This is a genomic window from Pseudomonas sp. 3MAES_34.3B, from assembly GCF_058145875.1.
In genome coordinates, this window is sequence record NZ_CM176960.1 from 692,501 (window position 1) to 1,143,140 (window position 450,640).

The window sequence follows — 450,640 nt, forward strand, 5'->3', positions numbered from 1 at the left end:
AGATCTAACTGGGTCTGTAGCTCAGTTGGTTAGAGCGCACCCCTGATAAGGGTGAGGTCGGCAGTTCGAATCTGCCCAGACCCACCAGTTGTTTGGGGCCATAGCTCAGCTGGGAGAGCGCCTGCCTTGCACGCAGGAGGTCAGCGGTTCGATCCCGCTTGGCTCCACCACCTTCATCGGTCAAAGCTTAGAAATGAGCATTCCCTCGGTCCGAGGCCTGAATGTTGATTTCTGATCTTTTTCAGAATCGTTCTTTAAAAATTTGGGTATGTGATAGAAAGATAGACTGGACAGCACTTTCACTGGTGTGTGTTCAGGCTAAGGTAAAATTTGTGAGTTGAATCGCGAATTTTCGGCGAATGTTGTCTTCACCACCGTACGATCCCGAGATTGCTTGGGGTTATATGGTCAAGTGAATAAGCGCATACGGTGGATGCCTTGGCAGTCAGAGGCGATGAAAGACGTGGTAGCCTGCGATAAGCTTCGGGGAGTCGGCAAACAGACTTTGATCCGGAGATCTCTGAATGGGGGAACCCACTCAGCACAAGCTGAGTATCTTGTACTGAATCCATAGGTGCAAGAGGCGAACCAGGGGAACTGAAACATCTAAGTACCCTGAGGAAAAGAAATCAACCGAGATTCCCTTAGTAGTGGCGAGCGAACGGGGACCAGCCCTTAAGTTGATTTGAGATTAGCGGAACGCTCTGGAAAGTGCGGCCATAGTGGGTGATAGCCCTGTACGCGAAAATCTCTTGTCAATGAAATCGAGTAGGACGGAGCACGAGAAACTTTGTCTGAACATGGGGGGACCATCCTCCAAGGCTAAATACTACTGACTGACCGATAGTGAACCAGTACCGTGAGGGAAAGGCGAAAAGAACCCCGGAGAGGGGAGTGAAATAGATCCTGAAACCGTATGCGTACAAGCAGTGGGAGCAGACTTGTTCTGTGACTGCGTACCTTTTGTATAATGGGTCAGCGACTTATATTCAGTGGCGAGCTTAACCGAATAGGGGAGGCGTAGCGAAAGCGAGTCTTAATAGGGCGTTTAGTCGCTGGGTATAGACCCGAAACCGGGCGATCTATCCATGGGCAGGTTGAAGGTTAGGTAACACTGACTGGAGGACCGAACCGACTACCGTTGAAAAGTTAGCGGATGACCTGTGGATCGGAGTGAAAGGCTAATCAAGCTCGGAGATAGCTGGTTCTCCTCGAAAGCTATTTAGGTAGCGCCTCATGTATCACTGTAGGGGGTAGAGCACTGTTTCGGCTAGGGGGTCATCCCGACTTACCAAACCGATGCAAACTCCGAATACCTACAAGTGCCGAGCATGGGAGACACACGGCGGGTGCTAACGTCCGTCGTGAAAAGGGAAACAACCCAGACCGTCAGCTAAGGTCCCAAAGTTATGGTTAAGTGGGAAACGATGTGGGAAGGCTTAGACAGCTAGGAGGTTGGCTTAGAAGCAGCCACCCTTTAAAGAAAGCGTAATAGCTCACTAGTCGAGTCGGCCTGCGCGGAAGATGTAACGGGGCTCAAACCATACACCGAAGCTACGGGTGTCACGCAAGTGACGCGGTAGAGGAGCGTTCTGTAAGCCTGTGAAGGTCAGTTGAGAAGCTGGCTGGAGGTATCAGAAGTGCGAATGCTGACATGAGTAACGACAATGCGAGTGAAAAACTCGCACGCCGAAAAACCAAGGTTTCCTGCGCAACGTTAATCGACGCAGGGTTAGTCGGTCCCTAAGGCGAGGCTGAAAAGCGTAGTCGATGGAAAACAGGTTAATATTCCTGTACTTCTGGTTACTGCGATGGAGGGACGGAGAAGGCTAGGCCAGCCTGGCGTTGGTTGTCCAGGTTTAAGGTGGTAGGCTGGGATCTTAGGTAAATCCGGGATCCCTAGGCCGAGAGCTGATGACGAGTGCCTTCGGGCATGAAGTGGTCGATGCCATGCTTCCAGGAAAAGCTTCTAAGCTTCAGGTAACCAGGAACCGTACCCCAAACCGACACAGGTGGTTGGGTAGAGAATACCAAGGCGCTTGAGAGAACTCGGGTGAAGGAACTAGGCAAAATGGCACCGTAACTTCGGGAGAAGGTGCGCCGGCGAAGGTGAAGGGCTTGCCCCGTAAGCTTTTGCCGGTCGAAGATACCAGGCCGCTGCGACTGTTTATTAAAAACACAGCACTCTGCAAACACGAAAGTGGACGTATAGGGTGTGACGCCTGCCCGGTGCCGGAAGGTTAATTGATGGGGTTAGCGCAAGCGAAGCTCTTGATCGAAGCCCCGGTAAACGGCGGCCGTAACTATAACGGTCCTAAGGTAGCGAAATTCCTTGTCGGGTAAGTTCCGACCTGCACGAATGGCGTAACGATGGCGGCGCTGTCTCCACCCGAGACTCAGTGAAATTGAAATCGCTGTGAAGATGCAGTGTATCCGCGGCTAGACGGAAAGACCCCGTGAACCTTTACTATAGCTTTGCACTGGACTTTGAGCTTGCTTGTGTAGGATAGGTGGGAGGCTATGAAGCGTGGACGCCAGTCTGCGTGGAGCCATCCTTGAAATACCACCCTGGCAACCTTGAGGTTCTAACTCAGGTCCGTTATCCGGATCGAGGACAGTGTATGGTGGGTAGTTTGACTGGGGCGGTCTCCTCCCAAAGAGTAACGGAGGAGTACGAAGGTGCGCTCAGACCGGTCGGAAATCGGTCGTAGAGTATAAAGGCAAAAGCGCGCTTGACTGCGAGACAGACACGTCGAGCAGGTACGAAAGTAGGTCTTAGTGATCCGGTGGTTCTGTATGGAAGGGCCATCGCTCAACGGATAAAAGGTACTCCGGGGATAACAGGCTGATACCGCCCAAGAGTTCATATCGACGGCGGTGTTTGGCACCTCGATGTCGGCTCATCACATCCTGGGGCTGAAGCCGGTCCCAAGGGTATGGCTGTTCGCCATTTAAAGTGGTACGCGAGCTGGGTTTAGAACGTCGTGAGACAGTTCGGTCCCTATCTGCCGTGGACGTTTGAGATTTGAGAGGGGCTGCTCCTAGTACGAGAGGACCGGAGTGGACGAACCTCTGGTGTTCCGGTTGTCACGCCAGTGGCATTGCCGGGTAGCTATGTTCGGAAGAGATAACCGCTGAAAGCATCTAAGCGGGAAACTTGCCTCAAGATGAGATCTCACTGGAGCCTTGAGCTCCCTGAAGGGCCGTCGAAGACTACGACGTTGATAGGTGGGGTGTGTAAGCGCTGTGAGGCGTTGAGCTAACCCATACTAATTGCCCGTGAGGCTTGACCATATAACACCCAAGCAATCTGTGTAAGCACAGAGCGCGGCGGTGAAGACACACCGAAAATTGGCGACATCACAAACATCACATACCCAGATTCGCGACCGCGTGCAAACGGGGCCGCTACCGAATTTCTTGACGACCATAGAGCATTGGAACCACCTGATCCCATCCCGAACTCAGCAGTGAAACGATGCATCGCCGATGGTAGTGTGGGGTTTCCCCATGTGAGAGTAGGTCATCGTCAAGATTCAAACCCAGAACCCCTGATCGCCCTGCGATCGGGGGTTTTGTCTTTTCAGGGCCCCTAAAAACATCACCCCCCCTTCCAGCCCCGAATCGCACGCAAAAAAAAGCCCCGCACACGGCGGGGCATATGAGCGGTCAGCGCTTCAAGCCGTTACCTCTGCCGCCTTCAGTAACTCTGCAGCCGGGTGCTCGTCATGGCGGCGAATGATCTTCCAGTCCGCCTCGTCGATATAAATCCCATTGGGCCCGCTGCCTCCTTCCAGATCGATCGCCACCCGTGCCGAAACCTGTGGTTTGACGGAGGCGAGGATAGGCGTGAACCCCAACTGCTGACTCGTCTCGAGCAATGCCATCTGGTTGCGTTCGTCGATGTCCGCCGCTTCATCCAGGTAATAAGGCAGCCGGATCTTACCGGCCCGCTCCCGATCCATAAGGTGCAGCAACAGGTACATATTGGTGAGCGCCTTGATAGTCATCGTGGTGCCGTTTGATGCGGCCCCGTCAATGTCCGTATGTAATACCGGCTGCCCGTGCACCTTGGTGATCTCGAAAGCCAGTTCGAACAGGTCTTTCAGCCCCAGCTGGTTATGGTTTGCCGCTACAAGCCTGGCCAGATACTCCTTCGCTTCCTCGTTCTTGCTGTCTTGCTCAGCGCTTTGGCTGAGGTCGAACACAGAAAGCGTCTCGCCCTCTTCATACTGCCCGGCGCTGTAGATGATCTGGTCGATGTGCTTGAGCGCTTCCTTGTTCGGCGCAAGCACGATACGGAAGCTTTCCAGGTTCGAAACCTGCCGGCGGTTGATCTCACGGTTGAACAAGCCCAGTTGGTGTTCAAGGCTGTCGTAGTCGCTACGGATGTTGCGCAAGGTGCGTGCGATATCCGTGACCGCGGCGCGGCGTGCCTTGCCCAAAGTAAGGGCTTCGTCCTGGCGGTGGGCATACGCATTGATCAACAGCTGCAGGCGTCGCTCGGTGTCCTCTTCACTATCGAACTTGGCGACACCCTTGAGCCGGACCTGCGCATACAGCGCTTCGATCTGCCCATCCACCCGCAGCAATGCCTGCCAGCTGTCTTGATAGTCGTTAAGCAGGGGCAAGAGATTGTCCATGCCGTCATCTACCGGCTCCATGAACGGTGTCCCGAACGGCAAGGTGGCAGGCAGCAACTGACGGCGGCGCAACGTATCGTCAAGGGTGCGCTGCTGGGATTCGAGGTCACCCAGTTGGCGGCTCACCAGCTGAAGCTTGGCCGCCAGCTGGTGTACGCGCTCGGCGAACGCATCGCTGGAACGCTTCAAGTCGTCCTGCGCAGCCTCCATCTGTGCCAATTGTTCCAGCTTGGCGGGCTCCTCGGCTGCGAGCGTCTGCGCCCGGCGGAAATCTTCCAGGGCTTTCTGCGCGTCCAGCACTTGCTGATACAACCCATCTGCCTGAGCCTTGCTCGCGGCCCTGTCCGAGGTGACAGTTTGCTGGGTTTTCAGCTGACGCAGTTCCTTGTCGAGGCGGTCTTTCTGATCCCTCAATGCCGCGCGATCTGCCAAGGCTTGCAGGGCCGGAGCTTCGATCGAGGAAAGATCGATTGAAAGGCCTGGCACTTCAAAGCGATCGCCCTTGAACTGATCCAGTACTGCCTCGAGCGTTTTGACCCAAGCTTCACTGCCTTGAAGGTCAATCCCGTTCTCGCCCAAGGGCAGGCTGAACAGCGCGCCGTTGAACACACGCATCAGCCGCTCCACGTCCTGCTGCGAGAATTCTTCACGCAGGCGCGCATAGCTGTTGTTGTCCGCATGATCCAGCTGCTGTTTCACCGACTTCAACCGGGTTTCCAGTTCGCGCACCCGCGCTTCCAGGTCGTCGCTGCTGAATTGCCTGGCATGGGCCAATGCCCCTGCCAGCTCGTCGTGGGCATCCTTGGCGACCAGCAATTGCTGCTCAAGTACGCGGGCATCGTCTACCAAGGCGAAGCGATGGCGCAGCACGGACAGCTCACCCAGCCACCGCTGCACGCCAGTGATTTCCCGCTCCAGGCGCATCAGCTCCTGGGTGGTTCCGCGCTGGTCGTTCTGCAATACGTCCTGCTGGCCACGATAATGCTCCGCCTGAACCAGCAGCTCTTCCTTGCGATCCTGGGCGTAGGCTTGCCAGGTCCCGAGCAGACCGTCGAGAACCGGTGAAAGCCGATGCAGTTTGCCCCGCAGCTGATCACGCTGGCGCACCCCGTTGGCCAAAGCTTCAACCAGAGGGCCGGCAGCAACCAGTGCATGGTAGTCCTGCTCCATGCGCCGGACATCGCGGAAGGCTTCTTCGCAGGCCGCAATGTAGTCCACGCTCCCGGAGCGAAGGCTGTGCTCGAAAGCGTCAAGGAACAGCTGCTTGAGCTTGGCCGCGGTAATTTCTCGCATGTGCAGCAAGTTGATGAACAGCGCACGGAACGTCTTCAGGCTTTGCTCACTGGTGGAGCGCAGCGGGATGAGCGTGAGGTCCAGCGCAATGGACGTATGGCCACCCACCAGCAGGCGGCGCAGCTCGTCGGGCTTTACTTCATAGGCTTTGATGCCATGACGGTCCAGGTTGGCGAACAGCTCTTTCTGGCGCAGGCAGGTATCGTCTTTCTGGTAATGGGCAAGGTCCAGCGCGCCGGCATAGGCGAAGAACTGATGGCCGAAGCCACCGCCCGGGCCGCGGCCTACTACGCCGATTACATGGGGCCCGTGAGGGAGTAGAACCTCACAAAGGATGTAGCTGGTATCGCTGGCGAAGTAGAACTTGCGGGACTGCTCCAGGCTGTATTTGCCAAAGCTCATGTCCGACATGCGTGCCAGGATCGGGAACTGTAGTGCGTTGATCGAGGCGCTCTTGCCGAGGTTGTTCGCGCCATACACCGACAGCGGGTGCTCAAGCGGGAACAGCCCGAGGCTATAACCTGCGGTGTTCAACAAGGCGAAGCGCCGAATGCCGTAGCGTTCCTGGCTCATGCTTGTAGCTCCTCCTGCTCATCGGCTATCGCGGCGGCAAGCGCCTGTTCCTCGTCCTCATCGAAGCTACCTTCCAGAGTGTCATCCACCAGGACGGGCGTTGGGAGCGGCAAGGCGCTGTGCAGGCTGGCGGCAAGGTCGCGGTCCTGCTGGACCGACAGGCACACATCAAGGAACCGATGCATGGGTGCAAGGAAACGGTAAATGCCGTTTTCTTCGTGGGTGAAGCCGAGCTGGGCCATGCGGCGCATGATCTTCTCCTCCAGCTCTTCAGCGGTTTGCACTTCCGCCTGACCGAACAGGTCCCGGTATTTCTCCAGCAACCCGGGCAGTTCGTCGCGGCCCAGGCTTCCGCCGTCGAGCACACTGATCGGGTCGCGGCCTTGGTCGGCCAAATGCTCCACCAGGATGAAGGTGAACAGCGAAAGCCGCTGTGCGGTCTTGTTTACCTGCGCCGCGGCCTGTTCGGGAACGAAGTAATAAAAGCCACGGGTATCGCACACCAGCTCAAAGCCCAGGGCGCGAAACAGCCCCCGATAGGCATCCTGAAAGTTCGACAGCTGCGCATACAGTTCCGGATCGCGCCGGCTGATATGAAAGCCTTTGAACAGCTCCCGGAATATCGGCGCCAGTTGGGTAAGTTCACTCAGGTCAAGATTCATCGGCAAGGCTCACGGGGGTCGCGCCGGCGGGTAAATCGGCGGGTGAAAACAGGGCGAAGGAGCGTAGGCTCACAAGGTGTTCATGGGTGGCATAGTCCTGCCGTTCCAGGCGCTGGCGAGCGAAGCGCTTGTCTCTCGACAGGCGCGAAAACCAGTACAGCAGTTCATCGGTCTCGCCCTCGGGCTCTTGGTCCAGCAGCCATTGCATGAGGTCTGGCAATGGAAGGGCTTGTTCGCAACGGTCGAGCATCTCTCGCACCGTGCGTGGGGCACGCGGTGTGTCCGGGCGGTCCTTATCTTTTTCCGAACGGGGGAAGCGCGCCGGGCGGGATTCGAAACGGGCCAGGGCATAGACGTAGGCTTCCACCTGGCTTGCGGTGCCCAGGAAGTTGCTTTGCGGGCGGGTGAAGAGGGGGAGGGCTGCCTGGGGCACCGCATCCAGCCCCTTGCGACGCATGGCGGCCAGCGCCAGCGCAGCGCCCCGGGTCACAGCGTTGTGCCGACGGGCTTCCTCTCGCAATGGCAGCAGCAATTCCCGGGCATGGCGAAGCGTGAGCTGGGCACTGGTCTGCATTTCCAGAATGCGCGCATGGGTACGCAACAACATGTCGTCATCAATCAGATGGCCCAAGCGCTGCTGCTCGCCCAACAGGCGCAGCAATACGTTTTCCACCTTGCGCACGCCTTGCTCGAAGGCGCCGTCGGCGTTCACCAGCTGGATCATCGGTTCTACATATTCGTCCCAGGTGGCCAGCACCTCGGCATAGCGCTGACGGAGCGGGATCTGCCGGTCACTGGTCTTGGCCCGTTCGGCCACCGCCACCAGCGCCTGCTCGTCGTTGGCAAGCTTTTTAAGCACGTCACGTACCCGCATGTCCAACAACCGCAGTTGGCGCGCCAGGTCATTGCTGTCGCGGATGTCGAACGCATCTTGAATGTGCCCGGCAAGCCGTTCGAGGTGCCGCAGGTACGCCTCGATCTCCAGGCACAGCCCCAGCCGGTGCTCGCGCCGCAGATAGGCCAGAAAATCGTGGATCTGGGCGTTGAGCTCGAAGCGATTGGGGCTTTTGGCGACCGGAACGAGGATGTCCAGCCGAATCCACACGTCCAGCAAGGCCGTAATGTCCTGAGGCGTGCTGTCTCGCAGTTGCGCGGCCAATTGCACGCGCAGCTCTGCGAGGCTCAAGGTGCCTTGGTCGAAACGCTCGCATAAGGGTTCGAGCAGGGCCCAGTGCTCGGCGAGGGCGCGTAGCACCCGCTTGGGTTCGATCATGGGATGGCCGCCTGGTTGCCAGAAAAAGGCCGGATTGTAGCGCATCATCAAGCCTGCGGCGGGTTCGCTGATGGCCGGGTGAGCTTGTCGCGTAGCGGTCGTGAATTATCCTCGCTCGCGGTAGAATCGCTGCCTTTCCGGATCAACGATGAGCTGCCTGTGCTGAACGAACCCCGCCGCCGCGCCTACCTGGATGCCATGCAAGTGGTCCAGTGGTTGCCCCGTGCCGAGTTGCCGTTCGCCGCGCCATCACGGGCCGAGCTGCTGGCCTGGGAAGCCCCGGCAGAACCCGAGGCGCATGCCCTGCAGAGCGTGCCCCCGGCCGTTGCCAAGGGAACCGCCGCGCTGCACCCGTCGCCAACCGAGCGCCTGCGGCCCGAACTGCCGCGCCCGGCAGCGGTGGCCAAACCCGCCGAGGCCGCGCCTGCTCCTGCAGCCAAGGCATCCAAGCCGGCTGTGGCGGCGCCTCGCTTCGCATTGCAGCTGCTGCGGGCCGGCGCCTGCCTGGTGCTGGTGGAGCTGCCCACCGGCGAGGCTTTCCAATCCCGGGACCCCGGCTACCTTTTGCTCAAGGACATGCTGCGCGCCGCCGGCCTGCCCGACAGCCCCCGGCTGATCGGCGAGCCGGTGCGCTGGCCGCTGTTGGCTCGGGGCAGCCTTGACCAGGGGCCGGAAGCGGCGCGAGATTTCGTGCAAGGCTTCATCTCCGTGCAACTGGAAACCGAACCCTGCGATTGCATCTGGCTGGTCGGCCCGCCGGCGTTGCGCTTCGCCGCCGATGCGGGTGAGCCCGCGTTCTATAGCGTGGTGCCCATAGACAACCTTTGTGAGGGCTGGGCCTTGCCCGGCCTTGAAACCCTGATGGACGAACCGATGCGAAAAGCGGACGTCTGGCATGCGATGCGCCCGCTGATGGCGCGCTGGAAACCCGTGGAATGAATGACGCAGTAACGTTTCGCCCCATGACCGAGGCGGACCTGGACGCCGTACTCAAGATCGAATACGCCGCTTACACGCATCCCTGGACCCGAGGCATCTTCCTCGACGGGCTGAAAAGCTACGAAATCTGGCTGATGTTCGAAGGCCAACAGCTGGTAGGGCACGGGGTAATCCACGTGATCATCGACGAGGCGCACCTGCTTAATCTTACGGTGAAGCCGGAGAATCAGGGCCGGGGCCTGGGCCTCAAGTTGCTCGAACACCTGATGGATCGGGCACTGGCGCTCAATGGCCGGGAGTGCTTCCTGGAGGTTCGCGCGAGCAATCAGTCGGCGTATCGCCTGTATGACCGCTACGGTTTCAACGAAGTGGGCCGGCGACGGGATTACTACCCCGCCGCCGGTGGGCGTGAGGATGCACTGGTCATGGCCTGCACCCTGATGTAACCGGCGGGGGGATTACTCCTCTTCGCCATCCCACGCCTTCCCGTCCAGGGGGTCCAGGCGGGCCAGCTCCGCTTCGTCCAGGCCATCACCGCCGCCGATGTCGTCCTCGTCCACGGGGTTAAGCTGCAAGTCTGCCGGGGCGCCGCTCAGTTCGGCTTCCTCGAGGGATTCCGAGCCGTCTTCACGAATGAGCGTTTCAGGGCTCATGTCATCCATGGTCTGGTGGTGGTCGTCGGTCGATGCCCCAGTCAGGCCAGCTTCGTTGACACGTTGTGGCGACGCCAGCGCTTCGTCTTCAAGGGCATCGCCCGTAAAGCCTGCCGGGCCGTCGCCGTTCGGGTCGTTGAAGTCCAGCGGGTGTACCGAGCCGATCCGGTCTTCGGTGGTGTCGATTTCGGAAGGTTCCGGCGCACCGTAGGGGCGTTGTGTGGGTTCCATGATTTTCCTCCGGTTATGGGCCTTGTAGGGTGGACTCGCCGCGCTTGCCAAGATTCAATCGAGCCGCCTTGTGCAACGTGACCCGGGCTGCCGAAGCGGAGTCATACTGGCGCATCACTCTCGAGGCCTGACCATGAACGACCTGCAAGAACTGATCGACAACAATGCCCGCTGGGCCGACGCCATCACTCAGCGCGACCCTGACTTTTTCGCCAAGTTGGCGCGCCAGCAAACGCCGGAATTCCTCTGGATCGGCTGTTCCGATGCGCGTGTGCCGGCCAACGAGATCGTGGGCATGCTGCCGGGTGACCTTTTCGTCCACCGCAATGTGGCCAACGTGGTGCTGCACACCGACCTCAACTGCCTGTCGGTGATTCAGTACGCCGTGGACGTGCTCAAGGTCAAACACATCCTGGTGACTGGCCATTACGGCTGCGGTGGCGTGCGTGCGTCCATGCAGGACCGCCAGCTGGGGCTGATCGACGGTTGGCTGCGCTCGATTCGTGACCTTTACTACGAGCACCGCCATACCCTGGCCTCGCTGCCGACCGAAGAGGCGCAAGTAGACCGGATGTGCGAGCTGAACGTGATCCAGCAAGTGGCCAACGTCGCCCATACCAGCATCGTTCAAAATGCCTGGCATCGGGGGCAAAGCCTCTCGATTCATGGCTGCATCTATGGCATCAAGGACGGCCGCTGGAAGAGCCTCGACACCACCATCAGTGGCTTCGAGCAGTTGCCGCCTCAGTACCGGCTGCGCCCGCTGACATAATTTGCCATCAACCCGGGGCGAACCTTTTGGCGAAAACTCCACTAACGTGGACAAGACGCTCATGACAGGTAGCCCCGGAGGCACGATGAAAGCATATGGATGGTTCGCAGCCCTGCTGATTGCTGGCAGCGTAGGCGCGCAAGCAGCAAGCAAAGTAGTTACCCTTGACCTCGCCGGCCCGGAAGGGGCGCTGCAGTCGATCGGCGAGGTGAGCGTCGAGGAGACGTCCTACGGGTTATTGTTCACCCCCCACCTCAAAGGCTTGCCGCCGGGGGTACATGGGTTTCATGTACACCAGAACGGTAGCTGCGCCCCGGCCATGAAGGACGGCAAGATGTCTCCGGCCGAAGCCGCCGGCGGGCACATGGACCCTGCCAAGGCCGGCAAGCACCTGGGCCCCTATGCCGAAGGCCACCTGGGCGACCTGCCGGCCATTTACGTCAATGCCGACGGCACCGCTACGTACCCTGTACTGGCGCCACGTTTGAAAACCTTGAGCCAGGTCGAAGGGCATGCGTTGATGATCCATGCAGGGGGTGACAACCATGCCGACATGCCGCAACCGCTCGGTGGTGGCGGTGCTCGGGTAGCCTGCGGCGTATTGTGAAAACGGTGATCACCCTGGGGGTGGCGCTGATGTTCGCCACCGCTGCCCAGGCTGATACCACGAAGGATCCCGATCGGGGCCCTGCTCGTTTCAATGAGTGGGCTACCTCCCATTCCGAGGGCATAAGTGCGTTACAGCGTTATCTGCAACGCCGAGGCGTGGGCGAGGTATTGCCCATTTGGCAGTTGCTGAGAACGGCCAGTGATTGGAAGCGTTGCGGTGCCGAACCCTTTGGCATAGTGCCCGAGCCCCAATGGCCTGCGGTTGCCGATACCCTCGATTTGCTCAAGGCTCTGAAAACGCAACGCGTGCTGGGTGACTTCGAAGTGGCTTCGGCTTGGCGGGACGAAGCGCTGAACCGTTGCGCGGGAGGATCGACCCGCAGCGCTCATGTCCGCACCTTTGCGGTCGACTTGCTGCCCGGCGGCCCGGTAGACGGTTTGTGCACGTTCTGGAAGGAGCAAGGCCAGGCCTGGCGAATGGGCCTGAGCCGCTACCCATCGGGCCGGGTACACCTGGACACCGCTGGCTACCGCACCTGGGGTGAGGACTACAGCCAGCGCACCTCCTTCTGCCGTTGACCCCTTCGCAAGCTTCGCCTGCGGCTGCGCTTGCTCCAACAGTAGCCGTTTAGCCCAGCGGCACCGGCGTAAGCACCGGGCGCCCGGAAAAGTGCGCCAGCAGGTTCTGTGTGACCAGTTCAACGGTGGCTTTCACGGCATCGGGTGACAGGCCCGCCACATGGGGCGTAAGCACCACATTCGGCAACGCCCTCAGCGATTCCGGCACGTTGGGCTCATCGTCGAATACGTCCAGGCCGGCACCCGCCAGGCGCCCATTGCCCAACGCCTCCACCAGCGCGGCGGTATCGATCACGCTGCCGCGAGCAACGTTTACCAGAAAGCCTTGCGGCCCCAGTGCTTCGATCACACCGGCATCGACCAACTGGCGGGTACCCTCACCGCCGGGCGTGGCGATCATCAGCACGTCGCTGCTCTGCGCCAGGCTCCGGGCGTCAGCGAACCAGGTGTAATCCACTTCGCCGCGCGGGCGACGGCTGTGGTAGCCCACCGGCATGCCGAAACCCACCGAGGCGCGTCGGGCAATAGCCATGCCCACTGCGCCAAGGCCGAGAATGCCCAGGCGCTTGCCAGCCAGCGACGGGCGCATCACCTTGCTCCATTCGCCACGGCGAACCGAAGCATCCGCGCGCGGAATATCGCGCACCAGCGCCAGCAACAGGGCCATGGCATGGTCTGCCACTGCCGAGGCATTCACTCCAGCGCCATTGGTAACCACGATTCCACGCGCCCGGGCAGCGGGCAGGTCGACGCGTTCGTAGCCCGCGCCGATCACCGTAATGATCTGCAGCTTGGGGAGTGCATCGATTTCGAGCGCCGTAAGCCCCAGTGGGCCACGCGTCAGTACGGCATTAATGGTCGCGCCGTGGGTTTCAATGGCGGCCTGGCGGCCCGACGGGGTGGTTGCCACGATCAATTCGAAGCCTGCGTTTTCCAGCATCGGCAGATATTCGCCAATGGTTTCTACCAGTACCAATACGGTCGCGCTCATTCGCGGCTCTCCCTGCGTTCAATGTGCGCACTGTACCGCGCAGTGCCAGGCGGGGGGAGAAAATCCCCGTGCAGGCGGGTCACAGTTGCTCGGGCTTACGAGCCCATCGGGTAACCGCTGACTGGAGGCAAGCATGGCGTGGATCGAAGATCCCGCGGTATGGACATCCCTGCTGCAGATATTGGTGCTGGACTTGCTGCTGGGCGGTGATAACGCCGTGGTGATCGCCATGGCGTGCCGCCGCCTGCCCGCCGAGCGCAGGCGGCAGGCGATCTGGGCAGGTATGGCCGGCGCGGTAGCCCTTCGTGTGCTGCTGTTGTTCTTCGCCATGCACCTTCTGGCGCTCTCCTGGCTGAAGCTGGGCGCGGGGTTGTTGCTGCTGTGGATAGGCATCCGCCTGATCGCCTCGCCCGAAGAGGACCCTCACGCCGTTGACGGCAGTACCCACCTGTTAGCCGCGATCAAGACAATTATCGTAGCGGATGCAGTGATGTCGCTGGATAACGTCCTGGCCGTGGCGGCGGCCGGGCGGGGGAACCTCTACCTGGTGGCTGCTGGCGTGTTGCTGAGCATCCCTTTGATCATTTTCGGCAGCCGCGTGGTGCTGGCCTTGATGGAGCGTTTCCCGGTCATCGTCACCTTGGGAGGAGGGTTGATCGGCTGGATCGCGCTCAGCCTGGCGCTCTCCGATCCCGTGCTGGAGCCTTGGGCGCCCGCGCATGGGTCGGGCTTGCAATACCTCGCCAGTGCCGCCGGTGCGGTGTTGGTGATGCTGGTGGGGATGGGCCTGTCCCGCTACCGCGCCCGGCAGCGGGTGAGCTCCACCTGATCAGCGATTGAAGGTCAGGGCGTTGGTGAGGTCGCCCATCAAAGGCTGACCGCGCGCTGCCATGGCCTTGTCCCGCTCGGTCAGGCCGTCCAGTTTCTCCAGATCGAATACGCGGGTAATCAACCGCAAAATCGATGCGGTGTCGTAAACGGTATGGTCCACCGTGCCTTTGCGCGCAAAGGGCGATATCACCAGCGCCGGGATGCGCGAACCCGGGCCCCAGCGGTCACCTTCGGGCGGCGCGACGTGGTCCCACCAGCCGCCGTTTTCATCTACCGTGACCACTACCACCATGTTCTTCCACTGGGGGCTTTCGCGCAGGGTTTTCACGATGCGCACGATGTGCCGGTCCCCAGACGTTACATCGGCATACCCGGCATGCATGTTGAGGTTGCCCTGGGGCTTGTAGAAGGTGACTGCGGGCAACTTGCCCGCCGCTGCGTCGGCCAGGAAGTGGTTGCTGGACGGGTCGTCGCCCAGGCCGCCATCGCGCAGCCGCCGCTGACGCTCCTCGGGGCGCTCCGGGCCTTGTTGTACGAAATAGTTGAAGGGCTGGTGGTGGTACTGGAAGTTGGGGATCTTCGGAATGCCCGGCGAGTCCTTGAACTGGTCCAGGGTGGCCTGCCAGCCGCCGGCGTACCAGGCCCAGTCCACGCCCTTGCGCGACAGCTTGTCGCCGATATGGTCGTGGCGCTGAGGTACCAGCACGTTAGGAAGGTCGGGCTTGGAGTAATCCGGCCGGTCCGGGTCGCGAATCCAGGTGGGCCAGTAGGGCGGGGCCAGGGTATTGACCGCGTACCCATCCGGGGTGATCGCACTGGGGCCGAACTGCGGCGGGCCTTGCATTGCGCTGGCGGGGGAGGCCGGCAAGGGTTTGAGCCGGGTGTCTGCCGGGTCGTCGCTCATCAGCGTTGCGATCTGTGACTTGGCTGCCGAGGTGTTGGCGTTGGGGTAAACAGGGGCGGTCGCGCTGATCAGGTACTGGTGGTTGAGGAAGGATCCGCCGAAAGCGCCTTGGAAGAAGTTGTCACACAGCACGAATTCCTCGGCCAAGTCCCACAGCCGCAAGGCGTAGCGGCTTTGAGGGTAATAGCCCATGGTCAGGCCACCTGAATCCGCCCAGGCCACGAACTGATCGTTGCGCCCGCCATTGATCTGCATCTGGTTCTGGTAGAACACATGCCACAAGTCCCGAGTGACCAGCCCCATGGGCAGGTCTTCCCCTTGCGGGCCCTTGAGTGGGAACGGCGCATTGGGCAGGTTTTCCTGATACTGCACGCCGCTCGGATAGGTTACGCCTTCCAGCGTTTGGGGGCCCAGCTGCAACACGCCACCCCATACGGGCGGCAGGTTCGTCAGCAAGCTGCCGTCGCGGTCCCGCTGCTGGTAGTGGCCGGGCATTAGCTTCGACAAAGGTGTTTCAGTGCCCGGGAAGTTTGCGAACAGGTTATTGAAGCTGCGGTTCTCCGCGTAGATCACCACCACCGTTTTAACGTTGTCCCGCAGGGCATGGTCCAGCTCGGCTGGGGTTAGCGGGGCAGGTTGCGCAGGGGTGGCGCTGGAGGGTGCGCAGCCGGCGAGGGCGCCCCCGGCACCGATCGCGGCCAGGCCACCCAGAAACCGGCGGCGGGTGGACGAAAGGGCAGGTTTCTCGCTATCGAACGGGTCTTCAGGCTGATCGCTCATTGGGCTTCCGTAGGCGTATCCAGATGTGGCCCGGAACCTAGCAACGGAAGATGACGCTCAAATGACAGCCGGAAGGGGGACGGGGAAGTTTCATGTAGCCTTCAGGATCAGGCGAAGAATAGTTTTCGAGCGTGTCTAGTCCTGAAATAGGTTTACACCTGTTTCAGTCTCAAAACGCCCGATGCACCGCATCGGGCGTTTTGTATTTCAGGGACAGGTGTGGCCGTTCCGCGTTGTAGATCAGCACCGATTCATCCACCATTTTCACTGCTTCCGCCAGATTTTTAGGCCGCCATAGCAAAAGCTCGGTCTTCAAGATCCCGTTTACCCTCTCTGCCAGAGCATTCTGGTAGCAGTCATAGCCGTCGGTCATTGAGCATCTGACGTCATGGCTAGCGTGTAAGCCCTGGTAAAGCTCAGAGCAGTATTGGGCTCCACGGTCTGAGTGATGGATCAGTGGCAGCCTGCTTCGGCGTTCGCTAACTGCTTTTTCCATCGCTTTGATCACCGACTCGGTATGCAAGCTCTCATGCACATGATGTCCCACGATCTTGCGCGAGTAAGCGTCTGTCACGAGGCTCACGTAGGCGACGCTTTCCTGTGTCGGTAGGTAGGTTATATCTGCGACCCAGACCTGCTCGGGCCTGCTGGCAACGATTTGCCCTAGGCCCGCTTTGAGCAAGTTCGGATGGCGGCGAAAGCGGTGATGGCTGTCCGTCGTTTTATGGTAAGCCCGTTTGCGCACCACCAGTTCTCGAGCGTTGCGCAAGATGCTAAATAGGCGGTCTCTACCGACCTGCACTGGCGCGCCGACTTCGACGCTCATCAGGTAATGCAGCTTACGCGTGCCTATCCTGGGCTGGCGGCGGCGCTTTTCAAGAACAAAGTCCATGACCTCTTGATCTTGACGAGCCCTCGCGTCAAAAGCTCGATTACGTTGGTAATACGCTTGGCGCGAAATGCCCATGAACAGGCAAGCCCTGGTGATGCTCAGGCCTTGGATTTGCCCTTGCGAGAGGACTTGCCGGGTCGCTTTTTTACGACGGAAACACCATAGTCATTCTTCAGAACATTCACGACGGCTTCGAAGAATTGCGCCTTCTGATTGCTTAGCGCCAGCTGCTCTTCGAGCTCTTTGATCCGCTGCTCGGGTGTCAGCGGGAGAGTTGGCTCGGTCACGGACCTGCTCCTCGGCTCTCGAATTGAGGCGCCTTGGCTCCAGTCCTGCCGGCCATGCTTGCGTAGCCAGACCAGTACCGTGGACCGGCCCTGAATGCCGTAGCGCCGTTGAGCCTCTTTATAACTCAACTCGCCCTTTTCGACCTGGTCTACGACCGATAATTTAAAGGCTAGCGTGTAGTCACGCTGGCTCCGCCTTTTGCCCGAATCCATTGGCTCCTCCTGAAGATAGGTCAGAAGGTGTAAACCTTATTCAGGACGGGACAGCGTGCACAAAAAAGCCCGCACGGGTGCGAGCTTCTCTGATGTTTCGATGACCATTACAACAGTGACCGAAACAGTGTTTGGTGGCTACACAGGGACTTGAACCCCGGACCCCAGCATTATGAATGCTATGCTCTAACCAACTGAGCTATGTAGCCAAGTGGCGCGCATTATTCGCGGAAGCCGGGGGGCTGTCAAGCATTCGGTTTCATTTTTTTTCCGTACGTGCGCTCGTAAGCGCTTGATCTCCAAGGCGCACGGGCAGCCGCCAGGTGGAAGCGTGCGCGGGTGTGATTCTTGCACTGTTTTGGGCTTACCCCGGCTTGCCCGGGCGCGTCGTTTGTCCAGGAGCGTAGTCGGACATGGCCACTCTGCTTTCCCCCGGAACCCACCTGCTGGGTCGGTTTACCTTCGCCGGTAAATTCCTGCTGTTGTTTTTCCTGTTCATGCTGCCGCTCACTGTAAGCCTGGTGATGCTGGGCAATGGCTATCGCGAACGCTTGCGGGTGATCGATGCCGAGCGCAAAGGCACGGCGCAGCTGGCCGCGCTGGAGCCAGTGGACCATCTGCTGAGCGAACAGCGCGCGTTGGCCGCCCGTTGGAAGGCAGTCGACATTCTTCATGACCCCACGGCCGCAGCCAAAGCGGCCATCAGCGCCCTGGAAGCCAATGGCCCGCAATTGCAGCAAGCGATGCTACAGCTGGGCCAACTGCTGAGTGATACCGGTGCAAGCGAAGAAGCGCGCCGCCGTTACCAGACGCTACAGCAGGCTGCAGCCGGGGTGGACTTGCAAACTTTGCGCAGCGTGGGCTGGTGGCCAGACGGCTTCGATAAATTCACCGTTGCCATCAGCGCCTTGCAATTGCTGCGCGAACAGGTCGCGATGGACAGCGGGCTGATTCTTGACCCCTGGATGGAAACCTACCTGCTGATGGAAATCGCAACCCAGCGTGCGCCTGATATTTACGAGCGGGCTGGCCGGCTGGCGGCAGCGGGTGAAAGCTCGGTAGTGGCCGGGCAGTTCAGCCTGCAAAGCCGCTTGCAGATGCGCGATCTGCGCGCACGCATCGGCGATGCCCGCGAGCAGTTGCTCAAAAGTGGGGCAGCGTTGAGCGGGCGCTTGCCTGAAGACCTCGGCTGGGCGCGGCAATACCAGCAGAGCACGGAGCAACTCGACAGCACCCTGAAGTTGCTCGACGAAAAACTCTTCGGCGGCTCGGTGAACCTCTCGGCAGCGGAATTCGACAGTACCGTGGATGCCCTGCTCGGGAGCATTTTGGCCATGCGCCAGCAGGCGCTCGCTTCGCTGGAGCAGCGCCTTGCCTATTACCATGGGCAAGCCATGGCCGAGATGGTACCTGTGGCCATAGGCTTCGGCATTCTGCTGCTGGCCGCGGTTTACCTGTTCGTGTGCTTGCAGGCGTCCATTCGGCGCAGTGCTGCCGGTATTACCAAGTTGGCCGAGTCCCTGCGCGACGGTGACCTGCGGGTTCAGGTGCCGGTGACAGGGCGCGATGAACTGGCGGCGATCTCGCTTGCCCTTAACGCTGCGGTAAACCAGCTCCGTGGCAGCCTGGCGGCAGTCGATCGGGAGAGCATTACCTTGGGGGGCGCGGTAGACACACTGACCAGCCAGGCCAGCGGCACCTTGCGCGATGTCGAAAGCCAGCAGATGCAGATCAGCCAGATCGCCACCGCCGCTACCCAGCTGGCCGCAACCTCGCAAGAGGTGGCCAAGCGGTGTGAGGAAGCCTCGGAAAGCGCGCGGCACACCCGGCAGATCGCGGTGAGCAGCAGCCGCCAGAGCGAACTGACCACACGCAATATCCAGCAACTCAACCAGCGCCTGAGTGCCAGCGCCCAAGCCTTGGGACGGGTGAGTGAGCAAGGCCAACAGATCCAGTCCGTCGTAGATGTCATCGGTAGTATCGCTGGGCAAACCAACCTGCTCGCCCTGAACGCCGCCATCGAGGCTGCCCGCGCCGGTGAACAGGGAAGGGGCTTTGCGGTGGTGGCCGATGAGGTGCGCAGTTTGTCTCAGCGTACTCAGGCATCGACCGCGCAGATCGCCGCGACCGTGGACAGCCTGCGCGCAACCGTCCAGCAGGCGGTGGAATTGATGCAGGCCGCCTGCGCCCAGGCGGAAGGGGATGCCGCTGCGGTCACCGGCCTGGGTGCCAGCCTGGGTGAGATCGCGGGGGCCGTGCAAGCCGTCAACGACACCTTGGCCCATATTGCAACGGCCGTGGAGCAGCAAGCGGCCACGGCCGATGAAGTGAGCGGCAATATCCAGCAGGTGGATCAGGCTGCGTTGCGCCTGCTCGACGGTGCCCGTGAGGTCAATGGCGCCGCCGACCGGCTGAACCGAGGCAGCACGGCGCTGCGCGCGACCACCGCTAACTTTGCTACCGCGTAGGGCCGGTGACTGGAAGAATGTGTTGCAAGATGTCAAAGTGGCGCACCTGAACAATGCGCCCCTTTGACCTCAGGTGATCCATGGCTCTCGCGTCTACCAGTGCTAGTGCGGTAACCCCCTCTCCCGCAACACCGGCCACCAGCCCACTGGTGATGAAAGTCATCGCCGCCTGTGCGCTGGCTCATTTGATCAACGACCTGATCCAGGCGGTGCTGCCGTCGATCTATCCCATGCTCAAAGCCAACTATGACTTGAGCTTTACCCAGGTAGGGTTGATTACGCTCACGTTCCAGATCACGGCTTCGCTGCTGCAGCCCTGGATCGGCTTCTATACCGACCGCCACCCCAAGCCGTTCCTGCTGCCTGCCGGCATGGTCTGTACGTTGATTGGCGTGTTGATGCTGTCCATGGTGGGCAGTTTCGAGATGATCCTCCTGGCCTCCGCGTTGATCGGGATCGGCTCTTCGACCTTTCACCCGGAAACCTCCCGCGTGGCAAGGCTGGCGTCCGGCGGGCGCTTCGGGCTGGCACAGTCCACGTTCCAGGTCGGTGGCAATACCGGCTCTGCGTTTGGCCCCCTGCTCGCGGCGGCCATTGTCATTCCCTTCGGCCAAGGCAATGTGGCGTGGTTCGCCGTGTTTGCGGTGGCGGCCATTGGCGTGCTGTACGGGCTCAGCCGCTGGTATCGAGGCCATCTCAATACCTTCGCAGCCAAACGCAGCAAGGTCGCAACACATGGCCTGTCCCGCGGGCGCATCAATGGGGCGCTGGCCGTGCTGGCGCTGCTGGTGTTCTCCAAGTACTTCTACATGGCAAGCTTTACCAGCTATTTCACCTTTTACCTGATCGAAAAGTTCGACCTGTCGGTGGCCAGTTCGCAGCTGCACCTGTTCCTGTTCCTCGGCGCGGTGGCGGCGGGCACCTTCTTTGGCGGGCCGATCGGCGACCGCATCGGGCGCAAGACGGTGATCTGGTTCTCCATTCTGGGCGCGGCCCCTTTCACGCTGATGCTGCCCTATGTGGACCTGTTCTGGACCAGCGTGCTGAGCGTGGTGATCGGCTTCATCCTGGCGTCTGCATTTTCCGCCATCGTGGTGTACGCCCAAGAATTGCTCCCTGGCAACGTTGGCATGATCGCAGGGGTGTTCTTTGGCCTGATGTTTGGTTTCGGCGGTATCGGCGCTGCCTTGCTGGGCCAGCTGGCCGACGTGCATGGCATTGAATACGTGTACACGCTGTGTTCGTACCTGCCGCTGTTGGGCATCCTCACCGTATTGCTGCCGTCCACCCAAGCCAGAAGCTGAGGCTCAGATCTGCCCTAGCAACCACTGCCGGAACGCGCGCAGCGAGGGCAACGCCTCGTTGCGCTGCGGGTACACCAGGTAGTAACTGCGTTTGCTGGCCACTGGCTCGCCAACGCTTGTGAGCTCGCCCTTCGCCAGTTCTTCTTCCACCAGCACACGCGGCACCAGGCCTACGCCGATGCCGGCGCGTACGGCCTGGATCAGGTGCGAGGTCAACTCAAAGCTCGGCCCCAGGCGCATGCTTCGGTGTGGCAGGCCGTGGTGGCTGAACCATTCCGCCCAGGCGTGCGGGTTGGTGGCCACGGTCAACAAGGCCTGGCCGCTGATGCGCTCAGGCGTCAGCTCACCTAGCGCCTGCGCGCCTTCCACCCCCAGAATCACCACCAGTTGTTCGGCCTGCAGCCGGTGGCTGATCAGGCCCGGCAGCTCACCCGTACCCACACTGATCGCTGCGTCGATTTCGCTGGTAGCGAAGTCGATGGCTTCGATGCGTGAGTGAATGTGCACCATCATGCCCGGATGGGCCCGGTAAAAATCCTGAAGGCGTGGCAGTAACCATTTGGAGCCGAACGTAGGTAGTGTGGCCAGGCGCAGCGTGCCGGTGCCGGACTGAAAGGCCAGTGCCTGCAAGGTCGCGCTGCGAATCTGCCCCAAGGCCTCGCTCAACTCGCGCTGATACAACCGGCCGACGTCGGTGAGCTGCACCTGGCGCCCTTCGCGGCGGAACAAGGTAAGCCCGAGCAACTGCTCCAGGGCCTGTACCTGTCGGCTGACCGCGCTTTGCGTCAGGGACAACTCCTGGGCAGCGCGGGTGTAGCTTTCGTGTCGGGCAGCGGCTTCGAAGGCCAGCAGCAAGGACATGGAGGGGGTGAGGCGGCGGTGATTCATTCGCAAAAGTCATCGATAGGTGCAGGATTATCCGTTTGTGCTTCGCGCCCGGCCCGGCGAACATGGCACAACTCCGTACCCCTAGGCTTGCGCATCCATTCAATAAGCGCAAGCCAGCTTATAACGAGGCAGCGACCATGATCGCCCAGCTGCACCCGGCCACCGCGAAGGCCGACTACCGTGATTTTCTCGAAGCCCTGCGCGCCAGCGGCTTTAAAGGCGAAATCAGCGCCGACTACGCCAGCCGTACCGTACTGGCCACCGACAACTCGATTTATCAGCGGCTGCCCCAGGCCGCTGTATTCCCCCGCGACGCCGACGATGTGGCGCGGGTTGCCCGGCTGATGGCCGAGCCGGCCTATCGGCAGATCAAGCTCACCCCGCGCGGTGGCGGTACCGGTACCAACGGGCAGTCACTCACCGACGGCATCGTGGTCGACCTTTCACGGCATATGAACCGTATTCTGGAAATCGACGTCGAGAACCGTTGGGTGCGCGTAGAGGCAGGTGTGGTAAAGGACCAGCTCAACGCGGCGCTCAAGCCCCATGGGCTGTTCTTCGCACCCGAGCTGTCCACCTCCAACCGCGCCACCATCGGCGGCATGATCAACACCGATGCCAGCGGCCAGGGCAGTTGCACGTACGGCAAAACCCGCGACCACGTGCTGGAGTTGCATTCGCGCCTGCTGGGTGGCGAAGCAGTACACAGCCTGCCCATCGACGAGGCCGAACTGGAGCGCCAGTGCGCCCGCGAAGGTCGGGTAGGGGAGGTTTACCGCACCGCCCGCGAGATCAACGCCACCAAGGCGGCGCTTATCGAAGCGGTGTTCCCCAAGCTCAACCGCTGCCTCACCGGCTACGACCTGGCGCACCTGCGCGAAGCCGACGGCCGCTTCAACCTCAACAGCGTACTGTGCGGCGCCGAGGGCTCACTGGGCTTTGTAGTGGAAGCCAAGCTCAATGTGCTGCCCATTCCCAAATACTCGGTGCTGGTGAACGTACGCTACGGCAGCTTCATGGACGCCCTGCGTGATGCCCGTGCGCTCATCAAGCACAAGCCGCTGTCGATCGAAACCGTGGATTCGCGCGTATTGCTGCTGGCGATGAAAGACATCGTGTGGCACAGCGTGGCGGAGTACTTCCCGGCCGACCCGGACCGCCCCACGCTGGGTATCAACCTGGTGGAATTCAGTGGCGACGAGCCTGCGGAAGTCGAGGCGCGGGTAGCGGCGTTCGTGGCGCACCTGCAGGCGGACCTTAGCGTAGAGCGGCTTGGCCATACGCTGGCCGCCGGCAACGAAGCGGTAAACCGCGTGTACACCATGCGCAAGCGCTCGGTGGGCCTGCTGGGGAACGTGGACGGTGAGATCCGCCCGCAGCCCTTCGTGGAAGATACCGCCGTGCCTCCGGAGCAGTTGGCGGATTACATCGCCGAATTCCGCGCCCTTCTGGATGGCTATGGCCTGACCTACGGCATGTTTGGCCATGTGGATGCTGGTGTACTGCACGTTCGCCCTGCGCTGGACATGAAGGACCCAGCCCAGGCCGCGCTGGTGCGGCCTATTTCCGATGCAGTCGCCGCGCTTACGCAAAAATATGGCGGGCTGCTTTGGGGCGAACACGGCAAAGGCGTGCGCTCGGAATACGTGCCAGCGTTCTTTGGCGAGCTTTACCCTTCGTTACAGGCCCTGAAAACAGCCTTCGATCCATACAATCAGCTGAACCCGGGGAAAATCTGCACGCCGCTCGACAGCGCCGAACCCTTGTTGAAAGTGGATGAGGTGACGCTGCGGGGCGATCTGGACCGCACTATCGACGAGCGGGTATGGCAAAGCTACGGCACCGCCATGCATTGCAATGGTAACGGCGCCTGCTACAACTACGACCCCAACGACGCCATGTGCCCCTCCTGGAAAGCCACTCGCCAGCGGTCCCAGTCCCCGAAGGGCAGGGCGTCGCTGGTGCGCGAATGGCTACGGCTGCAAGGCGAGGCCGGGGTGGACGTATTGTCACCGGCCCGTCGCCAGCCAGGCTTCTGGCAAACCCTGCCGCAGCGCTGGCGCAACAGCCGGGACAGCAAGGCCGGCCAGCAGGACTTCTCCCACCAGGTATACGACGCCATGGCCGGCTGCCTGGCGTGCAAATCCTGTGCAGGGCAGTGCCCGGTAAAAGTGAACGTGCCGGAATTCCGCTCGCGCTTCCTTGAGCTCTATCACACCCGCTACCTGCGCCCGGCGCGGGATTACCTGATCGGTTCGCTGGAGTTCACCATTCCATACCTGGCCCGAGTGCCGGGGCTGTACAACGGCCTGATGAACGCACCCGTGATCAAGGGGGTGCTGGCGCGCCGAGTGGGCATGGTCGACAGCCCGTTGCTCAGCCGCTTCAACTTCCACGCCAGCCTGCGCCGCTGGGACGTACAGCCGGCTACCCCTGCGAAACTGATCGGGCTGACCGAGGCGCAGCGGGCGCGCAGTGTGATCCTGGTGCAGGATGCGTTCACCCGGTATTTCGAAACCCCATTGCTGGCCAACCTGATCGAGCTGGTCTCGCGCCTGGGCTATCAGGTGTATCTGGCGCCGTTCTTCGCCAACGGCAAGCCACTGCATGTGCAGGGCTTCCTCGGTGCCTTCAACAAGGCGGCCATTCGCAACGCCAGCCAGTTGCAGGCACTGAGCGCGTTCGGCGTGCGCATGGTCGGGCTGGACCCGGCCATGACGCTGGTCTATCGCCAGGAATACGCCAAGGTGCCCGGGATCGCACAGCTGCCGAAAGTGGACCTCCCCCAGGAGTGGCTGCTCGACGCGCTGCCAGAAACGCTCAAGGCGAGTGCCGCCAAGCCTTATAGGCTGCTCGCCCACTGCACGGAAAAAACCAACGCGCCGGCGAGCACCAGGCAGTGGGAAATGCTGTTCAGCCGCGTTGGCCTTACCTTGGCAACTCAGGCCACCGGTTGCTGCGGCATGTCCGGCACCTATGGGCATGAAGCGCGTAACCAGGAGACGTCGCGGACCATCTTCGACCAGTCCTGGGCGGGGCAGGTGGCACCTGCGGCCGATGACAAGGGCGAGGCGCTGGCCACCGGGTATTCCTGCCGCAGCCAGACCAAACGCTTGGCCGGGCGTGAACTGCGCCACCCGCTGGAGATCCTGCTGGAGCTGCAACGGGCGGCGGGTTGATTGATAGGCTGCGGCGTTCTGCTGTCCACACGTAATCACCCGTGACAGGAGAACGCCATGGCCCTTCCCCATCAGGCCTTCATACATGTGCTGGACGTTCCACTCACCGTGGGCAACCTGCCCATGCTCGCCGATGGCAAGCTGGCTGCGGTAGACGCAGTGCGGCTGGAGCGTAATGACTGGGTGCCCAATAATCCGCGCCTGCCAGTGATCGTCTGCCGGCAGGTGCTGTCCCAGATCAGCGATCCCGCAGCGGCCTTCGAGCAACTGTTCGAGGTCAATCACTGGCCCGCGCAATGGCGCGACGGTGTGTTCACCTACCATCACTACCACTCCACCGCCCATGAGGTGCTTGGCGTCGCCTGTGGCGAAGCGCGGTTGGTGCTGGGTGGGCCAGATGGTTATGAAACCGAGGTGCGGGCGGGAGACGTAGTGTTGTTGCCCGCTGGCACCGGGCACTGCCAGCTCAGCGCCAGCAGGGATTTTCTTGTAGTGGGCGCCTACCCGGCGGGGGCTACCTTCGACATTTGTCGTGAAGCCCCAACCCCTGAGCAACAACGCAGTATCGCCGACGCTACCTATCCCGCGTCAGACCCTGTGTTCGGTGCGCAAGGGCCGTTTCATCCGCTGTGGTGGGGTGACTCATGAGCGAGGCACGGCTGGGCTTTGCCTGTATGTATCGCCACTCGCACCGCAGCCTGGCGATAAAGGAACTGGAAGCGATCGAGAAGGCGTTCAACCCTCGTACCACCACAGTGCGCTGGATCAGCAGCGCTACGGTAGAGGCCGCCGCGGAAAAACTGCGCCAGCTGATCGAGCACAACCTCGATGCCCAACTTCGGCTGCTGGCCTACGTGGCGGAATTACCGCCGGCCCTGCGTATGTTGCGCCTGAGTAGCGACCTGTTGCCGTTGTACAGCCACCCCAGCGTGACGGCGTTTTATCAGGACCCAACCCTGCAAGCGCATTTGCAGCAGCGCTTTATGGAGATTGGCGACTACGCGCGCGGCGCGGACATCAGGCTGTCCTTCCACCCCGGGCAATATTGCGTGCTGGGTTCGGACCGGCCCGAGGTTGTGGAAAACAGCTTGGCAGAGTTCGAGTACCACGCCGACATGATCCGCATGATGGGCTATGGCCAGCGCTTTCAGGACTTCAAGTGCAACGTGCACATTGCCGGCCGCCTGGGTGTGCAAGGGGTGCGGGCGGTGTGGCCACGGCTGTCAGAGGTTGCACGCAATACCATCACCTTCGAAAACGAAGAGAGAACCTATGGCGTGGACGACTGCCTTGCCATCGCTGACCTGGCACCGGTGGTGCTCGACATCCATCACTGCTGGATCAACGAAGAGGCGTATATCCCTCCCGATGACCGCAGGGTAGGCCGCATCATCGACAGCTGGCGTGGCGTGCGCCCGGCCATGCATTACTCGCAACCGCCTGAGCACCTGCAGGCGCTAGGGTTCGGGCCAGATGACCCGCTGGAAATACCCGCCTTGCTGGAGAAGGTCAACAAGCGCGACCTGTATGCGCACAGCGCCCGCATGTGGAACCACAAAACCAACGAGTACGCGCTGCAGTTCCTCGACCGTTTCGACATCATGTTCGAAGCCAAGGAAAAGAACCTTGCAACGCTGGAATTCTATCAGCGGTATTTATTGCACACCTGATCAGGCAAAGCGAAGGGCCGTGGCGGTGGAAAACTGGCGGGGAAAGGCTTATCCACTAGCCGCCGACCACCGTCCTTGCCCACTTCCCACCGTTGGGCTATACGGTTGGCCAGGACATTTCAGGCGTAAGCCTTCAGCTGTGGCGCGTCGCGAATTCGAGGGTCCGGTTGTTCAACCGACTCAACAAGGAAGCTGGCTCATGGCTACTACTCGCCGTACCCTTCTCAAACTTTCCCTTGGCGCCGGCGCAGTGTGCGTGTTCGGTGGCATCGTGCCCGGCATGCGCCAATTGGCGGCAGCCACCGTGCGGGTACGCCGCAACGTGAACAGCCTGGCGCCGAACGACCCCGACCTGGCGTGCTATCGCGACTTCGTGGGCATAATGAAAGCCAGGCCCGAGAGTAACCGGGTGAGCTGGATTGCCTTTGCCAACCAGCATGGCAACAACAACGCCTTCAACCTCTGCCCTCATGGCAGCTGGTATTTCCTGCCATGGCACCGGGGTTATCTGGAAATGTACGAACTGGCGGCGGCCTCGCTCACCGGCAACGCCAACTTCGCCATGCCCTACTGGGACTGGACAGCCTTGCGAACCCTCCCGGCTGCCTTCACCGACCCGCTCTACAACGGCCAGCCCAACCCGCTGTATGTGCCCACTCGCAACACATTGACCGGCCCCTATGCACTGACCGACTCGCTCACCGGCCCGGGCGTGATGCAGAGCATTTATGCCGAAACCGTGTTCGAGGCCTTCGGCACCAGCCGCAACCCGGCGCAAAACAGTACCGACCCGTCCTGGGTGCCGGCCGGTGGCGGCGTGCAGGGCATTCTGGAAAGCACGCCCCACAACAACGTGCACGACAACATCGGGGGCTACATGCCCAACCCCAATTCGCCATTGGACCCATTGTTCATGATGCACCACGGCAATATCGACCGGATCTGGCTGTGGTGGAACACGCTCGGCCGACAAAACAGCACCGACCCGCTGTGGCTGAATATGAATTTCCTCAAGCATTACATCAGCCCGCAGGGCAAGTTTTACAGCCGGGTAGTGAAGAACATGCGCTCCACCACCAGCATGGGCTACACCTACGACAGCCTGCCTACCAAGGCAAAGAGCGCCGTTGCCAACGCCGTTACCAGCGAAGCGACTGCCGCTGCGGCCTTGTCGAGCATCCGCGACCGCAACGTGGCGGCACTGCTGGACCCCAGCCAGCCCTCGAATCTAAAGCGTGTAAAGAAAACCAAACCCGGGATAGCGAAGCTGACCGACCCATTGGATGTGCCCTTGACCGCGCCGGGTTCCACACTGGATGCGGTGATCGCCGGCACTGACGCCCCGCCTAATAACCGCGAGGTGTTCGCGGTGCTGCGCGATATTGTGATGGGCGAGAACGTGAACACCTTCCGCGTGTTCATCAACCTGATGGAAGCCAGCTTGGACGTGCCGGACAGCGACCCGCACTTCGTGCGGACGGTGTCGTTCCTGCGTCATACGATGGCTGGCCATGCCGGCCATGGCGGGGCGCTGTCGACGCAGGTCAACCTCACGGCAACGGTGCGCCGGTTGGCCCAGGCTGGCCTGCTGACCGGGGACCAGGTCACGGTACAGATCGTGCCCGTGCCCGCACCGGGGGTGGCCGCCTCGCAAGTGGGCACGGTAACGCCGGGGTCGGTGGAAATTGTTTTCGTTTAGCCGGGCATTGCTGTTGCTGGCCGGCCTGGGCGGTGCTTCAGCCCAGGCCGCCACAGCCACACTCGCAGCACCTGGGTTGATTTGCCGGCGCTATCCGGTAGAAACCTTGCAAAGCCTGCGCAACGGCGATACACGGTTGGTTGTGGTGGTGCAGGCATTCACCCCGCCTACCACCGGGCCGGCAGGCCTGGCGGTGTGGCTGGCCCCGCCGGGCGGAATCGAGGTGGAACTTGCCCGCCTGGCCATCCATCCTCGCCAGGCTTATCAAGCCTACGAACGTGCACGCTGGCAGCGCTTTCTCGTATCGCTCGCGGCCCACGCCGGGCAACTGCATGACGATAACCCGCTGTGCATCAAGGTAGGGTTTGCGCTGAGCGCTGCGCAAGGGCAAGGCGGGGTGGTGTTTGATCTGGAGGTGATAGGCGCGGGCGATGGTCGGTGAGCGAAACGGCACGTGGACTGTAGGACCGGTCGGAGCCGGGCATCCGGCAAAGCCCGGGAACAGGCATGACCCGGGCCTGAGTCGAAACCGATTCGGAGGTCCCGCTCCCCACCGGGGGCTCGCTAACCATGTCCACCTCGTAACCTATCCTGAGTTTTTTGACACAATCCAATCCCCTGCCTATACCTTCGCTTCCATACCTCAGCAGGCAGGGTAGCCCCATGGATAGCCGCAGCCCTGGTCAGTCTCAGCAGTCGACCTCCTCTCGCAAAGCCGTTTTCCACTCGTCCGCGTTTCAACCCCATCGCCTCAGCCTCGCTATCGTTGCCGCGCTGAGTTTCATGGCTGCCGATGGCGCCGTCGCTGCCGCAGGCAGTTGCAGCGGTGCCAGCACCACCTTGAGTACGCGTGTAACCGAGCCGTGCAATCTCGGCCGCAACGAGTCGCTTACGGTGACCGCCGACGGCGGCATCAAGGTGGCCGATGTGGCGGCGGTGGTCGTGCAACACGCGGCGGCCGGGCGTAACCAGATTTTCAACAGCGGCACGCTGGCTGGGGAAGAGGGCATCGTCATCTTCAATACGGTGTTTTCCGGAAAGCTCCAGAACACCGCAACGGGGGTGATCGAGGGCATGAACGAGGGCATCATCCTGTCGGGAAGCACCTTCACGGGTAATGTGCTGAACGCCGGCGCCGTCACCTCCACCCAGGCCGCCGCGTTGAGCCTGGTGAACAGTACGGTGACCGGCAACCTCAGCAACAGCGGGCTGCTGGCGGGGGAGCGTAACGATGCCTACGGGCGTAACGGCCTGCTGATCAGCAGCAGCGAAATCACCGGCGACCTGCGCAACAGCGGCAGTATTGCCAGTGGCTCTGCGGCCGTTCGCATCGAAAACAGCAGGCTGGGCGGCAGCCTGATCAATGCCGGTTCAATCGAAGGCAGCAACGGGCTGGTGCTTACTGATGTACGCATCGGCGCAAGCCTGATCAACAGCGGTAGCCTGCAGGCCGACCAGGACGCGATTTACATCTCCGACACCATCATAGTTGGCAGCCTGACCAACGCGGGCAATATCAAAGGTGAGAACGGGGCCTATATCCAGTTCGCTACCATCGGCGGCGATGTTCAAACCTGGGGCAGCATCGCAGGTAGCGATCGTGGCCTGGTATTGGTCAATGCCACCGTCGAGGGCCGGGTTGTCAACGATGGTGACATTTCCGGCAGCGTTGATCCCTTCACTCTGCTGACTGTCACGGTGGGTGACGATGTGGTGAACCGGGGCAGCATCGTGGGCGGCTCCGGCGCTGCGATCAGTGGCAGCACCATTGGCGGCGACGTGATCAACCAGGGCAGCATCCTGACGTACCTCTCGCAAACCAGCATTAATGACAGCACCATCAAGGGCCGCTTCGCCAACTACGGCACCATTGGCACACAGGGCGGCGACACGGCTTGGAGCGGCTTGAGTGTCAGCGGGAGCACGGTAGGCGGTGAGTTCGTCAACGCCGGCAAGATCATCGGCGCGGGCACCAGCTACGCGCTGGACATCAGCAGCTCTACGCTCAGCGGCCGGTTGGTCAACCGTGGCAGTATCACCGGTGCCCGGGCACTGAATATCACGGACAGCACGCTGGCAAGCGTGACCAACACTGGCACCCTCAAGGGCAGCGAGCGCGGCGTGTCGGTACAGGGAGAAAGCGAGCTTACCGGCGGCCTGGTGAATGCCGGCCTGATCTCCGGTAGCGAGTATTCCCTTTACGTTGACCCAGCCAGTACGTTGAACAACCTGTACATCGCAGGCAACGACACCGCGCGGTTTGCCGGCGATGTATACGCGCCAAACACCACCGCCACCGTCTACAGCGACGCCACCTATAGTGTCCGCGCCCGGGATCGCTGGACAGTGGACAGCTTCATCAACCGCGGCACCCTGGTACTGACCGCGTCCACCAGCCGCAGCGCCACGCCGGCGACCATCACCGGGGACTACAGCCAGCGCAATGGGGCGATGTTGCGCACCGAAGTGCTGGACCAGACACACTACGGCAAACTGGTGGTGACCGGCACCGCTACGTTGCCGAGCCAGGCCCTTATCGACGTGGACGTTGCCAATGCCAGCCAGCCCTTCCGTGTAAGCAGGCTTCAGGATGTGCTCAGCGCCGGTACGTTGAAGTCCGATGGCACCTTTGCGGTAACCGGCAACTCGGCGCTGTTTAACTTCGGCGCTGTGAAGGATGGCAACACGGTGGACCTTACCCTCGCGGCCAAGTCTGCCACCGGGGCCCGCGCGGCAGTCGCCAGCAGTGGCCTTGCTTCCGCTGCCGGAGTAGCGGGCGTATTGGATGCCGAGTTTGCCAAGGGTTCGTCCAGTAGCCTGGCGCCGTATTTCGTTTCGGCGACCAGCACGGCCCAGGTGGCCAATGCGTTGAGCCAGACCCTACCGTTGGGCAATGCCAGCCTGCGGGCGAGCCAGGCCGCGTTGGGCGAAATATCCCAGGCATTGCAGGACCGACTGGTGCCTGTGACCTCGGAGCTGCCAAGCCTGAGAATGGCCCCGACACTCTGGTCAAAACCCTTCACTTCGCTGGCCAGCGGCGCCCGCGGCAGCAGTAGCGGAAGCGGCCAGGTGATCGGCATGGATACCCGTACCTCCAGTACGCAGCGGGTAGGCCTTGCGTTCGCCTACGCCGATGGCGACACCCAAGGCGATGCGCTTGGCAATGGCCAGAACAGCCGGCTCGACCTCTGGCAGTTCACAGGGTACAGCGCCTATACGCTTGCCCCGGATACGGAATTCATGGTTTACGCCGGCGCGGGTCACAATCGCGTTGCGGGCGAACGCAGCCTGGCGCTCTCGGGTGTGAGCGGCAAAGCGAAGGGCGAATACGACAGCCTGTTCGCCACAGTGGGCGCCAGCCTGGGCCATGCCTACAGGTTAAGCGAGGCAACCCGTTTCGTGCCGTCGGCGCGCCTGGACTACAACCACATTCGAGACGAGGGCTATCGCGAGCAAGGCTCCAGCAGCATCGCGCCGCTGTTGCTTTCCGTGGAAGGGCGCCACACGGACCAGCTGATCGCCGGGCTGGATGGTCGGCTGGAGCATGAGTTCAGCCCGGGTGGCAGCCGGCTGCAGCTGAATCTCGGCGTGGGGGTAGACCTCATCAACGACGCCAACGGTGTGACCGCAAGCTTTGCCGGCGCGCCGGGGCAGCGGTTCGAAACCCGCGGCAGCGAAGCCAGCCCTTGGCTGGTACGTGGTGGCTTGAGCCTGGTCACACCGCTCACTGCGAACGGGGCCGAGCTCACGGTCAACTACTCCGGGCAAGGCCGTAGCGATTACGGCGATTCGGCCGCGACCGTGGCTGTGAAAGTGCCGTTCTAAGCCAAGCGATTGAACTGAACTTCCGTTCCCGCAGGGGGCTCAGGTGAAAGGTATCGATCAATCAGCGAGGAGACAGTGAATGCCCGATTCACACGGCAAGATCCGCTACGGCGTGGTAGCGGGAGGTTCGATTTCTCAGGGCGCGTTCATGCCCGGCGTCGGCCAGACCGACAACTCGGTAATGACCGCCCTGGTCACCGGCGACCCGGTAAAAGCCGACCGCCTGGCCAAACAGTATTCGCTCAAAAGCTACAGCTATGACGAATACCCCGCACTGTTGGCCTCTGGCGAAGTGGACGCGGTGTACGTTGCCACCCCGAACTTCCGCCACCGCGAATTCGTAGTTCCGGCGCTGGAGGCGGGTATTCATGTGTTGCTCGAAAAACCCATGGCGACCAACGAGGAAGACTGCAAAGCGATGATTGCCGCCGCGCAACAGTCGGGGGCCAGGTTGATGATCGCCTACCGCCTGCATTGCGAGCCCGGAACCCTGGAGATGATCGAGCGGGTACACGCTGGCGAGTTCGGCGAACCCCGCTTGTTCACCTCCACCTTCACGCAGACGGTCAAGCGCAGCAACCACCGGCTGCACAATGGCTTCGCCGCCGGGCCGGTGTTCGACATGGGGCCTTATCCGCTCAACATGGTGCGTCAGCTGTTCGGGGCGGAGCCCATCGAGGTCAGCGCGGTGGGCGTAAAAACGCCGGGTGATGAAATAAATACCTGGGATACGGTAACAGTATCGCTGCGTTTTCCCGAGGAACGGCTTGCGCAGTTCACCGTCAGCTGCAACCTTCCCAGCGCGGAGCGTTTTCAGTTCCTGGGCAGCAAGGGCGAGATCGAGGCCTCTCCCTGTTTCGGCTACGGCGAAGGCGTAAGCATCCGCTATCGCGCCTCCCTCAATGGCAATACGCAGGAACACGTACATCCGGTCGTGGACCAGTTTGCCGGCGAGACGGCGTATTTCTCCGACTGCATTCTCAAAGGGCAAATGCCAGAGCCGGATGGAGATGAAGGCTGGCGCGACGTGCGAGTAGTGGAGGCTATCGAGCGGGCGCTGACTACGGGCCAGCCCCAGAAGCTTGAGCCCTTGGCCCCGAAACGCGCCGCCACCCGTGACCAACAACGGCAGTTCCCATTGGCCGAAGCACCGGCGTACATAAACACCGAATCGCCGACGGAGTGACCGCCGGCACAGGCGCGGGCGCGGCTCAACGGTCCGGGACGATACCGCCGAGCGCTCGCGCCGCTGCAAGCAGGGCCAGGTGGGTCAGGCCCTGAGGCAGGTTGCCAAGGTAGGCCCGCGAGTGGGGGTCGACCATCTCTGAGTAGATCCCCACACCATGGTCCAACCCTTTTACGGCCTCGGTAAACATCTGTGTCGCCTGCTCAAGGCGCCCTTGTGTCGCATGGGCTTCGACCATCCAGAACGTGCAGGCCAGAAAACAGCCTTCTTCCTGTTCCACCCCACTGTAGCGGTAGTGGAAGCCCTTGCAGCCCAGCTCGTTATCAATGGCCTGCAAGGTGCTTTGCAGTCGCTCGGGGGAAGAGAACCCAAAGCGCACCGCCAAGGCCAGGGAGGCATCCAGCCGCCCGCTGCCTGGATAGAACTCATAGGCCTGCCGGGCTGCGCACCAACAGTGCTCATCGATCCAGGCATGAATGCGCTGCCGCTCTCTGTCCCAGCGGTCTCGACAGGTTGTTGGCAGGTGGCCGCTGTCCGCCAACTCCACGGCACGGCTGAGGGCCTGCCAGCAGCTGACCTTGGACATGGTGTAATGCTGCGGTTCGGGCAACTCCCAGATGCCGCAGTCCTTGCGTCGCCAGCTATCTGCACACTGGTCCGCGAGCCCCGAGAGCAGCATGGCACTGGGCGAGTCCAGAACATTGCCGCAATCGATAAAGCAGCGCGCGGTTTCGAAGATATCGCCGAATATCCCGTGTTGGTGCTGATCGGTCGCGTTGTTACCTACAACGGGAGGTGAGTGTTTATAGCCGGGCAAGTCCACAGGCCGAGTGGTATCTCCCAGTGCGCCGTCCAAGGTGTAACACACACGTGGGCCGTGCTCGCTCAGCCGCCTTAACAGCCAGGCGAATGCCGCTTGTGCTTCGGGCTGTGCGCCGATACTGAGAAAGGCTTCGATGGTGTAGCCCGCGTCGCGAACCCAGGCAAAGCGGTAATCGTAGTTCTTGTCACCGCCGAGGCGTTCCGGCAGCGAAGTGGTAGCGGCTGCCATGATCGACCCGCTGGCTGAGGACAGCAGCAGCTTGAGCGCCAGCGCGCTGCGGGTTACCAGGCCTTTATAGTCGCCTTCATAGCACAGCCCTTTGGCCCATTGCCGCCATTCGCGATCCGAGCCGTCGATACGTGCATCGATCAAGTGCAGTGAGGGTATGACGAGGGGTTCGTCCCGCCCGGCCACGATCGCCAATACCTCCTTCTGCCCCTCTTTCACCTTCAGGGTGGCACGTACACCCAGGTCGTCTTCCCGCTCCACCTTCAGTGCGTTGCCGTGCAAGAACATGCCCAATATCTTGCCGGCGTGGAAAACGCTGCCGTTGCCAGTAGGGGAGAGGTACGGGCATACCTTATCGGCCTGGGTCCCGAAGTCGATCTCCACCTTGAACGTCACGTGGCCCTCAAGCCCCTCGACCCGCCGCGCCAACTCGGCCCACGGCAGCCGCCCGCCTGGCCCGCTGTTCAATGACTCCGTGAGGCGCGCCCGGCCCGTGTCGGTGGTAACCACGGTTTCGAGCACGTTACTGTCCGGCAAATAACGCCGTTCGACTCGATACGGAGCATCGGGCGCGATCATGAAATACCCGCCGGTTTCTGGTGCCATCAAGCGATCGAACAAGGGCGGCGAATCCATATGGGGTACGCACCACCAGTCCACTGAACCGTCCCAGCCTACCAGCCCCACAGACCGGCCATCGCCAAGGGCGCCATAGCCTTCTAGCGGTAAATAGCCGTCGGCGTCACGCACAGGCTCGACCTGCTGTTTGGAGAGACGTAGCGGTTTGTTCATGAACGGTGCCTTGGCGAGTGGACGGAGCAGCCATCGAGGCGCTGCTTGCAAGGGTTCCGACTGCCACGGGTGTGCAGGGTTCGTTCGAGGTGTCTGGGGCCGCTATCAAGGGCAAGCAGCCGGACGCTAACTGTGATGGCGAAGCCTTACCCAGCCGCCACTCGATAGCTTTGCGCTACCTGTCACTTTGTTAGCTAGCCGATGTGAAAAGTGAGCGTTAACTTGGCTACGGGTAATTGATATACCGCGCCGGAGGCACAGTGCCCTCGGCGCCATGTACGGTACTCATGTAAATTAAGTCGGCATAGCACTGCACCATTAGAAGCATGGCGCGGTGTGCAATAAAGAGGATAAAGGTCATGACAACCGATCAATCCGAATCCCCGGTACACGTAGCAGGGAAGATGACGGCCAGTTTCGTGGTTGCCGATAGTCCACCGCAGCCATTCAAAACCGCCACCCACGCCTATCTTGATGATACGCGGCTGCATGTTTACGGGATCTCGGAGGAAAACGGGCAGGTAAATGTAATCTATTTGTGGATCCCGCGTGAAATTAAGAACGGCACTTACCCCATTGAAAGCGTTGATAAAGACACGGCAGTTTTTGCGGCAATATCCTATGAAGGGGTTAGCCCCCGCGTGCAGGGTGGGAAAATCTCCATTGAATGGGACCGCACAAGGAATCGGTTCAAGGCTGGTTTCAAATTGGAAGCAGCGTCGGAAGGCAAAACCTATAACGTGAATGATGGTTACGTTGAAGCAGGTGTCTGGCCTTCAACGAAGGGCTCAGATGGTGTTACCGCAACCATTTCACCTCCTTTGTTGGACGGCGATGGCTCGTTCACGGCCGATGAATGCCGCTTCGAGACTGGTGGCGACAATTGGCTGTTGCTAGCCACTCAACGGGTGGGGGAATCCACCCAAGGTGTTCTATTGCGAATACCAGGCAATTACCAGCCCGGAGACCCGACGGACAATTGGGTCGGCTTCCTTGTCTACGCTCATGGCTTTCATACGGGAAGAAATCTTGCTTTTTCAGACTTCACTTGGGATCAGGCGCAGAAACGCCTCAAGGCAGGCTTCACCTTCGAAGCTACGATCGCCGGCAGGTTGCATAAAGTGGAGAACGGGCACATCGCACTTACGTACTGAGGGTTTCGCTCTAGAGATCTGACGAATTACTCAGCAGCGAAATTTTCGTTCCAATATTTTCTTTGTGGTCAGCTTCATCTGTAACGCCCTTTGGAAAACCTGTCAGTTCTGCCAGCTATCGCTTTGAACTGAAACTTATTAACTTGATTGCTGCGCCCGGCACGATACGTTGCTCTGCTGGGCTTTCGGTAAGTTGGCAAGTGTCTAACCAGCGGGAAAGAGGAAAATAAACATGAGCACTGAACATGCAATCAAAGGCGGAAATGGTCTGTTAAGCAGGGCTTCAGCGTCTTTCGTTCCAGCAATCGTCGGCCTTGATAAGGACAAGCTGTTTGTCGAAAAGGTTCTTTATCATTATTCGGAGGTGCAGGGTCATACCTTTGAAGCGTACGAAGAAGTTGACGTCATTGTGCAGGGGAAGAAACAGCTCGTACCCCTGGGGATCTGGTTGCGATTCGCGGGAGACTCGATAAGCAAACATCTGTCGTTCTTCAGATTGGGAGAGATATTTGTCGACCTGGATATCGAGTTGGCACCTGACTTCATCTTCAACCCCCAGGAAGGTCAGCTAAAAGGAAACTTCAATGGCGTGTTTACGCTCTACCAACACCGCTATGAGATTCGCTCAGGGACGATCGAGCGTCAGTTTATCCCCACAGAAGAGCTGAAAAAACGCAACCCATATGCGCTAAGCCGCGGTTAATCAAACGGCTGCTGAATTGTTGCAGATGGGATGAGGCAGCCCCGGCCGCCTCCATAAAAAAACCCTCGAAGCCAGGCTTTGAGGGTTTTTTATGTTCGAATGCCTGTTTAGACGTTAAACCGGAAGTGCATCACATCGCCGTCTTTGACAATGTATTCCTTGCCTTCCAAACGCCATTTGCCTGCGTCCTTCGCGCCGTTCTCACCCTTGTATTGAATGAAGTCGTCATAGGCGACCACTTCGGCACGGATAAAGCCTTTCTCGAAGTCGGTGTGGATCACCGCTGCGGCCTGTGGAGCGGTAGCGCCGATGCGAACAGTCCAGGCACGAACTTCCTTTACGCCAGCGGTGAAGTAGGTTTGCAGGTTGAGCAGCGAGTAACCGGCGCGGATCACGCGATTCAGGCCAGGCTCTTCCAGGCCAAGAGATTCGAGGAACATGTCCTTTTCTTCGCCGTCGTCCAGCTCGGCGATTTCCGCTTCGATCTTGTTGCACACGGGTACCACCAGCGCACCTTCTTCCTCGGCGATGGCCTTCACCACGTCCAGATGCGGGTTGTTCTCGAAGCCGTCTTCAGCCACGTTGGCGATGTACATCACCGGCTTGCTGGTGAGCAAATGGAAGCCGCGGATCAACTGCTTCTCTTCGGTGCTCAAGCTCTTCATAAGGCTGCGTGCGGGCTTGCCTTCGGTGAAGTGGGGGATCAGCCGTTCCAGCACAGCCTTCTGTGCCAGCGCGTCCTTGTCACCGCCCTTGGCGTTGCGTGCAACCTTCTGCAGCTGCTTCTCGCAGCTGTCGAGGTCGGCGAAGATCAGCTCGAGGTCGATGATTTCGATGTCACGCTTTGGGTCCACGCTGTTCGAAACGTGGATGACGTTCTCGTCTTCGAAGCAGCGAACCACGTGGGCGATGGCGTCGGTTTCACGGATGTTGGCCAGGAACTTGTTGCCCAGGCCTTCACCCTTGGATGCGCCGGCCACCAGGCCCGCGATGTCCACGAATTCCATGGTGGTCGGGATCACGCGCTCGGGCTTGACGATGGCCGCCAACGCATCGAGACGAGCGTCAGGCATCGGCACGATGCCGCTGTTCGGTTCGATGGTGCAGAACGGGAAGTTTTCCGCGGCAATACCGGATTTGGTCAGCGCGTTGAACAGGGTCGATTTGCCGACGTTAGGCAGGCCGACGATGCCGCAATTGAAACCCATGGTGCAACCCTCTTCGTGGAGTCAGGCCTTTTGGCTGTGCAGTTCTCTCATCGCCCGGGGCCAATCCCCGGCGAGAATGTCCGGCAACACGCCGAGGGCGAAATCGATACTGGCGTCGAGCTTTTCCTGCTCCGCGCGCGGTGCGCGGCCGAGCACGAAGCCCGACACCTTGCTGGCGTCGCCCGGGTGGCCGATGCCAAGCCGCAGGCGATGAAAGCCGTTCTGGTTACCCAACTGCGCGATGATGTCGCGCAAGCCGTTATGCCCACCGTGGCCGCCACCCTGTTTGAGTTTGGCCACGCCGGGAGGAATGTCGAGTTCATCATGCGCCACCAGTATCGCGTCCGGCGGGATGCGATAGAAGCCTGCCAGCGCGGCAACAGCTTGCCCGCTACGGTTCATGTAGGTGGTGGGGATCAGCAGACGAACATCCTGGCCCTTGTGGCTGAAACGCCCGGCAAGGCCAAAGAACTTGCGGTCGGGGGCCAGGGTTACATTCTGGTCACGCGCAACGCGCTCAACGAAAAAAGCCCCTGCGTTATGCCGGGTCTGTTCGTATTCGGCCCCGGGGTTTCCAAGGCCGACGATCAACTGGATGGCGGTCACGTAGAGGCTTCCATATTTCGTCAGAGCGCCGCGATATCAGCTATCACAGCGCCCCGGCAAAGGCGACTGATTACTCAGCCGAACCTTCACCTGCATCTTCAACCGGTACACGTGGCGCGTGAACGTTGGCGACAGCCAGGTCGTTACCGTGGGCCAGTGCAACGAACTCAACGCCAGCAGGCGCTTTGAGGTCGGACAGGTGAATGATGGTGCCGACTTCGGCGTTGGCCATGTCGACTTCGATGAACTCAGGCAGGTCTTTCGGCAGGCAGGTGATTTCCAGTTCGGAAACAACGTGCGAGATTTCGCCGCCTTTCTTGACTGCAGCTTCCTGGTTCATGAAGTGAACCGGTACGGTAGCGGTCAGCTTCTGGCCTGCAACCACGCGAACGAAGTCGGCGTGCAGTACGTGGCCTTTGGCTGGGTGACGCTGCAGGGCCTTGATGATGACGTTCTGCTTGGTGCCATCAACGGTCAGCTCGATCACGTGAGCGTAGGCCGCTTCGTTTTCCAGCAGCTTGGCAACTTCCTTGGCCAGCAGGCTGATGGACTCAGGTGCTTGTTCGCCACCGTACACTACGGCTGGAACCAGCGAGGCGAGACGACGCAGGCGGCGGCTCGCACCTTTCCCCAGGTCGGAACGCGATTCGGCGTTAAGAGTGAATTCGGTCATCTTGTTTCTCCAGTTGGCTCTCATCCTGCCCGGCGCTTGCGACCAGCGCGGGGTGGTGAGGGCAAAAAAGCCCCGCTTCGACAGGTGCCGGAGCGGGGCATGTTCGTCAGTTCGACATCCGCCGGCCGAAGCCTCAGCGGAACATCGCGCTGATCGATTCTTCGTTGCTGATGCGACGCATCGCTTCGGCAACAACAGGCGCTATATCCAGTTGGCGGATACGCGAGCAAGCCTGTGCCGCGGCGGACAACGGGATGGTGTTGGTCACCACCAGTTCGTCCAGGACAGAGTTTTCGATGTTCTCGATGGCGCGGCCAGACAGTACCGGGTGGGTGCTGTAGGCATAGACCATGGCGGCACCGTGGTCCTTCAGGGCCTTGGCCGCATGGCACAGGGTGCCAGCGGTATCGACCATGTCATCGACCAGGATGCAGGTACGGCCTTCCACGTCACCGATGATGTGCATCACCTCGGAGTGGTTGGCTTTCTCGCGACGCTTGTCGATGATGCCCAGGTCCACGCCCAGCGACTTGGCAACTGCGCGAGCACGCACAACGCCGCCGATGTCCGGGGACACGATCATCAGGTTTTCGAAACGTTGATCTTCGATGTCATCAACCAGTACGGGCGAACCGTAGATGTTGTCGACGGGGATATCGAAGAAGCCCTGGATCTGGTCGGCGTGAAGGTCGACAGTGAGCACGCGGTCGATCCCGACCACGGTCAGCATGTCGGCGACCACCTTGGCACTGATCGCTACCCGGGCCGAGCGAGGACGACGGTCCTGGCGGGCATAGCCGAAGTAGGGGATCACCGCAGTGATACGCGACGCAGAAGAACGGCGGAAGGCATCTGCCATCACGACCAGTTCCATCAGGTTATCGTTGGTTGGGGCACAGGTTGGCTGAATGATGAAGACGTCTTTACCGCGAACGTTTTCATTGATTTCAGCGCTGATTTCGCCGTCGGAGAATTTCCCGACAGAAACATCACCCAGTGGAATATGCAGCTGACGTACAACACGCCGAGCCAGATCGGGGTTAGCATTCCCCGTAAAGACCATCATCTTGGACACGCGCAGTACCTGCCGGCTGGGGTATACCTGGATGAGTATAGAAAATGGCAGGGGCGGCTGGATTCGAACCAACGCATGGCAGGATCAAAACCTGCTGCCTTACCGCTTGGCGACGCCCCTGTAGCGGATCATTCGAGTGCCGAGCACTCGATTCTCTAGAGCAGAATTTTTAGCTTGCGATGCAACATCGAAACGTTGCTTCCCTTTGCTACAAACCCTGTGAGGTTACCTGTCAGAAGGGCCGAGACTTTATCAGCTTCAGCTTTGTTTGGGAAGGCCCCAAACACACAACTTCCAGTTCCGGTGAGTTTAGCCTGAGTAAATTTACTTAGCAAACTCAAAGCGTTACGAACATCTGGGTAACGCCTCTCGACCACCGGTTGGCAGTCATTTCGACTGTTTCCCTCGAGAACGGAGCGCACTTTAATGGCGGGAGAGTCACGTGTCAACAGTGGATCTGAAAAAATTTCTGCTGTACTTACAGATACTTGCGGAACGAGCACCAGATACCAGGGTTCCGGGGGTTCCACGGGGGTGAGTTTTTCGCCTACCCCCTCTGCAAATGCGGCGCGGCCCCGCACGAATACGGGCACATCCGCGCCCAGCCCGAGGCCCAGCGCCGCCAGGCGATCCTCGCCCCAGCGCAATTGCCACAAGTGATCGAGCGCGAGCAGGGTGGTAGCGGCGTCCGAGCTGCCGCCCCCGATACCGCCGCCCATGGGAAGCACCTTGCGCAGCCAGATGTCTGCCCCCAGGCGGGTTCCGGATTCGGCCTGCAGCCGCCTGGCTGCTTTCACGATCAGGTTGCTGTCGTGCGGCACGCCAGCGAGGCCACCGTGCAACGCGATGATGCCGTCGTCACGTAGGGCGAAATCCAGCTCGTCACCATGGTCGAGAAACTGAAACAGGGTTTGCAGCTCGTGATAACCATCGGCGCGGCGCCCCAGGATGTGCAGCATCAGGTTGAGCTTGGCGGGCGCGGGGAGGGTGAGGCGCGGCCGATCCATTTCAGTGGCCCAGCTGGCGCGGTTGCCAGTCCTTGATCACCAGGGTCACATCCAGGTCCTGCCCATGCAGCTTCAGCCGTTCTGGCAGCCAATAGGCGCCTTGCTGGCTGTAGCGGGTGTATTCCACCGTCCAGCCAGCCTGTTCAAGCCTGGCGAGCCGGCTGTCACCGTCGAGCACCACGGTGCTCTTGCCTTCGGGAGCAGGCAGCCCGCGTACCCAGTACACAAGGTTGCCCACCGGCAGGCGCCAGCCCAGTTGCTGTTGCAGCAGGTCTTCGGGGGAGGCGGCCAGATAGCGGCCCTGATTGGCGACCTCAAGGCTTACATCGCCCGGGTGCCCGGTAAGCCGCGCCGCGCCGCGCCCCAGCGGGCCGGACAGCCGGATATCGTAGTAGTCGTTGCGCTGCAGCCAGTAGAGCGTGCCGCTGCCGGAGTCACTTGGCGCGCGGATACCCACTTTGCCGTTGATTTCCCAGCCGTCCACGGTGGCGATCTGTGCTTTGTGGTCTTTCCAGGTTTGCGCGTTACCCTCGCCCTGCACGGCTTCTTTGGGGCCAAGGCCGGCACAGCCGGCGAGGAGGGCGAGGAGAACGAAGGCAAAAATATGGCGCAACAGCATGGGTCAAAGCTTCTCGGAACCGGTGAGGCGCAGCAGTGTGCTGCGCAGGATAGGGCTGTCAGGCTGATCTTTCAGGGCGTTGCCCCACACCTGGCGCGCCTCGCGTTGCTTTCCGCGTGCCCACAGTACTTCGCCCAGGTGCGCGGCCACTTCGTGATCGGGGTACCGTTCGAGGGCCTGGCGCAGAAGGCGCTCCGCCTCGTCGAGGTTGCCCAGCCGGTAATTGATCCAGCCCAGGCTGTCGAGCACGGCCGGATCGTCCGGGTTCAGCTGGTGGGCCTTCTCGATCAGGGCCTTGGCTTCAGCAAAGCGGTCGGTGCGGTCGGACAAGGTATAGCCCAGCGCGTTGAGCGCCATGGCGTTGTCTGGCTCGCGCTGCAGGATGCTCCGCAGGTCGCGTTCCAGCTGGCCCAGGTCGCCGCGTTTTTCCGCCAGCATCGCTCGCGTGTATAACAGGCTGGAGTCGCCGGGGAATTGCGCGAGCGCGCGCTCGAGCACCGTCCAGGCAGGCTCCACCTTGTCGTTGTCGGCCAGGGTCTCGGCTTCTATCAGGTACAACTGCGCCGCGTAGTCAGGGTTGGCGGCACGGGCGGCGGCCAGCCGGCGCGAGGCTTCGGGAGCCTGGCCGTTGGCAATGAGGATGTCCGCCTGGCGCAGCTGCGCAGGAAGGTAGTCAGTACCTGTGCCTACCAGCGCGTATTGAGTGAGCGCCTGCTGCGGATCATTGCGCTCCTCGGCCACCCGGCCCAGGTTCAAGTGAGCAGAGTCCACATGGGCGCCGCGCTCTACCAGATCGTTGAGGTAACCCTCGGCCTCATCCCAGGCCTTGGCTTCCAGGCACACGAGGGCCAGGGAATAGCGCAACTCGTCATCGTCCGGATTTTGCTGCAGCAGTACCTGGAATTGCACCTTCGCGTCATCGATACGGTTCTGCTCGACCAGCGTGCGTGCCAGTGCCAGCCGCAGGCGTTTATCTTCCGGTGCCTTTCGCACGGCTTTGTCCAGCAGCGGAACAGCTTCGTCGCCGCGGTCCAGGTTCTGCAGCAACCTGGCCCGGAGCAGCAGTGGCGCGATCTCGTCATCCTTCGCCGGGCTTTTCTCCAGCAGGCTCAGGGCCTCTTCGGCCTTGCCGTCCTGTTGCAGCAGCAGTGCCTTGCCGAAGATCAACTGGCCATTGCCGGGGTATTTCGCCAGCAGCCGCTCGAACCCGTGCAGCAAGCCATCACGGGTGGCGGGGTCGGTTTCCGCGGCAGACAGCGCCAGAAAATCGAAATGAGTGTCGCCTTTGCCCTGAAGCACTTTTTCCATGTAAGCCATGGACTCGTCGTAACGCCCCGCGCGGGCCAGTGCAATGGCCGCGGCCCGCTGGGCATCGAGATCGTCCGGGGCCGTGCGGGCCCAGATCAGCGAGGTTTGCAGGGCGGATTGGTCTGCGCCCATGTACTCCGCGATGCGGAAGGCTCGCTCGGCCACGCCGGGGTCCTGGGTCTTGTTCGCCTGACTGACGTAGTTGTCCAGGGCAATGTCGAAGCGATTGCGCTGGCCGGCAAGCTCGGCCGTGAGCAGGCTATAAAGCGTGTCTTCGGTGAACGAGCCATACACCACGGGTGGCGCCGGCGCCGGAGGGGGCGTAGGCGCCTGGGCGGCGGCGGGGGCCTCGGCGTCGCGAGTCGCTGCCCAATTCTGACAGCCTCCGAGCAAGGCGAGGGCGAGAAGCAACGCGGGGGATTTTTTCATAAAGGAGAAATCGAGCGGCTAACCTGCGGTGGAGGGCATGATGACACAAGCCGGACGGCAAAACCCACCTGGGCGGGTTTATCTCGTCCGTCTATTGGGACAATAGAGTGCGGTGGTTGTTCTGAGCCTGATGAAGTAGGACAATTGCCGGCTCAGAATCTCCTTCAGCGACAGTGCATGGCCTTCCTCGCCCTCGGTATCAACCACAAGACCGCCTCGGTAGACGTGCGCGAACGCGTGGCGTTCACCCCCGAGCAATTGGTGGAGGCGTTACAGCAGTTGTGCCAGCGCACCGGTACCCGCGAAGCGGCAATCCTTTCCACCTGCAACCGCAGCGAGCTCTATATAGAGCAATCGAGCGCGCAGGCCGAAGCCGTGCTCGAATGGCTGGCGGACTATCACCAGCTGAGCGCCGCTGATCTACGCGCCTGCGCCTACGTCCATGAAGACGCCGACGCCGTGCGCCACATGATGCGCGTGGCCGCCGGGCTGGATTCGCTGGTGCTGGGCGAGCCGCAGATTCTCGGGCAGATGAAATCCGCCTACGCGGTGGCCCGTGAAGCCGGCACCGTCGGCCCGCTGCTGGGGCGGTTGTTCCAGGCCACCTTCAGCGCGGCCAAACAGGTACGCACCGATACCGCCATTGGCGAGAACCCTGTGTCGGTAGCGTTTGCCGCCGTCAGCCTGGCGCGGCAGATATTCTCCGACCTGCAGCGCAGCCAGGCCCTGCTGATCGGCGCCGGCGAAACCATCACGCTGGTAGCCCGGCACCTTCACGAGCAAGGGGTCAAGCGCATCGTGGTGGCCAACCGCACGCTTGAACGTGCCAAGGTGCTGGCCGAGGAGTTCGGTGCCCATGCGGTGCTGCTGGCCGATATCCCGCAAGAGCTGGTCAACAGCGACATCGTTATCAGTTCCACGGCCAGCCAGTTGCCCATCCTGGGCAAGGGCGCGGTCGAAAGCGCCTTGAAACAGCGCCGGCACAAGCCCATCTTCATGGTAGACATCGCCGTACCTCGGGACATCGAACCCGAAGTGGGCGAGCTGGACGACGTGTACCTCTACACCGTCGACGATTTGCATGAAGTGGTCGCCGAAAACCTAAAGAGCCGCCAGGGCGCGGCGCAGGCTGCCGAAGAAATGGTCGCCGGTGGGGTCAATGACTTCATGGCGCGCCTGCGCGAGCTGGCGGCAGTCGACGTGCTGCGGGCCTATCGGCAACAGGGCGAGCGGCTACGTGACGAGGAGCTGCAAAAGGCTCAGCGCTTGCTGGCCAATGGCGGCAATGCCGAGGACGTGCTGATGCAGCTGGCGCGTGGCCTTACCAACAAGCTGTTGCACGCGCCCAGCGTGCAGCTCAAGAAACTCTCCGCCGAAGGCCGCCTCGATGCGTTGGCCATGGCTCAAGAACTGTTTGCCCTCAACGAGGGCGCCACGGATAAACCCCCGCAATGAAAGCGTCTCTGCTGAACAAACTGGACACCCTACAAGAGCGCTACGAGGAAGTGACCGCGCTGCTTGGCGACGCCGAGATCATTTCCGATCAGGGCCGTTTCCGCGCGTTTTCCCGCGAATACGCTGAACTGGAGCCGGTGGTCGCGGCCTTCCGCGAATGGCGCAAGGTTCAGGATGACCTCGAGGGCGCCCAGGCACTGCTCAAGGACAGCGACCCGGACCTGCGCGAAATGGCCGCCGAAGAAGTGCGCGAGGGCAAGCAGCGCCTGGCTGAACTCGAGTTGGGCCTGCAGCGCATGCTGTTGCCCAAGGACCCGAACGACGGCCGCAACGTGTTCCTGGAAATCCGCGCGGGCACGGGCGGCGACGAGGCTGCGATCTTCGCCGGCGACCTGTTCCGGATGTATTCGCGCTATGCCGAGAAGCGTGGCTGGCGCGTGGAGGTGCTGTCCGAGAACGAAGGCGAGCACGGCGGCTATAAAGAGGTGATCGCCCGGGTCGAGGGCGACAATGTTTACGCCAAGCTCAAGTTCGAGTCCGGCGCTCACCGCGTTCAACGCGTGCCAGAGACCGAATCCCAGGGGCGCATCCATACCTCAGCGTGCACGGTGGCGGTACTGGCTGAGCCAGACGAGCAGGTGGCGATCGAGATCAACCCGGCAGACCTGCGGGTAGACACCTACCGGGCGTCTGGCGCCGGTGGGCAGCACATCAACAAGACCGACTCGGCCATCCGTATCACCCACTTGCCTACCGGCATCGTGGTCGAGTGCCAGGAAGAGCGCTCGCAACACAAGAACCGCGCCCGCGCCATGGGCTGGCTGTCGGCCAAGCTCAACGACATACAAACCAGCGCGGCGCAAAACGCCATTGCCAGCGAGCGCAAGCTGCTGGTGGGCTCGGGCGACCGCTCCGAGCGCATCCGTACCTACAACTTCCCGCAGGGGCGGGTGACTGACCATCGGGTCAACCTCACCTTGTATTCGCTGGACGAAATCCTCGCCGGCGGGGTAGAGGCTGTTATCGAGCCCCTGCTTGCCGAATACCAGGCCGACCAACTTGCGGCCTTGGGTGACTGAATGACCATCATTGCCAGCCTGCTGCGTGAAGCGCAGCTCCCGGAATCACCCACCGCCCGCCTGGACATCGAATTGTTGCTGGCGGCCGCCCTGGGGAAAACTCGCAGTTACCTGCGCACCTGGCCAGAGCGCATCGTAGGCACCGAAGCCGCACAGGTATTCGCCAGCTACCTGGAGCGGCGCCGGCAGGGTGAACCGGTGGCCTATATCCTGGGCCAGCAAGGCTTCTGGTCATTGGACCTGGAGGTGGCGCCCCATACCCTGATCCCACGGCCGGAAACCGAGCTGCTGGTAGAACTGGCGCTCCAGTGCCTGCCTGCCGAGCAGGCGCGAGCGCTGGATCTGGGCACCGGTACCGGGGCCATCGCGCTGGCGTTGGGGCGTGAGCGCAGCAGCTGGCAAGTGGTAGCGGTGGATCGCGTGCCGGAGGCAGTCGCCCTGGCGGAGCGCAACCGGGCGCGGCTCGGGCTGGCCAATGTCAGCGTGCGCGCCAGCCACTGGTTCAGCGCGCTGGAGGGTGAGCGTTTCGATATTATCGTCAGCAACCCCCCTTATATCTGTTCCGAGGATCCGCACCTGAGCGCGGGCGATGTGCGCTTCGAGCCTTCAAGCGCGCTGGTGTCCGGCCGCGACGGGCTGGATGACATCCGTCACATCATTGCCAATGCCCCGGCCCACCTGGCCGCGGCGGGCTGGCTGCTGCTCGAGCATGGCTACGATCAGGCCCCCCGCGTGCGTGAGCTGATGGCCCAGCAAGGCTTCGAGCAGATCGAAAGCCGCGAAGACCTGGGTGGCCATGAACGGGTCACGTTCGGGCGGCTGCCGTGCTGAGTGACGACGAGCTGCTGCGTTACAGCCGGCAGGTGCTGTTGAGCCAAGTGGATGTGGCCGGCCAGCTCAAGCTCAAGGCTGGCCGGGTGTTGATCGTAGGCCTGGGTGGCCTAGGGTCGCCGGTCGCGTTGTACCTGGCGGCGGCGGGCGTGGGCGAGCTGCACCTGGCGGACTTCGACCGGGTGGACCTTACCAACCTGCAACGTCAGGTGGTGCATGACACCCACAGCGTCGGCCAATTGAAGGTTGAATCGGCCGCTGCGCGCCTTCGCGCCATCAACCCTTCCGTTGCGCTGGTCAGCCACACGCAAGCCCTGGATGCCGACACCCTGTCGGCCGCTGTAGCTGCCGTGGACCTCGTACTCGATTGCTCGGACAACTTCGCAACCCGCGAAGCCGTCAATGCCGCGTGTTTTGCCCAGGGTCGGCCGCTGGTGAGCGGTGCGGCCATCCGCCTCGAAGGCCAGCTGTCGGTATTCGATCCGCGCCAGGAAAACAGCCCGTGCTACCACTGCCTTTATGGCCATGGCAGTGACGCCGAACTCACCTGCAGCGAGGCCGGTGTACTTGGCCCGGTGGTTGGGCTGGTGGGTAGCCTGCAGGCACTGGAGGCGCTCAAATTGCTGGCTGGTTTCGGCGAACCCCTGGTCGGCCGCGTGCTATTGATCGACGCGCTTGCCACGCGCTTTCGCGAATTGAAGCTCAAGCGCGATCCGAACTGCCCGGTATGCCAGGTGCGCCATGGATGAGCCGGCGAGCGCGCCAGTAGGCGTGTTCGATTCCGGCATTGGCGGCCTCTCGGTGCTGGCGGAAATACAACAGCTTCTACCAAGTGAAACGCTGCTGTATGCCGGGGACTGCGGCCATACACCCTATGGAGAGAAATCTGCGGCCTATATTCGCGAGCGCTGCGTGGCCATTGCCGAGTTCTTCCGCAGGCAGGGCGCCAAGGCGTTGGTGATCGCCTGTAACACCGCTACCGCAGCGGCGGCCGCGGACCTGCGCGCGCGCTACCCGGGTTGGCCGATCATCGGCATGGAGCCTGCCGTCAAACCGGCCGCCATGGCCACTCGCAGCGGCACCGTAGGCGTACTTGCTACCACCGGTACGCTGCAAAGCGCACGCTTCGCCGCCTTGCTCGACCGCTTCGCCGCCGACGTCACCGTGGTCACTCAGCCCTGCCCGGGCCTGGTGGAACTGATTGAAGTGGGCGACCTTCATAGCCCGCAGCTGAGGGCGTTATTGAGCCATTACCTGCGGCCCATGCTCGACGCCGGTTGCGACACCCTCATCCTCGGTTGCACGCATTATCCCTTTCTCAAACCGCTGCTGCGTGAGCTGCTGCCAACAGACGTTGCATTGGTGGACACCGGCGCCGCGGTAGCCCGGCAGTTGCAGCGGCTATTGACGCAAGGGGGGCTGCTGCACCCTGGCCAAGCGGGCGCGGTGCAGTATTGGACGTCTGGATCTGTCGAGCATTTCCGAAATGTCCTACGTGCCTTTGGAATGCATTCTGATGTTGTGGAATCTCTCGGAACGTGAAAAAGTTGTGAAATTGCGTGTGTAAGCCTGAACTTACAAAGCACGCATGATTTCTAACGCCAGCGTTTCGCTAACCGCACAACTAATGAAAACAAAGGACGTCCTCATGAAGAGAATGTTGGGTCTGGCCGCAGTAGCAGCCGTGGTTCTGGGGCATAGCCTGTCCGCTCAGGCAGCTGGTGTTTCGTTTTCTGTAGGCCAGACTGGCGAGTCCACCATGGTGTATCGCCTGGGTGTGCAGTCGGACTGGGACAAGTCCTGGTTCCAGACCAACGTCGGCCGCCTGACCGGCTACTGGGATGGCGCCTACACCTACTGGGAAGGTGATGAGCACTCCGGCAACAACAGCCTGTCGTTCGCGCCTGTATTCGTGTACGAGTTCGGCAACGGCTCGGTGAAGCCGTTCGTTGAAGCTGGCGTCGGTGTGTCGGTGTTCTCGCAAACCCAGATCGAAAACCACAAGCTGGGCTCGGCCTTCAACTTCGAAGACCGCCTGGGCCTTGGCGTTCGCTTCGCCGGTGGTCACGAGGTGAGCGTTCGCGCCATTCACTACTCCAACGCCGGCATCAAAGAGCCCAACGACGGTATCGAGGCGTACTCCCTCAACTACCGTATGCCTATCTGATTCACCCCATTATTCCCGCCGCGGCAGATTCTTGAATGCAGCAAGGGCGCGAGTTCGGCTTTCGCTCAAATCCACCAGCGGCGGTGGATAATCCAGTGACCCAAACAGGTCTCGCCCACGTGCGGGATTGTGAATATCCTTCGGGCCCAGGTGGCTGAGTTCAGGCACCCAGTGCTTGATAAACACGCCTTGAGCATCGAAGCGTGCCGATTGGCTCACTGGGTTGAACACCCGGAAATAGGGCACCGAATCCGTCCCGGTCGAAGCGCTCCACTGCCAACCCCCGTTATTGGCGGCCAGTTCGCCATCAATCAGGTGGCGCATGAAATGCTTCTCCCCCAGCCGCCAGTCGATCAGCAGGTTCTTGCTTAAAAACATGGCCGTGATCATGCGCAGTCGATTGTGCATCCAGCCTAGTGCCTTGAGCTGTCGCATCGCGGCATCAATGATCGGAATACCAGTGCGGCCCTCCTGCCAGGCGGCGAAATCCTCGGGCGCATTGCGCCACGGCAGCGCCTCGGTATGCGGGCGGAACGCGCGGTTGCGGGACACTCGCGGATACCCCGCCAGGATGTGTTTGTAGAATTCGCGCCACAGCAACTCGCCAATCCACGTAGTGGCGCCGACGCTACCGCTGTCCAGCTCCCCTTGATTGCTTACGAGCGCGGCGTGCAGGCACTGGCGCACTGAAATCACCCCAGCATTGAGGTAGGCGGACAGCTCGCTGGTTCCCGGCCGTGAAGGCAGGTCCCGGGCAACGTGATAGTCGTGGATGGCTTCATCGGTGAAAAGATCGAGGCGGCGGCGTGCTTCAGTGGCGCCAGCGGGCCAGTGTTGCCGAATGAGCTCGGCCGGCGCTTCAAAGCCCTTCACCCTCTCCGGTATTGCATCGCCTTTGATGTTCAAGGCTGGTTGTTTCCGGGGTGCGCCGCCGGGCGAAGGCATGCCCAGGCGAAGCTGCTCCAGGCACGCACGGCGGAACTGGCCGAACACCTGGTAGTAACCGCCCGTGCGGGTCATCACGGTGCCAGGGGCAAACAGGCTCTGGTCCAGATAACTGTTGAAGCTTACCCCACAGGCTTCCAGGCACTCGCGGGTGGCACGGTCCCGCTGCCGTTCGTTCACCCCATATTCTTCGTTGCAGTGAACGCCACTTACGTCGTGCTCCTGGCAAAGTGCCCGCAGGGTGTGCGGGACGTCTGCCCAGCGAGGCGCCTCGCGCACCAGCAAGGGAATATTGAGATCAGCCAGTTGTTGCTGCAGTGCGGTCAGCGAGCGGAGCCAGAAGTCCACCTTGCAATCGGCTTCGTCGTGCTCGGCCCATTGCCCGGGGCTGCAGATGAAAACTGCCAGGGTAGGGCCCCAGGTGCAGGCCGCAAGCAATGCAGGGTTGTCTTCGGTCCGCAGGTCGGTGCGCAGCCACACGAGCTGGCGCGGGGAAGGGTGAGGCATGGAAATCCTTGGATGAAGGCCTAGATCAGGCGGTTCTGGCGCAGGGCCGATTGCGCGGCTACCGGGTTACCGGCCAGCAGCAGCCGGGCGAGGTCTGTGCGCTCGCGCAAGGCTTCGCCGTGGATCACCGCCGCAGGGCCGGCCAACATGATCGGGCAGGGGCAGTTCGCCAATTGACGGGCCAGCGCATCCAGGTGCACCGGGCGGCTTGCATACAGCACCAGCCCCCGCGCAGAAAAGCGTTCCACGGCGAGCAACAGTTCGCTGGCCGGCAGGGACCAATCCAGCACTTCGACCGGGCAATCTGCACTGCTGGCAAGCCAGGCGGTCAGCCACAACTCCGGGTCGAACGGGATGTCGCTGTGCTTGACCAGCAACAGCGGCGGGCCCTGCAGCTGGCGATTATTGTGGTACAACCGAGTGCCCAGCTTGCTGCGCAACCAGCCATGAAAAAAGGCACGCTCCAGGTGTGCCCCGAACTGCTGCTGCCAACGTACGTGAAGGTCGCCAAGCAGTGGCAACAGCAGGCGTTCGCACACGGTTGAAGGCGGGTAAAGCGCCATGGCCTGGTTCACCTGATCATCGAGGCGACGCTCCGCCAGCTCGGCGATGGCCTGGGCCAGGCTTTCGCGCAGGGGCAACCAGTCGCTCAGCGCCGGCGCCTGTAACCGCTGTTCCGGCGCATCTAGCAGCGCTTTGACCTGGCTTACCGAAACCCCGCGGTTCAGCCAGGTAATGACCTTCTGAATGCGCTCCAGATGCTCGGGGGAATACAGCCGATGCCCCTTGGGGGTTCGCTGCGGCACGATCAAGCCATAGCGGCGCTCCCAGGCACGCAGGGTGACGGGGTTCACGCCGGTTCGGCGGGCGACTTCGCGAATGGGCAACCAACCCTGGGCGGCTGCGTTTTCTGGCAGTGGTTCGTCGAGCGGGTCATCGCCGTGGTGCGGTTCCGGAAGCGCGTTCATAGGTCAGATCGCATTGCGCAGGCTCAACTTTTCAGGGTGTGGTTGCAGGTAAACCTGCTCGGCAATATAGGGGTGCGGATGAAGCCGGAACAGATGCTTTAGCAGCGTGAGCGGTACCACCAGGGGAACGACACCTTCACGGTACTGATCGATCAGTGCTTGCACTTCCTGCCGGCCAGCGCCATCAAGTGATGTACGCAAGTAACCGGCGATATGCTGAAGCACGTTGGTATGCGTGCCTCGGGTTGCACACCGCCGCAGGGCCATCATCAACTGGCTGAAGTAGCGCCCCGCGATCTCGTCAACGTCAGTACGGCCCATGCTACCCAGCAAGTGCCCAAGGGCCTTGTACTGTTGAGGATGGTTCGCCATCAACTGGTACTTGTAACGGGCATGGAAGGCGAGCAGCCGGCCCTTGTTCAAACCCTGGGCGAGCAGGTATTGCCAATGAGCATAGGCGTATACCCGTACAAGAAAATTTTCCCGCAATACCGGATCGCACAGGCGGCCGTCTTCTTCCACGGGTAAATCGGGGCGCTTCGCGCAAAACGCCTGAGCGTAAAGGCCGCGCCCGCCTTCCGGTACCGGCACGCCGCTCTCTGCGTACACCTTTACGCGCTCCAGCCCACAGGAAGGGGACTTGTGCATGAAGATATAGCCGCAAATTTCTCCAAGGGTATCGGCCATCTGTTCGCCGTACCGGGCAAGCGGCTCGGTTACGTCCAGTTCGGAATGAACAGTGCCGACGGCCCTGGGTTCGGCAGCGCTGCCTACCAGGCGGATGGGTTCGCGAGGGGTGCCCAGCCCTACGGCAACCTCGGGGCAGACAGGGATGAAATCAACATACTCGCCGAGCACTTGGGTGCAGTAGCGCGACAGCTTGTGACCACCGTTGTAGCGGACTTCTTCGCCGAGCAGGCACGCGCTGATTCCAAGCTTGGGGCGAAAGCCCTCAGGCAAGTCTGGAAAATCAGTGGAGGTGGATCCCCGCATGGCACCCTCGAAATAAGTTATACAGGCTACTGACTTTGTACAGTAGCCTGATCATAGGTTCCCCGGGAAGGATGTCAATGAAAGGCGCCTTTCACATAGCAGTGGGCAAGGTTATTCAAGGTGCTCCAGCAAACGCCTGGCGGCCTCCTGCCCGCTGAGCCATGCGCCCTCCACCCGCCCGGAAAGGCACCAGTCGCCGCAGATATACAGGCCTAGGTCGGCATCGGCGAGCGCGCCCCATTCATGGCTGCTTGCTGGGCGTGCGTACAGCCACCGATGCGCCAACGAGAAACTCGGCGCCGGCACCGCACAGCCGATGAGCTCGGCAAATGCACCGTGCAGGTGCTCTACCACCGCTTCGCGACTCAAGTCGATGTGTTGCCGGCTCCACTCACTGGTGGCATGCAATACCCAGGTGTCTAGGTCGCTCTCACGGCCTGGTTTGCTGCGATCACGGGCCAGCCAGTCCAAGGGGCTGTCCTGCACGAAGCACCCCTGGAGCCGGGTGTCCAGAGGCGTGTCAAAGCCCAGCGCCACAGCCCAGGTGGGGTCCATTTTCACGCCCGCTGCAACGGCGGCCAGCTTGGGCGCCGCAGACAGCAGGGCCGCCGCCTGTGGCGCAGGAACCGCGCAGACCACATGGCTGAACGGCCCGTGGCTGGCGCCTTCTGCATCAAGCAAATGCCAGTAATGCTTGCCGCGGAAGACCTCGGTCACTCGGCAGCTGTAAACAGCAGGGAAGTCGTCGATCATCGCGCGGGTCAGGGCACTCATGCGCGGCACTCCCACCCAGCGAGTCTGCTCATCGGGCGACGGGCTCAACTGGCCGCCGCGGGATTGATACAGCGTAGGCGCCCATTCAGCTACGCAGCCCTGAGCCTGCCATTGTTGAAGCTGTGCAACGAAGCGCCGATCGCGCGCGGTGAAATACTGGGCGCCCATGTCCAGCGAGCCGGCATCGCTGCGCTTGCTCGCCATGCGCCCGCCCGGGCCTTTGCTTTTTTCGAAGAGGTGAACGCGCTGTCCGGCCGCCACCAGTGCCCCGGCCGCGGAAAGCCCGGCGATGCCAGCGCCGATGATTGCGATTGGTACGGTCATAGTGCCCTCTGTACTGGTTTCCGATTGCCAGGCTCTGCAGGTCAAAGCCTGTACAATCGCCAAAACGAGTATAAGTACTAGTCGATAGTCTTCTCTCTGGTCGTCCTATGGTTATTCTGAGATCAACCTGGGTAATTAGTGCCTTGCTCGAACAAAAATAGACCAGCTGCAGCTGGGGTAGGCCTCAAGGAGAAACGCGCCATGCATATCTTGCTGACCGGCGGTACCGGCTTGATCGGGTCCCGCCTGTGCCGCCATTGGGCTGGCCAAGGGCACCGCATCACAGTGTGGAGCCGCCATCCGGAGCGTGTTCCCCAACAGTGTGGGCCCGGCGTGAGGGGTGTGGGGGCGCTGGAAGAGCTGCGCAGCGAGCCGGTGGACGCAGTGATCAACCTCGCGGGCGCGCCCATTGCGCAGCGTCCCTGGACCCGCCACCGTCGCAGCGTATTGTGGGCCAGCCGCATCGCACTCACCGAGCAATTGCTGGCGTGGATTGATGTGCAGCCGCAGCGGCCCAACGTATTGATTTCAGGATCTGCGGTGGGATGGTATGGCGACGGTGGTGAGCGCCAGCTGGACGAGTTCTCGCCCCCTGTAAACGAAGATTTTGCCAGCCAGCTGTGCATCGCATGGGAAGAAACCGCCCAGCGCGCCGAAGCCCTGGGCTTGCGCGTGGTGCTGCTGCGTACAGGGTTGGTATTGAGCGCGGAGGGCGGCATGCTCGCTCACTTGCTCAAACCGTTCCGCCTTGGCCTCGGCGGGCCGGTAGGCAGCGGGCGCCAGTGGATGCCCTGGGTGCACATCGCCGACCAAATCGCGCTCATTGATTTTTTGTTGAACAACGAAGCGGCCAGCGGTCCTTATAATGCCTGCGCCCCACGGCCGGTGCGCAATCGGGAATTCGCGCGGCGGCTGGGCAAAGCCCTGCACCGCCCCGCTGTATTGCCTCTGCCGGCGGTAGTGCTGCGAGCCTGCCTTGGCGAGCTGTCCGGGTTACTGCTGGGCGGGCAACGGGCCAGGCCGTTGCGGCTGGAAGAAGCCGGTTTCACGTTTGCTTTCCATGATGTGCAAAGCGCGCTGGATGATCTGCTCCATCGCCCATGAACCAGGACCTTGCATGACCAATCACGCCTTGCTGCTTATCAACCTGGGCTCGCCCGACTCGCCGGATGTGGAAGCGGTGCGACGCTACCTCAACCAGTTTCTGATGGACCCCTACGTGATCGATATACCCTGGCCCCTGCGTCGGTTGCTGGTGTCGCTTATCCTGATCAAGCGGCCGGAACAGTCCGCGCACGCCTATGGGTCAATCTGGTGGGATCAGGGCTCGCCGCTGGTAGAGCTGACCCGTCGATTGCAGGCACAGGTGGCTACCCGCTGGGCGCACGGCCCGGTGGAAATCGCGATGCGCTACGGCCAGCCGTCAATCGATGGCATGCTCAGAAACCTGGCGCAGCGTGGCATCGAAACCGTAACCCTCGCACCGCTTTATCCGCAATTTGCCGACAGCACCATCACCACGGCCGTAGAGCGTGCCCGCGAAGTGGTGAAAGGGGAGGGCTTGAACCTCAAGCTCAAGGTGCTACCGCCGTTCTACGATCAGGCCAGTTACATCGAAGCCCTGGCGGCCAGCGCCCAGCCGTGGCTGGAGCATGATTTCGACCACCTGCTGCTCAGTTTCCATGGGCTACCGGAAAGCCATATCCGCAAGCTATTGCCCAAGGGCAGCAAGCACTCGTTGCGGGATGCCGACTGCTGCCGCAATGCATCGGCGGCCGAGCGGGCCGTGTGCTATCGCGGGCAGTGCATTCGCACCGCACAGGCCTTTGCTGAACGAATGGGCCTGCCCGACGACAAGTGGTCGGTGTCGTTCCAGTCCCGCCTGGGCAAGAACAAATGGATCGAGCCCTACACCGAAGCACGCCTTGACGCACTGGCGGCTAAAGGCGTCAAGCGGTTGCTGGTGATGTGCCCCGCGTTCGTGGCTGATTGCATCGAAACACTGGAGGAAATCGGCATACGTGGCGCGGAGCAGTTCCGCGAGGCGGGAGGTGAAGAGCTGGTATTGGTGCCGTGCCTGAACGACAACCCCCAGTGGGCCGATGCGCTTACCGCCCTGTGTGAAACCTTGGCGGTGTGACCCTGTTCCCCGGGCAGCCCCCGCAGCTGCCCGGTTGGTTTACACCACGCTCAATGGCGGCCTTACTGCCGTTTGGGCAGCAACAGGTTCAGGGCCATTGCCACCAGTGCGCACAGGGCGATGCCCTTGAGGCCGAAGTCGCTCGGGCCAGGGCCGGTGCCGATCAGCACACCGCCAATGCCGAACACCAGCGTGACCGACACGATCACCAGGTTGCGGGCCTCGCTCAGGTCCACCTGGTGGCGAATCAGCGTGTTCATGCCCACGGCAGCAATGGAACCGAACAGCAAGCACAGAATGCCGCCCATTACCGGCACCGGAATGCTTTCCAGCAGTGCGCCGAACTTACCCACAAATGCCAGGCTGATCGCAAAGACCGCCGCCCAGGTCATGATCTTGGGGTTGTAGTTCTTCGTCAGCATCACCGCGCCGGTAACTTCCGCATACGTGGTATTGGGTGGGCCGCCGAACAGGCCGGCCGCCGTAGTGGCAATACCGTCACCCAGCAAGGTGCGGTGCAGCCCCGGCGTGCGCAGGTAGTCACGGCCCGTCACGCTGCCTACTGCGATCACCCCGCCGATGTGCTCGATCGCTGGCGCCAGCGCGACCGGTACGATGAACAGAATCGCCTGCAGGTTGAATTCCGGCGCGGTGAAGTGAGGCAGGCCGAACCACGGCGCGGCCGCGATGCGCGCGGTATCCACCACACCGAACCAGAAGGCCAGCGCGAAGCCCACCAGTACACCGGCGATGATCGGCACCAGGCGGAAGATGCCTTTGCCGAAGACCGCCACCACCAAGGTGGTAAGCAAGGCCGGCATCGAAATCCACATTGCAGTGCCATAGGGGATCAGTTCGGTGCCATCGCCGGCCTTGCCCATCGCCATGTTCGCCGCGATCGGTGCCATGGCCAGGCCGATCGCGATGATCACCGGGCCGATCACCACGGGTGGCAACAGGCGGTCGATGAAGCCCGTGCCTTTGATCTTCACCGCCAGGCCAAGGAAGGTGTACACAAAGCCTGCAGCCATCACCCCACCCATGGTCGCGGCCAGGCCGAATTGCCCCTTGGCGAGAATGATCGGGGTAATGAAAGCAAAGCTCGACGCCAGGAACACGGGTACCTGGCGGCCGGTCACCATTTGGAACAGCAGGGTGCCCATGCCAGCGGTAAACAGTGCCACGTTAGGGTCCAGGCCTGTAATGAGCGGCATCAGCACCAGCGCGCCAAAGGCGACGAACAGCATCTGAGCGCCCGACAGCACCTGCCGCCATAGCGGATCGTTGAACTCGTCCTGCATGTTCAAGCGTCCTTTTGCTTGGTGCCGAAGATCTTGTCACCGGCATCGCCCAGGCCCGGAATGATGTAACCGTGCTCGTTCAGCTTCTGGTCGATCGAGGCGGTGTAGATCTGCACATCGGGGTGCGCTTTTTCCACAGCGGCGATGCCTTCAGGCGCAGCCACCAGCACCATGGCGCGGATATCCCGGCAACCTGCTTTCTTCAACAGGTCGATGGTGGCGACCATCGAACTGCCGGTGGCCAGCATCGGGTCGATGATCATCGCCAGGCGGGACTCGATACCGGTAACCAGTTTCTCGAGGTAGGTATGGGCTTGCAGTGTTTCCTCATTGCGTGCCACGCCCACTGCGCTCACCTTGGCGCCGGGGATCAGGCTGAGCACGCCGTCGAGCATGCCGATGCCGGCACGGAGGATTGGCACGACGGTGATTTTCTTGCCGGCGATCTTTTCAACCTGCACCGGGCCGCACCAGCCTTCGATTTCGTAGCTCTCCAAAGGCAGGTCCTTCGTGGCTTCATAGGTCAGCAGCGCGCCTACTTCCTGTGCGAGTTCGCGAAAATTCTTGGTGCTGATATCGGCACGGCGCATCAGGCCTAGCTTGTGGCGGATCAACGGATGGCGGATTTCGCGGATGGGCATAGGAAAACATCTCCGGGGGCAGACAGAAAAAATGCGCGGTAGATTAATCTATCCACAGCGCGATGTCTGGACGTTAGTCCAGAAACGCTTGATTCGTTCCGGCTGGATGCGTACCTTTGCCGCCTTTTACCTGGACCCCCCTGGAGAGCGCCATGTCCGCTGATCTCGAGCACATCCGTCAAGTCATGCGCGAGGCCGATTGCCTGTACACCGATGCCGAGGTGGAGGCTGCGATCGCCCGCGTCGGCGAGCAGATCTGCGCACAGCTGGCCGACCGCAACCCGGTCGTGTTCTGCGTGATGAACGGCGGTCTGATCTTCGCCGGCAAACTGCTCACGCACCTGAACTTCCCCCTGGAAGCCAGCTACCTGCATGCCACCCGCTACCGCAACGAAACCCGCGGGGGCGATCTGTTCTGGAAAGCCAAGCCGGAAATCTCGTTCATCGACCGCGACGTGTTGATCATCGACGACATCCTCGACGAAGGGCACACCCTGAGCGCGATCATGGACTTCTGCCGCCACGCCGGTGCCACGGCTGTCCACACCGCCGTATTGATCGACAAGCAGCACGACCGCAAAGCCAGCCCAGACCTGAAGGCCGACTTTGTCGGGCTGCCGTGCATCGACCGTTTCATCTTTGGTTATGGCATGGACTACAAGGGTTACTGGCGCAATGCGGCGGGCATCTACGCGGTGAAGGGCCTGTAAGCCTGACGCCCGCACGCCGCTGGCAAGTGATGGTGTTACAGTGGCAGGCCCGTTCTGGAGCCTGCCATGCGCCTTGCCCTCCCAGCCCTCATACTGCTTGCCTGCTCGCTGCCCCTCGCGGCGGCACCTCAGCACAGTCAATACCTTCCCCCCGATGAGCCAGGCTTGCGCGACGGCGATCCCGAGCAGCAGCAACTGCTTCAGGTCACCGAGTATTCATTGGTAGCGGGCAATCAGCGCCTGTCCAACCAGCAGCCCATCCCGGTAACCGCCCCTGTCACCCTCCGGCTCAAGGGCAAGCCCTTGAACAAGGGCGCCTCGCTGAACCAGGTGATCATCAGCTTCGATGCCGAGAGCAAAAGCCTCAAGCGGCCTGTGTTCGATGAAGAGAACACTACCCTTACCCTGACGTACCCGCTCAATCAGTACCGCGTGCTGATGGACATGCTGCGCAACGATCAGGTGTACGTGCAGTTTCTCACCTACCCCAACGGGCATGTGTGGGCGGATGTGCATACGGGGAGCGTGAAGGCGCGTTGAGTGGTGGCAAGCCCGCGGAGTAGACTGGCGCCCCTCGGGTTATCCACAAGGTGAACAGGCAATGCGTAAAGACAAGAAGCAGGTGATTGGCGACGAGATCGGTGATGAGCAGATCAAGTTGTTCCTCGGTGTAGAGCCTGCCGACGATACCCCGCCTTCGTTGCACAAGCTGGTGAAAGCCTACCGCGGGCTGCGCGTCGATGACTTCGAGCGGTTTGTGGGCTTTTTCGTGGAAGCCGGTTACGACCTGCACGCCCGGGATGCCAATGGCCAGGATTTCGTGGCGCAGATCGCCGACCAGCGCAACGCGCAGGAATACATCGAGATCATTCAGAAAGCCGCCAACGCCTGAACAAGCGTGGGGTCAGCCTGCACCGCCCGGCTTGAAGCCCGGGCGGTACGGCTAGGTCATGCGGCGATCAGGCGTAGCGCTCGCCGCTCGCCGTACTGGCCGACACCAGTTCCAGCTTCGCGTTGTTGTGGTCGAACACTTCGCGATACAGCTCGGCGTTGCTGGCGAGTTCCTTTTCCCGAGCCGGGAAAATTTCCTTGAGCTTTGTAGTCCAGGCTTCGGAACGGTACTGCTCCGGGAAGCAGCGCTCGATCAACTCCAGCATGATCGATACCGTGACCGAGGCGCCAGGCGAAGCACCCAGCAATGCGGCCAGTGAGCCATCCTTCGCCGAAACCAGTTCGGTGCCGAACTGCAGCACGCCGCCTTTTTTCGGGTCTTTCTTGATGATCTGTACCCGCTGGCCCGCGACCTCAAGCCGCCAGTCCTCGGCACGCGCTTCAGGATAGAAGCGGCGCAGGGATTCCAGACGCTGCTCCATCGACTGCATCACTTCGCTTACCAGGTAGCGGGTAAGGTCCATGTTGTCGCGGGCGACGGCCAGCATCGGGCCGATGTTGCCCATGCGCACCGACAGGGGCAGGTCCATCAACGAGCCGTGCTTCAGGAACTTAGTGGTGAAGCCCGCATAAGGCCCGAACAGCAGCGACTTCTTGCCATCCACTACACGCGTATCGAGGTGGGGAACCGACATCGGCGGCGAACCCACCGCGGCCTGGCTGTACACCTTGGCCTGATGGCGGTTGACGATCTCCGGGTTATCGCAGCGCAACCACTGACCGCTCACCGGGAAGCCGCCAAAGCCCTTGCTTTCCTCGATGCCCGACAACTGCAACAGAGGCAGCGCGGCGCCGCCGGCACCCAGGAACACGAAGCGGGCGTCGATCTGGCGCGTGTGGCCGCTGTGTACATCCTTCACGTCCACCGTCCAGCCACCATTGCGACGGCTCAGGCCGGTGACCTTCTTGGAATACTTCACCTGAGCATCGGCGGAGTTGGCCAGGTGCCCCAGCAGCAAGTTGGTCAGGGCGCCGAAGTTTACGTCGGTGCCCTTGGCCACGCGGGTAGCCGCCAGCCGCTCGGTAGCGGGGCGACCATCCATCATCAATGGCATCCACTCCACCAGCTTGGCGTGGTCTTCGGTGTATTCCATTTCGGCGAAGGCGTGGTGCGGCTTCAGGCTCTCGAAGCGCTTCTTCAGGAATGGAATGCCGCTTTCCGCGACATAGCTAAGGTGCGGGACCGGGCTGATGAACGCCCGGGGAGCGCTGATCGCACCCTTGCCGGCGAGGTAGGCCCAGAACTGCTTGGACACCTCGAACTGGGTGTTGATCTGCACCGCTTTCTTGATGTCGATCGAGCCATCTGCGGCCTGCGGGGTGTAATTGAGCTCACAGAGCCCCGCATGCCCGGTGCCGGCGTTGTTCCAGGGGTTGGAACTCTCGGCCGCGCCCGAGTCCATTGCCTCGACCACTTCCAGCCGGAGCGTGGGGTCGAGCTCCTTGAGCAATACCGCCAAGGTAGCACTCATGATGCCGGCCCCGACCAGGACCACGTCGACTGCTTCGTTCTGCGCCATTAACGCATCTCCAAAATCTTCTGCATCAAATAGACAGCCAGGCACCCCGGTTGCTCCGCTGCGGCCGCCAATTGGCAAAAGCAGGGGCATGAAGGCGACGCCATGGCCGATTTTTCTGCGCTCGCGCCGACGCATACCTGCCGACGATGGTAGCTCCATGAACGCACGGGTGCGGCTCAGGGGCAATAGACCAATGGTCGAGGTTGCGACGACGGGAGAGGATCACCGGTAAGTACTACCCCGGTACGAGGACTGGAACGGGAACGTTAAGGCTTTGCTTGCTGACGCACTGTTATTCATTCTTTTGCTCGCCACACTCTCGTGAAGTTGTGAAAACCGTTGTTTTTCACGCTCTTTTGGAGTCGTAAACCTCAAAGCGAGGTTCGCCGCGAAGCCAGATTGGCGAAGCCCCGGAGCCGGGCGACGGGGTGCAGGCACACCGCGCCGCTGGCCTGGTGGAGGCCTCTCCGTCGGCGCGGCCAGGGCACGACACGGTAGGTCGGCAAGGCTGCAGGGCCCGATCAGGAGACGTCCTTATAATCGGGGCCAGATTATAGCGGCCTAACTGGGAAAAAAGCGCCTGGAACCGGCAATTCTTGCGCGATGTCCGAACAACATTCGCCCAGGGCGGCTTTTATGAAGTGTTTGATCAGGCGCGCTGCATGCTGGGTGAGTAGCTATTGGGGTTCCGTTATACTGCCGCTTCGTCTTTATTTCTGGAGAACACGAATGTTGCCACGCCTGTTGTTCGGTTTGATCGCCGCGTCCGCTCTGGCGCTGGCTGGCTGTGCCAACAGCCCTCAGCAACTCAACCCGCAACCCAAGCTCACCGAGCAACTGGCCCCGGTAGGGCAGGGGCAGGCTGTGGTGGTGCGGGTGGTGGACGGCCGTCCTTCGCCCACGCTGGGCACCCGGGGTGGGCTGTATCCGGAAACCAGCGCGGTGTCGGTCAATGGCGCCGATGTGTTGCCCAAGCTCCAGGCTCAGGCCGAAGCGGCCGTACGCCTGCTGGGCTTCACGCCTAACGCCAGTGCCTACAATGCACCGCAGCTGACCGTGACCCTGGCGGACCTGAAGTACCAGTCGCCCAAGGACAACATGTACGTCACCGAGGCGACCATCAGCGCAACCTTCCGCGCCGACGTGCAAAACGCCAGTGGCCGCTATACCGGTCGCTACAGCGCCTCACTGAATCAGCGCTTCGGCATGGCGCCGAACCAGGAAACCAATACCAAGCTGGTGAGCGACGTGCTCAGCGATGCCCTGACCCGCCTGTTCAAGGACCCGACCATCGGCCAGAAGCTGTCGCAGTAAGCGGTAGCGTTCCCCCTGTAGGAAGCGGCGAGTTGGTTCTACAAAGCCGCAGACGGATGCGGGCATCAAGCCGCTTCGATGTGCCAATCCAGCATGCTGATCCCGGTGGCCGGGTCAATATCCGGCCAGTGGGCGTGCTGGTGCCCACCCAGCGCGCAATACACCAGCCAGCCCTGATCCTGAACGTTGACGGCCAGCCCGTCGATCAGGGCTTCCTGTTCGTCGCTCGGAGTGATGAGGTAAAGGCGATCCTGATTGTTCGCGTGCAGCATGAGGGCTCCGTCGAGCTGTGCGGGGGAATGTGGGCGCACAGCCTGACGTAGCGGTATGACGGGGTGATGACAGGTCAGGCGTCGAGCGGCAGGCCGGCCTTCACGCGGTACTGGTTGCGCACGGGGCAGGCGTACTGGGCGACCAGCCATGGCCGGTGCTCGGCAGGGCAGGCTTCCAACCGGCGCTGCCATTCAGCACGTGCCTTTTCCAGCTCCTCTCCCGCGAACAGGCTGGCAGCAGTTGGCACGGCCAGGGCTGGATCGGCGCCTTCCCATTGCGCATAGGCGAGATAATGCACGGGGAACAGGCGGTAGCCCGCCAGCACGCAGCGGTCGATTTCAGTCGCCAGCTGCCTCGCATCCGCGAAGAGCTCGGTGATGGGTGCAGAGAAATTGATGTGCACGCGGCCCTTGTAGCCGGTAATTCCCATCGCGATGCTGACGTCATCCTCGCCCGGTGCCTTTACGTAGCCACCGGTGGTTGCGCGGATATACAGCTCCCGCGCCTTGGCCAGGTCGCACGGGTCATATTCGTAGCTGATCGACACGGGTGTAAGGTTGAGCGAGCGAACCACGTCCGCAAACGGCTCGTCCTTGCGGCTCATGTGGAACATCTTCAGGATGGCCGAATCCGTACGGTCATCACCATCCTTCGCGCGGCCCTCGGCCTGGGCGATCCACACGGATTGGCAATCGGTGCGGATGGAATGGTTGATATACGCTGACAGCAGCTGATAAGCCGCGAGCTTTTCACGGCGCCCACTGATCGAGCGGTGCACGATGAAGCTCTTGTTCAGGCGCATGAGGTCGCTGACAAACGGCTTTTGCAGCAGGTTGTCACCGATGGCGATGCGCGGCGTGGGCAACCCGGCGTGGTACACCGCATAGTTGACGAAGGCTGGGTCCATCACGATGTCGCGGTGGTTGGCCAGCAACAGGTAGGCGCTGCCGCGCTTGAGCTGCTCGACCCCGGTATAGGTCACGCCATCGGTAGCGCGCTCGATGGTGTGATCGACATACACCTCCACCTTGTCCTGCAAGGCGGCAACGCTCTCGATACCGGCGAACTCGTTGCGCAACTTGCGAGCGATCAGCGGTCGCAGTGCCCACCCGAGCGACCCCGCGAAGCGCGGGAAGCGAAAACGGGTAAGGATGTCGAGAAAGGCCGGGTCCGCCAGCAGGCGTTTGAGAACGGCCTTCACCTCGGAATCATCGTAGGGCCGGATGGTATCGAATTCGCCCATATGCTCTCTTGTTGGAAACGGCTAGGGTTATAAACAGACGCTGCATTATACGCATAACTTGCAGAGGTGGCCCGATGCTGGAAACCGAGCGTTATCAATGCCCTTGCTGCGGGGAGCCGGTAGAAGCCGTGCTCGACCTGTCCGGTGGCGACCAACACTATATCGAGGACTGCCCCGCATGCTGCCGGCCGCTGAACTTCAGCGTTTACACCGACGGCGTGGACTGGTCGCTCGAAGTACACGGCGAGAATGAATGATGCGGCGGATCTACGAACCTGAAAGCCTGCTGGAGGCGGAGATGCTGTTGAGCATGCTCGCCAGTGAGGGTATAGACGCCTATCTGAGCGGCCGCCATCTGGTGGGGGGTGTAGGTGAGTTGCCCGCCCTTGGGCTGTTGGCACTGTTGGTCGAGGACCCGCAGGCCGAGCAGGCACGAGCGCTGATCGGTGCGTACAATGCAGCCCTCGTGCTACCGGCTGAAGAGCCGGACAGTTACCCGGGTAGTTTGTTGTGCTGAGCCGGAGTTATCCATGTGTGGTCGTTATGCGTTGTTTCGTTGGGGCTCGGCCTTTGCCGCGTTGCCAGGCTTTCCTTCGGAACAAAGGGCGCAGTGGAATATTTCGCCCGGCCAGCGGGTGCTGATCGAGCGCCAGGGCGATGCCGGTCGAGTGCTTGCCACCGCACGCTGGGGCCTTACGCCGCCATGGCTTACCGACATGTCTCGCACGCCTAACCATGCCCGGGCGGAAACGCTCACCGAACAGCCGATGTTTCGTGAGGCCTTCGCGGCACGCCGTTGCCTGATCCCCGCCAATGGCTTTTACGAGTGGCGCGGCGATGTGCGCAAGCGGCCCTACTGGCTTACACCCGCGCAGGGTTCGTTCCTGTATTTCGCAGCCATCTGGGAAGCTTTCCCGGTGCAGGAACAGGTGTGGCTAAGTATGGCCATTGTGACTCAGGCGGCTGCCAACCAGCGCAGGCCGTTGATCCTCGATGCCGCGGGCCAGGCGGCCTGGCTCGACCTTGATACGCCGTTGCCCCTGCTTCACTCGCTATTGGCCCAGCCGCCCGCAGCCCTGATGGAGCGGCCACTGGCCAACCTGGTGAACGACCCTGCGCTCAATGCGCCTGAATGCCTTACGCCCGCTTGATCGTGTCAGGGTTGATACATAGCTGATAGCATTGCTCGCCTGCAACAATCACAGGGGAGCCTTCGATGCGCCATCCGATCGGCAAGCCATACGGCAAGCCATTAGCTACCTTGGCCCTGAGCAGCAGTTTGTTGCTCACCGCCTGCCAGGCCGTCAATACCACCAGCGGCGATGCCGTGGGTGTAGAGCGCAAGCAGTACATGTTCAGCATGCTGTCCACGGCGCAGGTCAACCAGATGTACGCCCAGTCGTACCAGCAAACGCTGAGCGAAGCGTCCAGCAAAGGTGTACTGGAAAAGGGCAGCGCCGAAGCGAAGCGGGTGCAGGCCATCGCTGACCGGTTGATCGCCCAGGCGCCGAAGCTGCGGCCGGATTCGGCCCAGTGGAGCTGGGAAGTGAACGTGATCAAAAGCGACGAGCTGAACGCCAACTGCGGCCCGGGCGGCAAGATCATCGTATACACCGGGATCATCGACACGCTGAAGCTTACCGATGATGAGCTGGCGGCAGTGATGGGCCATGAAATTGCCCATGCCCTTCGCGAGCATGGCCGCGAAGCCATGTCCAAGGCCTACGGGATCGAAATGGCCAGGACCGGCGCAGGTGCCTTGCTGGGCCTGGGCCAGGACAGCCTGGCGCTGGCCGACACCGTGGTGCAATACAGCCTCACCTTGCCCAACAGCCGCGCCAATGAAAACGAAGCGGACCTGCTGGGCCTCGAACTGGCCGCCAGGGCAGGCTTCGATCCAAACGCGGCCATTTCGCTATGGAAGAAGATGACCGCAGCCGAGGCGGGGAGCGCACCGCCGGAATTCACCAGCACCCACCCCTCCAGCGCCAACCGTATCGCGGCCCTGGAAGCGGCCATCCCCAAGGTACAGCCGCTGTACCAGGCAGCGAAGAAGGGCTAAGCCCAGTAAGTGGCGGGGCGGCTTAGCCCACCCAGCCACTCACCTTCATGGCCTCGTACACAGCGAAGGCCGCCAGCACGAAGAACGACAGCGCCGCCAGGCGGCGAATCAGGGTAAGGGGCAGCTTGTCGGCGGCGAAGTTGCCCGCCAGTACCACCGGCACGTTCGCCGCCAGCATGCCCAGGGTGGTGCCCACGATAACCAGCAGCAAGTGAGGATACTGGGCGGCCAGCATGACTGTGGCTACTTGGGTCTTGTCGCCGATTTCCGCGATAAAGAACGCGATAAGCGTGGTCACGAACGCCCCATGGGCCTTGCCGGTGCGGGTTTCGTCGTCATCGATCTTGTCGGGTACCAGCGTCCAGAGCGCCGTGGCCGTGAAGCTGGCCGCGAGAATCCAGTGCAGCATGGTTTCGGAAAGGTAACTGCTGACCAGGGCACCTACCGCACCGGCAGCGGCATGGTTGGCAAGGGTGGCGGCAACGATACCGGCGATGATTGGCCAGGGTTTGCGGAAACGTGCGGCGAGGATAAGCGCCAGCAGTTGGGTCTTGTCACCGATTTCGGCGAGTGCCACTACACCGGTGGGGACAAGCAGGGATTCGAGCATCAGGCTTCCTACAGGGGCGGGTCAACACGGCTATGACACGTACTACCTTCCCGCCCCGGGTGAGGTGAACGTGTCATAGGTCTTGTCAAACCGGCCGGTGCCGCAGGTGGGCACGGGGGTCGCAGCGCCATGGCCTGAGGGCCAAGTATGTTGACGCATGCCTGTGAGCTGAGCTCGCGGAGACTACTCCCCTAGGACGGAGCGGATTCTGCCTACGCTGGCCGGCAAGCGCAAGCGCGGAATCACCGTATTGCGTGGTAAACCTTGAACCCGTCGCCTTCGGCCAAGATGGTGCACTCGCGCAAGTGGGCCTCGATCAACGGCTGGTAACGCAAGAAACTGTTGGCCACAAGCCGGATTTCGCCACCGGACGACAAATGCCGGGCCGCGCGTTGCAACAAGGCCTCGCTGGCGCGGTAGTCGGTGTGCACACCGGTATGGAAGGGCGGGTTGCTGATGATCGCGCTCAGCCCTGACGGGGCGGCGTCGATACCGTCCGCGCAGATCAGCTGCCCCTCAAGGCCATTGGCGGCCAGGGTCAGGCGGGCACTCTCGATGGCAAAGGCGTCCACGTCCAGCAGCGTGACCGTCGCCTGTGGGTAGCGGCGCTTGAGCACGGCGCCGAGCACGCCAGCGCCACACCCGAAGTCCAGCAGGTGCGCAGGGTTGAGCCCCTCCAGATGGCCAAGCAGCAGGCGTGTGCCGCGGTCGAGCCGACCATGGCTGAACACCCCGGGCAGGCTGACCACTTCCAGTGGGCGCGCGCCTTCCACGTCCAGGCTGAAGCGCTGGCCAAGGCTGTGCAGGTCTGGCTTGGCGGGCGCGTGCTCGATATCCACCTGCCACAGCTGGCAATGGCGGGCGCTGTCCAGTTTGCGGGCCCGGCCAAATGTGCTGAGCTGCCGTGCGGCACCCTCGATACCACCGCGTTTTTCGCCCACCAGGAACAGGCTACGGCCGTGCAGCCCGCTGGCCAGCGCCTCGAGGGCGTAAGCGGCCAGGTCCCGGGCCTTGGGCAAGAACAGCACCGCTGCCTCGAAGTTACCATCGGGCGGGGCCACACCGAAGCTCATCCGGTCACTGTGGCGTGCTGCCAAGGCGGTGTGATCGGCGGCGTTCCAGCTCCAGCCACAGGCGTTCGGCAACTCACCTAGCAGCCCATCGGCAGGCAAACCGGCCAACAATAACCGGCCCTCGAACAGATGGGCCTGGCGAAGCAACACTTCACTGCGCGGGTCCATGGCGAACTCCTGGCAAAAAACGCGGAGTTTACCAGACCCGTCGGTTTAGCCGACTACCCGCAGGGGTTGGCCGGCAAAGTAACCAAGTGCGTTTTCGCTCATCTGCCCGATGATCCGCTGGCGAGCCTCACGGCTGCCCCACGCGCTGTGAGGTGTAACGATCAACCGTGGTATGTCCTGTGCCAGCAACGGGTTGCCCTGTACCGGCGGCTCCACCGTAAGCACATCAGTGGCAGCACCGCCCAGGTGGCCGCTGCGTAATGCCTCGGCCAGTGCTTCCTCGTTCACGATACCCCCGCGTGCCGTGTTCACCAGCAGCGCGCCTCGCTTGAGCAGGGCAAGCTGCGGCGCGCCGATCAGGTTACGGGTGTGTTCAGTGAGCGGGCAATGCAGGGTGAGGGCATCCACCTGGGGCAGCAGCTCCTCCAGTGGCAACCGGCCAGGCTGCTCGGGGCGGCCTGGCAACTGCCCGAGCAGCACGCGCATGCCGAACGCCTCCGCAAGGCGCGCTACGGCACTGCCCAGCTCACCGTGGCCCAGCAATCCCAGGGTTTTGCCCTCCAGCTCCATGATCGGATAATCGAGCAGGCAAAACTGCGCTGAGCGCTGCCAGCGCCCCTCGGCCACGGCCCGCTGGTAATCCGCCAGCCGCGTGGCCAAGGCGAGCAGCAGCATGATCGTGTGCTGGGCCACTGAGGGTGTGCCGTAGCCTTGGCAGTTGCACACTGTGATACCGCGCTGGGCCGCAGCGGCCAGGTCCACGTTGTTGGTGCCAGTGGCCGATACCAGAATCAGCTTAAGATTCGCGCATTGGGCTATCACTGCGGCGTCGATCACAACCTTGTTGGTAATGGCCACCTCCGCCAGCGCCAACCGCCTGGCCACTTCATCCGGGGCGGTGCGCTCATGCAGTTCCAGGCTCTCGAAGGCGTCGCGCAGGGGCGTTGCGTCCAGGTCGCCCAGGTCCAGTGAGCTGTAATCCAGAAAAACGGCGCGGCGGGATGTGGTCATGTGGCCCTCTTGTTCGCGGTCAACTGTATCTGTCGGGGTAGCATTCGAAGGGGTAAGGTACCTGCTGTACCGGTTTGTTACATCTCTTAGAGGTTGGATATGTATTGGAGTGAGTTTCTGGCGGTGGCGGCCATTCACCTGTTGGCGGTGGCGAGCCCCGGCCCGGACTTCGCCGTGGTGGTGCGTGAAAGCGTCACCCATGGGCGCCGTGCGGGTACCTGGACAGCCTTGGGCGTGGGCTCGGCGATCTTCCTTCACGTGGGGTATTCGTTGCTGGGTATCGGGCTGATCGTTTCGCAGTCGATCATGCTGTTCAACGTGCTGAAATGGCTGGCCGCGGCGTACCTGCTGTACATCGGCTTCAAGGCGTTGCGGGCCAAGCCAGCCAGCGAAAGCCCCAATGACCTGCACAGAAAACAGCAAGTACGTTCGCCACGGGATGCCTATGTGGCCGGCTTCATGACCAATGGGCTGAACCCCAAGGCCACGCTGTTCTTCCTGTCGCTGTTCACGGTGGTGATCAACCCGCATACGCCCCTGCTTGTGCAGGCCGGCTACGGGGTTTACCTGGCCATCGCAACGGCAGTGTGGTTCTGCCTGGTTGCCAAGCTGTTCAGCAACGAGCGGGTACGCGCCGGCTTCGCCCGCATCGGCCACTGGTTCGACCGTGCCATGGGCGCGGTGCTGATCGCCCTGGGGGTGAAGATTGCCTTCACTCAGATGAAGTAAGCCCCTTCGCGGCGCCGGTTCTGCAAAGCGAACCGGCAGGCCGCGAGCTTGCTGCTAGGCTTCTTGCTGGCCACTCCGCTTGCCAAGAAGGAACCCGATGATGCAGACCCGGATCATTCCCCCCGCTTCAGGCGCCTACGCGTTCCCCTTGCTGATCAAGCGCTTGTTGATGTCGGGCAGCCGCTACGAACAGGCTCGAGAAATCGTGTACCGCGACCAGCTGCGCTACAGCTACAAAACCTTGAACGAGCGCATCGCGCGGCTGGCCAATGTGCTCACGAACGCAGGCGTGAAGCCCGGCGATACCGTGGCCGTGATGGATTGGGACAGCCACCGCTACCTGGAGTGCATGTTCGCCATCCCCATGATCGGGGCCGTGGTGCATACCATCAACGTACGGCTGTCCCCCGAACAGATCCTCTACACCATGAACCATGCCGAGGATCGCTACGTGCTGGTGAACGCGGACTTCGCACCGCTTTATCAAGCCTTGGCGGGGCAGTTGACCACCGTTGCGCATACCGTGCTGCTGACCGATACCCCCGAACAGCAGCCGGAACTTCCCGCATCGTTGGGCGAATACGAAACACTGCTCGCTGCGGCCAGCCCTGTGTATGACTTCCCCGACTTCGACGAAAACTCGGTTGCCACCACCTTCTACACCACCGGTACAACGGGTAACCCCAAGGGCGTTTACTTCACCCACCGGCAGTTGGTACTGCACACGCTGTCGATGTCCACCTTGCTGGGCAGCGTGGATTGCGTGCGGCTGATGGGCACCGATGATGTGTACATGCCTATCACCCCGATGTTCCATGTGCACGCCTGGGGGGTTCCTTATGTGGCGACCATGCTCGGCATCAAGCAGGTGTACCCGGGGCGGTATGAGCCGGACATGCTGGTGCGGCTGTGGGAAACGGAAAAGGTAACCTTTTCCCACTGCGTGCCCACCATCCTGCAGATGCTGCTCAACTGTGAGCGTGGCCGGGAGAAGGATTTTGCCGGTTGGCGCATCATCATCGGTGGCAGCGCGCTGAACCGCGCGCTGTATGACGCCGCCTTGGCCCGGGGCATCCAGCTGACCGCGGCCTACGGCATGTCAGAAACCTGCCCGATGATTTCCTGTGCCTATTTCGACCAGGAACTGATGGCCGCCGACGACGACGCGCGGGCCAACTTCCGGCTCAAGGCGGGCGTGCCCGTTCCCTTGGTCGAAGCCGCGGTGGTGGACAGCCAAGGCGCCTTTTTGCCTGCCGACGGCGAAAGCCAGGGCGAACTGGTGCTCCGGGCGCCCTGGTTGAGCATGGGCTACCTGAACGAACCGGAGCGCGGCGCGGAGCTGTGGGAAGGGGGCTGGCTGCATACCGGGGACGTTGCCACCCTGGACCATCACGGCATCATCGATATCCGCGACCGCATCAAGGACGTGATCAAGACCGGTGGCGAGTGGATTTCTTCCCTTGAGCTCGAAGCGCTCATTGCCCTGCACCCCGGGGTGCGAGAGGTGGCGGTGGTGGGCATGCCGGATGCGCAGTGGGGGGAGCGCCCCTTCGCGCTTCTGGTAGCGCGGGCTGACCATTCACAGGGCAGCCCCGGCCTGGCGGCCGACCTGAAAGGCCACCTGTTGCCGTTCGTCACCCAGGGGCATATCAACAAATGGGCGATTCCCGGCCACTTGGCAGTGGTCGCGGAAATTCCCAAAACCAGCGTCGGTAAACTCGACAAGAAGCGTATCCGCGCTGACATCAAGCAATGGCAGCAAGACGGCGCCGTGGCCATTATTCCGCTCTAGCCGTCACCTCTCCGATGCCCGCCCCAGAGCGCTTCAGCGCACAGGCGGGCTTGCGTATTGCACCGTTTGCGCCATGCTTGGAAGCGCCGCTACCTGCTGCGCGACACGCCGGTTGCCACCCATTTCGCCATCACTGGTAAATATTGTGATACATCACCGCAAGAGCACCCTCGCTGGGCTGGCTATAGTCGACTTCGGGCCATGCCCTTGCGATTCGATGAACCGGTCGCTGCTGCCTGGCTTTGAGGCCGTGTGTCATGCGCACGGCCGCCAGCGCTCACGCGTTTGGCCGCTCCCAATAACAAGAATGTAAATGGAGTAGTGTCGATGAACCCGATCCGTTCCCTCTGGCAACGGGGCAGGCTGCCACTGGCTGTCAGCCTTGCCTCTACCTTCGCCACCCCGGTGCTTGCGGTAAGTTTCAACATTGGTGAAATCGAAGGCCAGTTCGATTCGTCGCTGTCCATTGGCTCGAGCTGGTCCACGGCCAGCCCGAACAAGAACCTCATCGGCGTGAATAACGGCGGCCATGGCTTGTCGCAAACTTCGGACGATGGCCACTTGAACTTCAAGCGCGGCGAAACCTTCTCGAAGATTTTCAAGGGCATCCACGACCTGGAACTCAAGTACGGCGACACTGGGGTGTTCCTGCGTGGCAAGTACTGGTACGACTTCGAACTGAAGGACGAGGATCGGCGCTTCAAGGACATCAGCGATTCGGGCCGCAAGGAGGGCGCGAAGTCCTCCGGGGCCCAGCTGCTGGATGCGTTCATCTACCACAATTACAGTATTGGCGACTTGCCAGGCAGCGTGCGCTTCGGCAAACAGGTCGTTAACTGGGGCGAGAGCACCTTCATCGGCAACTCCATCAACAGCATCAACCCGGTGGATGTGTCCGCCTTCCGCCGGCCGGGTTCCGAAATCAAGGAAGGCCTGATCCCGGTCAACATGTTCTACCTGTCCCAGAACCTTACCGACAACCTTTCTGCCGAAGGCTTTTACCAGCTGGAGTGGGACCAGACCGTGGTCGACAACTGCGGCACGTTCTTCTCCCAGCCTGATGTAATCGCCGACGGTTGCAACAACAACCTGGCGGTGTTGCGCACCAGCAGCGGGCTCAGTGGCGCACTGGCCGGCAGGGGCCTGCCAGCCGCAGCACGGTCGGCCATACTGAACAGCTTGAGCAACCAAGGAGTAACCTTCAGCAACGAAGGTGTAGTGGTAAGCCGGGACCCCGATCGCGATGCGCGCGACAGCGGCCAGTTCGGCGTGGCGATGCATTACAACTTCGAACCGCTGGACACCGAATTCGGCGCCTACTACATGAATTACCACAGCCGCTTGCCTGTGTTCAGTGGCCGCGGCGGATCGGCCAGTGCCTACAGTCGCACCAACCTGTTGGGCTCATTGACCAACTCGGGTATTCCCGGGGCAGTTGCTGACCAGCTGGTTTCAACATTACTGCCCGTGGTGGCGGCGGGCAACGGCAGTTATTACGTGGAGTATCCCGAGGACATCCACCTCTATGGCCTCAGCTTCTCTACCACGTTACCCACCGGCACTACCTGGAGCGGCGAACTGAGTTACCGGCCGAACGCACCAGTACAGATCAACACCACGGACATCCTCTATTCGGGGCTGTCGCCGCTCAACCCCAACGTTTCACAGCTGCAGGGCTCGCCAGGCACCGACCAGCCCGGCTACCGGCGCAAGGAGATCACCCAGTTCCAGACCACCTTCACCCACTTCTTCGACCAAGTGATGTGGGCCGACCGGCTTACGGTGGTAGGGGAGGTGGGTTGGACCCATGTGGGCGGCCTGGAAAGTACCTCCAAGTTGCGCTATGGCCGCGACCCCAGCTATGGCCCTGGGCCGCTGCCCAACGGGCAATGCCAAGCGCTCAATGCCAGCACCCTGGCGGGCGCCGCGCAGAACAACGTGAGCCGCTATTGCGAGAACGACGGTTTCACCACCACCGATTCCTGGGGCTACCGCATGCGGGCTATCTGGGACTTCAACAACGCCATCGCCGGGGTAAACCTCAAGCCCAGCGTGGCCTGGTCCCATGACGTGGACGGTTACTCGCCCGGCCCGGGTGGCAACTTCGAGGAAGGCCGCAAGGCCATCAGCATTGGCGTCGATGCGGACTACCTCAATACCTACACGGCCAGCCTGTACTACACCAACTTCTTCGACGGCAAGTACAGCACCGTGGATGACCGTGACTTCGTGGCCATGAGCTTCGGCGTGAATTTCTGACCGGGACACTACACATATGAACAATATCAAGAACGCGGTTTGGGGGTCGGCAATCGGGCTGCTGCTGGGTGCCAGCCATGGCTGGGCGGCCGTGTCGCCGGCCGAGGCGGCGAAGCTGGGCACAACATTGACGCCCATGGGGGCAGAGAAGGCCGCAAACGCGGACGGGTCCATTCCGGCCTGGGCGGCGATGCCGAAAAATGCCGGCGCGGTGGACGCCAAAGGCTTCCTGGCCGACCCTTACGGCAGTGAAAAGCCGCTGTTCGTGATCGACAGCAAGAACGTGGATAAATACGCCAGCAAACTCGCGCCCGGCCAAGTGGCCATGATCAAGCGCTACCCGGATACGTACCGCTTGCCGGTATACCCGGGCCACCGCAACGCCACTGTGCCGGACGCAGTATTTGCCGCCATCAAGGACAACGCTACCCAGACCAAACTGGTAAGCGACGGCAATGGCCTGGAAAACTTCAAGACCGCCATTCCGTTCCCGGTCCCGCAAAGCGGGCTGGAAGTGGTGTGGAACCACATTACCCGCTACCGCGGCGGGGCTGTAAGCCGCACCATCACCCAGGCCACACCGCAGCAGAACGGCGACTACAGCCTGGTGTACTTCCAGGATTCCTTCGTGTTCCGGGACCGGATGAAGGACTTTGACCCCAACAACCCCGGCAACATCCTGTTCTACTTCAAGCAGGCCGTGACCGCGCCAGCGCGCCTTGCCGGTACGGTGTTGCTGGTGCACGAGCCGCTGGACCAGATCAAGGAACCTCGCGAGGCGTGGATCTACAACGCCGGCCAACGCCGGGTACGCAAGGCGCCCCAGGTGGCCTACGACGGCCCGGGCACCGCAGCGGACGGCATGCGCACCTCCGACAACCTAGACATGTTCAACGGCGCACCCGACCGCTACGACTGGAAACTGGAGGGCAAGCAGGAGATGTACATACCGGTGAACAGCTACAAGCTGGATTCGCCTTCGCTGAAGTACGCCGACATCATCAAGCCAGGCCACATCAACCAGGACCTTACCCGCTATGAGTTGCGCAGGGTGTGGCATGTGGTAGCCACGCTCAAGCAAGGGCAGCGCCATATTTACGCCAAGCGCGACTTCTACTTCGATGAAGACACCTGGCAGGCTGCGGTGATCGACCACTATGACGGCCGTGGCCAACTGTGGCGGGTCGCTGAAGCCCACGCGCAGACCTACTACAACTATCAGGTGCCATGGACCACGCTCGAAACCCTCTACGACCTGCAGAGCGGCCGGTACCTGGCACTCGGTATGAAGAACGAGGAAAAACGCGCTTACAACTTCGAATACACCGCTAATTCATCCGACTACACCCCTGCCGCCCTGCGCCAGGACGGCATTCGCTGATCCTGCCCATTTTGCCCGGCCACGCCCTCGTGGCTGGGCAATGTCCTAGTGCCATGTTTTAAACAGACTGTCATCAAAAGGTCACATTCAAAGCATTAAATCAGCACGGCCAACTTCCATGGAATGAATCCATGGAGCCCAACTGAGGTGTTGCCGTGAAACTGCTGACCAAAAATCGCCTATCGATTTTGCTGGCTTCGCTGTGCCTTTCTGGTGTTGCCCATGCGACCGACGTTACCGGCGCGGGCTCGAGCTTCGTTTTTCCCGTACTTTCCAAATGGAGCCAGGAATACCAAAAGAACAGCGGGGACCGCATCAACTACCAGTCGATCGGTTCGGGCGGTGGCATCGCGCAGATCAAGGCGGCAACCGTTGACTTCGGCGCCTCCGACGCTCCCCTCAGCGCTGACGACCTGAAAGCCGGTGGCCTGGGCCAATTCCCGGTCGTGATCGGCGGTATCGTACCGGTCGTCAACGTTGCAGGCATCGAACCTGGCAAGTTGAAACTGGACGGCGAAACCCTGGCCAAGATCTTCCAGGGCACCATCACCACCTGGAACGACCCGGCCATCGCGGCGCTGAACAGCGGCGTGAACCTGCCAGGTGACAAGATCACCGTGGTACACCGTTCGGACGGCTCGGGTACTTCCTTCAACTTCACCAACTACCTGCAAAAGGCCAGCCCTGAGTGGAAAGCCGGCGCGGGCAGCACGGTGCAATGGCCGGTGGGCGTGGGCGGCAAGGGCAACGAAGGCGTCGCGGCTTATGTGAAGCAGATCAAGGGCTCCATTGGCTACGTGGAATACGCCTACGCCAAGACCAACAACATGGCTCACACCCAGCTGAAGAACGCTGCCGGCAAGTTCGTGTCGCCTGACATGAAAACCTTCCAGGCTGCTGCCGATACCGCCGACTGGGCCAATGCCAAGGACTTCAACCTGCTGATGGTCAACGCCCCGGGCGACAACGCCTGGCCGATCGCAGCCACCACCTGGGTGATCATGTACAAGCAGCCGAAAAACGCCGAGCAGAGCAAGGCCGCTTTCGACTTCTTCAAGTGGAGCCTGGACAAAGGCCAGGCCCAGGCGGCCGAGCTGGATTACGTAGCACTGCCGGACGGCCTGGTGAAACGCATCGAAGGCTACTGGCAGTCCGAGTTCGCCAAGTAACCGCAACCTGAAGCCATCCCTCAGCCGGCATCATGCGGGCTGGGGGATTTGCCATGAGTGGCCCTACCGATGACCGACAATTCTCAAGTGCTGACCAACATGACCGCCGACCGCCAAAGCGAAAGCGAAGCCCGCGCGGCCAGGGATCAACGCCACGACTTATGGTTCCGCCGCACCGTGTGTGGCGCCGCCATGCTGGTGCTGTTCCTGTTGGCCTGCATCGCCGGCTCGACCCTGTGGGGCGGCAGTGAAGCTTTCCGAACCTTTGGCCTGGATTTCCTGACCACCACCGACTGGGATGCCGTTGCCGGCAAGTTCGGCGCCGTGGTGCCTGTGTACGGAACCTTGGTGACTTCTTTTCTCGCGCTGCTGATCGCCGTCCCGGTGAGCTTCGGCATCGCGATCTTTCTGACCGAAGTTGCGCCGCCATGGCTGCGCATGCCGATCGCTTCTGCCATCGAGCTGTTGGCGGGGATCCCTTCGATCATCTACGGCATGTGGGGGCTGTTCGTGTTCGCCCCGTTCATGGCCGAACACCTCAGCCCGTGGATCAACGACAACCTGGGCGCCATTCCCGGCATCGGGGCGCTGTTCCAAGGCCCGCCGCTGGGCATCGGTACGCTGACCGCTGGCATCGTGCTGGCCATCATGATCATCCCATTCATTACCTCGGTGATGAACGAAGTGTTCCGTACTGTCCCGGTGGCCCTGAAGGAATCCGCCTACGCCCTGGGTGGCACAACCTGGGAAGTGGTATGGGACATCGTGCTGCCCTACACCCGCACGGCGGTGGTAGGCGGGATTTTCCTGGGCCTGGGCCGGGCGTTGGGTGAAACCATGGCGGTGACCTTCGTGCTGGGCAACGCGCATCAGTTGTCCGCCTCGCTGCTCATGCCCAGCAGCTCCATCGCCTCGGTGATCGCCAACGAATTCAGCGAGGCCTACACCGACCTGCATCGCTCCTCGCTGATCGGCCTGGGCTTCCTGTTGTTCGTCGTCACTTTCATCGTGCTGGCCTGTGCCCGCCTGATGCTGATGCGCCTGTCGCGCAAGGAGGGCCTGTGAGTTCTGCCAACGAAAACCTCTACCGGATGCGCAGCTTCAAAAACAAGCTGGCGATGGTATTGAGCTGCAGTGCCACACTGTTTGGCTTGGGATGGCTGGTGTGGATTCTCGCCACTACCCTGATCAACGGGTTCAGTGCACTGGGCACCGCACTCTTCACGCAAATGACGCCTTCGCCAGGGAGCCCGGGTGGCTTGGCCAACGCATTCTACGGCAGCGCCCTGATGTCGCTGATTGCCCTGGCCATCGGCACGCCGATCGGCCTGATGGCTGGGGTTTGGCTGGCTGAATTCGCCCGCCACACCAAGCTGGGCACCGTCGTACGCTTTATCAACGACATTCTGCTGTCGGCGCCATCGATCGTGCTGGGTTTGTTCGTTTATACGGCGTTCATCCTCCCGGTTAGCGCCATGACCAATCACCAGGTGGGCTTCTCCGCGCTGGCCGGTGCGCTCACCTTGGCACTGCTGGTTATCCCCGTGGTGGTGCGCACAACCGACGAGATGCTTCAGTTGCAGCCTTCAACCATGCGTGAAGCCGCGCTGGCCCTGGGTGTGCCGCAATGGAAGCTGACCCTGCAGATCGTATTGCGTGCCGCTCGTGCGGGCGTGGTCACCGGTGTGTTGCTGGCCTTGGCTCGAATTACCGGTGAAACCGCGCCGCTGCTGTTCACCGCGTTCGGTAACCAGTTCTGGAGCAGCGATATCCTCAAGCCCATGGCCAGCGTGCCAGTGGTTATTTTCCAATTCGCGATGAGCCCCTTCGATGACTGGCATGCGTTGGCCTGGGCCGGTGCCCTGGTGCTGACCATGTTCGTACTCACGCTCAGCTTGCTCTCCCGCCTCATTCTTTTGCGCGACAGGTCCAACTGATGAATAACCTCGCCCCGAAACGAACCAAGATCCAGGTGCGCGACCTTGAGTTTTTCTACGACAGCCATCGCTCGCTGAAGTCCATCAACATGGACATTCCGGAAAAACACGTCACGGCTATCATCGGGCCGTCCGGTTGCGGCAAGTCCACCCTGTTGCGGGTGTTCAACCGCATTTATTCGATGTACCCCAAGCAAGAGGCAAAGGGGGAAGTACTACTCAATGGCGAGAACATTCTCGCGCCCGGGTACTCGATGAACCGCCTGCGCAGCCATGTAGGGATGGTGTTCCAGAAGCCCGTGCCCTTCCCGATGTCGATCTTCGACAACGTCGCCTATGCCGTGCGCCACCATGAGCGGTTGAACCGTCGGGAAATGGAAGAGCGGGTAGAGCAGGCACTGCGCGGGGCAGCCCTGTGGGATGAGGTGAAAGACAAGCTGAAGCAGAGCGCGCAAAGCCTGTCCGGTGGGCAGCAGCAGCGCCTGTGCATCGCTCGCACCATCGCGCTGCGGCCACAGGTGCTGCTGCTCGACGAGCCCACGTCCGCGCTGGACCCGATCTCTACCGGCCGGATCGAGCAGCTGATCACCGAACTGAAAGAGCAGTTCACCGTGATCATCGTGACCCACAACATGCAACAGGCCGCGCGCTGCTCCGATTACACCGCGTTCATGTTCCTGGGTGAACTGATCGAACACGGCGACACCGACACCATCTTCACCAAGCCCAACAAAACCCAGACCGAAGACTACATCACCGGCCGGTTTGGTTGAGTAACGGCTTTTACAAGTGGCTTACTTCCAGCCGGGTGTAGGTCACTTTCCCGCCTTCGGTGGCATAGCCCACGTTATCCAGCGTATACACACCTGCCTTGAAGTAGAACGCATACCCGTACCACGACGGCGCCAGCTGAATCTGCGGGCCGGCGTTGTTGATCAGTACGGTGAGTTTGCCTTGCTTGTTCATCTGGATAGCGTAGGCAAAGGCCTTGTTCAGCGGCACGTTCGGCACGGTGTAGGCCACCGGGCTTTTCACGTCCGAAGGATTGACCCGGTACTCCAGGTCGATATTGCCGGTGCCATTGGCGTAGCGGTACACCACCTTGAGCAGCGGCGCTGTAGCGTTCTTGGCGTGGATCTGCGCAACCACCACGCGGCCAGTGGACGGCACCTGGTTCACGCTGAGCGTACCCTTGAGGGTGTTCTGGCCGCTGCTGTACAGCCAATTGCGTGCCTTGCCGTCCGCCGAGGTTTCGCGCAGCTCGCTGCGCGGGTAGTCGCTGCTACCGGAATGCGAGCCCGTCACCGGCGCCCAGAAAACGATCTTCTCGCCGGTATTGGTGAAGTAGGAAGTTTGCAGGCCCGGCAGCGCGGCAGTGGCCACGGTCAGCGCAGGCGTTTCAATCGGAAGGGTCAGGTTCCAGGGAGCGAGGTCGATCATGCGTAGGAAGCTCGGGTGGGCTGTGCCTCACTCTGGAGGTGTTCAGCCGGGCGATACGTAGCACTATTCCGCCGTCCGTGGCGCTACTTCGCTGTTAACGGCACGGCAGGGCCAGGCTTGATGGCATTCTGACAAGCGGTACGGGAAACCCCTCTGGTACAGCGGTTGGGGCGCTGGGAAAGACCGTGAAACAAATATCATTGGAATTCACGCCCATCGCCGCGCTCAAATTGCCCTTACGCAGTATTTGCTGCCTGCTACTTGAATGTGTAACCCAGGAGTTCGCCATGCTCACCCCAAGCCGCCTGATCATCGCCGCCACCGCCGCCGCCATCCTGTCCGGGTGCGCCGGGCAAAACCCCTACGCCGATCAGGGGCAGGGCAGCCAGGGTAGTGGCGTCAGCAATACCGCCAAATACGGTGGCCTTGGCGCGCTTGCCGGTGCGGTCGCGGGCGCCGCCATCGGTCACGATAACCGCGGCAAGGGTGCGCTGATCGGGGCGGCCGTGGTGGGCGCGGCGTCCGCCGGTTATGGCTATTACGCGGACCGTCAGGAAAAAGCCTTGCGCGAGAGCATGGCCAATACGGGTGTGGAAGTGCAGCGGCAGGGCGACCAGATCAAACTGATCATGCCGGGTAACATCACCTTCGCCACGGACTCGTCCGCCATCGCGCCAAGCTTCTATGCCCCGCTCAACAACTTGGCGGGCTCGTTCAAGCAATTCAACGAAAACACCATCGAGATCGTGGGCTACACCGACAGCACCGGCAGCCGCCAGCACAACATGGACCTGTCCCTCCAGCGTGCCCAGGCCGTTAGCACCTACCTGAGCTCCCAGGGCGTGGATGCCGCACGCCTGTCGGTGCGTGGCGCCGGCCCCGACCAACCCATCGCCAGCAATGCCGACGCCAACGGCCGCGCGCAGAACCGCCGCGTAGAGGTCAACCTCAAGCCCATTCCGGGCCAGCAGTACCAGCAGCCGGCCCAGCAGTAACCGCGCGCCTTTCCCCTAGCCTTCCAGGCCGCGGCTGGCCTGGATAGCGGTAAGGGCAATGGTGTACACGATGTCATCGACCTGCGCGCCACGCGGCAGGTCGTTCACCGGCTTGCGCAGCCCTTGCAGCATTGGCCCCAGGCTCACACAGTCGGCGCTGCGCTGAACAGCCTTGTGGGTGGTGTTGCCGCTGTTCAGGTCCGGGAACACGAACACCGTGGCGCGGCCCGCCACGTCACTGTCAGGCGCCAGCTGCCGCGCCACCGCCTCGTTCGCTGCCGCGTCATATTGCAACGGGCCATCAATCAGCAGCCCACGCTGTTGTTCCCGTGCCAGCAAGGTGGCTTCGCGCACCTTTTCCACTTCCTCGCCCCTGGCCGACTGCTCGCTGGAATAGCTGAGCATGGCGACCCGTGGTGCAATGCCCAGTGCCTGGGCGGAATCGGCGCTTTGCAGAGCGATCTCGGCCAGCTCGGCGGCATCCGGGTGAGGGTTCATCACGCAGTCCCCGTACATCACCACCTGATCCGGGAACAGCATGAAAAATACCGACGAAACCAGGCTCCAGCCCGGGGCGGTCTTGATCAGTTGCAGGGCAGGGCGGATGGTATTGGCGGTGGAATGCACCAGCCCGGATACCAGCCCGTCCACTTCATCCAGGGCCAGCATCATGGTGCCGATCACAACCGGGTCTTCAAGCTGCTGTTCGGCCATGGGCGCATTCAGGTTCTTGCTTTTGCGCAACTCGACCATAGGCGCCACGTAGCGCGAACGGATAGCATCCGGGTCGAGAATTTCCAGCCCCGGTGGCAGCTCCAGCCCCTGTGCACGGGCTACCGCCTCCACGTCCGCCGGCCGCGCCAGCAACACGCAGCGTGCGATGCCGCGGGCCTGACAAATTGCAGCCGCCTGCACCATGAGGGGCTCGCTGCCCTCCGGTAGCACGATGCGCTTGTTGGCATGTTGCGCGCGCTGAATCAGCTGATAACGGAACACAGCGGGAGACAGCCGCAACTCACGGGGGGTGCCGCAGCGCTGATGCAGCCAGGCAGCGTCCAGGTGGCTGGCCACGAAATCCGTGATGTGCTCCGCCCGTTCCCGGTCGTCCACCGGGATTTCATTGTTCAGCTGATTGAGCCGTGTGGCCGTGTCGTAGGAACCGGTACTCACCGACAACACCGGCAGGCCCGCCTGCAACGCGCCCTGGCACAGCTCCATCACACGCGGGTCGGGGCGGGTATCGCTGGTGAGCAGCACGCCTGCCAGGGGCACGCCGTTGAGCGAAGCCAGGGCGGCGGCCAACAGAATGTCGTCGCGGTCCCCGGGGGTCACCACCAGCACGCCCGGTTTGAGCAACTGCAGGGTATTGAGCACGGTGCGCGCGCAGATGATGATGCGCGACATGCGCCGCTGTTCGTAGTCCCCGGCGTTCAATACCTGCGCGCCAAGCAGTTCGGCAACGTCCCGCGTACGTGGCGCGTTGAGCTCGGGCTGGTAGGGGATGCAGCCCAGCAGGCGGAAATCTCCGCCGCGGAACAACGGTGAGTGTTCTCGCAGCCGCACGGCGAACTGCTCGATGCTTTCTTCGGTGCGCACCTTGTTGAGGATGACCCCGATAAGCTTGGGGTCGCTCGCACCGCCGAACAGCCGCGCCTGCAGGTCGACCCGCCCGGACAGCTCCGCCATGGCTTCGTTTTCCGGGGCGGACACCAGGATCACGTCGGCATCCATGCTTTTGGCCAGGTGCTGGTTCACCCTCGCCGCATAGCTGGCCTGCCGCGTGGGCACCATCCCTTCTACCACCAGCACGTCCTTGCCGACGGCCGCGGCCTGGTAAAGGGTGATGATTTCTTCCAGTAGCTCATCGAGCTGGCCGTCGCCGAGCATGCGTTCCACATGGCCAAGCGCAAGCGGGGCGGGCGGCTTGAGCCCATGGGTACGGGCAACCAGCTCACTGGAACGCTCCGGGCCGGTGTCGCCCGGATGATGCTGCGCCACGGGCTTGAAGAACCCCACCTTGAGGCCGGCGCGTTCGAGGGTGCGTATCAGCCCCAGGCTGATGGAGGTCAGGCCTACGCCGAAATCGGTCGGCGCGATGAAAAAGGTTTGCATGATATGTCTCGGTCAGCGAAACAGGCGGCGGCGTATCTTCGCCGCGATGGCCGGATCAGCCAAGGTTACCGTCAAAGCCGCCCCGCGCGCACCAGCCACAGGCGAAGGGGGTGCCGATACGGCGCTTGCGCTCGTCGGGGTCCACTACCCACGGGCGGGACTGCCAGGGGGGCGCATGGCGAAGGTGTTGGGTGTGGCCGCAGCTCAGGCGCGCGAACCAGTCACCCTGTGCGTCCTGGTCAAACCCGAGGATCACGCAGTCGTCAGCGGACGGCCCGTCACATTCGCATTCGTCCCCGTGCTTGTTTACACTGAGGTCTTCCAATCTCTTGTGCAAAGGTCTTACCCCATGCTCATTGCCGCCAAAAAGGCTGTGTCCATCGACTATACCCTTACCAATGATGCTGGTGAGGTCATCGACAGCTCGGCCGGCGGTGCGCCGCTGGTTTACCTGCATGGCGCTGGCAACATCATCCCCGGCCTGGAAAAAGCCCTGGAAGGCAAGCAGCCCCAGGATGAAGTGGACGTGACCATCGAGCCGGAAGACGCCTACGGCGAATATTCCGCAGAGCTGGTGAGCACTCTCAGCCGCAGCATGTTCGAAGGCGTCGACGAACTGGAAGTGGGCATGCAATTCCATGCTTCCGCGCCGGATGGCCAGATGCAGATCGTGACCATTCGCGACCTGGACGGCGATGAGGTCACCGTCGACGGCAACCATCCGTTGGCCGGCCAGCGCCTGAACTTCAAGGTCAAGGTCATCGACGTACGTGACGCCAGCGAAGAAGAAGTCGCGCACGGCCACGTTCACGGCGAAGGCGGTCACCACCACTGATCCAAACGGGGGGAAGGCAAATGGGCGCGTTTCACGAGCTACAGGCTACGGCCATTGATGGCGCACCACTGCCGCTGGGCGGCTTCGCCGGTCAGGTGGTGCTAGTGGTGAATGTTGCCTCACAGTGTGGCCTTACCCCCCAATACGAAGGTTTGGAGCGCTTGCAGCAGCGCTTCGGCCCTCGTGGCTTCACGGTGCTGGGTGTGCCTTGCAACCAGTTCGCCGGGCAGGAGCCGGGTACCGAGGCCGATATCCAGGCCTTTTGCACCACCCGCTATAACGCAAGCTTTCCCCTCACCAGCAAGGTGGAGGTGAACGGCGCTCAGCGTCACCCGCTCTATACGCTACTGGCCGGCGAGGCAGCGGCGCATCCTGGTGACATCACCTGGAACTTCGAAAAATTCCTCATTGGCAAAAACGGGCAGGTGCTGGCGCGGTTTTCGCCACGAACCTTACCGGAAGATCCCGTCGTGCTCGAGGCCATCGAACAGGCCCTCGGCTGAACCCCGACCGGGGAAATCAAGCCCATCAATAGTGCTGTGCCCCCCGATGCGTTGCCCCTAAGCTGTGGCGCTGAACTTCACGGAGGCGCGCAGATGTCAGTACAGGCATTGTTCCAACCATTCGTTTCTGGGCCACTCAAGCTGGCGTCGCGTATCGTAATGGCGCCCATGACCCGGTCCTTTTCCCCCGGCGGCGTGCCGAACGAACAAGTGGTGGAATACTACCGCCGCCGCGCCGCAGGTGGCGTAGGGCTTATCATCACCGAAGGCACCACTGTCGATCACCCGGCTGCCAATGGCTACCCCAACGTTCCCCGCTTCCACGGTGAAGACGCCCTGGCCGGCTGGCGCAAGGTGGTCGAGGCGGTTCATCAGGCCGGTGGCAAGATTGCTCCGCAGTTGTGGCACGTAGGTAACGTGCGGCGCCTGGGTACGGAGCCCGACGGCACGGTCCCAGGTTATGGCCCCATGGAGAAGCGCAAGGATGACCGTGTGGTTATCCATGGCATGACCCAAGAGGACATCGACGCGGTGATCTCTGCTTTCGCCCATGCCGCTGCGGCCGCCAAAGACATTGGCATGGATGCTATCGAGATTCATGGCGCACACGGCTACCTGATCGACCAGTTCTTCTGGGCTTCCAGCAACCAGCGTGAGGACGCCTACGGGGGTTCGGAGGAGAACCGCTCCCGCTTCGCCATCGAGCTCGTGCGTGCGGTTCGCGAGGCCGTGGGGCCGGAATTCCCGATCATCTTCAGGTTTTCCCAATGGAAACAGCAGGATTACAGCGCTCGACTAGCAACCTCGCCCCAGGCGCTGGAGGCGTTCCTGCAACCATTGGTACAGGCGGGCGTGGATATCTTCCATTGCTCCACGCGCCGTTTCTGGGAACCGGAATTCCCTGAAGCCGAAGGCGAGGGTGCGGCACTCAACCTCGCGGGCTGGACGCGCAAGCTCAGCGGCAAGCCGGTGATTACCGTGGGCAGCGTTGGGCTGGACGATGAATTTCTGAAGTTCATGGTGCACACCGACGAGGTGGCAAAGCCTGCCAGCCTGGATGACCTTGTAACGCGCCTGGCCCAGAACGAGTTCGACCTGGTGGCGGTAGGGCGGGCATTGCTCGTAGACCCGGACTGGGCCACCAAGGTGCGGGACGGGCGTGAGCAGGACATTCTTCCGTTCAGCCGCGAGGCGTTGGGGCAGCTCAACTGAAGCGCAGGGCGTTCCTTGGGGAACGCCCGGTACCACTATACCGCTGGCAGTTTTTCGTCGCGGCGTTCACGCACCCAGAACAAGGTAGCACCAGCGACCGCCGCAGGCATCATCAGGATGTTCACTACCGGTATCAGCAGTACAAGGTACACACTGCCACCGAAGCTGAGGCTGGCCCAGCGCTTGCGGCGAAGCCAGGCCAGCATGTCCTGCCAGCTCAGTTTGTGGTTGTCGGCGGGGTAGTCGATGTACTGGATGGCCATCATCCACACACCAAACATCAGCCACAGGGGCGCCGCGATCACGTTCACCCCCGGTATCAGCGACAGCACAAGCAGCCCGACCGCCCGGGGCAGGTAATAGGCCAGTTTGCGCATTTCACGGCTCAAGGTGCGCGGCACCATGGCCAGTAGCTCGGCCCAGCTGAAGGCAGGAAATTCGTCCTTGCCCGTTACTACTACCTCTACCTTCTCTGCCAGAAACCCATTGAACGGGGCGGCGATGATGTTGGCGACCATGGTGAAGGTGAAGAACACCATCAACACCACCAGTGTCACGAACAGCGGCCAGAGGATGTAGTTGAGGAAGCTCAGCCACGAGGGCAGCTCGGGCATCAGCTGGTTTACCCATAGGCTGAATTCGTGGCCGGCGAAATAGATCAGCCCCACGAACAGCACCAGGTTGATGCCCAACGGCAACAGCACAAAAAGCCGCAGACCTGGGCTGAGAACCAGCTTGAGGCCTTGGCGCAGGTAGTCTGGCCCGGACAATGCGGGTAGTGGCATGAATCGGTTCTCCAATAGAGATGAAGTTGGCGCACGGTACCGACTTTGCCGTCACGGTAAAACCCAGAAATGCCCCGCAGCAACATCATGACACTATGAGCGCACGCAGTAGCCCCTTCGCGCATAGCGCCCCCCTATCAGCAGAATTGCCAAAGGGTATTTCCCTATATGGCCGGTCCTCGTTAAGCTTCACCCACTTCGATTTACCGGGCCGCAACAGTGGCCTGTCATTTTCAGCCGGCTAGGCCGGCACTACGACGCGGCACCCTTTGGCCGGTCGACAGGAGTGTGTCATGTCTGAGCTTCGTCATTCCCGAGTGATCATCCTCGGCTCCGGCCCTGCCGGTTACAGCGCCGCCGTGTATGCGGCACGCGCCAACCTCAAGCCGCTGCTGATCACCGGCATGCAAGCAGGTGGCCAGCTGACGACCACGACCGAAGTCGACAACTGGCCCGGCGACCCCCATGGCCTCACTGGCCCTGCGCTGATGCAGCGGATGCAAGAGCACGCCGAGCGTTTCGAGACCGAAATCGTGTTCGACCACATCAACGCGGTGGATCTGGCCGCCAAGCCGTTCACCCTTACGGGAGACAACGGTACCTATACCTGCGATGCCCTGATCATTGCCACCGGTGCCAGCGCGCGCTACCTGGGCCTGCCTTCCGAAGAAGCGTTCATGGGCAAGGGCGTTTCCGCCTGCGCCACATGCGACGGGTTCTTCTACCGTAACCGCGACGTGGCGGTGGTAGGGGGCGGCAACACCGCGGTGGAAGAAGCACTTTACCTGGCCAATATCGCGAAGAAGGTCACCCTGGTGCATCGTCGGGAAACCTTCCGCGCCGAGAAGATCCTGATCGACAAGCTGCATGCGCGGGTAGCCGAGGGCAAGATCGAGCTCAAGCTCAACGCCGTGCTGGACGAAGTGCTGGGCGACAATATGGGCGTGACCGGCGCGCGTCTGAAGAACAACGATGGCAGCACCTCCGAGCTGAGTGTGGACGGTGTGTTCATCGCGATCGGCCATACCCCCAACACGTCGTTGTTCGAGGGGCAGCTGCAGCTCAAGGATGGTTACCTTGTGGTCAAGGGCGGTCGTGAAGGCAATGCGACCGCCACCAATGTCGAAGGCGTGTTCGCCGCTGGCGACGTGGCCGACCACGTGTACCGCCAGGCCATCACCTCTGCGGGTGCCGGCTGCATGGCCGCACTGGATGTGGAGCGCTACCTCGACGGCCTGCAGAACGCGACGTTCGAATAAGCGCAGCGTGATACGAAGCGCCCGGCAAATGGCCGGGCGTTTTCGTTTCAGGTGGGATCAGGCCACCGGCACCTTGCGCACCAGCGGAGCGGCCTCGAAACGCACAGCGCTCATTCCGTTGGCAATCTGCGCACGAATGTTGGCGTGGTCGCTGCCTTCCGGCGTCGCCACCACGGCACGGTAATGTTCACCGAAGGCCAGTAGGGCTTCCTGGTCGCTGAAGCCCTCCAGTTGGGCCAGCCCCAGGGTTTTGCACGAACCTTCGTTCTGGCCGGCGGCATTGGTCACCGGGCCATTGGTGAAGGCTTGTGGGTTGTAATCGTAATGGTCAGCCACAAAGGCGAGGGTATCGGCGAACAGGTTCTCACCGGTTTCCAGGCTGGCCCGGAACGCATTCAAATCAGTCATGGGGTTTTCCTTGGGCGAAGGCAGCGGCCTGGGCCGGGCTGGCTTCTGTCTGGTAACGCTGTTTCCACTCGTCGTAGGGCATGCCATACACCACCTCGCGGGCGGCGTCCTGGGTGAGTTCCAGCCCGCGTTCGTCTGCGGCGGCCTTGTACCATTTCGACAGGCAGTTGCGGCAGAACCCGGCAAGGTTCATCAGGTCGATGTTCTGCACGTCGGTACGGTTGCCCAGGTGTGCAACCAGGCGGCGAAAGGCCGCGGCCTCGAGCTCCAGGCGCTGTTGCTCGTTCATGTTCGGGCTCCTCCGGTAATAGGGCGGCGATGATAAAAGGCGTACCCGCCGTGAGCAATCACGGCGTCAGCGGCGGCCCGCCAGGGTGATCGACACCGACTCGGCAAAGCGCAGCGCGTGGGGTTTGTCCACTTCCACTTCGCTGTAGTCCACAGCCTTATAGCTCATCACCAGATCCAGGATTTCCTGTGTAAGGCGTTCCAGCAGCGCGAAGCGGTTGCCTTCCACGTGCTGAATGATCGCTTTGGTGATTGTCCTATAATTGAGCGCATGGTCGATGTCGTTGTCGCGCACGGCATCAGTGGCGCGGTACAGTATCGTCACGTTGATGAGCACGTCCTGCTTGTTGAGGATCTCGTCCTCATTGATGCCGATGTAGGTGCGCAGGCGAAGGTCTTTCACCCGGATGCGGGCCATTCCTGGCTCCAGATGTGGCATGGTGCAAACTCCCAAGCGCGTTATTTCAGATGCCGACCGCCGTTCACGGTCAGGGTTGTGCCAGTCACGTAGCTGTTGCCCATCAGGTAGCGCAGGCTCTGGTAGATAACCTCCGCGCCGGGCTCGATGCCCATGGCGGATTTGGCCAGCGCCTTGCGCCGGTAGGCCTCGTCGTCCCCCTCGTTGAACTGGATCAGGGCAGGGGCGATGCCGTTGACTTTTATCGCCGGCGCGAAGCGCGCCGCGAAGGACAACACCAGGCTGTCGAGGCCCGCTTTGGTGGCGCAGTAAGCGATGTGCCTGGCGCTACCCTTGCGGGTGACGTCGTCGCTGATATGAATGATATCTGCAACCGGGCTTGCCTTCAGCAGGCCTTCGCATTCGAGGTTGATCAGGTACGGCGCCAGCATGTGCACATTGAACATGCCCAGGAACGCCTCGGGGTTGGCCACACCGTTATCAGGTAGCCACGCCGAGGCGTTATGCACAATGGCCCGTAGCCCGCCGATGCTGGCCTTGAGCATCCCGATGAAGGCCCGGATACCTGCTTCGTCGGCGAAGTCTGCCGGTAGCGTCATCGCGCCGGCCGCGCGCAGCGATTCGATGCCCGGGTGCTCCCGGCGGTAGGTAGCCACTACTGGAATGCCGTCATCAAGCAGGCGCAGCGCGCAGTGCAAGCCTAGCCGTTGCGCCGCACCGGTAATGAGGACTGGAAAATGTTCAGGCATGTAAGGGTCGCTGTGTGGCCGCCGCGTTCACCACGGCGGCTGAGCAGCGACAGTAGCGTACCCGGGACGCTGCGCCAACCGCCTACCTTGCTTGAGCGCTGGGCTTGGCCACCGCGCTGGCGCGCGGCGGTGCGTTCAACCAGGGCGCCAGCAAGCGGGTTGAAAGCGGTATGAAAATAAACACCATCAGCGGTGTAAGCGCCAGTGTGCTGACGAGGATACGGGGTGCCAGCGTCAGCTCCCCCAGCCACGCCCCAAAAGCGAAGTTGAACAGCAGTGACACCGGGAAGAACGCCAGCCAGATTGCAACGGCTTGTTTCCAGCGAGGCGGGCGCTGCGATTGCGCTGAGCTGGAGGTGGTAGCGAACCAGCCATCCATGCCATGCACGCGATGCTCCGAGGGCTGGGCGAACAGCCCATTGCCACGCGCGAGCCAGGCCTGCCGGGACGCGGAGAACTCCCACGCATGCAGGGTAGTGGGGTCGGCGAAGCGGAAAATCATCTGGAATTCATTATCGCCCACAGGCGGCGCGAGAATGCCCGAGCCCAGGTAACCCGGGAAGTCAGTAGCAAGGTGTTCGCCTTCCTGGAGCCAGGCGATCAATTCAGGGTACCGCCCCTTGGCGGCACGGCGTGCGACCAGCATGGTCACAGGTGGCGTAGACATTGTATATCTCCCGGCTGCAGGCAACCGCCCAGGGTAAGGGCGTCGCAATCGCGCCCCGGGGTGGTGGGGCGCAATGGAATTCAAGCAAGGATTATTCCTTATTCGAACCAAACCGTCTGCTCTCATATGCCACGCCTGTCGGGGGAACCACCGCTGCGGTGCATGTTCCATCGCGCATAAGGTCTCAACAAACAGTTACAATCGTTTAACAGCCTGAAACCGCCGGTTTTCCTCCGTATGAGCGACAACGAACACTATGCGGCCACCAGCCGCGCCCATAGCGAGCAGGAGTTGTTTCCCATTCGTGAGGTGTCGCGCCTCACAGGTGTGAATCCCGTAACGCTGCGTGCCTGGGAGCGCCGCTATGGGCTTATCCAGCCCACCCGCACCGAAAGCGGGCACAGGCTCTATTCCGCGGCCGACGTGGCGGAAGTGCGCGCCGTGCTGGGCTGGCTGGAGCGCGGCGTAGCGGTGAGCAAGGTAGGCACCCTGTTGGCGCGAAGCCAGGAAGGCAGGGTTCCAGCCCCCTCCGAGCCGGCGTCGGCATTCAGCGAATATGGACAGTGGCGTGACCGGATCGCTTCGGTTGTCCACCGCTTCGATGAACTCACCCTCACGCGGCTTTACGGTCAGGTATTCTCGACCTATCCCCTGAACGTGGCTTTCGAGGAGGTGTTCATACCCGTCTGGGAGCAGGCGCGGCTTCGCCAGGAGAGTTTCGGGCTGGCCAGCGAATGGGCATTCCTCGATCACTTTCTGCGCGGGCAGGTACTCAAGCGCTTGCAGTTCGTTCAGCGAGAAGCGGTAGACAGCCATGTGCTGCTTTGCGGCGTGCCAGGCCAGTGCCACGAGCTCGAACTGCTGGTAACGGCAATGCTGCTGGGGAGCGACCAAGTGTGGGTACAGCCGTTGGGCAAGGGGCAACCGCTTGAAGAGCTGGGGCTGGTGACTGAGCGTATCCAACCTCACGCCGTGGTGCTGTTTTCCAACCACGCCCCGGGCACGGACGCCGCCAAGCGGTTCATCAGGCTGGCATTGACGCTTGAATGCCCCTTGTTACTGGCGGGGGAGATGAGCGAGCTGATTCAGGATCAGCTGGTGAATTCGTCGGTGGCCTGCCTGGGCGCTAGCGGGCACCTGATGAAGCGGCGGCTGTTGCAATACATCGCGGGCCATCTGGATACCTGATTCAGGCATGCAGATCAGGGTGCGCCAGCCGATGCTGCTCGAGAATGTAATGGCGCAACCGCTCTGCTTCCTGGGCGTCGTGCGGGATCAACCGGTAAGCCATCAGGCCCTCGGCAATCTCACGCTCCAGGCTGCCGCGCAGGGCAATAGGCGCGTAGCCTTCGGGCGCGAACCACAGGGAGAAAACCTCCGGCGCCTCGATGCCATCCCGAAGCTGCAGCACTACGCCGCTCACCGAAATTTCCACCACCCACAGCGACACGGGCCTGGCGCGCCGGTCCTGTAACGCGATGGCATCGGCCAGGGCGAGGCGCCATGGGCGGATCATCGGGCCGTCCTCGTAGATGGTAGGCGCCCCCAGCTTGATATGCTGCGCGTGAAATTCATCCTCCTCCAGGCGTAACGGGAAGCTCAGCTGCTGGTTTTCATACTGGGCCTGGATGGTGACGTGCTCGTGCGCGACCAGGCGCGTCAGCAGTTCCTGCAGTTGGCTCCCGCCATTCACCATCAGGCCTGTGGAGGCGTCACCGTTGTCGGCCGCCAGGCTGTGATGGATGCCCTGAAGGAAATCAAGTTCGTCCTGGGTGAGCAGAGAGTCAGGTTGCATGATTCGGCCCGGTTAGTGTCGCAAGAGCGAAGTAGTAAACATGGAGCCCTCGGGGTTGCCGTAGCGTTTCACCGTTCAGCGTCTTTGAGGCGGACAATTTCCTGGCGCGCCGCTGCCAGTTCTGCTTCCAGTTGCATTATTCGTTCCTGCCCCGCCACCTGTGCGGTGACGTCTTTTTGGATTCCGATAAAATAACGTCGGCCGTCTCCGTCATTGTGAACGGGCGCAATCGACAGCTCATTCCAGAATTCGCTGCCATCCTTGCGAAAGTTGCGCAAGATTTGCCGGCAGGGCTGGCCGGTATCGATGGCGTCGCGCACCTTCTGCCGGATGGCTTCTTCAGCCTGGCCGTTCTGCAGAAAGCGACAGTCGCGATAGAGAATTTCCTCGGCACTGTAGCCGGTCATTCGTTCGAAGGCAGGATTCACGTAAATCAAAATGTTATCCGAGCCTTCCTGCTCAGCGATAACGATGCCGTCATTGGACGCATCGACCACGAGTTGCAACAAGTTTGGGCCAATCATAGGTGCTCCGGCGGCCGCCTCGGTGAGATGGCATTTTAACTTACCCGATGGGCTCTGGCATGCGGGAACAGCTTTCGTTCCGCTGGTAGACTGCCTGTCTCGTCCAAAAGGAGCCCGGCATGAAGCTTGCCCTGTTTTCCGGTTCTGTCTACGGCGCTGCCGAAGACGTCGCCCGCCATGCGGTTCAGCTGCTCGAAGCCGCTGGGCATCAGTGTTATTACAACCCCCGGGGCGATCTTGCCGCCTTGCTTGCTTCGCAGCCCGAGGCTGTGATCGGTATCACCTCCACCACCGGCATGGGCGAACTTCCAGACAACCTTCTGCCGCTTTACAGCGAACTGCGAGAACAGTTGCCGGCGCCTTTGCGAGGGTTGCCCGGCGGTGTGATCGGCCTGGGCGACTCCAGCTACAGCGACAGTTTTTGCGGGGGCGGCGAACTGCTTGCAGAACTGTTCGACGAGGTAGGGATACGGCAGATAACCCCGATGCTACGGCTGGACGCCAGCGAAAGCGTCACGCCGGAAACCGATGCCGAGCCATGGCTGGCTGAATTCATGCAGCGGCTGGAGCAATAGGCAAAAAAAAGGCCGCTGCGCACACAGCGGCCAAGCAAGACGTTGGTTCAGGAGCTACCAAACAACGTCGGGGGTACGTTGAACACCACTGGAGCAATACTGGCGCCAAAGGCTTAAGCCAGTATTAAGTTGAACGATGTTCGACCCCTCGAAGGATACGGCCCCGCGCCGCCTGGATAAATCGGATTGTTTGACAATCACCGTTGCGGCGAGCGTAACAATGCGGCGAGTAGTCAGTGCAGGCGGTGCACCGCGCCGGGCAGGTTCTGTAAACGCTCCGCCAGGCGCAGGCGCTGCACGGGGTCGTCGGTCAACAGCAGCGCATGCTCCACGTCGAAGCGTTCGGCCTGGGGGCATTCCAGCCGCTGGTACAACCCGGCACGGGCAAGGTAATCGGCCGCCGTCGCCGGGCCGAGTTCGAATACCCGTTCGGCATCTTTCAAGGCGGCCATATATAGGTCCTGACTACTGTGCAACTGGCGCAGGTTGCGCGATAACCGCTGCAGCATCTGGGCTGCCGAAGCCGGGGCCATGTGTTCGGCACGCAGTTCCATGCCCGCGCCAAACTGCCGGGCCAGCAGCTCCCGGCAATCCTGTGGATACAACCGGCGCCCTCCACAAGGGTCGAGCAGGTGGTCGGCACCGGGCACCTGAAGCAGAAAGTGCCCGGGGAAGTTAACCCCCACCAGTGGAATGTCCAGGCGCCTGGCGAGCTCCAGCGCCAGCAGGCCCAGCGCCAGCGGTTGACCACGTTTGCGCGTAAGTACTTTGTGCAGCAAGGCGGCGTCGGGGCGCAGCGGATGGAACTCGTCCTGGGCGTAGCCCAAGGCATTCAACTTTCGCAGCAGCGGCTGCGCAAGCTCTCGAACCGGGAGAAGCGGCAAGCCCGCACTGACGGTCAATTGCAGCGCATGCAGGTCGCTGAGCAACTGGGCGGGTGCAACGCCGGGATCGTGCTCGGCGGCCACCCACAGTGCTGCCTCGAATGGGGCGGCGGGCTGGCGCGCAATGCAATTGAGGCAAGCTTGGCGTGGGTTCATGGATGAACGCTCCGTTCCTCCGACGGCACAGCCAGCGGGTGCCAGCGTACAGTACTTCAGCTTTTGTAGCCCTCGGCGGCGGTTTCGTCCAGTGTCGTGTAGTGGCCGGGCAAGCTGTCGCGGGCCACCTATACTCTTGCCAATACCGCCTATTCGGAAGCATTCCCATGCTCGCGCTGATGCAACGCACCCGCGTGGAAACCGTGCACCTGACCGTCGATCCGGTTACAGGCCTGCGGGCAATCATCGCCGTACACGCCGGGCGGCCGTTGCCAGCCATTGGTGGCTGCCGTTACCTGGCCTATCCCGACGACGAAAGCGCACTCACCGATGCCATTCGCCTGGCCGAAACCATGACCTACAAGGCTGCGCTCGCGGGCTTGCCGTTCAATGGCGGCAAGGCAGTGATACTGCGTGGGCCGCATGTAGAGGACCGTGCGAAGCTGTTCGAAGCCTTCGGACGTTTCGTCGACAGCCTGCAAGGGCGTTACATCACGGCCGTGGACAGCGGCACGAGTACAGCGGACATGGACTGCGTGGCGCAGGCCACGCGTTATGTGACCAGTACCACTGCGGCCGGCGACCCTTCGGCGCACACCGCCCTGGGTGTGTTTGCCGGTATACGCAGCACGGCCATGGCCAGGCTGGGCAGCGATAACCTCGAAGGGCTACGGGTGGCTATCCAGGGCCTTGGGCATGTGGGTTATAGCCTGGCCGAACATCTGTACGCGGCAGGCGCCGAGCTGTTGGTCTGCGACACGGACGCAGGCAAGGTGCAACTGGCGGTAGAGCAGTTCAACGCCCGGCCGATTGCCGGCGATGCGCTGCCTACCACCCCCTGCGACATCTTTGCCCCGTGTGCCAATGGCGGCTTGCTCAGCCCCAAGACCGTTGCCCAACTGCGGTGTGCGGCGGTCGCCGGCTCGGCCAATGCGCAGCTCACGTCGCTTGACGTGGCCGACCAGCTGGAAAGCCGTGGCATTCTGTATGCGCCGGACTACGTCATCAACGCGGGCGGCCTGATCCAGGTAGCGCTGCAATACCAGAGTGCCGATCCCAGCGCGATTACCACTCACCTCAGCCGGATCGGTGCGCGGCTGACTGATATCTTCTCCCAGGCACAGGCTACGCATCGCTCACCTGCCCGGGTAGCGCAGGAGATCGCCGAGCGGCTGGTGTATGGCGGCGAAGGCTAGCGTACCGTCAGCCGAGCATGGGCGTTGCCACTGCCTTGAAGAACGCTCGGGCCCTCGGGTCCGCGCAATAAGCAACGTTCAATCGTAACCAGTCAGTAGGCTGCCCAAACGGTTGGAAAGCCTCGCCCGGGGTGAGCAATATTCCGAGCGCAGCGGCCTTGGCGGTATATGCCAAAGGCGTGGCCCCCGGGTACCTGGCCCACACGAACATGCCTCCTTGAGGTTCGGCGAAGACCTCCCAGCGGTGCTCCGCCAAATATTTAAGCGTATGCGCCATGGCGGTGGCGAGGCGCTGGCGCAGCCGCTCCAGTGACTTGCGCCAGGCGCCGCTGGCCAGCAGGCTCGCTACCACGCTCTCGGCAAAGCGTTGTGTGCCCAGGCCGGTGGCTTGGGCTACTTCCGCCAGCTGTGGCATTACCGCCAGCGGGCCGGCCACATAGCCTACCCGCAACGAACAACTGAGGGTTTTGGAAAAGCTGGCGAGGTAAATCACGCGGTTCAGGCCGTCCAACGCAGCCAACCGGGTGCTTGGGCCGTTCTGAAAGTCTGCATAGATATCGTCCTCGACCAGCAGAAAATCATGTTGCTCGGCCAGCCTCAGCAAGCGATGCGCCACCCGAGGAGACAGGCTTGTTCCGGTGGGGTTCTGGTACATGCTGTTCACGAACATCAGCCGCGGCCGGTGATCGCGCAGGAGGGCCTCCAGCCTGTCCGGGTCAGGGCCCTCTTTTGCGCGAGGAACGGCTAGCACCTGAACCTGCTGCAGCGCCAGCAGGTTGAACAGGTTGTAGTAGCCCGGGTCCTCCACGATCACCGTATCGCCGGGGCGAAGGAGCGTGCGCACGATAAGGTCGAGTGCATGGCTGGCCCCTTGGGTGGTCAGTATTTGCTGCGTTTGGGCATGGATATGAATTTGCGACAGGCGCCGTTGTAACTGTGTGCGTAATGCCGGCAGGCCCATGGGCGAGTTGTAGCTGAACAGGGCGGCTGGCTCTTCACGCGTGACGCGGCGGATGGCGTGGCCCAGGCAGTCGGCGTCCCGCCACTCATCCGGCACCCAACCGCAGCCAAGGCGGAGCAGGGCAGGGGAGGCGTCGAATTGAGCCCAGCGGGGGTCTTCCAGGCCGTCGGGCTGTTCGCTGACAACGCTGGCAGGCGATTCACTGGCGAAAAAACCACTGCCCTGGCGAGGCGCCACTGCACCTAGCGCTACCAGCCGGGCATAGGCTTCCACTACGCTCGAAGGGCTCACCTTATTGTCCGTGGCCAGTTGCCGAATAGAGGGCATGCGCGCGCCAGCGCGTACCTTGCCCTCCATCAGCCAGCGGGCAAGCGCTCGAACGATCTGCTCGACGAGGGGGATGTCAGACTCGCGATCAAGGCCTAGCTGCATGCGTCGTCCACTGTTTGGAAATTTTCGCCATACAGTTAATCACGATCTCGCATCACTGTGCCTTGTTAAAAAACACCCCGGCGCTAGCCTGCAACCCCCTCTACCGGAGAGCTTCGATGAACCGCCTCCCCGCTCGACTGTTGTGCGTAGCGCTGTGCCTGATCACGGCTGCGGTCAACCTCCCGGCGCCCTTGTACCCCGCCTACGCGCAGCTGTCGGGCGCCGGCGCCGGGGCTACGGCCGTTGCATTTGCGGCATACGTTTTAGGCGTGTTGCCGGTGTTGCTCCTGTTGGGCGGGCTAGCGGACCGGGTGGGCCGTAAACCTTTGATCGTGACGGCGCTCGCCCTGTCGATGCTGGCGACATTGTTGTTATTGCGAGCGCCTGGCCTTTACAGCCTGGCCATCGCCCGCGGCTTGCTGGGGCTAGGCACCGCGCTTGCATCGGCCACAGGCATTGCCTATATGACCGAACTGCTGGCGCTGGAACGCCAGGACGCGGCCCGTGCCGCCAGTTGGGTCACGGCCAGCACATCGCTGGGGTTTGGCTTGGGCGCTGCGGCAACCAGCGTATGCCTGTTGCACACGCCGGGGCTGGCACCGGCCAGTTTCTGGATACAGCTGGTGCTCGCCGGCCTGGCCCTGATGCTAATGCTCAAACTGCCCGACCCCGCGCCGCGTCGCGCCTCAGCCATGGTGCGCCTGCCCTGTTACCCGGCGGGATGCGTGGGGTATGGGCTTGCCATTCTGCTGGCCTGGGCGACATCGGGCGTGGTGATCGCCATTCTTCCTTCCGTGTTGCAAGCGGACGGATTGGGAGCGTGGGCGGGCTTTTCGACATTCAGCGTGATCAGCTGCGGGCTGATGTTCCAGCCGCTGGCGCGGCGAATGCCTGCACGCCGTGCTGTAGCGCTTGGCCTGGCCATACTGCCGCCGAGTTACGCGCTGATTGCCTGGGGCGCACTGAATGGCCAGCTGGCGGTGGTGCTGGTGGGTACGGTCGCGGCTAGTAGTGCCTGCTACGGGTTCATTTACCTCGGCGGGTTGGGCGCGATTGCCGCCCAGGCTGGCGCGGAAGTGCCCCGTGCCAGCGCAGGCTTTTTCCTGTTGGCCTATGCAGGCTTCAGCGTGCCCGTGGTGTTCACGGGGCTGATTGCGGACCACTTTACGCCTTCAACCGGGCTCTGGGCGTTCGGTTGCGCCTTGACGCTGGGCACCTTGGCGCTGCTGGCGGCAATCGCCAGGCGCCCACCCTTGCGGGCGAGTGTTGCCAAGGCATGAAGCCCGGGGCTATTTGAGCTCGGCGAGTGCCTCGACATTGCTCTTGAACGCCGCAGCGAAGACGGCGCGGTTTTTCGCAAGGAAAATACCGATTTCCTCGGCCTGGTTCTCGCTCAGGCCTTCGATGTTCTTTTCCAGAACCTGGCCAACCACTTCGGCCAGCTCCAGCATTTGATCGTGAGCGTCTGCGAGTTTCCTATCCAAGAATATGGTCTCCAGGTCACGAGTACTTCGGTACAGGACTTCAACAGCCATGAGGGCCTCTCAAGCGTGTAGGTGCATATGCTGGTTATTTATACAGTGTCATGAGCGCGCAGGCAAGCCTGTGGCCTTGATTCTGCATGCGCCATCTGTTGTAACACCGGTCGGGCACGCTGCCCGGGTCACCGCAGAAGGATGATAGACAGTGAAGATCAATTGGGCCGACGCGTTGCGAGGGCGCGTGCATGATTGCGCGGAGTCGCTGGGGAACCTGCTGGTAGAGGGGTTTCATTACTTGGCGTTGTTCGCCATCGGCGGGGTCACCGCTTGGGCAGCGGTGCTGGCGTTCGTGCAGATGCTCGAAAAGGGCTCGATCAGCGTGGACGACATCCTGCTGCTGTTCATCTACCTGGAGCTGGGCGCCATGGTGGGGATCTATTTCAAGACCAACCATATGCCGGTGCGCTTCCTGATCTACGTGGCGATCACAGCGCTCACGCGCCTGCTGATTTCCGACGTGTCGCACCACGCGCCCGCAGACCTTGGAGTGGTATACCTGTCAGGCGCGATTCTGCTGCTGGCATTCGCGATTCTGGTGGTGCGCTACGCGTCGTCGCGGTTCCCGTCGATCAAGATCGAGGGCCCTCAGCGCAAACGTGCGGGCAAGGTCGAGGTGGTGGAGCTGGAGAAGGGCGAAACCTGAGTCAGCCCTTTGCTAGTGGCTCGCGGGCGGGTTTACAAGCCTGCACCGCGCGCCGTCGCATGTTCGGCGCGCCAGGCGGTGACGCCAGTGCCTTGGGGAAGTAGAGGCTGGCGGCTGCCGTCAGTCATTGCCGTGAGCATCTCCATCGCGCTGCCACCGTGCTCGATGGCGATGCCGAACTTGATGCTTTCGATCAACCGCTGCAAGCGCTTGGGATCGTTGCGCTGGGCAGGGCTGATCATTCGCTTGGCGACCATCCCCGTCTCGTTGGACAAGGTGAGCATGATAGTCCCGTCGAGGCCCTGGATACTCAGGTTCACGCGGTAGTCGGGTTGAAATGCTTCGCTGATGATCTGAAAGGGGTTGTCCATACTTCACCTGACTGGTCGAGACTGCACCTATTGACTGGGGCGGCCAGTGATAGTTCTCGCGATCCTGACCGTCGGTTCAACCCCACGATCAACCCTCAAGCCCTTGCTGCTGGCTTGTATCAGTGGTGTGCAAGGGGCGTGCCGTGGTTTGGCCTATGTCTCCGTCACCTTCAGCAATGGCCGGTCCAACCGGCTTTCAACCCTGAAAAGTGGCGTTAAGCCATTGAGCAGTATGGCTATTTAACATCTATTAGCACGCTACCCTTTGGGCGCGTATTCCCTCCATCGGCAAGGATCCGCACTGCGGCGGTGCGCGCGCATGAGGTTTCTTTGCTTATGAGAATGTTTATCAATAGAATCGCACGCTCCGCCTTTGCCTTGATTGGCTCTCCATGAAAAAGCCCGCCCCCGTTCCCGCCCGCTATCGGCTGGGTGTGTTGTCCCGCTGCCTGGCCGCCAGCCTCGGTGGCTATGCGCTCACCACTGCCGCCAGTGCTTTCGTAGGCGCGGTATGGCCCAGCCCCCCGGCGCAGGCCGCAGCGGGTGCGATGATGCTGGGCCTGGTGATCTATGTGGCCGCAACCCTCTGGGTGTTCGCCTGCCGCAGCGCGGCCAGGGCGTGGTTTGGCATAGGCGCCGGTACGCTGGTACTCGCACTGGCGGACATCGCCTTGTACCGAATGGCAACCGCATGAGGGAAAACTTCCGGCAGGCAATGGCCTGGCTGCATACCTGGCTGGGGCTCACCTTCGGCTGGCTGCTGTTCGCGATGTTTCTCAGCGGTACGCTCAGCTATTTCAAGGACGAAGTTACCCACTGGGCGCAGCCGGAAGTGCCTGTGCGGGCGCTGGACACCCGTGCGGCGCTGGGGTATGCCCAGGCCTTCATGCAACAGGCGGCGCCTGGCGCCTCGAACTGGTACATCATGCCCCCCGACGAACGCCGCCCGGCGCTGGAAGTGATGTGGCAGGCGCCAGCGGAGCAGGGCGGGGCCTTCATCAGCAAATTGCTGGACCCAGCCACAGGGCAGTTACTGGCGGTTCGGGACAGCAAAGGCGGGGACTTTTTCTACCGCTTCCATTACGAACTCGAGCTCGGCTACCCGTTTGGGCGCTGGGTCGCGAGCTTTGCCGCGCTGGCGATGCTCGTTACCTTGGTGAGCGGCATCATTACCCACAAAAAGATCTTCAAGGAATTCTTCACCTTCCGCCCCGGCAAGGGGCAACGCTCCTGGCTTGACGGCCACAACGCCGTGGGCGTGCTGGCCCTCCCGTTTCACCTGATGATCACGTACAGCGGCCTGGTGATCTTCATGACGATGCTGCTGCCCGCCACCCTGTTCACTGTCTATAAAGGGGCGCCTGCCGCGTTTTATCAGGACGTGTTCCCTAACGCCTTCCCGGGGGCCGCATCCGGGCAGCCAGTGTCGGCGGCGCTGCTGCCCCGGCTGTATGACCAGGCGATGGCCGAGTGGCCTGGCGCACGCTTTGCCAGGGTAGAGGTACAAAACCCGGGCGACGGTGCCGCCCGCGTGGTGTTCTATCGACATCCCGGCGACCGCATCGCCTACGTACCGGGCGCCAGCCTGGCATTTGATGGCGTTACGGGGGCCCTGCTGGGCAGCAGCGTTGCCGACCAGGGCGCTTTGTTAGTGGCAGGTGGGTTCTATGGCCTGCACATGGGGCAGTTTGCCAATACGGCAGAGCGCTGGCTGTATTTCAGCTTCGGCCTGGGCAGCACCGCGATGATTGGTACCGGCCTGGTGCTGTGGCTAAGCAAACGGCAGCTCAAATACGCCCGGGAACCGAAGCTGCCGTTCGGCATGCGCTGCGTCGCCACGCTTAATCTGGCAAGCATGGCGGGGCTGGTGCTGGCCGTTGCGGCGTTCTTCTGCGCCAATCGCCTGCTTCCTGTTCAGCTGGGCGACCGTGCGGGCTGGGAGGTTCGGGTGTTCTTCCTTACCTGGCTCCTGACCTTGGCCCATGCTGTTCTGCGTCAGGGGCAGCAGCGGGGCTGGGTCGAACAGCTCAGCGCCGCGGCGGTAATGTTCGCGGCCTTGCCCGTGCTAGGAATTTTCTACACAGGCCGGGGGTTGGCCACTGCCGTTGCCGAGGGTGACTGGGCGACCGCCGGGGTTGACCTCACCTCTGTGCTGGTTGCAGTGCTGCTGGCGTGGCTGGCGCGCAAGGTTGCTCGCCGGGCGGCCGCCCAGGCCTCGCCGGTTCGGCCTGCGAGGGTAATGCCTTGATGCTGCTCGGGGCGTCGCTGTGCTACGCCGGGTTCAGCGCCTTGTGCCTGGCGATGGATCGCCACCATCAGGACCTGCTGGGCGCCAGGCCCCACCGCCGTCGGCAGTGGGTATTCAGAGTGGCCGGCGTGCTGTTGCTCAGCCTTGCACTGGGGCTGATGATTGCGGCCTCCGGCTGGGCCATGGGGCTGGTTCGCGCGCTGGGGCTGGCGATGGCGAGCGCCGGTGTGCTGGTAGCGTTGTTACCTTACTGGCCGCGCATGGCACTAGCGCTTGCCACCGGCGGGGTGCCGGCCGCACTAGTGTTCGGTGCCTATTGAAGCGTGGGCGTGCCCAACGCTGCGCGATAGGCCGCCGGGGCCACGCCAACTGCCTGGCTGAAGCGAGTACTGAAGTGGCTGGAGCTGGCAAAGCCGCACGCAAGGCTGATATCAGCGAGTAACCGGGTTCGGTCGGCCAGCAAGCGTCGGGCCATGGCAATGCGCCGCGCCAGCACGAAGCGATGAGGCGGCACGCCCAGGCTGAGGCGGAACATGCGGGCGAAATGGAATTCGGACAAGCAGCACACCGCGGCCAGCTCACCCAAGCTTAGCGGCGCCGAAAGGTTCGCTTCGATGTACTCGAGCACATGGCGGCGTTGCGCGGGCGCCAAACCCCCCTTGAATTCGAATACCTTGCGTGGCGCGATCTGCGTGTGCAGCGCATGGCCCAGCATTTCATGGGCAAGGCTGCTGGTGAGCAGGCGCTCGGCGGGCTCGTTCCAGTCCAGCGCTACCAGGCGGGCGAAACGGCGAGCCTGTTCGGCGTCATCCACGAAGGTTCGTTCGTTCAACACCAGGGCGCGGGGCTCGCGGTCGAACAAAGCGATGCACCCAAGGGCGAATTGCTCCTCGCTGAAATACAGATGTGCCAGGCGAATGGGCCCATTGATGATCCACGCCGAGTCGTGCCCGGCGGGCAATACGCAGAGCTTGCCGGGGGCGCCGTTACGCTGCGGGCGCTCGCGACGATGCGTGCCGGTGCCGCCGGCCAGGTAGCAAGAGAGCGTATGGTGCCCGGGGCCCTGGTAATGCCGCGCGTCGTTGCGGTTGTTCCACACCGCAGCCACCAGGCCGTCCCCCAGCCCGGCCCGCTGCTCCAGGCGCGCGTGCGGCGACTGGCGCAGTGCTTCGAATACCTCGATCTCGTGCAGGGCTTTCATGGGGCGCTCCTTCCGGGTGGTTCATCCTAACGCGGCTCGGCGTGTTTACCACCGGCGGGCCAATCAAAAGCGCAGGAATCTGAAAGCGCGTCTTCCAGTCACGCCCTCACACTGGCCGCCGGATTATGGAGGTGGTCATGACTATCGCGCTTTATCTGCTTACGGTGCTGATCTGGGGCACCACCTGGATCGCCCTCAAATTGCAACTGGGCGAGGTGGCCATTGCCGCGTCGATCGTTTACCGCTTCGCGCTCGCCGCAGTGGTTTTGTTCATCGTACTGCTGGCCAGCCGGCGATTGCAGCCCATGGGCCGGCGTGGCCACGGTTTGGCCGTTGCTCAAGGGCTATGCCTGTTCTGCCTGAATTTCGTGTGCTTCCTGCACGCCAGCCAATACATCGCCAGCGGGCTGGTGGCTGTAGTGTTTTCCACCTCCACGGTATGGAATGCGCTGAACGCCCGGCTGTGGTTTGGCCAGCGCATCAGCCCTCGTGTGATGGTCGGTGGCGCGCTGGGGCTGGCAGGGCTTGGGTTGCTGTTCTGGCCGGAGGTGGCCGGCCATGGCGCAGGCCAGCAGACACTGATGGGCGTGGGGCTGGCGCTGCTCGGTACGCTGTGTTTTTCGGCGGGCAATCTGCTCTCCACCCTTCATCAGAAGAACGGTATTCGGCCAGCGACCAGCAATGCCTGGGGGATGGGCTACGGGGCAATGATGCTGGCCGCCTGGTGCGTCGCCAGTGGTACGCCCTTTGGCTTCGACCTGGCACCCACGTATGTCGGGGCGTTGCTGTACCTGGCTATTCCCGGCTCGGTCATCGCCTTTACCGCCTACCTCACCTTGGTCGGTCGCCTGGGTGCGGAACGGGCGGCGTACTGCACGGTGCTGTTTCCGATCGTGGCCTTGAACGTATCCGCCGGATATGAAGGCTATACCTGGAGCGCACCGGCCCTGTTCGGGCTGGTGCTGGTGCTGGGTGGGAACGTACTGGTGTTCAGCAAGGGGAGGGTGGCCAAGCCAGCCGCCCCTACTCTTTCATACAGAACCTAGCCCTTGAACGTGTCAGGGTTCACCAGGTCCGTAGGGCGCTGGCCCTTGAGCGCGGCGGTGAGGTTCATCATTGCCCGCTCCGCCATGGCGGCACGGGTTTCGCCGGTGGCCGAGCCGATATGGGGCAGCGTGACAACGTTCTTCAAGGCGAACAATGGCGACTCCGCCAGGGGCTCGCGCTCGTACACGTCCAACCCGGCGCCGCGGATGGTTCCATTCTGCAAGGCTTCGATCAGGGCGGGTTCGTCCACCACCGGGCCGCGGGCGATGTTGATCAAAAAAGCAGTCTTCTTCATCAGCCCCAGTTCGCGATGGCTGATCAGGTGGCGGGTTTTTTCGCTCAACGGCACCACCAGGCACACGAAATCGGCCTTGGCGAGCAGGTCGTCAAGCTCGCAGAAGGTTGCACCCAGTTCCGCTTCCAGGGCGGGCTTGCGGCTGTTGCCGCTGTACAGCACCGGCATGTTGAAGCCCAGGCGGCCCCGCCGTGCGATGGCTGCGCCGATATTGCCCAGGCCGACGATGCCCAGCGTCTTGCCATGCACGTCACTGCCGAATAGGTCGGGGCCAACGGTGGCTTTCCACTGGCCGGCCTTGGTCCAGGCGTCCAGTTCCGCCGTGCGGCGCGCGCTGGCCATGATCAACGAAAAGCCCAGGTCGGCCGTGCTTTCGGTCAGGACGTCGGGGGTATTGGTGAGCTGAATGCCGCGGCCTGTCAGGTACCCCACGTCGTAGTTGTCGTAACCTACCGACACGCTGGAAATCACTTCCAGCTGTGTGGCGTTCTTGAGTTGAGCTTCACCCAACTGCCGGCCCGCACCGATCAGGCCGTGGGCCCTGGGCAGCGCTTCGTTGAACTGTGCCGACACATCACCTTGTTTCGGGTTGGGCACGATCACGTCGAAATCCTGTTCCAGGCGTTCGACCATTTGCGGGGTGATGCGGCTGAAAGCGAGTACGGTCTTTCTCATCGGGCACGGTTTCCGGTTGTCTGGAGGGTGGAAGCTACAAGCTGCACGCCTCAAGCTGCAAGCGGTGCGCGGTGAACCCGCTTGCAGCTTGAAACGTACAGCTTGCGGCTTGTGGCTTACAGCTTGCCGCTCAAGACCTGCTCGTGGTTGCGCAGGTCGGCGTCCTGGGCGGCGAGGATTTCTGGCAGTGAGCCGCGCAAGTATTCGACCCAGGTCTTGATCTTCGCGTCCAGGTACTGGCGCGAGGGGTAGATGGCATACAGGTTGAGTTCTTGCAGGCGGTACTCAGGCATCATCCGCACCAGCGTGCCGTTGCGCAGGCCTTCGATGGCCGCGTAGATCGGCAGCACGCCAACGCCCATGCCGCTGGAAATGGCGGTTTTCATGGCGTCGGCCGAGTTCACCTGGAAGGGCGCATTGGTGATGTTGATCATCTCCTGGCCTTCCGGGCCATCGAAGAACCATCGCTCCAATTGCACCACCGGGCTTACCAGGCGCAGGCAGGCATGGTTGCGCAGGTCGCCGGGGGTGCGCGCTACCCCATGGGTTTTCACATAGTCGGGGGATGCACACACGATGCTGTAGGTAATCCCCAGCCGTTGCGACACGAAGCCCGAGTCCGGCAGCTCGCTGGCCAGCACGATGGACACGTCATAGCCTTCGTCGAGCAGGTCTGGCACGCGGTTGGCCAAGGTGAGGTCGAAGGTCACGTCCGGATGGACCTTGCGGTACCGGGCAATGGCGTCGATCACGAAGTGCTGGCCGATCCCGGTCATGGTATGCACTTTCAATTGCCCGGCCGGGCGGGCGTGCGCATCGCTGGCCTCGGCTTCCGCTTCCTCTACGAAGGCCAGAATCTGCTCGCAACGCAGCAGGTAACGTTTGCCCGCCTCGGTCAGGGCGATACGCCGGGTAGTGCGGTTGAGCAGCCGGGTTTGCAAGTGTGCTTCGAGGTTGGAAATCGCGCGGGAAATGTTGGCAGTGGTGGTGTCCAGTTGCACGGCCGCCGCGGTGAAGCTGCCAGCTTCAGCCACGCAGGTGAAGGCGCGCATGTTTTGCAGGGTGTCCATGGCTCGCTCTCTGAATCAACGGGCAGATTGTCGCATGAAGTTACACAATCGCAACCCTCGCCCGGCTCAGCGAAAGAAGGTTTCATCCATCTTGCCTGCTTATCTTGTGGGATGCGGCGGTGCCGGCCATCCGGCGCTAGCTCGCGAATAAACGACCCTTCGCGCGCTAATGCCCGCTGCCTACAAGGGTCCGCTGCTGCCCTGGATTATCTCCAACCACGTAACAAAGAATCACCGCAAGTGCTGCTTATCGCTCGCTCACGCGCACCCTAGAATGGCCTCGCTCAGTACCCTGCCCAACCCCCTTCTTCGGAACCCGCCGCTGTGCCGCGTCGCTTTTCTCGTGCGCTTGAAGCACTCATCGCCTGTGCGTTTTCAACCTGTATAAGCGGCTGCGTTGGCACCGGTGGCATTGCCCCGAGCGCTACGGCGCCCGCGCCTGATCAGCTGGCTACCGACGAAGCGATACGCGCTGCGGCGACAGAGGCGCGCTGGCCGAGCGCGCAATGGTGGCAGGGCTTCGGTGATCCGCAATTGAATCAGTGGGTGGCGATGGCGGTTGAGGGCAGCCCCAGCCTGGCGGTGGCCTCCGCTCGATTGCGCCAGGCCCGCGCCGCCGCCGGCTTGGCCGAGGCACGCGAGGCGCCGCAGTTGAGTGCCGAGGGTGCCTTGCACCGTCGCAACTGGCCCACCGATGGCTTTTACGGGCCGGGCGACCTGGCCAATCAAACCACTTGGGACAACAACGCCGGGCTGAGCCTTAGCTACGACTTCGACCTGTGGGGCCGCGACCGCAATGCCAGCGAGCGAGCGCTGGACCTCGCCCATCAGGCCGCCGCCGAAGCACGGCAATCCCGCCTGGCGCTGACCCATGATGTTGTACGCGTGTATATCGGCCTGGCGCTGAGCTATGCCAGGCAGGACATTCTGCAGGCGACGTTGGCGCAGCAATCCCAGGTGTTGGACCTGGCTAACAAGCGTTTGCGGGCGGGGATCGGGACTCAGCTCGAAGTGAGCCAGGCGCAAACCGTGATTCCGGAAACTCACCGGCAACTGGACGAACTCGACGAGCAGATCGCCCAGGCCCGCAACCAGCTAGCCGCCTTGGCGGGAAAAGGCCCGGGAGCCGGCGCAAACTTGCAGCGGCCCCGCTTGCAGTTGGCCGCGCCCCTTGGCTTGCCCAGTGGCTTGCCTGCGCAATTGCTGGGGCAACGCCCGGACGTGGTTGCCAGCCGCTGGCAAGTGGCGGCACAGGCGCGCGGGATCGACGTGGCACACGCAGGCTTCTATCCGAACGTGAACCTCAGCGCCAGCCTCGCCTATATGACCACTGGCGGCGGCATGCTGGAATTTCTCACCGGCAACAAGCTGGGTTACAGCGTGGGGCCTGCGTTCAGCTTGCCGATCTTCGATGGCGGGCGCCTGCGCGCCGAGCTGGGCGAAGCGGCGGCGGGCTATGACCTGGCCGTGGCGCAATACAAGCAGGTGCTGGCCGATGCGTTGCGGGACGTTTCTGATCAGCTGATTCGTGGTGAATCACTCACGCATCAGGCGGCGTTCGCCGATGAGTCGGTCAACAATGCCCAGCGCGCCTATGACCTGGCACGGGTGGGCTGGCAGCGCGGGCTTACCGGTTACCTCGACGTGCTCCAGGCGCAAACCGCACTGTTGCGCCAGCGAACCATCCAGCAGCAGGTTCAGGCCGCTCGCCTTGCAGCCCAGGCCGACCTGATCACCGCCTTGGGAGGCGGTTTGGAGGCCGGCCGGGATACTCCCGCCGACGGCCGCCTGAACCCGCCTGCCACGCCCGCCGTGCTTACGCGGCTTGATACCGTGCGTGGTGCGGTGCAGCCATGACCACAGCGCGCATGCCGCTGGGCGAACAGTTGCGCCGCGGTTGGCTGGAATGGGCACGCAGCGATGGCGTGACCTGGGTGTTCATCTTCAAGGTATTGCTGGCGGCGTTTGTCACGCTATGGCTGGCCATGCGCCTGGAATTCCCCCAACCGCGCACGGCCATGATCACGGTGTTTATCGTGATGCAGCCGCAAAGCGGGCAGGTATTCGCCAAAAGCTTTTACCGGCTGCTGGGCACCCTGGCCGGCGCTGTGGTGACCGTAGTGCTGATTGCGTTGTTTCCTCAGAATACCGAGCTATTCCTGCCCAGCCTGGCGCTGTGGGTAGGGCTGTGCTCGGCCGGCGCTGTGCGCCAGCGCAATTTCCGCGGTTATGGCTTTGTATTGGCTGGCTACACCGCCGCGATGATCGGCCTGCCGGTGCTGGCCCATCCCGAGGGGGCATTTTTCGCTGCGGCCTGGCGGGTATTGGAGATCTGCCTCGGTCTGTTGGTGGCTACCAGCGTGAGCGCCGCGGTATTGCCCCAATCGGCCAGTGCGGCCATGCGCAACGCCCTGTATCAACGCTTCGGCGTATTCGCAGCCGTGGTGGTGGACGGTTTGCGCGGGGTGGCCACCGCCCAGGGGCTTGAAGCCAGCAACGTGCGCTTCCTCGCCGAGGCCGTGGGGTTGGAGGGGCTGCGCAGCGCCACGGCGTTCGAAGACCCGCACATGCGCCGGCGCAGCGGCCGCGTGAGCCGGCTCAACAGCGAATTCATGGCCCTGACCACCCGCTTCAATGCGCTGCACCAGCTGCTTGCCCGCACCCGCGATAACGGCCAGGTGCGCCACTTCATCACGCCGGGGCTGGAGCGTTTCGCCGCGTGCCTCGCCCCGTTCAGTGGCCGGCCGCTGACCGTGGACGATGCCAGTCGCTTGGCGGTCGCACTGGAAAACCATCAGGATGGCTTCGCCGAACAGGTACGCACACTGCGCGCGGGCTTTCTTGAAACCAACCCCAGCGAAGCTGACCTGCTGGACTTCCACACCGCGTTCGAATTGCTGTTCCGCTTTGCCGATACCCTTCACGGCTACGCCTTGACCCATGCCTCGCTGGCGTCCCATCGGCATGAGCGCGAACAATGGGACCAGCCCTATGCAACGCACACGTCCTGGCTGGCTTCGCTGGCGGCGGGGTTCCGCGGCGCACTGGTGCTGGTGGGGTTGGGCAGTTACTGGATCGCCACCGCCTGGCCCAGCGGCGGCACCATGACGCTGGTAGCGGCAGCCACGGTAGGCCTGTCGGCGGCTACGCCAAACCCGCGAAGGATGTCGTTTCAGATGGCCTGCGGCACCTTGCTCGGCGCCTGCACAGGCTTTGTCGAGCACTTCTTCATTTACCCGCACATCGATGGGTTCCCGCTGTTGTGCCTGGTGCTGGCCCCGGTATTCGCCTTCGGTGCGTTTCTCGCCTCACGCCCACCCTTGGCAGGGTATGGCCTGGGGCTGCTGATTTTCTTCTCGATCGGCTCGGTGCCCGACAACCTGACCGTGTACAACCCCTACGGCTTTATCAACGACTACATCGCCATGGTGATCGGCATGCTGATCTGCGCCGCCGCGGGCGCGATCATTCTGCCGCCCAATGCCGGCTGGATGTGGCGCCGGCTCGAATCCGAGCTGCGGCGCCTGATGGTGTTTGCGGTCAGTGGCGAGTCGCGGCGGTTGGCGAGCAGCTTCGAAAGCCGCGCGCGGGACATCGTGCACCATGCTTACGGCCTTGCTGCTGCCCAGCCGCGGGTACAGCGCGATCTGATGCGCTGGATGCTGCTGGTGCTGGAAATAGGCCATGCAGTAATCGAGATTCGCCGGGAGCAGGATGACCTGTTCGTGCACCCCGCTTACGCCGAGAGCCAGCCGTGGCGGCAGGCGATCCGCGCCATGGGGCGGGCCTTGATCCGGTTGTTCATCCAGCCGGTGGCCGCGAACCGCGAGCGCGCGCTGGCGGCGGTGGACCAGGCCATCGGTAGCGTGCGCGAGGCAGATGAGCCCTTCGCCCGGCATTTCGATACCTCGGTGCTGCGGCGTGTGCAGAGCTACCTGCACTTCATTCGCAGCAGCCTGCTTGATCCCCGTTCACCGCTGGCCGAGCTGCCAGCTTCGTCAGGAACCGCCCATGCCGCGTGAAATAGCTTTCCATGGCGTGTACATGCCCGTGTTGACCGTGCTGTTGCTGCTGGCGATGGGCCTGGCCTGGGTGCTGGACCGCGTGCTTGCCAGCCTGGACATGTACCGCTGGTTCTGGCACCCCGCATTGCTGCGCCTGAGCCTGTTCTTTTGTATTTTCGGCGCGCTCGCGCTAACCGTTTACCGTTGAGATCGACGTGATGAAAAAGCTGTTCAGCCTGGTTGGCACCTTGGTCGTATTCGGCGTGGCCGTGTTCCTCGGGCGCCTGCTGTGGGTCGACTACATGGACACCCCCTGGACCCGTGACGGCCGCGTACGGGCGGACATCATCAATGTGGCCGCCGATGTGTCCGGCTATGTGGTCGCGGTGCCGGTGAAAGACAACCAGCGTGTGCGCAAGGGCGACCTGCTGATCCAGGTCGACCCGGCGCATTATCAGGTGGCGGTGGACCAGGCCAAGGCATTGGTGGCCGCCCGCAAGGCCACCTGGGACATGCGCAAGCTCAACGCCCGCCGCCGTGCCGACCTTGACGCCATGGTGATTTCCAAGGAGAACCAGGAAGACGCCGGCAGCATCGCCGACGCCGCCCAGGCGCAATACCAGCAAGCCCAGGCCGCGCTGGCGGCGGCCGAGCTGAACCTGGCGCGCACCCGAGTGGTCGCCCAGGTCGATGGTTACGTGACCAACCTGAATGTGCATGCGGGGGATTACGCCCGTGCGGGGGAGGCCAAGATGGCTGTGGTGGATGAGCACTCGTTCTGGGTGTATGGCTTCTTCGAAGAAACCAAGCTGCCCCATGTTCACGTCGGCGACGCCGCCGAGATGCAAATGATGAGCGGCGAAACCCTCAAAGGGCATGTGGAGAGCATTGCCCGCGGGATCTACGACCGCGACAACCCTGAGAGCCGCGAATTGCTCGCCGACGTGAACCCCACCTTCAACTGGGTGCGCCTGGCCCAGCGCGTGCCGGTGCGCATCCACCTGGATGAAGTACCTGACGGCATGCTGCTGGCGGCGGGCACGACCTGTACTGTTCTCATCCATTGATCGCGGTGTTTCGCGAGCTACGCCTGCGGCGGGTTGAGCCTTGTTCGCGGGCTTTGCCCACTCCTGCAGGGGCAGTACAGGTCAAGAGCCTTTTTACAACGGATTGCGCTTCGCCAAGCCGAACGCCCGCCGCAACCCCCATTCCAGCAGCGCCTTGGGCACCAGCGCCGCCAGCAGCGGCAGCGTTCGGCTGCCGCGGCCTACCCTTAACAGGCGCGGTGGGGCAGGGCGGGCCAAGGCATGGGTGATGCGTGCGGCCACTTCGGAGGCCGGGGTAGGATGGTTCTGTGACGCGCGGGCCCGGTGGCGGATGCCGTCACGCATGGGCCACCACGCCGAGCCTTCGGCGATCACTTGTTCCGCCGCCGCGCTGGCGTTATTGGCGAAGCGGGTAGCGATGGCTCCCGGCTGAACCTCCATCACCCGCACCCCGAACGGCGCCAGCTCCATGCGCAATGCATCGCTCAGTGCATGCACCGCCGCCTTGGACGCGCAATAGGCACCGGCGAAGGGCGTAACCATTACGCCAGACACACTGCCGATGTTCACCACCACGCCGCGGCTCTGCCGAAGCAGCGGGAACAGCGCTCGCGTCACGCCCACCAGGCCCACCACATTGGCATCGAACTGGCGCCTCAACAGCGCATCGCCTTGATCGAGCAACGGGCCCATGGCGCCATAGCCCGCATTGTTGACCAGCACATCAAGCCCCTGGCCTTCGGCGGTCAGCAGCGCAGCAAGGGCCTGACATTGTTGTTCGTCCGTCACGTCCAGTACCTGCGCCGAGAAGCCCGCCGCAGCCAGCTGGGCAACATCTGCCGGCTGGCGGGCGGTGGCCCATACGTGATGGCCGGCCGCGCGCAGGGCGTGAGCCAGCGCCAGGCCAATGCCGCTCGAGCAACCGGTGATCAAAGAAACAGGCATGGGCGCCTCCCGTGAATGGAAGCGGCCATGCTAGCCAAGGAAGGGGCCTGGCGAAACCGCCAGGCCGTGCGATTACAGGTGGGATTCGGCGTATTCGGCGAGGATCGAGCGCGGCACGCCTTGCAGGGTGATGTGCACGCCGTGGGGGAAGTCCTTGAAACGTTCGGTCAGGTAGGTCAGGCCCGAACTCGTCGCGGACAGGTATGGGGTGTCGATCTGCGCCAGGTTGCCCAGGCAGACCACCTTGGACCCTGCGCCAGCACGCGTGATGATGGTTTTCATCTGGTGCGGCGTGAGGTTCTGGCATTCGTCGATCAGGATCAGGCTCTGCTGGAAACTGCGGCCGCGGATGTAGTTCAGGGATTTGAACTGCAGCGGCACCTTGCTCAGGATGTAGTCCACGCTGCCATGAGTGTTTTCGTCGTCCATATGCAAGGCTTCAAGGTTGTCGGTGATGGCGCCCAGCCATGGCTCCATCTTCTCGGCTTCGGTGCCCGGCAAAAAGCCGATCTCCTGGTCCAGCCCCTGTACGCTGCGGGTGGCGATGATGCGCCGGTAGCGCTTGCTCACCATGGTCTGCTCGATCGCTGCGGCGAGGGCAAGAATCGTTTTGCCCGAGCCTGCCGCGCCAGAGAGGTTGACCAGGTGAATGTCCGGGTCGAGTAGCGCGAATAGCGCCAGCGCCTGGTGGATGTCCCTGGGCTTGAGGCCCCAGGCTTCCTGGTGCAGCAGCGGCTCCTGATGCATGTCCAGGATCATCAGTTCGTCCTGGCGCACTGCCTTGATCCAGCCAACAAACCCCTGCTCATCGATGATGAACTCGTTGACATGCGCGGAGGGCAATACTTCGGCCAACTGCACCCGGTGCCAGGTACGGCCATGGTCCTGGCGCGTGTCCACTTTCTGAACACGGTCCCAGAAGGAACCCGAAACGGTGTGATAACCCCGTGATAGCAGCGAAACGTCGTCTACCAGCTGATCGGTGCTGTAATCTTCGGCGGCAATTCCGCAGGCGCGGGCCTTGAGCCGCATGTTGATGTCTTTGGTCACCAGCACCACGTCCAGCTGAGGGCGCCGCGCATGCAGGTCGATCAACTGGTTGATGATGACGTTGTCGTTCAAGTGATCCGGCAGCGGGCTCTCCAGTGCGCCGCGTTTGTTCATCAGAATGGACAGATAACCCTTGGGATCGCCTTTTCCGCGCTGGATCGGCACCCCTTGCTCGACATCCTGCGGCGAGGCCTCGCCCAGCACCTTGTCGATCAAGCGGATAGCCTGCCGGCATTCGGCGGCCACCGAGTGCTTGCCATCCTTGAGCTTGTCCAGCTCCTCGAGCACGGTCATCGGGATGGCTACGTGGTGTTCCTGGAAATTGAGCAGTGCGTTGGGATCGTGGATCAGGACGTTGGTGTCCAGCACATACAGGATGGGCTGGTGGGTGGAGAGAGTGCGTCCTTGTTCATCCATACTCGGTCACCTTTCGTGGGAGCCAGTCGACGCAATACCCATGCGGTGCTGCGCCTCGAACGGCCGCCGTTACTCCAATGGGAGGCCTGGCGACAAAAAGCGGGGCGGGTGTGGACGCCACCTGTGTCGGCAGGGTTCGGCGGTCTGTTTCTTAGTACTCCAAAACCTGTGACCGAACAAAGCCTTTTGAACGATGTTTCATGTTTATTTTTCGGTATGACGAATAGCGCTTGGCGCGCATGAGCCACCCCGTTACAGTCCGAAGTCAACCGGCCTTGGCTGACCCGCCGCTTCGCTTGGGGCTATAAGCTCCAAGCTCCAAGCTCCAAGCTCCAAGACGCCGCCGAACCGCTTTCCCCTAGCAGCTTGCAGCTGCCGCTCAGGGGTAATCCCGACAATCCTCCCACGCAATCCCGCTCTGTGCCGTCGCGGCCAGCAGCGCCGGCACGGCGGTACGCGCTTTGAGCTGGGCATCGTGGAACAGGATGATCCCTTTTCGCCATAGCAGCATCAGGGTCAGCACGCGATCGCCGCTGTCCTCGGCGCTGAGTTGAGTGTTGCTGTCCTGAGAGTCGATGTCCCAGAGCACCACGTCCAGCTGCTGGCTTTCGAAGAATTCGCCACTGTCTGGCCGGCGCTGCCCATAAGGAGGGCGGAATTGCGGTACATAGCTTTCCGGCAGCTGGCTCTGCACCAGCGCCACGCTGCGCAGTACCGAGTCTTGCCAGTCCAGCCATTGGCTATGAGAGCGGTATTGCCAGCCCTCCACCCCCACGCACTGATCGCGGTATAGCGCTTCAAGCTCCTCGGCTGGGGCGCTTTGCCGGCGCAACTGCACACTGTTGCCCAGTACGAAGAAGGTCGCGTTCATTTTCTGCCGGCGCAGGAAGTCTGCAATCCAGTCCGTGTTGCCCTCCGCCGGGCTGGGGCCTCCATCGAACGACAGCAGGAACACCCGGTCTTCCAGTTCATCGCCGTTATGCTCGGCCTTGGAGAACTTCACCACCTCGCTGCTGATTTCCGGCAGCAGCGCCGCCATGTGCAGTTGCTCGTCCAGGTAGGCCCGGCTGAAGGCGCGGCCGGGCTCGGCCCAGGGCGCATAAAAGGAGTCGGACTCCACCTTGAACTGGCCCGCCTGCGCCTTGAGGTCGTCCAGGTTGTCTACGGCGTAACAGAACGAGGCGTCCTCGGCGCAGCTTTGCTGAGCATGGTCGAAGTTGGCCCAAAGCCGCTGCCACCAGCGCTCGCGCAGCGCGTTGATCGCTGCCATGTTGATCTGATGCAACCCAAGGCGGTCAGCCAGCGAGGTTTCATCCAAGGCTTCGCTGGCCAGTAGCTCGCGCGAGAAGCTCAGGATCTGCGCCCGGGATGCCACATCAAACAGCGCAGGCGTACTCAGCGCTTCTGGCCACTGGCTACGGTCCATCAAGGCCACCTCGGCGGGCGCGGCCTGCGCGGCGAAGGGGGTGAACGGCAGGGCAAAGGCGAGCATCAATGGGAGCAGGCGCAACGAAAGTCCTCCATGAGCAGTATGCGCGCATGATAGCCACCCACCTGGCCGCTGGCGAATCAATCACGGAGATAGCCACAACAGTATTGAAGCAAGACCGTTAACGCGCCAAGCTCGCTCCTTTTTTCTGGAGCGCCCTTTATGTTGTTGGTGATCTCGCCTGCAAAGACCCTCGACTACGAAAGCCCCTTGCCAACCCACCGGCATACCCAGCCCGCCTTTATCGAACATTCGAAAGAATTGATCACTGGGCTGCGCGAGCTATCACCCGCCCAGTTAAGTGAGTTGATGGGCATCTCGGACAAGCTCGCAGGCCTCAACGCAGCGCGCTTTGGCAGCTGGTCGCCCACGTTTACCCCTGAAAACGCGCGACCGGCCATGCTCGCTTTTAAAGGTGACGTTTATACAGGCTTGCAGGCCGAGGACTTTTCCGAAGCGGATTTCGACTATGCCCAGCAGCACCTGCGAATGCTCTCGGGCCTCTACGGCCTGTTGCGACCGCTGGACCTCATGCAGCCCTACCGGTTGGAAATGGGTACGGCTTTCAAGAACGCGCGCGGCAAAGACCTCTACGCCTTCTGGGGAGACCGGATCAGCGAATGGCTGAACCTGGCACTCAAAGCGCAGGGTGATGACGTGTTGGTCAACCTCGCGTCGAAGGAGTACTTCTCTGCCGTGAAGCGGCCAGCGTTGAAAGCGCGGGTGATCGACTGCGAGTTTCGAGATTTCAAGAACGGCGAGTACAAGATCATCAGCTTTCACGCCAAGAAAGCGCGGGGCCTGATGGCGCGTTACGTCATCCGCAATCGCCTGGAGCACCCCGAGGCGATGAGAGGGTTCGATGAAGCCGGTTACCGCTATGCGCCCGAACGTTCGAGTGCCAATAATCTGGTTTTCTTGCGTGATAGCTAAACTGTGATCGCAGTCACACTGAGCATTTGCCCTCTTTGGGTGACGTTTTCCGGGCTTGCAGCTCGTGCAAGCTGCAAGTTGACGGAAGTCCGGCGTCAAATACCGGTCAAAGTGCTGGAGTCAAACCGACGCTAGTGTCTCCTACCTTGAAAAAAGTCCAAAAAAGCCAAATTTTTTTTGGGTGCTGGCGCTTTGGGTTTTTGGCATCTCAAGCCCTTGATTTCAAAGGGAAAAGACAGGAATTTGTGGCGTTGTGCCACTACGATTTGTAGGAAAAATCCACTGGAAAATTGTATGAGCGGTGCTAGCGCTCAGGAACTTCCCGGGGTATCTGTAGCTCATACGACGCGTACTGAATCACTCAGCGTGTGAGAGATGACGTACACGGCAGGAGATCGAAGCGGCTGGATGTAGTGATCCAGGCGTGTGACTCGAAGGGAACTGCGAAGGCAGCCCGAAAGTTAATCTCAGGAGAGAACGCACCATAACTACCCTCAGCGCAAGGCCAGTTCCGAGTTTGCATCGCAAACTCATGCATGCGGCTTAATGCTTGATTCGCAAGGCATAACAATACCCCGCGAAGGCAAGTAGCGAAAGTAAGTGAGCCGTTTTGTCATAAAGGCTGGCTACATTCCAGGGCGGACCTGAAAAACAGGGTTCTTTATGCCCTTGTTGAGTGCACATTCTGGGGCACTCGGACTTATTATGCCTGCATTAGGTTGTGCGACAGTCGGAATGACACATTTAGTTGTCACGCATCCGAGTGCCCGAATACTGCTGGTTAATTAACCCCCAGTCTGGCTCCTGAGTGAGCTGGCGTGATAAACACATGAGGTGAAGCGATGCGTATCAGCATCTTTGGTTTGGGCTATGTTGGCGCGGTATGTGCGGGTTGCTTGACAGCTCGTGGTCACGACGTGGTTGGGGTTGACGTTTCGCAAGTCAAGATCGATCTGATCAACGACGGCAAGTCCCCGATCGTCGAGCCTGGCCTGGAAGAACTCCTTGCCAGCGCAGTGAGCAAAGGCAAGTTGAGCGGTACCACAGACTTCGCTAAAGCGGTCCGCGAGACCAATGTTTCGATGCTGTGCGTACCTACGCCAAGCAAAAAGAACGGCGACCTGGAACTCAATTACATTGAAGCCGTGTGCAAGAGCATCGGTGAAGTGCTGAAAGAGAAATCCGAGCGCCACACCGTGGTCGTGCGCAGCACCGTGCTGCCAGGCACCGTGAAGAACGTGGTCATTCCTACTCTGGAACAATACTCTGGCAAAAAAGCTGGCGTAGACTTCGGCGTAGCAGTGAACCCTGAGTTCCTGCGTGAAAGTACCGCTATCAAGGACTACGACCACCCGCCCATGACCGTTATCGGCGAGTTCGATAAACAGTCCGGCGACGTGCTGCAAGGCCTGTACGAAGAGCTCGACGCTCCGATCATCCGCAAGCCGGTCGAAGTGGCCGAAATGATCAAGTACACCTGCAACGTATGGCACGCGGCCAAGGTCACCTTCGCCAACGAAATTGGCAACATTGCCAAGGCGTGCGGCGTAGACGGCCGTGAAGTGATGGACGTGGTCTGCCAGGACCACGTACTGAACCTGTCCGCCTACTACATGCGCCCAGGCTTCGCCTTCGGCGGCTCCTGCCTGCCCAAGGACGTTCGTGCACTGACCTACCGCGCTGGCGCCCTGGACGTGAATACCCCATTGCTGAACTCGCTGATGGCGAGCAACGAGCAACAGGTTCAGAACGCCTTCGACGTGATCAGCGGCTACGGCAAGCGCAAGATTGCCCTGCTGGGCCTGAGCTTCAAGTCCGGCACCGACGACCTGCGTGAAAGCCCGCTGGTAGAGCTGGCCGAGCGCCTGATCGGCAAAGGCTTCGAGCTGAGCATCTACGACAAGAACGTAGAGCACGCTCGCATCCTGGGCGCGAACAAGGAATACATCGAGTCCAAGATCCCTCACGTGTCGTCCCTGCTCCAGTCTGACTTCAACGCCGTTGTGAACGGCGCTGAAGTACTGATCCTGGGTAACGGCGACAAGGCCTTCGGCGAGTTGCTGCAAAACCCGCCAGCTGGCAAGCAAGTATTCGACCTGGTCGGCTTCCTGAAAAAAGAAGCGACCGACTCGAACACGAACTACGAAGGTATCTGCTGGTAACAGCCGTGACCGCGGTGGGCCGCCGGCCCCCGCGGTTCTTTACGCCTGCCTTAACACTTTCGAACGCCGATCCGGGCGGTCGATGAAGAGACGGATGCGGATATGTCGAGGCTAAAGCACGGCCTGCTCCAGGCTGCTGGATGGCTGTTTTACTTGTGTCTGCTGATGGGCCTGGCGCTCGCGCTGCCCCCATCGCTGTTCAATTCTGATTCCAAGGATTTCATTTTCCTGATTGGCGCCGTGGGTATCTGGCGCTATTCGATGGGTGCCATGCACTTCGTGCGCGGCATGCTGTTCCTTTATGTCGTCTACCCCCTGCTGCGCCGCAAGGTGATGAAGCTGGGTACTGACGCGGATCCTTCCCATGTGTTCCTGATGGTCACCAGCTTCCGTATCGACGCCAGCACCACGGCGGCCGTGTACCAGTCGGTGATCCGCGAAGCGATCGACAGCGGCTACCCCACCACCATCGTTGCGTCGCTGGTGGAAATGTCGGACGAGCTGCTGATGAAGTCCCTCTGGGCCAAGATGAACCCACCTGAGCGGGTAAGCCTGGACTTCGTGCGCATCGCCGGTACCGGCAAGCGGGACGGGTTGGCGTATGGCTTCCGCGCGATCTCGCGGCACATGCCTGATGAGCATGCGGTAGTGGCCGTGGTCGATGGCGACACCGTGCTGAACGAAGGCGTGGTGCGCAAGACCGTGCCCTGGTTCGCCCTGTGGCCGAACGTGGGTGGCCTGACCACCAACGAGTTCTGCGAAGTGCGTGGCAGCTACATCATGAGCGAGTGGCACAAGCTGCGGTTCGCCCAGCGCCACATCAACATGTGCTCCATGGCCCTGTCCAAGCGCGTGTTGACCATGACCGGCCGGATGTCCGTCTTCCGCGCCTCGGTGGTAACCGACCCGCTGTTCATCGCCGACGTGGAGAGCGACTCGCTCAAGCACTGGCGTCTGGGCACCTTCCGCTTCCTGACCGGTGACGACAAGTCCAGCTGGTTCAGCCTGATGCGCTTGGGTTACGACACCTTCTACGTGCCGGATGCGACCATCAACACGGTCGAACACCCGCCGGAGAAGAGCTTCGTCAAGGCCAGCCGCAAGCTGATGTACCGCTGGTACGGCAACAACCTGCGGCAGAACTCCCGGGCGCTGGGCCTGGGCATACGCCGCCTCGGGTTGTTCACCATGGTGGTGCTGTTCGACCAGCGTGTGTCCATGTGGACGTCCCTTCTGGGGCTGACTGCGGCCTTGATCGCGACGTTCAAGTACAGCGTCACGTTCCTGCTCGCGTACCTGCTGTGGATCGGCATCACCCGCCTGATCCTCACCATCCTGCTGTCACTCAGCGGGCACTCGGTGGGGCCGGCTTACCCGATCATTCTTTATTACAACCAGATCGTCGGCGCGCTGATGAAGATCTATGTGTTCTTCCGCCTCGACCGCCAGTCCTGGACACGGCAACCCACGTCCACGAAACGCGATCTGGCCAGTTTTCAACAATGGTTCAACACCTGGTCGTCTCGGACCATGACGTTCTCGGCAGGCAGCGTCTTCGTTGCGTTCCTGTTTGCGATCGTCTGACCAGCCCTCAATGGATTAAGTAGGAAAATTAACCATGAATACAGCCGTCAACCCCAATGTGGTCCATGAGTCCGAAGCCCAGCGCCAATTCGCACGGGTTCGCCTGCCAGCGAAGATCCGTTTCATCGGGCCGAACCGCGAAACCCAGGAAGCGAAAGTAGAAGATCTTTCCGCCGGTGGTTTCTCCTTCATGCCTAAAAAGCCGCTGGTCGAGGGCGAGATCTACCGTGGCCGCCTGATGTTCGTCATCGACAACCTGGGCCTGGGCATGGACATCGAGTTCCAGGCCCGTTCGGTCGAGGGCAGCGGCCGTGTCGGCGCACAGTTCCAGAACCTGGAACAGGCCGACATCGCTACCCTGCGTCACCTGATCACCTCTCACCTGAGCGGTGAGTTGGTCACCATGGGCGACGTGCTGGGTACCCTGCAGCGCGACAACTTCACCAAGGCCCGCAAGCGCAAGGCCGCTGGCAACGACATGTCGTTCTTCGGCCGCCTGCGCGCCGTGACCTTCAGCCTGGGGATCTTCGTCGTCGGCCTGGTGGCCTTCGGTTACATCTTCAAGTCGGTCTACAACCTGTACTTCGTCACCCACGCCGAGTCGGGTGTGGTGGCTGCGCCAGGCATGAACATCACCATGCCGCGTGACGGCACTGTATCGAGCCTGGTAGGCGCCAATGGCCTGGCTCCAAAAGGCTCGCCGCTGGCCAGCTTCAGCACCAGCATGCTGGACGTGCTCAAGGGCCACCTGGAAGAACAGGACCTGACCCCACAGAAAGTGACCGAGCTGTTCGGCAAGCAAATGACCGGCACCCTGACCTCGCCATGCGACTGCATCGTGGCTCAGCAACTGGTTGCCAACGGCCAGTACGCCAGCAAGGGTGACGTGATCTTCAACCTGGTGCCACGCAACTCCAGCGCCAACATCGAAGCCCGTTACACCTACCGCCAGATCGACGACATTCGCCCAGGCACCAAGGTTGATTTCCGTGTAGCCGGTGATGACCAGCTGCGTTCGGGCCAGGTAGTGGCTGCCACCAACCTGAAGACCGACGACCTGTCCACCGACATGCGCGTGACCATCAAGCCAGACCAGCCGCTGGACGTGAAATACGCTGGCCGCCCTGTGGATGTTTCCAGCACCCACGGCCCTTCGATCGACTGGCTGATCGACAAAGCCATGGCCCATGGCTTCTAAGTGAGCGCCAGGAGAATGAGCGTGGCTGACACTTTACGACACCTGCATCGGCCTGCCGTACTGGGCCTGGCCGTGGCCTTCGCGCTGGCTGGCTGTGCCGGCCTGCCGGACCAACGCCTTGCCCAGGAAGCCATGAAAAACGGCAACGTGGCTTTGGCGCAGCAGAACTACCAGCAGTTGGCAGACCTGGGCTATGCCGATGCCCAGGTTGGCCTGGCTGACATCTGGGTTGAAAGCGGGGATCCCGCGCAGCTGGCCAAGGCCGAGGCGACCTACCGCGCCGCCGCGCCTACTTCGCCACGCGCCGCCGCTCGCCTGGGCAAGCTTCTGGCTGCCAAGCCCAACAGCACCGAGGCCGAGCGCCACGAGGCTGAAGGGCTGCTCAAGAACTCCTTCGCCAGTGGCGAGGGCGGCACCTTGATGTCCCTGGCGCTGCTGTACATCCAGTATCCGCAAAGCTTCCCGAAGGTGAACGCGCAACAGAAGATCAACGAATGGAAGGCCGCTGGCTATCCTGAAGCGGGCCTGGCCCAGATCATCCTGTATCGCGTGCAGAACACCTACGACCAGAACCTGGCGGAAGTGGAGCGCATCTGCAAGGCTGCGCTCGATACCACCGACCTGTGCTACGTGGAACTGGCGACGGTTTACCAGAAGCAGAACCGCACGGACGACCAGGCCGCGTTGATCAAGCGCCTGCAGGACAACTTCGCCGTTGGCCGTGTGCAGCCTAACCGCGTAGACGCGGTGGCCCGCATCCTGGCCAACCCGGACCTGGGCACGCCTGATCCGAAAACCGCCCAGGCCCTGCTCGAAAGCGCCACGGGTACCTACCCTGGCGCCTACATCAGCCTGGCGCAGCTGCAATACGACTACCCCGACCTGGGCGACGTCGATCAGCTGATGGGCTACATCGACAAGGGCCACGACGCTGACCCGGCGCGTGCCGAGTTGCTGCTGGGCAAGATCTACTACGAAGGCAAGGTGGTATTGCCAGACGCCGCCAAATCCGAGGAGCACCTGAAGAAGGCGCTGCCGGATCAGGTCAGCGCCTACTACTACCTGGGCCAGATCTACCGCCGTGGCTACCTGGGCATGGTCGATCCGCAGAAGGCCGTGGATAACCTCCTGGTCGCTGCCCGCCGTGGTCAGATCAGCGCCGACTTCGCGTTGGCTCAGCTGTATTTCAACGGTCGGGGCACCGTGCCGAACCCTGTCAACGCCTACGTGTTCAGCCAGCTGGCCAAGAACCAGGCGATGCTCCAACCGCAGCCACGCCAGGAAGTACTGGACCTGGCCAAAACAATCGAAGAACAACTACCACCGCAAATGCGGGCTCAAGCCCAGCAACTGCTGCAGCAGGAAACCGCCGCTCGTGGCGCGGTTTCCGGCCAGGACAACGCCGCCGTAGCGCTGCATGCCCTGCCAGAAACAGCAGTCGGTGAGGACCAATCCCTATGATGCTCAACAAATTCATGCTGGCCGGTATCGGCCTTGGCTTTGCGACACTTTGGTCCTGCCCGACCCTGGCGGCGTTGACCGCCACCGATAACTTCGGCCTGGAAGTGAAAGTCACTGGCCAGTCCGAAGACGACCGCGACCTGGGCACCCGCTCCGGTGGCGATGTGGCGGGTGTGGGTATCGACCTGCGCCCCTGGGCCTATGGCGAATGGGGCAACTGGAGCGCGTACTTCATGGGCCAGGCCGTGGCGGCCTCGGACACCATCCAGACCGACCCGCTGTTGCAACCCGACGAGAACGTCAATGGCTCGAGCGGTAGCCGCTACTACAGCAAGGACCGTGAAGCGGACGACAGCTATCTGGCCCTGCGCGAGTTCTGGGTGGGCTACAGCCGCCTGCTCACGCCGTACCCGGGTGAATTGACCAAGTTCGGCCGCCAGCGCCTGCGCCAGGACGACGGCCAGTGGCACGACAACTACATCGAGTCGCTCACCTGGAACCTGGACACCACCCTGCTCAAGGCAGACGTGGGCGTAGGGCAGCGCTTCAGCGACTACCGCACCGACTACTCGCGCCTGTCGCTTACCGACAAGGACCGTACCCACGTGTGGGGTGATGTGTCCTACCAGTGGGCACCGAGCCAGTGGGTGGGCCTGCGCGCGCACCATGTGCATGACGATGGCGACCTGGCCAATGCCGGGGAAGAAATCGACGACCTGGACAAGACCAGCAACGGCGAGCTGACCTGGCTGGGCCTGGAAGCGACCAGCGATGCCTACAACCATCGCAATACCAACCAGATCAACTACTGGGGCAGCCTGACCTGGCTCACCGGCAATCGCGATACGTTCAACCGCACCGATACCAATGGCGTGGTTACCGCGGGCGACACCTACGGCGAGCACGTCAGTGGCTGGGCGACCGACCTGGGCGTGCGCCTGCGTCTGGACCCTCAGTGGCAAGTAGGTGCTGCCTACGCCCGCGCCAGCAAGGACTACGAGCAGAATGGCCTGCAGAGCAACCGCTCCAGCTGGACCGGTACCCGCTCGCGCATCAGCCGCTTCGGCGAAGCCTTCCAGGCTGAGCTGGCCAACGTGCAGACCGCTTCGATCTTTGCCTCCTGGGAAATGCAGGAAGACTACGACGCCAGCCTGATCTACCACCGCTTCTGGCGTGTGGACGGCAGCTCGCCGATCGGCGGCAGCAACATCAACGCGGCGTACGAATCCACGGACGCCACCAGCGGTGACGTATCGCTGTCCACCTTGCCGCTCAACGATGGCGAGAAAGACCTGGGCCAAGAAATGGACCTGGTTGTGACCAAGTACTTCAAGCAGGGCCTGCTGCCCGCCAGCCTGAGCCAGTCGTTCGACGAACCGTCCGCGCTGGTGCGCTTGCGCGCCGGTGTGTTCAAGCCCGGCGATGCCTATGCCGGTGGCGTGGACAATTACATGCATCGCGCCATCGTCGACGTCATCTGGCGTTTCTGATGGGTACCGCCAAGGGAGTGCAATGAGATGAAGCATTCATACAGCAAGGTGCGGCCGCAGGTGCGCAAGCACGCCTGGCCAGTCGCTGTGCTGGCCGGAGCACTGCTGATCGCCGGTGGCTCCGCCCTGGCCGCTACCGCGCCTGCGACCCAGGCGGTGGTGAAAGCCGGTACCACCAAGGAACTGCAGGCCGCGCAGAACTACAGCGTGGCCAGCGCGCCCACCGAGCCCCTGGACCTGGCGCCGCCCAAGCTGCCCGACCTGAGCGGTTATACCGCCCAGGCCGCGCATGCCAAGGTGGACCGCAGCAAAAAGGGCAAGGTGAACATGCGCCGTATGATGCAGGAGCTTCCGCTCAAGGCGTTCATCGGCGGTGACAACAAGATGATGGCGTGGGTTGGCAAGCAGCGCGGTATTCCGCAGGCCATCTTCATCGATGACGGCTACGTCAACTTCGCTGACCTGAGCAAAACCGTACCCAAGCAATACCTGCGCGAAACTTCGCCAGGCGTGTGGCTGGCACGGGTGCCGATCGTGGTCGCTCACAAGGGCACGCTGGAGATCGACGGTCGCGTGAAAGAGCTGCGCCTGTCCCAGGACGGTGGTTCGTTCATCGTCAACGACGGCAAGCTGTTCACCTTCGATACCAAGGTGACCGGCTGGAGCGAAGCGAAGAACGACCAGGCCTGGTTCAAGGAAAAGGATGAGTTCCGTCCGTTCCTGGTGAGCTGGGGCGGCACCGAGACCTACATCGTCAATACCGAAATGAAAAGCTTCGGTTACAACGAGAGTAAGTCTTACGGTGTGAGTATTTCCCAGTACACCCCGAGCATGAAGGCGCAGATGGGCCGTAGCGAACCTACGGGCTGGATCATCGGCTCCACCTTCTCGGACATGTGGTACGGCTACTACTGCTACGAAACCCAGGGCTTCGTGGTGAAGAGCAACACCTACCACGACAACATCATCTACGGCATCGACCCCCACGACCGTTCCCACGGCCTGATCATTGCCGACAACACGGTGTACGGGACGAAGAAGAAGCACGGGATCATCGTTTCCCGCGAGGTGAACGACAGCTTCATCATCAACAACCGCAGCTACGACAACCACCTTTCAGGTGTGGTGCTCGACCGTAACAGCGTGGGCAACCTGGTGGCTTACAACGAGATCTATCAGAACCACACCGACGGCATCACCTTGTACGAAAGCGGGGACAACCTGCTGTGGGGCAACAAGCTGGTGGCCAACAAGCGTCACGGCATCCGCGTGCGCAACAGCACCAACATCCGCCTGTACGAAAACATGGCGATGGGCAACGGGCTGACTGGCGTATACGGCCACATCAAGGACCTCAGCGATACCGACCGCGACATCGCCCTGGACCCGTTCGACGCCGAAGTGTCGATGATCGTGGTTGGCGGCGAGCTGTCCGGTAACGGCACCAACCCGCTGGCGATCGACTCCCCGCTGAGTATCGAGCTGTATCGCGTAGCGATGCTGGCCCCGACCAAGCAGGGTGGCATCAGCCTGACGGGGATCCTGGGTGATCACCAAACCGAAATTCTGGACCTGCTGATTCGCCAGAAAAAAGCAGTGTTGATCGACCCGGTCGAGAAACAGACAGACATGGCGCAGGATTAAGGACCATTTCCATGCATTCACATTTGATCAAGCTGCTCAGCCTGTCGGGCCTGGCCGCCGCCCTGTATGCCGCAGGGAGCGCGCAGGCCGCTGAAGTGCAGCCGCCTACGTTCACCGCGCAGCCGTGCTGCCAGCTGTGCCCTGCCGCAGCGGATGCGAAGAACTACGTAACCCGGTACCAGAAGAACTTCACCACCCTGATCAAGGGGGAGGGCGACTGGCTGTTCCGTACCGTGGAAGACCTGCGCACCGAGTTCAAGACGTCGCCCGAAGGCTACCGTCGCATGAAAGAACTGCACGACGCCTTCAAGGCCCGCGGCGTAGAAGTGGTGATTGTGTACCAGCCCACCCGTGGCCTGGTGGACCGCGCGCACATGCTGCCGGCCGACCGCGAGCGCTTCGACTACAACACGGCGCTGAAGAACTACAAGGACATGCTGGGCCGCTTCCAGGCCATGGGCTACCACGTACCCGACCTGTCGCCGCTCACCAACGAGCAACAGGCGCATGACTTCTACTTCCGCGGCGACCAGCACTGGACGCCGTATGGCGCCGAGCGCACCGCGAAGATCGTGGCCGAAACCATGAAGAAGGTGCCGGGCTACGCCAGCATTCCGAAGAAAGAGTACGAGACCAAGGTCTCCGGGCGCATGGGCAAGACCGGTACCCTGCAGAACATGGCAGGCCAGCTGTGCAACAGCAGCTATGCCATCCAGTACATGGACACCTTCACCACCGAGCCCAAGGGCGAGGCTGGCGACGGCGACCTGTTTGGCGACACCGCCAGCCCGGACGTGACCCTGGTGGGTACCAGCCACAGCGGCAAGAACTACAACTTCGCCGGCTTCCTGCAGCAGTACAGCGGTGCCGACGTGCTGAACGTTGCGTTCCCGGGCGGTGGTTTCGAAGGCTCGATGCTCGAATATCTGGGCAGCGAAGAGTTCCAGAAGAAGCCGCCGAAGATCCTGGTGTGGGAATTCTCCCCGCTGTACCCGCTGGACCAGGAAACCATCTATCGCCAGATGATGGCGCTGATGGGCAACGGTTGCGAAGGCAAGCCGGCAGAGCTCGCCGGCAGTGGCGTGGTCAAGCCCAACCAGACCACCGAACTGCTGGTCAACGGCCAGAACGGTATCAAGGACCTGGAAAACTGGAATCATCAGGTTGACATCAAGTTCGCCGACCCTTCGGTGAAAGACCTCAAGGCAACGCTCTGGTACATGAACGGCCGCCACGAGGACATCAAGATCGAGAAACCGACCACTTCCGATACGGATGGGCGCTTCGCCTTCGAGCTGCGCGATGACACGGACTGGCCGAAGATGAACCTGCTGGCTGTGGAAATCCACGGGCCGGAAGACGCCAAAGTCGGGCCGCAGAAGGTTGAAGCGAAGATCTGCAAACGCAACGTGTTCCCCGGTGTTGCCACGCGCAACGCACAAGCCGGGCTCTGAGGGCTGAATGCATATGTTGACTTCTCGTCTTACCCCCCGGGCCGCTCGCCGCTTGCTGGCGCCGGCCTTGCTGGGCCTTGCCATGTTCGGCTCTGCGGCGCACGCCGCAGGCCTGGTGCCACCTCAGGGATACTACGAGGCCATCGAGAAGCCAGGGAAAGGCGGAGATTTCCAGTGCCCGGCGGTGCCGGCCCCGTTCACCGGCTCGCTGCAGTTCCGCAGCAAGTACGAAGGTTCGGACAAGGCGCGCGCCACCCTGAACAAAGATTCGGAAGAAGCCTTCCGTGATGCCACCAAGCCGATCACCACGCTGGAGCGTGGCATCAGCAAACAAGTGATGCAGTTCATGCGCGACGGCAAGCCGGCCGAGCTGGACTGCACGCTGCAGTGGCTGGGCACTTGGGCGGACGCCAATGCGCTGATGTCGAAAGACTTCAACCACACCGGCAAATCCATGCGCAAATGGGCACTGGGCAGCATGTCGTCCTCGTACCTGCGGCTCAAGTTCTCCGAGTCTCACCCGTTGCAGGGCCACGAGGCGCAAACCCAGAAGATCGAAGCCTGGTTCAGCCGCATGGCCGATCAGGTGGTGAGCGACTGGAGCAACCTGCCGCTGGAACAGATCAACAACCACTCCTACTGGGCCGCGTGGTCGGTGATGGCGACGTCCATCGTCACCAACCGGCGCGACCTGTTCGACTGGTCGGTGAAGGAGTTCAAGGTGGCAGCCAGCCAGGTGGACAACCAGGGCTTCCTGCCAAACGAACTCAAGCGCAAGCAGCGCGCGCTGGCCTATCACAACTACGCCTTGCCGCCGCTGGCCATGATCGCCAGCTTCGCCCAGGCCAATGGTGTGGACCTGCGTCCGGAAAACAACGGCGCCCTCAAGCGCCTGGGTGACCGGGTATTGGAAGGCTCGAAGGCGCCGGAAGAGTTCGCGCAGAAAAACGGCGAAACCCAGGACATGACCGATCTCAAGATCGACAGCAAGTATGCCTGGCTCGAACCCTACTGCACGCTCTACGACTGCACCCCGGACACCATCGCGCGCAAGCGGCAGATGGAACCGTTCAAGACCTTCCGCCTCGGCGGCGACCTGACCCGCACGTTCGACCCTCAACATGAAAAAGGGGAGAAGGGCGGCAAGGGTGACAACGACGACGACGGGCTCTGACAGGCCCGGCTGGTCGCGTGTATGCGGAAGGGGGCAGTTAAGGCGTCTGCCCCCTTCGCACTTTCCCCTTGGCTTCGGCCGGGGGGGTATGGGGGGGCTATAGCGGCTCCCAGTGTAGGAAAAACAAGGAGAGATCGGGATGGTTTTCTCATCCAACGTGTTCCTGTTCCTGTTCATGCCGATCTTCTTCGGCTTGTACTATCTGAGCGGAACGCGCTATCGCAACTTGCTGCTGCTGGTGGCGAGCTATGTGTTCTACGCCTGGTGGCGCGTCGATTTTCTCGCGCTGTTCGCCGCCGTGACCCTGTGGAACTACTTCATTGGCCTTCGCATCGGCGCCAACGGCGTGCGAACGAAAACCTCCCAGCGCTGGCTGCTGCTGGGCGTCGGGGTAGACCTGATCGTTCTGGGCTACTTCAAGTACGCCAACTTCGGCGTGGACAGCCTGAACCAGATCATCACCTCGTTCGGCCTTGAGCCGTTCATCCTCACGCACATCATTTTGCCGATCGGTATTTCGTTCTATACGTTCGAGTCCATCAGCTACATCATCGACGTGTACCGCGGCGACACCCCGGCCACCCGCAACCTGATCGACTTTGCGGCGTTCGTGGCTATTTTCCCGCATTTGATCGCCGGCCCCGTACTGCGTTTCAAGGACCTGGTGGACCAGTTCAACCACCGCACGCACACCCTGGATAAATTCTCCGAAGGCGCGACGCGCTTCATGCAGGGCTTTATCAAGAAGGTATTCATCGCCGACACCATTGCGGTAGTGGCGGACCATTCCTTCGCGCTAACAGACCCCACCACGGGCGACGCCTGGCTGGGGGCACTGGCCTACACCGCGCAGCTGTACTTCGACTTCTCCGGCTACAGCGACATGGCCATCGGCCTGGGCCTGATGATGGGCTTCCGCTTCATGGAGAACTTCAAGCAGCCCTACGTCAGCCAGTCCATCACCGAGTTCTGGCGGCGCTGGCACATCAGCCTGTCCACCTGGCTGCGCGACTACCTCTATATCACCCTGGGCGGTAACCGCGGCGGCACCTTCGCCACGTACCGCAACCTGTTCCTCACCATGCTGCTTGGCGGCCTGTGGCACGGGGCGAACTTCACCTACATCATCTGGGGCATGTGGCATGGCCTGTGGCTGGCCATCGAGCGCGCATTGAATATCGATGCCGCCCCTCGCCGGTTCAACCCGGTCAAGTGGATCTTCACCTTCCTGCTGGTGGTACTGGGCTGGGTGATCTTCCGTTCCGAGAACATGCATGTGGCGATGCGCATGTATCACGCCATGTTCAGCTTCGGTGAGTGGCAGTTGTCCGAGCTCAACAGCGCCAGCCTCACCGGCCTGCAAGTCGCTACCTTGATCGTCGCGTACATCACCATGGCCTTCTTTGGCCTGCGTGACTTCTATTACGCACCGATCAACGCCCGCGCCCAGAAAGCCGCTGCCCAGCAAGCCAGCGTCGAGGCCAATGGCCCCGCCACCGCGCAACCTGGCCAGATCAAGGCCGTACCAGGCGATCAGCCCGCCATCGTGCAGGCGCATTCGGCGGGGCATCAGGTGCAAGCGGCGTACTGGGTCGCTGACTGGCCGCGCTACCTCATGCGTACGCTGGTTCTGCTGTTGTTCGTGGCTTCGATCCTGAAGCTGTCGGCGCAGAGCTTCTCGCCTTTCCTTTACTTCCAGTTCTGAGCGAGCCGCCCATGACACGTTCATTACGCATTCTCTACATCGCGATCTTCTTCGGCATTCTGGTGCTGATGGGGCTCTGGTCTCTGGTGTCGTTTGGCAGCTTCGAGCGAACGGCCCAGATGACCTTCCTTAATGGCAAGCTGACCAAGGCCGTGGAAACCCACTACGACGAAGAGTTTCCGATCAAGCGCCTGGGCACCAACCTGTGGGCGGCGGTGGACTACAAGCTGTTCCATGAAGGCCGCCCTGGGGTAGTGCTGGGCAAGGACCAATGGCTGTTCACCGACGAGGAGTTCAAGCCGGTTGCCAACGGGGATCAGATCGAGAAGGAAAACTTCGAGCTGATCCGCGGCGTGCGCGACCGTTTGCAACAACAAGGCATCAAGCTGGTGATGGCGATCATTCCTGCCAAAGCCCGTTTGTATCCAGAGCACTTTGGCGACACTCAGCCTGCCAGCATGCACAAGGACCTGTATGAACAGTTCCATGCGCAAGCGCAGCAGGCAGGTATCTTTGCTCCGGATCTGATGACCCCACTACAGCAGGCCAAGCAAACCGGTCAAGTGTTCCTGCGCACCGATACGCACTGGACACCCCTGGGCGCGGAAGTTGTAGCACGTAATATTGGCGCCGCTATTTCGGCACATTCGCCAATTAATACCACGCCGGTTCAATATGTAACCGAGGCAGAGCAGCCCAAGCCGTATAAAGGTGACCTCACATCTTTCCTGCCGCTCGACCCACTGTTCACAAATTTGCTTCCGCAGCCAGATAGTTTGCAACAAAAGACAACTCGCGCTGTCGAAGGCGCTGTGGAGAGCGAGGATGCCCTCTTCAGTGACGCCGAAGTTCCGGTGGGCCTGGTAGGTACGAGCTACAGCGCCAACCCGCACTGGAACTTCCTGGGCGCACTGCGCGAGTCGTTGCACAGCGATGTCGTGAACTATGCCGAGGAAGGCCATGGTCCGATCTTGCCGATGCTCAAATACTTGCAGAGCGACGGCTTCAAGAATAACCCACCGCAAGTTCTCGTTTGGGAATTCCCCGAGCGTTACTTGCCGATGAAGAATGATCTCAGCGGCTTCGACCCTGCGTGGGTCGCGGAACTGAAGAAAACTCAAGACAGCAATCAGAATCTGGCCGTTGGCCAGAACAACTGAAATTTTTAAATAAACGGCGCACGTTTCATATCAGCCGAGAGGAACGCACATGACCGCAAAGACTTTGAAGACTGCCCTTCGTACTTCCCGTATCGCCAAGGCCTGTGCACTGGCCGTAGGGTTTGGTCTGCTGTCCACCCAGGCCTTCGCGGCCGGTGACGGCGCGCTGTACGGTCCAACCGCGCCCAAAGGCTCTGCATTTGTACGGGTATATAACGCCAGCAACCAGGAAGTGACTTCCACCATCGGTACTGGCAAGCCTTCGGAAATCGCCCCGCTGGGCAGCAACGATTTCGAGTTCATGCCTGGCGGCCAGTACACCGCCAAGCTGGGTAGCGAAAGCCTGCCGGTAAACCTGGCCGGCGACCATTACTACACCATCGTGAAGAGCGCTTCCGGTACTTCCAAACTGGTTGAAGAAAAAGCGTTCAACAACAAGCAGAAAGCCCTGGTGCGCGTGCAAAACCTGAGCGACAAGCCGCTCGCGCTGAAAACATCCGATGGCAAGGAAGTGATTCCAGCCGTTGCTCCTAACGCCAGTGGCGACCGTGAAATCAACCCGGTCAAAGTTACTTTCGCGCTGTTCGACGGTGCCAACAAGGTCAAGGACCTTCCAGCGGTCACGCTGGAGCGCGGCGACGCCACGGTCCTGTATGTGACCGGCCAAGGCAGCAGCTTGAACCCTGTATGGGTCAAGCGCCCTGTTTCCACCCGCTGATCGCGGGGGTTGCGCGGCCGCCAGCACGGCGGCCGGCATGGAACAACAAGTAGACGAAGCGGTAGAACAACACAGTCATCTCATTACGTAATTCTTGGAGAAACACTATGATTCCGGTGATCTTGTCAGGTGGTAGCGGCTCCCGTCTCTGGCCGCTTTCGCGCAAGCAGTTCCCGAAGCAATTCCTGGCGCTGACGGGTGAGCACACGCTCTTCCAACAAACCCTGGAACGTCTGGTGTTCGAAGGCATGGATAAGCCATTGGTGGTCTGCAACAAGGACCACAAGTTCATCGTCAACGAACAGCTGTCGGCCCTCAAGCTGGAAACCCAAGGCATCCTGCTCGAGCCCTTCGGCCGCAACACCGCCCCCGCCGTAGCGCTGGCCGCGATGAAGCTGGTTAACGAAGGCCGTGACGACCTGATGCTGGTGCTGCCAGCCGACCACGTGATCGAAGACCAGAAAGCCCTGCAACGTGCCCTGGCCCTGGCCACCGTGGCTGCCGAGCGTGGCGAGATGGTGCTGTTCGGTGTGCCGGCAACCCGTCCGGAAACCGGCTACGGCTACATCAAATCCACCAACGACGCCCTGCTGCCAGAAGGCGTGAGCCGCGTGTCCCACTTCGTAGAGAAGCCGGACGAAAAACGCGCCCAGGAGTTCGTCGACGTAGGCGGCTACTTCTGGAACAGCGGTATGTTCCTGTTCCGCGCCAGCCGCTTCCTGGAAGAGCTGAAAAAGCACGATCCGGACATCTACGACAACTGCCTGCTCACCCTCGAGCGCAGCAAGCGTGATGGCGACAACATCGAGATCGAAGAAGCCAGCTTCGCCTGCTGCCCGGACAACTCCATCGACTACGCCGTGATGGAAAAAACCCAGCGCGCCTGCGTGGTGCCGCTGACCGCCGGCTGGAGCGACGTAGGCTGCTGGAACTCCCTGTGGGAAGTTCACGCCAAGGACGCCAATGGCAACGTCACCAAGGGCGACGTAGTCATCCAGGACAGCCGCAACTGCATGATCCACGGCAACGGCAAGCTGGTGTCGGTGATCGGCCTGGAAAATATCGTGGTGGTAGAAACCCGCGACGCCATGATGATTGCGCACAAGGACAAGGTCCAGGGCGTGAAAAACATGGTTGCCACCCTGAACGACATGGGCCGCAGCGAAACCCAGAACCACTGTGAAGTGTACCGCCCATGGGGCTCGTACGACTCCGTGGACCAGGGCGGCCGCTTCCAGGTCAAGCACATCACCGTCAAGCCGGGCGCGTGCCTGTCGCTGCAGATGCACCACCACCGCGCCGAGCACTGGATCGTGGTATCCGGTACCGCTGAAGTGACCTGCGACGAGAACGTGTTCCTGCTGACCGAGAACCAGTCGACCTACATCCCGATCGCCTCGGTTCACCGCCTGCGCAACCCGGGCAAGATCCCGCTCGAGCTGATCGAAGTTCAATCGGGCAGCTACCTGGGCGAAGACGACATCGAGCGCTTCGAAGACATCTACGGCCGCTCCAGCGCTACCCCGGTTGGCGTTTCCGTGAAGTCCATCACTCAGTAACTGCAGGAACCGGGCCGGCCATCCGGCCAGGCCCGGGAACCAGGTCAACAAGAGGCCCCGCGCCAAGCCCCCTGTGGCTTGCCGCGGGGCCTTTTGCGTTACACTGGCGGCCTGTTTTTCGAAGGAGCGGGCGCATGCTCACCCACCTGGATTCCCAAGGCCGCGCCAACATGGTGGACGTCACCGCCAAGGCCGTCACCGAGCGCGAGGCCATCGCCGAGGCCCGCGTGCGCATGCAGCCGGCCACCCTGCAGATGATCGTCGAAGGTGCTCATCCCAAGGGCGACGTGTTCGCCGTAGCCCGCATTGCTGGCATACAGGCGGCGAAGAAAACCAGTGACCTCATTCCCCTCTGCCATCCCCTGATGCTTACCAGCGTGAAGGTAGAGCTGAGCGGGGAGGGCGCCGACACCGTGCTGATCCGGGCCCGCTGCAAGCTGGCGGGCCAGACCGGTGTGGAAATGGAAGCGTTGACGGCCGCGAGCATCGCAGCGCTGACCATCTACGACATGTGCAAGGCCGTGGACAAGGGCATGGTGATCGAAGCCGTGCGGCTGCTTGAAAAGCGCGGTGGCAAAAGTGGGGATTTTCAGGCGGCGCCACTATGAAGCTGACCGTGTTGTACTTCGCACGCTTCCGGGAAGCCATGGGGCGTGACGCTGAGCAGGTCGAGGGTGAGTTTCCTACCCTGGAAGCGCTCAGGGCCTTCCTGGTAAACAAGGGCGGGCATGACGTGCTGGCCGAGGCTAACCTCATGTGCGCCCGTAACGAGGAGCTGTGCAGCCTCGCAGAGCCGTTGCAGGACGGTGACGAGGTCGCTTTCTTCCCCACCGTTACCGGGGGCTGAGATGGCTATTCGTGTGTTGCCTACGGCCTTCGACCCGGGCTTGGAACTCAACGCAGTGCACCAGCGCCAGCTGGGCATAGGGGCGGTGGTGAGCTTCACCGGCTATGTGCGGGATTTCAACGACGGCAAGAACGTCGCCGGGCTGTTTCTGGAGCACTACCCGGGCATGACCGAAAAGGCGCTGGGTAGCATTGAGCGAGAGGCCCGGGAGCGCTGGCCGCTGTTGAACGTAGAGGTGATTCACCGGGTGGGCGACTTGCCTCCGGGAGAGCCTATCGTGTTCGTGGCCTGTGCCAGCGCCCATCGGCAGGCCGCGTTCGAGGCCTGCGAATTCATCATGGATTACCTGAAAACCCGAGCGCCGTTCTGGAAAAAGGAAACCACCCCCGACGGCCCCCGCTGGGTGGAAGGCCGCCATAGCGACCAGCAAGCCGCCGAGCGGTGGTGACCCTCAGGAGGCCCAGGCTGGGCTTCTGGCTTGGATGATGACTGTTGGCACCAGGCACCTGTAGGAAGCAACTGTCTTCGCGGTTTTCTTAAGCCCTTATTCGCGAGCTCCGCCTATGGCTCCGCCCGTCTTGTATGGTAGTACTTGAAGGGAGGAGGAGGGACAACGCCCGATTCTGACTGTTAGCCGCAGTACAGACCGTGGGAGATATCGCCCCTCCTCCTTTCACCCAAGCGCCGATAGAGAATGCTTTGGCTCGACCAACGATAGGAACAAGCTTGCGCCTCTGGGTGGCCCTTCAAGTGCTTCAGACCATATCCCGGAGATAAGCTCATGGCAATGCGCGCTTGCGTCTTACAACCGATCGTGGGCGTCGATGTCGCCAAGGCCGAACTGGTGATCTATCACGCTGCCGAAGAACAGCTCGTCACCATCCCCAATACCAAGGCCGCCATCAAGAAATGGCTCAAGGCGTTGCCAGCCAATGTGGCAGTCGCCATTGAAGCCACCAACATTTACCACCTTGAATTCTGCGACCTGGCACACGAATCGGGCTGCACTATTTACATGGTCGGCGGGTATGAACTCAGCCATTACCGTAAAGGGGTGGGTGTCCGTGCCAAAACCGACCCGCTGGACGCTCGGCTGTTGGCGCGCTACCTCAAGAACGAGGGCGATGACCTGCATCCCTGGGTGCCACCTACGCCGCTTTACCGCAGGCTGCTCAGCCTGTTTCGCCGGCGCGCCGCGTTGGTTGCCGCGCGAGTCGCCCTGGTACAGAGCTGGTCGAACGAGCCCCTGCTGAAAGCCGCGTTCGCAAGCCATGTGAAAGCGATGTTGAAGCTCGAAGCGCTGGTTGAGAAAACCATCAAGGACCTCCTCACGGAGGTCGGCTTGCTTGGTCAAATAAAACGCTGCATGAAAGTGGAAGGCATCGGGTTTCTGACTGCCGCCCGCCTGATGGCCAGCTTTCAGCGAGGCCACTTCAGAAGTTCTGATGCGTTCATCGCGTTTCTGGGAATCGACCTGCGTGTTTCGAGCTCCGGCCAGAAGGATGGCCGCCGCTCGTTAAGCAAGCGCGGCGACTCGGAAGTCCGCCGGTTGCTGCATAACGCGGCCATGGCAGCGAGCCGCACTGGCGCCTGGAAGGCCTGGTACGAAGCACGCAAGGCTCGAGGCTTCAGCACAACCGCAGCATTGGTGATGTTGGCGCGCAAGCTTGCCCGGGTAGTGTTCGCTTTGCTCAAGGACCAGAGTGAGTACCAGGCCAAAGCGGTGTAAAGGGTGAGGTAAGCCGCAAAGGGAATGAGCTCGGCGGTGCGCCAATTCACAGGCTTCGCCGGACGGCCGGCCCCCAGCTCCCACAGGGGCCGCGCTTGCCTTGCTGATAGGCCTGCCTTTGCCTTGGCGGGCGCAAGTGTGACCATGCGCGCGATATCGAAGTCGCCAGCGCGGGTGGAGCCTTGCGCCTGGATGGCAGGGACTTGCCGTTTGAAGCCCGGTTCATTCGAAGACAAGAGCTGCAAAAAACCTAGGCATCAACCATAGAATCTCCTACAGGATTCAGTTCAGTCTGTAGGAAGCGGGCGGAGCTCGCGAAAATGCTATTCGCGAGCTTCGCCCGCTTCCTACAAGTTTCGGCTTTTGCCCTGAACGCCGTTCAACCGCGCCGAGGCACCGGCTTTAGCAGCGTCTCCGGCGGCATTTCGCAGCTGATCTTCCTGCCGAGCAACGCCTCGATCCCTGGCAGCTGATAGCTGTCGTCTTCACCGGCAAAGCTCACGGAGATTCCGCTGGTGCCTGCGCGGCCGGTGCGGCCGATGCGGTGCACGTAGTCGTCCGCGTCTTCGGGCAGGGTGAAGTTGATCACGTGGCTGATGCCTTCGATATGGATGCCGCGGCCCGCTACGTCGGTGGCGACCAGCACCTTCACCTGCCCCGCGCGAAACGCTTCCAGCGTTTTGATGCGCTTGTGCTGAGGCACGTCCCCGGACAGCTGCGCGGCATTCACGCCATCGCGTACCAGGCGTTCCTCGATGCGGCGCACTTCGTCCTTGCGGTTGGCGAACACCATCACCCGGTCCCAGCCTTCGCTGTTGATCAGGTTGTACAGCAGCTTGTACTTGTCGCTGCCAGCCACGGCGTACACGTGCTGTTCCACGGTGTCGCTGGCAACCTGTTCGGGCTCGATCTCGACGATGGCCGGGTCTACGGTCCACTGACGCGCCAGGTTCATCACGTCTTCGGTGAACGTGGCAGAGAACAGCAGCGTCTGGCGTTCGCTCTTGGGGGGGGTCTGCCGGATGATCTGGCGAACCTGAGGGATAAAGCCCATGTCGAGCATGCGGTCGGCTTCGTCCAGCACCATCACTTCGACCATGTCCAGATGCACTTCGCCACGCTGGTTGAAATCCAACAGGCGGCCGGGGGTTGCCACCAGAATGTCGCAATAGCGGGACTCGAGCTGCTTGAGCTGCTTGTCGAAATCCATCCCGCCTACGAAGGTCATCACGTTCAGCCCGGTATAGCGCGTGAGCTCGGCGGCATCCTTGGCGATCTGCACCACCAGCTCGCGGGTAGGCGCGATGATCAGCGCCCGCGGTTCGCCCATGTAGCGTTCGGCTGGCGGCGGCGTTTGCAGCAGCTGGCTGATGGTGGAAATCAGAAAGGCCGCGGTTTTACCGGTACCGGTTTGCGCTCGGCCGATGGCGTCGCGGCCCTTGAGCGTATAACCGAGTACCTGGGCCTGGATCGGCGTGCAGTAGGGGAAGCCCAGGTCGTGGATGGCGTGCATCAGTTCTGCACGCAGGGGGAAGTCATGGAAGCGGGTTTTGCCTTCTTGAGGCTCGACCTGAAAATCCTCGGGTTTCCATTGCACCACCGGCTTGGGTTTGGGCGCAGGTTTGCGTTCGCGGCGCGGGCGTTCGGCAGTAGCGGCGGCAGGTTCACCCGCCGGCGCCTCGGTGGCGCGCGGTGCCCGTGCCGGCTTGGGCACAGGGGCGGAGGCTGCGGAAGGGCGAGGCGTATGAATCTCAGCAGGCGAAGCGGGCGCGGCGGCGAGTGGCTCAGCCTCGCTTTTGCCGAACATTTTCTTGAGTGCTTTGAGCACGGTCATCTCGTCATTAATTGTAAGGAATGGTTCGCTGGCAGTGTAATGCAAGAATCGGGCGCGGCGTAGTGCCGCGCTCGGGCAGGCTTAACCCAGCCGGGCCTTCAGCCAGGCCGCGATGTCACGAATTTCTGCTTCGATCACCGCGTGTTCCATCGGGTATTCCTTCCAGGTCGCCGTCACGCCAGCATCCTGTAGCCGGTCATGGGCTGCGCGGCCCATTTCCCGGATGACCACGCCGTCCTGGGTACCATGCAGGTTAAGCACAGGAATGGCCTGCTGAACGGTCGTCAGCGTAAGTACGTCGCCGAAGCTCGGTGCGTAGGTAGACAACGCCATCACTCCAGCCAACATGCGGGATTGTTCAACGAACGCCGTGTGCAACACCACCGCACCACCCTGCGAGAAGCCAGCCAGCACGATGCGCTCATCGGCGATGCCCTTGGCGTTCTCGTCGTCCATCAGGGCAAGGACAGTGGCGGCGGAGGCATCCAGCTGGTCGCGATTGATGGCCCGTGCCGGGCTCATGGCCAGGATGTCATACCAGCTGGGCATCATATAGCCGCCATTGATCGTCACCGCCTGTACAGGCGCTTGCGGCAGCACGAAGCGGGTTGTGGGCAAAACCTGCTGAAGCAGCTGGGCGACAGGCTGGAAATCGAAGCGGTCTGCCCCCAGTCCGTGCAACCAGATTACACAGGCGTCGGCGGGTTGGGTGGGCTCAAGGATCAGGGTTTCGCTCATCGGCGCTCCTTTTTGGTGCGGGTTGATTCGAAAGAGTGCGTGCTTTCGGGGCGGGGTGTGGCATTTTGCTAATAAAACGTCGCGTGGGTGAAACTTTCCTGCTTGACGCTAACTGAATCGCTTATGCGTGGCGGTATGGTACGCGCTTTGCTAAACCTATGGTGCGAACGAAGACGCGCCCGCTACCGGTAACACCTGCGGTTGGGGGAAGGGGCTTGCTTGCCGGGCAAAGTATCCGGCATTCGGGCTCCGTCGCAGGCACGAGCGCTTTTCCACGCACTTGCAGGTTACCCCGCTCGACCCAAAACGAAGCCAGCACGGGTTGAGGTCGCCTCACAAAGGTGCGGGTAACACTAGCTCGGACACAACAAGAGCCCATTGGAGGTTTGAATGAAGATGTTGAAATCCACCCTGGCAGTACTGACCACCGCGGCCCTGTTCGGTGCCAGCGGGTTTGCTCAGGCAGGGGCCACCCTGGACGGCGTAAAGAAAAAAGGCTTCGTCCAGTGCGGCGTGAGCGACGGCTTGCCGGGCTTTTCCGTGCCTGACTCCACTGGCGTGATCAAGGGTATCGACGCCGATGTGTGCCGCGCCGTTGCTGCCGCAGTGTTCGGTGATGCCAGCAAGGTCAAGTTCAGCCAGCTGAACGCCAAGGAGCGTTTCACCGCGCTGCAGTCCGGCGAAATCGACGTACTGTCGCGCAACACCACCTGGACCAGCTCCCGCGACGCGGGCATGGGCATGATCTTCGCCGGTGTGACCTACTACGACGGCGTTGGCTTCCTGGTGAACAACAAGCTGGGCGTGAAAAGCGCCAAGGAACTGGACGGCGCAACCATCTGCATCCAGGCCGGCACCACCACCGAGCTCAACGTTTCGGACTACTTCCGTTCCAATGGCCTGAAGTACACCCCGATCACCTTCGACACCTCCGACGAATCGGCCAAGTCGCTGGAAAGCGGCCGCTGCGACGTACTTACCTCCGACAAGTCCCAGCTCTACGCACAGCGCTCCAAGCTGGCCACCAAGGCTGACTTCATCGTGCTGCCGGAAACCATTTCCAAAGAGCCCCTGGGCCCGGTTGTCCGCAAGGGCGACGACGAATGGCTGAACGTGGTCAAGTGGAGCCTCTTCGCGATGCTCAACGCCGAGGAAGCCGGCGTTACCTCGAAGAACGTGGAAGAGCAGGCCAAGTCGACCAAAAACCCGGACATCGCCCGTTTGCTCGGCGCTGACGGCGAATACGGCAAGGACCTCGGCCTGCCGAAGGACTGGGTTGTGCAGATCGTGAAACAAGTGGGCAACTACGGCGAGATCTTCGAGAAGAACCTGGGCAAGGGTTCGCTGGAGATCGACCGTGGCATGAACGCACTGTGGAACAACGGCGGGATCATGTACGCACCTCCAGTGCGTTGATCGCCGTACGCCGGCGCTTTATGGCCGGCGTAGCGAAGGCAGGATGCAAACCAGGGCAGGCGCAGGACGCGGTGAATTCGCGGCAGCGCCTGCCTTGGCATTTCCAGCCAGCCTTGGGCACCAGACCGCTGTATCGACCGTTTCACTCCGGGGCATTTCATGCAAAAACACATCGGCGCACCCAGCGCTAAAACCGGGCGGTTTTCCCTGACCGACCCACGCGTGCGTGCGTGGGTATTCCAGATCATCACTGTATTGGCCGTGGTTTCGCTCGGCTGGTACCTGTTCGACAACACCCAGACCAACCTGCAGCACCGTGGCATTACCTCGGGCTTCGGCTTCCTGGAACGCAGCGCCGGCTTCGGTATCGCGCAGCACCTGATTCCTTATGTGGAATCGGACACCTATGCACGCGTGTTCCTCATCGGCCTGCTCAACACCTTGTTGGTGACGTTCATAGGCATCGTGCTCGCCACGCTGCTGGGCTTCGTGGTGGGTGTGGCTCGGTTGTCCAACAACTGGATGATCAGCAAGCTGGCAACGGTGTATATCGAAGTTTTCCGTAATATCCCGCCGCTGCTGCAGATCCTCTTTTGGTACTTCGCGGTCTTTCTGACGCTGCCGGGCCCTCGTGGTGGTATCAACATCGCGGACAGCTTCTATATCAGCAACCGCGGCCTGAACATGCCGGGCGCCATAATGGGCGAAGGCTTCTGGGCATTCGCCGTTGCCGTCGTCGTCGCACTGGTGGCGATTTTCGCCATGGTCCGCTGGGCCAACCGCCGTTTCGAAGCCACCGGCCAACCGTTCCACAAGTTCTGGACCGGCCTTGCCATCATCGTGGTGGTTCCCGGCCTGGCCATGCTGGTGTTCGGCGCGCCGTTCCATTGGGAGGTCCCCACCCTGCGTGGGTTCAACTTTGTGGGCGGCTGGGTGATGATCCCGGAGCTGCTGGCGCTTACCTTGGCGCTCACGGTGTACACCGCTGCGTTCATTGCCGAAATCGTGCGCTCGGGCATCAAGTCGGTCAGCCACGGTCAGACCGAAGCCGCCCGCTCGCTGGGCCTTCGCAACGGCCCCACGCTGCGCAAGGTGATCATTCCACAAGCCTTGCGGGTGATCATTCCTCCATTGACCAGCCAGTTCCTGAACCTGGCCAAGAACTCCTCGCTGGCCGCCGGTATCGGCTACCCGGAAATGGTCTCGCTGTTTGCCGGCACCGTGCTGAACCAGACCGGCCAGGCCATCGAAGTCATCGCCATCACCATGAGCGTGTACCTGGCTATCAGCATCAGCATTTCGCTGCTGATGAACTGGTACAACAAGCGCATCGCGCTGATCGAGCGATAGGGACCTGCATATGACTACTCATGTTTTCAAGCCCGACCAGCCGCCACCCGTGAAAGCCGTAGGTGCCGTCGCCTGGATGCGCGCCAACCTGTTTTCCGGCTGGTTCAATACCCTGCTCACGCTGCTTGCCCTGTACCTCATCTGGCTGATCGTGCCGCCCGTGCTTAGCTGGGCGATCTTCGATGCCAACTGGGTGGGCACCGTTCGCGAAGACTGCACCAAAGCCGGCGCGTGCTGGGTGTTCATCGAACAGCGGATCGGCCAGTTCATGTATGGCTACTACCCCTCCGCGCTGCGCTGGCGCGTAGACCTCACGGTGTGGCTGGCCGTGATCGGGGCGGCGCCGTTGTTCATTCCCAAGGTGCCGAAGAAGGTCAAGTACGGGATCACCTTCCTGATCCTGTACCCGATCATTGCCTGGTGCCTGTTGCACGGCGGCGTATTCGGCCTGGCTACTGTGCCCACCAGCCAGTGGGGCGGCCTGATGCTCACGCTGGTGATCGCCACGGTCGGCATCGCCGGCGCCTTGCCGCTGGGCATCATCCTGGCGCTGGGCCGGCGCTCCAAGATGCCGGCGGTGAAGGTGGTGTGCGTGACCTTCATCGAGTTCTGGCGCGGCGTGCCGCTGATTACCGTGCTGTTCATGTCCTCGGTGATGCTGCCGTTGTTCCTGCCCGAAGGCATGAACTTCGACAAGCTGCTGCGGGCGCTGATCGGCGTGATCCTGTTCCAGTCCGCCTATGTGGCCGAGGTTGTGCGCGGCGGCATGCAGGCTATCCCCAAGGGCCAGTACGAAGCCGCTTCCGCCATGGGCCTGGGCTACTGGCGCAGCATGGGCCTGGTGGTGCTCCCGCAGGCGCTCAAGCTGGTGATTCCCGGCCTGGTGAACACCTTCATTGCGCTGTTCAAGGACACCAGCCTCGTCATCATCATTGGCCTGTTCGACCTGCTCAACAGTGTCAAGCAAGCCGCCGCCGATCCCAAATGGCTCGGTATGGCCACCGAGGGCTATGTATTCGCCGCCTTGGTGTTCTGGATTTTCTGTTTCGGCATGTCCCGCTACTCCATACATCTGGAGCACAAGCTGGACACCGGTCACAAGCGCTAAGCGTCAGGAGAGAACATGAACGACCCCATCAAGCAACCCGCCGGCGCTGAAGGCATTATTCGCATGACCGGTGTGAACAAGTGGTACGGCCAGTTCCACGTGCTCAAGGACATCAACCTCAACGTGCGCCAGGGCGAGCGTATCGTGCTGTGCGGCCCGTCGGGCTCGGGCAAGTCGACCACCATCCGCTGCATCAACCGGCTGGAAGAACACCAGCAGGGCAGCATCGTGGTAGATGGCGTAGAGCTGACCAACGACCTCAAGCAGATCGAGGCGATCCGCCGGGAAGTGGGCATGGTGTTCCAGCACTTCAACCTGTTCCCGCACCTGACCATTCTGCAGAACTGCACCCTGGCGCCTATGTGGGTGCGCAAGATGCCCAAGCGCCAGGCCGAGGAAATCGCCATGCATTACCTGGAGCGCGTGCGCATCCCGGAGCAGGCGCACAAGTTCCCCGGGCAGCTGTCCGGTGGCCAGCAGCAGCGGGTGGCGATTGCTCGCGCGCTGTGCATGAAGCCCAAGATCATGTTGTTCGACGAGCCTACCTCCGCGCTGGACCCGGAAATGGTGAAAGAAGTGCTCGATACCATGATCGGCCTGGCCGAAGACGGCATGACCATGCTGTGTGTAACCCACGAAATGGGCTTTGCGCGCACCGTGGCCAACCGGGTGATTTTCATGGACAAGGGCGAGATCGTTGAACAGGCCGCGCCGGACGACTTCTTCGATCGCCCGCAAAGCGACCGTACGCGGTTGTTCCTGAGCCAGATCATTCACTAAATTACGGCGTAAGCTTTACCCTTGTAGGAAGCGCCGGATGGCCGGCCCCGCCGCTTCCTACAAAGTGAACACTGCCGTGCCTGGAACCTCCTTTTTTCAGGAAAGTTTTGACCAGTTGATCCACTTCCTTTGGCAAGCGTAAAGTGCTGGGCTGTTTGTATCTAAATAAATCTGCCCAGCCGAGCCTTGTATGCCTGCCGACACCCCTACGCCTGACGCCGCCACTGCCCAGGCGCATTCCATTTCTTCCACGCGCGGGCGTGCCGCCCTATTGATCGGCGCGCTGGTAATGGTCGCGCTTAACCTGCGCCCTGCGTTGTCGAGCTTGTCCCCGCTGTTGCATCGGGTGTCTGAAGATCTTGGGCTCAGCGCGGCCGTGGCCGGGTTGCTCACCACCTTGCCGGTATTCTGCTTGGGCTTATTCGCGCCATTGGCGCCTTTGCTGGCTCGCCGTTTCGGCCCTGAACGCACCGTTGGCGGGATATTGCTCCTGCTGGCTGCGGGCATTGTGCTGCGTACCCAGTTCGGCGTCACCGGGCTGTTTGCCGGCAGCGTCGTGGCTGGGGCCAGTATCGGCATTATCGGGGTGCTGCTGCCTGGCATCGTCAAACGGGACTTTCCAGCCCATGCCGGCACCATGACCGGCGTGTACACCATGGCCCTGTGCCTGGGGGCGGCACTGGCGGCCGGCTCGAGCGTGCCATTGAGCGAGGCATTCGGCGACAGCTGGCGCCTGGGCCTGGGCGTGTGGCTGGTGCCGGCGCTTATCGCCGCGATCGCCTGGTTTCCACAAACCCGTTCCAGCCAGCACGCGCGGCGCGCCGCTTACCGGGTGAAAGGGCTGCTGCGCGACCCGCTCGCGTGGCAGGTCACGCTGTTCATGGGGCTGCAGTCTTCGCTGGCATACATCGTGTTCGGCTGGTTGCCGTCCATCCTGATCGACCGCGGCCTGTCCGCCGCCGAGGCAGGGTTGGTAACGTCCGGCTCGATCATCGTGCAACTGGCCAGTTCGCTCAGCGCACCTTGGCTGGCAACCCGGGGGAGGGACCAGCGCCTGGCTATTCTTGTTGTGATGGGCTTGAGCCTGGTGGGGTTGTTCGGCTGCCTGTACGCACCATTGAGCGGCCTGTGGGGCTGGGCCGTGGTGCTCGGCCTGGGGCAGGGCGGGGTATTCGCCGTGGCGCTTACGCTGATTGTGCTGCGCTCACCGGATGCCCATGTCGCCGCCAGCCTTTCGGGCATGGCCCAGGGCTTCGGTTATACGCTCGCTTCCATGGGCCCGCTGGCGGTTGGGGTTGTGCATGACCTTACCGGCGGCTGGTCGGCGATGGGCTGGGTGTTCGGGGCGATCGGCCTGGGTGCGACCGTTGCGGGCATGGGCGCCGGGCGGGCTCGGCTGGTGGCGGTACGCAGCGAGCGCATCGATGGCTGAGGCCGCAATCGCGCCGTGGTTCGTTTACCTGGTACGGGCAGCCAATGGGGCCTTGTACTGCGGCATTTCCAACGACCCTCACAAGCGCTTCGCCGCGCACCAGAGCGGCAAGGGTGCCCGCTTCTTTCGGTCCAGCCCCGCAGTCGCGCTGGTCTATATCCACCCCTGTGAAGAGAAAGGCGAGGCGCTGCGAACCGAACGCGCCATCAAGCGGCTGCCCAAGCGCGTAAAGGAAGCCATGGCCCTCTCCTGGCAAAGCGGCCATAGCCCGGGCGAATGACAGCGGATCACGAGAGGTGGGTAGGCTTGCAGGTGCAGTAGCGCTAAGCTGAACCACCTCACACCTGCCTGGATGTCGCAATGACTGCACCGATCCTGCACCACTACCCAACGTCTCCCTTTGCCGAGAAAACCCGCCTGATGCTGGGGTTCAAGGGCCTTGCCTGGCACTCGGTCATCATCCCGCCGATGATGCCCAAGCCAGACCTCATGCCCCTTACCGGCGGTTACCGGAAAACGCCAGTACTGCAGATTGGTGCCGACGTGTATTGCGACACCGCTTTGATTGCACGCCAGCTGGACAAGCTGCAGCCAACCCCTGCGCTGTTCCCCAAGGGCAAGGAAGCGGTAGTGGCAACGTTCGCCGGTTGGGCGGACTCAGTAGTGTTCCAGCACGCTGTCAGCTTTGTGTTCCAGCCGGAATCCGCCGCCATGCGCTTCTCGCGTTTCACCGAGGAGCAACGCAATGCGTTCCTCGCCGACCGTGCGCGGCTGTTCAGTGGTGGCACCGCCAGCCGTTTGCCGATCGAAACCGCTCGCCATCAGTGGCCGGTAATCATCGGTCGCGTGGAGGAGCAACTGAGCGCGGGCGGTGACTTCCTGTTCGGCGAGCCCAGCTATGCAGACTTTGCCCTTGCGCATACCTTGTGGTTCTTGAAAGGCACACCGGTGACCTCCGGCCTGGTGGACAGCTACCCGAACGTCTCGGCGTGGCTCCAGCGCGTGCTTGCCATCGGCCATGGCACGCCCACCGAACTGAGCAGCGCCGAAGCGCTTGAGATCGCCAAGGCCGCCACGCCGGCCACCTTCGCCGAGATCGACTTCGTGGACCCAAGTGGCTTCAAGGCAGGCGACAAGGTAAGCGTTGCAGCCACCGATTACGGCGTGGACGCCGTTGCCGGTGAGCTGGTGTACTGCGACCGCGAGGAAATCGTAGTGCGCCGTGAGGATGAACGTGCAGGCATTGTGCACGTGCACTTCCCGCGGATGGGGTTTGCCATCAAGGCTTGAAGCCGGTTCGGGGGCTGTGCCCCCTCCTACAAGGACCAGCGATAGCCCGGGAACGGAGGGATTAATCCTTCCTGCGCTTGAGCTGGTCCGTCAGTTGCGTGGGCAGGCCCTTGATGGTCAGGGTGCCAGCCGCCTCGTCGTATTCGATCTTGGAGCCCAGCAAGTGGGCTTCGAAGCTGATGGACAGCCCTTCGGCCCGGCCGGTGAACTTGCGGAACTGGTTCAGGGTGCGTTTATCCGCCGGAATCTCCGGAGACAGGCCGTAATCCTTGTTGCGGATGTGTTCATAGAAGGCACGCGGGCGGTCTTCGTCGATCAGCCCGGACAGCTCTTGCAGTTCCACGGGCTCGCCCATGCGGGTCTGGCTGGTGGCGTAGTCGACTAGCGTCTTGGTTTTCTCGCGGGCGGCTTCTTCGGGCAGGTCTTCGCTTTCCACATAGTCGCTGAAGGCCTTGAGCAGGGTGCGGGTTTCACCCGGGCCGTCTACCCCTTCCTGGCAACCGATGAAGTCCCGGAAGTAGTCCGAGACCTTTTTGCCGTTCTTGCCCTTGATGAACGAGATGTACTGCTTCGATTGCTGGTTGTTCTTCCATTCGGACAGGTTGATCCGGGCCGCCAGGTGCAGTTGGCCCAGGTCCAGATGGCGGGACGGCGTTACATCCAGTTCTTCAGTCACCGCCACGCCATCGCTATGGTGCAGCAAGGCGATGGCCAGGTAATCCGTCATGCCCTGGTTATAGTGGGCGAACAACACATGCCCGCCCACGGACAGGTTGGACTCTTCCATGAGCTTTTGCAGATGTTCCACCGCAACACGGCTGAAGGCGGTGAAATCCTGCTCCTCTTCGAGGTAGGCTTTTAGCCAGCCGCTGAAGGGGTAGGCGCCGGACTCGGCATGGAAAAACCCCCATGCCTTGCCCTGCTTGGCGTTGTAGCTTTCGTTGAGGTCGGCGAGCATGTCGTCCAGCGCCTGGGTATGCTCCAGCGCCTGGTCACGGGCATGCAGCACGGCGGGGGTGCCGTCGGGCTTTTTGTCGATCAGGTGAACAATGCAATGACGGATCGGCATGGACGTCTCTGGAATAGCGGAAAAACGCCAAGTGTACCGTAAGTGCCAAGGCGGGGGAGTGACGCCCTTGAGCAACTGTGTGCTGCGACACTCTGTCGCCGGCCCTGCGATTTTTGCCTGTTTTTTAGCCAAAACCCCAATAAACACGAATATTTACCGCCATAGTGGCGGATATTTATCTGGCTCTGTGCTAGTTTTGCCGGCTCTTGCGCTGGTGCGCCAACGGCTTGGCTCGATGGCCCCGGCGTTAGCCCACTTATCAGTGGCCGTCAGCGCGAACCAAACACCGCGATGGGCATCTACATTGCCGATTGGCGTGGCTGTACCCCATGCGCCGGGCCCCACGAGGGCCGGTTTGACGGCTGACGTTGCTCTGGCAACCCATACGAATTTGAAAGGGAAGGAACACCACAATGGCACTTACCAAAGACCAACTGATCGCTGACATCGCCGAAGCCGTAGACGCACCCAAGGCCACCGCCAAGAACGCGCTCGAGCAACTCGGCCAGATCGTTGCCGACCAGCTGGAAAACGGCAGCGAAATCACTCTGCCGGGTATCGGCAAGCTGAAAGTTACCGAGCGTCCTGCACGCACTGGCCGTAACCCATCCACCGGTGCTGCCATCGAAATCGCTGCAAAGAAAGTCGTAAAGTTCGTGCCTGCCAAGGTGCTGACCGACGCTATCAACAAGTAAGTTGAGCGTTGCGAAGAAAACCGCGCCCTGAGCGCGGTTTTTTTTCGCCGGTAATTACGCTTTACCTGGCGCGATGCCGTGCCTGCGCTGCTCTGGTGTCTGGAATGTCCATGCCAGGAAGCGGCTCTGCTTCTGTCCCTGGCCCATGGCAACCACCCGGGTATCCAGCGCACCCGCCCGGGCGACACGTGCCTGCAGCGGCGGGAGGTTGCCTGCCTTGGACACCAGGCAGGTGAACCAGCCGATACGTTGCCCACAGGCGACGCTTTCATCGATCAGCTGGCTCACGAAGCGGATCTCGCCGCCTTCACACCATAACTCGTTCTGCTGCCCGCCGAAGTTGAGCACCGGCAATTTGCGGCTGGGGTCAGCCTTGCCCAGCGCGCGCCATTTACGCTGGCTCCCGGCGATCGCTTCCGCAGGGCTGGCATGGAAGGGCGGGTTGCACAGGGTCACCGCGAAGCGTTCCTCAGGCAGCAGCAACCCTTCCAGGATGTGCGCCGTTTGTGCCTGACGGCGCAGCTCGATGGCCTTGCTCAGCTTGTTGGCCTGGACGATGGCGTGCGCCGACCCCAGCGCCACCGGGTCGATATCCGAACCTACAAAGCGCCAGCGGTAATCCAGATGGCCCAGCAGGGGGTAAATGCAGTTGGCCCCGGTGCCGATGTCCAGCGCACGCACCTGCACGCCGGTGGGCAGGGCACCGCCCTGATCCTGGGCGAGCAGGTCGGCTACGCCGTGCACATAATCGGCCCGGCCTGGCACGGGCGGGCACAGATAACCTTCCGGGATGTCCCAGAACGCGATGCCGTAGAGGGATTTGAGCAGGGCACGGTTGAAGACCCGCACGGCGGCCGGGTCGGCGAAGTCGATGCTTTCCTTGCCGTAAGGGTTAAGAATGACGTACTTGCTCAACTCAGGCGTGCCCTGAATCAAGCGCGGGAAATCATAACGGCCTTGATGCCGGTTACGGGGATGAAGCGTTGGTTTCATTGATACGCCCGCTGAAAAAAGTGCGCGGCGGGTGCGCTTTCACACAAAGGTGAAGTGCACCCGCCGCGACGAGGGCATCAGAGCGCGCTGATACGGGCGTGCTGATCAGCCAGTTTGGCCAGGGCCTGTTCCGCCTCGGCCAGCTTGGCGCGTTCCTTGTCGATCACCGCAGGCGGTGCTTTATCCACGAAGGACGCGTTGGACAACTTGCCGCCCACGCGCTGGACCTCGCCCTGAAGGCGCTGGATTTCTTTGTTCAGGCGCCCCAGTTCGGCGTCCTTGTCGATCAGCCCGGCCATGGGTACCAACACTTCAAGGTCACCCACCAGCGCGGTTGCGCTCAGCGGGGCCTCATCGGTGGCTTCCAGCACGGTGAAGGCTTCGATCTTCGCCAGCTTGCGCAGCAGGTGCTGGTTTTCCTCGAGGCGGCGACGATCCTCGGCGCTGGCGTTTTTCAGGTACAGGTGCAAAGGCTTGCCAGGGCCGATGTTCATCTCGCCACGGATGTTACGCACACCCAGCATCAGCTCCTTGACCCACTCGATGTCACGCTCGGCGGCTTCGTCGATGCGCTCCTCGTTTGCGACCGGCCAGGGCTGCAACATGATGGTCTGGCCGGTTGCGCCAGCGAGAGGTGCCAGGCGCTGCCAGATCTCCTCGGTGATGAACGGCATGAACGGGTGCGCCAGGCGCAGCGCGACTTCCAGCACCCGTACCAGCGTGCGGCGGGTGCCACGCTGGCGCTCTACCGGGGCGGTCTCGTCCCACAGCACGGGCTTGGACAGCTCCAGGTACCAGTCACAGTACTGGTTCCAGATGAACTCATACAGGGCCTGGGCCGCCAGGTCGAAGCGGAACTGGTCCAGCTGCCGGGTGACTTCGGCTTCGGTACGCTGCAGCTGGGAGATGATCCAGCGATCGGCCAGCGAGAGCTCGAACGCCTCGCCGTTCTGGCCGCAATCCTCGCCCTTGTCCAGCACGTAGCGGGCGGCGTTCCAGATCTTGTTGCAGAAGTTGCGGTAACCCTCGACCCGGCCCATGTCGAACTTGATGTCGCGGCCCGTGGACGCCAGCGAGCAGAAGGTGAAACGCAAGGCGTCGGTGCCGTAGCTGTCGATCCCCTCGGGGAATTCGGCACGGGTTTGCTTGGCGATCTTGTCGGCCAGCTTGGGCTGCATCAGGCCACTGGTACGTTTGTCCAGCAGTGCGTCCAGCGTAATGCCGTCCACGATGTCCAACGGGTCCAGCACGTTGCCCTTGGACTTGGACATCTTCTGGCCCTGGCCGTCGCGTACCAGGCCGTGCACGTACACGGTTTTGAACGGGACCTGTGCCGTGCCGTCGGGGTTTTTCACCAGGTGCATCGTCAGCATGATCATCCGGGCGACCCAGAAGAAAATGATGTCGAAGCCGGTGACCAGCACGTCGGTGGGGTGGAAGGTTTTGAGGAACTCGGTCTGCTCTGGCCAGCCCAGCGTGGAGAACGTCCACAGGCCGGAACTGAACCAGGTGTCCAGTACGTCGTTGTCCTGCTCCAGCTTTACGTCCGCGCCCAGGTTATGGCGCTCGCGCACTTCGGCTTCGCTGCGCCCTACATACACCTGGCCGCTTTCGTCGTACCAGGCCGGTATCCGGTGGCCCCACCAGAGCTGGCGGCTGATGCACCAGTCCTGAATGTCGCGCATCCAGGAGTAGTACATGTTCTCGTACTGCTTGGGCACGAACTGGATGCGGCCGTCTTCCACCGCAGCGATGGCCGGCTCGGCCAATGGCTTGGTAGACACGTACCACTGGTCCGTCAGCCACGGCTCGATCACCGTGCCGGAACGGTCACCTTTCGGCACCTTGAGGGCATGGTCATCCACGCTTACCAGCAAGCCGGCCGTGTCGAAGTCGGCAACGATGCGCTTGCGGGCTTCGAAGCGATCCAGCCCAGCGTAGGCCGCAGGCAGTTCGGTGGCGATCTGGTCGTTGACCGAACCGTCGAGGTTGAAGGCCTGCAGCGCTGGCAGTACCTGCGCGCTCTTGTCGAAAATGTTGAGCAGGGGCAGGTTGTGCCGCTTGCCCACTTCATAGTCGTTGAAATCGTGGGCGGTGGTGATCTTCACGCAACCGGTGCCGAAGGCCGGGTCGCAGTAATCGTCGGCGATGATCGGAATGCGCCGGCCCACCAGCGGCAGCTCGACGAATTTGCCGATCAGTGCCTGGTAGCGCTCGTCGCTCGGGTTCACGGCAACCGCCACGTCACCCAGCATGGTTTCCGGGCGAGTAGTGGCAACCACCAGGAACCCATTACCCTCAGCGGTAACCGCGCCGTCGGCGAGCGGGTAGCGCAGGTTCCACAGGAACCCCTTCTCGTCGTGGTTTTCCACTTCGAGGTCGGAAATGGCGGTGTGCAGCTTGGTGTCCCAGTTGACCAGGCGCTTGCCGCGGTAGATCAGGCCATCTTCGTGCAGGCGCACGAAGGCTTCCTTGACCGCTTCAGACAGGCCGTCGTCCATGGTGAAGCGCTCGCGCGACCAGTCCACCGAGGAGCCCAGGCGGCGGATTTGCCGGCTGATGTTGCCGCCGGATTCGTTCTTCCATTCCCACACCTTCTCCAGGAACGGCTCGCGCCCCAGGTCGTGGCGGCTCTGGCCTTTGGCTTCCAGCTGGCGCTCTACCAGCATCTGGGTGGCGATGCCGGCGTGGTCGGTGCCCGGCTGCCACAGGGTATTGCGGCCCTGCATCCGGCGGAAGCGAATGAGCGCGTCCATGATCGCGTTGTTGAAACCATGGCCCATGTGCAGGCTGCCGGTGACGTTCGGCGGCGGGATCATGATGGTGTATGGCTGGCCAGAGCCCTGGGGCGCGAAGTAGTTCTGCGCTTCCCAGGTCTGGTACCAGGACGTTTCGATGGCGTGCGGCTGGTAAGTCTTGTCCATGCGCGGCAGGGCCCTGTAAGGCAACGATTCGGAAAGCCGAACAGTATAACGGGAAGGGCGATTGTGTGTGTAGCGGGCGGCCGCGCCTGTGACCGAGGGTCAACGTGTAGAGCTTCAGTGTGCTGGCGGTTGATCCAGCAGCCGCTGCATGCGCGCCTCGAGCCGACGCTTGATCTCGGTCTCGATATGGGGCGCGAAGTCGTCGATCACGTCCTGCATGATCTTTCGAGCGGCCTCGCGCAATTCCAGGTCCAGATGAAGCAGCGTGTCCTGGCGGTTCTGCTCCGGCGTTGTCACGGCTGCTGGCGCGACTTCCACCAGTACCGGTACATCGGCCGTTTCCAGCTCGGGTTCATCGACCGCTTCGAACAACAGCGGGATGGCCTCGTGCTCAGGGCCGTCGATGGTCTCGGTAAGCACTGGCGGTTCCAGCGAATCGTCCCCCAGCAGGCGGCGGATCGACTCGAGGTCGTCCAGAAGTTGGGTGGAGTCGGGCAAAGGGGTTGGCTTATCCATCGAGGAAAACTCAAATACGCGTCAGGCGATGATCCTGCAGAGGATAGCCCTGTTCGCGATAGAAACGGAAATTGTCCCGGGCCTGGTCGCGCACGGGTGGGTCGGCGGTCACGATCTCCGCTACGCGCGCAAAACGCGCAACGAAGGGCGGCACTGCCAGGGTGAGATTGATCAGCAGCTCGCCACTGGCGTTGGCCGGCTCTCCAATGCCCAGGGTAACTGGCGCCAGGGACAGGTCATCCGCCTTGCTATGCGGCACGAAGCTTTCGCCCTTGAACGCCCACAACCGGGCATCGAGATCATCGCGCTGGCTTTCGTCAGTGCAATGCAGGTGCACCTGATGCCCGAGGCGCCAGGCTTTTTCGGCGAGCTTGCAGGCAAAATCCAGCCGCGCCGAGGCCAGCGGGCTGGGAAGAATGTAGAAGTCGACCTGGGTCATCGTTCACGTGCCTCCCCGGCGGCAGGTACCGCCGGGGGGAGCACCTCAGCCCGCGACGCGGTCGAGCAGGTATTGGGTAAGCAGTGGAACCGGGCGGCCCGTGGCGCCTTTATCCTTGCCGCCGCTGAGCCACGCCGTGCCGGCGATGTCCAGGTGCGCCCAGTCGTAGCTCTTGGCGAAGCGCGACAGGAAGCAGGCTGCGGTGATGGTGCCAGCCTTCGGGCCACCGATGTTGGCGATGTCGGCGAAGGGGCTGTCCAGTTGCTCCTGGTATTCGTCGAACAACGGCAGCTGCCAGGCGCGGTCGTCGGCGCGGCGGCCAGCGGACAGCAGGTCGGCGATCAGCCCGTCGTTGTTACCCAGCAGGCCGGACGTATGCCCGCCCAGCGCAACCACGCAGGCGCCGGTGAGGGTGGCCACGTCTACCACGGCCTTGGGCTTGAAACGCTCGGCGTAGGTGAGGGCGTCACACAGCACCAGGCGGCCTTCGGCGTCGGTGTTGAGGATTTCCACGGTTTGGCCGCTCATGGTTTCGACGATATCGCCGGGCCGGGTAGCCGTGCCGCTGGGCATGTTCTCGGCGCAGGCCATCAGGCACACCAGGTTGATTGGCAACTGCAGTTCCAGCACGGCGCGCAGGGTGCCGAACACGCTGGCGGCGCCGCACATGTCGAACTTCATTTCGTCCATGTTGGCGCTGGGCTTGATGCTGATGCCGCCGGTGTCGAAGGTGATGCCCTTGCCCACCAGCACATAGGGTTGCTCGCCCTTTTTGCCGCCCTGGTACTGGGCCACGATCAGGCGCGGAGGTTGCGCGCTACCCTGGGCCACGGCCAGGAACGAACCCATGCCCAACTGCTGCAGTTTTTTCTCATCGTGAACCTCGACCTTGAGGTTCTTGTGATCCTTGGCCAGGCCCTTGGCGAGTTCGCCGAGGAAGGTCGGGTGGCACACGTTGGGCGGCATGTTGCCCAGGTCCCGGGTGAGGCTCATGCCCAGCGCGATGGCGCGGGCGTGCTGCACGGCGCGCTCCACTTCGGCAGTGTCGGCCTTGGCGGTTACCAGGGTGATCTTCTGCAGGGCGCGGGGGTCGGCTTTCTTGCTCTTGTAGCGCTCGAACACATAGGTGGTGTCCAGCACGGTTTCGGCCAGCAGGCGAACCTTGCCGTAGGTGTCACGGTTGGTGACCGACACTTCATCCAGTGCCAGCGCGGCTTCGCTGCCGCCCAGGTTTTTCAGCACATTCATCGCAGCGGCTATGGCCTTGCGCCATGGGCGGTCCCCCAAGGCCTCTTTGCCCACGCCCAGCAGCAGCACGCGCTCGGCACGCAGGCCTGGCAGGCTGTGGAGCAGCAGGGTCTGGCCGGGCTTGCCTTCGAGGTCGCCGCGCTTGAGTACCGCGCTGATGGCGCCATTGCTTTGCTCGTCCAGCTTGCGGCCCACAGCGCCCAGGTTGCGGCCCTCGCTGACCGGCACCACCAGTGTTGCGGTCTTCAGCGTTTCGGCATTCACGCTTTTAACAAGCAGTTCCATTTAGCGTCCCCAATCAAAAGTTCGACTTCAACGCGGCGTGGCGCCACGTGCTTGCGCAGGCATAAGCACGCAGTTTGAGCCTGCGCGTCGGCCGCTGACAACCCCGTTGGCGCTCGCGAAGTGACAGCCACCCACATTCACAGGATAATGCGCGCACTTTTTCCGTCGGGCCTGGGGCGCAAGCCGCTCAGGCACATGGCCGCCAAGGCTGGTAACCCCGGAGTGTCTGGTTTGATCGTTTTCCGTTATCTCTCCCGTGAAGTACTGGTCACGCTCAGTGCTGTCAGCGCCGTGTTGCTTGTGATCATCATGAGCGGGCGCTTCATCAAATACCTGGCCCAGGCGGCTAGCGGTGCCCTGGATCCGGGTGTGCTGTTCCAGATCATGGGGTATCGCCTGCCGGGCTTCCTCCAGCTCATTCTTCCGCTGGGCCTGTTCCTGGGCATCCTGCTGGCGTATGGCCGGCTGTACCTCGAAAGCGAAATGACCGTGCTCTCGGCGACCGGCATGAGCCCGCAGCGCCTGCTTGGCATCACGATGGTTCCAGCGGCCGTGGTGGCGGTGGCGGTTGCCTGGCTCAGCCTTGGCCTGGCGCCCCAGGGGGTAGCGCGGGTAGCGCAGATTCTCAACCAGCAGGACGCGCTCACAGAGTTCGATACGCTGGTACCGGGCCGCTTCCAGATGCTGCGCGATGGCACCCGTGTCACCTATACCGAAGAACTCTCGGAGGACCGGGTGAACCTTGGCGGTGTATTCATTTCAGAGAAGCGCGCCTCCGAAGACGGCAAGAAGGACCGTGGCATTTCCGTGCTGGTGGCCGACAAGGGGCGCCAGGAAGTGGACCCCAACGGCAACCGCTACCTGATTCTGGAGAACGGCTACCGTTATGACGGTAACCCGGGCCAGCCAGACTACCGCGCGATCAAATACGACACCTACGGCGTGATGCTGCCCAAGCCGGAAGTGAGCGAAGAAATCAGCGAGCGCGAAGCTATCCCTACCGCCAGCCTCTTGGGGTCCAGTGAGTTGCGCGATCGTGCCGAGCTGCAGTGGCGCCTGTCACTGCCTCTGCTGGTGTTCATCGTGGCGCTGATGGCGGTGCCTCTGTCGAGGGTGAACCCGCGCCAGGGCCGTTTCCTCAAGTTGCTGCCGGCGATCCTCCTCTACATGGCGTACCTCACTATCCTCATTTCCGTACGCAGCGCGCTGGAAAAGGGCCGCATGCCCATCGGGATCGGCATCTGGTGGGTGCACGCGCTCTTCCTGGCGATCGGCCTGGGCATGATGGGCTGGCAGCCGTGGCGGCTTGCCCGCGCGCGCCAGCGTAGCCGGTCGGAGGTGGCGAAATGAGAAAGCTCGACGGTTACATCGGTCGCAGCGTCTTCGTCGCTATCCTGGCAGTGCTGGGGATCATCCTGGGCCTGGCGACACTGTTCGCGCTCATCGACGAACTGGGCGACCTGACCGATACCTACACCCTGGGCGACGCCGCCTGGTATGTGCTGCTCACGGCGCCACGCCGGTTATATGAGCTTCTGCCGATGTCGGCGTTGATCGGTTGCCTCATTGGCCTGGGCAGCCTGGCCAGCAGCAGCGAGCTGACCATCATGCGTGCGGCGGGTGTGTCGGTATCGCGCATCGTGTGGGCGGTGATGAAGCCCATGCTGGTGTTGATGGTGGCCGGCGTGTTGATCGGCGAGTACGTCGCGCCGCCGGCCGAAGACCAGGCGCAGGCCTCGCGTTCGCTGGCACAGGGTGGGGGCGATGCGCAAAGTGGCAAGCATGGCCTGTGGCATCGTCAAGGCAATGAATACATCCATATCAATACCGTGCAGCCTAACGGGTTGCTGTATGGCGTAACCCGTTACGAGTTCGATGACCAGCGCCACTTGCTTGAATCCAGTTTCGCCCGCAAGGCGGTCTACGATCAGGATCACTGGCAGCTCAGCGAAGTCACCACCACGCTGTTCAAGGGTGACCACACCGAAGTAGTGCCCGCCGATACTCTGCGCTGGGACGTGGCACTTACGCCGCAGTTGCTGAGCACTGTAGTCATGGCGCCTGAGTCCCTGTCGATTACAGGCCTGTGGGATTACATCCACTACTTGACCGCCCAGGGGCTGAACAACGGCAAGTACTGGCTGGCGTTCTGGACCAAGGTATTGCAACCCTTGGTAACCGCCGCACTGGTATTGATGGCGATCTCGTTCATTTTCGGGCCGCTGCGCTCGGTCACGCTGGGTCAGCGGGTGTTCACCGGCGTATTGGTGGGCTTCGTGTTCCGTATCGCTCAGGACCTGCTGGGGCCATCCAGCCTGGTATTCGGCTTCCCGCCGCTGTTGGCGGTGGCACTGCCCGCGGCTGTATGTGCCGTGGCCGGGGCCTGGTTGCTGCGCAGGGCGGGGTAGGGCTAAGGCGGGCCTGGCTGCTGTAGAGCAACGGGGCCGGCCATCCGGCGCAGCCGCAGGCGAAGCTCGCGAAAGGCACCTTGCACGAGTGAACCGGCATAAAAAAAGCCCCGGCTGTTTCCAGTCGGGGCTTTTTCATGCGAAGGGGATCAGGCTTCGGCTTGAACTTCGTCTGCCTGCATGCCTTTCTGGCCCTGCACAGCAACGAAGGTCACTTTCTGGCCTTCTTTCAGGCTTTTGAAGCCGTTGCCCTGGATAGCGCGGAAGTGTACGAACAGATCCGGACCGCTCTCAGGAGTGATAAAACCAAAACCCTTTTCGTCGTTAAACCACTTGACGGTACCGCTCTGACGCTGGCTCATATCTTATTTCCTTGAAGCTCAATATTAATGTCAGCTGCTTTCACAATGAAAGGTCGCTGTTGCTGGTTGCAGGAAAGTAAGAGACGTCGAACGGGTTGTAGCAAAGCTTAGCGCTACTGCCCAGGTCACGAACCATAGCGACCCATGCAAACACAGTCGAGATGACTCTACGCTAACTTCAGTTACAAAAACAAGCCCCGAAAACGCCTGCTTTTGTGCCTTTTTTCCCCCGCTTTTCGTGCTTGTTCCTGTTTATCCAGCATGACCGCTCAACCGTTATAACGGCTTGAAAATCAGCCTGCCTTGCTATGCAAACAACGTGCTAACAACATGCAAACACAGCGCCATGACGGCTTCGTTACACACGAAAAACGCCACGGCGCTATCCCCAGCTTAGCCGCGGAAATAACGCTGTGCCACAAAGGGCATCCGGGCAACTTTGACCGGTACCTTTTTGCCCCGCACCAGTGCCCACAGTTCGGTATCCAGCCCACTCAGGTGCGTGTCTACCCAGGCCATCGCCACTGGCGCGTTAAGTGTCGGGCCGAAGCCGCCGCTGCATACCTGCCCCACGGTTGTGCCATTGGCGTCCACAACTTCGGCGCCTTCACGCACCGGCATGCGTTCTTGCGGGAGCAGCCCCACCCGTTTGCGCGCCACGCCCTCTTTTTGCTGAGCATAAATGCGTTCAGCCCCAGGGAAGCCACCGGCGCGAGCGCCATCGGCCCGGCGCGCCTTGGAGATTGCCCATCCAAGGCTGGCTTCCACCGGTGTAAGGGTTTCGTTCATGTCGTGGCCGTACAGGCACAGGCCGGCTTCGAGCCGTAGCGAGTCCCGCGCGCCAAGGCCGATCGCTTGTACTTCGGGTTCGTCCAGCAGGCGACGCGCAAGGGTTTCGGCCTGTTCGGTCGGCACCGAAATTTCATAGCCATCTTCCCCGGTATAGCCCGAGCGGCTAACGAAGCAGTCGATGCCTGCCAGCTCCACGTGGGCAAACTGCATGAAGGTCATGCTCGCCACGGACGGTTGCAGGCGCGCCAGCACGTCCACCGCTTTGGGGCCTTGCAGGGCAAGCAAGGCGCGGGCTTCAAACAAAGGCTCGATGGTGCACTGGCCTTCCAGGTGCTGGCGAAGGTGCGCCAGGTCGGCGTGCTTGCAGGCGGCGTTCACCACAAGGATCAGTTCCTCGTCAGAAAGCCTGGCTACCATCAGGTCGTCGAGGATCCCACCCTGATCGTTGGTGAACACGGCATAGCGTTGAGTACCCACGGGCAGGTCGATGATGTCCACCGGCACCAGGGTTTCCAGCGCCGCCGCGACGTCTTTGCCCACGAGGCGGATCTGGCCCATGTGAGACACATCGAACAGCCCGGCCTGTTCGCGGGTATGCAGGTGCTCCTTGAGCACCCCGAGCGGGTATTGAACCGGCATCTCGTAGCCGGCAAAGGGCACCATCCGCGCGCCGAGTTCCAGGTGCAGGGCGTGCAGCGGGGTTTTCAACAGAACTTCAGACATCGGTGTGCTCCTTCTGCCGCGGCCTCGCCGTCAGCATTCGATAATGTTCACTGCCAGGCCGCCGCGAGCCGTTTCCTTGTACTTGCTCTTCATGTCGGCGCCGGTCTGGCGCATGGTGCGTATCACTTTGTCGAGCGATACGTGGTGTTGGCCGTCACCACGCAGTGCCATGCGCACAGCGTTGATCGCCTTGACCGAGCCCATGGCGTTGCGCTCGATGCACGGCACCTGCACCAGCCCCCCGATGGGGTCGCAGGTGAGGCCCAGGTTATGTTCCATGCCAATTTCCGCGGCGTTCTCTACCTGCTGCGGTGTACCGCCCATGACTTCGCACAAGCCGCCGGCAGCCATGGAGCAGGCCACGCCCACTTCGCCCTGACAGCCCACTTCGGCGCCGGAGATGGAAGCGTTCTCTTTATAGAGGATGCCGATGGCCGCAGCCGTAAGGAGGAAGCGGATCACACCGTCCTCATTGGCGCCCGGCACAAACCGCATGTAGTAATGCAGCACGGCGGGCACGATGCCGGCAGCGCCGTTGGTAGGCGCGGTGACCACACGCCCGCCGCTGGCGTTTTCTTCGTTCACGGCCAGCGCGTAGAGGTTGACCCAGTCAAGCACCGACAGGCTGTCGCGCAGGGCCGCCTCTGGATTGTTGCGCAGTTGCCGGTACAAGCCGGCGGCGCGACGCTTGACCTTCAGCCCGCCCGGGAGGATGCCTTCATTCTCACAGCCTGCCGCCACGCAGTGCTGCATCACTTGCCAGATGTGCAGCAGGCCGGCCCGGGTTTCGGCTTCGGGGCGCCAGGCCAGCTCGTTCGCCTGCATCACCTGGCTGATGGACAACTGCTCGCTGATGCAATGGGCCAGCAGTTGCTTGGCCATGGTGAAGGGATACGCCAGCACGGTCGTGTCCGCCACGATCCGGTCAGCCCCCGCCGCGTTGTCATCCACCACAAAGCCGCCACCCACGGAGTAGTACTCCCGGCTGCGGACTTGCAGGCCAGCGGCGTCGAAGGCACGGAAGATCATGCCATTGGGGTGGTAGGGCAGCGGCTTGCGGATCATCGCCAGGTGCTGCTTTTCGACGAAGGCGATTTCGTGCTCGCCCAGCAGGCGTAACCGGCCATTGGCGCGAATCGCCGCCAACCGAGGTTCGATGGCAGTGGTGTCTACCGTGTCCGGCTGCTCACCCTCAAGCCCCATCAGCACGGCTTTGTCGCTGCCATGGCCTTTGCCGGTGGCGCCCAGCGAGCCATACAGCTCTACTTTCACCTGAGCCACACTGGCGAGCAGGCCATCGCGGCGCAGCCCTTCGGCGAAGCGCACGGCCGCCCGCATGGGGCCGACCGTATGCGAGCTGGACGGGCCGATACCGATCTTGAACAGATCGAACACACTCAGGGACATGATCGCTCCAGGAAGGCGCTATCGAGGTGACCCGGGAGGGCGGTGAATACACCGCCCTGTGGCCAGGTCAGGCCTCTTGATAGGCTTCGATAGGTGGGCAGGCGCACACGAGATTGCGGTCGCCGAACACGTTGTCGACACGGCCCACCGGCGGCCAGTATTTGGTCGCCTTCAGGCTGGCCAACGGGTAGGCGGCCTGCTCGCGGCTGTAGCTGTGCGGCCATTCCCCCAGCAGTTCTTCGGCGGTGTGCGGCGCGTTTTTAAGCGGGTTGTCCTCAGGGTCGAGGGCGCCGCTTTCCACACCGCGGATTTCTTCGCGAATACAGATCATCGCGTCGCAGAAGCGGTCCAGCTCTTCGCGGGATTCGCTTTCGGTCGGCTCGATCATCAGCGTGCCCGCCACCGGGAACGACATGGTCGGGGCATGGAAGCCGAAGTCGATCAAGCGCTTGGCGACGTCATCGACGCTGATGCCGCTGCTGTCCTTGAGGGGGCGCAGGTCCAGAATGCATTCGTGAGCGACCAGGCCATTGCTACCAGTGTAGAGCACCGGGTAGTGCTCCTCGAGCCGGCGGGCAATGTAGTTGGCGTTCAGAATGGCCACTTGCGAGGCGCGCTTGAGGCCGGCGCCGCCCATCATGCGGATGTACATCCAGGTGATGGGCAGAATGCTCGCGCTGCCGAACGGTGCCGCGCACACGGCGCCTTCCTTGCGCTCCAGCTCGCCATGGCCCGGAAGGAACGGCGCCAGGTGGGCCTTCACACCAATGGGGCCTACGCCAGGGCCGCCACCGCCGTGGGGTATGCAGAAGGTTTTGTGCAGGTTGAGGTGGGACACGTCGCCGCCGAACTTGCCGGGGGCGCACAGGCCGACCATGGCATTCATGTTCGCGCCGTCGATGTACACCTGCCCACCGTGGTCGTGGATGATCTGGCAGATTTCACCGATGCCTTCCTCGAACACCCCGTGGGTGGACGGGTAGGTGATCATCAGCGCGGCCAGGCGGTCCCGATGCTCCTCGGCCTTGGCGCGCAGGTCGTCGATGTCCACGTTGCCCCGTGCGTCGCAGGCGGTTACCACCACGCGCATGCCCGCCATGTGAGCGGTGGCCGGGTTGGTCCCGTGGGCAGAGGAGGGAATCAGGCACAGGTCGCGCTGGCTGTCGCCACGGCTCAGGTGGTAAGCGCGGATGGCCAGCAGGCCCGCGTATTCGCCTTGAGAGCCGGCGTTGGGCTGCAGCGAGACGGCGTCGTAACCGGTGGCTGCGCACAGCATGGCTTCCAGTTCTTCGGTCAACGCCTTGTAGCCCTGGCTTTGCTCGGCAGGGGCGAAGGGGTGCAGGTTGCCGAATTCGGCCCAGGTGACGGGGATCATCTCGCTTGCCGCGTTGAGCTTCATGGTGCAGGAGCCCAGCGGGATCATGGTGCGGTCCAGCGCCAGGTCCTTGTCGGCCAGGCGGCGCAGGTAGCGCATCAGCTCGGTTTCGGAGTGATAACGGTTGAACACCGGGTGGCTGAGGATCGCGCTCTGGCGCAGCAGCGGGGCAGGCAATGCGTCGGAGGCGCTGGCTGCAACGGTCGCAAAGTCCGGTGCCTGGCCATTGCTGAACAAGGCCCACAGCGCTTCGACGTCCGCTTGCCGGCTGGTTTCGTCCAGCGACAGGCCCACGCGTTCGGCGTCCACCTGGCGCAGGTTATAGCCAGCGGCCCGTGCCTTGTCATGAAGCTCGGCGGTGCTGGCGCCTGTGCGCAGGGTAAGGGTGTCGAAGAAGTGTGTTTGTTCGACCGCTACGCCCAGCTCCTTGAGCCCTGTGGCGAGGATAGCGGTGAGCGCATGGGTGCGTTTGGCAATCTGTTGCAGGCCTTTGGGGCCGTGGTACACCGCGAACATGCTAGCGATGTTCGCCAACAGCACCTGGGCGGTGCAGATGTTGCTGGTCGCCTTTTCGCGGCGGATGTGTTGCTCGCGGGTTTGCATGGCCAGGCGATAGGCCGGCTTGCCATGACGGTCGATGGACACGCCTACCAACCGGCCGGGCATGTCACGCTTGTACGCATCTTTCGTGGAGAAGTACGCCGCGTGAGGGCCACCGAAGCCCAGAGGCACGCCGAAACGCTGGGCGCTGCCAATGGCCACGTCCGCGCCGAATTCACCGGGCGGCGTCAGCAGCGTGAGGGCCAGCAGGTCCGCGGCCACGGCTACCAGCGCCTGGCTGCCATGGAAGCGTTCCACCACTGCCGCATAATCCAGCACGTCACCGTTGCTGGCAGGGTACTGAAGCAGGGCGCCAAAGAAGGCGCTGGTGTCTTCCAGGGTTTGCTCGTCTGCCACCACCACCTCGATGCCTAGCGGCTCGGCACGGGTGCGCAGCACGTCCAGGGTTTGCGGGTGGCAATGGACCGAGGCGAAAAAGGCGTTGCCGCCCTTGTTCTTCGACAACCGCTTGCAGAAGGTCATGGCCTCTGCCGCGGCGGTGGCTTCGTCCAGCAGCGAAGCGTTGGCGATCGGCAAGCCGGTGAGGTCGCTGACCAGGGTCTGGAAGTTCAGCAAGGCCTCGAGCCGGCCTTGGGAAATTTCCGGCTGGTAGGGCGTATAGGCGGTGTACCAGGCCGGATTTTCCAGCAGGTTGCGCAGGATCGGTGCCGGGGTATGGGTGTTGTAGTAACCCTGGCCAATCAAGCTTTTGAGCAGTTGGTTCTGGCCAGCAATGGCCTTGAGTGCGGCCAGGGCATCGGCTTCACTCTGGCCGTCGCTGCCATCGAGCACGCTGGTGCCCTTGATAGTGTCCGGGATCACCGCAGCGGTCAGGGCTTCCAGGCTGTCGAAACCGAGAGTTTCCAGCAGCGCCTGCTCGTCCTCGGCGCGTGGGCCGATGTGGCGGCCAATGAATTCGTTATCGGTGGTCAAAGCAACGTCGAAAGGCATGTTGCGTCTCCTCAGGCTTGTGCGGCGATGAGTTGATCGTAGGCGTTCTGGTCGAGCAGGCCATCCAGTTGGGCGGCGTCGGCTGGCTTGAAGCGGAAGAACCAGCCACGGCCCAGCGGGTCTTCGTTGACCAGCTCGGGTTTGCCCTCGAGCGCCGGGTTCACCTCAAGAATTTCACCATCGAGCGGCATGTTGATGCTGCTCGCTGCCTTTACAGACTCCAGCACGGCCACTTCTGCGTCAGCGGCGTGATCGCCGGTGTCTGGCAGCTGCACAAATACCACGTCCCCCAGCGCTTCCTGAGCGAACGCGGTGATACCCACCGTCACGCTGCCGTCTGCCTCGGCGCGTAGCCACTCATGCTCCTGGGTAAAACGCAAAACGCTCATGCAACACTCCTGAAGGCCGATACAGGGCCGAAAACAAGTGCCCGTGCGGGCTGGATTCCAGGGGTTGTTGCAATTTGGTTGCCAAGCGGGGCAAAGGGCCGGTTTTGTTGGGTGCTGCTGGATCATTGAAACAGCGTGAGGACCAGCGGTGTAGCGGTTCCGTTACGGTTTTAAGCGAAGTCAGCGCCTCGGCGGGCTGGAGGGGTGTAACGTGATAAATACACCGTAGTGAATTCATTACGGGCGGCGTTCTTCATGCCTGTCCCGTATGCTAAGCCCTAAAGGCTTCGCCTCTAAAAGGGGTTCAACGATGACTACCTTGAGTTACCGAGGGTATACCGCACACATCCATTTCGACGATCGAGACCATATATTCGTAGGTCGCATCATGGATGTGCGAGACCTTGTCAGTTTCCACGCCGAGTCAATTCTGGAGATACAAGGCCAGTTTGAATTAGCCGTAGACGATTATGTGGACGGGCGCTTAGACCAACAGAAAGACTAGGGTTCATCAGGCCTTCCGCCCCGGTATCCCATACTTGCGCAGCCGATTGGCGATGGCGGTGTGCGAAGTGTGTAGCCTGGCGGCGAGCTGCCGGCTGGAAGGGTAGTCGGCGTACAGCTTTTCCAGCAGGGCGCGTTCGTAGTCGTCCATGGCCTGTTCCAGGCTTTGCACATCCCGGTCCCGGTGTTGCGCGACCGACGTGCCAGCAATGTCCAGGTCGCCAATGTCCACCAGGGTACTTTCGCAGATGGCCGCAGCGCGGAAGATCACGTTCTGGAGTTGGCGAACATTGCCCGGCCAGCGATTGCCGAGCAGCGCCGGATAGGTGCCAGGCGCCAAACGGCACACCGGCCGGCCGATCTGCGCGCAGGCCTGGCGCATGAACCAGCGCGCCAGCAACAGGATGTCCTGCCCGCGGTCGCGCAGCGGCGGCACGTCCAGGTTGAGCACATTGAGCCGGTAGTACAGGTCTTCGCGAAAGCTTCCCTCGCTGACCATCTTGTTCAGGTCCCGGTGCGTGGCGCTGAGAATGCGCACGTTCACCTTCACTTCGCGCTCGCCGCCCACTCGGCGGAAGCTGCCGTCGTTGAGGAACCGCAGCAGCTTGGCCTGCAGGTACGGAGACATCTCGCCGATTTCATCGAGAAAGACCGTTCCCTGATGCGCCAGCTCCATCAAGCCGGGCTTGCCGCCGCGTTGCGCGCCGGTGAACGCGCCCGGGGCATAGCCAAACAGTTCACTCTCGGCAAGGTTCTCGGGCAGCGCCGCGCAGTTGAGCGCCAGAAACGGCGCATTGTGGCGTGCACTGGCCGCATGGCATGCCCGCGCTACCAATTCCTTGCCAGTGCCGGTTTCCCCCTGAATGAGCAAGGGTGCATCCAGCGTTGCGATACGTTGCGCGCGCGCCTTGAGTTGGCGAATGGCAGCGGACTCTCCCAGCAGCGCCTCGAAGCCTTCGGCGTGGTCGTGGTGCAAAGCCGCCAGGCGTTCGCCGATCCGGTTGGGCGGGTAGAGCGTGAGCAGCGCCCCGGCGTTGGGGATGGGCGTGGCCTCCAGCAGCAGTGGCTCGCCTTCGACCGCCACTTCTCGCAGCGGCAGGCGAAACCCGTTTTCCAGCAAGGCCGTCATTACTGCAGGGTCATTGAACAGCTCGCTCAACGGTTGGCCAGCGAGGTCGCGGCCATACAGCGACACCATGGCGGGGTTTGCCAGCAGTACCGTGCCGGCCGTATCCACCGCCAACACCGGGTCGCTCATGGCGGCCAGCAGCGCGTCGAGCTGCAAATGCCTGCGCTGGCCGGGCAGCATGTCCACCACCGTGACGGCATTCACGCCTTGCACGGCAAACAGCGCCCCGCGCAGCTCATCCAGCACCGCCGGGCTGAGCGTGGGCGCGTCGATGTAGACGTTGGGCGGGACCATTTCCACGGCATCCAGGTTGAGGTTGCGCGCGCCCAGCAGGGCAAGCACCTCTTGGGTGATACCGACGCGGTCTTGGAAACTTACGTGAATGCGCATAGGGGGCGGGCGGGCCTGAGCGGCAGAAGCCGCGAATTATGCCTTGCCCTCAGGTATGAAGAAACCGCTGCCCGCGCTTGCCTACGGTGTGGGCAAGTGCACGGGGTCGACCGGGTCGCCGGGTGAACGCTTAAGCTTGCCCTGAATGTCGGCGAACATCGCGTCGTACTGCTTGTGCACACTGATGGGAAGCACCTGGGTCGCCGGCATGCCGTGCTGGCGTGCCAGGTGGTCGATATCGCTGGCGAAATTGAAAGCCAGGTCTGCGGGCAGGTCCAGGCCTTCATCCAGCGTTTGCCCGGCAATGTCGCCGGTGACCTGGAAGTGCATCACTGTGCCGTTGGGCTCATCGCGGGGTTCGTAGGTGATGTCCAGCCGATACGCAACATCGCGGGGCTGGACGGGAATGTGTTCGAGGTGCAGATGGCCCGGTTCAAACATCGATAGCGCTCCCTTGCTGGAACGCCCCGGGGAACGGGGCGTTGGAGCTTGAAGCATAGACGGCCGCGGGCGGGTCAGACCTTGAACTGGTCCATCAGGCGCATCTGCTGGCTGGCCAGGGCGTTCAGCTGGCTGCTGACCTGTGCCGACTCGGTTGCTTGCCCGGTCAGGGTTTCGGTCACCATGCGGATTGCCGATACGTTGCGGTTCACTTCTTCGGCCACGGCGCTTTGTTCTTCCGCGGCACTGGCGATGTGCAGGTTCATTTCGCTGATCACCCCAACCGCCTCACTGATGCGGGTAAGGGCAGAGGACGCCTGGAGAATCTGCGTGGCGTTTTCCTGGGCCTTGCCCTGGCTCGAATGCATGGTCGACACCACATCGCGGGTCGCCCCCTGGATGCGCTCGATCACGTGGCGAATTTCTTCCACCGAATCCTGAGTACGCTTGGCCAGGTTCCGCACTTCGTCGGCCACCACCGCGAAGCCACGGCCGCTCTCGCCAGCGCGGGCTGCCTCGATGGCAGCGTTCAACGCCAGCAGGTTAGTCTGCTCGGCAATGCTGCGGATCACTTCGAGCACGGTACCGATCTGCTCGCTGTTCACCGCCAGGGTTTCCACCTCGGCCACGGCCTTGCTCACTTCCTCGGCCAGGCCGTTGATGTCACGGGTGCTGCGCTCGATGATGCTCATGCCATCCCGTGCCGACTGGTCCGCCCCTCGGGCTGCGCTGGCAGCATTGGACGCACTGCTGGCCACTTCCTGAGCGGTGGCGCTCATCTGGTTCGAAGCGGTGGCCACCTGGTCGATCTCGCGGAACTGCACCTGCATGCCGTCGCTGGTCTGCCGGGCGATTTCCGAAGACTGGTCCGCCGTGGCGCGCGCCTCGGTGATGCTGGTCTTGATCTGAGCAATCGTGGGTTGCAGCTTGTCGAGGAAGCGGTTGAACCAGCTGGCCAGTTCGCCCAGTTCATCGCGGCGAGCGTACTGGATCCGGCGGGTGAGGTCGCCTTCGCCGCTGGCGATGTCCTTGAGCATCATGGCCACGCCGGTGATCGGGCGGGTCACGCCCGACGCCGTCAGCCACAGCAACAGCAAGCCGAGCAGGCCTGCCACGATAGCCACGGCCAGGGTTTGCAAGGTGCCGCTGGTTTGCTCGGCATCCAGCAGCTTCTGAAGTTTCAGGGCATCAGCCAGCAATACATTGCGGGGCAGGTCGATGGCTACACCCCATGAAGCAGCGCCTTCTACCGGTGTTACGGGATAAACGGCGCGGATCAGGTCGCCGCGGGCGATAACCTTGGCGGTGCCACCTTGCACCAGCTGCAGGATCTCCCGGCCTTCGTCGCCGAGCGCCGTGTCGATGCGCTTGCCAAGGGTATCTGCCGCATCGCTGTTGGCGGCCAGCACGCCTTTGCTGGAGAGCACCATGATGTGGCCCGCGCCGTCGAACAGCTCGGCCTTGGCCTGTACCGCGCTTACCTGAAGCGAGTTGAGGGCCAGGTCGACACCGGCCACGCCCACTACCTTGCCATCGACGCGGATGGGCAGTGCAATGGTAGTCATCAGCACGGTTTTGTCGCCGATAGTGTCGGCGTAGGGTTCGAGCAGGCACAACTTGCCGCTTTGCAGGGCGCAGGTGTACCAGGTGTTGTAGGGGAGGCCACTGGCGTTGATATCCGACTTCACCAGGTCGTCTTCGTCGATGGCGGTGTTGTTGTCAGTGCCTTCGTATCGGCTCCAGTAGCTGCCGAAGCGGCCGGTTTCGTTGGAGCCGCGCGCCAGGTCGGCGACAAAGCCTGCGTCATCACCATCGAAGGCGTCACGCTGGAAGACCGCCCACACACCCAGCACGTCACGGTTGCGCTTGAAGCTCAACTCCAGCGCGCGGTTCGCTTCCTCGCGGATAGCGCGATCGCTGAAGTCATGGCGTTTACCCGCGCCACTCAGCTGGGCCATCTGCTCGGCCACATCACTGGCCAGCATCAGGTCGGCGCTGTACGCCTTCTGCAGCAAGGCTGCTTTCTCGGCAGCCTGCGCCAGCAGCAGCTTCTCCACCGTGCGGGTGAGCATGCGCTCGCTGGAGTCACCCACAAGCGCGTTGTTCTGTCGGCTCTGGTACAGGTTCATGCCCACCACGGTGGCGACCACGGCAACAAGACATAGCCCCGCCAGGAGGACTATCTTCAAACGGATAGAAAGTGACTGCAGCATGGGGTGCGCTCGTAATGGGGTGAGGTGATCAGCGAGGGGCTGTGGCGCACCCCGCAAGCCGAACGTTCGACTACCTCACCGCATCGGCAAACCCTACAAGGACTTTAAATATTTTAGACAGGCGGTTCTTGCTTGTTGGATCCGTTTGCCCCTTCAGGGCGCGACCAGATCCACAGGTTCACCAACACCATGCCGCCGATGGCCGCATAGATCGCCCAGTAATGCCGCAAGGTCAGCCACATGATCACGGCGCACGCCAGCATGCTGAAGGTAGCGGCGAGTTTCGACCGCCGTGTGATCACCTTGCCGTTACGCCAGTTGCGGATGATCGGGCCAAACACCTTGTGTTGCTCCAGCCAGGCAGCGAGCCTGGGCGAGCTGCGGGTGGCAGCCCATGCGGCAATCAGCACAAACTCGGTGGTGGGCAGGCCCGGCACGAAAATGGCAATGATGCCGATGCCCAGGCATACGTAAGCCAGCACACCGTAGAGAAGGCGGGCGAGCCGCGAGCGGTTGGGGGGAAGCTGGGCGGTCATCGGCACCGTGCAGAGATGGGGCCGGGCCACGCCGAGGGCGGGCCGGGCGATGAATTCAAGCCTGTGCACGGGCAAAGGCCGTTTGCAGCAATACAGTAAAGCGCTCAAACGCCGCGAGCGCGCCCGCCTCGGCGAGCTGCTCCTCACGTTCGTCCAGCGCCACGGCATCCAGCGCTTTGACAAAAGCCTTCCAGCCCGCCGCCCGGCCCCCTTCGGGTTCGGCCAGATGGCGGGCCCCCTGCGTAGGCGACAGCCCGAGGGCCTCGGCGCGCTTGAGGAGGAACGCGGCGCCGAGTTTCGACCCTTCAGAGACAAAAATCCAGCCCAGCGATTCGCCGAGGGACAAACCCGCCGGCGCGCCGGGCACTGCCGCAGGCAGCTCCACCTGCAGATCTGACAGGTCTGCACGGGCCTGCTCCAGACGGCAGCGCGAGGGCAGGTCAGGGAAATGGACTACCAGGCGAGGGTTGTTATAAAGCACTTCAAGCTCGGCCTGGAACAGGTACTGAGCCGTCACGAAGCGGCTGAAGCCTTCGAGCGAATCGAAGGGCGCCTGGGCCTTCACCAGGCCATCGAGTACTTCATGAGGGGCATGGGTCGCTTGGCTCAGCCGTTGCGAGCGCAGCGGATGTGCGAGGCTTTCCTGCGCGAGGTTGACGTTTGCGTTCATGGGTTCGCTCCAGATTCGAAAGCGCCGGGCCGCAGGAAGGCGGCCCGGCAGGGGTGTCAGATGTCCCACACCAGGTTGACGGAGAAGTTGCGGCCGGGCTGGGTGAGGCGGTCCAGGTTTGCGGGTGCGGTTACTGCCGCTTCGCCCACGCTGTCGTAGCCGCGCACGTCATCCCACAGCCAGTATTTCTTGTCGGTCAGGTTGTACAGGCCGGCGTTCACGGTCAGGTCGTCGCTGAGCTTGTAGTAGCCGGTGAGGTCCAGCGTGCCGAACCCCGGCGTCTTGAAGAGCGTGCCGCCATCGGGGGTGTTGAAGCTGCTGGCATCGACTCGGGTTTTGCGCTTGACCAGCGTCCAGCTCATCAGCCCGCCGTAGCGCGGTTGTTCATAACCCAGCCCAAGCACGCCAGTGAGCGGGTTGATGCTGTTGATAGGCTGGCCGGTATCGTCGTTGCGCCCCCGGGCATAGGCGAGCGAGCCTTGGCTGTAGAACCCCTCCGGCGCGCCGAAACGGTCCAGGTTCAAGCGGCCCTTGAGCTCTACACCGCGAATGCTGGCACGGCGGATGTTGCTGCTTTGGAAGGTGACTGCGTCGTAGCCACCCTGCAGGCGGTTTTCGTCGATGAAGTCGCGGTATTTGTTGTAGAACACGGCCAGTTCAAAGCTGCCCGCATCGTAGTAGCCGCGCAGCCCCGTTTCGAAACTGCGGCTTTTTTCTGGCTCCAGGTCGGGGTTGGGCTCTACCCGGTAACCGCCAGCGGCATTCTCGAAGCGACCATAAAGCGCCTTGGCGGTGGGCGTGCGGAAACCTTCGGCGTATTGGCCATACCAGCTCGTGTTGTCCGTAAACGCATAGGTAATGCCCAGCTTGGGGGACAGGCGGTGCCAGGTTTTCGTTTCGTCGCTGAACGTGGTGTCGGTAGCGGTGATGGTGTTCAGGAATTCATCCGTGAGGTGTGGCTTGAGCCTTGTGTAGTCATAGCGCGCCCCGGGCAGGAATGACCAGTTGCCCACGCGGATTTCATCTTGTGCGAACACGCTGAAGGTATCCACGGTCGGGTCTGGAAAGTCGCTTTCCGGCGCCAGGTAATCACCGGCACTCGGGCTGCCCGCTCTGCAGTTCAACCCATTGGCCACACAGGTGCCGTACCCGGAACGCAACCCGGTTACCTTCTGGCGCTTAAGCGTTGCGCCGTAGGTAAGGTCGTGGTCCGTGAGGCCGAGGGTGAAGGCTTTCTCCAATTGGCCGTCGAAAATCCACTGGCGGTCCTTGTAGGTTGTATCGCGGTGGCGCAGCACCTGACGGGTAAAGGGGACATACAGCTCGTCGGTCTGCTCGGCGGTCTTGGCCAGTTGGTAGTTCAGGCTCCACTTGGCTTCGTCCGCCAGCAGGCTGTTCAGGCTGAAGCTGTGGGCGATACCGAAGCGTTCGCGGGTAAGGGTGTCATCGGTGTTGCGCGAGCGGTACATGCCCAGGCCTGAGCCACCGGTGAACGGGCCGCCAACCGCGCTTTTGATGTCGGCTTCGGTCTCGCTTTTGTATTTCTCATAGGTGAGCACCATGCGGCCGTCATCGGCGTAGTTCCAGCCAGCCTTGGCCAGCACGCTGGTGCTATGTACGTCTTCAGGGTTGGCTGCCGTGCGGGCCAAGCCTGTGCCGTGGTTATCCCCGTAGGATTCCGTTTCATGGCCGTCGCGCTGGCTCAGGTGCAGCAGGCCATCGAAATCCCCATGGCGCCCGGCGAAGGTGCCGGCCTTGAGCCAGCTGTTGTCGCGGGAGCTATAACCGGCCTTGAGCCGTGCGCCCAGGTCTTCTCCGGGTTTGATGATGTCCCCGGGGTCGAGCGTGTAATAGCTCACGGCGCCGCCAATGGCTGTGCTGCCGTAAAGGGACGAACTGGGGCCGCGCAGGATTTCCATGCGCTTGATGATTTCGGGGTCTACGTAGTTGCGCTGGGTTTGCGCGTAAGGGCCGAAGAAGTAGCTTTCCGGAATCGCCACGCCATCCACCTGGGTAAGGATGCGATCGCCGTCGATGCCTCGGATGTTGTAACCGGTGAGCCCGGAACGCTGCCCGGCACCGCCCACGCTCACGCCGGGCTCGTAGCGCACGGCATCGTGGATGGTATTGACGTTGTCCCGATCCAGGCTTTGCCGCTCGATCACGCTCACGCTCGCGGGTACCTCGGTAACGGCCTGCGCGCGGCGGGTGGCACTCACGGTGACGGGCGCCAGCTCGACTGCGGCCTGACGCGTAAGTACCACCGAATTGTCCCCGACCTTGCGATAGGACAGCCCGGTACCTTTGAGCAACTGGGCCAGCGCTTCCTCGGGGGCATAGTGGCCGGTTACGCCGCTGGAGATCACATTTTGGCCAAGCTCCGCCGGCAGCCCGGACTGCCAGCCGGTAACCAGGCTGAAGGCATTGAGCGCCGCGGGCAGTGGCTGTGGAGCGATGCGAAAATCGCGGCTGTCGCCAGGTTGCGCATGGGCTACGGTACTTAGCGCGGCCGTGAGGGCAAACAGGGCGCCGGGAAGCAGGGGATGATGCATGAAAGGCTCCGTCTTGATGCGAATAATTTGCATTGGCAAGAAGACGAGACGAACGAACGACGTAAACGCGTAAAAAAAAGTTGGAGCCCGCTATGAAAGGGTACGCGGGCTGTGAGGGGTTCAGTTCAGCAGCATCACGCCAGGAAGCTCCTGAAGGCTCGCCGCAGTGACTTGAGCCAGCGCACGAAGAGCGGCGGCGGGATCCTGCACATTGTAATTACCGGTGATACGCCGCTCGCCAAGGGCATCGTTTGCCATCACGATCCAGCCAGGGTAATAACGGCTGAGCTCTGCAAGCACTTGTTTGAAGGGGCGGTCAACGAACACCAGCCGCCCTCGCAGCCAGGCGAGGTCTTCGTCCGGATGCAGTGGGGCAGGGCGGCTGAAACCCGAAGCATCGAGGCTTACACCCATGCCCGCAGGCACATTGAGGGTCTGCCGGGCGCCTTCCAGTTGCACTTCGCCACGCGCCACCTGCACCCGGGTTTCGCCCTTCAACAGGCGTACGGTGAACGTGCTGCCATTGGCATGTGCCACCAGAGGGCCGGCTTGCACCTCCAATGGGCGGGCGCGCCCAGGTACGTCGAACCACGCCTCGCCCTGGTAGAGGTGCGCCGAGCGCTTGCCCTCCTGGCCATCGCTGGACAAGGCCGTGTCGGTATTGAGCACCACCTGGGTGCCGTCGTTGAGGTCGAACCGCTGCCGCTCTCCCGTTGCGGTGAGGTGGTCGGCCTGCAGCCGCAGCGGCAGGTTGTTCAAGCTGGCTACACCGACAACCAGCGCGGCCGCGACCGCATAGCGCCATCGGCCTCTGCGTGAAGGCCGGGGATTTACAGCGTTTCGGGGCACTTCCAGCGCCTGTGCCACGTGCTCCACGGCCTCATGGTTCCAGGCCGCGCACGCCTTGGAATAGGCATCGATGTTCTGCGGGCTTTCGGCCAGCCAGGCATCGAAGGCCCGGCACTGCGCAGGCGTAGGGCTTTGCAGGACGATCATCCATTCCACGGCCTCTTCCAGGGCCTTGCCGGGCGATGCGTCGGTCATCGGGTGCTTCTCCGGGTTTCGATGCCCGCAGCTTAGGCGCTGATCACGCGGGCGACTACTCACTGCCGTGCCCTGTAGCGTGCAGGCATACAAGCATGATGTGCTTGAGTTCTTTCTGGACGGTGCTGGCGGAAAGCCCAAGTTCATTGGCGATAGCAGGGCAGGGCTGGCCGTGAAGGCGGTTGCGCACGAAAATCTCGCGCTGTCGCGGCGTAAAGCCAGCCACCTCTGTGCTCAGGCGGCGCAGCAGCCGTTCGGCATAGGCCGCGTCCTCCGCGCTGCTGCGTTCCTCGGCCACATTGTGCAAGGCATGCTCGGGTAGTTCGGTTTCCATCACCCGGGCGTGACGGCGCTGGGCGCGCAGGTGGTCGAGCGCCAGGTTGCGAGCGGTCTGGAACACGAAGGGTTCGAGATGATCGACGGGGCGCTCGGCCAGCGCACGCGAAACCCTGAGCCAGGTTTCGTGGAGCAGGTCCTCGGCTACGCTGGCATTGCGGACCAGGCCCTGGAGCGTGCGAAGCAGGCTGAGGCGTTGGCGAAGAAATACGGTATCCAGACGAGAGGGGTTCACGGGGCGACCTGACCACTTGGCAGCGGATGATAATGCTTCTCATCTGCTGCCTGGGTCAAGCTGGCCCCCCGTGGGAACCATTACCTGGCGTTACACAGAGCCAGGCAGTTATCGAGCATACGGTTGGAGAAGCCCCATTCGTTGTCGTACCAGGCCATCACTTTCACCATGCGCCCGATCACCTTGGTGTGGTTGGCGTCGAAGATGGACGACAGCGGGTTGTGATTGAAGTCGCACGACACCAGCGGCAGGGTGTTGTACCCCAGCACCTTCGACCCTTCGGCGGCCTTCTTCAGAAGGGCGTTCACTTCCTCGGCGGTCACGTCGCGCTTCACGTTCACGGTAAGGTCTACCACCGACACGTTGATCACCGGCACCCGCACGGCCATGCCGGTCAGCTTGCCTTTGAGCTCCGGCAACACCAGGCCTACCGCTTCGGCGGCGCCGGTCTTGCTGGGGATCATCGAGTGGGTAGCGGAGCGCGCACGGAACGGGTCGGTGTGGTAAACGTCGATCAGGTTCTGGTCATTGGTATAGGCATGGATCGTGGTCATCAGGCCTTGCTCGATGCCCAGTTCACGGTCCAGCACCTGTGCCACCGGTGCCAGGCAGTTGGTGGTGCAGGACGCATTGGAGATCACCTTGTGCTCGGCGGTGAGGATGTGATGGTTCACGCCATAGACCACGGTGGCATCGGCACCCTTGGCCGGGGCGGAAATGATTACTTTGCCGGCGCCTGCGGTGAGGTGCGCCGCCGCCTTCTCACGGTCGGTGAACAGGCCGGTGCATTCGAACACCACGTCCACGTTGTGGGCTTTCCACGGTAGATCAGCCGGGTTGCGGATGGCCGAAACGGCAATCCGGTCGCCGTTCACGCTCAAACCTTGCTCATCGTGCTCGACGGTCGCGTCGAATGTGCCATGCACGGTGTCATATTTGAGCAGGTGCGCGTTCATGGCGCTGTCGCCCAGATCGTTGATGGCGACGACTTGCAGGTTCTGGCGGTAGCCTTGGGTATACAGTGCACGGAGGACATTTCGACCGATGCGGCCGAAACCGTTGATTGCGATGCGAATGGTCATGGCTTTACCTACTGTCAGATTGTGAACGCTCCAGCCGAGGAATCCGAATCACCAAATCTGTTTTGTTGTTGGAATTACAAGATTATTCGCATAGAAATAGAAAACAAGCCTTTTTGATGGCAGAATTTTGTTTTATCTACAACGCGTGACCGGTACGGCTCTGTCTTTTGATCGACCCCTGGCAGTTAAGTTGAAAGTTTCACCCCAGGACGATCCGCTGCGGCGCCCGATAACGGTCCCACTTAAAGCCTGGAGTCCTACATGCATCCCCGCGTCCTCGAGGTTACCGAACGGCTGATCGAACGCAGCCGCCCCACGCGCGAGCGTTACCTGGCCATGATCCGCGCCGCCGCGACCGAAGGGCCTCAGCGCGGCAAGCTCCAATGCGCGAACTTTGCCCACGGCGTGGCCGGTTGCGGCGCGGAGGACAAGCACCAACTGCGCCTGCTCAACGCGGCGAACGTGGCGATCGTGTCGGCCTACAACGACATGCTCTCGGCCCACCAGCCCTACGAGCGTTACCCCGACGTGATCAAGGCCGCCTTGCGGGAAATGGGCTCGGTAGGCCAGTTCGCCGGTGGTGTGCCGGCCATGTGCGACGGGGTGACCCAAGGCGAGCCGGGTATGGAGCTGTCGATTGCCAGCCGCGAAACCATCGCCATGGCCACCGCAGTGGCGCTGTCCCACAACATGTTCGACGCGGCCCTGTGCCTGGGCATCTGCGACAAGATCGTCCCGGGCCTGATGATCGGCGCCCTGCGTTTTGGCCATCTGCCGACTATTTTCGTGCCCGGTGGGCCAATGCCGTCTGGCATCTCCAACAAGCAGAAAGCCGACGTTCGCCAGCGCTACGCCGAAGGCAAGGCCACGCGTGAAGAGCTGCTGGAATCGGAGATGAATTCCTACCACGCACCGGGCACCTGCACCTTCTACGGCACCGCCAACACCAACCAGCTGGTGATGGAAGTCATGGGCCTGCACTTGCCCGGCTCGTCCTTCATCAACCCCAACACCCCGCTGCGCGAGGCGCTCACGGTCGAAGCAGCCCAACAAGTGGTGCGCATCACCAAGGCGAGCGGCAACTTCATGCCGCTGGGTGAAATCGTTGACGAACGCGCGCTGGTCAATGCCTGCGTGGCCTTGCATGCCACCGGCGGTTCCACCAACCACACCCTGCACTTGCCGGCGATCGCCATGGCGGCGGGCATCCAGCTCACCTGGAAGGACATGGCCGACCTGTCCGAGGTTGTGCCAACCTTGTCCAACGTGTATCCGAACGGCAAAGCGGACATCAATCACTTCCAGGCAGCCGGCGGGATGGCGTTCCTGATTCGCGAACTGTTGAGCGCCGGGCTGTTGCACGAAGATGTGAACACCGTACTGGGCAAGGGCCTGGCCGCCTACACTCGCGAGCCGTTCCTGGACAATGGCAAGCTGGTATGGCGCGACGGCCCTTCGGAAAGCCTCGAAGAAGCGATCCTGCGCCCGGCCAGCCGCCCCTTCTCCAATGAAGGTGGGCTGCGCGTAATGGAAGGCAACCTGGGCCGCGGCGTAATGAAAGTATCCGCCGTGGCGCCGGAATTCCGCGTAGTGGAGGCCCCTGCCAGGGTCTTCGAAGACCAGCAAGAGCTGGCCGATGCGTTCAAGGCCGGCGAGCTGGAGCGAGACGTGGTAGCCGTGGTGCGCTTCCAGGGGCCTCGCGCCAACGGCATGCCTGAGCTGCACAAGATGACGCCCTTCCTTGGTGTGCTGCAGGACCGGGGCTTCAAGGTGGCGCTGGTTACTGATGGACGAATGTCTGGTGCATCGGGCAAGATCCCGGCCGCGATCCATGTCTGCCCGGAAGGGGTGGACGGTGGCCCGCTGGCCCGCGTGCGCGATGGCGATATCATCCGCGTCGACGGCGCGACCGGAAGCCTTGAGCTCAAGGTCGATCCGGCCGAGTTCGCTGCCCGCGAGCCTGCGGTGCCAACCATCGACAGCAGCGTGGGCTGCGGTCGTGAACTGTTCAGTTTCATGCGGGTGGCGTTCAGCTCGGCCGAGCAGGGCGCCAGCGCCTTTACCTCGGCTTTGGGAGCCCTTAAATGACATTGGCACTGGTAGGTGACATCGGCGGCACCAACGCTCGTTTCGCCCTGTGGGAAAACGATGCGATGCGCGCGGTGCAGGTTTTCTCCACCGCCGACTACACCAGCCCCGAGCAAGCCATTGCACAGTACCTGAAAGACCAGGGCCTGGCCGCGGGCGCGGTCACTCAGGTGTGCTTGGCGGTTGCCGGGCCGGTGGATGGCGACGAGTTCCGCTTCACCAACAACCACTGGCGGCTCAGCCAGAAAGCCTTCTGCAACACGTTGCGGGTGGAGCGCCTGCTGTTGATCAACGACTTCACCGCCATGGCGCTGGGCATGACCCAGCTCCAGGAAGGTGAATTCAGGACCGTGCGCGAAGGCCGTGCCGACCCGCGCCGCCCGGCCGTGGTGATTGGCCCGGGCACCGGCCTTGGGGTAGGCACCTTGCTGAACCTCGGAGGCGGCCATTTCATGGCCCTGCCAGGCGAAGGCGGCCATGTGGACCTGCCGGTGGGCAATGCCCGTGAAGCCAGCCTGCGCCAGCACATCCAGGACGAAATCGGCCATGTAAGCGCCGAAACCATCCTCAGTGGCGGCGGCTTGCTGCGCCTGTACCAGGCAATCTGCGCCCTGGACGACCACCCGGTGAAAGCTGCGCAGCCATCACAGGTGACCGAACTGGCGCTGGCGGGCGACCCCGTGGCCGAGCAGACCATCGATCAGTTCTGCCGCTTCCTCGGGAGGGTGGCTGGCAACAACGTGCTTACCGTGGGTGGGCTCGGTGGGGTGTATATCGTGGGCGGGGTGATCCCGAAATTCATCGAGCGTTTTCTGGCCAGCGGCTTCAACGAAAGCTTCGGCGACAAAGGCTGCATGAGCGGATATTTCTCAAATGTGCCGGTATGGGTTGTGACCGCCGAGTTCTCAGGCCTGATCGGGGCCGGAGTGGCCTTGCGGGAAGGGCCGCTGTAAGCGTCTAATCGGCGTCGAACGGGCGACGACCCGGGATGACGGGGAATGCCGCTTTGACCACTGCCGGAAAAACCATCCTCTTGGTGGATGATGACCAGGACATCCGCGAACTGCTGACCACCTACCTGGGCCGTGCCGGCTTTCAGGTACGGGCGGTCGGCGATGGCCAGGGTTTTCGCGAAGCGTTCAACGCGGCCGGCGTGGACCTCGTCATCCTCGACATCATGTTGCCCGACGAGGACGGCTTCAGCCTGTGCCGCTGGGCCCGGCAGCACCCCCGCCAGGCACAGGTGCCGATCATCATGCTCACCGCCAGCTCCGATGAGGCCGACCGTATCGTCGGCCTTGAACTGGGCGCGGACGACTACCTGGGCAAACCCTTCAGCCCGCGCGAACTGCAAGCCCGGATCAAGGCGTTACTGCGACGGGCGCAATTTGGCAGCGAACGTACCAGCGAGCTGCTCGCCTTCGATGAATGGCGGCTGGACGTTGTAAGCCACCGCCTGTTCCACGTGGACGGCGAGGAAGTGATCCTCTCCGGCGCTGATTTCGCCCTGCTCAAGCTGTTCCTTGACCATCCTCAGCAGATTCTTGATCGCGACACCATTGGCAACGCGACCCGCGGGCGGGAACCCATGCCCCTGGACCGTATCGTTGACATGGCGGTCAGCCGCCTTCGCCAGCGCCTGCGCGATACGGATAAACCGCCACGGTTGATCCGCACCGTGCGGGGCAGTGGTTACTTACTGGCGGCCAACGTTGTCGCGGCGTAGGCGGCTACCGCTGCCGCGCTCGCTGCTGGGGCGCATGCTGCTGCTTACCCTCCTGGCGGTTCTGTTCGCCCAGGCGTTGTCCAGCGTGATCTGGCTGTCGCAACTGCGCGAAACCCAGCTTGAAGGGCTGGTCACCAGCGCCCGTAGCCTTGCGCATTCGATGTCGGCCAGCGTGAGCTATTTCCGTTCGCTGCCGTTGGCCTATCGCCCCTTGGTGCTGGACCAGCTGCGTAGCATGGGCGGCACGCGGTTTTTCGTCTCCCTCAATGACAAGCCGCTGAGCATGCGCGTGCTTGAACCTTCGCCACGTCGGCAGGCGGTGATCGAAGCCGTGGAGGCGGTACTGCATCAGCAGCTTGGCGAGCAGGTGAGCCTGACCGTGCAATTTGTCACGCCTCAAGACCTGCGTATCTTCAACAGCGGCCTGGCGCTGGACGATCTTCCCCGTTCCTGGGCGCACTACGCCCTGACCCTGGAGCCCGTGAACCCGCCCGTGATGGTCACGCAGATCCGCCTGGGTGACGGCGAGTGGCTTTACATCGCGTCACTCTTGCCCGAGCCCTATACCAGCCTCGACGAGGAAGGCCTGCCGGCCCAGCAGCTCCTGTTCATCGCCCTGACCAGCGCGTTTTTGCTGGTGTTCATCGGGTTGCTTGTGCACTGGCAAAGCCGGCCCCTCAAGCGGCTTGCCCGTGCCGCGCGGGAGCTGTCCCTGGGTGCGGAGCCTGATCAGCCCCTGGCGGAGGGAGGCGGCAGCGAAGTGGTGGAGGTGAGCCGGGCCTTCAATGCCATGCGCGAACGCATCAGCCGGTACCTGACCGAACGCAGCCAGCTGTTCAGCGCGATATCCCATGACCTGCGCACACCGATCACGCGGCTTCGCCTGCGCGTGGAACTGCTCGAAGACGAAGCCCTGCATGCCCGCTTCAATCGCGACCTCGACGAGCTGGACCTGCTGGTAAAAGGCGCCTTGCAGTGCGTGAAGGACACCGACATCCATGAAAACATCGAACGCGTGGACCTGAACCAGGTACTCGACTGCCTCGTGGAGCCGTATCTGGGCCCCGCGGGCAACGGCCGGGTGACCGTCAATGGCCGCGCGCGCCGGGTGTACCGGGGCAAGCCCTTGGCGCTCAAGCGTTGTATGGGCAACCTGATCGACAACGCGCTCAAGTACGGCGACCGTGCCCATCTGTTCGTGGAGGACTCGGCCAAAGCGTTTGTGCTGCATGTGGATGACGAAGGGCCGGGGGTGCCGGCGCAGCGCCTGGAAACCGTGTTCGAACCCCATGTGCGCCTGTCCAGCAACCAGCAGGGCTACGGCCTCGGGCTTGGGATTGCGCGCAATATCGCCCACAGCCATGGCGGCGAAGTGACCCTGCAGAACCTTCGCGAGGGTGGGTTGCGGGTGACGTTGTACCTTCCACGCCAGTAACCGTTCAGGCGGGTTGAACGTCACGAAGTGGTGACATTTCAGATCCGCTTCGTTACGCGGGTGCGCTTGGGTCTTGGTTACACTCGGGCCCGCGAACAATAAAAAGCACAGGGTTCCCATGGAAAGGCACCAACCCCAATTTAATACCTGGCTGGCCGCGCCTGCGCACCAGCAATGGCTTGGCGCCGAAGCCTGCAGGCTGGCGCGGTTTGCCCGGGCAGCGCGGCTGGAGGAGGGCTTCGGCCCCCTTGACGAGCGTGGCCAGCTGGCGAGCGATCAAGCACAAACCCTCATCACCACTCGAATGACCCATGGTTTCGCGTTGGCGCACCTCAGCGGCTTGCCCGGTTACGGTGAGCTGATCGACCACGGCATAGTCGCGCTCGAAGGCTGCCTGCAGGACCACGCCCATGGCGGCTGGTACGCCCTTGCCGATGGCGCGCAAGATACCGGCAAGGCCGCCTACCTCCATGCTTTCGTGGCCCTTGCCGCCAGCTCTGCGGTGGTGGCGCGCAGGCCCGGCGCCGAAGCGCTCCTGGCCAAGGTCATGGACGTTATCGAGCAGCGGTTCTGGTGTGAAGCGCAAGGCGCCATGCGTGAATCCTTCGATCAAACCTGGGTCGCTGAAGAAGCTTATCGCGGCGCCAACAGCAACATGCATAGCGTGGAGGCATTCCTGGCTCTGGCGGATGTGACTGGCGATGCTGTGTGGCTGCAGCGTGCCTTGCGCATCAGCGAACGGGTTATCCACAGGCATGCCGCGGGCAATGGCCATCGCGTGGTCGAGCATTTCGATCTCGACTGGGAGCCTGCGCTGCACTACAACCAGTCCCGCCCGGCAGACCCGTTCCGCCCGTATGGCAGCACCCCCGGCCATGCCTTCGAGTGGGCCCGGTTGCTGCTGCATCTTGAAGCCGCGCTGGAGCGCCAGAGCCTGCCGGCGCCGGCATGGTTAGTCGCGGACGCTCGAAGCCTGTTCGCTACCGCCTGCCGTACCGCCTGGCACATAGATGGAGCGCCAGGGCTGGTGTATACGCTGGATTGGGACGACCAGCCGCTGGTACGTCAGCGCATGCATTGGGTTCACGCCGAAGCCAGCTCGGCAGCCGCGGCCCTGCTCAGGCGTACCGCCGAACCCAACTACGAACAGTGGTACCGCGTGTTCTGGGACTTCACCGAGCGCTTTCTTATCGACCTGGAAAACGGAAGCTGGCACCACGAGCTCGACGCCAGCAACCGGCCCAGCGCCGAGGTATGGGGCGGCAAGCCGGACCTGTATCACGCGCTTCAGGCGGTGCTGCTGCCAGCCCTGCCGTTGTCCTTGAGCCTGGCCAGCGCGGTTGCCCGTGGCGGGATGAATGTCACGGGTTGGTGACAAACGCACGTCCTTTCGTTACCCGTTGCGCTAATTACCCTGCTTAAACTTCCCGCAGCGCAAGCGCCAGACTTGCAATGCATAACAACAAAAAGGTACTTCGATGAACGCGATCAATCGCCTCGCCGCTGTTGTTTCTCTCGCCACGCTATTCCCCTTCGCTGTGCATGCCGCCGATGGCAAAGGCACCGTCGAGGTCGTGCATTGGTGGACCTCGGGCGGCGAAAAGGCTGCTGTTGATGTACTCAAGGCTCAAGTAGAAAAAGACGGCTTCACCTGGAAGGACGGCGCTGTTGCCGGTGGCGGCGGTTCCACTGCCATGACCGTGCTCAAAAGCCGCGCCATGGCCGGCAATCCGCCCGGTGTTGCGCAGATCAAAGGCCCCGACATCCAGGAATGGGGCAGCACCGGCTTGCTGAACCCGGACGCGCTCACCGACGTTGCCAAACAGGAAAACTGGGACGGGCTGCTGTCGAAGAAAGTCGCCGATACCGTGAAGTTCGAAGGCAAGTACGTTGCCGTGCCGGTGAACATCCACCGGGTGAACTGGCTGTGGATCAACCCGGAAGTCTTCAAGAAGGCCGGCATCGCCAAGGCGCCTACCACCCTCGAAGAATTCTACGCCGCCGGCGACAAGCTCAAGGCTGCTGGCTTCATCGCCCTGGCCCACGGTGGCCAGCCTTGGCAGGACAGCACTGTCTTCGAGGACGTTGTGCTCTCGGTGATGGGCGCCGATGGCTTCAAGAAAGCCTTCGTGGACCTGGACGAAAAAACCCTGACCGGCCCGGAAATGGTGAAATCCTTCACCGAGCTCAAGAAAGTCGCCACCTACATGGACGCCAACCGCGCGGGCCGTGACTGGAACCTCGCCGCTGGCGACGTGATCGACGGCAAGGCCGGCATGCAGGCCATGGGCGACTGGGCCAAAAGCGAGTGGACCGCCAAGCACAAGGTAGCCGGCAAGGATTACCAGTGCGTGCCGTTCCCGGGCACCGACAAGGCCTTCACCTACAACATCGACTCCCTCGCGGTGTTCCTGCTCAAGGACAAGAACAACATCGCGGCGCAGCAGGACCTGGCCAAGGTCGCGTTGGGCACCGATTTCCAGAAAGTCTTCAGCATCAACAAAGGTTCGATCCCCGTTCGTACCGACATGCAGAACGACATGGAAAAACTCGGCTTCGACAGCTGCGCTCAACAGGCGGCCAAGGACTTCCTGGCCGACGACAAGAGCGGTGGCCTGCAGCCGAGCATGGCGCACAACATGGCAACCTCGCTGGCCGTTCAGGGCGCGATCTTTGACGTAGTCACCAACTACATCAACAACCCGGGTGCAGACCCGGCCGCGGCTGCCAAGCAACTGGCAAGCGCTATCAAAAGCGCCAAGTAACCTGCCGAGCCAACCTGCACCGTGGTCACGAGCATGACTGCGGTGCAGGCCCCGAACCCGAATGCTTCTAGCGGATCACAAGTCATGAGCTCAGTAGCGGTCTTGAGCAAAGCGTCACCCCTGGATGCCCTCCAGCGCTGGCTACCCAAGCTGGTGTTGGCACCGAGCATGTTGATCGTGCTGGTGGGCTTCTATGGTTACATCATCTGGACGTTCGTGCTGTCGTTCACCAGTTCCACCTTCATGCCCAATTACAAGTTCGTTGGCCTGCAGCAGTACGTGCGCCTGCTGGACAACGATCGCTGGTGGGTCGCCAGCAAGAACCTGGCGATCTTCGGCGGTATGTTCATCGCCATCAGCCTGGTGATCGGTGTATTCCTCGCCGTGCTGCTGGACCAGCGCATCCGCCGCGAAGGCTTCCTGCGCACCGTTTACCTGTACCCCATGGCGCTGTCGATGATCGTCACCGGCACCGCCTGGAAGTGGCTGCTCAACCCAGGCCTTGGCCTGGACAAGATGCTGCGCGACTGGGGCTGGGAAGGCTTCAGGCTGGACTGGCTGGTGGATCAGGACCGGGTGATCTATTGCGTGGTGATCGCCGCCGTGTGGCAGTCCTCGGGCTTTGTGATGGCGTTGTTCCTCGCCGGCCTGCGAGGGGTGGACAGCTCCATCGTGCGGGCGGCCCAGGTAGACGGCGCCAGCTTGCCCACCATTTATATGAAGATTGTGTTGCCAAGCCTGCGCCCGGTGTTCTTCAGCGCGTTCATGATCCTGGCGCACATTGCGATCAAAAGCTTCGACCTGGTGATGGCAATGACGGCTGGCGGCCCCGGCTATGCGTCCGACCTGCCCGCCGTGTTCATGTATTCCTTCACCTTCAGCCGCGGGCAGATGGGCGTTGGCTCGGCCAGTGCCATGCTGATGCTCGGGGCGATCCTGGCCATCCTGGTGCCTTACCTCTATTCGGAATTGCGAGGCAAGCGCCATGACTGATACTCGCCTCAAGCAGGGGCTGACCCTGGATCGCGTTGCCATCTATGCGGTGCTGCTGGTCGCGGCGGCGATCTACCTGGTGCCTTTGGTGGTGATGCTGCTTACCAGCTTCAAGTCGCCGGAGGACGTCTTCGCGGGCAACCTGCTGAGCCTTCCGCAGGTGTTTACCCTGGAAGGCTGGCAGAAAGCCTGGAACACCGTGGGGGGTTATTTCTGGAATTCGGTGAAAATCACTGTTCCGGCCGTGCTCATTTCTACCTTCGTGGGCGCGCTCAACGGTTATGTGCTGTCGATGTGGCGTTTTCGGGGCTCCCAGCTGTTCTTCGGGTTGTTGCTGTTTGGCTGCTTCCTGCCGTTCCAGACCGTACTGCTTCCGGCTTCGTTCACCCTGGGCAAAATGGGCCTGGCCAATACCACAACGGGCCTTGTGCTGGTACACGTGGTGTACGGCCTGGCGTTTACCACGCTGTTCTTCCGCAACTTTTACGTGAGCGTGCCGGATGCGCTGGTGAGCGCCGCACGGCTGGACGGAGCGGGGTTCTTCACGATTTTCGGTCGCATTCTGCTGCCGATGTCGATTCCTACCATCATGGTGTGCCTGATCTGGCAATTCACCCAGATCTGGAACGACTTCCTCTTCGGCGTGGTGTTTGCCAGTGGCGATGCCCAGCCCATTACCGTGGCGCTGAACAACCTGGTCAATACCAGCACCGGGGTGAAGGAATATAACGTGGATATGGCTGCGGCGATGATCGCCGGGCTACCGACACTGCTAGTGTATGTGCTGGCAGGCAAGTATTTCCTGCGCGGGCTCACGGCCGGCGCGGTCAAGGGGTAAGGCACATGGCAACGCTTGAACTGCGTAACGTAATCAAAAGCTACGGCAGCGGCTTGCCGGACACCCTCAAGGACATCCAGCTGGCGATCGACTCTGGTGAGTTCCTGATCCTGGTAGGCCCGTCGGGGTGTGGTAAATCGACCCTGATGAACTGCATCGCCGGCCTTGAGAACATCACCGGTGGCGCGATCATGGTTGACGGCGTGGACATCAGCGGCATGAGCCCGAAAGACCGGGACATCGCCATGGTGTTCCAGTCGTACGCGCTGTACCCCACCATGACGGTGCGCGAGAACATTGCGTTCGGGCTCAAGATCCGCAAGATGCCCACAGCCGAAATCGATCAGGAAGTGGCCCGCGTGGCCAAGCTGCTGCAGATCGAACACCTGCTTACACGCAAGCCTGGCCAGCTCTCGGGCGGGCAACAGCAGCGGGTGGCCATGGGGCGTGCGCTGGCGCGGCGGCCGAAGATCTACCTGTTCGACGAGCCGTTGTCGAACCTGGACGCCAAGCTGCGTGTGGAAATGCGCACCGAGATCAAGCTGATGCACCAGCGGTTGCGTACCACCACCGTGTATGTGACCCATGATCAGATCGAGGCCATGACCCTGGGTGACAAGGTTGCCGTGATGAAGGACGGCATCATTCAGCAATTTGGTACGCCGAAGGATATTTATAACGATCCGGCTAACCTGTTTGTGGCAAGCTTTATCGGTTCGCCACCCATGAACTTCATTCCGCTGCGCCTGCAGCGGCGGGATGTAGGCCTGGTCGCTGTGCTGGACAGCGGCCAGGCACGCTGCGAGTTGCCCCTTGGCCTGCATACCGCAGGCCTTGAGGATCGAGAGGTAATTCTGGGTGTGCGCCCGGAACAACTGATCGTGGCAAGGGAGGCGGGCAGCGCCTTCCCCGGCCTGCGGACGGAAGTCCAGGTCATCGAGCCTACCGGGCCTGATACCCTGGTGTTCGTGACTCTGAACGACACGAAGGTGTGCTGCCGGGTGGCCCCCGACGACGCACCGGCGGTGGGGGCGTCACTGGATGTACGCTTCGATCCGAGCAAGGTCCTGCTGTTCGACGCCGCCACCGGCGAACGTCTGGGATTGGCGGCTGCGCCAGTGGAGCAGCCGCGCAGCGACAACGTGGCCCGGTTCACGGGCCGCTGAGTGAGCGGGTGCCAACACCCGCCGCACAACGATGAGTTCCAATAACAATAAAACGAGGGTAGCCAGGGAATGAACAAGCAAATCATCACCAAAACGAGCACCTTGCGGCTGGCGCGCCAGCTTTCGGTGTTGGGCGCGATGGGGTTGGCAACCACTGCCTACGCGGCCAAGCCCTACGATGCGTCGCAATATGGCACTGGCGACTGGGGCGGGCTGCGTCATGAGCTGTACGACAAGGGTTATGACTTCACCCTGGAGTACGTAGGTGAGGCAGCCACCAACCTGAACGGGGGCTATAACGACGACCGTACGGCTCGTTACTCGGACCAGTTCGCGCTGGGCGTACAGCTGGACCTGGAAAAGCTCTTCGGCTGGCACGGCGCGGAGTTCAAGCTGGCAGTCACCGAGCGTAGCGGCCGCAACATCAGCAACGACCGCATCGGCGACCCGCGCGCCGGCACGCTCAGTTCCTCGCAGGAAGTATGGGGCCGGGGCCAAACCTGGCGCCTGACCCAGATGTGGGTCAAGCAGACCTTCCTGGACGACAAGCTGGACGTGAAATTCGGCCGTTTCGGCGAGGGCGAGGACTTCAACAGCTTCCCTTGCGACTTCCAGAACCTGGCGTTCTGCGGCTCGCAGGTGGGTAACTGGATCGGGGACATCTGGTACAACTGGCCTGTGTCGCAGTGGGCATTGCGCGTGAAGTACAACATCACGCCTGAGTTCTACGCACAGATCGGTGCCTACGAGCAGAACCCGTCCTATCTCGAAACCGGCAATGCCTGGAAGCTGAGCGGCAGCGGCACCAAGGGTGCGATCATTCCAGTGGAAGTGGTGTGGTCGCCGACCGTCAACGGCTTGCCGGGCGAGTACCGCCTGGGCTACTACTACAGCACGGCCAAGGCGAACGACGTATCGGAAGGCGAAGACGGCCAGTTGCAAGCCAGCAGTGGCGGTGCCTACCGTAGCCATGGCAGCAAACATGGTGCATGGGTTGTGGTCCAGCAGCAGCTGACCAGCCACAACGGCGACGCCAGCCGCGGCCTGAGCATCTTTGCCAACGCCACCGTGCACGACAAGGCCACTACCGTGGTGGACAACTACCAGCAAGTAGGCTTCGTTTACAAAGGGTTGCTGGACAGCCGTCCGAAGGATGACATCGGCGTGGGCATTGCACGTATCCACGTGAACGACGATGTGTCTGACAACGCTCGCCTGGCCAACGCCTTGAGCGGTATCGACGACTACGACAACCCAAGCTACGTGCCGGTACGCAGCAGCGAATACGATGCCGAGATCTACTACGGCTTCCACGTCACCAACTGGCTGACCGTGCGTCCCAACCTGCAGTACATCAAGCGCCCAGGTGGCGTGGATGATGTGGACAACGCACTGGTGGCTGGCCTGAAGGTGCAGTCCAAGTTCTAATCGCGTTGTCGTTGTTCCCGGGCTCACGCCGGATGGCCGGCCCCCCAGTCCTACATGGTTAGGACCGGGCGGAGCCCGGGAATGATCTGCTCGGTTACCCCTCTTCGAGGGGATACCGGCTGGCGTTCAAGCTCTCCTTGATCTTGCGCAAGTGCGGCTGGAAGTCCGAGCCGCGGCGCAGGGTCATGCCCGTGGCCAGGACGTCCAGTACGGTGAGCTGGATGATGCGTGAGGTCATGGGCATGTAGATATCCGTGTCCTCGGGCAGCGGGATGTTCAGGCTCAAGCTGCTCGCCTGCGCCAATGGCGAACCGGCTGCAGTGAGCCCCAGCACCGACGCGCCGTTTTCCCGAGCGATGCGTGCCACTTCCACCAGCTCGCGCGTGCGACCGGTATAGGAAATGATCACGAACAGTTCGCCCGTATGCGCCACCGAGGCGAGCATGCGCTGCATCAGCACGTCCGCATGAGCGGAAACGGCCAGATTGAAGCGGAAGAATTTGTGCTGCGCATCCAGAGCCACCGGCGCCGAAGCGCCCAGGCCGAAGAAGTGGATCTGCCGGGCCTGGATCATCAGGTCCACGGCGCGGCTTACCAATTGCGGGTCCAGCTGCTGGCAGGCGCTGTCCAGCGAGGCAATGGCGCTGGAGAATATCTTCTGCGTATAGGCGGCGGGGTCGTCGTCCGGCGCCACCGCACGGCTTACGTAAGCCGCGCCGCTGGCCAGGCTCTGAGCCAGTTGGAGTTTGAGTTCTGGATAGCCGCTTACGCCGAACGAGCGGCAGAAGCGGTTCACCGTGGGCTCACTGACCTTGGCGGCCTGCGCCAGTGCGGCGATACTGAACCGGGTAGCCTGCTGGGGGTTACCGAGAATTACCTCGGCAACTTTACGCTCTGCCTTGTTCAGCTCTTCGAGGCGCCCCTGGATCTGTTCCAGTAGGTTGCGCACGCGATCCATGTAATCTCCTGTGATAGCCGGCCCGCACCGCGGGTCGTTTCCCGGCACGGCAGCCGTGATGGGTGGTCTATCGTACTGATGGGCCACGGCGATCACCAGTACCGGCGCGGCAAGCGTGGCGCTTGTTGTTTTATTACTACATTTCGACTTGATCGACGGGGTCAAAACCCGTAATACTCGTCCAACTTGATAAAAGAACCCATATCATGCTGTCGATTTCCGAACCTTGCACCTTTGCTCTCTTCGGCGCCCTCGGTGACCTGGCCTTGCGAAAACTGTTTCCGGCGTTGTACCAGCTGGAGCGTGCAGGCTTGTTGCACCCCGACACCCGCTTGTTCGCATTGGCCCGTGAGCCCGGCGAAGTCAGCGAGCATCTGGCAGCGATCGAAGAGCACCTGCACGAATTCGTCCCGGCGGCAGAGCTTGATACGGACCATCTGGCGCGGTTCAAGGCACGCCTGGAATACCTGCATGTGGATTTCCTCCTGGCCGAGGACTACGCCGTACTGGCCGAGCGCATCGGGCCTGCGGCCCAGGTGATCGCCTACTTCGCTACGCCGGCCGCGGTGTACGGCGCCATTTGCGAGAACCTCGCGAAGGTGGGCTTGGCCGAGCGCACTCGTGTTGTGCTGGAAAAGCCCATTGGCCATGACCTGGAATCCTCGCAACGGGTGAACGATGCGGTCGCGCATTACTTCCCGGAAAACCGCGTGTACCGGATCGACCATTACCTGGGCAAGGAAACCGTACAGAACCTGATCGCCCTGCGGTTCGCCAACAGCCTGTTCGAAACCCAGTGGAACCAGAACTACATTTCCCATGTGGAGATCACCGTTGCCGAGAAGGTGGGTATCGAAGGGCGGTGGGGTTACTTCGACAAGGCGGGTCAATTGCGTGACATGGTGCAGAACCACCTGCTGCAGCTGCTGTGCCTGATTGCCATGGACCCGCCTGCGGACCTTTCCGCCGACGCCATCCGTGACGAAAAGGTGAAAGTGCTCAAGGCACTGGCGCCCATTACCGGTGAAGGCCTGAGCACCCACGTGGTTCGCGGCCAATACATCGCGGGCTACAGCGAGGGCCGCGGCGTGCCGGGGTACCTTGAAGAAGAGAACTCCAATACCCAGAGCGACACCGAAACCTTCGTGGCCCTGCGGGCCGATATCCGCAACTGGCGTTGGGCCGGGGTGCCGTTCTACCTGCGTACGGGCAAGCGCATGCCGCAAAAGTTGTCGCAGATCGTGATCCACTTCAAGGAACCGCCACACTATATTTTCGCGCCAGAGCAGCGCCTGCAGATCAGCAACAAACTGATCATCCGGCTGCAGCCTGACGAAAGCATTTCCTTGCGCGTAATGACCAAGGAGCAGGGCCTGGACAAAGGCATGCACCTGCGCAGCGGACCACTGCAGCTCAATTTCTCCGACACCTACCGTAGCTCGCGTATCCCGGATGCCTACGAACGTCTGTTGCTCGAAGTGATGCAAGGCAACCAGAACCTCTTCGTACGCAAGGACGAGATCGAATACGCCTGGCGCTGGTGCGACCAGTTGATCGCCGGGTGGAAGAAATCCGGCGATGCGCCCAAGCCGTACGCGGCGGGCTCCTGGGGCCCGATGAGTTCCATTGCGCTGATCACGCGCGATGGCAGGTCCTGGTATGGCGATATCTGAACACGGCCGCCTGAACGCGACGGCCCAGCAACCACCACAACACGCCGGGCCTCACCGGTGCCCCAGAGCCAAGGATCAGCCGTTATGACGCCTGAACAACAATCCCGCATGGCGGACAAGGTCAAATTCATCGACGAGATGGCGCAGCGTGCGCGCATTCTCCCGGTGATAGTCATCAATTCCGAAAGCGAAATCCTGCCATTGGCCGATGCGCTGGCGGCGGGTGGGCTTACCTGCCTCGAAGTGACGCTACGGTCCCAGTACGGGTTGAAGGCAATCAAGATGCTTCGCCAGCACCGGCCGGAGTTGACCGTGGGAGCAGGGACCGTGCTGGACCGGCAGATGTTTGCTGCTGTGGAAGAGGCGGGAGCTCAGTTCGTGGTAACGCCCGGCGCCACCCAGGACATGCTCGAAGCGGGTGTGGAGAGTGCGATCCCGCTGTTGCCTGGCATTGCCACAGCCTCGGAAATCATGATGGGTTATGCCCTGGGCTATCGCCGCTTCAAGTTGTTCCCCGCGGAGATCTGCGGCGGCGTCGCGGCAATCAAAGCCTTCGGCGGCCCATTTGGCGACGTTCGCTTCTGCCCCACCGGTGGCGTGAACACTGGCAATGTGAAGGCGTACATGAGCTTGCCGAACGTGATGTGCGTGGGCGGTACATGGATGCTCGACAAGGCGTGGATCAGCGGCGGGGAGTGGGACAAGGTCGAACAATGCAGCCGCGAGGCCGTTGCGTTGTTCTGATACAGCATTGTTGCTCGTTTCATGGCTTTTAGGTGCGCTTGGTCGGCGCACCTTTTTTTATTCTGCGGATCGGTGCTTCAGCCTCAGTGGCGCAAGCAGGTCGTTCAGCCCGTTATGATCAATCTCGTGCATCAGTGCCAGCAAGGCGCCGAGTTCCCCATGGGGAAAGCCCTGCCGAGCGAACCAACCCAGATAATTGCCTGGCAGGTCAGCCAGCAAGCGGCCTTTGTATTTACCGTAGGGCATCTTGGTGGTTACCAACGCCTCAAGTTTTTGAAAGTCCATTGTTTGGCGCCGTGTTGTTTTGCGGAATGGGCTGCTTCTGCATGCATTTTGCAATGAAGCATGAGCACGATATTGCATTCCGAATGGTAGCGTAAAACCATGCTCGTTTATAACGCATTGATTTTACTGAGTAACCGGAATTATCCAAGGCTGGCACGAAGTCTGCTCTTCTCTCTTCCAAAGCATACTGCCAAGAGGAAGATTAAAATGACCAAGTCTGGAGAAGATGTTGTATCGGTACTCAACCGCCTGATCGAAACTTGCAAAGACGGTGAGGAAGGCTTCAAGGCCTGCGCTGATGACATTAAAAACCCTGAACTCAAGGCACTTTTCCTCAAGCATTCGCAAGAGTGCAAAAACGCCGCCGGTGAGTTGCAAGCCGAAGTGACTGCCCTCGGGGGCAGCCCGGAAGACTCCACTAGCCTGAGCGGTGACTTGCACCGTCGCTGGGTCGATCTCAAATCCCTTATCACCGGCAAAAGTGAAGAAGCCGTATTGAACGAAGCCGAACGTGGTGAGGACGTCGCCATCAAGGCTTACAGTGAAGCCTTGAAACAGCCGCTGCCAGCCAATGTGTACGCCATTGTGGAGCGCCAGTTCCACGGTGTTCAGCGTAACCATGACCAGATCAAGGCCCTGCGCAATATCGCTCGCGCCAGCTGAATCTTGCTCGTACCAGCTTAAGCTGGAATCCCTCTTACGCCGGCGTTGCCGGCGTTTTTTTTGCCTGGCTACCGGGCTCGGCGTGGCACACCTGGTTCCGGCCCTCGCGCTTGGCCCGATAGAGCGCCGCATCGGCTTCACAGAGAACATTCTCCAGGGTCGCGGGCAGCCCAGCCTGATCAAATGAAGCCGCTACCCCGATGCTGACGGTGAGGCGCGCATCATCCAATTCGCTAAGTACCAGTGCTTCAATCTGATGCCGCAGCGATTCGGCCACGGCAAGGGCGCCATTTAAGCCGGTTTCGACCAGCACCACCATGAACTCTTCGCCGCCATAACGTGCCGCGAGGTCGCCGGGGCGCTGTACGCTCTGGTTGATGACATCAGCTACGCGGCGCAATGCCTGATCGCCGCCGTGGTGGCCATGGCGCTCGTTAAAGGCCCGGAAATGGTCCACATCGATCATCAGCACGGCCAACCCACGTCGATTGCGCTGCGTGCGCGCCCACTCATGCTGCAACGTATCGTCCAGGCGCCTGCGATTAGCCAGGCCAGTGAGCCCATCGGTGGCAGCCAGCGCGGCGAGCGTGCTTTCCGAACGCCTGCCGCGACGCAGCTCGCGCATAAACAGCACTGTAAGCCAGGCGATGCCCAGGCACAGCCCCAGCGTTGCGAGGCAGATGACCAGGGCGGTGCGTTGCCATGGGCCGAAGACGTCGTCGTACGCCATGGCTACGATTACCATCAACGGCAGGTCGGCTACGCGGCTATAGGTGTATACCCGTTTGATCCCGTCCAGCCCTGACGTGGACATGAAATAGCCTGAAGCGCCGCCGTCAAGCATGCGTCGCATGTTCGGCCAGCTAGCGAAGTTGTCGCCGATTACCGAGCGCCCAGGAGGCTTTGGCTCACGTGCAAGCATATCGCCATCGAGGTTGGCCAGGCTCACGCTGCTGCCCTTGCCGATATTCAAGCTTTTGAACAGGCCAGCGAAATAGTCCAGCCGCAACACGCTTGACGCCATGCCGCGGAACTCCCCGCCAGGGCCCGATATCCGCCGGGTGAAGGCCACACACCAATTGAGCTCGCCCAGCTGATCTTCAAACGGGCGGCTGATGTGAAGCGCCAACGAAGGCGAAGAAGCATGCTGGCGGAAATTGTCACGCTGGCTGAAATCGAACGGCCGCGGTTCGGGTGAGAGCGAATCGGCAACCACCGCGCCGTGTTGGTCGACCCACAGAATGTCGCCCCGAAGCGGTATAGAGATGGCGCGCCCGAACAACAGCTGGCGCTTGAGAGAAGGCGGAACCTGCGAAAGCTCCGGGTTTTGCGAAGCATCGATCAGGCCCTGGAGCGACAGGTCGTAAAGCTCGACTGTGCGCTGGATATCGCTGTCGATCAGTTGTGCAACGTTATTGGCGCTGCGTAGCGCAACCTCCCTGGCGCTGTCGTATTCCTCGTTGAGCAGAAACGCCACGATGCCAACAATGGTCAGGATTGCCGCCACGCTCCCGATTACAAGCGTGCGCTCTGCATTCACAGCGAGGCGGGTGACAGAGAGTGGCATGACAGCGATAACTCGAAGGCGGGGCGGGCGGGGCCATTCTAGGTAGCCCAGCCAGGGCTCACAAGGTGCAGATCGCTGGCAAAGTGCCAGCCTGGACGACCGGTAAACATGAAGCTTAAACCGTTCAGCATTAAACCCTTATGTTTCCGCAAGTTAGGATGAAGTCTTGCCAAAACGTCGGAAGCGAGTGGAGCCAACGTGTGTTTGAAAAAAGTGCCGGGATCATGATCGCGGCGCGGGCTGAGGGCACGCGACCAATCTGAACTGACTTTTCCTACAGAACGCTCGGAAGCGCCTGATAGATCCATTCAGGCCCGCCGGAGACACTAGCTTGCAAAACCAATAAAGAATCTGCCATGTCCATCGTCTCCAGCGTTGTACCAGGCGCATTGCTGATCAGCTTTGCCGGTGCGGTTCAGTTGCTCGTTTTCCCCTTGGCACAGGGGGCTGGCAACTGCCTGCTGGCTATTGCCGGCCTGATCATCGAGCTGTGACCCGGCTCAACGTGGTTTTTGCAGCCATAGCTTTGGAACTCACGGCTTCGAAATCACGGCGCGAGCGGCCCGGATCAGGCACTCGGTAAGCTCTGGCGATGAAAACTTGGTCAGCACCGCATCCGCGCCCGCTTCATCCGCCCGCCGGCTGTTCATGGCGCTGTTCAGGGACGTATGCAGGAGGATGTACAACTGATTGAAGTCAACGCTTTCACGAAGGGTGCGGGTGAGTGCATAGCCGTCCATCACTGGCATCTCGATGTCCGATACCACAATGTTGATTTCCTGCGCGGTCCCTTGCAGGTCAAGCAGGCACATCATCGCGTCCTTCGCACTACGCGCAGTCTGGCATTCAATCCCGAGGCTGCGCAGGGCAAGCACCGATTGCTGCAAGGCGACCTGGCTGTCATCCACAACCAGTATTCGCGCCTGGGCCAGTAACTCGGCTTGCTCGAACGTCAGGTCTTTTGACACGGGTTCGGGCCGGGGCGGGGCAATACCATGGATCACCTTCTCGATATCCAGCACCTGCACCAGCGCGCCATCCACCTGGGTGACCCCGGTAATGAAGGAGCGCCCGCCAGACGCATGCGGTGGTGGAAGGATGTCTGTAGAGCGGCAGTGAATGATGCGGATCACCGCCTGCACATGCAGGCCCTGGCGGGAGCGGCTGACATCGGTGACGATCAGGCAGCCGCCCGAAGGATCTTCCAGCGGCCGCTCGCCAATTGCCCGGCTGAGGTCGATCACCGAGAGCGACGCACCGCGCAGGGTGGCGATGCCACGCACATGGGGGTGGGAGTCGGGAAGGCGAGTGAGCGCCGGGCAGGGAATGATCTCACTGACCTTCAGCAGGTTGATGGCCATCAGTTTGCCGCTGCGCAGGGTGAACAACAGGAGCGAGAGCGACTCGGCGTTTGCTTTGGACATATCTACCTTCTGAAGCGGGTGCGGAACGGGCCGCGGGAAATACTCAGGGTTTATCGGCCGCCTGCCGGATCGCTTGAGGGCCGGGCAATCCCGAGCCGTCGTGCCAGGCGGCTGAGGTTTGCGCGATCGAGCCCCAGCTCCCGGGCGGCGTTGGACCAATGGTACCCATGACGGCGCAAGGCAGCCTCGATCATCCCGCGCTGAAAGCGGTCGACGGCCTCGCGCAAGTCGCCGTGCTCGCTTGCCGCTACCGACGCTTCAGCGGCAACAAACGCTTGCCTGGATGCGTCGGGCCAATCTCTGCCAGGGGCGAGGTCCAGGTCCAGGTCCTGCGCCGCGAGGGTGAGGATGCGAGGGCGCGAGGGTAGCCTGCCCAACGCACGTAACGCTGAGCGGCTGATCATGTGTTCCAGCTCCCTGACGTTGCCCGGCCATGGATAGGCGAGCAACGCTGCCTGGGCTTCTTTACTGAGGCGCAGGCTGTTGAGGCCCAGACGTGAGCGGTTTTGCTCCAGAAAGTAACCGGCCAGCAAGAGAATATCCCGGCCTCGCCTGCGCAACGGCGGAACCGGAAGCGGGTAAACGCTGAGGCGATGATAGAAATCGGCGCGGCAACGTCCTGCGGCTACTTCTGCCGCCAGATCCCGGTTGGTGGCCGCGATCAACCGCACCGCCACCCGATGCTCACGGTCTGAGCCCAATCGCTGCAGCTGGCCGGTCTGGAGCACGCGCAGTAGCTTGGCCTGCACCGCCAAAGGTAGTTCGCCAACTTCATCGAGGAATAAGGTACCGCCGTCGGCCAGCTCGAACTTGCCTCGCCGGTCGCTCACGGCGCCGGTAAACGCGCCTTTTACGTGCCCGAACAACTCGCTTTCTACCAGGGCGTCCGGCAGCGCGGCGCAATTGAGGCTGATCAGAGGTTTGGCCGCCCGACCGGACGCCTTGTGCAGCGCCTGAGCCACCAGTTCCTTGCCTACCCCGGTTTCCCCGGTAACCAGAACGGTAAGCTCGCTTGGCCCTACCAGTTGGATCTGCGCCATCAGCTGGCGAATCGCCGGGCTCTGCCCAATGATCTCGTCGCTGGAAAAACCTGCGCGGGATGCTCCATTCAGCTCGTTACGTTGACCCGAGGCGAGGCGGGCGATCTGCTGTTCTACCGTCACTATCGCCGCGGCCAGGCTGGCAAAGGCTTCCAACGTACCGGGTTCGATGCCGTCGAACCGGCGGGGGTCCAGGGCGTCCAGCGTCAACAGCCCCCAGGGTTGCTGATCCACATAAAGCGGGCACCCCAGGCAGTCATGCACCTCCAGGTGGCTGCCATGCCCGGCAACCAGGCCATCGTAAGGATCGGGCAACGGGCTGTCGGCCGGGAAACGTGTGGGTGAGGTTCGGCTTAACAGCGCCTGGAAGCGGGGGTGTTCGCTGACTCTGAAGCGGCGCCCGAGGGTGTCGTCGCTCAAGCCGTCTACGGCCACCGGGACCAGCCAGTCGGCGTCCAGGCGCAGCAAGGCGGCAGCATCACACGGAAGCAAGCCACGCATGGCGTGCAGCAGCCGCTGGTAACGTTCGGTCGCCGGCAGTGTCTGGGAGAGGTCGGAAACCAGCCCCAGCAAGGCCTCAAGCAGTGGTTTGGAGGTCATATCGACTCGCTTGGGGTCGAAGTGACTCCGTATGGCTGCGAGTCATTTCGACGCTGCACGCCTAAGTGCCTGATTTTTATCGGCCCTTCAGCTGGCATGGATTCTGTAAGCCCTTGAGCAGACACCTCACGGACCTTTCGGAGAATATCATGCTCAGTGCTCAACACCGTGCCATCATCCAGGCCACCGTCCCGTTGCTGGAGAGTGGCGGAGAAGCGCTTACCACGCATTTCTACAAGCTGCTGTTGGCAGAACATCCCGAAGTACGCCCGCTGTTCAACCAGGCTAACCAGGCCAGCGGCGATCAACCCCGCGCATTGGCCAATGGCGTGCTTATGTATGCCCGGCACATTGATCGGCTGGAGGCGCTTGGCGGGCTGGTAAGCCAGATCATCAACAAGCATGTGGCCCTGCAGATCCTCCCTGAGCACTATCCCATCGTAGGTGGCTGCTTGCTGCGCGCCATTTCCGAAGTGCTGGGTGCCGAGGTCGCGACCCCTGCGGTGCTCGAAGCCTGGGGCGCAGCCTATGGGCAATTGGCAGACATCCTGATAGGCGCCGAAGAGGGGCTTTATCATGAGAAGGAAACCGCGACGGGTGGCTGGCGTGGAGCCCGACCCTTCGTGCTGGCGCGCAAGGTTCAGGAAAGTACTGAAATTGCTTCGTTCTATCTGGTGCCCGCCGATGGCAAGCCTGTGTTGCCGGCGGCTCCGGGCCAATATATCGGCGTGCGCTTGTTGATTGATGGTGCGGAGCACCGCCGCAATTATTCCGTGTCTGCCTTGGGCAATGCCGGCGGCTACCGGATCAGCGTGAAACGCGTTGCAGGAGGCGTGGTTTCCCCGTTTCTCCATGAGCGCTTCGCGGTAGGCGATACATTGGAACTGTTCCCGCCATCGGGAGAGTTCGTATTGCAACCAGGCGAACGCCCGGTGGTGCTGATCAGCGGTGGGGTGGGCATTACGCCTACTCTGGCGATGCTTGAGGCTGCATTGCCTACGGGGCGCCCTATCGTGTTTATCCACAGTGCCCGTAACGCGCAAGTACATGCGTTTCGTGATTGGCTCGACGAACAGGCACGGCAACACCCTCAGCTGTCGCGCTTTTACTGCTATGCCGAAGGGGAAGAGGGGAGGGCGGGTGTTGACGCGGTAGGCCTGCTCAGTAGCGAGCATCTGGAGCGCTGGCTACCGGGTAACCGCGACGTGGATGCCTATGTGCTTGGCCCGAAGCCGTTCATGGTAGCGGTGAAACGCAGCCTGGAAGCGTTGGGGGTTCCACCTGAGCAAACTCGGCACGAGTTCTTCGGGCCGGCGTCTGCCTTGGTGTGACGATACCGGTGCAGGAGGCCTTTCCCACAAGGGTCCGCTATCACGCCGGTAATATCTTTTCGCATTTAACCGACGTTTAATACGTGCTTCCTTTACTGCTCCCCGATCAACGGTGCTACCTTAGCGCCCCTTCGCGGTGAAGCGTGCTGTGACCGGCACAATAGGACGTCCCATGGAACCCACACATTTCTCGCTGGCACGTGAGCGGCGCTTTCTTTTCCTGCTAGGCATTATCTGCATGGCCCTGCTTGGAGGCGCCCTTTATATGCAGGTGGTGCTAGGCGAAGCGCCATGCCCGCTGTGCATCCTCCAACGGTATGCATTCCTGTTCATCGGCGTGTTCGCGTTCATCGGCGCAGCGCTGCCGGGTCGGCGCGCGGTCACGGTATTCGAGGCGCTTGCGGTGGTGAGCGCGTTGGGGGGCATTGCCGCCGCTGGCAAGCATGTATGGGTATTGGCGCATCCACTGTCCAGTTGCGGGGTGGACGTACTGCAGCCGATTGTCGACGGCCTTCCCCTTGCCAGGTGGCTACCCTCGGTGTTCGAGGTCCAAGGGTTTTGCACCACGCCGTACCCACCCGTGCTCGGGCTGTCGCTGGCCCAATGGGCGTTGGTTGCCTTTGTGCTCATTACGGTGCTCGTACCCTTGGGCGTATGGAGCAACCGCCGGCGGTCATGAATCATGCCGATCGTAACGATCCCGTTATCGTGGCTGATCGTCCGCTCTGTTCGTGAAATCGTCTGAAACCCGCGTCATTCAAGCCTTTGGCCCGCTTCGACTGCGCTGCGACAACATGTCGCAAGGGCTTGAAATATCGAGCTATTGTTGCATAATCAGTAATGTACTGTTGCTATATAAGTCATATTCATCACTGGGTTAGCTCACTACAATCGCGGCAATTTCCGTATGGCCAACCTCTCCAGGCCCTTGCAAATCAAGGCGTAAGCCTTTTTTTTCGGACTGCGGGAGGCACCTGCGGTGTCCGGTTGTCTACCCTTCACGGTTGTCACCCCCGATGGGTACCTCAAAGGAATGGGGCGCGATCGGGCGACTTGCCTATAATCCGACGAGTCAAAGCAATTTGAGCACTGTACGACACGGGGCGCCTGATTCAGCAGCGGCTGGTTTCCAGGCACCTACATGTTCGATCCCGAAAAATGCTGACGCTTGGCAGGACGAAGTGTTGGCGATCACAACACACATTGCATTGAAGCAAGCTTTAGAGGTCGTGAGATGAGTAAAAAGCGTTACCCCAGACTGTTTGGCATATTGCCCTTTTTCGGCATGCTTTTTCTCAGTGGGTGCGACTGGACCCTGCTCAATCCCAAGGGGCAGGTGGGCATCGACGAGAGAAACCTGATTTTCCTCGCGTTCGGCCTGATGCTCACGGTGGTCATCCCGGTGATCGTCATGACCTTCTGGTTCGCCTGGAGATATCGTGCGTCGAACCGGAGCGCGACCTACGCGCCGGAATGGGCCCACTCCACCAAGATTGAAGCGGTCGTCTGGGGCGTTCCGCTGATCATCATTCTGGTCCTTGGCTATGTGACCTACGTGTCCACCCACCACCTCGACCCCTATCGCCCGCTCGATTCCGACGTCAAGCCGGTGCGTATCCAGGTTGTTGCGCTGGACTGGAAATGGCTGTTCATCTATCCGGAACAGGGCATCGCCACCGTGAACAAGATCGTGTTCCCGGCGCATACCCCGGTCAGCTTCGAGATTACCTCGGACGCCGTGATGAACTCGTTCTTCATCCCTGCATTGGGTGGCCAGATCTACGCCATGGCGGGCATGCAGACCAAATTACACCTGATCGCCAATGAAAACGGCGACTTCCAGGGTATCTCCGCCAACTACAGCGGCGCTGGCTTCACCGGCATGACCTTCCAGGCGCAAGCCACTACTCAGGAAGGCTTCGATGCCTGGGTCAACGACGTTCGCAATTCACCGAAGAAGCTTGATTCGGCCGAATACGCAGCACTGGCCAAACCAAGCGAAAAGAACCCCGTCGCGCTGTATTCCTCGGCTACGCCTAACCTGTTCCAGTCCATCATCGACAAGTATGAAGGCATGAACGCTGGCCACCATGGGATGCACGAGAAGGGTGTGCTTGGCAAGGAAGGTAAGGAAGTAAGTGAGAATTCAGCTGCTGGGGCAGAGGAGTAAAAGATGTTCGGTAAATTAACTCTGGAAGCGATACCCTTCCACGAGCCGATAGTGATGGTGACCCTCGCCATCGTTGCCGTGCTCGGGGCAGGTGTATTCGCAGCGATTACCTACTACAAGAAGTGGGGCTATCTCTGGAAAGAGTGGTTCACCTCTGTCGACCACAAGAAAATCGGCGTGATGTACATCGCCGTGGCGATCATCATGCTGATCCGCGGCTTTGCCGACGCCATCATGATGCGTACGCAGCAGGCGATTGCCGTGGGCGGTTCGACCGGCTACCTTCCGCCTGAACACTATGATCAGATCTTCACCGCTCACGGTACGATCATGATCATCTTCATGGCGATGCCGTTCATGATCGGCCTGATGAACATCGTGGTGCCGTTGCAGATCGGCGCCCGCGACGTGGCCTTCCCGTTCCTGAACTCGGTGAGCTTCTGGTTCTTCGTGGTCGGTGCGTTGCTGGTCAACATCTCGCTCGGTATCGGTGAATTCGGCAAGACCGGCTGGGTAGCCTACCCGCCATTGTCGGGCATCCAGTACAGCCCGGGCGTGGGGGTGGACTACTACATCTGGGCGCTGCAGATATCCGGCCTGGGTACCTTGCTTACCGGTGTGAACTTCATCGTCACCATTCTCAAGATGCGTGCCCCTGGCATGACCTTGATGAAGATGCCGGTGTTCACCTGGAACTGCCTGTGCACCGCGATCCTGATCGCCGCCTCGTTCCCGATCCTGACCGCCACACTGCTGCTGCTGTCGCTTGACCGTTATCTGGGTATGCACTTCTTCACCAACGAGCTTGGTGGGAACCCGATGATGTATGTCAACCTGTTCTGGGCGTGGGGCCACCCTGAAGTTTACATCCTGATCCTGCCGGCATTCGGTGTGTTCTCGGAAGTGACTTCGACCTTCGCCAAGAAGCGCCTGTTCGGCTACGTGTCGCTGGTATGGGCAACCATCGCCATCACCGTACTGTCGTTCATCGTATGGCTGCACCACTTCTTCACCATGGGTGCGGGTGCGAACGTCAACGCCTTCTTTGGCATCATGACGATGATCATCGCCGTACCGACAGGTGTGAAGATCTTCACCTGGCTGTTCACCATGTACCGCGGCCGCATCGAGTTCAAGACTCCGATGCTCTGGACCGTCGGCTTCATCGTGACCTTCAGTATCGGCGGTATGACCGGCGTACTGCTGGCAGTGCCCGGCGCGGACTTCGTGCTGCACAACAGCCTGTTCCTGATCGCACACTTCCATAACGTGATCATCGGCGGCGCCGTGTTCGGCTACCTGGCCGGCTTCACCTTCTGGTTCCCGAAAGCGTTTGGCTTCAAGCTCAACGAGCGTCTGGGCAAGTACAGCTTCTGGTGCTGGTTGATCGGCTTCTACTTCGCCTTCATGCCGCTGTACGTACTGGGCTTCATGGGCATGACCCGTCGCCTGAACCACACCGACAACCCCGAATGGACTCCATGGTTCTATGTGGCAATGGTCGGCGTACTGTTCGTGGCCGCCGGTATCGGCTTCCAGTTGCTACAGATCTACGTGTCGATCCGCGATCGCAAGAAGAACGTCGACGTCACCGGCGACCCATGGGATGGCCGTACCCTGGAATGGTCGACTTCGTCGCCACCTCCGTTCTACAACTTCGCTGAAGTGCCCGTGGTTTCCGACCTGGACGCTTACTGGGGTATGAAAGAGCGTGGCGCAGCCACCGCTGATGCCGCGGACTACAAGCAGATCCACATGCCGCGCAACACGGGCATGGGCTTCGTGATCGCAGCGTTCAGCCTGGTGTTCGGCTTCGCGATGATCTGGCACATCTGGTGGGCGGCTGCCGTAGGCTTCGTGGGCATGATCATCACTTTGATCGTGCGCAGCTACGACGACGACATCGACTACTACGTTCCGGCGGCGGAAGTCGCCCGTATCGAGGGCGAGCGTCAGCGCGCACTGGCCAACGCCCATGCCGGCGTTACCAGCGGTACTCGTGTGAACTCCACGTTGGAGAAGGTTTGAACCATGACTAATACCGTTCTGCACGGTGAAGTCGCCCATAGCCACGAGCATGGGCACGACTATCACCATGATGCCGGGGGCATGACTGTCTTCGGCTTCTGGATCTACCTGATGACTGACTGCATCCTGTTCGCGTCGATCTTCGCCGCGTACGGGGTGCTGGCCGGGAACTTCGCGGGTGGCCCTTCGGGGCACGAGATCTTCGAACTGGACTATGTCCTGGTCGAAACCTTCCTGCTGCTGTTCAGTTCGATCACCTTCGGCTTCTCCATGCTGGCGATGTACAAGGGCAACAAGAGCGGCGTGATGACCTGGTTGTTCATCACCTTCCTCTTCGGCCTTGGCTTCATCGGCATGGAACTCAACGAGTTCCACAAGCTGATCGAAGAAGGCTACGGCCCTCAGCGTAGCGGTTTCCTGTCGGCGTTCTTCACGCTGGTAGGTACCCATGGTCTGCACGTGTCCAGCGGCCTGCTGTGGATGGCCGTGATGATGGCTCAGATCAGCAAGCACGGCCTGACCGCGACGAACCAGACCCGCATGAGCTGCCTCAGCCTGTTCTGGCACTTCCTGGACGTGGTCTGGATCTGCGTGTTCACCGTTGTCTACCTGATGGGGGCCTTGTAATGGCTAACAACCATTCCGCCGGTGGCGCCAGCCACGGCAGCACCAAGTCGTACATGGTCGGCTTTATCCTGTCGGTGATCCTGACAGTGATTCCGTTTGGCCTGGTGATGTTCCAGTCGATGTCCAAGGACGCGATCCTTGCGATCATCCTGGTGTTCGCGGTGGTTCAGGTGATCGTTCACCTGATCTACTTCCTGCACCTGGACCGGTCTTCGGAGCAGCGCTGGAACGTGATAGCCTTCATTTTCTCGGCGGTGATCATCGTTTTCCTCGTTGGCCTGTCGCTGTGGATCATGTTCAGCGTTCACCACTTCATGCTGGCGAAGTGAGGTAGCTTGCATGTCCGTTAAGCACTTTATCCAAATCACCAAACCGGGGATCATTTTCGGTAACGTGCTTTCTGTGGCGGGCGGCTTCTTCCTGGCTGCGCAAGGGCATGTCGATCTCGGCCTGTTCCTTGCCACGGTGATTGGTACATCGCTGGTCGTTGCATCGGGTTGTGCGTTCAACAACTGCATCGACCGCGATATCGACGTGAAGATGGAGCGCACGCGCAATCGTGCAATCGTACAGGGCATCATCTCCGTCAAGGTCGCGCTGGTGTATGCCACCGTGCTGGGGCTGCTCGGGTTCGGCCTGCTCTACAAGCTGGCCAACCCGCTAGCCGCCTTCGCGGGCCTGGTGGGGTTTGCGATCTACGTAGGGCTATATAGCCTCTATCTCAAGCGCAGGTCCGTGCATGGCACGCTGGTAGGCAGCCTTTCGGGAGCCATGCCGCCGGTAATCGGTTACGTGGCGGTGACCGGCCGCTTCGACATGGCCGCGCTTACCTTGCTGGTGATGTTCAGCTTGTGGCAAATGCCGCATTCCTATGCGATCGCCATCTTCCGCCTCAACGATTACCGTGCGGCGTCCATTCCGGTGCTGCCGGTAGAGCGCGGGATCTCGGTAGCCAAACGGCATATCGTGTATTACATCCTGGCGTTCGTGCTCGCTACGCTGATGCTTACCCTTGGCGGCTACGCCGGGTTGAGCTACATGGCCGTGGCGGCTGCCATGGGCATGTACTGGCTGTATATGGCGTGGACAGGCTACAAGGCCTCCGACGACCGGGTATGGGCGCGCAAGCTGTTCGTGTTTTCCATCTTCACCATCACGGCACTCAGTGTGATGATGTCGGTGGACTTCAAGGCGTCCGCTGGGCTGCTGCTGACTTCCGCATTGCCGTAAGGTATGCGGAATGAAAAAACCGGGCGCTGCCCGGTTTTTTTATGGGCGCTTACTGGACAACAGGGGAGGGATGGCTCTATCTTCGGGCCAGGCCAAATGATCTGGCCAGCGTCGCTCGGACGGTTCCGGGCGCTTACGTACCTCGAGGACACCATGGCCGAACTCCGTTCGCCGCGCCGCTTTGCGCGCATTGATCGCCTTCCCCCCTACGTTTTCAATATCACCGCCGAACTCAAGATGGCTGCGCGCCGTCGCGGTGAAGACATCATCGACCTGAGCATGGGCAACCCCGATGGGGCTACGCCACCCCATATCGTTGAAAAGCTCGTGAACGTTGCGCAACGTGAAGACACGCACGGTTATTCCACGTCCCGGGGCATCCCCCGCCTGCGCCGCGCCATCTCTCGTTGGTATGCTGACCGTTACGCGGTGGAGATCGATCCGGAAAGCGAAGCCATCGTCACCATCGGTTCCAAGGAAGGCCTGGCGCACTTGATGCTCGCCACGCTCGACCAGGGCGATACGGTACTGGTGCCCAACCCCAGTTACCCGATCCACATCTATGGTGCGGTGATCGCCGGCGCTCAGGTGCGCTCCGTGCCGCTGGTGCCCGGAGTGGACTTCTTCAACGAGCTGGAGCGGGCGATTCGCGAGTCCATTCCCAAGCCGAAGATGATGATCCTGGGGTTCCCTTCGAACCCGACTGCCCAATGTGTGGAGCTGGACTTCTTCGAGCGCGTGGTTGCGCTGGCCAAGCGTTACGACGTGCTGGTGGTCCACGACCTGGCTTACGCCGACATCGTGTACGACGGCTGGAAGGCACCCTCGATCATGCAAGTGCCGGGGGCCAAGGACATTGCAGTGGAGTTCTTCACCCTGTCCAAAAGCTACAACATGGCGGGCTGGCGTATCGGCTTCATGGTGGGTAACCCGGAGCTGGTTGCAGCACTGGCGCGGATCAAGAGCTATCACGACTATGGCACCTTCACGCCGTTGCAAGTGGCCGCCATTGCTGCACTGGAAGGCGACCAGCAATGCGTGCTGGACATCGCCGAACAGTACCGGCAGCGCCGCAACACGCTGGTGAAAGGGCTGCACGAGATCGGCTGGATGGTTGAAAACCCCAAGGCGTCCATGTACGTGTGGGCCAAGATTCCCGAAGCCTACGCACAGTCGGGCTCTCTGGAGTTTGCCAAAAAGCTTTTGGCCGACGCCAAGGTCTGTGTTTCACCCGGAATCGGGTTTGGTGACTATGGCGACGACCACGTTCGCTTCGCGCTGATAGAAAACCAGGACCGTATTCGCCAAGCCGTGCGCGGCATCCGCCAGATGTTCCGGGCTGACGGTTTGCTACCCAAGCCAGCCAAGGCACCAGGCGGGGCGATTCCGGAATAAGCCGATCTGGGTCCGGCTTCGTGATGTCTCGACCACAGCCTTGAACTGGAGCGGCAGTTTTCATTATTGCCGCTTCAGCAAGGGACTATTCTCCTGCTGTCATTGTGCGCTGGCCCTTTGCCGGTTTACCCTCCCTTGATAAATAAAATCCATCACGGCATTCGCTTTTGGCGACAGGCAAAGCTGGCGTATGGCTGTTACGCTCTAGTAGCCGTTGCGCTGGAATCCCGCTGTCAGCGCGTCAACTAGACTGGCTCCAAATCTTACTTTCCCTGCCTTAGGCCCAGATCCGCTCAGCTCAGTTAGAACGTTTTGAACAGGGGATAGCTATGCACACCAAGCTTTCTGGTTCACCCGCTTCTTCCGCGTCCGCCGATTCCCACTCCAGCTCGTTGCGCTTTGCCCAGGAGCTCCTCGCCAAGGCAGGGATAGGCATGCATGGGGTACAGCCTTGGGACATGACCCTCAAAGACCCCAGCGTTCCCGCCAAGGCCCTGGCCGAAGGCAACCTGGGGTTGGGCGAGGCCTATATGAGCGGCGGCTGGGAAGCCGAGCATCTGGATGAGTTCTTCGCCAGGCTGTTGCGCGCAGGCGTTGCAGACATGATAAATCCGGCGGCGCTGTTGTTTCACGCGGTGAAGGCCAAGTTTGTGAACCTGCAGAACAAGGACCGGGCGTGGCAGGTAGGGGAGCAGCACTACGACCTGGGCAATGATTTTTACGAGAAAATGCTCGACCCGCGGATGACCTACACCTGCGGCTACTGGAAAGACGCCAGCGACCTGGCCGAGGCGCAAACCGCCAAGCTGGACCTGATCTGCCGCAAGCTGCGCCTGCAACCCGGGCAACGGGTGCTGGACATTGGTTGTGGCTGGGGCAGCTTCATGTCTTACGCCGCAGAGCACTATGGTGTGGAATGTGTCGGCGTTACCATTTCTCGCGAGCAATGCGATTGGGCCAAGGCGCATTATTCAAACCTGCCCATAGAGTTTCGGCTTCAGGATTACCGGGATGTGGACGAGCAGTTCGACCACATTGTCAGCGTGGGGATGTTTGAGCATGTGGGCCGCAAGAACCACCGCGTCTACATGGAAACCGCTCACCGCTGCCTGAAGGACGAAGGGTTGTTCCTCCTTCATACCATCGGCAAGAACCGCCGCCACAGCACACCGGACCGGTGGATCGACAAGTACATCTTCCGTAACGGCGACCTGCCGTCGATCGGCCAAGTGGGCGATGCGATCGATGGGTTGTTCGTTGCCGAAGACATGCATAATTTCGGCGCCGACTATGACAAGACGCTCATGGCATGGTGTGAGAACTTCGAAGCGGCCTGGCCGCACTTCGCCGAACGGATGGGCGACCGGTTCTTCCGCATGTGGCGATATTATTTACTGTCCTGCGCGGGTGCGTTCAGGGCGCGTGACATTCAGCTCTGGCAATGGGTACTGTCGAAAAAAGGCGTACTCGGCGGCTACGAGCGCGTCAGTTGATCAGCTAAAGGTATTTCAATGAGCAATATGTTCCCTGTCAGTCGTCCCCGCCGCTTGCGCCGGTCAGAGGCCCTGCGGTCGGTATTCCAGGAAACAGAGTTCCGCCTCCAGGACCTGGTGTTGCCTATCTTCGTAGAGGAAGGCATCGATGACTTCGTACCGATCACCAGCATGCCGGGTGTCAATCGGATCCCTGAATCTCGCCTGGCGGGCGAAATCGAGCGCTACGCGCGGGCGGGCATCCGCTCGGTGATGACCTTCGGGGTGTCTCATCACCTGGACGCGACCGGCAGCGACACCTGGAACGAAAATGGCCTGGTGGCGCGGATGGCCCGGATATGCAAGGACACCGTGCCGGAAATGGTGGTGATGTCCGATACGTGCTTCTGCGAATACACCTCGCACGGCCACTGCGGCGTTGTGCACGGTGATGAAGTGGACAACGATGCCACACTCCTCAACCTGGGCCGCCAGGCTGTAGTGGCCGCCCAGGCCGGCGCTGACTTCATTGCGCCCTCCGCGGCGATGGATGGCCAGGTGCATGCGATCCGCGGCGCACTCGACGCCGCAGGCTTCCATGGCACGTCCATCATGGCGTACTCCACCAAGTTCGCGTCGGCGTTGTATGGCCCCTTCCGCGAAGCGGGCGGCACCGCGCTCAAAGGTGACCGCAAGGCCTACCAGATGAATCCGATGAACCGCCGCGAGGCGATACGGGAATCGTTGCTGGACGAACAGGAAGGCGCCGATGCGCTGATGGTAAAGCCAGCAGGCGCATACCTCGATGTTATCCGGGATATCCGCGAAGCCTCGCGCCTGCCGCTGGCGGCTTATCAGGTAAGTGGCGAATACGCGATGATCAAGTTCGGTGCCGCGGCTGGCGCCATTGACGAAGCCCGGGTGATGCGTGAAAGCCTGGGGGCGATCAAGCGTGCCGGTGCAGACCTCATCCTTACCTATTTCGCCATGGACATCGCCCGCGACGGGATCTGATTCCACGCCTGCCCGAGGCCGCGTTCACTCGCGGCCGCTGGCACCGTGACCGTGCAACACAAGCGGCAGCCTTACCGCTACCTGAGCGAAGCCGTCGGCGTTATTGAACGCCACGTGTCCTCCACAGCTCTCGCAGAGTGCTTTCACAATAGGCAGCCCCAACCCCCAGCCTTTGGTTTCGCTGCGGGTGGAGATGAAGTAGGGCGTGGCAAGGTTGGTCAGTACTTCCTCGGGGAAGTTGCCAACGTTGGTAACGCTGAAATAGATATCGCCACCCTCCAGCCACTGCCGCACATGGATAGGTGCTTCGCTGTCCCCATGCTTGCTGGCGTTGATCACCAGGTTGTCGAGTATTCGCAAAAACGCATTGCGGTCCCAGGTCACCACAAGGTCGGTCACGTCCACCTGTGCTTCTACAGGCTGCGCTATCTGCAGCCTCAGGTTCTTGAGGGCGTCTTCGAACAGCGGCCCTACTACCAACGGCTCGGGTGTGAGCTTGATCCCGCCACCCATGGCCACGTGGGAAATATCCAGTACGTTGCCGATCATGCGATCGATGCGGCGCAAGTTGTCTTCGAGGATCTGCAGCAACTCTTCGGTGCGCCGCGCGGGGTTCTTCTTCATCAGCCCGGTGACCATTGTTGCTGCCGCCAGCGGCGAACGCAGGTCATGGCTGAACGAACGCATGAAGCGCTCGAGCATGATCTTCTCGGACTTCAGGCTCTCGCTGCGAGCGACGGCGACCTGACGGCGCCGTTCCACCCGTTCCAGGCGATTGTCCGACTTCACCAGGCTGGCGATGGTAGCGAGCATCTCGTCGGCATTGATAGGGTGGGTGAGGTACGCCCGGGCGCCCTTGTTCAGCCCCATGGCCTTGTCGGAGCCGCTGATGAATGTGGCCGAGATGTTGATGATCGCCGGCACATGATCGCTTCCCAGCTTCTGCTCGGCTTCGCGAATGAGCTCGAAGCCGCTCATGTCCGGCAGGTTGATGTCCAGGATCACCAGATCCACGCTGGCATCCATCAAGGCCAGGCCATCGGCACCGTTGCTGGCCTCGAGCACTTCATAGTTGGCCTCGTTGGAAAGGATCTTGCGCAGCACATACCGGTTGGCATGCATGTCGTCGATGATCAGAATCCGCCTAGTTCGCATCCCGCAAGCTCCCCGACAGTCGCCGCACTTGCCGCAGTACCGATTCTGCGTAGTTCGCCTGGCCTTTTGGCAATACACCCGCGCACTGGCCGGCCAGCGCCAGGCGCTCACTGTCGCTGAGCGGCTTGGCCGTATTGATCAACACGCGTGCGTGCATGGCCCAATCCATACTTTCAAGCAGATCCGCACCATAGATGTCAGGTAGCTCAAGGTCGAGGAAGATGATGTCAGGCCGTACCGCATGCAGCTTGTCGATACTATCACCGGCGGACGTCGCTTCGATGATCAAGGGTTTATAGGGTTCCAGCAGGCGCCGCAGCAGATAACGGTCGCCTTCGTTGTCGTCGATGATCAACACAGTGAGCCCTTCGAGGCTCAGGTTTTCCAGGTCATCGGCGTCATCCTCATGTAAGCAGCGGGCGATGTCCACGCTGAAGCGGCTGCCTTTGCCAAGGCCACTGCTCACGCGGATCTGCCCCCGCAGCAGCACGGCCAGGCGCTGTGCCAGCGGCAAGCCGAGGCCATTGCCTTGCACCTGTGTAAGGCCCGGCATGCGGATACGCGCGAATTCTTCGAAGATGCGGCTCAGGTTCTCCTCGGAGATACCCACGCCGGTGTCTTCGACGACCATTTCAATGGTTTTTTCGTCTGGCTGGAATACCCGTACGGTGACCGAGCCTTCAGGGGTGTACTTGAACGCGTTGCTGATCAGGTTGCGCATAACCTGAAACAAGCGGTTGCGGTCCGTTTCCAGCATCACCGGGTGATCCGGAGAAATCACTTCCCAGCTCAGGCGGGGATAACGCAACGCTAGCGCTGCAGTGAACTGACGCAGCTGCTCCACGAACGATTCGAGCGAGAACGCCGAGGCTACCACTTCCATCCGGCCCGATTCTGCTTCGGCCAGGTCCAGCAACTCATTGACCATTTCGGCCAGTTCGCCAGCGGCTGCGCTGATAAAGCCTACCTGCTTGAGCTGTTCGGCATTGAGCTCGCCATCGCTACCCGTGAGCAACAACTTCGAGATGTTTTCGATGATGTTGATCGGGGTGCGGAACTCATGGGTCATGTTGGAGAAGAAGCGGGACTTCGATTCGCTCGCGGCGGTAAGTTCATGCGCTGTTTTTTCCAGCTCTGAATACAACGCCACCACGCCTTTGTTGGTGGTCTCCAGCTCCAGGTTGGTGGCTTCCAGCTCGCGCTGTTTGTTTTGTAGCTCGGCTGCTGTCAGGAGTAGGTCCGAGCCTTGTTCCTGCAGCGCCACGAAGGGGTCGGCCACGCCAGCACTGGCCAGGTCACGCTGCAGGGTTTCGATCTGGCGGTCGTCCGGGAATGGTCTCGGTGGATGCACAGCCTTGCCGCCACGAATACGGGTGCCCCCGGGGCTGGTCTGGATATCCCACTGCTCCAGCAGCCGCTGTGCGCCACGCAAGCCCACACCCATGCCCGTAGGGGAGACGTAGCTACCGTCCAGGATGCGGTTGAGTTCGGCAATGCCCGGGCCTTGGTCGACGGCATCGAAGGTGATGCTCACAACGTTGCCGCGGGCCTCCCGCTCCAGGTAAAAGTGAAACGCCCCGCTACGCGCATATTGGTAGATATTTCGCGCGATCTCGGACACCGCCGTGGCCAGGCGAATCTGGTCCAGCGCGGGCAGGCCCAGCCACTGGGCGATCTGCTTGGCGCATTGCCGGCAGGTCACTACATCGGTTTCAGCCTGGATCAGCAGGCTGCTCAGCCGCCGGAGTTCAGTCAATTCGAGCCACCACCACTGTGGCGTCGTCGTTCTGACGACCGAAGTCACGGCTCAGCAGCCCGGCGATGACTTCCGGATGGCGCATTCGCAACCCGGGGTAGCGATCGGTATCGAGGCGAGTCTTGATGCCATCACTGGATAGAATAAGCACGGTGCCGGGGTCCCACGGATACGAGAAGGTATGGGTTCGACCTATCCGGTAGCCAACGGTGCCATTGCTGGAAACCATGTTGCGGTTTTTTTCCGCGAGCAGCAGCCCGGCGATGTTGCCCATACCGCAATACAGCACCTGCCTGGCTTGCGGCTTGACCTCGGCGATGCCGACGGCGCCGCCACGGGTAGACATGAGCGCGCGGTGCAACTGCTCCATCAGTTGCTCCAGCGGCACCTTCGGGTCGTGCCTGAGAAACACTTCCCGCGCCCGTGCGCTGGCCGCGTTGGCGGCGTGGCCATGACCCAGCCCATCACACACCATTACCCGATTGCCCAGCACGGCCCAACCATCGCCGGCAACGGTTTCGCCGGGGTAGGGGACGCATACCGCGCCATGGCTCAGCCCCGGCGCCACCGGCCCGAGGCGGAAGCTGGCATACACCACGGTGCCTTGGCCGGGTTGGCTGAAGATATCGAAATGATCGGCCAGCCGTCGCACCGATCCCAGGCCCACGCCCATGGTACCGATGGAGGAGTAATGGTCGGCCAGGCATTGGCTCACATTGGCCATGCCCGGCCCGTTGTCCACCGCAAGCAGGTGGAAGCCTTCAGGCCCCTGGCGGTAGATCAATTGCCCATCGCCGCCATGAAGCACCAGGTTGCGACCAAGCTCCTGCACTACAAGCGTGAGCTTGCCCAGCAGCGCCTCGTCGGTGCTCAGCTGGCTGGCCTGGCGCACGATCGCGCGGCGGGCCGCGTCCACGTGCGCCAGGTCGGCTACGGTGAGCACCAGGCTGCACGCCTGGCTGTCTACTTCCATTTCCACAGTTCCACGGTTGTTCCTTCGCCAGGTGCGGTTTGAATGGTGAAATGGTCCACCAGCCGGCGGGCACCGCTCAGGCCAAGGCCCAGGCCGCCGCCGGACGTGTAACCGTCCACCATGGCCTGGTCCAGGTCGGCGATACCCTGGCCCTGATCGGCAACCACCAACCTTACGGCCGCGCGGCCGTCACGCTGGGTGCGTTCCAGCTGGCACTCACCGCCGCCTCCGTAGATGAGCGCGTTGCGCGCGATTTCGCTGGCAGCCGTCACGATCTTCGTCTGCGATACCAGGCCAAGCCGTGCTTCTTCGGCGGCCTTGCGCACCCGTTGGCGGATAATGACGATGTCAGTTTCCTGTTTCAGCGGGAGTGTCTCTGTGTTCGTCACTCTCGACCTCGGCGACCAGATCATCGTTCACGTTCTTTTCCAGCCAACGCATGCCTTTTTCGACATTGAGCGCAGTGGCGATCCCTGACAACGACAGCCCGAGCTCTACCAGGGTGATCGCTACCGCCGGCTGCATGCCGACGACGATGACCTTGGCATCGAGTATTCTCGAGACGTTGGCGATGTGGGACAGCATGCGGCCAATGAACGAATCGACTATCTCCAGAGAGGAGATATCGATAAGGACGCCTTTGGCGCTGTGTCGAACGATTTGTTCGGTCAGGTCCTCTTGAAGGTCCATGGCCAGTTGGTCATGCATGTCTACCTGGATGCTCAACAACAGGTAGCGGCCCATCTTGAGAATCGGAATCTTGTCGACCATTACGCGAACCTCAGCGTGGATTGGCGCTGACGAGGCGAACGTTCAGCTCCTTGAGGGCCAGTTGGAAGGCGTCCGACAGCGAAGCCTTGGTAACGACATCGCCCAGTTCCACGCCGAGGTGCACGATAGTGGCGGCGATCTGCGGGCGAATACCGCTGATAATGCAACGGGCACCCATCAGCTTGGCCGCGGTGATGGTCTTGAGCAGGTGCTGCGCGACCATGGTGTCTACGGTAGGCACGCCGGTGATGTCGATGATGGCGATGTCAGACTCGGTTTCCACGATTTTCTGCAGCAGTGCTTCCATCACCACCTGGGTGCGGTTGCTGTCCAGCGAGCCGATCAGAGGCACCGCCAGCACGCCGGCCCAGAGCTGAACTACCGGGGTGGACAGTTCCAGCATGCTTTCCTGCTGCTCACGGATCACCGCCTCACGGCCAGACAGGAAACGATCCATGCTGTAAAGGCCGAGCTTGTCGATCAGCCGGCTCACGGTCAGCAGTTCGTTGCCCGCATCGGTCAGCAAGGCAAATACCGGTTCCTTGAGGGAGAGAATAAAGGTCGCGGTTTCGGTCGGGGTGAAGCCCTGGCGGCTCTGGGCCTGGGACAGGCGCTCGAGCAGGGACTTGACTGGAGCCCAGCCTGAGTGATTGAGGTCGTCACCGCTCTCGGTCACTGCGCGTATGAACGCCTTGAGCAGGTCCCGGGAGTTGTCGACCATGGTGCGGTCGTCGATGAGATCCGAGCGGATCCCTGCCTGGCGCTGGATCTCGATCCACTGCTCGAGGATAGCGCTTTCGTTCTGTTTGAAGATTTCAGCAAGCGCAGCGACGGTCATTAAAGCCTTCCTGTGGGGGTTCGTCTGAAAAACGAGCCACAGTAACAAGAAGGCTGCACAAACAGAAGCGCAAGCACCGGGCTGCGGGGCCCTTCCTGAGGGAAGAGCCCATTTGCACAGGCTTAAACCAACTGATCCCCTACATGCAGGATCTTCATGCCGTTGGTGCCACCGATGGTGTGGTAGCTGTCGCCCTTGGTAAGGATCACCCAGTCGCCTTGCTCCACCAAGCCGCGCTTGAGCAGCTCGTCTACCGCCGCCTGGCTGACCTTGCCCACTTCATAGGCAGAGGGATCGAACGGCACGGTGTACACGCCGCGCATCATTGCCACGCGCGCCTGGGTTGCGCGGTGAGGCGAGAACGCGAAAATCGGCACCGAGGAGCGGATGCGGGACATGATCAACGGGGTATAGCCGCTTTCAGTCAGTGCAATGATCGCCTTCACGCCAGGGAAGTGGTTGGCGGTGTACATGGCTGCCAGCGCGATGCTTTCGTCGCAGCGGGAGAACTGCGTATACAGGCGGTGGCTGGACTTCTTGCTGGTGGGGTGCTTTTCCGCGCCAAGGCAGATCCGCGCCATGGCCTGCACCGCTTCGATCGGGTAGGCACCTGCGGCGCTTTCAGCCGAAAGCATCACCGCATCGGTGTAGTCCAGCACGGCGTTGGCCACGTCGGACACTTCGGCACGGGTGGGCATCGGGTTCTGGATCATCGACTCCATCATCTGGGTCGCCACGATCACGGCCTTGTTGTTGCGGCGCGCGTGTTGAATGATCTTCTTCTGGATGGCCACCAGCTCGGCATCGCCGATTTCCACGCCCAGGTCGCCACGTGCGACCATTACCGCATCACTGGCGCGGATCAGCCCGTCGAGGCTTTCGTCGTTGGCAACGGCTTCGGCGCGCTCGATCTTGGCCACCAGCCAGGCGGTGCCGCCCGCAGCGTCGCGCAGTTCCCGCGCGTATTCCATGTCCGCGGCATCACGGGGGAAGGATACGGCGAGGTAATCCAGGTCCATTTCCGCCGCGAGCTTGATGTCAGCCTTGTCTTTCTCGGTGAGGGCGGGCGCGGTCAGGCCACCGCCGCGGCGGTTGATGCCCTTGTGGTCCGACAACGGGCCGCCGATCAGTACCACGCAGTGAAGCGCGTCGGCGTCCGCACGTTCCACCCGCATGACCACGCGACCGTCGTCGAGCAACAGTTCGTCGCCCACGCCGCAATCCTTGACCAGGTCTGGGTAGTCGATACCTACCACCTGCTGGTTGCCTTCGGTGAGGGGGTGCGTGGTAGAGAAGGTGAACGGGTCACCGACCTTGAGTTCGATGCGCTTGCTGGCAAACTTGGCAATGCGGATTTTCGGGCCCTGAAGGTCGCCCAACAACGCGACGTGGCGGCCGTGGCGGGCAGCGATATCGCGGATCAGCCGAGCGCGAGCCTTGTGCTCGTCCGGGGTGCCATGGGAGAAGTTGAGGCGAGCGACATCGAGCCCGGCGAGAATCAGTTGCTCCAGTACCTCTGGCGAATTGCTGGCTGGGCCGAGGGTGGCGACGATTTTTGTACGGCGTACGGTCATGCACTGGCTCCTTTATTGACGCGCGGTGAGAGGCTACTCCTCAAAGCCGCTGTAGTCATCGACGGTTTGCACTACCTGAGCGGGTGCGAGGGGCGCACGCAGGGTTGAAGTATTTCGCCCGCTGGCCGATACACTTCAGGTGTAAAGGAGATCTCCATGCGAACCCTCATTGTGTTGACGGTGCTGGCCGCTCTGGCCGGTTGTACCCGCTGGTCGATGGATCAGCATTTGAATAGCGCTTACAGAGCGTATGACGACGGCGACTGTCAGAAGGTCATGCTGGAATTGTCGCAAGTAGACAGAAAGAGCCGCGCCCGCCCCTATATAAGGCCGGAAAGTGCCATGCTGCGCGGGCAATGCCTGGAACGGCAGAACCTCTACCCGGACGCCGCCCAGACGTACCAGTTCATCATTTATCAGTACCCTGGAAGCGAGTACGCCTACCGCGCGAAAGCCAGGTTGCAAACCCTTGAGCAACTCGGCCGATTCCCGACGGAAGGCGCGGCGGTGACGCATCCGGTGGGTAACTAACTACCGGATCAGGGAGGAAAAATTACTGGCAGAGTGCTAGCCTTCTGGAAGCTTCTTGCCAAGCTTGGGATCGGAAGGCACTTTAAGTGCTGTGTGCCAGTCCGAATGATACGGCTACGAAACAGTGAACACGCCATGTATATCGAACGACGCATAGAGCGGCACCAATTGCCGTACTACCTCAAGGTGTATAACCGCTATACCGACCGCCCGATCGGTTACCTGGGGAACGTGTCTGAAGCCGGGTTGATGCTGATCAGTACTGTGCCGTTACTGGTCGGCCCTGACTTTGAGCTTCAGCTGAAGGTCCCGGCGCATGATGGCGAGATTCAGTTGATCAACCTCACCGGCAGCTGCCTGTGGTGCCAGGAAGACGCGACACCCGGCTTTTATGATTCAGGGTTCATGCTGCTTCAGGTGCCTATGGAGTATGAGCAACTGGTGGGCGCCTTGCGCCGTTACTTCAGTTTCCTCCCCCTGAGCGCCTCGGCCTGAGGCGCTCCGTTTCACTCAAGCGCGCATAGCAGGCCAACAGCGCCTCGGGCAGTTGCGCGCCAGGCGCCACCAGGGTCTGGGCCCCGCTCGCTTCCAGCGCCAGGCAAAGGCGTTCCCGCCCAGCAAGCACCTCTATGGCCATGCAGTAGGCGTGAGCCGATGCATTATCGTGCACGGGGGACCGCGCCTGCTGATGTACTACCTGTTCGACACAGTCCACCACGATCAGGCGGTGGGCGGCGGCGACCGCGGCCAGCGGAGGAATCACTTGAGCGGGTTCATGAGGCAGGCGAGTGAGCAGTACTACAACAGCGCGGCGGGCCGTGTGTTCCAGCACGCTGGCGGCGCTGGCGGCCCAATCAGTGGGCTGGATGCTCAGCGGTGGATCTTCCAGGATCCGATACAGCGCCTGCAGTTGGCGGTCCCCCATACCTGGGCTCAGGTACTCACGCCCCTGGCCGCCCTCCAGGTGCAACGCGACCCGTTGGCCCTGCGCCATGGCATGGCAGGCGAGCGCGAGGGCCGCGTCAATGGCGTGATCGAGAAGCCGTTCGCCCTGCCGGGTGCTTGCCATGAATGGACCGGTATCGATCCACAACACCAGATCAGCCGAGCGCGTTGGCCCAGCAACCCTGTGGTGGTGGCTGAGAGATTCAAGCGCACCAAGCGCCGGCCCCACGCGGCTGCGCTGGGGCAATGAATGCAAGTGCCGAGCCTCCCATAGCCCAAACGGCCCAGGGACATGGAGCTCGCAGGCGTCCAGCCCGAAGGCGCCCCGGCTTATGGGGCATAGCCCATAGGCGAACCGGGCGCGGTACCTGGCGGGGATGGTCAACAATCGAGGCAACCCCGACAAGCGGGCGCCGCGCTCCGCCTCAAGCGGTTCGCTGTAGCGAACCCGCAAGGGGCGGGTGTAGGGGTTTTGCAACGTGACCCATACCAGGTGCTCCTCGCCAACGGCGAGCCGGCCTGGCAGTTCCCGTTCAAGCACCTGTGGCCGAAGGCGCAGTGCCCAGCCGATATCAATCGCACTCAGCGCAACGGCCGCGGCGCATGCGCTGGCAAGCAGCGCACCGTTGAGCCCGGTACCTTCGGTAGCCAGGGCCAGCCCGAGCAGCGCGGCGGCCAGGATGCACACGCGATAGCGTGGGCGAATCACGCGCCTATGCCTCATGGGCGGGGAGCGCCCACCTGATCCAGCTGTTCGGCCAGCGCCTGCTCCAGCGCAATACCCTCTACGCGCTGGGTAACGGCCAATCGAACACGGTGGCGCAGCACTGCGGGTGCGCACGCCTTGATATCCTCTGGCAGCGTATGGTCGCGGCCTTGCAGCAAAGCGCGGGCCTGGGCACAGCGCACCAAGGCAATGGCAGCGCGTGGCCCGGCGCCGGTGCTCAGGCGCGGCCCGTAGCGCGTCGCTCGCACCAGCCGTACCGCGTAGTCGACCAATCGCTCATCCACTCGAACCTCAGCCCGGCTGGCGCGTAGCCTGAGCACCTGGGCAAAGGTGTACAGGCGCTGTGGGGCTGCAATGGCGAGCATGTCATCGAAAGGCGAAAGGCTGACCTCGCGGACCATGCGGGTTTCGTCTTCCACCCCTGGGAAGCCCACCGGTACCGCCATCATGAAGCGGTCGAGCAATGACTCGCTCAATGGCATGACCCCGGCACTGTCCAATGGATGACGACAGCCAATGAACAAGAAGGGGGCGACCTGGCCGGCGGGGAGTTCCAGGGTGTCTTCCGCCGCCGCCCGCAAGGCCTGGCCCAGTGCCGATTGGGTGTCCAGGTTGGCCTGTTCCATCCCATGAACCAGCAGTACCTGCCCGGTTGCGCTGGCCTCGCCGCTGTTGCTCGGCTGCGGATGCAGCGCCGCTAAAGCCGGTGCGGGCAGGCATGGCACTTCGCTGAACGCTGCACCAAAGGAAGCAGCCAGCGCGCGCGCAGCGGTCCGCTTTCCGCACCCGGGCGGGCCTTCCAGCAGTACATGGCCCCCCGCAAGCAAGGCAATCAGCAGCGCTTCGATAACCGCCGGCTGGCCGACCAGCGCCGTGTTGAGTTCGTTCGCCCAGGCGGCGAGCGATGCACTGCTTGCGGGCACGGTATGCGGGCCGTCTGTATCGGGCGATGGGGCGCTGAAGTTGTCGGTCATAGGGCATTCCTGATGATTTGCAGCCGCGCCACCTGCTGTTCGAAGGACAAGCCCGTGCGAGCCTCTCCCGCCGGTGGTCGCATGGCCTCGGCAATGCGAGCGGTAGAGGTTGCGGCAAGTTTGGCCAGCAGGTGCCACTGCTCGGCGACCGGCCAGTGAGCGAAGCCGGGATAGCGTTGGCTGGCTTGCCAGTGGATGTCTTCGCGCAGGCTGCGAAGCAATGCCTGTTCCGTCGGGTGCCCTGGGTGCGGGCGCCTTGTGCGGGCGGCTCGGGGCCTTGGCTTGAGCAGCGCCCATTGGGCGGCGGTGGCCCACGCCAGAAGTACGCACAGCAATACGGCACTGGCAAGTGTAGCGGGGTAGGTGGCGAGCTGTTGAAGCACACTTGCGCGAGAGGTAGCTTCCCGGTACTGCATGACCACGTGGCGGCCTTGATTGAGGTACCACAGCAACCAGGCATTATCGAACTGGCCGATGGCGCGGTTGCGCCACAGCGCGGTGTCGCTCACCACCGTAAGGGTGCCAGCGCCCATGGTAAGTTGCAGCATGTGGGTCCCCTGCGGGCTGTTGGCCCAGGATTGTGCCAGGTCATCGGCGTCCTCCAGGTGCCGGCCCGGTGCGAAGCCCATCAGCAGAGGCGCCCGCTCGCTTTCCAGGTACATCGCGGTGAGGGTGGTGCGCGCGGACACCGGGGCGCCGCCAGCGCTTGCATAGGCATCGAGCAAGCGGATGTTGAGCGGGTCCAGCAGCGGGTCGGCCGCGCCACGGCCTGGCGCCCAATACCCTTGCACTGTTACCAGCAAGCGCCCCCCGGCATACACCCACGCCAGCAATGTCTGGGCTTGGCTTGGGCTCATGTATTCACGGTCCCCGAGCAACATTACGCTTAAATCCACCGGGGGCACTCGGCTCAGGGGCGCCAGGTCCTGGGTTCGGGTCACCTGCAGCCCTTGCTCGCGCAAAAACTGTTCAGCGGCCAGGTACGGGTCTGCGTCGCGGTGCACCCGGAGCGCGGCGAGGGATAACAGCCCCGCAATGATCAACAGCGCCGCGACGGCTAGCCGTTTCATGCGTTCACATCGGTCGGGAACAGCCGATGCCAGGAGGCGACAAGGGCGGCCCATGCGGCGTCATCGGGCGGCATGCCGGCATAGACAGCGCGTTGCCGCTGCTGAATCAACCGGCGAGTGAAATCTTCGAGTGCACTCAGCCTTAGGCTCACGACCCGTGCGAGCACCTCCGGCTCCGTCGCGCTGGGCGGGATGTGAAGGTGGTAATCCGTGGCAAGGCGCGCAAGCAGCCCTTGATAGAGAAGGTCCAGCGCCGCCTGTGGAGAGGCTGACCATTCATGCTCGGCGGTCTCGATCACCGGCGCAAGATTGGTTGGCGCCATGATGGCGCTGTAGGCGCCTGGCCACACCGGCGCGGCTTTCCTGCGTGTTGCCCGCTCGCTCATGACCAGCGCCAGTGCCACCAGAAAAGCGACCGCTGCCCCCGCAGCCAATTCGCCCGCGGAGAATATCTGGCCAGTGTAGGCGGGTGCGTTCAAAAGGCGGCCGATGGTGGCCCTCGCGGCCTCTGCACTCAAAGATGGAGCGGAAGGCTCGGCATGGCTTGCAAGCGGCAGTAAGAGGAGCATTGCCGCAGCCAGGCGAGGAGGGGGAGGGAGTCCGTTCAGCGGCATGGCCGTTCATGGCAAGGGATAGGCACCCGATGCTAGCCATGGCCGTGCGTTCAGGCAACCGGCCTGTGAGTATTCGCACGTAACGGCTTGAAACTGGCTAGCGCCCCATTGGGCCCTTAAACTGTAAGCCTTCTCGCTTCAGGAAGCTGCTGTGACCACAAGCCTGTTCTGGTATGACTACGAAACCACCGGTATTGTCCCCAGCCGAGACCGGCCAGTGCAGGTGGCGGGTATCCGTACCGATCTGCAACTGAACGAGATCGACACACCGGTCAACCTTTATTGCCGCCTGGCTGATGACATTCTCCCGCATCCGGCGGCATGCCTGGTCACGGGGATTGATCCCGCACGCTTGCGCGAACGCGGCCTGCCAGAGGCCGAATTCATGGCCAGGGTGCATGCCGAATTGAGCCAGCCCGGCACCTGTGGGGCGGGTTACAACACGCTGCGCTTCGACGACGAGGTCACGCGCTACAGCCTTTACCGCAACTTTTACGATCCCTACGCCAGGGAATGGCAAGGAGGGAACAGCCGCTGGGACCTGATCGACCTGGTACGCGCTGCCTATGCGTTGCGCCCCGAAGGCATCGAGTGGCCTTGCGCCGACGGCCAGGTGTCGCTCAGGCTCGAATTGCTTACCGCCGCCAACGGTATCGACCATGGCCAGGCGCACGACGCGCTGTCGGACGTAAGGGCGACCATTGGCCTGGCTCGGCTGATTCGTGAACGTCAGCCTAAACTCTACGAATGGTTCTTTGCACTGCGCAGCAAACACAAGGTTATCGAGCAGGTTCAACTGATGCGCCCGATGGTGCATATTTCCGGTCGCTTCGGGGCCGCACGCAATTATCTGGGTGTTGTGCTGCCATTGGCCTGGCATCCACGTAATCGCAACGCACTCATCGTTTGCGACCTCAGCCACGAGCCCTGTGTATTGTGGGAAGAAGAGGCACACATATTGGCCCGCCGGCTGTATACGCGTCGCGATCAACTGCTTGACGGCGAATTACCGGTACCGTTGAAGTTGATCCATGTTAATCGGTGCCCGGCGATTGCGCCTTTGGGTGTGATCGCCAAAAAAGACCATGAACGATTGCAGATCGACTTTGGCATTTATGAAACTCGCGTCAAGGGCTTGCGCGAGGCCCAGCATTTATGGTCGAGCAAACTCGAACACATTTATTCCAGCGATGATTTCGCACCCAGTGACGACCCGGAACAGCAGCTGTATGCAGGCTTTATCGGGGAGCGGGACCGGCGGCTCTGTCAGAAAGTTCGAGACAGCAGGCCCGAAGCGCTTGCCCGTGAAACCTGGATGTTCGATGACCCACGGTTGCCCGAGTTGCTGTTCCGTTATCGTGCCCGGAATTTCCCGCACACCCTCGACGCCGGGGAACGCGCCCTGTGGGAAACATTCTGCCGTGGCCGGCTGAGCGATCCGGCGTTCGGCGCACCGCATACCCTTGGCAGTTTCGAGCAGGCCATGGCGCAAGCGTTGGCCAACGCGTCGGATACCCAGCGTGCATTGCTGGGGCGGTGGCAACACTACGTAGACGGATTGCGATTGAAACTACAGCTATAAAAAACGCCAGCAGTGCTGGCGTTGGGTGAGAAGCTCGACAGGGATTAACCCAGCAGAGTTGCCCAGCTTTCGACTTCGTCACCGCCCCACTTGGCTTTCCACTCTTTCAGAGTTTTGTGGTTGCCGCCTTTGGTTTCGACGATCTCGCCGTTGTGCGGGTTTTTGTACTGCTTCACCTTGCGAGCACGCTTGGTACCGGTGGTTTTAACAGGTGCGCTACGGCCTGGCTTGGAGTTGCGAGCTTCAGGGTCCAGCAGGGCGATAATGTCGCGAAGGGACTTCTGGTATTCGCCCATCAGGTCGCGCAATTTGCCTTCGAATTCCAGCTCGGTTTGCAGGTTCTTGTCTTGGGACAGGCTTTGCAGGCGGGCCTGCAGTTCCTTGATGGTTTCTTCCGTGGTGCGGTATTCGTTGATAAGCGACATGACACTACCTATGAATGGGTTGACGATCCGCGACGATAATAAACACTGAAGTAATTGGAGTAAAGATTAACCTTCGGTGTTTTCAATTAGTGGATAACACTCCTTCAACATTTTTATTTCCGCATGTTTTCGCGATGGGCGGGGCACGCCGTGTGCCAATGCCGGTATCGGCAAAAGCCGGTTGCGACGTTGTGGATACTGCAGATTCTCGCGGTAGTCGCTAGAATGCGGTTCTTTTCTCGATGTACTGGAGCTTTACCGATGCGCACTTTCCGGCTGGTGATCGCCTGCCCCGACGGCGTTGGCATTGTTGCCAAGGTCAGCCATTTCCTGGCTTCACACAATGGCTGGATTACCGAAGCCAGCCACCACTCCGATGAGCAGAGTGGCTGGTTCTTCATGCGCCACGAAATCCGCGCCGATAGCCTTCCTTTTGGCCTGGAAGAGTTCCGCACTGCCTTTGCGCCTATCGCCGAAGCATTTTCCATGGTGTGGCAGATCACCGACTCGGCTTGCAAGAAGCGCGTGGCGCTGATGGCCAGCCGGGAATCCCATTGCCTTGCCGACCTGTTGCATCGGTGGCATAGCCAGGAACTCGATTGCGATATCGCGTGCGTGATCTCCAACCATGACGACCTGCGCAGCATGGTCGAATGGCATGGCATTCCTTATTACCATGTTCCGGTCAATCCAGCGGACAAGCAGCCGGCATTTGCCGAAGTGTCGCGCCTGGTAAGCGAGCACGCCGCCGATGTGGTGGTGCTTGCCCGCTATATGCAAATCCTGCCACCGCAACTGTGCCGTGCCTATGCGCAGCGCGTCATCAACATTCACCACAGCTTCTTGCCCTCGTTCGTCGGGGCCAAGCCGTACCATCAGGCTGCCGCGCGCGGTGTGAAGCTGATCGGCGCCACCTGCCACTATGTGACCGAAGAACTCGACGCCGGGCCTATCATCGAACAGGACGTGGTTCGCATCAGTCATAGCCACAGCACCGAAGACATGGTCCGCCTGGGCCGGGACGTAGAGAAAATGGTCCTTGCCCGGGGCCTGCGCTACCATCTGGAAGACCGTGTGCTGGTGCACGGCAACAAGACGGTCGTGTTCGACTGACCTGCCTGGAGGTGAGCATGAGCAACAACCCGTTGGACCGTGCCACCTCCACAGCACCGCCCACCCTTGGCGAGGGTTGTACGGCCCGCTACGATCCGCAAGCCCTTACACCTGCGCACGGCACGGAATTTCCCGATGCCCAAGCGTTGTGGCAAGCGGTGGCCGGCGACGAGCACTCTGAGCCTGGCCCTGTTACGCCTGACGAAACGCCATAAGCCGGCGCAACAGCGGCTTGCCCACCATCAACACGAAAATGGGCGCGCCAGCCAGCAGGTAGAAGTAGTACGTCACAACGCGCCAGATCAGAATGGCGGCCGCCGCGGTAGGCTTGCCAACCATGGGCGCCAGCAGGGTCGCGCTGGTGAGCTCGGCTGCGCCAGCGCCACCTGGCAGCAGGCTGAACTGCCCCGCGCTCAATGAAAGAATCTGCACGAGAAATGCCCAGGCCCAGTCCAGGTCGGAGCCTAGCCCGCGCAGCGCGAGCCAGAGCACGCTGAACCTCAAGGCCCAGTGTGAGCATGTAAGCAGGAAAGCCAGGGCCAGTGAGCCCTTGGGCATTCCCAGCGTATCCTTGAACGCATGCACGAAATGCAGCCAGCGCCTGGCCCAGCGCCAACGGCGCGGCCTGGACATGCGAAGGCGTTTGAGGATGAAAGCCGTGAGCGACACGAAGTAGCGCTGATGGCGGGCCACCCCCCAGCACGCGAAAAGCGCCAGCGTCATCAGTAGCGCACTGCTGCCGAGCAGCCATTCCATGCGGCTGTTGAGTTGATGGAACAGCGCGTACAGCAACACACCGGCAATGGCCAGGCAGAAGAACAGCAGGTCGCTCAGCTGATCCATGGCGAACACCGCCCCGCTGCGCGCCGGCGGTACACCCTGGCGGTCCAGTAACGCTACCAACGTAAGGGGGCCACCGCTGCCGCCCGGGGTCGCGCAAATGGCGAATTCAGTGGCCATCACCATGCCGATGGTGCGAGGCAGGCTCAGCCGTTTGCCCTGTGCCTGGAGCAACACCCGAAGGCGTATGGCATTGAGTGTCCAGCACAGGCCGATCATCGCGAACAATCCCAGCAGCAACGGCAGCGGGAAACCGCGCAAGCGGCCAAGCAACTCGCCGCCGCCAAGCGCCCATGGCAGTGCAATTGCAACTGCCAACGCCAGCGCCAGCCAGCCCAGGCGTTTCATGCGGCCTGGGCCAAGTGGCCCTGCTGCGCCAGCCAACTGCGCTTGGTCTGCGCGATACGTCCCTCTTCGAGCAGGCGGCGCAGCGTGTTCAGCCAATACTCGCGTGACTCGGGATATCGCATGTCCACCGGGTGAAGGCCCAGGCGTAGCGACGGCGCAGCCCGCCATTGCTTGAGCTGCCAGTCGCTCACTACCCGGGAGAGGCTGCGCCGCCAGGCACTTCCAGCGCTCCACACCAGCCCCGGGGCCGGGATTTTCTCGAAGCTGGGCAGCCGGTAGAAGTGCTGTGGGTCGCTGGTATAGGAAAGTGGGAGCTTACGAAGGGCCTTGCGGGTGCCTTCGCTCATCAGCCAGGCCGGTGCCACAAAACCTTCCAATGGCCACTGCTGACGTTGGAACATCTCGATGCCGTTGCCGATGCGCTCCAGTGCCTGCTGTTCGGCCAACGTGTAAAACTCGCCCTCCCAGGTGTATACGCGCCGCATGAACCACTGCCTGGGCGTTCGTGGCGGGGGCGCATCGTCGGCATGGAAGTAGCCATGCAACGCCAGTTCATCCCCTTTGCTCAGGCGTTGCTCCAGCACACGGCAGAATTCCGGGTGTTGGTCGAGGCGGTTACGATGGTGGAAGTCGGGTACCACAAGGTGGGTCATGGTTACGCCGCCGAGGGCATCCACTGCCTCTACGAAGGGTTGGTAGTCCGGCCAGGTTTGCGGTGCAACATCATGCAGTACCAGCAGTACGCTGCGCTCCCCGGTGTTCGCAGTATCAGCCATGGGCCACCACCGGCATGCCGTAGCGGGTCTGCACCGCGCGGTAATGGCCCAACAGGCCACTGACCACGGCATCCCAGGCAAACTCTCGCTCAGTGTAGGCACGGGCGCGCTTCCCCCAGGCGGCCGGGTCGGCATTGAACAATTGCCGCACGCATTCGCCCATGGCGCCTGGGTCGTTGGGCGGGCAACGCAGCCCGCCTTCGTCGGTGATCAGTTCCTTGAACGCACCGGCATCGACCGCCACCACCGGAATGCCGCTGGCCATGGCTTCGATGATCACCAGGCCGAAAGTTTCCTGGTTGCCGGCATGCAACAGGGCATCGGCGCTGGCCATCAGGCGCGCCACTTCGGGGATAGGGCAGAAGTGGTTGATCACCGATACGTTCTCGGGAACATTCGCTGGCATATTCGAGCCCACTAACAGCAAGTGATAGCCGGGGCCGAGATACTTCATGCATTCAAGCAATACAGGAATGTTTTTTTCTTTCGAGCCGCGCCCGGCGAAGATCAGTAGGCGGGTGTCTTCGGCAATGCCCAGTTGCTTGCGTAGTTCGGGATCCCGGCGCGCGGGGTTGAATGTCTCCAGGTCTACACCCAGACGCTGTACATGAACGTCCCGAATGCCCAGGCGCCGAAGTTTATCGGCCATCACCTTGCTGGGGGCCAGCACCCGGTCGAAGTTGCCATACAACTTGCTGACGTAGGCCTCCACATTCGGAGTGAACCAGTTACCCATACGGTTGCTCACCAGCAAGGGCAGGTCAGAGTGATAAAAACCTATCACCGGAACATCCAGTTGGCGGCGGGCATCGAGTGCCGCCCACGCCGTAAGATAGGGGTCGCCGACTTCAATGAGATCAGGTTGCAGGTCTTTGAGCACATTTCGCCAAGGGGCCAGGCGTAAAGGGAACCGGTAGCCGTTGCCAAAGGGGAGGGCGGGCGCCGGCACCCGGTACACGCCATTTTCTTCACTGAGGCTGGGGCCAGGGATCAACAGGCTGTGACGGATGCCGGCTTTGCCGGCAAGGCGACGGTGTTTGGCATCAAGGTAAGTTCTAACCCCCCCACTGGCTGGGGCATAGAACATGGTGATGTCAGCAATGTGCACGATCAGCTTTCCTTCGGGCCGTGGTCCTAGCATGGACCTTCATGAACATTAGATGTTCGATCCCGGCGCTTCGTTTAGTGCTGGCGTGACACAGGAGGGGAAGGGAAGAGAGGCCGCCCCGGCAGGAGCGGCCTTGACGCATCAGGCGATGAGCTTGGAAGCCAGCCAGAACAGGCCAGCGGCCAGAGCCATGGATACAGGCAGGGTGAGCACCCAGGCCAGCAGGATATTCTTGACGGTGCTGCCTTGCAGGCCGCTACGGTTCGCAACCATGGTGCCTGCAACCCCCGACGACAACACGTGGGTAGTGGAGACCGGCAGGCTGAACACGTTGGCCAGGCCGATGGCGAAGGCGGCGGTGATTTGCGCGGACATGCCCTGTGCGTAGGTCATGCCCTGCTTGCCGATCTTCTCGCCGATGGTCAGCACCACGCGCTTCCAGCCCACCATGGTGCCCACGCCAAGCGCCAGCGCCACGGCGAAGATTACCCAGAACGGTGCGTACTCGGTGGTGCTGGTGAGGTCCTTGCGCAGTTTGTCCAGGTCGGCTTTTTCACGCGCATCCAGGCCGGGCAGCTTGCCTACCTTGCGCGCGGTGTCGTCCAGGCAAAGCAGGAAGCGGCGGGTTTCGATACGCTTGTCGGCAGGCAGGGTGTGGTAGTCGGAAACCCCACGCAGGTTTTCCTGCAGCGCATTGATGGTCGGTTCGGTCTGCTGCGGGTTGCATTCGAACTGCTCCGGCAGGTCCCCCGCGCTCGACTTGCCCAGGGCCAGGTACTCGCCGAGGCTGGCACTGTTGCGCTGGTAGAACTGCGCCAGGTGCAGGGTGGCGTCGCGGGTGCGTTCGATCTCGTAGGTGCTGCTGGTGAGGTTGAGCACGAACTGGCTGGGAACGATGCCGATCAGTACCAGCATGATCAGGCCGATGCCTTTCTGGCCGTCGTTGGAGCCGTGGACGAAGCTCACGCCCAGGGCGGAGAGCACCAGCACCAGGCGGTTCCAGAAAGGAGGGTGCTTTTTGTCATCCAGGCGCCGACGCTGTTCGGGCGTTTTATGCATCTTGGACAGCGGGCGCCAGCGCTTGAGCGCGATCAGCATGAGCGCGGCAACGCCGAAACCGACCATGGGCGATACGACCAGCGACGCGCCGATGTCGATAGCTTTCTGCCAGTTCACACCTTCGCCCAGCGGGATGTCGTTGATCATGGCGTTGGCCAGGCCTACCCCGAGGATAGAGCCGATCAGCGTGTGAGAACTGGACGCCGGGATGCCGAAGTACCAAGTGCCCAGGTTCCAGGCGATGGCGGCGGCCAGCAGCGAGAACACCATCACCAGGCCGTGGCCGGTATTGACGTTGATCAGCAGCTCGACCGGGAGCAAGTGAACGATGGCATACGCCACGCCCACGCCGCCGAGCAACACACCGAGGAAATTGAAGAAGCCGGAAAGCAGGACGGCCAGATGCGGCGGCATTGCTTTGGTGTAGATGACGGTCGCCACCGCGTTGGCGGTGTCATGAAAGCCATTGATGAACTCAAAGGCGAGGACGAAGGCCAAAGCCACGAACAGGCTTATAAGGACCCAGGCGTCCAGTCCGCTGAATAGATCGATCATGAAGATTTTGTGACCAGCCGTTAAGGGGGCGGGATTATGACAGAAAATCCCGAAAGTCGATGCCCCGCCTGCTGATCGGCTTGCGCAGCACACTTGCCACAGGCGCTCCGCACGGCGGTTGAAAGGTACTCAGCTCGCTTCAGGGCTTTTCAGTTCCTTTTCGATCTTTTCGATCTCTTGCTGGAACGCCTGGTCCAGCAGGCTGGCACGTTTACGCCACGGCTTTCGTTCTGGCTCGGGCTGAGCGGCATAGGTGGTAACTTCGCCACCGTAAACATCCTTGAAACGTTTCTCCTGGCGCTCAAGTTCCGCGCGCAGTTCGTCTTTAGTCACATGGTTACCTTTTTTTATGTGTACCGAGATGGAATATCCGGATTGCAAGCGCTGCCGAATGGAGAGTGGGAGGCCGGTTGCGTCCGGGTGAAACACCGTGCAACGACGGCTGCGCAACGGTAGCGCCATGGGTCAAGCGTAGTCAACTTTCCGTTGGTTTCTAAATATACATACAGGTGTAGTTCCGTGGCGCGGCTAACAGATACAGCACCACTGTTGGATCCGTATATGTACAAGAAAGTTTAAAAACACTTGAACGAGGCGGGTAATTGATCGGAGAGAATAAAAAAAGCCCCGCTTGAGCGAGGCTGCGCCCGACTCCCCTGGTGGGTACCTGACCAGTCTCTCCGGGAAGTCGAATAGGGCTCGCTAAAGGTATAGTGGCAGGGATACGGGGTCAATTGCGATTATCGGCCGTTCGTTCGATAATCGCCCTACGCTGGTATGACCTTCGCGGTTCAGAGGACCTTCTATGAACGATCAACTGCGCAACGCCTTCAGTTCACTGGCCCCGCCTATCATTGCCTCGCCGGCCAAGCGCATACAGGCGTTCGCGGGCGACCCCGACTTCATGACGTCTCTGGCCCGGGGGCTGGCTGTGGTGCAAGCCTTCCAGGAGCGCAAGCGCCATTTGACCATCGCGCAGATCAGCCACCGAACCGAGATCCCTCGTGCCGCCGTGCGGCGCTGCCTGCATACGTTGATCAAGCTGGGGTACGCCACAACCGACGGCCGTACCTACTCGCTGCTGCCCAAGGTGCTCACGCTCGGCCACGCTTACCTGTCGTCCACGCCCCTGGCGGTGTCTGCTCAGCCCTACCTCGACCGCATGAGTGAACAGCTTCACGAGGCCTGCAACATGGCAACCCTCGAAGGCGACGACATCTTGTATATCGCCCGCAGCGCCACTACGCAGCGGCTCATTTCAGTGGACCTGTCGGTGGGTGGCCGGCTACCGGCCTATTGCACGTCGATGGGGCGGATCCTGCTGTCGGCCCTGGATGACGCCACGCTGCGCGAATACCTGGAGCATGTGGAACTGCAGCCCAAGACGAGCAAGACCCTTACCGACCGCGACGAGCTCGCGCGTTGCCTGCAGCAGGTGCGCCAGCAAGGCTGGTGCATTGTCGACCAGGAACTGGAGCAGGGCCTTCGTTCGATTGCCGTGCCGGTGTACGACGCCTCCGGGCAAGTACTGGCCGCCCTTAACGTGAGCACCCATGCTGGCCGCGTAAGCCGGGGCGAACTGGAGCAGCGCTTTTTGCCGATCATGCTCGCTGCCAGCCGCGACCTCAGTAGCCAGCTGTTCAGCTGAGCCGCGCTGCTGAGATCCGTTCGATAAACGCACCAATATGCGTTTATCGAATTGACGGTTTCCCGAGTCACTTCTAATGTCGCTTGACTGGCCGGGGACCCCCGGCCGGCCATAATAAAGCGAGAGGCTTTGCCATGAACGTCACTCTCCTTCAGCAACCTCCGCGCTTCTGTCAATACGGCCGACTTCGGGCCTGAACAACACTATTACGCAACTGTAGAGCAGCCACACGTTCGAATGAGCGCGTGCGGTGCTTAAGTGCGTGCTTACGGTGGATAAAAACAATGAACCGTCCTCAAGATACAATCGGCAATTGCCTCGACGTACAGTCGTTCATCAATAGCCAGCCGCTTTCGCGCTTTCAATGGCGAGTCGTTATTCTGTGTTTCCTGATTGTTTTCCTCGATGGCCTGGATACTGCCGCCATGGGCTTTATTGCCCCGGCGCTGTCGCAGGACTGGGGCCTGGCCAAAGGTAGCCTGGGCCCGGTAATGAGTGCCGCGCTGGCAGGGATGGTCATCGGTGCGCTGGGCTCGGGCCCACTGGCCGACCGCTTCGGTCGTAAGGTGGTGCTGGTCGCTGCCGTTGCGGTGTTCGGCGTGTTCAGCCTGGCCTCGGCCTACAGCACGAACCTCGACCAGTTGATGCTGCTGCGCTTGCTCACTGGCATCGGCCTGGGCGCCGGCATGCCGAACGCCACAACGCTGCTCTCCGAGTACACCCCGGAGCGCTTGAAGTCGCTGTTGGTGACGAGCATGTTCTGTGGCTTCAACCTGGGCATGGCGGGCGGTGGCTTCATCTCCGCCAAGCTGATTCCGGCCTACGGCTGGCACAGCCTGTTGTTGCTCGGTGGCATCCTGCCGATGATCTTGCTGGTGGTGCTGATGATCTGGCTGCCTGAATCGGCGCGCTTCCTGATTGTGCGCAACCGCGGCAACGATCAGGTGCGCAAGGTGCTGGCTCCGATAGATCCGGCAACGGTAGCGCAGGCTGGCAGCTTCAGCGTGCCGGAGCTCACCACGGTAAAAGCCCGCAACGTATTTTCGGTAATCTTCTCCAGCACCTACAAGGCCGGCACCTTGCTGCTGTGGCTCACCTACTTCATGGGCCTGGTGATCGTGTACCTGCTTACCAGTTGGCTGCCGACGCTGATCAAAGACAGCGGCGCCAGCATGGAGCAAGCCGCGTTCATTGGCGGGCTGTTCCAGTTCGGCGGTGTACTCAGTGCGGTCGCCGTAGGCTGGGCCATGGACCGCTTCAACCCGCATAAGGTGATTGCCACCTTCTATCTGCTGGCTGGCGTATTCGCCTACTTCGTAGGGCAAAGCCTGGGCAACTTCGCACTCTTGGCTACCCTTGTACTGGTAGCAGGCATGTGTGTGAACGGTGCGCAATCGGCCATGCCGTCGCTGGCGGCGCGCTACTACCCCACCCAATCCCGGGCCACCGGTGTGTCGTGGATGTTGGGCATTGGTCGCTTCGGCGCCATTGTCGGGGCGTCCAGCGGCGCGATGCTGCTGGGGGCGGGCTGGACGTTCGCCCAAGTGCTTACGGCCTTGCTGGTGCCCGCCGCGCTCGCCACGATTGCCGTGTTCATCAAGGGCAAGGTCAGCCACGCCGACGCGACCTGACTGCCGGAGTATGCGTTCGATAATCGAACGCATACTCGATAATCGGATTGTTTGGCAGCGTGGCCAGACTTAATCTCCGGCCACGCATTTGCAACGGGCCGCACTCTGCGGCCCTTATCGATACAGGCTCATCCAAGAAGGAGTCCACGCGACATGGCTGAACTTCTCTCGCTCCACGAAGCCGTGAAGCAGTTCGTGAACGATGGCGATACCGTCGCCCTCGAAGGCTTTACCCACCTTATTCCGACAGCTGCCGGCCACGAGATCATCCGCCAGGGCAAGAAAGACCTGACCCTGGTGCGCATGACCCCCGACCTTATCTACGACCAACTGATCGGCGCTGGTTGTGTGCGCAAGCTGATCTTCTCCTGGGGCGGTAACCCGGGCGTCGGTTCGCTGCATCGCCTGCGCGACGCGGTGGAAAAGCAATGGCCGCACGCGATGGAAATCGAAGAGCACAGCCATGCTGACCTGGCCAACGCCTATGTCGCTGGCGCCTCGGGCCTGCCGTTTGCAGTGTTGCGTGCCTATGCCGGCTCCGACCTGCCGAAGGTCAACCCGCTGATCAAGACCGTGACCTGCCCGTTCACTGGCGAAGTGCTGGCGGCGGTGCCGTCGGTACGCCCGGACGTGACCGTGATTCATGCGCAGAAGGCCGACCGCAAAGGCAACGTATTGCTGTGGGGCATCCTGGGTGTGCAGAAAGAAGCCGCCCTGGCCGCCAAGCGCTGCATCGTTACGGTGGAAGAAATCGTCGACGACCTGCAGGCACCGATGAACGCTTGCGTGCTGCCTACCTGGGCGCTGAGCGCCGTGTGCCTGGTGCCCGGTGGCTCGCACCCGTCCTATGCCCATGGTTATACCGAACGCGACAACCGCTTCTACCAGGACTGGGACCCGATCGCGCGCAGCCGTGACACCTTTACTGCCTGGATCGACGAGTACGTGCGCGGCACCCGCGATTTCGATGAATACCGCGCCAAACTCAGCCAAGCCGGGGAGAACGCCTGATGACCTACTCCACTTCTGAAATGATGACCGTGGCCGCCGCCCGGCGCCTGAAGAACGGCTCGGTGTGCTTTGTGGGGATCGGCCTGCCGTCCAAGGCCGCCAACCTCGCACGCCTCACCTCGTCCCCGGACGTGGTGCTGATTTACGAGTCCGGCCCGATCGGCGCCAAGCCTACCGTGCTGCCGCTGTCCATCGGCGACGGTGAGCTGGCTGAAACCGCGGACACCGTGGTGCCCACCGGCGAGATTTTCCGTTACTGGCTGCAGGGCGGGCGGATCGACGTCGGCTTCCTCGGCGCGGCGCAAGTGGATCGCTTCGGCAACATCAACACCACCGTGGTCGGTGACTACCATTCGCCCAAGGTTCGCCTGCCGGGTGCCGGTGGCGCGCCAGAGATTGCCGGTTCCGCCAAGAGCGTGCTGATCATCCTCAAGCAGTCTCATCGCAGCTTCGTCGAGAAACTGGATTTCATCACCTCGGTTGGCCATGGCGAAGGCGGGGATTCGCGCAAGCGCCTCGGCCTGCCCGGCGCAGGCCCGGTCGGAATCATCACCGACCTGTGCATCATGGAGCCCGAAGCGGTCAGCAACGAGTTCGTGGTCACCTCTATTCACCCAGGCGTTACCCGCGAACAGATCACTGCCGCCACCGGCTGGCCGATCCGCTTCGCTGATGACGTGGTGACTACCGGCGAGCCTACCGAGGTGGAACTGACCGCCTTGCGTGACCTGGAAGCCCGAACTGCCAAGGCCCATGGCCAAGCCCCGGGAGAAGCGTGATGCGCGACGTTTTTATCTGTGATGCCATTCGTACACCGGTGGGCCGCTTTGGCGGCGCGCTGGCCTCGGTTCGCGCCGACGACCTGGCCGCCATTCCGATCAAGGCACTGATGGAGCGCAACCCCCAAGTGGACTGGAGCGCGGTAGACGAGGTGTTCCTCGGCTGCGCCAACCAGGCCGGTGAAGACAACCGTAACGTGGCGCGCATGGCCCTGCTGCTGGCCGGCCTGCCGCCGAGCGTGCCTGGCATCACCCTGAACCGCCTGTGCGCGTCGGGCCTGGATGCCATCGGTACGGCGTTCCGCGCCATCGCCGCCGGCGAGATCGAGCTGGCCATCGCTGGTGGTGTCGAGTCCATGTCCCGCGCGCCCTTCGTGATGGGCAAGGCGGAATCCGCCTACTCGCGCAACATGAAGATCGAAGACACCACCATCGGCTGGCGCTTTGTGAACCCATTGATGAAAGCCGAGTACGGCGTGGATTCAATGCCCCAGACCGCGGATAACGTGGCCGACGACTACAACGTGTCCCGCGCCGATCAGGATGCCTTTGCCCTGCGCAGCCAGCAACGTGCCGCGGCGGCGCAAGCGTCGGGCTTCTTCGCTGAAGAAATCGTGCCGGTGCGTATTCCCGGCAAGAAAGGCGAAACCGTGGTCGACACCGATGAACATCCGCGTGCCGACACCACGCTCGAAGCCCTGGCCCGGCTCAAGCCGGTGAACGGCCCGGATAAAACCGTGACCGCAGGCAATGCCTCCGGTGTGAACGACGGGGCCGCGGCGCTGATCATTGCCTCGGCCGAAGCGGTGAAGAAGCATGGCTTGAAGCCCCGCGCGCGGATCCTTGGCCTGGCCAGCGCTGGCGTCGCGCCACGCGTGATGGGCATCGGCCCGGTGCCGGCGGTGCGCAAGCTCACCGAGCGCCTTGGGCTGGCCATGTCCGATTTCGACGTGATCGAGCTCAACGAAGCCTTCGCCTCGCAGGGCCTGGCGGTATTGCGCGACCTGGGCGTGGCGGACGACGCCCCGCAGGTCAACCCTAACGGCGGCGGCATTGCTTTGGGCCACCCGCTGGGCATGAGTGGCGCGCGGATGGTTGTAACCGCGGTTCACCAACTGGAGCGCAGCGGCGGTAAAAAAGCCTTGGCCACCATGTGCGTGGGCGTAGGGCAGGGCGTGGCTTTGGCGCTGGAGCGGATTTAACCCGGCGCTTTCATTCAATCCCTCGAAACATTCCGGGCCTCCACGCAAGGCCTGGAGCGTTTCGGGCGATTGTCTGCGGTGGTACGGTAGCGCTTCCGTAACCCCCTGACGAGAACAACAGATGACAACAACTCATTACACGGGCGAAGAACGGCGCAAGCGGATTTTCGCTATTGTCGGCGCGTCTTCCGGCAACCTGGTCGAATGGTTCGACTTCTACGTCTACGCGTTTTTCGCGCTGTATTTTGCACCCTCCTTTTTTCCTTCCGATGACCCTACCGTGCAACTGGTGCAAAGCGCCGGTGTGTTCGCGGCAGGCTTTCTCATGCGCCCCATCGGCGGCTGGCTGTTCGGCCGGGTAGCGGACCGCTACGGCCGGCGAACCTCGATGATGATCGCCGTGCTGATGATGTGCGCCGGCTCGCTGATGATCGCGTTCTTGCCCACCTACCAGAGCATTGGCGTGGCAGCCCCGGTACTGTTGCTGGTGGCGCGCCTGCTGCAGGGCCTGTCGGTGGGTGGCGAATACGGCACCACGGCAACGTACATGAGCGAAGTGGCCCTGCGCGGCCAGCGCGGGTTCTTTGCCTCCTTCCAGTATGTGACGTTGATTGGTGGGCAACTGCTGGCGGTACTGGTGGTGGTGATCCTGCAGCAGATGTTCGATAAGGCCGAGTTGACGGCCTGGGGCTGGCGCATCCCGTTCGTGATCGGCGCCCTGGCTGCGTTCGTTTCCCTGCTGTTGCGTCGTTCGCTGAAAGAAACCCTTACCGCCGAAACGCGCAACGACAAGGACGCGGGCAGCCTGAAAAGCCTGTTCAAGCACCATCGCCTGGCCTTCATCACCGTGCTTGGGTACACCGCTGGCGGGTCGCTGATTTTCTACACCTTCACCACCTACATGCAGAAGTACCTGGTGAACACCGCCAAGATGAGCCCCGAAACCGCGAGCTTCATCATGACCGGCGCGCTGTTCGTTTACATGTGCATGCAGCCGCTGTTCGGCGCGCTGTCGGACCGCATTGGCCGGCGCAACTCGATGCTCTGGTTCGGTGCCCTCGGCACCCTGTGCACGGTGCCGATCCTGATGGCGCTCAAAACCGTCACCAACCCGATCATTGCCTTCGCGCTGATCACCCTGGCCCTGGCGATCGTAAGTTTCTACACCTCCATCAGCGGCCTGGTGAAGGCCGAGATGTTCCCGCCGCAAGTGCGTGCGCTGGGTGTAGGGCTTTCCTATGCCGTGGCCAACGCCATCTTTGGCGGCTCTGCGGAGTTTGTCGCGCTCAGCCTGAAAAGCGCGGGTAACGAAAACGCCTTCTACTGGTATGTCACGGTAATGATGGTGATCGCGTTCCTGTTCAGCTTCCGGTTGCCGCGGCAAGCCGCCTATCTGCACCACGATCATTGATTTGGGCAGGCGCGCCGCAGGTGTGGCGCGCCCTTGTGTGAGGACACCATGAGCGAAAGACCGACCAACAGCCTGTTCGACGCCTATTTCAGCGCAGCGGACATGCGCCGGATTTTCTCCGACGAGGGGCGTATCCAGGGCATGCTGGACTTCGAGGCGGCGCTCGCCCGCGCCCAGGCGCGTACCGGGTTGATTCCCGACGACGTGCCGGGCGTGATCGAAGCGGCTTGCAAGGCCAGCCTCTACGACGCCGGCGCCCTGGCCCAGGCAGTGGGCGGCGGCGGCAATTCGGCAATCCCCTTGGTGAAAATGCTGGGTAAACAGGTGGCCAGCGCCGACCCGCGCGCCGAACGTTATGTACACCTGGGCGCGACCAGCCAGGACGTGATGGACAGCGGCCTTGTGTTACAGATGCGCGATGCGCTGGCCTGGCTGGAAAACGCACTGCAACAGCTGACCGACCGCCTGGCCGAGCAAGCCCAGCGCTACGAAGCATTGCCGATGCCAGGCCGAACCTGGCTGCAGCATGCCACGCCGGTCACCCTCGGGATGAAACTTGCCGGCTGGCTGGGCGCGCTGGATCGCCACCGCCAACGGCTGCGTGAGCTCAAGCCGCGCCTGTTGGTGGTGCAGTTCGGTGGTGCCTCCGGCACCTTGGCCGCACTGGGCGATCAGGCCTGGCCGGTGGCCGAGGCGCTGGCCGATACCTTGAAGCTAAACCTTGCGGAGCAGCCCTGGCACACGCATCGCGATCGCCTGGTGGAATTCGGCAGCGTGCTTGGCCTGCTGGCCGGTACCTTGGGCAAGATGGGCCGCGATATCAGCCTGCTGATGCAAACCGAGGCGGCCGAACTGTTCGAGCCTTCCGCGCCGGGCAAGGGCGGTTCTTCCACCATGCCGCACAAACGTAACCCGGTGGGCGCCGCGGTGTTGATCGCCACGGCTACCCGCGCGCCAGGGCTGGTGTCCACCTTGCTGAGCGCAATGCCCCAGGAGCATGAGCGCAGCCTTGGGCTGTGGCATGCGGAATGGGACACCCTGCCCGAGCTGTGCTGCCTGGTGTCCGGTGCGCTGGAGCAAGCCATCGGGTTCGCCAATGGCATGGAGGTGGACGCCGAGCGCATGGGCCGCAACCTGCAGCTTACCCACGGGCTGGTGCTGGCCGAAGCGGTCAGCATCGTGCTGGCGCAGCGGCTTGGCCGCGATACCGCGCACCATCTGATCGAACAATGCTGCAAACGGGCAGTGGCCGAACACCGGCACTTGCGCGACGTCCTGGGTGATACCCCTGAGGTCACTGCCGAGCTCTCCTCGGCCGAACTCGACCAACTGCTGGACCCCGCTCATTACCTTGGTCAGGCACAGCGCTGGGTTCAGCGCGCAGTGGCTGAACACAATCGTCTGAATGCTTGAAAGGAGGTTTACGTGGCACGCGTCAAACTCGCCGATGGCGAACTCAACTATCAGCTCGACGGCCCGCAAGGCGCACCTGTGCTGGTGCTGTCCAACTCCCTGGGCACCGACCTGGGCATGTGGGACACGCAAATCCCGGCCTTTACCGAGCATTTTCGTGTGTTGCGTTACGACACTCGCGGGCATGGCCAGTCACTGGTAACCGAAGGCCCCTACAGCATCGAGCAGTTGGGCCAAGATGTAATCGCTTTGCTCGATGCCTTGAACCTGGGCAAGGTTTCGTTCTGCGGCCTGTCCATGGGCGGGCTGATCGGGCAATGGCTGGGGATCAATGCAGGCGACCGGCTGAACCGCCTGGTGATCTGCAATACAGCGGCGAAGATCGCCAACGACGAGGTGTGGAACACCCGTATCGAAACCGTGCTGCGCGATCGTGAAGCGGCCATGGTGGGCTTGCGCGATGCGTCCATCGCTCGCTGGTTCACCCCTGAGTTCGCCGAACGCGAGCCGGCACAGGCCAAGCGCATCACCGACATGCTGGCCGCCACGTCCCCTAACGGCTACGCCGCCAACTGTGGTGCCGTACGCGATGCCGACTTCCGTGAGAAGGTGGCGAGCATCCAGGTGCCACTGCTGATCATCTCCGGTAGCCAGGACGCCGTTACGCCGCCCAGCGGCGGCGAATTCATTCAGCGACAGGTAAAGGGCGCCGACCACGAAGTGTTCCACGCCGCTCACCTGTCCAACGTGGAAGTGGGCGAGCCGTTCAGCCAGCGCGTGCTCGACTTCCTGCGCGCATAAACAGAGGAACCACCGTGGACGAACAACAGCGTTACGACGAAGGCATGAAAGTGCGCCGTGCGGTACTGGGCGATGCGCATGTGGATCGCAGCCTGAAAAACATCACCGAATTCAATGGTGAGTTCCAGGAAATGATCACCCGCCACGCCTGGGGCGACATCTGGACCCGCCCGGGCCTGCCACGGCATACCCGCAGCCTGATCACCATTTCGATGCTGATCGGCATGAACCGCAACGAGGAGCTCAAGCTGCACCTGCGCGCCGCCGCCAACAACGGTGTTACGCGGGACGAGATCAAGGAAGTGATCATGCAGAGCGCGATCTATTGCGGCATCCCCGCCGCCAATGCCACCTTCCACCTGGCCGAATCGGTGTGGGACGAGCTGGGCGTGGAATCGCGGGAGTAATGTCGCTCGCCAGGTCAGCCTGGCTGAGCTGTAGCAGCAAACCTTGGTTGCGACCGGCGTACCACCAATGTACGGCCCCGTCGCGGGCAAGCCACGCTGCTACAGGGTCAATGCGTAGCCGAGTTGAAGATCAGTCCCACTCGACTGACCTGTAGCAGCAAACCTTGGTTGCGACCGGCGTATCACCGATGTACGGCCCGGTCGCGGGCAGCATTAGTTGAAGCTCAGTCACGCTCGACTGACCTGTAGCAGCAAACCCTGGTTGCGACCGGCGTATCACCAATGTACGGCCCCGTCGCGGGCAAGCCTCGCTGCTACAGGGTCAATGCGTCGCCGGCAACATTTGGGCGGGCATAAAAAAACGGGGCTCATCGCGAGCCCCGTTTTTTATTACGCTACCTTCGAACCGATTACAGCAGGCTCAGCGGGTAGTTGAAGATCAGGCGGTTCTCGTTGAAGCTGTTGGTGTTGCCGTAGTTGCGACGCAAGGTCGAGTTACGCCACCGCACGCTCAGCGACTTGAAGGTACCGCTCTGGATCACGTAGGCCAGTTCGGTTTCACGGCCACGGTCTTCACCGTTGGTGATGGTGGTACCGGAGTGAACGTTGCTACCTTCGATGAAGCGGTTCATCACGGTCAAGCCGGGTACGCCCCAGCCGGCGAAGTCATAGTCGTGACGTACTTGCCAGGACTTCTCGCCTTCCATGTCGTAGCTCCAGCCGTAGCTGTCGTTCGCCAAGGTGCCGCCGCTGGTGCCGCTGATACGCTGCCAGCCGGCATTGCCGGTGACGCGCTGCAGGCCAACGTAGAAGGTGTTGAAACCGGCTTTGAGCGAGAACAGCCCGGACATGGTGCGGTTCTGCTGGTTCTTCACGCCGCTGCCAGCCAGGTTGTCTGCCAGGCCGTCGCCATTGGACGAGCCGATGAAGTAACCCAGGTTGGCACCGGCGGTAAGGCCTTCAGCAATGGGTTGCGAATGCAGCACCTGGAAGTACGTTTGGTCGTATACGTCTTCGAGCTGGCCATACCATGCGCCGACCAGGGTGCGTTTTTCGTTGAAGGTGTATTCGGCACCTGCGAAGTCGAAGCGGTCGCCGCTTACCGTAGGGCTGCCATGCACAACCTTGTCGGCGTTGTTGAGCGACATACGCTCCATGCTGGCGTCGTTACGCTGGCTGTTGCGGTTGAACGAACCGGCGTACAGCGTGGTGTTGTCGATGTCCTTCGAGGTGATCTGGGCACCCTGGAAGGTTTGCGGCAACGAACGGCCGTCGTCGGAGCGCAGGATCGGCAGTACCGGCATCCATTCGCCCACTTTCAGCTCGGTCTTGGACATTTTGACCTTGCCCGCCACGCCCAGGCGCCCGAAGTTGTCGGCTGGGTTGTTGCCGTCATGCACGGGCAGCAATTGGGTGCCATAGGTACCACGGCCGCCGTCCAGCTTGACCGCGAACATACCCAATACGTCTACGCCAAAGCCGACCGTACCCTGGGTGAAGCCCGATTTGGCGTCCAGGATGAACGCCTGGGTCCATTCCTGCGCGGCGCCGCGGTTGGTTGTGCCGGGTTGGGCGATAGAGGCGCCGTTATCGACGAAGTTACGGTCGAAGTAGTAGTTGCGGAAGTTGAGCGTGGCCTTGGTGTCTTCAATAAACCCCGATTCAGCAGCCGCCGCGGGCAGCGCGGCAGCCGAGACAGCCAGGCCGAGGAGGGCGAGGCCGAAACTTTTCTTGCGGGCAAAGCTCGAAGGGATGGCGTTCATTCTTGTTGTGTTCTCTGCTGATCATTGGCAATAGCGGGCCACTAGACGGGGTATACCGGTGGAACGGTACTCCGACAGTCATCGCGGATATCAAGCGTTGGGTGCTTCAGCTGGAATGGGCGCTGGTGATATGCATAGTGGCCAACCTGTTGTTATTAGTGTGGTCAGAGCTACCCGTGTGCGCGGGTGGCCTTGCCTAGCGGATGGTGCAAATTCCCGATCCTTTGGGTCAATTCCATGACAGGTAATGCGGGCGATAGCCGAACACTAACTGCCCGGTTACTTTAGGACATCAGTCCTCAGACGTCCGATTTCATTGTAAGTAAATTTTTCGTTAACGCGCTATGACTTTTGTCTAAATAAATCCCGCCGTCAAGCCCTGAACCGCTCAAGGACGCTAGAAAGCGCGTGCGCTTATCGCTTTTGGAAAACGGGCCATGCGTTTCGTTTAACTGGCGGCGGCTAGGATCACTCGTCGTAGAGCTGGCCGATGGCCGCTAGTGTGTCGGGCTTTCATGACAGCTCTATGACAGGTCTATGACAGCAAAGGGCGCTGACAAGGCTGTGTGAGAGGTGGCGAGAGGGGAGGGCAAAGCGGCGCCGCTAACTGTGAGCGCAGCTAGCGGCGCGGGGGCAACTGATGGTTAACCCTTCGGCGTTTCAAGCGGGGCGTTGTTTGCCTGACCGGTACGCTCATACCAGCCGCCACCCAGTGCCTTGTACAGGTTCACCTCAGCGGTGAGCTGCGACAGGCGATCGCTGATCAGCGACTGCTGGGCACTGAACAGCGAACGCTGTGCATCGAGCAAGGTCAGGTGGCTGTCCACGCCAATGCGGTAGCGGCGGTCGGCCAGCCGGTAGTAATCCTCGCTGGATTTCACCAGGTCGCGCTGTGCCTGCAACTGATCGGTGTAGGTCTTGCGCGCCGTCAGCCCGTCGGACACTTCCTGGAATGCGGTTTGAATCGCCTTCTCGTAGTTGGCAACGTTGATGTCTTTCTGGATTTTGGAGTAATCCAGGCTCGCTTGCAGCGCGCCGGCGTTGAAGATCGGCAAGCTGATCGCAGGGCTGAAGATCCAGCGGCCCGAGCCTCCCTTGAATAGCCCATCCAGGTCGGCGCTGGCGGTGCCGGCGCTGGCGGTAAGGCTGATGCTGGGGAAGAACGCGGCGCGGGCGGCGCCAATGTTGGCGTTAGCTGCCAGCAGGTTGTGCTCGGCCTGAAGGATGTCCGGCCGGCGGGTCAGCAGATCCGATGGCAGGCCAGCCGGCACTTCGCTGAGCAGGTCTTCGTCCAGCCGTTGCGGCGCTGGCAGGTCGGCCGGCAATGGGCCGCCAACCAGTACGGTGAGGTTGTTCAGGTCCTGGGCTACCTGGCGCTGGTACTGCGCCAGGTTGGCGCGGGCGCCTTCCACGGCGGTGCGCGCCTGGCTCAGGTCCAGCGCCGACGATACACCCACTTCCGCGCTGCGGCTGGTCAGCCGCAAGCTTTCCTCATACGCCTTGAGGGTGTCCTGGGTGAGCTGGTACAGCTCCTGGTCGGCCTGCCAGGTGAGGTAGGCGTTGGCCACGCTCGCCACCAGGCTGATTTGTGTGGAGCGCCGCGCTTCTTCTGTGGCGAAGTAGCTTTCCAGGGCTTGCTGGCTGAGGCTGCGGATGCGCCCGAACAGGTCCAGTTCATAGGCCGAGATGCCCAGTGTGGCTGCGTAGCTGCTGGAAATACCCGCCCGGCCCGTGGTGGACAGGTCGGCCGGGTTGCGCTGCCGGGTGCCGGCGGCGTCGGCAGTGACCGCAGGCAGCAGGTCGGCCCGCTGAATACGGAACTGCGCGGCATAGGCGTCGACGTTCAGCGCCGCAACCCGAAGGTCGCGGTTGTTCTGAAGCGAGGCTGCGATCAGCTGTTGCAGGGCCGGGTCGCGGAAGAACTCGCGCCAGCCTTGCTCGGCCGCGGCAACCTTGGCCGCGTCGGCCGGCGCATAGGCCGGGCCCTGGGGGTATTGCGCAGCAACCGGGGCCGCCGGCTGCTGGTAGTCCGGGATCAGCGAACAGCCGCTCATCAGCGCAGCGGCGATCGCCAGGGACATCAGTGACTTGCTCATTGGCGAGCCTCATCAGGTGTAGGGTCGCTTGGTTTCTTGCGACCATGGAATACAGACGATACGGCAACGAAGAACATCGGTACCCAGAAGATCGCCAGGATAGTGGCTGTGATCATACCGCCGATCACGCCCGTACCGATGGCGTGCTGGCTGCCCGAGCCGGCACCGCTGGAAATCGCCAGAGGCACCACGCCGAGGATGAACGCCATGGACGTCATCACGATCGGCCGCAAACGCATCCGGCAGGCCTCTACGGCTGCGTCCAGCAGGCTCTTGCCTTGCTCGTGCAGTTCCTTGGCGAACTCCACGATCAGGATGGCGTTTTTCGCCGCCAGGCCCACGGTGACCAACAGGCCCACCTGGAAGAACACGTCGTTGGACAGCCCGCGCAGGCTGGTAGCGATCAATGCACCGATCACACCCAGCGGAACCACCAGAATGACCGCGATCGGGATGGACCAGCTTTCATACAGTGCGGCCAGGCAGAGGAACACCACCAGTACCGACAGGGCGTAAAGCGCAGGGGCCTGGGAGCCAGACAGCCGCTCTTCGAACGACAGGCCGGTGAAGCTGTAGCCGATACCCGTTGGCAGTTGCTTGGCCAGCCGCTCCACTTCGTCCATGGCCTGGCCGGTACTGTAGCCAGGTGCCGGGGTACCGAGGATTTCTTCCGCCGCTACGCCGTTGTAACGGGACAGCTTGGGCGAACCGTAGCTCCATTCACCTGTGGCGAACGCGGAGAATGGCACCATTTTCCCGGCCGTATTGCGCACGTACCACTTCTCGAGGTCTTCAGGGCGCATGCGGCCGCTGGCGTCGCCTTGCACGTACACTTTCTTCACCCGACCGCGGTCGATGAAGTCGTTGACGTAGCTGCCCCCCAATGCCACGGACAAGGTGCTGTTGATGTCCGACAGGCTCAGGCCGAGGGCGCGGGCGCGTTCGTCATCGATAGTCAGCTGGTATTGCGGTTCATCGCTCAACCCGTTGGGGCGAACGCCCGCCAGGATCTTGCTCTGCGCGGCCATGCCCAGGAACTGGTTACGCGCTTCCATCAGCTTGGCGTGGCCAACCCCGCCCTGATCCTGCAGGTAGAAGTCGAAACCGGTGGCGTTACCCAGTTCCAGTACCGAAGGCGGTACTACCGCGAAGGTCATGGCGTCGCTGTAGCCGAAGAAGTGCTGCTGGGCACGCTTGGCCACTTCGAACACGCTCATGCTCGAGTCACGTTCGTCCCACGGCTTGAGCATCACGAAAGCCAGGCCCGAGCTTTGGCCACGGCCGGCGAAGTTGAAGCCGCTCACGGTGAACACGGATTTGACCGCCTTGCCTTCGCCATTATCGGCATCGAGCAGGTATTCACGGGCGCGGTCCAGCACCTTCTGAGTGTTTTCGGCCGAGGTGTTGGGCGGGGTCTGCACCTGGGTGAAGATCACGCCCTGGTCTTCCTCAGGCAGGAAGGCTGCGGGAATGCGGGTGAACAGCCAAGCCATCGCAGCCACGATCACGATGTACACCAGGAACGCTGGCAAGCGGTGGCGGATCATGCTGCCCACGCCACGCTCGTAACGCACCACGCCACGGTCGAAGGTGCGGTTGAACCAGCCGAAGAACCCACGCTTGGGTTGGCCGTGGGTATCCACGTCAGCCTGCTTGAGCATGGTCGCGCACAGGGCCGGGGTGAACACCAGCGCCACGAACACCGACAGGGCCATCGCCGATACGATGGTGATGGAGAACTGCCGATAGATCACACCGGTAGAGCCGCCGAAGAAGGCCATGGGCAGCAATACGGCGGACAGTACCAAGGCGATACCTACCAGCGCGCCCTGGATCTGCCCCATGGATTTGCGGGTAGCTTCCTTGGGCGACAGGTGTTCCTCGCCCATCACCCGCTCCACGTTTTCCACCACCACGATGGCGTCGTCCACCAGCAAGCCGATGGCCAGGATCATCCCGAACATGGTCAGCGTGTTGATGGTGAAACCGGCGGCGGCAAGGATACCGAAGGTGCCCAGCAGTACCACCGGCACGGTCATCGTGGTGATGATGGTGGCGCGGAAGTTCTGCAGGAACAGGTACATCACCAGGAACACCAGCACGATGGCTTCGATCAGCGTGTGCACCACGCCGGAGATCGACTCCGTTACTACCGGGGTAGTGTCGTACGGGAATACTGCTTCTACGCCTTGAGGGAAGAACGGCTTGAGGTTGTCGATGGTGGCGCGGATTGCCTTGGCGGTGTCCAGCGCGTTGGCGCCAGTGGCCAGCTTGATCGCCATGCCCGAAGCCGGCTTGCCGTTGAACTGAGCGTTGATGCTGTAGTTCTCGCCGCCCAGGCCGATGTTGGCGACGTCACGCAGGCGTACCTGAGAACCGTCGGTGTTCACCTTCAGCAGGATGTCGCCAAACTGCTCGGCGGTCTGCAAGCGGGTTTTGCCGATGATGGTCGCGTTCAGCTGGGTGCCGGGCAGGGCAGGCAAGCCGCCCAACTGGCCGGACGATACCTGCACGTTCTGCGCGGTGATCGCGGTGGTCACGTCCAGCGGCGTGAGCTGGAAGTTGTTCAGCTTGGCCGGGTCGAGCCAGATACGCATGGCGTACTGGGCGCCGAACACCTGGAAGTCACCCACCCCCGAGGTACGGGAAATCGGGTCTTGCAGGTTGGACACGATGTAGTTGGCCAGGTCGTCCTTGGTCATCGAGCCATCGTTGGACACCAGGCCGATCACCAGCAGGAAGTTTTTCACCGCCTTGGTCACGCGCAGGCCCTGCTGTTGCACTTCCTGCGGGAGCAAAGGCGTGGCCAGGTTCAGCTTGTTCTGCACCTGTACCTGGGCGATGTCCGGGTTGGTGCCCTGGTTGAAGGTCACCGTGATGGTCATGCTGCCGTCGGAGTTACTCTCCGACGAGATATAGCGCAGGTTATCGATGCCGTTCATCTGCTGCTCGATCACCTGCACCACCGTGTCCTGCACGGTTTGCGCCGAGGCGCCCGGGTAGTTCACGGCAATGGCGATGGCGGGCGGCGCGATGGCGGGGTACTGGTTGATCGGCAGCTTGAGGATCGACAGTCCCCCCACCAGCATGATCACCAGCGCGATCACCCAGGCGAAGATCGGCCGATCAATAAAGAACTTCGACATGGTTTACTCCTTCTGGCCACCGGAGGCGGCCGGCGCGCTGGCGGGAGCATCCGCTTTCGCTTCATGCGCCTTCACTTCAGCACCTGGCTTGACGTACTGCAGCCCTTCGACGATGAGGCGATCGCCAGCCTTGAGGCCGTCCTCGATCAGCCAGGCATCGCCCACGGTGCGGCTGGTTTTCAGCTGGCGTTGCTCGACCTTGTTATCGGCGCCTACTACCAGTGCAGTGGGGGTGCCTTTGAGGTCGCGGGTCACGCCGCGCTGCGGGGCCAGAATCGCGGCCTGGGCTACCCCGGCCATCAGCTCGGCATGCACGAACATGCCGGGCAGCAGGGTGTGCTCGGGGTTAGGGAACACCGCGCGCAGGGTCACGGAGCCTGTGGTTTCGTCCACCGACACTTCCGAGAACTCCAGCTTGCCTTCCTGCCCGTAGAGCGTGCCGTCTTCAAGCTTGAGCTGCACCTTGGCCGCGTTATTGCCGGCTTTCTGCAGTTGGCCGTTTTCCAGCGCGCGACGCAGCTTGAGCATGTCTGCGGTGGACTGGGTCACGTCCACATACATCGGGTCCAGCTGCTGGATGGTCGCCATGGCGGTGGTTTGGCCATTGGTGACCAACGCGCCTTCGGTGACGGCCGAGCGGCCTATGCGGCCGGAGATCGGCGCCAGCACCTTGGTATAGCGCAGGTTGATCTGGGCGCTCTTGAGGGTGGCTTCCGCTTGCAGCTGCTGCGCACGCGCCGTGTCGTATTCCTGCCGGCTTACAGCCTGCTCGTCGATCAGCTGCTTGTAGCGGTTGGTGAGGGTGCGGTATTGCTCCACGCTCGCCTGGGCATTGGCCAGGGTCGCTTCGTACACCGAGGGGTCGATCTGGTACAGCTGCTGGCCGACCTTCACGTCCGCGCCTTCCTGGAACAGGCGCTTGAGAATGATGCCATCCACCTGCGGGCGAACTTCAGCCATACGGAACGCGCTGGTGCGGCCGGGAAGCTCGTTGGTGAGGGTAACGGTCTGCGGCTGAAGGGTGACCACGCCAACCTGAGGAGCCTGGGCAGCGGGCGGTGCCGTTTGTTGCTTCTCGCAGCCACTGAGCAGTGTGGCCAGGGCGACGGCGGATACCAATGCGGTAACAGCTGGCTTGAATTGCATGAAGATCCTCGGGGCGGAACGCGGAAGACGCTCAAGAGTAATGGAACGAAGGATTTGTAACATCTAGATAAGTAGCTTACTAACGAATATACTTACGTTCGCGGCTGTTTGTAAATAGGCGTTACGCCGACAAATTGCCACATACCGATCACCTGCCCGCGCCTCACCATAATAAAAAGCGCTGGCCCGCTTCGCCCTTGGCGGAGCGCCCCATGAGGTCACTGCCATGGTTCGCCGTACCAAAGAAGAAGCGCTTGAAACCCGCAAGCAGATCGTAGAAGCCGCCGAGCATGCCTTTTATGAGCGCGGCGTGGCCAATACGACGCTCGCCGATATCGCTGCCCGAGCCGGGGTGACCCGGGGCGCGATCTACTGGCATTTCAGCAACAAGGCGGACGTGCTTCAGGCGTTGCTGGACAACCTCAGCGAGCCACTGGAAGACCTGGCCCGTGCCAGCGAGAGTGTGGACGAGCCGGACCCATTGGGCTGCATGCAAGCATTGCTTGTAAAACTGTTTCAAGGCGTTTCCCTCGACCCCAAGACCCGGCGCATCAACGAAATCCTCTTTCACAAATGCGAGTTCACCAATGAGATGTGCGACCTGCGCCAGCAGCGCCAGGCCGTGACCGCCGAATGCAACGAGCGCATCGAATGCACGTTGCGTAACGCTGTGAACCGCGGGCAGTTGCCGCCCACGCTTGACACTCGCCGGGCCGCCCTGGCGCTTCATGCTTTTATTGACGGCCATATCAGCCTCTGGTTGCTGCTACCCGACAGCCAGCGCCTGGATGAAGAAGCGCCGCGGCTGGTGGCCTCGCTGCTGGACATGCTTCGCTTCAGCCCTGCCTTGCGAAAGGACGAATGGCCATCAGTTGCGCCCGCGCAGTAAGCGGTTCGGCATTGCCAGCGCCGCGGCCAGGCCCAGCAGGGCTATCGCCGCGCTGATACAGAACAGCAGGGTAAAGGCATCGGCTACCTGATTGCGGCCGCCATCGGCCTGGGCATGGGCCGCGGCCAGGCTGTCGAGCAGCACGTTGCCATGGGGGCTGTTGGCGCTATCGCCCGCGGGGCCGAGTAAAGCCAATAAAAGCGCAGACATCAAGGCGATCCCCACCGCGCCGCCCAGCGAGCGGAAGAGGTTGGTGGTGCTGGTGCTTACCCCGATATCACCCGATGCCGCGGCATTCTGCGCCCCTACCAGAGACGTTGGGAATTGCAGCCCCGACGCGATGCCGGTCAACAGCATGAACAGGCAGCTCAACCACAATGTGGACACGGGCGTGTAAGCCATGCCCAGCACCGTCACGGGCATAAGCGCCGCACCCGTCAGGATCACTGGCTTGAAGCGACCGCTGCGCGCGGTATGCCGCCCACCGAAGAACGCCCCGATCGGCAAGCCTATGGCCAACGGCAATAAAAATAGCGCAGCGGTGTCGGCGCCGTGCCCAGTGACTGCCTGGAAGCGCAGCGGGGCCAGCGTAGATAAAGAGATGGCCTGGAAGCTGGTGAAAAAAACCGTGCACCAACACAGCACGGCCGAGCGGTCGGCAAATAGCCGCATGGGCAGCAGGGGCTCGATGAAGCGCCGCTCGTGCCAGATAAATATGAGCGCCGCCAGGGCGCCGGTCGCCAGCAGGGACAGTACCGGGATGCTGGTCCAGGCGTAGCCTTGGCCTACTTCAGTGATGCCCAACAGCAGGCTACCCAGCCCCACTATCATCAACAGGGTGCCAAGGTAGTCGATACGGGCCCTGCGCTGCGGGGTATGCAAGCCGGCCAGGGTCTTGCGCATAAACAACCAGGCGCCCAGGCCCAGCGGCAGATTCAGCCAGAACACCCAGCGCCACGACAAATGCTCGGTCATCAGCCCTCCGACCACCGGGCCTGCAACGCTCGCGGCAGCATACATGCTGCTGAAGTAGCCTTGGTAACGGCCACGCTCGCGCGGCGGAACCACGTCGCCAATGATTGCCTGGCTCACCGAGACCATGCCGCCAGCGCCCAGCCCCTGCACAATGCGGGCGAATACGAGTTGCTCCATGCTCTGTGCAAGGCCACACAGCACGGATGCCCCGGTGAACACCCCCATGCCGATCAGAATCATCCGCCGACGGCCGTACAAGTCACCCAGCTTGCCGTAGATCGGCGTAGCGATGGTCATGGCCACCATATAGCCGGAGATCACCCACGCCAGCAGCTCCACATCGGAGAACTGCGCAGAGATCGCCGGCATGGAGACGGCAACGATGGTTTGATCGAGCGCGCCGAGAAAGATCGCGCTCATCAGCGCAATAAGGACATCCCGCAGCGCGGGCGTGGAAGGGCTGGAGTGTTTCACTGGCTAGCGGATTCGCAGTCACGTCCCGGCCGGGCCGGCCTGGGCTGACCCCGGAGTCTACTAAAGCCGATGCGGCGCTTCTATGAACTTTGTGACAGCCCATACCTCTGGCCAACCAGCACCAACCTCATCGGAGCGAGCTGAACGAAGGGTTCTGGGAAATACACAGCGCGTAGCTGCACCCGGTGTGGCTTCGTTGAGCGGTGCGCAATTGCTCAACGCGATACACGGAGGCGCCGTACAGTGTGACCACCAACGCACCTGCCGTACCGTAAACCAGAGCCGTTTTTATTTTTGTGTTCATGGCCGTTCCTCCACTGCTTGCCATGATTCAAGCGTAGGTCGGCCTGCAGGGAGTGCAAGCGCAAGCGGCAGCTCAGCCGGTACTGCTCAAGGTTGCGGTTTTCAGCCGCGCCATGTCCCGGCTGGGTGGCGCGCCGAACAGCCGGCTGTATTCCCGGCTGAACTGGGAGGGGCTTTCATAGCCCACGCGGTAGCTGGCCACCGACACATCCATGCCTTCGATAAGCATCAGCCGGCGCGCCTCTTGAAGGCGCAGCTGTTTCTGATACTGCAGCGGGCTCATCGAAGTCACTGCCTTGAAGCGGTGGTGAAGGGTAGACACGCTCAGGTTCGCCCGGCGAGCCAGTGCGTCGATCCGCAGCGGTTCGCTGAAGTTGCCGTTCAGCCACTCGATGGCCTGGGTTACGCGGTGGGTCTGGCTGTTGGCTTGGGCGATTTCATATAGCCTGTGCCCCTGAGGGCTGCGCAACAGTCGATACAACACTTCGCGGCGAATAAGGGGCGCCAGCACCGCAAGGTCCCGCGGGGTGTCCATCAACCGCGCCAGCCGCAGGAGGGCATCGAGCAGATCGGGGCACAGCCGGTCCACGTACAAACCACGCCCGGTGGGCCGGGCGGGAACGCTCAAGGGGCCGGCATCGGCAATCAATGCAGTGATTTCGGCCGGGTCGATATCCAGCCGCAGTGACAGGCTGGGATTATCCGGCGCGGCTTCCAGGATGCGCCCGCTGATCGGCATCGCTACCGAGACCACCATATAGTTGAGGGGGTCGTAGATGTAGCGCTCGTCTCCCAGCGTCACTTCCTTGCTGCCATGGGCCAGCACACAGAGCGCAGGCTGAGCCAACGCCGGTAGCGAAGAGGTGGAATGCTCATAGCGTACAAGCACCAGGCCAGGCACGTCGGTCTGGCAGAGGGCCTGGCCATTGGTGTGGCGGCGAATCACATCGGCCAGTTCAGCGCGTTGGCGTTCCAGTGCCGCATCGGCGGCAAGCCGGGGCTGGGAGTCGTTCATGGCGGGGGCTCCGTGTAAGTTACGGGGTATAGCCTATAAACAAGCAAATGATGAGGGTAGGCCAATACTGCCTGCTGCTTGCCTGATCCTGCCGGAGCGCCGGCTGGCCGGTTGGATACCGGCCTGTTTGCCGCGTGGTGGATTGCACAGAATCCCAGGCGGCCTCGGTTGCCAGTTACCCGGCCAGGCGCATGCGGCAGGGGCGGGTTCGCAGGATCAGGCAATCTGCCCGCAGGATCGGTCTACCGACCATTGCGCAGTGGGGGCTAAGGTGAACCTGTCAGCAATTCCCCCGGCCATCAAATGGCTGGGCCGGACTCAGGGAGCCTCACCATGACTCAACAGCCTTTGATCAGCCACCGCGCAGCTATCCGTACCTGGCCAGGCCGCTCCTCTGCTGTAGGCGAGCAATTGGCCCGGTTGGTGGAAACTACCCGGCCTTTGCCTGGATGCCTGTCCATTGCCGCACGCCGCGAGCCGAGCAGCTTGCATACATGGCATTTGAGCATGTGCTGGGAGGACCATCAGGCCTTCGCCACCTGGCTTGGCGAGCCAGCCGCCGCAGTGTTCACCGACCTGCTGAACCAGCGGCTCATCCAGCAGATCGATATCCAGCCCGGCGAGCCCGCGGCGCAAGCCGAGCTGCGTCGCGCCGGTTGATCACACCTGTGGGCGGCGCATCTTGAACAGGTTGCCCAGCTCGAAGTAATCCGCCGGCCCACCTCCACGCAGGATCGGACGGGCTGCCGCAGTGTCATACACGCCGTCCTTGAGCAGGTCGCGGCGAATGTGCACAGCGACCACTTCCCCAAGGATCAGCCAGCTCGGCACGGTCTCCCCGTTGGCACGTTGCAACTGCACGATCTGGGTGAGCTTGCATTCGAAGGACACCGGCGTTTCCGCTACCCGCGGCACACTGATCACTCGGGACGGCACTGGCGTCAGCCCGCTCAGGGCGAACTCGTCGATGTCCGGCGCCACGGCCGCGCAGCTCTGGTTCATCGGCTCGGCCAGCTCGAAGGTTGCCAGGTTCCAGGCGAACTCTCCCGTAGCCTCGATGTTGTTGAGGCTGTCCTTGCGGCCAACGCTGCTAAAGCCAATGATTGGCGGGATGTAGTTGAAGCCGTTGAAAAAGCTGTACGGCGCCAGGTTCAGCACACCGCTCGCGCTGCGTGTGGACACCCAGCCAATGGGGCGGGGCCCTACGATGGCGTTGAACGGGTCGTGAGGCAGCCCGTGGCCGTTGGCGGGTTCGTAGTAATGAAAATCGTCTTGCATCGGCTTTACCTTGATAAAGGAGGGCGAGGTGAGCTGCCATATTGGACCGCATATTCAAGCTGAGTTGCCAATCTGGCGCCTTGCACCCGGCCAATGCATCTGATCTGGTACGAACATGCCAACTTTGGCACACATTTTCCTACCGCAAACGAAGCGCAAGCCATGGATCCCGAAATCCGGGGCCAAAGGGGCACCCGGGTGCACCACTTGCCATCAACGGACAGTCATCCTGTTCATTCGCGGTGCAAAATGCCGTCAAAAGCGGTCGTTTTGCAGGATATGGAAATTGGCCAATGTTTGAAGTCTGCTCATCGTTCGTACCGTTCTCGCTTCGCTGTCCCACCTCTTCCCATGCCCAACCTGCCACCTGCGCCTGGCTGCCCATGCCAGAACGGGCGCGCACCTCGGCCACCCTCGCTCCCAACCACAACTATCCACCCGGAATACCGCCCGGGCGCTAAGCCCCCTTCGGCAAAACGCGCCGCGATCATATAAGGCTGGAACGGAGAACTTCTCCCGGCGCGTACTTTATTTCGCTTATAAAACGGTATGCATTTTTATTCAGAGGGCATGACGAACCTGTGCCCATACCTTTTGTTGTGGTCAGGGAAGTAGTGGATGGGTGGATAAAAACAAGGCGCACCATTTGCGCCCGCGCCTTTGGTGTTTGGTGCATTTTTTCAAAGTACTAGGGAGCGTGCGGCCCCGGTTATTTATTGACTGACTGGTCACGCCGGCGTGCCGCCTACTTAAATGTTTTTCAACGCCCGCTGCCGTGGGAAGGGCAGGTTTTCCCTCATGAAAAGTGAAAGTTACAGAAATGCGACATGAATGTAGCGGTTGCCAAGTAACGGCTCTACGGTAGGGTTTCTGGCACAGCGGTTGCTCTGTAACAAGGTGTAAATGGAGCGATAGCTACCTGTACAAAGCTGTTTAAGGAGGCATTCTGTGAAACGTTCGAGCTGATGCTGTTTCTGCGTCGAATAAACTTTCGCAACTATCTTTGCGGCAGTGCGGGTACATGTCGCCGTTTGAAAAGTGCCAAGCATATTCAAACATCTACGGATGTTTTAAAGGATTCCTTTTGCCCTTCATCCAGTAGAGGGAGCGTTAATGAGTGACGCGGTAAGAAAGAAGCCCCCAAACTTTACGTTGGCTAAAGAACGGACGTCGGCCTGGGACGCGGTTCCGTTCAGGGCTAACACTTCAACGCCCGGTACTTTAAAGAAGCCCCAGGTGCTGCTGTTGTTGGCCATTTCCCTGCTGGTACATGGCGGCGCCTGGTGGTTGATACAGCATCAGCCAGCGCCACTGCCCGAGATTGCGCCGCAGGTGCCGGAAATGACCGTGGAGCTGACCAGCCCCACACCGCCTACACCTGAGCCACCGCCGCCCGAGCCGCCTCCACCGCCGCCTCCGCCTCCACCCCCTCCGCCGCCAGCGCCAGAGGAGGACCCGGACGCCCTGAAACCACCACCCAAACCGGTGGAGAAGAAGGTGGAAAAGCCCAAACCAGTGCCCAAGCCGCTGCCGGTGAAAAAGCCCGCGCCGCCGACGCCGCCCGCGCCAACGCCACCCTCAGCCACGCCGCCCGCGCCACCGGCACCCACACCGGCGCCAGCGGCCCCCGCTGCTCCCGCCGCGCCAGTGCCTGCGCCTGTGAAGGAAACCGCCGCGGTGTCTGGCTTGGCAAGCCTCGGCAACCCGCCGCCCGAGTACCCCTCGTTGGCGCTACGGCGCAATTGGGAAGGCACCGTGGTGCTGCGCATTCAGGTGCTGGCCAACGGGCGTGCCGGGACGGTGGAGGTGACCCGCTCCAGTGGCAAGCCTCAGTTGGACGAAGCAGCGGTCGCTGCGGTACGCAACTGGAAGTTCATTCCAGCCAAGCGCGGGGATACACCCATCGACGGGTTCGCCACCCAGACCATCGACTTCAAATTGCCGCAATAACTCACACATTTCAGCTGCTACGAGGTAAGCCATGAACGCATCACTGTCTGCAATGATTGTCCCGGGCGTGCTTTGGGCCTTGATTCTATTCTCCGTGCTCAGCTGGGGGCTGTTGTTGGTGAAGTCCGCCCAATATCTGCGCCTCAAGTCGCAGAACCGTCAGTTCACCAAAGCATTCTGGACGGCGCCCGACCTGCTCACCGCCGCGGAGCACTCCAGCCAATACCCCGGCTCGCTGGCGCGCATCGCCAACAGCGGCTTCGAGGCCATGGCGGTGGATGACAGCCCGCGCACCGCTCAGCAACTGGCTCACACGATCAACCGGCAGGACCGGCTCGAACGTAACCTGCGACAGCAGATCCAGCGGGAACGCCGAGCGCTGGAAGCCGGCCAGGCCGTGCTGGCCAGTATCGGCAGCACCTCCCCGTTCATTGGGTTGTTCGGAACGGTCTGGGGCATCATGGAAGCCCTGCAAAGCATCGGGGCCAGCGGCTCGGCCAGCCTGGAAACCGTCGCCGGCCCTATCGGCCATGCGCTGATCGCCACCGGGGTAGGGATCGCGGTCGCCGTGCCAGCGGTGCTCATTTACAACTTCTTCCTTCGGCGTTTGAAGCTTGCCCTGGCAGACATGGACGACTTCGCCCATGACTTCGACAGCCTTGCCCAGCGCAGCGCCTTTGCCGTAACCCGCGAGCCCATCGCCCACAAGCATGCCCACGGCGTGCGGGAGGCAAGCTGACATGGCTTTCTCTACCCAGGACAGCGATGAAGTACTCAGCGAGATGAACGTCACGCCGCTGGTGGACGTGATGCTGGTATTGCTGGTGGTCTTCATCGTTACCGCGCCGCTGATGACCAACGCGATCAAGGTGAACCTGCCCAAAACCGACGCCGTGGCGCCCGCCGAGAAGAAGGACCCGGTGGTGGTGAGCGTGAACCAGGACGGCAAGTTCTTCCTCGCCAAGGCCGAGGTTGCGCCCGAGTTGCTGGAAAAGAGCCTGCAGGACGTAAAAGCCAAGGACCCTGAGGTGCGGGTGCAACTGCAGGCCGACACCAGCGTGAACTACGGCCAGGTCGCCAAGGCCATGGCTTCGATTGAGCGCTCCGGCATCACCCGCATCTCTGTGATGACCACGCGTTAAGCCTTCGGGCAACCGTAACCCAGCAGCAACCCTGTGCGAGCCTTCCGGGCCTTGCAGGGGAGCGGCTTGTTTGAAGAAAGGAAATTTCCGGGGCCGGCAAAACCTACCCGGAGCAAACAGGGCTCACAAGGCCATTTCAATCAACGTCTGAGAACAATCGGAAGTTAACATGTTGATGAGCTTTCCCGGGTTTACCCTCAAGCCTCTGGTTACCACCCTGCAACGGCATCGCATGGTGCCGGTTTACGTAATGGCCATGGGCATGGGCGGCGTGTATGCCGCTGACAGCACCGAAGAAACCAACAGCGCGCAAGCAGCGGTGATAGTGCCGGCGCCGGTGACCACCCAGCTGCAAAAGGTTGAAGTAACCGGCTCGGCCATTCGCCGCGTGGACGCCGAAACCGCTGTGCCGATTACCATTTTGCGTACCGCCGACCTGGAAAAGCAGGGCGTGACCACCACCGCCGAATTGATGCAGCGAGTAACCGGCAGCAACTCGATCAGCAACTCCGCCGGCTCCGTAGGCGCTGCCACCGGCGGGGCTAGCTTCGCCGACATGCGCGGTATTGGTGCCAACAAAACCCTGGTATTGCTCAACGGGCGCCGCCTGGCCAACAACGCCATGTCCGGCACCACCTCACAAGGCGGCGCGGTCGACCTCAACATGATCCCGTTCGCGGCTATCGACCGGGTAGAAATCCTGCGCGACGGCGCCTCGGCGTTGTACGGCACCGACGCGATCGGCGGCGTGATCAACTTCATCACCAAGAAATCCCTCACCGACGGCACGCTCACTCTCGGCGGCGAAACCCCCACCCAAGATGGCGGCGGTGGCAGCAAGGACATCAGCGGCAGTTGGGGCTACGGTGACCTGGAGCAGGACAGGTTCAATGTGATGGGCGTGTTCAACTACCGCACTCAGCAAAACCTGGACGCCAATGACCGAAGCTTCGACAAGGACTACGTGCCGGGCCGTGGCCTGGACAACACCTCCGGCACCTCTTTCCCCGCCAACTACAGCCAGAACGGCAATGCCACCAACCCCCTGGCGCCAGCGTGCAGTGGTGCCAACCAGATCGCCAGCGACGGCGTGTGCCGCTACAGCACGCGCAATTCCATCGACCTGCTGCCGCAGACCGAAGCCACGTCCTTCTTTGGCAAGGCCACAGGCAAACTGGCAGACGACCATAACGTAAGCCTGGATTACTTCTGGTCACGCAATAACAACAGTACCAGCGTGGCGCCCGCGCCTTTGACCGGCCTCAGCTTGTCACCAAGTTCGCCGTATTACCCGGGCAACGGCATCACGCCAGCGCCAACGGACTTCGCCCTGGACCCCACCCAGCCGGTGGATGTGAACTGGCGCGAGACCGCAGCGGGGGACCGCGAATCGAAGGACCAGAACACCAGCCAGCGCTTCCAGCTGACCTTCGACGGCACGGTGGCGGGTTGGGACTATAACGTTGGCGCCGGGTACAACCAGAACCAGGTGTACAACAAGGTCACCAACGGCTACGTCAGCGACTCAGCCATGATTGCCGGCCTGGACAGCGGGCTGCTCAACCCCTTCGGCCCTCAAAGCGAAGCCGGCCAGGCGTACATCGACGCCAATACCTACCACGGGACCTATGCGGTTTCCACGGGGCGCGTGTCCTCCATGGACGGCAAGCTCACCCGGGAAATCGGCGACTGGTTCGGCGCGGGCCCGGTAGGGCTGGCGCTAGGCGGTGAATACCGCAAGGAGAAATTCCACGAAACGGTGGAAGACTTCGCGGGCGACCTTTCCAGCCTTGGCGTAGACCCGAACAGCTCGGTGTCGGGCGATCGCAGCATCAGCGCCGAATATGCCGAGATCAACGTACCGGTGTTCGACAGCCTGGAATTGTCCGCAGCGGTGCGGCACGACAAGTACAGCGACTTCGGCAGTACCACCAACCCCAAGTACTCGTTCCGCTTCCAGCCCTTCAAGGAACTGGTAATGCGCGGTGCCTACAGCGAGGGCTTCCGCGCGCCTTCGTTGTATGAGCTGAACAACCCTACCTACACCACGTTCACCCAAGGCAACTACAACGATCCTCGCCTGTGCACGGGCGGTACGCTGCAGCCAGGTGGTAACGGCGGCCGCGACTGCAACCAGCAGTTCCTCAACAACACGGGCGGCAACCAGGACCTGAAACCGGAAACCGCCCGTAACGTCACCGCAGGCTTCGTGTATCAACCGGTGCGCAATCTCTCGATGGGCCTGGACTTCTGGTGGATCAAGATCGCCGGGCAGATCGAAGAGTTTCCCGAGTCCGAAGTGTTCGCTCACCCCGAGCTCTACAGCGATCGCATCGTACGGGCGGCGGATGGCTCTATCGACCACATCATCACGGGCCTGGCCAACCTGGGTAACGTGAAAACCAGCGGTGTGGACGTGAGCCTGAATTACCGCTTCCCGGCCACCCCGTTCGGCCAGTTTGGCGTGGACCTGCAAGGCACCTACGTCAGCCGCTACGACTACCAGCAAACCATCGATGGCGCCTACATCGACCGGGTGGGCGACTTCCAGGGCTACGGCGTGGCGGCCCGCTGGAAACACAACATCACTGGCTCCTGGACCTACGGGCCGGCGCGCGCTTCGGTCACCAACCGCTACACCTCGGGCTACAACGACTACGACCGCACCACCAATGACCATGTGGCCTCATACATGCTCTGGGACCTGGCCGCAGGCTACACCTTCGCCAAAACCCTGGACGTGGACGTAGGGGTGAAGAACATCCTCGACCGCGACCCGCCGTTCTCCAACCAGAACTACACGTTCCAGAGCGGCTACGACCCACGCTACACCGACCCGCTGGGCCGCACGCTGTTCGCCCGGGCCACCTACCACTTCTAAGGGACCTTCGGCGGGCTGCGCTCCGGCCCGCTCGATTGCCTGTGATCGGCACCCCTGGCCAGCCGGTCAGGGTTTTTTTCAGGCGCTATGTGTGTGCGTTCGAGGACGTCCGGTTATGCAACTGCACTCTGTTTTGCCGCGCTGGCTATCGATGGCAGCCGCGCTGTACCTATACGTGTCGGGCGCCCAAGCGATGCCCGTGACTTCCATGACGGTGTATGGCGAGCCGGCCAGGTACCCGGTGGGTTTTCAGCACTTTGACTACGTGAACCCCGAGGCCCCCAAGGGCGGCTCGCTGAGCCGCTCCTCCGAGGAAATTGCCCAATTCAACTACATCATGCCAACGAACGACCAGGGCACCGCAGTCAGCCAAGTGGACACCTGGCTGTATTCGCCCCTGGCCTATCGCTCCCTGGACGAGCCCTACACGGTGTATGGGTTGGTGGCCGAAAAGATGGAGCAGGATCCTGGGGGTATGTGGGTGCGGTTCTATCTGGACCCGCGTGCGCGCTTCCATGACGGCACGCCCATTACCGCACAGGATGTGGCTTACACCTTCAATCAGCTGATAACCAAGGCCAGCCTCAGCTACCGCCTGCTCTATGGCGATGTGGCCGACGTGGTGGTAGAGGGGCCGCAGCAGGTGCGCTTCAACTTCAAAAGCAACCTCAACCGCACCTTGCCGCTGGACCTGGCTTCCATGCGAGTTTTGCCGGAGCACTACTGGAAAGACCACGATTTTGCCGGCGGTGGCGGCTTCACACCGCCGCTGGGCAGCGGCCCCTATCGCATCAGCCGGGTGGACCCGGGCCGCAGCATTACCTTCGAGCGGGTCAAGGATTGGTGGGCCAAAGACCTGCCCGTGAGTCGAGGGATGTACAACTTCGACACCCTGACGGTGAATTTTTACGCTGACACCGAAGTCGCGCGCCAACTGCTTCAAGCCCAGGCGTTCGATTACAACCGCGAGTTTTCTTCCAGTGGCTATGTGGTGGGCTATCAAAGCCCTGCGCTCGCAGATGGCCGCCTGCAACGGGCTATCCTGGCCAAGCCCCGGCCGGTGGCGGCCCAGGGCTTTGTGTTCAACCTGCAACGGCCGATCTTCCAGGACAGGCGGGTGCGCGAAGCCCTGACGCTACTGTGGGATTTCGACTGGGCGAACCAGCACATGATGCGCGGCTTCTACCGGCGCCAGAGCAGCTACTTCCCCAAGAGTGAAATGGCGGCCACGCAAGTGCCCGATGCCCAGGAGCTGGCAATCCTTGAACCCCTGCGGGGGAGGATCCCCGAGGAGGTGTTCACCCAGGTGTACCAGTCGCCTGCCACCGATGGCAGCGGCTATATCCGCGACAAGCAGCTGCAAGCGCTCAAATTGCTCGCCGAGGCGGGCTGGCACCCGGATCACAATCGCCTGGTGAACGCCCAGGGCGAACAACTGAAGTTCACCTTCCTGGACGGGCAGGGCGGCTTCGACCGGCTGGTGTTGCCCATGAAGCGCACCTTGGCGCAGATCGGAATCGAGCTGGAAATGCGCCGCATCGACGGTGCGCAGTACAACAACCTGATGAATGCCCGTAACTACGACATGATCGTGGTGACTTTCCCGCGCAGTGGCGACCCGATCGTTTCTCCCGGTCGCGAGCTCTACAGCCTTTACGGCTCGGCCAGCGCAACCCAACCCGGAAGCTCCAATTTCATGGTGTTGAAAGACCCCGCCGTGGACGCGCTGATCGACGGCCTGGTCAGTGCCAGCAGCCGCAGTGACATGGTGCATCACGCCCGCGCGCTCGATCGCGTGCTGCAGTGGGGCTATTACGCGATCCAGAACTACTACAGCGAAGGCACCCCGGTGGCGTTCCTCAACCGGTTCGGCATGCCGGCCACGCCGCCTGCCTACGACGTGGGCCTGGACACCTGGTGGCAAGTGAGCGCAACGCCGCTTACCACCTTGCAAATGAGCGCCCTGGCGCACAACACGGAGGGGCACTGATATGCCGCGCTACATCTTGCGTCGCCTGTTGCTCATCATTCCTACGTTGCTGTGCATCCTGGTCGTGAACTTCGTGATCGTCCAGGCCGCGCCGGGCGGGCCGGTGGATCAAGCCATCGCTCGCCTGCAGGGCGCCAGCAAGCAAGGCGTGGGCGGCGGTGGCGGCGAAATGGCCGGGGGAGGGGGCAGCCGCTCCAGCCAGGGCCTAGACCCCGCCCTGATCGAAGAAATCAAACGGCACTACGGCTTCGACAAGCCTATGCACGAGCGCCTGTGGTTGATGATCGAGCACTACGCCCGGCTGGATTTTGGCAACAGCTTCTTTCGCGGGGCGCCGGTGACCGAGCTGATCGCGCAAAAGCTCCCCACCACGATCTCGCTGGGCTTATGGGCCACATTGATCACCTACCTGGTGTCGATCCCGCTGGGCATTCGCAAGGCGGTGCATCACGGCAGCCGGTTCGACGTATGGACCAGCACAGCGATCGTCATCGGCTATGCCATGCCGGCGTTTCTGTTCGCCATCCTGCTGATCGTGGTGTTTGCCGGTGGCAGTTACCTGAGCTGGTTTCCCGTGCAGGGGCTGGTGTCGGAGGGCTTCGATCAGTTGCCCTTCACCGGCAAGGTGCTGGATTACCTCTGGCACCTGGTGCTGCCGGTAGGCGCATTGGTGATCGGTGGTTTCGCCACGCTCACCATCATGACCAAAAACAGCTTCCTCAACGAGATCAGCCGGCAGTACGTGACCACCGCCAGGGCCAAGGGGCTCACTGAACGGCGCACGCTCTATGGCCACGTGTTTCGCAATGCCATGTTGCTGGTGCTGGCGGGGGTTCCGCAGGCGCTGATCGACGTGTTTTTTGCGGGCTCGCTGCTGATCGAAACCCTGTTCAACCTCGATGGCCTGGGGCGCATGAGCTACGACGCGGCCGTGTCCCGGGACTACCCCGTGGTGTTCGGCACGCTGTTCCTGTTCACCTTGTTCGGGCTGCTGATCAAGCTGGTGGGTGACCTGTGCTACACGCTGGTAGACCCCCGTATCGACTTTTCCCGGAGGGCCGCCTGATGTTCTCGCTTTCCCCCTTGGGTAAACGGCGCCTTCAGGCGTTCAAGGCCAACCGCCGGGGCTGGTGGTCGCTTTGGCTATTCCTGGGCCTGTTGCTGCTGTGCCTGTGCGCGGAGTTGCTGGCCAACGACAGGCCGTTGCTGGTGAGCTACGAGGGGCAATGGTATATGCCCTTTCTCCACACCTACCAAGAGACCGATTTTGGCGGCGAACTGCCTTTCGAGCCGGATTACACCAGCCAGTACGTGCGCCAACTGATTGCCAGCAAACACGGCTGGATGCTGTTTCCGCCTATCCCGTTCGGGCCCGAATCGGTGAACTGGGACCTCACCGCGCCTTCGCCCAGCCCGCCCAGCGCACAGAACTGGCTGGGCACCGACGACCAGGCCCGGGATGTGCTGGCCCGCGCCTTGTATGGCGCGCGGGTGTCGATCCTCTTTGCATTGTTGTTGACCTTTATCAGCACGGTAATCGGTGTATTCGCCGGTGCGATCCAGGGGTACTACGGCGGGGTGGTTGACCTTGTCGGGCAGCGGCTGCAGGAAATCTGGGCCGGCCTGCCGGTGTTGTACCTGTTGATCATCCTGTCCGGGTTTGTGGTCCCCAGTTTCTGGTGGCTGCTGGGGATCATGGCGCTGTTCTCCTGGCTTGGCCTGGTGGATGTGGTACGGGCGGAGTTCCTGCGGGGGCGCAACCTGGAGTATGTGAAAGCCGCCCGGGCGCTGGGCCTGACGGATGGCGCATTGATGCGCCGGCACATCCTGCCAAACGCCATGACCAGCACCCTCACTTACCTGCCGTTTATTGTGACTGGCGCCATCTCCACCCTCACCGCACTGGATTTTCTCGGCTTCGGCATGCCCGCAGGCACAGCGTCGCTGGGGGAGCTGGTGGGCGAAGCCAAGCAAAACCTGCAGGCACCCTGGCTGGGCCTTACCGCGTTTTGCGTATTGGCGCTGATTTTGTCCCTGCTGGTGTTCATTGGCGAAGCCTGCCGCGATGCGTTCGACCCAAGGAGCTGACATGCACGACAACCTGATCGAAATCCGGGATCTGCGCGTCGCATTCGGCGAGCGCGAAGTGGTGCACGGCGTAAGCCTCGACATTCGCCGGGGGGAGTGCCTGGCGCTGGTGGGCGAGTCCGGCTCAGGCAAATCGGTAACGGCTCACTCGATCCTGCGGCTGCTGCCGGCGGCGAAGGTGCGTACTCAGGGTTGTATTCATTTCAACGGTGAGGACCTGGTGGGCGCGAGTGAGGGGCGCTTGCGCGAATTGCGCGGCAACCGTATCGCAATGATCTTCCAGGAGCCGATGACATCTTTGAATCCGTTGCATACGGTGGAAAAGCAGATTGGTGAAGTGCTGGCTGTGCATAAAGGCCTGGGTGGCACCGCGGCGCGAAATAGGGTCCTTGAGCTGCTGGAACTGGTGGGTATCCGCGATTCCGCCAAGCGCTTGAAGGCGTATCCGCATCAGCTGTCCGGTGGCCAACGGCAGCGGGTGATGATCGCCATGGCCCTGGCCAACGAGCCGGACCTGTTGATTGCCGATGAGCCCACCACTGCGCTGGACGTGACTGTGCAACAGCGCATTCTCGAACTGCTGCGCGATCTGCAGGCGCGCCTGGGCATGTCTTTGCTATTGATCAGTCACGATTTGAACCTGGTACGACGAGTGGCCCAGCGAGTGTGCGTGATGCGTGCTGGAGAGGTTGTGGAACAGGCCGCTACCGACGATCTGTTCGCTCAGCCCCGGCACCCCTACAGCCGCCTGCTGATCGAGGCCGAGCCCAGCGGCCGGCCGGTGCCGGTGCTGTTCGACCACTTCCTGCTCACCGTCGACGAGCTACGGGTATGGTTCCCGTCGCCAAAGCCGTTGTTCAGCCCAGAGCGCTCATACATCAAGGCGGTGGACGGTGTGAGCTTTTCCCTGCTCAAGGGTAAAACCCTGGGCATTGTGGGCGAGTCTGGTTCGGGCAAGTCCACGCTTGGCCAGGCGATCCTGCAACTGGTGGAATGTGAGGGCAGCGTGCGCTTCGGCAACGTTCAGCTCACGCTGCAAAACCCGGCTGCCATGCGCCGATTCAGGCGGCAGATGCAGGTAGTGTTTCAAGACCCGTTCGGTAGCCTCAGCCCGCGCATGTCGGTGGCGCAAATCATTGCCGAAGGCCTGCTTACCCACAGTATTGGCACCCCCGCCGAGCAGGAGGCCGCGGTGATCCGGGTGCTGGGCGAGGTGGGGCTGGACCCTGACACTCGCCATCGCTACCCCCATGAGTTTTCCGGGGGCCAGCGCCAGCGCATCGCGATTGCCCGGGCATTGGTGCTCGAGCCCGGCCTGATCCTGCTCGACGAGCCCACCTCCGCCCTGGACCGCACGGTGCAGAAGCAGATCGTCGAGCTGTTGCGCTCATTGCAGCTGCGGCATGGGCTGACGTACCTGTTCATCAGCCATGACCTGGCGGTGGTACGTGCCCTGGCCCATGACCTGATCGTGATCCGGGAGGGCAAGGTGGTAGAGCAGGGCCCGGCGCGGCGGATCTTCGCTGCGCCGGAACATCCCTATACCCGGGAGCTGATGGCGGCGTCCGGGTTGGGCGAACAGCCCGCCGAACACGGGTCGCGGCCAAGGCCGGCTGCTACGGACTGCCTGGCGCCTCCGTAGCGGCCGATTAGATCCCGCCTTAGAACAACTCGAACCGCGCCTGCTTCACGTCCTGCGAGTCCAGCCCGATCTGCACATCGAAGTCACCTGGCTCGGCGGCGTACTGAAGCTGAGTGTTGTAGAACTTCAGGTCGTCTTCGCTGAGCTCGAAGGTGACTTCCTTGCGCTCGCCGGCCTTGAGGAACACCTTCTCGAAGTTCTTCAACTCCTTGATCGGCCGTGCCATGGAGGCCACAACGTCATGGAGGTACAGCTGCACCACCGTTTCGCCGTCGCGCTTGCCGGTGTTGCGCACGGTTACGCTGGCCTTGAGGGTTTCGCCACGCTTGAGCCGGTTGGCGGAAAGGTGAACGTCAGACACATCGAAGGTGGTGTAGCTCAGGCCGTAGCCGAAGGGGAACAGCGGGCTGGTGTCTTCATCGAAGTACTGCGAGGTGTAGTTGCCCGCCTTGCCGGGAATGAACGGCCGGCCAATGGTCAGGTGGCTGTAGTACATCGGCACCTGGCCCACCGAGCGCGGGAAGGTGACCGGCAGCTTGCCCGATGGGTTGTAGTCGCCGAACAGCACGTCGGCGATGGCATGGCCGCCTTCGGTGCCGCTGAACCAGGTTTCGAGCATGGCGTCGGCTTGCTGGGTTTCCTGCACAAGGGACAGCGGACGGCCGTTCATCAATACCAGCACCAGCGGCTTGCCCGTCGCGCGCAGTGCGGTGAGCAGGGCCCGTTGTGGTGCCGGAATTTCCAGCGTAGTGCGGCTGGCGGATTCGTGGGACATGCCGCGGGATTCTCCCACCGCCGCTACGATCACATCGGCACCAGCGGCCGCCTTCAGGGCTTCGTCGATCATCGTTTGAGCCGAGCGCGGGTCTACGTCCACTTCGGTACGGTCGAAGATGATGCGGTTGAGGAACGCCAGGCTGTTGCGGTCGTTGGTGACGTTAGCGCCCTTGGCGTACACCACTTGCGCCTGATTGCCCACGGCGTCACGGATGCCCTGCAGCAGGGTAATGGATTGCTTGGGCTGGCCCGCAGCCGACCAGCTGCCCATCATGTCGATCGGCGCATCGGCCAGTGGGCCGACCACGGCGATGGTGCCGCCCTTCTTCAGCGGCAGCGTGTCGCGAGCATTCTTGAGCAGCACCATGGAGCGGCGGGCCACCGAACGGGCTTCTTCGCGGTGCAGGCGGCTTTCGGCGTTGGTATCGGCCGGGTCGTCTTCCGCCTTGCCGAGGCGGCGGTACGGGTCGGCGAACAGGCCCATGTCGTACTTGGCCGACAGCACTTCGCGCACCGCATTATCAATCTCGGCTTCCGGCACCTCGCCGGTTTTCACCAGGCCGGGCAATTCCTGGCCGTACACCATGTCGTTCATGCTCAGGTCGATGCCGGCGCGGATCGCCAACTTCGCCGCCTCGCGGCCGTCCCGTGCCACGCCATGCTTGACCAGTTCGATGATCGCGCCATGGTCACTCACCGTCAGGCCTTTGAAGCCCCAGTCCTTGCGCAGCAGGTCTTGCATCAGCCAGGTATTGGACGTGGCCGGTACGCCATTGATGGAGTTGAGCGCGACCATCACCCCGCCTGCTCCGGCATCCAGCGCGGCGCGGTAGGGCGGCAGGTAATCCTGGTACATGCGGGTAGGGCTCATGTCCACGGTGTTGTAATCGCGGCCGCCTTCCACACCGCCGTACAGAGCGAAATGCTTCACTGCCGCCATGATGCTGTCCGGGGCGCTGACGTCCTTGCCTTGGTAACCCTCCACCATCACCTTGGCGATGCGCGACACCAGGTAGGTATCCTCGCCAAAGCCCTCGCTGCTGCGGCCCCAGCGGGGGTCGCGGGAAATGTCCACCATCGGCCCGAAGGTCATGTCCAGGCTGTCCGCCGCCGCTTCCCGTGCCGAGGTGCGCGCGCTCACGCCAATGGCGTCCATATCCCAGCTGGAAGCCAGGCCCAGGCTGATCGGAAAGATGGTGCGCTGCCCGTGGATCACGTCGTAGGCGAAGAACATCGGGATCTTCAGCCGGCTGTTCATGGCCGCGTCCTGCATGGGGCGGTTTTCGGGGCGGGTCACCGAATTGAAGGTGCCGCCGATGCGGCCCGCGGCGATCTCCTTGCGGATCTGCTCGTGGGTCATTTCCGGGCCGATGCTGATCAAGCGCAACTGGCCGATCTTTTCGTCCAGTGTCATGCGCTTGATCAGGTCTGTGATGAATGCGTCCTTGGTGGCGCTATCCGTGCTGGTGCTGGCGGCAAGGATCGGAGGGCAGGCCAAGGCAGCGGCCAGGCCAAGCAGATACAGCTTCTTCATGAAATCATTCCTGGGCGGGGCCCTGCAGGGTCGGCGAACACGCGTCGCCAAAGGTAGGGGGTAAAACCGTGACTGTTGTTTGAGCACCGTTGTAACTCATCGTTGCCGGGCGATCCAGTCAGCGCACCGGCTGGCGAGCGTTTTTCCGCTTTTTGCCTGCATGCCTTAGAATGGCCGCCCGCCGTTTTCTCGAGATTTGCTTGATGCCTGCCGCGCCTGCTTCGCCCCTGCCCACCGACGACCCACGGGCGGCTTTCCTTGACCAGTTGCGCCTGGCGCTGAATGAAGGCCGCTGGGTGAAGTTGGTATTGGCGCGTCATGTGGGAGCGGAAGCGGAGCTGGAGCGCGTTACGGTCAAGCCGCTTACGGTAAAGGGGCAGCCACGGCTGGGTTTCGTGCTGCGCTACCGTACCCGCGATATCACCCGCCATCATGCGGTGGAAGAGGGCTTGGCCGAGATCGCATCGTCATTGCCCGAGCAGTTCCGCAACGCGCACCTGCAAACCACGGATGAAACCGTGCAGCTGGAATTCGGCAAGAAGGGCAAGGCTCGCCTGCACCGCGCCAAGGCCCAGCAACCGCAGCCAGCGGCCAGCGCCGAGCATGACCGCGCCAAGCAACGCTGGTTGGAGCTCGACCGGCCTTTCCTGGCCGCGTTGGGCGTAACTGACCGCCACGGCGCGTTGGTGCCGGCGATGTCGCGCAAGTGGAAGCAGATCAACAAGTTCATCGAGGTGTTCGCCCACGCGTTCACCCAGGCAGGGCTGGCAACGGATGCGGCCGTGCGGGTGGCGGACTTCGGTTCGGGCAAGGGTTACCTTACCTTCGCTATCCACGATTACCTGCGCCATGGGCTAGGCCGGGAGGCCTCGGTTACCGGAGTGGAGCTTCGCCAGGACATGGTCGACCTGTGCAACCAGGCGGCTGCCGAGCTGGATCACCCTGGGCTGACGTTCGAACATGGCGATGTGCGCACGGTGGTACCGGCCCGCATCGATGCGATGATTGCCCTGCATGCCTGCGATGTGGCCACCGACTATGCCATTCACACGGGCATTCGCAGCCAGGCGGCGATCATCATGTGTTCGCCGTGCTGCCACAAGGAACTGCGGCCGCAAATGCACAGCCCAGAGCCCTTGGGCCCGATGCTGCAGTTCGGCTTGCACATGGGCCAACAGGCCGAAATGCTGACCGACGGGCTGCGCGCCCTGTACCTGGAAGCCTGCGGCTATGAGACCAAGGTGTTCGAGTTCGTGTCGCTGGAACACACCAGCAAGAACAAGATGATCCTGGCAGTCAAGCGCTCGGCGCCCGGGGACGCGGCGCCACGCCTGGCACGCATTCAGGCCCTCAAGGCGTTCTACGGCGTGAACGAGCACTGCCTGGAACGCCTGCTGCAGGCCGATGGCTTGCTGCCTTCGAACTAACGCCGCGCCCGGGGCTTTTCCTGGGGGATGTTCAGCGAAGGGGCACCCAGCGGGTGGCTGGTGGCGTCGAAAAACTCCAGTGCCATGCGGTCACCGAACAGCTGCTGGTAGTGCTGCTTCTGGCTCAGAATCCACGGTTCACTAAGCGGGAAGATCGCTACGGCCATTTGCTCGACAGGCGCTGCGCGCAGGGCGGCCAGCAAGTGAGCGTCCTGCCGGCTGAGCTGGTGGCCGAACAGGCACATCGGGCCTTGATGGCTCGCCAGCGACGCCAGGCAATGGGTGAGGTAATCCGAACCCCGAATGCCGCGCAGTTTGTCCGCACTGGTGCCCTCGTTGACGAACAACGGCACGTCGCCGGGCGTATTGATCGCGAAGCCATCGAGCAACTCACTGCCCGCAGCCACACGCCGGCGAGTGGCACCGTCACGGTCCTTGAGCAGGTGCAGGCCACCGTGCAGGTAGAACAGCTGGTGCTCTCCAGTAGCGGGCCTGCGCGGATCGAACCCTGCGTCTACGTCCAATCCGTCGTCGAAGCCTTCTGGCGCTTCCCATACAGCCCAGTGGCACAACAGGTCGTAGTTGCTGGAGTAGATACGGCTGTACCCCCGCAACGCCTCATTGAGCGCAACACGCGTGGCCGCCGGCAACAGCCGCCAGGGCAGGTGCACGCTGCGCATCGCGTGGATAAGCGCTTCCTTGATCGCGTAATAACGGTTCAGCGGCCCGGAGGCGCCGATCGCCAGCGCCGCGTTCACCCGGGTGGTGGTGTTCAGCGCACTGAGCGCTTGCTCGAAGCTTTCGCTGCCCATGGCCTTGAACAAGGCCTGATCAGTCTGGCCCAACGGGCGGTTGCGCACTTTCTGCGCCAGTTCGAACAGTGAATCGTAGGCAAAGCCTCGCCAGATTGCCCGGCTGGCACCGTTGCCCAGCAGCAAGCCGGTGCAGTGCGAAGCCAGGCGGGTGTCTTTCCAGGCGGGGAGGGCGGCGGTGATGTCGTTTCGTTCCATAGGTGCAGCAATTCGGTTACCAAGGCTGGCGCGACTGTATCACGTTGGTGTCTGCGTTCACGGTTTTGGCCATGTCGTGGGCGTGCGGTTCGCTGTCGCGACTGTCATCTTGCCTGCAGGGCCGCTGCGCTATGCTGCGTTCAACCTTCAACTGTGGAAAAGGGGAAGCCTGTGAAGAGGGTCGCAATGCACCAGTGGACCACTGCAGTGTTATGCCTGGCGCTCGCCGCGCCGTCGGCGTTTGCCGCAGCGCCATCGCCCGAGGCGTTGGCTAAAAAGGCGGGTATTGCCTGGCCTGCCGTAATCGCCCATCGCGGCGCCAGCTATGACGCGCCAGAATCCACTCGGCCGGCTTATCTGGCTGCGAGGGACCTGGGCGCGGATTACCTGGAGATGGACCTGCAACGCACCAGCGATGGCCAGCTTGTGGCGTTCCACGACGATACCTTGCTGCGCACCACCGACGTGGCGGCGCGTTTTCCGGAGCGCCGCGAGCGGCCCATCAGCGCCTTCACCCTTTCCGAATTACGCGAGCTGGATGCCGGCAGCTGGTTCAATGTGGCCTACCCCGAGCGGGGGCGAGCGGGGTTTGCAGGGGCCAAGGTGATGACCCTCGATGAAATCATCGACATCGCCGACGCCGACCCCAACCACCGCACCGGCCTGTATATCGAAACCAAGGTGCCCAATCTTTACCCGGGGATCGAGGCAGACCTCAAGGCCAAACTCATCTCGCGTGGCTGGCTTACGCCTGCCGGAGAAGTCGCGCCCGGCCATCGCGTAGTGCTGCAAACCTTCGAGAAAGCCAGCCTGGAACTGCTGGCCAAGGAAATGCCAAAGGTGCCCAAGGTGCTGTTGCTGTGGGTAGGCGAGGGGAGCATCGAACCGGAATCCAAGGTGGCCTTCGCCGACTCCGGGATGAAGGATAAAGCGGCGTACTACGCCAGCCAGCGCCCGGCGAGCAAGGAAGAGTTCGCCAAGTGGGTGGACTTTGCCAAGGCGCAGGGTGCGGTGGCGACCGGCCCTTCCGCAGCCCTTACCCATGGTGGCGACCAAAGCTACATGGACTTGGTGCAGCCGTGGATGAACAAGCTCACCCATGCCAAGGGGCTGCTGGTACACGTGTACACCGTGGACGACCCAGTGGACTTCGAAAAGGTGAAAAAAGCGGGCGTGGACGGCGTGTTCACCAACCGAGCCGCTGAGCTGTTGAAGTTCGATGGCCGCCCTGCTGACCGCTCGGTGCAGGACATCCTCTCCGCCGAAGGTTACTGACCCGAAATGCCGTGCAGTTCGGCGATCCAGCGGCCGAGCGGCTCGGCATTGCGTTCGAGGGTATCGAGGGCATCTCGCACGCTTCCCGCGGTGGCGGCATCGTCACCGCGTACCTCGATCCACAGCGCCAGTTCCTCGATGGCCGCAGTCAGCGCGACCTGATTCTCGTAGATCTTCTCCAGTGCGTGATGCAGCGAATCCGGCATTGTCATTACTCCTTCGGCCTCGAAGTACAGACTCCCTGCGCGCAGGTTGGTGCCGTCGGCCTCCAGCAGTACGCCTGCCACCCCAAGGGAACCGATCGCCCTGTGGTGTACCTCTAAGGGTAACAAGCCTTTGCAATAACACTGGAGAACACCCATGCAGGTACAGGTCAACAGCAACCAGGTCACCGCCGGCGTAGGTCTGCACGATTGGGTAGGCAGTACGGTTGAAGACGCCCTGGAACGGTTCGACGATTTCCTGACCCGAGTGGAAATCCACGTCAGCGACGAAAACGCCGACAAGGCGGGCGCGCAGGACAAGCGCTGCCAGATTGAAGCACGGCCCAAGGGGCACTCGCCTATCTCCGTTACCCACAAGGCCGAAGCCCTGGACTTGGCAGTGCAAGGTGCCGCCGACAAGATGTGCCACGCCCTGGAACACCTGATGGGGCGCCTGGACGAGCCCGTGCTGTCCACCGGCCAAATCACCGCACCCGAAGTGCAGGAAGATTCCTCGGCGGAAGTGGACGCGATGCTGGAAGATGAATTCCTGGCCAAGCTTGAGGCGGCTGGGAAGGAGTAACCGCGGTATTGCGATGAGCGACAGCGGCCATCTGTAGGAAGCGGGCGTGAGCTCGCGAATGGCGATAGTAGATAATACGCGTGCTTCGCCCGCCCCACAGCGTCGCTGTCGCAACCAGCACAGCATGTTCCAAGAGAACGATTCTTGGGATGCAGTTAGCTTGGAACAAATGTCATGGGTCGAAATGGCCACAACAATCGAAAGGAAAAATAAGGAAGGGAAAATCTGGAGCGGGTGGAGGGAATCGAACCCTCACCTAGAGCTTGGGAAGCTACCGTTCTACCACTAAACTACACCCGCTTGAGGCTGTACTTTTTACCAGAAAGCCTTCGAAAAAAGAACTTCTTTTTTACCCGCGCAGCGAAACGGCCCGCGCGGCCCCTCCCGGGGCGGGCACTTGGGCGTGTTTCAAAGGCGGTGAGGCTGGCTAAAGCGCCAGCACTCGGCCTTCCGGTTGGGCGAACATGCTCTGGCGTTGCGGCCTGGCGCACAGGAAATCCAGTAGCGCGGTGCGGGTCGCTTCGCAGGCATGCTTGTGTTCCATATCAAGGAAGTGCCCCGCATCGGCGATCGCGCGGAAGCTGCAGCGCGGTACATGGTCAGCGAACAGTCTGGCATCTTCCACCGTGGTGTATTCATCCAGCTCGCCGTTGAGGAACATCACCGGTGCCTTGATTTCGCGTGCGCGATACAGCGCGTCCCCCAGGTTATGCGCCAGCACTTCCGTAACATGCCGGTCCATTTGAAGGTATTCATGCTCGGCCAGGCCGCACACGTATTTGTGGTTGAAGCGCTTGAACAGTGAAGGCAAGTGCTTACCGATGGTTTCGTTGATGAGCATGCCCAGTTCGCTGCGTGCGCAACTTTGAAGATGCTGCGTACCGCGCTCGAGATAATCACGCATCGCACCGTTCACCCTGGGCGAGAACGAACTGATAACCGCGCGCTCGATGGACGCAGGCCTGTGCGCCAGCGCCAACAAGGCGCAGGCACCACCCCAGGAAAACGACATGAGGTGTTCGGCATGAAAATGGTAGATAAGCTCGAGCAATATATGGCTTTCATCTTCCTTGCTGATCAGCCGATCAAACGTATTGTGGGGTTGTGAGCGCCCTGCATACGGTTGGTCATACAGCACCACGTTCATGTAGGGCTGCAAACTGCGCACGGTCTGGGCGAAGGAGGCGGTAGTGGCCAACGAACCGTTGATAAGGATAATCGTCGGCGCGTCGGCATCCGCGCGATAAAATTCCGTGTAAACCCGGTACTGTCCTTGGATATCCAATACAGCGATTTCTGGCCTCATAGTCGTCGACTCCTGGCAAAGAAACGGGTACTCGCGCAATCGACTTTGCACGGGGTTCATGACAGGTAGGCAATTGCCTTTGAAAGGGGCCCAGGTCGGTCAAGTAGCCGACGGCTGTTGTTATGGAGGGCAGGACCGATAGCGCGAGAAGTGCCGGCGCATGGCAATCGGTGGGTATTTCTAGGAGAGACAACCAATACTGGCCGGTCAGCCGGTGACCGCCTGAGGTGCAGTCAAGCAGGCATTGCCCTGTGCCGCAAAGCGATTCGGGCCCGGCGGTGAAGTTTTCAGCCGAGCGGTAGCGTGCAAATGTGACTTCAGGCGGGCGACGCGGACAGGCTTTCGAGCTCTGCGGGCGTCAAGGGCCGGGATTCGCCGGGTTGGAGGGTAGGGTCCAGGGCCAGTGGGCCCACGGCCAGGCGATGCAGGCGCGTCACTTTGTTCTGGAAATGCCCGAACATGCGCTTCACCTGGTGATAGCGCCCCTCCACCAACGTCAGGTGTGCCTGGCGCGAGCCCAGCACTGTCAATTGCGCCGGGCGGGTGGTGAGGTTTTCGTACGCGAAATACAGGCCTGCGGCAAACACCTCGGCGTAGTGCGCTTCGATCGGCTGTTCGGTTTCCACGTAATAGAGCTTTGGCAGCTTGCTGTCGGGCTGGGTAAGCCGCCGCGACCATTGCCCATCATTGGTGAGCAGCATCAAGCCTGTGGTGTTGTAGTCCAGGCGGCCGGCAAGGTGCAGGTCGGCGCGCTCATCATCAGGCAACAGATCAAGCACGGTTCGGTGTTCAGGGTCGGAGGTGGCGCTCACACAACCGGCCGGCTTGTGCAGCATCAGGTACCGCGCGGGGTAGCCCGGCTGCACCCGCTCGCCGCGCACCGTGACGCTATTGAACGGGCGAATATCCAGGCAAGGGTCCAGTACGGGCTGGCCGTCGACCAACACTTCGCCAAGGGCCAGGGCAAGGCGCGCCTGCTGGCGAGTGAACCCTGGCAGGTTGGTGACAAAGCGGTCAATCCGCATCGCCAGCCTCGGGCGGTACTGCGCGGTTTTCCAGCGAGGCCGTGGCGCACCGCTTGCACAGGCATACCGTGCCACGCGCCGCTTCAGGCAGCGCCGCTACGGCGCCTGGGTTGACCGTAACGCCGAAGCACCAGCAATCCGTGGCATTGCCGGTTGCCATTGCACAGGCATTGGCCGCGCCGCAGGCGGGGCAGGTGGAAGGGTCCGTCATGGCAGTCTCGAGAGGTAGCGACGTGGAGCAATAACGCTATTGTCGCACAGCCGGCCTTTTACGGAACGGCTGGGGCTCAGGCGGTGACGCGCAGGTTTTGCAACACGATCGGCCGCGCCCAGCCGGTATCGAAGTCGAACTCGCGCTGCTGATGAATGACGGTCTGTTCGTCGAACGGTACGTTCGGCGGCGGCAGCAGGTCGGCGTCGAATTCCGCGATGGGCAAGTACAGCGCGCGCGGTTTTGGTGCCGGGCCGGGTTCGGGCGCCGGCTTGCCATTGGCCATGACCAACGGGCGCCGCCAACCCATGTCCAGGTCCAGCTCGTACTGCATGGCCTGAACTTCTTCGAGCGGGTACGGCACGTTGGCTGGCGGCAGCAGGTCGGTATCGAATTCGGCGATCGGCAGGAACAGCGGCTTGGGCGGCTCGACCACCGTATCGGCGATTTCGCACTCGCGTTGTTCGTGTACCTGGCCCAGCCATTCGGTGGCCGCTGCTCCCTGACTCTCGGCGGAGGCAGGCACGGGAAGCGGTAGGGGAGCGCCTTCGCCGTCCACGGCTTCTGCGGCTTCGCCTTCAGCCTTCAACGCGCTGGCGAAAAAATCCTGCCACAGGTGACTCACCCCGCCCAGGGTCTGGGTATTGCGCCGGCTGTAGTTGCCAACCGGAGACAAATAACCAACAGGTGGGGAAATCAGATCGGTCATGGCGTTCAGTGGGCTGCGTGGCTCTGGCAAAATACCGGACACAGTGACTATCGGCCGCCAGCGGCAAAGATTTAACCCTTTCGAGTACACCCCATGCAAGAGCGACAGGCGGCATGCCGCATCCAGGTTACCGCGTTGGGCGAGGCCTACGTTTCCGCTGCAAAGGCCCTGGCCGCCACCCTCGGGCTGCCGCTGGCCCTGGATGATCCGGAATTTGCCTTGCAGGTAGGGCCCGCCGGCGTGCAGCTGCAACAGTTGGGCGCCGATGCTCCCGGGCCGGTGTGGGTCGATTTTCTACAGGGCGGCGCGGCGCACCGGCGGCAGTTCGGCGGCGGCAGCGGGCAAATGATCGCCAAGGCTGCGGGCTTGCAGCCAGGGGTGCGCCCCCATGTGCTCGATGCCACGGCAGGGCTGGGCCAGGATGCCTTCGTGCTGGCGACCCTGGGCTGCCGCATGGACCTGATCGAGCGCCAGCCCATCATCGCCCAGCTACTGCGCGATGGCCTGGAGCGCGCCCGTAGTGACGCCGAGGTGGCTGCGATCGTTGCCCGCATGACCCTGCACCACGGCAATGCGATCGAGCTGATGCGAAGCTGGCAAGGTGATACGCCCCAGGTGGTGTATCTGGACCCGATGTTCCCCCATCGGGAGAAGAGCGCGCTGGTGAAGAAGGAAATGCGCCTGTTCCGCCCCTTGGTGGGCGACGACCTGGACGCGCCGGCCTTGCTCGAAGCGGCCCTGGCGCTGGCTACCCACCGGGTGACGGTGAAGCGCCCGCGCAAGGCGCCGCCGATCGAAGGCCCTGCGCCTTCGTTTACTCTCGAAGGCAAGTCGAGCCGTTACGACATTTATGCCCGCAAATCCCTCAAGCCCTGACAGCCCCTAGAGGCTGCCGAACACCTTCTTCGCCAGGCTGGTAGCCGCGCCGGCAGGGTTCTTGCGCAGGTTCTGTTCCTGGCTGGCAATCACCTCGAACAGGCCATCCAGCGCCTTGTCGGTGACGTAGCCTTCGATGCTGCTCACCTTGGGGTCCGCGCCCAGGGTTGCGGCCTGGCCGGCGACCGCGTTGAATTTCTGCGCCAGGCCGATGCGGTCGGTGTTCTGCTTCACGATGGGCAGGAACTTGGCGCGGATCTGCTCCCGGCTGGTTTTGTCCAGGTATTGGGTGGCCGAATTGTTGCCACCGGCAAGAATGCCCTTGGCATCGGCGACGGTCATTTGCTTCACCGCATCCACCAGAATCGCCTGCGCCTGGGGCACTGCGGCTTCGGCGGCGGTGTTCATGCCGGTTTCCAGCGCCTCCACCTGCGGGCCCAGGCCAAACTGCTTGAGCATTTTGCTGGCTTTGCCCAGCTTGCCCGGCAGCTCGATGCGCACCTGCGGGTTGCTGCTGAAACCACCGGGCGTGCCCAATTGCTTCACGGCGATCTGGGCGCCCTGGCTGAGGGCGTCTTTCAAGCCACCACTGGCATCGGCCTGGGACAGGTCGCTGAGGGACAGCGCCGACGCCTGAACAGCCAGCAGCGCGCCGGCGAAGAGGGTAACGAGAGAGGCGGATCTACGGAACATGGCGGCACCTTATGGGCGGTGGAAGGGTCAACGGACCGGATCGAGCTTGATGCGCAGCGGCTGCGCGTCGCTGCCATCGAGTGCCACGGGGTACGCCTGGGTATTGATCCATAGCAGCTCTCCGGCCGCCTCGATGCGTGCAGTCAAAGCATAGCGGTGCCCGGGGGCAACAAGGCCACGATCGTAGCTCAATTCAAAGGAGATGGGCACCTGCGCCCCCGCGGCGCCGGTATACCGGGCCAATGGCCGGGCCGGCGCGTCAGCCAGCGACACGTCAGCCAGGGTAACGCTCAATACAGCCGTGGGCGGCAAGGCGATGCGCTGAAGGTAAAAGGCTTCGCCCTTGAGCACAGAGGCGGCTGGCCAGTGATGGCAACCGGCGAGTAACAGGGAAACGAACAAGGCGGCGAGGGTTTTCACAGGCAGCTCCAAAAAAGTATCGGGGCACTGTAACGGATCCCGCCCAGGGGCGCAGCGAGGGAACGTCCGAAGCGGGTCCGAAGCGGGTCCGAAGCGGGCGGCATTGCACCGCCCGCTGCACGCTTACGTGTCGTTGCGTTTCTCGTCGCTGGCGTGGAGTTGATCGGGCGCAATCTCCTCAGGGGCATCTGCCAGCAGCGCTTCGGGCACGGCGCCCGTGCCTTCCACTGCCAGATCTTCGTTGCGATGCAAGGTCACTTGGCGAATGGACAAGCGCACCTCTGCCGACAACACGCGCTTGGCCGCGCCTTCGGCCAGCTCGCCCAGGCCTTCCTGATAGCCCAGCTTGCCTTCTTCATTGCGATGAACCACGCCGGTGTCCACCAACGCCTGGATGAAGTGGCGGAACAGCGTTTTATCGAAGAACTCGGGCGCGTTCAGGCCATGCAGGATAGACAGCCGCTGCGCCATCACCGTGGCCAGGTCTTCCAGTGCTTCGGCGGTAAGCCCGTACTGGCCGTGGTTGAGCAACAGTGCGATAGCCATGTAGAAGCGCTGCAGGGTTTGAGTGATGCCACGCGCCAGCAGGGTTAGCAACACGAACTGCCGCGAACTCGGTGCCGGGCGCAGGTACGTGCCAGCTTCGTGACGCAGCAGGCCGTGGCTGACGAAGGCTTCCAGCCACTGGTCCATCACTGCATCCAACTCCTCTACCGACCAGCGAATGAACAGCTCGGCGCGCAGGTAGGGGTAGAGGGCCCTGGCGAAGCGCAGCACCTGTTCGCGGCTGATCCGCGCCGAACTGTGGAACAGGCTGGCGAGCAGTGCCGGCAGCGCGAACACATGCAGCACGTTGTTGCGGTAGTACGTCATGAGCACGGCGTTCTGCTCGTTGAGGTACAAAATGCGGCCCAAAGCGTCGGTTTGCTCGGCCACTAGCCCCATGCCCTTAACGTGGTCGATCAGCGCTTGGCCATCGCCCTCCGGCAAGGTGGTGTAAGGCGAGTAGGGCACCGAGCGCAGCAAGCCGAGGAACAGGTTCAGCACGCGCACCAGCGCGGTTTCGTCCAGCGCCTGCCGGGTGGTGGACAGCAGCGCCAGTGCCACCAGGTTTGCCGGGTTGATGGCGGCGGCTTCGTTGATGCTGCACGCTACTCGCTCGCCCAGGCGATTAGTGACGGGGTTGAGCCAGTCGGGCTTGAAGTCGGCGGCTGCGGGTTCCGCCCGCCAACCGGGCTGTTGAGCGTCGAGGAATTCGGTGAGTTTGATCGGTGGCCCGAAGTTCACCGACACCTGGCCAAAGCGCTGCTTGAGCGCGCCCAGCACTTTGAAGATGTCGAACAGCGACTCTTTCTTCTTGCTGGCCCCGCGAAGCTCGCCCAGGTAGGTCCTGCCCTCCAGAACACGCTCATAGCCGATATACACCGGCACGAACACAATGGGCGTGCGCGATGAGCGCAGGTAGCTGCGCAGGGTGATCGCCAGCATGCCCGTTTTAGGCCGCAGCATCCGGCCGGTGCGCGAACGCCCGCCTTCCACGAAGTACTCGACCGGGAACCCTTTGGTGAACAGGGTGTGGAGGTATTCGTTGAACACGGCGGTATAAAGGGGGTTGCCCTTGAACGTGCGGCGCATGAAGAACGCACCACCGCGGCGCAGCAGGCTGCCGATGACCGGCATGTTCAGGTTGATGCCCGCGGCGATATGCGGCGGGGTGAGGCCGTTGCGGAACAACAGGTACGAAAGCAACAGGTAGTCGATGTGGCTGCGATGGCACGGCACATAGATCACTTCGTGCCCGGGCGCCACTTCCTGCACCTGCTGGATCTGGCTGACCTTGATGCCGTCGTAGATCTTGTTCCAGAACCAGCTGAGCACCACTTCCAGGAAGCGGATAGCGGTGTAGGTGTAATCCGAAGCGATTTCGTTGCCGTAGCGCAGTGCCTGGGCTTCGGCGCGTTCCAGGGTCATCTTCTCCCGGGCGGCCTCTTCGGCAATGGCCTCGCGCACCAGCGGGGCGTGGATCAAGCCCTTGACCAGGTGGCGGCGGTGGGAGATATCCGGGCCGATCACCGCGGCTTTTTGCTGGCGGAAGTGAACCCGCAGCAGGCGCTGGGCCATGCGCACCGTCCGCTCCGGGCCTTTTCCCGCATCTACCAGGGTACGCAGGGAGACGGCCGGGGCGAATTGCACGCGGGTTTTACGGCCCAGGATCAGTACCGTGACCAGCCGGCGCAGGCGCCCTGTAACCGCCCAGCTGTCAGCGAACAACAGCTTCCAGGGGCTGGATTCGCTGTCCGGCGACAGCCCCCAGAACACGCTTACCGGAACGATCAAGGCGTCTTCGCCCGGGTTGCCGGCGCCGGCGGTGACTAGCCGCTGCAGCGTAGGTGGGGCTCCGCGCTTATCCTGTCGGCCCAGCCAGTCGGCGGCCGGCGTAAGGTAGAAATGCGCCTTGGACTCCACCGTTGTGCCAAGCGCAACGGGCAATACCGGCCGCGGCAACCCGAGGCGTTTGCATTCGTGGTCGACTACGGCAAGGTCTGTCGCGGCAGGGCTTTCCAGCACATACACAATAGGGCGGCTGCGGTCCAGGCCGGCGCCCACATTGGTATTGATGGTTTCCGAACGGACCCACAGGTAAAGGATCCGACGCAGTGCACTGGATACGACGCGGTGCAATACAGAGGAGGACATTCGGGCAGGCTCAGGTTAACGAGCGCCTAGTGTGACAGATCACGGCAGGAATGCCTCATGCGCCCCGTATCCCGATGGGATACGCAATCAGGTCCGCCAGGTAATTTCCTGCTCGCCCTCGGCACTCACCCGAATCCAGCGGTCGGCGTCTTCCTCGCCTTCCTCTTCCACCCAGCCACCCGGAGCGCAGCGCACTTCCACGCCAAGGGCGGCATGGGCGGCGCGGGCGCAGGCCAGGTCGTCGGCCCAGGGGGTGCGGTCGCTTTCCAGGAAGAGGCTGTTCCATTTGCCCACGGCCATGGGCACCCAAGTCACTGGGATGTTACCGGCCTGGCATTTCCACACCTGGCCCTTCTGCGCCCAGGCGGTGCAAGGGCCCAGCGCTTCGGTCAGCCAGGCGGTGATCGCCTTGTGGTTCACGTCGGCGTCCTTGAGGTAAATCTCGATATCCGGTTGCTGCATGCTCGGCTCGCTGGTGTGAAGGCTCATGGGGCTGCCGGGGCAGCGCCGCGCTCATTGACAAAATAATCGTATCGCATGGCGACCGTTACCACGAACGGGCCGGGGCGCTCGATCAAGGCGGTGCGACGCTCGGCGCTCGCCCGCCAGCCATGGGGCGTCATCGCCAGCAGGTTGGCGCGGCTGTCACCGGCGATCAAGCGCAACCGGTAGGTCAATACCTCGGAGTGGGCGAGCACCATGCCTTCTGGTGCCAGGGCCAGGTGCTTGTCGTCCACGTATTCGCGCACTTCATCGTACAGTTGCTCGCGCAATTCCATCAGGTGGTCGCGGGTGGGCCCCACTTTCATCAGCCCGCCGCCCGGGCGCAGCAGGCGGTGGGCTTCCTGCCAGTCCAGCGGGCTGAACACACTGGCAATGAAATCACAGGAGGCCGAAGCGAGTGGCACGCGGGCCATGCTCGCCACCAGCCACGTTACCTGCGGGGCGCGGCGGCAGGCACGCTTGACGGCCTCGCGGGAAATATCCAGCGCATAGCCTCCGGCACGCGCAAGGGCCTCGGCCAACTGAGCGGTGTAGTAGCCCTCGCCACAGCCGATATCCAGCCAATGCTTCGGCTGTCGCTCGCGGGCTAGTTCAGCCAGCCGCGCGGCAACGGGCGCATAGTGGCCCTCATCAAGAAAGCTCCGGCGGGCATCGACCATGGCCTGGTTATCACCTGGCGCCCGGCTGTTCTTGTGCTGCACGGGCAGCAGGTTCAAGTAACCCTGGCGCGCGCGGTCGAACCGGTGGCCGGCAGGGCAGGCCACACCGTTGTCGGCGGCCGAAAGCGGGGCGGAGCACAGCGGGCAGGTCAGCATCAGGCGAGCAGCTTCACGAGGGTGTGGTAGTAGATGTCGGTGAGCAGGTCCAGGTCGCTGGCCAGCACGCGCTCGTCCACCTGGTGAATAGTGGCGTTCACAGGCCCGAGCTCTACCACCTGAGTGCCCAGTGTGGCGATGAAGCGGCCATCACTGGTGCCGCCGCTGGTGGACGGCTGGGTATCGCGGCCAGTGACGTCCTTGATTGCGCTTGCCACCGCGCTCAGCAAGTCGCCGGGCTGGGTGAGGAACGGCAAGCCGGACAACGCCCAGTCGATGTGCCAGTCCAGCCCATGCTTGTCGAGGATGGCGCTTACGCGCTGCTGCAGGTCTTCAACCGTGCTCTCGGTGGAGAAGCGGAAGTTGAACACTACGGTCAGCTCACCCGGGATAACGTTGGTGGCCCCGGTGCCGCCGTTGATGTTGGAGATCTGGAAGCTGGTGGGCGGGAAGAACGCGTTGCCGTTGTCCCAGTGCTCGCTGGTAAGTTCGGCCAATGCCGGCGCCGCCAGGTGGATGGGGTTGCGCGCCAGGTGCGGGTAGGCCACGTGGCCCTGCTTGCCGCGTACCTTCAGGGTGGCCCCGAGCGAACCGCGGCGGCCGTTCTTCACGACGTCGCCTACCAGCGTGGTGCTGGATGGCTCACCCACAATGCACCAGTCCAACCGTTCATTGCGGGCGCGCAACCGCTCTACCACAGCCTTGGTACCATGGTGCGCAGGGCCTTCCTCATCGCTGGTGATCAGGAACGTGAGCGCGCCGCGGTGATCGGGGTAATCCTTCACGAACCGCTCCGCAGCCACCACCATCGCGGCCAGGCTGCCCTTCATGTCGGCGGCGCCGCGGCCACACAGCATGCCATCGGCGTCGATCAGGGCATCGAACGGTTTGTGCTGCCAGTCTTCGGCGGGGCCGGTGGGCACCACGTCGGTATGGCCGGCGAAGCACAGTACCGGGCCGTCCTGCTGGCCGTGGCGCGCCCAGAAGTTATCCACGTCTTCGATACGCATGGGCTCGAGCGCAAAGCCGGCAGCCGCCAGCCGCTGCATCATCATGCCTTGGCAGTCGGCGTCCAGCGGGGTGATCGAAGGGCGCCGGATCAGCTCGCAGGCCAGGGCAAGGGTGGGCGAAAGATCAGCGGCGGCCGTCATGGGTCACTCCGGGCAAGGCGGTAAAAAGGCTGCGTATGGTAAAGCAAAAATGCCTGCGGGGCGCGCCCGCTCAGGCGTCGCCCATCGCCACCTTCGCTGCCCGCCGCAGCCGTGGCGCGGCCGAGATCACCGCCATTCCCACCGCAGACAGGTACGGCAGCGATTGCACCAGCAACATCACCAGCCACCAGCGGGCATCTGAATTGGGCAACCCCTGGGCCAGGCAAATGCCAATGGCCGCGCCCCACAGCAGTACCAGCACGTAAAGTTCTTCACGGGCCTCACTCAGGGCCATGCTCACGCCATGCACCTGGGCGAGCTTGGGGGTGCGCACGAACGGCATGCTTTTGGTGAACAGCCCATACAGCACCGCCTTGCCGATGGTGTGCGACAGCGCCAGCCCGGCCACCGCCGCGCACAGCCCGCGGCGCAGCGGCAAGCCCATTGCGCGGCGGTACAGGAACAGTAGCTTACCCACCTTGAAGGCGAACAGCGCCAGCGGCGGAATGGCGAACACCAGCAGTGGTGGTTCCACACGGTTGGGCACGATGATCATCGCACCGGACCACAGCAAGGCGCCGAAGGTGAAGAAGATGTTCATGCCGTCGGCGATCCACGGCAGCCAACCGGCCACGAAGTGATAGCGCTGGCCCCGGCTCAGATGGCCTTCACGGCCCAGCAACAGCGCCCGCGCATGACGCTTGAGGATCTGCACGGCGCCGTAGGCCCAGCGTACGCGCTGTTTCTTGAAGGCGCTGAAGGTGTCGGGCATCAGGCCCTTGCCATAGCTGTGGGGATGGTACGCGGCGGACAACCCCTCCTCGAACACCCGCAGGCCCAGCTCGGCATCCTCGCAGATGCACCATTTGGCCCAGCCCAGGCGCTCCAGCACGCTGCGCCTGGTGAGGGTCATGGTGCCGTGCTGGATGATCGCGTCCCGATCGTTGCGGGTAATCATGCCGATCTGGAAAAACCCTTGATACTCCAGATGGCACAGCTGCTTGAACAGGCTGTCGTGGTGGTCACGGTAATCCTGCGGGCTTTGCACGATCGCGATTCGCGGGTCTGCGAAGTGCGGCACCATGTGTTTGAGCCAGCTGCTGTCCACGCAGTAGTCCGAGTCGATCACCGCCACCACTTCGGCGTCGCTCGCGGTCTGGGCCAGCAGGTAGTTCAGCGCGCCGCCCTTGAAGCCCCCCAGCGGGGCCACATGGAAGAACCGGAACCGCGGCCCGAGCGCGGCGCAACGGGCGGCCACTGGCTGCCACACGGCAGGGTCTTCGGTGTTGTTATCGATCACCAGCACTTCGAAGTCGGGGTAATCCAGGGCGGCCAGCGCGTCGAGGGTGGCGTTCACCATGGCTGGCGGCTCGTTGTAGCACGGCACGTGGATCGACACCTTGGGGCGATAGGCCTCATTGCCGGTCACCGGCTCGAACGAGCGCCGCCGCTTGCGTGTCCATACCGCTTCGGCCAGCTCATGGGCTTCAGTCAGCAACACGGTCGCCACGCCCATTACGCCCAGCGCCAGCAGGCAGCCAACGGTCAGGCTGAACCAGGTGCTGTACTGCTGGCTGTAGTCGTAGGCGATCCATACCAGCACCGAACCGCACAAGAACGCGATGAACGTCAGGAAGGCACGGCCGCGGTTGCGTAGGGCAGAGCCGTCGATAAGCAGCAAAGCCAGGGCCACCAGGGCCAGCACGGCAGAAGCGGTGGCCAGCAGGCGCCATTGGGGAATGGCCACCACCGGCCCGGTAAAATTGAACTTGGGTTGCCGCGCCGCGTTGAACACACCCCAGTACGCGCCAACCGCGCCTTCATCGCTGGCTTTCCAGGGCTGGTCGTAGGCTTCGATCACGAAGTAGTCATAGCCGCGGCGGTTGAGGGTGTTCACCAACTTGCGCAGGTAGATCGCCTGATCTGCCTGGCTGGCATCTGCCCCGCCCCGCATGCGGCCGTTGCTCGGCCAGCCGACCTCGGACAGCAACAGCTGCTTTTTCGGGAATTGCTGGCGTAACTCCTGGGCGCGCTCCAGCACAAACCGGCCGGCATCTTCCATCTTCACGAATTCCCAGTACGGCAGAATATGCGCGGCGATCAGGTCCACATGCGCGGCAAGCTCGGGGTGGTGATTCCAGATATGCCATTGTTCCGAGGTGGTGACTGGCACCTTCACAGCAGCACGCACCCGGTCCAGATAGCCGATCAATTGTTCGGGCGTGACCTCCTGACGAAACAGCGCCTCGTTGCCCACCACCACCCGCACTACGCTGCGGTACCGGGTGGCGAGCTCGATGCCAGTGGCGATCTCCTGTTCGTTGCGCGCCAGGTCGTTACCGATCCAGATCCCCAGGGTGACCTGCATTCCTGCTTCGTCGGCCAGGCGAGGTACGTCCGCCTGGCTGCCGGCCACCGAATACGTGCGCACGCTTTCGGTGTAATGGCTGAGCTGCTCCAGGTCCTGGCGGATCTCTTCATCGCTGGGGTAACTGTCCGCCTGCGGGTTCTGACCCAGGCGAAACGGGGAATACGAGAAGCCCGAAATCCGGTCTGGCCAGTCTGGCGCTGATACGGGCCGATTGATCAGTGCCCAGCACCCGATGAACAGTGCGGCAATCGCCATCACCGTGACCAGGTTCAGGCCCAACTTGCGGGTAGGCATTTGATGACAACGTCCTTGCAGTTCTTCAACAGCTGAAACCAGACGGCGCCGAAAGTTGCCCTACGGTGATGAATATCGGCTTTGGCTTCGCCCGGCCGCGACTGGCCGTATAATTGCCGCTCGCTTGACGAGGTATGGCAATGAGCAGTGATGATCCAAGGTTTGGCGGGGTAGCCCGCCTGTATGGCGCGGCGGGCCTGGCCCGGTTGCAGGCAGCGCACGTGGCGGTGGTAGGCGTGGGTGGGGTAGGGTCGTGGGTGGCGGAAGCACTGGCGCGCACGGGGATAGGCGAGATATCCCTGTTCGACATGGACGACGTGTGCGTGAGCAACACTAACCGGCAATCCCATGCGCTGGAGGGCAACGTAGGCCAGCCCAAGGTGGAAGTGCTGGCGCAGCGGCTGCGGGCGATCAACCCGGCGTGCACGGTGCATGCGGTGGTGGATTTCGTGACGAAGGAAAACCTGGCCGAATACCTGAACGACCGGCTTGATTACGTCGTGGACTGTATCGACAGCGTGAACGCCAAGGCGGCGGTGATTGCCTGGTGCAAGCGGCGCAAGCTGCCAATCGTGACCACGGGTGGGGCCGGTGGGCAGGTAGACCCTACACAGATTGGCATTGTGGACCTCAACCGTACCTGGAACGACCCACTTGCCTCGAAAGTGCGTTCGTTGCTGCGCAAGGATTACGGCTTCTCGCGCAATACCTCACGCAATTATGCCGTGCCCTGTGTGTTCTCCACGGAGCAGTTGCGCTATCCGGGCGCGGACGGCAGCGTGTGCACTACCAAAGCGTTCGTGGGGGAGGGCGTGAAGCTGGACTGCGCCGGTGGCTTTGGCGCGGTAATGATGGTGACTGCTACCTTCGGCATGGTCGCCGCCAGCCGAGTGGTGGACAAGCTGGTGGCCAAGGCAGAAACAGGTATCAAACAGCCAACGCCTTGATGCGCTGCAGCACCGCGTTCAACCCATTGCTGCGCGACGGGGTGAGTTGGCGTTGCAGCCCCAGGCTCGCAAACCACTGGCTGAGGTCCAGCTCGGCCAACGCTTGCGACTCCAGGCCGTTGGCCCGCACCAGCAAAAGTACCAGCAAGCCGCGCAGCAATCGTGCATCGGTGGCGGCCCGGAACTGCCAGGTGCCTTCCTGCCGTTCGCCCACCAGCCATACCTGGCTTTCGCAGCCGTGAACCCGGTTGGCGTCGTTACGCTCCTCCGGGGCCAGCGGTGCCAGGCGGTCGCCTTCCTGCATCAGCAAGCGCGCCCGGGCTTCCCAGGAGGCACAGGCGGCAAAGCGCTCCGCCACCTCGACGGCTTCGGGAGAAAGGTTCATCGCAGCAACTCCAGGGCGCGGTCCAGCGCTTCAAAAAAGCGCTGCAGGTCGGTTGAGTTGTTATACATCGCCAGCGACACCCGGATCGCGCCATTGAGCCCAAGGCGCTTGAACAGCGGCATTGCGCAATGGTGTCCCACCCGTACCGCGATGCCCTGGTCAGTGAGCAGATGAGCAAGGTCACCGTTGTGCACATCGCTCACCACAAAGCTGGCCAGGGCCGTGTCGGGTGCGCCAAGCACGCGAATGCCTTCACGGTCTCCCAGGCCACGCAGCAACTGCTGATGCAGCGTTCGCTCGTGGGCCAGTACGGCTTCTGTGTCCAGTGAGGCGAGCCAGTCCAAGGTAGCCCCCAGGCCAATCACGCCTGCAATGGGTGGGGTGCCTGCTTCAAAACCCAGGGGCGCCGGGTGAAAACTGGCCTGGTCGTAATCGGCCAAGTGCACCATTTCCCCGCCGAACTGCCAGTGCTGCAGCCTGCCCAGCGCTTCACTGCGACCGTAAAGCACGCCCACGCCGTCGGGCCCGTAAAGCTTGTGGCTGGAAAATACATAAAAGTCGCACCCCAGCGTGGCGACGTTCTGGCGGCCATGCACAACGCCCTGCGCGCCATCGACCACCGAAAGCGCGCCATGCTGCCGCGCCAGGGCGAGCAACGGAGCCAGCGGCTGCTGGGTGCCCAGTACATTGGACAGCTGAGTAACGGCCAGAATGCGCGTGCGCGGCCCGATCAGCGCGCCGGCCTCGTTGAGGTCAATTCGCCCCTGGGCATCGGCGGGCAGCACCACCAGCCGGGCATTGCGGCGCAGGGCCAGTTGTTGCCAGGGCAGCAGGTTCGCGTGGTGCTCCAAGGCGCTTACGGCGATCTCGTCACCGCTGCCGATCAGGTGTTCCAGGCCGTAGGCCAGCAGGTTCAGTGCCGACGTAGCGCCGTGGGTGAAGATCACCTGGGCAGGCGCGCCGGCATGCAGCCACTGCGCAACCTTCTCGCGGCACTCCTCGAACGCCTGGGTGGCGAGCGCGCCTGGCAAATGTTGCGCGCGATGCACGTTGGCGGCACCGTGCGCGTAATAGTGGGTCAGCGCATCCAGCATCGCCTGCGGCTTCTGCGAAGTGGCGGCGCTGTCCAGGTAGGTTTGCTGTTGCCGCTCGAGCGCGGCGACCGCGGGAAAATCCCCCCGCCAGGGAGAAGGCTCGGACATGCTCGGGACCCTGGCGCCGGGGCGGCGGATCTGGCCGCCCCGGTCGCAGTCATCAGTTGTGGGCGTGCAACGCTTCGTTAAGCTCGATGGCCGACTTGTGCGTCTTGCATTCGACCGCGCCGGTTTCGGAATTGCGGCGGAACAACAGGTCGTTCTGGCCCGCCAGTTCGCGTGCCTTCACCACTTTCACCAACTGGTTGGCTTCATCGAGCAGCGCAACCTTGGTGCCGGCGGTGATGTACAGGCCAGCTTCCACGGTGTTGCGGTCGCCCAAGGGAATGCCGATACCGGCATTGGCGCCGATCAGGCAACCTTCGCCTACCTTGATCACGATGTTGCCGCCACCGGAGAGGGTACCCATGGTGGAGCAGCCGCCGCCCAGGTCCGAACCCTTGGCCACGAATACGCCGGCCGATACACGGCCTTCGATCATGCCCGGGCCTTCGGTGCCAGCGTTAAAGTTCACGAAGCCTTCGTGCATGATGGTGGTGCCTTCGCCGATGTAGGCGCCCAGGCGTACCCGTGCCGAGTCCGCGATGCGTACACCGGCCGGCACCACGTAGTCGGTCATCTTCGGGAACTTGTCCACCGAGAACACTTCCAGCAGCTTGCCCTTCAGGCGTGCTTCAAGCTGGCGCTCGGAGAGTTCGGCGAGGTCGACAGCGCCCTGGCTGGTCCAGGCGACGTTCGGCAGCAGCGGGAAGATACCCGCCAGGTTCAGGCCATGGGGCCGTGCGAGGCGGTGGGACAGCAGGTGCAGCTTGAGGTACGCCTCGGGCGTGGAAGTGAGCGCCGCGTCCTCGGCCAGCAGCGTGGCAACCAGCGGCTTCTGGCTTTCGGCCAGGCGGGTCAGCAGGGCAGCTTGGGCCGGGTCGATCGCTTTCAGCGCTTCGGCCAGTTGCGAAGCCTGGGTGCTGTTGAAAGTGATTGCCTGGTTGCCGCCGGTGTAGCCCAGCGGCCCACTGATGGCATTGACCAGCGCTTCGGATGGGGAAACCAGTGGCTGGGCGTAGAAAACTTCCAGCCAGGTGCCCTGGCGGTTCTGGGTGCCAACGCCAAAGGCCAGGCTGAACAGTGTGCTAGACATGCGGTGTTCCTCTTGAAGGGCAGGGCCGGCTGATCAGCTCAGGGCCGCTGCGTAGTGGTCTGGCTTGAAACCCACGAGGGTTCGGTCGCCGAGGTCGAGTACCGGACGCTTGATCATCGAGGGCTGGGCCAGCATCAACTCGATGGCTTTGGCCTGATCCAGGCCCGCCTTGTCGGTGTCCGGTAATTTGCGGAAGGTGGTACCCGCGCGGTTGAGCACGGTTTCCCAGCCATGGGCTTCGCACCAGCGCTGCAGGTGCTCGCGGTCGATGCCTTGGGCCTTGTAGTCATGGAAGCTGTAGGCGATGCCATGTTCATCCAGCCAGCCGCGGGCCTTTTTCATGGTGTCGCACGCCTTGATGCCGAAAAGTGTGTAAGCCATGTGCGTGAAGCGGCGGCCCGGCGGGCCCCTGCCTGTGCTCCGGAAATGAAAGGTCGTGAATTATGCGGCATCGCTACCGTCCGCGCCATGACTGTGTGGTCGCAGGGGAGCGCCCACTTCAAGTAACAACGGCGATGCCGGGAAATGATTTCGAATTGGTTACACTTTGAAGTTGATGTTGTAGAAGCCTGCATGGTATTCGCGCGTGATTCTATGTTCGCGCGCGCCATGTAGTAACTTTGCTGTGTTTAGTTGCTGAATTTTAATTTATTAGTGCGATAGGGTCTTTCAATTACAGGTTAACAAGTTTCGATCTCTAGGATTGCACCCCAGCCACCGCAGTGGCTGTTCAGCATAATAAATCCGAGAGGGATAGCATGAAACTTACCAGCCTGAGTGGCCAGGCGCTGGGCGTTGTTGCCTTTGGCGCGCTGACCATGACTTCGGCATTTGCCAGCACCTTGACCCGCGACAACGGCGCGGCGGTGGGTGATAACCAGAACTCCCAGACGGCCGGCCCCAATGGCCCCGCTGTGTTGCAGGACGTTCAACTGATCCAGAAGCTGCAGCGGTTTGACCGCGAACGCATTCCGGAGCGAGTGGTTCATGCTCGTGGCACGGGTGCCAAGGGCGAGTTCACCGCCACCGAAGACCTCAGCGACCTCACTCGCGCCAAGGTATTCAAGGCCGGGGAGCATACGCCGGTGTTCGTGCGGTTCTCCGCGGTGGTACACGGCAATCACTCACCCGAAACCCTGCGCGATCCGCGCGGGTTCGCTACCAAGTTTTATACCGCCGACGGCAACTGGGACTTGGTAGGCAACAATTTCCCTACGTTCTTCATCCGTGACGCGATCAAGTTCCCGGACATGGTGCATGCGTTCAAGCCTGACCCGCGCACCAACCTGGACGACGATTCCCGCCGCTTTGATTTCTTCCCTCATGTGCCGGAGGCTACGCGTACGCTTACCCTGTTGTACTCCAATGAAGGCACGCCTGCGGGCTATCGCTTCATGGACGGCAATAGCGTACACGCCTACAAGTTGGTCAATGCCAAGGGTGAAGTTCACTACGTAAAGTTCCACTGGAAAAGCCTTCAAGGCTTGAAGAACCTGGACCCGGCCGAAGTGGCGAAAGTGCAGGCCAAAGACTACAGCCACATGACCCACGACCTGGTACAAGCCATTGGCAAGGGCGACTTCCCGAAGTGGGACCTGTATATCCAGGTGCTTAAACCGGAAGACTTGGCGAAGTTTGCCTTCGACCCGCTTGACGCGACGAAGATCTGGCCTGACGTGCCCGAGCGCAAGATCGGCCAGATGGTACTGAACAAGAACGTGGATAACTTCTTCCAGGAAACCGAGCAGGTGGCCATGGCGCCGGCCAACGTGGTGCCGGGCATCGAACCGTCCGAGGACCGCCTGCTGCAGGGCCGGGTCTTTGCCTATGCCGATACTCAGCTGTATCGCGTTGGCACCAATGGCTTGAGCCTGCCGGTAAACCGCCCACGTGTTGAAGTAAACAATGGCAACCAGGACGGCGCCATGAACGGTGGCCATACCACCACTGGCGTGAACTACGAGCCAAGCCGCTTGAACCCCCGGGAATCGGATGAAGGCGCCCGCTACAGCCAACTGCCGCTTACCGGCACCACCCAGCAGGCGAAGATCCAGCGCGAGCAGAACTTCAAACAAGCGGGTGACCTGTACCGCTCGTATAGCCAAAAGGACCGCCAGGACCTGATCCAGAGCTTCGGTGAATCGCTCGCGACCACCGATGCGGAAAGCAAGAACATCATGCTTTCCTTCCTCTACAAGGCAGACCCTGAGTACGGCACCGGCGTGACCAAGGTGGCCAAGGGTGACCTGGCCAAAGTGAAGGCGCTCGCCGCCCAGCTGCAGGACTGATCCCGTTCAGGCCCATGTCGTTCGCGGCATGGGCCTTTGCGCAGTGGAAATGACATGAGAAGATTTTTTTTGATGCTGCTGCTTACAGGCCTCATAGGCCCAGCGGTGGCTGCCCCAGCCGTACCCGATACCCAGGCTCAGTTACGAACCTTGTTCTTCGAAGCGGCGCGGGAAGGCAATGGCGATATGCTGGGTGCGTTCATCGACGCGCACTTCGATCTGAATATCCATGATGAGAAGGGCTACACCGGGCTGATCCTGGCGGCCTACCACGGCCACCAAGGCGCCGTGGAGCAACTGTTGGCGGCGGGTGCCGACCCTTGCGCTCAGGATGCGCGAGGCAATACCGCCCTGATGGGCGCGATCTTCAAAGGGGAGTTGACCATTGCGCAACGGCTAATTGCGGCGGACTGCTCCCCTGACCAACGTAACCGCAGCGGGCAAACCGCCGCCATGTACGCGGCGCTGTTCCAGCGCCAGGACATTCTTGCGGCGCTGGCGGCAAGGGGCGCAAACCTGGACGCGAAGGACGCGTTGGGCAACGACGTCCATTCGCTGGCCAAAGGCGAGTTTCAGCCGCTGCCGTAAGGCAGGGGGTTACCGCGCCTCGAGGAACGCGCGGATACGATTGGCCGCTTCGATGCATTCGGCCAACGGCGCAACCAGGGCCAGGCGAACGCGATTGGCGCCCGGGTTCACCCCGTTTACCTCACGGGACAGGTAAGAGCCCGGCACCACGGTTACGTGCTGTTCGCAGAAGAGTTCGCGGCAGAAGGTTTCATCGCTCATGGGCACGCCTGCCCACAGGTAAAACCCACCATCGGGCCGCTGCACATCCAGTACCGGGCCGAGAATCTCCAGCACGGCGTCGAACTTCTCCCGGTACAGGTCGCGGTTGGCGCGCACATGCTCTTCGTCGTTCCAGGCCGCGATGCTCGCCAGCTGGGTGGGGATGGACATGGCGCAGCCGTGGTAGGTGCGATACAGCAGGAACGCCTTGAGCACATCGGCGTCGCCGGCCACGAACCCCGAACGCAGCCCCGGGAGATTGGAACGCTTGGACAGGCTGTGGAACACCACGCAGCGCTTGAAGTCCGACCGGCCCAGTGCTGCGCACGCGCTGAGGAGGCCCGGCGGCGGGGCGCCTTCGTCGAAATACAGCTCGCTGTAGCATTCGTCTGCGGCAATGATGAAGTTGTGCTTGTCCGCCAGCGCAATCAGCGACTTGAGCGTGTCCAGCGGGATCAATGCGCCGGTCGGGTTGCCCGGGGAGCAGAGGAACAGCACCTGGCAGCGGTCCCAGATCTGCGCCGGCACTGCGTCGAAGTCCGGATTGAAGCCGTGTTCTTCCAGGCAAGGCAGGTAATGCGGCTGTGTGCCAGCAAGGATCGCCGCCCCTTCGTAGATTTGATAGAAAGGGTTGGGGCTCACGATCAGGCCGTCGCGGTCCCGTTCCGCCACCGTCTGCACAAAGGCGAACAGCGCCTCGCGGGTGCCGTTCACCGGCAGCACATGGCGGGCGGGGTCGATCCAGTTGGCCGGCACGCCGAAACGGTGCGCGCACCATTGGCCGATGGCCTCACGCAGGGCCGGCAGGCCGGCGGTGGTGGGGTATACCGCGAGCTGATCGAGATTGTCGGCCAGCGCCTTGGCGACGAAGGCCGGCGACGCGTGCTTGGGTTCGCCGATGGACAGCGCGATGTGTGCCTTGCCCTCCGGCGGTTGGGCGCCGGCCAGCAGGGCGCGGAGCTTTTCGAACGGGTAGGGCTGCAAGTGGCTCAGGGCTTGGTTCATCGGTAGCTCGAATTCAGATACTAAGGCGAGACAGTTCAATGCCACCCGCCTGGGGCACGCTCAGCTGCTCGACGATCGCGTCTTGCAGGCGCGCGCACAGTTGCGGGTCGGCCAGTGGCTGGTTGTGGGCGTCGGTGAGGAAGAACACGTCTTCCACGCGCTCGCCAAGGGTGGCGATTTTCGCGTTCTGCAGCGACAGGTCGAATTCCAGGAAAATCTTTCCCAGGCGTGCCAGCAGGCCGGGGCGGTCCGGCGCGCTGAGCTCGAGAATGGTCACCGGCCGCTGGGCGTCGGTGAGAATGGTCACCTGCGGGGCGAAGGCAAAATGCTTCAGCTGGCGCGGCACGCGGCGCTGGATGATGGTCGGGTAGTCATCAGGGTTGCGCAGGGCTTCGGTAAGGCCGTCTCGGATCTGCTGGATACGCTGCGGGTTATTGCCGATCGAGCCGCCGTCGTTGTCCAGCACGATGTATGTATCGAGGGTGAACTGGCTGCTCGAGGTGATGATGCGCGCGTCATGGATGTTCAGGTTGAGCTGGTCCATGGCGGCCACGGTCACGGCGAAGAAGTCGTGCTGGTCCGGCGCATAGATGAAGATCTGGCTCGCCCCTTCAAAATCGCGCTGGGTGGTTTCGCGTATCAGCACCAGTGGGCCGCCGTCTGCCGGCTGCTGAAGGATCGCATCGGTGTGCCATACCACGTCCCCGGCGGTATGCCGCAGGAAGTAGTCGTCGCCCAGCTGGCTCCAGAGTTGCTCGACGTCGTCGGGGTCGGTGCCACTGCGCACGAGGATGTCCAGCGCGGCCGCCTGGGTCTGGCGAATCTGCTCTTCGCGGTCCAGCGGGTTTTCCAGGCCACGGCGCAGCGCGCGCTTGGTTTCCGTGTACAGCTGGCGCAACAGGCTGGCCCGCCAGGAATTCCACAGGCTTGGGTTGGTGGCGTTGATGTCCGCTACCGTCAGCACGTACAAGTAGTCCAGGTGTACTTCATCCCTCACCAGTTGGGCAAAGTCATGGATTACCTGCGGGTCGGACAAGTCCTTGCGCTGCGCCGTGGTGGACATCACCAGGTGGTTCTGCACCAGCCACACGATCAGGCGGCTGTCCCACGGTGGCAGCTGGTGCCGCTCGCAGAAGGCCTGGGCATCCACGGCGCCGAGCTCGGAATGGTCGCCATTACGCCCTTTGCCGATATCGTGGTACAGGCCGGCGATATAGATGAGTTCCGGCTTGGGCAGCTTGCCCATAACCTTGCTGGCCAGCGGGAACATCTCCGACACCGGCGTGTACTGCAGCTTGCGCAGGTGCTTGATGAGGTTCAGCGTGTGCGCATCCACGGTGTAGATGTGGAAAAGGTCGTGTTGCATCTGGCCCACGATATGGCCGAACTCGGGCAGGTAGCGGCCCAGAATGCCGTAGCGGTTCATTCGCCGCAGGTTGCGGTGGATGCCGATTTCGCACTTGAACAGCTCGATGAACAGGCTGGTGTTGCGAATGTCGTGGCGGAAGTTGTCGTCGATCAGGTGACGGTGTTCGCGCAGCAGGCGAATGGTATCTGCCCGAACGCCTTTGATCTCCGGGCTTTGCGCCATGAGCACGAAAATTTCGAGGATGGCGAACGGGAACCGGCGGAACACATTGGGCGCCGTGGCTTCGATGTAGCCATCGTGCAGCTGGAAGCGCGCATTGATCGGCGTTACGCAGGTGCCGGTCTCATCGGCCAGCAGCTCTTCTTCGAAATGCTGGATGATCAGGTCGCTCAGCTCGGCGATGCGCATCACTACCCGGTAATACTTCTGCATCAGGGCTTCGATGGCCAGCTTGGCATCGCTGTCCTTGTAGCCCAGCAGCTCGGCGATGCGCCGCTGGTAGTCGAACAGCAGGCGATCCTCGGAGCGCCCGGCCAGCATGTGAAGCGCATAGCGCACCTTCCAGAGGAATTCCTGGGAAGCGGCAAGCAGGTCGCCTTCGTTCTCCAGCAAAAAGCCCTGGCCGGCCAGTGCCTGAAGGTTGAGCGTGCCATATTGGCGGCGGGCCACCCAAAGGATGGTCTGGATGTCCCGCAGGCCACCGGGCGATCCCTTCACGTTGGGTTCCAGGTTGTACTCGGTGTCGTTGTACTTGTGGTGCCGGGCCTTCTGTTCCGCCCGTTTGGCCAGGAAGAACTCCTTGCTCGGCCACATGCGGTCCGGCGCTGTCACTTCCAGCATGCGCTTGCGCAACCGCTCCGGGCCGGCGATGGTGCGGCATTCCATCAGGTTGGTGATAACGGTGAGGTCCGCGCGGGCTTCCTCGGCGCACTCTTCGACCGAGCGCACGCTTTGCCCTACCTCCAGGCCGATGTCCCAGAGCAGGGTGAGGAAACGCTCGATGGAGTCGCGGAACACTTCGTGGTCGGCGTCCTCAAGGAGGATCAGCAGGTCGATGTCGGAGTAGGGGTGCAGCTCGCCGCGACCATAGCCGCCAACGGCTACCAGGGCGATGTCGGCTTCCTCGCTCCAGTCGAACTGCGCCCAGGCCTGTTGCAGGATATTATCCACGAACCAGGCCCGGTCTTCCACCAGGCGGCGAACGTTACGGCCTGAGGCAAAGCGCTCGTTGAGCACATCGCGGGCCTGGCGGATGGCCTTCTTGAACGCAGCCACGGGGCTGGCCTTGAGGGCCAGTTCCGCCTGGAACTGGCCGCGATCGAACAACTCCGGATCTACCTGCGGCATCGGATCGCCTTCCTTCTATAGGGCCGTACTGAACCGTCAGTTCGCTGAAGTGCGCGGCAGGGTGTCGTCGCGCCGCAGCGTGAGGATCTCGTAGCCGTTGGCAGTGACCAGCACGGTATGTTCCCACTGGGCCGACAGCTTGCGGTCCTTGGTGATCGCGGTCCAGCCATCGCCCAGCAGGCGGGTATCGGCCTTGCCCTGGTTGATCATCGGCTCGATGGTGAAGATCATGCCTTCCTTGAGCTCGATCCCAGTACCGGCGCGGCCGTAATGCAACACCTGCGGCTCCTCGTGGAAGACCTTGCCGATGCCATGGCCGCAGTATTCGCGCACCACGGAGAAGCCGTTCTTCTCGGCGTGTTTCTGGATGACTTCACCGATGTCCCCCAGCCGCGCGCCGGGCCGAACCACCTCGATGCCCTTGTACATGCATTCCTGCGTTACGCGGGAAAGCCGGGTGGCCCACTCGGGTACCGTGCCTACATGGAACATGCGGCTGGTATCGCCGTGGTAGCCATCCTTGATTACCGTGATGTCGATGTTCAGGACGTCGCCATCCTTGAGCGGCTTCTCGTTGGGAATGCCGTGGCACACCACGTGGTTGATCGAGGTGCAGATGGACTTGGGGAAGCCCTTGTAGTTGAGCGGGGCGGGGATGGCCTTCTGTTCATTCACGATATAGTCGTGGCACAGGCGGTCCAGTTCATCGGTGGTGACCCCGGGCTTCACATACGGCTCGATCATCTCCAGCACCTCGGCGGCCAGGCGGCCGGCGACGCGCATCTTCTCGATGTCCTCGGGGGTTTTGATGGTTACGGTCATACAGGCTCTCTCGGCACCATCGGTGCGGGTATAAATGTACAAAGTGGCGATTCTACCATAGCCGTGCCCGGGAAGGCCTTGCCGACGCGGACGCAGGCGCGCCGGGGCAGGGGTGCGCCACGGTTTCTCTTTGCCGCGTTGTGTGATATAAAGTGCGCCGCTTTGCGGGGGGCTTCTCCGCTTGGCTTTAACCCACACACGTATCGACACGATGACCTGGGTGCCCGGGCCGCAAGGCCATGGGTTGGATCATTGGGATGCGTGGAGGCCTAACCCGACTTATCAAGGAACTATCATGTCCCAAGTCAATATGCGCGATATGCTGAAGGCCGGTGTGCACTTCGGCCACCAGACCCGTTACTGGAACCCGAAAATGGGCAAGTTCATTTTCGGCGCGCGTAACAAGATTCACATCATCAACCTGGAAAAAACCCTGCCGATGTTCAACGAAGCGCTGAGCTTCGTCGAGAAACTGGCCCAGGGCAAGAACAAGATCCTGTTCGTTGGCACCAAGCGTTCCGCCGGCAAGATCGTTGCTGAAGAAGCGGCACGTTGCGGCTCGCCGTTCGTGGATCACCGCTGGTTGGGCGGCATGCTCACCAACTACAAGACCATTCGTCAGTCGATCAAGCGCCTGCGTGACCTGGAAACCCAGGCCGAAGACGGTACGTTCGCCAAGCTGACCAAGAAAGAAGCCCTGATGCGCACCCGCGACCTGGAAAAACTGGATCGCAGCCTGGGTGGTATCAAGGACATGGGCGGCCTGCCTGACGCACTGTTCGTCATCGACGTCGAGCACGAGCGCATCGCGATCACCGAAGCAAACAAACTGGGCATTCCGGTCATCGGCGTTGTCGATACCAACAGCAGCCCTGAAGGTGTTGACTACGTGATCCCGGGCAACGACGACGCCATCCGCGCAATCCAGCTGTACATGGGTTCGATGGCCGACGCTGTTATCCGTGGCCGCAACAACGTTGCTGGCGGTACTGGCGAATTCGCCCAGGACGCTACCAGCGAGGCAGTAGAAGGCTGAGTCGACCGCGCCTGACAATGGCACGGTAAGCGAAAAGGGGGCTAGGCCCCCTTTTTGCCACCCGCCGAGGCCGAAGCGGCCCCGCGGGTCAGAATTTCAATGCCCGTTCATACGCGGGCGGTATGGCCGAAAACCTGTTCGAGAGGATTTTGAAATGGCAGAGATTACTGCGGCGCTGGTCAAAGAACTGCGCGAGCGTACCGGCGAAGGCATGATGGATTGCAAGAAGGCCCTGACCAAGGCCGGCGGCGACATCGAAAAAGCCATCGACGACATGCGTGCCTCGGGCGCGATCAAGGCTGCCAAGAAGGCAGGCAACGTCGCCGCTGAAGGCGCGGTCGCAATCCAGGACGACGGCAAAGCCGCCGTGCTGCTCGAAGTCAACTCCCAGACCGACTTCCTGGCTCTGCAGGACGACTTCAAGGCATTCGTTGCCGCCAGCGTCCAGAAAGCATTCGCCGACAAGCTGACCACCGTCGAGCCGCTGATCGAAGCCATGGAAGCCGACCGTCTGGTTCTGGTTGGCAAAACTGGCGAAAACGTCAACATCCGCCGCCTGGCGCGCGTGGAAGGTGACGTGATCGGTACTTACCTGCACGGCAACAAGATCGGTGTAGTTGTTGTTCTCAAGGGCGGCGATACCGAGCTGGCGAAAGACATCGCCATGCACGTGGCAGCCACCAACCCTGAGTTCCTGCTGCCTTCGCAAGTCTCCGCCGAAGCCATCGAGCGTGAGAAGGGCGTATTCCTGCAGCTGAACGAAGAGAAGATCAAGGGCAAGCCCGACAACATCGTGGAAAACATGGTGGCTGGTCGCATCAAGAAGTTCCTGGCTGAAGCAAGCCTGGTAGAGCAGGCGTTCGTGAAGAACCCTGAGCTCACCGTGGGTGCTCTGGCTCAGAAAGCAGGCGCCGAAATCGTTTCCTTCACCTACTTCAAGGTAGGCGAGGGCATCGAGAAGCCGGTCGACAACTTCGCTGACGAAGTTGCCGCACAAGTGGCTGCCGCCAGCAAGCAATAAGACAGGTTACTGCTGTCTCCCAAAGAGGCTGCCCGCTCACGCGCGCAGCCTCTTTGTCAAAGTGATACCCCGTGGGTTGCCTCAGGCGCCCCGGCGGGCGCCAGAAGCGCCCGGGTTGCAACAGGCGAAAGGCCTGAAATATTCAAGAACGCCGCAGGAGAGATACGCAATGGCCCAGCAGGTGAGTGGTCGTCAACCTCGCTATAAACGCATTCTGCTCAAACTCAGCGGCGAGGCCCTGATGGGCTCCGAAGAGTTCGGTATCGATCCCAAGGTGCTGGACCGGATGGCGCTGGAAGTGGGCCAGTTGGTGGGTATCGGTGTACAGGTAGGCCTGGTCATCGGCGGGGGCAACCTGTTCCGCGGCGCGGCGCTCAGCGCGGCCGGCATGGACCGCGTGACGGGCGACCACATGGGCATGCTGGCCACGGTAATGAACGGCCTGGCGATGCGCGACGCGCTTGAGCGCTCCAATATCTCGGCCATCGTGATGTCCGCCATTTCCATGGTGGGCGTGACCGACCACTACGACCGCCGCAAGGCCGTGCGCCACCTCAACAGCGGCGATGTGGTAATTTTCTCCGCTGGCACCGGGAATCCGTTCTTCACCACCGATTCGGCTGCCTGCCTGCGCGGTATCGAAATCGACGCTGATATCGTGCTCAAGGCCACCAAGGTGGACGGTGTGTACACCGCAGACCCGTTCAAGGACCCGCATGCCGAGAAGTTCGAGCGGCTGACCTACGACGAAGTGCTGGACCGCAAGCTCGGCGTGATGGACCTTACCGCCATCTGCCTGTGCCGCGATCACAAGATGCCGCTGCGGGTCTTCAACATGAACAAGCCTGGCGCCCTGCTCAACATCGTGGTTGGCGGCGGCGAAGGCACCCTGATCGAGGAAGGCATGTAATGATCGAAGATATCAAGAAAGACACCAAGGCCCGCATGGACGGCGCTATCAACTCGCTGTCCCATAACCTGGGCGGCATCCGTACCGGCCGTGCTCACCCCAGCATCCTGGAGAGCGTGAAAGTACCGGCCTGGGGCAGCGAAATGCCGCTCAACCAGGTGGCTTCGGTTACCGTTGAAGACGCTCGAACCCTCAAGATCGTTGCGCACGACAAAGACCTGGGCAAGGCGATCGAAAAGGCCATCCTCAACTCAGACCTGGGCCTGAACCCGAGCAGTGCCGGCACCACCATTCGTGTGCCGATGCCCGCCCTGACCGAAGAAACCCGCAAGGGTTACACCAAGCAGGCCCGTGGCGTGGCCGAGGACGCGCGGGTTGCCGTGCGCAACGTGCGTCGCGATGCCCTGGCCCAGCTCAAGAAGCTGGTCAAGGACAAGGAAATCAGCGAAGACGAAGAACGCCGCGGCGCTGACGATATCCAGAAAATGACCGACAAGTACGTGGCCGAAGTCGACAAGAAGCTGGAAGAAAAAGAAAAGGACCTGATGGCCGTTTAAGGACACCGTCGTGCTCATGGAAAAGATCAAGCCGGCAGCGTCCGTGTCCGTCCCGCGACACGTGGCGATCATCATGGACGGCAATAACCGCTGGGCGAAGAAGCGCCTGCTGCCTGGCGTCGCCGGGCACAAGGCTGGCGTGGATGCTGTGCGCGCGGTGATCGAGGTGTGCGCCGAGGCGCGCGTCGAGGTGCTGACCCTGTTTGCCTTTTCCAGCGAGAACTGGCAGCGGCCTGCCGAAGAGGTCGGTGCGCTGATGGAGCTGTTTTTCACGATGCTGCGGCGGGAAGCCCGCCGCTTGAACGACAACAACATCAGCCTTCGCATCATCGGCGACCGCAGCCGTTTTCACCCCGACCTGCAGGCTGCCATGCGTGAAGCTGAAGCCCTCACCGCAGGGCCTGGTCGCTTCGTGCTACAGATCGCCGCCAATTATGGCGGGCAGTGGGATATTGCCCAGGCCGCGCAACAGCTGGCTTACCAGGTGCAGGCCGGCAAGTTGCGCCCCGAGGACATTACCCCGGCGCTGCTTCAGGGGTGCCTCGCGACAGGTGATCTGCCCTTGCCAGACCTGTGCATCCGCACCGGTGGCGAGCACAGGATCAGCAATTTCCTGCTGTGGCAGCTGGCCTACGCCGAGCTGTACTTCTCCGACCTGTACTGGCCGGACTTCAAACACGAGGCCATGCGCACGGCGCTGGCCGATTTCGCCTCCCGCCAGCGTCGCTTCGGTAAAACCAGCGAGCAGGTCGAGGCCGGAGCCCGTGCCTGATGCTTAAACAACGCATTTTGACCGCGCTGGTCCTGTTGCCTGTAGCCCTGATCGGGTTTTTCCTCCTGGACGGCGGATGGTTCGCACTGTTCATCGGTGCAGTCGTTACGTTGGGCGCATGGGAGTGGGCCCGCCTGGCCGGCTGGGAAACCCAGGCGCCGCGGGTTGGATACGCGGCAGTAGTGGCCCTGGCGCTACTGGTGTTGTATGCCTTGCCGGGCCTGGCGCCCTGGTTGCTTGCCCTCGCGGTCGCATGGTGGGGCGTGGCGACCTGGCTGGTAATGACCTACCCAGGCTCCACGCTGCATTGGTCCAGCGCTCCCCGTAAACTGGTCATCGGTTGGGTGGTATTGCTTCCCGCTTGGGAGGGCTTGCTGGTGCTCAAGCAATGGCCATCGGGCCTGGGCAACTGGCTGATCCTCTCGGTCATGGTGCTGGTTTGGGTGGCCGATATCGGCGCTTATTTCTCGGGCCGGGCCTTTGGCAAGCGCAAGCTGGCGCCTGCGGTCAGCCCGGGCAAAAGCTGGGCGGGCCTATACGGTGGCCTGGGTATCGCCTTGCTGGTCACGTTGATCACCGGGCTGGCTCGCGGCTGGGCTGCCGGGCAACTGATCGGTGCGCTGCTGATCGCGGCAATCGTGGTGCTGGTGTCGGTGGTGGGTGACCTTACCGAAAGCATGTTCAAGCGCCAGGCCGGGATCAAGGACAGCAGCCAGCTGTTGCCGGGCCATGGCGGCGTGCTCGATCGCATCGACAGCCTCACTGCGGCCATTCCCGTGTTTGCGGTGCTGCTGTGGCTCGCCAACTGGAGCCTGATGTGAGCGGGCGGCAGCGTATAACCGTACTGGGCGCCACCGGGTCCATAGGGCGTAGCACCCTGGATGTGGTGGCGCGCCACCCTGAACGCTACGAAGTACATGCCCTTACCGGGTACTCGCGCCTGGATGATCTGCTCGCCCTTTGCGAGCAGCACCGCCCGAAGCTGGCCGTGGTCGCCACCGCAGCCGAGGCGGGTGAATTCGCCCGGCGTTTACGCGACGCGGGGCTGGCGACCGATGTGCTGTATGGGGAAGAGGGGCTGTGCGAGGTCTCCCGGGCGAGCGAGGTGGACGCCGTGATGGCGGCCATTGTAGGCGCGGCTGGCCTGCCCCCTACACTGGCAGCGGTACGTGCCGGCAAAAAGGTACTGCTTGCCAACAAGGAAGCCCTGGTCATGTCCGGAGGCCTGTTCATGCAGGCAGTACGCGACAGTGGCGCGGTGCTGTTGCCCATCGACAGCGAGCACAACGCCATTTTTCAGTGCTTGCCTGGCAACTATGCGCAGGGGCTCGCTCAGGTGGGCGTACGGCGTATCCTGCTCACCGCTTCCGGTGGGCCCTTCCGGGAAACACCCTTGGAGGCGCTGGCAGGCGTCACGCCAGAGCAGGCCTGTGCCCATCCCAACTGGTCCATGGGGCGCAAGATTTCCGTGGATTCGGCCACAATGGCCAACAAAGGGCTGGAGCTGATCGAAGCCTGCTGGCTGTTCGATGCGCGCCCGTCCCAGGTTCAGGTCGTGGTTCACCCTCAGAGTGTCATCCATTCGCTGGTCGACTACGTTGACGGCTCGGTGCTGGCGCAGCTAGGAAATCCCGACATGCGCACGCCCATCGCCAATGCGCTGGCATGGCCCGAACGGATCGACTCCGGGGTGGCACCTCTTGACCTGTTCGCCATAGCACGGCTGGATTTCCAGGCGCCGGATGAGCAGCGCTTCCCTTGCCTGAGGCTGGCGCGCCAGGCTGCCGAAGCCGGTGGCAGCGCCCCGGCCACGCTCAATGCGGCGAACGAAGTAGCGGTCGCGGCGTTTCTCGAGCGGCGCATCCGCTACACCGAGATCGCGAGTATGATCGAAGCCGTGCTGGGCGAGTCCCCGGCCGGCCCGCTGGAAAACCTCGATGCGGTCTTCGCCGCTGATACCAGCGCCCGTCGCCTTGCCGGGCAGTGGTTGACTCGGTGGGGCCGATGAGTTCCGATTGGTGCGCCCCGGGTCTGGATAATCGCTCCCGGGCGCTGCGGAGATACCTATGAGTGCACTTTATATGCTGGTTGGCACCCTCGTAGCACTCGGGGTGCTGGTGACCTTCCACGAATTCGGCCACTTCTGGGTTGCCCGCCGGTGCGGGGTAAAGGTGCTGCGTTTCTCGGTGGGTTTCGGTACACCCTTGCTGCGCTGGAGCGATAAACAGGGCACGGAATACGTCGTGGCGGCAATTCCGCTGGGCGGTTACGTGAAGATGCTCGACGAGCGGGAAGCCGAGGTGCCCGTCGAGCAGCTTGACCAGGCCTTCAACCGCAAGCCCGTTCGTCAGCGCATTGCTATCGTTGCAGCCGGCCCTGTGGCCAATTTCCTCCTTGCCATCGCTTTTTTCTGGGTGCTGGCCATGCTTGGCAGCGAACAGGTTCGGCCGGTGATCGGTGCGGTCGAAAGCGGCAGCCTGGCGGCAAGCGCCGGTTTGCAGCCGGGGCAGGAAATCGTGGAGATCGACGGTGAGCCGGTCTCTGGCTGGTCAGGTGTGAACATGGAACTGGTCCGCCGCCTGGGCGAAACCGGCAGCCTGAACATTCGGGTCACGGGGGAGGGCGGTACCAGTGCCCACACCGTTGACCTGGTAGCCTGGCTCAAGGGTAGCGACGAGCCAGATCCCGTAAGGTCGTTGGGCATTCGGCCATGGCGGCCGGTGCTGGAGCCGGTGCTGGCCGAAATCGACCCGGAAGGGCCGGCCGGCGCCGCCGGTCTGAAGTCTGGCGATCGCCTGCTGGCGTTGGATGGGGTAGCGCTGGCGGACTGGCAGCAAGTGGTAGACGCCGTGCGTCAGCGCGCCAACCGCCAGGTGACCTTGCAGGTGCAGCGCGACGGCCAGCAGCTGGATATTCCAGTCACGCTGGCCCGCAAGGGCAAGGGTGAAGCCGCTGCGGGTTACCTGGGCGCGGGGGTAGCGCCGGTAGCGTGGCCCCCGGAAATGCTGCGCGAGATCAGCTTCGGGCCGCTCGACGGGCTGGTCGAGGGCGCTCGGCGAACCTGGGAGATGAGCGTGTTGACCCTTGATTCGCTGAAGAAAATGCTCTTTGGCGAGCTCTCGGTAAAAAACTTGAGTGGACCGATAACCATTGCTAAAGTGGCGGGCGCTTCGGCCCAGTCGGGCCTTGGGGATTTCCTGAATTTCCTGGCTTATCTCAGCATCAGCCTCGGGGTTCTCAATCTGCTACCCATTCCCGTCCTGGATGGGGGGCATCTGCTGTTTTACCTGATCGAATGGGTCAGGGGTCGTCCGGTCTCCGATCGGGTACAGGGCTGGGGGGTTCAGATCGGTATCAGTCTGGTAGTCGGCGTTATGCTGCTCGCCCTGATAAACGACCTGGGTCGGTTGTAATGAGTCGCACAATTGCGAACCTGCCGCCTATGCGGCAGTTTGTTTATTGCCCGTTGGAATAAGAAAGGACTTCATGAAACGTCTGCTGCTTACTGCGGTGCTGTCCGCACTGATGATCACCGAAGTTCACGCCGAGTCCTTCACCATCTCCGATATTCGCGTCAACGGCCTGCAGCGGGTATCCGCCGGCAGCGTCTTTGGCGCCCTGCCCCTGAACGTGGGCGAGCAGGCCGATGACCGCAAGCTGGTGGATTCCACGCGCGCGCTGTTCAAGACCGGTTTCTTCCAGGACATTCAGCTGGGCCGAGACGGCAACGTCCTGGTGATCAACGTGGTGGAGCGGCCGTCGGTCGCCAGCATCGAGATCGAAGGCAACAAGGCCATCTCCACCGAAGACCTGCTCAAGGGCCTGAAACAGTCCGGCCTGGCCGAAGGCGAGATCTTCCAGCGCGCCACGCTCGAAGGCGTGCGCAACGAGCTGCAGCGCCAGTACGTGGCCCAGGGCCGCTACTCGGCCACCGTGGACACCGAAGTGGTGACCCAGCCGCGCAACCGCGTGGGCCTGAAGATCAAGATCAACGAAGGCACGGTCGCGGCCATCCAGCACATCAACGTGGTGGGCAATACCGTCTTCTCCGAGGAAGACCTGGTCGACCTGTTCGAGCTCAAGACCACCAACTGGCTGTCGTTCTTCAAGAACGACGACAAGTATGCCCGCGAAAAACTATCCGGTGACCTTGAGCGCCTGCGCTCGTACTACCTGGACCGCGGCTACATCAACATGGACATCGCCTCCACCCAGGTGTCGATCACCCCGGACAAGAAGCACGTCTACATCACCGTGAACGTGAACGAAGGCGAGAAGTACAAGGTTCGCGACGTCAAGCTCAGCGGCGACCTCAAGGTGCCCGAGGACCAGATCCAGAACCTGCTGCTGGTCAAGCCCGGCCAGGTGTTCTCGCGCAAGGTGATGACCTCCACCTCCGACCTGATCACCCGCCGCCTGGGCAACGAGGGCTACACCTTCGCCAACGTCAACGGCGTGCCGCAGCCCCACGACGACGACCACACCGTGGACATCACCTTCATGGTGGACCCGGGCAAGCGCGCCTATGTGAACCGCGTGAACTTCCGCGGCAACACCAAGACCGAAGACGAAGTGCTGCGCCGTGAAATGCGCCAGATGGAAGGCGGCTGGGCTTCGACCTACCTGATCGACCAGTCCAAGACCCGCCTGGAGCGCCTGGGCTACTTCAAGGAAGTGAACGTCGAAACCCCGGCGGTGCCTGGCACCGACGACCAGGTGGACGTGAACTACACCGTGGAAGAACAACCGTCCGGCTCGATCACCGCCAGCGTGGGCTTCGCCCAGAGCGCGGGCCTGATCCTGGGTGGTTCGATCAGCCAGAGCAACTTCCTGGGTACCGGTAACAAGGTCAGCATTGGCCTCACCCGTTCCGAGTACCAGACCCGCTACAACTTCAGCTTCGTCGATCCGTACTACACCCCGGATGGCGTGAGCCTCGGTTACAACGCCTTCTACCGTAAAACCGACTATGACGACCTTGACGTCGACGTGGCCAGCTACGCGGTGGACAGCCTGGGTGCCGGCCTGAACTTCGGTTACCCGATCAGCGAAACCTCGCGTCTCACTTTCGGCCTTACCGTCCAGAAGGACGAGATCAACACCGGTACCTATACCGTTGGCGAGATCTACGACTTCATCGATCGGGAAGGCGACAGCTTCACCAACTTCAAGGCGTCGGTGGGCTGGTCGGATTCCACCCTGAACCGTGGCACCCTGCCAACCCGTGGGCATTCCCAGAGCCTTACCCTGGAAACCACCACACCGGGCAGCGACCTGTCATTCTACAAGCTGGACTACCGCGGCCAGCTGTTCACGCCGATCACCGAAAACTACACCATGCGTTTCCATACCGAACTGGGCTATGGCGACGGCTACGGTTCTACCGACGGCCTGCCGTTCTACGAGAACTACTACGCGGGCGGCTTCAACTCCGTGCGCGGCTTCAAGGACAGCACCCTGGGCCCGCGCAGTACCCCGGCCACCAACGACCCCGATCAGGATCCGTTGGCCTTCGGTGGCAACGTGATGATCACCGGCGGCGCGGAGATTCTCTTCCCGATGCCGTTCGTGAAGGACCAGAAGTCCTTGCGCACCTCCTTGTTCGCCGATGTGGGTAACGTCTTCGACTCTAAGTGCCAGTACTCCTCGGCAAGCTCTACCTACCCGGTGAGCACCAAGGACTGCGGTTCCATCGACTTCTCCAACATGGCCGCCTCGGTTGGCCTGGGGGTTACCTGGATCACCGCGCTGGGCCCGTTGAGCTTCAGCCTCGCCATGCCGATCAAGAAGCCCGACGAAGCCGAAACCCAGATCTTCCAATTCTCGTTGGGGCAGACGTTCTAAGCGTCTCCCCGGCCCACATACAACGAATTCGCAGGAGTTTATCGTGCGCAAGCTGACTCAACTGGTTATCGTGGCCGCGGCCATGTTCGCGACCCCCGCCTTCGCCGAAATGAAGATCGCGGTGCTCAACTATCAAATGGCGCTGCTCGAATCCGACGCCGCGAAGAAGTACGCCGTGGATGCCGAGAAGAAATTCGGCCCGCAGCTGACCAAGCTCAAGGGCCTGGAAAGCAGCGCCAAGGACATTCAGGACCGCCTGGTGAAAGGCGGCGACAAAATGCAGCAGCCTGAGCGTGAGCGCCTGGAGCTGGACTTCAAGCAAAAGGCCCGGGACTTCCAGTTCCAGTCCAAGGAGCTGAACGAAGCCAAGGCCTCGGCCGACCGCGACATGCTCAAGGTACTCAAGCCCAAGCTCGACAGCGCTGTCGAAGGCGTGATCAAGGCCGGTGGCTTCGACCTCGTGCTCGAGCGCGGCGCAGTAATCGATGTCAAACCTCAGTACGACATCACCCGTCAGGTCATCGAGCGCATGAACCAGACCAAGTGATGATGACATCGAGCCTTACCCTCGGCGACATTGCCGATACCCTGGGGGCCGAAGTCATCGGCGCCCGGGAGCACTTGATAGATGGGCTGGCCACCTTGCAGGAGGCCGGCCCTTCTCAGCTGAGCTTCCTGGCCAACCCTCAATACCGCAAGCACCTGGCGACCACTTGCGCCGGGGCGGTGCTGCTCAAGCGTGAGGATGCGCAAGGCTACGCGGGCAATGCTCTCGTAGTGCCGGATCCTTACCTGGCCTACGCGCATATTTCCCACCGCTTCGATCCCAAGCCTCGTGCGCCCGCAGGCGTGCATCCCAGCGCAGTCGTCGCCGCAGACGCCGATGTCGACCCTTCGGCAAGCGTCGGCCCGTTCGTGGTCATCGAAAGCGGTGCCGTTATCGGTGCCGGCGTTACCCTGGGGGCGCACTGCTTCATTGGCGCCCGCAGCGTGGTCGGAGAGGGCGGCTGGCTGGCGCCACGGGTGACCCTGTACCACGACGTGCGCATCGGCAAGCGTGTGGTGATTCAGTCAGGCGCGGTCATCGGCGGCGAAGGTTTTGGCTTTGCCAATGAAAAAGGCGTGTGGCAGAAAATTGCCCAGATCGGCGGCGTAACGGTCGGCGATGACGTTGAAATCGGCGTGAACACTGCGGTAGACCGCGGCGCCCTTGCAGACACCGTGATCGGCAACGGCGTAAAACTCGACAACCAGATCCAGATTGCCCACAACGTCCAGATTGGCGATCACACGGCCATGGCCGCGTGCGTGGGCATTTCGGGAAGCAGCAAGATCGGCAAGCACTGCATGCTTGCGGGCGGCGTGGGGCTGGTTGGCCATATCGAACTGTGCGACCACGTATTCGTTACCGGAATGACCATGGTCACGCGCTCCATCACCGAGCCGGGTGCATACTCCTCCGGCACCGCAATGCAGCCGGCCGCGGAATGGCGCAAGAGCGCGGCGCGCATTCGCCAGCTCGACGACATGTATCGCCGGCTGGCTCAGGCAGAAAAGCGGATTGAAGCGGTGACCCGGGCCGACGATGGGTCATCAGATGGCTGATCCCTTTTCACTATCAGCAGCGCACTACCGCTAGACTGCGCTGCTGAGGCAAGGAGTGCCGTACCCGCGGCCCACCTAGGCGGCCCCGCAGGCTTGCGCGCTCCCTCTCTTCTATACAGGCTTTCCCCCGACATGATGGACATCAACGAGATTCGCGAATACTTGCCTCATCGCTACCCTTTCCTGCTGGTGGACCGGGTGGTGGAATTGGATGTCGAGAGCCAGCGCATTCGCGCCTACAAGAATGTCAGCATCAATGAACCGTTCTTCAACGGTCATTTCCCAGCGCATCCGATCATGCCTGGGGTGCTCATCATCGAAGCAATGGCCCAGGCTGCCGGCATCCTCGGCTTCAAGATGCTGGACGTAAAGCCTGCGGACGGGACCCTGTACTACTTCGTAGGTTCGGACAAGCTGCGCTTCCGCCAGCCGGTTACCCCGGGCGACCAGCTGATCCTCGAAGCACGCTTCATCAGCTGCAAACGCCAGATCTGGAAGTTCGACTGCCAGGCCTCCGTCGATGGCAAGCCTGTGTGCTCCGCCGAAATCATCTGCGCGGAACGCAAACTATGAGCTTGATCGACCCTCGTGCAATCATCGACCCCTTGGCCGTACTGGCCGAAGGTGTCGAGGTAGGCCCGTGGTCGATCATCGGCGCAGGGGTAGAAATCGGTGAAGGCACGGTCATCGGGCCTCACGTGGTGCTGCGCGGGCCCACCCGCATCGGCCGGCACAACAAGATCTATCAGTTCTCGTCCATTGGCGAGGACACGCCTGACCTGAAATACAAAGGCGAAGCCACGCGCCTGGTCATTGGTGATCACAACGTGATCCGCGAGGGTGTAACCATCCATCGCGGTACGGTGCAGGACCGCTCCGAAACGACCATCGGGGACCATAACCTGATCATGGCCTATGCCCATGTGGGGCATGACAGCGTGATCGGCAACCACTGCATCCTGGTCAACAACACCGCGCTGGCCGGCCACGTGCACGTGGGCGATTGGGCCATCCTTTCCGGCTATACCCTCGTGCACCAGTATTGCCACATCGGCCCGCACAGCTTCTCGGGCATGGGCACGGCCATCGGCAAGGACGTCCCGGCCTTCGTGACCGTATTCGGCAACCCTGCCGAAGCGCGGGGCATGAATTTCGAAGGCATGCGTCGTCGCAATTTCAGCGACACGACCATTCACACGTTACGCAACGCCTACAAGGTGGTTTACCGCCAGGGGCTGACCATCGACCAGGCACTGGCCCGGCTTGAGGAGCCCGCGCAAGGTTGCGCGGAAGTGGCACTGTTTGTTTCGACCATCCGGGAAGCTACCCGCGGCATCACCCGCTGATGCCAGCCGAACTGTGCGTGGCGCTGGTAGCGGGCGAAGCCAGCGGCGACATCCTGGGGGCAGGCCTGATGCGTGCGCTCAAGGCTCGCCACCCGCAGGTGCGTTTCATCGGCGTGGGCGGCCCCCGGATGGAAGCCGAGGGTTTGCACTCCTACTTCCCCATGGAGCGGCTGGCCGTGATGGGGCTGGTAGAGGTGCTCGGCCGGCTGCGGGAACTGCTGGCACGCCGCAAGCAGCTGGTACAGACCCTGCTCGAAGCCCGGCCGGATGTGTTCATTGGTATAGACGCGCCGGATTTCACCCTGGCCATCGAGGCTCGGATGCACAGCGAAGGCATCAAGGCCGTGCATTACGTGAGCCCGTCGGTATGGGCGTGGCGGCAAAAGCGGGTGCTGAAGATTCGCGAAGGCTGTGACCTGATGCTTACGCTTTTCCCCTTCGAGGCCAGGTTCTACGAAGAGAAGGGCGTGCCGGTACGTTTCGTGGGCCATTCGCTGGCCGATCAGATCCCGTTGCAGGCCGATCGGGCCCAGGCCCGCCAATCACTGGGGCTTGCGCTCGAAGGGCCGGTGGTGGCGCTGATGCCAGGCAGCCGCGGCGGCGAAGTCCGTCGCCTGGGGGCACTGTTCTTCGATACGGCGCAGCGTTTGCTTGCGGCCCGCCCGGGCCTTCGCTTCGTGATGCCATGCGCCAGCCCGGAGCGCCGGGCCCAGCTGGAGGCCTTGCTTGCCGGGCGTTCGCTGCCCATCACCTTGCTCGACGGGCAGTCCCACGAAGCGCTTGCCGCCTGCGACGCGGTACTGATCGCTTCCGGGACAGCTACCCTGGAAGCACTCTTGTACAAACGACCAATGGTGGTGGCTTATCGCCTTGCCCCGTTGACCTGGTGGTTACTCAAACGTATGGTCACAAGCCCATACGTGTCCCTGCCCAACCTCCTTGCCCAGCGTGCGCTGGTCCCGGAAATCCTGCAGGACGCCGCCACGCCCGAGGCATTGGCCCAAGCCTTGCTGCCGCTGCTGGATAACCCGGGCGAGCAGACCGCAGGCTTCGATGCGATTCACCGTACGCTTCGTCAGGACGCCTCCAATCAGGCGGCGGACGCTGTGCTGCAACTGTTGGCACGCTGACCAGGAACCCCGTGATGGAACCTACACAACTGCAAATGGGCCTGGATTACACCCTGGTCGAAGAACTGGTCTGCGGCGTTGACGAAGTGGGTCGAGGCCCGCTGTGTGGTGCAGTGGTCACGGCTGCGGTCATTCTCGACCCCACCCGCCCCATCCTTGGCCTCAACGATTCGAAGAAACTCACCGAGGCCCGCCGCGAAGCCTTGTATGAAGAGATCTGCGAAAAAGCCCTGAGCTGGAGCATCGCCCGCGCAGAAGTGGACGAGATCGACAGCCTCAACATTCTGCACGCTACCATGTTGGCCATGCAGCGGGCGGTCGCGGGCCTGCATATCACCCCTCGGCTGGCATTGATCGACGGCAACCGCTGCCCCACGCTGGCGGTACCCAGCGCCGCAGTGGTCCAAGGGGATGCGAAGGTGCCGGCCATCGCCGCGGCGTCCATCCTGGCCAAGGTAAGCCGTGACCGTGAAATGACCGCTTTCGAGCTCATTTATCCTGGCTATGGCCTGGGCAGCCACAAGGGTTACGGTACACCGGCACACTTGGAGGCCCTGGCCCGGCTTGGCCCCACGCCGATCCACCGGCGTTCCTTCGCACCCGTGCGTGCCGCCTTCGAAGCGCGCGACGCGGATTTCGCCGAAGCCTGACGCGCTGTCCGGCGGCTGCATTAACAGCCAGCCGCCGCTACAATTCCCCGCTATCGTTTTTCTCGCCAACGGACCTTCCATGTCGGTTTCATTCGTACACCTTCGCCTGCACACCGAATATTCCCTGGTAGACGGGCTGGTACGGATCAAGCCGCTGGTCAAGTCGCTCACGGCGATGAACATGCCGGCGGTTGCGGTCACCGACCAGAGCAACATGTGTGCGCTGGTGAAGTTCTACAAGGCCGCCATGGGCGCCGGCATCAAGCCGATCTGCGGCACGGACCTATGGCTGGCAGGTTCAGGCGCGGATTCTCCGCTGAGCCGCATCACCTTGCTGGCCATGGACGCCCAAGGCTACCGCAACATTACCGAGTTGATTTCCCGGGGCTATATCGAAGGCCAGCGCAACGGCCTGATCATCATCGAGCGGGAATGGGTAGCCGAGGCCAGTGCCGGCGTCATCGCGCTGAGCGGCGCGAAGGAAGGCGAAATCGGCCAGTCCCTGCTGGGCAACGATCCCGGCCAGGCCGAGGCGTTGCTGCGCTACTGGATGGGCGTGTTCCCGGACCGTTTCTATGTGGAGCTTCAACGCACCAATCGGGCGGGGGATGAAGATTACCTTCACGCGGCGGTCGCCCTGGCTGACCGCCTGGGCGCGCCGTTGGTAGCGACCAACGACGTACGCTTTATCAAGGCCGAGGATTTCGACGCACACGAAACCCGCGTATGCATCGGTGAGGGGCGGGCGCTGGACGACCCGCGGCGTTCACGCAACTACAGCGACCAGCAATACCTGAAAAGCCCGGAAGAAATGGCCGAGCTGTTCAGTGACTTGCCCGATGCGCTGAGCAACTCCGTGGAAATCGCCCGCCGCTGCAATATCGAGGTCAAGCTCGGCAAGCACTTCCTGCCGGATTACCCCATCCCCGATGGTATGACCATCGACGAATATTTCCGCAAGGTCTCCTTCGACGGCCTCGAGGAACGGTTGGCCGTACTGCTGCCCCGTGAAACCACCGAGAATTACGAAGCGCGCCGCCAGGTGTACGTGGACCGGCTGAATTTCGAACTGGATATCATCATCCAGATGGGGTTCCCCGGTTACTTCCTGATCGTGATGGACTTCATCCAGTGGGCCAAGAGCAACGGCGTGCCGGTGGGCCCGGGCCGAGGGTCGGGTGCCGGCTCGCTGGTGGCGTACGTGCAGAAGATCACCGACCTGGACCCGCTGGAATACGACCTGCTGTTCGAGCGCTTCCTCAACCCCGAGCGGGTGTCGATGCCTGACTTCGACGTCGACTTCTGCATGGATGGCCGCGACCGGGTCATCGACTATGTGGCGGACAAGTACGGGCGCAACGCGGTCAGCCAGATCATCACCTTCGGTTCGATGGCGGCCAAGGCGGTGGTGCGTGACGTAGCCCGCGTGCAGGGCAAGTCCTACGGCCTGGCCGATCGCCTGTCCAAGATGATCCCTTTCGAAGTGGGCATGACCCTGGAAAAGGCCTTCGAACAGGAGGAAATGCTCCGCGATTTCCTTGCCAGCGATGAGGAAGCCGCGGAAATCTGGGCCATGGCACTCAAGCTCGAGGGCATTACCCGGAACGTGGGCAAGCATGCCGGGGGCGTGGTAATCGCGCCTACCAAGCTTACGGACTTCTCGCCCATCTATTGCGACGAAGCCGGCGACGGCCTGGTGACCCAGTTCGACAAGGACGACGTGGAAGCCGCCGGCCTGGTGAAGTTCGACTTCCTGGGCCTGCGGACCCTCACGATCATCGACTGGGCGCTGCGCACCATCAACCGTGATCGCGCCAAGGTGGACGAGGAACCGCTGGACATCGCGTTCATTCCACTGGACGACAAGCCGACCTACAGCCTGCTGCAGAAAGCCGAAACCACGGCGGTGTTCCAGCTTGAATCGCGCGGCATGAAAGAGCTGATCAAGAAGCTCAAGCCCGACTGCCTCGAAGACCTGATCGCACTGGTAGCGCTGTTCCGCCCCGGCCCGTTGCAGTCGGGCATGGTGGACGACTTCATCAACCGCAAGCACGGCCGTGCCGAGCTGGCTTACCCCCACCCGGACTACCAGTACGAAGGGCTCAAGCCCGTGCTAGCCCCCACCTACGGCATCATCCTGTATCAGGAACAGGTAATGCAGATCGCCCAGGTGATGGCGGGTTACACACTGGGTGGCGCCGACATGCTGCGCCGCGCCATGGGCAAGAAAAAGCCCGAGGAAATGGCCAAACAGCGCGGGGGGTTCATCGAAGGGTGCGCAAGCAACGGTATCGACGCGGACCTGGCCGGTAACATTTTCGACCTGGTGGAAAAGTTCGCGGGCTATGGCTTCAACAAGTCTCACTCCGCGGCCTACGGGCTTGTGTCCTACCAGACCGCGTGGCTGAAAACCCACTACCCGGCGCCGTTCATGGCGGCCGTGCTGTCGGCGGATATGCACAACACCGACAAGGTGGTCACGCTGATCGAAGAGGTACGCAGCATGAAGCTGCGCCTTGACGCGCCGGACGTGAACACCTCTGAGTTCAAGTTCACCGTGAACGACGATGGCCGTATCGTTTATGGCCTGGGCGCGATCAAGGGGGTAGGCGAAGGCCCTGTGGAAGCGATTGTCGAATCCCGCGCGGCAGGGCCCTTCAAGGACCTGTTCGACTTCTGCGCCCGGGTAGACCTCAAACGCATCAATAAGCGCACCCTTGACGCCCTGGTGCGCAGCGGTGCGCTGGACCGCCTCGGCCCGTATTTCCAGGACGAACCCAAGGCGTATCAGGCAAACATCGACCGCAACCGGGCCGTGCTGCTGGCGGCCATGGAAGAGGCGATCAAGTCGGCGGAGCAGACGGCGCGCACCCAGGACAGTGGCCACGTGGACCTGTTCGGTGGTGTGTTCGCCGATGCCGAGGCGGACGTCTATGCCAATCACGACAAGGCCCGGCCGCTGTCGCTCAAGGAGCGGCTCAAGGGGGAGAAAGACACGCTGGGCCTGTACCTCACGGGTCACCCTATCGACGAGTACGAAACGGAAATCCGCCGTTTCGCCCGCCAGCGCATCATCGACCTCAAGCCTGCCCGGGATACCCAGACCATCGCCGGCATGGTGGTGGCGCTGCGTGTGATGAAGAACAAGAAGGGCGACAAGATGGGCTTCATTACTCTGGATGACCGCTCCGGGCGAATCGAGGCGTCGCTGTTCGCCGATGCCTTCCACGGTGCCCAGGCCTTGCTGCAGACCGACACTGTAGTGGTAGTGGAAGGGGAGGTGAGTAACGACGACTTCTCCGGCGGCTTGCGGCTGCGGGTCAAGCGTGTACTGAGCATGGAAGATGCCCGTACCCAGTTGGCCGAAAGCCTGCGGATCAAGGTGGATATCAAGGCGCTGGGCGGTGACCGCATCAACTGGCTCGGTAACCTGCTGAACAAGCACCGGGGCGCTTGCCCGATTACCCTGGACTACAGTTCAAGCGAGGCGCGGGCCTTGTTGCAGTTCGGCGAAGCCTGGCGCATTGACCCGGCCGACAGCCTCATCCAGGCCTTGCGTGACCAGTTCGGACGGGAGAACGTCTTCCTGAATTATCGCTGAGCCGGGGCCACCGATCCCGCTCCGGCACGCGCTCGGGCCCAAGGGCTGCGAGCGCATTGTTTTTACATCTCGACCTCAAGGCGCCACTTACGTATGGTATGGCGCCAAACGGATCAACCGGCCGCCTGGCCGTCGACCCAAGACGGAAGCCTATGAACCCGAATTTCCTGGATTTCGAACAGCCAATCGCTGACCTGCAAGCCAAGATCGAAGAGCTGCGCCTTGTCGGCAACGACAACTCACTCAACATCAGCGATGAGATCTCTCGCCTTCAGGAAAAGAGCAGCACGCTGACCGAGAGCATCTTCGGCAACCTGACCAGCTGGCAGATCGCGCGCCTGGCACGTCACCCGCGCCGCCCTTACACGCTGGATTACATCCCGCAGATCTTCACCGAATTCGAAGAGCTGCACGGCGACCGCCATTTCTCCGATGACGCCGCTATCGTTGGCGGTACCGCCCGCCTCGAAGGCCGGCCGGTCATGGTGATCGGCCATCAGAAAGGCCGCGAAGTTCGCGAGAAGGTTCGCCGCAACTTCGGCATGCCGCGCCCCGAGGGCTACCGCAAGGCGTGCCGCCTGATGGAAATGGCCGAGCGTTTCAAGATGCCGATCCTCACCTTCATCGACACACCGGGCGCGTACCCGGGTATCGACGCCGAGGAGCGTAACCAGAGTGAAGCCATCGCCTGGAACCTTCGGGTAATGGCCCGGCTTAAAACCCCTATCATCGCCACGGTGATCGGCGAAGGGGGTTCCGGTGGCGCGCTGGCGATCGGCGTGTGCGACCAGCTCAACATGCTGCAGTACTCGACCTACTCGGTCATCTCCCCTGAAGGCTGTGCCTCCATTCTCTGGAAAACCGCCGACAAGGCGCCCGACGCCGCCGAGGCCATGGGCATCACCGCCGAGCGCCTCAAGGGCCTGGGCATCGTCGACAAGGTGATCGACGAGCCGCTGGGGGGCGCACACCGTGATGTAGCGCTGGTGTCGCAAACCCTGCGTGCCTCGCTGATCGAACAGCTGGACATGCTCAGTGGTTTCGACCTTCCGGCACTGCTCGACCGCCGCTATGAGCGGCTGATGAGCTACGGCCTGTAAGCCCTGTTGCCGTGCCAGCCCTTGGCACGGCACCCTTCGGGAGCTGCCGCGTGAACCTCGCCGAGCACTTGCTCACCCGGCTTGGCCCCTGGCGTGACGCCCCCGGGTGGGTTGTCGCGCTGTCCGGCGGGCTCGACTCTTCCGTTCTCCTGCATGCCTTGGCCGCACTGGCCGGCGCGCATGCACTGCCGCCGCTGCGGGCAATCCACGTTCACCACGGCCTGCAAGCCGTGGCCGATACCTGGCCTGCCCATTGCCAACAGCTGTGCGAACGCCTCGGTGTGCCGTTCGAGGACGTGCATGTTCAAGTAGCGCCGGGCTCAAGCGTGGAGCAGGCCGCTCGCCATGCCCGTTATGCCGCACTGGGCACCGCCCTTGGCGATCGCGAGGTGCTGCTCACCGGGCAGCACTGTGATGACCAGGCCGAAACCTTGCTGTTGCGCTTGCTGCGCGGCGCAGGCGTACGTGGCGCCGCAGCCATGCCTGCGCAACGCGCGCTGGGCAGCGGAACGCTGATACGGCCTTTGCTGGACGTGGGGCGCGATACGCTGCTGGCCTACGCCCAGGCCGCCAGCCTGGAGTGGATAGAAGACCCGTCCAACGCCGACCCTCGGTACAGCCGTAACTACCTTCGTCACCATGTGATGGGGGCGCTGCGAGCCCGTTGGCCGGCTGCCTCCGTGAACCTGGCGCGAAGCGCAGGGCATTTTGCCGAGGCGCTGAGCCTGCTCGACGAGGTTGCCGAGGAGGACCTGCGGCTGGCGCAGCAAGGCAAGCCGTTCCCCTGGCTGCCGGTGCCCTCGCTGGCGCTGGCGCCGCTGTGCAAGCTGAGTGAAGCCCGTCAGCGCAACGCTATCCGCGCTTGGCTGGCGCCGCTGAGCCGGCAGCCGGATACGAATCATTGGGCGGGCTGGGCGGTGCTCAGGGATGCCGCGCCCGATGCGGCGCCAATATGGGCATTGGCTGACGGCGCGATATACAGGGCGGTGGATCGCGTGTGGTGGGTGGCCGGCCCCTGGCGAGCGGCGCCGACCTTGCCTCCCGCCTGGGAAAAGCCCGGCCAGGCCCTGAGCTTGCCAGGCAATGGCGCGGCATATTGGCACGGCCCGCTACCGGTGGGGCAGCTCCAGATACGCTATCGCCAGGGAGGTGAACGTTTGACGGTACCCGGCCGCGGCAGCCGCGATTTGAAGCGCTTGCTGAACGAAGCGGGTGTGCCCGGCTTCGTTCGAGGGCGCTTGCCTTTGCTGTTTCTGGAGGGGCAGCTGGTTGCCGTGGCGAACCTGCCGTGGCTGTCTGTCATCCCGGGCGAACTGCGTTGGCAACCACCGACGATTGACCGGTGTTTGAGATGAAAGCCGCTTTCCGGTAGACTACCCTCCCTTCTTGATACAGCTTCTGCGCGTGCTTGTAACCGCCGGAGCTGCCGATTACCGAGCAGTCTTTGCTGGGCGATGGTTGAAATGTGTAGCAGCTCACTTGCCGGCGACATGCGCCGGTTCGTATGTATGCGTCAGTTTTTCGTACCGTGCGCGGCAAATGTCGCTGGTTGTCGGGGCCCTCGCAGGCGGGACGCTGTTCCGCGCGTCGGGCCTTCCTTCGCTTTCCCCGGCGGCTCCGACCGCTTTAACGCAGACTTCTAGGGTTTTTCATGACGCGTTACATCTTCGTCACGGGCGGTGTTGTTTCTTCATTGGGGAAAGGCATCGCCTCGGCTTCACTGGCGGCCATCCTGGAGGCGCGGGGGCTGAAGGTCACCATGCTCAAGCTGGATCCGTACATCAACGTCGATCCAGGCACCATGAGCCCCTTCCAGCATGGCGAAGTGTTCGTCACCCATGACGGCGCCGAAACCGACCTGGACCTGGGTCACTACGAGCGGTTCATCCGCACGACCATGACCCAGAACAACAACTTCACCACCGGCCGTGTGTACGAGCACGTGCTGCGCAAGGAGCGCCGTGGTGATTACCTGGGGGCGACCATTCAGGTGATCCCCCACATTACTGACGAAATCAAGCGCCGCATCATCAAGGGCGCCGGCGATGCCGACGTGGCCTTGGTGGAAATCGGCGGCACCGTCGGTGACATCGAATCCCAACCGTTCCTCGAAGCCATCCGCCAGCTGCGGGTCGAGGTCGGCGCTCGCCGCGCCATGCTGATGCACCTCACCCTGGTGCCCTACATCGCTACTGCTGGCGAAACCAAGACCAAGCCTACCCAGCATTCGGTCAAGGAGCTGCGCTCCATCGGCCTGCAACCGGACGTACTGATCTGCCGCTCCGACCATCCTGTGGATGCATCCTCGCGTCGCAAGATTGCGCTGTTCACCAACGTTGAAGAGCGTGCGGTCATCTCCCTCGAAGACGTCGACACCATCTACAAGATTCCGGGCGTGCTGCATGCCCAGGGCCTGGATGATTTCGTGGTAGAACGCTTCGGCCTGCAATGCGGCAGCGCGGACCTGGCCGAGTGGGACAAGGTCATCGACGCCAAGCTCAACCCCGAGCACGAAGTGACCATCGCCATGGTCGGCAAGTACATGGAGCTGCTGGACGCGTACAAGTCGCTGATCGAAGCGATGAGCCATGCCGGCATCCAGAACCGCACCCGGGTGAACCTGCGCTACATCGACTCCGAAGACATCGAGAACCAGGGCACCGGCCTGCTCGAAGGTGTGGATGCCATCCTGGTACCGGGCGGCTTCGGCCTGCGCGGTGTCGAGGGCAAGATCCGCGCGGTGCAATTCGCTCGTGAAAACAAGGTTCCGTACCTGGGCATCTGCCTGGGCATGCAGGTAGCGGTGATCGAGTTCGCCCGTAACGTACTGGGCTGGACCGATGCCAACTCCACCGAGTTCGAGCGCAACAGCGGCCACCCCGTGGTGGGCCTGATCACCGAATGGGCGGATTCCACCGGCGCGGTCGAAACCCGCACCGAAACGTCGGACCTGGGCGGCACCATGCGCCTTGGCGCACAGGAATGCCTGCTGGAGCCCCACTCCAAAGTACATGCCTGCTACCAGAAGGACGTGATCGTCGAGCGGCATCGCCATCGCTACGAAGTGAACAACAACCTGCTGCCGCAGCTGGTAGAGGCGGGCCTGGTGATTTCCGGCCGCTCCGGCGACGGCGCGCTGGTCGAAGTTGTGGAAGGCAAGGACCATCCGTGGTTCGTCGCCTGCCAGTTCCACCCTGAATTCACCTCTACCCCGCGCGATGGCCACCCGCTGTTCAGCGGTTTTGTAAAAGCCGCGCTCGCTCAACGGAGCCTGACGCAAAGGAACAAGGGCTGACCCATGGCACAGAAAACGATCCGCGTTGGCAACATCGAGCTGGCCAACGACAAGCCCATGGCCCTGTTCGGCGGCATGAACGTGCTGGAGTCCCGCGACCTGGCCATGAAAGTGTGCGAAGAGTACGTACGGGTGACCGACAAGCTCGGCATCCCGTATGTGTTCAAGGCCAGCTTCGACAAGGCCAACCGCTCCTCGGTCAACTCGTACCGTGGCCCGGGCATGGAGGAGGGGCTGAAGATCTTCGAAGAGATCAAGCGCACCTTCAACGTGCCGGTGATCACCGACGTGCACGAGCCGCATCAGGCCGCGCCAGTTGCAGAGGTATGTGACATCATCCAGCTGCCGGCCTTTCTGTCGCGGCAAACCGACCTGGTGGTGGCGATGGCCAAAACCAATGCCGTGATCAACATCAAGAAGGCGCAGTTCCTCGCGCCACAGGAAATGAAACACATCCTGACCAAGTGCGAGGAAGCCGGTAACGACCAGTTGGTGCTGTGCGAGCGTGGCTCGAGCTTCGGGTACAACAACCTGGTGGTCGACATGCTGGGCTTCGGCATCATGAAGCAGTTCGAGTACCCGGTGTTCTTCGACGTGACCCACGCCCTGCAGATGCCCGGTGGCCGCGCCGATTCGGCCGGTGGGCGCCGCGCCCAGGTCACCGACCTGGCCAAGGCCGGTATCAGCCAGGGCCTGGCCGGGCTGTTCCTCGAGGCGCATCCCGACCCGGACAACGCCCGCTGCGACGGTCCTTGCGCCCTGCGCCTGGACAAGCTGGAGCCGTTCCTGAGCCAGCTCAAGGCACTTGATGAACTGGTGAAGAGTTTTCCGATCATAGAGACCGCCTGATCGCGGTTTCGCCGGTCAGCAACGCCTTTCAACGCCCCGCACTGATGACAGGAGTCGCGGGGCGTGTTCCATCCCTCAGCTGCGTCGTTCTCGTCCAATCTGGAGTGTTTACAACAATGGCAAAAATCGTCGACATCAAAGGTCGTGAGGTTCTGGACTCCCGTGGTAACCCGACCGTAGAAGCTGACGTGCTTCTGGACAACGGCATCATCGGTCGCGCCTGCGCGCCGTCCGGCGCATCCACCGGTTCACGCGAAGCATTGGAGCTGCGTGATGGCGACAAGAGCCGTTACCTGGGCAAGGGCGTACTCAAGGCCGTGGCCAACATCAACGGCCCGATCCGCGATGCGCTGCTGGGCAAGGACCCGGCTGACCAGAAAGCCCTCGACCACACCATGATCGAGCTGGACGGTACCGAGAACAAAGCCAGCCTGGGCGCCAACGCCATCCTCGCGGTGTCCCTGGCTGCCGCCAAGGCCGCGGCCGAGGACCTGGACCTGCCGCTGTACGCGCACATCGCCAACCTCAATGGCACACCGGGCGTGTACTCCATGCCGGTGCCGATGATGAACATCATCAACGGCGGCGAGCATGCCGACAATAACGTCGACATCCAGGAATTCATGGTGCAGCCGGTTGGCGCGAAAAACTTCGCCGACGCGCTGCGCATGGGCGCTGAAATCTTCCACAGCCTCAAGGCCGTGCTCAAGGCTCGCGGCCTCAGCACTTCGGTGGGTGATGAGGGAGGTTTCGCACCTAACCTTGCGTCCAACGAAGACGCGCTGGGCGCTATCGCCGAAGCCGTCAAAAATGCCGGTTACACCCTCGGCACCGATGTGACCCTGGCACTGGACTGCGCCGCGAGCGAGTTCTATGAAGACGGCACCTATGACCTGGCTGGCGAAGGTCACAAGTTCGATGCCGAAGGTTTTGCCGAATACCTGAAGGGCCTGACCGAGCGCTACCCGATCATTTCGATCGAAGACGGCCTGGATGAGTCCGACTGGGCTGGCTGGAAAATTCTCACCGACAAGATCGGCGAAAAGGTGCAACTGGTCGGTGACGACCTGTTCGTGACCAACACCAAGATCCTCAAGGAAGGCATCGACAAGAAGATCGGTAACTCCATCCTGATCAAGTTCAACCAGATCGGCAGCCTGACCGAAACGCTCGAAGCCATCCAGATGGCCAAGGCCGCCGGCTACACCGCGGTCATCTCGCACCGCTCGGGCGAAACCGAAGATTCGACCATCGCCGACCTGGCCGTAGGCACTGCCGCCGGCCAGATCAAGACCGGTTCGCTGTGCCGTTCGGATCGCGTGTCCAAGTACAACCAACTGCTGCGTATCGAAGAGCAATTGGGCGAGCGCGCACCGTACCGTGGTCGCGCCGAGTTTCGCGGTTGATCAGGAAGTGGTAAAAAGGCGGCGGGCAAGGTAATACTCGGCCCTGTCGCCTTGATGGCTTCCCGATGATCGTTTCACGGCGACCGTTTCACGGCGACCGTTCACGGCGATACGGACTGCATAGGGCCTGGCGGATGCCAGGCTTTGTGCTATCTGGACTGACTTTTCACTGGATTCTTCGATGCGCAGTCCCTATTGGTTGTTTCTGGTACTCATTCTGTTGCTGGCTGGCTTGCAGCATCGGCTATGGGTGGGCACGGGCAGTTTTGCCCAGGCCGCTGACCTGAAGCAGCAGATCGCCGATCAAAAAACCGAAAACGAGCGCCTGTTCGAACGCAACCGCGTGCTGGACGCCGAAGTGCTCGAGCTTAAAAAAGGCATGGAAACCGTCGAAGAGCGTGCCCGCCATGAGCTGGGCATGGTCAAGGATGGCGAAACCCTCTACCAGATTACCCAATGACCCCGCCTGTCTCTTTCTGGGTGGTCATCCCCGCCGCCGGCGTTGGCTCGCGCATGGGGGCCGACCGCCCCAAGCAATACCTTTCATTCGCTGGCAAAACCCTGCTCGAACACACCTTGGACTGCTTCCTCGGCCACCCGGAGCTACGCGGGATGGTGGTAAGCCTTGCGGTGGACGACGCCTGGTGGCCGCAACTGGGCTGCGCTGCAAACCCCGCTGTTCACCGCGCTGCGGGCGGGCGTGAGCGCTGCGACTCGGTGCTCAATGCCTTGCTCAAGCTCAACGAACTGGGCGCTGGCAGCCGTGACTGGGTGCTGGTTCACGACGCCGCCCGGCCTAACCTGGCGGCCAGTGATCTGGAGCGCCTGCTGGCCGAACTGGCCCATGACGACGTGGGTGGCTTGCTGGCCGTGCCTGCCAAGGACACCCTCAAACGCGCGGGCGCGGACGGCCGGGTCGCCGATACCCTCGACCGAAGCGTGGTCTGGCATGCGTTCACACCGCAGATGTTCCGCCTGGGCCCCCTGCAGAGGGCGCTGGCCGATGCGCTGGTGGCCGGCGTTGCCGTGACCGACGAAGCGTCTGCCATGGAATGGGCGGGCCATGCCCCGCGTCTGATTGAAGGCCGGGCCGACAACATCAAGGTCACCCGCCCCGAAGACCTGGCCTGGCTGCGCCGCTGACCAAGGACCACCCGATCATTCTGGGACCGGGCAAGCCGCAGGCGTAGCCCGGGAATATTCCTCCCGCCCCGCCAATCCTTCCCGCAAATGCTCGATCAACCCGCGCACTTTGGGCGAGAGGTGACGCTGCTGGGGGTAGAGTGCCCACACCGCAGTGTTCGGTGGCTGGTTGGCTTCGAGCAGTGAAACCAGCGCGCCGGTACGCAGGTGCTCCAGCACGTAATAGTCCGGCAACTGGCACAAGCCCATACCCTTGAGCGCGGCGTCGAGCACGGCCTGCCCGCTGTTGCACCGCCAGGTGCCCTGCACCCGTACAACGGCCTCGCGGTTGTGTTCTTGCATCAGCCACTGATCGCTGCTGCCGATGAGGCAATTATGTCGGGAGAGCTCGGACAGGCTGTGGGGCCGGCCATAACGTTCCAGATAGCCAGGCGACGCGCAGAGATACATGCGGCGAGGGGCAAGGCGGCTGGCCACTAGCCTTGAATCCTGCAGGCGGCCCAGCCGAATCGCCAGGTCCAGCCCTTCGTCCACCAGGTCCAATGTTCGATTGGTCAATTCGATGTCTACCTGCAGCTGCGGGTAGCGGGCTTGATAATCGGTGACCAGCGGCACAATAAAGCGCTCGCCATAGGCAACCGCGCAGGTCATGCGCAGCAGGCCTTTCGGAGCGCTGGCCAGGTCGTGTACCGCGCGCATGGCCTCCTCGCGACCGTCCTGTAGCCGACGGCAGTGCTGGAGAAACGTATGGCCGGCCTCGGTCAGGCTCACCCTCCGGGTACTGCGGTAGAACAACCGCGCTTGCAAGCGTTCTTCCAACTGGGCCACTTGCCGGCTCACATGGGACGAAGACACGCCCAATGCAACCGCTGCCGCGCTGAATTGCCCGTGCTCAGCCACCGCGACGAATTCATCCAGCCCTTCCCACCGCAAAAGACCCATGATTATCCCTGAGCAGCAATAATGTTTCCCGAATGAGCCAATTATCCACAGCCGAGGCGTAGCGTACACTTTGGTTTTACCTATGCCCCCTGGAGTTCTCATGATCAAGTCCCGTGCCGCGGTCGCCTTCGAAGCGAAGAAGCCGCTGGAGATCGTTGAAGTGGATGTGGCCATGCCCAAGGCCGGTGAAGTGCTGCTGCGCGTAGTAGCCACCGGCGTTTGCCACACTGATGCCTACACCCTGTCTGGCGCGGACCCGGAAGGCATCTTCCCAAGCATCCTGGGCCATGAAGGCGGTGCTATCGTGGAAGCGGTTGGCGAAGGCGTCACATCCGTCGCCGTGGGCGATCATGTGATCCCGCTGTATACCCCCGAATGTCGCCAGTGCAAGTTCTGCCTGTCCGGCAAGACCAACCTGTGCCAAGCGATACGCGCCACCCAAGGCAAGGGCCTGATGCCAGACGGCACTACCCGCTTCGCCTATCAGGGCAAGCCATTGTTCCACTACATGGGTACGTCCACCTTCTCCGAATACACCGTATTGCCGGAAATTTCCGTGGCGCGCATTCCCAAGGAAGCGCCGCTGGAGAAGGTATGCCTGCTGGGCTGCGGCGTAACTACCGGTATCGGCGCTGTGCTTAACACCGCCAAGGTCAAGCCAGGGGATACAGTCGCCATCTTCGGCCTGGGTGGCATCGGCCTCTCGGCCATTCTGGGCGCGGTGAAGGCCAAGGCCAGCCGCATCATTGCCATCGACATCAACCCGGCCAAGTTCGAGATCGCCCGCCAACTGGGCGCCACAGACTGCATCAACCCGAAGGACTTCGATAAGCCGATCCAGGAAGTGGTGGTCGACATGACCGATGGCGGCGTGGACTTCTCCTTCGAATGCATCGGCAATGTGCAGCTGATGCGTGCCGCGCTCGAATGCTGTCACAAAGGTTGGGGCGAATCGGTGATCATCGGCGTGGCCGGGGCCGGGCAGGAGATCGCCACGCGGCCGTTCCAGCTGGTGACCGGGCGCGTATGGCGCGGCAGTGCTTTCGGTGGCGTGCGCGGCCGTACCGAACTGCCCAGCTATGTGGAAATGGCCGAGCAGGGCGAAATTCCGCTGGACACCTTCATCACCCATACCATGCCGTTGGAAGACATCAACAAGGCCTTCGACCTGATGCACGAAGGCAAGAGCATCCGCAGCGTGATTCATTTCTGAAGGTGGCGCCATGAGCCTTGAAAACCTCTCGTGCCAGAAAAGCTTCGGCGGCTGGCACAAGCGCTACAAACACCGCTCCAGTACCCTGGGGTGCGACATGGTATTTGCGGTATACCTGCCACCCCAGGCGGAATCGGGTAAAGCCCTGCCAGTGCTTTACTGGCTTTCCGGCCTGACCTGCACCGATGAAAACTTCATGCAGAAGGCCGGCGCCCAGCGCCTGGCCGCCGAGCTGGGGCTGATCATCGTGGCGCCAGATACCAGCCCGCGCGGCCAGGATGTGCCCGGCGACCCGGACGGCGCCTGGGATTTCGGACTGGGTGCGGGTTTTTACCTCAATGCAACCCAGCCGCCGTACGCGCAGCACTACCGTATGCATGACTACGTGGTGAGTGAATTGCCTGCGCTGATCGAAGCGAACTTCCCCGCCAGCGATGCCCGGTCGATCGCGGGCCACTCCATGGGCGGACATGGCGCGCTGGTGTGTGCCTTGAGAAACCCCGGCAAGTACCGTTCGATCTCGGCGTTTTCGCCCATCAGCAATCCGATGGATTGCCCGTGGGGAGAGAAGGCATTTGGGCGATACCTGGGCCAGGAGCGCAACCGCTGGCGCGAATGGGACAGCAGTGTGCTGCTGAGCCAGGCGAAGGAACAATTGCCGCTGTTGGTCGACCAGGGCGATCGCGATGATTTCCTCGCAACGCAGCTGAAACCCGAAGCGTTGCAAAAAGCGGCCGACGACGCCGGCTATCCGCTCACCCTGCGGCTGCAGCCGGGTTACGACCACAGCTATTATTTCATCGCCAGCTTCATCGATGACCACCTGCGCCACCACGCCGCGGCCCTCGGGTTGGCGTGAACCGGCGGCAACGATGCCCAAGCCCGCCTCGGCAAGGTAGAATCGCGCCCTGACTTATACAGGGCGTTTTTCTATGCGTATCGGGCACGGCTATGACGTTCACCGTTTTGGTGACGGCGATTTCATCACGCTGGGCGGGGTACGTATCCCCCATACCGCCGGGCTGATTGCCCATTCCGACGGCGATGTGCTGCTGCATGCCCTCAGCGACGCGCTGTTGGGCGCCGCCGCGCTGGGCGATATCGGCAAGCATTTTCCCGACACAGACCCGCGCTTCAAGGGCGCCGACAGCCGGGCGCTGCTGCGTCATGTGGTCGAACTGGTCCAGACAAAGGGTTGGGTGGTCGGTAACGTGGATGCCACCATCGTTGCCCAAGCGCCAAAAATGGCGCCGCATATCGAAGCCATGCGCGAGGCCATTGCGGCAGACCTTCAGGTTGCGCTCGATCAGGTGAACGTGAAGGCCACAACCACCGAGAAGCTGGGCTTCACCGGCCGCGAGGAGGGGATTGCGGTTCACGCTGTTGCCCTGTTGCTCGCCTCATGAACGAATGGGAACTGCTGGGCCCTCGCGCTTCAGGCGATGCCTTGGGCACCGCTGTGCTCAAGGCTACGGCCGAAGATTTCCAAGTCAACGAGGTGCTCGACATTCCCTTGGCCGGGGATGGTGAGCACTTGTGGCTGTGGGTAGAAAAGCGCGAGCTCAATACCGAAGAGGCGGCCCGTCGGCTGGCTCGCGCGGCTGGCGTGCCGGTAAAGATGATCAGCTACGCGGGCCTCAAGGACCGCCAGGCGCTTACCCGGCAATGGTTCAGCCTGCACCTGCCAGGCAAGGGTGAGCCAGACCTCACCAAGGCCGAAGACGCCAGCTTGCGTATCCTTCAGGCGACACGGCATCGCCGCAAGCTCCAGCGCGGCGCTCATTCGGCCAACGGCTTTTCGCTGCGCCTCACGGCCCTGATTGCAGACCGCGAGGCGATAGAGCAGCGGCTGAACCAGATCAAACAGTGCGGGGTACCCAATTATTTCGGCACCCAGCGCTTTGGCCATGACGGCGGTAACCTTGCGCACGCCCGGCACTATGCCGAAAACGCTCGCCTGCCTGAGCAGCGTAACGTGCGCTCGCGCATCCTTTCAGCCGCACGCAGTTACCTGTTCAACCAGATATTGGCCAGGCGGGTAGAGCAGGGTAACTGGAACCAGGCGCGGCCGGGCGACGTACTCGCCTTCACTGACAGCCGAAGTTTCTTCATTGCGGGCGAGGCCGAGTGCCTCGACCCGCGGCTGGATGCCCTGGACCTGCATCCCACCGGTGCGCTGTACGGCAGGGGCGTTTCCCCGGCCGGTGGCAATACGCTAGCGCTGGAGCAGGCCGTTCATGCCACCGAGGCTACCTTATGCGATTGGCTGGCCGAAGCAGGGCTGGATCACGAACGTCGCATTCTTCGACTGCCCATACGGGAGCTGTCGTGGCATTATCCCGAGCCTGACATTCTGCAACTGGATTTCATCCTGCCCACCGGATGCTTCGCCACCGTGGTGGTTCGTGAGCTGTTCGATCTGGTGCAAGCGGGGTAGACGGAAAGCCCATGCGTATCTTGATCTCCAATGACGACGGGGTCACCGCCCCAGGCATCGCCGCGCTCCATGCTGCGCTGGCGGATTTCGCCCACTGCACGGTGATTGCGCCAGACCAGGACCGCAGCGGGTGCAGTAGCGCCCTGACGATCGATCGGCCGCTGCATCCGATCACACTCGACAATGGCTTCATCAGCCTCGATGGTACCCCCGTGGATTGCGTTCACCTGGGCCTGAATGCGCTGCTCGAGGAGGATCCCGACCTGGTGGTATCCGGCATCAACCTGGGGGCAAACCTGGGTGATGACGTGATCTATTCCGGCACTGTGGCGGCTGCCCTTGAAGGGCGTTTCTCAGGGCACACATCGTTTGCCTTTTCGCTGGCCTCGCGCCAGCTCGATAATCTGCCTGCTGCGGCCTGGTACGCGCGCAAGCTGGTCGAAGCACAGGGCGAGCTGAAGCTGCCGCCGCGCACTGTGATAAACGTTAACGTGCCCAACCTTCCACTCGAGGCCATCCGTGGGATTCGGCTCACCCGCCTTGGGCACAGGGCACGCGCGGCGCGCCCAAGCCTGGTGGTAGACCCGCGAGGGAAGCCCGGCTACTGGATCGCGGCGGCCGGGGACGCGGAGGACGGTGGTGCTGGCACTGATTTCCACGCCCTGATGCAGGGCTATGTGTCGGTAACGCCTTTGCAACTCGATCGCACGTTTCATCCAGCCTTCGAAGCGCTTGGGGCCTGGCTGGAGGAGCTGCGCTGATGCGAGGGCAAGACGACTTGCTGCACCGCGGCATTGGCATGACTTCCCAGCGTACCCGTGAGCGGCTGATCCAGCGGCTGTCCGAGGAGGGCATCTGCAACCGGCAAGTGCTGGATGTGCTGCGCAAGACGCCACGTCATCTGTTTGTGGATGAGGCACTCGCGCACCGCGCCTATGAAGACACCGCGCTGCCTATCGGCAACAACCAGACGATTTCCCAGCCTTATATGGTTGCCCGCATGAGCGAGCTACTGTTGGCCGCCGGGCCATTGGACAAAGTGCTGGAAATCGGCACGGGTTCGGGGTATCAGACCGCCGTCCTTGCCCAGCTGGTTGAACGGGTCTTCTCGGTGGAGCGTATCAAAGGCCTTCAGGATCGCGCCAAGGAGCGTTTGCAGGCCCTGAACGTGCGTAATGTGGTGTTCCGCTGGGGCGATGGCTGGGAGGGATGGCCGGCGCTGGCGCCGTATAACGGGATTATCGTTACTGCGGTAGCCACCGATGTGCCCCAGGCCCTGCTGGACCAGCTGGCGCCTGGCGGCCGCATGGTCATTCCCGTGGGCGCTGGCGAGGTACAGCAACTGATGTTGATTGTCCGCGAGGAGCATGGCTTCGCCCGTCACGTGCTGGGCGCGGTTCGCTTTGTTCCGCTGCTGACCGGCCCGCTGGCCTGAGCGGCCGGGCCGCAACATGTGTTCCGGAATTCCCTCGTCCTTGGCCGGTCATAGAGGGGCTTGAGGTTCTTCGCCCATCTTTTTGTTTATCAACGCCTTTATGGGCATGGCCGGTTATCAGGCTCGGTTATACTGCCGGCCTTGTAAATCCATCATCCAAAGGGAGTAGCGGGTGAGTTCGACAGTTTCTGGTCAGTGTGTGAGTGTGCTGCGCGCCAAGCGCCTGCTCCCCGCACTGGCTATCGCGGCTTTGCTGGCCGGTTGTTCGAGCACGCCGAGCAGCGGCGTGCGAGTGGTCGACCGCGCGGCAGCCACGCCCCAGCGCCCTCAGACAACCACCGGTCAATATGTGGTCAAGCGCGGCGACACCTTGTACTCCATAGCATTTCGCTACGGCTGGGACTACAAGGCCTTGGGAGCGCGCAATAATATCCCGGCCCCCTATACCATTCGTCCGGGCCAGGTGCTGCGCTTCGATGGCCAGGCCGGTAGCCCAGCGGTGGCAAGCGCGCCTGCGCCCACCATCGTGACACGAAGCAACTCCACGTCATCCTCCAGCACAACTACGATCATACGACGCCCGGTTGTGGCACCCGCAGCGGTTACTCCGGGTGTTTCGAGCCCAGACAGCGCCTCTGCCACCGCGCCTGTGAGCACGCCAGTGCCTGCTGGCGAAGTAGTGGCGGGAGGTTGGACCTGGCCGGCGAATGGCGTTTTGATAGGCAAATTCGCTTCAAACGGTAGTTTGAATAAAGGAATTGATATCGCAGGGGATTTGGGACAGCCTGTTTTCGCTGCGTCTGATGGATCCGTGGTGTACGCCGGAAGTGGATTACGGGGCTACGGCGAGTTGGTGATCATCAAACACAGTGACACCTACGTGAGTGCTTACGGTCATAACCGTAGGCTACTGGTTCGGGAGGGGCAGCAAGTCAAGGCCGGGCAGACGATTGCCGAAATGGGCTCCACGGGTACCGACCGGGTGAAACTTCACTTCGAAATTCGCCGTCAGGGCAAGCCGGTAGACCCCATGCAGTTTCTGCCACGACGTTGAACAACGCTGCAGCCTGTCACTGACCACGTAGTGGGGACAGGCTCCTGCGCAGCCATGGAAACCAGGCGCGCTTGGGCTTGAGGTCGAACTCGCAAAGGGACTATAACAATGGCTCTTAACAGAGAAGCGCCGGAGTTTGACATCGACGATGAGGTGCTTTTGGTAGAAACCGGCATCGTCCTTGATTCGGCGGTCGATGAGGACGCCCCGCTGGCAGCGGTACGCTCCAAGGCCAGGCAATCTTCTGCGCTCAAGCAGCACAAGTACATCGACTACACCCGTGCGCTTGATGCCACTCAGCTTTATCTGAACGAAATCGGCTTTTCCCCGCTGCTCTCTCCCGAGGAAGAAGTTCACTTCGCGCGCTTGTCCCAGAAGGGCGACCCCGCCGGCCGCAAGCGGATGATCGAAAGCAACCTGCGCCTGGTCGTGAAAATCGCCCGCCGTTACGTGAATCGCGGCCTGTCGCTGCTCGACCTTATCGAGGAAGGCAACCTGGGGCTTATCCGGGCTGTCGAGAAATTCGATCCCGAACGTGGCTTCCGCTTCTCCACTTACGCCACCTGGTGGATTCGGCAAACCATCGAACGCGCGATCATGAACCAGACCCGCACGATCCGCTTGCCGATCCATGTGGTCAAGGAACTCAACGTCTACCTGCGGGCCGCCCGCGAGCTCACTCAGAAGCTCGATCATGAGCCGTCCCCTGAAGAGATAGCCGCACTGCTCGAGAAGCCTGTATGCGAGGTGAAACGCATGCTGGGGCTGAACGAGCGAGTGTCTTCGGTCGATGTTTCCCTCGGGCCGGATTCCGACAAAACACTGCTTGATACCCTGACCGATGATCGGCCCACCGACCCTTGCGAACTGTTGCAAGACGATGACCTGTCACAGAGCATCGATCAGTGGCTGTCCGAGCTGACCGACAAGCAACGTGAGGTAGTTGTGCGCCGCTTCGGCTTGCGTGGCCATGAAAGCAGCACGCTGGAAGACGTAGGGCTCGAAATCGGGCTTACCCGCGAGCGTGTGCGGCAGATCCAGGTAGAGGGCCTCAAGCGTTTGCGCGAGATTCTCGAACGCAATGGCCTGTCGAGTGAATCACTGTTCCAGTGACCCCAACACCGCCAAGAGAGCCCCGCCCTGCGGGGCTTTTCTTTGACCGCATTTCTTGAGCCTTGGATGTCTCAACAAAGCGTAGGAAAAAGCTTACGCGTTGCGTGAGAAAATAGCGTTTGGCTGTGTGAAAAAATTCCTTGGCACGCCAGTAAAAATGCTAAGCCACTGAATTTTCGAGGTTTTTTAGATGTAATAGGTCAGAAACGACTTTTCTTGAAAAAACCCTTGGGTTGTTCGCCGTTTCGAAAAGCCTATTATTTGAACTGTGTCCACGGACAGACACAGGCTTCCAGGGACGGTCGCCAGGACATCGCATGACGCGATTCATCAGGATGATGAAAAGGAAATACAGGGACCAAGGAAGACAATACGGGGGGGCTTATACCCCCCTTTTTTATTGCCGCGAAAAAAGCGGGCCGGCTGTCAGGCTACGCCTCTCAGCGCTCCAGATCCTTGATCTTGCCTTTTACGCCATCGAACTCTTCCGCTTCCGGCAGGGCATCCTTACGCTCGGTGATGTTCGGCCACACCTCCGCCAGCTCGGCGTTCAACGCAATGAATTCCTGCATGTCATCCGGGACCTCGTCTTCGGAGAAGATCGCCTGGGCCGGGCATTCAGGCTCACAGAGCGCGCAGTCGATGCATTCATCGGGATGAATGACCAGGAAGTTCGGGCCTTCGTAAAAGCAGTCCACCGGACACACTTCTACGCAGTCGGTGTACTTGCACTTGATGCAGTTGTCGGTGACGACGAAGGTCATTTCAAATTCTCTCCTCAGGCGGCTGGCGCGGGCCCCACGGGAAGGGCCCGGCAGGTTCGGGGCTGGCCTGGTGTTCCAGGCTGATGGTCACAGGTGTGCCTCGCGGACCCTGCGGGACCTTGAAGGCCCCAGTCTCTAGGGTGGACTTCCCAAACCGCGCGGGATTCTATCAGCTTGCGGGCCTTGGCGTTAGACCCGCTGTTTCAATGTGTAGAGCAGTTCGAGCGCCGCACGGGGCGTCATGTTATCGAGGTCGGCCTTGGCCAGGTCATCCAGCACCGGGTGGGGCAGCTGGGCAAAGAGGTCGCTCTGGTGCGGCACCTGCGGCGTGCCCGGTCGAACGGGGTTCACTTCGCGGGGCAGGCTGGCGGTTTCAAGGCGGCCGAGATGTTCCTTCGCCCGCTCGATGACCGGCCCCGGCACGCCTGCCAGCTGCGCCACGGCCAGGCCATAGCTTTGGCTCGCCGGCCCCGGCAGCACATGGTGAAGGAACACGATGCGCTCGTTGTGCTCGGTAGCGTTCAAATGAACGTTCGCGACCACCGGCTCGCTCTCTGGCAACACCGTGAGCTCGAAGTAATGCGTCGCGAACAGGGTGAACGCCTTGAGGTGTGCCAGCCGTTCGGCCGCAGCCCATGCCAGGGAAAGCCCGTCGAACGTGCTGGTGCCCCGTCCCACTTCGTCCATCAGCACCAGGCTTGCGTGGGTAGCGTTATGCAGAATGTTCGCGGTTTCGCTCATTTCCACCATGAAGGTGGACCGTCCGCCCGCCAAGTCATCGCTGGACCCGATGCGGGTGAAAATGCGGTCCACCAGGGACAGCTCACAGCGAGCGGCGGGGACGAATGCGCCGATATGCGCCAGCAGCACGATCAGCGCGGTCTGGCGCATGTAGGTCGACTTGCCGCCCATGTTTGGCCCGGTGATCACCAACATGCGCGTATGGTCGTTCAGGCTCAGGTCATTGGCCACGAACGGCGTGGTAAGCACCTGCTCCACCACAGGGTGGCGGCCTTGCTCGATCCGGATAGAAGGCTCGTCCACGAAAGTGGGGCAGTTCAGGTCCAGGGTCAGCGCGCGCTCGCCCAGGTTGCTCAACACATCCAGCTCCGCGAGCGCGGCGGCGGTGTCCTGCAGCGGCGCAAGGTGGCTGATGAGTGTTTCCAGCAACGCTTCATAGAGCATTTTCTCCCGCGCCAGGGCACGGGTTTTCGCTGACAGGGCCTTGTCTTCGAACGCCTTGAGTTCAGGAGTAATGAAGCGCTCGGCGCCTTTGAGGGTTTGCCGCCGGATGTAGTCGCCAGGCGCCTGTTCAGCCTGCTTGCTGGGCAGTTCGATGAAATAGCCATGCACACGGTTGTAGCCGACCTTGAGGTTGGCAAGGCCGGTGCGGGCCTTTTCACGGGCTTCGAGGTCGATAAGGAACTGCCCGGCGTTTTCGCTGAGCGACAGCAGCTCGTCGAGTTCGGCGTCATAGCCGACCTTCAGTACGCCGCCGTCGCGAATGACCGCGGGAGGTGTATCAATGATCGCCCGCTCCAGCAGCGAAGCCAGCTCTGGATAAGTACCGGCGATGGTCGCCAGTTGGGCCAGATGCGGAGCCTCGAGGTCGGCCAGGTGGTTCTGTAGTTCAGGGAGCGCCGCCAAGGCATCCCGCAGGCGTGCCAGGTCGCGAGGGCGCGCGTTGCGCAGGCCGATACGGGCCAGAATGCGCTCCAGGTCTCCAATGGCCTTCAGCTGGGGCTGCAGCCCTTCGAAGCGATAGCCTTCCAGCAAGCACCGAATGGACGCCTGGCGGGCATTGAGAATCTTCAGGTCCCGCAGCGGACGGTTGAGCCAGCGCGCCAGCAGGCGGCTGCCCATGGCGGTCTGGCAACGGTCCAGCACGGATTGCAAGGTGTTGTCGCGCCCACCACTGAGGTTCACGTCCAGCTCGAGGTTGCGACGGGTGGCGGCGTCCAGCACCACGGTGTCATCCAACCGCTCGTGGCGCAGGCTGCGCAAATGGGGCAGGGCGGTGCGCTGGGTTTCCCGGGCGTAGGCCAGCAGGCAACCGGCCGCACTGATCGCGAGGGTAAGCTGTTCGCAGCCGAAGCCTTTGAGGTCCTGCGTGCCGAACTGCTGACACAACAGCTTGCGCGCGGTGTCGCGTTCGAATTCCCAGGGCGGCCTGCGGCGCGAGCCTCGGCGCTTTTCGGCCGGCAAGCCCTGCGGCCAGTCGTCCGGAATCAAGAGTTCTACCGGGTTGATGCGCTCGAGCTCGGCGAGCAGGTGCTCCCAGCCTTTGAGCTCCTGGACGATGAACTGCCCGCTGGTGATGTCCAGCACCGCCAGGCCAAACAGCCGCTCATCACCGAGCAAGGCCGCGATCAGGTTGTCACGGCGCTCATCGAGCAGGGCTTCATCGCTGACCGTTCCGGGGGTAATGATGCGCACGACCTGGCGTTCCACCGGGCCCTTGCTGGTGGCGGGGTCGCCGATCTGTTCGCAGATCACTACTGATTCGCCTAACTTCACCAGCTTGGCCAGGTACCCTTCGGCGGCGTGATAAGGGATGCCACACATGGGGATGGACTGCCCAGCCGACTGGCCCCGGGCGGTGAGCGTGATATCCAGCAGCCTGGCCGCTTTCTTCGCATCTTCGTAGAAGATTTCGTAGAAATCACCCATGCGGTAGAACATGAGCTGGTCCGGATGCTGGTTTTTCAGCTTCCAGTATTGCTGCATCATCGGGGTGTGATTGGACAGTTCAGACATTCAGGGGCTTTGCTCGGCTGTCGTGTAACAGAGGACGAAAGCCGGCAATGGTACAGGGATTTTCCGTGCTGCCAAACGTGCTGCGCCTGCGGTTGAACAGTGATTCATCGTTCAAGTGCATGTGATCGTGGCAGAACGAGTGGCCTGAAATCCCCCGTTGCCTATCGACGATGGACAGCAGGGCGGTTCCGTCGGAAAGTCTACCCCCGGCCGAACGTTGCGCGGCCAGTCAAACCAGATGAACGAGGAGTTTCCATGGATGACATCACTCATCTCGCCACTGCCCTGGGGAGCCGGCTTCAAGCGTTGGGCGCGACCGTTACCACGGCAGAGTCCTGTACCGGTGGTGGCATTGCCGAGGCGATCACTCGCGTCGCCGGCAGCTCTGGCTGGTTCGAGGCCGGCTACGTGACCTACTCCAACCGTCAGAAGCATTTGCAACTCCAGGTACCTGAAGCGTTGTTCGCCGATGTAGGTGCAGTGAGCGAGGAGGTTGTGGTGGCCATGGCCCTCGGCGCGGCGCGCCAGGCCCAAGCGCGGTTTTCCGTGGCGGTAAGCGGCGTGGCGGGCCCTGGAGGCGGCTCGGCGGACAAGCCGGTAGGCACTGTGTGGCTGGCGTGGGCGGATGGCGATCGCACCTTTACCGAACGCAAGCAGTTCGATGGTGATCGACATAGTGTGAGGCAACAAACGGTGGTGGCCGCGCTGCAGGGGCTGGCCGCATTGGCCGCTGGAGAAAAACCCGGGCAGGGGTAGGCGATCCGCCGAAGGTATGGAATAATACTGTCTACTTATACAGTTATTGGCCCGCTCAGGTCGCGCACCGCGCGCTGTCGGCCCTATCGAAATCGAAATCGTGAGGACATCAATGGACGACAACAAGAAGCGTGCCTTGGCTGCGGCCCTGGGTCAAATCGAGCGTCAATTCGGTAAGGGTGCCGTCATGCGCATGGGTGACCATGAGCGTTCGGCCATTCCTGCCATCTCGACCGGCTCGCTGGGGCTCGACATCGCGCTGGGCATCGGCGGTCTCCCAAAAGGCCGTATCGTTGAAATCTATGGCCCGGAATCCTCGGGTAAAACCACGCTTACCCTGTCTGTGATCGCCCAGGCTCAACGCAGCGGGGCAACCTGTGCGTTCGTTGACGCCGAGCACGCGCTGGACCCTGAATACGCCGGCAAGCTGGGCGTGAATGTCGATGACCTGCTGGTTTCCCAGCCGGACACCGGTGAGCAGGCGCTGGAAATCACCGACATGCTGGTGCGCTCCAACGCGGTGGACGTGATCATCGTCGACTCCGTGGCGGCACTGGTGCCGAAGGCCGAGATCGAAGGCGAAATGGGCGACATGCACGTAGGCCTTCAAGCCCGCTTGATGTCCCAGGCCCTGCGCAAGATCACCGGTAACATCAAGACCGCCAATTGCCTGGTGATCTTCATCAACCAGATCCGGATGAAAATCGGTGTGATGTTCGGTAGCCCGGAAACCACCACCGGCGGTAACGCGCTCAAGTTCTACGCCTCGGTTCGCCTGGATATCCGTCGTACCGGTTCGGTGAAGGAAGGTGACGACATCGTGGGTAGCGAAACCCGGGTGAAGGTCGTCAAGAACAAGGTTTCGCCTCCGTTCCGTCAAGCTGAATTCCAGATCCTTTATGGCAAAGGTATTTACCTGAACGGCGAAATCATCGACCTCGGCGTAGCCAATGGCTTCGTCGACAAATCCGGTGCATGGTACGCCTATCAGGGCAACAAGATCGGCCAGGGCAAGGCAAACGCCGCCAAGTACCTGGAAGAGAACCCAGAGGTCAAGGCCGCGCTGGAGAAGCAGATCCGCGACAAGTTGCTCAACAGCGGCGCAGCCGCGGATGCGAAAGACGCGAAAGACACGAAAGACGCCAAGGATGCCAAGGATGTGAAAAAAGGCGCCTTGGCCCCTGACGAAGTTGTAGACGCCGACAGCGACCTGTAATTGGACGTTTACCTTCACCTGGTCATGGTCAACGGCCGGCATTCCCCATGCCGGCCGTAGTGCTTGATACCCCCGTCGCCGTTCGCCGCTCTGCAATGGATTTGCTGGCCAGGCGGGAGCACGGGCGAGTAGAGCTGGAACGCAAACTCCGCCAGCGGGGCGCGCCTCCCGAGTTGATCGCGTCGGAACTGGACCGCTTGGCCGAGGAAGGGTTGTTGTCCGAGGCCCGGTATCTTGAGAGCTTTATCAATTACCGGGCACGTTCAGGCTACGGGCCGGCGCGTATTCGCGAGGATCTGACCCAGCGAGGGTTGCAGCGCGCTGATGTAGATCAGGCACTGCGTGTTTGCGGGATGGACTGGGGGTCACTGCTTCGCGACGTGTGGGAGCGCAAGTTTGCTGCACAATTGCCAACCGACCCAAAGGAACGCGCCCGCCAGACGCGCTTTTTGCTCTACCGGGGTTACCCGATGGATATGGTGGGGCGGCTGCTTAGCGGAAGGGATTAGCCCTACCGCACCTGCCCGTCGATTCTGCTCTATGGCATTCGCGGGCTGTGCCCGCTCCTACTCTTTCGGTGGTCCGGCCCAGTGCTCGGGCTGGTTGATGAAGTCCACCAGTTCCCGCAAACGCCCCTGGTTTCTCCCTGTAAACGCAAAGGCCAGCCGAGCCAGGTGAGCCAGTTCCGGCTCATCAGCGCTTTCAGGTGCGACAGTGTGTTGCTCGAACGTGCCGCCCAGTTTCAGATCCGGGAATGCTTCCTCCATTTTTGCCAGTGCAGCACTGCTTAGCGGGTGCCGCATGCGTACGATGAAGGTAGTGCCCAGCCAGCGGGTGGAGTGGAAATTGGCGTAGAACCGGCGTATTTCATCCACCGCGTCCTGAGGGTTGTACACCAACCGCATCAGCTTCAGGTCGCTTGGCAGAATGTAGTGGTTGGCTTCCAGCTCTTCTTTCATGAAGCGAAGGGCACCCTCCCAGAAGGTGCCGCCCGGTGCGTCCAGCAATACCACGGGCACCAGCGGGCTTTTGCCGGTTTGTACCAGCGTGAGCACCTCCAATGCCTCGTCCAGCGTACCGAAACCGCCAGGGCAGAGCACGATGGCATCGGCTTCCTTCACGAAAAACAGCTTGCGCACGAAGAAGAAATGAAACGACAACAGGCGATCCGAGCCCTCGATCGTCGCGTTGGCGTGCTGCTCGAAAGGCAGCGTGATATTGAAGCCCAGGCTGTGTTCCCGTCCGGCACCTTCATGCGCGGCAGCCATGATGCCGCCGCCACCACCGGTGATAACCATCAGGTTTTCGCGGGCCAACGCTTCGCCGAGCGCGCGGGTGAGGGCGTAAACAGGATGTTCCCTGGGCGTGCGCGCCGAGCCGAACACGGTGACCTTGCGCCGACCTTTGTGGGTATGCAGGGCGCGAAACGCATGATCCAGCTCCCTGAGGGTCTGCAGGGTGATCTTGGCGTCCCAGCGGTTGCGATCTTCGTGGGCCATACGTAACACGGTGAGCAGCATATCGCGGTACAGCGGCAAGTTGCGGCTGTTGGGAGCCAGCTGCGAGAGCTGCGCTTCCACCTGATCAAGCAGGTCACGGCCATGCACGGAAAAATGCTCGGTCAGGTTCTGGTTGGGGTGATATGGCATGCAACCTCTCCGTCACAGCAGGGTAGGCGCGGCTGTAGTGCCCGCACCTGGCCAGGAAAGCAGGTCAGGGTTTCATGCCGCAGTCGGCGGCGGTGTAGCGGTGCGTCGCTACAGGTTTCTTCGTCTTGTTTTCAGTAAATTCATAGCGCATCACGGCCCCACGCGCCATCAGTTGCCGATAACCCTCGTTGCGGCACACGCTGGCGCCCAGTTGCAGGTAAACCTCTTGAGGGTTATCGCGCATTTTCGCCGCATGGCTGGGGCGCACGGCCAGGTGGTCAATCAGCTCATTACCCTTGACGGTATAGCCCTGGTCGAGGATGTCCTCGTTGATTGCCCGCGGTGTGCCCACACTGCTTTCCTTGGCTACTTTCTCGAGCGTTTTGGTCAGCTCATAGTCTTGTAGCGAAGCTGCCTGAGCGATGCCCAGGGGCAGCGCAAGAAGCAGGGAAACAGCGATGGTGAAGCGTGGCATGAAACCTCCTCGATCTGATGGCGCCCTCGGCGCGAGCCTGTTGGACCGGCTGCGCCCGCCCGTGTTCCGGACGGCAGGCGGTGGGGAGTATAACCGCTGCGGGTAGCGCCGTACCCTTGGGCCGGGTGGTAGAATGCGTGCTTTATCCTGCCTGGCCGTCTCATGTCCCATGCCGTTTTTCGCCTGCGCGCCGAGCGCCTGGCGCGCAGTACCCGGCCCTTCATTGCCAGAGGCTCGAAAAGCCCCCGTTGCCCGCGGTGCCGGGTGCTACCCAGCCATTGCCTCTGCGCGTTACAGCCTCAAGCGTCCAGTAACGCGGCGGTATGCCTGCTGATGCACGACGTGGAGGCGTTGAAGCCCACCAATACCGGCTGGCTGATCGCAGACGTGATCCCGGATACCTTTGCCTTTGGTTGGCAGCGAACCCATGTGGCGCCGGCACTATTGGCCCTGCTCGAAGACCCCCGCTTCGAGCCCTACCTGGTGTTTCCAGGCGAGTTCGTACAGCCACCGGGCCGGGTGGTGAACACCGTAGCAACGTCGTCCGGCAAGCGGCCCCTGTTCATTCTGTTGGATGCGACCTGGACCGAAGCCCGCAAGATGTTCCGCAAAAGCCCGTACCTGGACCGGTTTCCGGTGCTGAGCCTGGCGCCCGAGGAAATCTCTCGCTATCGACTGCGCCGTTCCCGAAGGGACGATCATTTCTGTACCGCGGAGGTCGCCGCCATGTGCCTGGGGCTGGCCGGAGAAACCGCTGCGGCGCAGGCCCTGGACACTTGGCTCGACCTGTTCAGCAGCCACTACCTGGCGGCCAAGCGCGGCCTGCCGCGGCCGCAGCTCGCCGACCCTCAGGCCAGCGCAGCCTTGGCCCTTGAAGGCCACAGCTGCGCCACCAGCATGCCGGCAAGCATTACCGCGCAGCCGAGATAACCTCTCGGCGTCAGCACCTCGCCCAGGAACAGCGTGGCGGCGATTGCTGCAAACACGGCTTCGAGCGAGAAAATGATCGCGGCATGAGAAGTGATGGCGTGCCGCTGGGCAATCACTTGCAAGGTGTAGCCGAGTGCGGCCGCGACCATACCTCCGTACGCAACGGCGGGGATGGCATCTACCATGGCCTGAGCGTGGAAGGGCTCGAAGACCACGGCCAGCGCAAGGCTGACCAGGGCGCAGACCACGAACTGGATGAACGCCAGGCGGATCACGTCGTGCCGGCTGGCAAAATGCCCCACCAGCAATACATGCCCCGCCCATACAAAGGCGCCTGCCAGCTGCAGCCAGTCGCCGGGCGCGACTTCGAAATGCTCGTTCACGCTCAGCAGGTACATCCCGATCACCGCCAGGCAAGCGCCCAGCCAAGTGCCGGCGCCGGTAGCGTGGCCGAGAAACAGGCCCACTACCGGTACTACAATCACATACAAGCCAGTGATGAATCCGGCGTTGGTCACGGTGGTGAACTGCAGGCCGAATTGCTGCAGGTTGATGCCCAGCGCAAGCGCCAGGCCCATGGCGATGCCCGCAGCCCACTGACCTCGGGTTGCCGCTTGAGGCGCGCGGCGGGTGCGCCAATACAGCAGCGGAAGCAGGCACAGCGAACCCAGGGCGAAGCGCAGCCCGGTGTACAGGAACGGCCCGACATGCTCCATGCCGGCGGTTTGCGCAACGAAGCCAGACCCCCAGATCATCGCGGTAAGCAGCATCAACAGGTCGGCGCGCAGGGCTTGGCGGTGCATTCATTCACTCCATGAATATTCTGGGGGCGAAACTGTGCCCCAATGCAGGCAACTTGACCACCCCTGCCGGTCTGGGCATGCTTGGCGCCGGTTTGGTTGCGGCAGATCGTCACGCCTGTGATGGCCGCCTGGCCGTACCTTGCTCGTTCACACAGGATTTAGCTGATGGCCAGCCACGACATTCTCATCGCCGATGACCATCCGCTCTTTCGCAGTGCCTTGCGCCAGGCATTGACCTTGGGCCCGGGGGCCGAGACGAAGGTTTCTGAAGCCGAAAGTATCGCTGAGCTCGAGGCCCGGCTTGCCCAGAAGGATGACTGGGACCTGGTACTGCTTGACCTGAACATGCCCGGGGCCTATGGATTTTCCGGCCTGGTGTTGCTGCGAGGGCAATACCCGCAGGTGCCCGTGGTGATGATTTCTGCCCAGGACGAGCCCGCCGTGGTGGTCCGCGCCAGGGAGTTCGGCGCCAGCGGCTTCATTCCCAAGTCCAGCCCGCTGGAAACGATCCAGGCCGCGGTCCGCGCCGTATTGGAGGGGGATGACTGGTGGCCACCGCAAGCCTTCGAGCCCGTGGAAGTCAGCGCTCAGGCGCGGGAAGCAGGGGAGGGGCTGGCCAGCCTCACGCCGCAACAGTTCCGAGTGTTGACTATGGTGTGCGAGGGGCTGCTGAATAAGCAGATCGCCTTCGAGCTGAGCGTTTCGGAAGCCACCGTCAAGGCCCATGTCACGGCGATCTTCCGTAAGCTTGGCGTACGTACGCGAACCCAGGCGGCGCTCCTGCTTCAGCAACTGGCGTCGGTCAGCGGCAACTGAGGCGTCGGGTAGCTGCAACTGCGAGGCTGATCGGGTAAGGTGCAGCACCGCAACCGTAGGGCCCGTTCATGTCACCTTTCAAAGGCCACAGTGGCTTCAAACGCATGGTTAACGCAGCCGGTTATTCGATGGCCGGGCTGAAAGCCGCCTTCGTCGGCGAGGCCGCGTTCCGCCAGCTTGTCTTGCTCAACGCAGTGCTCGTTCCATTGAGCTTTTTTCTACCGGTAAGCCGGGTAGAGCATGCTGTGCTGGTGCTTGCGTGCCTGCTGGCACTGATCGTGGAGTTGGTAAACTCGGCGATCGAAGCCACCGTTGACCGTATATCGCTGGAGCGCCATCCGCTGTCCAAAAACGCCAAGGACATGGGCAGCGCCGCGCAATTCGTGGCGCTCACGCTTATTGCCCTGGTGTGGGGCATCATTCTGCTTTAAGCCACCGGGCGCAGCACAATCTCGTCACTGCGGCGCACGCCAGCGGTAAACGTGCGGCACAGCTCAAGGAATTCCCGCATCGCGCAGGTCTGGTACTTCTGTTTATGCCAGATAAAGAAGAACTGCCGGGACAGGTCCAGTTCCGGCGTGGCGATGTACACCAGGCTGCCGCGCCGCACCGCATCGCGAAGGGCCAGGCGGGACACGCAGCCAATACCCAGCCCGGACTCCACCGCACGTTTGATGGCTTCGGTGTGCTCCAGCTCCAGACGCACGTTGAGCAGCGAGCGGTGGTGTCGCATGGCCTGGTCGAAGGTGAGGCGGGTGCCAGACCCCTGTTCGCGCAAAATCCAGGCTTCTTGCACCAATTCCTCCAGGCTCGCTTCGCCCTTGGCCGCCAGTGGATGAGAGGGTGAACAGAACACCGCGAGCTCGTCTTCTACCCACGGGTGGACCGCTATGTCGCCATGGTGGCAGTCGCCTTCGATCAAGCCCAGGTCCAGCTCATGCTGGGCCACCTGTTGCACGATATGCGCGGTATTGTGTACGTGCAGTTTCACCTGGCTTTCCGGGTGACGCTGCATGAAGCTGCCGATCAGCAGTGTGGCCAGGTAGTTACCGATGGTGAGCGTGGCACCCACTGCCAGCGAGCCGAAGCCAGACTTGCCGTTAAGCAGGTCTTCGATCTCCTTGGCTTGGTCGAGCAGCGCAACCGCCTTGGGCAGAAGCTGATGGCCGAGCGCGTTCAAGCTCAGGCGTTTGCCGGCACGGTCGAACAGCTGGCAGCTCGATTGCCGCTCCAGCTCGGTGATAGAGGTGCTGGCTGCGGATTGCGAAAGGGCCAGCAACGACGCAGCGCGAGACACGCTCTCCTGTTGGGCAACGGCAACGAAAACCTGTAACTGTCGAAGTGTGAATCGCATATCTATATAACCGATTAGGTATATCTTGATAATTCATTTAACAGATATTGTGGCGGGCTCTAGAATACCGCGCAATCATGCCGCAGTGTCGGCACCTGCCAGGCATGCACCTGCCAGTCAGGGTACCGAGTTTTCAGGAGCCTTTCTTCAATGAGCAACTTCAACCACGAGCGCGTGCTCAGTGTTCATCACTGGAACGATACCCTGTTCAGCTTCAAGTGCACTCGCGATCCCGGCCTTCGTTTCGAAAACGGCCAGTTCGTGATGATCGGCCTGCAGCAGCCCAACGGCCGTCCCCTGATGCGCGCGTATTCCATCGCCAGCCCGAACTGGGAAGAGCATCTGGAGTTCTTCAGCATCAAGGTGCCCGATGGCCCGCTCACCTCGCAGCTGCAGCACCTGAAGGAAGGCGACGAGGTCATCATCAGCAAGAAGCCTACCGGTACCCTGGTGCTCGACGACCTCAAGCCCGGCAAGCACCTGTACCTGCTGAGCACAGGCACTGGCCTGGCGCCGTTCATGAGTGTCATCCAGGACCCGGAAACCTACGAGCGCTTCGAGAAGGTGATCCTGGTACATGGCGTGCGCTACACCAACGAAGTGGCTTACCACGAGTTCATCACCGAGCACCTGCCGCAGAACGAATTCTTCGGCGAGGGCGTGCGTGACAAGCTGATCTACTACCCCACCGTCACCCGTGAGCCGTTCCGCAACCAGGGCCGCCTGACCGACCTGATGCGCAGCGGCAAGCTGTTCGCCGACATCGGCCTTCCGCCGATCAACCCGCAGGATGACCGCGCGATGATCTGCGGTAGCCCGAGCATGCTGGACGAGACCAGCGCGGTGCTCGACAGCTTCGGCCTGGCCGTTTCGCCGCGCATGCGCGAGCCGGGCGACTACCTGATCGAGCGAGCCTTCGTGGAGAAATAAGCCCGCGTCGTAAAAAAGCCGCTCCGCTGTGTAGGCCGAGCGGCTTTTTCATGCCTGGGCTACGACTTCCAGCACCTTGATGGTGTGAAGGTCAGGGTAATGCCAGCGCACTTCCACGTCCCACAGCTTTACTCCGTATTGGCGGCTTGGCTCGGGTACCTGATACGCGGGGCGGGGATCCTGCCCCAGGCATTGTTCGATCAGTGCCACCAGGGGCTCGCCCAGTCGCTGGCCATGCGCGTTCGCCTGCTCAAGCGCGTGCTCGTTCCATTCCACCGCCACCCCTGGGGGCGCCGCGTCAGCCAGGGTATTCACCGCGCCTGCCACCTGGTCGGCATAGGGTACGTAGGGCTTGATGTCCAGAACAGGCGTGCCATCGAGCAGGTCGATGCCGGATAGCCACAGCTTTCCCGGCTCTACCCGGTCCAGCTTCACCACAGACTGGCCTATCCCGTTGGGGCGATGCGTCGCGCGGGTGGCGAACACACCGATGCTGCGGTTGCCGCCCAGGCGCGGCGGGCGAACCTTCAACCGTGGCTGTGCTTCGAGCGCCTGGTGAAACACGAACAGCAGCCACACGTGGCTCACACCTTCCAGGCCCTGCACTGCTTCTGCGCGGTCGTAGGGCGCCAGCAGTTCCAGGCAGCCCCGGGCAGCGCTGGCCAGTGCCGGTTGCCGGGGAATAGCGAATTTTTCCTTGAAGCATGACCGCACATGACCCACGGGGCTCATTGTGTAGGACATGTCAGGGGCGCAGCCGGAGCGTCAGGCCCTTGAGGAAGTTACGCAGCAACTGGTCGCCACAAGGGCGATAGTTGTCGTGGCCGGCCTTGCGGAACAGTGCACTGAGCTCCGGCTTGGAAATGGGAAAATCGACCCGTTCGAGAATCTGGCGGATGTCGTCTTCGCGCAGTTCGAAGGCCACGCGAAGCTTTTTCAGAATATCGTTGTTGGTCACCGGCAGTTGCACAGGTTGCGGCGGGCGGCTGTCGTCCTTGCCGCGCCGATGAACCACCAGGCCGTCCAGGAAGTGGCCCAACACCGCGTCCGGGCAGCGAACGAAACCCGCTTCGTCTTCCTTCTTCAGGTAGGTGCGCACCGCTTCGATTGGCACGGCCAGGCCGCCCAGCGCGATGATGTCGATCAGCTTGCCGTCGCTGATATTGAGCATGTAGCGCAGGCCGCGCAGCACATCGTTGTGAATCATGGGTAGTCAAAAGCCCTTGAGCGTAAAAACGCATAGTGTACCTGCCGCCGCCGGCTGCTGCTCAGGCCGAGCGGGCAGGGCGCGCAACCAGGCGCAGGTGCAACAGGGGATACGGCTGGCCCATGCCATCGACTTCGCTGCGGCCGACCACTTCAAACCCCTGCCTGAAATAAAACCCCACGGCTTGCGCGTTCTGCTCGTTCACATCCAGGGCCTCGGCATTGAGGTGGTCGATGGCGTACCACAACAGCCGTTTGCCCAGCCCGCGCCCGCGATAGGGCGGGTCGATGAAGAGCATTTCTACCCTTCCCGCGGCTACGCCGGCAAACCCTGCTATTCGTTTGTTGCCATCACGGATGCAGATCAACATCACCAGGTCGAGGTAGCGCTCGAGCATGAGCGCTTTCAACTCGTTGATATAGTCGTCTGGAAGGAAGCTATGGGTAGCCCGCACTGAGGCTTCCCACACGCGGAGCAGTTCGGGATAGTCCCCGGGGCCCGGGGTACCGATGGAAAAGGGCGCTGGCATGGCTAAGGTCTCCTAGACACTTGCCAGCACCACTATAGCCCGGCTGGGCGTAGTTTTCTTGCAACCTCAGAGGGCGGTTGCCCACAGGTCGTATTCGTCTGCCTCGGTCACTCGGCACATCACCTTGTCACCCGGGCTGAGCGGCCGATCGGCTTCCACATACACATTGCCGTCGATTTCCGGCGCGTCGTAGAAGCAGCGGCCAATGGCGCCTTGCTCGTCCACTTCGTCGATCAGTACTTCGATTTCGCGGCCCACGCGGGTCTGCAGGCGTGCTGCGCTGATTGCTTGCTGATGCGCCATGAAGCGATCCCAGCGGTCCTGCTTCACGTCATCCGGCACGGCGTCGGCCAGTTCGTTGGCTGGCGCGCCTTCCACGGGGGAGTACTGGAAGCAACCGACGCGGTCCAGCTGCGCCTCGGTGAGCCACTCCAGCAGGTATTGGAAGTCTTCTTCGGTTTCGCCCGGGAAGCCGACGATGAACGTGGAACGGATGACCAGCTCCGGGCACAGCTCGCGCCAGTTCTTGATGCGCGCCAGGGTCTTGTCTTCAAAGGCCGGGCGTTTCATCAGCTTCAGCACTTTGGGGCTGGCGTGCTGGAACGGGATGTCCAGGTACGGCAGAATTTTGCCGGCCGCCATCAGTGGGATCAGCTCGTCCACATGAGGGTAGGGGTATACGTAGTGCAGGCGCACCCACACGCCCAGGGTGCTGAGCGCCTGGCAGAGTTCGGTCATGCGGGTTTTCACCGGCTGACCATTCCAGAACCCCGTGCGGTATTTCACGTCTACGCCATAGGCGCTGGTGTCTTGCGAAATGATCAACAGTTCCTTCACGCCGGCCTTCACCAGCCGCTGGGCTTCATCCAGCACATCGCCCACCGGGCGGCTGACCAGCTTGCCGCGCATGGACGGAATGATGCAGAAACTGCAGCTATGATTGCAGCCTTCGGAAATCTTCAGGTAGGCGTAGTGGCGCGGCGTGAGCTTGATGCCCTGCGGCGGTACCAGGTCGATCAGCGGGTTGTGGTCCTGGCGTGGCGGCACAACCTGGTGTACGGCGTTCACTACCTGCTCGTATTGCTGGGGGCCGCTCACGGCGAGCACGCTAGGATGCACGTCACGGATAACGCTTTCGTCCACGCCCATGCAGCCGGTCACGATCACGCGGCCGTTCTCGGCGATGGCTTCGCCGATCACTTCGAGCGATTCGGCCTTGGCACTGTCAATAAAGCCACAGGTGTTGACCACCACCACGTCGGCATCCTGGTAGGTAGGGACGACCTCGTAGCCTTCCATGCGCAGCTGGGTCAGGATCCGCTCCGAATCGACCAGGGCCTTGGGGCAGCCCAGAGAAACGAAGCCGACCTTTGGATTGGCGGCGGGCGGAGTGACAGTAGACATGACTAACCTCGGTGTGGGGCGAAGCCGTGGGTTCACCCGGTTGCGCGCTGGGCGCGTCTGATCAAAAAGTGCGCAATTCTAGCGATGCGCGCGCTTCATTGCCAGCGTTAAACGGGGGAAATGCGACCAGCGCTGCGCTATGCTTCGCCCCCTCGTGAAGCACCGGTTGCGCGCTGCAACGGGCACGAAACAAAAACACCGCTCGGCGCTCGAAGCCGGGATCAAGGGTAGCAGGAGAAGTGGATGGTTCAGGCAAGCAATGAGGCAGAGGGCGGCCATGCCGCGGCGAAGCCGCTGAGCATGCTGGTCGCGGCGGTGGGCGTGGTCTATGGCGACATCGGTACCAGCCCGTTGTACACCCTCAAGGAAGTGTTCATGGGCGGATATGGGGTCACCGTCACCCATGAGGGGGTGCTTGGCGTGCTGTCGCTTATTTTCTGGGCGCTCATCTGGGTAGTGTCGATCAAGTACGTACTGTTCGTGCTGCGCGCTGACAACCAGGGTGAAGGGGGCACCATGGCGTTGCTGTCGCTGGCACGCCGTGCGGTGGCCGGCCACCCCCGGGTAAGCTCCGTAATGGTGGCGTTCGGCCTGGTGGGGGCTGCACTGTTCTACGGCGACAGCATGATTACCCCGGCGGTGTCGGTATTGTCTGCGGTCGAGGGCCTGGAGCTGGCGTTCGACGGGGTGGAGCACTGGGTGATCCCGGTGGCGCTGGTCATCTTGATAGGCCTGTTTATCCTGCAGAAACACGGCACGGCCCGTATCGGCAAGTTGTTCGGGCCCATCATGGTGTGCTGGTTCGTGGTTCTGGCCGCGCTCGGCGTGCTGGGTATTTCCCATCATCCTGAAGTACTGCACGCCATCAACCCGATCTGGATGGTGCGTTTCTTCGCCAGCCACCCGGGCATCAGCATCGCGGTGCTGGGTGCCGTAGTGCTGGCCTTGACCGGTGCCGAGGCGCTGTATGCCGACATGGGCCACTTCGGCCGCAAGCCGATTGCCCGGGCCTGGTTTGCCCTCATCCTGCCGGCGCTGGTGCTCAACTACTTCGGCCAGGGTGGCCTGCTGCTGGAGAACCCTGAAGCGGCGCGTAACCCGTTCTTCCTGCTGGCACCCGGCTGGGCCCTGATTCCGCTGGTAGTGCTCTCGACCATGGCCACGGTGATTGCGTCCCAGGCGGTGATTTCCGGTGCATTCTCGCTCACGCATCAGGCAATCCAGCTGGGCTATATCCCGCGCATGCACATCCAGCACACCTCCAGCAGCGAGCAGGGCCAGATCTACATCAGCGCGGTGAACTGGCTGCTGATGGTGGGCGTGATTCTTCTGGTGCTGGGCTTCGAGTCGTCGAGTGCGCTGGCTTCTGCCTACGGGGTAGCGGTAACCGGCACCATGCTGTGCACTACCGTGTTGCTGTCGGCGGTGGTGCTGCGGCTGTGGAAGTGGCCCGTGGTGGTTGCGGCGCCCTTGCTGTGCAGCTTCCTGCTGGTGGACCTGCTGTTCTTCACGGCCAACGTGCCGAAGATCGTTCAAGGCGGCGCCTTCCCGGTGCTGGCGGGGAGCGCGCTGTTCATTCTGATGACCACCTGGAAGCGCGGAAAACAGCTGCTGGTAGAGCGCCTCGACGAGGGCAGCCTGCCGCTGCCTATCTTCATTGGCAGCATTCGGGTACAGCCGCCGCACCGCGTTCAAGGCACGGCGGTGTTCCTTACTGCCCGGCAGGACGCCGTACCCCACGCCTTGCTGCACAACATGCTGCATAACCAGGTACTGCACGAACAGATCGTGCTGCTGACGGTGCTCAGCGAGGATCAGCCGCGCGTACCTGCGCAGGAACGGGTCGAGGTCGAGGCATTTGGGGAAGGTTTCTACCGGGTGATCCTGCATTACGGCTTCATGGATGAGCCAGACGTGCCGGCGGCGCTCGCGCTGTGCCATCTCGAGGACCTGGATTTCAGCCCGATGCGCACCACCTTCTTCCTCAGCCGGGAAACCGTCATCCCATCTCGCCTGCCCGGCATGGCCCGCTGGCGGGAAGGGCTGTTCGCCTTCATGCTCAAGAACGCCAACGGCAACCTTCGCTTCTTCAGGCTGCCGTTGAACCGGGTGATCGAGCTGGGTACGCAGGTGGAGATGTAGCAAGCCGGGTATCGATCAGGGCGCGGTTCCCGGGGGGTAAAACCCGGGAGCGCGCCCTCCGTTATTGAGCGTTGCGCTTGTCGATCGCTTGAATCAAGCGCTGCGCCAGGGCCGGGTAGTTCTCATCGAAGTGATGGCCACCTGGCAGCTGGAGCTTCTCGCCGGTGTCGGTGGCTTCGGTACAGCCGCTTTCGTCGGCTTCCTCGGCGCCATAGACGCACAGCACCTTCGCCCCGGGCACCTTGGCCAGCTCCACGCCGGTGGGTGCTTCCTTGCCTTCCTGGCCAAGCCAGCCTTCCACCTGGATCTCGAAGCTGCCGCTGCGGGCAAACGCCAGCAGGATCATGCTGCTGACCCGGGCCTGCTCCTCGGCGGGCAAGCGGTTGTAGATAGCTGGCAGTACGTCCGCGCCGAAGGAGTAGCCCGCCAGCACGAAGTGCTTGGCGCCCCATTTCTGCCGGTAGTACTGCATCAGCTCTACCAGGTCTTCGGCGCTTTCTTCCGGCGACTTGTGTTGCCAGTAGTAGCGGAGCGTGTCGATGCCCACCACGGGGTAGCCGGATTTGGCCATGTCTTCGGCCACGTCCTTGTCCAGGTCACGCCAGCCGCCGTCACCGGAGAGGAAGAGGGTTACGGTGTCATTAGGTTTGCTCGACGGCACTTCGACCACGGGCATTTTCAGGCCTTTGTCGTTTTCTCCCATCACCGCTTGGGTCAACTGCGTCTTGAGCAGTTGCGGGAGCTTCACGTCGTAGTCGCTGATGCTGTTCTGGGCGTTCGCCTGGCCGCGTACGAAGGTAGCGCTGACGTCGTCCGGCCAGTCATTCCAGGCAACTGACCAGCTGCCGTGGTCGGCTTTTTTCGGTACCTCGGCCTTGCAGTTGGGCTGCTCGACGGTGAAGTCCACCGACACTGCCCGGGCCTTGTCGTTGGCTTGGGTGGCAAGCCAGTGCCAGGCAAGCGAGGCGCCCGGGCCAATGCCACCGACAACGTCGGGAGCGGCTTTCAACTGCTTGAGCGCCGCATCGAAGGCGGCCTGCTGGGCAGCGCAGTCTTCCTTGGGCAGAACCACCTGAATGATGCGCGCCGCGCCTGTGCGGCTAAGGTCGGTCAGCTGCCGCTCTGTGAGTGCCTGGTCGGCCGGCACCGCCACCGCCATTACGCTTTTCGCGCGCTGGCCTGGGGTTACCAGGGTCGCTTCGCTGCCGTCACTGAGTTTTACAGGCTCTGCCGTTGCAGGTGGCACTGGACGGTTTACCCACCAGAAAACCACGGCTGCCACTACGATCACGATCAACAGCGCAAACAGCGCGGGGCGCCAGTAACGTCGAATCATCAGCGTTTCACCAATCCAGTCAGGCCGCCCGCGATAAGGGCGGCGGTGTCAGCCAGCGCCACGAGCGGATCCAGCCCCGCGGGCACGGCCATGTAACGAGGTTCCCAGTCAGGCTGAAACTTGTCCTTGAACCGGCGAAGCCCCTGGAAGTTGTACAACTGCTCCCCCCGGCGGAACACCATCGAGCCCAGCCGCTGCGTGAGGGGCGCTCCGCGCCGCGGTTGCAGGCCAGACAGCGGCACCATGCCCAGGCTGAAACGGCCGTAACCCAGCTGTTTGTAATGCTGGATCAGCCCCACCATCATGAACTCCATGGTCAGCTTTGGCGCTTCCGGATGTGAGCGCATCAGGTCCAGGCTGGCCAGTTCATGGCTGTTGGTTTCCAGCAGGTTGGCGAATGCCACCGGCCGGCCCTGGAAGTGAATGATCACGATACGGAAATGCTTGAGGTAGTCCGGGCTGAAGCGGCCAAGGGAAAACCCCTTCTCGCGTACATTCTTACCTGATAACCAGGCGTCGGAGATAACTTTCAGTTCATCGAGCGGCGCGGTGCCGGGCTCGTAGATTTCCATGCTCAAGCCGTCGCGCGTGCCCCGGTTCCAGGTGTAGCGCAGGTCTTTCATCTCCTTGCCCTTGGCCTCGAGATCGAACCGGCGCAGGTCCACGCGGGCTTCCTCGCCCAGCTTGATGGCGGTGAGGCCGATGTCCATATAGAAGGGCAGGTTCTCGGCCCGCACCTGATAGAACACCGGGCGCGCATGGTGGAAATCGCACAGGTCGCGGAACTGCCAGATCATCTCTGCCCGGGGCTGGGTAGGCCCGATGGGGTCATACAACGCCACCAGGCTGCGGCCACGACGGGCATACATCAGGAATGCCTTGTCGTTGGGGTGGAACAGCAACGCCTTGTCGCCGGTAAGCGCCAGGCCACCATCGGGTTGATGCGAGGCCATGAGGATCTTGTGCGCCCGCTCCAGTTCGTCTCGGCCGGGCAGGTGAATCACCGGCCGCGCAGTGCGCAGCAGCCAGGTCAGAACCACCACCACCAGCAGCACCGCGCTGCCCAGTGCCGAGCGCAAGCCGCGGGGGGCATCGGCATCCAGGGTGAACTGCCACCACAGGCGGTTGTTATAGGGCACATCCTGATAGGCGAAGAACAGCAGCCAGATCGATGCGCCAACCACACAGGCAGCGGCCATAAGGTAGAACGGGGACAGCGGCAGCTCCATCAAGCGGCTGGGCCGGTAGAACGAACGACGGAACACTGCCAGCAGGCAAGCGGTGAGCGTGAGCACGCTGGCCTCTTCCCAGTCGAAGCCTTTGAGCAGCGATAACAGGGCGCCCACCAGCAACAGGATCACGGTCAGCATCCAGGCCGCAGAGAGACGACGGCGCAAGCCTTGCGCCAGCAGCAGGCAAAGCACGCCGATCAAGCTTGCCGCGAAGTGCGAGGCGTCGATCAGCCGGTGCGGGATCAAGAAGCCCATGTGCCGCAGCCGGGTGTCGATTTCCGGAGTGGCGCCCGAAAACAGCAGCACCATGCCTGACAGGAACACCAGCACTGCCAGAATGGGCGCGGCCAGCCCCGAAGCCGCCCGGATGGCATTGCGCGCGAACAGCAGGCGGCGGGCCTCCGTGGCTAGCAGCCACAGGCAGGCAACCAGGAACGGCAGCATTACATAAATGAGCCGATAGAGGAGCAGGGCAGCGGCCAACGGAGCGGCGCCCAGTTGATCGGCAAAGGCGGCCAGCAGGATGGCTTCGAAAACGCCTACACCGCCGGGTACATGGCTGAGCACCCCGGCAGCCAGTGCCAGCAGGTAGACCAGCAGGAAAGCGCCGAAGGGCGGCGCCTCGGGCAGCAGGCTATAGAGCACGGCCGCTGCGATCGCGACATCCAGCGCCGTGATCACCAGCTGCAGCAGGCACAGCCGCAGTGATGGCAGCCGCAGGGTGCTGCGCCCGGCACGAACGATGAGATTGTGCGGGAACGGCTGCACAGGCGCACGTCGACGGTACACACCTACCGCCAGCCCCGCCGTGAGTAGCAACACCGCTGCGGCGATTACCCCGAGCAGCGCTGGTGACAGGCGCAGGGCAGTGGACGCAGCTGATAGGTCACTAAGGCAAGCGAGCGCCGCCAGGGGGGGCAGCGCGCAGCCCAGCGAGAGGCTGGCGAAAAGCGTCATCCGCGCCACTTCGGCAGGGCCCGCGCCCTCGCGCGAGTACAAGCGGTACCGGACGGATCCGCCAGACAGCAGCGATAGCCCGACCGCATTGCCGATGGCAAACGCAGTGAAGCCGCCCATTGCCAGCGTGCGCGGGCCAAGGCTGGCGCCAGCGTACCGCGATGCAGACCATTCATAGCCCAGCAGCACTACAAACCCGGCGACGGTGAACCCTAGCGCGGCCAGCAGCGCGGAACTCGGCGTTGCCGCTACCGAATCGTGGAGTGCATAGATGTCCAGGTCGCGAAGCATCCGCCGGCAGGCGATCAGCGCGATGGCGAACATGACCAGGGTAAGCCCTATCCCCAAAGGCTGGCGGTACCGGCTCAGCAGGTCCAGCCACCGTAGCCGGCCGCGGGGTAGAGGTTCTGGAGAAGTTGGGGTGTCGTTTACTTCAGGCATTTCGGGGCGCATCAATGACCTCGCCTATTGAGCGCGACAGGATGGAGGTATCTGAACAACTTACCAATCCCTACAAAATGAAATTTTTGCGAAATTCTGCGCCTGCCCGCTCTTCGACCAGACCCCTCCGGCGGGAGGGAAGTTCATGCTCACAGTAGTTGGACCAGACAGGACCAAGGTTGGCACAGGCAAAAAAAAAGGCCACTTTTTCAAGTGGCCTTTCTTCAATTGGTTGCGGGAGCCGGATTTGAACCGACGACCTTCGGGTTATGAGCCCGACGAGCTACCAGACTGCTCCATCCCGCGTCTGTGGTTGCGCATTATAGGGGCGTTTGGCAGGAAGTCAACATGAATCTGCTTCACGACCTCTGCCCATCAGTTCACGCTGCCCGGGGGGGGGCTCGGGTGAGGTTCAGCGGTGATTCAAGCGCAATAAAAAAGGCCACTTTTTCAAGTGGCCTTTCGTATTTGGTTGCGGGAGCCGGATTTGAACCGACGACCTTCGGGTTATGAGCCCGACGAGCTACCAGACTGCTCCATCCCGCGTCTGTGGGGTGGATTCTACGCTTGCCGCTGCGCATGTCAACCGTTATCTGAGAAAAACTGCTTTTGGGTCAAATGTTTAGCGCTCGCCCGAAGCGCTACGACACAGCGGAGCGGGCGAGGCGCTCGAAAACACTGTATATTCATTCACCTGTATCAAACGATTTCGATCAGTGATGGCACAGCGGAAAATACTTCATATCGACTGCGACTGCTTTTATGCCGCCATCGAGATGCGCGACGATCCCCGGCTTGCGGGCAAGCCTCTGGCCGTGGGCGGTTCCGCCGATCGGAGGGGCGTGATCGCCACCTGTAACTATGAAGCGCGTGCCTATGGGGTGCGTTCGGCCATGTCCTCGCGGCATGCGCTGAAACTGTGCCCAGACCTCACCATCGTAAGGCCCCGCTTCGATGCCTATAAAGAAGCCTCCCGGGAAATCCACGCGATTTTCCAGCAGTACACCGACCTGATCGAGCCGCTGTCGCTGGATGAGGCCTACCTCGACGTTACCGAATCGCCACATTTCAGTGGCAGCGCAACGCGCATTGCCCAAGCCATCCGCCAGGATGTTGCCCGGCGCTTGCATATCACTGTGTCAGCGGGGGTGGCGCCCAACAAGTTTCTTGCCAAGATCGCCAGCGACTGGCGCAAGCCCAATGGGCTGTTCGTCATCACGCCTGCCGAAGTGGACGCCTTCATTGCCGACCTGCCTGTTGCCAAGCTGCATGGGGTAGGCAAGGTCACGGCCGAAAAGCTTGTTCGCCTGGGCATAGAACGCTGCACCGACCTCCTGGAGTGGTCACGGTTGAACCTGATCCGGGAGTTTGGAGGTTTTGGGGAGCGGTTGTATCAACTGGCGCGGGGTATCGACGAGCGCCCCGTGCATGTGGATAACCGGCGGCAGTCGGTGAGTGTAGAAAACACTTACGACCAAGACCTTCCGGGGCTGGATGCCTGCCTGGATAAACTGCCCGAGCTGATGGAAACCCTTGCCGGCCGCTTGCAACGGATCGATGACAGCTACCGGGTGGGAAAGCCCTTCGTAAAGGTAAAGTTTCACGACTTCACCCAGACTACCCTCGAGCAGGCCAACGCCGCGAGGGACCTGAACAGCTACCGCAGCTTGCTGACCCAAGCCTATGCCCGCGGAAACAAGCCCGTGCGTTTGCTAGGCATAGGGGTGCGTTTGCACGACCTGCGCGGTGCGCTTACCCAGCTGGAATTGTTTGGAGAATAGAGGCGGCGCCCACACCCCTGTAGGAGGCTTCCCACAGGGTCCGCTATTGCACTGGAAACAACGTTGTTCCATAGGAGGCCGGGGTGGGTTACGGGTCTACCTTGCGGCCCGCATCCTTGGCCAAGGCCTTGATGAAGTCACGCTGCAACTCCGGATCGTTGTGGGTGAGCTCGAGCAAGCTCTGTTGCAGTTCATTGGCTTCATCTTCGAAGCCCAGTTGCGACAGCCGCTTTACCCGGTACACCCATTGGCTTACCTCGTCGTCCTCGAGGTCGTCATAGATAAGCTTATGAGCCTCGGTGACCCGAGTCCGCAGGGTAGGGGCCAGTTGCAGCGTGGCCGTGGCACGTGAGGTGCCGTCATCATCCCTGGCCGTCAGCACCAGCCGATCCACATGTTGCAACTCCTGATCGGCGAACGGCGCATCCAGCAGGTTCAGGCGCAAGTAGCCCTTGCGGTCCGTGTTCAGGGCATAGACTTCCGGGCCTGCGGTGACTTCAACGGGCTTTTCAGCCCAAGGCTCCGAGGTCACTTCCTGCCGCTTGTCACCTTGCACTTCGTCAATTGCGGCCAGGTTCTGCTCCGCACGGCCATTGGACTGCGCGTTCATGAACGGGTTGATCCCGGCAAAGCCGTAGTTGATCCAGCCGTGCGTGATGTTTTCTGGCAGCCGGCCAAACAGCACCACGTTGAGCGCATTGGCTGCCACGCCGCCAACGATCGCCACCGCGCCCAACGGAACCTCATAGAGCTCCCGCCAGGCTTGATACGGCGTGTAACGGTCATAACGGCGGGTTACGTCGAAATCCGTTGCCTCGAACGTAGCCTGTTCCATTACCCGAACCCGACGTTGGGGCTGGTCCATCAACGGCTCGCCAATGTCCACCGAAAGGTGATGCTCGATGGGTTTGCGCTCGGTACGTGCCTCATGCTCGCTGCGCTGGGACATCTGGTTCGCACAGCCGGCCAGGAAGCAGGCGCCGCACAGGGCGGCGACACCGGGCCAGGAAAAACTTCGTGTAGACATGAACGCTTACTCGGTGATCAACGGCCTAGGCGTGCCCGCAGGAACGGCAGTACTTCGGTCACATCGAGGCTCTGGACGTCGCTTTCGGTCCGCTGCTTGTACTCCAGCTTACCTTCGGCCAGCGAGCGATCGCTGATAACGATGCGGTGAGGGATGCCGATGAGTTCCATGTCGGCAAACTTGATCCCCGGGCTGGTTTTCTTGTCGCGATCATCCAGCAATACCTCGATACCAGCGGCGGTGAGCTCGCGGTAGAGGGTATCGGTGGCTTCGCGCACCTGCTCGGTCTCGTAGCGCAGTGGTACCAGGGCCACCTGGAAGGGGGCCAGGGTATCGCTCCAGATGATCCCGTTGGCGTCGTGATTCTGCTCGATCGCAGCGGCCACCACGCGGGACACGCCAATGCCGTAGCAGCCCATGGTCATGGTCACCGGCTTGCCGTTCTCGCCTAGTACCTGGGCTTTCATCGCTTCGCTGTACTTTGTGCCCAGCTGGAAGATATGGCCCACTTCGATACCGCGTTTGATCTCCAGGGTGCCCTTGCCATCCGGGCTAGGGTCGCCCTCGACCACATTGCGCAGGTCGGCGATTTCCGGCAGCGGCAGGTCACGCTCCCAGTTCACGCCAAAGTAGTGCTTGTCGTCGATGTTCGCGCCCACGGCAAAGTCGCTCATCATGGCCACGGAGCGGTCAATGATGCAGGGCAGCGGCATGTTCAGCGGGCCCAGCGAGCCTGCACCGGCGCCGATGGCCTCGCGCAGCTCGGCCTCACCGGCCATTGCCAGTGGGCTGGCCACCAGCGGATGGTTGGCGGCCTTGATTTCGTTCAACTCGTGATCGCCGCGAACGACCAAAGCGATGAGCTTGCCGGCTTCGGCAGCCTGCACCACCAGGGTTTTGACGGTTTTTTCGATGGGCAGGTTGAAGCCTTCCACCAGTGCAGCGATCGTTTTGGTGTTCGGCGTGTCCACCAGGCGCAGCGCCTCGGCGGCGGCAGCGCGGGCGGTTTCCCGTGGCAGCGCTTCGGCCTTCTCGATGTTGGCGGCGTAGTCCGAGCCGTTGCTGAACACGATGTCGTCTTCACCCGACGATGCCAGCACATGGAACTCGTGGGAGCCGGCGCCACCGATCGAGCCGTTGTCGGCTTCGACAGGGCGGAAGTTCAGGCCCAGGCGGGAGAAGATGTTGCAGTACGCCTGGTGCATGCGGTCATAGGTTTCCTGCAGGGAAGCCTGATCGGCATGGAAGGAGTAAGCGTCCTTCATGATGAATTCGCGGCCGCGCATCAGGCCGAAGCGCGGGCGGATCTCATCGCGGAATTTGGTCTGGATCTGGTACAGGTTGATCGGCAACTGTTTATAGCTGTTCAGCTCGTTGCGCGCGATGTCGGTAATCACTTCTTCGTGGGTAGGGCCCGCGCAGAAATCCCGGCCGTGCCGGTCCTTGAGGCGCAGCAGTTCAGGGCCGTATTGCTCCCAGCGGCCGGATTCCTGCCACAGTTCGGCAGGCTGGATACCCGGCATCAGCACTTCCAGGGCGCCGGCGGCGTTCATTTCCTCGCGCACGATGGCTTCCACCTTGCGCATCACCCGCAGGCCCATCGGCAGCCAGGTGTACAGGCCGGAGGCGAGCTTGCGAATCATCCCCGCGCGCAGCATCAGCTGATGGCTGATGACCACCGCGTCGGACGGGGTTTCTTTCAGTGTGGCGAGCAGGAATTGACTGGTGCGCATGGTAGGCCGTGTCGGTTGCTGAATTCAGATAGAGCTGGGCATTGTACGGAGCAAGCGCCGCCAATGAAAAGCCCGGCGCTGGGCCGGGCTTTTCGATGGAGCAGTTACCCGTGATTCGATTACAGGATCGAGATCGGGTAGTCGACGATCAGGCGGAACTCGTTGACGTCGCCATCTGCCTCGGCGTCGTTACCACGATGCCAGGCTTGGCGAATACGGAACGACAGGTCCTTGGCAGCGCCTTCCTGTACAACGTATTTCGCTTCGACGTTGGTTTCGTGATGCTTGCCGTCGTCGCCATAGCCGTAAGCGGCATACGGGCTGTCGGCAGCGATCTTGGTGCCGTCGATGTCATCGCCGTAGGCGTAACGGGCCATGAAGCTCAGGCCTGGAACACCGAAGGTGGCCATGTCCAGATTGTACTGCAGCTTCCAGGACTTCTCGCCAGGGCCGTTGAAGTCGGAGTACTGGATGGAGTTGGCCAGGAAGATCGAATCGCCACCCTTGTTGTTGTCGCCGATACCGATGTAGTCAAAGGGCGTGTCGCCATTGACCTTCTGGAACGACAGCGTCAGGGTTTGGCCAGGCATGAAGGCATAAGCAGCCGACAGCGAGTAGGTGTTGTTGTCGATGTCGCCCAGCTTGGAGCTGCCTTCATCGGTGGTGCGGTAGTAGTTGAGGTCGAAGGTCAACGACTGGTCGCCGGTCAGCGGCAGAACGTAGTTCACGTTACCGTAGTACTGGTCCCACAGGTCCTCGAGCTTGCTGCCATACAGGCCGAAGGACAGTTGATCGTTCAGGGCATAACGGCCACCGATGTAGTCAGCGGTGTTAGCACTGACGCCGCCGTACTGCGACCAGATCTCGCCGTCACGATTGGTAGTGTTCTGGCTGGTACCGGAGTAGAAGTGCCCGGCTTCGAGGTCCAGGCCAGCGACTTCGCTGCTCATCAGCATGATGCCGCTAGCGGTCTGCGGCGTCAGGCGGCTGCCACCCACGGCAAATACCGGGCTGGTGCTTGGCTGCTGGTCGCCGATTTTCAGCAGGGTTTTGGAGATGCGGAACTTGGCAGCGACGCCAGCCTTGCTGTAGTTGCTCTGGTTATCGCCATCGTCGGAGACGGTCAGGTTACCCGAACCTGCGTAGCGGTCAGGACCCCACAGCTTCAAACCACCGTAGGCGAAAGCATCCACACCCACGCCGATGGTGCCGGTGGTGAAGCCAGAGCTGAAGACACCTTGAACGCCTTGGGTCCAGTCACGTTGATCCTGGCCGGCATTGTGACCGCGGTTGAAGTAGTAGTTGCGAAGCAGCAGGTTCAGCGTGCTGTCTTCAACAAAACCCTTGGCTTCGGCCTGATCGCTGACGAAGGCTTCAGCCATTGCCAGTTGCGAGGTCGCCGCCGCGGTTACTGCCAGTGCGATTGCGCTCCACTTCATCACTCTCATCGTGACTTGCTCCTTTGGTTTTTAGGAAGAGTACTGCCGGCCGCTTGGTTTTTTATCAGGTCGGCTCTTTCTTTTCTGGATGGCGTAACCGGGGTTGCGCCCACCTTGTTCTGTTCTGAGTGGCACTGCGAAGGTTTTCAAAACCCAGTCCGCATGCGCCGTAAATCTGTTACGTCGTGTTTGCCTGCCTCGTTCATTCGCGAGGTAAGGTCGGGGCCGACGTCCCTGCCGAGTAACCGACGTATCGAAGCAATTGCAACAACTGTGCTCAACTCTTCCGCCAGCTCACATTTTTTTCACTTTTTTTCGCGAGGCAACGGAAAACCCCGCTGCCACTGGGGTCAAAGGCCCCTTGGCTCGGGCTTGACACCCTTCACGCTTTAATATGGTGCTCCGCAAAACCTCGGCAGAGTGTTACCAATGTCACGTTACTTATTGATGATCAACGGTTCCGGTGCACTGATAGTAGCCGCCATGTTCCTAAATGGTGCGAAAAGTAGCACTGGCGCTGACAGAGGCTAGCCCAAACCTGCCGCTTGGCAAGCCCCTGTCCGATCGCGATCGTTAGGGTAAAGGCTTTTGGTGCCAGATACGGCGCCGACTCAGCCATTTGTACCCGAAACAGCAGCGCGCAAGCCTTGTATTGGTGCGGCTGCTCACTTTAATGATCCAAAGCGGAGCGGCGCCAGGTGAACCTTGGCGTCCCATGGCACAATTGCCGCTTTCGTTCCACAGGAGCTCGCCATGTTCGACCTCGATCCACGCCTGCAGGCTGATACCTGGGTGCTGGGGGATTTTCCCCTTTGCCGAATGCTGCTCAGCAAAGATGCCAATTATCCCTGGCTGATCCTTGTGCCGCGTCGTGCGGCTACCACTGAAATATTCGAGCTCACCGAGGCCGAGCAAGCCCAGCTTGCGGTAGAAACCGCCCAGCTCGCCGAAGGCATGAAAACGGCACTGCAGGCCGACAAGATAAATGTCGCCGCCCTGGGTAATGTCGTGGCGCAGCTACATATTCACGTGATTGCCCGGTACACGGCAGACCCGGCATGGCCAGCTCCGGTATGGGGAAAGGTGTCGGCGGTTGAATATCGCCCTGAACAGCTCGATGCGCTGAAAGACACGCTGCGGGCCGTGCTGCCCGCCACGTTCACGTGGGTAGAGAATTGATGAACACTGACGACCGAGTCACCGAGCTCGAAACCCGCCTGGCGTTCCAGGATGACACCATCCAGGCTTTGAACGAGGTGCTGGTGGAGCAGCAACGCCAGTTGACCCATATGCAGGCGCAACTGGGGCAGTTGATAGAGCGTTATCGGGAAATGGCCGGCGGCCAGTTTGAAGAGGGCGGGGAGGAACCCCCACCGCCCCATTACTGATACGCGATTACCGGCCCGGAGCGGCCGCCACCACGTCTTCGGCTTGCAGGCCTTTGTCACGGTTCATTACAGAGAACTCTACGCGCTGGCCTTCGACCAGTACGCGGTGGCCTTCGCCACGGATGGCGCGGAAGTGAACGAAGATGTCATCACCCGAATCCCGGGAAATGAACCCGAAGCCCTTCGAGGTGTTGAACCACTTCACGGTCCCGGTATCGCGGTTGGCCGCGTTGAAGTTCGCCGGCGCGGGGGCTACGTATTTCTTCGGGCGGCTGGCTGCAAGCTGCAGGATCACCGCAGCCAGCATGGACAGCAGGCCAAGCCATACTGCGGGTTCGCCTGCTACCAACGGCAAGGGGGCGTAGAGCACCAATGCCTGGAGCACCGCGGCCAGCACCAGCAAGGCACTGACAAAGCCTTGCAGCGTTTGCCGCGGGTTGTGTTTCCACTGCGGGATCAGCGGAGCGAACAGCAGGTTGCCCAACCCGATGAAGGCCAGATGAAAGGCATCGGTCTGCGACAGGTACGGCAGGGCGCCCGGCGCAAGGCCGGGCAGGGCTGCCAGGAGCAATGCGCCCGCGCCCGTTAGGAGATGAACGTTTTTCAACATGTTTATGACTCACATTTTTTCAGAGGATCAAGAAGCGCTGATCCCTCGTGGCACACGTGTGTGATGTGAACGGACGACCGGAGGGATAGGCCTATGCGCCAGCGCACCGGCCCTGCACGACAACCGCATGGAACAGAAAAGGAAGCGGTGACTCGAAGGGAATTGGAAATGCGCGAGCGACACCCTGACTATTTAACAGGAAACCACCCCCCGGACTCAATTCCATCCGGCTGGCGTGGCACTTTGCACACTATTTGCCGACGTCCGGCGCGCGGCACTGTCGCAAAGGGAAAGCTGCGCCATTCTGGCGCTCTTGTTACAGTAGCCGGCGCACCTTTTGAAACGTTTAAACCAACAAGGGGAACTCCATGGCAATTGATATCGGTATCAATGAAGAAGACCGCAAGTCTATCGTTGACGGCTTGTCGCGCCTGCTGGCGGACACGTACGTGCTGTACCTTCAGACGCACAATTTCCACTGGAACGTCAGCGGCCCGATGTTCCGCACCCTGCATTTGATGTTCGAAGAGCAATACAACGAACTGGCCCTGGCGGTCGACTCGATTGCCGAGCGTATCCGTGCGCTGGGCTTCCCGGCTCCTGGTACGTATGCCACCTACGAGCGCTTGTCGAACATCAAGGTTGAAGAGGGCGTGCCTGCGGCCGAGGAAATGATCAAGCAGTTGGTCACCGGCCAGGAAACCGTGGTTCGCACCGCGCGCAGCCTGTTCCCGCTGCTGGAAAAGGTGAGCGATGAGCCTACTGCCGACCTGCTGACCCAGCGCATGCAAACCCACGAGAAAACCGCGTGGATGCTCCGCGCCATGCTCGAAAACCAATAGCGGCGTAGCCGCGAGCTGCAAGTTGTCAGCCGCAAGCTTCAAGACGAGATGAGGTGGGTTCGGCACCGTGATCAACTTGTAGCTTGCAGCTTATGGCTTGCAGCTCCAGGCCTGCGGCCTGAAGGCCGTTTTCCTACCTTCCTTATCGATTCGCTCCCTCCCGCCTTCCACGTTCCAGGGTTTAGATAAGCCTGGGCTGCGCCGTTGCGTGCGCGGACACTGCCAAGGAAGGTGCTGTGATGTTTACCGATTGCCCTAATCCCGTTCGCGGCTGCGGCGCCGCGAAGCTGCTGCTTGATCCATTCCAGAAAGATTTCGACATGGCGCTGGCGCAGCCCACTGCCCGCTCGGTGAGGCTTAACGGTTTCGCTACCTGCCTGCGCCTCGAGCAGGTGTACTGGAACATTCTCGAGGCCCTGGCTGGGCGAAACGGGTGCTCGGTGAGCCAGTTGTTGTCGTATCTGGATCGGGAAGTGCATTTGCGCCACGGCGGCGTGAAGAATTTCAGCGGGCTGGTACGCGTGGTGTGCGTGGCGTATCTGCTGGAACAGGACCGCCAGGGCGGTGCATCAGGTGGTCATTGACTGCTTTAAGGCGATGAACGCATAGCGGGGCGCTTGCAGGTGGGCGCGGTTAACCAGATATAATTCCGCGCTTACGTCAACCAGCGCCCTTCAGGGCCACGTTTGTAGCCGAGCGCCTGTAATATGCCCCTGTACAATTACCAATGCGAAAGCTGTGGTCACCAACTGGAAGCCATCCAGAAAATCAGTGACGCCCCCTTGACCGACTGCCCGGCCTGCGCGGCGGCACAGTTGAAGAAAACCGTATCGCGCGCGGGTTTCCGCCTTGGCGGCACTGGCTGGTACGAAACCGATTTCAAGACCGGTGCCAAGAAAAACCTCGCTGGCGCCGACAAGGCCGACTGAGTTGCCCCCCTTCGCCGGGTGCTGCACACTCCCCGGTAATGCGGGCCTGCCCGAACACGACTGACTATAAGTGAACCAACCATCATGATGCGCAGCCACTATTGCGGCCAATTGAACGAGAGCCTGGACGGCCAGGAAATCACCCTTTGCGGCTGGGTCCACCGCCGTCGTGACCATGGCGGGGTAATCTTCCTGGACATCCGCGACCGTGAAGGCATGGCCCAGGTGGTCTTCGACCCTGATCGCGCCGAGTCCTTCGCCGCCGCCGACCGCGTACGCAGCGAATACGTGGTGCGTATTTCCGGCAAGGTGCGCCTTCGCCCGGCGGGCGCGGTAAACCCGAACATGGCCTCCGGCGCCATCGAAGTGCTGGGCTACGAGCTCGAAGTGCTCAACGAAGCCGAAACCCCGCCGTTCCCGCTGAACGAATACTCCGACGTGGGTGAAGAAACCCGCCTGCGCTATCGTTTCATCGACCTGCGTCGCCCGGAAATGGCCGACAAGCTGCGCCTGCGTTCGCGCATTACCAGCAGCATCCGTCGCTACCTCGACGAAAACGGCTTCCTGGACGTCGAAACCCCCATCCTCACGCGTGCCACTCCCGAAGGCGCCCGTGACTACCTGGTACCGAGCCGCACCCACCCCGGCAGCTTCTTCGCCCTGCCGCAGTCGCCCCAGCTGTTCAAGCAGCTGCTGATGGTCGCCGGGTTCGACCGCTACTACCAGATCGCCAAGTGCTTCCGCGACGAAGACCTGCGTGCCGACCGCCAGCCGGAATTCACCCAGATCGACATCGAGACCAGCTTCCTCGACGAAAGCGAGATCATCGGCCTCACCGAAGGCATGATCCGCAAGCTGTTCAAGGAAGTGCTGGACCTGGAATTCGGCGAATTCCCGCACATGACCTTCGAAGAAGCCATGCGCCGCTACGGTTCGGACAAGCCAGACCTGCGTAACCCGCTGGAATTGGTTGACGTTGCCGACCAGCTCAAGGACGTGGAATTCAAGGTGTTCAGCGGCCCGGCCAACGATCCGAAATGCCGCGTAGCCGCCCTGCGCGTGCCAGGCGGCGCGAGCATGCCGCGCAAGCAGATCGACGATTACACCAAGTTCGTAGGCATCTACGGTGCCAAGGGCCTGGCGTACATCAAGGTCAACGAGCGCGCCAAGGGCGTGGAAGGCCTGCAATCGCCCATCGTGAAGAACATCCCTGAGGCCAACCTCAACGTGATCCTGGATCGCGTGGGCGCAGTGGACGGCGATATCGTCTTCTTCGGCGCCGACAAGGCTAAGATCGTCAGCGAAGCCCTGGGCGCGCTGCGTATCAAGCTCGGTCACGACCTCAGCCTGCTTACTTGCGAGTGGGCGCCGATGTGGGTCGTGGACTTCCCGATGTTCGAAGAGAACGACGACGGCAGCTTCAGTGCCTTGCACCACCCGTTCACCGCACCCAAGTGCAGCCCGGCAGAGTTGGAAGCCAACCCGGCTGGCGCGCTGTCCCGCGCGTACGACATGGTGCTCAACGGCACTGAGCTGGGTGGTGGTTCGATTCGTATCCATCGCAAGGAAATGCAACAGGCCGTATTCCGCCTGCTCGGCATTCAGGCGGAGGAACAGGAAGAGAAGTTCGGCTTCCTGCTCGACGCGCTCAAGTTCGGTGCTCCGCCCCACGGCGGCCTGGCCTTCGGCCTCGATCGCCTGGTGATGCTGATGACTGGCGCGCAGTCAATCCGTGAAGTCATTGCGTTCCCGAAAACCCAAAGCGCTGCGGACGTCATGACCCAGGCACCAGGGGCAGTGGACGCCAAGGCGCTGCGCGAGCTGCATATTCGCCTGCGCGAACAGCCCAAGGCCGAATAAACGGGCGCGCCCGCGCGTAGCCCGGTAATTCCCCGCGCCCCCGCCGCGTTTCACGCGCGGGGGCGGTTTGTTATGAAATCGTTTCGGAGTCTGTATGGCCGGTCATTCCAAGTGGGCGAATATCAAGCACCGCAAAGAACGCCAGGATGCCAAAAGGGGCAAGATCTTCACTAAGTGGATTCGCGAGCTTACAGTCGCGGCCAAGCAGGGTGGGGGCGATCCTGGTTCCAACCCGCGCCTGCGCCTGGCACTGGACAAGGCCCTGGGCGCCAACATGAGCCGCGACATCATCGATCGCGCCATCGCTCGCGGCGTGGGCTCTACCGAAGGCGAGAACGTCGAGGAACTGGGCTATGAAGGTTACGGCCCGGGTGGCGTGGCCATCATGGTCGAAGCCATGACTGATAACCGTAACCGGACCGCAGCCGCAGTGCGCCATGCTTTCAGCAAGTGCGGCGGCAACCTGGGGACCGATGGTTCGGTGGCGTACCTGTTCGAGCGCAAGGGCCACCTCAGCTTCGCCGCCGGCGTGGACGAAGACGCCCTGACCGAAGCGGCCATCGAGGCCGAAGCCGACGATGTAGTCAGCCACGAAGACGGTTCGGTGGACGTATTCACCTCGTTCGCCAGTTTCTACGGTGTGCGCACGGCGCTGGAAGCCCAGGGTTTCAAGGCGGTTGATGCCGAGATCATCCTGGAACCCAGTACCCAGGTTGACCTGGACCGCGAGGGCGCTGAAAAAGTGTTGAAACTGATCGATATGCTCGAGGACCTGGACGACGTGCAAAACGTTTATTCCAACGCGGCCATCGCCGATGACGTCATGGAACAGCTCGGTTGAGCCTTATTCTCGGGATTGACCCCGGTTCGCGTATCACAGGCTATGGCGTGGTGCTTGATCGTGGCCTGGGGCGAGGGTGCGAATACATCGCCTCAGGCTGTATCCGCACCGGTAGCGGCGAGCTGCACGAGCGCCTGCAAGTGGTCTATCGCAGCGTGCGCGAAGTGATTGCCGCTCATGGCCCGGTAACCATGGGCATCGAGCGGGTGTTCATGGCGCGCAATGCCGACTCTGCCCTGAAACTGGGGCAGGCGCGGGGTGCGGCGATCGTTGCGGCAGCGGAAGAGGGCCTGGAAATCGCCGAGTACTCGGCCACTCAGGTCAAGCAGGCGATCACCGGTACCGGTGGCGCGAGCAAGGAGCAGGTCCAGCTGATGGTCATGCACCTGCTCAAGCTCACCACCAAACCGCAGATCGATGCGTCCGATGCCTTGGCGATCGCGCTCTGTCACGCTCACACGCGCTCCAGCCTAGTTCCGCATGGCTTGAGCACTGCCCGTAGCCGCGGCGGTCGCCTACGGCTCTGAGCGCATCATCCCTTACAACATTTTTATTTGCCGACGCTGCTCATGCTGCGATCATGCGCACTGGCTCGTGAAGGGCCCCGGTTCCCTCATGGGTGTCGGCATTTCAGGACTTTTACGTGATCGGACGCTTGCGCGGCACCCTGGCGGAAAAACAACCGCCTCACCTGATTCTCGATGTGAATGGGCTTGGCTACGAGCTGGAGGTGCCCATGACCACGCTTTATCGCCTGCCGCCGGTGGGCCAGCCGCTTACCCTGCACACGCACCTGGTTGTGCGTGAGGATGCGCAGCTGCTGTATGGCTTCTACGAGCGCCGCGAGCGAGAGCTGTTCCGCGAGCTCATCCGGCTCAACGGGGTAGGCCCCAAGCTGGCTCTGGCCTTGATGTCCAGCCTGGAGGTGGATGAGCTGGTGCGCTGCGTGCAGGCGCAGGACACCAGTGCCCTGGTCAAGGTGCCGGGTGTGGGCAAGAAGACCGCCGAGCGCTTGCTGGTGGAGCTCAAGGATCGCTTCAAGGCCTGGCAAACCTCACCGGCGATGTTCGAGCTGGTACCCGATGACGGCGTAATACCGCGCGCGCCGGTGGCCACCGCCGAAACCGACGCGGTCAGCGCGCTCGTTTCGCTGGGCTACAAGCCGCAGGAGGCCAGCAAGGCTGTGTCTGCCGTGAATGAAAAAGGGCTGTCCAGCGAGGACCTTATCCGCCGGGCGCTCAAGGGGATGATCTGACGTGATCGAAGCCGACCGTCTCATATCCGCCGCCGGGCGAGACCGCGAAGATCAACAGGATCGCGCCATCCGGCCGCTCAAGCTGGCCGAGTACATCGGCCAGCCCGTGGTGCGCGAGCAGATGGAGCTGTTCATCCAGGCGGCTCGCGGGCGCTCCGAGTCCCTCGACCATACCCTGATCTTCGGGCCGCCCGGGCTGGGCAAAACCACCCTGGCCAATATCATCGCCGAAGAAATGGGCGTCTCGATCAAGAGTACTTCCGGGCCAGTGCTGGAGCGCCCTGGTGACCTGGCTGCGATGCTCACCAACCTCGAGCCTCACGACGTCCTGTTCATCGATGAGATTCACCGGCTGTCGCCGATTGTCGAGGAAGTGCTGTATCCAGCCATGGAAGACTTCCAGCTGGACATCATGATTGGCGAAGGGCCTGCCGCCCGCTCCATCAAGCTGGACCTGCCGCCGTTTACCCTGGTGGGCGCGACCACCCGCGCCGGCATGCTCACCAACCCGTTGCGCGACCGCTTTGGCATCGTTCAGCGGCTGGAGTTTTACAGCGACGCAGACCTGGCCACCATCGTTGCCCGGTCCGGGCGCATCCTCGGCCTGGCCATCGACGCTGAAGGTGCCTACGAAATCGCCCGTCGGGCCCGGGGTACGCCGCGTATCGCCAACCGCCTGCTGCGGCGTGTGCGCGATTATGCCCAGGTGCGTGGCAAGGGTGACATCACCAAGCCCGTGGCAGACCTGGCGCTCAACCTGCTGGATGTGGACGAGCGTGGCTTCGACCACCAGGACCGCCGGCTGCTGCTGACCATGATCGAGAAGTTCGATGGCGGCCCGGTTGGCGTGGATAACCTGGCCGCGGCGATCAGCGAGGAACGGCACACCATCGAGGACGTGCTGGAGCCTTACCTCATCCAGCAGGGCTACATCATGCGCACGCCGCGGGGGAGGGTGGTCACACGGCACGCCTACCTGCATTTTGGCCTGAACCGGCCCGAACGTTTCGAGCCAGGGCCCTCCGAGGAGTTGCAATGAAAGGGTGCGGGCGGGCTGATCGAATGCGCGTTTCGATGGTCATAGGGGCTGTTGTGACGGTTGGGTCGTCTGGAGCCTCCAAGTCATTGAAAAAACAATTGCTCGGCCGGATTGGCAACCCAGGGAGTTCGCACTAGAGTATGCGCGCGCAAAACGGGCTTGCGCCGTTCGTTCATCGTTGTCGCGTGTACTACGAAGACACCGATGCCGGCGGCATCGTTTACTACGTCAATTACCTCAAGTTCATGGAACGGGCACGCACCGAGCGTCTGCGCGAGCTGGGCTATGTCCAGTCCGTGCTCGCGGCGGAAAACCTCCTGTTCGTCGTTCATTCCAGCGAGGCGCGCTATCACGTGCCGGCGCGGCTGGACGACGAACTACTGGTGAGCGTCGAGGTAAGTGAGTTGAATCGCGTCAGCCTGCGGTTTGTGCAGCAGGTACGGCGAGCATCGGATCAACGGCTGTTATGCGAGGGCCAGTTCCTGGTGGCTTGCGTGCGTGCCGACAATTTCAAACCCCGAGCCATTCCACCCGCCATGCATGCGGCATTTGCCGCCGATGATGGCTTGGGTACAACTAAAGAGCAGGAGAACCAGCGTGGAAGCTAACGCCGTCGACCATACCTCCATGTGGAGCCTGGTCAGTAACGCCAGTATCGTGGTGCAGCTGGTGATGCTGATCCTGGTGGCCGCCTCGGTCACCTCGTGGGTCATCATCTTTCAGCGCAGCAACCTGATTCGCGCGGGCCGTCGTGCCCTCGATTCCTTCGAAGAACGCTTCTGGTCCGGGATCGACCTGTCGAAGCTGTATCGGCAGGCCGGCAGCAACCCTGACCCGGATTCGGGAGTGGAGCAGGTCTTCCGCGCCGGCTTCAAGGAGTTCTCCCGCCTGCGTCAGCAGCCAGGGGTAGACCCGGATGCCGTCATGGAAGGCGTGGGCCGAGCCATGCGCGTAGCCATCTCCCGCGAGGAAGAAAAGCTCGAGCAGACGCTTCCGTTCCTGGCGACCGTAGGTTCCACCAGTCCGTACATCGGCCTGTTCGGTACCGTATGGGGGATCATGAACTCCTTCCGTGGCCTGGCCGCCGTGCAGCAGGCCACCCTCGCTACCGTGGCGCCGGGTATCGCCGAGGCACTGGTTGCCACCGCGATCGGCCTGTTCGCGGCCATCCCTGCGGTGATCGCGTACAACCGCTTCGCCGCGCGCAGCGAAACCCTGATCAGCCGCTACTACACCTTCGCCGACGAGTTCCAGGCGATCCTGCACCGCAAAGTGCACACCAGCGAAGAGTAAGCAGGTACTTCCAATGGCTCGAGTTCGGCAAAAACGCAAGCCGGTGGCCGAGATGAACGTGGTGCCTTACATCGACGTGATGTTGGTACTGCTGGTCATCTTCATGGTTACCGCACCCATGCTCAATCAGGGCGTGAAAGTGGACTTGCCCAAGGTGTCCAGCGAGGCCTTGCCGCAAGACAACAACACCCAGGTGCTGACCATTTCCATCAAGGCGGATAAAACGTACTACTGGAACGTGGGCAGCGAAGTCGACACCGACAAGCAGCAGGCACGCGCCAGTACCTTGCCACAAATGACCCAGGCGGTGACTGCGATCATCAATCAGGGCAACGATAACGGCAAAAAGACCCAGGTGTTCATCCGCGGCGACAAGGCCGTCGACTACGGTGCCGTGATGGGTGCCATGGGCGGCCTGCAGAAAGCTGGCGTGGGTAATGTCGGCTTGATCACCGAGGCCCCGTGATGCGACATCGAGAGCCTTCCGCCTCGGAAAACTACTTCTGGCCCAGTGTGTGGGCCGTCGCGTTGCATGTGCTCATTTTCGGCATGCTGTTCGCAAGCTTTGCCATGACGCCGGAGCTTCCACCCGCCAAGCCTATCGTTCAGGCCACGCTTTACCAGCTCAAGTCCAAGAGCCAGGCCACCACACAGACCAACCAGAAGCTCGCTGGCGAGGCGAAGAAATCCGCCGCGCGCCAAACGGAAGTCGAGCAGATGGAAACCAAAAAGGTCGAGCAGGAGGAAATAAAGGCGGCGGAACAAAAGAAAGCCGAGGCCGCTCAAAAGGCCGAGGCTGCCGCCAAGGCCGACGAAGCCAAGAAAGCCGAGGCCGCTGCGAAGGCTGCGGACGCTGCCAAGGCCGCCGATGCCGCCAAGGCCGCCGAAGCGAAAAAAGCCGAGCAGGCCGATATCGCCAAGAAGAAGGCCGAAGACGAGGCGAAGAAACAGGCCGAGGAAGACGCGAAGAAACAAGCGGCTGAAGACGCGAAGAAGAAAGCTGCGGCGGATGCTGCCAAGGCAGCCGAAGACGCGAAGAAAAAAGCAGCTGACGACGCCAAGGCCAAGGCGGCCGACGAGGCGAAAGCCAAGGCGGCGGAGGAGGCCAAGAAGAAAGCGGCTGCCGATGCGGCCAAGAAGAAAGCGCAGGATGCTGCACGCAAGGCTGCCGAAGACAAGAAAGCCCAGGCGCTAGCGGACCTGTTGTCCGATACGCCGCAGCGTCAACAGGCACTGGCGGACGAGCAGGGCGATGAAGTCGCGGGCAACTTCGATGACCTCATCCGCTCACGGGCTGCCGAAGGCTGGGCTCGCCCACCGTCGGCGCGCAAGGGGATGACCGTAGTGCTGCAGATCAACATGTTGCCGGACGGTACCGTCACTAATGTCAGCGTCGCCAAATCCAGCGGCGATGGCCCGTACGACAGTTCCGCGGTGGCGGCAGTGAAGAACATTGGCCGGTTGACCGAGATGCAAGGCCTCAAGCCTGCGGATTTCAACCCTTACCGTTCATTCAAAATGACATTCACACCTGAGGATCTTGCGTTGTGATTAATCTTCTCCGAGGCCTGCTTGTCGTGCTGTGTTGCGCGGCGGGGTTCGCCAGCGCCGATGAAAAAAACATTATGGTCACCAGCGGTTCCGACCGTGCCACCCCCATCGCGGTCGTGCCGTTCGGCTATCAGGGTGGTGCGCTGCCTGACGACATGGCGCAGATCATCGGCGACGACCTGCGCAACTCGGGCTACTACGCACCGATTCCGCGGCAGAACATGATCAGCCTGCCCTCCCAGGCCAGCGAAGTGATCTTCCGGGATTGGAAAGCCCTGGGCGCGCAGTACCTGATGGTGGGTAATATCGTGCCAGCCGGCGGCCGGCTTCAGGTTCAGTACACACTGTTCAACGTGGCCACCGAGCAACAGGTCAGCACCGGCAGCGTAAGCGGCGGTATCGACCAGTTGCGCGACATGGCCCACTACATCGCGGACCAGTCGTTCGAGAAGCTCACCGGCATCAAGGGCGCGTTCTCTACCCGCATGCTGTATGTCACCGCCGAGCGCTTCGGTGGTACCAACACCCGCTACACCCTGCAGCGTTCGGACTACGACGGTGCACGTGCCGTGACCCTGCTGCAATCGCGCGAGCCTATTCTCTCGCCGCGTTACGCGCCGGACGGCAAGCGCATCGCTTACGTCTCCTTCGAGCAGAAGCGCCCGCGTATTTTCATCCAGTACGTGGATACCGGCCGCCGCGAGCAGCTGACCAACTTCGAAGGCCTCAATGGCGCACCGGCGTTCTCGCCTGATGGCAATCGCCTGGCATTCGTGCTGTCGAAAGATGGCAACCCGGAAATCTACGTAATGGACCTGGGCAGCCGCGGGCTGACCCGAGTAACCAACAGCCCGGCAATCGATACCGAACCCTTCTGGGGCAAGGACGGTTCCACTCTGTACTTCACCTCTGACCGTGGCGGCAAGCCGCAGATCTACAAAACCACGGTTGGCAGCGGCAACGCTGAACGGGTGACTTTCGTCGGCAACTACAACGCAAACCCTAAACTGTCTGCCGACGAAAAGACTTTGGTGATGATTCATCGTCAAGATGGCTTCACCAATTTCAAGGTGGCTTCGCAAGACCTCGAGCGCGGTAACGTGAAGATCCTCACGGACTCGAGTCTTGATGAGTCGCCTACTGTTGCGCCCAACGGCACCATGGTAATCTACGCCACCCGCTCGCAGGGCCGGGGAGTCTTGATGCTCGTGTCCCTCAATGGACGCGTAAGGCTCCCGCTTCCTACCGCTCAAGGCGAAGTCAGAGAACCTTCCTGGTCCCCTTACCTGAACTGATGCGGCGCACAACGTTATACTTAACACACTGGGGTTCATTAGGAGTTTCACGATGGAAATGCTGAAGTTTGGTAAATTCGCTGCGCTGGCCCTGGCCATGGCTGTAGCTGTAGGTTGCTCCTCCAAGGGCGGTGACAACGCTGGTGAAGGCGCTGGTGCTGGTGCTGTCGATCCAAACGCTGGCTACGGTGCAAACACCGGCGCCGTCGATGGCAGCCTGAGCGACGAAGCCGCTCTGCGCGCTATCACTACCTTCTACTTCGAATACGACAGCTCCGACCTGAAGCCGGAAGCCATGCGTGCCCTGGACGTCCATGCCAAGGACCTGAAAGCCAGCGGTGCTCGCGTCGTTCTGGAAGGTAACACCGACGAGCGCGGTACCCGCGAATACAACATGGCGCTGGGTGAGCGTCGTGCCAAGGCTGTTCAGCGTTACCTGGTTCTGCAGGGCGTTTCCCCAGCTCAACTGGAAGTTGTTTCCTACGGCGAAGAGCGTCCAGTCGCTACCGGCAACGACGAGCAGTCCTGGGCTCAAAACCGTCGCGTCGAACTGCGTAAGTAATTCGTCATGCGAGCGTGCCGTCGTGCTTTAACTGCTATCGCGCTTGCCCTGCCGTTTTCGGTATGGGCAGCGGTTCCCGTGGTTGATGGAAGTGGTGCCGGAAACGGCAGCAGCTATCCGCCCTCAGGTTATGGCACGAGCGGCGCCTACGCCGGGACGGGGGTCTCATCGGCCCCGGTCTCGGCGCAGGGCGAGCTGTTCATGCAGCTGCAACAAATGCAGGAAGACATTGCCCGCTTGCGCGGTCAACTGGAAGTCCAGCAAAACCAGATCCAGCAAATGAAGCAAGAAGCACTGGATCGCTATCAGGACCTCGATCGCCGTATCGGCGCGGGTGCACCTGTGCAACAGCCGGCAGCTCCTGCCGATGCTTCCCAGAATTCCGCCACTGGCGGTGCCCCAGGCGCCGACATGGCTGCGGCGGGCGCGCCCGTCGACCAGGCTGCTGCCAGCTCCGAGCCGGCAGACCCCGCCAAAGAGAAACTCTATTACGACGCAGCCTTCGACCTGATCAAGGCCAAGGACTTCGACAAGGCGAGCCAGGCGTTCGCTGCGTTCCTGCGCAAGTACCCCAATAGCCAGTACGCGGGTAATGCCCAGTACTGGCTTGGCGAAGTGAACCTGGCCAAGGGGGACCTCCAGGGTGCCGGCCAGGCGTTCGCCAAGGTAAGTCAGCTATATCCCAAGCACCCCAAGGTGCCTGATGCCATGTACAAGCTGGCCGATGTCGAGCGCCGCTTGGGCCACACCGACCGGGTGAAGCCCATCCTGCAACAGGTTATCAGCCAGTTTCCGGGCACCGCCGCAGCACAGCTCGCCCAGCGAGACCTTCAGCGGCTTTGATCGTACCGATGAAGCTTCATGAACGAACCCGCGCATGGCGCGGGTTTTTTCGTTAGAATCTTCGCCCCTTATCAACAACCCTTACCTTTCTGGCCATGCCAAAGGGTGGGGGTGCTTGCGGAGGCGGGTGGCCTGTTTAGCTGCTACGCCCGTGGCGACCATGTCTGACACTCTACGCATTACCGAAATATTCCACTCGCTTCAGGGCGAGACCCGTACTTCTGGCCTGCCCACGGTGTTCGTGCGCCTCACGGGTTGCCCGTTGCGCTGCCAGTATTGCGACAGCGCTTACGCATTCAGCGGCGGCACACTGTTCAGCCTGGACAGCATCATGGAGCAGGTCGCTGCCCTGCGGCCACGCTATGTCTGTGTGACCGGCGGCGAACCGCTGGCCCAGCCTAATGCCATCCCGCTGTTGCAGCGGTTGTGCGACGCCGGCTATGAGGTATCGCTCGAAACCAGCGGGGCATTGGATATCAGTGCAACCGACATTCGAGTAAGCCGGGTAGTGGACCTGAAAACACCAGGCTCCCGTGAATGCCACCGCAATCGCTATGAAAACGTCGCCTTGCTTACCCGCAACGACCAGGTGAAGTTCGTGATCTGCTCGCGCGAGGACTACGACTGGGCAGTGTCCAAGGTCATCGAGTACAACCTGAGCGAACGAGCCGGTGAAGTGCTCTTTTCTCCCAGCCATCACGATTTGAAAGCCAGCGAGCTGGCAGACTGGATCGTCGCGGACAACCTGCCGGTTCGCTTCCAGTTCCAGCTGCACAAATTGCTCTGGAACGATGAGCCCGGCCGTTGAACCCCGCTGAACGAGGAACTTCCTGTGTCTGACAAGAAAGCCGTTATCCTGCTGTCCGGTGGGCTGGATTCTGCCACCGTGGTTGCCATGGCCCGCGCCGACGGGTACGCCTGCTACACCATGAGCTTCGACTACGGCCAGCGCCACCGCGCCGAGCTCGACGCCGCCGCCCGGGTGGCCCGGGACCTCGGTGCGGTCGAGCACAAGGTAATTGGTCTCAACCTCAACGGTATCGGCGGCTCGGCGTTGACCGACAGCAGCATCGCTGTCCCGGAAGCGCCAACCGAGGGGATCCCTGTCACCTACGTCCCTGCCCGCAATACCGTTTTCCTGTCACTCGCGCTCGGCTGGGCGGAAGTGCTGGGTGCGAGGGATATCTTCATTGGTGTGAATGCCGTGGACTATTCCGGGTATCCCGATTGCCGCCCCGAGTTCGTCGAGGCGTTCGAGCGCATGGCCAACCTGGCCACCAAGGCCGGCGTTGAAGGGCAGGGCTTTACCATTCGCGCGCCGCTGCAGAACCTTAGCAAAGCCGACATCGTGCGGGCAGGCCTGCGCCACGGGGTGGATTACAGCCTGACGGTTTCCTGCTACCAGGCTGATAACGACGGTCGCGCTTGCGGCAAGTGCGACAGTTGCCGGCTGCGGGCTGAAGGCTTCGTGGCGGCTGGCGTGGCGGATCCCACCCGTTACCAGTGACTTTTTTGCCTGACTGGGGTTGATTACTGCTTAGAAATCAGTATGATGCGCACCACCAAGAGGGTCGTTAGCTCAGTTGGTAGAGCAGTTGGCTTTTAACCAATTGGTCGTAGGTTCGAATCCTACACGACCCACCATATTCAAGAGGCACCGCCAAGGCGGTGCCTTTTTCGTTTCCGGCCCTTCAGTTTGCTATACCTGCATCCGATAAAGGAATTGCCGTTCCCTCGTGCACCGAGGCGCCGGAACGTCAAATGGTCTGATTGGTTGCGGTCGAACGTTATGCAAATTGCCACCCCTCCGTTGAATGAAACAGCACGCTTGCGCATGCTGCACAGCCTCGACCTGCTGGATACCCCGGCGGAAGAATGCTTTGACCGTGCGACCCGCCTATTGGCGCAACTGCTGCGGGTGCCTATTGCGCTGGTGTCGTTGGTAGATGCCAACCGGCAGTGGTTCAAGTCCAAGGTTGGGCTGGATGTCTGCGAAACTTCGCGTGACATCGCATTCTGCGCACATGCCCTGGCTTCCCGGCACATGCTGCTGGTGGAAGACGCCTTGGCAGATGACCGCTTTGCGGATAACCCGCTGGTGACTGGCGCCCCGCACGTACGGTTTTATGCCGGGGTGCCCCTGAGTACGACCGATGGGTTGGTGCTGGGCACGCTGTGCGCCATAGACACAGTGCCGCGCCAGCTTTCAGATGCCGAGAAGGCGGGAATGACAGACCTTGCCCGCATGGTTGAACGGGACCTCTTGCAGCGCTCTGTTGCCCGGGACGTTCGGCGTGTAAATGAAGACGAGCGGCAAGCCAGGGCGGTGGTGGAAGCTCGGTTTGCGACCGTCTTTCAACAGGCGCCAACCGGCAAGGCGCTGGTAGACCTCAGCGGCCGCTTTACTGAGGTGAATGCCAAGCTTTGCGAACTCACAGGCTATAGCCGCGCTGAGCTGATGAGCCAGACGTTCGTCGCTATTACCCATGCGGACGACCTTCAGGCTGATTTGTCGCTGCACGCCGAGCTTCTGGAAGGTCGCCGAAACACCTATTCTCTGGAAAAGCGCTACATCCGCAAGGACGGTACCGCCGTTTGGGTCGAGCTTAGCGTTGCATTGGTACGCGATGCCCGGGGGGAGCCCGAGCATCTTATCGCGGACATCCTGGATATTTCGCTGCGCAAGCAGGATGAAGCCCTGCTCAAGGATTACCAGGCCGAGCTGGAGCGGCGGGTGCAGGTTCGTACGGCAGAACTCGTGAGAAGCCGCAGTACGTTACAGACGATCACAGACAACCTGCCGATCCTTATCTCTCACGTGGACAAGGACTTGCGCTACCTCTTCAACAATGACGTGTACCGCCAGGTGTTCGGTGTGGCCCCTCAGGCCCTGGTAGGGCGGCGTATCCAGGACGTGCTCGCTCCGGCACTTTATGAGGAACTGCTGCCCTGGTTCAAGCGGGCACTGGCTGGCGAGCGCGTGGTGAATGATCATGTGCACTATGTGGCTGACCGCACGCGTGTATGGGCCGCCACCTACATCCCTGACATACGCGACGGCGAGGTTCACGGCTTCTTCGTGATGTCCCAGGACGTGACCGAGCGCAAGCAGGTAGAGCGATCGCTGCGCGACAAGGCCATGCGCGATCCACTCACCGGCCTGCCGAACCGCCGGGCGCTCACGGAGTTGTTGGCGCAGCTGGGGCAGCAGCCTGCGCCGTCGTTTGCCATGCTGTTCCTTGACCTTGATGGGTTCAAGGCCGTGAACGATGCGTTTGGCCACGACGTGGGTGATGAGCTGCTAAAGGAAGTGGCGCTACGGTTGCAGCACACGGTTCGCAAGGCCGATTTTGTGTGCCGCCTGGCGGGGGATGAGTTCGTTGTGGTGGCTGAAGGCGTAGGGAGCGAGGCCATTGCCGGGCAGATTGCCGAAAAGGTGTGCTCGGCCCTGGCCCAGCCGTTCCTGCTCAGTGCCGGTACCGCGGACATCAGTGCCAGCGTAGGTGTGGCGCTGCGTTCATGCCATCCGCTGGACGAGCTGGACAACATTCTTAACTTGGCAGATGCCGCCATGTATGAGGCAAAGCGGCGTGGGCGCAATGGCTACCGGGTAGCCAGCGGTGATGCTCGGCTACCGGTAGCAACGTGACCTAGAAGATGAACTTGAAGAGCGCGATCACCACGATCAAGCCGATCAGGAAAATGATACCGACGGTACCGCCCAGGAACTTCAGCATGGTCTTGCTCCTTATCCGATGTGTAGGAGATAGACCATGGCATTGCGCGTTCCGTTTCCTTCAATCGAAGCGCTGAAGCCGCGCAAGGCTTCAATCAGGCGGCTTTGGGGCTATTCGGCGTGCCTGGCGCCAACGAACGTGAGCGATGCGAAGTACGCATAGCTATCAATATTGCTGTCACCCTTTACTGGAACCAGGGCTTCGGCCGCCAGAACGTTCAGCCCTTCATTGCGGATGGTGATACTGACCCGGCCGTTCGCGTCGGTTTTACCGCTTACCGTGCCAGGCGCGCCACGGTAATCCGCGAACACGTCCACATCAGCCATTGGCTTGCCGGCGGACAGTACCTTTACCGGTAGCGCCTGGCCGGGCTTGAGCGTGGCTGGGTCTACCTCGGGCACAATGACCAGGCCAAGCTGGTCCAGTTTTGGCAGTTGCTGGTAAGGGCCATTCACGGCGACGGTGTATTTGGTGGCCTGCATCGACTGCTTGGCGTCTTTTATCTCCTTGCGCCCCTTGTTTTCCCAGCGGCCGTCTTTGGTTTCGCTCCATACGCCGGCGTCGAATTCCACAGCGGTTATCGTGGCTGGGCTGGCAGGCGCCAGGCGAGCATGGTCGGTGAGCCGTTCGATGGTGAGAGGAACCGGCTTTGCGTCCGCCGCCCACGCCCAGCCCGCTTTTACCGCAGCCGGCTCGAAGGCATCGTCTTCGGCGCCTTCGCCAAAGACCACCTCGGTATGGCCGCGGCGTTGTTCCGTCCACAGGCCATGCGCCTGGGCGGCGGTCGCGAACAGAAGGGGAAGGGCAATGAATAGGGCGGACAGGCGGACAGGGTTCATGAGCGTTTCTCTAGATTCAAGCCGGCAATCCTACCGACAGAGCCTTCCCGGCGCCTCGGCTACACTGTTACCGAATATTTAAGCGGCAGTCACCTTGCCAGGGCCTGATCCCTCTGCTAGGTTTCAAAATGTTAACGATGACATTCTGTACAAAAACAAGAAAACCACAGGGTCCCTCGCATGAACAAGCATCCTCGGCTTCGCTTCGCCCGCACGTTCCTGTCCGCTGCGCTTTTTGTCACGCTTCCTTTGGCCGCCAGCGCCGCGCCCGCTCCGCTGAAGATCGGCGCCTCGTTCCAGGAAATCAATAATCCTTACTTCGTGACCATGAAAGGCGCCCTCGAGGACGCGGCCGGCAGCATCGGCGCGACCTTGCTGGTCACTGATGCCCGTCACGACGTGTCCAAGCAGCTCAGCGACATCGAAGACATGCTGCAGAAGGGCATCGATATCCTGGTGATCAACCCTACGGATTCGGTCGGCGTGCAGTCGGCGGTAAAAATGGCCCATGACAAAGGTGTGGTCGTTGTGGCCGTGGACGCCCAGGCCGAGGGGCCGCTGGATGCCTTTGTAGGTTCGAAGAACTTCGACGCAGGGGTGCAGGCGTGCCAATACCTGGGCGAGAAGCTAGGGGGCAAGGGCGACGTCGCCATCCTCGACGGCATCGCTGTGGTGCCAATCCTGGAGCGTGTTCGAGGTTGCAAGGAAGCCCTGGGCAAGTTCCCGGGCATCAAGATCGTCAGCACTCAGAACGGCAAGCAGGAGCGGGACCAGGCCCTGAGCGTGACCGAGAACATGCTGCAGGCACAGCCCAATCTCAAGGGCCTGTTCAGCGTGAACGACAACGGTTCGCTGGGCGCCTTGGCGGCCATCGAGGCCAGTGGCATGGACGTAAAACTGGTGAGCGTGGACGGCGCGCCCGATGCCATCAAGGAAATCCAGAAACCAGACAGCAAGTTCATCGCCACCTCTGCACAGTACCCGCGAGACCAGGTGCGTATTGCCCTGGGGCTGGCGCTTGCGCGCAAATGGGGTGCGCAGGTACCCAAGGCGGTACCGGTAGACATCCTGCTGGTGGACCGCGACAAGGCCAAGACCTTCACCTGGTAACCGCGAACGCTGAACGAGTGACAGCCGAGGTGAGTGATGGGCAGCCTTTTGCAGCTGACGGATATTTCCAAGCGATACCGCGGGGTGCACGCCCTCAAGGGGATCGACCTGAGTGTGGAGCATGGGGAGATCCATGCGCTGCTGGGTGAGAACGGCGCCGGCAAATCCACCCTGATGAAGATACTCGTAGGGGTGGAGCATCCTGACACCGGTACGATCGAGTTCGATGGCCAGGCCCGGCGCTTCGCTACCTACCACGACGCGATCGCCGTGGGCATCGGCATCGTGTTCCAGGAATTCAGCCTGATCCCCTACCTCAACGCGGTGGAGAACATTTTCCTGGGCCATGAGCAGGTCGGCCGTTTCGGCCTGCTGCGCAAGCGGCACATGCGTGAGCGGGCCGCGGCGTTGTGCGATCGGCTTGGGGTGGACATCGATCTGAGTTGCCCGGTGCAACATTTGAGCGTAGCCCAGCAGCAATTTGTGGAAATAGCCAAGGCGTTGGCGCTTGAAGCGCGCCTGCTGATCCTTGATGAGCCCACCGCCACGCTTACGCCTGGCGAGGCCGAGTTACTGTTCGATGTAATGCGCGAACTCAAGCGCCAAGGGGTGGCGATGATTTTCATCTCCCACCACCTCGAGGAAATCTTTGAAGTCTGCGACCGCATCACAGTGCTGCGCGATGGTGCCAACGTGGGCGGCATGGCGACTGCCCACAGCGATCTGGATCAGCTGGTGGAGATGATGGTAGGCCGCAAGCTCGCCAACAGCTTTCCACCAAAGCCTGAGTACGCGCAGGGCCAGGAAATCGTGTTGGACGTCAAGCGCCTTCGGCTCGCCCGCAAGGGGCCGGAAAACAGCTTCACGCTACACCGCGGTGAAATCCTCGGTTTTGCCGGGCTGGTCGGCTCAGGCCGCACGGAACTGGCCTTGGCAGTGATCGGCGCCTTGCCCAGCGTGAGCCGGGAAGTGACCCTGAACGGCTCGCCGGTGAACCTGAAGGACCCGGCCGCCGCCTTGGCCAACGGTATCGGATTGTTGCCGGAAAGCCGCAAGACCGAAGGTTTGGTGCTGGACTTCAGCATTCGCGAAAACATTTCACTGAACAACCTCGGCAAGTACGAGCGCGCCACCGGGCTGATAGACCGTGGGCAGGAGCGCGACAGTGTGGCCGGGCTGATGAAAGCCCTGGCAATAAAAGCCCCGGGCCCGGAAAGCCTGGTGATCAACCTCAGCGGCGGCAATCAGCAGAAAGTGGTGATCGCCCGCTGGATAAACCATCACTGCACGGTGCTGATCTTCGATGAGCCCACGCGCGGCATCGACGTGGGCGCCAAGGCCGAAATCTACGGCCTGATGCGCAAACTCACCGAACAGGGCTACGCCATCATCCTGATTTCCAGCGAGCTGCCTGAGATCATCGGCATGAGCGACCGCGTGGCGGTATTCAACAAGGGCGCCATTGTTGCCACCCTGCAGGGCAGCGCCATCAATCCTCAGGAGGTCATGCGCCATGCGACCGCAAGCCAGCGATCTGAACGCGTCCATTGAAGCGGCTGCACGCCCGCGCCACCGACCAGGCGGCGACCTTGCCCGGCAACTGATCCGCTCCCCGGCGTTCTATCCGTTCGTGGGCCTGTTGCTGGTAACAACCTTCATGATCTTCGCCAGTGATAACTTCCTCACCGGCGCCAACCTGGAGAATATCGTTCGGCAGGTGTCCATCAACGCGATCATTGCCGTAGGCATGACGTGCGTGATTCTCACCGGTGGCATCGACCTGTCCGTAGGCCCGGTGATGGCGTTGAGCGGTACCGTCAGCGCCGGTTTGCTCGTGGCAGGCGTATCGCCGCCCCTGGCCATTGGAGCGGGGCTGGCGATTGGCGCCGGCTTCGGGGTGGGGAATGGCCTGCTGGTGGCCTATCTCCAGATGCCGCCGATTATCGTAACGCTCGCCACCATGGGTATCGCGCGCGGCCTTGGGCTGCTGTACACCGACGGTTACCCCATCTCCGGCTTGCCCGAATGGTTCGCCTGGTTCGGCCGGGGCAAGCTGCTCGGCGTGCAGGTGCCGATCCTGATCATGCTGCTCACCTACCTGTTGGCCTGGGTGATGCTGCAACACACCCGCATGGGGCGCTACGTGTATGCCATTGGTGGCAACGAGGAGGCTGTACGCCTGTCCGGGGTGCGCGCGGGGCGGTTCAAACTGCTGGTGTATGTAATCAGCGGGTTCACCGCTGCGGTGGCGGGGCTGGTGTTGTCGTCGCGGCTGATGAGCGGCCAGCCCAACGCCGGTGCCTCCTTCGAGCTGGACGCCATTGCAGCCGTGGTGCTGGGCGGTGCGTCCATCGCCGGTGGCCGCGGGGTGATCCTCGGCACCCTGGTAGGCGCCATGCTGCTGGGCGTACTCAATAACGGTTTGAACATGCTCGGCGTTTCGCCGTACGTCCAAAGTGTGATCAAGGGCGGGATCATCCTGCTCGCTATCTTCATCAGCCGCCAGCGCCGCCGCTAGGCGCACGTTCCATATACCCAAGGGCAGTTCGCACGGCTGCCTGGGTCACTTCGCCTTCAAGAAAGGAACATCGTCATGGAAAACAACACAGAGAACACCATGCAAGCCGTTGTGTGTCACGCACCCAAGGACTATCGGCTGGAGCGTATCGGCAAGCCTCAGGCGCGGCCGCTGGAGCTGGTGCTGCGCATCGGCGCGTGCGGCATCTGCGCCAGCGACTGCAAATGCCATTCGGGCGCCGCGATGTTCTGGGGCGGGGAAAATCCGTGGGTGAAGGCACCCGTAGTGCCGGGCCATGAGTTCTTCGGTTACGTGGAGCAGGCCGGGGAGGGCGCCGAGGAACATTTCGGCGTGAAGGTGGGCGACAAGGTGATCGCAGAACAGATAGTACCCTGTGAAAAGTGCCGCTTCTGCAAGAGCGGCCAGTACTGGATGTGCGAGGTGCACAACATCTTCGGCTTCCAGCGCGAAGTGGCCGAAGGCGGCATGGCGCAGTACATGCGCATTCCCCGCACGGCCATCGTTCACAAGATTCCGGAGGCCATTTCTCTCGAAGACTGTGCGCTGATCGAGCCCATGTCCTGCGCGATCCATACCGTGAACCGTGGCGACGTGCAGCTGGACGACGTGCTGGTGATCGCCGGGGCGGGCACACTGGGGCTGTGCATGGTACAGGTGGCGCACCTGAAAACCCCGCGCAAGCTGGTGGTGATCGACATGGTGGACGAACGCCTGGAGCTGGCGCGCCAGTTCGGCGCAGACGTGGTAATCAACCCCTCCCGTGACGACGCCAAGACAATCATCGCCGACCTCACCGACGGCTACGGCTGCGACGTATACATTGAAACCACCGGCGTGCCGGTGGGCGTGACCCAAGGCCTGGAGCTGATCCGCAAACTCGGCCGCTTCGTGGAGTTCAGTGTGTTCGGCGCCGAAACCAGTGCCGACTGGTCGATCATTGGCGACCGCAAGGAGCTCGACGTTCGCGGCGCGCACCTGGGGCCATACTGCTACCCCATTGCCATTGACCTGTTCGAGCGAGGCCTGATTACCTCCAAAGGTATCGTGACCCACAGCTTCGGCCTGGACGATTACGCCGAAGCCTTCGCGCTTGCTGACTCTACCCGCTCGATCAAAGTGCTGCTCAAACCCGTGGGGCAGGGCTGAGGCCATGGTCATGGCGTATGTGATCGGTGTAGACATCGGCACCCAAAGCACCAAGGCTGTGCTGGTGGCCCCCGACGGCCAGTTGATTGCGCGGCACAGCCAGGCCTATCGGGTGGATACCCCCAGGCCGGGCTGGGCCGAACAATGGCCGCAGGTATGGCTCGACGCCGTGTATGCCTGCGTTGCCGCCTGCACGGCCGCCGCAAACGTAGCGCCTGAGCAGATCAAGGCACTGTGCATCAGCAGCTTGTACGGCGGCTCGGGTATCGCGGTTAACAGCGCGATGGAGCCGCTGTACCCGTGCCTGATCTGGATGGACCGCCGCGCCGAGGCGCAGGTGGCCCAGGTGAAGGCGCAGCAGAACCTCGAGCAGCTGCAGGCGATCACCGGCAATGGCGTGGACAGTTACTACGGTTTCACCAAGATGCTGTGGCTCAAGCAGGAGCGCCCGGACATCTGGCAACAAACGCGCTGGTTGCTACCTCCCAACAGCTACGTGAACCATGCCCTCACCGGTGAACTGGCCATCGACCATAGCAGCGCCGGCAACATCGGCGGGGTGTACGACATCAATGCCCGTGCCTGGTCCGAACCGATGCTGAGCGCCCTGGGCATCGACGCAGGCCTGATGCCGCCACGGCTGTTGCACTCCGATGAAGTGGTAGGCGGGCTGCTACCGGGGCCCGCGGAAAAACTCGGCCTGGCGCCTGGAACGGCAGTGCTCGCCGGCGGTGTGGATGCCGCCATGGCAACCCTCGCCGCCGGCGTATCCCGCCCAGGCAAACATGTGGCGATGATCGGGACCAGCATGTGCTGGGGCTACCTGGACCACCAGGCCGACGCCCGTCATGGGCTGGTGAGCTTTCCGCATGTCTACGACGGCCAGCGCCAGCTCTACAGCTTTGGGGGGGCACTGACCGCAGGCGCGTCGGTGAGCTGGTTCCGGGAGCAGTTCGGGCAGGCTGAAGGCGAACTGCCGCTGATCGAGGGCCAAGACCCTCACGCTGCGCTGGAGCGGCTGGCCGCAACAGTGCCAGCCGGTAGCGAAGGGTTGCTGTTCCTGCCGTACCTGATGGGCGAGCGCAGCCCGGTGTGGGATGCCAGGGCCAGCGCCAGCTTTATCGGCCTGGGCCTGCACCACGGCAAGGCGCATCTGTACCGCGCCGTACTCGAAGGCGTCACCTATGCGCTTCGGCACAATATCGAAGCCGGTCGCGAGGCGGTAGGTGAGCTGGACCGGCAACTGATCGTGGTGGGCGGTGCCAGCCACTCCGACGTGTGGATGCAGATCATCGCCGATGTCACCGGCTTTGACGTGGTGACCATCGCGCAGGACGTGGAAGCCGCTTACGGCGCCGCCTTGCTGGCCGCTCACACGGCGGGGTTGTTGGGCCCGGGGCAGTCGGAGCACGGCTGGGTACAGCTGCGCCAGCGCGCCGTACCGAACCCGGCGGTTCGCCAGCGTTACGACACGTTGTTCGATGCTTACCGGCAATGCTACCCGGCCCTGAAATCAATCTTCCACCAGCTACGGAGTGCCCGCGATGAATAACCTGCGCTTCGACTTCACCGACCAGCGCGTGCTGGTCACGGGCGCTACCAGCGGCATAGGGCTGGAGGTAGCCCACCAGCTGTTGCGGGCCGGCGCCACCGTATACGCCATGGGTCGTGCTGCCGACGCCCTCGAACAACTGGCCGGGGAAGGCGCGATGGCGCTGCAGGTAGACATCGCCGACCCTGGCGCGGTGCTAAAGGCCTGCGCCGAACTTCCGCCCCTGGACGGGCTGGTCAATTGCGCGGGCATCGCCTTGTTGCATCCGGCGGTCACCGTGGAGCCGGCCACCTTTGATCAAGTGATGGCCGTGAACGTGCGCGCCGCGGCGATCATTGCCGGCCGCGTGGCCAAGGACATGATCGCCGCCGGTATTGCCGGCAGCATCGTCAACGTTTCCAGCCAGGCGTCCATGGTTGGCCTGGACGATCACTTGAGTTACTGCGCTTCGAAAGCGGCCATGGATGCGATGACCCGGGTACAGTGCGGCGAATGGGGCCAGTACGGCATACGGGTGAACGCAGTGAACCCAACCGTTACGCTTACCCCCATGGCTACCCATGCCTGGGGCGACCCGGCCAAGAGCGCGCCCATGCTTGCGGCAATTCCGCTGGGGCGGTTCGCCACGCCCGCGGAAGTCGCAGAGCCGGTGCTGTTCCTGCTCAGTAGCGCAGCATCGATGATCAGCGGCGTGTGCTTGCCTGTCGATGGCGGATACACCAGCCGCTAGGCCTAGGCATTCACCAGTTCGCCCACCACCACCTCCCGTGCCTGGGGGCGCAGGGGGTTCCGGATACGCTCGAGCAGCAGGCGCATGGCACTGGTGCCAGCCTGGGTGCCGTCATGCGCGACGCACGCCACCGGGAACTCGAAGATATCGGCGAACGGCAGGCGGTCGATCCCGCAGATGGCCATGTCGCTACGGTGGATGCCTCGATCGCGCAGCGCCTTGAGCGCGCCCAGTGTGATCAATTGGTTGAAGCCGAACAGCGCGTCAGGGCGGGGATGATTGCTCAGGTAGCCCAACGTGGCGGTGTACGCAGGTTCCAGGGTGTAATCGCCTGCCAGTACATCCAGTTGAATGGGCCGATGGCTATCGGCGATGGCGGCTTTCACGCCTTCCAACCGGTCGTGACTGATGCGCGAGCCCACCGGCCCTGTCAATACCAGCAGGCGTTCGAGCTGTGGCGCCCTGGCCAACAGGTAGCGCGCCCCTTTCATGCCGCTGTGGTAGTTGTCGAGCACCACCTGGCTGAAGGGTGCGTCCGCCAGCGCGCGATCGAGCTGTACCACAGGGACGTCACCATTGCTCAGGCGGCTGAGGTAGGCAGGCTTGTAGCCCGGTTCATCTGACACCGGCGACAGGATGATGCCCGCTACCCGGTAGCCGAGCAGGGTTTCAATGGCCTTTTCTTCCACATCGGCAAGCCCGTCGGTGTCGATCAGCATGATGGTGTAGCCATGCTGCTTGGCCTCTCGAGAGATGGCCTTGATCATCTCACTGTAGAAGGGGTTGTCCACCGACGCGGTGACCACGCCTACGATCAGGCTTTCGCTGCGCTTGAGGCTGCGAGCGAACGCATTGGGGACGTAGTCCAGGTCGCGCGCGGCTGCGAGGATACGCTCCAGCGTGTCGGGTTTTACCAGGTGTGGCTTGTTGAAAGCCCGGGAGACGGTAATGGTGGTTACGTTGACCCGTCGAGCAACATCCGTGATGGTCGTGGAGGCCTTTTTGCTCATGGGGGCCCGGTACTCCGGCAATGGCTGTAACCGCATGATCCCACATCCCACCCTGGCCGCAAGCGGGCCATGGTCGCGTGACCGGCTTTGCACCGCTATGATGCCAGCCGGTCGCCTTTCCATAAGAGTTCAGCCATGAAGCTTTCCGCCGCGCTTTGTTTCGTGTTTGCCAGCACCGTCTCGTCCCTCACCTGGGCCCATGCCCACCTGCAAGCACCGAGCCCTGCCGAGGGCTCTACCGTTGCCGCGCCTGCTGAACTGCGGCTCGCGTTTACCGAAGGCGTGGAGCCGGCCTTCAGCGAAGTGACCTTGACCGACAGCACCGGCAACAGCGCCAAGGCACAGCTGCACCGGGCGGACAACGATACCGCAGTATTGGTGGCAACCCCTGCCGCCCCGCTTCATCCCGGCAGCTGGACGGTGCACTGGAAGGTCGTGTCCGTGGACACTCACCGCAGTGAGGGCCAGTACACCTTCAACGTCAAATAGCGGCAGCGCAGCCAGGTAAAAAACCTGAACCGTACGGCGATCGTTCCGTCTGAGAAAGAGTGAGGCGCTTTGCGCGCACCTGTCTGTCACTCATGAAAGGACGATCCGTATGAACAAGAAGCTTAAAGCCGGCATTTGTGGCGCGTTCCTGTTGCTGGGGGCTCACACGGCCTTCGCGGCGGATGCCGAGGACTTCGTCGACGACGCATCGGCAAAAGGCATCGCGGAAATCGAGGCGGGCAAGCTGGCGGAGCAGAAAAGCAAATCCGCTGACGTGAAGACCTTCGCCCAGATGATGATCAAGGACCATACGGCAGCCAACGAGAAGCTCAAGGGCATCGCCACGGCCAAGAAGCTTGAAGTGGCCTCGGACGCTGAGTTGATGGACAAAGCCAAGAAGATGATCCTGGACATCCGCGAGGAGTCGTTCGACAAGTCCTACGCCAACAACCAGGTGAAGGCACACGAACAAACCATCGAGATCTTCCAGAAGGAAGCCAACGAAGGCAAGGACCCGGAACTGAAGGCCTTCGCCAAGGAAACCCTGCCCAAACTCGAAGCGCATCTCAAAGCCGCCAAGGAACTGGCCGCCAAGCATGGTGGCGATGCTCACTAAGCACTGAGCGCGTCAGTCAGGGCGAAGTTCGCGAAGGATCATTCGCGGGCTTCGCCCACTTCCCCAGACTGCTCTACAGCCATTCCTGCACAGCACCCACCAGCAGCTTCACGTTCAGCACCACGATAATCCCCGAGATTACCCATGCCACTACCGCCAGGCCCCGGCCTGCCACCAGTGCGCCCATCTTTGAGCGGTCGGTGACAAAGCGCACCAGAGGAATCACAGCCATGGGCAACTGCATGGACAGAATCACTTGGCTGAACACCAGCAATTGGGAGGTGCCGCGCTCACCATACAATGCCGTGACAATGACCACGGGAATCACCGCCAGGCCGCGAGTGAGTAGCCGCCGGGCCCAATCCGGAATGCGCAGGTGAAGGAAGCCCTCCATCACGATCTGGCCCGCCAGGGTAGCGGTTACCGTAGAGTTCACACCCGAGGCCAGCAGCGCGATCGCGAACAAGGTGGAAGCAATGCCGATACCCAGCATCGGCGAGAGCAGTTCGTGGGCTTTTTCGATGTCTACCACATCCGTCCGCCCGGCCGAGTGAAACACCGCAGCGGCAGTGATCAGGATGGCGGCATTCACGAACAGCGCCAGGCTCAGGGCAATGGTACTGTCCGTTACGGCCCAGCGCAGGCCTAGCCGCTTGCCGGCATCGGTGCGCTCATATGCTCGGGTTTGCACGATGGACGAATGCAGGTAAAGGTTATGGGGCATTACCGTCGCGCCGATGATCCCGATAGCCAGGTACAACGCGGCGGGGTTAGTGACAATCTCCCTTTGCGGGATAAAGCCCTGCAGCACCGCACCGATCGGGGGGTGAGACATCACCATCTGCGCGGCAAAGCACACGAATATCAGCGTAAGCAGCGCCACCACGAATGCCTCGAGCCAGCGGAAGCCGCGCTGCATCAGCAATAGAATGAGGAACACGTCCAGGGCACACAGGATCGCGCCCCATATCAGCGGGATATCGAACAGCAGCTTGAGCGCAATGGCCGTGCCAATCACCTCCGCCAGGTCGCAGGCAATGATTGCCAGCTCACACGCCAGCCACAGGGCAATGCGTACCGGCTTGCTGTAATGTGCCCGGCAGGCCTGAGCCAGGTCCATGCCCGTTGCGATACCCAGGCGTGCGGCCAAGGCTTGAAGCACGATGGCCATCAGGTTGGACAGCAGGATGACGGACAACAGCATGTAGCCAAACTGGGAACCGCCCGCCAGGTCGGTAGCCCAGTTGCCTGGGTCCATGTACCCCACGGCTACCATATAACCGGGGCCGGCGAAGGCCAGCAGCCTGCGAAGCCAGCTGCCATTCTGTGGAATGCGGATACTGGCGTTCAGATCTCCCATGCTGGGTTGCGCCCCTACGCCGAAACGGCTCAATAATGCCGGCTCGCCATCATTGGCACGGAAATTCGGTCGGTCTTCGGGCTCCGCCACGGTTCAGCTCCAACGAGATATAAAAGCACTAGGGTATGAACCCTGCGAACGCTGAGCGTTCACGCCCGCTACCACTGTACCTCAAGCGATGGTGTACGGCGCGTTGCGCCGCAAGCCGCTTGCGGCATACGCCAAGGCACCGTCGGTCCGCTCAAAAGTCCGTCACTATTGGCAAAGGTCGCAATCGGGCCAAGTAAATGCTTAATCCATATGCAACTTTCGCTTATCGGCAGAAATAGCAGCCTTGCCTCGCCGGACCGTTTGTCAGCTTCGTTTCGGTTTTTGAAAAACTTATTCCTGCTGCCTGCTTCCATAACTATGTAGCGACCCACATCCAGGAGGATATCGCCATGGCAGTAAAGAGTAAGAACGCTGGTAACTTTGCAAACAACCCGACCCGCGCCGCTGAAGCCGGGCGAAAGGGCGGAAGTGTTTCAGGTGGTAATTTTGCCAACGACCCAGCCAGGGCGGCGGAAGCCGGTCGCAAGGGCGGGAGACGTAGCCATCGGGGTGCTGCCAAGAGCGGTAGCACGACACAAAGCTGAAAGGGAGCGCTGAACACTGCTTCTGATTCAGGCGCCACTTGAACTTGATGCCGGTTGCCGGTGTGACCACAAGTTGTACGGCCGGGCAGCGAGGGAGAGTGGCATTTTATTCAATGCCAAACAATAGTCCCGGTAGCGGGGCGCTTTACTTATACGACGTTATTTAATATGCAAATAGCCTGATGTGGCTCAAGCACTTCTGGCGTTAACATAGAGGTATCAGCGATGACCAACCATCACAAACCTTCCTATGGTTCCACCGATCCACATAATTCCAGCCATGGCGGCAAAGGTGCGCCCGCTCCGGCCGATATCAAGACCGACCGTGCCGAAAAAGCGCGCATTGGCGGCCAGCACAGCAACGGGGGTACCCGCCGGCGCGGTGAAGGTTGAAGGCCTTGAATCATCAAAGTTTGCCGGGCCTTCGTTCAACGAAGGCCTCAGGCGACGAATGGCACGCGCAACGGTGAGCTTCGTCGCATTGCAGGATGGCGGATCCAACCTCAAAACATCTACCCTTTCTGTATTGCCGTTGTAACAGGGAGGTCGGTCAATGAGTTTGACCAGTGTTGTGGCCCTGAAACCTCCACCTGCGGTGGGGGAAGAAGGAATTGATAAAGTATTGCGGGCCCTTCGTACGCATCTGGACATGGACGTGGCCTTCGTTTCCCGCTTTCGCGAAAAAGACCGCGTATTTACCCACGTAGACGCCCGGGGCGTTTCACCGCTGAAGGCCGGTGACGTGCTTTCCCTTGAAGCGGGTTATTGCAAGAAGGTGGTTGAAGGCCGGTTGCCTCAGCTTATTCCCAATACGGCGGCGTTGCCCTTGGCCATGGCCATTCCCGAAACACGCGCTTTGCCGATTGGCGCGCACATCAGCGTTCCGGTACGCCTCAGCAATGGACGGTTGTATGGCACCCTGTGCTGCTTTTCGGGCTATGCGGACACCAGCCTCGGCGAGCGCGACCTGAGCATGCTCAAGGTGTTTGCCGAATTGATAGCCGACCGCCTCGAAGTGGACCAGCAGGCGAAAGACGAGCGCTTGCGCAAGCATCGCGTCATCTGCGCCGCGCTGGCCAAGGCTCAGCCCAATGTGGTGTATCAGCCCATCGTTGACCTTGCCCACGGGCAGATCTGCGGCTGGGAATCCCTGGCCCGCTTTACCGACGAACCCATGCGCAGCCCGGACCTATGGTTCAGGGACGCGGCCGAAGCCGGGCTGGGATTGGAGATGGAACTGCGTGCCGTCGAGAAAGGCCTGGCGGGGCTGAGCCAGTTGCCAGCTGGCCAATACCTTTCGCTCAATTGTTCGCCGCAGCTGTTCCTTTCCGGGCGACTGGCGCGGGTATTGGCAAGCTGCGATTCATCGCGGCTTGTGCTTGAACTCACGGAGCATTCGATCGTTTCCGACTATGGCGCACTGGTCGAGGCCATCGAGCCGTTGCGTTCGAGAGGCTTGCGCCTGGCAATCGATGACGCAGGTGCCGGCTATGCGAGCATGCGCCATATCCTTCAGTTACGGCCCGACATCATCAAACTGGACATGGCGCTTACCCAAGGCATACACGGAGATTCCCAGCAGCGTGCCATGGCATCGGCGCTGATTGCCTTCGCACGGGAAACGAACTGCAGCGTGGTGGCGGAGGGCGTTGAAACCCTGCCAGACCTGCTGACCCTGCGCCGCCTCGGGGCCGACAAGGTCCAAGGCTATCTCACCGGGCGGCCCATGCCGTTGGCCTTGGCAACCCTTTGGCAAGTGCCGCGCCTGCCGGAGTTGTCCGACCCGAAGGCTCCCTGAGCCCGGCCCTCCATCGCAGGCAAGTGCCGCGAGCCCTGCAAGGTCTGCCAGTGTATAGTTGCGTCCTGTACACATCAGCGCTTGCAGGTCTTGTCCATGTCTCACATTTCCGAACGCTTGCTGGTCCAGGCCCACCTGGATGCCCGCCAGCCCGTGGCCCTTACGCCTGTCGAAGAGGCCGAATACCGGCGCGCCATCGCGGCAGAACTGAAGGCGCGAGACGCAGTGCTGGTCGCGCACTATTACTGTGATCCGGTGATCCAGGCGTTGGCGGAGGAGACCGGGGGGTGTGTATCCGACTCGCTCGAAATGGCGCGCTTCGGTAACCAGCACAGCGCCAGCACCGTTCTGGTGGCGGGCGTGCGCTTCATGGGTGAAACCGCCAAAATCCTCAACCCGGAAAAGCGCATACTGATGCCGACCCTTGAGGCTACCTGTTCGCTGGACCTGGGCTGCCCGGTGGAGGCGTTCAGCGCGTTCTGTGACCAGCACCCGGACCGCACGGTGGTGGTGTACGCCAACACGTCCGCAGCGGTCAAAGCGCGCGCGGACTGGGTGGTGACCTCCAGCTGCGCCGTGGAAATCGTCGAAAGCCTGATGGATAACGGGGAGAAAATCCTCTGGGCGCCGGATCGTCACCTCGGCAGCTACATCCAGAAGCACACAGGTGCCGACATGCTGTTGTGGGACGGCGCGTGCATCGTTCACGAAGAGTTCAAGTCCCGGCAGCTCGAAGACCTCAAGGCGTTGTATCCGGAGGCCGCGGTGCTGGTACATCCCGAGTCGCCGGAGGCCGTGATCGCCCTGGCCGACGCAGTAGGTTCCACCAGCCAGTTGATCGCTGCTGCCCAGCGCATGCCCAACCCTACGTTCATCGTGGCCACGGACCGGGGCATCTTCTACAAGATGCAGCAGCTGTGCCCGGACAAAACCTTCATCGAAGCGCCCACCGCAGGTAATGGCGCCGCGTGCCGCAGTTGCGCTCATTGCCCGTGGATGGCCATGAACACGCTGCAGCGCACACTGGAGTGCCTGCGCGAAGGCACCAACGAAATCTTCGTCGACCCGGCACTCGTCCCTCAGGCCATCCGCCCGCTCAAGCGCATGCTCGACTTCACCCAGGCCGCTCGCATGCGGCTGGCGGGGAACGCGTAGGGGAAAAAACTACCACCCGGCTTTCTTCACCAGCGCATCGCGCAGGGCGGGGGCTTGCTCAATCCAATACACCGGCTTGCCGCCTATAAGCGCGGCGGCCGGGATGCCGTCCTGATACGCCAGCCGGTTGCCTGCCAATGCGGGAACGCGGGTACCGGGGAGCAAGGTGCCGACCAGGTTGAGCGGGTCTACGGCACTGACGGCTATCACGCTGCCGTCGAGGGGCCGGCGACGCACTTCGCGTAGCAACGGAATGGCTTCGGGCAGCGCGAACTGTTCCCCCGAAAGCCCGGCCACAAAGCGCCCGCCGCGCACTTCACCCCGCGCCTCAAGCCGATGCAAGGTGCGCAGCAGTTCCCGCCAGCTGGGCAGCCAGTCCGCTTCACGCTCCAACAACCGCCAGAACACCACGCCATAACGGCGCAGCAAGGTCATCGCCAGTTGCTCCAGCTGTTCATTGCGCGGTGGCGGGGTGGCTGGGCGGCGGAGCAGGGCCCAGCGCCCGGCGTCTTGCATTCCGCCAATGAAAGCGCCCATGCCGCGGCGGCTGCTGCGCTGCTGACGGCTGCTGGCTGGCGTGACCAGTGCCCGCAAACCCGCGAAACTGTCGGCATTCACCAGCCCGGCGGCGACCAGCTCGGCCAGCGCGTTTTCCAGTTCGGTACGTAGCAGCCGGGCTTCATCCTGCAATTCATCGAAAAACAGCGCGCCGTGCTCACGCAGCGCATCGAGTACCCTCTGTGCCCTGGGGCTGGGTTCGGTGGGGCCGGCGTCGTCGTGGGCCAGCGCTTGCCACAACCCCAGTCTAGCCCTTGGCAGCAGCATGATGGGCGTGCCCCGCAGCGTGGTACTGGCGCTCTTGGCGCCGTTGGCACGCCGCAACCACAGCGTTTTACCCGACCGGCAGGCTTCGTCCAGCCAGGTAAAGCTATAGCCTTTCACCCGCGCCGGTAGCAGGTCGCTTTCCCAAGCGCTTACAGGCGCGCTGTACCCCTCGAATTGAGCCAGCACCTGCGCGAGCGCCGCGCTGCCGTCCATGCGCGTAGCGGTGGAGAGGTGTTGCCAATCGAACAGAAACCGAACGAAGTCTTGCAGTGAAACTGGTTCGATTTCCCGGCGCAAGCGCTTTACGGTATAGCGATGGATGCGCGCCAGCAGGTGTCGCTCGCACCATTGTTCGCCCTCCAGGCCTGGGCGGAACTGGCCACGGAGTACATAGCCTTCACCCTCCAGCCGCGCCAGTGCCTGCTCGGTTGCATTCAGGGGCAGCCCCATGGCGCCCGCCAGGTCGCTGCCGCGCAAGGGGCCGAATCCGCTCAAGCGGCTGCGCACCAGCTCCAGTTGCGCGTCTTCCACCGCCCAAGTGTGTTCGAAGCCGGGGAGGTCTTTCAGCCCGCCTGCTATCGAGCCGTCCGGGTAGGCAGCGCGCACGCACGCCAGCCGCTCACGGGCGAACCATAGGTGCAGCCCCCCGTCAGTCAGCAGTTCACCTGCTCGGCCGGTGCTGGCCAGTGTGTTCAACCAGGCAGGCCAATCGGTACTCAGCCGCGCTTCGGCAGTGGCCACCACGCCCAGGGTCATCAATGCCTCGTGCATTTCGTCCGGGTTGCGCGGTTGCGGCCAGGCTTCTTCGCTTACCGCGCGGATTGCATCAGGGTCCAGGGCGCCAAGGTCGTCGGCCGACTCGGGGTCGGTCCACCGGCGGCTGAGTACCGCCTGGGTCCGGCGCTCTTCCAGTGGAGCATCGTCCAGAAAGGCATAGGGCCGCGCATTGAGGATGGCTGCGGCAAGCGGGGAGGGCGATGGCAGGTCGCGGCTGATCAGTTGCACATCACCCGTCTCGATTCGCTGTAACAGGTGCAGCCAGGCCTCGCTGTCGAGGGCTTCGTGAAGGCAGTCGTCCAGGGTTTGGCGAACCAGTGGGTGGTCTGGGATTTCCCGCTCGCCCACGATGTTTTCCAGGCAGGCGATCTGGTCCGGAAATACGTTGGCGATCAAATCCTCGCTTTTCATTCGCTGCAGCTGCGGCGCGACCTTGCGGCCACCGGTGTAGCGCGGCAGCGCCAAGGCTGTGGCCGCGTTCCAGCGCCAGCGTACGCCGAACAGCGGGGCGTCGAGCAGGGCTTGTATGAGGATCGCTTCGGCGCTGGCGCTACGCAGGTAATGCCACACCTCTTCGAGGGCGAAGCTATGGCTGGTGGACAGCGACAGCACGATGGCGTCCTCGCTGGCGGCTGCTTGCAGTTCGAAATTGAAGGTGCGGCAGAACCGCTTGCGCAGGGCGAGCCCCCAGGCGCGGTTGAGCCGGCTGCCGAAGGGCGAATGAATCACCAGCTGAGTGCCGCCGGATTCGTCGAAAAAGCGCTCCATCACCAGGGTATCCTGGGACGGCAGCGCCCCCAGCGCCTGGCGGGTGCGCCCCAGGTAATCCAGCAGTTGCTCGACGCTGGCGATGTCCAGCCCCAGCTCCGCGGTAAGCCAGGCTATCAAAGGTGCGTGCTGTTCACCGCTGGCGGCCAGGCGCTCGTTGATCGCACCCTGCAACCGGGCAACAGAATGCGAAAGCTCGTCGCTTCGCCCTGGCGCTTCGCCCAGCCAGAAGGGGATGTTGGGCGGCATGCCTTTGGCGTCTTCCACCCGCACCCGGCCGCCCTCGACCCGAATGATCCTGTACGAGGCATTACCGAGCTGGAACACATCCCCGGCCAGGCTCTCGATCGCGAAGTCTTCGTTCACGCTGCCGATGTTCAGGCCCTGGGGTTCAAGCACCACGCTGTAGTCGGCGTTATCGGGGATGGTGCCGCCGCTGGTAACGGCGGTCAGCTTGCTGCCACGGCGGCCGCGTAGCGTTCCGCTGACGGCGTCCCGGTGTAGGTAGGCGCTGCGCAGCCCTTGCCGCGTGTTATAGCCCTCGGCGAGGGTGGCCAGCAGTTCACGGTAATCGGCTTCGGCCAGTTCGGCATAGGGCTGCGCTCGGCGGAATAACGCCAGCAGGGCATTTTCGTCCCACTCCCTGCAACTCACCTCGGCCACGATCTGCTGCGCCAACACGTCGAGCGGCGCCCTGGGCATTTTCAGTTCATCCAGCTCGCCTCTTCGTACGCAGTCCAGCAAGGCTGCGCATTCGATCAGGTCATCACGAGAGGTTGCAAACAACCGCCCCTTGGGCGTGCCGCCCACTTGGTGCCCGGAACGGCCCACACGTTGCAGAAACGCGGCGATGGAGCGCGGCGAGCCAATCTGGCACACCAGCTCCACCTCGCCGATGTCGATCCCCAGCTCCAGCGAGGCTGTGGCCACCAATACCCGGAGCTCCCCATTCTTCAGCCGCTGCTCGGCGCTCAGGCGTTGCTCGCGCGCCAGGCTGCCATGGTGCGCTGCGACCTCTTCGCGGCTGAGGCGCTCGCTCAGGTGCCGGGTCAGCCGTTCTGCCAGGCGCCGGGTGTTGACGAAAATCAGCGTGGTGCGGTGCTCGCGCGCCAGAGCGGCGAGGCGGTCGTAAACCAGCTCCCACACATCGTTGGCCATGACAGCGCCGAGCGGCACGGGCGGTACTTCCAGCGCAAGGTCGCGAGGGCGGGCGTGGCCCACGTCAACGATTTCACAGGTGCGCTCCTGGCCCACCAGAAACGCCGCCACCCGTTCGATAGGTTTCTGGGTGGCCGATAGCCCAATGCGGCGCAATGGCGTGTCGCCCAGTGCCTGCAAGCGTTCCAGGCTCAGGGCGAGGTGGCTGCCGCGCTTGCTGTCCGCTACGGCGTGAATCTCGTCCACGATCACGGTGTTCACACCGCCCAGCAATTGCCGGCCCCCGTCCGAGCCCAGCAGTACGTACAAGGACTCGGGCGTGGTCACCAGGATATGCGGTGCCTGTCGCCGCATGGCCGCCCGTTCCTTCTGAGGGGTGTCGCCGGTTCGCACCGCCGTGCGCAGCCGCAAGGGTGGCAGGCCCATCGCCTCCAGTTGTTCGCTGATGCCGGCGAGCGGGCACTGAAGGTTGATCTGGATGTCGTTGGACAGTGCCTTGAGCGGCGACACATAAACCACCAGGGTGTGTTCCGGCAGGCCTTCAGGCGTGAGCGCCTGGCGTACCAGTTCGTCGAGCACCGCCAGGAAGGCTGTAAGGGTTTTGCCCGAGCCGGTAGGGGCGGCGACTAGCGTGGATCGCCCTGCGCGAATCAATGGCCAGGCTGCGGCCTGAGCCGGTGTCATGGCCGGGAAGCTCTGGCGGAACCAGCGCTGAACGGCTGGGTGGAAGGCGTCGAGGATGTTGTCCGGGACGAAGTCTGAGGGAGGCAGGTTCATGTTTCATTTATGGGGCTGGCGCCCTGTGCTTGCAAGCGTCGGCACCGGGGCGCCGACCAGCGTGCACTCAGCGTACCGCGCTGACGCCGTCGAGCGTGGCGAAGGACGTGTCCTTGGCGGTAAGCAGGAAGTCGCGCATGAACGGCGCATCCAGCATGTCGGTACGAATGGCGGCGTAGAGCGTGGCGTACAGGCCTTTTTCACCAAGGCGGCGCGCTTTCACGTAGCCGCGCGAGCTGTATTCGTGCAACGCCCAGTGGGGCATTCCGCACACACCGCGGCCACTGGCAACCAGTTGCATCATCATCACCGACAGTTCGGCAGTGCGCACGGCGGCCGGCTCAATGTCGGCAGGCTCCAGGAAGCGCGTGAAGATGTCCAGCCGCTCGCGTTCCACAGGGTAGGTTATGAGCGTTTGATCGAGCAGGTCTTCAGGTTCGATCCAGGGCTTGCTAGCCAGCGCGTGCTGGTTGGCCACGGCCAGCATGGCTTCGTAGGTAAACAGGGGCACATAGGTGATGCCCGCCAGGTCGACCGGGTCTGAGGTAACTACCAGATCAAGGTCACCCCTGGCCAACGCCGGAAGCGGCGCAAAGGCGAAACCGGAGGCGAGGTCCAGCTCCACTTCCGGCCAGGCATCTCGGAACTGATCGATGGTCGGCATCAGCCATTGGAAGCAGCTGTGGCATTCGATGGCCATGTGCAGGCGCCCTGCGGTGCCCCCCGCCAGCCGGGCCATATCCCGCTCGGCGGCGCGCATCAGGGGGAGGGTGGCATCGGCCAGTTGCAGCAAACGCAGCCCGGCGCTGGTAAACCGAACAGGTTTGGTCTTGCGCACGAACAGGGTCATTCCAAGGCGGTCTTCCAGTTCCTTGAACTGATGCGAAAGCGCCGACTGAGTGAGGTGCAGGCGTTCGGCGGCCTCCACGAGGCTGTCGGCTTCTCTCAGCGCCTGGAGGGTTTTGAGGTGGCGAATTTCAAGCACGGCGCACCATGAGTCGTTTTCCGGTTGGGCAAATTTCACATGAGTTTGTGTCATGCGCCACTGATTGTCACGGCTGCGCTGCTGAACGCAACGCGCCCCGCCGAAACAGGGCGCGCGTATCGGTTAGGTGAACAGTGGCTCGAACACCCGGGCGGCAAGGCGCCTGCTGATATCCCCGCGCCAGATCGCAGGTTCGTTCGGCGCCGTCGCTGTGAGGTACCGCTGCGGAGAGGTTTTCAGGTGGGCAACTTCAAAGTCGCCAAAGCGCGGGTCGGGCTTACGGTAGTGGAAGTGCGCGTAGAACAACGGGTTGTCATCGGTACGGTCCAGCACTTCGTACTCCTGCAGCCAGTTACGGGTGCGCGCAGTGGTGCCTGAAAGCTGCAGGCCATTGACCTTGCGAAGGGTCACCTCGTTGGCATCCACCAGGTATTCGAGTATCCCGCCTGTGGGTGTCGCTGAGGCCTTGCAATGCGCGATGCGCGCCTGGCGACCGTCAGTGCGGAGCGCGTCGGCCTCGTACTGTAGCTGCTGCATCAGTTCATGATCGCCGCTGCCGGCCTCCCGCAGTAGCCGCAAGCGATACTCCAAGTCCTGGCCCTCCCCGATATAAAGATCTTCAAGGTCCGCTGCAAGGGTGTGCGGCCGGTTATAACGCTGCAGCCGCTGACGCAATGCCGACAACTCTCCAAGGCGCGCCTGGGCCTGTTGAGCCAGGGCGCTGGCGTTGGTTTCCGCCGGCACGTTCTGCCAAAACGCAGGCTGCTCGGCGCGCGCCCATTGCTGATCGGGCTGGCGAACCCAGCGCTCGGGGTTGTCATCGAGTTGCCGTACAATCAATACGTCCGGTTCACCGAGAACGGGCTCGCCTACCAGCAACAGACCCTCCGCCTCGAAGAGGCGTCGCGGATTCTGCCCCGGCGCCCTGGCCGGCTGCACGGTATTAAGCGGCGCGCTGTCGCGAATCTTTTGAAGCTCTTCCAGAAGCAGCTCTGAGTACGCCAGGTTGAACTGCTCTGGATAGCTGACTGTGAGGCGGCGGACTGCACGGATCAGCGCTTGGCTGCTTTCGCGTAACTGCGCCTGCAGCCTTTGCCGCTCCGGTGGGCGCACATTAAGCAGATCCGCGCTGTAGGCTGAGCGCGCAATACGGTCGAATCGGGCCCTGGCGGGACGATAAGCCCTGCGCATATACAGCCATGAAGCCAAGGAAGGGTTGTCTTTGGGTGAGAGGTCCAGTAACAGCCCCAGGCGTACGAGGGGCCCATGACGGCCAGTGAGGGCTTGCCGAAGCCGTTCGTGTTCGTTGTGCAACGAACTCCGATGATCAGGATTGGTGACACGCCGCTGCCAAAGGGTTGCAGCTTCGATCCGTTGGTCGATCTGCTGGGTATGCTCCCAAATCTGGCCCAAGGTAGCCTGAATGCGTTGTGAGTGATCGATCACCACGCCAACGCTCAAGGGGTGGGCACCCGCCTCATCGAACAGGCGGCCTACTGCTGCCCGTTGCTCCAGAGCTAACCGGGAAAGCCTTTCCGCTTCCGTGAGGGCCGCCCAGACGGACGACCGGTACCTTGATGACAGGGTGGCCGCCACCTGGCTTTGGTCATGTTCGATCTCGGTCCGCCGTCGCCCATAAGTGAGTGGCCGTAGCGCTTCGAGGGTTTCGTAATAGGGCTTGGCCGCTTCGATGAACTGATCCGTCGCTTCCTGCATTGCGCGTGCACCGGCCACTGCCTCAGGCGAGTCAAGCACGGCCTGGTAGGCTGTGGCGGCCTGTTTCAGTCGCTGATCGCTGTATTGGACCGTCCTGCGCCGAGCCTGGCATTCGCCGATCAGTTGCTGTTGCCGCCGGAAATGTGCGTCCGTCCACCAGCGCGGCAGCAGGCGCCGCAGCGCATCCGGCCACAATGGGTCCAGCCGATCGGCCAGGTAACCCTGGACGCCGCCGCCGCCCTGCAAGCCTCCTTCGACCAAGCTTCCATACAAATGGCCATGGGTTTGCCAATAGCCGCTTTCATCCAGCGCCACGGGCTGGCGGTAGCTACGGGTTCGGGTTTGGGCTAGCCGCCAGGTATGGTGGGAGGCGTCCCACTCTACCGCGTACGTAGCGTTGCCGCGGAGGATGAAATCCCCCTCGGGTTCGCTGTAGATCGCTTGCCACCGGCCTTCAGTGCCTGGCTGCGATGTCAGAGTCACCGGCCGTTCATAGCCCGCGAAGGCTTCGTCCGCTCGCCGGGCAGTCCAGCTCGATAACTGCCGCAAGCGACCTGCGCCCTGCAGGCCCTGACGCAACTGGCGTGCCTTGGCGGTTGCGATCAAGCTGCCCGATCCAGTGCTGGTAGCCATGCCTGCAGGCGAGAAGTCGAACAAGGCATCGGTGATGGACATCAACACTGACCGGGTTGCTTCCAGCCCTTGCACACCATCACCGGCGGCAAAGGCATGGCCCGCCTCGATACCGGCTTCCACCGCGTCGGCCAATGCGATCACGCTACCCACGAATGGCACGAAACCCAGGGCCATCCGGATGTAGTTAACGGCCATGCCTCGGCTTTGCACCGCGCTGTCGAATACCTGATCGGCATTGGAAACCGAACTGCGTCGATGGGCCACGATCATCATGCCCAGTTCGGCCATGAACTGGTTGAGTGTGAGGGACTGGTGCACCGGCCACGGCGCCCTTGCTTCAATCAGGTTGCGATAACCCCGCGCTAACGCTTGATTGACGAGGCTCTCGAGCACCTCGCCGTTGCCCTCCAACGCACGGCCGCACAGGTAGCGGCGCAAGCGCTGGTCATTGAACAGGTCTTCCAGCGCCTCGACGGCGGCGTCGAGGCTTGGATACTGGCTGAAGCCCTGGCCGTCCGGGGCTTGAGGAAGGTAAAGCACGGTGGTGTCGCTTGCACGGTCATGAATGAAAACCACACCTGCCAGCGTGCTGCCGCGGCTTTCGCTGCGTTCATCGAAGAGCCTCATTGCCGCTGGGCGCAAGGTCAGGTCGAGCCCTCCGGTGGCCCAGGCCTGTGCGGTAGTCGCACTGCACGCCGCCTGGACCAGGCTTCGCCCGCGCGCATCGAGGCGGCTGCGGTGGTGGGCGACCACCTCGTGCATCTGCAGCATCAACGCAAAGGGACGCTGCAATGCGGAACGTTCGGTTCCGAATTCATCTGGCGTTCCTGCGGCCAGATACGTATCGGCCAACAGGCGTTCATAATGCCCAGCAACGTCAAGGTCGGGGAGGGTGGCCCGCAGCCACGCCGGCGTTATGCCTTGCGTGAGGGCCGAGGATTGCGGGTGGTTCTCGGGGCTGACCTCCACCTCCAGGAATTCGAGCCGCTCAGCCATTACCTCATCGATCTGCCAAAGTGCGAGGTCCTCCAGCAGCACCGCCTCGGTGTCAGCGGAGGGCCGCGACACTTGGCGAAGCGGCGTGCCCGGGCCAGCGGCGCCACCGATAAGCTCCGCGACCTTTTGCACGCGTAGTGGCACACGTACTCGGATGCGGCATGGTGCGGTCAAGGCAAACTCTGTCACCAGCCGTTCGCTGACTTTGCGCGCCACGTAAGCCTGGCGGGTCGGCAGGTTGCGACGTAGCAAACGCTCACTGTCGACAACAGCAGAAGCATATTCGGTGATAAGCCCGGCCAGTTCGGTGCGTACGGCGGCGGGCGTGCGGGCCAGCCACCCCCGAGCGTCCTCGCCCAGGCGCAGCGAACGGCGAGTTTCCTCGACACGGGCCAATGCCAACAGGCGAGGTGGGTTCAGCGCAACGCAGAGGGTTTCCACTGCTTCGATCACTGAGCGTTCCTGCGCCTCCGAGTCTCGCGCGGCCTCGGCAGCGTTTCGCAGGGTGGCCAGAGCGGCGAGGTGATCATTGAGCACATCATCGAAAGCCGACCAGTTGGCTGGTCGTAGCTTTACCCGTCGCGTCTCGCTGGCGCCCAGCGCGCTTGAGAGTTGGTTCAAGAGGTCCCGGCTGCTGGCATGCGCGGACCAACCGCCATGAATACCGAACCGATACAACAGCACGCGGGGCGGCTGGGGGAAATCGGTCAAGGCGGTGAGGGTCGTCAGGGTCACGGCGCCGGGCCAGGTAGCCTGCTGTTCGCCATCGTCGAGTTCAATCTTGCCCAGCAGGTAGGCCTGGGGAGGTTCCTCGCCTTGCACCAGCGGCTGCATACACTGCGTGATGGCGCTGTATTCGCTTGGGGTCAAGGTGCCCAGGCACAGGCTTGCCGAGGCATCGGCCATGGCGCCTTGCAAGTGGGTATCGCGGTAGGCCGCACGCTCGCGGGCCGGGTTGGGATAGTTGGGGGCCAGTAGGCGCTCAATGTGCTCACGGCTGTGCTCGTGCAGCGTTTGCACGGCATCGCAAGCGCAAAGGAGAGCATCCCAGGCGCCCGGCGCGTTACCGCTGAGCTGGCGCTCGAGCTGCTCCTCGATCAGCGGCTGCCAATTGTCTACCGCTGACCATAGGGAGGCAGGCAGCAAGGCAGGATCAGACGGGCGAGAAAGGGAAAAGGCCTCGACCAGCGAGGCGGGTTCGATCGTTGAAGGCATGAGCGGGCTCCGCTAAACAGGGAAGCCGACATTCAAGCGAGCGCGCGGCAGGTGCCGGTGTTATTTAGTGCTGGGCTCGCGGGCTGTTTCAGTGAGGCGATATTTCTTCACCTTGTCGAACAAGGTGGTCTTGGCCATGCCCAGTACCTGGCTGGCCTGGGTCAGGTTACCCCCACTCGCACTCAGGGCTTCCTCCAGCAGGTTGCGCTCCAATGCCTCCACGGCATCGGCGAAGCTCAGCCGTGGCGCCTGGGCATGCCCCTGTTTGAACAGCGGCAGCCCGAGGGCGTAGCGCTCGGCCACATTGCGCAGCTCGCGTACATTGCCTGGCCAGCTGTGACTGGCCAGCGCCGAGAGCGTGGCGGGCGTCGGTAGCGGCACCTCACGGTCGAACCGCAGCGCGGCCTGACGCACAAAGTGGTCGAACAATTCGGGTATGTCTTCCCGTCGCTCCCGCAGCGGAGCGATGGCGAGGGTGACCACGTTCAGCCGATAGTAGAAATCGCTGCGTAAGTAACCTTCGTGGTTGCCCTGGGCCAGGTCGGCCTTGGTAGCCGCCAGTACGCGAATGTCCACGTTCACTGGCTGGTTGGAACCGAGCCGCTCGAGCGTCCGCTCCTGCAATACACGAAGCATCTTCAATTGAAGCGGGCCGGGCATGCTTTCAACTTCGTCCAGGAACAGCGTACCCCCGTGAGCATGCTCGACCTTTCCGATGCGTGATGTGGCGGCACCACTGAACGCGTGAGGTTCATGGCCGAATATTTCGCTTTCGAACATCGGCTCGGGCAACGCTCCGCAATTCAAGGCAACGAAAGGCTGGGAAGCGCGTCGGCTGAAATCATGCAGGCAGCGGGCAACAAGCTCCTTCCCGGTGCCCGTCTCACCCGTGATGAGCACATTGGCCGGGGTGTCGGCCACATTGTTGATGGTTTCACGCAGGCTTCTCATGGCTGCGGAACCGCCGATCAAGCGTTGGTCCAGTGCTTCACGGCTGGCGAGCCGGCGGCGCAGTAACGACACCTCAAGCGCCAAGGCACGCTGCTCCAATGCCCGCCCTACCACCTCCACCAGCCGCTCCGGGGAGAAAGGCTTTTCCATGAAATCGTAAGCGCCCTGGCGCATGGCGCTAACCGCAAGGGCGACATCGCCGTGCCCGGTGATCAATACCACAGGAAGGCTGGCGTCGATGGCCTTCAGCCTGGCCAGTAATTGAAGGCCGTCCATGCCCGGTAGGCGGATGTCACTCACGACCACGCCCTGGAAATCCGCACCCACCCGTTCAAGCGCGAGCTCCGCGCTGGCCACGCCTTCGCTAGGAATGTCTTCAAGCCCCAAGGCCTGCTGGCAACCCAGCAATACATGAGGGTCATCCTCGACGATCAATACGCTCAAGGGTGCTTTCATGGCTGGGCGTTCCCGGGCTGTGCGTTATACAACGGCAGAATGAGGGTAAAGCTGGCACCAGGGGCTGCCCCGGTGTCAAGGCGCAGTTGGCCACCTGCCGCCGCAGCGAGCTGCGCTGAAAGCGTGAGCCCCAGGCCAAGCCCTTGCTCGCCAGGCTTGGTGGTGAAAAACGGCTCAAACAGGTGCGCGCGGCTCTCGGCATCAATACCCGGGCCATTGTCGCTGACGGTGAGCTGATACTGCGTTCCCATGCTCTGCCCTGTTATGTCTATTCGGGGAGCCGTTTCGCCATCCAGCGCATCGAGCGCATTACCGATCAGGTTGATAAGAATCAGTTCAAGTCGCGTCTGGTCGATGCTTACTTGTGCTGGTTCCAGCGTGCAGGCCAGCGTCAGCGGCCGCGCTTGCAGGCGCTGATCCAGCACGCCGCGAGCGGTGTCCACCGCGACGCCAACCTGGGCGCGGCCGCTGTGTTCACTGCCCCTGGCGAATGCTCGCAGGCTGGCAATGATCCGCCCAAGGCGATCAACCAGGTCATTGATGGTGCGCAGGTTGGTACTGGCAACGTCGAGGCGGCCGCGCTCCAGAAACCGCACTGTATTCCCCGACAGCGTTCGCAATGCGGCCAGTGGCTGGTTCAGTTCGTGGGCAATGCTGGTGGACATCTGGCCGATTGCGGCCAGTTTTCCGGCCCGCACCAGATCATCCTGGGCACGGCGCAGGGTCTGTTCGGCCTGGCGGCGCTCGCGGATCTGCTCCTTGAGGCGTTCGTTGCTGTTGCGCAGGTCCTGGGTGCGATCGGCGATTCGCTTTTCCAGCAGGCTGTTCGCTGCCTCCAATGCCTCGCGCGCCGCCAGGCGGGTAGCGATCACTTTGCGGCGCTCGTTGCGAGCGATCAATACGATCGCCATCAATGCAAAGGCGATCGCTGCCAGAATGCCGTGGATGATGGCCTCTCGACGCTGGTCCTTGAGCGGCGTGAGCAGGGTCATACGCCAACGCGTATCGGTAATTGACAGGCTTTGAGCCAGGTAGCGGGCGGGGCGCAGATGGCCGCCACCATCCTCTCGGTTGAGCGTAAGCCGCTCGACTCCAGCGCCCAGCGGCTCGCGCTCAAGGGGTTGCAACTCGCTCAACGGTGCCCAGTAGTACTGCAGGCTGCGCGCCAGGCGTTCACGATGCTCGGCGTCCAGTGGTTCGACCGACTTCAGCCGGCGAGTGGCGTCGCTGGACAGGATGATGATGCCGTTTTCGTCACTGACGAAGGCTTCCAGCCGGGCCTTTTGCCAGCGTGCTTCGAGCGCGTCAAGGCGAACCTTGACCACCGCCACGCCAATCAATGTGCCGTGGTCGCGTAACCCATGGGCCAGAAAATAACCCGCCTCGCCCGTGGTGCTGCCCACTCCGTAATAGCGCCCTGGCCGCCCCTCGATCGCATCCTTGAAGTACGGGCGGAACGACAGGTCCTCCCCTACGAAACTGTCTTGCTCACGCCAGTTGCTGCTGGCAACGACGTGGCCCTGAAGGTTCATCAGGAAGATGGCGCGGCTAGCGCTGCGCACCTGCAACCCGTCCAGGTAGACATTGACGGTTTCCCGTCCCTCAGGCGTGGAGTTGGTGAGCAGGTCACGCACGCTACGCTCAAGCTCGAGCACGCTGGGAAGGTAGGTGTATTTATCGAGCTCGCTTTCGACCGCGCGGGCGTGAAGCTCCAACTGGCGAGCGCCGCTGTCTGCCTGGTTGCGCAAACCGATGGCTTCGCTCAACAGGTAGCCGGCCAGGCCTATCCCGGGAATGGCCAGGGCAGCCAGTGGCAGCAGCAGCCACCGACGAATGAATGGGGTAATCACGGCAGCGAGAGTGGTATTGGCAAGCGGGGCGCCATTTCAACACAGGCACACCCGCTCGCCAATGCTGGCGGAGCTCAATGGCTCAGGCGGCGCGGTGGTTGCCGTTGCCGATAACCGCCCGGGAAAGGTAGTTCTCGAGCCCCTGCTGCGCGGCATCGTCGAGGAACAGCCCCAGCTTGGTCCGCCGCCAGAGAATGTCCTCGGCCGAGCGAGCCCACTCCTCTTGAACGAGGTAATCGACCTCACGGCTGTAGAGGCCTTCACCAAACAGCTGGCCCAGGTCGGACAAACGTTCGCAGCCTTCCAGGAGCTTCCAGCCACGTGCGCCATAAGTGACGGACCACCGCGCAGCCAGGGCGGCAGGCAACCAGGGGGCGCATGCCTGGAATTCCCCGGCCAGTGCCTTTGGCGTGGTCATGCCTTCGCCACCGGGCAGGGGCGCGCTGACGGTCCAGCCCGCGCCCATTTCAGGGAAGAAGGGCTTGAGCTGTGCCATGGCCGACTCCGCCAGCTTGCGATAAGTGGTGAGCTTGCCGCCGAACACCGACAGCAACGGCGCCTGGCCGGGCTCGTGGCTTAGGGCAAGGGTGTAGTCGCGGGTGATGGCCGATGGGTTATCAGACTCGTCGTTGCACAATGGGCGCACCCCGGAATACGTACGCACTACGTCCTCGGGGGTAAGCTGATGCTTGAAGTGGTCGTTGACCACCTTGAGGATGTAGTCCGTTTCCTCGCGCGTGATCGCAACCTTGGACGGGTCACCGGTGTACTCGCGATCGGTGGTCCCGATGATGGTGAAGCGATCAAGGTAAGGAATCGCGAATACGATGCGCTGGTCAGTGTTTTGCAGAATGTAGGCGTGCTCGCCTTCATAGAGGCGCGGAACGATCAAATGGCTGCCCTGGATGAGGCGAATGCCGTAAGGCGAGGTCAGCTTCAGGTCTTCGCGTATGAAACGCGCGACCCATGGCCCGGCAGCATTCACCAATGCCTTGGCGCGAATTGTATAACGCTCGCCGGCGGCGCCTTCGAGCTGCACTTCCCACACACCATTGTTGCGCTGGGCCTGCAGGCACCGCGTGCGAGTGCGTACGTGAGCACCGTGCTCTCGCGCGGCCATGGCGTTGAGGGCCACCAGCCGAGCATCGTCTACCCAGCAGTCTGAGTATTCGAACCCGCGCTTGAGGTCGGCCTTGAGCGGGTTTCGGGGGCCGAAGCGCAAGCTTCGAGAGGCCGGAAGTTTCTCACGCTTGCCCAGGTGATCGTAAAGGAACAGGCCTGCGCGGATCATCCAGGCCGGCCGCAGGTGCGGCTGGTGGGGGAGCACAAAACGCATGGGCTTGACGATGTGCGGCGCCTTGGCCAGCAGCACTTCACGTTCAGCCAAGGCTTCGCGCACCAGGCGGAATTCGTAATGCTCCAGATAACGCAGCCCACCATGGATCAGCTTGCTGCTGGCGGACGACGTATGGCTGGCCAGATCGTCCTTTTCGCAAAGGAACACCGACAACCCTCGGCCAGCAGCATCGGCAGCGATGCCCACGCCATTGATACCGCCGCCGATCACCGCAACGTCGTAAAGGGTTTCGGTCGAAGCTGAGGTATCGGGCATGTGGGCCTCCAGGCGGATTCGAAATTTATCCGAACATCAAATGTTCATTTTCGAAAATGGTAGCCCATCATTCGCGCAGCCGCTACCCGCTGATGATTGAAAATCTTCATCGGGTGAGCGAAAAACAACAATTATGAAAATCCGCGGAACCTTTGGCCGGGGCTGAACTTCACACCACGTCTAGCCGCACCTTGTGCTGGTTGAGCTGCTGGACGAGGGCCGGGGTGGGCGGGCTGTCCGTTACCAGGCAGTCAATCAAGGCAATCGAGCCCAGCCGTACCATGGCGTTGCGCCCGAACTTGCTCGAGTCGGCAGCAAGGATGACCTGCCGCGCATTGGCGATAATGGCTTGGGAGACCCGCACTTCCTGGTAGTCGAAATCCAGCAGGCTGCCGTCTTCTTCGTCGATGCCGCTGATGCCGACCAGCGCGTAGTCCACCTTGAACTGGCTGATGAAGTCTACGCAGGCCTGGCCCACCACGCCGCCGTCACGCCTCACGGTGCCGCCGGCCAGCAGCACCTCGAAGTCTTCCTTGCCACTGAGGATGGACGCCACATGGATGTTGTTGGTGATGATCTTCAGCTGGTTGTGGTTGAGCAAGGCGCGGGCGATGGATTCGGTGGTGGTGCCGATATTGATGAACAGCGAGGCGTGGTCCGGGATCTGAGCCGCGATGGCTTCGGCGATCCGTTGTTTTTCATCGCGCATCTGGTCGGCACGCATGGCGTATGCGGTGTTTTCGATGCTGGAGTCGTAGGCGGCGCCACCGTGATAGCGGCGCAACAGCCCGCCTTCGGCGAGCTGGTTGATATCCCGGCGGATGGTTTGCGGCGTGACCACGAACAGTTGAGCCATCTCTTCGATGCTCACGTAGCCGCGCTCTCGCACCAGTTCGAGGATCTGCTGCTGACGGGGGGGCAGGTTCATGGGAAGTCCTTGTCGCAGTAACAAAATTTTCCCATGATGCCGCAGCGCCCCCCGGTTTCGCTAGCCCGGTGCGGGCAGGGCGGTCATTCGGCCCAGCCGCGGGTGCGCTCGACCGCGCGTTGCCAGCCCGCGTAACTGGCTTGCCGCTTAGCTTCGTCTATCTGTGGCGTGAACGTGCGCTCGATCACCGCCTTGTTGCGCAGCTCGTCGAGGCTACCCCAGAAGCCAGAGGCCAGGCCAGCCAGATACGCTGCACCCAGGGCCGTGGTCTCGCGCATTTGCGGCCGCTCTACCGGTGTGCCAAGGATGTCGGCCTGGAATTGCATCAGGAAGTTGTTGGCTACCGCGCCGCCATCCACGCGCAGCGCACTCAGACGCGCACCGGCATCCTGTTGCATGGCATCGAGTACATCGCGGGTTTGATAGGCGATGGATTCCAAGGCAGCCCGGATGATGTGGTCCACCTTCACGCCACGGGTGAGGCCAAACAACGCGCCGCGAGCGTACGGGTCCCAGTAGGGCGCGCCCAGGCCGGTAAAGGCGGGCACCAGGTAAACGCCATTGCTGTCCTTCACCTTGGTGGCGAAGTACTCGGTGTCCAGGGCGTCATTGACCACCTTCAGTTCATCGCGCAGCCATTGCACGGTGGAACCGCCATTGAACACCGCGCCTTCCAGCGCGTAGGCCACTTCGCCACGCGGGCCGCAAGCGAGGGTCGTGAGCAGGCCATGGCGGGACGATACCGCCTTGCTGCCGGTGTTCATCAGCAGGAAGCAACCCGTGCCGTAGGTGTTCTTGGCCTCGCCCGGGTTGACACACATCTGGCCGAACAGTGCAGCCTGCTGGTCGCCGGCAATACCTGCGATGTCGATGCCGCTTTTGGTCTGGCCATACACTTCAGACGACGAACGCACCTGCGGGAGCATTTGCTCAGGGATGTCCAGCACCTCCAGCATCCGTTTATCCCACTGCAGCGTATGGATGTTGAACATCAGGGTGCGGGAAGCGTTGGTGTAGTCGGTGACGTGCACCTTGCCACCGGTGAATTTCCAGATCAGCCAGGTATCCACCGTGCCGAACAGCAATTCACCGCGGCGGGCGCGTTCCCGGCTGCCTTCCACATGGTCGAGAATCCACTTGACCTTGGTGCCTGAGAAGTAGGGGTCGATGACCAGCCCGGTGGTTTCTCGAATGTAATCCTCGAAGCCGTCACGCTTGAGCTGTTCGCAGATTTCGGTGCTGCGCCTGCACTGCCACACGACAGCGTTGTGGATCGGGCGGCCGGAGGCCTTGTCCCATACCACGACCGTTTCCCGCTGGTTGGTGATGCCCAGTGCCGCCACCTGAGCATGGCTGAGGCCGGCCTGGGCGAGCGCCTCTACCATGGTCGCGCTTTGTGTGGCGAAGATTTCCATCGGGTCATGCTCTACCCAGCCCGGTTGCGGATAGTGCTGAGCGAACTCTCGCTGGGCAGAGCAGACAACGTTGGCATCCCGGTCGAAGATGATCGCGCGGGAACTGGTAGTGCCTTGGTCAAGGGCGATGATGTAATTCTTGTCGGTCATGGCGGTTGCCTTGATTGTTGTTGGTTGGGTCGACTGTCACGCAGGTCAGGACACGCGCGCATCGGCCTCTTTTGTTGGATCTTCGGCCGTGCTGGAAGTATGGCTCGCGGGGGAGGCGGCCGGGAGATGGCGCGCCAGCAGCAGGCGATAGCTTACTGCCCCGAAGCATGCGCCCAGAATGGGAGCGGCGATGGGGATCACAAAGTAGGGAAGCTCGCGGCCACCGGTGAAGGCAATGTCGCCCCAACCCGCGAGGAAGGTCATCAGTTTCGGGCCGAAATCCCGTGCCGGGTTCATGGCGAAGCCGGTCAGCGGCCCCATGGCGCTACCGATCACGGCAATCAGCAGCCCGATCAGCAAGGGGGCCAAAGGCCCGCGCGGCAGGCCGTTATTGTCATCGGTAAGCGCCATGATAACGGCCATCAGGATGGCAGTGATCACCGCTTCAACAAGGAACGCCTGGCCATCGCTCAGCGCGGCGTTGGGGTAGGTAGAGAAGACACTTGCCAACTCCAGGCTCGCCTCGGTGCCCCTTACCAACTGGTGGGCGTGTTCATATTCGAAAAAAAGCGCACTGTACAGGGTGTACACCAAGGCCGCTCCGCAGAACGCACCCGCCACTTGCGCGACGATATAAAACGGCAACTTGCGCCGTTCAAAATCACCGAACAGGCACAGGGCGATACTGACAGCCGGGTTGAGGTGCGCACCGGACACTCCAGCCGTGAGATAGATCGCCATGCTTACGCCTAGGCCCCAGATCACGCTGATTTCCCATAACCCGAAACTGGCGCCGGCAACCTTGAGAGCCGCGACGCAGCCGGTTCCGAAGAAGATCAGCAGGGCAGTGCCCAGGAACTCGGCCGTGCACTGGCCGGACAGCAGGGGCTTGCTTGCATCGTTGGACATCCAGTACCTCATTTTTGTTGTTGTTCAGCGTACCGTCACGCGGCGTGGCCACAGAATCAGCCGGGGGACGTTCTCGGACGGAATAGACGGACTTACGGCAAAAAGGTTCTGCCGTGCATTCGTAAACGAAAAAATATAACCAGTAAATGCGTATGTAAAGATCGGATTCGAACCTTTTTGAGTCAAAACCTTGCCCGAGCGCGCGAGCCACGCCAATCCTCGTCTTTGCATATAAGCTTGGGTTTCAAATCGTTGCTTCGGTTGCCGTCGAAACCATGACCCCCGCCATTGACCTGTTGAAGAAACACCGCGTTACCTATCAGGTCCATGCTTATGAGCATGATCCCAAAGCGCCTTCCTATGGGCTTGAAGCTGCCGAGAAGCTTGGGCTGGAGCCGGAGCGGGTATTCAAGACATTGCTTGCCGCCAGCGAACGCCATGAGCTGCTGGTCGCGGTAGTGCCCGTAGTGGGGAGCCTGGACCTCAAGGCACTGGCCCAGGCTGCGGGGGTGAAGAAGTGCGACATGGCCGATCCCCTGGCCGCTCAGCGGGCCACGGGTTATCTGCTCGGGGGTATCAGCCCCCTGGGACAAAAGAAACGCCTGCGAACGTTCATCGACGCGCGCGCAAGCGGCTTCGAAACTATATTCGTCAGTGCCGGGCGACGTGGCCTGGAAGTTGAACTGCCCGCCAGCGCATTGGCCACTCTCACTACAGCTGCGTTCGCGGCTATCGGGAAAGGCTGAACGGGTAGATGGTGGAGTGCATCAGGGGGGTGTATGCATCTGGAGTATCACCAGGTTGATGTGTTTTCGAGCGGCCCCTTTGGCGGCAATCCGACCATTGTGTATCGGCTGGACCGCTGGCTGCCCGATGAGCTGCTGCAGCGGATAGCCACTGAACATAACCTTTCACAAACCGCCTTTGTGGTTCGTGAAGGTGGAGGGTGGCGCATTCGCTGGTTTACCCCGCGGGTGGAGGTGCCACTGTGCGGTCACGCCACGTTGGCCGCAGCCCATGTACTGCAGCTGATCTACGCTGAAGCGTCGGACACGCTGGAGTTCATCAGCCGCAGCGGCCCGCTCATCGTGAGCCGTGACAGCGAGCGCTTGTGGCTGGACCTGCCTGCCCAGTACCCCGACGAGGAGGGTGTAAGCCTTGACGTCCAGCGTGCATTGGGCGTGGATATCATCGACGTGCTAGGCGCCAATGAGTTGTTCGTGGTGCTGGAGTCCGAGGCGGCGGTGCGCGCCTGCCAGCCCGACTTCGCGGCTTTGGAGCGGCTGATGTGGATCGGGGTAGTGATTACCGCGCGGGGTGAGCAGCACGATTTCGTGTCGCGGTTCTTTGCGCCCCGCCTGGGCATTCCGGAAGATGCCGTAACCGGCACAACTCACTGTAGCCTGGTCCCCTACTGGGCCGGGCGGCTTCGCAAGAACACGCTCAGCGCCTACCAATGCTCCCGCCGCGGTGGCCAACTGGCCTGCCGGTTGGCGGGCGAGCGGGTGCACATTGGGGGCCAGGTGACGCTGATGGCTTCCGGGCGTTTGCTCGCGGGGGTGGGTGTCGAGCATGGAGCCGCCTGAGCGGCGATGCCACGGCGGGCTACAGGTGAACCGGAACGCTGCCAGGCGCTTCGAACAGCACAAGGTGCTCGGCCGCGACAGCAATGCCTACAGCTTCGCCAACAGGGTAATCGGCGTGGCTGGGGAACAATGCTTCGACCTGGCTTCCGGTGGGTAAGCGCAACTGATAGAGCGTGGACGCCCCCAGGAAACTCTTTCCGGTGATCTGCCCTCGCAGGCCGCTGTCGGGTGCCAGCACGATGTCGTCGGGGCGCAGGAGCACATCTACCGCAGCGTTGGTGGGCCAATCATAAGACCGGTGACCGCGCAGCTCGCCCAGTTCGGTATGAACCGTGGTAGGGCTGGTGAGCTCACCGCGTATGAAATATCCCTGGCCGATGAAACTGGCCACGAAAGGCGTTTGCGGCTGATGGTACAGGTTGTAAGGCGTATCCCATTGCTCGAGGTTTCCGCGGCGGAAAACCCCGACCTTGTCGCTTACCGCGAAGGCTTCCTCCTGGTCGTGGGTCACCAGAATCGCACTGATGCCACGGCCCTTCAGGATATCGCGCACCTCACGGCTCAGGCGGCGGCGCAGTTCCACATCAAGGTTGGAGAAGGGCTCATCCAGCAATAGCAGCTGGGGCTGGGGTGCCAACGCCCGAGCGAGCGCGACGCGTTGCTGCTGCCCACCGGACAGCTCATGGGGAAAGCGTTCTCCCAGCCCTTCCAACTTGACCAGCTCCAGCATCTCGCCGATCACCTGTGTGGCGTCGGCGCGCTTGCCCAGGCCGAACGCTATATTCCGGGCAACTGTAAGGTGGGGGAACAGGGCGTAGTCCTGGAACACCATCCCGATACGACGTTTTTCCGGGGCCAGCGTGTAGCCGTGACTGGAGATCACTTCGCCGGCAAGGCGAATCTCTCCTTCGTGCACAGGCTCGAAGCCGGCAATGGCTCGCAGCGTGGTGGTTTTGCCGCAGCCGGAGGCGCCCAGTAGGCAGCCAATTTCGCCCGGGGCAAGGTGCAGGTCGAGGTTCTGGACAACGCGCTGGCCGGCATAACCGCAGGCCAGGGCGTTCAAGCTCAATAATGCGGAGGCGTTCATTCGGCTCGGATGGCAGGTTTGACGAGGTATTCAAGCAGCGCTTTCTGGGCGTGCAGGCGGTTTTCTGCCTGATCCCATGCGACCGATCGCGGGTCGTCGAGCAGATCGTGGCTGATCTCTTCGCCGCGGTGGGCAGGCAGGCAGTGCATGAATACCACGTCCGGAGCGGCCAGATCGAGCAGTTCCTTGGTGACCTGGTAAGGCTTGAACCGCGCCAGCCGCTGTTCGGCTTCATCCTCCTGGCCCATGGAGGTCCACACATCCGTACTGATGAGGTGTGCGCCGCGGACTGCCTCGCGGGGGTCACGCAGTAGCGTCACGCGATCGCCAGCCTGTGCCAGGAAGCGTGCATCGGGTTCATACCCCTCGGGGCATGCCACGTTCAGGTGAAAATCGAATTGCACGGCAGCTTCAATGTAGCTGTTACACATATTGTTGCCGTCGCCGATCCACGCCACGGTCTTGCCCTGAATGGCGCCGCGATGCTCGAGGTAGGTTTGCATGTCCGCCAGCAATTGGCAGGGGTGCGAATCGTCCGACAGCCCGTTGATCACCGGTACGCGGGAATGTGCCGCGAATGTCGTAACAGTGGAATGAGCGAAGGTGCGGATCATTACGGCGTCGAGCATGCTCGACATCACGATGGCGGAATCTTCGACCGGTTCGCCACGGCCCAGCTGCGTGTCTCGCGATGACAGGAAGATTGCCTGGCCACCGAGCTGAATCATTCCCGCCTCGAATGACACGCGCGTGCGCGTTGAGGATTTTTCGAAAATCATCCCGAGTACGCGGTTTTTCAGCGGCTCGTGCAGCACGCCTCGGTCGCGCAGGCCTTTGAGCTCGATTCCTCGGCGAATCACCCGCGAGAGTTCGTCGGGGCTGAGATCCATAAGGGAAAGAAAGTGCCTGGCGCTCATTTTGACTACCTTTTTGCAACATGCCGGACACAGGGCCGCGCTGACCCTGGGGAGGCGAGCACCTGTCGGCGAAGGCCGCACAGGGCGGCGAATCGTTAAGGAGGACGCGATGGTATAAAAAAATGTCGCCTATTACCAACGGCTGTCACAGATTTTCAACGCCATACCATTGCCGAGCATGTCAGCGCGCCATTCGTCGCTGTCGGGGTGAACGCCGGCCGCAAGGTGGAGTCCGTTTCATGAAGGGTGTCACATCAAAGGCTGCTTTGACATGACAGCATTCCACAACGCTCTGCCGTGGGTGATAATGCGCCCCACGCGACACAGGGAGTCCCGAATGGAAGCGAAGGAAAAACAGTTGATGGAGTTGCTTGGGTTAACGGCCCGCACGCTGACCCATCTGACCGCATCGATCACCACCATGTCGTTCGAGTTGCTGCGAAGCGAAGACAAGGTAGCCCGCGAGGCGGGTCGGCATATGATCGATCGAATGGCGACTATCAGCTCGGAGCTGGACGCCCACTGGCAAATCATCGGCGAGATGACCGGCGTACATGTCCCGCAGGATGAAGTCGAAACCATTACCGAGATCGAAATGCTCAGCCCGCCTTCCGGCAATGCAATGCAATAGGCACTGCTGTCTGGAGCGGGTGCGAGCACAGGCCAGCCGGGTGAAGACCGAGCGTTGCACTCGGCTTTCCGTTACAATGGCGGCACGTGTCGACGCGCAGGTGTCGAGTAGCCAAGCCTGAGGTGCCCATGGATATCATTGAAACCATCAAAGACCAGATCGCCAGCAACACCATCCTGCTTTACATGAAGGGCTCGCCCAACGCCCCGCAATGCGGCTTCTCCGCGCGTGCGGTGCAAGCGGTGATGGGTTGCGGCGAGAAATTCGCTTACGTGGATATTCTTCAGAATCCCGAAATTCGCGCCAACCTGCCCAAGTACGCCAACTGGCCTACCTTCCCCCAGCTGTGGGTAGCGGGCGAACTGGTAGGCGGTAGCGATATCGTTGCCGAGATGGCCGCCAACGGCGAGCTGCAAACCCTGATCAAGGGCGCGGTCGCCAAAACGGCAGAGCCTCAAGCTGGCGCGTGAACGCCTGACGGCCTGTGTCTAGTCCTGAAATAGGTTTACACCTGTTTCAGTCTCAAAACGCCCGATGCACCGCATCGGGCGTTTTGTATTTCAGGGACAGGTGTGGCCGTTCCGCATTGTAGATCAGCACCGATTCATCCACCATTTTCACTGCTTCCGCCAGATTTTTAGGCCGCCATAGCAAAAGCTCGGTCTTCAAGATCCCGTTTACCCTCTCTGCCAGAGCATTCTGGTAGCAGTCATAGCCGTCGGTCATTGAGCATCTGACGTCATGGCTAGCGTGTAAGCCCTGGTAAAGCTCAGAGCAGTATTGGGCTCCACGGTCTGAGTGATGGATCAGTGGCAGCCTGCTTCGGCGTTCGCTAACTGCTTTTTCCATCGCTTTGATCACCGACTCGGTATGCAAGCTCTCATGCACATGATGTCCCACGATCTTGCGCGAGTAAGCGTCTGTCACGAGGCTCACGTAGGCGACGCTTTCCTGTGTCGGTAGGTAGGTTATATCTGCGACCCAGACCTGCTCGGGCCTGCTGGCAACGATTTGCCCTAGGCCCGCTTTGAGCAAGTTCGGATGGCGGCGAAAGCGGTGATGGCTGTCCGTCGTTTTATGGTAAGCCCGTTTGCGCACCACCAGTTCTCGAGCGTTGCGCAAGATGCTAAATAGGCGGTCTCTACCGACCTGCACTGGCGCGCCGACTTCGACGCTCATCAGGTAATGCAGCTTACGCGTGCCTATCCTGGGCTGGCGGCGGCGCTTTTCAAGAACAAAGTCCATGACCTCTTGATCTTGACGAGCCCTCGCGTCAAAAGCTCGATTACGTTGGTAATACGCTTGGCGCGAAATGCCCATGAACAGGCAAGCCCTGGTGATGCTCAGGCCTTGGATTTGCCCTTGCGAGAGGACTTGCCGGGTCGCTTTTTTACGACGGAAACACCATAGTCATTCTTCAGAACATTCACGACGGCTTCGAAGAATTGCGCCTTCTGATTGCTTAGCGCCAGCTGCTCTTCGAGCTCTTTGATCCGCTGCTCGGGTGTCAGCGGGAGAGTTGGCTCGGTCACGGACCTGCTCCTCGGCTCTCGAATTGAGGCGCCTTGGCTCCAGTCCTGCCGGCCATGCTTGCGTAGCCAGACCAGTACCGTGGACCGGCCCTGAATGCCGTAGCGCCGTTGAGCCTCTTTATAACTCAACTCGCCCTTTTCGACCTGGTCTACGACCGATAATTTAAAGGCTAGCGTGTAGTCACGCTGGCTCCGCCTTTTGCCCGAATCCATTGGCTCCTCCTGAAGATAGGTCAGAAGGTGTAAACCTTATTCAGGACGGGACACTGGAATAAAAAAAGCCCCGCACTTGCGGGGCTTTTTTATTGCCTTCGGGAACGTCAGGCGTCTTCTTCGCCCATCCCGGACTGCAGGTAGTTTTCGATACCGATCTTGTCGATCAGGCCCAGCTGGGTTTCCAGCCAGTCGATGTGCTCTTCCTCGGATTCGAGGATATCCTCGAGCAGGTCACGGCTCCCGTAGTCCCCTACGGTTTCGCAGTGGGCAATGGCCGCGCGCAGGTCCATCACGCCTTTCTGCTCAAGCTTCAGGTCGCATTCGAGCATCTCGCGGGTATGCTCACCGATCAACAGCTTGCCCAGTTCCTGAACGTTGGGAATACCTTCCAGGAAGAGAATGCGCTTGATGAGCTTGTCGGCGTGTTTCATCTCATCGATGGACTCGTCGTACTCATGCTTGCCAAGCTTGTTGAGGCCCCAGTCTTCGTACATGCGCGCATGCAGGAAATACTGGTTGATGGCGATCAGCTCGTTGCCGAGAACGCGGTTGAGATGCTGTATGACGCTGACGTCACCTTTCATGATTTTTGCCTGTGCAGGTGCAGATGCCCGAAAGTTTGCGCGCCGGAAAAGGCGGTGTCAAACAGGCATTTGCAGCACAAACCATCGCGAATGTGAACGACAATGGAAGGAATTTGCGTTGAACCGCCAATGGGAAAGCGAATGAAAAGCAGGCGGTTTGATCAGGCAGCTGTGAATTCTACTGGAAAGGTTGAAACGGCTTGAGCGGTGCGGACTTCCGCGAGGGTGTCACGAACCACTTCCTTGGCGAGGCAGGCGCACTTCCCACACTGGCTGGCTACACCTGTGGCCTGGCGGACTTCCCGATAACTGCAGCAGCCTTCGTAGATGGCTTCACGGATCTGACCGTCGGTAACACCTGTGCAGAGGCAAACATACATATCGCTGGCACCGTCGCTGGATGGCTCGAATGCCCCGGATCTTAATGTTAATGAGAATGCGTGTCAAAACGCGAAGAGGAGATTGACGCGCCGGGCGATGAAAGGTACCCGGCGGTCGTTGGAAATCAGGCGTCGAAGTCGCGCCAGCCACCCATGTCCTTCCAGCGGTTCACGATGCCGCAGAACAGCTCGGCGGTTTTTTCGGTGTCGTATCGGGCCGAGTGGGCTTCGCGCCCGTCGAAGTCGATGTCCGCGCTCTGGCACGCCTTGGCCAGAACTGTCTGCCCATACGCCAGCCCGGCAAGCGTAGCGGTGTCGAAGCTGGAGAACGGGTGGAACGGGTTGCGCTTGAGGTCGTTGCGGGCGACCGCTGCGTTGAGGAAGCCCAGGTCGAAACTGCTGTTATGGCCTACCAGGATCGCGCGCTTGCAGCCATTGGCCTTGAGCGCCTTGCGCACGCCGCGGAAAATGTCCGTGAGCGCGCTTTCCTCGCTCACCGCCATGCGCAGCGGGTGGTCCAGCTTGATACCGGTGAACTCAAGCGCGGCCGGCTCGATGTTCGCGCCGGCGAACGGTTCCACACGAAAGAACCAGGTATGGTCCGGAAACACAAAGCCCTTTTCGTCCATCCCGATCGTGGTCGCTGCAATTTCCAGCAACGCGTCGGTGGCGCTGTTGAAACCACCGGTTTCCACATCCACTACTACCGGCAGATAGCCCCGGAAGCGAGCCGCCATGGGGTGGCGGCTGGCGGATGAGGACGGGCCGTCGAGGTCTTCGTCGAATTGGTCTTCGCTCACGCTTGTGTCTCCACTACTCGCCACTGCAGGGTTTCGCTCGCACGCAGGGGCACGACTTCATGTTCGCCAAAGGCCAGGGCCGAAGGCGCTACCCAGCTTTCGCGGGCCAGGGTGATCCGCGAGGTATTGACCGGCAGGCCATAGAACCGGGGCCCGTGCATGCTGGCAAAACCTTCCAGCTGATCAAGCTTGCCCGCCTGATCGAAGGCCTCGGCATACAGCTCGATGGCGGCGTATGCGGTGTAGCACCCCGCGCAGCCGCAGGCCGCCTCCTTGGCGTGCCGTGCATGTGGCGCCGAATCGGTACCCAGGAAGAATTTCGCATCACCACTGGTGGCAGCTTCGATCAACGCGGCCTGATGAGTGTTGCGCTTGAGAATCGGGAGGCAATAGAAGTGAGGGCGGATACCCCCCACCAGCATGTGGTTACGGTTGTAGAGCAGGTGATGAGCCGTGATGGTGGCCCCAACATTGGCATTGGTGGCCTTGACAAAAGCGACGGCGTCAGCGGTGGTGATGTGCTCGAACACCACCTTGAGCGTAGGAAAGCGTTCGACAATCCGGCTCATGTGTTCGTCGATGAAGGCTTTTTCGCGATCGAAGACGTCGATGTCCGCATGGGTCACTTCACCGTGCACCAGCAGCGGCATGCCTTCCTCGGCCATGGCTTCAAGCACCGGGAACAGCCGATCGATGGACGTTACACCGGAATCGGAGTTGGTAGTCGCACCGGCCGGGTAGAGCTTGGCGGCATGCACATACCCACTGGCCTTGGCCAAACGGATGTCATCGGGCTGGGTACGGTCGGTAAGGTAAAGCACCATCAGGGGTTCGAAAGCGCTGCCGGCCGGGCGAGCGGCCAGGATGCGCTGGCGATACTCGCCCGCCTGCTCGGCATTACGCACCGGCGGCACAAGGTTGGGCATGATGATCGCGCGGCCGAAGTTGCGCGCGACGTCGGCGACGGTTTGGGCCAGGGCGGCGCCGTCGCGTAGGTGAATGTGCCAGTCGTCTGGACGTAGCAGGGTAATGCGGTCGGACATGAAAGGTACCAGGCGGGTCGAACTCATGGGGGCGCCGGCAGCGAAGCGGGTACGGTAAAAACCGCGGCCCCGGCGGAGCGCGGCCCGGCCAGGCGCTGCCATCGCCGAAGTGCCGCTGCGGGCTGCCAGTATGACGGGCTTGGGCGAATCCTACCGGAAAAGCCTCGTGGCGGCATCCGCTATCAAGTTTGACGCAAGGCGACCGATACGCAGTAGGTACGTAGTCATCTGCACCGGAGTCCACCGTGGGCCATCGTTTCCTTGCCTGTTTATCCTTGATCGCCTGTGGCCTCGCTACAGCGCCGGCGATGGCGTTCACCTTCCAGACAAGGCTGGAAAACGTAGAGTGGAAGGTCGAGGGCGATGCCTTCGAATGCCGCTTGAGCCAGCCAGTCGCTGATTTTGGCGAAGGCCAGTTCGTTCGCCGTGCGGGGGAAAAGGTGGTGTTCCGCCTCGATACCAGCATTGCCGCACTGGGTACCGGCAGCGCTACGCTGATGGCCGCCGCAGCGCCCTGGCAGCCGGGCAGGGGTGACATCAACCTGGGCGCGGCGCGTCTGGGCGGTGGGCCTGTTGTGCTGACGTCCAGCCAGGGACAGGCCAGCGGCCTGATCAGCGGGCTGATGGAAGGCCGCAGCACGGTGGTTCGCACGGTCTCCAGCGAGACGGGGCAGCCAATGGAAGTACGCCTGTTGCCGGTGAAGTTCAGCAAGGCATGGAATGACTATCAGGCGTGCACGGCAAAGCTGTTGCCGATGAACTTCGATCAGGTACGCATGAGCCAGATTCCCTTCCCGGGCACCGGCGTGGACCTGAGTGCGGGGGCCAAGGCGCGCCTGGACACTATCCTGGCGTTCATGAAGGCAGAGCCTGCGGTCAACCATATCGAACTGGACGGGCATTCAGACAACAGCGGCAATCGCCTGACCAACCGCGAGCTTTCGCGTCGACGAGCGCTGGCCGTGGCCGACTACCTCAAAGCCCATGGCGTGCCTGAAGAGCGCATCGACGTGCGCTTCCATGGCGAACAGTACCCGCTTGTACCCAATAACTCTGCCGCGAACCGCGCCCGTAACCGGCGTGTGAACATTCAGCTCGACAAGAAACCTGTGACGGATGTTGCGCCGGCCCCTGTGGCTGCGCCGTCCCAGCCTGCTCCGGCGCCGGCCGCCGCGCCTGCGTCGGGAAGCGCTCCGGCGAGCGCTCCGGCAGCTGCGCCCAGCTCCCCACCGGCCGCTGGCAAACCCCCAGTGAAGGGTTGAAACCTGCGCGAATGGCTCCGATTGTTGTCGCTTCCCCAACAGTGCCTGTCGCGCTACTGTAAATCCACGGCAGTCGGCGGTAGAATCGGCGGCTTTCAGCTAAACCCCGTGGAGTGATGGCATGGCGGACGTAAAAAAGGTCGTTCTGGCATATTCCGGCGGCCTGGACACCTCGGTGATCCTCAAATGGCTGCAGGATACCTACAACTGCGAAGTGGTGACCTTCACCGCTGACCTGGGCCAGGGCGAGGAAGTCGAGCCCGCGCGTGCCAAGGCCCAGGCAATGGGCGTGAAAGAGGTGTACATCGACGACCTGCGCGAAGAGTTCGTGCGCGATTTCGTGTTCCCGATGTTCCGCGCCAATACCGTATATGAGGGCGAGTACCTGCTGGGTACGTCTATCGCTCGTCCGCTGATCGCCAAGCGCTTGATCGAGATCGCCAACGAAACCGGCGCCGACGCCATCAGCCATGGTGCTACTGGCAAGGGCAACGACCAGGTGCGCTTCGAGTTGGGCGCCTACGCGCTCAAGCCAGGCGTGAAGGTTATCGCTCCGTGGCGTGAATGGGACTTGCTGTCCCGCGAGAAGCTGATGGACTACGCCGAAAAGCACGCCATTCCGATCGAGCGTCACGGCAAGAAGAAATCCCCGTACTCCATGGATGCCAACCTGCTGCACATCTCCTACGAAGGCGGTGTGCTGGAAGACACCTGGACCGAGCACGAAGAGGATATGTGGCGCTGGACCGTCTCGCCCGAGGCTGCGCCAAACACGCCGACCTACCTCGAGCTCACCTATCGCAATGGCGATATCGTCGCTATCGACGGCGTTGAGAAAAGCCCGGCGACCGTGCTGGCTGACCTCAACCGCATCGGTGGCGAGAACGGTATCGGCCGCCTCGATATCGTCGAAAACCGTTATGTGGGCATGAAATCCCGCGGCTGCTACGAAACCCCCGGCGGCACCATCATGCTCAAGGCACACCGGGCGATCGAGTCGATCACCCTGGACCGCGAGGTTGCTCACCTCAAGGATGAGCTGATGCCGCGTTATGCCAGCCTGATCTACACCGGTTACTGGTGGAGCCCCGAGCGGCTGATGCTGCAGCAGATGATCGATGCCTCCCAGGCTCATGTGAATGGGGTAGTGCGCCTGAAACTTTACAAGGGCAACGTCATCGTTGTGGGCCGCAAGTCCGATGATTCGTTGTTCGATGCCACCATCGCGACCTTCGAGGAAGACGGCGGCGCCTACAACCAGGCAGACGCCGCGGGCTTCATCAAGCTCAATGCCTTGCGCATGAGGATTGCCGCAAACAAGGGCCGCCACCTCGGTTGAGGTGCGTACCCGCTACAAGAGAACCGCGGCCTGGGCCGCGGTTTTTTTTATGTTCGTTTCAGCAGCATCAGGCCACACGGCTTTGCTGGCGTCCCCGGTTCAAGGGTGCCTCGAGCCCACTCCTGTACCAGAGAAAACAACGCCTCGCGCTCCAGTTCGTCTACGCAGTCCACGATCTGCAATTGGGCCGGCAAGGGTTTCAGGCCAACCTCTGCAGTGGTGGACGGTGGCGAAGGCGAGGCGGGGCTGGCGCAAAGAGCGGGCTTGGCGGTTGTCTCGGGGCGCTCGACAGGTGCTGCTTCTGGGGGGCTGGATTCTTCCTGGTATGGGGCTTGCGGGGCAGCGTTTGCGGATGTGAAAGCCTGCCGGTTGAAATTCAGGGTTATGAAAAACAGAGCGGTCAGAAACGGGGGGAAGCCCACAAGGAACCACACAAATACCTGCTGGTTGCGTACGTCGAGCAGGGGGAGGCAGGCCAGGGCAGAGGCTTCAGTGGTGGTTGCAAGCACCGCGATAAGCGCGAGGGGGTTATTGATGGAGTGGGCCGAAATATTCATGGTCATTCCTCATCCTTGGAAGGCGACCGTTGCGGTCTCGATACCAAGAATAGGGCTTGCCCAGCAGGTTCCGCACTAGATAACGCTAGAGCGAAGTGGAGCCCTTTTAACCGAAGTTATGTGTAACGCCTGTAGCCTGTAACAGGTTGACAGCTTAAATGCGAGCGCCGCAATTGATGTCCGGGGAAGGGGCGTGTAACGTTCCCGGCTCATTGTCATGCACGCCACATCCAGGAATCGAACGCTCGAGGTTAGTTGTAGGATATTTCGATCACGCATGTAAGGAGAATCTTAGACTCCACTAACCTGCAATTCCGGTAACACCTGCCACTGAAAACTGGGCTATGTTTCCTTGCTCCACAATAAACAGTAACAATCGGATTAGCTCATGAACAAAGTACTCATCGTGGATGACCATCCCGTGATACGCCTGGCGGTACGTATGTTGATGGAACGCCACGGTTACGATGTCGTCGGCGAAACCGACAACGGCGCGGATGCGCTGCAGCTGGCTCGCGAAGCGCAGCCTGATATCGTTATCCTGGATATTGGCATCCCCAGGCTGGATGGATTGGAAGTCATTAGCCGCCTCACCGCTGGCTCGATTTCGCACATGCGTGTGCTGGTCCTCACTTCCCAGGCACCCGGTCACTTTTCGATGCGGTGCATGCAGGCGGGAGCGGCGGGCTATGTGTGCAAACAGCAGGATCTTACGGAGTTGTTGAGCGCGATCAAGGCGGTATTGTCCGGTTACAGCTATTTTCCCAACCAGGCCTTGCACCCGGTTCGCAGCCATATGGGGAACGTGAGCGAGAAGGAATTAGTGCAGCGGCTATCCAGCCGGGAAATGATGGTCTTGCAACAACTGGCGCGGGGGCGTACCAACAAACAGATTGCCGATGCGATGCTGCTCAGCAACAAGACTGTAAGCACCTACAAAACGCGGCTGCTCATGAAACTCAACGCCAAATCTCTCGTAGACCTGGTTGAGGTTGCCCAACGCAACGGGATCGTCGGCTAGGCAGCCGGTGGGTAAGGCCCCGTTACAGGGGCCGCCAGAGCGATGGCTCCCAGAGCAGTGGCCTTCGCAGCAGGCTAGAAATCGAAGTTGTAGTCGTCCAATTGTTTCTGCAGGCGTCGCTCTTCCAGCAGGTTGTCGATGGTCCGGCGCTTGCTCAGGTTCGTCTTGCTTACCTCTACCACCGGCTCGACTTCATCGGCGTCAATCACAACGAAATCTTCGTCCACCACTTCCAGCTCTTCTTTCTCTGTCGTCATTCGTCCACTCCAGCCAGGCAGGCATCCACGGGGCGCTCTTCGCGCACCTTATATCGGCAAATTCGGAGTGGGTAAAAGAGATTTTTTCAATCAGCTGGATAGCACCGCTACGATTTTTTCAATCGTCGGACGTTTTTTCCTTGTACTCACACAGGTCCTCGATACGACAACTGCCGCAACGAGGCTTGCGAGCCTGACAAACGTAGCGCCCGTGCAGGATAAGCCAGTGATGAGCGTCAAGGAGGTAGGGCTTGGGCACATGCCTGAGCAGTGCCATTTCTACTTCGACCACGTTCTTGCCAGGGGCTATTCGCGTGCGGTTGCTCACTCGAAATATATGAGTGTCCACAGCCATCGTGAGCTGCCGGAACGCCGTGTTGAGTACCACGTTCGCCGTTTTTCGGCCTACGCCTGGCAAGGCTTCCAGCGCTTCACGGCTTTGCGGCACTACACCACCATGCTGTTCGACCAGCATGCGACAGGTCGCTATGACGTTTTTCGCCTTGCTGTTGTAAAGGCCGATGGTCTTGATGTATTCCGAAAGCCCTTCCACCCCCAGGGCCAGAACGGCTTCGGGGGTGTTAGCGACAGGAAACAAGCGGGCGGTGGCTTTGTTCACGCCTACATCCGTGGACTGCGCCGACAGAATGACCGCGATCAACAGCTCGAACGCGGTGGTATACGCCAGCTCTGTCCGAGGTTCGGGATTGTCTTCGTGAAAGCGGCGGAAAATCTCCAGCCGCTTGGCAGCATTCATCTGTTGGGTCCTTGCTGGTGCTTATTTGATCCGCTGCCCAGGCTTCGCGCCGCTGTCCGGGCTCAGCAGGTAGATCTCCGAGCCGCCAGGGCCGGCCGCCAGCACCATACCTTCGGATACCCCAAAACGCATTTTGCGTGGTTTGAGGTTGGCGATCATCATGGTCAGTCGGCCCTCGAGGGCCGCCGGATCCGGATAGGCGCTCTTGATCCCGGAAAACACGTTGCGCTGCTCGTCGCCCAGGTCCAGCGTAAGGCGTAGCAGCTTGTCCGCGCCTTCGACCGCTTCGGCCTTGAGGATGCGGGCTACGCGCAGATCGACTGCAGCGAAGGCGTCGAAGTCGATCTCGGAAGCCAACGGGTCGGCCACCAATTCACCGTTGCCTGTTGGTGCGGCTGGTGCGGTAGGTGCAAGGTTCTCCCGCGAGGCTTCCACCATGGCTTCTACGCGCGCCGGATCGATACGCGTCATCAGCGGCTTGAAAGCATTGAGCGGGTGGTCGGCCAGCAGGGTCTGGTGATCGTCCCAACGAAGCGGCTCCACATTAAGGAACGCTTCGGCATCGGCGGCCAGGGTAGGCAGCACCGGCTTGAGGTAGATCGTCAGCAAGCGGAACAGATTGACGCCAACCGCACAGATTGCCTGCACCTCGGCCTGTTTGCCGTCCTGCTTGGCCAAGGCCCAGGGCGCCTTGTCAGCGATCCAGGCATTGGCGCGGTCGGCAAGCGCCATGATTTCACGCATGGCCCGCGCGAAGTCTCGGTTTTCATAGGCGTCCGCGATGGCTGGGGCGGCTGCCACGAACGCGGCAGTCAGTTCCGGTTCGGCATTGCCGGCCACCAGGCGGCCAGCATTGCCCTTGTGAATGAAGCCGGCGCAGCGGCTGGCGATGTTCACGACCTTGCCGATCAGGTCGGAATTGACCTTCTGCACGAAGTCCTCAAGGTTCATGTCGAGGTCGTCGACGCCGCGGCCCAGCTTGGACGCGTAGTAGTAGCGCAGGTATTCGGGCGACAAATGTTCCAGGTAGGTGCGGGCCTTGATGAAGGTGCCGCGCGACTTGGACATTTTCTGCCCATTCACGGTCAGGTAGCCATGCACGCTAACCGCAGTGGGCTTGCGGAAGCCGGCGCCTTCGAGCATGGCGGGCCAGAACAGCGCGTGGAAGTTCACGATGTCCTTGCCGATGAAGTGATACAGCTCGGCGGTGGAATCCTTGCCCCAGAACGCGTCGAAGTCCAGTTCCGGGCGCCGCGCGCAAAGGTTTTTGAAGCTGGCCATGTAGCCGATCGGCGCGTCCAGCCATACATAGAAGTACTTGCCGGGCTCCCCCGGGATCTCGAACCCGAAGTAGGGCGCGTCACGGGAAATATCCCACTCCTGCAGGCCCGAATCCAGCCACTCGGCCAGTTTGTTGGCGACCGCCTCCTGCAGTGTGCCGCTGCGGGTCCAGGCCTGGAGCATGGCCTGGAAATCCGGCAGCTTGAAGAAGAAGTGCTTGGAGTCTCGCAGTACCGGGGTAGCCCCGGAGATAGCCGACTTCGGATCTTTCAGGTCGGTGGGCTCGTAAGTGGCGCCACATTTCTCGCAGTTGTCACCGTACTGGTCCGGCGTGCCGCACTTGGGGCAGGTGCCCTTGATGAAGCGGTCGGCCAGGAACATGTTTTTTTCCGGGTCGAAATACTGGGTCACCGAACGGGTGGCGATATGGCCCGCGTCGCGAAGGCGCAGGTAGATCTCGCTGGACAGCTCGCGGTTTTCTTCCGAATGCGTAGAGTGGAAGTTATCGAACTCCACCAGGAAGTCGGCGAAGTCAGCGCTATGCTCGGCCTTGACCGCGTCGATCAGCTGTTCGTTGGTGATGCCTTCCTTTTCCGCGCGCAGCATGATCGCCGAGCCGTGGGCGTCGTCGGCGCACACATAGATGCACTGGTTGCCGCGCAGCTTCTGATAGCGCACCCAGACGTCGGTCTGGATGTACTCGACCATATGGCCCAGGTGGATGGAACCATTGGCATAGGGCAGGGCGCTGGTAACGAGAATCTGGCGTGGCTCGGACATAAGGCTCGGCTACTTGAACTGGAACGAAGACCGACCACTATAAAGCGCCGCGGTTTTTTTTTCATCAGCAGGGCTGAAGAGGTAGCATAGGCGGCTATCCGAAAGCCTTGCCCCCAGGGAGTTGCCATGAGCATCGTCACCCGCGCAGCGATTGAAAACGTGCTGCGTCAGTACACCGACCCTTACCTCGAGCAGGACCCGGTCAGCGCCGGCTGCGTTGAAGCGGTTCGTATCGATGGCCCGCACGTAGAGGTCGATCTGTGCCTGGGTTACGCCGCCGGGCTGTTCCAGGCGGGTTGGGCGCAAACGCTTCAGATCGCTATCGAAGGCCTGGAAGGGGTGAGCCAGGCCAAGGTTCACGTGCGCTCCAGCATCCAGCCGCACAAGGCCCAGGCTCAGGTGCCGGCAATGGCAACCGTGAAGAACATCATCGCGGTCGCGTCCGGCAAAGGCGGGGTGGGTAAATCCACCACCGCAGCCAACCTGGCACTGGCGCTTGCCCGCGAGGGGGCCAGGGTGGGCATTCTCGATGCGGATATCTACGGCCCGAGCCAGGGCGTGATGTTTGGTATCCCCGAGGGTACGCGGCCCCAGGTACGCGAGCAGAAGTGGTTCGTCCCGCTGATGGCCCATGGGGTAGAGGTCATGTCCATGGCCTTTCTGACTGATGACAACACGCCGGTGGTGTGGCGGGGGCCGATGGTGTCCGGTGCCTTGCTGCAGCTGATCACCCAGACCGCCTGGAATGACCTGGATTACCTGGTGATCGACATGCCCCCCGGCACGGGTGACATCCAGCTCACCCTGGCGCAGAAGGTCCCGGTGGCCGGTTCGGTGATCGTGACCACGCCGCAGGACCTGGCCCTGCTGGACGCCCGCAAGGGTGTCGAAATGTTCCGCAAGGTGCAGATCCCGGTATTGGGCGTGGTCGAGAACATGGCTGTGCACATTTGCTCGAACTGCGGCCATGCCGAGCACCTTTTCGGTGAAGGCGGCGGTTCGCGCCTGGCGGCAGAATACGGTGTGGAACTGCTCGCTTCGCTGCCCCTGTCGATGACCATCCGCGAACAGGCCGACAGCGGCAAGCCTACGGCGATCGCCGAACCCGACAGCCAGATCGCCATGGTTTACCAGGACCTGGCCCGCCGGGTGGGCGCTCGCATCGCCCGCGAGGCCGCGCAGGCTGAGCCGTTGCCGACCATCAGCGTGTCCGACGACTGATAACGCAGGCAATAAAAAACCCCGCCGAGGCGGGGTTTTTTTAGCGCTACCTCACCGAAGCGAGGTATTGCTCAAGTCAGGATTCAGGAAACCTTGACTTCTTCAGCTTGCATGCCCTTCTGGCCGCGGGTAGCGACGAAAGTCACTGCCTGGCCTTCTTTCAAGGACTTGAAGCCGTCGGACTGGATGGCTTTGAAGTGTACGAAGAGGTCGTCACCCGACTCAGGGGTGATGAAGCCGTAGCCTTTCTCGTCGTTGAACCACTTGACGGTGCCGTTTTGGCGATTGGACATGGTATGTCTCCTTGGACAAAGTTAACTGCGGCGCTGGAACAGCCCAGGCCGGAACTGAGTGCAAAGAGCATGAAAATTCTTGTTGATGATGAACATCCTGCAGTAATTCTCGGTGACAAAAGCAGCACAGTGGCGCCACCTTAAACCTTTTTCATCGGCCTGCCAATGTACTTTTCATCGGGCGCAGTGTGCAGTGGAATGAGCCATGACAGTGCCATCGGGCCCCGGTGCGCTTTGAACCCATGCCTCAGGCCCGGTAAGATGCACGGTACGTGTATTTCTACCCTTTCAGGACGCCCCCCATGAGCATCAAATCAGACAAGTGGATCCGCCGCATGGCGCAGGACCACGGCATGATCGAACCTTTCGTCGAGCGCCAGGTGCGTGGCGAAGGGGCCGACCGGGTGATTTCCTTCGGGGTGTCCAGCTACGGCTACGATGTGCGTTGCGCTGACGAATTCAAGGTATTCACCAACATCAACTCCGCCACGGTGGACCCGAAGAATTTCGACGAGAAAAGCTTCGTGGATATCAAGAGCGACGTGTGCATCATCCCGCCGAACTCGTTCGCTTTGGCCCGCACTGTCGAGTATTTCCGCATCCCCCGCAATGTGCTGACCATCTGCCTGGGCAAGAGCACCTATGCCCGTTGCGGGATCATCGTGAACGTGACCCCGCTGGAACCGGAGTGGGAAGGCCACGTCACCCTGGAGTTCTCCAACACTACAACGTTGCCGGCGAAGATCTACGCCAACGAGGGCGTGGCGCAGATGCTGTTCCTTGAGTCGGATGAAGAATGTGAAGTCTCGTACAAGGACCGGGGCGGAAAATACCAGGGCCAGCGCGGGGTTACGCTTCCGCGTACATGAAAACTTGCGCCGGGCCGACGAACCGGGGGAATTTGCCCCGGTTCTGCCACTCTACCGTGTGAACTCCCCGATTTTGTATTTCGAAACGGGCCCACGCTCAGGAGTGCCTATGAAAATCGACCCGACCATCAGTGCAAAGCTCGCCTCGCTGCGGCCGAACCATGTCGGCATGCTCGCTTGGTCGCTGCTTGCCAACCCCTCCGTCCTGCAGGCGGGAGGCGTGCCGGGGCAACCAGATCCTGACACACCCTACCAACAGCCAAGCGAACCCGGTGAACCTACCATCCCCGACCAACCGCCCCCTACGCCCGTAGCGTGATTTACGCAGGCTAGCCAGTTGAGGTAAAAGGGCTTCGCGATGAAGCCCTTTTACAATTCTCACAATCAAGGCCTGCCATGCGTGCTCAGATCCTGCCCAAGCGGTTCCTCGCTTCCTGCCTGTTCGCCATTTCCCTCATCCCCTTCGCCCAGGCCGCCGAGCCGCCGCCCAATCACCTGCAAGCCGTGCTGGATAGAGGCGTGCTGCGCGTAGGTACCACTGGCGATTACAAACCCTTCAGTTACAAGACACCCGACAACGGCCAGTACATCGGGCTGGACCTGGACATCGCGAAGGGCCTGGCCGACTCCCTCGGGGTAAAGCTGGAAGTGGTGCCTACCAGCTGGCCATCACTGATGACGGACCTCGCTGCAGACAAGTACGACTTGGCGCTGTCCGGCGTATCGGTAAACCTGGAACGGCAGAAAAAGGCATTTTTCTCGCTGCCCTATCAGCGCGACGGCAAGACGCCAATCACCCTGTGTGCCAACAAGGATCGCTATCAGACGCTGGCCCAGATCGACCAGCCGCAGGTAAAGGCGGTGGTTAACCCGGGCGGCACCAACGAGAAATTCGCCCGAGCCAACCTTAAGCAGGCGCAAATCCTGGTGCATCCGGACAACGTCACCATCTTCGAGCAGATTGTAGAGGGCAAGGCCGACCTGATGATGACCGACGCAGTAGAGACGCGCCTTCAACAGAAGCTGCATCCCGAGCTATGCGCGGTTCACCCCGATGCGCCGTTTGATTTCTCCGAGAAAGCAGCCTTGCTGCCTCAGGACGTTGCCCTGAAGGCTTACGTGGATCAATGGTTGCACCTGGAAATTTCCAGCGGCCGTTTCGACCAGCGCATGCAGCACTGGCTCGACTACCCCTGGCAGCCGGCGCGACAGTAACCATCGCGTTCCCATGCTTCGCCGCCCGTTGAAGGACCGTGCGGAGCACGGGAATGGTCGCAGGCTGCGCCTTACCCCGCCACCGGCCACACTTGCCCATCGCCCACCACAAACAACTTCACCCCAGGCTTGCGATCCACGGCGAACCCGCCAGTAAACGCGCCAAACGCGGGCAACAGGGTGACCTGTTGGCCCACATGAAAACAGGGTAGCCGCAGGCGCTGGCGGCCCGTGCCGGTGAGGAAAAACACCGGGTGCACGTGCCCGGCCAGTACATGACGTTCCGGGTGAGGGTGCGGCTCATGCTGCAGGGCCAGGTTGCCCAGCAGCAGTGGCTCGGCAACCACTTCGAAGCCCAGGTCGGGCGGTGGGTCTCCGGCGCGGTGGTCGTGGTTGCCCCGTATCAGCACAATCCGCAATGCCCGATTCGCCGCCCGCCATTCCCGCAGCTGGTTCAACGTACCGGCCGCGTGGGAACCGGGGCCGTGCAGAAAGTCGCCAAGGAAAATCAGCTGTTCCACGGGGTGGCGGTCGATTACCTGTTGCAGTACCGCCAGGTTGGTACCTGTGGTGCCGTGGGGCACGGGTTGGCCCAGGCTTCGATAGGCAGCTGCCTTGCCAAAGTGGGCGTCGGCGATCAGTAGCGCCCGTTGGCCGGGCCACCAGATGGCTTTCTCGCCCAGCAACCATAGCTGCTCCCCGGCTACTATCAACTCGCGGTCACCGCTCATGGTCGTACCTCTGGCCCGGCGGCTTTTTCAAGGTCGTTTACCATGCGTGCAATACGGTCTGCCAGCTTTTCGGAGCTCATGCTTTCGCGCATCCGCTCCACCAACAGCGGAAAACTCAGTGGGGTAGGGCGCTTCACCGTACGCAAGTCCAGCTGCCGCTCGGCGATCCGCTCAAGGGTGTGCTCCAGGCGCACCACATCCAGCTCCTGACGCAGCACCTCCTCCTGCGCCTGGGTCAGCAGCAGGTTGCCTGAGTCATATTGCTTGAACACTTCGAAGAACAACCCGCTGGAGGCCTGCACCTGCCGAGTGCTTTTCTGGGCACCGGGGTAGCCACCGAACACCAGCCCGGAAATACGCGCGATCTCACGGAAGCGTCGCAAAGCCAACTCACCGGCATTCAGGCTGGCCAAGGCATCTTCCAGTAACCCCACGGGCGATAACACTTCGCTGCTCAGCGCCTGCGCCCAGTCCACTTCGCTGGGGCTGAGCAATTCCAGGCCATAGTCGTTCACCGCGATAGAGAAGCTGGTGGGTCGCTGTTGCCCAAGACGCCAGGCGAGCAGGCTGGCCAGGCCCAGATGCACCAGGCGCCCGGCGAAGGGGTACAGGAACAAGTGCCAGCCCTCGCGGGACTTGAGGCTTTCGGCCAACAGGGTATGACGGGTGGGGAGGGCGGACCATTGTTGCTGCACCTCCAGCAACGGGCGTACCGCGCGCATCGGCGCGCTGGCGTAAATACCCTGGCTGGCATCGTCCAGTTTGGCGACCAAGGCATCGGCAAGTTCGCTGGACAGCGGCATGCGCCCGCCATTCCAGCGCGGCACGGACGGCTTCTTGCCGCTGCCACGCTTCACATAGGCAGTCATGTTTTCGACCCGCACCAACTCCAGCACCTTGCCAGCGAAGAGAAATGCCTCGCCGGGGCGTAGCCGCGCGATAAAACCCTCTTCCACGCTGCCCAATGATCGGCCCCCGCCGCCTTTGCTCCAGTATTTCAAATGCAGGCTTGCATCACTGACGATGGTGCCGATGCCCATGCGGTGACGACGGCCAATGCGCGCGTCGGGTACCCGCCAGATACCGTCGGCATCAGGCTCCACCCGGCGGTAATCCGGGTAGGCAGTGAGGCTGGCGCCGCCATGGCGAACGAAGGCCAGCGCCCAGGCCCATTCGTCATTGGTAAGGTGGCGATAAGCCCAGGCGCTGCGCACCTCTGCCAGCAGCGTTTCCGGAACGAAGCCGCCGCCCAGTGCGATGGTTACCAAGTGCTGCACCAGCACATCCAGCGGCTTCTCGGGGGATTCGCGAGGTTCGACCCGGCGCGCTTCGAGGGCGTCATGGGCCGCGGCGGCTTCCACCAGCTCCAGGCTGTGAGTAGGCACCAGCGTAACCCGCGAGGGCCGCCCGGGGGCGTGCCCGGACCGGCCGGCACGCTGGATCAACCGGGCCACGCCTTTGGCCGAGCCAATTTGCAGCACCCGCTCCACGGGCAGAAAGTCCACGCCCAGGTCCAGGCTTGAGGTACACACCACGGCCTTCAAATGCCCTTCTTTCAGAGCCATCTCCACCCACTCGCGCACCTCCCGCGACAGCGACCCATGGTGCAGCGCGATCAGCCCGGCCCATTCGGGCCGCGCTTCGAGAATGGCCTGATACCACACCTCCGATTGCGCCCGGGTATTGGTGAACACCAGGCTGCTCTGGCTTGCGGCCAACTGCTCCACCACTTGATCAAGCATGCGCAGGCCCATGTGCCCTGCCCAAGGAAAGCGTTCGATCGCGGCAGGGAGCAAGGTGTCCACCTGGATGACTTTGGCGGTGCCGCCTTCGATGCGCGTGCCACCGCCTTGGGGCAGCAACACCTGTTGGGCATGCTCAAGGTTGCCCAGGGTGGCGGAGATGCCCCACACGCGCAGGGCCGGGTTCCACTGGCGTAGCCGCGCCAGGGCCAGTTGCAGCTGCACGCCCCGCTTGTTGCCAAGCAGTTCGTGCCATTCGTCCACCACCACCATGCCCAGGGTGGCCAGCTCGTCGCGGGCGTGCTCGCGGGCGAGCATCAGCGTCAGGCTTTCGGGCGTGGTCACCAGCGCGCTCGGCAGGCGTCGGCCTTGGCGCGCCCGCTCGGCGCTGCTGGTATCGCCCGTACGCAGCCCAACGGTCCAGTTGATCTCCAGCGCTTCCACAGGCGCGATCAAAGCCCGGTGCGTATCTGCCGCCAGCGCTCGCATGGGGGTAATCCACAGCACCCGCAACGGGGCAGCCACCTTGCGCCTGGCAGTGATCGGCGGTGCCTCCGGGGCGAAGGCTTGCAGCGCCGCGAACCACACGGCGTAGGTTTTGCCTGAGCCCGTGCTGGCGTGCAGCAGCCCGGACTCGCCACGGGCACTGGCTGCCCAAAGGGCCTTCTGAAAGGGAAAGGGTTTCCAGCCGCAGGCAGCGAACCAGGCTTTGGCGTAATCGGGGGGGCGTGGCATGAGGGGCGGCGTGGCTCCGAAGGCTTTCTTCAGTGACCACGCCAGCAACGGATTCGTTTAACCGTTACTTCAGGTTGCCACTGAGGAACTGGCGCAGGCGCTCGCTTTTCGGGTTGCCCAGCACGTCTGCAGGGACGCCTTGTTCTTCCACGCGGCCCTGGTGCAGGAACAGCACCTGGCTCGATACCTGGCGGGCGAACGCCATTTCGTGGGTCACCATGATCATGGTGCGGCCTTCCTCGGCCAGGCCCTGAATCACCTTCAGCACTTCACCCACCAGTTCCGGGTCCAGCGCGGAGGTGGGCTCGTCGAACAGCATCACCTCCGGCTCCATGGCCAGCGCCCGGGCAATGGCCACGCGCTGCTGCTGGCCACCGGAGAGGAACGCCGGGTACTGATCGGCCACGCGGGCAGGCAGGCCAACCTTGTCCAGATAGGCGCGGGCGCGGGTTTCAGCCTCTTGCTTGCTCACGCCCAACACCCGCCGTGGCGCCATGGTGACGTTTTCCAGCACCGTCATGTGGCTCCACAGGTTGAAGTGCTGGAACACCATGGCCAGGCGAGTCCGCAGCCGCTGCAGTTCGGCAGGGTCGGCCACGTGCAGGCCGTGGGTGGTTTCCCGCATACCGATCACGTTGCCGTCCAGGCTCATGGCGCCGGCGTTGGGCGTTTCCAGAAAATTGATGCAGCGCAGGAACGTGCTCTTGCCCGAGCCGCTCGCGCCGATCAGGCAGATCACATCACCCGTGCGGGCTTTCAACGAGACGCCCTTGAGCACTTCGTTGTCGCCGTAGCGCTTGTGCAGGTCGTCGATGGTCAGTTTGTACATGCGCGTGGCGCCCTCAAGGAGAAAGGAGATAACCGCTGCGGTAGGCTTCGGGCCCGGCGATCCGAGCGACCACCATGCCGGCGGTGGCCATGCGCCGCAGCGAACGGGCGTAGAGCAACCCGGGCTTTTCGTTGTGCACCTGGGTAACGCGATCGGTCAGTGGGTCGATGATCTCGGCGATCAGCTGGCCCGCCTCAAGGTATTCACCGGGCATGCAGCAGAACACCAGGATGCCACCCACTGGCGTGCTCACCGGCTCCACACCGGCCAGCGGGGTCGCGGGGTAAAGCAGCTCGGGCTGGTCCATCGGCGTGCTGTCGATAGCGCCGTACTGCTCCAGGTAGCTGATGATGGCCTGAGCGTCGCGGCTGGCAAGGGCATGGTTCACATCCACCTGACCGCGCAGCTCGATGGTTACCGAGAAGCTGCCCTGCGGGATCGGGAAGCGCTCGGCGAAGCGCATCCCTAGCTTGTGCCATACCAGGCTGAAGCATTCATCGAACGATTGCCCGCCCGAATCGGTGGCCAGCAAGTTGGCCTGTGAGCCCAGGTAACGGGCCAGCGGCTCGACCTTGGGCCACGCGTCGGGCGTGGTGTAGAGGTGTTCGACCGCTTCGAAGTCGCAGTGAAGGTCGAGTACCATTTCGGCATCGCAAGCCAGCCGCTGCAAGGTAAGGCGCTGGGATTGCAACTGGGTGGTCGCGGATTGAGCGTACAGGCCACGCCGCAGCGCATCACGGATCAGCTGTACGTTCTGCTCCGCGTCGGCGCTCAACGAGGCTTCGATCTCGTCGCCCACCTGCTCGCTGAGGTCCACGAACCAGCGGTTGAAGTTCTCGCCGCTTTCCAGCTCGTAGCGGCCCAGGGGCGTGTCCATGAGGATCTGCTCCAGGCCCACCGGGTTGGCGACCGGTACCAGCACGATCTCACGGCGCAGGCGGCCGGCCTGCTCCAGTTCGTTGAAGCGCTGCTTGAGGTACCAGGCCACCAGCATGCCGGGGATCTCATCGGCGTGCAGGGACGCCTGGATGTAGATCTTGCCCTGGCCTTCGGGGCCGAAATGGAAGCTCTCGATGGCCCGCGCGGTGCCGGGCAGCGGCGCGAGCAATTCGTGGCGTTGCTGTTTCATCGGATCTCCTTATCGGGCCGGGCCAAGGAAGGCCAGCCAGCGGCGTTCGGCGAGGCGGAACAGCCCAACCAGGGTAAAGGTGACAACCAGGTACAGCAGTGCGGCGATCCCGAACGACTCGAAGGTCATGTAGGTGGCCGAGTTGGCGTCCCGCGCAACCTTGAGGATGTCCGGCACGGTGGCGGTGAAGGCGACCGTGGTGGAGTGAAGCATCAGGATCACTTCGTTGCTGTAGAAAGGCAGCGAACGGCGCAACACCGACGGCATGATCACATGGGCATACAGCTTGAAGCCGCTGAGGCCATACGCCTTGGCTGCTTCGATTTCACCGTGGGCCATGCTGCGGATGGCGCCGGCGAAGATTTCCGTGGTGTAGGCGCAAGTGTTCAGGGCAAACGCCAGGATGGTGCAGTTCATGGCGTTGCGGAAGAACTCATTGAGCAGCGGTTGATCGCGCACGCCCTCCAGGCTGTAGATGCCGGTGTAGCAGATCAGCAACTGGATGTAGAGCGGCGTACCGCGGAACACATACGTGTAGAACTGCACCGGCCAGCGAATCCAGCACTTGTTCGACACGCGGGCGATGGACAAGGGGATCGATACCACAAAGCCAATGGCGATGGAGGCGCTGAGCAGCCACAGGGTCATCGCCAGCCCGGTCACGTTCACGCCATCGGTGTAAAGGAAGGGGCGCCAGTAGTCGCCAATCAGCTCGCTCAGCGGGCCCCAGTAGTTCTGCAGTGCCTCGATCATCGGACGGCCTCCCGGGTGCCTGCGTTGAACCGGCGCTCCAGCCGGCGCAGCACGAAGTTCGAGGCGCTGGTGATCAGCAGGTAGATAAGCCCGGCGAGCACGAGGAAGTAGAACAGCTGATAGGTGCTCTTGCCGGCGTCCTGCGCAGCTTTTACCAGGTCTGCCAGGCCAATGATCGATACCAGCGCGGTGGCTTTGAGCATGACCATCCAGTTGTTACCGATGCCCGGCAGGGCGTAACGCATCATCTGCGGGAAGATCACATAGCGAAAACGCTGCCCACGGGACAGGCCGTAAGCGGTGGCGGCTTCCTGCTGGCCACGAGGTACCGCGAGAATGGCGCCACGGAAGGTTTCGGTGAAATACGCCCCATAGATGAAACCCAGAGTGATGACCCCGGCGGCGAAGGGGTTGATCTCGATGTACTCCCATTCCATGGCGTCGGTGAACAGGGTGAGCCAGATCTGCAGGCTGTAGAAAATCAGCAGCATCAGTACCAGGTCGGGCACACCGCGAATCAGGGTGGTGTAGATCTGCGCGCACACGCGAAAGGCGGCCACGCTGGAAAGCTTCGCGCTCGCGCCGATCAGGCCGAGGGAGACGGCCACCAGCAGCGACAGCAACGAGAGTTTTACAGTCATCCAGGTGCCCTCGAGGAGGAGGGGGCCGAAGCCTTTCAGACTGAATGCCGAGAGCCCCAGGCTCTGCAACAAATGATCAAGCATGTATCAACCCTTTACAGTCGATAAAGGCGCCCGCCCGCGCCGCGAACGCCTGGCCGAAACCAGCGTGCGGGCGCGAGCGGGCGCCGTTTGGGAAGGCTTACTTACCGCTGTACAGGTTCAGGTCGCCGAAGTGTTTCTTCTGGATGTCTTCGTAGGTGCCGTCCTTGTGCAGCGCCTCGATGCCCTTGTTCAGCAGGGCCTGAAGTTCCTTGTTGCCTTTCTTGATGCCTACCGCGGTCTTGGCCGGCAGGTGCTCTTCGTTGACGATCGGCTCGCTCACCGCGTAGTCGGCGCCCTGTGGGGACTTGAGGAAGCCGAGTTCGGCTTGCAGCATGTCCTGGATGGAGGCATCGAGGCGGCCCGATACCAGGTCGGCGTATACCTGATCCTGGTTCTGGTAGGCCTGGGTTTTCACGCCCGCCTTGTCCAGCACGGCCTTGGCATAGGCTTCCTGAATGGTGCCTTGCTCGTAGCCCACGGTTTTACCCTTGAGTGCTTCGAGGGTGAGCGTGGTGCCTTTCTTGCCAACATAAGCGGTTGGGCCAGAGAACAACTCGTCCGAGAAATCGATGGCCTTGGCACGCGCCTGGGTTACGGTCATCGAAGAAATCACGCCGTCGAACTTGTTCGCCTTCAGGCCGGGGATCATCCCGTCGAAGTCGCTTTCAACCCACTTGCAGGTGACCTTCAGTTCTTTACAGATGGCATTGCCCAGGTCGACATCGAAACCGACCAGGCTGCCGTCGGCGGCCTTGGACTCGAACGGTGCATAGGAAGGATCAACGCCGAAACGCAGCTCTTTATAGTCCTTGGCCATTGCGCCGCCAGCAGACAGACAAAGCGCCAGAGCGGAAAGGGTCAGCCATGTTTTTTTCATTTGCGGTCCTTAAAGACGAAGGTTTTTGCCAGAAGGTACAGCGTTACCGGCGGGTGCCAGACATCATTGTGATAGCAATATTCGCACCATGGTCCCTGAGGGGCAGGCCGCCGAGGCGCATGGCAATCCCTTTGCGTCGCAGTTCTGACCGAACCGGTGCCCCGAAGGGGTCAACCGCCTTGCGCCATTACGAGGCAGAGGGTTTCGGCGGCGCTATTGTGGTGCGAGGCGGGGCTCAACTCAACAGGTCTTGTAACGTTGCGAGACTATCGGCCTCATCCACGGGCTTATCGTGACGCCAGCGGAGCATGCGCGGAAAACGCACGGCGATCCCGCTTTTATGGCGTTTTGACAGGGCAATGCCTTCAAATCCAAGCTCGAACACCAATGTAGGGGTAACACTTCGCACCGGGCCGAACTTCTCCACAGTGGTGCGACGAATGATCGCATCCACCTGGCGCATTTCGGCATCGGTCAGCCCCGAATACGCCTTGGCGAAGGGCACCAGGGTGCGCTCGGTTCCCGGTGGGCCGTCCCACACCGCAAAGGTGTAGTCGGTATACAGGCTGGCGCGGCGACCATGCCCGGCCTGGGCATAAATGAGCACCGCGTCCACGGTGAAGGGGTCGACCTTCCATTTCCACCACACGCCCATGTCTTTGGTACGGCCCACGCCATAAAGCGCATCGCGTGCCTTGAGCATCATGCCTTCCACACCCAGCCGCCGGGAGGCTTCGCGCTGTTGGGCAAGGTGGGCCCAGCTGTCGCCCTGCAGTACCGGCGACAGATGCAGCACAGGGCTGGTTGCGTGCCCACACACTTGCTCGAGCATGTCACGACGGTTCGCCTGTGGCTGGCTGCGCCAATCCTTGCCCTCGTGTTCGAGCAGGTCATACGCCAGCAACGCCACCGGAATATCGTCCAGCAATTTACGGCTCAAGGTCTTTCGGCCGATGCGCTGTTGCAGCAACGCGAACGGTTGCACCGACGGCGGTTCGTCCTCGGTGCCCTCAGAGGCTTTCCACACCACGATCTCTCCGTCGATCACGGTGCCGTCGGGAAGGCAGGTGAGTGCTTGAAACTCCGGGAAGCGATCCGTGACGAGTTCTTCGCCCCGGGACCATACCCAGAGGTGGCCGTCACGCTTTACGATTTGAGCGCGAATACCGTCCCACTTCCATTCCACTTGCCATTGGTCACATGGCCCTAGAAGGGTATCGAACTGCTCCACCGGTTGCTGCAGGGCGTGGGCGAGAAAGAAGGGGTAGGGCTGCCCGCCGCGTTGGGCATGTTCGTCATCGCTCTCGGCGGCGATCAGCTTGAGGTAGCCCTCGGCAGTAGGGCGGTGGGAGAGGTCGGTGTAGCCCACCAGGCGTTGCGCCACGCGCTTGCTGTCCAGCCCGGCCAGTTGAGCCAGCGCCCGGGTGACCAGCAGCTTGGACACCCCGACCCGGAAGCTGCCGGTGATCAGCTTGAGGCACACCATCAGGCTTTGCCGGTCCAGTTGCAGCCACAAGGGCGGCAGGCGTTGGGTCAGTTCTTCGGGTGGCAGCCCGCGCAAGGGCAGCAGCTCATGCTCCATCCACCACGCCAGGCCCGCTTCGCTGCTATGGGGGGAATCCGGTAACACCAGCGACACGGTTTCGGCGAGGTCGCCTACGGCCTGGTAACTTTCTTCGAACAGCCATTCCGGCAGGCCTGACAAGCCGATGGCCAGCTCCCTCAACAGGCGAGTGGGCACCAGTTGGCGTGGTCGGCCGCCGGACAGGAAATACACAGCCCAGGCGGCATCCTCGGGCGCGGCTTCGGCAAAGTAGGCTTGCAGGGCGGCCAGCTTGGCGTTGCTGGAGGTAGTTGCATCGAGCTCGGCATAAAGGCTGGCGAAGGCTTTCATTCTGGCTGGGGCTCCGTGGCGGCTTCGTCCTCGTCACCGTATTCGGTGGTAAAGCCTTGAGCATCCAGCCCTTGGTCGCACAGGTAGCGCACCAGTACGTTCACCGAACCATGGGTCACCATCACCCGTTGCGCGCCGGTTTGTTCGATGGCCCACAACAGGCCTGGCCAGTCGGCGTGGTCCGACAGCACGAAGCCCCGGTCCACTCCGCGCCGGCGACGGGTGCCACGCAAGCGCATCCAGCCGCTGGCGAAAGCATCGCTGTAGTCGCCAAAGCGGCGCATCCACGTGCTGCCACCCGCGGAGGGCGGCGCCACGATCAACGCCGAACGCAGGGCCTCGTCGGTTTTCTTGAAGTCACCGGCGTAGTGGGTGGGAGGAATGTGCACCCCGGCATCGCGGTACACCCGGTTCAAGGGCTCGACTGAGCCATGGGTGAGGATCGGCCCGATGCTGGCATCAATGCCATGCAGCAGGCGCTGGGCCTTGCCGAAGGCATAACAGAACAGCACGCTGGCCTTGCCCGACGCCGCGTTCCCTCGCCACCACTGGTTCACCTCCTCGAAAATCTCTGCCTGCGGCTGCCAGCGGTAGATCGGCAAGCCGAAGGTGGATTCGGTAATGAAGGTATGGCAGCGCACCGGCTCGAAGGGCGCACAGGTACCGTCCGGTTCCACCTTGTAGTCCCCGGAAGCGACCCACACCTCGCCTTTGTATTCCAGCCTCACCTGGGCTGAGCCCAACACGTGCCCGGCAGGATGAAGGCTGATCGTCACCCCGTTGTGCACCAACTGCTCGCCGTAGGCCAGGGTTTGCAGGTTGATGTCCGCACCCAGCCGGGAGCGGAGAATGCCAGCGCCAATTTCGGTCGCCAGGTAATGCCCATTGCCCGTGCGAGCATGGTCACCATGGCCGTGGGTTATCACCGAGCGAGGCACCGGCCGCCACGGGTCGATGTAAAAATCACCGGCCGTGCAATACAAGCCTTCGGGGCGTGCGATAACAAGGTCCATGGGCGGCTTCGCTGACAGGGGCTTGTTTGTTCAGAGCGGTGGGGGTTGGGGGAAGTTGCACTGAGTGGTGTCTTGTGACCAGGAGGCGGAGGTCTATTCGCGAGCTTCGCCGGATGGCCGGCCCCGCCGCTACCTACCGGCCGGATTCGGTAGGAAGCGGGCGTTAGCTCGCGAATAAGGCGCCGCCTATACCGCAGCCAAGTGCTCACCATGCGCTTCACCCAGGAGCGTGACTTGCGGCGCGGCCGCATCGGCGAATACGAAACTACCCGCGTCCATGGCATTGACCAGGTTACCGCTCAGGCCGACTTCGAAGCGGTGTCCGCTGGCGTTCAGGTCCAGATCCTTCACGTAAGTGCGATCGGTATCAGCACTGTAGGCCAGCAGCAGGGTGCCGTTGTGCCCGTCACCTAGCCCGGTGTAGCCCGGTGCCGCGACGTCGATAAGGTCCTTGGTGGGGTTGAAGTCGGTGATCAGGTCGTTGGCGCCGTGGTAGCTATCCTCCAGCTGTGTATAGCGGAAGGTGTCTGCCCCGGTTCCGCCGGTCAGTGTGTCGCGCCCCAAGCCGCCGGTGATAATGCTATCGCCGGTAGACAGGGTAAGAATGTCGTTGCCCCCCAGGCCGTCGAAGTCACCACCGCTGTAATAACTCGATAGCGTAAGTACATCCTTGTCGTCGGTGGCGGTATACCAATTTTGGTAACTCGGCAACGGCGCAACCGTGGGGGCGAAGATAATGGCCTCCATGAGTTCGGCCGTGCCCAGAACGGGGTCAATGAGTGTGAAGGAAAACCGATTGCCGTCGGCGTCGGCGTCCAGTGACTGCACGCGCCATACGTCGTCCTGGATGTCTAGGGTAAGGGTGCCGTCGTGGCCATTGCCCATGCCGATGAACCCCAGTTCCGATACGTCGATGCGGTCGTTAGATAAACCAGACTTGTAATCCGTGATGCGGTCCTCGGAAGCGATCCCTGTTCCGTCATTGACGAAGCTGTCGCTCACCTGATGGTAAACGAACACGTCCGCGCCACCGCCGCCGGTGAGGGTGTCCGCGCCCGCACCGCCGTCCAGTTGCCCATTGCCACGGCCGCCTTCGAGTACGTCATCGCCAGCCCCGCCCCGGATGAGTCCACCATCCAAGGTGCCGAGCCAACTCAGGGTGTCATCGCCAGCCGTGCCTTCATGCAGCGGTATGAACTTGCTGTCGGTAAGGCGCGTGCGGAAATCCCCGTGCAGCGCCAGGCGAAAATCCTCGCTGCCATCGGCTGCAAAATGCGTGAGGTAGGTGCGGTGTTCGCCGGCCACGTAGCTCAGCGCGACCGAGCCGTCGCGCCCATCCCCCAAATGGTCGATGCCCAAGGCGCTCAGGTCGAGCCTGTCCCCGGTCACCGAAAAGTCGGTGATCACATCCAGTTGCTCGCGGGTACTGTCGGCCAGTTGGTTGAACACAAAGGTGTCCTTGCCAGTGCCGCCGCTAAGGGTATCTGCACCAAGGCCGCCGTCCAGCCGATCCACACGGCGGCCTCCTTCCAGAACATCGTCGCCCGCATAGCCGTAGAGGGTGTCAACGGCGGAGCTGCCACTCAGTGCGTCATCGCTCGAAGTACCGTAGACACGGTTTGTCCCGCCGGACCAAGAGTGCGTGTTGCCTGCTACATCGATTCCCCCCGCCAGGTTCTGTAACACGTTGCTGTAGATGTGATGGTATTGAGAGCTCTGAGTGTCATTGTCCACTACCGCGGCGGCGCTGCTGCCGTCGCCTGCCAGGTTGTTGTAGGTGATGGTGAGGTGGTTATCGGCGTTCACCACTTCTCCGCTCGCGAGGGTGTTACCTGTAACCACGATTTGCGCGTCGCCATTCTGGCCATTATTGTAAATCGATGAGTAGGTAACCGTTGCGTGGCGAGTGCCTTCGAGGCGCACGCCGGCACCGGTATTGTCGTGGATGTCCATGTTATCGATGAATCCCAACGAAAACCCACGTCTCACCAGGCCCGCGCCGCCGTTCTCGTAAAAGGTGCCGCTGTTTATGTAGCCGCCGTAGAAGCCACCACTCGGTATGCTGACTATCTCTTCGAGCACCATGCCGTTGCCAGCGTTGCCGTGGGCCACATTGGAATTCGCGGCGATACGGTAGCCCGAGTACTGGAGGTCGAAGCCGTCCCCGCCGTTATTGGCCGCTTCGTTGTCGTAGAAGCCTGCTTTGCCTGTGCCATCGAAGAGGGTGGCGAAGCCGGCGCCAAGGTTGTCGGTAGCGAGGCTGTCTTCAACGATCAGGCCGGTGGTTTTTGCCAAGGCATGCAAACCGTCGCCGCTCAGCTCGGTAAAGGTCACCTGGCTCACTGTGATGGCGCTGGTATGGAATGCCGAGCCATTCTCGGCACCGGTGATTAAACCGTTCACAGTACCTTCCGTTTGGGCCTGGTTGCCGTCCAGGGTAAGGCGTGTAAGGGCAGCGTCCGCGGTGTTGTGAACGCTAGAAGTACGCACCATCGCGTCGATATCGCCAGTACTGCCGTCCTTGAGTTTCAAGGTGGTGAGGTTCTGGCCTTCGCCGGCAAGGGTGACATTGCTCTCCAAGGTGAGGCAGCCACCGTCAGCATTAGCGCCGCTGATAATGAAGGTGCCTTTGGGTACATAAACTTCGCCGCCCCCGGCCTTGAACGCGGCGTTGATCGCCAGCTGGATGGCGTGGGTATCGTCGCTGACGCCGTCGCCCTTGGCGCCGAAGTCCATCACATTGAAGCGGGTGGTCATGGAGGGTGCCCTGCCTGATGGAGTCGTCCATGACTCTAGCAGGGCTGTGCGGGATCGCCGGATGGCGGCCCGTGGTCATGTTATTTCGAAGATACCTGCCCCAGATCATCGCCGGAGGTGGTGTCCAGGTCGTTCTCGCGCAGGTCTTTAACCGCCTTGGCCGACACCTGCGAGCCTTGGTTGCCCCAACTGGTGCGGATGAAGTTCACCACGTCCGCCACTTGCTGGTCCGACAGCCGCCAGGCGTAGCCGGGCATGGTGAAGCTGGACGGCGCGGTGTGCGTGGGGATGAGTGTGCCGCCGCGCAGCACGATATGGATCAGCGAGGTGGCGTCGGCGGTTTGCACCACCGGGTTGCCGGCCAGGGCGGGGAATACGCGGGTGTAGCCTTTGCCATCGGTGCGGTGGCAGGCGCTGCAGTTGTCCACGTACACCGACGCGCCCGGCTTGCTGTCGTCACCTTTCCATAGCGCGTCACCCACGGCGCGGTCGTACACCTGCGGCGTGTCGTCGGGGTTCACGGGCGGCAGGGTTTTCAGGTACCGGGCGATGGCGGTGAGGTCGGCGTCGTTCATGTACTGCATGCTGTGCTCGACCACATCGCTCATGCCGCCGAACACCGCCGTGCGGTCGCTGCGGCCAGTCTTGAGAAAGGCTACCAGCTCGGCTTCGCTCCAGCTGCCCAGGCCATCCTTGTGATCGCCGCGCAGGTTCTTGGCGATCCACCCTTCCAGCGGCGCGGAGCCGGAGAGGAACGCCGAGCCGTCGGCGGGGCTGAGCGCTTTCTCCTGCATGGTGATCGCCCGCGGCGTATGGCATGCGCCACAGTGCCCCAGCCCTTCGACCAGGTAGGCACCCCGGTTGACGATCTCGTCTGTTCCGGCGGCCGCGCCCGCTACGGTGAACGGCTCCACCTTGGGCGCGAACATGGCGCGCCAGATCGACAGTGGCCAGCGCATGCTCAGCGGCCAGGGAATATCCACCGGCTTGTTCGCCTGGGCTACGGGCTGCACACCATGCATGAAGTAGGCGTACAGCGCCTGCATGTCGCGGTCGCTTACGCGAGCGTAGGACGGGTAGGGCATGGCCGGGTACAAGGTGCTGCCGCTCTTGCCAATGCCATGGCGAACCGCCTGGTCGAAGTCTTCGAACGAGTACCCGCCGATGCCACTGCTGTCCGGGGTGATGTTGGTGGAATAGATCGTACCGATGGGCGTTTCCATGGGCAGGCCGCCGGCGAAGGGTTTGCCGCCCTTGGCGGTGTGGCAGGCCACGCAGTCCCCGGCGCGGGCCAGGTACTCGCCCTTCTGCACCAGGGGCGGGTCTACATTGTCAGCCGCCCACACGGGCAGGCTGGCCAATGCCAGGGAGGCGATGAACAAGGTTTTCATGGTCATCGCTCCTTATGCCTGCACCAACGGGCCGGGGTTTTTCAGGTACTGCTCGCGAATGGCGCGGGCGCTCCAGTACGTCAGCGCAGCCACCAGGCCGGTGGGGTTGTAGCCCAGGCCTTGCGGGAACGCCGAGGCGCCCGGCACGAACACGTTGTGCACGTCCCAGCTCTGCAGGTAGCGGTTGAGCGCGCTGGTATTGGGGTCGGTGCCCATGATTGCGCCGCCGTTGAGGTGGGTGGTCTGGTAGGTGGCGGCGTCGAAGTGGCTGTTGAACTCGCGCTTGTGGGCGAAGATGGCGGTAGGGTTCATGGCCTTGGCGATCTCGCTGAGCTTGTCCACCATGAAGCGGGTCATCTTGATGTCGTTCTCTTTCCAGTCGAACGTCATGCGCAGCAGCGGCTGGCCATAGGCATCGGTGTACACCGGGTCCAGGTCCAGGTAGTTGTCCCGGTAGGACTGGTGCGCGCCATGGGCGTCCATCGACAGGTGATGGGTGTAATAGTCCGCGGTCGCCGCTTTCCATTGGCTGCCCCATTTGGCCGTACCCGGCGGGGTAATCACCCCGGAGATTGGCTTGGTGCCCGCCTGATTGAGCCAGAAGGGTGACCCACCCACGAAGCCATGTGGGCCGTGATCGAAGTTGTCGGCGTTGAAGTCGTCGATGGCCACGCCGTTGCCGCCTGCCCCGATAAAGGGGTTGGTGTGGTGCTGGTCCTTGGCGAAGAACGCTTTCACGGTGCCCATGTTCTGATAGGCAAAGTTGCGCCCCACCACCCCTTCACCGGTTTTCGGGTCATAGGGCTTGCCAATGCCTGAGAGCAGCATCAGGCGCACATTATTGAACTGGAAAGCCCCCAGGATCACGATGTCGGCCGGTTGCTCGAACTCGCGGCCCTGGGCGTCGACGTAGGTCACGCCGGTGGCGAGCTTTTTGTCGGCGGTAAGGTTCACCCGCAACACGTGCGCTTCGGTGCGCAACTCGAATTTCGGCGCCTGGCGCAACGCCGGCAGCACGTTCACGTTGGGCGAGGCCTTGGAATACATGTAGCAGGCATACCCGCTGCAATAGCCGCAGAAGTTGCACGGTCCCATCTGCGCGCCGTAGGGGTTGGTGTACGGCCCCGAGGTGTTGGCCGAGGGCAGGTTATAGGGGTGGTAGCCCAGGGATGCTGCCGCCTGGCCGAATAGCTGCGCCGACACGGTATTCTTCTGGGCAGGCAAGGGGAAGGGGTTGGAGCGATCGGGGGCGAAGCGGTTGCCGCCCTTGCCTTCACCTACCACCTCACCTTTCACCGACCAGGCCGTGCCGGAGGTGCCGAATACTTTTTCGGCAAAATCGAAGAACGGCTCCAGCTCTTCGTAGCTCACGCCAAAGTCCTGGATGGTCATGCCTTCGGGAATGAATTTCTTGCCGTAGCGCTCTTCATAGTGGCTGCGCATCCGCAGCTCCATCGGGTCTACGCGAAAATGCACGCCGGACCAGTGCAGCCCCGCGCCGCCCACGCCGGTGCCAGGCAAGAAGGCGCCGAACTGCCGATAGGGTACGGCCACGTCGTTCACGCTGTGGCGCAGGGTTACGGTTTCCTTGGAAATGTCCATGAACAGTTTTTTGCGCGACGTGTAGGTCAGCTCGTCCATGGTCTGCGGGTACACCCCGTCCGGGTAAGTGTCGCGCATGGGGCCACGCTCCAGCGCCACCACCTCGAGGCCCGCTTCGGTGAGTTCCTTGGCCATGATCGCGCCGGTCCAGCCGAAGCCCACGATCACCACGTTTTTCTTCTCGAGTACCTTGGCCATGCTCAACCCCGCGCGCCGTTGATGGAAACAGGCGGGAAGGCGTAGCGTTCATCGCGTTCCACCCAATCCATGAAATCGGCGCGAGCGCCCGGGAAATTGATCAGCTTCCAACCCACCAGGTGCTTGTTGCCGCCATGGATGGGGTCACAGAAAAAGCCTTCCTTGGTGTTGCTCCACAGCATGTTGAAGAACGTGCTGGCGGGCAGGGCCTCGAACGGCGCCTTGTTGGTGTCCAGCGCCTGCAGTGCTTGTTCGCGTTGGTCGGCGTTCAGTTCAGCGAACACCTTGCCGAAGGTGTTACGGCAATAGGTGTCAGTTTCCTGGATGCCCAGGCGGTAGATCTGCTGCGGCGAGAGCTTGAGCTGGTAGCCCAGCTCCGCGGGTGCGTCCGGGTGGAAAGGGCCCTGCATGAACCACAACGCGCCCGTGCCGTAAGGGGTGTTCATCTGGCGGTCGATAAATTCCGGCACCCCCGCTTCGGCAGCGCCTGGGCCTCGATCGTCATTGGGAATCAGGTGAGCCACGGCCGAGTTCAGGAACGCCCATTCTTCCTGGGTGAAGAAGGCAGGGTGGTAGTCGTTCACATCGGTTGACGGTTTGGGCGGCGCTGGGACCGGCGCTGGGGTTTGGGCCAGCACTGGAGCGGCAACACCGGCGCTGGCCAGGGTTACCACGGGAATCAGGGTCAGCGACTTGCGCAGGAAATCGCGCCTGGCGTCGGAGTGGTCGGTTTTATTATCGGTTGCCATCATGGCATCTCCCTCGAGAGTGAATCACGGTTAGGTGCGGTGAAGCGATTGCGGGGATCAGCGAGGAGACGTTGTTTTTGCTTTTATAAAACGGGGCGCCCGGGGAGCGGACAGGATCGTAAAAACGATAGGGAGCTACGCTGTTGGGATCCATGGTAGCAGATGCGTGCGGCGATGTTACATCTCGCAATACGTTGGTATTGATGCAGGGCAGGTTTTATGCGTGTCGGGAGCGGCGGGGCCGGCCATCTGGGCCGCCCCCTGTCATGGTAGGGCTTACTTCACAGGCACCAAGGTCAACCGCTGTGTGCCGTAGGCTTTGTCCAGGTTTTGCGGCTGCATGGGGAAGGTCATGTACTGGCCCTTGAGCCAGTTCTGGATGCCGTCCGCATAATGCGGGCTGGCCGGGTTGCCTGATTGGCCCGTGCTGTTCACCCCCATCATGGGTTCGGGCTGGCCGAAGTCCACCACGATGCGCATGGCCGGCACCAGCCAGGCGTCGAAGTTGCTGCCCCAGTGGTAGGCCGCCGCGTTGAGGGTGGTGTGATCGCCGCCGGCCGGTACCGGGCCCCGGTTGAGGTAGCCATCGAGGGCAGCCAGGCCGGCGCGCTGGGTAGCATCCAGCCAGGGGGCCATCTTGGTGCCTTCGGTGGTCCACCGGTATTGATGCAGCTTGCCCCACTGCCAGGCCTTGTGGTCCGTGCCCATCAGGCTGTCGCCGCTGGTTACCGCCGCTGCCAGGCTGCGCGCCAGGATCGTTGGCTTGTCTTCCTTGCCAAGTGTGCGCGTGTCGTCCCAGAACGGGCTGTCGTCACGGCCGAGCAAGTGGTCTGCCTGAGCCGAGTAGGATTGGTCGGCGTCAGCCACGAATGCTTTCCATGCGGGGCTATCCTCCGGGCCGAGTTCATCGAGGAAGGTTTGCCGCGCGCTTTCCTGGAGGAACAACTCGTACAGGGCGGCATCGGCGGAATCCGCCGACAGCCGACCATCGAAGGCCATCAGTCGGCTGAGCGCTTCCCGTGCCTTGGCGCGATCGCCAACGGGAAGGGCGTCGATGGCTTTTTGTAGAGGCTGAGCCATGCCCGGGGTTTCGAACATACGCTTGAGCTTGGCGGCGAAAGGCGTTGTCTGGTCGTATTGCCAGGCGATCATGCTCCGGGCGTCCTGCTTGCCGTTGGCGGCCAGCTGGGCAATGCGCTCACTGCGTTCTGGGTAATACCAGGAACTGGACAGCTGCATGCCATAGCCCGGCTGGGCGGTACGCTGGTTGGCGGTACCCAGCCAGCCGCTGGCGGGCGTTTGATCATAGGGGTGCAGCATAGGGTCGGCATAGCCGTCCCAATCGTAGCGGCTGTCCCAACCGGGCGAAGGCACCAACCCTTTGCCATCCTTGCGGTTCGGGTAGCGGCCAGTCACCTGCCAGCCGATGTCGTTGGCATCGGCGAACACCATGTTCAAGGCGATGGCGCGGATGTCGCGGGCACTATCAAAGGCCTTTTCCACCGATTGGGCGCGGGACAGGTTGAAGAAGGCGTCCAGCGACTGGTCGTCCTTCAGGTCTGGCGTCTCCAGGGCCAGCCCGTAGCCGCTGGCAAACGGCGCGGGCTGCACGCCCACTTTGCGCTCGCCCAGCGCGGTATTGAGCAACGGGCCGTGGCGGGTTTCGTAGATCACCTCGCGCACCGGGCTCTGGCCCTTGATGAAGAAGGTTTCGTTGCGGGCGGCCGCGCGTACCCATTTGCCGTCGGCCTGGTACATCAATACGCCGTTCTCCCGCTTCACCCGTTCCAGGAACACGTCCTGGTTATCGCCCATGACCATGGTCATGCCCCAGGCCAGCTTGCCGTTGAAGCCGGCCACTACTGCGGGCACCCCAGCGAGCGACACCCCGGCGGCCTGGAATTTCGGTGCGCGCACCTGCACGAAATTCCACGCGCTGGGCAGGCCGATCGGCAGGTGAGTGTCGTTGGCGAACAGGCTCTTGCCGCTGCGGCTACGCGACGGTGCCAGTGCCCAGTTGTTGGAAGCCGCTACGCCGAGCTGGCCGAGGCCGGCGAGTTGTTCGCTCACGGCACTCAGGCTGGCGAACTGGCCACCCAGGGCCAGCCCCTTGAGCTTGGCGGCTTCATCGAACGGTAATGGCTCGTCGGGGTAGGTGGGCAGCAACCAGGCCAGGTTGTCGGCACCAACTTTCTGTGCCAGCACCAGGCTGTTGATTTCTTCCTGAAGGTTCATCTGCAGGCTGAAATTCATCAGGCAGAACACCAGTGCCGAATCCTCGCCTTTCCAGTACTCAGGCTTGTAGCCCGACTGTGCGAGATCCATCGGCAGCTTGTCTTTGTAACGGAAGAGCCAGGCGTTCACGCCACGTGCGTAGATCTCGAAGAAGTTACGCAAGCGCGGCGAGGCGGCGGCGTACAGTTCGGCGGCACGGCGCTTGAGGTCCACGGTGCGCATGAAGCGGTCGGCCTCCAGCGCGCCTGGCCCGACCATTTCGGCCAGGCGCCCTTGCGCCAGCAGGCGCATGCCGACCATCTGGCTGATCCGGTCGGTGGCGTGTACATAGCCAAGCGCGAACAGCGCATCATGGAAGTTGCTGCTTTCGATCAGCGGCATGCCCAGGGTGTTGCGCCGTACCGAGACGTTTTGGCCCAGCCCCTTGAGTGGCTGTACCCCCATGGTCGGCGGCAGGCTTTCGCTGTTGTGGTCGTCGACCCAGGTCTGGCACCCCGCAAGCCCGAGCGCGCCGGAAATAGCTGCGGCCAGGCCGAAACGGGGTACGAAGTGGCGGAAAGCAGACAACGCCATGGAGGGCTCCTGGGGCAAGCATCGGAAAGGCGCTTAAGGTAGTTAGCCTGTCGGCGGTTCGCAAGCCAGCCCATCGGCTTTATTTCAGGGCAACACCGGCGGAACAACCCTGCCAGCCGCCCGGTCCACTATGGGCAGGCACGAGGCCTCTTATCCTTACAATCACGGCCCGAAGGAGATACCAATGAGAAAGTGGGAGATCACCTTCCTAGACCACAAGGGCATCATCGACCGCCTGGAGCTTGCTTCTGATAGCCAGCCTACTGCTGAAGAAGCGGCTGTGGCGGTGCGTACAAAACTGTTCCCAGTTACCGCAAAGGCGGATCTCAACGATTTCGAAGGCCGCGTGGAGGCTCCCGCGGTCAAATGGCTGGAAGAACAGAATGGGGTGAAAATCACCGACATCACTGAAAAGGCCTGAGCCGCAAGCGCCTCCCTTTACCTTCAAACGCTTCATGCAAGTGACCGGCGTGGCCGGTAACACGGAAAGTCTATCCATCGCTTTCAGGAGGACGAGACATGAGCACTGTTTACCAGGAAGACATCAGTACGGTGTTGCTCCGGAAAATGAAAGAAGGTGGCTTTGACTTCGCCGCCATCCATCCCATCGAATTTTATGCGGTGTTCCCTGACGAAGACGGCGCCCGCGCCGCCGCTGGTCAGTTCAGGGGCGAGTCCCTCAACGCCCAGGTGATGGAGCGCCCGGATGGCGCCTGGCACCTTGAATTGTCAAAGTTGATGTATGCCACTCGATTCGGAATCGGCGAGTTCGAACACGACTTCGGATGCGTGGTAGAGCCGCTTGGCGGCGAGATAGAAGGCTGGGGCGTCAAACACAGGTTGCCCGGGCATCGCGTGTAAATCTGTTTCCCAAAAAAAAAGGCCACCTCAAGGGTGGCCGAACGGGAAAGTGAAGGGGGTCGGTGGCAGGTACGAACAGGCGCCAAGTTTGCTCTTGATGGGCCAGATGTGTGAAATCAACCGCGACTATATAGGTCATAGCCATAAGCCTTTAACGGGGATTGCGTCCCTGTGAGGCGTGGCCTTTGTTCCCCTGCTTGCGCTTGCACGGTTTTAGTGCGGTTCTTGCCCCTGCGGTAAGTGGTAACCGCAGCGGGTACCGTGGTGCTTGAGGTTGAGAGTGCTGGCACGGGGCTTGCGACAAAGGTATGTCCAGGTGACAAGGAGCACGGCATGAGCCGCACCTTTTATGACGAGATGTACGACGCGGACGGCCATGTTCGCCCGCACTATCAGGCTTTTGCCCAATGGCTTGCCCGCACCCCTGAAGAGCTCCTGTCGCAACGGCGCCGTGAAGCCGACCTGCTGTTTCACCGTGCCGGTATCACGTTTACCCTCTATGGTGACGAACAAGGCACCGAGCGGCTGATCCCGTTCGATATCATCCCGCGCAGCATTCCGGCCAGTGAATGGCGAGTGGTGGAGCGCGGCTGCATCCAGCGCGTGAAGGCGCTGAACATGTTCCTCGCTGACCTTTACCACGACCAGCGCATCATCAAGGCTGGCGTGATACCAGCGGAGCAGGTACTGGCCAACGAGCAATATCAGCTGGCGATGCAAGGGCTGGATCTGCACCGGGACGTGTATTCGCACATTTCAGGTGTGGATTTGGTGCGCGATGGCGACGGCAGCTATTACGTACTGGAAGACAACCTGCGTACCCCCAGCGGCGTGAGCTATATGCTCGAAGACCGCAAGATGATGATGCGCCTTTTCCCGGAATTGTTCGCGGCGCAGCGGATCGCACCGGTCGACCACTACCCCAGCCTGTTACTGGACACGCTTAAAAGCTCCAGCCCCCTGGACGACCCCAGCGTAGTGGTGCTCACGCCGGGCCGCTTCAACAGTGCCTTCTTCGAACACGCGTTTCTGGCGCGGGAAATGGGGGTGGAACTGGTGGAGGGCGCAGACCTCTTCGTTCGCGACGAAAAGGTGTACATGCGCACCACCCACGGCCCGCAGCAGGTGGATGTGATCTATCGCCGGCTGGACGATGCGTTTCTGGACCCGCTCGCGTTCAACCCGGACTCGATGCTGGGCGTGCCCGGGCTGCTGGTGGCCTATCGCTCCGGCAACGTGGTGCTGGCCAATGCCATCGGCACCGGCGTAGCGGATGACAAGTCGGTGTACCCCTTCGTGACGGACATGATCCGGTTTTATCTGGATGAAGAACCGATTCTCAAGAATGTGCCGACCTGGCAGTGCCGCAAGCCCGATGAGCTATCCCATGTGCTGGCGCATCTGCCCGAACTGGTGGTCAAGGAAACCCAAGGCTCCGGGGGCTACGGCATGCTGGTGGGGCCGGCGTCCACCGCTGCCGAGATTGAAGCGTTCCGCGCGCGCATCAAGGCGCGGCCAGCGGCGTATATCGCCCAACCCACCCTCAGCCTTTCAACCTGTCCCACGTTCGTGGAAAACGGTATCGCCCCTCGCCATATCGACCTGCGCCCGTTCGTGCTGTCCGGCAAAGAAACCCGGGTGGTCCCTGGCGGCCTGACCCGGGTTGCCTTGCGCGAGGGGTCGCTGGTGGTCAATTCGTCCCAGGGCGGCGGTACCAAAGACACCTGGGTCGTCGAGGATCAAGGAAGCCTGCCCAATGCTCAGTAGAACCGCCTCAGACCTTTACTGGATGTCGCGCTACCTGGAGCGCGCGGAAAACATGGCACGCATGCTCGATGTGAGTTATTCGCTGTCATTGATGCCCCAGGATGGCCGCACCGGCCTCGATGAAATGACCATGCCGTTACTGATCACTGGCACGCTCGACGATTACATCGCGCGCCACGGTGAACTGGACCACGAACGCCTGCTGCATTTCTTTGCCCTCGATGCCACCAACCACGGCAGCATCTATAGCTGCCTGGGCGCGGCACGGGCATCGGCCCATGCGGTGCGTGGGCGAATCACCGCAGATATGTGGGAAAACATCAACGCCACCTGGCTCGAAATCCGCGGTATCGCGGCCCAGGGCCTGGCGCAATATGGCATGAGCCGCTTCTGCGAGTGGCTCAAGGAACGCTCGCACCTGTTCCGCGGCGCCACCTACGGCACCATCATGCGCAACGATGCCTTCCGCTTCATTCGGCTGGGCACCTTCCTCGAGCGGGCCGACAACACCCTGCGCCTGCTTGATGCCCGCTATGAAATGATGAGCATCAAAGCGCTCAACACCGTGGCGGACGATTCGGCGTGGAGCTACTACCAGTGGAGCGCGCTGCTGCGAGCGCTATCGTCGTTCGAGGCCTACACGGAGATTTACCGGGATGCCCCGGCGGCGCGCCCGGTGGCCGAATTGCTGCTGCTCAGGGCTGACGTACCGCGCTCGCTACGCGCATGCACCGAGGAAATCGACCAGATCCTCTCGGTGCTGCCAGGGCTCAATGGCCGCCCCGCGCAACGTGCGGCTGCAGAGATGGACGCACGCTTGCGCTATACCGGGATCGACGACATTTTGCAGGAAGGCCTGCACGAGTGGCTAAACCAGTTCATCGATGAAATACGCGAGCTGGGCAACGTCATTCACCGCTGCTACCTGGAGGTTGTATGAGGCTTACGATCAGTCACGAAACCACCTACCGGTTCGAGGATGAAGTGCGCAGCAGCATTCAGTATCTGCGCCTCACCCCGCACGATACCGAGCGCCAGCAGGTGCTCAGCTGGCAACTCGACCTGCCACGGGCCGTACGCCCGCAGCTCGACCCTTTCGGCAATGTGCTGCACGTGCTGAGCCTGGAGGACCCCCACGGGGAAATCGTCATCCGCGCCCGAGGGCAGGTTGAAATCAACGAAACGCTGGAGGCCGAACACGAGCGGCCTTCGCCTTTGCCCTACCTGCGAACCACCAGCCTGACCGAGGCCGACCTCGGGCTTCGGGAATTCGCTCACGCTACCTGTGGCAATCGCCGCGACCGTAGCGCCTTGATCGAGCTGATGCATGGCCTTGGTGCACACATGGCCGCTGCAGCAGGGAACGATGCTCATCCGCTGACCGCAACCCAGGCCTTTACGCAGCGCAGCAGCGCCTGTCACGACAAAGCGCACGCTTTCCTCGCCGGTGCCCGCACGCTGGGCATCGCCGCGCGCTATGTGTCGGGCTACTTGTACACGCCGGGCAGCCATGAGCTTGCCGACCATGCCTGGGCCGAGGCCTGGCTTGACGGCGCCTGGTACAGCTTCGACATAGCCGAGGGGCTGGCACGGCCCGAGCGCCATCTCAAGCTGGCGGTAGGCCTGGACCATCTGGACGCCTGCCCTGTACGCGCCATGCGCCGCGCGGGCGGTGTGAAAGCCAGCAGCGGGCATGTAGAGGTCACCGCCGGGCCCGCACCCGCGCGTGCGACGGCAGTACTCACTCAGCAACAGTGAACGATACGCCAGGCCGCTGCCCCATGGGGGCAGGGCTGCCTGCGCCTGCTAGCCGAAGAAGCGGCCCAGGTTGGGCACAATCAATAGTAAGGTCGTGGCAAAGACAATGAGCCCCGCCTGGCGAAATTTGGGATGTTTGAACATGACATCTAGCCTTTCTTTTTGTTGACCAGCGCCGGCCCGCTGCCTGGGGCGGCTTCACTGCGTATTGGCTGGTCGCGGTGCGCAGGCGAGCGGCCCGCGCGACCGGAACACTTTTCAATGTAGAAGCACTCACTGTGCTGTCCAGCACGATCTAGCAGGAATTAGGCTTATTTCGGCGCAAAATCCCGGGGAACTCCTCGCCGTATCGTTTCAGTACGTTGACCTAGACAGCCTGCGCAGAGTCACTTCACCGCCTGACCGTTCGTCTGTCCGTGGTATTGCATTTACCTGCCGTTCCCATGCAGGCTTGCGGCAAGCAATCCCGCTTGTTTCGACCCGAGACCGATACCCATGTCGTTGCGCATCTGCATCCTCGAAACCGACCACATTCGCCCCGAGCTGGTAGAGCAGTACACCGGCTATGGCGCGATGTTCCAGGCGCTGTTCAAACGCCAGCCGGTGGCCGCAGATTTCGACGTGTTCAATGTGGTGGATGGGCAGTATCCGCCCGAGAGCGCGCGCTATGATGCGTACCTGGTCACGGGCAGCAAGGCCGACTCGTTCGGCAACGATCCCTGGATCGAAACCCTCAAGGCCTTTTTGCTCGACCGCTACCAGCGGGGCGACAAACTGCTGGGGATCTGCTTCGGCCACCAACTGCTGGCGTTGCTGCTGGGTGGCCGCGCGCAACGGGCCGAGCAAGGGTGGGGGGTAGGTAGCCACCGCTACCAGCTGCACGCTGAGGCGCCCTGGATGACCCCACACAGCGGTGACCTGACACTGCTCATCAGCCATCAGGACCAGGTGACGGAGCTACCGGAAGGGGCCACCGTGGTCGCCTCCAGCGAATTCTGCCGCTACGCCGCCTACCAGCTCAACGACCAGGTGCTGTGCTTCCAGGGCCACCCGGAGTTTGTCCACGACTACTCCCGCGCGCTGCTCGACCTTCGCCAGCAGAACCTGGGGGAACACGTGTATCAGGCGGCCATGGACAGCCTGGCCCATGACCACGACGGCGCCACCGTGGCCGAATGGATGATGCGCTTCGTGGCCACCCCGCG

405 protein-coding genes, 8 tRNA genes, 2 rRNA genes, 4 pseudogenes and 1 riboswitch (1 of these 420 only partly in view) are annotated in these 450,640 nt (G+C 61.9%); of the genes and pseudogenes, 235 read left to right on the forward strand and 184 right to left on the reverse strand.

The window, feature by feature from the left end; translation table 11 throughout:
• Positions 1-10: 10 nt before the first annotated feature.
• The 4 genes from AC3Z8Y_RS03040 (at position 11) to rrf (ending at position 3,535) form a co-directional block, all read left to right on the forward strand.
• Positions 11-87, forward strand: a tRNA-Ile gene (locus tag AC3Z8Y_RS03040).
• 7 nt (positions 88-94) lie between these two features.
• A tRNA-Ala gene (locus AC3Z8Y_RS03045) sits at positions 95-170 on the forward strand.
• Between the two features lie 236 nt (positions 171-406).
• Positions 407-3,294: ribosomal RNA gene (locus tag AC3Z8Y_RS03050) — 23S ribosomal RNA — on the forward strand.
• A 125-nt stretch (positions 3,295-3,419) separates the two neighbouring features.
• Positions 3,420-3,535: ribosomal RNA gene (rrf, locus tag AC3Z8Y_RS03055) — 5S ribosomal RNA — on the forward strand.
• Positions 3,536-3,677: 142 nt separating this feature from the next.
• Here the strand turns inward: rrf and mksF are convergent.
• The 3 genes from mksF to mksB are packed head-to-tail and all read right to left on the reverse strand — an operon-like array spanning position 3,678 to position 8,444.
• Positions 3,678-6,509 (reverse strand): Mks condensin complex protein MksF, encoded by a 2,832-nt coding sequence (mksF, locus tag AC3Z8Y_RS03060; protein WP_490088401.1) that lies wholly within the window; start codon positions 6,507-6,509, stop codon positions 3,678-3,680.
• Positions 6,506-7,171 carry an Mks condensin complex protein MksE gene (mksE, locus tag AC3Z8Y_RS03065; protein WP_490088402.1) on the reverse strand — a complete coding sequence of 222 codons (666 nt, stop codon included), beginning with the start codon at positions 7,169-7,171 and terminating at the stop codon, positions 6,506-6,508. The genes mksF and mksE overlap by 4 nt, the downstream gene beginning before the upstream one ends.
• Positions 7,161-8,444 (reverse strand): Mks condensin complex protein MksB, encoded by a 1,284-nt coding sequence (gene mksB / locus AC3Z8Y_RS03070; protein ID WP_490088403.1) that lies wholly within the window; start codon positions 8,442-8,444, stop codon positions 7,161-7,163. Before mksB ends, mksE begins: the two co-directional genes overlap by 11 nt.
• A 159-nt stretch (positions 8,445-8,603) precedes the next feature.
• Between mksB and AC3Z8Y_RS03075 the strand changes: the two genes are divergently transcribed.
• Both AC3Z8Y_RS03075 and rimI read left to right on the forward strand, forming a co-directional pair.
• Positions 8,604-9,383, forward strand: a complete 780-nt coding sequence (locus AC3Z8Y_RS03075; RefSeq protein ID WP_490088404.1) for an energy transducer TonB — start codon at positions 8,604-8,606, stop codon at positions 9,381-9,383.
• Positions 9,380-9,829: a ribosomal protein S18-alanine N-acetyltransferase gene (gene rimI, locus AC3Z8Y_RS03080; RefSeq protein ID WP_181121718.1), complete on the forward strand. Its 450-nt coding sequence runs from the start codon at positions 9,380-9,382 to the stop codon at positions 9,827-9,829. The genes AC3Z8Y_RS03075 and rimI overlap by 4 nt, the downstream gene beginning before the upstream one ends.
• 12 nt (positions 9,830-9,841) lie before the next feature.
• Here rimI and AC3Z8Y_RS03085 read toward each other — a convergent pair whose 3' ends face one another.
• Positions 9,842-10,267, reverse strand: coding sequence for a serine kinase/phosphatase (locus AC3Z8Y_RS03085; RefSeq protein ID WP_490088405.1), 426 nt, complete (start codon positions 10,265-10,267; stop codon positions 9,842-9,844).
• A 133-nt stretch (positions 10,268-10,400) separates the two neighbouring features.
• Here AC3Z8Y_RS03085 and can point away from each other — a divergent pair, with 133 nt between their 5' ends.
• The 3 genes from can (at position 10,401) to AC3Z8Y_RS03100 (ending at position 12,227) form a co-directional block, all read left to right on the forward strand.
• Positions 10,401-11,039 (forward strand): carbonate dehydratase, encoded by a 639-nt coding sequence (gene can / locus AC3Z8Y_RS03090; RefSeq protein WP_490088406.1) that lies wholly within the window; start codon positions 10,401-10,403, stop codon positions 11,037-11,039.
• A gap of 85 nt (positions 11,040-11,124) precedes the next feature.
• A complete protein-coding gene (gene sodC / locus AC3Z8Y_RS03095; RefSeq protein WP_490088407.1) occupies positions 11,125-11,646 on the forward strand; it encodes a superoxide dismutase [Cu-Zn] SodC in 522 nt (173 codons plus the stop codon).
• A gap of 29 nt (positions 11,647-11,675) precedes the next feature.
• Positions 11,676-12,227 carry a D-Ala-D-Ala carboxypeptidase family metallohydrolase gene (locus AC3Z8Y_RS03100; RefSeq protein WP_490089919.1) on the forward strand — a complete coding sequence of 184 codons (552 nt, stop codon included), beginning with the start codon at positions 11,676-11,678 and terminating at the stop codon, positions 12,225-12,227.
• Positions 12,228-12,276: 49 nt separating this feature from the next.
• Here AC3Z8Y_RS03100 and AC3Z8Y_RS03105 read toward each other — a convergent pair whose 3' ends face one another.
• A complete protein-coding gene (locus AC3Z8Y_RS03105; RefSeq protein WP_490088408.1) occupies positions 12,277-13,218 on the reverse strand; it encodes a 2-hydroxyacid dehydrogenase in 942 nt (313 codons plus the stop codon).
• Between the two features lie 133 nt (positions 13,219-13,351).
• On the opposite strand from AC3Z8Y_RS03105, the gene AC3Z8Y_RS03110 reads away from it, so the two are divergent.
• Entirely contained in the window at positions 13,352-14,047 is a 696-nt protein-coding gene (locus tag AC3Z8Y_RS03110) for a TerC family protein (RefSeq protein ID WP_490088409.1), read from the forward strand.
• On the opposite strand, the gene AC3Z8Y_RS03115 is transcribed toward AC3Z8Y_RS03110, so the two are convergent.
• From AC3Z8Y_RS03115 to AC3Z8Y_RS03125, 3 genes are all read right to left on the reverse strand, one after another.
• Positions 14,048-15,733, reverse strand: a complete 1,686-nt coding sequence (locus tag AC3Z8Y_RS03115) for an acid phosphatase (RefSeq protein ID WP_490088410.1) — start codon at positions 15,731-15,733, stop codon at positions 14,048-14,050.
• A 169-nt stretch (positions 15,734-15,902) separates the two neighbouring features.
• Positions 15,903-17,125, reverse strand: a protein-coding gene (locus AC3Z8Y_RS03120; protein ID WP_490086788.1) for an IS3 family transposase whose coding sequence is annotated in 2 segments (ribosomal slippage) — positions 15,903-16,774 and positions 16,774-17,125 — 1,224 coding nt in all. Because the reading frame shifts where the segments join, the coding sequence is not laid out codon by codon here.
• 132 nt (positions 17,126-17,257) lie between these two features.
• A tRNA-Met gene (locus AC3Z8Y_RS03125) sits at positions 17,258-17,334 on the reverse strand.
• A gap of 204 nt (positions 17,335-17,538) precedes the next feature.
• Between AC3Z8Y_RS03125 and AC3Z8Y_RS03130 the strand changes: the two genes are divergently transcribed.
• Positions 17,539-19,593 carry a methyl-accepting chemotaxis protein gene (locus AC3Z8Y_RS03130; protein ID WP_490088411.1) on the forward strand — a complete coding sequence of 685 codons (2,055 nt, stop codon included), beginning with the start codon at positions 17,539-17,541 and terminating at the stop codon, positions 19,591-19,593.
• A gap of 80 nt (positions 19,594-19,673) precedes the next feature.
• A complete protein-coding gene (locus AC3Z8Y_RS03135; protein ID WP_490088412.1) occupies positions 19,674-20,897 on the forward strand; it encodes an MFS transporter in 1,224 nt (407 codons plus the stop codon).
• Between the two features lie 3 nt (positions 20,898-20,900).
• On the opposite strand, the gene AC3Z8Y_RS03140 is transcribed toward AC3Z8Y_RS03135, so the two are convergent.
• Positions 20,901-21,785, reverse strand: a complete 885-nt coding sequence (locus AC3Z8Y_RS03140) for a LysR substrate-binding domain-containing protein (RefSeq protein ID WP_490088413.1) — start codon at positions 21,783-21,785, stop codon at positions 20,901-20,903.
• 137 nt (positions 21,786-21,922) lie between these two features.
• Here AC3Z8Y_RS03140 and ydiJ point away from each other — a divergent pair, with 137 nt between their 5' ends.
• The 7 genes from ydiJ to AC3Z8Y_RS03175 all read left to right on the forward strand — a co-directional run bounded on the left by ydiJ (position 21,923) and on the right by AC3Z8Y_RS03175 (position 33,344).
• Positions 21,923-24,964 carry a D-2-hydroxyglutarate dehydrogenase YdiJ gene (gene ydiJ / locus AC3Z8Y_RS03145; RefSeq protein ID WP_490088414.1) on the forward strand — a complete coding sequence of 1,014 codons (3,042 nt, stop codon included), beginning with the start codon at positions 21,923-21,925 and terminating at the stop codon, positions 24,962-24,964.
• 57 nt (positions 24,965-25,021) lie between these two features.
• Positions 25,022-25,612, forward strand: a complete 591-nt coding sequence (locus AC3Z8Y_RS03150; protein ID WP_490088415.1) for a cupin domain-containing protein — start codon at positions 25,022-25,024, stop codon at positions 25,610-25,612.
• Positions 25,609-26,634 carry a UV damage endonuclease UvsE gene (locus tag AC3Z8Y_RS03155; protein ID WP_490088416.1) on the forward strand — a complete coding sequence of 342 codons (1,026 nt, stop codon included), beginning with the start codon at positions 25,609-25,611 and terminating at the stop codon, positions 26,632-26,634. Before AC3Z8Y_RS03150 ends, AC3Z8Y_RS03155 begins: the two co-directional genes overlap by 4 nt.
• 199 nt (positions 26,635-26,833) lie before the next feature.
• Positions 26,834-28,333 (forward strand): tyrosinase family protein, encoded by a 1,500-nt coding sequence (locus tag AC3Z8Y_RS03160; protein ID WP_490088417.1) that lies wholly within the window; start codon positions 26,834-26,836, stop codon positions 28,331-28,333.
• Positions 28,320-28,775, forward strand: coding sequence for a hypothetical protein (locus AC3Z8Y_RS03165; RefSeq protein WP_490088418.1), 456 nt, complete (start codon positions 28,320-28,322; stop codon positions 28,773-28,775). The genes AC3Z8Y_RS03160 and AC3Z8Y_RS03165 overlap by 14 nt, the downstream gene beginning before the upstream one ends.
• Positions 28,776-28,996: 221 nt before the next feature.
• Entirely contained in the window at positions 28,997-32,158 is a 3,162-nt protein-coding gene (locus tag AC3Z8Y_RS03170) for an autotransporter family protein (RefSeq protein ID WP_490088419.1), read from the forward strand.
• A gap of 79 nt (positions 32,159-32,237) precedes the next feature.
• Positions 32,238-33,344: a Gfo/Idh/MocA family protein gene (locus AC3Z8Y_RS03175; RefSeq protein WP_490088420.1), complete on the forward strand. Its 1,107-nt coding sequence runs from the start codon at positions 32,238-32,240 to the stop codon at positions 33,342-33,344.
• Positions 33,345-33,369: 25 nt separating this feature from the next.
• Here the strand turns inward: AC3Z8Y_RS03175 and AC3Z8Y_RS03180 are convergent, their stop codons facing one another.
• Positions 33,370-35,187, reverse strand: coding sequence for a glycoside hydrolase family 15 protein (locus tag AC3Z8Y_RS03180; protein WP_490088421.1), 1,818 nt, complete (start codon positions 35,185-35,187; stop codon positions 33,370-33,372).
• A gap of 359 nt (positions 35,188-35,546) precedes the next feature.
• On the opposite strand from AC3Z8Y_RS03180, the gene AC3Z8Y_RS03185 reads away from it, so the two are divergent.
• Both AC3Z8Y_RS03185 and AC3Z8Y_RS03190 read left to right on the forward strand, forming a co-directional pair.
• Positions 35,547-36,341 (forward strand): hypothetical protein, encoded by a 795-nt coding sequence (locus AC3Z8Y_RS03185; RefSeq protein ID WP_490088422.1) that lies wholly within the window; start codon positions 35,547-35,549, stop codon positions 36,339-36,341.
• A gap of 232 nt (positions 36,342-36,573) precedes the next feature.
• On the forward strand, positions 36,574-37,044 hold the full coding sequence (locus tag AC3Z8Y_RS03190) for a hypothetical protein (RefSeq protein ID WP_490088423.1): 471 nt from the start codon (positions 36,574-36,576) through the stop codon (positions 37,042-37,044).
• A 107-nt stretch (positions 37,045-37,151) separates the two neighbouring features.
• Here AC3Z8Y_RS03190 and ychF read toward each other — a convergent pair whose 3' ends face one another.
• The 8 genes from ychF to AC3Z8Y_RS03230 all read right to left on the reverse strand — a co-directional run bounded on the left by ychF (position 37,152) and on the right by AC3Z8Y_RS03230 (position 43,969).
• Entirely contained in the window at positions 37,152-38,252 is a 1,101-nt protein-coding gene (gene ychF, locus AC3Z8Y_RS03195; RefSeq protein ID WP_490088424.1) for a redox-regulated ATPase YchF, read from the reverse strand.
• Positions 38,253-38,273: 21 nt separating this feature from the next.
• Positions 38,274-38,858, reverse strand: a complete 585-nt coding sequence (gene pth / locus AC3Z8Y_RS03200) for an aminoacyl-tRNA hydrolase (RefSeq protein ID WP_490088425.1) — start codon at positions 38,856-38,858, stop codon at positions 38,274-38,276.
• Positions 38,859-38,928: 70 nt separating this feature from the next.
• Positions 38,929-39,531 carry a 50S ribosomal protein L25/general stress protein Ctc gene (locus AC3Z8Y_RS03205; RefSeq protein WP_490088426.1) on the reverse strand — a complete coding sequence of 201 codons (603 nt, stop codon included), beginning with the start codon at positions 39,529-39,531 and terminating at the stop codon, positions 38,929-38,931.
• A 133-nt stretch (positions 39,532-39,664) separates the two neighbouring features.
• Complete coding sequence (locus AC3Z8Y_RS03210) at positions 39,665-40,606, reverse strand: ribose-phosphate pyrophosphokinase (protein ID WP_181117001.1); 942 nt, start codon at positions 40,604-40,606, stop codon at positions 39,665-39,667.
• Between the two features lie 45 nt (positions 40,607-40,651).
• Positions 40,652-40,726, reverse strand: a tRNA-Gln gene (locus AC3Z8Y_RS03215).
• Positions 40,727-40,761: 35 nt separating this feature from the next.
• On the reverse strand, positions 40,762-41,613 hold the full coding sequence (gene ispE / locus AC3Z8Y_RS03220; RefSeq protein WP_490088427.1) for a 4-(cytidine 5'-diphospho)-2-C-methyl-D-erythritol kinase: 852 nt from the start codon (positions 41,611-41,613) through the stop codon (positions 40,762-40,764).
• A gap of 1 nt (position 41,614) precedes the next feature.
• Entirely contained in the window at positions 41,615-42,232 is a 618-nt protein-coding gene (gene lolB / locus AC3Z8Y_RS03225; protein WP_490088428.1) for a lipoprotein insertase outer membrane protein LolB, read from the reverse strand.
• A 3-nt stretch (positions 42,233-42,235) separates the two neighbouring features.
• The gene (locus AC3Z8Y_RS03230) at positions 42,236-43,969 is read right to left on the reverse strand and encodes a tetratricopeptide repeat protein (protein ID WP_490088429.1); all 1,734 of its coding nucleotides are present in this window, start codon (positions 43,967-43,969) and stop codon (positions 42,236-42,238) included.
• 177 nt (positions 43,970-44,146) lie between these two features.
• Between AC3Z8Y_RS03230 and hemA the strand changes: the two genes are divergently transcribed.
• The 6 genes from hemA to AC3Z8Y_RS03260 all read left to right on the forward strand — a co-directional run bounded on the left by hemA (position 44,147) and on the right by AC3Z8Y_RS03260 (position 49,501).
• Entirely contained in the window at positions 44,147-45,424 is a 1,278-nt protein-coding gene (hemA, locus tag AC3Z8Y_RS03235; protein WP_490088430.1) for a glutamyl-tRNA reductase, read from the forward strand.
• Positions 45,421-46,503, forward strand: a complete 1,083-nt coding sequence (gene prfA, locus AC3Z8Y_RS03240) for a peptide chain release factor 1 (protein ID WP_490088431.1) — start codon at positions 45,421-45,423, stop codon at positions 46,501-46,503. The genes hemA and prfA overlap by 4 nt, the downstream gene beginning before the upstream one ends.
• Positions 46,504-47,334 (forward strand): peptide chain release factor N(5)-glutamine methyltransferase, encoded by an 831-nt coding sequence (gene prmC, locus AC3Z8Y_RS03245; RefSeq protein ID WP_490088432.1) that lies wholly within the window; start codon positions 46,504-46,506, stop codon positions 47,332-47,334.
• The gene (locus AC3Z8Y_RS03250) at positions 47,328-48,083 is read left to right on the forward strand and encodes a molybdopterin-synthase adenylyltransferase MoeB (RefSeq protein WP_490088433.1); all 756 of its coding nucleotides are present in this window, start codon (positions 47,328-47,330) and stop codon (positions 48,081-48,083) included. The genes prmC and AC3Z8Y_RS03250 overlap by 7 nt, the downstream gene beginning before the upstream one ends.
• Entirely contained in the window at positions 48,076-48,876 is an 801-nt protein-coding gene (gene murI / locus AC3Z8Y_RS03255) for a glutamate racemase (protein WP_490088434.1), read from the forward strand. Before AC3Z8Y_RS03250 ends, murI begins: the two co-directional genes overlap by 8 nt.
• 106 nt (positions 48,877-48,982) lie before the next feature.
• Positions 48,983-49,501 (forward strand): acyloxyacyl hydrolase, encoded by a 519-nt coding sequence (locus tag AC3Z8Y_RS03260; protein WP_490088435.1) that lies wholly within the window; start codon positions 48,983-48,985, stop codon positions 49,499-49,501.
• A 9-nt stretch (positions 49,502-49,510) separates the two neighbouring features.
• On the opposite strand, the gene phrB is transcribed toward AC3Z8Y_RS03260, so the two are convergent.
• From phrB to AC3Z8Y_RS03280, 4 genes are all read right to left on the reverse strand, one after another.
• On the reverse strand, positions 49,511-50,953 hold the full coding sequence (gene phrB, locus AC3Z8Y_RS03265; protein ID WP_490088436.1) for a deoxyribodipyrimidine photo-lyase: 1,443 nt from the start codon (positions 50,951-50,953) through the stop codon (positions 49,511-49,513).
• Between the two features lie 20 nt (positions 50,954-50,973).
• Positions 50,974-51,921: a MerR family transcriptional regulator gene (locus tag AC3Z8Y_RS03270; RefSeq protein ID WP_490088437.1), complete on the reverse strand. Its 948-nt coding sequence runs from the start codon at positions 51,919-51,921 to the stop codon at positions 50,974-50,976.
• Between the two features lie 3 nt (positions 51,922-51,924).
• Positions 51,925-52,914 (reverse strand): YbgA family protein, encoded by a 990-nt coding sequence (locus AC3Z8Y_RS03275; protein ID WP_490088438.1) that lies wholly within the window; start codon positions 52,912-52,914, stop codon positions 51,925-51,927.
• A gap of 111 nt (positions 52,915-53,025) precedes the next feature.
• The gene (locus tag AC3Z8Y_RS03280; RefSeq protein WP_490088439.1) at positions 53,026-54,012 is read right to left on the reverse strand and encodes an NAD(P)/FAD-dependent oxidoreductase; all 987 of its coding nucleotides are present in this window, start codon (positions 54,010-54,012) and stop codon (positions 53,026-53,028) included.
• A gap of 201 nt (positions 54,013-54,213) precedes the next feature.
• Between AC3Z8Y_RS03280 and AC3Z8Y_RS03285 the strand changes: the two genes are divergently transcribed.
• Both AC3Z8Y_RS03285 and hemH read left to right on the forward strand, forming a co-directional pair.
• Positions 54,214-55,116 carry a TIGR01777 family oxidoreductase gene (locus tag AC3Z8Y_RS03285; protein ID WP_490088440.1) on the forward strand — a complete coding sequence of 301 codons (903 nt, stop codon included), beginning with the start codon at positions 54,214-54,216 and terminating at the stop codon, positions 55,114-55,116.
• 13 nt (positions 55,117-55,129) lie between these two features.
• Positions 55,130-56,152, forward strand: a complete 1,023-nt coding sequence (gene hemH / locus AC3Z8Y_RS03290; protein ID WP_490088441.1) for a ferrochelatase — start codon at positions 55,130-55,132, stop codon at positions 56,150-56,152.
• Between the two features lie 62 nt (positions 56,153-56,214).
• Here the strand turns inward: hemH and AC3Z8Y_RS03295 are convergent, their stop codons facing one another.
• Both AC3Z8Y_RS03295 and upp read right to left on the reverse strand, forming a co-directional pair.
• Positions 56,215-57,453 (reverse strand): uracil-xanthine permease family protein, encoded by a 1,239-nt coding sequence (locus AC3Z8Y_RS03295; protein ID WP_490088442.1) that lies wholly within the window; start codon positions 57,451-57,453, stop codon positions 56,215-56,217.
• A 2-nt stretch (positions 57,454-57,455) separates the two neighbouring features.
• A complete protein-coding gene (upp, locus tag AC3Z8Y_RS03300) occupies positions 57,456-58,094 on the reverse strand; it encodes a uracil phosphoribosyltransferase (protein ID WP_181117017.1) in 639 nt (212 codons plus the stop codon).
• Positions 58,095-58,246: 152 nt separating this feature from the next.
• Here upp and AC3Z8Y_RS03305 point away from each other — a divergent pair, with 152 nt between their 5' ends.
• From AC3Z8Y_RS03305 to AC3Z8Y_RS03315, 3 genes are all read left to right on the forward strand, one after another.
• Entirely contained in the window at positions 58,247-58,804 is a 558-nt protein-coding gene (locus AC3Z8Y_RS03305; protein ID WP_490088443.1) for a hypoxanthine-guanine phosphoribosyltransferase, read from the forward strand.
• Between the two features lie 66 nt (positions 58,805-58,870).
• Positions 58,871-59,344: a hypothetical protein gene (locus tag AC3Z8Y_RS03310; protein ID WP_490088444.1), complete on the forward strand. Its 474-nt coding sequence runs from the start codon at positions 58,871-58,873 to the stop codon at positions 59,342-59,344.
• A 61-nt stretch (positions 59,345-59,405) separates the two neighbouring features.
• On the forward strand, positions 59,406-59,696 hold the full coding sequence (locus AC3Z8Y_RS03315) for a PA4642 family protein (protein ID WP_181121759.1): 291 nt from the start codon (positions 59,406-59,408) through the stop codon (positions 59,694-59,696).
• Positions 59,697-59,763: 67 nt separating this feature from the next.
• Here the strand turns inward: AC3Z8Y_RS03315 and mqo are convergent, their stop codons facing one another.
• Positions 59,764-61,275, reverse strand: coding sequence for a malate dehydrogenase (quinone) (gene mqo, locus AC3Z8Y_RS03320; protein ID WP_490088445.1), 1,512 nt, complete (start codon positions 61,273-61,275; stop codon positions 59,764-59,766).
• Positions 61,276-62,004: 729 nt separating this feature from the next.
• On the opposite strand from mqo, the gene AC3Z8Y_RS03325 reads away from it, so the two are divergent.
• Positions 62,005-62,589 (forward strand): YajG family lipoprotein, encoded by a 585-nt coding sequence (locus tag AC3Z8Y_RS03325; protein ID WP_490088446.1) that lies wholly within the window; start codon positions 62,005-62,007, stop codon positions 62,587-62,589.
• A 65-nt stretch (positions 62,590-62,654) separates the two neighbouring features.
• Here AC3Z8Y_RS03325 and AC3Z8Y_RS03330 read toward each other — a convergent pair whose 3' ends face one another.
• Together AC3Z8Y_RS03330 and AC3Z8Y_RS03335 are read right to left on the reverse strand one after the other, a co-directional pair.
• Positions 62,655-62,861 (reverse strand): hypothetical protein, encoded by a 207-nt coding sequence (locus AC3Z8Y_RS03330; protein ID WP_490088447.1) that lies wholly within the window; start codon positions 62,859-62,861, stop codon positions 62,655-62,657.
• 74 nt (positions 62,862-62,935) lie between these two features.
• On the reverse strand, positions 62,936-64,105 hold the full coding sequence (locus AC3Z8Y_RS03335; RefSeq protein WP_490088448.1) for a 1-acyl-sn-glycerol-3-phosphate acyltransferase: 1,170 nt from the start codon (positions 64,103-64,105) through the stop codon (positions 62,936-62,938).
• Positions 64,106-64,179: 74 nt separating this feature from the next.
• On the opposite strand from AC3Z8Y_RS03335, the gene AC3Z8Y_RS03340 reads away from it, so the two are divergent.
• The 4 genes from AC3Z8Y_RS03340 (at position 64,180) to AC3Z8Y_RS03355 (ending at position 66,167) form a co-directional block, all read left to right on the forward strand.
• Positions 64,180-64,362 (forward strand): CPXCG motif-containing cysteine-rich protein, encoded by a 183-nt coding sequence (locus tag AC3Z8Y_RS03340; RefSeq protein ID WP_490088449.1) that lies wholly within the window; start codon positions 64,180-64,182, stop codon positions 64,360-64,362.
• A complete protein-coding gene (locus tag AC3Z8Y_RS03345; protein ID WP_181117188.1) occupies positions 64,362-64,622 on the forward strand; it encodes a putative signal transducing protein in 261 nt (86 codons plus the stop codon). Before AC3Z8Y_RS03340 ends, AC3Z8Y_RS03345 begins: the two co-directional genes overlap by 1 nt.
• A 13-nt stretch (positions 64,623-64,635) precedes the next feature.
• Complete coding sequence (locus AC3Z8Y_RS03350; RefSeq protein ID WP_490088450.1) at positions 64,636-65,256, forward strand: SOS response-associated peptidase; 621 nt, start codon at positions 64,636-64,638, stop codon at positions 65,254-65,256.
• A gap of 65 nt (positions 65,257-65,321) precedes the next feature.
• Positions 65,322-66,167, forward strand: a complete 846-nt coding sequence (locus AC3Z8Y_RS03355; protein WP_490088451.1) for a M48 family metallopeptidase — start codon at positions 65,322-65,324, stop codon at positions 66,165-66,167.
• Between the two features lie 22 nt (positions 66,168-66,189).
• Here the strand turns inward: AC3Z8Y_RS03355 and AC3Z8Y_RS03360 are convergent, their stop codons facing one another.
• The 3 genes from AC3Z8Y_RS03360 to AC3Z8Y_RS03370 all read right to left on the reverse strand — a co-directional run bounded on the left by AC3Z8Y_RS03360 (position 66,190) and on the right by AC3Z8Y_RS03370 (position 69,029).
• Positions 66,190-66,777 (reverse strand): TMEM165/GDT1 family protein, encoded by a 588-nt coding sequence (locus AC3Z8Y_RS03360; protein WP_490088452.1) that lies wholly within the window; start codon positions 66,775-66,777, stop codon positions 66,190-66,192.
• A gap of 99 nt (positions 66,778-66,876) precedes the next feature.
• A riboswitch (yybP-ykoY riboswitch) is annotated at positions 66,877-66,982 on the reverse strand.
• Between the two features lie 37 nt (positions 66,983-67,019).
• Positions 67,020-68,018, reverse strand: a complete 999-nt coding sequence (locus tag AC3Z8Y_RS03365) for a methyltransferase (protein ID WP_490088453.1) — start codon at positions 68,016-68,018, stop codon at positions 67,020-67,022.
• A 45-nt stretch (positions 68,019-68,063) separates the two neighbouring features.
• Positions 68,064-69,029 (reverse strand): 2-hydroxyacid dehydrogenase, encoded by a 966-nt coding sequence (locus AC3Z8Y_RS03370; protein ID WP_490088454.1) that lies wholly within the window; start codon positions 69,027-69,029, stop codon positions 68,064-68,066.
• A 99-nt stretch (positions 69,030-69,128) separates the two neighbouring features.
• Between AC3Z8Y_RS03370 and AC3Z8Y_RS03375 the strand changes: the two genes are divergently transcribed.
• From AC3Z8Y_RS03375 to pstB, 8 genes are all read left to right on the forward strand, one after another.
• On the forward strand, positions 69,129-69,758 hold the full coding sequence (locus AC3Z8Y_RS03375) for a LysE family translocator (RefSeq protein WP_490088455.1): 630 nt from the start codon (positions 69,129-69,131) through the stop codon (positions 69,756-69,758).
• 97 nt (positions 69,759-69,855) lie between these two features.
• Positions 69,856-71,550 (forward strand): fatty acid--CoA ligase, encoded by a 1,695-nt coding sequence (locus AC3Z8Y_RS03380; RefSeq protein WP_490088456.1) that lies wholly within the window; start codon positions 69,856-69,858, stop codon positions 71,548-71,550.
• Positions 71,551-71,877: 327 nt separating this feature from the next.
• Positions 71,878-73,809 (forward strand): DUF1302 domain-containing protein, encoded by a 1,932-nt coding sequence (locus AC3Z8Y_RS03385; RefSeq protein ID WP_490088457.1) that lies wholly within the window; start codon positions 71,878-71,880, stop codon positions 73,807-73,809.
• A 16-nt stretch (positions 73,810-73,825) separates the two neighbouring features.
• Entirely contained in the window at positions 73,826-75,190 is a 1,365-nt protein-coding gene (locus AC3Z8Y_RS03390; protein WP_490088458.1) for a DUF1329 domain-containing protein, read from the forward strand.
• A 155-nt stretch (positions 75,191-75,345) separates the two neighbouring features.
• Positions 75,346-76,359, forward strand: coding sequence for a phosphate ABC transporter substrate-binding protein PstS (gene pstS / locus AC3Z8Y_RS03395; protein ID WP_490088459.1), 1,014 nt, complete (start codon positions 75,346-75,348; stop codon positions 76,357-76,359).
• A gap of 69 nt (positions 76,360-76,428) precedes the next feature.
• Positions 76,429-77,424 (forward strand): phosphate ABC transporter permease subunit PstC, encoded by a 996-nt coding sequence (gene pstC, locus AC3Z8Y_RS03400; RefSeq protein ID WP_490088460.1) that lies wholly within the window; start codon positions 76,429-76,431, stop codon positions 77,422-77,424.
• A gap of 26 nt (positions 77,425-77,450) precedes the next feature.
• Positions 77,451-78,296 (forward strand): phosphate ABC transporter permease PstA, encoded by an 846-nt coding sequence (gene pstA / locus AC3Z8Y_RS03405; RefSeq protein WP_181117189.1) that lies wholly within the window; start codon positions 77,451-77,453, stop codon positions 78,294-78,296.
• Complete coding sequence (gene pstB / locus AC3Z8Y_RS03410; protein WP_181117037.1) at positions 78,296-79,069, forward strand: phosphate ABC transporter ATP-binding protein PstB; 774 nt, start codon at positions 78,296-78,298, stop codon at positions 79,067-79,069. The genes pstA and pstB overlap by 1 nt, the downstream gene beginning before the upstream one ends.
• Positions 79,070-79,079: 10 nt before the next feature.
• On the opposite strand, the gene AC3Z8Y_RS03415 is transcribed toward pstB, so the two are convergent.
• On the reverse strand, positions 79,080-79,736 hold the full coding sequence (locus AC3Z8Y_RS03415; protein ID WP_490088461.1) for a polysaccharide lyase family 7 protein: 657 nt from the start codon (positions 79,734-79,736) through the stop codon (positions 79,080-79,082).
• A gap of 287 nt (positions 79,737-80,023) precedes the next feature.
• On the opposite strand from AC3Z8Y_RS03415, the gene AC3Z8Y_RS03420 reads away from it, so the two are divergent.
• Positions 80,024-80,731: a YiaD family glycine zipper/OmpA-like lipoprotein gene (locus AC3Z8Y_RS03420; protein ID WP_490088462.1), complete on the forward strand. Its 708-nt coding sequence runs from the start codon at positions 80,024-80,026 to the stop codon at positions 80,729-80,731.
• 15 nt (positions 80,732-80,746) lie between these two features.
• Here AC3Z8Y_RS03420 and pta read toward each other — a convergent pair whose 3' ends face one another.
• Positions 80,747-82,843, reverse strand: a complete 2,097-nt coding sequence (pta, locus tag AC3Z8Y_RS03425) for a phosphate acetyltransferase (RefSeq protein ID WP_490088463.1) — start codon at positions 82,841-82,843, stop codon at positions 80,747-80,749.
• A 55-nt stretch (positions 82,844-82,898) separates the two neighbouring features.
• Positions 82,899-83,224, reverse strand: a pseudogene (locus AC3Z8Y_RS03430) (DUF3565 domain-containing protein).
• Here AC3Z8Y_RS03430 and AC3Z8Y_RS03435 point away from each other — a divergent pair.
• From AC3Z8Y_RS03435 to AC3Z8Y_RS03445, 3 genes are all read left to right on the forward strand, one after another.
• Positions 83,193-83,678 (forward strand): FKBP-type peptidyl-prolyl cis-trans isomerase, encoded by a 486-nt coding sequence (locus AC3Z8Y_RS03435; RefSeq protein WP_490088464.1) that lies wholly within the window; start codon positions 83,193-83,195, stop codon positions 83,676-83,678. The pseudogene AC3Z8Y_RS03430 and the gene AC3Z8Y_RS03435 overlap by 32 nt on opposite strands.
• A gap of 20 nt (positions 83,679-83,698) precedes the next feature.
• Complete coding sequence (locus AC3Z8Y_RS03440) at positions 83,699-84,181, forward strand: glutathione peroxidase (protein ID WP_490088465.1); 483 nt, start codon at positions 83,699-83,701, stop codon at positions 84,179-84,181.
• Between the two features lie 93 nt (positions 84,182-84,274).
• A complete protein-coding gene (locus AC3Z8Y_RS03445; RefSeq protein ID WP_490088466.1) occupies positions 84,275-85,393 on the forward strand; it encodes an NADH:flavin oxidoreductase in 1,119 nt (372 codons plus the stop codon).
• 35 nt (positions 85,394-85,428) lie between these two features.
• On the opposite strand, the gene cysZ is transcribed toward AC3Z8Y_RS03445, so the two are convergent.
• Positions 85,429-86,178 carry a sulfate transporter CysZ gene (cysZ, locus tag AC3Z8Y_RS03450; protein WP_490088467.1) on the reverse strand — a complete coding sequence of 250 codons (750 nt, stop codon included), beginning with the start codon at positions 86,176-86,178 and terminating at the stop codon, positions 85,429-85,431.
• A 293-nt stretch (positions 86,179-86,471) separates the two neighbouring features.
• On the opposite strand from cysZ, the gene trxB reads away from it, so the two are divergent.
• The gene (gene trxB / locus AC3Z8Y_RS03455) at positions 86,472-87,437 is read left to right on the forward strand and encodes a thioredoxin-disulfide reductase (protein ID WP_490088468.1); all 966 of its coding nucleotides are present in this window, start codon (positions 86,472-86,474) and stop codon (positions 87,435-87,437) included.
• 57 nt (positions 87,438-87,494) lie between these two features.
• Here the strand turns inward: trxB and AC3Z8Y_RS03460 are convergent, their stop codons facing one another.
• The 5 genes from AC3Z8Y_RS03460 to AC3Z8Y_RS03480 all read right to left on the reverse strand — a co-directional run bounded on the left by AC3Z8Y_RS03460 (position 87,495) and on the right by AC3Z8Y_RS03480 (position 89,967).
• Positions 87,495-87,845, reverse strand: a complete 351-nt coding sequence (locus tag AC3Z8Y_RS03460; RefSeq protein WP_490088469.1) for a HopJ type III effector protein — start codon at positions 87,843-87,845, stop codon at positions 87,495-87,497.
• Positions 87,838-88,134: a DUF1244 domain-containing protein gene (locus tag AC3Z8Y_RS03465; protein ID WP_181117049.1), complete on the reverse strand. Its 297-nt coding sequence runs from the start codon at positions 88,132-88,134 to the stop codon at positions 87,838-87,840. The genes AC3Z8Y_RS03460 and AC3Z8Y_RS03465 overlap by 8 nt, the downstream gene beginning before the upstream one ends.
• A gap of 66 nt (positions 88,135-88,200) precedes the next feature.
• The gene (folX, locus tag AC3Z8Y_RS03470) at positions 88,201-88,572 is read right to left on the reverse strand and encodes a dihydroneopterin triphosphate 2'-epimerase (protein WP_490088470.1); all 372 of its coding nucleotides are present in this window, start codon (positions 88,570-88,572) and stop codon (positions 88,201-88,203) included.
• Positions 88,573-88,592: 20 nt separating this feature from the next.
• Entirely contained in the window at positions 88,593-89,300 is a 708-nt protein-coding gene (gene folM / locus AC3Z8Y_RS03475) for a dihydromonapterin reductase (protein ID WP_490088471.1), read from the reverse strand.
• 82 nt (positions 89,301-89,382) lie between these two features.
• The gene (locus AC3Z8Y_RS03480) at positions 89,383-89,967 is read right to left on the reverse strand and encodes an antibiotic biosynthesis monooxygenase (protein ID WP_490088472.1); all 585 of its coding nucleotides are present in this window, start codon (positions 89,965-89,967) and stop codon (positions 89,383-89,385) included.
• Positions 89,968-90,204: 237 nt separating this feature from the next.
• Between AC3Z8Y_RS03480 and AC3Z8Y_RS03485 the strand changes: the two genes are divergently transcribed.
• Positions 90,205-91,155 carry a MerR family transcriptional regulator gene (locus AC3Z8Y_RS03485; protein WP_490088473.1) on the forward strand — a complete coding sequence of 317 codons (951 nt, stop codon included), beginning with the start codon at positions 90,205-90,207 and terminating at the stop codon, positions 91,153-91,155.
• Position 91,156: 1 nt separating this feature from the next.
• Here the strand turns inward: AC3Z8Y_RS03485 and AC3Z8Y_RS03490 are convergent, their stop codons facing one another.
• On the reverse strand, positions 91,157-91,762 hold the full coding sequence (locus AC3Z8Y_RS03490; protein WP_490088474.1) for a hypothetical protein: 606 nt from the start codon (positions 91,760-91,762) through the stop codon (positions 91,157-91,159).
• Between the two features lie 68 nt (positions 91,763-91,830).
• Positions 91,831-92,286 (reverse strand): PAS domain-containing protein, encoded by a 456-nt coding sequence (locus AC3Z8Y_RS03495; protein WP_490088475.1) that lies wholly within the window; start codon positions 92,284-92,286, stop codon positions 91,831-91,833.
• Between the two features lie 119 nt (positions 92,287-92,405).
• Here AC3Z8Y_RS03495 and AC3Z8Y_RS03500 point away from each other — a divergent pair, with 119 nt between their 5' ends.
• On the forward strand, positions 92,406-92,861 hold the full coding sequence (locus tag AC3Z8Y_RS03500) for a flavodoxin (protein WP_490088476.1): 456 nt from the start codon (positions 92,406-92,408) through the stop codon (positions 92,859-92,861).
• A gap of 233 nt (positions 92,862-93,094) precedes the next feature.
• Here AC3Z8Y_RS03500 and AC3Z8Y_RS03505 read toward each other — a convergent pair whose 3' ends face one another.
• The gene (locus AC3Z8Y_RS03505; protein ID WP_490088477.1) at positions 93,095-93,901 is read right to left on the reverse strand and encodes a SirB1 family protein; all 807 of its coding nucleotides are present in this window, start codon (positions 93,899-93,901) and stop codon (positions 93,095-93,097) included.
• Between the two features lie 167 nt (positions 93,902-94,068).
• On the opposite strand from AC3Z8Y_RS03505, the gene AC3Z8Y_RS03510 reads away from it, so the two are divergent.
• Positions 94,069-95,097, forward strand: coding sequence for a Glu/Leu/Phe/Val dehydrogenase family protein (locus AC3Z8Y_RS03510; RefSeq protein WP_490088478.1), 1,029 nt, complete (start codon positions 94,069-94,071; stop codon positions 95,095-95,097).
• A gap of 7 nt (positions 95,098-95,104) precedes the next feature.
• Here the strand turns inward: AC3Z8Y_RS03510 and AC3Z8Y_RS03515 are convergent, their stop codons facing one another.
• Positions 95,105-96,490 carry an aminotransferase-like domain-containing protein gene (locus tag AC3Z8Y_RS03515; RefSeq protein WP_490088479.1) on the reverse strand — a complete coding sequence of 462 codons (1,386 nt, stop codon included), beginning with the start codon at positions 96,488-96,490 and terminating at the stop codon, positions 95,105-95,107.
• A gap of 116 nt (positions 96,491-96,606) precedes the next feature.
• Between AC3Z8Y_RS03515 and AC3Z8Y_RS03520 the strand changes: the two genes are divergently transcribed.
• Complete coding sequence (locus AC3Z8Y_RS03520) at positions 96,607-97,770, forward strand: MFS transporter (RefSeq protein WP_490088480.1); 1,164 nt, start codon at positions 96,607-96,609, stop codon at positions 97,768-97,770.
• Between the two features lie 9 nt (positions 97,771-97,779).
• Here AC3Z8Y_RS03520 and AC3Z8Y_RS03525 read toward each other — a convergent pair whose 3' ends face one another.
• Complete coding sequence (locus tag AC3Z8Y_RS03525) at positions 97,780-98,025, reverse strand: YebG family protein (protein ID WP_181117061.1); 246 nt, start codon at positions 98,023-98,025, stop codon at positions 97,780-97,782.
• 151 nt (positions 98,026-98,176) lie between these two features.
• Here AC3Z8Y_RS03525 and AC3Z8Y_RS03530 point away from each other — a divergent pair, with 151 nt between their 5' ends.
• Positions 98,177-98,674 (forward strand): phosphate-starvation-inducible protein PsiE, encoded by a 498-nt coding sequence (locus AC3Z8Y_RS03530; RefSeq protein ID WP_490088481.1) that lies wholly within the window; start codon positions 98,177-98,179, stop codon positions 98,672-98,674.
• A 32-nt stretch (positions 98,675-98,706) separates the two neighbouring features.
• Here the strand turns inward: AC3Z8Y_RS03530 and AC3Z8Y_RS03535 are convergent, their stop codons facing one another.
• The gene (locus AC3Z8Y_RS03535) at positions 98,707-99,045 is read right to left on the reverse strand and encodes a DUF3509 domain-containing protein (RefSeq protein ID WP_490088482.1); all 339 of its coding nucleotides are present in this window, start codon (positions 99,043-99,045) and stop codon (positions 98,707-98,709) included.
• A 392-nt stretch (positions 99,046-99,437) separates the two neighbouring features.
• Between AC3Z8Y_RS03535 and AC3Z8Y_RS03540 the strand changes: the two genes are divergently transcribed.
• Genes AC3Z8Y_RS03540 through AC3Z8Y_RS03550 form a run of 3 tightly spaced genes read left to right on the forward strand, consistent with a single transcriptional unit; the run spans position 99,438 to position 101,613 of the window.
• Positions 99,438-99,740 carry a DUF3649 domain-containing protein gene (locus AC3Z8Y_RS03540; RefSeq protein WP_490088483.1) on the forward strand — a complete coding sequence of 101 codons (303 nt, stop codon included), beginning with the start codon at positions 99,438-99,440 and terminating at the stop codon, positions 99,738-99,740.
• On the forward strand, positions 99,737-101,293 hold the full coding sequence (locus tag AC3Z8Y_RS03545; RefSeq protein WP_490088484.1) for a PepSY-associated TM helix domain-containing protein: 1,557 nt from the start codon (positions 99,737-99,739) through the stop codon (positions 101,291-101,293). Before AC3Z8Y_RS03540 ends, AC3Z8Y_RS03545 begins: the two co-directional genes overlap by 4 nt.
• Complete coding sequence (locus AC3Z8Y_RS03550) at positions 101,293-101,613, forward strand: DUF3325 domain-containing protein (protein ID WP_490089920.1); 321 nt, start codon at positions 101,293-101,295, stop codon at positions 101,611-101,613. The genes AC3Z8Y_RS03545 and AC3Z8Y_RS03550 overlap by 1 nt, the downstream gene beginning before the upstream one ends.
• On the opposite strand, the gene AC3Z8Y_RS03555 is transcribed toward AC3Z8Y_RS03550, so the two are convergent.
• A complete protein-coding gene (locus AC3Z8Y_RS03555) occupies positions 101,607-102,494 on the reverse strand; it encodes a helix-turn-helix domain-containing protein (RefSeq protein WP_490088485.1) in 888 nt (295 codons plus the stop codon). The genes AC3Z8Y_RS03550 and AC3Z8Y_RS03555 overlap by 7 nt on opposite strands.
• A gap of 137 nt (positions 102,495-102,631) precedes the next feature.
• On the opposite strand from AC3Z8Y_RS03555, the gene AC3Z8Y_RS03560 reads away from it, so the two are divergent.
• Positions 102,632-103,540 carry a DMT family transporter gene (locus AC3Z8Y_RS03560; protein WP_490088486.1) on the forward strand — a complete coding sequence of 303 codons (909 nt, stop codon included), beginning with the start codon at positions 102,632-102,634 and terminating at the stop codon, positions 103,538-103,540.
• On the opposite strand, the gene AC3Z8Y_RS03565 is transcribed toward AC3Z8Y_RS03560, so the two are convergent.
• Both AC3Z8Y_RS03565 and AC3Z8Y_RS03570 read right to left on the reverse strand, forming a co-directional pair.
• The gene (locus AC3Z8Y_RS03565) at positions 103,537-104,511 is read right to left on the reverse strand and encodes a 2-hydroxyacid dehydrogenase (protein WP_490088487.1); all 975 of its coding nucleotides are present in this window, start codon (positions 104,509-104,511) and stop codon (positions 103,537-103,539) included. The genes AC3Z8Y_RS03560 and AC3Z8Y_RS03565 overlap by 4 nt on opposite strands.
• A gap of 116 nt (positions 104,512-104,627) precedes the next feature.
• Positions 104,628-105,581: a LysR family transcriptional regulator gene (locus tag AC3Z8Y_RS03570; RefSeq protein WP_490088488.1), complete on the reverse strand. Its 954-nt coding sequence runs from the start codon at positions 105,579-105,581 to the stop codon at positions 104,628-104,630.
• Between the two features lie 324 nt (positions 105,582-105,905).
• Between AC3Z8Y_RS03570 and AC3Z8Y_RS03575 the strand changes: the two genes are divergently transcribed.
• The 4 genes from AC3Z8Y_RS03575 to AC3Z8Y_RS03590 are packed head-to-tail and all read left to right on the forward strand — an operon-like array spanning position 105,906 to position 110,652.
• A complete protein-coding gene (locus AC3Z8Y_RS03575; protein ID WP_490088489.1) occupies positions 105,906-107,438 on the forward strand; it encodes an efflux transporter outer membrane subunit in 1,533 nt (510 codons plus the stop codon).
• Positions 107,435-109,603 carry an FUSC family protein gene (locus AC3Z8Y_RS03580; RefSeq protein WP_490088490.1) on the forward strand — a complete coding sequence of 723 codons (2,169 nt, stop codon included), beginning with the start codon at positions 107,435-107,437 and terminating at the stop codon, positions 109,601-109,603. The genes AC3Z8Y_RS03575 and AC3Z8Y_RS03580 overlap by 4 nt, the downstream gene beginning before the upstream one ends.
• Positions 109,593-109,793, forward strand: a complete 201-nt coding sequence (locus AC3Z8Y_RS03585; RefSeq protein WP_490088491.1) for a DUF1656 domain-containing protein — start codon at positions 109,593-109,595, stop codon at positions 109,791-109,793. Before AC3Z8Y_RS03580 ends, AC3Z8Y_RS03585 begins: the two co-directional genes overlap by 11 nt.
• A 10-nt stretch (positions 109,794-109,803) precedes the next feature.
• Entirely contained in the window at positions 109,804-110,652 is an 849-nt protein-coding gene (locus AC3Z8Y_RS03590) for an efflux RND transporter periplasmic adaptor subunit (protein ID WP_490088492.1), read from the forward strand.
• Positions 110,653-110,745: 93 nt separating this feature from the next.
• On the opposite strand, the gene AC3Z8Y_RS03595 is transcribed toward AC3Z8Y_RS03590, so the two are convergent.
• The 3 genes from AC3Z8Y_RS03595 to AC3Z8Y_RS03605 all read right to left on the reverse strand — a co-directional run bounded on the left by AC3Z8Y_RS03595 (position 110,746) and on the right by AC3Z8Y_RS03605 (position 114,535).
• On the reverse strand, positions 110,746-111,576 hold the full coding sequence (locus AC3Z8Y_RS03595) for an SDR family oxidoreductase (RefSeq protein WP_490088493.1): 831 nt from the start codon (positions 111,574-111,576) through the stop codon (positions 110,746-110,748).
• A gap of 72 nt (positions 111,577-111,648) precedes the next feature.
• Positions 111,649-113,043, reverse strand: coding sequence for a PhoH family protein (locus AC3Z8Y_RS03600; RefSeq protein ID WP_490088494.1), 1,395 nt, complete (start codon positions 113,041-113,043; stop codon positions 111,649-111,651).
• A gap of 379 nt (positions 113,044-113,422) precedes the next feature.
• A complete protein-coding gene (locus tag AC3Z8Y_RS03605; protein ID WP_490089921.1) occupies positions 113,423-114,535 on the reverse strand; it encodes a polysaccharide deacetylase family protein in 1,113 nt (370 codons plus the stop codon).
• 159 nt (positions 114,536-114,694) lie between these two features.
• Between AC3Z8Y_RS03605 and yaaA the strand changes: the two genes are divergently transcribed.
• The 17 genes from yaaA to AC3Z8Y_RS03690 all read left to right on the forward strand — a co-directional run bounded on the left by yaaA (position 114,695) and on the right by AC3Z8Y_RS03690 (position 135,350).
• Entirely contained in the window at positions 114,695-115,465 is a 771-nt protein-coding gene (gene yaaA / locus AC3Z8Y_RS03610) for a peroxide stress protein YaaA (RefSeq protein WP_490088495.1), read from the forward strand.
• A gap of 842 nt (positions 115,466-116,307) precedes the next feature.
• Positions 116,308-117,627 carry a nucleotide sugar dehydrogenase gene (locus AC3Z8Y_RS03615; RefSeq protein ID WP_490088496.1) on the forward strand — a complete coding sequence of 440 codons (1,320 nt, stop codon included), beginning with the start codon at positions 116,308-116,310 and terminating at the stop codon, positions 117,625-117,627.
• A 102-nt stretch (positions 117,628-117,729) separates the two neighbouring features.
• The gene (gene alg8 / locus AC3Z8Y_RS03620) at positions 117,730-119,211 is read left to right on the forward strand and encodes a mannuronan synthase (RefSeq protein WP_490088497.1); all 1,482 of its coding nucleotides are present in this window, start codon (positions 117,730-117,732) and stop codon (positions 119,209-119,211) included.
• 34 nt (positions 119,212-119,245) lie between these two features.
• Positions 119,246-120,409 (forward strand): PilZ domain-containing protein, encoded by a 1,164-nt coding sequence (locus tag AC3Z8Y_RS03625; protein ID WP_490088498.1) that lies wholly within the window; start codon positions 119,246-119,248, stop codon positions 120,407-120,409.
• A 15-nt stretch (positions 120,410-120,424) separates the two neighbouring features.
• Positions 120,425-121,870, forward strand: a complete 1,446-nt coding sequence (locus AC3Z8Y_RS03630) for an alginate biosynthesis protein AlgK (RefSeq protein WP_490088499.1) — start codon at positions 120,425-120,427, stop codon at positions 121,868-121,870.
• On the forward strand, positions 121,867-123,360 hold the full coding sequence (locus AC3Z8Y_RS03635; protein ID WP_490088500.1) for an alginate export family protein: 1,494 nt from the start codon (positions 121,867-121,869) through the stop codon (positions 123,358-123,360). The genes AC3Z8Y_RS03630 and AC3Z8Y_RS03635 overlap by 4 nt, the downstream gene beginning before the upstream one ends.
• Before the next feature lie 27 nt (positions 123,361-123,387).
• Positions 123,388-125,004 (forward strand): mannuronan 5-epimerase AlgG, encoded by a 1,617-nt coding sequence (gene algG / locus AC3Z8Y_RS03640; protein WP_181121833.1) that lies wholly within the window; start codon positions 123,388-123,390, stop codon positions 125,002-125,004.
• Positions 125,005-125,015: 11 nt separating this feature from the next.
• Positions 125,016-126,458, forward strand: a complete 1,443-nt coding sequence (locus AC3Z8Y_RS03645) for an alginate O-acetyltransferase (RefSeq protein WP_490088501.1) — start codon at positions 125,016-125,018, stop codon at positions 126,456-126,458.
• Positions 126,459-126,471: 13 nt separating this feature from the next.
• On the forward strand, positions 126,472-127,632 hold the full coding sequence (locus AC3Z8Y_RS03650; RefSeq protein WP_490088502.1) for a mannuronate-specific alginate lyase: 1,161 nt from the start codon (positions 126,472-126,474) through the stop codon (positions 127,630-127,632).
• A 139-nt stretch (positions 127,633-127,771) separates the two neighbouring features.
• Complete coding sequence (locus AC3Z8Y_RS03655) at positions 127,772-129,337, forward strand: MBOAT family O-acyltransferase (RefSeq protein WP_490088503.1); 1,566 nt, start codon at positions 127,772-127,774, stop codon at positions 129,335-129,337.
• A gap of 11 nt (positions 129,338-129,348) precedes the next feature.
• Positions 129,349-130,497 (forward strand): alginate O-acetyltransferase, encoded by a 1,149-nt coding sequence (locus tag AC3Z8Y_RS03660; RefSeq protein WP_490088504.1) that lies wholly within the window; start codon positions 129,349-129,351, stop codon positions 130,495-130,497.
• A gap of 49 nt (positions 130,498-130,546) precedes the next feature.
• Positions 130,547-131,215, forward strand: coding sequence for an alginate O-acetyltransferase AlgF (locus AC3Z8Y_RS03665; protein WP_490088505.1), 669 nt, complete (start codon positions 130,547-130,549; stop codon positions 131,213-131,215).
• A 107-nt stretch (positions 131,216-131,322) separates the two neighbouring features.
• Positions 131,323-132,774: a mannose-1-phosphate guanylyltransferase/mannose-6-phosphate isomerase gene (locus AC3Z8Y_RS03670; RefSeq protein WP_181117088.1), complete on the forward strand. Its 1,452-nt coding sequence runs from the start codon at positions 131,323-131,325 to the stop codon at positions 132,772-132,774.
• Positions 132,775-132,908: 134 nt separating this feature from the next.
• Entirely contained in the window at positions 132,909-133,382 is a 474-nt protein-coding gene (gene moaC, locus AC3Z8Y_RS03675) for a cyclic pyranopterin monophosphate synthase MoaC (RefSeq protein WP_490088506.1), read from the forward strand.
• Entirely contained in the window at positions 133,379-133,621 is a 243-nt protein-coding gene (locus AC3Z8Y_RS03680; protein ID WP_490088507.1) for a MoaD/ThiS family protein, read from the forward strand. Before moaC ends, AC3Z8Y_RS03680 begins: the two co-directional genes overlap by 4 nt.
• Position 133,622: 1 nt before the next feature.
• Positions 133,623-134,069, forward strand: a complete 447-nt coding sequence (gene moaE, locus AC3Z8Y_RS03685) for a molybdopterin synthase catalytic subunit MoaE (protein ID WP_490088508.1) — start codon at positions 133,623-133,625, stop codon at positions 134,067-134,069.
• A 333-nt stretch (positions 134,070-134,402) separates the two neighbouring features.
• Positions 134,403-135,350: an IS110 family transposase gene (locus AC3Z8Y_RS03690; RefSeq protein ID WP_490086267.1), complete on the forward strand. Its 948-nt coding sequence runs from the start codon at positions 134,403-134,405 to the stop codon at positions 135,348-135,350.
• A gap of 379 nt (positions 135,351-135,729) precedes the next feature.
• Here AC3Z8Y_RS03690 and rhlB read toward each other — a convergent pair whose 3' ends face one another.
• Both rhlB and AC3Z8Y_RS03700 read right to left on the reverse strand, forming a co-directional pair.
• Positions 135,730-137,184: an ATP-dependent RNA helicase RhlB gene (rhlB, locus tag AC3Z8Y_RS03695; protein WP_490088509.1), complete on the reverse strand. Its 1,455-nt coding sequence runs from the start codon at positions 137,182-137,184 to the stop codon at positions 135,730-135,732.
• An 81-nt stretch (positions 137,185-137,265) separates the two neighbouring features.
• Positions 137,266-137,922, reverse strand: coding sequence for an alpha/beta hydrolase (locus tag AC3Z8Y_RS03700; RefSeq protein ID WP_490088510.1), 657 nt, complete (start codon positions 137,920-137,922; stop codon positions 137,266-137,268).
• A 390-nt stretch (positions 137,923-138,312) separates the two neighbouring features.
• Between AC3Z8Y_RS03700 and AC3Z8Y_RS03705 the strand changes: the two genes are divergently transcribed.
• The 7 genes from AC3Z8Y_RS03705 (at position 138,313) to AC3Z8Y_RS03735 (ending at position 145,298) form a co-directional block, all read left to right on the forward strand.
• Complete coding sequence (locus AC3Z8Y_RS03705; protein ID WP_490088511.1) at positions 138,313-139,338, forward strand: amino acid ABC transporter substrate-binding protein; 1,026 nt, start codon at positions 138,313-138,315, stop codon at positions 139,336-139,338.
• Between the two features lie 159 nt (positions 139,339-139,497).
• A complete protein-coding gene (locus AC3Z8Y_RS03710) occupies positions 139,498-140,688 on the forward strand; it encodes an amino acid ABC transporter permease (RefSeq protein ID WP_490088512.1) in 1,191 nt (396 codons plus the stop codon).
• Positions 140,689-140,698: 10 nt separating this feature from the next.
• Positions 140,699-141,796 carry an amino acid ABC transporter permease gene (locus AC3Z8Y_RS03715; RefSeq protein WP_490088513.1) on the forward strand — a complete coding sequence of 366 codons (1,098 nt, stop codon included), beginning with the start codon at positions 140,699-140,701 and terminating at the stop codon, positions 141,794-141,796.
• A gap of 15 nt (positions 141,797-141,811) precedes the next feature.
• Positions 141,812-142,576, forward strand: a complete 765-nt coding sequence (locus tag AC3Z8Y_RS03720) for an amino acid ABC transporter ATP-binding protein (protein WP_181117097.1) — start codon at positions 141,812-141,814, stop codon at positions 142,574-142,576.
• A gap of 190 nt (positions 142,577-142,766) precedes the next feature.
• Positions 142,767-144,008: a CynX/NimT family MFS transporter gene (locus tag AC3Z8Y_RS03725; RefSeq protein ID WP_490088514.1), complete on the forward strand. Its 1,242-nt coding sequence runs from the start codon at positions 142,767-142,769 to the stop codon at positions 144,006-144,008.
• Positions 144,001-144,288 (forward strand): GIY-YIG nuclease family protein, encoded by a 288-nt coding sequence (locus tag AC3Z8Y_RS03730; RefSeq protein WP_181117099.1) that lies wholly within the window; start codon positions 144,001-144,003, stop codon positions 144,286-144,288. The genes AC3Z8Y_RS03725 and AC3Z8Y_RS03730 overlap by 8 nt, the downstream gene beginning before the upstream one ends.
• Positions 144,289-144,368: 80 nt before the next feature.
• Positions 144,369-145,298 (forward strand): glutathione S-transferase family protein, encoded by a 930-nt coding sequence (locus AC3Z8Y_RS03735; protein ID WP_490088515.1) that lies wholly within the window; start codon positions 144,369-144,371, stop codon positions 145,296-145,298.
• 61 nt (positions 145,299-145,359) lie between these two features.
• Here the strand turns inward: AC3Z8Y_RS03735 and yejK are convergent, their stop codons facing one another.
• Positions 145,360-146,367 (reverse strand): nucleoid-associated protein YejK, encoded by a 1,008-nt coding sequence (gene yejK, locus AC3Z8Y_RS03740; protein ID WP_225775206.1) that lies wholly within the window; start codon positions 146,365-146,367, stop codon positions 145,360-145,362.
• 413 nt (positions 146,368-146,780) lie between these two features.
• Here yejK and AC3Z8Y_RS03745 point away from each other — a divergent pair, with 413 nt between their 5' ends.
• Positions 146,781-147,062, forward strand: coding sequence for an HU family DNA-binding protein (locus AC3Z8Y_RS03745; RefSeq protein WP_181117102.1), 282 nt, complete (start codon positions 146,781-146,783; stop codon positions 147,060-147,062).
• Between the two features lie 54 nt (positions 147,063-147,116).
• Here the strand turns inward: AC3Z8Y_RS03745 and rlmF are convergent, their stop codons facing one another.
• The 5 genes from rlmF to AC3Z8Y_RS03770 all read right to left on the reverse strand — a co-directional run bounded on the left by rlmF (position 147,117) and on the right by AC3Z8Y_RS03770 (position 153,467).
• Positions 147,117-148,055, reverse strand: a complete 939-nt coding sequence (rlmF, locus tag AC3Z8Y_RS03750) for a 23S rRNA (adenine(1618)-N(6))-methyltransferase RlmF (RefSeq protein ID WP_490088516.1) — start codon at positions 148,053-148,055, stop codon at positions 147,117-147,119.
• A gap of 77 nt (positions 148,056-148,132) precedes the next feature.
• A complete protein-coding gene (locus tag AC3Z8Y_RS03755; protein ID WP_490088517.1) occupies positions 148,133-150,979 on the reverse strand; it encodes a valine--tRNA ligase in 2,847 nt (948 codons plus the stop codon).
• 114 nt (positions 150,980-151,093) lie between these two features.
• Positions 151,094-151,495 carry a DNA polymerase III subunit chi gene (locus AC3Z8Y_RS03760; RefSeq protein ID WP_490088518.1) on the reverse strand — a complete coding sequence of 134 codons (402 nt, stop codon included), beginning with the start codon at positions 151,493-151,495 and terminating at the stop codon, positions 151,094-151,096.
• A 10-nt stretch (positions 151,496-151,505) separates the two neighbouring features.
• Positions 151,506-151,934 (reverse strand): DNA polymerase III subunit chi, encoded by a 429-nt coding sequence (locus tag AC3Z8Y_RS03765; RefSeq protein ID WP_490088519.1) that lies wholly within the window; start codon positions 151,932-151,934, stop codon positions 151,506-151,508.
• A gap of 45 nt (positions 151,935-151,979) precedes the next feature.
• Positions 151,980-153,467, reverse strand: a complete 1,488-nt coding sequence (locus AC3Z8Y_RS03770; RefSeq protein WP_490088520.1) for a leucyl aminopeptidase — start codon at positions 153,465-153,467, stop codon at positions 151,980-151,982.
• A gap of 231 nt (positions 153,468-153,698) precedes the next feature.
• Here AC3Z8Y_RS03770 and lptF point away from each other — a divergent pair, with 231 nt between their 5' ends.
• Both lptF and lptG read left to right on the forward strand, forming a co-directional pair.
• A complete protein-coding gene (gene lptF / locus AC3Z8Y_RS03775; RefSeq protein ID WP_490089922.1) occupies positions 153,699-154,817 on the forward strand; it encodes an LPS export ABC transporter permease LptF in 1,119 nt (372 codons plus the stop codon).
• A complete protein-coding gene (gene lptG / locus AC3Z8Y_RS03780; RefSeq protein ID WP_181117108.1) occupies positions 154,814-155,875 on the forward strand; it encodes an LPS export ABC transporter permease LptG in 1,062 nt (353 codons plus the stop codon). The genes lptF and lptG overlap by 4 nt, the downstream gene beginning before the upstream one ends.
• A 149-nt stretch (positions 155,876-156,024) precedes the next feature.
• Here the strand turns inward: lptG and AC3Z8Y_RS03785 are convergent, their stop codons facing one another.
• The 15 genes and pseudogenes from AC3Z8Y_RS03785 to gap form a co-directional block, all read right to left on the reverse strand.
• Positions 156,025-156,237, reverse strand: coding sequence for a cold-shock protein (locus tag AC3Z8Y_RS03785; RefSeq protein ID WP_003175786.1), 213 nt, complete (start codon positions 156,235-156,237; stop codon positions 156,025-156,027).
• A gap of 393 nt (positions 156,238-156,630) precedes the next feature.
• Positions 156,631-157,752 (reverse strand): glycine cleavage system aminomethyltransferase GcvT, encoded by a 1,122-nt coding sequence (gene gcvT, locus AC3Z8Y_RS03790; RefSeq protein ID WP_490088521.1) that lies wholly within the window; start codon positions 157,750-157,752, stop codon positions 156,631-156,633.
• Between the two features lie 30 nt (positions 157,753-157,782).
• Positions 157,783-159,159, reverse strand: coding sequence for an L-serine ammonia-lyase (locus tag AC3Z8Y_RS03795; RefSeq protein ID WP_490088522.1), 1,377 nt, complete (start codon positions 159,157-159,159; stop codon positions 157,783-157,785).
• Between the two features lie 67 nt (positions 159,160-159,226).
• Positions 159,227-162,085: an aminomethyl-transferring glycine dehydrogenase gene (gcvP, locus tag AC3Z8Y_RS03800; protein WP_490088523.1), complete on the reverse strand. Its 2,859-nt coding sequence runs from the start codon at positions 162,083-162,085 to the stop codon at positions 159,227-159,229.
• A gap of 11 nt (positions 162,086-162,096) precedes the next feature.
• Positions 162,097-162,474 (reverse strand): glycine cleavage system protein GcvH, encoded by a 378-nt coding sequence (gene gcvH, locus AC3Z8Y_RS03805; protein ID WP_490088524.1) that lies wholly within the window; start codon positions 162,472-162,474, stop codon positions 162,097-162,099.
• A gap of 511 nt (positions 162,475-162,985) precedes the next feature.
• Positions 162,986-164,497, reverse strand: a complete 1,512-nt coding sequence (locus AC3Z8Y_RS03810; protein ID WP_490088525.1) for a sigma-54-dependent transcriptional regulator — start codon at positions 164,495-164,497, stop codon at positions 162,986-162,988.
• An 81-nt stretch (positions 164,498-164,578) separates the two neighbouring features.
• Complete coding sequence (locus AC3Z8Y_RS03815; protein ID WP_490088526.1) at positions 164,579-164,938, reverse strand: DUF5064 family protein; 360 nt, start codon at positions 164,936-164,938, stop codon at positions 164,579-164,581.
• Between the two features lie 74 nt (positions 164,939-165,012).
• Entirely contained in the window at positions 165,013-165,768 is a 756-nt protein-coding gene (locus AC3Z8Y_RS03820; RefSeq protein WP_375139239.1) for a methyl-accepting chemotaxis protein, read from the reverse strand.
• A gap of 102 nt (positions 165,769-165,870) precedes the next feature.
• Positions 165,871-167,151: pseudogene (locus AC3Z8Y_RS03825) on the reverse strand (methyl-accepting chemotaxis protein); the annotation flags it as partial.
• A gap of 113 nt (positions 167,152-167,264) precedes the next feature.
• Positions 167,265-167,687: a YbaN family protein gene (locus tag AC3Z8Y_RS03830; RefSeq protein ID WP_490089923.1), complete on the reverse strand. Its 423-nt coding sequence runs from the start codon at positions 167,685-167,687 to the stop codon at positions 167,265-167,267.
• Positions 167,688-167,742: 55 nt separating this feature from the next.
• Positions 167,743-168,357, reverse strand: coding sequence for a biliverdin-producing heme oxygenase (locus AC3Z8Y_RS03835; protein WP_490088527.1), 615 nt, complete (start codon positions 168,355-168,357; stop codon positions 167,743-167,745).
• A 56-nt stretch (positions 168,358-168,413) separates the two neighbouring features.
• Positions 168,414-170,909, reverse strand: a complete 2,496-nt coding sequence (locus AC3Z8Y_RS03840; protein WP_490088528.1) for a TonB-dependent receptor — start codon at positions 170,907-170,909, stop codon at positions 168,414-168,416.
• Positions 170,910-171,029: 120 nt separating this feature from the next.
• Complete coding sequence (locus tag AC3Z8Y_RS03845; protein ID WP_490088529.1) at positions 171,030-171,953, reverse strand: FecR family protein; 924 nt, start codon at positions 171,951-171,953, stop codon at positions 171,030-171,032.
• A 55-nt stretch (positions 171,954-172,008) separates the two neighbouring features.
• A complete protein-coding gene (locus tag AC3Z8Y_RS03850) occupies positions 172,009-172,524 on the reverse strand; it encodes an RNA polymerase sigma factor (protein WP_490088530.1) in 516 nt (171 codons plus the stop codon).
• Positions 172,525-172,604: 80 nt separating this feature from the next.
• Complete coding sequence (gene gap / locus AC3Z8Y_RS03855; RefSeq protein WP_490088531.1) at positions 172,605-173,606, reverse strand: type I glyceraldehyde-3-phosphate dehydrogenase; 1,002 nt, start codon at positions 173,604-173,606, stop codon at positions 172,605-172,607.
• Positions 173,607-173,867: 261 nt separating this feature from the next.
• Here gap and edd point away from each other — a divergent pair, with 261 nt between their 5' ends.
• From edd to AC3Z8Y_RS03905, 10 genes are all read left to right on the forward strand, one after another.
• Entirely contained in the window at positions 173,868-175,694 is a 1,827-nt protein-coding gene (gene edd / locus AC3Z8Y_RS03860; RefSeq protein ID WP_490088532.1) for a phosphogluconate dehydratase, read from the forward strand.
• Positions 175,691-176,647 carry a glucokinase gene (locus tag AC3Z8Y_RS03865; protein WP_490088533.1) on the forward strand — a complete coding sequence of 319 codons (957 nt, stop codon included), beginning with the start codon at positions 175,691-175,693 and terminating at the stop codon, positions 176,645-176,647. The genes edd and AC3Z8Y_RS03865 overlap by 4 nt, the downstream gene beginning before the upstream one ends.
• A gap of 35 nt (positions 176,648-176,682) precedes the next feature.
• A complete protein-coding gene (locus AC3Z8Y_RS03870; protein ID WP_490088534.1) occupies positions 176,683-177,420 on the forward strand; it encodes a response regulator in 738 nt (245 codons plus the stop codon).
• 34 nt (positions 177,421-177,454) lie between these two features.
• Complete coding sequence (locus AC3Z8Y_RS03875; RefSeq protein ID WP_490089924.1) at positions 177,455-178,855, forward strand: ATP-binding protein; 1,401 nt, start codon at positions 177,455-177,457, stop codon at positions 178,853-178,855.
• 118 nt (positions 178,856-178,973) lie between these two features.
• Positions 178,974-180,230, forward strand: coding sequence for a D-mannose isomerase (locus AC3Z8Y_RS03880; RefSeq protein ID WP_490088535.1), 1,257 nt, complete (start codon positions 178,974-178,976; stop codon positions 180,228-180,230).
• 103 nt (positions 180,231-180,333) lie between these two features.
• A complete protein-coding gene (locus AC3Z8Y_RS03885) occupies positions 180,334-181,620 on the forward strand; it encodes an ABC transporter substrate-binding protein (protein ID WP_181117124.1) in 1,287 nt (428 codons plus the stop codon).
• 84 nt (positions 181,621-181,704) lie between these two features.
• Positions 181,705-182,613 carry a carbohydrate ABC transporter permease gene (locus AC3Z8Y_RS03890; RefSeq protein WP_181117125.1) on the forward strand — a complete coding sequence of 303 codons (909 nt, stop codon included), beginning with the start codon at positions 181,705-181,707 and terminating at the stop codon, positions 182,611-182,613.
• A 94-nt stretch (positions 182,614-182,707) separates the two neighbouring features.
• Complete coding sequence (locus AC3Z8Y_RS03895; RefSeq protein WP_490089925.1) at positions 182,708-183,451, forward strand: carbohydrate ABC transporter permease; 744 nt, start codon at positions 182,708-182,710, stop codon at positions 183,449-183,451.
• 5 nt (positions 183,452-183,456) lie between these two features.
• Entirely contained in the window at positions 183,457-184,617 is a 1,161-nt protein-coding gene (locus AC3Z8Y_RS03900) for an ABC transporter ATP-binding protein (RefSeq protein ID WP_490088536.1), read from the forward strand.
• Positions 184,618-184,755: 138 nt separating this feature from the next.
• Positions 184,756-186,045: a carbohydrate porin gene (locus tag AC3Z8Y_RS03905; protein ID WP_490089926.1), complete on the forward strand. Its 1,290-nt coding sequence runs from the start codon at positions 184,756-184,758 to the stop codon at positions 186,043-186,045.
• A 94-nt stretch (positions 186,046-186,139) separates the two neighbouring features.
• Here the strand turns inward: AC3Z8Y_RS03905 and hexR are convergent, their stop codons facing one another.
• Entirely contained in the window at positions 186,140-186,994 is an 855-nt protein-coding gene (gene hexR / locus AC3Z8Y_RS03910; RefSeq protein ID WP_181117196.1) for a DNA-binding transcriptional regulator HexR, read from the reverse strand.
• 215 nt (positions 186,995-187,209) lie between these two features.
• Between hexR and zwf the strand changes: the two genes are divergently transcribed.
• Together zwf and AC3Z8Y_RS03920 are read left to right on the forward strand one after the other, a co-directional pair.
• Positions 187,210-188,676 carry a glucose-6-phosphate dehydrogenase gene (gene zwf, locus AC3Z8Y_RS03915; protein ID WP_490088537.1) on the forward strand — a complete coding sequence of 489 codons (1,467 nt, stop codon included), beginning with the start codon at positions 187,210-187,212 and terminating at the stop codon, positions 188,674-188,676.
• 84 nt (positions 188,677-188,760) lie between these two features.
• Entirely contained in the window at positions 188,761-189,420 is a 660-nt protein-coding gene (locus tag AC3Z8Y_RS03920; protein WP_490088538.1) for a bifunctional 4-hydroxy-2-oxoglutarate aldolase/2-dehydro-3-deoxy-phosphogluconate aldolase, read from the forward strand.
• 57 nt (positions 189,421-189,477) lie between these two features.
• On the opposite strand, the gene AC3Z8Y_RS03925 is transcribed toward AC3Z8Y_RS03920, so the two are convergent.
• Positions 189,478-189,705, reverse strand: a complete 228-nt coding sequence (locus tag AC3Z8Y_RS03925) for a DUF3820 family protein (RefSeq protein WP_490088539.1) — start codon at positions 189,703-189,705, stop codon at positions 189,478-189,480.
• A gap of 207 nt (positions 189,706-189,912) precedes the next feature.
• Between AC3Z8Y_RS03925 and AC3Z8Y_RS03930 the strand changes: the two genes are divergently transcribed.
• Positions 189,913-190,368, forward strand: a complete 456-nt coding sequence (locus AC3Z8Y_RS03930; RefSeq protein WP_490088540.1) for a ferritin-like domain-containing protein — start codon at positions 189,913-189,915, stop codon at positions 190,366-190,368.
• Between the two features lie 34 nt (positions 190,369-190,402).
• Here AC3Z8Y_RS03930 and AC3Z8Y_RS03935 read toward each other — a convergent pair whose 3' ends face one another.
• Positions 190,403-191,935, reverse strand: coding sequence for a sensor domain-containing diguanylate cyclase (locus tag AC3Z8Y_RS03935; protein WP_490088541.1), 1,533 nt, complete (start codon positions 191,933-191,935; stop codon positions 190,403-190,405).
• A gap of 356 nt (positions 191,936-192,291) precedes the next feature.
• Here AC3Z8Y_RS03935 and AC3Z8Y_RS03940 point away from each other — a divergent pair, with 356 nt between their 5' ends.
• Positions 192,292-192,429, forward strand: a complete 138-nt coding sequence (locus tag AC3Z8Y_RS03940) for a hypothetical protein (protein ID WP_490088542.1) — start codon at positions 192,292-192,294, stop codon at positions 192,427-192,429.
• 39 nt (positions 192,430-192,468) lie between these two features.
• Here the strand turns inward: AC3Z8Y_RS03940 and AC3Z8Y_RS03945 are convergent, their stop codons facing one another.
• Both AC3Z8Y_RS03945 and norR read right to left on the reverse strand, forming a co-directional pair.
• A complete protein-coding gene (locus AC3Z8Y_RS03945; protein WP_490088543.1) occupies positions 192,469-193,359 on the reverse strand; it encodes a chemotaxis protein CheV in 891 nt (296 codons plus the stop codon).
• A 50-nt stretch (positions 193,360-193,409) separates the two neighbouring features.
• Entirely contained in the window at positions 193,410-194,999 is a 1,590-nt protein-coding gene (gene norR / locus AC3Z8Y_RS03950; RefSeq protein WP_490088544.1) for a nitric oxide reductase transcriptional regulator NorR, read from the reverse strand.
• A 149-nt stretch (positions 195,000-195,148) separates the two neighbouring features.
• Between norR and hmpA the strand changes: the two genes are divergently transcribed.
• The 10 genes from hmpA (at position 195,149) to hemB (ending at position 206,266) form a co-directional block, all read left to right on the forward strand.
• Complete coding sequence (gene hmpA / locus AC3Z8Y_RS03955; RefSeq protein ID WP_490088545.1) at positions 195,149-196,330, forward strand: NO-inducible flavohemoprotein; 1,182 nt, start codon at positions 195,149-195,151, stop codon at positions 196,328-196,330.
• Between the two features lie 172 nt (positions 196,331-196,502).
• Positions 196,503-197,009: a disulfide bond formation protein B gene (locus tag AC3Z8Y_RS03960; RefSeq protein WP_490088546.1), complete on the forward strand. Its 507-nt coding sequence runs from the start codon at positions 196,503-196,505 to the stop codon at positions 197,007-197,009.
• A gap of 555 nt (positions 197,010-197,564) precedes the next feature.
• On the forward strand, positions 197,565-198,500 hold the full coding sequence (gene cyoA / locus AC3Z8Y_RS03965) for a ubiquinol oxidase subunit II (RefSeq protein ID WP_490088547.1): 936 nt from the start codon (positions 197,565-197,567) through the stop codon (positions 198,498-198,500).
• Between the two features lie 3 nt (positions 198,501-198,503).
• On the forward strand, positions 198,504-200,528 hold the full coding sequence (cyoB, locus tag AC3Z8Y_RS03970; protein WP_490088548.1) for a cytochrome o ubiquinol oxidase subunit I: 2,025 nt from the start codon (positions 198,504-198,506) through the stop codon (positions 200,526-200,528).
• A gap of 3 nt (positions 200,529-200,531) precedes the next feature.
• Complete coding sequence (locus AC3Z8Y_RS03975; protein WP_490088549.1) at positions 200,532-201,155, forward strand: cytochrome o ubiquinol oxidase subunit III; 624 nt, start codon at positions 200,532-200,534, stop codon at positions 201,153-201,155.
• Positions 201,155-201,484, forward strand: coding sequence for a cytochrome o ubiquinol oxidase subunit IV (gene cyoD / locus AC3Z8Y_RS03980; RefSeq protein WP_181117142.1), 330 nt, complete (start codon positions 201,155-201,157; stop codon positions 201,482-201,484). Before AC3Z8Y_RS03975 ends, cyoD begins: the two co-directional genes overlap by 1 nt.
• A gap of 10 nt (positions 201,485-201,494) precedes the next feature.
• Positions 201,495-202,385: a heme o synthase gene (gene cyoE / locus AC3Z8Y_RS03985; RefSeq protein WP_490088550.1), complete on the forward strand. Its 891-nt coding sequence runs from the start codon at positions 201,495-201,497 to the stop codon at positions 202,383-202,385.
• A 153-nt stretch (positions 202,386-202,538) separates the two neighbouring features.
• Complete coding sequence (alaC, locus tag AC3Z8Y_RS03990; protein WP_490088551.1) at positions 202,539-203,780, forward strand: alanine transaminase; 1,242 nt, start codon at positions 202,539-202,541, stop codon at positions 203,778-203,780.
• Positions 203,781-204,109: 329 nt separating this feature from the next.
• The gene (cfa, locus tag AC3Z8Y_RS03995; RefSeq protein WP_490088552.1) at positions 204,110-205,273 is read left to right on the forward strand and encodes a cyclopropane fatty acyl phospholipid synthase; all 1,164 of its coding nucleotides are present in this window, start codon (positions 204,110-204,112) and stop codon (positions 205,271-205,273) included.
• Between the two features lie 18 nt (positions 205,274-205,291).
• A complete protein-coding gene (gene hemB, locus AC3Z8Y_RS04000; RefSeq protein ID WP_490088553.1) occupies positions 205,292-206,266 on the forward strand; it encodes a porphobilinogen synthase in 975 nt (324 codons plus the stop codon).
• A 24-nt stretch (positions 206,267-206,290) separates the two neighbouring features.
• Here hemB and AC3Z8Y_RS04005 read toward each other — a convergent pair whose 3' ends face one another.
• The 7 genes from AC3Z8Y_RS04005 to pyk form a co-directional block, all read right to left on the reverse strand.
• Positions 206,291-207,421: an ATP-binding response regulator gene (locus AC3Z8Y_RS04005; RefSeq protein WP_490088554.1), complete on the reverse strand. Its 1,131-nt coding sequence runs from the start codon at positions 207,419-207,421 to the stop codon at positions 206,291-206,293.
• Positions 207,411-209,177, reverse strand: a complete 1,767-nt coding sequence (locus tag AC3Z8Y_RS04010) for an ATP-binding response regulator (protein WP_490088555.1) — start codon at positions 209,175-209,177, stop codon at positions 207,411-207,413. The genes AC3Z8Y_RS04005 and AC3Z8Y_RS04010 overlap by 11 nt, the downstream gene beginning before the upstream one ends.
• On the reverse strand, positions 209,170-210,150 hold the full coding sequence (locus tag AC3Z8Y_RS04015) for an ATP-binding protein (RefSeq protein WP_490088556.1): 981 nt from the start codon (positions 210,148-210,150) through the stop codon (positions 209,170-209,172). Before AC3Z8Y_RS04015 ends, AC3Z8Y_RS04010 begins: the two co-directional genes overlap by 8 nt.
• Positions 210,141-210,539, reverse strand: coding sequence for an ATP-binding protein (locus tag AC3Z8Y_RS04020; RefSeq protein WP_490088557.1), 399 nt, complete (start codon positions 210,537-210,539; stop codon positions 210,141-210,143). Before AC3Z8Y_RS04020 ends, AC3Z8Y_RS04015 begins: the two co-directional genes overlap by 10 nt.
• Positions 210,499-210,921 (reverse strand): STAS domain-containing protein, encoded by a 423-nt coding sequence (locus AC3Z8Y_RS04025; RefSeq protein ID WP_181117151.1) that lies wholly within the window; start codon positions 210,919-210,921, stop codon positions 210,499-210,501. The genes AC3Z8Y_RS04020 and AC3Z8Y_RS04025 overlap by 41 nt, the downstream gene beginning before the upstream one ends.
• Positions 210,922-210,931: 10 nt before the next feature.
• A complete protein-coding gene (locus AC3Z8Y_RS04030; protein ID WP_490088558.1) occupies positions 210,932-211,759 on the reverse strand; it encodes an STAS domain-containing protein in 828 nt (275 codons plus the stop codon).
• 122 nt (positions 211,760-211,881) lie between these two features.
• The gene (pyk, locus tag AC3Z8Y_RS04035; RefSeq protein WP_490088559.1) at positions 211,882-213,333 is read right to left on the reverse strand and encodes a pyruvate kinase; all 1,452 of its coding nucleotides are present in this window, start codon (positions 213,331-213,333) and stop codon (positions 211,882-211,884) included.
• Positions 213,334-213,489: 156 nt separating this feature from the next.
• On the opposite strand from pyk, the gene AC3Z8Y_RS04040 reads away from it, so the two are divergent.
• Together AC3Z8Y_RS04040 and AC3Z8Y_RS04045 are read left to right on the forward strand one after the other, a co-directional pair.
• A complete protein-coding gene (locus AC3Z8Y_RS04040; protein ID WP_181117154.1) occupies positions 213,490-213,864 on the forward strand; it encodes a tol-pal system YbgF family protein in 375 nt (124 codons plus the stop codon).
• 135 nt (positions 213,865-213,999) lie between these two features.
• Positions 214,000-214,359 carry a PilZ domain-containing protein gene (locus tag AC3Z8Y_RS04045; RefSeq protein ID WP_490088560.1) on the forward strand — a complete coding sequence of 120 codons (360 nt, stop codon included), beginning with the start codon at positions 214,000-214,002 and terminating at the stop codon, positions 214,357-214,359.
• Here AC3Z8Y_RS04045 and AC3Z8Y_RS04050 read toward each other — a convergent pair.
• Genes AC3Z8Y_RS04050 through AC3Z8Y_RS04065 form a run of 4 tightly spaced genes read right to left on the reverse strand, consistent with a single transcriptional unit; the run spans position 214,328 to position 218,194 of the window.
• Positions 214,328-215,518 carry a DUF58 domain-containing protein gene (locus AC3Z8Y_RS04050; RefSeq protein ID WP_490088561.1) on the reverse strand — a complete coding sequence of 397 codons (1,191 nt, stop codon included), beginning with the start codon at positions 215,516-215,518 and terminating at the stop codon, positions 214,328-214,330. The two genes, AC3Z8Y_RS04045 and AC3Z8Y_RS04050, sit on opposite strands and share 32 nt — an antisense overlap.
• A gap of 11 nt (positions 215,519-215,529) precedes the next feature.
• Positions 215,530-216,510: an AAA family ATPase gene (locus AC3Z8Y_RS04055; RefSeq protein WP_490088562.1), complete on the reverse strand. Its 981-nt coding sequence runs from the start codon at positions 216,508-216,510 to the stop codon at positions 215,530-215,532.
• Positions 216,507-217,580: a DUF4350 domain-containing protein gene (locus AC3Z8Y_RS04060; RefSeq protein WP_490088563.1), complete on the reverse strand. Its 1,074-nt coding sequence runs from the start codon at positions 217,578-217,580 to the stop codon at positions 216,507-216,509. The genes AC3Z8Y_RS04055 and AC3Z8Y_RS04060 overlap by 4 nt, the downstream gene beginning before the upstream one ends.
• Entirely contained in the window at positions 217,577-218,194 is a 618-nt protein-coding gene (locus AC3Z8Y_RS04065) for a DUF4129 domain-containing protein (RefSeq protein ID WP_490088564.1), read from the reverse strand. The genes AC3Z8Y_RS04060 and AC3Z8Y_RS04065 overlap by 4 nt, the downstream gene beginning before the upstream one ends.
• 151 nt (positions 218,195-218,345) lie before the next feature.
• On the opposite strand from AC3Z8Y_RS04065, the gene sbcB reads away from it, so the two are divergent.
• Positions 218,346-219,776 carry an exodeoxyribonuclease I gene (gene sbcB / locus AC3Z8Y_RS04070; protein ID WP_490088565.1) on the forward strand — a complete coding sequence of 477 codons (1,431 nt, stop codon included), beginning with the start codon at positions 218,346-218,348 and terminating at the stop codon, positions 219,774-219,776.
• A 44-nt stretch (positions 219,777-219,820) separates the two neighbouring features.
• On the opposite strand, the gene mvaT is transcribed toward sbcB, so the two are convergent.
• Positions 219,821-220,201, reverse strand: a complete 381-nt coding sequence (gene mvaT / locus AC3Z8Y_RS04075) for a histone-like nucleoid-structuring protein MvaT (RefSeq protein WP_490088566.1) — start codon at positions 220,199-220,201, stop codon at positions 219,821-219,823.
• A 261-nt stretch (positions 220,202-220,462) separates the two neighbouring features.
• Here mvaT and purU point away from each other — a divergent pair, with 261 nt between their 5' ends.
• Together purU and AC3Z8Y_RS04085 are read left to right on the forward strand one after the other, a co-directional pair.
• Positions 220,463-221,314 carry a formyltetrahydrofolate deformylase gene (gene purU / locus AC3Z8Y_RS04080; RefSeq protein WP_490088567.1) on the forward strand — a complete coding sequence of 284 codons (852 nt, stop codon included), beginning with the start codon at positions 220,463-220,465 and terminating at the stop codon, positions 221,312-221,314.
• Between the two features lie 17 nt (positions 221,315-221,331).
• Positions 221,332-221,529, forward strand: coding sequence for a hypothetical protein (locus AC3Z8Y_RS04085; RefSeq protein ID WP_490088568.1), 198 nt, complete (start codon positions 221,332-221,334; stop codon positions 221,527-221,529).
• Here the strand turns inward: AC3Z8Y_RS04085 and gpgF are convergent.
• The 5 genes from gpgF to AC3Z8Y_RS04110 form a co-directional block, all read right to left on the reverse strand.
• Entirely contained in the window at positions 221,507-222,502 is a 996-nt protein-coding gene (gene gpgF, locus AC3Z8Y_RS04090; RefSeq protein ID WP_490088569.1) for a glucosaminyl phosphatidylglycerol flippase, read from the reverse strand. The two genes, AC3Z8Y_RS04085 and gpgF, sit on opposite strands and share 23 nt — an antisense overlap.
• Positions 222,499-223,278: an N-acetylglucosaminyl phosphatidylglycerol deacetylase gene (gene gpgD, locus AC3Z8Y_RS04095; protein ID WP_490088570.1), complete on the reverse strand. Its 780-nt coding sequence runs from the start codon at positions 223,276-223,278 to the stop codon at positions 222,499-222,501. Before gpgD ends, gpgF begins: the two co-directional genes overlap by 4 nt.
• A complete protein-coding gene (gene gpgS, locus AC3Z8Y_RS04100; RefSeq protein WP_490088571.1) occupies positions 223,271-224,419 on the reverse strand; it encodes an N-acetylglucosaminyl phosphatidylglycerol synthase in 1,149 nt (382 codons plus the stop codon). Before gpgS ends, gpgD begins: the two co-directional genes overlap by 8 nt.
• Before the next feature lie 108 nt (positions 224,420-224,527).
• Positions 224,528-226,000 carry an inorganic phosphate transporter gene (locus tag AC3Z8Y_RS04105; protein ID WP_490088572.1) on the reverse strand — a complete coding sequence of 491 codons (1,473 nt, stop codon included), beginning with the start codon at positions 225,998-226,000 and terminating at the stop codon, positions 224,528-224,530.
• A gap of 129 nt (positions 226,001-226,129) precedes the next feature.
• Positions 226,130-226,333 carry a hypothetical protein gene (locus AC3Z8Y_RS04110; protein WP_181117167.1) on the reverse strand — a complete coding sequence of 68 codons (204 nt, stop codon included), beginning with the start codon at positions 226,331-226,333 and terminating at the stop codon, positions 226,130-226,132.
• 472 nt (positions 226,334-226,805) lie between these two features.
• Between AC3Z8Y_RS04110 and pcaR the strand changes: the two genes are divergently transcribed.
• The 9 genes from pcaR (at position 226,806) to pcaC (ending at position 236,303) form a co-directional block, all read left to right on the forward strand.
• Positions 226,806-227,648: a pca regulon transcriptional regulator PcaR gene (pcaR, locus tag AC3Z8Y_RS04115; protein WP_490088573.1), complete on the forward strand. Its 843-nt coding sequence runs from the start codon at positions 226,806-226,808 to the stop codon at positions 227,646-227,648.
• A 284-nt stretch (positions 227,649-227,932) separates the two neighbouring features.
• Positions 227,933-229,279 carry a 4-hydroxybenzoate transporter PcaK gene (gene pcaK, locus AC3Z8Y_RS04120; RefSeq protein ID WP_490088574.1) on the forward strand — a complete coding sequence of 449 codons (1,347 nt, stop codon included), beginning with the start codon at positions 227,933-227,935 and terminating at the stop codon, positions 229,277-229,279.
• Between the two features lie 153 nt (positions 229,280-229,432).
• A complete protein-coding gene (locus tag AC3Z8Y_RS04125) occupies positions 229,433-230,290 on the forward strand; it encodes a CoA transferase subunit A (RefSeq protein WP_181117170.1) in 858 nt (285 codons plus the stop codon).
• On the forward strand, positions 230,287-231,069 hold the full coding sequence (locus tag AC3Z8Y_RS04130) for a CoA-transferase subunit beta (RefSeq protein ID WP_181117198.1): 783 nt from the start codon (positions 230,287-230,289) through the stop codon (positions 231,067-231,069). Before AC3Z8Y_RS04125 ends, AC3Z8Y_RS04130 begins: the two co-directional genes overlap by 4 nt.
• On the forward strand, positions 231,066-232,271 hold the full coding sequence (gene pcaF / locus AC3Z8Y_RS04135) for a 3-oxoadipyl-CoA thiolase (RefSeq protein ID WP_490088575.1): 1,206 nt from the start codon (positions 231,066-231,068) through the stop codon (positions 232,269-232,271). Before AC3Z8Y_RS04130 ends, pcaF begins: the two co-directional genes overlap by 4 nt.
• Positions 232,272-232,392: 121 nt before the next feature.
• Entirely contained in the window at positions 232,393-233,682 is a 1,290-nt protein-coding gene (locus AC3Z8Y_RS04140) for an MFS family transporter (protein ID WP_490088576.1), read from the forward strand.
• Between the two features lie 48 nt (positions 233,683-233,730).
• Positions 233,731-235,095 carry a 3-carboxy-cis,cis-muconate cycloisomerase gene (locus AC3Z8Y_RS04145; RefSeq protein ID WP_490088577.1) on the forward strand — a complete coding sequence of 455 codons (1,365 nt, stop codon included), beginning with the start codon at positions 233,731-233,733 and terminating at the stop codon, positions 235,093-235,095.
• Between the two features lie 12 nt (positions 235,096-235,107).
• Positions 235,108-235,896, forward strand: coding sequence for a 3-oxoadipate enol-lactonase (gene pcaD / locus AC3Z8Y_RS04150; RefSeq protein WP_490088578.1), 789 nt, complete (start codon positions 235,108-235,110; stop codon positions 235,894-235,896).
• 14 nt (positions 235,897-235,910) lie between these two features.
• Positions 235,911-236,303 (forward strand): 4-carboxymuconolactone decarboxylase, encoded by a 393-nt coding sequence (gene pcaC, locus AC3Z8Y_RS04155; protein ID WP_225775152.1) that lies wholly within the window; start codon positions 235,911-235,913, stop codon positions 236,301-236,303.
• A 410-nt stretch (positions 236,304-236,713) separates the two neighbouring features.
• On the opposite strand, the gene AC3Z8Y_RS04160 is transcribed toward pcaC, so the two are convergent.
• The 4 genes from AC3Z8Y_RS04160 to AC3Z8Y_RS04175 all read right to left on the reverse strand — a co-directional run bounded on the left by AC3Z8Y_RS04160 (position 236,714) and on the right by AC3Z8Y_RS04175 (position 244,454).
• Positions 236,714-238,066: an OprD family porin gene (locus AC3Z8Y_RS04160; RefSeq protein ID WP_490088579.1), complete on the reverse strand. Its 1,353-nt coding sequence runs from the start codon at positions 238,064-238,066 to the stop codon at positions 236,714-236,716.
• 644 nt (positions 238,067-238,710) lie between these two features.
• On the reverse strand, positions 238,711-240,162 hold the full coding sequence (gene adeC, locus AC3Z8Y_RS04165) for an AdeC/AdeK/OprM family multidrug efflux complex outer membrane factor (protein WP_490088580.1): 1,452 nt from the start codon (positions 240,160-240,162) through the stop codon (positions 238,711-238,713).
• Positions 240,159-243,308: an efflux RND transporter permease subunit gene (locus AC3Z8Y_RS04170; protein ID WP_490088581.1), complete on the reverse strand. Its 3,150-nt coding sequence runs from the start codon at positions 243,306-243,308 to the stop codon at positions 240,159-240,161. The genes adeC and AC3Z8Y_RS04170 overlap by 4 nt, the downstream gene beginning before the upstream one ends.
• 3 nt (positions 243,309-243,311) lie before the next feature.
• The gene (locus AC3Z8Y_RS04175; RefSeq protein ID WP_490088582.1) at positions 243,312-244,454 is read right to left on the reverse strand and encodes an efflux RND transporter periplasmic adaptor subunit; all 1,143 of its coding nucleotides are present in this window, start codon (positions 244,452-244,454) and stop codon (positions 243,312-243,314) included.
• A 226-nt stretch (positions 244,455-244,680) separates the two neighbouring features.
• On the opposite strand from AC3Z8Y_RS04175, the gene AC3Z8Y_RS04180 reads away from it, so the two are divergent.
• Positions 244,681-245,343 carry a TetR family transcriptional regulator gene (locus tag AC3Z8Y_RS04180; protein ID WP_490088583.1) on the forward strand — a complete coding sequence of 221 codons (663 nt, stop codon included), beginning with the start codon at positions 244,681-244,683 and terminating at the stop codon, positions 245,341-245,343.
• On the opposite strand, the gene AC3Z8Y_RS04185 is transcribed toward AC3Z8Y_RS04180, so the two are convergent.
• Positions 245,323-246,738 carry an MDR family MFS transporter gene (locus AC3Z8Y_RS04185; RefSeq protein ID WP_490089927.1) on the reverse strand — a complete coding sequence of 472 codons (1,416 nt, stop codon included), beginning with the start codon at positions 246,736-246,738 and terminating at the stop codon, positions 245,323-245,325. The genes AC3Z8Y_RS04180 and AC3Z8Y_RS04185 overlap by 21 nt on opposite strands.
• Positions 246,739-247,168: 430 nt before the next feature.
• Positions 247,169-248,110, reverse strand: coding sequence for an AraC family transcriptional regulator (locus tag AC3Z8Y_RS04190; RefSeq protein WP_490088584.1), 942 nt, complete (start codon positions 248,108-248,110; stop codon positions 247,169-247,171).
• Between the two features lie 333 nt (positions 248,111-248,443).
• On the opposite strand from AC3Z8Y_RS04190, the gene AC3Z8Y_RS04195 reads away from it, so the two are divergent.
• Positions 248,444-248,770, forward strand: coding sequence for an antibiotic biosynthesis monooxygenase family protein (locus AC3Z8Y_RS04195; protein ID WP_490088585.1), 327 nt, complete (start codon positions 248,444-248,446; stop codon positions 248,768-248,770).
• Here the strand turns inward: AC3Z8Y_RS04195 and AC3Z8Y_RS04200 are convergent, their stop codons facing one another.
• Entirely contained in the window at positions 248,771-249,388 is a 618-nt protein-coding gene (locus AC3Z8Y_RS04200; RefSeq protein ID WP_490088586.1) for a flavin reductase family protein, read from the reverse strand. It lies immediately after the preceding gene.
• Positions 249,389-250,501: 1,113 nt separating this feature from the next.
• Between AC3Z8Y_RS04200 and AC3Z8Y_RS04205 the strand changes: the two genes are divergently transcribed.
• The 8 genes from AC3Z8Y_RS04205 to AC3Z8Y_RS04240 all read left to right on the forward strand — a co-directional run bounded on the left by AC3Z8Y_RS04205 (position 250,502) and on the right by AC3Z8Y_RS04240 (position 261,081).
• The gene (locus tag AC3Z8Y_RS04205; RefSeq protein WP_490088587.1) at positions 250,502-251,338 is read left to right on the forward strand and encodes an energy transducer TonB; all 837 of its coding nucleotides are present in this window, start codon (positions 250,502-250,504) and stop codon (positions 251,336-251,338) included.
• 31 nt (positions 251,339-251,369) lie between these two features.
• Entirely contained in the window at positions 251,370-252,077 is a 708-nt protein-coding gene (locus AC3Z8Y_RS04210; RefSeq protein ID WP_181123172.1) for a MotA/TolQ/ExbB proton channel family protein, read from the forward strand.
• A 1-nt stretch (position 252,078) separates the two neighbouring features.
• Entirely contained in the window at positions 252,079-252,480 is a 402-nt protein-coding gene (locus tag AC3Z8Y_RS04215) for an ExbD/TolR family protein (RefSeq protein ID WP_490088588.1), read from the forward strand.
• 169 nt (positions 252,481-252,649) lie between these two features.
• The gene (locus tag AC3Z8Y_RS04220) at positions 252,650-255,361 is read left to right on the forward strand and encodes a TonB-dependent receptor (protein WP_490088589.1); all 2,712 of its coding nucleotides are present in this window, start codon (positions 252,650-252,652) and stop codon (positions 255,359-255,361) included.
• Between the two features lie 115 nt (positions 255,362-255,476).
• Positions 255,477-257,351: an extracellular solute-binding protein gene (locus AC3Z8Y_RS04225; protein WP_490088590.1), complete on the forward strand. Its 1,875-nt coding sequence runs from the start codon at positions 255,477-255,479 to the stop codon at positions 257,349-257,351.
• A 1-nt stretch (position 257,352) separates the two neighbouring features.
• Entirely contained in the window at positions 257,353-258,417 is a 1,065-nt protein-coding gene (locus tag AC3Z8Y_RS04230; RefSeq protein ID WP_490088591.1) for a microcin C ABC transporter permease YejB, read from the forward strand.
• Entirely contained in the window at positions 258,417-259,439 is a 1,023-nt protein-coding gene (locus tag AC3Z8Y_RS04235; protein WP_490088592.1) for an ABC transporter permease, read from the forward strand. The genes AC3Z8Y_RS04230 and AC3Z8Y_RS04235 overlap by 1 nt, the downstream gene beginning before the upstream one ends.
• A gap of 1 nt (position 259,440) precedes the next feature.
• Positions 259,441-261,081 (forward strand): ABC transporter ATP-binding protein, encoded by a 1,641-nt coding sequence (locus tag AC3Z8Y_RS04240; protein WP_490088593.1) that lies wholly within the window; start codon positions 259,441-259,443, stop codon positions 261,079-261,081.
• A 19-nt stretch (positions 261,082-261,100) separates the two neighbouring features.
• Here AC3Z8Y_RS04240 and bglX read toward each other — a convergent pair whose 3' ends face one another.
• Complete coding sequence (gene bglX / locus AC3Z8Y_RS04245) at positions 261,101-263,392, reverse strand: beta-glucosidase BglX (RefSeq protein WP_490088594.1); 2,292 nt, start codon at positions 263,390-263,392, stop codon at positions 261,101-261,103.
• Positions 263,393-263,595: 203 nt separating this feature from the next.
• Between bglX and AC3Z8Y_RS04250 the strand changes: the two genes are divergently transcribed.
• Positions 263,596-264,819: a class I SAM-dependent methyltransferase gene (locus AC3Z8Y_RS04250; RefSeq protein WP_490088595.1), complete on the forward strand. Its 1,224-nt coding sequence runs from the start codon at positions 263,596-263,598 to the stop codon at positions 264,817-264,819.
• Here AC3Z8Y_RS04250 and AC3Z8Y_RS04255 read toward each other — a convergent pair.
• The gene (locus tag AC3Z8Y_RS04255; RefSeq protein WP_490088596.1) at positions 264,816-265,829 is read right to left on the reverse strand and encodes a DUF4917 family protein; all 1,014 of its coding nucleotides are present in this window, start codon (positions 265,827-265,829) and stop codon (positions 264,816-264,818) included. The genes AC3Z8Y_RS04250 and AC3Z8Y_RS04255 overlap by 4 nt on opposite strands.
• A 186-nt stretch (positions 265,830-266,015) precedes the next feature.
• On the opposite strand from AC3Z8Y_RS04255, the gene AC3Z8Y_RS04260 reads away from it, so the two are divergent.
• A complete protein-coding gene (locus AC3Z8Y_RS04260) occupies positions 266,016-267,104 on the forward strand; it encodes a glycerophosphodiester phosphodiesterase (RefSeq protein ID WP_490088597.1) in 1,089 nt (362 codons plus the stop codon).
• On the opposite strand, the gene AC3Z8Y_RS04265 is transcribed toward AC3Z8Y_RS04260, so the two are convergent.
• Positions 267,098-267,316 carry a hypothetical protein gene (locus tag AC3Z8Y_RS04265; protein ID WP_490088598.1) on the reverse strand — a complete coding sequence of 73 codons (219 nt, stop codon included), beginning with the start codon at positions 267,314-267,316 and terminating at the stop codon, positions 267,098-267,100. The genes AC3Z8Y_RS04260 and AC3Z8Y_RS04265 overlap by 7 nt on opposite strands.
• Positions 267,317-267,464: 148 nt before the next feature.
• Between AC3Z8Y_RS04265 and AC3Z8Y_RS04270 the strand changes: the two genes are divergently transcribed.
• Complete coding sequence (locus AC3Z8Y_RS04270; RefSeq protein ID WP_225775134.1) at positions 267,465-267,890, forward strand: HPF/RaiA family ribosome-associated protein; 426 nt, start codon at positions 267,465-267,467, stop codon at positions 267,888-267,890.
• Between the two features lie 226 nt (positions 267,891-268,116).
• Here AC3Z8Y_RS04270 and AC3Z8Y_RS04275 read toward each other — a convergent pair.
• From AC3Z8Y_RS04275 to AC3Z8Y_RS04295, 5 genes are all read right to left on the reverse strand, one after another.
• Positions 268,117-268,190: transfer RNA gene (locus tag AC3Z8Y_RS04275), tRNA-Gly, on the reverse strand.
• Positions 268,191-268,317: 127 nt separating this feature from the next.
• On the reverse strand, positions 268,318-269,196 hold the full coding sequence (locus AC3Z8Y_RS04280; protein ID WP_490088599.1) for an alpha/beta fold hydrolase: 879 nt from the start codon (positions 269,194-269,196) through the stop codon (positions 268,318-268,320).
• A 317-nt stretch (positions 269,197-269,513) separates the two neighbouring features.
• Positions 269,514-270,221, reverse strand: a complete 708-nt coding sequence (locus AC3Z8Y_RS04285; RefSeq protein WP_490088600.1) for a pseudouridine synthase — start codon at positions 270,219-270,221, stop codon at positions 269,514-269,516.
• Positions 270,211-270,432, reverse strand: a complete 222-nt coding sequence (locus tag AC3Z8Y_RS04290; protein ID WP_490088601.1) for a cysteine-rich CWC family protein — start codon at positions 270,430-270,432, stop codon at positions 270,211-270,213. The genes AC3Z8Y_RS04285 and AC3Z8Y_RS04290 overlap by 11 nt, the downstream gene beginning before the upstream one ends.
• A 76-nt stretch (positions 270,433-270,508) precedes the next feature.
• Positions 270,509-271,141 carry an energy transducer TonB gene (locus AC3Z8Y_RS04295; RefSeq protein WP_490088602.1) on the reverse strand — a complete coding sequence of 211 codons (633 nt, stop codon included), beginning with the start codon at positions 271,139-271,141 and terminating at the stop codon, positions 270,509-270,511.
• Between the two features lie 93 nt (positions 271,142-271,234).
• Here AC3Z8Y_RS04295 and AC3Z8Y_RS04300 point away from each other — a divergent pair, with 93 nt between their 5' ends.
• Positions 271,235-272,017: a class I SAM-dependent methyltransferase gene (locus tag AC3Z8Y_RS04300; RefSeq protein ID WP_490088603.1), complete on the forward strand. Its 783-nt coding sequence runs from the start codon at positions 271,235-271,237 to the stop codon at positions 272,015-272,017.
• 6 nt (positions 272,018-272,023) lie between these two features.
• Here the strand turns inward: AC3Z8Y_RS04300 and AC3Z8Y_RS04305 are convergent, their stop codons facing one another.
• From AC3Z8Y_RS04305 to AC3Z8Y_RS04335, 7 genes are all read right to left on the reverse strand, one after another.
• Positions 272,024-272,710: a DUF4197 domain-containing protein gene (locus tag AC3Z8Y_RS04305; protein WP_181118145.1), complete on the reverse strand. Its 687-nt coding sequence runs from the start codon at positions 272,708-272,710 to the stop codon at positions 272,024-272,026.
• Between the two features lie 27 nt (positions 272,711-272,737).
• On the reverse strand, positions 272,738-273,130 hold the full coding sequence (locus AC3Z8Y_RS04310) for a YbaY family lipoprotein (RefSeq protein ID WP_490088604.1): 393 nt from the start codon (positions 273,128-273,130) through the stop codon (positions 272,738-272,740).
• A 123-nt stretch (positions 273,131-273,253) separates the two neighbouring features.
• The gene (plsB, locus tag AC3Z8Y_RS04315; RefSeq protein ID WP_490088605.1) at positions 273,254-275,827 is read right to left on the reverse strand and encodes a glycerol-3-phosphate 1-O-acyltransferase PlsB; all 2,574 of its coding nucleotides are present in this window, start codon (positions 275,825-275,827) and stop codon (positions 273,254-273,256) included.
• Positions 275,828-275,914: 87 nt separating this feature from the next.
• Entirely contained in the window at positions 275,915-276,289 is a 375-nt protein-coding gene (locus AC3Z8Y_RS04320; RefSeq protein ID WP_490089928.1) for a hypothetical protein, read from the reverse strand.
• Positions 276,290-276,312: 23 nt separating this feature from the next.
• Positions 276,313-277,146 (reverse strand): putative RNA methyltransferase, encoded by an 834-nt coding sequence (locus tag AC3Z8Y_RS04325; protein WP_490088606.1) that lies wholly within the window; start codon positions 277,144-277,146, stop codon positions 276,313-276,315.
• On the reverse strand, positions 277,146-278,297 hold the full coding sequence (dapE, locus tag AC3Z8Y_RS04330) for a succinyl-diaminopimelate desuccinylase (protein WP_490088607.1): 1,152 nt from the start codon (positions 278,295-278,297) through the stop codon (positions 277,146-277,148). The genes AC3Z8Y_RS04325 and dapE overlap by 1 nt, the downstream gene beginning before the upstream one ends.
• Positions 278,298-278,367: 70 nt before the next feature.
• Entirely contained in the window at positions 278,368-280,962 is a 2,595-nt protein-coding gene (locus AC3Z8Y_RS04335; RefSeq protein WP_490088608.1) for a glycosyltransferase, read from the reverse strand.
• 134 nt (positions 280,963-281,096) lie between these two features.
• Here AC3Z8Y_RS04335 and tcdA point away from each other — a divergent pair, with 134 nt between their 5' ends.
• On the forward strand, positions 281,097-281,909 hold the full coding sequence (gene tcdA / locus AC3Z8Y_RS04340) for a tRNA cyclic N6-threonylcarbamoyladenosine(37) synthase TcdA (protein WP_490088609.1): 813 nt from the start codon (positions 281,097-281,099) through the stop codon (positions 281,907-281,909).
• On the opposite strand, the gene AC3Z8Y_RS04345 is transcribed toward tcdA, so the two are convergent.
• The 4 genes from AC3Z8Y_RS04345 to AC3Z8Y_RS04360 are packed head-to-tail and all read right to left on the reverse strand — an operon-like array spanning position 281,890 to position 284,964.
• Complete coding sequence (locus AC3Z8Y_RS04345) at positions 281,890-282,294, reverse strand: SufE family protein (protein ID WP_490088610.1); 405 nt, start codon at positions 282,292-282,294, stop codon at positions 281,890-281,892. The genes tcdA and AC3Z8Y_RS04345 overlap by 20 nt on opposite strands.
• The gene (locus tag AC3Z8Y_RS04350) at positions 282,291-283,496 is read right to left on the reverse strand and encodes an aminotransferase class V-fold PLP-dependent enzyme (protein ID WP_490088611.1); all 1,206 of its coding nucleotides are present in this window, start codon (positions 283,494-283,496) and stop codon (positions 282,291-282,293) included. The genes AC3Z8Y_RS04345 and AC3Z8Y_RS04350 overlap by 4 nt, the downstream gene beginning before the upstream one ends.
• Positions 283,497-283,548: 52 nt before the next feature.
• Complete coding sequence (gene dapD, locus AC3Z8Y_RS04355) at positions 283,549-284,583, reverse strand: 2,3,4,5-tetrahydropyridine-2,6-dicarboxylate N-succinyltransferase (protein ID WP_490088612.1); 1,035 nt, start codon at positions 284,581-284,583, stop codon at positions 283,549-283,551.
• Positions 284,584-284,616: 33 nt separating this feature from the next.
• Complete coding sequence (locus tag AC3Z8Y_RS04360; RefSeq protein WP_490088613.1) at positions 284,617-284,964, reverse strand: ArsC family reductase; 348 nt, start codon at positions 284,962-284,964, stop codon at positions 284,617-284,619.
• Between the two features lie 437 nt (positions 284,965-285,401).
• On the opposite strand from AC3Z8Y_RS04360, the gene katB reads away from it, so the two are divergent.
• Positions 285,402-286,871, forward strand: a complete 1,470-nt coding sequence (gene katB, locus AC3Z8Y_RS04365) for a catalase KatB (RefSeq protein WP_490089929.1) — start codon at positions 285,402-285,404, stop codon at positions 286,869-286,871.
• A gap of 54 nt (positions 286,872-286,925) precedes the next feature.
• On the forward strand, positions 286,926-287,459 hold the full coding sequence (locus AC3Z8Y_RS04370) for an ankyrin repeat domain-containing protein (protein WP_490088614.1): 534 nt from the start codon (positions 286,926-286,928) through the stop codon (positions 287,457-287,459).
• A 9-nt stretch (positions 287,460-287,468) separates the two neighbouring features.
• Here AC3Z8Y_RS04370 and dapC read toward each other — a convergent pair whose 3' ends face one another.
• The 3 genes from dapC to map are packed head-to-tail and all read right to left on the reverse strand — an operon-like array spanning position 287,469 to position 292,203.
• Positions 287,469-288,665: a succinyldiaminopimelate transaminase gene (gene dapC / locus AC3Z8Y_RS04375; protein ID WP_490088615.1), complete on the reverse strand. Its 1,197-nt coding sequence runs from the start codon at positions 288,663-288,665 to the stop codon at positions 287,469-287,471.
• Between the two features lie 13 nt (positions 288,666-288,678).
• Positions 288,679-291,381, reverse strand: coding sequence for a [protein-PII] uridylyltransferase (locus AC3Z8Y_RS04380; RefSeq protein WP_490088616.1), 2,703 nt, complete (start codon positions 291,379-291,381; stop codon positions 288,679-288,681).
• Positions 291,382-291,417: 36 nt separating this feature from the next.
• Positions 291,418-292,203 (reverse strand): type I methionyl aminopeptidase, encoded by a 786-nt coding sequence (map, locus tag AC3Z8Y_RS04385; protein WP_225775117.1) that lies wholly within the window; start codon positions 292,201-292,203, stop codon positions 291,418-291,420.
• A gap of 295 nt (positions 292,204-292,498) precedes the next feature.
• Here map and rpsB point away from each other — a divergent pair, with 295 nt between their 5' ends.
• The 23 genes from rpsB to ispD all read left to right on the forward strand — a co-directional run bounded on the left by rpsB (position 292,499) and on the right by ispD (position 318,468).
• Positions 292,499-293,239: a 30S ribosomal protein S2 gene (rpsB, locus tag AC3Z8Y_RS04390; protein ID WP_181118175.1), complete on the forward strand. Its 741-nt coding sequence runs from the start codon at positions 292,499-292,501 to the stop codon at positions 293,237-293,239.
• Between the two features lie 154 nt (positions 293,240-293,393).
• Positions 293,394-294,260, forward strand: a complete 867-nt coding sequence (tsf, locus tag AC3Z8Y_RS04395) for a translation elongation factor Ts (RefSeq protein ID WP_181118177.1) — start codon at positions 293,394-293,396, stop codon at positions 294,258-294,260.
• Positions 294,261-294,429: 169 nt separating this feature from the next.
• Positions 294,430-295,170, forward strand: a complete 741-nt coding sequence (pyrH, locus tag AC3Z8Y_RS04400) for a UMP kinase (protein WP_181118179.1) — start codon at positions 294,430-294,432, stop codon at positions 295,168-295,170.
• Positions 295,170-295,727 carry a ribosome recycling factor gene (gene frr, locus AC3Z8Y_RS04405; protein WP_490088617.1) on the forward strand — a complete coding sequence of 186 codons (558 nt, stop codon included), beginning with the start codon at positions 295,170-295,172 and terminating at the stop codon, positions 295,725-295,727. The genes pyrH and frr overlap by 1 nt, the downstream gene beginning before the upstream one ends.
• A gap of 16 nt (positions 295,728-295,743) precedes the next feature.
• The gene (uppS, locus tag AC3Z8Y_RS04410) at positions 295,744-296,499 is read left to right on the forward strand and encodes a polyprenyl diphosphate synthase (RefSeq protein ID WP_490088618.1); all 756 of its coding nucleotides are present in this window, start codon (positions 295,744-295,746) and stop codon (positions 296,497-296,499) included.
• A complete protein-coding gene (locus tag AC3Z8Y_RS04415) occupies positions 296,499-297,320 on the forward strand; it encodes a phosphatidate cytidylyltransferase (RefSeq protein WP_490088619.1) in 822 nt (273 codons plus the stop codon). The genes uppS and AC3Z8Y_RS04415 overlap by 1 nt, the downstream gene beginning before the upstream one ends.
• Positions 297,317-298,507: a 1-deoxy-D-xylulose-5-phosphate reductoisomerase gene (gene ispC, locus AC3Z8Y_RS04420; RefSeq protein WP_490089930.1), complete on the forward strand. Its 1,191-nt coding sequence runs from the start codon at positions 297,317-297,319 to the stop codon at positions 298,505-298,507. Before AC3Z8Y_RS04415 ends, ispC begins: the two co-directional genes overlap by 4 nt.
• A gap of 58 nt (positions 298,508-298,565) precedes the next feature.
• The gene (gene rseP / locus AC3Z8Y_RS04425) at positions 298,566-299,912 is read left to right on the forward strand and encodes an RIP metalloprotease RseP (protein WP_490088620.1); all 1,347 of its coding nucleotides are present in this window, start codon (positions 298,566-298,568) and stop codon (positions 299,910-299,912) included.
• 73 nt (positions 299,913-299,985) lie between these two features.
• Positions 299,986-302,343, forward strand: coding sequence for an outer membrane protein assembly factor BamA (gene bamA / locus AC3Z8Y_RS04430; RefSeq protein WP_490088621.1), 2,358 nt, complete (start codon positions 299,986-299,988; stop codon positions 302,341-302,343).
• A 43-nt stretch (positions 302,344-302,386) separates the two neighbouring features.
• The gene (locus AC3Z8Y_RS04435; RefSeq protein WP_490088622.1) at positions 302,387-302,890 is read left to right on the forward strand and encodes an OmpH/Skp family outer membrane protein; all 504 of its coding nucleotides are present in this window, start codon (positions 302,387-302,389) and stop codon (positions 302,888-302,890) included.
• Positions 302,887-303,948 (forward strand): UDP-3-O-(3-hydroxymyristoyl)glucosamine N-acyltransferase, encoded by a 1,062-nt coding sequence (gene lpxD / locus AC3Z8Y_RS04440; RefSeq protein ID WP_490088623.1) that lies wholly within the window; start codon positions 302,887-302,889, stop codon positions 303,946-303,948. Before AC3Z8Y_RS04435 ends, lpxD begins: the two co-directional genes overlap by 4 nt.
• 132 nt (positions 303,949-304,080) lie before the next feature.
• On the forward strand, positions 304,081-304,521 hold the full coding sequence (gene fabZ, locus AC3Z8Y_RS04445; RefSeq protein ID WP_040261126.1) for a 3-hydroxyacyl-ACP dehydratase FabZ: 441 nt from the start codon (positions 304,081-304,083) through the stop codon (positions 304,519-304,521).
• On the forward strand, positions 304,518-305,294 hold the full coding sequence (gene lpxA, locus AC3Z8Y_RS04450) for an acyl-ACP--UDP-N-acetylglucosamine O-acyltransferase (RefSeq protein ID WP_490088624.1): 777 nt from the start codon (positions 304,518-304,520) through the stop codon (positions 305,292-305,294). The genes fabZ and lpxA overlap by 4 nt, the downstream gene beginning before the upstream one ends.
• Positions 305,294-306,424: a lipid-A-disaccharide synthase gene (gene lpxB, locus AC3Z8Y_RS04455; protein ID WP_490088625.1), complete on the forward strand. Its 1,131-nt coding sequence runs from the start codon at positions 305,294-305,296 to the stop codon at positions 306,422-306,424. The genes lpxA and lpxB overlap by 1 nt, the downstream gene beginning before the upstream one ends.
• Before the next feature lie 29 nt (positions 306,425-306,453).
• Positions 306,454-307,074, forward strand: coding sequence for a ribonuclease HII (gene rnhB / locus AC3Z8Y_RS04460; protein ID WP_490089931.1), 621 nt, complete (start codon positions 306,454-306,456; stop codon positions 307,072-307,074).
• Between the two features lie 79 nt (positions 307,075-307,153).
• A complete protein-coding gene (gene dnaE, locus AC3Z8Y_RS04465) occupies positions 307,154-310,675 on the forward strand; it encodes a DNA polymerase III subunit alpha (RefSeq protein ID WP_490088626.1) in 3,522 nt (1,173 codons plus the stop codon).
• Positions 310,676-310,827: 152 nt separating this feature from the next.
• Positions 310,828-311,775, forward strand: a complete 948-nt coding sequence (locus AC3Z8Y_RS04470) for an acetyl-CoA carboxylase carboxyltransferase subunit alpha (RefSeq protein WP_490088627.1) — start codon at positions 310,828-310,830, stop codon at positions 311,773-311,775.
• A 50-nt stretch (positions 311,776-311,825) separates the two neighbouring features.
• The gene (gene tilS, locus AC3Z8Y_RS04475) at positions 311,826-313,130 is read left to right on the forward strand and encodes a tRNA lysidine(34) synthetase TilS (RefSeq protein ID WP_490088628.1); all 1,305 of its coding nucleotides are present in this window, start codon (positions 311,826-311,828) and stop codon (positions 313,128-313,130) included.
• A gap of 296 nt (positions 313,131-313,426) precedes the next feature.
• Positions 313,427-315,070: a CTP synthase gene (gene pyrG / locus AC3Z8Y_RS04480; RefSeq protein ID WP_490088629.1), complete on the forward strand. Its 1,644-nt coding sequence runs from the start codon at positions 313,427-313,429 to the stop codon at positions 315,068-315,070.
• Between the two features lie 3 nt (positions 315,071-315,073).
• Positions 315,074-315,919, forward strand: a complete 846-nt coding sequence (gene kdsA / locus AC3Z8Y_RS04485) for a 3-deoxy-8-phosphooctulonate synthase (RefSeq protein ID WP_490088630.1) — start codon at positions 315,074-315,076, stop codon at positions 315,917-315,919.
• Positions 315,920-316,035: 116 nt separating this feature from the next.
• The gene (gene eno / locus AC3Z8Y_RS04490; RefSeq protein WP_490088631.1) at positions 316,036-317,325 is read left to right on the forward strand and encodes a phosphopyruvate hydratase; all 1,290 of its coding nucleotides are present in this window, start codon (positions 316,036-316,038) and stop codon (positions 317,323-317,325) included.
• 181 nt (positions 317,326-317,506) lie between these two features.
• A complete protein-coding gene (ftsB, locus tag AC3Z8Y_RS04495; RefSeq protein WP_225775105.1) occupies positions 317,507-317,785 on the forward strand; it encodes a cell division protein FtsB in 279 nt (92 codons plus the stop codon).
• Complete coding sequence (ispD, locus tag AC3Z8Y_RS04500) at positions 317,782-318,468, forward strand: 2-C-methyl-D-erythritol 4-phosphate cytidylyltransferase (protein ID WP_490088632.1); 687 nt, start codon at positions 317,782-317,784, stop codon at positions 318,466-318,468. Before ftsB ends, ispD begins: the two co-directional genes overlap by 4 nt.
• Positions 318,469-318,483: 15 nt before the next feature.
• On the opposite strand, the gene AC3Z8Y_RS04505 is transcribed toward ispD, so the two are convergent.
• Positions 318,484-319,410, reverse strand: a complete 927-nt coding sequence (locus AC3Z8Y_RS04505) for a LysR substrate-binding domain-containing protein (RefSeq protein ID WP_490088633.1) — start codon at positions 319,408-319,410, stop codon at positions 318,484-318,486.
• A gap of 100 nt (positions 319,411-319,510) precedes the next feature.
• Between AC3Z8Y_RS04505 and AC3Z8Y_RS04510 the strand changes: the two genes are divergently transcribed.
• From AC3Z8Y_RS04510 to rpoS, 8 genes are all read left to right on the forward strand, one after another.
• Positions 319,511-320,623, forward strand: coding sequence for an S-(hydroxymethyl)glutathione dehydrogenase/class III alcohol dehydrogenase (locus AC3Z8Y_RS04510; RefSeq protein ID WP_181117212.1), 1,113 nt, complete (start codon positions 319,511-319,513; stop codon positions 320,621-320,623).
• Positions 320,624-320,633: 10 nt separating this feature from the next.
• The gene (fghA, locus tag AC3Z8Y_RS04515) at positions 320,634-321,482 is read left to right on the forward strand and encodes an S-formylglutathione hydrolase (RefSeq protein ID WP_490088634.1); all 849 of its coding nucleotides are present in this window, start codon (positions 320,634-320,636) and stop codon (positions 321,480-321,482) included.
• A gap of 73 nt (positions 321,483-321,555) precedes the next feature.
• Positions 321,556-322,029, forward strand: coding sequence for a 2-C-methyl-D-erythritol 2,4-cyclodiphosphate synthase (gene ispF, locus AC3Z8Y_RS04520; RefSeq protein ID WP_490088635.1), 474 nt, complete (start codon positions 321,556-321,558; stop codon positions 322,027-322,029).
• Positions 322,026-323,060, forward strand: a complete 1,035-nt coding sequence (truD, locus tag AC3Z8Y_RS04525; RefSeq protein WP_490088636.1) for a tRNA pseudouridine(13) synthase TruD — start codon at positions 322,026-322,028, stop codon at positions 323,058-323,060. The genes ispF and truD overlap by 4 nt, the downstream gene beginning before the upstream one ends.
• Positions 323,061-323,071: 11 nt before the next feature.
• Positions 323,072-323,821 carry a 5'/3'-nucleotidase SurE gene (gene surE / locus AC3Z8Y_RS04530; protein WP_490088637.1) on the forward strand — a complete coding sequence of 250 codons (750 nt, stop codon included), beginning with the start codon at positions 323,072-323,074 and terminating at the stop codon, positions 323,819-323,821.
• 38 nt (positions 323,822-323,859) lie between these two features.
• Positions 323,860-324,495, forward strand: coding sequence for a protein-L-isoaspartate(D-aspartate) O-methyltransferase (locus tag AC3Z8Y_RS04535; RefSeq protein ID WP_490089932.1), 636 nt, complete (start codon positions 323,860-323,862; stop codon positions 324,493-324,495).
• A 172-nt stretch (positions 324,496-324,667) separates the two neighbouring features.
• Entirely contained in the window at positions 324,668-325,549 is an 882-nt protein-coding gene (locus AC3Z8Y_RS04540; protein WP_490088638.1) for a peptidoglycan DD-metalloendopeptidase family protein, read from the forward strand.
• Positions 325,550-325,657: 108 nt separating this feature from the next.
• Complete coding sequence (rpoS, locus tag AC3Z8Y_RS04545; protein WP_181117218.1) at positions 325,658-326,662, forward strand: RNA polymerase sigma factor RpoS; 1,005 nt, start codon at positions 325,658-325,660, stop codon at positions 326,660-326,662.
• A gap of 440 nt (positions 326,663-327,102) precedes the next feature.
• On the opposite strand, the gene fdxA is transcribed toward rpoS, so the two are convergent.
• Both fdxA and mutS read right to left on the reverse strand, forming a co-directional pair.
• Positions 327,103-327,426 carry a ferredoxin FdxA gene (gene fdxA, locus AC3Z8Y_RS04550; protein ID WP_225775098.1) on the reverse strand — a complete coding sequence of 108 codons (324 nt, stop codon included), beginning with the start codon at positions 327,424-327,426 and terminating at the stop codon, positions 327,103-327,105.
• A 189-nt stretch (positions 327,427-327,615) separates the two neighbouring features.
• Entirely contained in the window at positions 327,616-330,183 is a 2,568-nt protein-coding gene (gene mutS, locus AC3Z8Y_RS04555) for a DNA mismatch repair protein MutS (RefSeq protein WP_490088639.1), read from the reverse strand.
• 255 nt (positions 330,184-330,438) lie between these two features.
• On the opposite strand from mutS, the gene AC3Z8Y_RS04560 reads away from it, so the two are divergent.
• From AC3Z8Y_RS04560 to recX, 3 genes are all read left to right on the forward strand, one after another.
• On the forward strand, positions 330,439-330,939 hold the full coding sequence (locus AC3Z8Y_RS04560) for a CinA family protein (protein ID WP_490088640.1): 501 nt from the start codon (positions 330,439-330,441) through the stop codon (positions 330,937-330,939).
• A 112-nt stretch (positions 330,940-331,051) separates the two neighbouring features.
• The gene (recA, locus tag AC3Z8Y_RS04565; RefSeq protein WP_490088641.1) at positions 331,052-332,155 is read left to right on the forward strand and encodes a recombinase RecA; all 1,104 of its coding nucleotides are present in this window, start codon (positions 331,052-331,054) and stop codon (positions 332,153-332,155) included.
• A gap of 47 nt (positions 332,156-332,202) precedes the next feature.
• Positions 332,203-332,664 carry a recombination regulator RecX gene (recX, locus tag AC3Z8Y_RS04570; RefSeq protein ID WP_490088642.1) on the forward strand — a complete coding sequence of 154 codons (462 nt, stop codon included), beginning with the start codon at positions 332,203-332,205 and terminating at the stop codon, positions 332,662-332,664.
• Positions 332,665-332,721: 57 nt separating this feature from the next.
• Here recX and AC3Z8Y_RS04575 read toward each other — a convergent pair whose 3' ends face one another.
• Entirely contained in the window at positions 332,722-333,804 is a 1,083-nt protein-coding gene (locus AC3Z8Y_RS04575; RefSeq protein ID WP_490088643.1) for an LOG family protein, read from the reverse strand.
• A 64-nt stretch (positions 333,805-333,868) separates the two neighbouring features.
• Positions 333,869-334,279, reverse strand: coding sequence for a quorum-sensing-regulated virulence factor family protein (locus AC3Z8Y_RS04580; protein WP_490088644.1), 411 nt, complete (start codon positions 334,277-334,279; stop codon positions 333,869-333,871).
• Between the two features lie 162 nt (positions 334,280-334,441).
• Here AC3Z8Y_RS04580 and AC3Z8Y_RS04585 point away from each other — a divergent pair, with 162 nt between their 5' ends.
• Positions 334,442-335,209, forward strand: coding sequence for a tRNA-uridine aminocarboxypropyltransferase (locus AC3Z8Y_RS04585; RefSeq protein ID WP_490088645.1), 768 nt, complete (start codon positions 334,442-334,444; stop codon positions 335,207-335,209).
• Here the strand turns inward: AC3Z8Y_RS04585 and AC3Z8Y_RS04590 are convergent.
• Positions 335,128-336,012, reverse strand: a complete 885-nt coding sequence (locus AC3Z8Y_RS04590) for a DMT family transporter (protein ID WP_490088646.1) — start codon at positions 336,010-336,012, stop codon at positions 335,128-335,130. The two genes, AC3Z8Y_RS04585 and AC3Z8Y_RS04590, sit on opposite strands and share 82 nt — an antisense overlap.
• A 165-nt stretch (positions 336,013-336,177) precedes the next feature.
• Here AC3Z8Y_RS04590 and erdR point away from each other — a divergent pair, with 165 nt between their 5' ends.
• Positions 336,178-336,828, forward strand: coding sequence for a response regulator transcription factor ErdR (gene erdR, locus AC3Z8Y_RS04595; protein ID WP_490088647.1), 651 nt, complete (start codon positions 336,178-336,180; stop codon positions 336,826-336,828).
• Between the two features lie 68 nt (positions 336,829-336,896).
• Complete coding sequence (locus AC3Z8Y_RS04600) at positions 336,897-337,259, forward strand: diacylglycerol kinase (protein ID WP_490088648.1); 363 nt, start codon at positions 336,897-336,899, stop codon at positions 337,257-337,259.
• On the opposite strand, the gene AC3Z8Y_RS04605 is transcribed toward AC3Z8Y_RS04600, so the two are convergent.
• Complete coding sequence (locus AC3Z8Y_RS04605; protein ID WP_181117230.1) at positions 337,256-338,182, reverse strand: LysR family transcriptional regulator; 927 nt, start codon at positions 338,180-338,182, stop codon at positions 337,256-337,258. The two genes, AC3Z8Y_RS04600 and AC3Z8Y_RS04605, sit on opposite strands and share 4 nt — an antisense overlap.
• Positions 338,183-338,332: 150 nt before the next feature.
• Here AC3Z8Y_RS04605 and fpr point away from each other — a divergent pair, with 150 nt between their 5' ends.
• Positions 338,333-339,112, forward strand: coding sequence for a ferredoxin-NADP reductase (gene fpr / locus AC3Z8Y_RS04610; RefSeq protein WP_181117231.1), 780 nt, complete (start codon positions 338,333-338,335; stop codon positions 339,110-339,112).
• A gap of 48 nt (positions 339,113-339,160) precedes the next feature.
• On the opposite strand, the gene tsaA is transcribed toward fpr, so the two are convergent.
• The 4 genes from tsaA to rimO all read right to left on the reverse strand — a co-directional run bounded on the left by tsaA (position 339,161) and on the right by rimO (position 342,252).
• The gene (tsaA, locus tag AC3Z8Y_RS04615) at positions 339,161-339,856 is read right to left on the reverse strand and encodes a tRNA (N6-threonylcarbamoyladenosine(37)-N6)-methyltransferase TrmO (protein ID WP_490088649.1); all 696 of its coding nucleotides are present in this window, start codon (positions 339,854-339,856) and stop codon (positions 339,161-339,163) included.
• Between the two features lies 1 nt (position 339,857).
• Positions 339,858-340,319, reverse strand: a complete 462-nt coding sequence (locus tag AC3Z8Y_RS04620; RefSeq protein ID WP_490088650.1) for a YehS family protein — start codon at positions 340,317-340,319, stop codon at positions 339,858-339,860.
• A gap of 61 nt (positions 340,320-340,380) precedes the next feature.
• Positions 340,381-340,848 (reverse strand): GNAT family N-acetyltransferase, encoded by a 468-nt coding sequence (locus tag AC3Z8Y_RS04625; RefSeq protein WP_490088651.1) that lies wholly within the window; start codon positions 340,846-340,848, stop codon positions 340,381-340,383.
• 66 nt (positions 340,849-340,914) lie between these two features.
• The gene (gene rimO / locus AC3Z8Y_RS04630; RefSeq protein WP_490088652.1) at positions 340,915-342,252 is read right to left on the reverse strand and encodes a 30S ribosomal protein S12 methylthiotransferase RimO; all 1,338 of its coding nucleotides are present in this window, start codon (positions 342,250-342,252) and stop codon (positions 340,915-340,917) included.
• Between the two features lie 300 nt (positions 342,253-342,552).
• On the opposite strand from rimO, the gene AC3Z8Y_RS04635 reads away from it, so the two are divergent.
• Positions 342,553-344,394: a potassium transporter Kup gene (locus AC3Z8Y_RS04635; RefSeq protein ID WP_490089933.1), complete on the forward strand. Its 1,842-nt coding sequence runs from the start codon at positions 342,553-342,555 to the stop codon at positions 344,392-344,394.
• A 61-nt stretch (positions 344,395-344,455) separates the two neighbouring features.
• On the opposite strand, the gene AC3Z8Y_RS04640 is transcribed toward AC3Z8Y_RS04635, so the two are convergent.
• The 4 genes from AC3Z8Y_RS04640 to AC3Z8Y_RS04655 all read right to left on the reverse strand — a co-directional run bounded on the left by AC3Z8Y_RS04640 (position 344,456) and on the right by AC3Z8Y_RS04655 (position 348,906).
• Positions 344,456-345,730, reverse strand: a complete 1,275-nt coding sequence (locus tag AC3Z8Y_RS04640) for a virulence factor family protein (protein ID WP_490088653.1) — start codon at positions 345,728-345,730, stop codon at positions 344,456-344,458.
• A complete protein-coding gene (gene mprF, locus AC3Z8Y_RS04645; protein WP_490088654.1) occupies positions 345,730-348,372 on the reverse strand; it encodes a bifunctional lysylphosphatidylglycerol flippase/synthetase MprF in 2,643 nt (880 codons plus the stop codon). The genes AC3Z8Y_RS04640 and mprF overlap by 1 nt, the downstream gene beginning before the upstream one ends.
• Positions 348,373-348,589: 217 nt before the next feature.
• Positions 348,590-348,666 (reverse strand) — tRNA-Met (locus AC3Z8Y_RS04650).
• A 163-nt stretch (positions 348,667-348,829) separates the two neighbouring features.
• Positions 348,830-348,906 (reverse strand) — tRNA-Met (locus AC3Z8Y_RS04655).
• Between the two features lie 173 nt (positions 348,907-349,079).
• Between AC3Z8Y_RS04655 and dinB the strand changes: the two genes are divergently transcribed.
• Positions 349,080-350,141, forward strand: coding sequence for a DNA polymerase IV (gene dinB, locus AC3Z8Y_RS04660; RefSeq protein WP_490088655.1), 1,062 nt, complete (start codon positions 349,080-349,082; stop codon positions 350,139-350,141).
• An 88-nt stretch (positions 350,142-350,229) separates the two neighbouring features.
• Here dinB and AC3Z8Y_RS04665 read toward each other — a convergent pair whose 3' ends face one another.
• The 3 genes from AC3Z8Y_RS04665 to AC3Z8Y_RS04675 form a co-directional block, all read right to left on the reverse strand.
• Positions 350,230-351,168, reverse strand: a complete 939-nt coding sequence (locus AC3Z8Y_RS04665) for a hypothetical protein (RefSeq protein WP_490088656.1) — start codon at positions 351,166-351,168, stop codon at positions 350,230-350,232.
• Positions 351,169-351,185: 17 nt separating this feature from the next.
• On the reverse strand, positions 351,186-352,901 hold the full coding sequence (locus tag AC3Z8Y_RS04670) for a proline--tRNA ligase (RefSeq protein ID WP_490088657.1): 1,716 nt from the start codon (positions 352,899-352,901) through the stop codon (positions 351,186-351,188).
• Positions 352,902-353,020: 119 nt separating this feature from the next.
• Complete coding sequence (locus tag AC3Z8Y_RS04675; RefSeq protein WP_490088658.1) at positions 353,021-354,349, reverse strand: OprD family porin; 1,329 nt, start codon at positions 354,347-354,349, stop codon at positions 353,021-353,023.
• A 744-nt stretch (positions 354,350-355,093) separates the two neighbouring features.
• On the opposite strand from AC3Z8Y_RS04675, the gene AC3Z8Y_RS04680 reads away from it, so the two are divergent.
• On the forward strand, positions 355,094-355,519 hold the full coding sequence (locus tag AC3Z8Y_RS04680) for an HIT family protein (protein WP_490088659.1): 426 nt from the start codon (positions 355,094-355,096) through the stop codon (positions 355,517-355,519).
• On the forward strand, positions 355,519-355,728 hold the full coding sequence (locus AC3Z8Y_RS04685; protein ID WP_490088660.1) for a SlyX family protein: 210 nt from the start codon (positions 355,519-355,521) through the stop codon (positions 355,726-355,728). Before AC3Z8Y_RS04680 ends, AC3Z8Y_RS04685 begins: the two co-directional genes overlap by 1 nt.
• A 7-nt stretch (positions 355,729-355,735) precedes the next feature.
• On the opposite strand, the gene AC3Z8Y_RS04690 is transcribed toward AC3Z8Y_RS04685, so the two are convergent.
• Positions 355,736-355,933: a cold shock domain-containing protein gene (locus AC3Z8Y_RS04690; RefSeq protein WP_225776263.1), complete on the reverse strand. Its 198-nt coding sequence runs from the start codon at positions 355,931-355,933 to the stop codon at positions 355,736-355,738.
• A gap of 84 nt (positions 355,934-356,017) precedes the next feature.
• A pseudogene (locus tag AC3Z8Y_RS04695) lies at positions 356,018-356,338 on the reverse strand (cold shock domain-containing protein membrane protein); the annotation flags it as partial.
• Between the two features lie 368 nt (positions 356,339-356,706).
• On the opposite strand from AC3Z8Y_RS04695, the gene AC3Z8Y_RS04700 reads away from it, so the two are divergent.
• The 19 genes from AC3Z8Y_RS04700 to AC3Z8Y_RS04790 all read left to right on the forward strand — a co-directional run bounded on the left by AC3Z8Y_RS04700 (position 356,707) and on the right by AC3Z8Y_RS04790 (position 372,297).
• A complete protein-coding gene (locus AC3Z8Y_RS04700) occupies positions 356,707-357,180 on the forward strand; it encodes a Dps family protein (RefSeq protein ID WP_181117246.1) in 474 nt (157 codons plus the stop codon).
• 239 nt (positions 357,181-357,419) lie between these two features.
• Positions 357,420-357,764, forward strand: coding sequence for a ribbon-helix-helix domain-containing protein (locus tag AC3Z8Y_RS04705; protein WP_490089934.1), 345 nt, complete (start codon positions 357,420-357,422; stop codon positions 357,762-357,764).
• Between the two features lie 123 nt (positions 357,765-357,887).
• Entirely contained in the window at positions 357,888-358,109 is a 222-nt protein-coding gene (locus AC3Z8Y_RS04710; protein WP_181117248.1) for an FmdB family zinc ribbon protein, read from the forward strand.
• An 84-nt stretch (positions 358,110-358,193) separates the two neighbouring features.
• On the forward strand, positions 358,194-359,969 hold the full coding sequence (gene aspS, locus AC3Z8Y_RS04715; RefSeq protein WP_490088661.1) for an aspartate--tRNA ligase: 1,776 nt from the start codon (positions 358,194-358,196) through the stop codon (positions 359,967-359,969).
• Between the two features lie 94 nt (positions 359,970-360,063).
• Positions 360,064-360,810 carry a YebC/PmpR family DNA-binding transcriptional regulator gene (locus AC3Z8Y_RS04720; RefSeq protein WP_490088662.1) on the forward strand — a complete coding sequence of 249 codons (747 nt, stop codon included), beginning with the start codon at positions 360,064-360,066 and terminating at the stop codon, positions 360,808-360,810.
• The gene (gene ruvC / locus AC3Z8Y_RS04725; protein WP_181118801.1) at positions 360,807-361,337 is read left to right on the forward strand and encodes a crossover junction endodeoxyribonuclease RuvC; all 531 of its coding nucleotides are present in this window, start codon (positions 360,807-360,809) and stop codon (positions 361,335-361,337) included. The genes AC3Z8Y_RS04720 and ruvC overlap by 4 nt, the downstream gene beginning before the upstream one ends.
• A 116-nt stretch (positions 361,338-361,453) precedes the next feature.
• Positions 361,454-362,065 (forward strand): Holliday junction branch migration protein RuvA, encoded by a 612-nt coding sequence (gene ruvA, locus AC3Z8Y_RS04730; protein WP_490088663.1) that lies wholly within the window; start codon positions 361,454-361,456, stop codon positions 362,063-362,065.
• A gap of 1 nt (position 362,066) precedes the next feature.
• Positions 362,067-363,104 (forward strand): Holliday junction branch migration DNA helicase RuvB, encoded by a 1,038-nt coding sequence (gene ruvB / locus AC3Z8Y_RS04735; protein ID WP_181117253.1) that lies wholly within the window; start codon positions 362,067-362,069, stop codon positions 363,102-363,104.
• A 140-nt stretch (positions 363,105-363,244) separates the two neighbouring features.
• On the forward strand, positions 363,245-363,712 hold the full coding sequence (ybgC, locus tag AC3Z8Y_RS04740; RefSeq protein ID WP_490088664.1) for a tol-pal system-associated acyl-CoA thioesterase: 468 nt from the start codon (positions 363,245-363,247) through the stop codon (positions 363,710-363,712).
• A complete protein-coding gene (tolQ, locus tag AC3Z8Y_RS04745; protein WP_168082076.1) occupies positions 363,702-364,397 on the forward strand; it encodes a protein TolQ in 696 nt (231 codons plus the stop codon). Before ybgC ends, tolQ begins: the two co-directional genes overlap by 11 nt.
• Positions 364,398-364,410: 13 nt before the next feature.
• Entirely contained in the window at positions 364,411-364,863 is a 453-nt protein-coding gene (tolR, locus tag AC3Z8Y_RS04750; RefSeq protein ID WP_490088665.1) for a protein TolR, read from the forward strand.
• Positions 364,863-365,948, forward strand: coding sequence for a cell envelope integrity protein TolA (tolA, locus tag AC3Z8Y_RS04755; protein WP_490089935.1), 1,086 nt, complete (start codon positions 364,863-364,865; stop codon positions 365,946-365,948). Before tolR ends, tolA begins: the two co-directional genes overlap by 1 nt.
• Positions 365,945-367,243, forward strand: a complete 1,299-nt coding sequence (gene tolB, locus AC3Z8Y_RS04760; protein WP_490088666.1) for a Tol-Pal system beta propeller repeat protein TolB — start codon at positions 365,945-365,947, stop codon at positions 367,241-367,243. Before tolA ends, tolB begins: the two co-directional genes overlap by 4 nt.
• A gap of 52 nt (positions 367,244-367,295) precedes the next feature.
• The gene (gene pal / locus AC3Z8Y_RS04765; RefSeq protein WP_181117258.1) at positions 367,296-367,805 is read left to right on the forward strand and encodes a peptidoglycan-associated lipoprotein Pal; all 510 of its coding nucleotides are present in this window, start codon (positions 367,296-367,298) and stop codon (positions 367,803-367,805) included.
• A 6-nt stretch (positions 367,806-367,811) separates the two neighbouring features.
• Positions 367,812-368,648, forward strand: coding sequence for a tol-pal system protein YbgF (ybgF, locus tag AC3Z8Y_RS04770; protein ID WP_490088667.1), 837 nt, complete (start codon positions 367,812-367,814; stop codon positions 368,646-368,648).
• Between the two features lie 160 nt (positions 368,649-368,808).
• Positions 368,809-369,456 (forward strand): 7-carboxy-7-deazaguanine synthase QueE, encoded by a 648-nt coding sequence (queE, locus tag AC3Z8Y_RS04775; protein WP_490088668.1) that lies wholly within the window; start codon positions 368,809-368,811, stop codon positions 369,454-369,456.
• A 24-nt stretch (positions 369,457-369,480) separates the two neighbouring features.
• Positions 369,481-370,155, forward strand: a complete 675-nt coding sequence (queC, locus tag AC3Z8Y_RS04780; protein WP_490088669.1) for a 7-cyano-7-deazaguanine synthase QueC — start codon at positions 369,481-369,483, stop codon at positions 370,153-370,155.
• A 61-nt stretch (positions 370,156-370,216) separates the two neighbouring features.
• Positions 370,217-370,292, forward strand: a tRNA-Lys gene (locus AC3Z8Y_RS04785).
• Between the two features lie 145 nt (positions 370,293-370,437).
• The gene (locus AC3Z8Y_RS04790; RefSeq protein WP_490088670.1) at positions 370,438-372,297 is read left to right on the forward strand and encodes a bifunctional diguanylate cyclase/phosphodiesterase; all 1,860 of its coding nucleotides are present in this window, start codon (positions 370,438-370,440) and stop codon (positions 372,295-372,297) included.
• A 1-nt stretch (position 372,298) separates the two neighbouring features.
• Here AC3Z8Y_RS04790 and AC3Z8Y_RS04795 read toward each other — a convergent pair whose 3' ends face one another.
• Together AC3Z8Y_RS04795 and AC3Z8Y_RS04800 are read right to left on the reverse strand one after the other, a co-directional pair.
• Complete coding sequence (locus AC3Z8Y_RS04795; protein WP_442087941.1) at positions 372,299-372,385, reverse strand: small membrane protein YohP; 87 nt, start codon at positions 372,383-372,385, stop codon at positions 372,299-372,301.
• Positions 372,386-372,495: 110 nt separating this feature from the next.
• Positions 372,496-373,224 (reverse strand): DUF4198 domain-containing protein, encoded by a 729-nt coding sequence (locus AC3Z8Y_RS04800; RefSeq protein ID WP_490088671.1) that lies wholly within the window; start codon positions 373,222-373,224, stop codon positions 372,496-372,498.
• A 180-nt stretch (positions 373,225-373,404) separates the two neighbouring features.
• On the opposite strand from AC3Z8Y_RS04800, the gene AC3Z8Y_RS04805 reads away from it, so the two are divergent.
• The 6 genes from AC3Z8Y_RS04805 to AC3Z8Y_RS04830 all read left to right on the forward strand — a co-directional run bounded on the left by AC3Z8Y_RS04805 (position 373,405) and on the right by AC3Z8Y_RS04830 (position 380,301).
• The gene (locus AC3Z8Y_RS04805; protein WP_490088672.1) at positions 373,405-374,334 is read left to right on the forward strand and encodes a substrate-binding domain-containing protein; all 930 of its coding nucleotides are present in this window, start codon (positions 373,405-373,407) and stop codon (positions 374,332-374,334) included.
• Positions 374,335-374,370: 36 nt separating this feature from the next.
• Entirely contained in the window at positions 374,371-375,885 is a 1,515-nt protein-coding gene (locus AC3Z8Y_RS04810; protein ID WP_490088673.1) for a sugar ABC transporter ATP-binding protein, read from the forward strand.
• Positions 375,848-376,852, forward strand: coding sequence for an ABC transporter permease (locus AC3Z8Y_RS04815; RefSeq protein WP_490088674.1), 1,005 nt, complete (start codon positions 375,848-375,850; stop codon positions 376,850-376,852). The genes AC3Z8Y_RS04810 and AC3Z8Y_RS04815 overlap by 38 nt, the downstream gene beginning before the upstream one ends.
• 75 nt (positions 376,853-376,927) lie before the next feature.
• Positions 376,928-378,019 carry an alcohol dehydrogenase catalytic domain-containing protein gene (locus AC3Z8Y_RS04820; RefSeq protein WP_490088675.1) on the forward strand — a complete coding sequence of 364 codons (1,092 nt, stop codon included), beginning with the start codon at positions 376,928-376,930 and terminating at the stop codon, positions 378,017-378,019.
• A gap of 10 nt (positions 378,020-378,029) precedes the next feature.
• On the forward strand, positions 378,030-379,571 hold the full coding sequence (locus tag AC3Z8Y_RS04825; RefSeq protein WP_490089936.1) for an FGGY-family carbohydrate kinase: 1,542 nt from the start codon (positions 378,030-378,032) through the stop codon (positions 379,569-379,571).
• Positions 379,564-380,301, forward strand: a complete 738-nt coding sequence (locus tag AC3Z8Y_RS04830) for an SDR family oxidoreductase (protein ID WP_490088676.1) — start codon at positions 379,564-379,566, stop codon at positions 380,299-380,301. Before AC3Z8Y_RS04825 ends, AC3Z8Y_RS04830 begins: the two co-directional genes overlap by 8 nt.
• A 2-nt stretch (positions 380,302-380,303) precedes the next feature.
• On the opposite strand, the gene AC3Z8Y_RS04835 is transcribed toward AC3Z8Y_RS04830, so the two are convergent.
• Positions 380,304-381,311, reverse strand: a complete 1,008-nt coding sequence (locus AC3Z8Y_RS04835) for a LacI family DNA-binding transcriptional regulator (RefSeq protein WP_490088677.1) — start codon at positions 381,309-381,311, stop codon at positions 380,304-380,306.
• 135 nt (positions 381,312-381,446) lie between these two features.
• On the opposite strand from AC3Z8Y_RS04835, the gene copC reads away from it, so the two are divergent.
• Both copC and AC3Z8Y_RS04845 read left to right on the forward strand, forming a co-directional pair.
• Positions 381,447-381,800 (forward strand): copper homeostasis periplasmic binding protein CopC, encoded by a 354-nt coding sequence (copC, locus tag AC3Z8Y_RS04840; RefSeq protein WP_490088678.1) that lies wholly within the window; start codon positions 381,447-381,449, stop codon positions 381,798-381,800.
• Positions 381,801-381,909: 109 nt separating this feature from the next.
• Positions 381,910-382,416 carry a DUF4142 domain-containing protein gene (locus AC3Z8Y_RS04845; RefSeq protein ID WP_490088679.1) on the forward strand — a complete coding sequence of 169 codons (507 nt, stop codon included), beginning with the start codon at positions 381,910-381,912 and terminating at the stop codon, positions 382,414-382,416.
• A 73-nt stretch (positions 382,417-382,489) separates the two neighbouring features.
• On the opposite strand, the gene AC3Z8Y_RS04850 is transcribed toward AC3Z8Y_RS04845, so the two are convergent.
• Positions 382,490-383,776, reverse strand: coding sequence for an Nramp family divalent metal transporter (locus AC3Z8Y_RS04850; protein WP_490089937.1), 1,287 nt, complete (start codon positions 383,774-383,776; stop codon positions 382,490-382,492).
• Between the two features lie 458 nt (positions 383,777-384,234).
• Between AC3Z8Y_RS04850 and AC3Z8Y_RS04855 the strand changes: the two are divergent.
• The 4 genes and pseudogenes from AC3Z8Y_RS04855 to nadA form a co-directional block, all read left to right on the forward strand.
• A pseudogene (locus AC3Z8Y_RS04855) lies at positions 384,235-384,369 on the forward strand (con-10 family general stress protein); the annotation flags it as partial.
• Between the two features lie 267 nt (positions 384,370-384,636).
• On the forward strand, positions 384,637-384,804 hold the full coding sequence (locus tag AC3Z8Y_RS04860; RefSeq protein ID WP_490088680.1) for a hypothetical protein: 168 nt from the start codon (positions 384,637-384,639) through the stop codon (positions 384,802-384,804).
• Positions 384,805-384,964: 160 nt separating this feature from the next.
• Positions 384,965-386,209 carry a sensor domain-containing phosphodiesterase gene (locus AC3Z8Y_RS04865; RefSeq protein ID WP_490088681.1) on the forward strand — a complete coding sequence of 415 codons (1,245 nt, stop codon included), beginning with the start codon at positions 384,965-384,967 and terminating at the stop codon, positions 386,207-386,209.
• A gap of 96 nt (positions 386,210-386,305) precedes the next feature.
• Positions 386,306-387,364, forward strand: a complete 1,059-nt coding sequence (nadA, locus tag AC3Z8Y_RS04870; RefSeq protein ID WP_490088682.1) for a quinolinate synthase NadA — start codon at positions 386,306-386,308, stop codon at positions 387,362-387,364.
• A gap of 9 nt (positions 387,365-387,373) precedes the next feature.
• Here nadA and AC3Z8Y_RS04875 read toward each other — a convergent pair whose 3' ends face one another.
• The 9 genes from AC3Z8Y_RS04875 to AC3Z8Y_RS04915 form a co-directional block, all read right to left on the reverse strand.
• A complete protein-coding gene (locus tag AC3Z8Y_RS04875) occupies positions 387,374-391,669 on the reverse strand; it encodes a DEAD/DEAH box helicase (protein ID WP_490088683.1) in 4,296 nt (1,431 codons plus the stop codon).
• 67 nt (positions 391,670-391,736) lie between these two features.
• Positions 391,737-392,654, reverse strand: a complete 918-nt coding sequence (metR, locus tag AC3Z8Y_RS04880; RefSeq protein ID WP_490089938.1) for a transcriptional regulator MetR — start codon at positions 392,652-392,654, stop codon at positions 391,737-391,739.
• 123 nt (positions 392,655-392,777) lie between these two features.
• Positions 392,778-397,217 (reverse strand): hypothetical protein, encoded by a 4,440-nt coding sequence (locus AC3Z8Y_RS04885; RefSeq protein WP_490088684.1) that lies wholly within the window; start codon positions 397,215-397,217, stop codon positions 392,778-392,780.
• Between the two features lie 60 nt (positions 397,218-397,277).
• Complete coding sequence (aauR, locus tag AC3Z8Y_RS04890; RefSeq protein WP_490088685.1) at positions 397,278-398,624, reverse strand: two-component response regulator AauR; 1,347 nt, start codon at positions 398,622-398,624, stop codon at positions 397,278-397,280.
• The gene (locus AC3Z8Y_RS04895) at positions 398,621-400,474 is read right to left on the reverse strand and encodes a sensor histidine kinase (protein WP_490088686.1); all 1,854 of its coding nucleotides are present in this window, start codon (positions 400,472-400,474) and stop codon (positions 398,621-398,623) included. Before AC3Z8Y_RS04895 ends, aauR begins: the two co-directional genes overlap by 4 nt.
• Positions 400,475-400,556: 82 nt before the next feature.
• Positions 400,557-402,086, reverse strand: coding sequence for a glycerol-3-phosphate dehydrogenase (glpD, locus tag AC3Z8Y_RS04900; RefSeq protein WP_490088687.1), 1,530 nt, complete (start codon positions 402,084-402,086; stop codon positions 400,557-400,559).
• A gap of 169 nt (positions 402,087-402,255) precedes the next feature.
• Positions 402,256-403,014: a DeoR family transcriptional regulator gene (locus AC3Z8Y_RS04905; RefSeq protein ID WP_490088688.1), complete on the reverse strand. Its 759-nt coding sequence runs from the start codon at positions 403,012-403,014 to the stop codon at positions 402,256-402,258.
• 83 nt (positions 403,015-403,097) lie between these two features.
• Complete coding sequence (glpK, locus tag AC3Z8Y_RS04910) at positions 403,098-404,579, reverse strand: glycerol kinase GlpK (RefSeq protein WP_490088689.1); 1,482 nt, start codon at positions 404,577-404,579, stop codon at positions 403,098-403,100.
• 45 nt (positions 404,580-404,624) lie between these two features.
• Positions 404,625-405,488 carry an MIP/aquaporin family protein gene (locus AC3Z8Y_RS04915; protein WP_490088690.1) on the reverse strand — a complete coding sequence of 288 codons (864 nt, stop codon included), beginning with the start codon at positions 405,486-405,488 and terminating at the stop codon, positions 404,625-404,627.
• Positions 405,489-405,763: 275 nt separating this feature from the next.
• Here AC3Z8Y_RS04915 and ybaK point away from each other — a divergent pair, with 275 nt between their 5' ends.
• Positions 405,764-406,234, forward strand: a complete 471-nt coding sequence (ybaK, locus tag AC3Z8Y_RS04920; protein ID WP_181117285.1) for a Cys-tRNA(Pro) deacylase — start codon at positions 405,764-405,766, stop codon at positions 406,232-406,234.
• 33 nt (positions 406,235-406,267) lie between these two features.
• The gene (locus tag AC3Z8Y_RS04925) at positions 406,268-407,074 is read left to right on the forward strand and encodes a PhzF family phenazine biosynthesis protein (RefSeq protein WP_490088691.1); all 807 of its coding nucleotides are present in this window, start codon (positions 406,268-406,270) and stop codon (positions 407,072-407,074) included.
• Between the two features lie 19 nt (positions 407,075-407,093).
• Here the strand turns inward: AC3Z8Y_RS04925 and AC3Z8Y_RS04930 are convergent, their stop codons facing one another.
• Both AC3Z8Y_RS04930 and argF read right to left on the reverse strand, forming a co-directional pair.
• Positions 407,094-408,161, reverse strand: coding sequence for an ABC transporter ATP-binding protein (locus AC3Z8Y_RS04930; protein ID WP_490088692.1), 1,068 nt, complete (start codon positions 408,159-408,161; stop codon positions 407,094-407,096).
• Complete coding sequence (argF, locus tag AC3Z8Y_RS04935) at positions 408,158-409,078, reverse strand: ornithine carbamoyltransferase (protein WP_490088693.1); 921 nt, start codon at positions 409,076-409,078, stop codon at positions 408,158-408,160. The genes AC3Z8Y_RS04930 and argF overlap by 4 nt, the downstream gene beginning before the upstream one ends.
• A 337-nt stretch (positions 409,079-409,415) precedes the next feature.
• On the opposite strand from argF, the gene AC3Z8Y_RS04940 reads away from it, so the two are divergent.
• Both AC3Z8Y_RS04940 and grxD read left to right on the forward strand, forming a co-directional pair.
• Positions 409,416-409,709 carry a hypothetical protein gene (locus AC3Z8Y_RS04940; RefSeq protein ID WP_040261033.1) on the forward strand — a complete coding sequence of 98 codons (294 nt, stop codon included), beginning with the start codon at positions 409,416-409,418 and terminating at the stop codon, positions 409,707-409,709.
• Between the two features lie 128 nt (positions 409,710-409,837).
• A complete protein-coding gene (gene grxD, locus AC3Z8Y_RS04945; protein ID WP_490088694.1) occupies positions 409,838-410,179 on the forward strand; it encodes a Grx4 family monothiol glutaredoxin in 342 nt (113 codons plus the stop codon).
• Between the two features lie 52 nt (positions 410,180-410,231).
• Here grxD and AC3Z8Y_RS04950 read toward each other — a convergent pair.
• The 5 genes from AC3Z8Y_RS04950 to pyrC all read right to left on the reverse strand — a co-directional run bounded on the left by AC3Z8Y_RS04950 (position 410,232) and on the right by pyrC (position 414,264).
• A protein-coding gene (locus AC3Z8Y_RS04950; RefSeq protein ID WP_490086788.1) for an IS3 family transposase occupies positions 410,232-411,454 on the reverse strand; the annotation gives its coding sequence in 2 pieces (ribosomal slippage) (positions 410,232-411,103 and positions 411,103-411,454; 1,224 coding nt in all).
• Positions 411,455-411,561: 107 nt separating this feature from the next.
• Complete coding sequence (gene bfr / locus AC3Z8Y_RS04955) at positions 411,562-412,041, reverse strand: bacterioferritin (RefSeq protein ID WP_225775045.1); 480 nt, start codon at positions 412,039-412,041, stop codon at positions 411,562-411,564.
• A gap of 161 nt (positions 412,042-412,202) precedes the next feature.
• Entirely contained in the window at positions 412,203-412,421 is a 219-nt protein-coding gene (locus tag AC3Z8Y_RS04960; protein ID WP_490088695.1) for a bacterioferritin-associated ferredoxin, read from the reverse strand.
• Positions 412,422-412,546: 125 nt separating this feature from the next.
• Entirely contained in the window at positions 412,547-413,221 is a 675-nt protein-coding gene (gene rnt / locus AC3Z8Y_RS04965) for a ribonuclease T (protein WP_490088696.1), read from the reverse strand.
• Positions 413,218-414,264 (reverse strand): dihydroorotase, encoded by a 1,047-nt coding sequence (gene pyrC, locus AC3Z8Y_RS04970; RefSeq protein WP_490089939.1) that lies wholly within the window; start codon positions 414,262-414,264, stop codon positions 413,218-413,220. Before pyrC ends, rnt begins: the two co-directional genes overlap by 4 nt.
• Before the next feature lie 245 nt (positions 414,265-414,509).
• Here pyrC and AC3Z8Y_RS04975 point away from each other — a divergent pair, with 245 nt between their 5' ends.
• Together AC3Z8Y_RS04975 and AC3Z8Y_RS04980 are read left to right on the forward strand one after the other, a co-directional pair.
• Positions 414,510-415,526, forward strand: a complete 1,017-nt coding sequence (locus AC3Z8Y_RS04975) for a flagellar protein MotY (RefSeq protein ID WP_490088697.1) — start codon at positions 414,510-414,512, stop codon at positions 415,524-415,526.
• Between the two features lie 121 nt (positions 415,527-415,647).
• Positions 415,648-416,865 carry an argininosuccinate synthase gene (locus tag AC3Z8Y_RS04980; RefSeq protein WP_181117295.1) on the forward strand — a complete coding sequence of 406 codons (1,218 nt, stop codon included), beginning with the start codon at positions 415,648-415,650 and terminating at the stop codon, positions 416,863-416,865.
• 47 nt (positions 416,866-416,912) lie between these two features.
• On the opposite strand, the gene AC3Z8Y_RS04985 is transcribed toward AC3Z8Y_RS04980, so the two are convergent.
• The gene (locus AC3Z8Y_RS04985; protein ID WP_490088698.1) at positions 416,913-417,422 is read right to left on the reverse strand and encodes a hypothetical protein; all 510 of its coding nucleotides are present in this window, start codon (positions 417,420-417,422) and stop codon (positions 416,913-416,915) included.
• A 388-nt stretch (positions 417,423-417,810) separates the two neighbouring features.
• Between AC3Z8Y_RS04985 and AC3Z8Y_RS04990 the strand changes: the two genes are divergently transcribed.
• Complete coding sequence (locus AC3Z8Y_RS04990; RefSeq protein ID WP_181117297.1) at positions 417,811-418,443, forward strand: response regulator transcription factor; 633 nt, start codon at positions 417,811-417,813, stop codon at positions 418,441-418,443.
• Positions 418,444-418,517: 74 nt separating this feature from the next.
• Here AC3Z8Y_RS04990 and AC3Z8Y_RS04995 read toward each other — a convergent pair whose 3' ends face one another.
• From AC3Z8Y_RS04995 to metG, 3 genes are all read right to left on the reverse strand, one after another.
• Positions 418,518-418,700 carry a PA3496 family putative envelope integrity protein gene (locus tag AC3Z8Y_RS04995; protein ID WP_490088699.1) on the reverse strand — a complete coding sequence of 61 codons (183 nt, stop codon included), beginning with the start codon at positions 418,698-418,700 and terminating at the stop codon, positions 418,518-418,520.
• Positions 418,701-418,818: 118 nt separating this feature from the next.
• Positions 418,819-419,457, reverse strand: a complete 639-nt coding sequence (gene nth, locus AC3Z8Y_RS05000; RefSeq protein ID WP_490088700.1) for an endonuclease III — start codon at positions 419,455-419,457, stop codon at positions 418,819-418,821.
• A 21-nt stretch (positions 419,458-419,478) separates the two neighbouring features.
• On the reverse strand, positions 419,479-421,518 hold the full coding sequence (metG, locus tag AC3Z8Y_RS05005) for a methionine--tRNA ligase (protein ID WP_490088701.1): 2,040 nt from the start codon (positions 421,516-421,518) through the stop codon (positions 419,479-419,481).
• A 126-nt stretch (positions 421,519-421,644) separates the two neighbouring features.
• Between metG and apbC the strand changes: the two genes are divergently transcribed.
• Positions 421,645-422,739, forward strand: coding sequence for an iron-sulfur cluster carrier protein ApbC (gene apbC / locus AC3Z8Y_RS05010; RefSeq protein ID WP_490088702.1), 1,095 nt, complete (start codon positions 421,645-421,647; stop codon positions 422,737-422,739).
• 83 nt (positions 422,740-422,822) lie between these two features.
• Here apbC and AC3Z8Y_RS05015 read toward each other — a convergent pair whose 3' ends face one another.
• Positions 422,823-423,032, reverse strand: coding sequence for a cold-shock protein (locus AC3Z8Y_RS05015; protein WP_490088703.1), 210 nt, complete (start codon positions 423,030-423,032; stop codon positions 422,823-422,825).
• 302 nt (positions 423,033-423,334) lie between these two features.
• Here AC3Z8Y_RS05015 and dcd point away from each other — a divergent pair, with 302 nt between their 5' ends.
• The 3 genes from dcd (at position 423,335) to AC3Z8Y_RS05030 (ending at position 425,116) form a co-directional block, all read left to right on the forward strand.
• Positions 423,335-423,901, forward strand: coding sequence for a dCTP deaminase (gene dcd / locus AC3Z8Y_RS05020; protein WP_181117303.1), 567 nt, complete (start codon positions 423,335-423,337; stop codon positions 423,899-423,901).
• Between the two features lie 109 nt (positions 423,902-424,010).
• The gene (locus AC3Z8Y_RS05025; protein WP_490088704.1) at positions 424,011-424,220 is read left to right on the forward strand and encodes a hypothetical protein; all 210 of its coding nucleotides are present in this window, start codon (positions 424,011-424,013) and stop codon (positions 424,218-424,220) included.
• Positions 424,221-424,312: 92 nt separating this feature from the next.
• Entirely contained in the window at positions 424,313-425,116 is an 804-nt protein-coding gene (locus AC3Z8Y_RS05030) for a transporter substrate-binding domain-containing protein (RefSeq protein ID WP_490089940.1), read from the forward strand.
• 71 nt (positions 425,117-425,187) lie between these two features.
• Here AC3Z8Y_RS05030 and pdeM read toward each other — a convergent pair whose 3' ends face one another.
• From pdeM to AC3Z8Y_RS05100, 14 genes are all read right to left on the reverse strand, one after another.
• A complete protein-coding gene (gene pdeM, locus AC3Z8Y_RS05035) occupies positions 425,188-425,847 on the reverse strand; it encodes a ligase-associated DNA damage response endonuclease PdeM (RefSeq protein WP_490088705.1) in 660 nt (219 codons plus the stop codon).
• Entirely contained in the window at positions 425,844-428,324 is a 2,481-nt protein-coding gene (locus tag AC3Z8Y_RS05040; protein WP_490088706.1) for a ligase-associated DNA damage response DEXH box helicase, read from the reverse strand. Before AC3Z8Y_RS05040 ends, pdeM begins: the two co-directional genes overlap by 4 nt.
• Before the next feature lie 64 nt (positions 428,325-428,388).
• Positions 428,389-429,153 carry an ABC transporter ATP-binding protein gene (locus AC3Z8Y_RS05045; protein WP_181117308.1) on the reverse strand — a complete coding sequence of 255 codons (765 nt, stop codon included), beginning with the start codon at positions 429,151-429,153 and terminating at the stop codon, positions 428,389-428,391.
• Positions 429,154-429,166: 13 nt separating this feature from the next.
• Positions 429,167-430,282: a succinylglutamate desuccinylase/aspartoacylase family protein gene (locus AC3Z8Y_RS05050; protein WP_490088707.1), complete on the reverse strand. Its 1,116-nt coding sequence runs from the start codon at positions 430,280-430,282 to the stop codon at positions 429,167-429,169.
• Positions 430,283-430,291: 9 nt separating this feature from the next.
• Entirely contained in the window at positions 430,292-431,035 is a 744-nt protein-coding gene (locus AC3Z8Y_RS05055) for an ABC transporter permease (protein ID WP_490088708.1), read from the reverse strand.
• Positions 431,032-431,760 carry an ABC transporter permease gene (locus AC3Z8Y_RS05060; RefSeq protein WP_490088709.1) on the reverse strand — a complete coding sequence of 243 codons (729 nt, stop codon included), beginning with the start codon at positions 431,758-431,760 and terminating at the stop codon, positions 431,032-431,034. The genes AC3Z8Y_RS05055 and AC3Z8Y_RS05060 overlap by 4 nt, the downstream gene beginning before the upstream one ends.
• Before the next feature lie 97 nt (positions 431,761-431,857).
• Positions 431,858-432,637 (reverse strand): transporter substrate-binding domain-containing protein, encoded by a 780-nt coding sequence (locus AC3Z8Y_RS05065; protein WP_490088710.1) that lies wholly within the window; start codon positions 432,635-432,637, stop codon positions 431,858-431,860.
• Positions 432,638-432,872: 235 nt separating this feature from the next.
• Positions 432,873-434,531, reverse strand: a complete 1,659-nt coding sequence (locus AC3Z8Y_RS05070; RefSeq protein ID WP_490088711.1) for an ATP-dependent DNA ligase — start codon at positions 434,529-434,531, stop codon at positions 432,873-432,875.
• Positions 434,528-435,544 carry a ligase-associated DNA damage response exonuclease gene (locus AC3Z8Y_RS05075; protein WP_490088712.1) on the reverse strand — a complete coding sequence of 339 codons (1,017 nt, stop codon included), beginning with the start codon at positions 435,542-435,544 and terminating at the stop codon, positions 434,528-434,530. Before AC3Z8Y_RS05075 ends, AC3Z8Y_RS05070 begins: the two co-directional genes overlap by 4 nt.
• Positions 435,545-435,730: 186 nt before the next feature.
• Complete coding sequence (locus AC3Z8Y_RS05080) at positions 435,731-438,301, reverse strand: M10 family metallopeptidase C-terminal domain-containing protein (protein WP_490088713.1); 2,571 nt, start codon at positions 438,299-438,301, stop codon at positions 435,731-435,733.
• A gap of 80 nt (positions 438,302-438,381) precedes the next feature.
• Positions 438,382-439,692 (reverse strand): c-type cytochrome, encoded by a 1,311-nt coding sequence (locus tag AC3Z8Y_RS05085; protein ID WP_490088714.1) that lies wholly within the window; start codon positions 439,690-439,692, stop codon positions 438,382-438,384.
• 12 nt (positions 439,693-439,704) lie between these two features.
• Positions 439,705-441,492 (reverse strand): GMC family oxidoreductase, encoded by a 1,788-nt coding sequence (locus AC3Z8Y_RS05090; RefSeq protein WP_490088715.1) that lies wholly within the window; start codon positions 441,490-441,492, stop codon positions 439,705-439,707.
• Between the two features lie 2 nt (positions 441,493-441,494).
• Positions 441,495-442,241 (reverse strand): gluconate 2-dehydrogenase subunit 3 family protein, encoded by a 747-nt coding sequence (locus AC3Z8Y_RS05095; protein ID WP_490089941.1) that lies wholly within the window; start codon positions 442,239-442,241, stop codon positions 441,495-441,497.
• A 276-nt stretch (positions 442,242-442,517) separates the two neighbouring features.
• A complete protein-coding gene (locus tag AC3Z8Y_RS05100; RefSeq protein ID WP_490088716.1) occupies positions 442,518-445,049 on the reverse strand; it encodes a penicillin acylase family protein in 2,532 nt (843 codons plus the stop codon).
• Positions 445,050-445,233: 184 nt separating this feature from the next.
• Between AC3Z8Y_RS05100 and AC3Z8Y_RS05105 the strand changes: the two genes are divergently transcribed.
• From AC3Z8Y_RS05105 to AC3Z8Y_RS05130, 6 genes are all read left to right on the forward strand, one after another.
• The gene (locus tag AC3Z8Y_RS05105) at positions 445,234-445,470 is read left to right on the forward strand and encodes a hypothetical protein (RefSeq protein ID WP_490088717.1); all 237 of its coding nucleotides are present in this window, start codon (positions 445,234-445,236) and stop codon (positions 445,468-445,470) included.
• Between the two features lie 98 nt (positions 445,471-445,568).
• Positions 445,569-445,910, forward strand: coding sequence for a ribonuclease E inhibitor RraB (locus AC3Z8Y_RS05110; RefSeq protein ID WP_490088718.1), 342 nt, complete (start codon positions 445,569-445,571; stop codon positions 445,908-445,910).
• A gap of 333 nt (positions 445,911-446,243) precedes the next feature.
• Positions 446,244-447,677 carry a circularly permuted type 2 ATP-grasp protein gene (locus tag AC3Z8Y_RS05115; protein ID WP_490088719.1) on the forward strand — a complete coding sequence of 478 codons (1,434 nt, stop codon included), beginning with the start codon at positions 446,244-446,246 and terminating at the stop codon, positions 447,675-447,677.
• Positions 447,667-448,617: an alpha-E domain-containing protein gene (locus AC3Z8Y_RS05120; protein ID WP_490088720.1), complete on the forward strand. Its 951-nt coding sequence runs from the start codon at positions 447,667-447,669 to the stop codon at positions 448,615-448,617. Before AC3Z8Y_RS05115 ends, AC3Z8Y_RS05120 begins: the two co-directional genes overlap by 11 nt.
• Entirely contained in the window at positions 448,614-449,435 is an 822-nt protein-coding gene (locus AC3Z8Y_RS05125) for a transglutaminase family protein (RefSeq protein WP_490088721.1), read from the forward strand. Before AC3Z8Y_RS05120 ends, AC3Z8Y_RS05125 begins: the two co-directional genes overlap by 4 nt.
• A gap of 495 nt (positions 449,436-449,930) precedes the next feature.
• On the forward strand, positions 449,931-450,640 hold the 5' portion of the coding sequence (locus AC3Z8Y_RS05130; RefSeq protein ID WP_490088722.1) for an amidotransferase. The gene runs 25 nt beyond the window's last position; 710 of the gene's 735 nt are visible here — the first part of the coding sequence; the start codon lies at positions 449,931-449,933; the stop codon falls past the right edge of the window.

What these genes read in the sequence shown, in the direction of transcription:
- AC3Z8Y_RS03525 (WP_181117061.1), bottom strand. Translation starts at nt 98,025, where the DNA reads ATGGCTGTTGAAGTCCTGTACCGAAGTACTCGTGACCTGGAGACCATA.
- AC3Z8Y_RS05125 (WP_490088721.1), top strand. Translation starts at nt 448,614, where the DNA reads ATGAGGCTTACGATCAGTCACGAAACCACCTACCGGTTCGAGGATGAA.
- AC3Z8Y_RS04625 (WP_490088651.1), bottom strand. Translation starts at nt 340,848, where the DNA reads ATGCCAGCGCCCTTTTCCATCGGTACCCCGGGCCCCGGGGACTATCCC.
- AC3Z8Y_RS03590 (WP_490088492.1), top strand. Translation starts at nt 109,804, where the DNA reads ATGAAAAAGCTGTTCAGCCTGGTTGGCACCTTGGTCGTATTCGGCGTG.
- pdeM (WP_490088705.1), bottom strand. Translation starts at nt 425,847, where the DNA reads ATGAGCGGTGACCGCGAGTTGATAGTAGCCGGGGAGCAGCTATGGTTG.
- AC3Z8Y_RS03595 (WP_490088493.1), bottom strand. Translation starts at nt 111,576, where the DNA reads ATGCCTGTTTCTTTGATCACCGGTTGCTCGAGCGGCATTGGCCTGGCG.
- AC3Z8Y_RS03505 (WP_490088477.1), bottom strand. Translation starts at nt 93,901, where the DNA reads ATGAACCCACGCCAAGCTTGCCTCAATTGCATTGCGCGCCAGCCCGCC.
- AC3Z8Y_RS03135 (WP_490088412.1), top strand. Translation starts at nt 19,674, where the DNA reads ATGGCTCTCGCGTCTACCAGTGCTAGTGCGGTAACCCCCTCTCCCGCA.
- AC3Z8Y_RS03230 (WP_490088429.1), bottom strand. Translation starts at nt 43,969, where the DNA reads ATGAAAAAATCCCCCGCGTTGCTTCTCGCCCTCGCCTTGCTCGGAGGC.
- eno (WP_490088631.1), top strand. Translation starts at nt 316,036, where the DNA reads ATGGCAAAAATCGTCGACATCAAAGGTCGTGAGGTTCTGGACTCCCGT.
- cyoA (WP_490088547.1), top strand. Translation starts at nt 197,565, where the DNA reads ATGAGTAAAAAGCGTTACCCCAGACTGTTTGGCATATTGCCCTTTTTC.
- AC3Z8Y_RS03755 (WP_490088517.1), bottom strand. Translation starts at nt 150,979, where the DNA reads ATGGACAAGACTTACCAGCCGCACGCCATCGAAACGTCCTGGTACCAG.
- AC3Z8Y_RS03185 (WP_490088422.1), top strand. Translation starts at nt 35,547, where the DNA reads ATGACAACCGATCAATCCGAATCCCCGGTACACGTAGCAGGGAAGATG.
- AC3Z8Y_RS03890 (WP_181117125.1), top strand. Translation starts at nt 181,705, where the DNA reads ATGAGCTCAGTAGCGGTCTTGAGCAAAGCGTCACCCCTGGATGCCCTC.
- queE (WP_490088668.1), top strand. Translation starts at nt 368,809, where the DNA reads ATGTCTGACACTCTACGCATTACCGAAATATTCCACTCGCTTCAGGGC.
- AC3Z8Y_RS04065 (WP_490088564.1), bottom strand. Translation starts at nt 218,194, where the DNA reads ATGCCGCTGAACGGACTCCCTCCCCCTCCTCGCCTGGCTGCGGCAATG.
- cyoD (WP_181117142.1), top strand. Translation starts at nt 201,155, where the DNA reads ATGGCTAACAACCATTCCGCCGGTGGCGCCAGCCACGGCAGCACCAAG.
- AC3Z8Y_RS04800 (WP_490088671.1), bottom strand. Translation starts at nt 373,224, where the DNA reads ATGAACCCTGTCCGCCTGTCCGCCCTATTCATTGCCCTTCCCCTTCTG.
- AC3Z8Y_RS05115 (WP_490088719.1), top strand. Translation starts at nt 446,244, where the DNA reads ATGAGCCGCACCTTTTATGACGAGATGTACGACGCGGACGGCCATGTT.
- AC3Z8Y_RS05120 (WP_490088720.1), top strand. Translation starts at nt 447,667, where the DNA reads ATGCTCAGTAGAACCGCCTCAGACCTTTACTGGATGTCGCGCTACCTG.
- AC3Z8Y_RS04850 (WP_490089937.1), bottom strand. Translation starts at nt 383,776, where the DNA reads ATGGGAGATCTGAACGCCAGTATCCGCATTCCACAGAATGGCAGCTGG.
- AC3Z8Y_RS04635 (WP_490089933.1), top strand. Translation starts at nt 342,553, where the DNA reads ATGCTGGTCGCGGCGGTGGGCGTGGTCTATGGCGACATCGGTACCAGC.
- pta (WP_490088463.1), bottom strand. Translation starts at nt 82,843, where the DNA reads ATGCAAACCTTTTTCATCGCGCCGACCGATTTCGGCGTAGGCCTGACC.
- AC3Z8Y_RS04415 (WP_490088619.1), top strand. Translation starts at nt 296,499, where the DNA reads ATGCTTAAACAACGCATTTTGACCGCGCTGGTCCTGTTGCCTGTAGCC.
- AC3Z8Y_RS04255 (WP_490088596.1), bottom strand. Translation starts at nt 265,829, where the DNA reads ATGGAACGAAACGACATCACCGCCGCCCTCCCCGCCTGGAAAGACACC.
- tolR (WP_490088665.1), top strand. Translation starts at nt 364,411, where the DNA reads ATGGCTCGAGTTCGGCAAAAACGCAAGCCGGTGGCCGAGATGAACGTG.
- AC3Z8Y_RS03820 (WP_375139239.1), bottom strand. Translation starts at nt 165,768, where the DNA reads ATGCAGGTGCAGTTCCGCGAGATCGACCAGGTGGCCACCGCTTCGAAC.
- AC3Z8Y_RS05040 (WP_490088706.1), bottom strand. Translation starts at nt 428,324, where the DNA reads ATGCCACGCCCCCCCGATTACGCCAAAGCCTGGTTCGCTGCCTGCGGC.
- AC3Z8Y_RS04640 (WP_490088653.1), bottom strand. Translation starts at nt 345,730, where the DNA reads ATGATTCGACGTTACTGGCGCCCCGCGCTGTTTGCGCTGTTGATCGTG.
- AC3Z8Y_RS03760 (WP_490088518.1), bottom strand. Translation starts at nt 151,495, where the DNA reads ATGGATAAGCCAACCCCTTTGCCCGACTCCACCCAACTTCTGGACGAC.
- recA (WP_490088641.1), top strand. Translation starts at nt 331,052, where the DNA reads ATGGACGACAACAAGAAGCGTGCCTTGGCTGCGGCCCTGGGTCAAATC.
- AC3Z8Y_RS03680 (WP_490088507.1), top strand. Translation starts at nt 133,379, where the DNA reads ATGAAGCTGACCGTGTTGTACTTCGCACGCTTCCGGGAAGCCATGGGG.
- AC3Z8Y_RS04105 (WP_490088572.1), bottom strand. Translation starts at nt 226,000, where the DNA reads ATGATCGATCTATTCAGCGGACTGGACGCCTGGGTCCTTATAAGCCTG.
- trxB (WP_490088468.1), top strand. Translation starts at nt 86,472, where the DNA reads ATGTCTGAGCTTCGTCATTCCCGAGTGATCATCCTCGGCTCCGGCCCT.
- AC3Z8Y_RS04860 (WP_490088680.1), top strand. Translation starts at nt 384,637, where the DNA reads ATGACCAACCATCACAAACCTTCCTATGGTTCCACCGATCCACATAAT.
- AC3Z8Y_RS03925 (WP_490088539.1), bottom strand. Translation starts at nt 189,705, where the DNA reads ATGGACTTTCAAAAACTTGAGGCGTTGGTAACCACCAAGATGCCCTAC.
- cysZ (WP_490088467.1), bottom strand. Translation starts at nt 86,178, where the DNA reads ATGCCACTACCCGCATTGTCCGGGCCAGACTACCTGCGCCAAGGCCTC.
- AC3Z8Y_RS04985 (WP_490088698.1), bottom strand. Translation starts at nt 417,422, where the DNA reads ATGAATATTTCGGCCCACTCCATCAATAACCCCCTCGCGCTTATCGCG.
- AC3Z8Y_RS03660 (WP_490088504.1), top strand. Translation starts at nt 129,349, where the DNA reads ATGACACGTTCATTACGCATTCTCTACATCGCGATCTTCTTCGGCATT.
- AC3Z8Y_RS03485 (WP_490088473.1), top strand. Translation starts at nt 90,205, where the DNA reads ATGAGCGACAACGAACACTATGCGGCCACCAGCCGCGCCCATAGCGAG.
- AC3Z8Y_RS03440 (WP_490088465.1), top strand. Translation starts at nt 83,699, where the DNA reads ATGGGCGCGTTTCACGAGCTACAGGCTACGGCCATTGATGGCGCACCA.
- AC3Z8Y_RS05105 (WP_490088717.1), top strand. Translation starts at nt 445,234, where the DNA reads ATGAGAAAGTGGGAGATCACCTTCCTAGACCACAAGGGCATCATCGAC.
- lptG (WP_181117108.1), top strand. Translation starts at nt 154,814, where the DNA reads ATGAGAAAGCTCGACGGTTACATCGGTCGCAGCGTCTTCGTCGCTATC.
- AC3Z8Y_RS04200 (WP_490088586.1), bottom strand. Translation starts at nt 249,388, where the DNA reads ATGCAAGACGATTTTCATTACTACGAACCCGCCAACGGCCACGGGCTG.
- AC3Z8Y_RS04085 (WP_490088568.1), top strand. Translation starts at nt 221,332, where the DNA reads ATGAGCAACAACCCGTTGGACCGTGCCACCTCCACAGCACCGCCCACC.
- tcdA (WP_490088609.1), top strand. Translation starts at nt 281,097, where the DNA reads ATGGCAATGAGCAGTGATGATCCAAGGTTTGGCGGGGTAGCCCGCCTG.
- fabZ (WP_040261126.1), top strand. Translation starts at nt 304,081, where the DNA reads ATGATGGACATCAACGAGATTCGCGAATACTTGCCTCATCGCTACCCT.
- nadA (WP_490088682.1), top strand. Translation starts at nt 386,306, where the DNA reads ATGTCTCACATTTCCGAACGCTTGCTGGTCCAGGCCCACCTGGATGCC.
- mksE (WP_490088402.1), bottom strand. Translation starts at nt 7,171, where the DNA reads ATGAATCTTGACCTGAGTGAACTTACCCAACTGGCGCCGATATTCCGG.
- recX (WP_490088642.1), top strand. Translation starts at nt 332,203, where the DNA reads ATGCCGGCCGTAGTGCTTGATACCCCCGTCGCCGTTCGCCGCTCTGCA.
- glpK (WP_490088689.1), bottom strand. Translation starts at nt 404,579, where the DNA reads ATGACCGACAAGAATTACATCATCGCCCTTGACCAAGGCACTACCAGT.
- AC3Z8Y_RS05060 (WP_490088709.1), bottom strand. Translation starts at nt 431,760, where the DNA reads ATGCTTGATCATTTGTTGCAGAGCCTGGGGCTCTCGGCATTCAGTCTG.
- ispE (WP_490088427.1), bottom strand. Translation starts at nt 41,613, where the DNA reads ATGGATCGGCCGCGCCTCACCCTCCCCGCGCCCGCCAAGCTCAACCTG.
- AC3Z8Y_RS05100 (WP_490088716.1), bottom strand. Translation starts at nt 445,049, where the DNA reads ATGGCGTTGTCTGCTTTCCGCCACTTCGTACCCCGTTTCGGCCTGGCC.
- map (WP_225775117.1), bottom strand. Translation starts at nt 292,203, where the DNA reads ATGACCGTAACCATCAAAACCCCCGAGGACATCGAGAAGATGCGCGTC.
- AC3Z8Y_RS03905 (WP_490089926.1), top strand. Translation starts at nt 184,756, where the DNA reads ATGGGGTTGGCAACCACTGCCTACGCGGCCAAGCCCTACGATGCGTCG.
- AC3Z8Y_RS03260 (WP_490088435.1), top strand. Translation starts at nt 48,983, where the DNA reads ATGAAGAGAATGTTGGGTCTGGCCGCAGTAGCAGCCGTGGTTCTGGGG.
- rpoS (WP_181117218.1), top strand. Translation starts at nt 325,658, where the DNA reads ATGGCTCTTAACAGAGAAGCGCCGGAGTTTGACATCGACGATGAGGTG.
- grxD (WP_490088694.1), top strand. Translation starts at nt 409,838, where the DNA reads ATGGATATCATTGAAACCATCAAAGACCAGATCGCCAGCAACACCATC.
- tsaA (WP_490088649.1), bottom strand. Translation starts at nt 339,856, where the DNA reads ATGTCCTACACAATGAGCCCCGTGGGTCATGTGCGGTCATGCTTCAAG.
- fghA (WP_490088634.1), top strand. Translation starts at nt 320,634, where the DNA reads ATGAGCCTTGAAAACCTCTCGTGCCAGAAAAGCTTCGGCGGCTGGCAC.
- dinB (WP_490088655.1), top strand. Translation starts at nt 349,080, where the DNA reads ATGGCACAGCGGAAAATACTTCATATCGACTGCGACTGCTTTTATGCC.
- pcaK (WP_490088574.1), top strand. Translation starts at nt 227,933, where the DNA reads ATGAACCGTCCTCAAGATACAATCGGCAATTGCCTCGACGTACAGTCG.
- AC3Z8Y_RS04060 (WP_490088563.1), bottom strand. Translation starts at nt 217,580, where the DNA reads ATGAAACGGCTAGCCGTCGCGGCGCTGTTGATCATTGCGGGGCTGTTA.
- AC3Z8Y_RS04925 (WP_490088691.1), top strand. Translation starts at nt 406,268, where the DNA reads ATGCATCTGGAGTATCACCAGGTTGATGTGTTTTCGAGCGGCCCCTTT.
- AC3Z8Y_RS03380 (WP_490088456.1), top strand. Translation starts at nt 69,856, where the DNA reads ATGATGCAGACCCGGATCATTCCCCCCGCTTCAGGCGCCTACGCGTTC.
- AC3Z8Y_RS04980 (WP_181117295.1), top strand. Translation starts at nt 415,648, where the DNA reads ATGGCGGACGTAAAAAAGGTCGTTCTGGCATATTCCGGCGGCCTGGAC.
- AC3Z8Y_RS03330 (WP_490088447.1), bottom strand. Translation starts at nt 62,861, where the DNA reads ATGCTGCACGCGAACAATCAGGATCGCCTTTACCTCATCACTCCGAGC.
- yejK (WP_225775206.1), bottom strand. Translation starts at nt 146,367, where the DNA reads ATGCCGATCCGTCATTGCATTGTTCACCTGATCGACAAAAAGCCCGAC.
- rpsB (WP_181118175.1), top strand. Translation starts at nt 292,499, where the DNA reads ATGTCCCAAGTCAATATGCGCGATATGCTGAAGGCCGGTGTGCACTTC.
- ybgC (WP_490088664.1), top strand. Translation starts at nt 363,245, where the DNA reads ATGCGCGCGCAAAACGGGCTTGCGCCGTTCGTTCATCGTTGTCGCGTG.
- aspS (WP_490088661.1), top strand. Translation starts at nt 358,194, where the DNA reads ATGATGCGCAGCCACTATTGCGGCCAATTGAACGAGAGCCTGGACGGC.
- AC3Z8Y_RS03895 (WP_490089925.1), top strand. Translation starts at nt 182,708, where the DNA reads ATGCTGCTTACCAGCTTCAAGTCGCCGGAGGACGTCTTCGCGGGCAAC.
- AC3Z8Y_RS04535 (WP_490089932.1), top strand. Translation starts at nt 323,860, where the DNA reads ATGACTTCCCAGCGTACCCGTGAGCGGCTGATCCAGCGGCTGTCCGAG.
- AC3Z8Y_RS03325 (WP_490088446.1), top strand. Translation starts at nt 62,005, where the DNA reads ATGTTGCCACGCCTGTTGTTCGGTTTGATCGCCGCGTCCGCTCTGGCG.
- nth (WP_490088700.1), bottom strand. Translation starts at nt 419,457, where the DNA reads ATGAATGCTGCCAAGCGGCTGGAGATTTTCCGCCGCTTTCACGAAGAC.
- pyrG (WP_490088629.1), top strand. Translation starts at nt 313,427, where the DNA reads ATGACGCGTTACATCTTCGTCACGGGCGGTGTTGTTTCTTCATTGGGG.
- AC3Z8Y_RS03865 (WP_490088533.1), top strand. Translation starts at nt 175,691, where the DNA reads ATGACATTGGCACTGGTAGGTGACATCGGCGGCACCAACGCTCGTTTC.
- AC3Z8Y_RS04260 (WP_490088597.1), top strand. Translation starts at nt 266,016, where the DNA reads ATGCACCAGTGGACCACTGCAGTGTTATGCCTGGCGCTCGCCGCGCCG.
- gpgD (WP_490088570.1), bottom strand. Translation starts at nt 223,278, where the DNA reads ATGGCTGATACTGCGAACACCGGGGAGCGCAGCGTACTGCTGGTACTG.
- mqo (WP_490088445.1), bottom strand. Translation starts at nt 61,275, where the DNA reads ATGGCGCAGAACGAAGCAGTCGACGTGGTCCTGGTCGGGGCCGGCATC.
- bglX (WP_490088594.1), bottom strand. Translation starts at nt 263,392, where the DNA reads ATGAAGAAGCTGTATCTGCTTGGCCTGGCCGCTGCCTTGGCCTGCCCT.
- AC3Z8Y_RS04305 (WP_181118145.1), bottom strand. Translation starts at nt 272,710, where the DNA reads ATGTTCCGTAGATCCGCCTCTCTCGTTACCCTCTTCGCCGGCGCGCTG.
- AC3Z8Y_RS04125 (WP_181117170.1), top strand. Translation starts at nt 229,433, where the DNA reads ATGGCTGAACTTCTCTCGCTCCACGAAGCCGTGAAGCAGTTCGTGAAC.
- dapD (WP_490088612.1), bottom strand. Translation starts at nt 284,583, where the DNA reads ATGTCTAGCACACTGTTCAGCCTGGCCTTTGGCGTTGGCACCCAGAAC.
- AC3Z8Y_RS04560 (WP_490088640.1), top strand. Translation starts at nt 330,439, where the DNA reads ATGGATGACATCACTCATCTCGCCACTGCCCTGGGGAGCCGGCTTCAA.
- ybgF (WP_490088667.1), top strand. Translation starts at nt 367,812, where the DNA reads ATGCGAGCGTGCCGTCGTGCTTTAACTGCTATCGCGCTTGCCCTGCCG.
- AC3Z8Y_RS03700 (WP_490088510.1), bottom strand. Translation starts at nt 137,922, where the DNA reads ATGAGCGAAACCCTGATCCTTGAGCCCACCCAACCCGCCGACGCCTGT.
- AC3Z8Y_RS05080 (WP_490088713.1), bottom strand. Translation starts at nt 438,301, where the DNA reads ATGACCACCCGCTTCAATGTGATGGACTTCGGCGCCAAGGGCGACGGC.
- prfA (WP_490088431.1), top strand. Translation starts at nt 45,421, where the DNA reads ATGAAAGCGTCTCTGCTGAACAAACTGGACACCCTACAAGAGCGCTAC.
- AC3Z8Y_RS04815 (WP_490088674.1), top strand. Translation starts at nt 375,848, where the DNA reads ATGCGACCGCAAGCCAGCGATCTGAACGCGTCCATTGAAGCGGCTGCA.
- AC3Z8Y_RS04320 (WP_490089928.1), bottom strand. Translation starts at nt 276,289, where the DNA reads ATGCAGCAACCGGATATCGAGATTTACCTCAAGGACGCCGACGTGAAC.
- AC3Z8Y_RS04370 (WP_490088614.1), top strand. Translation starts at nt 286,926, where the DNA reads ATGAGAAGATTTTTTTTGATGCTGCTGCTTACAGGCCTCATAGGCCCA.
- AC3Z8Y_RS04380 (WP_490088616.1), bottom strand. Translation starts at nt 291,381, where the DNA reads ATGCCGCAGGTAGATCCGGAGTTGTTCGATCGCGGCCAGTTCCAGGCG.
- AC3Z8Y_RS04360 (WP_490088613.1), bottom strand. Translation starts at nt 284,964, where the DNA reads ATGGCTTACACACTTTTCGGCATCAAGGCGTGCGACACCATGAAAAAG.
- AC3Z8Y_RS05050 (WP_490088707.1), bottom strand. Translation starts at nt 430,282, where the DNA reads ATGAAACAGCAACGCCACGAATTGCTCGCGCCGCTGCCCGGCACCGCG.
- cyoE (WP_490088550.1), top strand. Translation starts at nt 201,495, where the DNA reads ATGTCCGTTAAGCACTTTATCCAAATCACCAAACCGGGGATCATTTTC.
- purU (WP_490088567.1), top strand. Translation starts at nt 220,463, where the DNA reads ATGCGCACTTTCCGGCTGGTGATCGCCTGCCCCGACGGCGTTGGCATT.
- AC3Z8Y_RS03615 (WP_490088496.1), top strand. Translation starts at nt 116,308, where the DNA reads ATGCGTATCAGCATCTTTGGTTTGGGCTATGTTGGCGCGGTATGTGCG.
- AC3Z8Y_RS03340 (WP_490088449.1), top strand. Translation starts at nt 64,180, where the DNA reads ATGCTGGAAACCGAGCGTTATCAATGCCCTTGCTGCGGGGAGCCGGTA.
- hemB (WP_490088553.1), top strand. Translation starts at nt 205,292, where the DNA reads ATGAGCAATATGTTCCCTGTCAGTCGTCCCCGCCGCTTGCGCCGGTCA.
- lolB (WP_490088428.1), bottom strand. Translation starts at nt 42,232, where the DNA reads ATGCTGTTGCGCCATATTTTTGCCTTCGTTCTCCTCGCCCTCCTCGCC.
- AC3Z8Y_RS03745 (WP_181117102.1), top strand. Translation starts at nt 146,781, where the DNA reads ATGGCACTTACCAAAGACCAACTGATCGCTGACATCGCCGAAGCCGTA.
- AC3Z8Y_RS03785 (WP_003175786.1), bottom strand. Translation starts at nt 156,237, where the DNA reads ATGAGCCAGCGTCAGAGCGGTACCGTCAAGTGGTTTAACGACGAAAAG.
- AC3Z8Y_RS04585 (WP_490088645.1), top strand. Translation starts at nt 334,442, where the DNA reads ATGTCCCATGCCGTTTTTCGCCTGCGCGCCGAGCGCCTGGCGCGCAGT.
- zwf (WP_490088537.1), top strand. Translation starts at nt 187,210, where the DNA reads ATGCTGTCGATTTCCGAACCTTGCACCTTTGCTCTCTTCGGCGCCCTC.
- AC3Z8Y_RS03350 (WP_490088450.1), top strand. Translation starts at nt 64,636, where the DNA reads ATGTGTGGTCGTTATGCGTTGTTTCGTTGGGGCTCGGCCTTTGCCGCG.
- AC3Z8Y_RS03645 (WP_490088501.1), top strand. Translation starts at nt 125,016, where the DNA reads ATGCATTCACATTTGATCAAGCTGCTCAGCCTGTCGGGCCTGGCCGCC.
- gpgS (WP_490088571.1), bottom strand. Translation starts at nt 224,419, where the DNA reads ATGCTAGGACCACGGCCCGAAGGAAAGCTGATCGTGCACATTGCTGAC.
- AC3Z8Y_RS03725 (WP_490088514.1), top strand. Translation starts at nt 142,767, where the DNA reads ATGCCTGCCGACACCCCTACGCCTGACGCCGCCACTGCCCAGGCGCAT.
- AC3Z8Y_RS03635 (WP_490088500.1), top strand. Translation starts at nt 121,867, where the DNA reads ATGATGCTCAACAAATTCATGCTGGCCGGTATCGGCCTTGGCTTTGCG.
- AC3Z8Y_RS04235 (WP_490088592.1), top strand. Translation starts at nt 258,417, where the DNA reads ATGTTCTCGCTTTCCCCCTTGGGTAAACGGCGCCTTCAGGCGTTCAAG.
- glpD (WP_490088687.1), bottom strand. Translation starts at nt 402,086, where the DNA reads ATGCCCGATACCTCAGCTTCGACCGAAACCCTTTACGACGTTGCGGTG.
- ychF (WP_490088424.1), bottom strand. Translation starts at nt 38,252, where the DNA reads ATGGGTTTCAATTGCGGCATCGTCGGCCTGCCTAACGTCGGCAAATCG.
- AC3Z8Y_RS03720 (WP_181117097.1), top strand. Translation starts at nt 141,812, where the DNA reads ATGAACGACCCCATCAAGCAACCCGCCGGCGCTGAAGGCATTATTCGC.
- ispD (WP_490088632.1), top strand. Translation starts at nt 317,782, where the DNA reads ATGACCCCGCCTGTCTCTTTCTGGGTGGTCATCCCCGCCGCCGGCGTT.
- AC3Z8Y_RS03605 (WP_490089921.1), bottom strand. Translation starts at nt 114,535, where the DNA reads ATGCTCGCCTTTGCCCTGCCGTTCACCCCCTTCGCCGCGCAGGCCGCG.
- pyrC (WP_490089939.1), bottom strand. Translation starts at nt 414,264, where the DNA reads ATGTCCGACCGCATTACCCTGCTACGTCCAGACGACTGGCACATTCAC.
- AC3Z8Y_RS03150 (WP_490088415.1), top strand. Translation starts at nt 25,022, where the DNA reads ATGGCCCTTCCCCATCAGGCCTTCATACATGTGCTGGACGTTCCACTC.
- AC3Z8Y_RS03465 (WP_181117049.1), bottom strand. Translation starts at nt 88,134, where the DNA reads ATGAACGAGCAACAGCGCCTGGAGCTCGAGGCCGCGGCCTTTCGCCGC.
- AC3Z8Y_RS05085 (WP_490088714.1), bottom strand. Translation starts at nt 439,692, where the DNA reads ATGAAAACCTTGTTCATCGCCTCCCTGGCATTGGCCAGCCTGCCCGTG.
- AC3Z8Y_RS04270 (WP_225775134.1), top strand. Translation starts at nt 267,465, where the DNA reads ATGCAGGTACAGGTCAACAGCAACCAGGTCACCGCCGGCGTAGGTCTG.
- AC3Z8Y_RS03500 (WP_490088476.1), top strand. Translation starts at nt 92,406, where the DNA reads ATGAAGCTTGCCCTGTTTTCCGGTTCTGTCTACGGCGCTGCCGAAGAC.
- AC3Z8Y_RS04300 (WP_490088603.1), top strand. Translation starts at nt 271,235, where the DNA reads ATGCAAGAGCGACAGGCGGCATGCCGCATCCAGGTTACCGCGTTGGGC.
- gpgF (WP_490088569.1), bottom strand. Translation starts at nt 222,502, where the DNA reads ATGAAACGCCTGGGCTGGCTGGCGCTGGCGTTGGCAGTTGCAATTGCA.
- can (WP_490088406.1), top strand. Translation starts at nt 10,401, where the DNA reads ATGAACGACCTGCAAGAACTGATCGACAACAATGCCCGCTGGGCCGAC.
- mksF (WP_490088401.1), bottom strand. Translation starts at nt 6,509, where the DNA reads ATGAGCCAGGAACGCTACGGCATTCGGCGCTTCGCCTTGTTGAACACC.
- AC3Z8Y_RS04250 (WP_490088595.1), top strand. Translation starts at nt 263,596, where the DNA reads ATGCCTGCCGCGCCTGCTTCGCCCCTGCCCACCGACGACCCACGGGCG.
- AC3Z8Y_RS04285 (WP_490088600.1), bottom strand. Translation starts at nt 270,221, where the DNA reads ATGCGGATTGACCGCTTTGTCACCAACCTGCCAGGGTTCACTCGCCAG.
- AC3Z8Y_RS03580 (WP_490088490.1), top strand. Translation starts at nt 107,435, where the DNA reads ATGACCACAGCGCGCATGCCGCTGGGCGAACAGTTGCGCCGCGGTTGG.
- rimI (WP_181121718.1), top strand. Translation starts at nt 9,380, where the DNA reads ATGAATGACGCAGTAACGTTTCGCCCCATGACCGAGGCGGACCTGGAC.
- hmpA (WP_490088545.1), top strand. Translation starts at nt 195,149, where the DNA reads ATGCTCAGTGCTCAACACCGTGCCATCATCCAGGCCACCGTCCCGTTG.
- edd (WP_490088532.1), top strand. Translation starts at nt 173,868, where the DNA reads ATGCATCCCCGCGTCCTCGAGGTTACCGAACGGCTGATCGAACGCAGC.
- alg8 (WP_490088497.1), top strand. Translation starts at nt 117,730, where the DNA reads ATGTCGAGGCTAAAGCACGGCCTGCTCCAGGCTGCTGGATGGCTGTTT.
- dapC (WP_490088615.1), bottom strand. Translation starts at nt 288,665, where the DNA reads ATGAACCAAGCCCTGAGCCACTTGCAGCCCTACCCGTTCGAAAAGCTC.
- AC3Z8Y_RS03180 (WP_490088421.1), bottom strand. Translation starts at nt 35,187, where the DNA reads ATGAACAAACCGCTACGTCTCTCCAAACAGCAGGTCGAGCCTGTGCGT.
- AC3Z8Y_RS04505 (WP_490088633.1), bottom strand. Translation starts at nt 319,410, where the DNA reads ATGGGTCTTTTGCGGTGGGAAGGGCTGGATGAATTCGTCGCGGTGGCT.
- AC3Z8Y_RS03110 (WP_490088409.1), top strand. Translation starts at nt 13,352, where the DNA reads ATGGCGTGGATCGAAGATCCCGCGGTATGGACATCCCTGCTGCAGATA.
- AC3Z8Y_RS03655 (WP_490088503.1), top strand. Translation starts at nt 127,772, where the DNA reads ATGGTTTTCTCATCCAACGTGTTCCTGTTCCTGTTCATGCCGATCTTC.
- AC3Z8Y_RS04175 (WP_490088582.1), bottom strand. Translation starts at nt 244,454, where the DNA reads ATGCAATTCAAGCCAGCTGTTACCGCATTGGTATCCGCCGTCGCCCTG.
- argF (WP_490088693.1), bottom strand. Translation starts at nt 409,078, where the DNA reads ATGAGCGCCAGGCACTTTCTTTCCCTTATGGATCTCAGCCCCGACGAA.
- AC3Z8Y_RS04575 (WP_490088643.1), bottom strand. Translation starts at nt 333,804, where the DNA reads ATGCCATATCACCCCAACCAGAACCTGACCGAGCATTTTTCCGTGCAT.
- AC3Z8Y_RS05110 (WP_490088718.1), top strand. Translation starts at nt 445,569, where the DNA reads ATGAGCACTGTTTACCAGGAAGACATCAGTACGGTGTTGCTCCGGAAA.
- AC3Z8Y_RS04810 (WP_490088673.1), top strand. Translation starts at nt 374,371, where the DNA reads ATGGGCAGCCTTTTGCAGCTGACGGATATTTCCAAGCGATACCGCGGG.
- AC3Z8Y_RS04225 (WP_490088590.1), top strand. Translation starts at nt 255,477, where the DNA reads ATGCAACTGCACTCTGTTTTGCCGCGCTGGCTATCGATGGCAGCCGCG.
- cyoB (WP_490088548.1), top strand. Translation starts at nt 198,504, where the DNA reads ATGTTCGGTAAATTAACTCTGGAAGCGATACCCTTCCACGAGCCGATA.
- AC3Z8Y_RS03490 (WP_490088474.1), bottom strand. Translation starts at nt 91,762, where the DNA reads ATGCAACCTGACTCTCTGCTCACCCAGGACGAACTTGATTTCCTTCAG.
- folX (WP_490088470.1), bottom strand. Translation starts at nt 88,572, where the DNA reads ATGCCACATCTGGAGCCAGGAATGGCCCGCATCCGGGTGAAAGACCTT.
- dnaE (WP_490088626.1), top strand. Translation starts at nt 307,154, where the DNA reads ATGTCGGTTTCATTCGTACACCTTCGCCTGCACACCGAATATTCCCTG.
- AC3Z8Y_RS03585 (WP_490088491.1), top strand. Translation starts at nt 109,593, where the DNA reads ATGCCGCGTGAAATAGCTTTCCATGGCGTGTACATGCCCGTGTTGACC.
- AC3Z8Y_RS03975 (WP_490088549.1), top strand. Translation starts at nt 200,532, where the DNA reads ATGACTAATACCGTTCTGCACGGTGAAGTCGCCCATAGCCACGAGCAT.
- AC3Z8Y_RS03840 (WP_490088528.1), bottom strand. Translation starts at nt 170,909, where the DNA reads ATGCATCATCCCCTGCTTCCCGGCGCCCTGTTTGCCCTCACGGCCGCG.
- AC3Z8Y_RS03880 (WP_490088535.1), top strand. Translation starts at nt 178,974, where the DNA reads ATGGAAAGGCACCAACCCCAATTTAATACCTGGCTGGCCGCGCCTGCG.
- AC3Z8Y_RS05070 (WP_490088711.1), bottom strand. Translation starts at nt 434,531, where the DNA reads ATGAAAGCCTTCGCCAGCCTTTATGCCGAGCTCGATGCAACTACCTCC.
- AC3Z8Y_RS04790 (WP_490088670.1), top strand. Translation starts at nt 370,438, where the DNA reads ATGCAAATTGCCACCCCTCCGTTGAATGAAACAGCACGCTTGCGCATG.
- AC3Z8Y_RS03115 (WP_490088410.1), bottom strand. Translation starts at nt 15,733, where the DNA reads ATGAGCGATCAGCCTGAAGACCCGTTCGATAGCGAGAAACCTGCCCTT.
- AC3Z8Y_RS04220 (WP_490088589.1), top strand. Translation starts at nt 252,650, where the DNA reads ATGTTGATGAGCTTTCCCGGGTTTACCCTCAAGCCTCTGGTTACCACC.
- AC3Z8Y_RS04180 (WP_490088583.1), top strand. Translation starts at nt 244,681, where the DNA reads ATGGTTCGCCGTACCAAAGAAGAAGCGCTTGAAACCCGCAAGCAGATC.
- AC3Z8Y_RS03690 (WP_490086267.1), top strand. Translation starts at nt 134,403, where the DNA reads ATGGCAATGCGCGCTTGCGTCTTACAACCGATCGTGGGCGTCGATGTC.
- AC3Z8Y_RS03570 (WP_490088488.1), bottom strand. Translation starts at nt 105,581, where the DNA reads ATGGACACCCTGCAAAACATGCGCGCCTTCACCTGCGTGGCTGAAGCT.
- AC3Z8Y_RS03100 (WP_490089919.1), top strand. Translation starts at nt 11,676, where the DNA reads ATGTTCGCCACCGCTGCCCAGGCTGATACCACGAAGGATCCCGATCGG.
- AC3Z8Y_RS04195 (WP_490088585.1), top strand. Translation starts at nt 248,444, where the DNA reads ATGACTCAACAGCCTTTGATCAGCCACCGCGCAGCTATCCGTACCTGG.
- plsB (WP_490088605.1), bottom strand. Translation starts at nt 275,827, where the DNA reads ATGTCCTCCTCTGTATTGCACCGCGTCGTATCCAGTGCACTGCGTCGG.
- pstA (WP_181117189.1), top strand. Translation starts at nt 77,451, where the DNA reads ATGCGCAGCTTCAAAAACAAGCTGGCGATGGTATTGAGCTGCAGTGCC.
- moaE (WP_490088508.1), top strand. Translation starts at nt 133,623, where the DNA reads ATGGCTATTCGTGTGTTGCCTACGGCCTTCGACCCGGGCTTGGAACTC.
- AC3Z8Y_RS03275 (WP_490088438.1), bottom strand. Translation starts at nt 52,914, where the DNA reads ATGCGGGGATCCACCTCCACTGATTTTCCAGACTTGCCTGAGGGCTTT.
- AC3Z8Y_RS04685 (WP_490088660.1), top strand. Translation starts at nt 355,519, where the DNA reads ATGAACACTGACGACCGAGTCACCGAGCTCGAAACCCGCCTGGCGTTC.
- folM (WP_490088471.1), bottom strand. Translation starts at nt 89,300, where the DNA reads ATGCCTGAACATTTTCCAGTCCTCATTACCGGTGCGGCGCAACGGCTA.
- AC3Z8Y_RS03560 (WP_490088486.1), top strand. Translation starts at nt 102,632, where the DNA reads ATGACTATCGCGCTTTATCTGCTTACGGTGCTGATCTGGGGCACCACC.
- AC3Z8Y_RS04295 (WP_490088602.1), bottom strand. Translation starts at nt 271,141, where the DNA reads ATGACCGATCTGATTTCCCCACCTGTTGGTTATTTGTCTCCGGTTGGC.
- AC3Z8Y_RS03270 (WP_490088437.1), bottom strand. Translation starts at nt 51,921, where the DNA reads ATGAACGCGCTTCCGGAACCGCACCACGGCGATGACCCGCTCGACGAA.
- AC3Z8Y_RS03940 (WP_490088542.1), top strand. Translation starts at nt 192,292, where the DNA reads ATGTCCATCGTCTCCAGCGTTGTACCAGGCGCATTGCTGATCAGCTTT.
- AC3Z8Y_RS03370 (WP_490088454.1), bottom strand. Translation starts at nt 69,029, where the DNA reads ATGACCACATCCCGCCGCGCCGTTTTTCTGGATTACAGCTCACTGGAC.
- AC3Z8Y_RS03155 (WP_490088416.1), top strand. Translation starts at nt 25,609, where the DNA reads ATGAGCGAGGCACGGCTGGGCTTTGCCTGTATGTATCGCCACTCGCAC.
- AC3Z8Y_RS03420 (WP_490088462.1), top strand. Translation starts at nt 80,024, where the DNA reads ATGCTCACCCCAAGCCGCCTGATCATCGCCGCCACCGCCGCCGCCATC.
- gcvH (WP_490088524.1), bottom strand. Translation starts at nt 162,474, where the DNA reads ATGAGCGTTTTGCGTTTTACCCAGGAGCATGAGTGGCTACGCGCCGAG.
- tsf (WP_181118177.1), top strand. Translation starts at nt 293,394, where the DNA reads ATGGCAGAGATTACTGCGGCGCTGGTCAAAGAACTGCGCGAGCGTACC.
- AC3Z8Y_RS03565 (WP_490088487.1), bottom strand. Translation starts at nt 104,511, where the DNA reads ATGAGAAAGACCGTACTCGCTTTCAGCCGCATCACCCCGCAAATGGTC.
- AC3Z8Y_RS03445 (WP_490088466.1), top strand. Translation starts at nt 84,275, where the DNA reads ATGTCAGTACAGGCATTGTTCCAACCATTCGTTTCTGGGCCACTCAAG.
- AC3Z8Y_RS04205 (WP_490088587.1), top strand. Translation starts at nt 250,502, where the DNA reads ATGAGTGACGCGGTAAGAAAGAAGCCCCCAAACTTTACGTTGGCTAAA.
- upp (WP_181117017.1), bottom strand. Translation starts at nt 58,094, where the DNA reads ATGCCCATCCGCGAAATCCGCCATCCGTTGATCCGCCACAAGCTAGGC.
- AC3Z8Y_RS04240 (WP_490088593.1), top strand. Translation starts at nt 259,441, where the DNA reads ATGCACGACAACCTGATCGAAATCCGGGATCTGCGCGTCGCATTCGGC.
- AC3Z8Y_RS03415 (WP_490088461.1), bottom strand. Translation starts at nt 79,736, where the DNA reads ATGATCGACCTCGCTCCCTGGAACCTGACCCTTCCGATTGAAACGCCT.
- AC3Z8Y_RS03515 (WP_490088479.1), bottom strand. Translation starts at nt 96,490, where the DNA reads ATGCAGCTAGGCCTTGATCGCGAGTCTGACATCCCCCTCGTCGAGCAG.
- AC3Z8Y_RS03920 (WP_490088538.1), top strand. Translation starts at nt 188,761, where the DNA reads ATGACGCCTGAACAACAATCCCGCATGGCGGACAAGGTCAAATTCATC.
- dcd (WP_181117303.1), top strand. Translation starts at nt 423,335, where the DNA reads ATGAGCATCAAATCAGACAAGTGGATCCGCCGCATGGCGCAGGACCAC.
- AC3Z8Y_RS04865 (WP_490088681.1), top strand. Translation starts at nt 384,965, where the DNA reads ATGAGTTTGACCAGTGTTGTGGCCCTGAAACCTCCACCTGCGGTGGGG.
- AC3Z8Y_RS04280 (WP_490088599.1), bottom strand. Translation starts at nt 269,196, where the DNA reads ATGAGGCCAGAAATCGCTGTATTGGATATCCAAGGACAGTACCGGGTT.
- mprF (WP_490088654.1), bottom strand. Translation starts at nt 348,372, where the DNA reads ATGCGCCCCGAAATGCCTGAAGTAAACGACACCCCAACTTCTCCAGAA.
- AC3Z8Y_RS04470 (WP_490088627.1), top strand. Translation starts at nt 310,828, where the DNA reads ATGAACCCGAATTTCCTGGATTTCGAACAGCCAATCGCTGACCTGCAA.
- lpxA (WP_490088624.1), top strand. Translation starts at nt 304,518, where the DNA reads ATGAGCTTGATCGACCCTCGTGCAATCATCGACCCCTTGGCCGTACTG.
- fpr (WP_181117231.1), top strand. Translation starts at nt 338,333, where the DNA reads ATGAGCAACTTCAACCACGAGCGCGTGCTCAGTGTTCATCACTGGAAC.
- AC3Z8Y_RS03930 (WP_490088540.1), top strand. Translation starts at nt 189,913, where the DNA reads ATGACCAAGTCTGGAGAAGATGTTGTATCGGTACTCAACCGCCTGATC.
- adeC (WP_490088580.1), bottom strand. Translation starts at nt 240,162, where the DNA reads ATGAGCAAGTCACTGATGTCCCTGGCGATCGCCGCTGCGCTGATGAGC.
- AC3Z8Y_RS03665 (WP_490088505.1), top strand. Translation starts at nt 130,547, where the DNA reads ATGACCGCAAAGACTTTGAAGACTGCCCTTCGTACTTCCCGTATCGCC.
- AC3Z8Y_RS03365 (WP_490088453.1), bottom strand. Translation starts at nt 68,018, where the DNA reads ATGGACCCGCGCAGTGAAGTGTTGCTTCGCCAGGCCCATCTGTTCGAG.
- AC3Z8Y_RS03540 (WP_490088483.1), top strand. Translation starts at nt 99,438, where the DNA reads ATGAAAAAGCCCGCCCCCGTTCCCGCCCGCTATCGGCTGGGTGTGTTG.
- AC3Z8Y_RS03535 (WP_490088482.1), bottom strand. Translation starts at nt 99,045, where the DNA reads ATGGACAACCCCTTTCAGATCATCAGCGAAGCATTTCAACCCGACTAC.
- AC3Z8Y_RS03550 (WP_490089920.1), top strand. Translation starts at nt 101,293, where the DNA reads ATGCTGCTCGGGGCGTCGCTGTGCTACGCCGGGTTCAGCGCCTTGTGC.
- AC3Z8Y_RS04705 (WP_490089934.1), top strand. Translation starts at nt 357,420, where the DNA reads ATGTTTACCGATTGCCCTAATCCCGTTCGCGGCTGCGGCGCCGCGAAG.
- AC3Z8Y_RS03545 (WP_490088484.1), top strand. Translation starts at nt 99,737, where the DNA reads ATGAGGGAAAACTTCCGGCAGGCAATGGCCTGGCTGCATACCTGGCTG.
- ybaK (WP_181117285.1), top strand. Translation starts at nt 405,764, where the DNA reads ATGACCCCCGCCATTGACCTGTTGAAGAAACACCGCGTTACCTATCAG.
- AC3Z8Y_RS03480 (WP_490088472.1), bottom strand. Translation starts at nt 89,967, where the DNA reads ATGTCTACGCCACCTGTGACCATGCTGGTCGCACGCCGTGCCGCCAAG.
- AC3Z8Y_RS04580 (WP_490088644.1), bottom strand. Translation starts at nt 334,279, where the DNA reads ATGCCACGCTTCACCATCGCTGTTTCCCTGCTTCTTGCGCTGCCCCTG.
- mutS (WP_490088639.1), bottom strand. Translation starts at nt 330,183, where the DNA reads ATGTCTGAACTGTCCAATCACACCCCGATGATGCAGCAATACTGGAAG.
- AC3Z8Y_RS03170 (WP_490088419.1), top strand. Translation starts at nt 28,997, where the DNA reads ATGGATAGCCGCAGCCCTGGTCAGTCTCAGCAGTCGACCTCCTCTCGC.
- AC3Z8Y_RS03765 (WP_490088519.1), bottom strand. Translation starts at nt 151,934, where the DNA reads ATGACCCAGGTCGACTTCTACATTCTTCCCAGCCCGCTGGCCTCGGCG.
- AC3Z8Y_RS04670 (WP_490088657.1), bottom strand. Translation starts at nt 352,901, where the DNA reads ATGCGCACCAGTCAATTCCTGCTCGCCACACTGAAAGAAACCCCGTCC.
- AC3Z8Y_RS03770 (WP_490088520.1), bottom strand. Translation starts at nt 153,467, where the DNA reads ATGGAACTGCTTGTTAAAAGCGTGAATGCCGAAACGCTGAAGACCGCA.
- AC3Z8Y_RS04140 (WP_490088576.1), top strand. Translation starts at nt 232,393, where the DNA reads ATGACAACAACTCATTACACGGGCGAAGAACGGCGCAAGCGGATTTTC.
- gcvT (WP_490088521.1), bottom strand. Translation starts at nt 157,752, where the DNA reads ATGTCTGAAGTTCTGTTGAAAACCCCGCTGCACGCCCTGCACCTGGAA.
- tolA (WP_490089935.1), top strand. Translation starts at nt 364,863, where the DNA reads ATGCGACATCGAGAGCCTTCCGCCTCGGAAAACTACTTCTGGCCCAGT.
- AC3Z8Y_RS04680 (WP_490088659.1), top strand. Translation starts at nt 355,094, where the DNA reads ATGTTCGACCTCGATCCACGCCTGCAGGCTGATACCTGGGTGCTGGGG.
- AC3Z8Y_RS04845 (WP_490088679.1), top strand. Translation starts at nt 381,910, where the DNA reads ATGAACAAGAAGCTTAAAGCCGGCATTTGTGGCGCGTTCCTGTTGCTG.
- AC3Z8Y_RS04665 (WP_490088656.1), bottom strand. Translation starts at nt 351,168, where the DNA reads ATGTCTACACGAAGTTTTTCCTGGCCCGGTGTCGCCGCCCTGTGCGGC.
- AC3Z8Y_RS05045 (WP_181117308.1), bottom strand. Translation starts at nt 429,153, where the DNA reads ATGTACAAACTGACCATCGACGACCTGCACAAGCGCTACGGCGACAAC.
- AC3Z8Y_RS04185 (WP_490089927.1), bottom strand. Translation starts at nt 246,738, where the DNA reads ATGAGCGCGATCTTTCTCGGCGCGCTCGATCAAACCATCGTTGCCGTC.
- AC3Z8Y_RS05025 (WP_490088704.1), top strand. Translation starts at nt 424,011, where the DNA reads ATGAAAATCGACCCGACCATCAGTGCAAAGCTCGCCTCGCTGCGGCCG.
- surE (WP_490088637.1), top strand. Translation starts at nt 323,072, where the DNA reads ATGCGTATCTTGATCTCCAATGACGACGGGGTCACCGCCCCAGGCATC.
- AC3Z8Y_RS03705 (WP_490088511.1), top strand. Translation starts at nt 138,313, where the DNA reads ATGAAGATGTTGAAATCCACCCTGGCAGTACTGACCACCGCGGCCCTG.
- AC3Z8Y_RS04720 (WP_490088662.1), top strand. Translation starts at nt 360,064, where the DNA reads ATGGCCGGTCATTCCAAGTGGGCGAATATCAAGCACCGCAAAGAACGC.
- AC3Z8Y_RS03835 (WP_490088527.1), bottom strand. Translation starts at nt 168,357, where the DNA reads ATGAACGCAAACGTCAACCTCGCGCAGGAAAGCCTCGCACATCCGCTG.
- AC3Z8Y_RS03105 (WP_490088408.1), bottom strand. Translation starts at nt 13,218, where the DNA reads ATGAGCGCGACCGTATTGGTACTGGTAGAAACCATTGGCGAATATCTG.
- AC3Z8Y_RS05095 (WP_490089941.1), bottom strand. Translation starts at nt 442,241, where the DNA reads ATGGCAACCGATAATAAAACCGACCACTCCGACGCCAGGCGCGATTTC.
- AC3Z8Y_RS04145 (WP_490088577.1), top strand. Translation starts at nt 233,731, where the DNA reads ATGAGCGAAAGACCGACCAACAGCCTGTTCGACGCCTATTTCAGCGCA.
- rlmF (WP_490088516.1), bottom strand. Translation starts at nt 148,055, where the DNA reads ATGAAACCAACGCTTCATCCCCGTAACCGGCATCAAGGCCGTTATGAT.
- AC3Z8Y_RS03435 (WP_490088464.1), top strand. Translation starts at nt 83,193, where the DNA reads ATGCTCATTGCCGCCAAAAAGGCTGTGTCCATCGACTATACCCTTACC.
- AC3Z8Y_RS03670 (WP_181117088.1), top strand. Translation starts at nt 131,323, where the DNA reads ATGATTCCGGTGATCTTGTCAGGTGGTAGCGGCTCCCGTCTCTGGCCG.
- mksB (WP_490088403.1), bottom strand. Translation starts at nt 8,444, where the DNA reads ATGATCGAACCCAAGCGGGTGCTACGCGCCCTCGCCGAGCACTGGGCC.
- AC3Z8Y_RS04915 (WP_490088690.1), bottom strand. Translation starts at nt 405,488, where the DNA reads ATGTCCAACGATGCAAGCAAGCCCCTGCTGTCCGGCCAGTGCACGGCC.
- AC3Z8Y_RS04605 (WP_181117230.1), bottom strand. Translation starts at nt 338,182, where the DNA reads ATGCGATTCACACTTCGACAGTTACAGGTTTTCGTTGCCGTTGCCCAA.
- AC3Z8Y_RS04885 (WP_490088684.1), bottom strand. Translation starts at nt 397,217, where the DNA reads ATGCCTTCAACGATCGAACCCGCCTCGCTGGTCGAGGCCTTTTCCCTT.
- AC3Z8Y_RS03900 (WP_490088536.1), top strand. Translation starts at nt 183,457, where the DNA reads ATGGCAACGCTTGAACTGCGTAACGTAATCAAAAGCTACGGCAGCGGC.
- AC3Z8Y_RS03345 (WP_181117188.1), top strand. Translation starts at nt 64,362, where the DNA reads ATGCGGCGGATCTACGAACCTGAAAGCCTGCTGGAGGCGGAGATGCTG.
- AC3Z8Y_RS04335 (WP_490088608.1), bottom strand. Translation starts at nt 280,962, where the DNA reads ATGCCTACCCGCAAGTTGGGCCTGAACCTGGTCACGGTGATGGCGATT.
- AC3Z8Y_RS04345 (WP_490088610.1), bottom strand. Translation starts at nt 282,294, where the DNA reads ATGAACCTTTCTCCCGAAGCCGTCGAGGTGGCGGAGCGCTTTGCCGCC.
- AC3Z8Y_RS03375 (WP_490088455.1), top strand. Translation starts at nt 69,129, where the DNA reads ATGTATTGGAGTGAGTTTCTGGCGGTGGCGGCCATTCACCTGTTGGCG.
- hemA (WP_490088430.1), top strand. Translation starts at nt 44,147, where the DNA reads ATGGCCTTCCTCGCCCTCGGTATCAACCACAAGACCGCCTCGGTAGAC.
- pyk (WP_490088559.1), bottom strand. Translation starts at nt 213,333, where the DNA reads ATGACCGTACGCCGTACAAAAATCGTCGCCACCCTCGGCCCAGCCAGC.
- yaaA (WP_490088495.1), top strand. Translation starts at nt 114,695, where the DNA reads ATGTTGTTGGTGATCTCGCCTGCAAAGACCCTCGACTACGAAAGCCCC.
- apbC (WP_490088702.1), top strand. Translation starts at nt 421,645, where the DNA reads ATGAGCATCGTCACCCGCGCAGCGATTGAAAACGTGCTGCGTCAGTAC.
- dapE (WP_490088607.1), bottom strand. Translation starts at nt 278,297, where the DNA reads ATGACGGCCGCCGCTGATCTTTCGCCCACCCTTGCCCTGGCCTGCGAG.
- AC3Z8Y_RS03190 (WP_490088423.1), top strand. Translation starts at nt 36,574, where the DNA reads ATGAGCACTGAACATGCAATCAAAGGCGGAAATGGTCTGTTAAGCAGG.
- algG (WP_181121833.1), top strand. Translation starts at nt 123,388, where the DNA reads ATGAAGCATTCATACAGCAAGGTGCGGCCGCAGGTGCGCAAGCACGCC.
- AC3Z8Y_RS03520 (WP_490088480.1), top strand. Translation starts at nt 96,607, where the DNA reads ATGAACCGCCTCCCCGCTCGACTGTTGTGCGTAGCGCTGTGCCTGATC.
- AC3Z8Y_RS04040 (WP_181117154.1), top strand. Translation starts at nt 213,490, where the DNA reads ATGCGAACCCTCATTGTGTTGACGGTGCTGGCCGCTCTGGCCGGTTGT.
- AC3Z8Y_RS03735 (WP_490088515.1), top strand. Translation starts at nt 144,369, where the DNA reads ATGACTGCACCGATCCTGCACCACTACCCAACGTCTCCCTTTGCCGAG.
- AC3Z8Y_RS04230 (WP_490088591.1), top strand. Translation starts at nt 257,353, where the DNA reads ATGCCGCGCTACATCTTGCGTCGCCTGTTGCTCATCATTCCTACGTTG.
- prmC (WP_490088432.1), top strand. Translation starts at nt 46,504, where the DNA reads ATGACCATCATTGCCAGCCTGCTGCGTGAAGCGCAGCTCCCGGAATCA.
- AC3Z8Y_RS04005 (WP_490088554.1), bottom strand. Translation starts at nt 207,421, where the DNA reads ATGCGAACTAGGCGGATTCTGATCATCGACGACATGCATGCCAACCGG.
- norR (WP_490088544.1), bottom strand. Translation starts at nt 194,999, where the DNA reads ATGACCTCCAAACCACTGCTTGAGGCCTTGCTGGGGCTGGTTTCCGAC.
- AC3Z8Y_RS04055 (WP_490088562.1), bottom strand. Translation starts at nt 216,510, where the DNA reads ATGACCGACAACTTCAGCGCCCCATCGCCCGATACAGACGGCCCGCAT.
- AC3Z8Y_RS04590 (WP_490088646.1), bottom strand. Translation starts at nt 336,012, where the DNA reads ATGCACCGCCAAGCCCTGCGCGCCGACCTGTTGATGCTGCTTACCGCG.
- AC3Z8Y_RS03815 (WP_490088526.1), bottom strand. Translation starts at nt 164,938, where the DNA reads ATGTTTGAACCGGGCCATCTGCACCTCGAACACATTCCCGTCCAGCCC.
- AC3Z8Y_RS04265 (WP_490088598.1), bottom strand. Translation starts at nt 267,316, where the DNA reads ATGACAATGCCGGATTCGCTGCATCACGCACTGGAGAAGATCTACGAG.
- copC (WP_490088678.1), top strand. Translation starts at nt 381,447, where the DNA reads ATGAAGCTTTCCGCCGCGCTTTGTTTCGTGTTTGCCAGCACCGTCTCG.
- ispF (WP_490088635.1), top strand. Translation starts at nt 321,556, where the DNA reads ATGCGTATCGGGCACGGCTATGACGTTCACCGTTTTGGTGACGGCGAT.
- aauR (WP_490088685.1), bottom strand. Translation starts at nt 398,624, where the DNA reads ATGAAAGCACCCTTGAGCGTATTGATCGTCGAGGATGACCCTCATGTA.
- AC3Z8Y_RS04700 (WP_181117246.1), top strand. Translation starts at nt 356,707, where the DNA reads ATGGCAATTGATATCGGTATCAATGAAGAAGACCGCAAGTCTATCGTT.
- AC3Z8Y_RS04325 (WP_490088606.1), bottom strand. Translation starts at nt 277,146, where the DNA reads ATGCTGACCTGCCCGCTGTGCTCCGCCCCGCTTTCGGCCGCCGACAAC.
- rhlB (WP_490088509.1), bottom strand. Translation starts at nt 137,184, where the DNA reads ATGACCGTGCTCAAAGCACTCAAGAAAATGTTCGGCAAAAGCGAGGCT.
- alaC (WP_490088551.1), top strand. Translation starts at nt 202,539, where the DNA reads ATGGCCGAACTCCGTTCGCCGCGCCGCTTTGCGCGCATTGATCGCCTT.
- AC3Z8Y_RS03795 (WP_490088522.1), bottom strand. Translation starts at nt 159,159, where the DNA reads ATGTCCCTGAGTGTGTTCGATCTGTTCAAGATCGGTATCGGCCCGTCC.
- AC3Z8Y_RS04045 (WP_490088560.1), top strand. Translation starts at nt 214,000, where the DNA reads ATGTATATCGAACGACGCATAGAGCGGCACCAATTGCCGTACTACCTC.
- bamA (WP_490088621.1), top strand. Translation starts at nt 299,986, where the DNA reads ATGAAACGTCTGCTGCTTACTGCGGTGCTGTCCGCACTGATGATCACC.
- AC3Z8Y_RS03885 (WP_181117124.1), top strand. Translation starts at nt 180,334, where the DNA reads ATGAACGCGATCAATCGCCTCGCCGCTGTTGTTTCTCTCGCCACGCTA.
- AC3Z8Y_RS04805 (WP_490088672.1), top strand. Translation starts at nt 373,405, where the DNA reads ATGAACAAGCATCCTCGGCTTCGCTTCGCCCGCACGTTCCTGTCCGCT.
- AC3Z8Y_RS03845 (WP_490088529.1), bottom strand. Translation starts at nt 171,953, where the DNA reads ATGACCGACGCATCGCCCGGCAAGGCCCTGGAAGAGGCCGTGGAATGG.
- AC3Z8Y_RS03385 (WP_490088457.1), top strand. Translation starts at nt 71,878, where the DNA reads ATGAACCCGATCCGTTCCCTCTGGCAACGGGGCAGGCTGCCACTGGCT.
- AC3Z8Y_RS03730 (WP_181117099.1), top strand. Translation starts at nt 144,001, where the DNA reads ATGGCTGAGGCCGCAATCGCGCCGTGGTTCGTTTACCTGGTACGGGCA.
- AC3Z8Y_RS04620 (WP_490088650.1), bottom strand. Translation starts at nt 340,319, where the DNA reads ATGATTCACAACGATGTGCTGCGCGGCCTGCGCTACATGCTCAATATC.
- pal (WP_181117258.1), top strand. Translation starts at nt 367,296, where the DNA reads ATGGAAATGCTGAAGTTTGGTAAATTCGCTGCGCTGGCCCTGGCCATG.
- AC3Z8Y_RS03360 (WP_490088452.1), bottom strand. Translation starts at nt 66,777, where the DNA reads ATGCTCGAATCCCTGCTTGTCCCCACCGGTGTAGTGGCACTCGCCGAA.
- rimO (WP_490088652.1), bottom strand. Translation starts at nt 342,252, where the DNA reads ATGTCTACTGTCACTCCGCCCGCCGCCAATCCAAAGGTCGGCTTCGTT.
- phrB (WP_490088436.1), bottom strand. Translation starts at nt 50,953, where the DNA reads ATGCCTCACCCTTCCCCGCGCCAGCTCGTGTGGCTGCGCACCGACCTG.
- AC3Z8Y_RS05055 (WP_490088708.1), bottom strand. Translation starts at nt 431,035, where the DNA reads ATGATCGAGGCACTGCAGAACTACTGGGGCCCGCTGAGCGAGCTGATT.
- AC3Z8Y_RS04835 (WP_490088677.1), bottom strand. Translation starts at nt 381,311, where the DNA reads ATGAGCAAAAAGGCCTCCACGACCATCACGGATGTTGCTCGACGGGTC.
- bfr (WP_225775045.1), bottom strand. Translation starts at nt 412,041, where the DNA reads ATGAAAGGTGACGTCAGCGTCATACAGCATCTCAACCGCGTTCTCGGC.
- AC3Z8Y_RS04025 (WP_181117151.1), bottom strand. Translation starts at nt 210,921, where the DNA reads ATGGTCGACAAGATTCCGATTCTCAAGATGGGCCGCTACCTGTTGTTG.
- AC3Z8Y_RS05015 (WP_490088703.1), bottom strand. Translation starts at nt 423,032, where the DNA reads ATGTCCAATCGCCAAAACGGCACCGTCAAGTGGTTCAACGACGAGAAA.
- kdsA (WP_490088630.1), top strand. Translation starts at nt 315,074, where the DNA reads ATGGCACAGAAAACGATCCGCGTTGGCAACATCGAGCTGGCCAACGAC.
- AC3Z8Y_RS04990 (WP_181117297.1), top strand. Translation starts at nt 417,811, where the DNA reads ATGAACAAAGTACTCATCGTGGATGACCATCCCGTGATACGCCTGGCG.
- mvaT (WP_490088566.1), bottom strand. Translation starts at nt 220,201, where the DNA reads ATGTCGCTTATCAACGAATACCGCACCACGGAAGAAACCATCAAGGAA.
- AC3Z8Y_RS03625 (WP_490088498.1), top strand. Translation starts at nt 119,246, where the DNA reads ATGAATACAGCCGTCAACCCCAATGTGGTCCATGAGTCCGAAGCCCAG.
- AC3Z8Y_RS03495 (WP_490088475.1), bottom strand. Translation starts at nt 92,286, where the DNA reads ATGATTGGCCCAAACTTGTTGCAACTCGTGGTCGATGCGTCCAATGAC.
- ftsB (WP_225775105.1), top strand. Translation starts at nt 317,507, where the DNA reads ATGCGCAGTCCCTATTGGTTGTTTCTGGTACTCATTCTGTTGCTGGCT.
- AC3Z8Y_RS04210 (WP_181123172.1), top strand. Translation starts at nt 251,370, where the DNA reads ATGAACGCATCACTGTCTGCAATGATTGTCCCGGGCGTGCTTTGGGCC.
- erdR (WP_490088647.1), top strand. Translation starts at nt 336,178, where the DNA reads ATGGCCAGCCACGACATTCTCATCGCCGATGACCATCCGCTCTTTCGC.
- AC3Z8Y_RS03630 (WP_490088499.1), top strand. Translation starts at nt 120,425, where the DNA reads ATGAGCGTGGCTGACACTTTACGACACCTGCATCGGCCTGCCGTACTG.
- AC3Z8Y_RS04675 (WP_490088658.1), bottom strand. Translation starts at nt 354,349, where the DNA reads ATGAGAGTGATGAAGTGGAGCGCAATCGCACTGGCAGTAACCGCGGCG.
- lpxB (WP_490088625.1), top strand. Translation starts at nt 305,294, where the DNA reads ATGCCAGCCGAACTGTGCGTGGCGCTGGTAGCGGGCGAAGCCAGCGGC.
- AC3Z8Y_RS03355 (WP_490088451.1), top strand. Translation starts at nt 65,322, where the DNA reads ATGCGCCATCCGATCGGCAAGCCATACGGCAAGCCATTAGCTACCTTG.
- AC3Z8Y_RS03870 (WP_490088534.1), top strand. Translation starts at nt 176,683, where the DNA reads ATGACGGGGAATGCCGCTTTGACCACTGCCGGAAAAACCATCCTCTTG.
- pstC (WP_490088460.1), top strand. Translation starts at nt 76,429, where the DNA reads ATGACCGACAATTCTCAAGTGCTGACCAACATGACCGCCGACCGCCAA.
- sodC (WP_490088407.1), top strand. Translation starts at nt 11,125, where the DNA reads ATGAAAGCATATGGATGGTTCGCAGCCCTGCTGATTGCTGGCAGCGTA.
- AC3Z8Y_RS03285 (WP_490088440.1), top strand. Translation starts at nt 54,214, where the DNA reads ATGCATATCTTGCTGACCGGCGGTACCGGCTTGATCGGGTCCCGCCTG.
- AC3Z8Y_RS04290 (WP_490088601.1), bottom strand. Translation starts at nt 270,432, where the DNA reads ATGACGGACCCTTCCACCTGCCCCGCCTGCGGCGCGGCCAATGCCTGT.
- AC3Z8Y_RS04510 (WP_181117212.1), top strand. Translation starts at nt 319,511, where the DNA reads ATGATCAAGTCCCGTGCCGCGGTCGCCTTCGAAGCGAAGAAGCCGCTG.
- AC3Z8Y_RS04160 (WP_490088579.1), bottom strand. Translation starts at nt 238,066, where the DNA reads ATGAACGCCATCCCTTCGAGCTTTGCCCGCAAGAAAAGTTTCGGCCTC.
- AC3Z8Y_RS03315 (WP_181121759.1), top strand. Translation starts at nt 59,406, where the DNA reads ATGCGTAAAGACAAGAAGCAGGTGATTGGCGACGAGATCGGTGATGAG.
- AC3Z8Y_RS03310 (WP_490088444.1), top strand. Translation starts at nt 58,871, where the DNA reads ATGCGCCTTGCCCTCCCAGCCCTCATACTGCTTGCCTGCTCGCTGCCC.
- katB (WP_490089929.1), top strand. Translation starts at nt 285,402, where the DNA reads ATGACTTCGGCATTTGCCAGCACCTTGACCCGCGACAACGGCGCGGCG.
- AC3Z8Y_RS03710 (WP_490088512.1), top strand. Translation starts at nt 139,498, where the DNA reads ATGCAAAAACACATCGGCGCACCCAGCGCTAAAACCGGGCGGTTTTCC.
- AC3Z8Y_RS04820 (WP_490088675.1), top strand. Translation starts at nt 376,928, where the DNA reads ATGGAAAACAACACAGAGAACACCATGCAAGCCGTTGTGTGTCACGCA.
- AC3Z8Y_RS03295 (WP_490088442.1), bottom strand. Translation starts at nt 57,453, where the DNA reads ATGCAGGACGAGTTCAACGATCCGCTATGGCGGCAGGTGCTGTCGGGC.
- AC3Z8Y_RS03085 (WP_490088405.1), bottom strand. Translation starts at nt 10,267, where the DNA reads ATGGAACCCACACAACGCCCCTACGGTGCGCCGGAACCTTCCGAAATC.
- AC3Z8Y_RS03810 (WP_490088525.1), bottom strand. Translation starts at nt 164,497, where the DNA reads ATGCGCATTCACGTAAGTTTCCAAGACCGCGTCGGTATCACCCAAGAG.
- pcaR (WP_490088573.1), top strand. Translation starts at nt 226,806, where the DNA reads ATGAACGATCAACTGCGCAACGCCTTCAGTTCACTGGCCCCGCCTATC.
- AC3Z8Y_RS05090 (WP_490088715.1), bottom strand. Translation starts at nt 441,492, where the DNA reads ATGGCCAAGGTACTCGAGAAGAAAAACGTGGTGATCGTGGGCTTCGGC.
- AC3Z8Y_RS04350 (WP_490088611.1), bottom strand. Translation starts at nt 283,496, where the DNA reads ATGTCCGAGCCTTCTCCCTGGCGGGGGGATTTTCCCGCGGTCGCCGCG.
- AC3Z8Y_RS03650 (WP_490088502.1), top strand. Translation starts at nt 126,472, where the DNA reads ATGTTGACTTCTCGTCTTACCCCCCGGGCCGCTCGCCGCTTGCTGGCG.
- AC3Z8Y_RS03945 (WP_490088543.1), bottom strand. Translation starts at nt 193,359, where the DNA reads ATGTCCAAAGCAAACGCCGAGTCGCTCTCGCTCCTGTTGTTCACCCTG.
- frr (WP_490088617.1), top strand. Translation starts at nt 295,170, where the DNA reads ATGATCGAAGATATCAAGAAAGACACCAAGGCCCGCATGGACGGCGCT.
- AC3Z8Y_RS03130 (WP_490088411.1), top strand. Translation starts at nt 17,539, where the DNA reads ATGGCCACTCTGCTTTCCCCCGGAACCCACCTGCTGGGTCGGTTTACC.
- AC3Z8Y_RS04600 (WP_490088648.1), top strand. Translation starts at nt 336,897, where the DNA reads ATGTCACCTTTCAAAGGCCACAGTGGCTTCAAACGCATGGTTAACGCA.
- AC3Z8Y_RS03460 (WP_490088469.1), bottom strand. Translation starts at nt 87,845, where the DNA reads ATGACTGATTTGAATGCGTTCCGGGCCAGCCTGGAAACCGGTGAGAAC.
- AC3Z8Y_RS04875 (WP_490088683.1), bottom strand. Translation starts at nt 391,669, where the DNA reads ATGAACCTGCCTCCCTCAGACTTCGTCCCGGACAACATCCTCGACGCC.
- pyrH (WP_181118179.1), top strand. Translation starts at nt 294,430, where the DNA reads ATGGCCCAGCAGGTGAGTGGTCGTCAACCTCGCTATAAACGCATTCTG.
- AC3Z8Y_RS03830 (WP_490089923.1), bottom strand. Translation starts at nt 167,687, where the DNA reads ATGACCGCCCAGCTTCCCCCCAACCGCTCGCGGCTCGCCCGCCTTCTC.
- metG (WP_490088701.1), bottom strand. Translation starts at nt 421,518, where the DNA reads ATGTCCGAGCCACGCCAGATTCTCGTTACCAGCGCCCTGCCCTATGCC.
- AC3Z8Y_RS03390 (WP_490088458.1), top strand. Translation starts at nt 73,826, where the DNA reads ATGAACAATATCAAGAACGCGGTTTGGGGGTCGGCAATCGGGCTGCTG.
- AC3Z8Y_RS03715 (WP_490088513.1), top strand. Translation starts at nt 140,699, where the DNA reads ATGACTACTCATGTTTTCAAGCCCGACCAGCCGCCACCCGTGAAAGCC.
- ydiJ (WP_490088414.1), top strand. Translation starts at nt 21,923, where the DNA reads ATGATCGCCCAGCTGCACCCGGCCACCGCGAAGGCCGACTACCGTGAT.
- gap (WP_490088531.1), bottom strand. Translation starts at nt 173,606, where the DNA reads ATGACCATTCGCATCGCAATCAACGGTTTCGGCCGCATCGGTCGAAAT.
- AC3Z8Y_RS04825 (WP_490089936.1), top strand. Translation starts at nt 378,030, where the DNA reads ATGGCGTATGTGATCGGTGTAGACATCGGCACCCAAAGCACCAAGGCT.
- AC3Z8Y_RS04830 (WP_490088676.1), top strand. Translation starts at nt 379,564, where the DNA reads ATGAATAACCTGCGCTTCGACTTCACCGACCAGCGCGTGCTGGTCACG.
- moaC (WP_490088506.1), top strand. Translation starts at nt 132,909, where the DNA reads ATGCTCACCCACCTGGATTCCCAAGGCCGCGCCAACATGGTGGACGTC.
- cfa (WP_490088552.1), top strand. Translation starts at nt 204,110, where the DNA reads ATGCACACCAAGCTTTCTGGTTCACCCGCTTCTTCCGCGTCCGCCGAT.
- AC3Z8Y_RS04215 (WP_490088588.1), top strand. Translation starts at nt 252,079, where the DNA reads ATGGCTTTCTCTACCCAGGACAGCGATGAAGTACTCAGCGAGATGAAC.
- AC3Z8Y_RS03935 (WP_490088541.1), bottom strand. Translation starts at nt 191,935, where the DNA reads ATGCCACTCTCTGTCACCCGCCTCGCTGTGAATGCAGAGCGCACGCTT.
- pstB (WP_181117037.1), top strand. Translation starts at nt 78,296, where the DNA reads ATGAATAACCTCGCCCCGAAACGAACCAAGATCCAGGTGCGCGACCTT.
- AC3Z8Y_RS04015 (WP_490088556.1), bottom strand. Translation starts at nt 210,150, where the DNA reads ATGGAAGTAGACAGCCAGGCGTGCAGCCTGGTGCTCACCGTAGCCGAC.
- AC3Z8Y_RS03875 (WP_490089924.1), top strand. Translation starts at nt 177,455, where the DNA reads ATGCTGCTGCTTACCCTCCTGGCGGTTCTGTTCGCCCAGGCGTTGTCC.
- AC3Z8Y_RS04030 (WP_490088558.1), bottom strand. Translation starts at nt 211,759, where the DNA reads ATGACCGTCGCTGCGCTTGCTGAAATCTTCAAACAGAACGAAAGCGCT.
- AC3Z8Y_RS03280 (WP_490088439.1), bottom strand. Translation starts at nt 54,012, where the DNA reads ATGACCGTACCAATCGCAATCATCGGCGCTGGCATCGCCGGGCTTTCC.
- AC3Z8Y_RS05075 (WP_490088712.1), bottom strand. Translation starts at nt 435,544, where the DNA reads ATGGACCTTGTTATCGCACGCCCCGAAGGCTTGTATTGCACGGCCGGT.
- AC3Z8Y_RS04190 (WP_490088584.1), bottom strand. Translation starts at nt 248,110, where the DNA reads ATGAACGACTCCCAGCCCCGGCTTGCCGCCGATGCGGCACTGGAACGC.
- truD (WP_490088636.1), top strand. Translation starts at nt 322,026, where the DNA reads ATGAACGAATGGGAACTGCTGGGCCCTCGCGCTTCAGGCGATGCCTTG.
- AC3Z8Y_RS03160 (WP_490088417.1), top strand. Translation starts at nt 26,834, where the DNA reads ATGGCTACTACTCGCCGTACCCTTCTCAAACTTTCCCTTGGCGCCGGC.
- fdxA (WP_225775098.1), bottom strand. Translation starts at nt 327,426, where the DNA reads ATGACCTTCGTCGTCACCGACAACTGCATCAAGTGCAAGTACACCGAC.
- AC3Z8Y_RS03600 (WP_490088494.1), bottom strand. Translation starts at nt 113,043, where the DNA reads ATGGATGAACAAGGACGCACTCTCTCCACCCACCAGCCCATCCTGTAT.
- uppS (WP_490088618.1), top strand. Translation starts at nt 295,744, where the DNA reads ATGGAAAAGATCAAGCCGGCAGCGTCCGTGTCCGTCCCGCGACACGTG.
- murI (WP_490088434.1), top strand. Translation starts at nt 48,076, where the DNA reads ATGGATGAGCCGGCGAGCGCGCCAGTAGGCGTGTTCGATTCCGGCATT.
- AC3Z8Y_RS03205 (WP_490088426.1), bottom strand. Translation starts at nt 39,531, where the DNA reads ATGACCGAATTCACTCTTAACGCCGAATCGCGTTCCGACCTGGGGAAA.
- AC3Z8Y_RS04905 (WP_490088688.1), bottom strand. Translation starts at nt 403,014, where the DNA reads ATGAACCTGCCCCCCCGTCAGCAGCAGATCCTCGAACTGGTGCGAGAG.
- hemH (WP_490088441.1), top strand. Translation starts at nt 55,130, where the DNA reads ATGACCAATCACGCCTTGCTGCTTATCAACCTGGGCTCGCCCGACTCG.
- AC3Z8Y_RS04940 (WP_040261033.1), top strand. Translation starts at nt 409,416, where the DNA reads ATGGAAGCGAAGGAAAAACAGTTGATGGAGTTGCTTGGGTTAACGGCC.
- AC3Z8Y_RS03140 (WP_490088413.1), bottom strand. Translation starts at nt 21,785, where the DNA reads ATGAATCACCGCCGCCTCACCCCCTCCATGTCCTTGCTGCTGGCCTTC.
- AC3Z8Y_RS04995 (WP_490088699.1), bottom strand. Translation starts at nt 418,700, where the DNA reads ATGACGACAGAGAAAGAAGAGCTGGAAGTGGTGGACGAAGATTTCGTT.
- AC3Z8Y_RS05065 (WP_490088710.1), bottom strand. Translation starts at nt 432,637, where the DNA reads ATGAAAAAAACATGGCTGACCCTTTCCGCTCTGGCGCTTTGTCTGTCT.
- AC3Z8Y_RS03960 (WP_490088546.1), top strand. Translation starts at nt 196,503, where the DNA reads ATGGAACCCACACATTTCTCGCTGGCACGTGAGCGGCGCTTTCTTTTC.
- AC3Z8Y_RS04170 (WP_490088581.1), bottom strand. Translation starts at nt 243,308, where the DNA reads ATGTCGAAGTTCTTTATTGATCGGCCGATCTTCGCCTGGGTGATCGCG.
- AC3Z8Y_RS04710 (WP_181117248.1), top strand. Translation starts at nt 357,888, where the DNA reads ATGCCCCTGTACAATTACCAATGCGAAAGCTGTGGTCACCAACTGGAA.
- AC3Z8Y_RS03510 (WP_490088478.1), top strand. Translation starts at nt 94,069, where the DNA reads ATGCTCGCGCTGATGCAACGCACCCGCGTGGAAACCGTGCACCTGACC.
- AC3Z8Y_RS04960 (WP_490088695.1), bottom strand. Translation starts at nt 412,421, where the DNA reads ATGTATGTTTGCCTCTGCACAGGTGTTACCGACGGTCAGATCCGTGAA.
- gcvP (WP_490088523.1), bottom strand. Translation starts at nt 162,085, where the DNA reads ATGCCTTTCGACGTTGCTTTGACCACCGATAACGAATTCATTGGCCGC.
- AC3Z8Y_RS03175 (WP_490088420.1), top strand. Translation starts at nt 32,238, where the DNA reads ATGCCCGATTCACACGGCAAGATCCGCTACGGCGTGGTAGCGGGAGGT.
- AC3Z8Y_RS04795 (WP_442087941.1), bottom strand. Translation starts at nt 372,385, where the DNA reads ATGCTGAAGTTCCTGGGCGGTACCGTCGGTATCATTTTCCTGATCGGC.
- AC3Z8Y_RS03305 (WP_490088443.1), top strand. Translation starts at nt 58,247, where the DNA reads ATGTCCGCTGATCTCGAGCACATCCGTCAAGTCATGCGCGAGGCCGAT.
- AC3Z8Y_RS04930 (WP_490088692.1), bottom strand. Translation starts at nt 408,161, where the DNA reads ATGAACGCCTCCGCATTATTGAGCTTGAACGCCCTGGCCTGCGGTTAT.
- AC3Z8Y_RS03555 (WP_490088485.1), bottom strand. Translation starts at nt 102,494, where the DNA reads ATGAAAGCCCTGCACGAGATCGAGGTATTCGAAGCACTGCGCCAGTCG.
- AC3Z8Y_RS03335 (WP_490088448.1), bottom strand. Translation starts at nt 64,105, where the DNA reads ATGGGCGAATTCGATACCATCCGGCCCTACGATGATTCCGAGGTGAAG.
- rseP (WP_490088620.1), top strand. Translation starts at nt 298,566, where the DNA reads ATGAGTGCACTTTATATGCTGGTTGGCACCCTCGTAGCACTCGGGGTG.